The 461373-nt window shown below is 53.8% G+C and carries 428 protein-coding genes, 8 tRNA genes, 2 other RNA genes and 1 pseudogene (1 of these 439 only partly in view); 245 read left to right on the top strand and 194 right to left on the bottom strand.

What is annotated here, in order from left to right; genetic code table 11:
* Positions 1 to 78 precede the first annotated feature (78 nt).
* The 4 genes from ACFOWX_RS07940 (at position 79) to ACFOWX_RS07925 (ending at position 4436) form a co-directional block, all read left to right on the top strand.
* Entirely contained in the window at positions 79 to 2187 is a 2109-nt protein-coding gene (locus ACFOWX_RS07940; protein WP_381422959.1) for a TonB-dependent receptor, read from the top strand.
* Between the two features lie 11 nt (positions 2188 to 2198).
* Positions 2199 to 2648, top strand: coding sequence for a MarR family winged helix-turn-helix transcriptional regulator (locus tag ACFOWX_RS07935; protein ID WP_381422957.1), 450 nt, complete (start codon positions 2199 to 2201; stop codon positions 2646 to 2648).
* Positions 2649 to 2799: 151 nt separating this feature from the next.
* Complete coding sequence (gene hppD, locus ACFOWX_RS07930) at positions 2800 to 3900, top strand: 4-hydroxyphenylpyruvate dioxygenase (protein ID WP_381422955.1); 1101 nt, start codon at positions 2800 to 2802, stop codon at positions 3898 to 3900.
* Positions 3897 to 4436 carry a VOC family protein gene (locus ACFOWX_RS07925; protein WP_381422953.1) on the top strand — a complete coding sequence of 180 codons (540 nt, stop codon included), beginning with the start codon at positions 3897 to 3899 and terminating at the stop codon, positions 4434 to 4436. The genes hppD and ACFOWX_RS07925 overlap by 4 nt, the downstream gene beginning before the upstream one ends.
* A gap of 2 nt (positions 4437 to 4438) precedes the next feature.
* On the opposite strand, the gene ACFOWX_RS07920 is transcribed toward ACFOWX_RS07925, so the two are convergent.
* Entirely contained in the window at positions 4439 to 5425 is a 987-nt protein-coding gene (locus ACFOWX_RS07920; protein WP_381422951.1) for a C13 family peptidase, read from the bottom strand.
* An 88-nt stretch (positions 5426 to 5513) separates the two neighbouring features.
* Here ACFOWX_RS07920 and ACFOWX_RS07915 point away from each other — a divergent pair, with 88 nt between their 5' ends.
* Positions 5514 to 6521, top strand: a complete 1008-nt coding sequence (locus ACFOWX_RS07915) for a fumarylacetoacetate hydrolase family protein (RefSeq protein ID WP_381422949.1) — start codon at positions 5514 to 5516, stop codon at positions 6519 to 6521.
* A 173-nt stretch (positions 6522 to 6694) separates the two neighbouring features.
* Here ACFOWX_RS07915 and ACFOWX_RS07910 read toward each other — a convergent pair whose 3' ends face one another.
* Positions 6695 to 7216: a hypothetical protein gene (locus tag ACFOWX_RS07910; RefSeq protein WP_381422947.1), complete on the bottom strand. Its 522-nt coding sequence runs from the start codon at positions 7214 to 7216 to the stop codon at positions 6695 to 6697.
* A gap of 103 nt (positions 7217 to 7319) precedes the next feature.
* Between ACFOWX_RS07910 and ACFOWX_RS07905 the strand changes: the two genes are divergently transcribed.
* Together ACFOWX_RS07905 and ACFOWX_RS07900 are read left to right on the top strand one after the other, a co-directional pair.
* Complete coding sequence (locus ACFOWX_RS07905) at positions 7320 to 7508, top strand: hypothetical protein (RefSeq protein ID WP_381422945.1); 189 nt, start codon at positions 7320 to 7322, stop codon at positions 7506 to 7508.
* Positions 7501 to 7758 carry a hypothetical protein gene (locus tag ACFOWX_RS07900; protein ID WP_381422943.1) on the top strand — a complete coding sequence of 86 codons (258 nt, stop codon included), beginning with the start codon at positions 7501 to 7503 and terminating at the stop codon, positions 7756 to 7758. Before ACFOWX_RS07905 ends, ACFOWX_RS07900 begins: the two co-directional genes overlap by 8 nt.
* On the opposite strand, the gene ACFOWX_RS07895 is transcribed toward ACFOWX_RS07900, so the two are convergent.
* The gene (locus ACFOWX_RS07895) at positions 7728 to 8741 is read right to left on the bottom strand and encodes a P63C domain-containing protein (protein ID WP_381422941.1); all 1014 of its coding nucleotides are present in this window, start codon (positions 8739 to 8741) and stop codon (positions 7728 to 7730) included. The two genes, ACFOWX_RS07900 and ACFOWX_RS07895, sit on opposite strands and share 31 nt — an antisense overlap.
* Before the next feature lie 122 nt (positions 8742 to 8863).
* Between ACFOWX_RS07895 and ACFOWX_RS07890 the strand changes: the two genes are divergently transcribed.
* The gene (locus ACFOWX_RS07890; protein ID WP_381422939.1) at positions 8864 to 9745 is read left to right on the top strand and encodes an IS1 family transposase; all 882 of its coding nucleotides are present in this window, start codon (positions 8864 to 8866) and stop codon (positions 9743 to 9745) included.
* A gap of 117 nt (positions 9746 to 9862) precedes the next feature.
* Here the strand turns inward: ACFOWX_RS07890 and ACFOWX_RS07885 are convergent, their stop codons facing one another.
* The 4 genes from ACFOWX_RS07885 to ACFOWX_RS07870 form a co-directional block, all read right to left on the bottom strand.
* Positions 9863 to 12166, bottom strand: coding sequence for an ATP-dependent helicase (locus ACFOWX_RS07885; RefSeq protein WP_381422937.1), 2304 nt, complete (start codon positions 12164 to 12166; stop codon positions 9863 to 9865).
* A gap of 67 nt (positions 12167 to 12233) precedes the next feature.
* A complete protein-coding gene (gene rsmD / locus ACFOWX_RS07880) occupies positions 12234 to 12782 on the bottom strand; it encodes a 16S rRNA (guanine(966)-N(2))-methyltransferase RsmD (protein WP_381422935.1) in 549 nt (182 codons plus the stop codon).
* 58 nt (positions 12783 to 12840) lie between these two features.
* The gene (locus ACFOWX_RS07875; RefSeq protein ID WP_381422933.1) at positions 12841 to 14799 is read right to left on the bottom strand and encodes a putative bifunctional diguanylate cyclase/phosphodiesterase; all 1959 of its coding nucleotides are present in this window, start codon (positions 14797 to 14799) and stop codon (positions 12841 to 12843) included.
* 89 nt (positions 14800 to 14888) lie between these two features.
* Positions 14889 to 15770: a pseudouridine synthase gene (locus tag ACFOWX_RS07870; protein ID WP_381422931.1), complete on the bottom strand. Its 882-nt coding sequence runs from the start codon at positions 15768 to 15770 to the stop codon at positions 14889 to 14891.
* 98 nt (positions 15771 to 15868) lie between these two features.
* Between ACFOWX_RS07870 and ACFOWX_RS07865 the strand changes: the two genes are divergently transcribed.
* A complete protein-coding gene (locus ACFOWX_RS07865) occupies positions 15869 to 17236 on the top strand; it encodes an AmpG family muropeptide MFS transporter (RefSeq protein WP_381422929.1) in 1368 nt (455 codons plus the stop codon).
* Here the strand turns inward: ACFOWX_RS07865 and ACFOWX_RS07860 are convergent.
* From ACFOWX_RS07860 to purB, 10 genes are all read right to left on the bottom strand, one after another.
* Positions 17233 to 18570 (bottom strand): bifunctional folylpolyglutamate synthase/dihydrofolate synthase, encoded by a 1338-nt coding sequence (locus ACFOWX_RS07860; RefSeq protein ID WP_381422927.1) that lies wholly within the window; start codon positions 18568 to 18570, stop codon positions 17233 to 17235. The genes ACFOWX_RS07865 and ACFOWX_RS07860 overlap by 4 nt on opposite strands.
* A gap of 73 nt (positions 18571 to 18643) precedes the next feature.
* Positions 18644 to 19498: an acetyl-CoA carboxylase, carboxyltransferase subunit beta gene (gene accD / locus ACFOWX_RS07855; RefSeq protein ID WP_381422925.1), complete on the bottom strand. Its 855-nt coding sequence runs from the start codon at positions 19496 to 19498 to the stop codon at positions 18644 to 18646.
* 218 nt (positions 19499 to 19716) lie between these two features.
* Positions 19717 to 20514, bottom strand: coding sequence for a tryptophan synthase subunit alpha (trpA, locus tag ACFOWX_RS07850; protein ID WP_381422923.1), 798 nt, complete (start codon positions 20512 to 20514; stop codon positions 19717 to 19719).
* The gene (locus ACFOWX_RS07845) at positions 20511 to 20972 is read right to left on the bottom strand and encodes an endonuclease domain-containing protein (RefSeq protein WP_381422921.1); all 462 of its coding nucleotides are present in this window, start codon (positions 20970 to 20972) and stop codon (positions 20511 to 20513) included. The genes trpA and ACFOWX_RS07845 overlap by 4 nt, the downstream gene beginning before the upstream one ends.
* A gap of 141 nt (positions 20973 to 21113) precedes the next feature.
* Positions 21114 to 22388: a tryptophan synthase subunit beta gene (trpB, locus tag ACFOWX_RS07840; RefSeq protein ID WP_381422919.1), complete on the bottom strand. Its 1275-nt coding sequence runs from the start codon at positions 22386 to 22388 to the stop codon at positions 21114 to 21116.
* On the bottom strand, positions 22363 to 23016 hold the full coding sequence (locus ACFOWX_RS07835; RefSeq protein WP_381422917.1) for a phosphoribosylanthranilate isomerase: 654 nt from the start codon (positions 23014 to 23016) through the stop codon (positions 22363 to 22365). The genes trpB and ACFOWX_RS07835 overlap by 26 nt, the downstream gene beginning before the upstream one ends.
* 9 nt (positions 23017 to 23025) lie before the next feature.
* Complete coding sequence (locus ACFOWX_RS07830; RefSeq protein WP_381422915.1) at positions 23026 to 23391, bottom strand: bleomycin resistance protein; 366 nt, start codon at positions 23389 to 23391, stop codon at positions 23026 to 23028.
* A gap of 1 nt (position 23392) precedes the next feature.
* A complete protein-coding gene (gene pyrF, locus ACFOWX_RS07825; RefSeq protein WP_381422913.1) occupies positions 23393 to 24067 on the bottom strand; it encodes an orotidine-5'-phosphate decarboxylase in 675 nt (224 codons plus the stop codon).
* Positions 24064 to 24363 carry a hypothetical protein gene (locus ACFOWX_RS07820; protein WP_381422911.1) on the bottom strand — a complete coding sequence of 100 codons (300 nt, stop codon included), beginning with the start codon at positions 24361 to 24363 and terminating at the stop codon, positions 24064 to 24066. The genes pyrF and ACFOWX_RS07820 overlap by 4 nt, the downstream gene beginning before the upstream one ends.
* A 79-nt stretch (positions 24364 to 24442) precedes the next feature.
* Positions 24443 to 25756 (bottom strand): adenylosuccinate lyase, encoded by a 1314-nt coding sequence (gene purB / locus ACFOWX_RS07815; RefSeq protein ID WP_381422909.1) that lies wholly within the window; start codon positions 25754 to 25756, stop codon positions 24443 to 24445.
* A 306-nt stretch (positions 25757 to 26062) separates the two neighbouring features.
* On the opposite strand from purB, the gene ACFOWX_RS07810 reads away from it, so the two are divergent.
* Together ACFOWX_RS07810 and ACFOWX_RS07805 are read left to right on the top strand one after the other, a co-directional pair.
* A complete protein-coding gene (locus ACFOWX_RS07810) occupies positions 26063 to 27646 on the top strand; it encodes a type II secretion system protein GspD (RefSeq protein WP_381422907.1) in 1584 nt (527 codons plus the stop codon).
* 247 nt (positions 27647 to 27893) lie between these two features.
* Positions 27894 to 28688 carry a hypothetical protein gene (locus tag ACFOWX_RS07805; RefSeq protein WP_381422905.1) on the top strand — a complete coding sequence of 265 codons (795 nt, stop codon included), beginning with the start codon at positions 27894 to 27896 and terminating at the stop codon, positions 28686 to 28688.
* 73 nt (positions 28689 to 28761) lie between these two features.
* Here ACFOWX_RS07805 and ACFOWX_RS07800 read toward each other — a convergent pair whose 3' ends face one another.
* Entirely contained in the window at positions 28762 to 29253 is a 492-nt protein-coding gene (locus ACFOWX_RS07800) for a DUF3617 domain-containing protein (protein WP_381422903.1), read from the bottom strand.
* 180 nt (positions 29254 to 29433) lie between these two features.
* On the opposite strand from ACFOWX_RS07800, the gene parC reads away from it, so the two are divergent.
* Together parC and ACFOWX_RS07790 are read left to right on the top strand one after the other, a co-directional pair.
* Positions 29434 to 31722, top strand: coding sequence for a DNA topoisomerase IV subunit A (gene parC / locus ACFOWX_RS07795; RefSeq protein ID WP_381422901.1), 2289 nt, complete (start codon positions 29434 to 29436; stop codon positions 31720 to 31722).
* A 112-nt stretch (positions 31723 to 31834) separates the two neighbouring features.
* Positions 31835 to 33580 (top strand): putative bifunctional diguanylate cyclase/phosphodiesterase, encoded by a 1746-nt coding sequence (locus tag ACFOWX_RS07790; protein ID WP_381422899.1) that lies wholly within the window; start codon positions 31835 to 31837, stop codon positions 33578 to 33580.
* On the opposite strand, the gene ACFOWX_RS07785 is transcribed toward ACFOWX_RS07790, so the two are convergent.
* Genes ACFOWX_RS07785 through ACFOWX_RS07765 form a run of 5 tightly spaced genes read right to left on the bottom strand, consistent with a single transcriptional unit; the run spans position 33538 to position 37779 of the window.
* Positions 33538 to 34761 carry a CCA tRNA nucleotidyltransferase gene (locus tag ACFOWX_RS07785; protein WP_381422897.1) on the bottom strand — a complete coding sequence of 408 codons (1224 nt, stop codon included), beginning with the start codon at positions 34759 to 34761 and terminating at the stop codon, positions 33538 to 33540. The two genes, ACFOWX_RS07790 and ACFOWX_RS07785, sit on opposite strands and share 43 nt — an antisense overlap.
* Positions 34758 to 35342, bottom strand: a complete 585-nt coding sequence (locus ACFOWX_RS07780; RefSeq protein WP_381422895.1) for a CoA pyrophosphatase — start codon at positions 35340 to 35342, stop codon at positions 34758 to 34760. The genes ACFOWX_RS07785 and ACFOWX_RS07780 overlap by 4 nt, the downstream gene beginning before the upstream one ends.
* Positions 35339 to 35917: a DUF1285 domain-containing protein gene (locus ACFOWX_RS07775; protein ID WP_381424969.1), complete on the bottom strand. Its 579-nt coding sequence runs from the start codon at positions 35915 to 35917 to the stop codon at positions 35339 to 35341. Before ACFOWX_RS07775 ends, ACFOWX_RS07780 begins: the two co-directional genes overlap by 4 nt.
* A gap of 39 nt (positions 35918 to 35956) precedes the next feature.
* The gene (locus ACFOWX_RS07770; protein ID WP_381422893.1) at positions 35957 to 36463 is read right to left on the bottom strand and encodes a GNAT family N-acetyltransferase; all 507 of its coding nucleotides are present in this window, start codon (positions 36461 to 36463) and stop codon (positions 35957 to 35959) included.
* Positions 36464 to 36465: 2 nt separating this feature from the next.
* Positions 36466 to 37779: an MFS transporter gene (locus ACFOWX_RS07765; RefSeq protein WP_381422891.1), complete on the bottom strand. Its 1314-nt coding sequence runs from the start codon at positions 37777 to 37779 to the stop codon at positions 36466 to 36468.
* 116 nt (positions 37780 to 37895) lie between these two features.
* On the opposite strand from ACFOWX_RS07765, the gene ACFOWX_RS07760 reads away from it, so the two are divergent.
* Complete coding sequence (locus ACFOWX_RS07760) at positions 37896 to 38738, top strand: DUF1499 domain-containing protein (RefSeq protein WP_381422889.1); 843 nt, start codon at positions 37896 to 37898, stop codon at positions 38736 to 38738.
* Positions 38739 to 38760: 22 nt separating this feature from the next.
* On the opposite strand, the gene ACFOWX_RS07755 is transcribed toward ACFOWX_RS07760, so the two are convergent.
* Entirely contained in the window at positions 38761 to 39906 is a 1146-nt protein-coding gene (locus ACFOWX_RS07755) for a PQQ-dependent sugar dehydrogenase (RefSeq protein WP_381422887.1), read from the bottom strand.
* Positions 39907 to 40006: 100 nt separating this feature from the next.
* Between ACFOWX_RS07755 and chrA the strand changes: the two genes are divergently transcribed.
* From chrA to ligA, 14 genes are all read left to right on the top strand, one after another.
* Positions 40007 to 41323, top strand: coding sequence for a chromate efflux transporter (chrA, locus tag ACFOWX_RS07750; protein WP_381422885.1), 1317 nt, complete (start codon positions 40007 to 40009; stop codon positions 41321 to 41323).
* A gap of 143 nt (positions 41324 to 41466) precedes the next feature.
* Positions 41467 to 42015 (top strand): ribosome maturation protein RimP, encoded by a 549-nt coding sequence (gene rimP / locus ACFOWX_RS07745; protein WP_381422883.1) that lies wholly within the window; start codon positions 41467 to 41469, stop codon positions 42013 to 42015.
* A 3-nt stretch (positions 42016 to 42018) separates the two neighbouring features.
* On the top strand, positions 42019 to 43626 hold the full coding sequence (gene nusA / locus ACFOWX_RS07740) for a transcription termination factor NusA (RefSeq protein WP_381422881.1): 1608 nt from the start codon (positions 42019 to 42021) through the stop codon (positions 43624 to 43626).
* A 43-nt stretch (positions 43627 to 43669) separates the two neighbouring features.
* Positions 43670 to 44320, top strand: coding sequence for a DUF448 domain-containing protein (locus ACFOWX_RS07735; RefSeq protein ID WP_381422879.1), 651 nt, complete (start codon positions 43670 to 43672; stop codon positions 44318 to 44320).
* A gap of 14 nt (positions 44321 to 44334) precedes the next feature.
* Positions 44335 to 46848 carry a translation initiation factor IF-2 gene (infB, locus tag ACFOWX_RS07730; RefSeq protein ID WP_381422877.1) on the top strand — a complete coding sequence of 838 codons (2514 nt, stop codon included), beginning with the start codon at positions 44335 to 44337 and terminating at the stop codon, positions 46846 to 46848.
* A gap of 21 nt (positions 46849 to 46869) precedes the next feature.
* Entirely contained in the window at positions 46870 to 47274 is a 405-nt protein-coding gene (gene rbfA / locus ACFOWX_RS07725) for a 30S ribosome-binding factor RbfA (RefSeq protein WP_381422875.1), read from the top strand.
* A 39-nt stretch (positions 47275 to 47313) separates the two neighbouring features.
* Entirely contained in the window at positions 47314 to 47889 is a 576-nt protein-coding gene (locus tag ACFOWX_RS07720; RefSeq protein WP_381422873.1) for a thymidine kinase, read from the top strand.
* Positions 47886 to 48824: a tRNA pseudouridine(55) synthase TruB gene (gene truB, locus ACFOWX_RS07715; protein WP_381422871.1), complete on the top strand. Its 939-nt coding sequence runs from the start codon at positions 47886 to 47888 to the stop codon at positions 48822 to 48824. Before ACFOWX_RS07720 ends, truB begins: the two co-directional genes overlap by 4 nt.
* 24 nt (positions 48825 to 48848) lie before the next feature.
* Complete coding sequence (gene rpsO / locus ACFOWX_RS07710) at positions 48849 to 49118, top strand: 30S ribosomal protein S15 (RefSeq protein WP_381422869.1); 270 nt, start codon at positions 48849 to 48851, stop codon at positions 49116 to 49118.
* Between the two features lie 166 nt (positions 49119 to 49284).
* A complete protein-coding gene (gene pnp, locus ACFOWX_RS07705) occupies positions 49285 to 51561 on the top strand; it encodes a polyribonucleotide nucleotidyltransferase (RefSeq protein ID WP_381422867.1) in 2277 nt (758 codons plus the stop codon).
* Between the two features lie 173 nt (positions 51562 to 51734).
* Positions 51735 to 52520, top strand: coding sequence for an outer membrane protein assembly factor BamD (locus ACFOWX_RS07700; RefSeq protein ID WP_381422865.1), 786 nt, complete (start codon positions 51735 to 51737; stop codon positions 52518 to 52520).
* Between the two features lie 20 nt (positions 52521 to 52540).
* Entirely contained in the window at positions 52541 to 54205 is a 1665-nt protein-coding gene (recN, locus tag ACFOWX_RS07695) for a DNA repair protein RecN (RefSeq protein WP_381422863.1), read from the top strand.
* Positions 54205 to 54579 carry a putative quinol monooxygenase gene (locus tag ACFOWX_RS07690; protein WP_381424967.1) on the top strand — a complete coding sequence of 125 codons (375 nt, stop codon included), beginning with the start codon at positions 54205 to 54207 and terminating at the stop codon, positions 54577 to 54579. Before recN ends, ACFOWX_RS07690 begins: the two co-directional genes overlap by 1 nt.
* A 6-nt stretch (positions 54580 to 54585) precedes the next feature.
* Positions 54586 to 56778 carry an NAD-dependent DNA ligase LigA gene (ligA, locus tag ACFOWX_RS07685; protein ID WP_381422861.1) on the top strand — a complete coding sequence of 731 codons (2193 nt, stop codon included), beginning with the start codon at positions 54586 to 54588 and terminating at the stop codon, positions 56776 to 56778.
* Positions 56779 to 56834: 56 nt separating this feature from the next.
* On the opposite strand, the gene ACFOWX_RS07680 is transcribed toward ligA, so the two are convergent.
* Positions 56835 to 57698 (bottom strand): sterol desaturase family protein, encoded by an 864-nt coding sequence (locus ACFOWX_RS07680; protein WP_381422859.1) that lies wholly within the window; start codon positions 57696 to 57698, stop codon positions 56835 to 56837.
* A gap of 60 nt (positions 57699 to 57758) precedes the next feature.
* Here ACFOWX_RS07680 and ACFOWX_RS07675 point away from each other — a divergent pair, with 60 nt between their 5' ends.
* Complete coding sequence (locus ACFOWX_RS07675; protein ID WP_381422857.1) at positions 57759 to 58466, top strand: Crp/Fnr family transcriptional regulator; 708 nt, start codon at positions 57759 to 57761, stop codon at positions 58464 to 58466.
* Positions 58467 to 58494: 28 nt separating this feature from the next.
* On the opposite strand, the gene ACFOWX_RS07670 is transcribed toward ACFOWX_RS07675, so the two are convergent.
* Positions 58495 to 59175, bottom strand: a complete 681-nt coding sequence (locus ACFOWX_RS07670) for a DUF2459 domain-containing protein (RefSeq protein WP_381422855.1) — start codon at positions 59173 to 59175, stop codon at positions 58495 to 58497.
* A gap of 45 nt (positions 59176 to 59220) precedes the next feature.
* Between ACFOWX_RS07670 and phhA the strand changes: the two genes are divergently transcribed.
* On the top strand, positions 59221 to 60087 hold the full coding sequence (phhA, locus tag ACFOWX_RS07665) for a phenylalanine 4-monooxygenase (protein ID WP_381422853.1): 867 nt from the start codon (positions 59221 to 59223) through the stop codon (positions 60085 to 60087).
* A 16-nt stretch (positions 60088 to 60103) separates the two neighbouring features.
* On the opposite strand, the gene ACFOWX_RS07660 is transcribed toward phhA, so the two are convergent.
* The 6 genes from ACFOWX_RS07660 to ACFOWX_RS07635 all read right to left on the bottom strand — a co-directional run bounded on the left by ACFOWX_RS07660 (position 60104) and on the right by ACFOWX_RS07635 (position 66049).
* Complete coding sequence (locus ACFOWX_RS07660) at positions 60104 to 60883, bottom strand: anti-sigma factor (RefSeq protein ID WP_381422852.1); 780 nt, start codon at positions 60881 to 60883, stop codon at positions 60104 to 60106.
* Positions 60880 to 61482 carry a sigma-70 family RNA polymerase sigma factor gene (locus ACFOWX_RS07655; protein WP_381422850.1) on the bottom strand — a complete coding sequence of 201 codons (603 nt, stop codon included), beginning with the start codon at positions 61480 to 61482 and terminating at the stop codon, positions 60880 to 60882. The genes ACFOWX_RS07660 and ACFOWX_RS07655 overlap by 4 nt, the downstream gene beginning before the upstream one ends.
* An 84-nt stretch (positions 61483 to 61566) precedes the next feature.
* Positions 61567 to 62547, bottom strand: a complete 981-nt coding sequence (locus tag ACFOWX_RS07650) for a 50S ribosomal protein L11 methyltransferase (RefSeq protein WP_381422848.1) — start codon at positions 62545 to 62547, stop codon at positions 61567 to 61569.
* A 32-nt stretch (positions 62548 to 62579) separates the two neighbouring features.
* Positions 62580 to 63293, bottom strand: coding sequence for an SDR family NAD(P)-dependent oxidoreductase (locus tag ACFOWX_RS07645; protein WP_381422846.1), 714 nt, complete (start codon positions 63291 to 63293; stop codon positions 62580 to 62582).
* Positions 63294 to 63360: 67 nt separating this feature from the next.
* Complete coding sequence (locus ACFOWX_RS07640) at positions 63361 to 64695, bottom strand: methyl-accepting chemotaxis protein (RefSeq protein ID WP_381422844.1); 1335 nt, start codon at positions 64693 to 64695, stop codon at positions 63361 to 63363.
* 40 nt (positions 64696 to 64735) lie between these two features.
* Positions 64736 to 66049 (bottom strand): methyl-accepting chemotaxis protein, encoded by a 1314-nt coding sequence (locus ACFOWX_RS07635; protein WP_381422842.1) that lies wholly within the window; start codon positions 66047 to 66049, stop codon positions 64736 to 64738.
* Positions 66050 to 66220: 171 nt separating this feature from the next.
* Between ACFOWX_RS07635 and sdhC the strand changes: the two genes are divergently transcribed.
* The 4 genes from sdhC (at position 66221) to creD (ending at position 70496) form a co-directional block, all read left to right on the top strand.
* Positions 66221 to 66679 carry a succinate dehydrogenase, cytochrome b556 subunit gene (gene sdhC, locus ACFOWX_RS07630; RefSeq protein ID WP_381422840.1) on the top strand — a complete coding sequence of 153 codons (459 nt, stop codon included), beginning with the start codon at positions 66221 to 66223 and terminating at the stop codon, positions 66677 to 66679.
* A 3-nt stretch (positions 66680 to 66682) separates the two neighbouring features.
* Positions 66683 to 67072: a succinate dehydrogenase, hydrophobic membrane anchor protein gene (gene sdhD, locus ACFOWX_RS07625; RefSeq protein WP_381422838.1), complete on the top strand. Its 390-nt coding sequence runs from the start codon at positions 66683 to 66685 to the stop codon at positions 67070 to 67072.
* On the top strand, positions 67072 to 68886 hold the full coding sequence (gene sdhA, locus ACFOWX_RS07620; RefSeq protein ID WP_381422836.1) for a succinate dehydrogenase flavoprotein subunit: 1815 nt from the start codon (positions 67072 to 67074) through the stop codon (positions 68884 to 68886). Before sdhD ends, sdhA begins: the two co-directional genes overlap by 1 nt.
* Positions 68887 to 69053: 167 nt before the next feature.
* Positions 69054 to 70496 (top strand): cell envelope integrity protein CreD, encoded by a 1443-nt coding sequence (creD, locus tag ACFOWX_RS07615; RefSeq protein ID WP_381422834.1) that lies wholly within the window; start codon positions 69054 to 69056, stop codon positions 70494 to 70496.
* Here the strand turns inward: creD and ACFOWX_RS07610 are convergent.
* Together ACFOWX_RS07610 and ypfJ are read right to left on the bottom strand one after the other, a co-directional pair.
* On the bottom strand, positions 70468 to 71616 hold the full coding sequence (locus tag ACFOWX_RS07610; RefSeq protein WP_381422832.1) for an alpha-hydroxy acid oxidase: 1149 nt from the start codon (positions 71614 to 71616) through the stop codon (positions 70468 to 70470). The genes creD and ACFOWX_RS07610 overlap by 29 nt on opposite strands.
* Positions 71617 to 71627: 11 nt before the next feature.
* Positions 71628 to 72530 carry a KPN_02809 family neutral zinc metallopeptidase gene (ypfJ, locus tag ACFOWX_RS07605; RefSeq protein ID WP_381422831.1) on the bottom strand — a complete coding sequence of 301 codons (903 nt, stop codon included), beginning with the start codon at positions 72528 to 72530 and terminating at the stop codon, positions 71628 to 71630.
* A 105-nt stretch (positions 72531 to 72635) separates the two neighbouring features.
* Between ypfJ and ACFOWX_RS07600 the strand changes: the two genes are divergently transcribed.
* Positions 72636 to 73421, top strand: coding sequence for a 3-hydroxybutyrate dehydrogenase (locus tag ACFOWX_RS07600; RefSeq protein ID WP_381422829.1), 786 nt, complete (start codon positions 72636 to 72638; stop codon positions 73419 to 73421).
* Positions 73422 to 73520: 99 nt separating this feature from the next.
* Entirely contained in the window at positions 73521 to 74846 is a 1326-nt protein-coding gene (locus ACFOWX_RS07595) for an amidohydrolase (protein WP_381422826.1), read from the top strand.
* 37 nt (positions 74847 to 74883) lie between these two features.
* On the opposite strand, the gene ACFOWX_RS07590 is transcribed toward ACFOWX_RS07595, so the two are convergent.
* From ACFOWX_RS07590 to ACFOWX_RS07580, 3 genes are all read right to left on the bottom strand, one after another.
* Positions 74884 to 75336: a hypothetical protein gene (locus ACFOWX_RS07590; RefSeq protein ID WP_381422825.1), complete on the bottom strand. Its 453-nt coding sequence runs from the start codon at positions 75334 to 75336 to the stop codon at positions 74884 to 74886.
* 150 nt (positions 75337 to 75486) lie between these two features.
* Positions 75487 to 75645: a hypothetical protein gene (locus ACFOWX_RS07585; protein ID WP_381422823.1), complete on the bottom strand. Its 159-nt coding sequence runs from the start codon at positions 75643 to 75645 to the stop codon at positions 75487 to 75489.
* A 34-nt stretch (positions 75646 to 75679) separates the two neighbouring features.
* Positions 75680 to 77311, bottom strand: coding sequence for an isocitrate lyase (locus ACFOWX_RS07580; protein WP_381422821.1), 1632 nt, complete (start codon positions 77309 to 77311; stop codon positions 75680 to 75682).
* Positions 77312 to 77494: 183 nt separating this feature from the next.
* Here ACFOWX_RS07580 and ACFOWX_RS07575 point away from each other — a divergent pair, with 183 nt between their 5' ends.
* On the top strand, positions 77495 to 78868 hold the full coding sequence (locus tag ACFOWX_RS07575) for a helix-turn-helix domain-containing protein (RefSeq protein WP_381422820.1): 1374 nt from the start codon (positions 77495 to 77497) through the stop codon (positions 78866 to 78868).
* Between the two features lie 98 nt (positions 78869 to 78966).
* Positions 78967 to 80496 (top strand): cryptochrome/photolyase family protein, encoded by a 1530-nt coding sequence (locus ACFOWX_RS07570; RefSeq protein ID WP_381422818.1) that lies wholly within the window; start codon positions 78967 to 78969, stop codon positions 80494 to 80496.
* A gap of 207 nt (positions 80497 to 80703) precedes the next feature.
* Here ACFOWX_RS07570 and ACFOWX_RS07565 read toward each other — a convergent pair whose 3' ends face one another.
* The 3 genes from ACFOWX_RS07565 to ACFOWX_RS07555 are packed head-to-tail and all read right to left on the bottom strand — an operon-like array spanning position 80704 to position 82398.
* The gene (locus tag ACFOWX_RS07565) at positions 80704 to 81171 is read right to left on the bottom strand and encodes a DUF3429 domain-containing protein (protein ID WP_381422816.1); all 468 of its coding nucleotides are present in this window, start codon (positions 81169 to 81171) and stop codon (positions 80704 to 80706) included.
* Positions 81168 to 81320, bottom strand: coding sequence for a DUF2256 domain-containing protein (locus ACFOWX_RS07560; protein ID WP_381422814.1), 153 nt, complete (start codon positions 81318 to 81320; stop codon positions 81168 to 81170). Before ACFOWX_RS07560 ends, ACFOWX_RS07565 begins: the two co-directional genes overlap by 4 nt.
* A gap of 25 nt (positions 81321 to 81345) precedes the next feature.
* Positions 81346 to 82398, bottom strand: coding sequence for a mannose-1-phosphate guanylyltransferase/mannose-6-phosphate isomerase (locus ACFOWX_RS07555; RefSeq protein ID WP_381422812.1), 1053 nt, complete (start codon positions 82396 to 82398; stop codon positions 81346 to 81348).
* Positions 82399 to 82558: 160 nt separating this feature from the next.
* On the opposite strand from ACFOWX_RS07555, the gene ACFOWX_RS07550 reads away from it, so the two are divergent.
* Genes ACFOWX_RS07550 through ACFOWX_RS07535 form a run of 4 tightly spaced genes read left to right on the top strand, consistent with a single transcriptional unit; the run spans position 82559 to position 89426 of the window.
* Complete coding sequence (locus ACFOWX_RS07550; RefSeq protein ID WP_381422810.1) at positions 82559 to 83947, top strand: TIGR03013 family XrtA/PEP-CTERM system glycosyltransferase; 1389 nt, start codon at positions 82559 to 82561, stop codon at positions 83945 to 83947.
* Position 83948: 1 nt separating this feature from the next.
* The gene (prsK, locus tag ACFOWX_RS07545) at positions 83949 to 86045 is read left to right on the top strand and encodes an XrtA/PEP-CTERM system histidine kinase PrsK (protein WP_381422808.1); all 2097 of its coding nucleotides are present in this window, start codon (positions 83949 to 83951) and stop codon (positions 86043 to 86045) included.
* Positions 86045 to 87403, top strand: a complete 1359-nt coding sequence (gene prsR / locus ACFOWX_RS07540) for a PEP-CTERM-box response regulator transcription factor (RefSeq protein WP_381424964.1) — start codon at positions 86045 to 86047, stop codon at positions 87401 to 87403. Before prsK ends, prsR begins: the two co-directional genes overlap by 1 nt.
* Positions 87404 to 87446: 43 nt before the next feature.
* Complete coding sequence (locus ACFOWX_RS07535; RefSeq protein WP_381422806.1) at positions 87447 to 89426, top strand: tetratricopeptide repeat protein; 1980 nt, start codon at positions 87447 to 87449, stop codon at positions 89424 to 89426.
* Here the strand turns inward: ACFOWX_RS07535 and ACFOWX_RS07530 are convergent.
* A complete protein-coding gene (locus ACFOWX_RS07530) occupies positions 89423 to 89767 on the bottom strand; it encodes a GntR family transcriptional regulator (RefSeq protein ID WP_381422804.1) in 345 nt (114 codons plus the stop codon). The two genes, ACFOWX_RS07535 and ACFOWX_RS07530, sit on opposite strands and share 4 nt — an antisense overlap.
* A gap of 72 nt (positions 89768 to 89839) precedes the next feature.
* The gene (locus ACFOWX_RS07525) at positions 89840 to 90430 is read right to left on the bottom strand and encodes a nitroreductase family protein (protein WP_381422802.1); all 591 of its coding nucleotides are present in this window, start codon (positions 90428 to 90430) and stop codon (positions 89840 to 89842) included.
* A gap of 191 nt (positions 90431 to 90621) precedes the next feature.
* On the opposite strand from ACFOWX_RS07525, the gene ACFOWX_RS07520 reads away from it, so the two are divergent.
* The 4 genes from ACFOWX_RS07520 to ACFOWX_RS07505 are packed head-to-tail and all read left to right on the top strand — an operon-like array spanning position 90622 to position 95723.
* A complete protein-coding gene (locus ACFOWX_RS07520) occupies positions 90622 to 92268 on the top strand; it encodes a peptide MFS transporter (RefSeq protein ID WP_381424962.1) in 1647 nt (548 codons plus the stop codon).
* Positions 92269 to 92280: 12 nt separating this feature from the next.
* On the top strand, positions 92281 to 93699 hold the full coding sequence (locus ACFOWX_RS07515) for an amidohydrolase (protein ID WP_381422800.1): 1419 nt from the start codon (positions 92281 to 92283) through the stop codon (positions 93697 to 93699).
* Positions 93696 to 95006 carry an amidohydrolase family protein gene (locus tag ACFOWX_RS07510; RefSeq protein WP_381422798.1) on the top strand — a complete coding sequence of 437 codons (1311 nt, stop codon included), beginning with the start codon at positions 93696 to 93698 and terminating at the stop codon, positions 95004 to 95006. The genes ACFOWX_RS07515 and ACFOWX_RS07510 overlap by 4 nt, the downstream gene beginning before the upstream one ends.
* 36 nt (positions 95007 to 95042) lie before the next feature.
* A complete protein-coding gene (locus tag ACFOWX_RS07505; protein WP_381422796.1) occupies positions 95043 to 95723 on the top strand; it encodes an NnrU family protein in 681 nt (226 codons plus the stop codon).
* Positions 95724 to 95725: 2 nt separating this feature from the next.
* Here the strand turns inward: ACFOWX_RS07505 and ACFOWX_RS07500 are convergent, their stop codons facing one another.
* Complete coding sequence (locus ACFOWX_RS07500) at positions 95726 to 96721, bottom strand: aldo/keto reductase (RefSeq protein ID WP_381422794.1); 996 nt, start codon at positions 96719 to 96721, stop codon at positions 95726 to 95728.
* On the bottom strand, positions 96718 to 97953 hold the full coding sequence (locus ACFOWX_RS07495) for a dicarboxylate/amino acid:cation symporter (RefSeq protein ID WP_381422792.1): 1236 nt from the start codon (positions 97951 to 97953) through the stop codon (positions 96718 to 96720). The genes ACFOWX_RS07500 and ACFOWX_RS07495 overlap by 4 nt, the downstream gene beginning before the upstream one ends.
* 429 nt (positions 97954 to 98382) lie before the next feature.
* Here ACFOWX_RS07495 and glmM point away from each other — a divergent pair, with 429 nt between their 5' ends.
* The 8 genes from glmM (at position 98383) to ACFOWX_RS07455 (ending at position 105555) form a co-directional block, all read left to right on the top strand.
* The gene (gene glmM, locus ACFOWX_RS07490; RefSeq protein WP_381422790.1) at positions 98383 to 99720 is read left to right on the top strand and encodes a phosphoglucosamine mutase; all 1338 of its coding nucleotides are present in this window, start codon (positions 98383 to 98385) and stop codon (positions 99718 to 99720) included.
* Entirely contained in the window at positions 99720 to 99944 is a 225-nt protein-coding gene (locus tag ACFOWX_RS07485; protein WP_381422788.1) for a DUF1272 domain-containing protein, read from the top strand. Before glmM ends, ACFOWX_RS07485 begins: the two co-directional genes overlap by 1 nt.
* Positions 99941 to 101092, top strand: coding sequence for a bifunctional hydroxymethylpyrimidine kinase/phosphomethylpyrimidine kinase (gene thiD, locus ACFOWX_RS07480; protein ID WP_381422786.1), 1152 nt, complete (start codon positions 99941 to 99943; stop codon positions 101090 to 101092). Before ACFOWX_RS07485 ends, thiD begins: the two co-directional genes overlap by 4 nt.
* The gene (locus tag ACFOWX_RS07475; protein ID WP_381422784.1) at positions 101089 to 101655 is read left to right on the top strand and encodes a ribonuclease HII; all 567 of its coding nucleotides are present in this window, start codon (positions 101089 to 101091) and stop codon (positions 101653 to 101655) included. The genes thiD and ACFOWX_RS07475 overlap by 4 nt, the downstream gene beginning before the upstream one ends.
* A 231-nt stretch (positions 101656 to 101886) precedes the next feature.
* Positions 101887 to 103029 carry a site-specific DNA-methyltransferase gene (locus ACFOWX_RS07470; protein WP_381422782.1) on the top strand — a complete coding sequence of 381 codons (1143 nt, stop codon included), beginning with the start codon at positions 101887 to 101889 and terminating at the stop codon, positions 103027 to 103029.
* Positions 103030 to 103031: 2 nt separating this feature from the next.
* The gene (gene folP, locus ACFOWX_RS07465; protein ID WP_381424960.1) at positions 103032 to 104153 is read left to right on the top strand and encodes a dihydropteroate synthase; all 1122 of its coding nucleotides are present in this window, start codon (positions 103032 to 103034) and stop codon (positions 104151 to 104153) included.
* A gap of 135 nt (positions 104154 to 104288) precedes the next feature.
* A complete protein-coding gene (locus ACFOWX_RS07460) occupies positions 104289 to 105062 on the top strand; it encodes an outer membrane protein (RefSeq protein WP_381422780.1) in 774 nt (257 codons plus the stop codon).
* Between the two features lie 73 nt (positions 105063 to 105135).
* Positions 105136 to 105555, top strand: a complete 420-nt coding sequence (locus ACFOWX_RS07455; protein WP_381422778.1) for a DUF2177 family protein — start codon at positions 105136 to 105138, stop codon at positions 105553 to 105555.
* Here ACFOWX_RS07455 and ACFOWX_RS07450 read toward each other — a convergent pair.
* A complete protein-coding gene (locus ACFOWX_RS07450; protein WP_381422776.1) occupies positions 105552 to 106979 on the bottom strand; it encodes a sigma-54-dependent transcriptional regulator in 1428 nt (475 codons plus the stop codon). The genes ACFOWX_RS07455 and ACFOWX_RS07450 overlap by 4 nt on opposite strands.
* A gap of 156 nt (positions 106980 to 107135) precedes the next feature.
* Here ACFOWX_RS07450 and ACFOWX_RS07445 point away from each other — a divergent pair, with 156 nt between their 5' ends.
* From ACFOWX_RS07445 to ACFOWX_RS07410, 8 genes are all read left to right on the top strand, one after another.
* Complete coding sequence (locus ACFOWX_RS07445; protein WP_381422774.1) at positions 107136 to 107261, top strand: aa3-type cytochrome c oxidase subunit IV; 126 nt, start codon at positions 107136 to 107138, stop codon at positions 107259 to 107261.
* Between the two features lie 7 nt (positions 107262 to 107268).
* Positions 107269 to 108381 (top strand): NAD(P) transhydrogenase subunit alpha, encoded by a 1113-nt coding sequence (locus ACFOWX_RS07440; RefSeq protein WP_381422772.1) that lies wholly within the window; start codon positions 107269 to 107271, stop codon positions 108379 to 108381.
* On the top strand, positions 108378 to 108857 hold the full coding sequence (locus tag ACFOWX_RS07435) for a hypothetical protein (RefSeq protein WP_381422770.1): 480 nt from the start codon (positions 108378 to 108380) through the stop codon (positions 108855 to 108857). Before ACFOWX_RS07440 ends, ACFOWX_RS07435 begins: the two co-directional genes overlap by 4 nt.
* Positions 108857 to 109138: an NAD(P) transhydrogenase subunit alpha gene (locus tag ACFOWX_RS07430; RefSeq protein WP_381422768.1), complete on the top strand. Its 282-nt coding sequence runs from the start codon at positions 108857 to 108859 to the stop codon at positions 109136 to 109138. The genes ACFOWX_RS07435 and ACFOWX_RS07430 overlap by 1 nt, the downstream gene beginning before the upstream one ends.
* 1 nt (position 109139) lies before the next feature.
* Positions 109140 to 110552 carry an NAD(P)(+) transhydrogenase (Re/Si-specific) subunit beta gene (locus ACFOWX_RS07425; protein ID WP_381422766.1) on the top strand — a complete coding sequence of 471 codons (1413 nt, stop codon included), beginning with the start codon at positions 109140 to 109142 and terminating at the stop codon, positions 110550 to 110552.
* 141 nt (positions 110553 to 110693) lie between these two features.
* Entirely contained in the window at positions 110694 to 111392 is a 699-nt protein-coding gene (locus ACFOWX_RS07420; protein ID WP_381422764.1) for an aspartate/glutamate racemase family protein, read from the top strand.
* 88 nt (positions 111393 to 111480) lie between these two features.
* Entirely contained in the window at positions 111481 to 112683 is a 1203-nt protein-coding gene (locus ACFOWX_RS07415) for a parallel beta-helix domain-containing protein (protein WP_381422762.1), read from the top strand.
* Complete coding sequence (locus ACFOWX_RS07410; RefSeq protein WP_381422760.1) at positions 112683 to 113717, top strand: SO2930 family diheme c-type cytochrome; 1035 nt, start codon at positions 112683 to 112685, stop codon at positions 113715 to 113717. The genes ACFOWX_RS07415 and ACFOWX_RS07410 overlap by 1 nt, the downstream gene beginning before the upstream one ends.
* A 14-nt stretch (positions 113718 to 113731) precedes the next feature.
* On the opposite strand, the gene hspQ is transcribed toward ACFOWX_RS07410, so the two are convergent.
* On the bottom strand, positions 113732 to 114097 hold the full coding sequence (gene hspQ, locus ACFOWX_RS07405; RefSeq protein ID WP_381422758.1) for a heat shock protein HspQ: 366 nt from the start codon (positions 114095 to 114097) through the stop codon (positions 113732 to 113734).
* A 145-nt stretch (positions 114098 to 114242) separates the two neighbouring features.
* Between hspQ and ACFOWX_RS07400 the strand changes: the two genes are divergently transcribed.
* The 4 genes from ACFOWX_RS07400 (at position 114243) to ACFOWX_RS07385 (ending at position 118164) form a co-directional block, all read left to right on the top strand.
* Positions 114243 to 114330, top strand: a tRNA-Ser gene (locus ACFOWX_RS07400).
* An 87-nt stretch (positions 114331 to 114417) separates the two neighbouring features.
* The gene (locus tag ACFOWX_RS07395; RefSeq protein ID WP_381422756.1) at positions 114418 to 115419 is read left to right on the top strand and encodes a ligase-associated DNA damage response exonuclease; all 1002 of its coding nucleotides are present in this window, start codon (positions 114418 to 114420) and stop codon (positions 115417 to 115419) included.
* Complete coding sequence (locus ACFOWX_RS07390) at positions 115416 to 116987, top strand: cisplatin damage response ATP-dependent DNA ligase (RefSeq protein WP_381422754.1); 1572 nt, start codon at positions 115416 to 115418, stop codon at positions 116985 to 116987. The genes ACFOWX_RS07395 and ACFOWX_RS07390 overlap by 4 nt, the downstream gene beginning before the upstream one ends.
* A gap of 244 nt (positions 116988 to 117231) precedes the next feature.
* Positions 117232 to 118164, top strand: a complete 933-nt coding sequence (locus ACFOWX_RS07385; RefSeq protein WP_381422752.1) for a crotonase/enoyl-CoA hydratase family protein — start codon at positions 117232 to 117234, stop codon at positions 118162 to 118164.
* 21 nt (positions 118165 to 118185) lie between these two features.
* Here ACFOWX_RS07385 and ACFOWX_RS07380 read toward each other — a convergent pair whose 3' ends face one another.
* The 3 genes from ACFOWX_RS07380 to ACFOWX_RS07370 form a co-directional block, all read right to left on the bottom strand.
* On the bottom strand, positions 118186 to 120735 hold the full coding sequence (locus ACFOWX_RS07380) for an ATP-binding protein (protein WP_381422750.1): 2550 nt from the start codon (positions 120733 to 120735) through the stop codon (positions 118186 to 118188).
* A complete protein-coding gene (locus ACFOWX_RS07375) occupies positions 120732 to 122882 on the bottom strand; it encodes an EAL domain-containing response regulator (RefSeq protein ID WP_381422748.1) in 2151 nt (716 codons plus the stop codon). Before ACFOWX_RS07375 ends, ACFOWX_RS07380 begins: the two co-directional genes overlap by 4 nt.
* Positions 122883 to 122997: 115 nt before the next feature.
* Positions 122998 to 123074 (bottom strand) — tRNA-Pro (locus ACFOWX_RS07370).
* Positions 123075 to 123194: 120 nt separating this feature from the next.
* On the opposite strand from ACFOWX_RS07370, the gene thyA reads away from it, so the two are divergent.
* From thyA to ACFOWX_RS07350, 4 genes are all read left to right on the top strand, one after another.
* Complete coding sequence (gene thyA / locus ACFOWX_RS07365; RefSeq protein WP_381422746.1) at positions 123195 to 124136, top strand: thymidylate synthase; 942 nt, start codon at positions 123195 to 123197, stop codon at positions 124134 to 124136.
* Between the two features lie 103 nt (positions 124137 to 124239).
* Positions 124240 to 125526, top strand: a complete 1287-nt coding sequence (locus tag ACFOWX_RS07360; RefSeq protein WP_381422745.1) for a 3-methyl-2-oxobutanoate dehydrogenase (2-methylpropanoyl-transferring) subunit alpha — start codon at positions 124240 to 124242, stop codon at positions 125524 to 125526.
* A 23-nt stretch (positions 125527 to 125549) separates the two neighbouring features.
* On the top strand, positions 125550 to 126554 hold the full coding sequence (locus ACFOWX_RS07355; protein ID WP_381424958.1) for an alpha-ketoacid dehydrogenase subunit beta: 1005 nt from the start codon (positions 125550 to 125552) through the stop codon (positions 126552 to 126554).
* Positions 126555 to 126558: 4 nt separating this feature from the next.
* Positions 126559 to 127878, top strand: a complete 1320-nt coding sequence (locus ACFOWX_RS07350; protein ID WP_381422743.1) for a dihydrolipoamide acetyltransferase family protein — start codon at positions 126559 to 126561, stop codon at positions 127876 to 127878.
* Between the two features lie 259 nt (positions 127879 to 128137).
* Here ACFOWX_RS07350 and ACFOWX_RS07345 read toward each other — a convergent pair whose 3' ends face one another.
* From ACFOWX_RS07345 to ACFOWX_RS07330, 4 genes are all read right to left on the bottom strand, one after another.
* Positions 128138 to 133219 (bottom strand): hypothetical protein, encoded by a 5082-nt coding sequence (locus tag ACFOWX_RS07345; protein WP_381422742.1) that lies wholly within the window; start codon positions 133217 to 133219, stop codon positions 128138 to 128140.
* 110 nt (positions 133220 to 133329) lie between these two features.
* Positions 133330 to 134397 carry a hypothetical protein gene (locus tag ACFOWX_RS07340; RefSeq protein WP_381422740.1) on the bottom strand — a complete coding sequence of 356 codons (1068 nt, stop codon included), beginning with the start codon at positions 134395 to 134397 and terminating at the stop codon, positions 133330 to 133332.
* A gap of 66 nt (positions 134398 to 134463) precedes the next feature.
* A complete protein-coding gene (locus ACFOWX_RS07335) occupies positions 134464 to 134940 on the bottom strand; it encodes a hypothetical protein (RefSeq protein ID WP_381422738.1) in 477 nt (158 codons plus the stop codon).
* Complete coding sequence (locus ACFOWX_RS07330; protein WP_381422737.1) at positions 134937 to 135890, bottom strand: hypothetical protein; 954 nt, start codon at positions 135888 to 135890, stop codon at positions 134937 to 134939. Before ACFOWX_RS07330 ends, ACFOWX_RS07335 begins: the two co-directional genes overlap by 4 nt.
* Positions 135891 to 136212: 322 nt before the next feature.
* Here ACFOWX_RS07330 and ACFOWX_RS07325 point away from each other — a divergent pair.
* A tRNA-Asp gene (locus ACFOWX_RS07325) sits at positions 136213 to 136289 on the top strand.
* 35 nt (positions 136290 to 136324) lie between these two features.
* Here the strand turns inward: ACFOWX_RS07325 and ACFOWX_RS07320 are convergent.
* The 5 genes from ACFOWX_RS07320 to ACFOWX_RS07305 form a co-directional block, all read right to left on the bottom strand.
* Positions 136325 to 136564 carry a DUF2842 domain-containing protein gene (locus ACFOWX_RS07320; protein WP_381422735.1) on the bottom strand — a complete coding sequence of 80 codons (240 nt, stop codon included), beginning with the start codon at positions 136562 to 136564 and terminating at the stop codon, positions 136325 to 136327.
* Positions 136561 to 137130 carry a 5-formyltetrahydrofolate cyclo-ligase gene (locus ACFOWX_RS07315; protein WP_381422734.1) on the bottom strand — a complete coding sequence of 190 codons (570 nt, stop codon included), beginning with the start codon at positions 137128 to 137130 and terminating at the stop codon, positions 136561 to 136563. Before ACFOWX_RS07315 ends, ACFOWX_RS07320 begins: the two co-directional genes overlap by 4 nt.
* A gap of 36 nt (positions 137131 to 137166) precedes the next feature.
* A non-coding RNA gene (gene ssrS, locus ACFOWX_RS13515) (6S RNA) lies at positions 137167 to 137336 on the bottom strand.
* A gap of 25 nt (positions 137337 to 137361) precedes the next feature.
* Positions 137362 to 137697: a cell division protein ZapA gene (locus ACFOWX_RS07310; protein WP_381422732.1), complete on the bottom strand. Its 336-nt coding sequence runs from the start codon at positions 137695 to 137697 to the stop codon at positions 137362 to 137364.
* A complete protein-coding gene (locus ACFOWX_RS07305) occupies positions 137697 to 137894 on the bottom strand; it encodes a hypothetical protein (RefSeq protein WP_381422730.1) in 198 nt (65 codons plus the stop codon). Before ACFOWX_RS07305 ends, ACFOWX_RS07310 begins: the two co-directional genes overlap by 1 nt.
* A 245-nt stretch (positions 137895 to 138139) precedes the next feature.
* Between ACFOWX_RS07305 and tkt the strand changes: the two genes are divergently transcribed.
* The 31 genes from tkt (at position 138140) to ACFOWX_RS07150 (ending at position 166391) form a co-directional block, all read left to right on the top strand.
* Positions 138140 to 140107: a transketolase gene (tkt, locus tag ACFOWX_RS07300; RefSeq protein ID WP_381422728.1), complete on the top strand. Its 1968-nt coding sequence runs from the start codon at positions 138140 to 138142 to the stop codon at positions 140105 to 140107.
* Between the two features lie 33 nt (positions 140108 to 140140).
* The gene (gene gap, locus ACFOWX_RS07295; protein ID WP_381422726.1) at positions 140141 to 141148 is read left to right on the top strand and encodes a type I glyceraldehyde-3-phosphate dehydrogenase; all 1008 of its coding nucleotides are present in this window, start codon (positions 140141 to 140143) and stop codon (positions 141146 to 141148) included.
* Between the two features lie 11 nt (positions 141149 to 141159).
* Positions 141160 to 142353 carry a phosphoglycerate kinase gene (locus ACFOWX_RS07290; protein ID WP_381422724.1) on the top strand — a complete coding sequence of 398 codons (1194 nt, stop codon included), beginning with the start codon at positions 141160 to 141162 and terminating at the stop codon, positions 142351 to 142353.
* A 169-nt stretch (positions 142354 to 142522) separates the two neighbouring features.
* Positions 142523 to 143410 (top strand): fructose bisphosphate aldolase, encoded by an 888-nt coding sequence (locus tag ACFOWX_RS07285; protein ID WP_381422722.1) that lies wholly within the window; start codon positions 142523 to 142525, stop codon positions 143408 to 143410.
* A gap of 32 nt (positions 143411 to 143442) precedes the next feature.
* Positions 143443 to 144066, top strand: a complete 624-nt coding sequence (gene thiE / locus ACFOWX_RS07280) for a thiamine phosphate synthase (protein WP_381422720.1) — start codon at positions 143443 to 143445, stop codon at positions 144064 to 144066.
* Positions 144067 to 144147: 81 nt separating this feature from the next.
* Entirely contained in the window at positions 144148 to 144711 is a 564-nt protein-coding gene (efp, locus tag ACFOWX_RS07275) for an elongation factor P (protein WP_381422718.1), read from the top strand.
* Between the two features lie 4 nt (positions 144712 to 144715).
* Positions 144716 to 145528, top strand: coding sequence for an inositol monophosphatase family protein (locus ACFOWX_RS07270; RefSeq protein WP_381422716.1), 813 nt, complete (start codon positions 144716 to 144718; stop codon positions 145526 to 145528).
* A 120-nt stretch (positions 145529 to 145648) separates the two neighbouring features.
* Complete coding sequence (gene ndhC / locus ACFOWX_RS07265) at positions 145649 to 146023, top strand: NADH-quinone oxidoreductase subunit A (protein ID WP_381422714.1); 375 nt, start codon at positions 145649 to 145651, stop codon at positions 146021 to 146023.
* The gene (locus ACFOWX_RS07260) at positions 146014 to 146556 is read left to right on the top strand and encodes a NuoB/complex I 20 kDa subunit family protein (RefSeq protein WP_381422712.1); all 543 of its coding nucleotides are present in this window, start codon (positions 146014 to 146016) and stop codon (positions 146554 to 146556) included. The genes ndhC and ACFOWX_RS07260 overlap by 10 nt, the downstream gene beginning before the upstream one ends.
* Positions 146557 to 146558: 2 nt before the next feature.
* Positions 146559 to 147353: an NADH-quinone oxidoreductase subunit C gene (locus tag ACFOWX_RS07255; protein ID WP_381422711.1), complete on the top strand. Its 795-nt coding sequence runs from the start codon at positions 146559 to 146561 to the stop codon at positions 147351 to 147353.
* Positions 147353 to 148564: an NADH-quinone oxidoreductase subunit D gene (locus ACFOWX_RS07250; RefSeq protein WP_381422709.1), complete on the top strand. Its 1212-nt coding sequence runs from the start codon at positions 147353 to 147355 to the stop codon at positions 148562 to 148564. Before ACFOWX_RS07255 ends, ACFOWX_RS07250 begins: the two co-directional genes overlap by 1 nt.
* Positions 148565 to 148982: 418 nt before the next feature.
* Positions 148983 to 149144, top strand: coding sequence for a hypothetical protein (locus ACFOWX_RS07245; protein WP_381422707.1), 162 nt, complete (start codon positions 148983 to 148985; stop codon positions 149142 to 149144).
* Positions 149137 to 149472 carry a nuclear transport factor 2 family protein gene (locus ACFOWX_RS07240; RefSeq protein WP_381422705.1) on the top strand — a complete coding sequence of 112 codons (336 nt, stop codon included), beginning with the start codon at positions 149137 to 149139 and terminating at the stop codon, positions 149470 to 149472. The genes ACFOWX_RS07245 and ACFOWX_RS07240 overlap by 8 nt, the downstream gene beginning before the upstream one ends.
* Positions 149472 to 150146, top strand: coding sequence for an NADH-quinone oxidoreductase subunit NuoE (gene nuoE, locus ACFOWX_RS07235; protein ID WP_381422703.1), 675 nt, complete (start codon positions 149472 to 149474; stop codon positions 150144 to 150146). Before ACFOWX_RS07240 ends, nuoE begins: the two co-directional genes overlap by 1 nt.
* A gap of 151 nt (positions 150147 to 150297) precedes the next feature.
* The gene (nuoF, locus tag ACFOWX_RS07230; RefSeq protein WP_381422701.1) at positions 150298 to 151620 is read left to right on the top strand and encodes an NADH-quinone oxidoreductase subunit NuoF; all 1323 of its coding nucleotides are present in this window, start codon (positions 150298 to 150300) and stop codon (positions 151618 to 151620) included.
* Positions 151617 to 152210: a hypothetical protein gene (locus tag ACFOWX_RS07225; RefSeq protein ID WP_381422699.1), complete on the top strand. Its 594-nt coding sequence runs from the start codon at positions 151617 to 151619 to the stop codon at positions 152208 to 152210. The genes nuoF and ACFOWX_RS07225 overlap by 4 nt, the downstream gene beginning before the upstream one ends.
* A complete protein-coding gene (nuoG, locus tag ACFOWX_RS07220) occupies positions 152210 to 154237 on the top strand; it encodes an NADH-quinone oxidoreductase subunit NuoG (protein WP_381422698.1) in 2028 nt (675 codons plus the stop codon). Before ACFOWX_RS07225 ends, nuoG begins: the two co-directional genes overlap by 1 nt.
* Positions 154234 to 155274 (top strand): NADH-quinone oxidoreductase subunit NuoH, encoded by a 1041-nt coding sequence (nuoH, locus tag ACFOWX_RS07215; protein WP_381422696.1) that lies wholly within the window; start codon positions 154234 to 154236, stop codon positions 155272 to 155274. The genes nuoG and nuoH overlap by 4 nt, the downstream gene beginning before the upstream one ends.
* Positions 155275 to 155279: 5 nt before the next feature.
* Positions 155280 to 155816 carry a hypothetical protein gene (locus ACFOWX_RS07210; protein ID WP_381422695.1) on the top strand — a complete coding sequence of 179 codons (537 nt, stop codon included), beginning with the start codon at positions 155280 to 155282 and terminating at the stop codon, positions 155814 to 155816.
* Position 155817: 1 nt separating this feature from the next.
* Positions 155818 to 155982 carry a hypothetical protein gene (locus tag ACFOWX_RS07205; RefSeq protein ID WP_381422693.1) on the top strand — a complete coding sequence of 55 codons (165 nt, stop codon included), beginning with the start codon at positions 155818 to 155820 and terminating at the stop codon, positions 155980 to 155982.
* Positions 155983 to 155987: 5 nt separating this feature from the next.
* A complete protein-coding gene (locus tag ACFOWX_RS07200) occupies positions 155988 to 156443 on the top strand; it encodes a hypothetical protein (RefSeq protein WP_381422691.1) in 456 nt (151 codons plus the stop codon).
* A complete protein-coding gene (nuoI, locus tag ACFOWX_RS07195) occupies positions 156440 to 156928 on the top strand; it encodes an NADH-quinone oxidoreductase subunit NuoI (RefSeq protein WP_381422689.1) in 489 nt (162 codons plus the stop codon). The genes ACFOWX_RS07200 and nuoI overlap by 4 nt, the downstream gene beginning before the upstream one ends.
* Positions 156929 to 156940: 12 nt before the next feature.
* Positions 156941 to 157561 carry an NADH-quinone oxidoreductase subunit J gene (locus ACFOWX_RS07190; protein WP_381422687.1) on the top strand — a complete coding sequence of 207 codons (621 nt, stop codon included), beginning with the start codon at positions 156941 to 156943 and terminating at the stop codon, positions 157559 to 157561.
* A complete protein-coding gene (nuoK, locus tag ACFOWX_RS07185) occupies positions 157558 to 157863 on the top strand; it encodes an NADH-quinone oxidoreductase subunit NuoK (RefSeq protein WP_381422685.1) in 306 nt (101 codons plus the stop codon). Before ACFOWX_RS07190 ends, nuoK begins: the two co-directional genes overlap by 4 nt.
* A 10-nt stretch (positions 157864 to 157873) precedes the next feature.
* A complete protein-coding gene (gene nuoL / locus ACFOWX_RS07180; RefSeq protein WP_381422683.1) occupies positions 157874 to 159892 on the top strand; it encodes an NADH-quinone oxidoreductase subunit L in 2019 nt (672 codons plus the stop codon).
* Positions 159889 to 161499, top strand: coding sequence for an NADH-quinone oxidoreductase subunit M (locus ACFOWX_RS07175; protein ID WP_381422681.1), 1611 nt, complete (start codon positions 159889 to 159891; stop codon positions 161497 to 161499). Before nuoL ends, ACFOWX_RS07175 begins: the two co-directional genes overlap by 4 nt.
* Positions 161499 to 162956: an NADH-quinone oxidoreductase subunit NuoN gene (nuoN, locus tag ACFOWX_RS07170; RefSeq protein WP_381422679.1), complete on the top strand. Its 1458-nt coding sequence runs from the start codon at positions 161499 to 161501 to the stop codon at positions 162954 to 162956. The genes ACFOWX_RS07175 and nuoN overlap by 1 nt, the downstream gene beginning before the upstream one ends.
* Positions 162957 to 162979: 23 nt before the next feature.
* Entirely contained in the window at positions 162980 to 163684 is a 705-nt protein-coding gene (locus ACFOWX_RS07165) for a biotin--[acetyl-CoA-carboxylase] ligase (RefSeq protein WP_381422677.1), read from the top strand.
* A gap of 9 nt (positions 163685 to 163693) precedes the next feature.
* Positions 163694 to 164470, top strand: coding sequence for a type III pantothenate kinase (locus tag ACFOWX_RS07160; protein ID WP_381422675.1), 777 nt, complete (start codon positions 163694 to 163696; stop codon positions 164468 to 164470).
* A gap of 2 nt (positions 164471 to 164472) precedes the next feature.
* A complete protein-coding gene (locus ACFOWX_RS07155) occupies positions 164473 to 166116 on the top strand; it encodes a ribonuclease J (protein ID WP_381422673.1) in 1644 nt (547 codons plus the stop codon).
* Positions 166113 to 166391, top strand: a complete 279-nt coding sequence (locus ACFOWX_RS07150) for a DUF1467 family protein (RefSeq protein WP_381422672.1) — start codon at positions 166113 to 166115, stop codon at positions 166389 to 166391. The genes ACFOWX_RS07155 and ACFOWX_RS07150 overlap by 4 nt, the downstream gene beginning before the upstream one ends.
* 42 nt (positions 166392 to 166433) lie before the next feature.
* Here the strand turns inward: ACFOWX_RS07150 and ACFOWX_RS07145 are convergent, their stop codons facing one another.
* Positions 166434 to 168956, bottom strand: a complete 2523-nt coding sequence (locus tag ACFOWX_RS07145; protein ID WP_381422670.1) for a hypothetical protein — start codon at positions 168954 to 168956, stop codon at positions 166434 to 166436.
* Positions 168957 to 169025: 69 nt separating this feature from the next.
* On the opposite strand from ACFOWX_RS07145, the gene ACFOWX_RS07140 reads away from it, so the two are divergent.
* From ACFOWX_RS07140 to ACFOWX_RS07125, 4 genes are all read left to right on the top strand, one after another.
* Complete coding sequence (locus tag ACFOWX_RS07140; protein WP_381422668.1) at positions 169026 to 169337, top strand: Hpt domain-containing protein; 312 nt, start codon at positions 169026 to 169028, stop codon at positions 169335 to 169337.
* 69 nt (positions 169338 to 169406) lie between these two features.
* Positions 169407 to 170621 carry a hypothetical protein gene (locus tag ACFOWX_RS07135; RefSeq protein WP_381422666.1) on the top strand — a complete coding sequence of 405 codons (1215 nt, stop codon included), beginning with the start codon at positions 169407 to 169409 and terminating at the stop codon, positions 170619 to 170621.
* 44 nt (positions 170622 to 170665) lie between these two features.
* A complete protein-coding gene (locus ACFOWX_RS07130) occupies positions 170666 to 171691 on the top strand; it encodes a hypothetical protein (protein WP_381422665.1) in 1026 nt (341 codons plus the stop codon).
* A complete protein-coding gene (locus ACFOWX_RS07125) occupies positions 171688 to 173082 on the top strand; it encodes a sensor histidine kinase (protein ID WP_381422664.1) in 1395 nt (464 codons plus the stop codon). Before ACFOWX_RS07130 ends, ACFOWX_RS07125 begins: the two co-directional genes overlap by 4 nt.
* Here the strand turns inward: ACFOWX_RS07125 and ACFOWX_RS07120 are convergent, their stop codons facing one another.
* Entirely contained in the window at positions 173083 to 174369 is a 1287-nt protein-coding gene (locus ACFOWX_RS07120; protein WP_381422663.1) for a citrate synthase, read from the bottom strand. It abuts the gene before it with no gap.
* A 373-nt stretch (positions 174370 to 174742) separates the two neighbouring features.
* On the opposite strand from ACFOWX_RS07120, the gene ACFOWX_RS07115 reads away from it, so the two are divergent.
* Positions 174743 to 176851, top strand: coding sequence for a ComEC/Rec2 family competence protein (locus ACFOWX_RS07115; protein WP_381422661.1), 2109 nt, complete (start codon positions 174743 to 174745; stop codon positions 176849 to 176851).
* A gap of 137 nt (positions 176852 to 176988) precedes the next feature.
* On the opposite strand, the gene lexA is transcribed toward ACFOWX_RS07115, so the two are convergent.
* The 10 genes from lexA to ACFOWX_RS07065 all read right to left on the bottom strand — a co-directional run bounded on the left by lexA (position 176989) and on the right by ACFOWX_RS07065 (position 186876).
* Positions 176989 to 177690 carry a transcriptional repressor LexA gene (lexA, locus tag ACFOWX_RS07110; RefSeq protein WP_381424956.1) on the bottom strand — a complete coding sequence of 234 codons (702 nt, stop codon included), beginning with the start codon at positions 177688 to 177690 and terminating at the stop codon, positions 176989 to 176991.
* A gap of 99 nt (positions 177691 to 177789) precedes the next feature.
* On the bottom strand, positions 177790 to 178971 hold the full coding sequence (locus ACFOWX_RS07105; RefSeq protein ID WP_381422659.1) for a molybdopterin molybdotransferase MoeA: 1182 nt from the start codon (positions 178969 to 178971) through the stop codon (positions 177790 to 177792).
* Positions 178964 to 179440, bottom strand: a complete 477-nt coding sequence (gene moaC / locus ACFOWX_RS07100; protein WP_381422657.1) for a cyclic pyranopterin monophosphate synthase MoaC — start codon at positions 179438 to 179440, stop codon at positions 178964 to 178966. The genes ACFOWX_RS07105 and moaC overlap by 8 nt, the downstream gene beginning before the upstream one ends.
* Positions 179437 to 180228: an indole-3-glycerol phosphate synthase TrpC gene (trpC, locus tag ACFOWX_RS07095; RefSeq protein WP_381422655.1), complete on the bottom strand. Its 792-nt coding sequence runs from the start codon at positions 180226 to 180228 to the stop codon at positions 179437 to 179439. The genes moaC and trpC overlap by 4 nt, the downstream gene beginning before the upstream one ends.
* A gap of 5 nt (positions 180229 to 180233) precedes the next feature.
* Positions 180234 to 181340 carry an ankyrin repeat domain-containing protein gene (locus ACFOWX_RS07090; RefSeq protein ID WP_381422654.1) on the bottom strand — a complete coding sequence of 369 codons (1107 nt, stop codon included), beginning with the start codon at positions 181338 to 181340 and terminating at the stop codon, positions 180234 to 180236.
* Between the two features lie 3 nt (positions 181341 to 181343).
* Positions 181344 to 182300, bottom strand: a complete 957-nt coding sequence (gene trpD / locus ACFOWX_RS07085) for an anthranilate phosphoribosyltransferase (RefSeq protein ID WP_381422652.1) — start codon at positions 182298 to 182300, stop codon at positions 181344 to 181346.
* Entirely contained in the window at positions 182300 to 182824 is a 525-nt protein-coding gene (locus tag ACFOWX_RS07080) for a YcxB family protein (RefSeq protein ID WP_381422650.1), read from the bottom strand. The genes trpD and ACFOWX_RS07080 overlap by 1 nt, the downstream gene beginning before the upstream one ends.
* On the bottom strand, positions 182821 to 183417 hold the full coding sequence (locus ACFOWX_RS07075; RefSeq protein WP_381422648.1) for an anthranilate synthase component II: 597 nt from the start codon (positions 183415 to 183417) through the stop codon (positions 182821 to 182823). Before ACFOWX_RS07075 ends, ACFOWX_RS07080 begins: the two co-directional genes overlap by 4 nt.
* Positions 183414 to 184949, bottom strand: coding sequence for an anthranilate synthase component I family protein (locus ACFOWX_RS07070; protein WP_381422646.1), 1536 nt, complete (start codon positions 184947 to 184949; stop codon positions 183414 to 183416). Before ACFOWX_RS07070 ends, ACFOWX_RS07075 begins: the two co-directional genes overlap by 4 nt.
* Positions 184936 to 186876, bottom strand: coding sequence for a SurA N-terminal domain-containing protein (locus ACFOWX_RS07065; RefSeq protein ID WP_381422644.1), 1941 nt, complete (start codon positions 186874 to 186876; stop codon positions 184936 to 184938). Before ACFOWX_RS07065 ends, ACFOWX_RS07070 begins: the two co-directional genes overlap by 14 nt.
* Positions 186877 to 187041: 165 nt before the next feature.
* Between ACFOWX_RS07065 and tpiA the strand changes: the two genes are divergently transcribed.
* The 3 genes from tpiA (at position 187042) to ACFOWX_RS07050 (ending at position 190093) form a co-directional block, all read left to right on the top strand.
* Positions 187042 to 187782 carry a triose-phosphate isomerase gene (gene tpiA, locus ACFOWX_RS07060; RefSeq protein WP_381422642.1) on the top strand — a complete coding sequence of 247 codons (741 nt, stop codon included), beginning with the start codon at positions 187042 to 187044 and terminating at the stop codon, positions 187780 to 187782.
* A 122-nt stretch (positions 187783 to 187904) separates the two neighbouring features.
* Positions 187905 to 188297, top strand: coding sequence for a preprotein translocase subunit SecG (secG, locus tag ACFOWX_RS07055; RefSeq protein WP_381422640.1), 393 nt, complete (start codon positions 187905 to 187907; stop codon positions 188295 to 188297).
* A gap of 164 nt (positions 188298 to 188461) precedes the next feature.
* Entirely contained in the window at positions 188462 to 190093 is a 1632-nt protein-coding gene (locus tag ACFOWX_RS07050) for a CTP synthase (RefSeq protein WP_381422638.1), read from the top strand.
* A 268-nt stretch (positions 190094 to 190361) separates the two neighbouring features.
* On the opposite strand, the gene ACFOWX_RS07045 is transcribed toward ACFOWX_RS07050, so the two are convergent.
* The gene (locus ACFOWX_RS07045) at positions 190362 to 190856 is read right to left on the bottom strand and encodes an Hsp20 family protein (RefSeq protein WP_381422636.1); all 495 of its coding nucleotides are present in this window, start codon (positions 190854 to 190856) and stop codon (positions 190362 to 190364) included.
* Between the two features lie 401 nt (positions 190857 to 191257).
* On the opposite strand from ACFOWX_RS07045, the gene ACFOWX_RS07040 reads away from it, so the two are divergent.
* From ACFOWX_RS07040 to ACFOWX_RS07010, 7 genes are all read left to right on the top strand, one after another.
* Positions 191258 to 192508: a lipoprotein-releasing ABC transporter permease subunit gene (locus ACFOWX_RS07040; protein WP_381422634.1), complete on the top strand. Its 1251-nt coding sequence runs from the start codon at positions 191258 to 191260 to the stop codon at positions 192506 to 192508.
* The gene (locus tag ACFOWX_RS07035) at positions 192501 to 193190 is read left to right on the top strand and encodes an ABC transporter ATP-binding protein (protein ID WP_381422632.1); all 690 of its coding nucleotides are present in this window, start codon (positions 192501 to 192503) and stop codon (positions 193188 to 193190) included. Before ACFOWX_RS07040 ends, ACFOWX_RS07035 begins: the two co-directional genes overlap by 8 nt.
* Positions 193191 to 193209: 19 nt before the next feature.
* Positions 193210 to 193692, top strand: coding sequence for a glutathione peroxidase (locus ACFOWX_RS07030; RefSeq protein ID WP_381422630.1), 483 nt, complete (start codon positions 193210 to 193212; stop codon positions 193690 to 193692).
* An 18-nt stretch (positions 193693 to 193710) separates the two neighbouring features.
* Positions 193711 to 194385, top strand: coding sequence for a tetratricopeptide repeat protein (locus ACFOWX_RS07025; protein WP_381422628.1), 675 nt, complete (start codon positions 193711 to 193713; stop codon positions 194383 to 194385).
* 85 nt (positions 194386 to 194470) lie between these two features.
* Complete coding sequence (gene dnaE / locus ACFOWX_RS07020; RefSeq protein WP_381422626.1) at positions 194471 to 197962, top strand: DNA polymerase III subunit alpha; 3492 nt, start codon at positions 194471 to 194473, stop codon at positions 197960 to 197962.
* 26 nt (positions 197963 to 197988) lie between these two features.
* A complete protein-coding gene (locus ACFOWX_RS07015) occupies positions 197989 to 199590 on the top strand; it encodes a long-chain fatty acid--CoA ligase (protein ID WP_381422625.1) in 1602 nt (533 codons plus the stop codon).
* The gene (locus tag ACFOWX_RS07010) at positions 199587 to 200027 is read left to right on the top strand and encodes a DUF1330 domain-containing protein (protein ID WP_381422623.1); all 441 of its coding nucleotides are present in this window, start codon (positions 199587 to 199589) and stop codon (positions 200025 to 200027) included. Before ACFOWX_RS07015 ends, ACFOWX_RS07010 begins: the two co-directional genes overlap by 4 nt.
* A gap of 384 nt (positions 200028 to 200411) precedes the next feature.
* Here the strand turns inward: ACFOWX_RS07010 and ACFOWX_RS07005 are convergent, their stop codons facing one another.
* The 4 genes from ACFOWX_RS07005 to ACFOWX_RS06990 form a co-directional block, all read right to left on the bottom strand.
* Positions 200412 to 201200 carry a hypothetical protein gene (locus tag ACFOWX_RS07005; RefSeq protein ID WP_381422621.1) on the bottom strand — a complete coding sequence of 263 codons (789 nt, stop codon included), beginning with the start codon at positions 201198 to 201200 and terminating at the stop codon, positions 200412 to 200414.
* Positions 201201 to 201293: 93 nt separating this feature from the next.
* A complete protein-coding gene (gene moaB, locus ACFOWX_RS07000) occupies positions 201294 to 201821 on the bottom strand; it encodes a molybdenum cofactor biosynthesis protein B (protein ID WP_381422619.1) in 528 nt (175 codons plus the stop codon).
* On the bottom strand, positions 201808 to 203586 hold the full coding sequence (locus ACFOWX_RS06995) for a lytic transglycosylase domain-containing protein (protein WP_381422618.1): 1779 nt from the start codon (positions 203584 to 203586) through the stop codon (positions 201808 to 201810). The genes moaB and ACFOWX_RS06995 overlap by 14 nt, the downstream gene beginning before the upstream one ends.
* Complete coding sequence (locus tag ACFOWX_RS06990; protein WP_381422616.1) at positions 203583 to 204365, bottom strand: uracil-DNA glycosylase family protein; 783 nt, start codon at positions 204363 to 204365, stop codon at positions 203583 to 203585. The genes ACFOWX_RS06995 and ACFOWX_RS06990 overlap by 4 nt, the downstream gene beginning before the upstream one ends.
* 118 nt (positions 204366 to 204483) lie before the next feature.
* On the opposite strand from ACFOWX_RS06990, the gene ACFOWX_RS06985 reads away from it, so the two are divergent.
* The 7 genes from ACFOWX_RS06985 (at position 204484) to ACFOWX_RS06955 (ending at position 212809) form a co-directional block, all read left to right on the top strand.
* Positions 204484 to 206124 (top strand): electron transfer flavoprotein-ubiquinone oxidoreductase, encoded by a 1641-nt coding sequence (locus ACFOWX_RS06985; protein WP_381422614.1) that lies wholly within the window; start codon positions 204484 to 204486, stop codon positions 206122 to 206124.
* 82 nt (positions 206125 to 206206) lie between these two features.
* Complete coding sequence (locus ACFOWX_RS06980) at positions 206207 to 207784, top strand: tetratricopeptide repeat protein (protein WP_381422612.1); 1578 nt, start codon at positions 206207 to 206209, stop codon at positions 207782 to 207784.
* A gap of 18 nt (positions 207785 to 207802) precedes the next feature.
* Positions 207803 to 208636, top strand: coding sequence for a 4-(cytidine 5'-diphospho)-2-C-methyl-D-erythritol kinase (locus ACFOWX_RS06975; RefSeq protein ID WP_381422610.1), 834 nt, complete (start codon positions 207803 to 207805; stop codon positions 208634 to 208636).
* Positions 208633 to 209361: an N-formylglutamate amidohydrolase gene (locus ACFOWX_RS06970; RefSeq protein ID WP_381422608.1), complete on the top strand. Its 729-nt coding sequence runs from the start codon at positions 208633 to 208635 to the stop codon at positions 209359 to 209361. Before ACFOWX_RS06975 ends, ACFOWX_RS06970 begins: the two co-directional genes overlap by 4 nt.
* A gap of 44 nt (positions 209362 to 209405) precedes the next feature.
* Positions 209406 to 211127 (top strand): dihydroxy-acid dehydratase, encoded by a 1722-nt coding sequence (gene ilvD, locus ACFOWX_RS06965; protein WP_381422606.1) that lies wholly within the window; start codon positions 209406 to 209408, stop codon positions 211125 to 211127.
* Positions 211099 to 211569, top strand: coding sequence for a hypothetical protein (locus ACFOWX_RS06960; protein WP_381422604.1), 471 nt, complete (start codon positions 211099 to 211101; stop codon positions 211567 to 211569). Before ilvD ends, ACFOWX_RS06960 begins: the two co-directional genes overlap by 29 nt.
* Positions 211570 to 211600: 31 nt before the next feature.
* Positions 211601 to 212809 carry a class I SAM-dependent RNA methyltransferase gene (locus tag ACFOWX_RS06955; protein ID WP_381422602.1) on the top strand — a complete coding sequence of 403 codons (1209 nt, stop codon included), beginning with the start codon at positions 211601 to 211603 and terminating at the stop codon, positions 212807 to 212809.
* Positions 212810 to 212812: 3 nt separating this feature from the next.
* Here ACFOWX_RS06955 and ACFOWX_RS06950 read toward each other — a convergent pair whose 3' ends face one another.
* From ACFOWX_RS06950 to ACFOWX_RS06930, 5 genes are all read right to left on the bottom strand, one after another.
* Positions 212813 to 213256: an MAPEG family protein gene (locus tag ACFOWX_RS06950; protein ID WP_381422600.1), complete on the bottom strand. Its 444-nt coding sequence runs from the start codon at positions 213254 to 213256 to the stop codon at positions 212813 to 212815.
* A gap of 15 nt (positions 213257 to 213271) precedes the next feature.
* Complete coding sequence (locus tag ACFOWX_RS06945) at positions 213272 to 213712, bottom strand: MAPEG family protein (protein ID WP_381422598.1); 441 nt, start codon at positions 213710 to 213712, stop codon at positions 213272 to 213274.
* Between the two features lie 79 nt (positions 213713 to 213791).
* On the bottom strand, positions 213792 to 214997 hold the full coding sequence (locus ACFOWX_RS06940) for a type III PLP-dependent enzyme (RefSeq protein WP_381422596.1): 1206 nt from the start codon (positions 214995 to 214997) through the stop codon (positions 213792 to 213794).
* Positions 214998 to 215156: 159 nt separating this feature from the next.
* Entirely contained in the window at positions 215157 to 216329 is a 1173-nt protein-coding gene (locus ACFOWX_RS06935; protein WP_381422594.1) for a carboxynorspermidine decarboxylase, read from the bottom strand.
* Entirely contained in the window at positions 216329 to 217540 is a 1212-nt protein-coding gene (locus ACFOWX_RS06930) for a saccharopine dehydrogenase family protein (RefSeq protein ID WP_381422592.1), read from the bottom strand. Before ACFOWX_RS06930 ends, ACFOWX_RS06935 begins: the two co-directional genes overlap by 1 nt.
* 53 nt (positions 217541 to 217593) lie before the next feature.
* Here ACFOWX_RS06930 and ACFOWX_RS06925 point away from each other — a divergent pair, with 53 nt between their 5' ends.
* The 3 genes from ACFOWX_RS06925 to ACFOWX_RS06915 all read left to right on the top strand — a co-directional run bounded on the left by ACFOWX_RS06925 (position 217594) and on the right by ACFOWX_RS06915 (position 219859).
* Positions 217594 to 218586, top strand: a complete 993-nt coding sequence (locus tag ACFOWX_RS06925; RefSeq protein ID WP_381422590.1) for a threonine ammonia-lyase — start codon at positions 217594 to 217596, stop codon at positions 218584 to 218586.
* A 106-nt stretch (positions 218587 to 218692) separates the two neighbouring features.
* Positions 218693 to 219256, top strand: coding sequence for a fasciclin domain-containing protein (locus tag ACFOWX_RS06920; RefSeq protein ID WP_381422588.1), 564 nt, complete (start codon positions 218693 to 218695; stop codon positions 219254 to 219256).
* A 138-nt stretch (positions 219257 to 219394) separates the two neighbouring features.
* Positions 219395 to 219859 (top strand): hypothetical protein, encoded by a 465-nt coding sequence (locus ACFOWX_RS06915; protein ID WP_381422586.1) that lies wholly within the window; start codon positions 219395 to 219397, stop codon positions 219857 to 219859.
* A 45-nt stretch (positions 219860 to 219904) separates the two neighbouring features.
* Here the strand turns inward: ACFOWX_RS06915 and hemA are convergent, their stop codons facing one another.
* Positions 219905 to 221125 carry a 5-aminolevulinate synthase gene (hemA, locus tag ACFOWX_RS06910; RefSeq protein ID WP_381422584.1) on the bottom strand — a complete coding sequence of 407 codons (1221 nt, stop codon included), beginning with the start codon at positions 221123 to 221125 and terminating at the stop codon, positions 219905 to 219907.
* 248 nt (positions 221126 to 221373) lie between these two features.
* A complete protein-coding gene (gene murI, locus ACFOWX_RS06905) occupies positions 221374 to 222198 on the bottom strand; it encodes a glutamate racemase (RefSeq protein WP_381424954.1) in 825 nt (274 codons plus the stop codon).
* Positions 222199 to 222392: 194 nt separating this feature from the next.
* On the opposite strand from murI, the gene plsY reads away from it, so the two are divergent.
* From plsY to topA, 3 genes are all read left to right on the top strand, one after another.
* On the top strand, positions 222393 to 222989 hold the full coding sequence (gene plsY / locus ACFOWX_RS06900) for a glycerol-3-phosphate 1-O-acyltransferase PlsY (RefSeq protein WP_381422582.1): 597 nt from the start codon (positions 222393 to 222395) through the stop codon (positions 222987 to 222989).
* A 13-nt stretch (positions 222990 to 223002) separates the two neighbouring features.
* Positions 223003 to 224100: a DNA-processing protein DprA gene (gene dprA / locus ACFOWX_RS06895; protein ID WP_381422580.1), complete on the top strand. Its 1098-nt coding sequence runs from the start codon at positions 223003 to 223005 to the stop codon at positions 224098 to 224100.
* Positions 224101 to 224202: 102 nt separating this feature from the next.
* Positions 224203 to 226791, top strand: coding sequence for a type I DNA topoisomerase (topA, locus tag ACFOWX_RS06890; protein WP_381422579.1), 2589 nt, complete (start codon positions 224203 to 224205; stop codon positions 226789 to 226791).
* A gap of 280 nt (positions 226792 to 227071) precedes the next feature.
* On the opposite strand, the gene era is transcribed toward topA, so the two are convergent.
* The 3 genes from era to lepB are packed head-to-tail and all read right to left on the bottom strand — an operon-like array spanning position 227072 to position 229487.
* The gene (gene era, locus ACFOWX_RS06885) at positions 227072 to 227968 is read right to left on the bottom strand and encodes a GTPase Era (RefSeq protein ID WP_381422577.1); all 897 of its coding nucleotides are present in this window, start codon (positions 227966 to 227968) and stop codon (positions 227072 to 227074) included.
* The gene (gene rnc, locus ACFOWX_RS06880) at positions 227965 to 228633 is read right to left on the bottom strand and encodes a ribonuclease III (protein ID WP_381422575.1); all 669 of its coding nucleotides are present in this window, start codon (positions 228631 to 228633) and stop codon (positions 227965 to 227967) included. Before rnc ends, era begins: the two co-directional genes overlap by 4 nt.
* The gene (gene lepB / locus ACFOWX_RS06875; protein ID WP_381424952.1) at positions 228630 to 229487 is read right to left on the bottom strand and encodes a signal peptidase I; all 858 of its coding nucleotides are present in this window, start codon (positions 229485 to 229487) and stop codon (positions 228630 to 228632) included. Before lepB ends, rnc begins: the two co-directional genes overlap by 4 nt.
* A gap of 155 nt (positions 229488 to 229642) precedes the next feature.
* On the opposite strand from lepB, the gene pgi reads away from it, so the two are divergent.
* Entirely contained in the window at positions 229643 to 231139 is a 1497-nt protein-coding gene (pgi, locus tag ACFOWX_RS06870) for a glucose-6-phosphate isomerase (protein WP_381422573.1), read from the top strand.
* A gap of 59 nt (positions 231140 to 231198) precedes the next feature.
* Positions 231199 to 232545 (top strand): glutathione-disulfide reductase, encoded by a 1347-nt coding sequence (gorA, locus tag ACFOWX_RS06865; protein ID WP_381422571.1) that lies wholly within the window; start codon positions 231199 to 231201, stop codon positions 232543 to 232545.
* 13 nt (positions 232546 to 232558) lie between these two features.
* Here gorA and ACFOWX_RS06860 read toward each other — a convergent pair whose 3' ends face one another.
* Entirely contained in the window at positions 232559 to 233179 is a 621-nt protein-coding gene (locus ACFOWX_RS06860) for a glutathione S-transferase (RefSeq protein WP_381422569.1), read from the bottom strand.
* Positions 233160 to 234140, bottom strand: coding sequence for an oxygen-dependent tRNA uridine(34) hydroxylase TrhO (gene trhO / locus ACFOWX_RS06855; protein ID WP_381422567.1), 981 nt, complete (start codon positions 234138 to 234140; stop codon positions 233160 to 233162). The genes ACFOWX_RS06860 and trhO overlap by 20 nt, the downstream gene beginning before the upstream one ends.
* 136 nt (positions 234141 to 234276) lie before the next feature.
* Between trhO and ACFOWX_RS06850 the strand changes: the two genes are divergently transcribed.
* From ACFOWX_RS06850 to alr, 11 genes are all read left to right on the top strand, one after another.
* On the top strand, positions 234277 to 235809 hold the full coding sequence (locus tag ACFOWX_RS06850; protein WP_381422565.1) for an acyl-CoA carboxylase subunit beta: 1533 nt from the start codon (positions 234277 to 234279) through the stop codon (positions 235807 to 235809).
* Positions 235810 to 235835: 26 nt separating this feature from the next.
* Positions 235836 to 236081, top strand: coding sequence for a hypothetical protein (locus ACFOWX_RS06845; protein WP_381422563.1), 246 nt, complete (start codon positions 235836 to 235838; stop codon positions 236079 to 236081).
* A gap of 22 nt (positions 236082 to 236103) precedes the next feature.
* Positions 236104 to 236550: a methylmalonyl-CoA epimerase gene (gene mce, locus ACFOWX_RS06840; protein WP_381422561.1), complete on the top strand. Its 447-nt coding sequence runs from the start codon at positions 236104 to 236106 to the stop codon at positions 236548 to 236550.
* Positions 236551 to 236687: 137 nt separating this feature from the next.
* Positions 236688 to 237479 (top strand): enoyl-CoA hydratase-related protein, encoded by a 792-nt coding sequence (locus ACFOWX_RS06835; RefSeq protein WP_381422559.1) that lies wholly within the window; start codon positions 236688 to 236690, stop codon positions 237477 to 237479.
* Positions 237480 to 237516: 37 nt separating this feature from the next.
* Complete coding sequence (gene scpA, locus ACFOWX_RS06830; protein WP_381422557.1) at positions 237517 to 239649, top strand: methylmalonyl-CoA mutase; 2133 nt, start codon at positions 237517 to 237519, stop codon at positions 239647 to 239649.
* 37 nt (positions 239650 to 239686) lie between these two features.
* A complete protein-coding gene (locus ACFOWX_RS06825) occupies positions 239687 to 240484 on the top strand; it encodes a heme-dependent oxidative N-demethylase subunit alpha family protein (RefSeq protein ID WP_381422555.1) in 798 nt (265 codons plus the stop codon).
* A gap of 51 nt (positions 240485 to 240535) precedes the next feature.
* On the top strand, positions 240536 to 241546 hold the full coding sequence (gene bioB, locus ACFOWX_RS06820) for a biotin synthase BioB (RefSeq protein ID WP_381422553.1): 1011 nt from the start codon (positions 240536 to 240538) through the stop codon (positions 241544 to 241546).
* Entirely contained in the window at positions 241543 to 241830 is a 288-nt protein-coding gene (locus ACFOWX_RS06815) for a hypothetical protein (protein WP_381422551.1), read from the top strand. Before bioB ends, ACFOWX_RS06815 begins: the two co-directional genes overlap by 4 nt.
* A gap of 8 nt (positions 241831 to 241838) precedes the next feature.
* Positions 241839 to 243851, top strand: coding sequence for an ATP-binding protein (locus tag ACFOWX_RS06810; RefSeq protein WP_381422549.1), 2013 nt, complete (start codon positions 241839 to 241841; stop codon positions 243849 to 243851).
* A gap of 88 nt (positions 243852 to 243939) precedes the next feature.
* Positions 243940 to 245580: an MFS transporter gene (locus ACFOWX_RS06805; protein WP_381422547.1), complete on the top strand. Its 1641-nt coding sequence runs from the start codon at positions 243940 to 243942 to the stop codon at positions 245578 to 245580.
* Entirely contained in the window at positions 245570 to 246634 is a 1065-nt protein-coding gene (gene alr, locus ACFOWX_RS06800; protein ID WP_381422545.1) for an alanine racemase, read from the top strand. The genes ACFOWX_RS06805 and alr overlap by 11 nt, the downstream gene beginning before the upstream one ends.
* An 83-nt stretch (positions 246635 to 246717) precedes the next feature.
* Here the strand turns inward: alr and ACFOWX_RS06795 are convergent, their stop codons facing one another.
* Positions 246718 to 249720: a TonB-dependent receptor plug domain-containing protein gene (locus tag ACFOWX_RS06795; protein ID WP_381422543.1), complete on the bottom strand. Its 3003-nt coding sequence runs from the start codon at positions 249718 to 249720 to the stop codon at positions 246718 to 246720.
* A gap of 459 nt (positions 249721 to 250179) precedes the next feature.
* On the opposite strand from ACFOWX_RS06795, the gene phaR reads away from it, so the two are divergent.
* The 3 genes from phaR to rnr are packed head-to-tail and all read left to right on the top strand — an operon-like array spanning position 250180 to position 254686.
* A complete protein-coding gene (gene phaR, locus ACFOWX_RS06790) occupies positions 250180 to 250743 on the top strand; it encodes a polyhydroxyalkanoate synthesis repressor PhaR (RefSeq protein WP_381422541.1) in 564 nt (187 codons plus the stop codon).
* 48 nt (positions 250744 to 250791) lie between these two features.
* A complete protein-coding gene (locus ACFOWX_RS06785) occupies positions 250792 to 252321 on the top strand; it encodes an aminoacyl--tRNA ligase-related protein (protein ID WP_381422539.1) in 1530 nt (509 codons plus the stop codon).
* Positions 252305 to 254686: a ribonuclease R gene (gene rnr, locus ACFOWX_RS06780; protein WP_381422537.1), complete on the top strand. Its 2382-nt coding sequence runs from the start codon at positions 252305 to 252307 to the stop codon at positions 254684 to 254686. Before ACFOWX_RS06785 ends, rnr begins: the two co-directional genes overlap by 17 nt.
* Here the strand turns inward: rnr and ACFOWX_RS06775 are convergent.
* On the bottom strand, positions 254683 to 255138 hold the full coding sequence (locus ACFOWX_RS06775) for a universal stress protein (protein WP_381422535.1): 456 nt from the start codon (positions 255136 to 255138) through the stop codon (positions 254683 to 254685). The two genes, rnr and ACFOWX_RS06775, sit on opposite strands and share 4 nt — an antisense overlap.
* A 135-nt stretch (positions 255139 to 255273) precedes the next feature.
* Here ACFOWX_RS06775 and ACFOWX_RS06770 point away from each other — a divergent pair, with 135 nt between their 5' ends.
* The 7 genes from ACFOWX_RS06770 to ACFOWX_RS06740 all read left to right on the top strand — a co-directional run bounded on the left by ACFOWX_RS06770 (position 255274) and on the right by ACFOWX_RS06740 (position 261385).
* Positions 255274 to 256563 carry a pyruvate dehydrogenase complex dihydrolipoamide acetyltransferase gene (locus tag ACFOWX_RS06770; RefSeq protein ID WP_381424950.1) on the top strand — a complete coding sequence of 430 codons (1290 nt, stop codon included), beginning with the start codon at positions 255274 to 255276 and terminating at the stop codon, positions 256561 to 256563.
* Between the two features lie 198 nt (positions 256564 to 256761).
* A complete protein-coding gene (locus ACFOWX_RS06765) occupies positions 256762 to 257259 on the top strand; it encodes an endonuclease domain-containing protein (protein ID WP_381422533.1) in 498 nt (165 codons plus the stop codon).
* A gap of 5 nt (positions 257260 to 257264) precedes the next feature.
* Positions 257265 to 258677 carry a dihydrolipoyl dehydrogenase gene (gene lpdA / locus ACFOWX_RS06760; RefSeq protein ID WP_381422531.1) on the top strand — a complete coding sequence of 471 codons (1413 nt, stop codon included), beginning with the start codon at positions 257265 to 257267 and terminating at the stop codon, positions 258675 to 258677.
* Positions 258674 to 259345: a phosphatase PAP2 family protein gene (locus tag ACFOWX_RS06755; protein ID WP_381422529.1), complete on the top strand. Its 672-nt coding sequence runs from the start codon at positions 258674 to 258676 to the stop codon at positions 259343 to 259345. Before lpdA ends, ACFOWX_RS06755 begins: the two co-directional genes overlap by 4 nt.
* Positions 259302 to 260210, top strand: coding sequence for an aminotransferase class IV (locus tag ACFOWX_RS06750; protein ID WP_381422527.1), 909 nt, complete (start codon positions 259302 to 259304; stop codon positions 260208 to 260210). Before ACFOWX_RS06755 ends, ACFOWX_RS06750 begins: the two co-directional genes overlap by 44 nt.
* Entirely contained in the window at positions 260207 to 260938 is a 732-nt protein-coding gene (locus tag ACFOWX_RS06745; RefSeq protein WP_381422525.1) for a sulfotransferase-like domain-containing protein, read from the top strand. The genes ACFOWX_RS06750 and ACFOWX_RS06745 overlap by 4 nt, the downstream gene beginning before the upstream one ends.
* Positions 260939 to 261043: 105 nt before the next feature.
* Positions 261044 to 261385 carry a hypothetical protein gene (locus ACFOWX_RS06740; protein ID WP_381422523.1) on the top strand — a complete coding sequence of 114 codons (342 nt, stop codon included), beginning with the start codon at positions 261044 to 261046 and terminating at the stop codon, positions 261383 to 261385.
* A 183-nt stretch (positions 261386 to 261568) separates the two neighbouring features.
* Here ACFOWX_RS06740 and ACFOWX_RS06735 read toward each other — a convergent pair.
* A tRNA-Ser gene (locus ACFOWX_RS06735) sits at positions 261569 to 261658 on the bottom strand.
* 179 nt (positions 261659 to 261837) lie between these two features.
* Between ACFOWX_RS06735 and ACFOWX_RS06730 the strand changes: the two genes are divergently transcribed.
* The 8 genes from ACFOWX_RS06730 to ACFOWX_RS06695 all read left to right on the top strand — a co-directional run bounded on the left by ACFOWX_RS06730 (position 261838) and on the right by ACFOWX_RS06695 (position 269700).
* On the top strand, positions 261838 to 262881 hold the full coding sequence (locus ACFOWX_RS06730) for a lytic murein transglycosylase (RefSeq protein ID WP_381422521.1): 1044 nt from the start codon (positions 261838 to 261840) through the stop codon (positions 262879 to 262881).
* The gene (locus tag ACFOWX_RS06725) at positions 262865 to 263914 is read left to right on the top strand and encodes a septal ring lytic transglycosylase RlpA family protein (RefSeq protein WP_381422519.1); all 1050 of its coding nucleotides are present in this window, start codon (positions 262865 to 262867) and stop codon (positions 263912 to 263914) included. The genes ACFOWX_RS06730 and ACFOWX_RS06725 overlap by 17 nt, the downstream gene beginning before the upstream one ends.
* Before the next feature lie 63 nt (positions 263915 to 263977).
* Positions 263978 to 265120: a D-alanyl-D-alanine carboxypeptidase family protein gene (locus ACFOWX_RS06720; RefSeq protein ID WP_381422517.1), complete on the top strand. Its 1143-nt coding sequence runs from the start codon at positions 263978 to 263980 to the stop codon at positions 265118 to 265120.
* On the top strand, positions 265120 to 265749 hold the full coding sequence (gene tmk / locus ACFOWX_RS06715) for a dTMP kinase (RefSeq protein WP_381424948.1): 630 nt from the start codon (positions 265120 to 265122) through the stop codon (positions 265747 to 265749). Before ACFOWX_RS06720 ends, tmk begins: the two co-directional genes overlap by 1 nt.
* Positions 265746 to 266708, top strand: a complete 963-nt coding sequence (locus tag ACFOWX_RS06710; protein WP_381422515.1) for a DNA polymerase III subunit delta' — start codon at positions 265746 to 265748, stop codon at positions 266706 to 266708. The genes tmk and ACFOWX_RS06710 overlap by 4 nt, the downstream gene beginning before the upstream one ends.
* Before the next feature lie 30 nt (positions 266709 to 266738).
* The gene (gene metG, locus ACFOWX_RS06705; protein WP_381422513.1) at positions 266739 to 268331 is read left to right on the top strand and encodes a methionine--tRNA ligase; all 1593 of its coding nucleotides are present in this window, start codon (positions 266739 to 266741) and stop codon (positions 268329 to 268331) included.
* The gene (locus ACFOWX_RS06700; protein ID WP_381422511.1) at positions 268331 to 269107 is read left to right on the top strand and encodes a TatD family hydrolase; all 777 of its coding nucleotides are present in this window, start codon (positions 268331 to 268333) and stop codon (positions 269105 to 269107) included. Before metG ends, ACFOWX_RS06700 begins: the two co-directional genes overlap by 1 nt.
* A complete protein-coding gene (locus ACFOWX_RS06695) occupies positions 269101 to 269700 on the top strand; it encodes a retropepsin-like aspartic protease family protein (protein ID WP_381422509.1) in 600 nt (199 codons plus the stop codon). Before ACFOWX_RS06700 ends, ACFOWX_RS06695 begins: the two co-directional genes overlap by 7 nt.
* Positions 269701 to 270108: 408 nt before the next feature.
* Here the strand turns inward: ACFOWX_RS06695 and ACFOWX_RS06690 are convergent, their stop codons facing one another.
* Together ACFOWX_RS06690 and ACFOWX_RS06685 are read right to left on the bottom strand one after the other, a co-directional pair.
* Positions 270109 to 270513, bottom strand: coding sequence for an ArsR/SmtB family transcription factor (locus ACFOWX_RS06690; RefSeq protein WP_381422507.1), 405 nt, complete (start codon positions 270511 to 270513; stop codon positions 270109 to 270111).
* On the bottom strand, positions 270510 to 271163 hold the full coding sequence (locus ACFOWX_RS06685; protein WP_381422505.1) for a peroxiredoxin: 654 nt from the start codon (positions 271161 to 271163) through the stop codon (positions 270510 to 270512). The genes ACFOWX_RS06690 and ACFOWX_RS06685 overlap by 4 nt, the downstream gene beginning before the upstream one ends.
* 81 nt (positions 271164 to 271244) lie before the next feature.
* Here ACFOWX_RS06685 and ACFOWX_RS06680 point away from each other — a divergent pair, with 81 nt between their 5' ends.
* The 9 genes from ACFOWX_RS06680 to cydB are packed head-to-tail and all read left to right on the top strand — an operon-like array spanning position 271245 to position 279764.
* Positions 271245 to 272162, top strand: a complete 918-nt coding sequence (locus ACFOWX_RS06680; protein ID WP_381422503.1) for an MBL fold metallo-hydrolase — start codon at positions 271245 to 271247, stop codon at positions 272160 to 272162.
* Positions 272159 to 272602 carry a YeeE/YedE family protein gene (locus ACFOWX_RS06675; RefSeq protein WP_381422501.1) on the top strand — a complete coding sequence of 148 codons (444 nt, stop codon included), beginning with the start codon at positions 272159 to 272161 and terminating at the stop codon, positions 272600 to 272602. Before ACFOWX_RS06680 ends, ACFOWX_RS06675 begins: the two co-directional genes overlap by 4 nt.
* Before the next feature lie 19 nt (positions 272603 to 272621).
* On the top strand, positions 272622 to 272828 hold the full coding sequence (locus tag ACFOWX_RS06670) for a YgaP family membrane protein (RefSeq protein WP_381422499.1): 207 nt from the start codon (positions 272622 to 272624) through the stop codon (positions 272826 to 272828).
* 4 nt (positions 272829 to 272832) lie between these two features.
* Positions 272833 to 273243: a DUF6691 family protein gene (locus ACFOWX_RS06665; protein WP_381422497.1), complete on the top strand. Its 411-nt coding sequence runs from the start codon at positions 272833 to 272835 to the stop codon at positions 273241 to 273243.
* A gap of 28 nt (positions 273244 to 273271) precedes the next feature.
* Complete coding sequence (locus ACFOWX_RS06660; RefSeq protein WP_381422495.1) at positions 273272 to 274858, top strand: TIGR01244 family sulfur transferase; 1587 nt, start codon at positions 273272 to 273274, stop codon at positions 274856 to 274858.
* A gap of 7 nt (positions 274859 to 274865) precedes the next feature.
* Positions 274866 to 276635: a SulP family inorganic anion transporter gene (locus tag ACFOWX_RS06655; protein ID WP_381422493.1), complete on the top strand. Its 1770-nt coding sequence runs from the start codon at positions 274866 to 274868 to the stop codon at positions 276633 to 276635.
* 35 nt (positions 276636 to 276670) lie between these two features.
* Positions 276671 to 277297: a peroxiredoxin gene (locus tag ACFOWX_RS06650; protein WP_381422491.1), complete on the top strand. Its 627-nt coding sequence runs from the start codon at positions 276671 to 276673 to the stop codon at positions 277295 to 277297.
* Positions 277298 to 277341: 44 nt separating this feature from the next.
* Positions 277342 to 278763: a cytochrome ubiquinol oxidase subunit I gene (locus ACFOWX_RS06645; protein WP_381422489.1), complete on the top strand. Its 1422-nt coding sequence runs from the start codon at positions 277342 to 277344 to the stop codon at positions 278761 to 278763.
* Entirely contained in the window at positions 278760 to 279764 is a 1005-nt protein-coding gene (gene cydB / locus ACFOWX_RS06640; RefSeq protein WP_381422487.1) for a cytochrome d ubiquinol oxidase subunit II, read from the top strand. Before ACFOWX_RS06645 ends, cydB begins: the two co-directional genes overlap by 4 nt.
* Before the next feature lie 505 nt (positions 279765 to 280269).
* Here cydB and ACFOWX_RS06635 read toward each other — a convergent pair.
* Positions 280270 to 280926 (bottom strand): hypothetical protein, encoded by a 657-nt coding sequence (locus tag ACFOWX_RS06635; RefSeq protein ID WP_381422485.1) that lies wholly within the window; start codon positions 280924 to 280926, stop codon positions 280270 to 280272.
* A gap of 408 nt (positions 280927 to 281334) precedes the next feature.
* Between ACFOWX_RS06635 and ACFOWX_RS06630 the strand changes: the two genes are divergently transcribed.
* Positions 281335 to 282267, top strand: coding sequence for a DUF2268 domain-containing putative Zn-dependent protease (locus ACFOWX_RS06630; RefSeq protein ID WP_381422483.1), 933 nt, complete (start codon positions 281335 to 281337; stop codon positions 282265 to 282267).
* 30 nt (positions 282268 to 282297) lie between these two features.
* On the opposite strand, the pseudogene ACFOWX_RS06625 reads toward ACFOWX_RS06630, so the two are convergent.
* The 3 genes and pseudogenes from ACFOWX_RS06625 to ACFOWX_RS06615 all read right to left on the bottom strand — a co-directional run bounded on the left by ACFOWX_RS06625 (position 282298) and on the right by ACFOWX_RS06615 (position 285852).
* Positions 282298 to 283685: pseudogene (locus ACFOWX_RS06625) on the bottom strand (nicotinate phosphoribosyltransferase).
* A 56-nt stretch (positions 283686 to 283741) separates the two neighbouring features.
* Positions 283742 to 284809 (bottom strand): bifunctional nicotinamide-nucleotide adenylyltransferase/Nudix hydroxylase, encoded by a 1068-nt coding sequence (locus ACFOWX_RS06620; protein ID WP_381422481.1) that lies wholly within the window; start codon positions 284807 to 284809, stop codon positions 283742 to 283744.
* Positions 284810 to 285057: 248 nt separating this feature from the next.
* The gene (locus ACFOWX_RS06615; RefSeq protein WP_381422479.1) at positions 285058 to 285852 is read right to left on the bottom strand and encodes a nucleotidyltransferase domain-containing protein; all 795 of its coding nucleotides are present in this window, start codon (positions 285850 to 285852) and stop codon (positions 285058 to 285060) included.
* Between the two features lie 228 nt (positions 285853 to 286080).
* On the opposite strand from ACFOWX_RS06615, the gene ACFOWX_RS06610 reads away from it, so the two are divergent.
* On the top strand, positions 286081 to 287997 hold the full coding sequence (locus ACFOWX_RS06610) for a hypothetical protein (protein ID WP_381422477.1): 1917 nt from the start codon (positions 286081 to 286083) through the stop codon (positions 287995 to 287997).
* A 90-nt stretch (positions 287998 to 288087) separates the two neighbouring features.
* The gene (locus ACFOWX_RS06605; protein WP_381422475.1) at positions 288088 to 289344 is read left to right on the top strand and encodes a S1 family serine peptidase; all 1257 of its coding nucleotides are present in this window, start codon (positions 288088 to 288090) and stop codon (positions 289342 to 289344) included.
* 48 nt (positions 289345 to 289392) lie between these two features.
* Here the strand turns inward: ACFOWX_RS06605 and ACFOWX_RS06600 are convergent, their stop codons facing one another.
* Both ACFOWX_RS06600 and ACFOWX_RS06595 read right to left on the bottom strand, forming a co-directional pair.
* Positions 289393 to 289659: a hypothetical protein gene (locus ACFOWX_RS06600; protein WP_381422473.1), complete on the bottom strand. Its 267-nt coding sequence runs from the start codon at positions 289657 to 289659 to the stop codon at positions 289393 to 289395.
* A 34-nt stretch (positions 289660 to 289693) separates the two neighbouring features.
* Positions 289694 to 291640, bottom strand: coding sequence for a TIR domain-containing protein (locus tag ACFOWX_RS06595; protein WP_381422471.1), 1947 nt, complete (start codon positions 291638 to 291640; stop codon positions 289694 to 289696).
* A gap of 271 nt (positions 291641 to 291911) precedes the next feature.
* On the opposite strand from ACFOWX_RS06595, the gene ACFOWX_RS06590 reads away from it, so the two are divergent.
* The 5 genes from ACFOWX_RS06590 to ACFOWX_RS06570 are packed head-to-tail and all read left to right on the top strand — an operon-like array spanning position 291912 to position 297213.
* A complete protein-coding gene (locus ACFOWX_RS06590; protein ID WP_381422469.1) occupies positions 291912 to 292742 on the top strand; it encodes a hypothetical protein in 831 nt (276 codons plus the stop codon).
* Positions 292739 to 293215, top strand: coding sequence for a DUF3617 domain-containing protein (locus tag ACFOWX_RS06585; RefSeq protein WP_381422467.1), 477 nt, complete (start codon positions 292739 to 292741; stop codon positions 293213 to 293215). Before ACFOWX_RS06590 ends, ACFOWX_RS06585 begins: the two co-directional genes overlap by 4 nt.
* 11 nt (positions 293216 to 293226) lie before the next feature.
* On the top strand, positions 293227 to 293646 hold the full coding sequence (locus ACFOWX_RS06580; protein WP_381422465.1) for a hypothetical protein: 420 nt from the start codon (positions 293227 to 293229) through the stop codon (positions 293644 to 293646).
* 34 nt (positions 293647 to 293680) lie between these two features.
* Entirely contained in the window at positions 293681 to 294763 is a 1083-nt protein-coding gene (locus ACFOWX_RS06575) for a tetratricopeptide repeat protein (protein WP_381422463.1), read from the top strand.
* Entirely contained in the window at positions 294760 to 297213 is a 2454-nt protein-coding gene (locus ACFOWX_RS06570) for a tetratricopeptide repeat protein (protein ID WP_381422461.1), read from the top strand. Before ACFOWX_RS06575 ends, ACFOWX_RS06570 begins: the two co-directional genes overlap by 4 nt.
* Here the strand turns inward: ACFOWX_RS06570 and ACFOWX_RS06565 are convergent.
* From ACFOWX_RS06565 to ACFOWX_RS06550, 4 genes are read right to left on the bottom strand one after another with little or no spacing between them, the layout of a single operon-like run.
* Positions 297194 to 300112, bottom strand: coding sequence for a CHAT domain-containing tetratricopeptide repeat protein (locus ACFOWX_RS06565; protein ID WP_381422459.1), 2919 nt, complete (start codon positions 300110 to 300112; stop codon positions 297194 to 297196). The two genes, ACFOWX_RS06570 and ACFOWX_RS06565, sit on opposite strands and share 20 nt — an antisense overlap.
* Positions 300113 to 300135: 23 nt before the next feature.
* Complete coding sequence (locus tag ACFOWX_RS06560) at positions 300136 to 300708, bottom strand: hypothetical protein (protein ID WP_381422457.1); 573 nt, start codon at positions 300706 to 300708, stop codon at positions 300136 to 300138.
* A complete protein-coding gene (locus tag ACFOWX_RS06555) occupies positions 300698 to 302098 on the bottom strand; it encodes a sensor histidine kinase (protein ID WP_381422455.1) in 1401 nt (466 codons plus the stop codon). The genes ACFOWX_RS06560 and ACFOWX_RS06555 overlap by 11 nt, the downstream gene beginning before the upstream one ends.
* Positions 302062 to 302793 (bottom strand): response regulator transcription factor, encoded by a 732-nt coding sequence (locus tag ACFOWX_RS06550; RefSeq protein ID WP_381422453.1) that lies wholly within the window; start codon positions 302791 to 302793, stop codon positions 302062 to 302064. The genes ACFOWX_RS06555 and ACFOWX_RS06550 overlap by 37 nt, the downstream gene beginning before the upstream one ends.
* A 333-nt stretch (positions 302794 to 303126) precedes the next feature.
* Between ACFOWX_RS06550 and mazG the strand changes: the two genes are divergently transcribed.
* The gene (gene mazG / locus ACFOWX_RS06545) at positions 303127 to 303903 is read left to right on the top strand and encodes a nucleoside triphosphate pyrophosphohydrolase (protein ID WP_381422451.1); all 777 of its coding nucleotides are present in this window, start codon (positions 303127 to 303129) and stop codon (positions 303901 to 303903) included.
* Positions 303904 to 303925: 22 nt separating this feature from the next.
* Here mazG and hflX read toward each other — a convergent pair whose 3' ends face one another.
* The 7 genes from hflX to dusB all read right to left on the bottom strand — a co-directional run bounded on the left by hflX (position 303926) and on the right by dusB (position 313146).
* Entirely contained in the window at positions 303926 to 305272 is a 1347-nt protein-coding gene (gene hflX, locus ACFOWX_RS06540) for a GTPase HflX (protein WP_381422449.1), read from the bottom strand.
* Complete coding sequence (hfq, locus tag ACFOWX_RS06535; RefSeq protein WP_381422447.1) at positions 305269 to 305766, bottom strand: RNA chaperone Hfq; 498 nt, start codon at positions 305764 to 305766, stop codon at positions 305269 to 305271. Before hfq ends, hflX begins: the two co-directional genes overlap by 4 nt.
* 147 nt (positions 305767 to 305913) lie before the next feature.
* On the bottom strand, positions 305914 to 307299 hold the full coding sequence (ntrX, locus tag ACFOWX_RS06530; RefSeq protein WP_381422445.1) for a nitrogen assimilation response regulator NtrX: 1386 nt from the start codon (positions 307297 to 307299) through the stop codon (positions 305914 to 305916).
* Between the two features lie 2 nt (positions 307300 to 307301).
* A complete protein-coding gene (locus tag ACFOWX_RS06525; protein ID WP_381422443.1) occupies positions 307302 to 309527 on the bottom strand; it encodes a sensor histidine kinase in 2226 nt (741 codons plus the stop codon).
* 103 nt (positions 309528 to 309630) lie between these two features.
* Complete coding sequence (locus ACFOWX_RS06520) at positions 309631 to 311049, bottom strand: sigma 54-interacting transcriptional regulator (RefSeq protein ID WP_381422441.1); 1419 nt, start codon at positions 311047 to 311049, stop codon at positions 309631 to 309633.
* A complete protein-coding gene (locus ACFOWX_RS06515) occupies positions 311049 to 312137 on the bottom strand; it encodes a two-component system sensor histidine kinase NtrB (protein WP_381422439.1) in 1089 nt (362 codons plus the stop codon). The genes ACFOWX_RS06520 and ACFOWX_RS06515 overlap by 1 nt, the downstream gene beginning before the upstream one ends.
* 10 nt (positions 312138 to 312147) lie before the next feature.
* Positions 312148 to 313146 (bottom strand): tRNA dihydrouridine synthase DusB, encoded by a 999-nt coding sequence (gene dusB / locus ACFOWX_RS06510; protein ID WP_381422437.1) that lies wholly within the window; start codon positions 313144 to 313146, stop codon positions 312148 to 312150.
* 81 nt (positions 313147 to 313227) lie between these two features.
* On the opposite strand from dusB, the gene ACFOWX_RS06505 reads away from it, so the two are divergent.
* A complete protein-coding gene (locus tag ACFOWX_RS06505; protein ID WP_381422435.1) occupies positions 313228 to 314403 on the top strand; it encodes a bifunctional 2-C-methyl-D-erythritol 4-phosphate cytidylyltransferase/2-C-methyl-D-erythritol 2,4-cyclodiphosphate synthase in 1176 nt (391 codons plus the stop codon).
* Complete coding sequence (locus ACFOWX_RS06500; RefSeq protein ID WP_381422433.1) at positions 314403 to 314921, top strand: CinA family protein; 519 nt, start codon at positions 314403 to 314405, stop codon at positions 314919 to 314921. Before ACFOWX_RS06505 ends, ACFOWX_RS06500 begins: the two co-directional genes overlap by 1 nt.
* On the opposite strand, the gene ACFOWX_RS06495 is transcribed toward ACFOWX_RS06500, so the two are convergent.
* Positions 314885 to 315343: a type II toxin-antitoxin system RatA family toxin gene (locus tag ACFOWX_RS06495; protein WP_381422431.1), complete on the bottom strand. Its 459-nt coding sequence runs from the start codon at positions 315341 to 315343 to the stop codon at positions 314885 to 314887. The two genes, ACFOWX_RS06500 and ACFOWX_RS06495, sit on opposite strands and share 37 nt — an antisense overlap.
* A gap of 15 nt (positions 315344 to 315358) precedes the next feature.
* Positions 315359 to 316300: a lipoyl synthase gene (lipA, locus tag ACFOWX_RS06490; protein ID WP_381422429.1), complete on the bottom strand. Its 942-nt coding sequence runs from the start codon at positions 316298 to 316300 to the stop codon at positions 315359 to 315361.
* A gap of 91 nt (positions 316301 to 316391) precedes the next feature.
* On the opposite strand from lipA, the gene ACFOWX_RS06485 reads away from it, so the two are divergent.
* From ACFOWX_RS06485 to ACFOWX_RS06460, 6 genes are all read left to right on the top strand, one after another.
* Entirely contained in the window at positions 316392 to 317357 is a 966-nt protein-coding gene (locus ACFOWX_RS06485; RefSeq protein WP_381422428.1) for a sodium-dependent bicarbonate transport family permease, read from the top strand.
* Between the two features lie 15 nt (positions 317358 to 317372).
* Positions 317373 to 317684, top strand: coding sequence for a P-II family nitrogen regulator (locus tag ACFOWX_RS06480; protein ID WP_381422426.1), 312 nt, complete (start codon positions 317373 to 317375; stop codon positions 317682 to 317684).
* Positions 317684 to 318310, top strand: coding sequence for a carbonic anhydrase (locus tag ACFOWX_RS06475; protein ID WP_381422424.1), 627 nt, complete (start codon positions 317684 to 317686; stop codon positions 318308 to 318310). Before ACFOWX_RS06480 ends, ACFOWX_RS06475 begins: the two co-directional genes overlap by 1 nt.
* Positions 318307 to 318936, top strand: coding sequence for a pyridoxamine 5'-phosphate oxidase family protein (locus ACFOWX_RS06470; protein ID WP_381422422.1), 630 nt, complete (start codon positions 318307 to 318309; stop codon positions 318934 to 318936). Before ACFOWX_RS06475 ends, ACFOWX_RS06470 begins: the two co-directional genes overlap by 4 nt.
* 44 nt (positions 318937 to 318980) lie before the next feature.
* Positions 318981 to 320423 (top strand): sodium/proline symporter PutP, encoded by a 1443-nt coding sequence (gene putP, locus ACFOWX_RS06465; RefSeq protein ID WP_381422420.1) that lies wholly within the window; start codon positions 318981 to 318983, stop codon positions 320421 to 320423.
* 80 nt (positions 320424 to 320503) lie between these two features.
* Positions 320504 to 321211, top strand: a complete 708-nt coding sequence (locus ACFOWX_RS06460) for a hypothetical protein (RefSeq protein ID WP_381422419.1) — start codon at positions 320504 to 320506, stop codon at positions 321209 to 321211.
* On the opposite strand, the gene ACFOWX_RS06455 is transcribed toward ACFOWX_RS06460, so the two are convergent.
* Both ACFOWX_RS06455 and ettA read right to left on the bottom strand, forming a co-directional pair.
* Positions 321212 to 321757, bottom strand: coding sequence for a hypothetical protein (locus ACFOWX_RS06455; protein ID WP_381422417.1), 546 nt, complete (start codon positions 321755 to 321757; stop codon positions 321212 to 321214).
* A 41-nt stretch (positions 321758 to 321798) separates the two neighbouring features.
* Positions 321799 to 323478: an energy-dependent translational throttle protein EttA gene (gene ettA, locus ACFOWX_RS06450; protein ID WP_381422415.1), complete on the bottom strand. Its 1680-nt coding sequence runs from the start codon at positions 323476 to 323478 to the stop codon at positions 321799 to 321801.
* A 144-nt stretch (positions 323479 to 323622) separates the two neighbouring features.
* On the opposite strand from ettA, the gene ACFOWX_RS06445 reads away from it, so the two are divergent.
* Positions 323623 to 324987 (top strand): M28 family peptidase, encoded by a 1365-nt coding sequence (locus ACFOWX_RS06445; protein ID WP_381422413.1) that lies wholly within the window; start codon positions 323623 to 323625, stop codon positions 324985 to 324987.
* On the top strand, positions 324984 to 325232 hold the full coding sequence (locus ACFOWX_RS06440) for a hypothetical protein (RefSeq protein WP_381422411.1): 249 nt from the start codon (positions 324984 to 324986) through the stop codon (positions 325230 to 325232). Before ACFOWX_RS06445 ends, ACFOWX_RS06440 begins: the two co-directional genes overlap by 4 nt.
* 19 nt (positions 325233 to 325251) lie before the next feature.
* Here ACFOWX_RS06440 and ACFOWX_RS06435 read toward each other — a convergent pair.
* The 4 genes from ACFOWX_RS06435 to ACFOWX_RS06420 form a co-directional block, all read right to left on the bottom strand.
* Positions 325252 to 325328, bottom strand: a tRNA-Pro gene (locus ACFOWX_RS06435).
* Between the two features lie 102 nt (positions 325329 to 325430).
* Positions 325431 to 325507 (bottom strand) — tRNA-Ile (locus ACFOWX_RS06430).
* Between the two features lie 88 nt (positions 325508 to 325595).
* Positions 325596 to 326588 carry a polysaccharide deacetylase family protein gene (locus tag ACFOWX_RS06425; protein ID WP_381422409.1) on the bottom strand — a complete coding sequence of 331 codons (993 nt, stop codon included), beginning with the start codon at positions 326586 to 326588 and terminating at the stop codon, positions 325596 to 325598.
* Between the two features lie 28 nt (positions 326589 to 326616).
* On the bottom strand, positions 326617 to 328116 hold the full coding sequence (locus ACFOWX_RS06420) for a histidine kinase dimerization/phospho-acceptor domain-containing protein (protein WP_381422408.1): 1500 nt from the start codon (positions 328114 to 328116) through the stop codon (positions 326617 to 326619).
* Between the two features lie 354 nt (positions 328117 to 328470).
* Here ACFOWX_RS06420 and ACFOWX_RS06415 point away from each other — a divergent pair, with 354 nt between their 5' ends.
* The gene (locus ACFOWX_RS06415; protein WP_381422406.1) at positions 328471 to 328950 is read left to right on the top strand and encodes an Lrp/AsnC family transcriptional regulator; all 480 of its coding nucleotides are present in this window, start codon (positions 328471 to 328473) and stop codon (positions 328948 to 328950) included.
* Positions 328951 to 329013: 63 nt separating this feature from the next.
* Here ACFOWX_RS06415 and ACFOWX_RS06410 read toward each other — a convergent pair whose 3' ends face one another.
* Positions 329014 to 330300 carry a hypothetical protein gene (locus ACFOWX_RS06410; protein WP_381422404.1) on the bottom strand — a complete coding sequence of 429 codons (1287 nt, stop codon included), beginning with the start codon at positions 330298 to 330300 and terminating at the stop codon, positions 329014 to 329016.
* Positions 330301 to 330467: 167 nt separating this feature from the next.
* Between ACFOWX_RS06410 and ACFOWX_RS06405 the strand changes: the two genes are divergently transcribed.
* Positions 330468 to 331166 carry an SDR family NAD(P)-dependent oxidoreductase gene (locus tag ACFOWX_RS06405; RefSeq protein ID WP_381422402.1) on the top strand — a complete coding sequence of 233 codons (699 nt, stop codon included), beginning with the start codon at positions 330468 to 330470 and terminating at the stop codon, positions 331164 to 331166.
* Between the two features lie 127 nt (positions 331167 to 331293).
* Positions 331294 to 334014: a DNA gyrase subunit A gene (gene gyrA / locus ACFOWX_RS06400; RefSeq protein ID WP_381422400.1), complete on the top strand. Its 2721-nt coding sequence runs from the start codon at positions 331294 to 331296 to the stop codon at positions 334012 to 334014.
* 72 nt (positions 334015 to 334086) lie between these two features.
* On the opposite strand, the gene ACFOWX_RS06395 is transcribed toward gyrA, so the two are convergent.
* On the bottom strand, positions 334087 to 334737 hold the full coding sequence (locus ACFOWX_RS06395) for a lysoplasmalogenase family protein (RefSeq protein WP_381422398.1): 651 nt from the start codon (positions 334735 to 334737) through the stop codon (positions 334087 to 334089).
* A 12-nt stretch (positions 334738 to 334749) separates the two neighbouring features.
* Complete coding sequence (locus ACFOWX_RS06390; RefSeq protein ID WP_381422396.1) at positions 334750 to 335577, bottom strand: NAD(P)H-hydrate dehydratase; 828 nt, start codon at positions 335575 to 335577, stop codon at positions 334750 to 334752.
* 71 nt (positions 335578 to 335648) lie between these two features.
* Between ACFOWX_RS06390 and trmFO the strand changes: the two genes are divergently transcribed.
* On the top strand, positions 335649 to 336998 hold the full coding sequence (trmFO, locus tag ACFOWX_RS06385) for a methylenetetrahydrofolate--tRNA-(uracil(54)-C(5))-methyltransferase (FADH(2)-oxidizing) TrmFO (RefSeq protein WP_381422394.1): 1350 nt from the start codon (positions 335649 to 335651) through the stop codon (positions 336996 to 336998).
* Positions 336999 to 337051: 53 nt separating this feature from the next.
* On the opposite strand, the gene ACFOWX_RS06380 is transcribed toward trmFO, so the two are convergent.
* Positions 337052 to 337522, bottom strand: coding sequence for a hypothetical protein (locus tag ACFOWX_RS06380; protein WP_381422392.1), 471 nt, complete (start codon positions 337520 to 337522; stop codon positions 337052 to 337054).
* 39 nt (positions 337523 to 337561) lie between these two features.
* Positions 337562 to 338185 carry a squalene/phytoene synthase family protein gene (locus ACFOWX_RS06375; protein WP_381422390.1) on the bottom strand — a complete coding sequence of 208 codons (624 nt, stop codon included), beginning with the start codon at positions 338183 to 338185 and terminating at the stop codon, positions 337562 to 337564.
* Between the two features lie 133 nt (positions 338186 to 338318).
* Between ACFOWX_RS06375 and ACFOWX_RS06370 the strand changes: the two genes are divergently transcribed.
* The 3 genes from ACFOWX_RS06370 to ACFOWX_RS06360 all read left to right on the top strand — a co-directional run bounded on the left by ACFOWX_RS06370 (position 338319) and on the right by ACFOWX_RS06360 (position 341826).
* Complete coding sequence (locus ACFOWX_RS06370) at positions 338319 to 340454, top strand: TadE/TadG family type IV pilus assembly protein (protein ID WP_381422388.1); 2136 nt, start codon at positions 338319 to 338321, stop codon at positions 340452 to 340454.
* A gap of 65 nt (positions 340455 to 340519) precedes the next feature.
* Entirely contained in the window at positions 340520 to 341083 is a 564-nt protein-coding gene (locus tag ACFOWX_RS06365; RefSeq protein ID WP_381422386.1) for a TadE/TadG family type IV pilus assembly protein, read from the top strand.
* 8 nt (positions 341084 to 341091) lie between these two features.
* On the top strand, positions 341092 to 341826 hold the full coding sequence (locus ACFOWX_RS06360; RefSeq protein WP_381422384.1) for a TadE/TadG family type IV pilus assembly protein: 735 nt from the start codon (positions 341092 to 341094) through the stop codon (positions 341824 to 341826).
* Positions 341827 to 341858: 32 nt separating this feature from the next.
* Here ACFOWX_RS06360 and ACFOWX_RS06355 read toward each other — a convergent pair whose 3' ends face one another.
* The 4 genes from ACFOWX_RS06355 to eno all read right to left on the bottom strand — a co-directional run bounded on the left by ACFOWX_RS06355 (position 341859) and on the right by eno (position 346128).
* On the bottom strand, positions 341859 to 343220 hold the full coding sequence (locus tag ACFOWX_RS06355; RefSeq protein WP_381422382.1) for a pyruvate dehydrogenase complex E1 component subunit beta: 1362 nt from the start codon (positions 343218 to 343220) through the stop codon (positions 341859 to 341861).
* Complete coding sequence (gene pdhA / locus ACFOWX_RS06350; RefSeq protein ID WP_381424946.1) at positions 343220 to 344245, bottom strand: pyruvate dehydrogenase (acetyl-transferring) E1 component subunit alpha; 1026 nt, start codon at positions 344243 to 344245, stop codon at positions 343220 to 343222. Before pdhA ends, ACFOWX_RS06355 begins: the two co-directional genes overlap by 1 nt.
* A 176-nt stretch (positions 344246 to 344421) precedes the next feature.
* A complete protein-coding gene (locus ACFOWX_RS06345; RefSeq protein WP_381422380.1) occupies positions 344422 to 344769 on the bottom strand; it encodes an FtsB family cell division protein in 348 nt (115 codons plus the stop codon).
* Between the two features lie 84 nt (positions 344770 to 344853).
* On the bottom strand, positions 344854 to 346128 hold the full coding sequence (gene eno, locus ACFOWX_RS06340; protein ID WP_381422378.1) for a phosphopyruvate hydratase: 1275 nt from the start codon (positions 346126 to 346128) through the stop codon (positions 344854 to 344856).
* Positions 346129 to 346343: 215 nt separating this feature from the next.
* Between eno and ACFOWX_RS06335 the strand changes: the two genes are divergently transcribed.
* From ACFOWX_RS06335 to ACFOWX_RS06315, 5 genes are all read left to right on the top strand, one after another.
* Entirely contained in the window at positions 346344 to 346889 is a 546-nt protein-coding gene (locus ACFOWX_RS06335; protein WP_381422376.1) for a hypothetical protein, read from the top strand.
* Positions 346890 to 346909: 20 nt separating this feature from the next.
* Positions 346910 to 347317 (top strand): phage holin family protein, encoded by a 408-nt coding sequence (locus ACFOWX_RS06330; RefSeq protein WP_381422374.1) that lies wholly within the window; start codon positions 346910 to 346912, stop codon positions 347315 to 347317.
* Positions 347301 to 347606, top strand: a complete 306-nt coding sequence (locus ACFOWX_RS06325; RefSeq protein WP_381422372.1) for a hypothetical protein — start codon at positions 347301 to 347303, stop codon at positions 347604 to 347606. Before ACFOWX_RS06330 ends, ACFOWX_RS06325 begins: the two co-directional genes overlap by 17 nt.
* Positions 347599 to 348105, top strand: coding sequence for a hypothetical protein (locus ACFOWX_RS06320; RefSeq protein ID WP_381422370.1), 507 nt, complete (start codon positions 347599 to 347601; stop codon positions 348103 to 348105). Before ACFOWX_RS06325 ends, ACFOWX_RS06320 begins: the two co-directional genes overlap by 8 nt.
* Positions 348106 to 348183: 78 nt before the next feature.
* Positions 348184 to 348408, top strand: coding sequence for a DUF4170 domain-containing protein (locus tag ACFOWX_RS06315; RefSeq protein ID WP_381422368.1), 225 nt, complete (start codon positions 348184 to 348186; stop codon positions 348406 to 348408).
* A gap of 11 nt (positions 348409 to 348419) precedes the next feature.
* Here the strand turns inward: ACFOWX_RS06315 and ACFOWX_RS06310 are convergent, their stop codons facing one another.
* From ACFOWX_RS06310 to carB, 3 genes are all read right to left on the bottom strand, one after another.
* On the bottom strand, positions 348420 to 349055 hold the full coding sequence (locus tag ACFOWX_RS06310) for a rhomboid family intramembrane serine protease (RefSeq protein WP_381422366.1): 636 nt from the start codon (positions 349053 to 349055) through the stop codon (positions 348420 to 348422).
* Between the two features lie 30 nt (positions 349056 to 349085).
* Complete coding sequence (gene greA, locus ACFOWX_RS06305) at positions 349086 to 349562, bottom strand: transcription elongation factor GreA (RefSeq protein ID WP_381424944.1); 477 nt, start codon at positions 349560 to 349562, stop codon at positions 349086 to 349088.
* Positions 349563 to 349659: 97 nt separating this feature from the next.
* Entirely contained in the window at positions 349660 to 353004 is a 3345-nt protein-coding gene (gene carB / locus ACFOWX_RS06300; protein WP_381422364.1) for a carbamoyl-phosphate synthase large subunit, read from the bottom strand.
* A 57-nt stretch (positions 353005 to 353061) separates the two neighbouring features.
* On the opposite strand from carB, the gene ACFOWX_RS06295 reads away from it, so the two are divergent.
* Complete coding sequence (locus tag ACFOWX_RS06295) at positions 353062 to 353307, top strand: FitA-like ribbon-helix-helix domain-containing protein (RefSeq protein WP_381422362.1); 246 nt, start codon at positions 353062 to 353064, stop codon at positions 353305 to 353307.
* Positions 353304 to 353717, top strand: coding sequence for a type II toxin-antitoxin system VapC family toxin (locus ACFOWX_RS06290; RefSeq protein ID WP_381422360.1), 414 nt, complete (start codon positions 353304 to 353306; stop codon positions 353715 to 353717). The genes ACFOWX_RS06295 and ACFOWX_RS06290 overlap by 4 nt, the downstream gene beginning before the upstream one ends.
* A gap of 108 nt (positions 353718 to 353825) precedes the next feature.
* Here the strand turns inward: ACFOWX_RS06290 and ACFOWX_RS06285 are convergent, their stop codons facing one another.
* Positions 353826 to 354059, bottom strand: a complete 234-nt coding sequence (locus tag ACFOWX_RS06285) for a DUF4177 domain-containing protein (protein WP_381422358.1) — start codon at positions 354057 to 354059, stop codon at positions 353826 to 353828.
* Entirely contained in the window at positions 354056 to 355234 is a 1179-nt protein-coding gene (gene carA, locus ACFOWX_RS06280; protein WP_381422355.1) for a glutamine-hydrolyzing carbamoyl-phosphate synthase small subunit, read from the bottom strand. Before carA ends, ACFOWX_RS06285 begins: the two co-directional genes overlap by 4 nt.
* A gap of 145 nt (positions 355235 to 355379) precedes the next feature.
* Here carA and ACFOWX_RS06275 point away from each other — a divergent pair, with 145 nt between their 5' ends.
* The 5 genes from ACFOWX_RS06275 to ACFOWX_RS06255 all read left to right on the top strand — a co-directional run bounded on the left by ACFOWX_RS06275 (position 355380) and on the right by ACFOWX_RS06255 (position 361562).
* Complete coding sequence (locus tag ACFOWX_RS06275) at positions 355380 to 355832, top strand: GatB/YqeY domain-containing protein (RefSeq protein ID WP_381422353.1); 453 nt, start codon at positions 355380 to 355382, stop codon at positions 355830 to 355832.
* Between the two features lie 3 nt (positions 355833 to 355835).
* Entirely contained in the window at positions 355836 to 357704 is a 1869-nt protein-coding gene (gene dnaG / locus ACFOWX_RS06270) for a DNA primase (RefSeq protein WP_381422351.1), read from the top strand.
* Between the two features lie 32 nt (positions 357705 to 357736).
* Positions 357737 to 359761: an RNA polymerase sigma factor RpoD gene (gene rpoD, locus ACFOWX_RS06265; RefSeq protein ID WP_381424942.1), complete on the top strand. Its 2025-nt coding sequence runs from the start codon at positions 357737 to 357739 to the stop codon at positions 359759 to 359761.
* Between the two features lie 141 nt (positions 359762 to 359902).
* Positions 359903 to 360622, top strand: a complete 720-nt coding sequence (locus ACFOWX_RS06260; RefSeq protein WP_381422349.1) for a DUF6975 family protein — start codon at positions 359903 to 359905, stop codon at positions 360620 to 360622.
* Positions 360623 to 360719: 97 nt separating this feature from the next.
* Positions 360720 to 361562, top strand: coding sequence for an AAA family ATPase (locus ACFOWX_RS06255; RefSeq protein ID WP_381422347.1), 843 nt, complete (start codon positions 360720 to 360722; stop codon positions 361560 to 361562).
* Here ACFOWX_RS06255 and ACFOWX_RS06250 read toward each other — a convergent pair.
* Complete coding sequence (locus tag ACFOWX_RS06250) at positions 361559 to 362959, bottom strand: methyl-accepting chemotaxis protein (protein WP_381422345.1); 1401 nt, start codon at positions 362957 to 362959, stop codon at positions 361559 to 361561. The two genes, ACFOWX_RS06255 and ACFOWX_RS06250, sit on opposite strands and share 4 nt — an antisense overlap.
* 117 nt (positions 362960 to 363076) lie before the next feature.
* Here ACFOWX_RS06250 and ACFOWX_RS06245 point away from each other — a divergent pair, with 117 nt between their 5' ends.
* Positions 363077 to 364255 carry a vWA domain-containing protein gene (locus ACFOWX_RS06245; RefSeq protein WP_381422343.1) on the top strand — a complete coding sequence of 393 codons (1179 nt, stop codon included), beginning with the start codon at positions 363077 to 363079 and terminating at the stop codon, positions 364253 to 364255.
* 3 nt (positions 364256 to 364258) lie between these two features.
* Here ACFOWX_RS06245 and ACFOWX_RS06240 read toward each other — a convergent pair whose 3' ends face one another.
* Complete coding sequence (locus ACFOWX_RS06240) at positions 364259 to 365464, bottom strand: exo-beta-N-acetylmuramidase NamZ family protein (RefSeq protein WP_381422341.1); 1206 nt, start codon at positions 365462 to 365464, stop codon at positions 364259 to 364261.
* A complete protein-coding gene (locus tag ACFOWX_RS06235) occupies positions 365461 to 366006 on the bottom strand; it encodes a DOMON-like domain-containing protein (RefSeq protein WP_381422339.1) in 546 nt (181 codons plus the stop codon). Before ACFOWX_RS06235 ends, ACFOWX_RS06240 begins: the two co-directional genes overlap by 4 nt.
* 28 nt (positions 366007 to 366034) lie before the next feature.
* Here ACFOWX_RS06235 and tyrS point away from each other — a divergent pair, with 28 nt between their 5' ends.
* Together tyrS and ACFOWX_RS06225 are read left to right on the top strand one after the other, a co-directional pair.
* Positions 366035 to 367270 (top strand): tyrosine--tRNA ligase, encoded by a 1236-nt coding sequence (gene tyrS / locus ACFOWX_RS06230; RefSeq protein ID WP_381422337.1) that lies wholly within the window; start codon positions 366035 to 366037, stop codon positions 367268 to 367270.
* 104 nt (positions 367271 to 367374) lie between these two features.
* Entirely contained in the window at positions 367375 to 367698 is a 324-nt protein-coding gene (locus ACFOWX_RS06225) for a PilZ domain-containing protein (protein WP_381422335.1), read from the top strand.
* 7 nt (positions 367699 to 367705) lie between these two features.
* Here the strand turns inward: ACFOWX_RS06225 and recG are convergent, their stop codons facing one another.
* Positions 367706 to 369769, bottom strand: coding sequence for an ATP-dependent DNA helicase RecG (gene recG, locus ACFOWX_RS06220; protein ID WP_381422333.1), 2064 nt, complete (start codon positions 369767 to 369769; stop codon positions 367706 to 367708).
* 52 nt (positions 369770 to 369821) lie between these two features.
* On the opposite strand from recG, the gene ACFOWX_RS06215 reads away from it, so the two are divergent.
* Together ACFOWX_RS06215 and mfd are read left to right on the top strand one after the other, a co-directional pair.
* On the top strand, positions 369822 to 370106 hold the full coding sequence (locus tag ACFOWX_RS06215; protein WP_381424940.1) for an FAD assembly factor SdhE: 285 nt from the start codon (positions 369822 to 369824) through the stop codon (positions 370104 to 370106).
* 2 nt (positions 370107 to 370108) lie between these two features.
* Positions 370109 to 373588 carry a transcription-repair coupling factor gene (mfd, locus tag ACFOWX_RS06210; protein WP_381422331.1) on the top strand — a complete coding sequence of 1160 codons (3480 nt, stop codon included), beginning with the start codon at positions 370109 to 370111 and terminating at the stop codon, positions 373586 to 373588.
* Between the two features lie 15 nt (positions 373589 to 373603).
* Here mfd and ACFOWX_RS06205 read toward each other — a convergent pair whose 3' ends face one another.
* Positions 373604 to 374851 (bottom strand): putative bifunctional diguanylate cyclase/phosphodiesterase, encoded by a 1248-nt coding sequence (locus tag ACFOWX_RS06205; RefSeq protein WP_381422329.1) that lies wholly within the window; start codon positions 374849 to 374851, stop codon positions 373604 to 373606.
* 149 nt (positions 374852 to 375000) lie between these two features.
* On the opposite strand from ACFOWX_RS06205, the gene moaA reads away from it, so the two are divergent.
* From moaA to ACFOWX_RS06190, 3 genes are all read left to right on the top strand, one after another.
* Entirely contained in the window at positions 375001 to 375987 is a 987-nt protein-coding gene (gene moaA, locus ACFOWX_RS06200) for a GTP 3',8-cyclase MoaA (protein ID WP_381422328.1), read from the top strand.
* Entirely contained in the window at positions 375984 to 376760 is a 777-nt protein-coding gene (locus ACFOWX_RS06195; protein WP_381422326.1) for an NAD kinase, read from the top strand. The genes moaA and ACFOWX_RS06195 overlap by 4 nt, the downstream gene beginning before the upstream one ends.
* A gap of 61 nt (positions 376761 to 376821) precedes the next feature.
* Positions 376822 to 376896, top strand: a tRNA-Asn gene (locus tag ACFOWX_RS06190).
* A gap of 9 nt (positions 376897 to 376905) precedes the next feature.
* Here ACFOWX_RS06190 and ACFOWX_RS06185 read toward each other — a convergent pair.
* From ACFOWX_RS06185 to ACFOWX_RS06175, 3 genes are all read right to left on the bottom strand, one after another.
* Positions 376906 to 377652: a sulfite exporter TauE/SafE family protein gene (locus ACFOWX_RS06185; protein ID WP_381422324.1), complete on the bottom strand. Its 747-nt coding sequence runs from the start codon at positions 377650 to 377652 to the stop codon at positions 376906 to 376908.
* 40 nt (positions 377653 to 377692) lie between these two features.
* The gene (gene secA, locus ACFOWX_RS06180) at positions 377693 to 380434 is read right to left on the bottom strand and encodes a preprotein translocase subunit SecA (protein ID WP_381422322.1); all 2742 of its coding nucleotides are present in this window, start codon (positions 380432 to 380434) and stop codon (positions 377693 to 377695) included.
* A 129-nt stretch (positions 380435 to 380563) separates the two neighbouring features.
* Positions 380564 to 380848, bottom strand: a complete 285-nt coding sequence (locus ACFOWX_RS06175; protein WP_381422320.1) for a hypothetical protein — start codon at positions 380846 to 380848, stop codon at positions 380564 to 380566.
* Positions 380849 to 381030: 182 nt separating this feature from the next.
* Between ACFOWX_RS06175 and argJ the strand changes: the two genes are divergently transcribed.
* Positions 381031 to 382257 (top strand): bifunctional glutamate N-acetyltransferase/amino-acid acetyltransferase ArgJ, encoded by a 1227-nt coding sequence (gene argJ / locus ACFOWX_RS06170; RefSeq protein ID WP_381422318.1) that lies wholly within the window; start codon positions 381031 to 381033, stop codon positions 382255 to 382257.
* Between the two features lie 49 nt (positions 382258 to 382306).
* Here the strand turns inward: argJ and trxA are convergent, their stop codons facing one another.
* From trxA to ahcY, 8 genes are all read right to left on the bottom strand, one after another.
* The gene (gene trxA, locus ACFOWX_RS06165; protein WP_381422316.1) at positions 382307 to 382630 is read right to left on the bottom strand and encodes a thioredoxin; all 324 of its coding nucleotides are present in this window, start codon (positions 382628 to 382630) and stop codon (positions 382307 to 382309) included.
* Between the two features lie 119 nt (positions 382631 to 382749).
* Positions 382750 to 386199, bottom strand: a complete 3450-nt coding sequence (addA, locus tag ACFOWX_RS06160; protein WP_381422314.1) for a double-strand break repair helicase AddA — start codon at positions 386197 to 386199, stop codon at positions 382750 to 382752.
* Entirely contained in the window at positions 386199 to 389195 is a 2997-nt protein-coding gene (gene addB, locus ACFOWX_RS06155; RefSeq protein WP_381422313.1) for a double-strand break repair protein AddB, read from the bottom strand. The genes addA and addB overlap by 1 nt, the downstream gene beginning before the upstream one ends.
* Complete coding sequence (locus tag ACFOWX_RS06150) at positions 389188 to 389916, bottom strand: nucleotidyltransferase family protein (RefSeq protein WP_381422311.1); 729 nt, start codon at positions 389914 to 389916, stop codon at positions 389188 to 389190. The genes addB and ACFOWX_RS06150 overlap by 8 nt, the downstream gene beginning before the upstream one ends.
* Positions 389913 to 390902: an aminoglycoside phosphotransferase family protein gene (locus ACFOWX_RS06145; RefSeq protein ID WP_381424938.1), complete on the bottom strand. Its 990-nt coding sequence runs from the start codon at positions 390900 to 390902 to the stop codon at positions 389913 to 389915. The genes ACFOWX_RS06150 and ACFOWX_RS06145 overlap by 4 nt, the downstream gene beginning before the upstream one ends.
* A gap of 27 nt (positions 390903 to 390929) precedes the next feature.
* Positions 390930 to 391361 (bottom strand): tRNA (adenosine(37)-N6)-threonylcarbamoyltransferase complex ATPase subunit type 1 TsaE, encoded by a 432-nt coding sequence (gene tsaE, locus ACFOWX_RS06140; protein WP_381422309.1) that lies wholly within the window; start codon positions 391359 to 391361, stop codon positions 390930 to 390932.
* Entirely contained in the window at positions 391358 to 393694 is a 2337-nt protein-coding gene (locus tag ACFOWX_RS06135; protein ID WP_381422307.1) for a sensor histidine kinase, read from the bottom strand. The genes tsaE and ACFOWX_RS06135 overlap by 4 nt, the downstream gene beginning before the upstream one ends.
* Positions 393695 to 394110: 416 nt before the next feature.
* On the bottom strand, positions 394111 to 395502 hold the full coding sequence (gene ahcY / locus ACFOWX_RS06130) for an adenosylhomocysteinase (RefSeq protein WP_381422305.1): 1392 nt from the start codon (positions 395500 to 395502) through the stop codon (positions 394111 to 394113).
* A gap of 177 nt (positions 395503 to 395679) precedes the next feature.
* Between ahcY and ACFOWX_RS06125 the strand changes: the two genes are divergently transcribed.
* Positions 395680 to 396159 (top strand): peroxiredoxin, encoded by a 480-nt coding sequence (locus ACFOWX_RS06125; protein WP_381422303.1) that lies wholly within the window; start codon positions 395680 to 395682, stop codon positions 396157 to 396159.
* A 102-nt stretch (positions 396160 to 396261) separates the two neighbouring features.
* Positions 396262 to 397707 carry an AMP nucleosidase gene (locus tag ACFOWX_RS06120; protein WP_381422301.1) on the top strand — a complete coding sequence of 482 codons (1446 nt, stop codon included), beginning with the start codon at positions 396262 to 396264 and terminating at the stop codon, positions 397705 to 397707.
* A 6-nt stretch (positions 397708 to 397713) separates the two neighbouring features.
* On the opposite strand, the gene ACFOWX_RS06115 is transcribed toward ACFOWX_RS06120, so the two are convergent.
* From ACFOWX_RS06115 to ffh, 13 genes are all read right to left on the bottom strand, one after another.
* A complete protein-coding gene (locus tag ACFOWX_RS06115) occupies positions 397714 to 398598 on the bottom strand; it encodes a hypothetical protein (RefSeq protein WP_381422299.1) in 885 nt (294 codons plus the stop codon).
* On the bottom strand, positions 398592 to 400490 hold the full coding sequence (locus tag ACFOWX_RS06110) for a M2 family metallopeptidase (RefSeq protein ID WP_381422297.1): 1899 nt from the start codon (positions 400488 to 400490) through the stop codon (positions 398592 to 398594). Before ACFOWX_RS06110 ends, ACFOWX_RS06115 begins: the two co-directional genes overlap by 7 nt.
* 96 nt (positions 400491 to 400586) lie before the next feature.
* Complete coding sequence (locus ACFOWX_RS06105) at positions 400587 to 401342, bottom strand: alpha/beta fold hydrolase (RefSeq protein WP_381422295.1); 756 nt, start codon at positions 401340 to 401342, stop codon at positions 400587 to 400589.
* Positions 401343 to 401403: 61 nt separating this feature from the next.
* Positions 401404 to 401580, bottom strand: a complete 177-nt coding sequence (locus ACFOWX_RS06100; RefSeq protein WP_381422293.1) for a YegP family protein — start codon at positions 401578 to 401580, stop codon at positions 401404 to 401406.
* 54 nt (positions 401581 to 401634) lie between these two features.
* Positions 401635 to 402285 (bottom strand): 2-hydroxychromene-2-carboxylate isomerase, encoded by a 651-nt coding sequence (locus ACFOWX_RS06095; RefSeq protein ID WP_381424936.1) that lies wholly within the window; start codon positions 402283 to 402285, stop codon positions 401635 to 401637.
* Positions 402286 to 402339: 54 nt separating this feature from the next.
* Positions 402340 to 403365, bottom strand: a complete 1026-nt coding sequence (locus ACFOWX_RS06090) for an aspartate-semialdehyde dehydrogenase (RefSeq protein WP_381422291.1) — start codon at positions 403363 to 403365, stop codon at positions 402340 to 402342.
* Positions 403366 to 403467: 102 nt separating this feature from the next.
* Positions 403468 to 403866 carry a 50S ribosomal protein L19 gene (rplS, locus tag ACFOWX_RS06085; RefSeq protein ID WP_381422289.1) on the bottom strand — a complete coding sequence of 133 codons (399 nt, stop codon included), beginning with the start codon at positions 403864 to 403866 and terminating at the stop codon, positions 403468 to 403470.
* The gene (gene trmD / locus ACFOWX_RS06080) at positions 403863 to 404615 is read right to left on the bottom strand and encodes a tRNA (guanosine(37)-N1)-methyltransferase TrmD (protein ID WP_381422287.1); all 753 of its coding nucleotides are present in this window, start codon (positions 404613 to 404615) and stop codon (positions 403863 to 403865) included. Before trmD ends, rplS begins: the two co-directional genes overlap by 4 nt.
* 305 nt (positions 404616 to 404920) lie before the next feature.
* Positions 404921 to 405298 (bottom strand): type II toxin-antitoxin system VapC family toxin, encoded by a 378-nt coding sequence (locus ACFOWX_RS06075; protein WP_381422286.1) that lies wholly within the window; start codon positions 405296 to 405298, stop codon positions 404921 to 404923.
* On the bottom strand, positions 405295 to 405657 hold the full coding sequence (locus tag ACFOWX_RS06070; protein ID WP_381422285.1) for an AbrB/MazE/SpoVT family DNA-binding domain-containing protein: 363 nt from the start codon (positions 405655 to 405657) through the stop codon (positions 405295 to 405297). The genes ACFOWX_RS06075 and ACFOWX_RS06070 overlap by 4 nt, the downstream gene beginning before the upstream one ends.
* Positions 405658 to 405687: 30 nt before the next feature.
* A complete protein-coding gene (rimM, locus tag ACFOWX_RS06065) occupies positions 405688 to 406170 on the bottom strand; it encodes a ribosome maturation factor RimM (RefSeq protein ID WP_381422284.1) in 483 nt (160 codons plus the stop codon).
* Positions 406171 to 406173: 3 nt separating this feature from the next.
* Entirely contained in the window at positions 406174 to 406653 is a 480-nt protein-coding gene (gene rpsP / locus ACFOWX_RS06060; protein WP_381422282.1) for a 30S ribosomal protein S16, read from the bottom strand.
* 49 nt (positions 406654 to 406702) lie between these two features.
* The gene (ffh, locus tag ACFOWX_RS06055; protein ID WP_381422281.1) at positions 406703 to 408160 is read right to left on the bottom strand and encodes a signal recognition particle protein; all 1458 of its coding nucleotides are present in this window, start codon (positions 408158 to 408160) and stop codon (positions 406703 to 406705) included.
* Positions 408161 to 408560: 400 nt separating this feature from the next.
* Here ffh and ACFOWX_RS06050 point away from each other — a divergent pair, with 400 nt between their 5' ends.
* From ACFOWX_RS06050 to ACFOWX_RS06030, 5 genes are all read left to right on the top strand, one after another.
* Positions 408561 to 410123 (top strand): putative bifunctional diguanylate cyclase/phosphodiesterase, encoded by a 1563-nt coding sequence (locus ACFOWX_RS06050; protein WP_381422279.1) that lies wholly within the window; start codon positions 408561 to 408563, stop codon positions 410121 to 410123.
* A gap of 71 nt (positions 410124 to 410194) precedes the next feature.
* Complete coding sequence (dapF, locus tag ACFOWX_RS06045; protein ID WP_381422277.1) at positions 410195 to 411001, top strand: diaminopimelate epimerase; 807 nt, start codon at positions 410195 to 410197, stop codon at positions 410999 to 411001.
* Positions 410998 to 412248, top strand: coding sequence for a tRNA (N(6)-L-threonylcarbamoyladenosine(37)-C(2))-methylthiotransferase MtaB (mtaB, locus tag ACFOWX_RS06040; protein ID WP_381422275.1), 1251 nt, complete (start codon positions 410998 to 411000; stop codon positions 412246 to 412248). The genes dapF and mtaB overlap by 4 nt, the downstream gene beginning before the upstream one ends.
* A complete protein-coding gene (gene ftsY, locus ACFOWX_RS06035) occupies positions 412245 to 413177 on the top strand; it encodes a signal recognition particle-docking protein FtsY (RefSeq protein ID WP_381422273.1) in 933 nt (310 codons plus the stop codon). Before mtaB ends, ftsY begins: the two co-directional genes overlap by 4 nt.
* A complete protein-coding gene (locus ACFOWX_RS06030) occupies positions 413174 to 413803 on the top strand; it encodes an inner membrane-spanning protein YciB (protein WP_381422271.1) in 630 nt (209 codons plus the stop codon). Before ftsY ends, ACFOWX_RS06030 begins: the two co-directional genes overlap by 4 nt.
* Before the next feature lie 58 nt (positions 413804 to 413861).
* Here ACFOWX_RS06030 and ACFOWX_RS06025 read toward each other — a convergent pair whose 3' ends face one another.
* The 3 genes from ACFOWX_RS06025 to ACFOWX_RS06015 form a co-directional block, all read right to left on the bottom strand.
* Positions 413862 to 414473, bottom strand: coding sequence for a superoxide dismutase (locus tag ACFOWX_RS06025; RefSeq protein ID WP_381422270.1), 612 nt, complete (start codon positions 414471 to 414473; stop codon positions 413862 to 413864).
* 94 nt (positions 414474 to 414567) lie between these two features.
* Positions 414568 to 415620, bottom strand: coding sequence for a phage shock protein operon transcriptional activator (gene pspF / locus ACFOWX_RS06020; RefSeq protein ID WP_381422268.1), 1053 nt, complete (start codon positions 415618 to 415620; stop codon positions 414568 to 414570).
* Positions 415621 to 415677: 57 nt separating this feature from the next.
* Complete coding sequence (locus ACFOWX_RS06015; protein WP_381422266.1) at positions 415678 to 415872, bottom strand: hypothetical protein; 195 nt, start codon at positions 415870 to 415872, stop codon at positions 415678 to 415680.
* A 209-nt stretch (positions 415873 to 416081) separates the two neighbouring features.
* Here ACFOWX_RS06015 and pspA point away from each other — a divergent pair, with 209 nt between their 5' ends.
* From pspA to ACFOWX_RS05970, 9 genes are read left to right on the top strand one after another with little or no spacing between them, the layout of a single operon-like run.
* Positions 416082 to 416765, top strand: coding sequence for a phage shock protein PspA (pspA, locus tag ACFOWX_RS06010; RefSeq protein WP_381422265.1), 684 nt, complete (start codon positions 416082 to 416084; stop codon positions 416763 to 416765).
* Between the two features lie 15 nt (positions 416766 to 416780).
* Complete coding sequence (pspB, locus tag ACFOWX_RS06005; protein WP_381422263.1) at positions 416781 to 417059, top strand: envelope stress response membrane protein PspB; 279 nt, start codon at positions 416781 to 416783, stop codon at positions 417057 to 417059.
* A 1-nt stretch (position 417060) separates the two neighbouring features.
* Positions 417061 to 417441, top strand: a complete 381-nt coding sequence (pspC, locus tag ACFOWX_RS06000; protein WP_381422261.1) for an envelope stress response membrane protein PspC — start codon at positions 417061 to 417063, stop codon at positions 417439 to 417441.
* A 17-nt stretch (positions 417442 to 417458) separates the two neighbouring features.
* Positions 417459 to 417620 carry a hypothetical protein gene (locus tag ACFOWX_RS05995; protein WP_381422259.1) on the top strand — a complete coding sequence of 54 codons (162 nt, stop codon included), beginning with the start codon at positions 417459 to 417461 and terminating at the stop codon, positions 417618 to 417620.
* On the top strand, positions 417617 to 417907 hold the full coding sequence (locus tag ACFOWX_RS05990; protein ID WP_381422258.1) for a hypothetical protein: 291 nt from the start codon (positions 417617 to 417619) through the stop codon (positions 417905 to 417907). Before ACFOWX_RS05995 ends, ACFOWX_RS05990 begins: the two co-directional genes overlap by 4 nt.
* Before the next feature lie 29 nt (positions 417908 to 417936).
* Positions 417937 to 418254 (top strand): hypothetical protein, encoded by a 318-nt coding sequence (locus ACFOWX_RS05985; RefSeq protein ID WP_381422256.1) that lies wholly within the window; start codon positions 417937 to 417939, stop codon positions 418252 to 418254.
* The gene (locus ACFOWX_RS05980) at positions 418251 to 418523 is read left to right on the top strand and encodes a hypothetical protein (protein WP_381422254.1); all 273 of its coding nucleotides are present in this window, start codon (positions 418251 to 418253) and stop codon (positions 418521 to 418523) included. Before ACFOWX_RS05985 ends, ACFOWX_RS05980 begins: the two co-directional genes overlap by 4 nt.
* Positions 418524 to 418554: 31 nt before the next feature.
* Positions 418555 to 418791 (top strand): hypothetical protein, encoded by a 237-nt coding sequence (locus ACFOWX_RS05975; protein WP_381422252.1) that lies wholly within the window; start codon positions 418555 to 418557, stop codon positions 418789 to 418791.
* Positions 418792 to 418815: 24 nt separating this feature from the next.
* Positions 418816 to 419220, top strand: coding sequence for a SufE family protein (locus ACFOWX_RS05970; RefSeq protein WP_381422251.1), 405 nt, complete (start codon positions 418816 to 418818; stop codon positions 419218 to 419220).
* Positions 419221 to 419330: 110 nt separating this feature from the next.
* Here the strand turns inward: ACFOWX_RS05970 and ACFOWX_RS05965 are convergent, their stop codons facing one another.
* From ACFOWX_RS05965 to ACFOWX_RS05920, 10 genes are all read right to left on the bottom strand, one after another.
* The gene (locus ACFOWX_RS05965; RefSeq protein ID WP_381422249.1) at positions 419331 to 419861 is read right to left on the bottom strand and encodes a J domain-containing protein; all 531 of its coding nucleotides are present in this window, start codon (positions 419859 to 419861) and stop codon (positions 419331 to 419333) included.
* 46 nt (positions 419862 to 419907) lie between these two features.
* An RNA gene (gene rnpB / locus ACFOWX_RS05960) (RNase P RNA component class A) lies at positions 419908 to 420312 on the bottom strand.
* A 6-nt stretch (positions 420313 to 420318) separates the two neighbouring features.
* Complete coding sequence (locus ACFOWX_RS05955; protein ID WP_381422247.1) at positions 420319 to 421005, bottom strand: N-acetylmuramoyl-L-alanine amidase; 687 nt, start codon at positions 421003 to 421005, stop codon at positions 420319 to 420321.
* Positions 421006 to 421073: 68 nt separating this feature from the next.
* Positions 421074 to 421931, bottom strand: coding sequence for a CheR family methyltransferase (locus tag ACFOWX_RS05950; protein ID WP_381422245.1), 858 nt, complete (start codon positions 421929 to 421931; stop codon positions 421074 to 421076).
* Complete coding sequence (gene cheB, locus ACFOWX_RS05945) at positions 421931 to 423019, bottom strand: chemotaxis-specific protein-glutamate methyltransferase CheB (protein WP_381422244.1); 1089 nt, start codon at positions 423017 to 423019, stop codon at positions 421931 to 421933. Before cheB ends, ACFOWX_RS05950 begins: the two co-directional genes overlap by 1 nt.
* 12 nt (positions 423020 to 423031) lie before the next feature.
* Entirely contained in the window at positions 423032 to 423394 is a 363-nt protein-coding gene (locus ACFOWX_RS05940; protein ID WP_381422242.1) for a response regulator, read from the bottom strand.
* Positions 423395 to 423503: 109 nt separating this feature from the next.
* Positions 423504 to 423938 carry a chemotaxis protein CheW gene (locus ACFOWX_RS05935; protein ID WP_381422240.1) on the bottom strand — a complete coding sequence of 145 codons (435 nt, stop codon included), beginning with the start codon at positions 423936 to 423938 and terminating at the stop codon, positions 423504 to 423506.
* 1 nt (position 423939) lies between these two features.
* A complete protein-coding gene (locus ACFOWX_RS05930) occupies positions 423940 to 426342 on the bottom strand; it encodes a chemotaxis protein CheA (protein WP_381422238.1) in 2403 nt (800 codons plus the stop codon).
* A gap of 101 nt (positions 426343 to 426443) precedes the next feature.
* The gene (locus tag ACFOWX_RS05925) at positions 426444 to 427094 is read right to left on the bottom strand and encodes a histidine phosphotransferase family protein (RefSeq protein ID WP_381422236.1); all 651 of its coding nucleotides are present in this window, start codon (positions 427092 to 427094) and stop codon (positions 426444 to 426446) included.
* A gap of 57 nt (positions 427095 to 427151) precedes the next feature.
* Complete coding sequence (locus ACFOWX_RS05920) at positions 427152 to 427559, bottom strand: Mov34/MPN/PAD-1 family protein (protein ID WP_381422234.1); 408 nt, start codon at positions 427557 to 427559, stop codon at positions 427152 to 427154.
* Between ACFOWX_RS05920 and ACFOWX_RS05915 the strand changes: the two genes are divergently transcribed.
* The 3 genes from ACFOWX_RS05915 (at position 427558) to mtgA (ending at position 430252) form a co-directional block, all read left to right on the top strand.
* The gene (locus tag ACFOWX_RS05915) at positions 427558 to 428517 is read left to right on the top strand and encodes an RluA family pseudouridine synthase (protein ID WP_381422232.1); all 960 of its coding nucleotides are present in this window, start codon (positions 427558 to 427560) and stop codon (positions 428515 to 428517) included. The two genes, ACFOWX_RS05920 and ACFOWX_RS05915, sit on opposite strands and share 2 nt — an antisense overlap.
* 75 nt (positions 428518 to 428592) lie before the next feature.
* Positions 428593 to 429504, top strand: coding sequence for an RNA polymerase sigma factor RpoH (gene rpoH, locus ACFOWX_RS05910; protein ID WP_381422231.1), 912 nt, complete (start codon positions 428593 to 428595; stop codon positions 429502 to 429504).
* Positions 429505 to 429550: 46 nt separating this feature from the next.
* Positions 429551 to 430252 (top strand): monofunctional biosynthetic peptidoglycan transglycosylase, encoded by a 702-nt coding sequence (mtgA, locus tag ACFOWX_RS05905; protein WP_381422229.1) that lies wholly within the window; start codon positions 429551 to 429553, stop codon positions 430250 to 430252.
* 60 nt (positions 430253 to 430312) lie between these two features.
* On the opposite strand, the gene ACFOWX_RS05900 is transcribed toward mtgA, so the two are convergent.
* From ACFOWX_RS05900 to ACFOWX_RS05865, 8 genes are all read right to left on the bottom strand, one after another.
* Positions 430313 to 432829: a TonB-dependent receptor gene (locus ACFOWX_RS05900; protein WP_381422227.1), complete on the bottom strand. Its 2517-nt coding sequence runs from the start codon at positions 432827 to 432829 to the stop codon at positions 430313 to 430315.
* A 272-nt stretch (positions 432830 to 433101) separates the two neighbouring features.
* Positions 433102 to 434373 (bottom strand): ATP-dependent Clp protease ATP-binding subunit ClpX, encoded by a 1272-nt coding sequence (gene clpX / locus ACFOWX_RS05895; RefSeq protein WP_381422225.1) that lies wholly within the window; start codon positions 434371 to 434373, stop codon positions 433102 to 433104.
* 148 nt (positions 434374 to 434521) lie between these two features.
* Positions 434522 to 435145, bottom strand: coding sequence for an ATP-dependent Clp protease proteolytic subunit (locus ACFOWX_RS05890; protein WP_381422224.1), 624 nt, complete (start codon positions 435143 to 435145; stop codon positions 434522 to 434524).
* A gap of 146 nt (positions 435146 to 435291) precedes the next feature.
* Positions 435292 to 436827, bottom strand: coding sequence for a trigger factor (gene tig, locus ACFOWX_RS05885; RefSeq protein WP_381422222.1), 1536 nt, complete (start codon positions 436825 to 436827; stop codon positions 435292 to 435294).
* Between the two features lie 78 nt (positions 436828 to 436905).
* A tRNA-Leu gene (locus ACFOWX_RS05880) sits at positions 436906 to 436990 on the bottom strand.
* 93 nt (positions 436991 to 437083) lie between these two features.
* Entirely contained in the window at positions 437084 to 437692 is a 609-nt protein-coding gene (locus tag ACFOWX_RS05875; protein ID WP_381422220.1) for a hypothetical protein, read from the bottom strand.
* Positions 437689 to 438879 carry a M48 family metalloprotease gene (locus ACFOWX_RS05870; RefSeq protein ID WP_381422219.1) on the bottom strand — a complete coding sequence of 397 codons (1191 nt, stop codon included), beginning with the start codon at positions 438877 to 438879 and terminating at the stop codon, positions 437689 to 437691. The genes ACFOWX_RS05875 and ACFOWX_RS05870 overlap by 4 nt, the downstream gene beginning before the upstream one ends.
* The gene (locus ACFOWX_RS05865) at positions 438876 to 439640 is read right to left on the bottom strand and encodes a hypothetical protein (protein ID WP_381422217.1); all 765 of its coding nucleotides are present in this window, start codon (positions 439638 to 439640) and stop codon (positions 438876 to 438878) included. Before ACFOWX_RS05865 ends, ACFOWX_RS05870 begins: the two co-directional genes overlap by 4 nt.
* Positions 439641 to 439829: 189 nt before the next feature.
* On the opposite strand from ACFOWX_RS05865, the gene ACFOWX_RS05860 reads away from it, so the two are divergent.
* On the top strand, positions 439830 to 440510 hold the full coding sequence (locus ACFOWX_RS05860) for a hypothetical protein (protein WP_381422216.1): 681 nt from the start codon (positions 439830 to 439832) through the stop codon (positions 440508 to 440510).
* Between the two features lie 18 nt (positions 440511 to 440528).
* Positions 440529 to 441188 (top strand): hypothetical protein, encoded by a 660-nt coding sequence (locus ACFOWX_RS05855; protein ID WP_381422214.1) that lies wholly within the window; start codon positions 440529 to 440531, stop codon positions 441186 to 441188.
* A gap of 59 nt (positions 441189 to 441247) precedes the next feature.
* On the opposite strand, the gene gatB is transcribed toward ACFOWX_RS05855, so the two are convergent.
* Genes gatB through gatC form a run of 3 tightly spaced genes read right to left on the bottom strand, consistent with a single transcriptional unit; the run spans position 441248 to position 444536 of the window.
* Positions 441248 to 442750 (bottom strand): Asp-tRNA(Asn)/Glu-tRNA(Gln) amidotransferase subunit GatB, encoded by a 1503-nt coding sequence (gene gatB, locus ACFOWX_RS05850; protein WP_381422213.1) that lies wholly within the window; start codon positions 442748 to 442750, stop codon positions 441248 to 441250.
* Between the two features lie 2 nt (positions 442751 to 442752).
* Positions 442753 to 444237, bottom strand: coding sequence for an Asp-tRNA(Asn)/Glu-tRNA(Gln) amidotransferase subunit GatA (gatA, locus tag ACFOWX_RS05845; protein WP_381422211.1), 1485 nt, complete (start codon positions 444235 to 444237; stop codon positions 442753 to 442755).
* Entirely contained in the window at positions 444237 to 444536 is a 300-nt protein-coding gene (gene gatC, locus ACFOWX_RS05840; protein WP_381422209.1) for an Asp-tRNA(Asn)/Glu-tRNA(Gln) amidotransferase subunit GatC, read from the bottom strand. Before gatC ends, gatA begins: the two co-directional genes overlap by 1 nt.
* A 146-nt stretch (positions 444537 to 444682) precedes the next feature.
* Here gatC and ACFOWX_RS05835 point away from each other — a divergent pair, with 146 nt between their 5' ends.
* From ACFOWX_RS05835 to ACFOWX_RS05820, 4 genes are all read left to right on the top strand, one after another.
* Positions 444683 to 445795 carry a DUF3089 domain-containing protein gene (locus ACFOWX_RS05835; protein ID WP_381422207.1) on the top strand — a complete coding sequence of 371 codons (1113 nt, stop codon included), beginning with the start codon at positions 444683 to 444685 and terminating at the stop codon, positions 445793 to 445795.
* Positions 445792 to 446253, top strand: coding sequence for a Holliday junction resolvase RuvX (gene ruvX / locus ACFOWX_RS05830; protein ID WP_381422206.1), 462 nt, complete (start codon positions 445792 to 445794; stop codon positions 446251 to 446253). The genes ACFOWX_RS05835 and ruvX overlap by 4 nt, the downstream gene beginning before the upstream one ends.
* A gap of 111 nt (positions 446254 to 446364) precedes the next feature.
* Complete coding sequence (locus tag ACFOWX_RS05825) at positions 446365 to 447360, top strand: aspartate carbamoyltransferase catalytic subunit (RefSeq protein ID WP_381422204.1); 996 nt, start codon at positions 446365 to 446367, stop codon at positions 447358 to 447360.
* Positions 447357 to 448571 carry a dihydroorotase gene (locus tag ACFOWX_RS05820; protein ID WP_381422202.1) on the top strand — a complete coding sequence of 405 codons (1215 nt, stop codon included), beginning with the start codon at positions 447357 to 447359 and terminating at the stop codon, positions 448569 to 448571. The genes ACFOWX_RS05825 and ACFOWX_RS05820 overlap by 4 nt, the downstream gene beginning before the upstream one ends.
* Before the next feature lie 34 nt (positions 448572 to 448605).
* Here ACFOWX_RS05820 and ACFOWX_RS05815 read toward each other — a convergent pair whose 3' ends face one another.
* The 3 genes from ACFOWX_RS05815 to ACFOWX_RS05805 are packed head-to-tail and all read right to left on the bottom strand — an operon-like array spanning position 448606 to position 451434.
* Positions 448606 to 449952 carry an SPOR domain-containing protein gene (locus ACFOWX_RS05815; protein ID WP_381422200.1) on the bottom strand — a complete coding sequence of 449 codons (1347 nt, stop codon included), beginning with the start codon at positions 449950 to 449952 and terminating at the stop codon, positions 448606 to 448608.
* Between the two features lie 34 nt (positions 449953 to 449986).
* Positions 449987 to 450697, bottom strand: a complete 711-nt coding sequence (locus ACFOWX_RS05810; protein ID WP_381422198.1) for a hypothetical protein — start codon at positions 450695 to 450697, stop codon at positions 449987 to 449989.
* Positions 450698 to 450711: 14 nt separating this feature from the next.
* Positions 450712 to 451434 (bottom strand): AAA family ATPase, encoded by a 723-nt coding sequence (locus ACFOWX_RS05805; protein ID WP_381422196.1) that lies wholly within the window; start codon positions 451432 to 451434, stop codon positions 450712 to 450714.
* A gap of 242 nt (positions 451435 to 451676) precedes the next feature.
* Between ACFOWX_RS05805 and ACFOWX_RS05800 the strand changes: the two genes are divergently transcribed.
* Positions 451677 to 452735 carry an SPOR domain-containing protein gene (locus ACFOWX_RS05800; protein WP_381422194.1) on the top strand — a complete coding sequence of 353 codons (1059 nt, stop codon included), beginning with the start codon at positions 451677 to 451679 and terminating at the stop codon, positions 452733 to 452735.
* Between the two features lie 31 nt (positions 452736 to 452766).
* Here the strand turns inward: ACFOWX_RS05800 and ACFOWX_RS05795 are convergent, their stop codons facing one another.
* Positions 452767 to 453297 (bottom strand): hypothetical protein, encoded by a 531-nt coding sequence (locus tag ACFOWX_RS05795; protein WP_381422192.1) that lies wholly within the window; start codon positions 453295 to 453297, stop codon positions 452767 to 452769.
* Positions 453294 to 453653: a phosphoribosyl-AMP cyclohydrolase gene (gene hisI, locus ACFOWX_RS05790; protein WP_381422190.1), complete on the bottom strand. Its 360-nt coding sequence runs from the start codon at positions 453651 to 453653 to the stop codon at positions 453294 to 453296. The genes ACFOWX_RS05795 and hisI overlap by 4 nt, the downstream gene beginning before the upstream one ends.
* A 142-nt stretch (positions 453654 to 453795) precedes the next feature.
* Between hisI and purF the strand changes: the two genes are divergently transcribed.
* On the top strand, positions 453796 to 455271 hold the full coding sequence (gene purF / locus ACFOWX_RS05785) for an amidophosphoribosyltransferase (RefSeq protein WP_381422189.1): 1476 nt from the start codon (positions 453796 to 453798) through the stop codon (positions 455269 to 455271).
* A complete protein-coding gene (locus ACFOWX_RS05780; RefSeq protein WP_381422187.1) occupies positions 455271 to 455972 on the top strand; it encodes an SDR family NAD(P)-dependent oxidoreductase in 702 nt (233 codons plus the stop codon). Before purF ends, ACFOWX_RS05780 begins: the two co-directional genes overlap by 1 nt.
* A gap of 2 nt (positions 455973 to 455974) precedes the next feature.
* Here the strand turns inward: ACFOWX_RS05780 and ACFOWX_RS05775 are convergent, their stop codons facing one another.
* The 5 genes from ACFOWX_RS05775 to ACFOWX_RS05755 all read right to left on the bottom strand — a co-directional run.
* Positions 455975 to 457369 carry a cryptochrome/photolyase family protein gene (locus ACFOWX_RS05775; protein WP_381422185.1) on the bottom strand — a complete coding sequence of 465 codons (1395 nt, stop codon included), beginning with the start codon at positions 457367 to 457369 and terminating at the stop codon, positions 455975 to 455977.
* Between the two features lie 68 nt (positions 457370 to 457437).
* A complete protein-coding gene (locus tag ACFOWX_RS05770) occupies positions 457438 to 458406 on the bottom strand; it encodes a metal-dependent hydrolase (protein WP_381422183.1) in 969 nt (322 codons plus the stop codon).
* Positions 458407 to 458433: 27 nt separating this feature from the next.
* The gene (locus tag ACFOWX_RS05765; protein WP_381422181.1) at positions 458434 to 458844 is read right to left on the bottom strand and encodes a GxxExxY protein; all 411 of its coding nucleotides are present in this window, start codon (positions 458842 to 458844) and stop codon (positions 458434 to 458436) included.
* Positions 458845 to 458871: 27 nt separating this feature from the next.
* A complete protein-coding gene (locus tag ACFOWX_RS05760; protein ID WP_381422179.1) occupies positions 458872 to 459903 on the bottom strand; it encodes a 2-oxoacid:ferredoxin oxidoreductase subunit beta in 1032 nt (343 codons plus the stop codon).
* Positions 459900 to 461373 carry the 3' portion of a 2-oxoacid:acceptor oxidoreductase subunit alpha gene (locus ACFOWX_RS05755; RefSeq protein ID WP_381422177.1) on the bottom strand. The gene runs 398 nt beyond the window's last position, so the window shows 1474 of its 1872 coding nt (coding positions 399–1872); the start codon falls outside the window, past its right edge; its stop codon occupies positions 459900 to 459902. The genes ACFOWX_RS05760 and ACFOWX_RS05755 overlap by 4 nt, the downstream gene beginning before the upstream one ends.

Raw genomic sequence — 461373 nt, 5'->3', positions numbered from 1 at the left:
CCGCAATTGACAGCGCCGCCATACATTCCGGTTGGCGGATTGTGTTAAAACAATAGCTTATTAGGAAAAGCATAGCTTGTGAAAAAAATAATAATATTCTCTCTTCCTGTTATCGGATTTTACTCTGTTGCGCCGCCCGCATGGGGACAGGCCAGCAAGACCGAAACCGCGTCGATCCATATCATTGAAGACGAAGACGGCCAATCCGCTGCATATCCGCATGGCAGCATTTTGGTTGTCGGTAATTTGCCGACAGCACAGGCCGAAAAAATCGAGGCGATACAGCAGGTTGAAGCGAAGGATTTGCGTCTCGAAAATGCGCTCCGTTCTGTTCCCTCGCTTCAGCAATTCCGGCGTAGTGACGCGCGTAGTGCCAATCCGACCAGCCAGGGTGTCACGCTACGCGGACTGGGCGGAAATGCCTCGTCTCGCGCACTTCTGGTGCTGGATGATGTGCCGCAGGCCGACCCATTTGGGGGTTGGATTAGCTGGCCGGGTTATGATGCGATGAACCTTGCCAGTATTCGTGTGCGACGGGGTGCTGGGCAGGTGGCTTCGGGACCAGGTGCTCTGGCTGGGATAATCGAACTTGATAGTCTTCAAAATCAGGACAAGCTGGGCGGTGCCTTATATTATGGCAGCCGCAACAGTGTGGACGCAAAAGCCGCCCTGCTGCAAAATTTGGGGCAAGGCAGCCTGTCTATTTCGGGCAGCTATGCCCGTTCGGATGGTTTCATTCCGATCATCGATGGACAGCGTGGCAGCGTAGACCGGGCAGCGCCCTATGAACAAGCCGGATTAGCGGTTCGCGCCGTCACGCCGGTATCGAATGACACCGAATTACAATTCAGCGCCCGCGCTTTCACCGATGAACGTGATCGCGGTTTCGACTTTAGCGACAATCAAAATAGCGGCGCCGACGCTTCGCTGCGGTTGGTCGACCGGGGCGGCGATTGGCAATGGTCGGCGCTCGGCTATTTGCAGGTGAGGGAGTTTGCGACCCGTTTTGGCAGCGTCGCGAACGACCGTAACTCGGTTAATCTGGTGCTCGATCAATTTGCGACGCCCTCAACTGGACTTGGCGCGCGCTTCGAAATCCGTCCGGCAGTGGATGACGATATCGAACTCAGGCTGGGTGCAGACTGGCGGCGGACGATTGGCGAAACGCGCGAGAATTTCTTTTTCACCGGTACAAATCCGGGGCGGAACCGGAATGCAGGCGGCCGCACCGACACATATGGCGGCTTTGCGGAATTGACGTTGCAGCCGAATGACGGGTTGACCTTAACGGTTGGGGGCCGCGTCGATCGTTGGAATGTGGCCAATGGCTTCCGGCGGGAAATCAACCTATCGGATGGCAGCGTGCGGAGCGATGATCGGTTTTCCAATAGATCGGGCACACAGGGGTCAGGGCGTTTGGGCCTAGCGTATCAATTGGATGATGCTCTGAAACTTCGCTCCTCTGCCTATATGGGTTGGCGGTTGCCGACCTTGAATGAACTGTATCGTCCGTTTCGGGTTGGCGCCGATGCAACGGCGGCAAATGAATTATTGGAACCGGAGCGAATTCAGGGCCTAGAGGCAGGTGCCGACTGGCAAAAGGGTCGCTACAGTTTCTCCGTCACCGCTTATTGGAACCGGTTGGACAATGCGATTGCCAATGTAACGCTTGCTCGGGGGCCCGGCCTATTCCCCGGTGTCGGATTTGTATCTGGCGCAGGCACCTTCAGCCAGCGGCGCAATTTGGACGCGGTCGACAGTAAAGGCATCGAAGTGGAAGGGCGGATGAACATATCGACAGCGCTCAGTGTTCGGGCCGCCTATGCTTACGTCGATGCAAGCGTTATCAGCAGCGGCGATGCTGCGGCGCTGAATGGCCTGCGTCCAGCGCAGGTTGCAAAACACTTTGGCAGCGCCGATTTGGAGTATCGAGGCAGCAGGCTGGAGGGCGGCGTTTCGCTGCGTTATATTGGGCCGCAATTTGAAGATGATACCAACGCGCAGCGTTTGAAAAGCGCAGTTACCGCTGATGCAGCACTGTCTTATCAGCTGTTTTCTGCAATCCGGATCAATTTGCGCGCGGAAAATATTTTTGATTCAGATGTGCAGGCGGCAATCAGCAATAGCGGCATCGTAGAACGAGCGACACCACGAACCATATGGGTTGGTGTATCTGCTGATTATTAATAGGTGGTATTATGGCAGAATCAAAATTGCGGCTGGCGGATTTCCTTCCTTATCAATTGTCGATCACGTCCAATGCTGTCAGCGATTTGATCGCGCGAAGCTATCGTAGTCGCTTCGGATTGCGTATCGCTGAATGGCGGCTGATGGCGGTGCTTGGGGAGTGTGAAAGCGCGACACAACGCGATTTAGCGATGGCTACCGCAATGGACAAGGTGAGTGTCAACCGTGCGTCCAAAATCCTGGTGGATCGCGGTTTGGTCTCGCGCGTGCCCAACAGTGCCGACGGCCGTTCCCATCATTTGGCTTTAACCAAAAATGGTAGAGCGCTTTACGATGAAATTGTGCCCGAAGCGCTGTCAATTGAAACCCATTTGGAAAAAATATTAGGAAATGAAGAGGCAATGCAGCTTTCGGCGATACTGGCTAAGCTGCGAAAGCTCGCAAGTGAGTTAGATCAGTAGATCCGCGTCTATGGAAACTATCTACGGGTCGATCGGCACTATGTATAAAACAGCCTTGGCAAAAATGGTTTCATTTGATACTATATTTGCATAATCTGGGACGATGTGATCCATCGGCTTAGTTTTGCTTTCCTATATTCTGGAGTGTTCCATGACCGACTTGTTTGAAAATCCCATCGGCCTTGACGGATTTGAATTTATCGAATTTTGCGCCCCGACAAAGGGAATGCTTGAACCTGTCTTCACCGCGATGGGTTTCTCTCATATCGCCCACCACAGGTCAAAAGATGTGGATTTATGGCGGCAGGGGGAGATTAACCTGATCGCCAATTATGAACCGCGCAGTCATGCTGCTTATTTTGGCGCAGAGCATGGCGCGTCGGCTTGCGGGATGGCATTTAGGGTTAAGGACGCGGCGAAGGCCTATGCTGAGGCAATAGAGCGCGGTGCAGAGCCGGTGGAGGCCAAAACGGGTGTTATGGAACTGCGCATCCCTGCGATCCGCGGTATTGGCGGAGCGTTGATTTATCTGGTCGACCGTTATGCGACGCTGGATAACCCGGATGCTTTGTCGATTTATGACATTGATTTTGAATATCTTCCCGGAGCGGATCGGCATCCGGTCGGCGCGGGATTTAAGCTGATCGATCACTTGACCCATAATGTTTATGGCGGGCGGATGGATTATTGGGCGGCATTTTACGAGCGTATCTTCAATTTCCGTGAAATCCGTTATTTTGATATCAAGGGCGAATATACCGGACTGACCTCGCGCGCGATGACTGCCCCCGATGGTAAAATTCGCATTCCGCTTAATGAAGAAGGGAAAGCTGGCGGCGGGCAGATTGAGGAGTTTTTGCGCGCCTATAACGGTGAGGGGATCCAGCATATCGCCTTTATCTGTGATGATCTCATCGCGTGCTGGGATAGGCTGAAGGCGTTGGGCACGCCGTTCATGACTGCGCCGCCCGCGACTTATTATGAGATGCTGGAACAGCGGCTCCCCGGTCATGGTGAACCGGTCGCAGAGCTCCAAAAACGGGGCATATTATTGGATGGATCAACCGACGATGGCGATCCCCGGCTTTTGCTGCAGATATTTTCGGAGACGCAGGTTGGTCCTGTGTTTTTTGAGTTTATCCAGCGTAAGAAAGATGAGGGATTTGGCGAGGGCAATTTTAAGGCCTTGTTCGAAAGCATTGAGCGCGACCAGATTGCTCGCGGCGTTTTGGAAACGGAGCCTGCACAATGAGCGTGCCCTTCGCGTTGAACCGAATCCATCATGTCGCCTATCGGTGCAACGACGCCAAGGAGACGGCCGATTGGTACCGCGATAATCTGGGCATGGAATTTACCACGGCATTTAGCGAGGATCACGTTCCCTCGACCGGCGCCTATGACCCGTATATGCATATTTTTCTGGATTGCGGTGGGGGTAATATCATTGCCTTTTTCGAATTGCCGGAGCAGCCGGAAATGGGCCGCGATCCCAATACTCCGCAATGGGTGCAGCATATTGCCTTTCAAGTCAGTGACTTGGATGCCCTGCTGGCGGCGAAGCGGCATTTGGAGGAGCAAGGAATTGACGTGCTCGGCCCGACGCATCATGGCATTTTTAAGTCGATTTATTTTTTCGACCCCAATGGCCACCGGCTGGAATTGGCCTGCGATATCGGGACCGAGGAACAATATGCTGAGCTGCGCCGGGTCGCGCCGTTAATGCTCGACGAATGGAGTAAAACCAAAAAGGCGCCGCGCCATGCCGATTGGTTGCATGCACCCGAATAGCGCTATTTCTTCTTCCCCTTTTCTGCGCGCAATTCTAAGAAATATGCGCTTTCGATTGATGGCGTTCCGGTTTTGGGCGTCGCGTTTTTCGGCAGTTGCGCCTCCAGCGCAGCGAGCCACTCCTCGCTTTTTGCACCAAAGGAAAGCTGCGGTTCCGACGGGGTGAGATCAAATTCTTTCTCCCACCCGCCAATAATATGTTGCATATCGCCGGTTATTTCGGTCAGCGGCTTGGGCGTGCGCAACCCATGATTGACCAGCGCATCGCCGAAAAAAGTCCAATCATTTCCGGGGGCACAACCAAAGGATGGGCGCATTGATGAAGCGGCAGTGATAATGATGCTGTCATCGCTTTTCAAATCAGGAATAAATTCGCCCGAATAGCAGGCCGAAATCATAATCAGCCGCCTTTTTATACCTAGGTCGGATAGCATTTTCGCCATCCGGCTCGGCGCGATCATGCCGAAACCTTGCCGGCCGTCCTGATATACGATGCCGATCTTTTTGTTACCGTGGCTTGTCGTGTAGAGGATCAGGACATCTTCGGCCAAATCCATTTTTTCGGCGATAGCGGCCAGCGCGGTGTTGATATTCGCCGGGGATCCTTGCGCCGCGCCATTGCGCGAGTCTGTGGTCAGTAAAATCGTCCGCCCCTCGGCATTATATCGCCGGGCGAGAACTTTCGCGGTTTCCTCTGACTCGCTGCGAAATACGGCATCGCCGTCCAATCCAGCGACCAGAATATAGGCATCGACCGTGCCCGGATTTTGGGGTTTCAAAGCGGCAATGGCGCTGGCGAGCCGGTTATGCTGTTCCAAATACCATTGGGCTGGGCGGCCTTGCTCGCTTGTTACGCCTTTATCGGCTGCAACGATTTCTTCGGCATTTTGGGCCTGAGAGGGCATGGTTGCGGAAGCCGATAAAATAGCAAATGCGCCGAACAATCGGTAAAGCATATCTAATCCCCAAAAAAATCCTGTTACAGCCATGATTTCCTCATTTGTGCCTTAACAGCCGTTGATCCTGCATCATATTGCGCCCATGCTGCGTGCAGGTTGTAAGAGAGAAGGGAAAGAAATGAAACTAGCATCGCTCAAATCCGGCCGTGATGGCAAACTTGTGGTCGTGTCGGATGATCTCGCTTGGTGTGCCGATGCGGGGCATATTGCTCCCACCATGCAGGCGGCATTGGATGATTGGGACCGGATTGCCCCCGCGTTGCAGGCGCTGTCGACGGATTTGGCGCATGATGTGATACCAAAAGACCGGTTCCATGAAAGAGAGGCCGCCGCGCCTTTGCCGCGCGCGTATCAATGGGCGGACGGGTCGGCCTATGTCAATCATGTCGCATTGGTGCGGCAGGCGCGAGGGGCCGAATTGCCGGATAGTTTCTGGCACGATCCGTTGATGTATCAAGGCGGTTCGGACGAATTTCTGGGTCCGCGTGATGACATTCCGTTGGGTGATGAAGCATGGGGATGCGATTTGGAGGCGGAGATTGTGGTGGTAACCGGCGATGTCCCGCGCGGCGTATCGGCGGCCGAGGCGCTGAGCCATATCCGCTTGGTGGGGTTGGTCAACGACGTGTCGCTGCGCAATTTGATCCCCGATGAATTGGCCAAGGGATTTGGTTTTGTCCAATCCAAACCCGCCAGCGCCCTGTCCCCGGTTTTCGTCACGCCCGAAAGTCTGGGGGATTATTGGCAAGCGGGTAAGCTGCACCGCACGTTGATGGTTGATTTGAACGGGAAAGCATTTGGCCGGGCGGTGGCGTCGGATGATTGCACATTCGATTTTGGCGTGCTGATTGCGCATCTGGCCAAGACGCGCAATATCGGGGCTGGTTCGATCATCGGATCGGGCACCGTGTCGAACCGCGATGCAGATGGCGGCCCGGGAAAACCGGTGGCCGAGGGCGGATTGGGCTATAGCTGCATCGCCGAAATAAGGATGATCGAAAAAATTCAAAAAGGCGAAATGACCACGCCATTTTTGAAAGATGGCGATACCGTCCGGATCGAGGTGCGCGATGATGCGGGCCACAGCATTTTTGGCGCAATTGAGCAGCAGGCGGTGCAGGCGTAAGATCGCGGTGGACGCATATGCGTCCGCGCTAAAGGTTATTAAGGTAACCGCAAATGGAGGCAATGACGGCAACTTTTGCAGGACAAACGCAGCAAGTAATTGAAATATAGAGTCTTCTCGATTCATCTGACGATGACGGAATGGGATTGTCAAATGGCCCGTCATGCCGCGAGTCATCGTGCGGATTTGGGAGGTGCAGGCGGTAACGGAGCCAGCGCCCGTGCCAGCAGCCGGTTATCATAGCGGCGCTTTTCGATTATCCGCACGCCGCCCTCTTTGCGAATAATAAGCGTTTCGCCCTGCAACGCGCGGGCAATCGCATGGGAATAGGCATTGTCGCGGCCCATTTTTACCGCCAAATCCCACGCTTGGGTAAAATCAAGCCGCTCCGCATCCCATTGCGGCGGCGCTTCGCCCGACAAATAACGCTGCATATGTCCGCGTTTTTTCAGGGCATGGGCCGATTTGGGCGACATACCGGCGGCCCGCGCCGCTGCGGCAACGATGCCAATATGTTGCAAATGCCGGATAAAAAGCCGCTGCCGGTCCGCCGTCCAACCCGATGCGCGTTTGCGTTCCATCGCAACCGGGATGAAGGGAATATCCTCCTTATCGGGTGTGAATACCACTTGCTCCTTCGCCGCGAATTGCCGCCAGCGGGGAAGGGGTTGATTGGATTTATCATCTATCTTCATCCGCCAGTATATGCGCGAAATACGGTAGTGTCTCAGTTTGAAATTTGACAGTGCAATCCCTATCTCATTGCTATATGCTTAGCGGCAAGCAAAGGAGATTGTATTGTTATCTGAAATCCAAGAATTGAGGAATGATGCCGAAGCATTGGTTGAATCTATCCGGTTGGACTGGAGAGACTTGGCGGAATTACCCCTTACTCAAGAGCAACGTCAAGGCATCCGCACCCATATCCAATGGGCACAAGAGGAACTTGGTGGGCTTTTGGCAGAATTGGACGCGCTCGATGCCTAAAGGACCAAAAGGCCAGAAGCGACCAGCCGATGTGATCGGCGCGGCGGTTATGATCGCCAAGATCGCAACTGGCGAAGAAGAGGAAACGGAAGATAAGAAGGCGTCCAGCGCCGCTGCGAAGCTTGGCAGCTTGGGCGGCAAGAAACGTGCCTCCAATATGACGCCGGAGCGGCGGTCAGAGATTGCTAAGAAGGCAGCGGAAAAGCGATGGGGACACGCTCAAGATGCACCTTCGAGAGACAATTCATAATTGTCGCCTTGCTTAGGGGAAACCTTGTCTAGGTTGATTTTAAACTCGTCCCAAGAACCCGCTGCTTTCATGAACATTGTAACCATATGAACATGCTGAGCTAAAAGTGGATGCCCTATATCATCGGTAAACAACTGATGTAGTCGCCCTTTTTTCTTGCCTGAATTAGTTTTTGGCATTCTATTTTCCAGTTCTTTACGCAATCCAGGCGCTATGCGATCATAGATAAAATCATTGGTGTAATGAGCGACAATTTGCGGTGGATTGATTTGCCGCCCGCGCCATTCCCATCCTCGTAGCCTATAAATTTGCTTGTAAAATTCATCTGGAAATCTTTTGGCCCATGCCGCAAGTTCTTTGCGCAAAACAGCCTCAAACATTTCTTGCAGCGCAAGGCGGTTTCGCACGTCCTGATAGCCCGTCGCCTCATCAACAAGTGCTACGATACCAATTTCCGCCAATGCCGATTTGATCGCCTTGGCGGCAAAAATCATTTTTTCGTAGCGCTTCGGAATGCCTTTTTCCTGAGATAGAAAACTATCGCCAAAGGCAATATAGACATCTGCAACTTTCAGTATCAGCCGAGCATTATATCCCGCGCCTTTTTTGCCAGACCGAGTGCGGAAAAAGATAGGTTTGGTCGACTCTTCTAACTCATTGTCAATAAACGGTTTAAGAGCCTTGGCTTGCAAAAAGAAGGGTAGTTCGTCGACAGTTGAAAGAACGCCAGTTCCAGCTTTAGGTGAGCGCGATCTGCCAAGCGCTCTTAAGAATGTAGCCTGAGTTATGATTCGGCGCTCGTCACGAAGAACAGCGCAAGCAACGACCTTGTCCCCGATCAAAAATTCGCCCTCAAAATCGGCCTCTGGCAAGTCTGCTGACCACCGTGATTCTGCGGCTTTCTTCGCAATTTCAGAACGGCGCTCCGGTGATAGTCCCGCTGCGCGCCTTACCCCGCCCTTTGAACGATAATCGTCTGTCATAAATACTCCATGCTTGCTAAACCAATTGACCAAGCATATGCTTGCCATCAAAATAATGCAAGCATGGATATATAATGTTGATTTCACTTGACCCTAAGCATAAAAGTTCATATCAAAATCGTATGAACAAATTGCCCATCGAAAAACGCCGTCAAATTCTCGCAATGCTCTGCGAAGGCTCATCAATGCGTTCGATTAGCCGCGTTGCAGATGTATCAATCAACACGGTTTCAAAGCTTTTGGTTCAAGCAGGTGAAGCTTGCATCGCTATCCACAATGATAACGTGCAAAGCGTCCAATCAACCCGTATCGAGTGCGATGAAATATGGTCGTTCTGCTATGCCAAAAAGAAAAACGTCAAAACCGCAAAGGATGCACCCGAAGGCGCTGGCGATGTTTGGACATGGACGGCGATTGATGCTGATAGCAAGCTGATCGTGTCCTACTTGGTTGGCGGGCGCGATGCCGAATATGCAATGGAATTTATGGACGATCTGCGCGCACGTCTTGCCAACCGCGTCCAGTTAACCACAGATGGCCACAAAGCCTATCTCGAAGCTGTTGAGGGTGCTTTCGGTGCAGATGTGGACTACGCGCAACTGGTTAAGATGTATGGCGCTGCACCTGAAAGCATGAAGGGCCGTTACTCACCTGCCGATTGCACGGGCATCAAGAAAATACACCGCGAAGGCAATCCAGACATTAAGCACGTATCGACTAGCTATGTTGAACGTCAAAACCTCACAATGCGTATGTCCATGCGCCGCTTCACTCGCTTAACCAATGGATTTTCAAAGAAGTTGGAAAATCACATTCACGCGTTGGCGCTCTATTTTGTATTCTATAATTTCACCCGCATTCATAAGTCGCTTAAAATGTCACCTGCGATGGCCGCTGGCATCACTGATACGCTATGGTCACTGGATGATATTATCGCTAAGATTGACGAGATGGCTCCTGCACCTAAAAAGCGCGGCCCTTACAAAAAGCGAATTTCAAACTGAGACACTACCCGAAATACCATTATGTAGGAAAGTTATAATAACGCGGTTATTCAGACAGGGTGTTCCAAGTTTACGGCCTAGGACAAGGTCCAAGCGCAATTTAAGCAAGCCGCCCGCTCACCCGGTCTTCACAAAACTGTCCATCACCCGTTTGCTGCCTGCGGTTTCAAATTCTATATCCAGTTTGTTGCCTTCAATGTCGATTATTTCGCCATAGCCGAATTTTTCGTGGAATACGCGCATACCGACGGCGAGGTCGGCGCGGGGTTTGGCGGCGAAGCTGGCGGCGCTGCGGGTGTTTTCTGCAATGCGTTGCGGCACAGGATTGAAGCCGCCCGATGCCGCCGCGCGTTGCCAGCCGGGACCGCGTTGACCGGCGCGGGTCGCATTGGCGGCGGCAAGATGCGCAAACGGATCGCCTTTTTCCGTCCAATTGGCCCGCCATAACGATGCCCCGCCGCTCATGCTTTCCTGCGCCTCTATATGGTCGGCGGGCAGCTCCGCTATGAAGCGGCTGGGGATGCTGCTCGTCCATTGGCCGTAAATGCGGCGGTTGGCCGCGTGCAAAATGGTGCAGCGTTCGCGTGCCCGGGTGATCGCGACATAGGCGAGGCGGCGTTCCTCCTCCAAACTGGCCAGGCCCCCTTCGTCGAGAGATCGCTGCGAGGGAAACAGGCCTTCTTCCCATCCCACACAAAAGACATTTTTATATTCCAGCCCTTTGGCCGCGTGGATAGTCATGATCGTGACTTGATCGCCGCCTTGCTGTGCATCATTGTCCATGACCAAGCTGACATGCTCCAGAAATTCGCCGAGCGTTTCATAATCTTCCATCGCGCGGGCAAGTTCGCTTAGATTTTCGAGCCGTCCCGATGCCTCCACACTGCGTTCGGCCTGCAGCACATCGGTATAGCCGCTTTCGTCCAGCACTTGACCGATCAATTGCGAAGGCGGCATCCGCCCGGCCATTTCGCGCCAGCTCGCGATTTGGATCATCAGGTCGGACAGCGACTTGCGCGCTTTTCCGGTCATTTCATCGGTGCCGGTCATGGCGGCTGCGGCAGCGGATAAGGGCATCCCTGCGGCGCGGGCGAAAATGTGGATTTTCTCCACCGCTTTATCGCCTATGCCGCGTTTGGGCGTATTGACGATCCGTTCAAAGGCTAAGTCATCGGCAGGCTGGTTTATAATGCGCAGGTAGGCAATAGCATCGCGAATTTCGGCGCGTTCGTAAAAACGAAAACCACCTATAATCTTATAGTTAAGGCCGATTTGTATGAAGCGGTCTTCAAATTCGCGGGTTTGATGCTGCGCCCGGACCAGGATGGCTATATCGCTGAGCGGGCTGCGATATTTGCTTTGCAGGGCCTCAATTTCTTCGCCAACGCGCCGCGCTTCTTCGGGACCATCCCACACGCCGATCACCTGCACTTTTTCGCCTTCATCCAGCTCGGTCCAAAGCGTTTTGCCCAACCGGGTGCTATTGGCGCCAATCAAACCCGACGCTGCGCCCAATATATGCGGTGTGCTGCGATAATTTTGTTCCAGCTTGATGATTTTTGCGCCGGGGAAATCTTTTTCAAAGCGCAGGATATTGGCCACTTCTGCGCCGCGCCAGCTATAGATGGATTGGTCGTCATCACCGACGCAGGCAATGTTTTTGCGTTTCTGCGCGAGCAGACGCAGCCACAAATATTGGACGGCATTCGTATCCTGATATTCATCAACGAGGATATATTTGAATCGTTGTTGATAGTGTTCCAATATGTCGCGGTGGTTTTTCAGAAGGTTCAAGCTATGCAGCAACAAATCGCCAAAATCGCAGGCATTGAGCGCGAGCAAACGGTTTTGATATAGCGCGTATAATTCCTGACCCTTACCATTGGCAAAAGCTTCATTATCGGCGGGGGTCAGGTCGGCGGGCGATAGGCCTTTATTCTTCCATCCGTCGATCAAGCCTGCCAGCTGCTTGGCCGGAAAGCGTTTATCGTCGATATCCTGCGCCTGAATAAGCTGTTTTAGCAAGCGGAGTTGGTCATCGGTGTCGATGATCGTGAAGTTGGATTGCAGGCCCATAAGCTCGGCATGACGGCGCAGCATTTTGGCACCAATACTGTGGAATGTCCCCATCCACGGCATCCCTTCGACCGCATCACCGACCATCGCGCCGATCCGTTCCTTCATCTCCCGCGCGGCTTTATTGGTGAAGGTGACGGCGAGAATTTCGGACGGCCATGCCAGCTGATTGGCCATGATCCAAGCGAGCCGCGCGGTGAGCGCCGCCGTTTTTCCCGTCCCCGCTCCTGCCAGCATCAGGACAGGCCCATCGGTGGTCAGCACCGCGTCACGTTGCGGCGGGTTTAGCCGGGTGAGCCATAGCGGCGCATTATCGGGAATCGCGGTGGCGGCTATATCTTCCATAGATAGAACGATTAGGGAACGGCCTGCTGCGATGCAAGCGGAACGATATTCTTTTGCAGCGCGGCGCTTAAATCTCCAGCGGGCGCAGCAGGGTAAGCCTGGCCTTGCCCACATCGCGGACGGTTTCGGTTTCAAAGCCCTTTACCTGCGCATCTTCTGTCCGGGCGGTTTCGATGCTGATCCAGCTGGACGGGCTGACCCAGCCAAGCCGCGCCATTTTTTCGAGCGCGACGACGCCTGCGCCGGTGCCATAGGGCGGGTCCATCAGGATCAGGTCATAAGCGCGCACCGCTTTGCCCAGCGCCATGGCCGAAACGGGGCGGACATCGCAGAGCCGTTTGGCATCCAGTTTATCGATGTTTTTTTCCAGCGCCTGTAACGCCGGGCGGTCATGTTCGACAAAGGTGCAATGCGCCGCGCCGCGCGATAATGCCTCCAGCCCCAATGCGCCGGAACCAGCAAACAGGTCGATCACCTGCAACTCGTCAAAAGAACCCAACCGGCTGGCCAGCATCGAAAACAGTGTCTCACGCGTGCGGTCGGCGGTGGGCCGAGTGGTTTCGCCTTTGGGCGCGATGATCGGGCGCGAACGCCATTGGCCAGAAATGATACGCATATCCTGCGCTATAAAGAAAAACGCGCCGCCGCCAAGCGGGGATTTCCGGCTTTGCGGCTTAACGCATGAACAGATGTTTGCGCACCGCCGCGTTGGACGGGTCCGGTTCCATCGTATCAAAATCGGGCACCGGACGGCCCAGCAAATACCCTTGCACATTTTCGATCGGCAAGGCTTTTAGCAGCGTTAATTGCTCGACATTTTCAACCATCTCAGCGGTGACATCGGCATTCACCGCCTTGCACAGATGCAGCACACCGATCAGCAGGTCACGGGCACGGGCATCATAGACAATCTGGCTAATCAAACTGCCATCCAGCTTTATGTCGTCAAACCGCATCTGTTGCAGATAGCCGATCGAGGCATAGCCTGCGCCAAAATCATCGAGCGCAATTCGCACGCCAATTGCTTGCAATTTGCCCAATACACGCTGCGCGACTTCGGGATTGCTGAGCAGCGCTGTCTCTGTCACCTCGACACATAGCCGCGACGGATCAAATTGCATCTCGGACAACATGGCGGGTAAAATCGTATCAAGGTTCGATGTGCCAAGCCCGCTGCCTGATAGGTTGAAGGACAGGCGGCTGTTACCCGGCCATTGCCGCGCGGTTTTCAGGGCCTCTCGGAACAGATGCACGGTCAATTTGGTGGCAAGGCCGCTGCGTTCTGCAGCAGTCACAAAATCCGACGCAGCGATTGTGCCAAGCACCGGATGCTCCCACCGGGCCAGCGCTTCAAAACCAACATGATCGCCAGTCTTGAGCGCAAAAATCGGCTGAAAATTCAGGGTAATCCCCGCCATTTGCATATCATCGGACAGCGCCTGTTCAATCATTGTCCGCCGCCGTACGCGCTCTTCCATATTGCCTTCAAACACGCTCATCGCGCTCGACTTGCTATTCTTTGCTTCATATAGGGCGATGTCAGCATGGACCATCATTTCCATGGGATCATCGGGCATTTCCGTTTTCATCGCGATGCCAAATGCCGCGCCCAGCCGGATTTCATGCTCGCCCAAATTGATCGGCTTGCCCAGTTCGCGCAGCATATGCTGCACCTTTGCTTTGACCCATTCGGGTCCTTGCGGACGGGGGAAGAGCACCGCAAATTCATCCCCGCCCAGCCGCGCGACAATCCCATCCTTACCCACCACCGCAGTCAGGCATTGCCCGGCATTGATCAGCAACCTGTCGCCTGCCGCATGGCCGTAAGTATCGTTGATCGGTTTGAACCCGTTCATGTCAATCATCGCCACAGCGACGGGTTTTTCAGGGCGCTGCGTGCGGATGCGGTTCAAAGCATCCATGAAGGCCCGGCGGTTCGGCATATTGGTAAGCTGGTCATGATGCGCGAGCCGGTTGGCATAAGCGCGTTGTTCCAGCATCAGGCTGCGCGAGGCGACGATGCGGCTCATCTGCGCAAATTGGTTGGCAACCATATAAATGACGAGCAGCGCAACCAGCAGCATATTTGCGGCCATACCCATCATCATCACATCGCCGGTCAAGCTCATGGCCAGCGTGATATAAAATGATCCTGTCAAGATGACGGCATACGTCGCCGCAGGCAGCGCCATGAGGCAATAAGCACAGGTGATCGTGCTCAATATGGTGAATAGCGGGATGAAAGCATAATATTGCGCCGGTACCGACCACATAATCATCACGGCCCAGCTGCCCAGCAATATCGCCACACCGGCCGCTGCAAATATGATACCGCGCAGTGCCTTTCGCATTTGCGCGACACTTCTGCCTTCCAAGCTCGCCGCTCTGTGACGCCATAACAGCAAACGGCCGAGCATGATCGGCGCAGTAAAGGCCGGAAAAGCAAATGCCATGACCGGACCTGCGCCTTCGAGTACGGCGAAGGCCATGAACAGGCTGTTTACGAACATGATGGCGTATAAAACCGGAATTTGCCGCGATAACCAGCGAAATTGTTCGCGCACCAATTCATCGCTTGCGCGTTGCAGCCCGAGCGCGTCACGGGCGCGTTCAAGATATTGTCCGATAGCCATCTGATTAGACCGACGGCCATAACGCTGTGCAGTTAATTAAGTTTGAAAATCACGCAGATATTCTGACTAGGGTCCCGACCCTAACCAGCCTAGATCTCAATTTGTTTATTTTGTTTCTTCAAGCTATTGCGAAATTCAATCAGGTCAACACGCCGGATTTCCGCGACCTCACCGGTCGGCATATTGCCGAGCACAAAGGGACCATAGCGCGTTCGGATTAACCGGTTCACTTCCAATCCCAGATGTTCGAGCACGCGGCGCACTTCGCGGTTTTTACCTTCGGTCAAGGTCATTTCAATCCACACATTCGCGCCGGTGCGCCGCTCCATATTGGCGTCAATCTTGCCATATTGCACGCCGTCCACTTCGACGCCTTGAATCAATTCTTCCAGCTGATCCTGGCTAATCATGCCGAAACATCGGGCGCGGTAGGTGCGTTCAATGCCGGTGGAGGGCAGCTCCATCTGCCGCTTAAATTCTCCATCATTGGTCATCAACAACAGGCCCTCGGTATTGAGATCGAGCCGGCCAATCGGCATCAAACGCGGCAATTCAGGCGGCAGCAAATCGTAAATCGTTTTGCGCCCGGAAAAATCACGCTCTGCGGTTAAGCAGCCTTCGGGTTTGTGAAACAAATATAACGCGGTGGGGGCGGGCGGACCCACGGGCTTTTCATCCACCGCCACGCCGTTCAGGTTTTTTAGAAGCGTCGCAGGCGTCGTCACTTTTTCTCCGTTCAGCGTCACGCGGCCATCGGCAATCATCCGTTCGACTTCACGGCGCGATGCGATACCGGCGCGCGCCAGCAATTTCGCAATCCGTTCCTCACCATCCTGACGGGGAAGGGGATTGTCGGTTTTGGCAGGGCCTTTCCCGCTGCGACGCGGTTTGTTATCCCAGCGGATACGCGGCGGTTTTGCGCCGCTTTTTGGGGTGCGATCACGGGGCGGGCGGGAAGGTGTCTTGGCCATAACCCGCCCATGGCGCAAAAGCTGTGAAAAGTCACTGGCTATTCAGGAAAAGGTCGCTAATTCTGCCAGCCATCAATAATACGGGAAGGAACACATTAATGAGCCAAAGCTATATCTGGATTGGTATCGCGATACTATTTGCTCTGATTTATAAATTTGTTCCTAGAGAGAAACTGCCGTCAGGGATACAACCCTATCTGGAGAAAGAGCCATTGGCGGCTTTGATGGTGGGAATATCTTCTGGCTTCCCCTACGCAATGATCGGGGCCACATTGACCACACGATTGGCACAGGATGGCATCGATAAAAAAACGGTAACTGCTTTTTCCCTTATATTTTTGGCTTATAATTTCAAATGGCTGTGGGCTTGGATTGTCGATGGCGTAAAATTGCCCATAATCGGTCGTCTGGGACAAAGAGTATCTTGGATGCTGTTTAGCGGTGTTTTTGTTATTGCCGCTGTTGCCAATCTGGCGCTTGCCGATCCTAGTGTAGACGTGGGGTATGTGGCGCTCTCGGCAATATTGGTAGGTATAGCGGGTTCGACTTTTGACATTGTGATCGACGGTTATCGGATTGAAGTGTTGAAACCTGATCAGTTGGGGGTTGGATCGGGGATGAGTCAATATGGCTGGCGGATAGGCTCGGCCGGGGCCGGGGCCTTAGCGCTAGTGCTTGCAGCCCGATATGGATGGTCAATTGCTTACATTGCATGCGCCGCATTCGCATTGCCAGCAATGATTACGGCATTGCTCCTTGGGGAGCCTGAACGTCACCGGGAACCTGCCAAGAAAAAAGGCATATTGGAAATGGCCCGTTCGGTTTACGGGCCATTTACCGAATTTTTTCAGCGTAATGGTGCTTTGATAGCGTTGCTATTCATACTGCTTCATAAAATTGGCGACACGTTGGCCAATCTGACATTCCGATTGTTATTCGAGGATCTGAAATTCACCAATGATGAAGTAGCATTTTACGACGTGGGCTTGGGCTTTTGGGCCTATTTGATCGGCATTTTCATCGGCGGCTATCTTTATACTAAATTGGGAATGAAGCGGTCTGTTCTGATCAGTTTGATATTGATGGCAGTCAGTAATTTGTCGTTCGCAGGGTTGGCCGCGTCCGGACATAATAATTGGGCGATGGCGGGTGCTATTGGATTTGAGAATATTGCAAGTGGCATCGGCGGAGTGGCATTGGTCGCCTATTTTTCTGCGCTGTGTGATTTGCGTTTCACGGCCTCGCAATATGCTCTGATCTCCGCAGCGGCGAGCATTGTCGGCCGCTTTTTGACCGGAACAACGGCTGGTAGTTTGATTGAGGGTATGGGCTATGTGAATTTTTACCTGCTTACAACAGTGGCGGCGGTGCCAGGCATTTTGCTCTTTTGGTATATGATCCGGACCGGGCTTGTGGACGAAGCAGCAGGCACGGCGGGCAAAACAGAAACCGGACAAACTACCTAATCCGGTTCCTGTCCATTTAGCCTGAGCACTTCTCCCGCGAGGTAGAGCGTTCCGGCGATCAGCACGCTGTCGGTCCGTTTGGGTGATAGCGATGCCATGGCGGCGATGACGTCGATGGCGGATGCGACGGGCAGGCCCTGTGCCGCCGCCTCAAAAGCAGAGGCGGGATGATGGTCATGGCCCGGCACCGGCACCACCGTTATGCTCGCGATTTTGGGCAATAGGGGCTCGATAATCGCGCCGGGGTCCTTATTGGCAAGCATTCCGGTTATCAAGTGGATGCTGCGCGGTGCGGCGCTGTCAAAATAAGCGGCAATCGCTTCGCCGCCTTGCCGGTTATGGCCGCCATCGAGCCAGACGCCTGCGACCGGGGGCAATTGCAGGGTCAGCATCCCGCCGCTCAATCGCTGCATCCGCGCTGGCCAGAATGCCCATTCCATCGCGGCGGCATAGGCGGCATCGGGCAACCGCACCGCTGATTGATGGCGCAGCATTGCGATGGCGAGCGCGGCATTATCGCTTTGATGCTCGCCCGCCATACGGGGCAGGGGCAGTTTCAAACTGCCCTGTTCGTCGCGGTAGACCAGATGCCCGTCATATATTGCCGCGTCCCATGCCTGTTTACGGGGCAGCAGCTTCGCGCCTGCCTGCGCCGCTTGCTGCGCCACGGCTTGCGCGACTGGTGGCGGATAGATTTGCGTCAGCAGCGGCACGCCATGTTTGGCAATCCCCGCCTTTTCCCAGCCAATACGAGCGGGCGGGGTCAGGTCGGGGACGCCTTCCTCCGGAGCGAGCAAAAAAGCTTCATGGTCAATGCCCAGCGCCGCGATCCCGCAGGCCGCAGGGGCGGGGATGATGTTGGTCGCATCCAATCGTCCGCCAAGGCCAACCTCGATAACGCAGGCATCGGCGGGCGTCCGGGCAAAGGCGGTGAGCGCCGCCGCAGTCGTGACCTCAAAAAAGCTGGCGGCGATGCCCTGCGCCTCGGCGGCGTCCAATATCTCGCTGAGCAGGGGTGCAAGGGCGCTATCGCCAATCAGCTTTCCTGCCACGCGGATACGTTCGTTAAACCGCGCGAGATGCGGGCTGGTATAGACATGGACGGTCAGGCCCGCCGCCTCCATCGCGGCGCGCAGAAAGGCGCAGGTTGATCCCTTGCCATTGGTTCCCGCGACGTGGAAAACGGGCGGCAAGGCGTCTTGCGGATTGCCCAGCGCCGCCATCAGCGCCGCGATCCGCTCCAGCCCCAAACTATCGCGTCCGGGCGAAAGCCGGTTCAGCCGGTCAAGCTGCGCCTGAACGGCGGGGTCGGAGGAAATGGCATGGTCGGGCATTATGTTTGAAACTTTATGATTTATCATTCCCGCGAAGGCGGGCATGACAAAGTTGGGGTATCAACTTTCAGAACTAAGCCGCCTGTTTCGCCGCCATCAAATAGCCGATCAGCTTCGCCAATGTCGCGCGCAATTCATGCCGGTGCGTGACCATATCGATCATACCATGAGCGAGCAGATATTCGGCGCGCTGGAACCCTTCGGGTAGTTTCTCGCGGATCGTGTCCTGTATCACCCGCTGTCCGGCAAAACCGATCAGGGCGCCGGGTTCCGAAATCTGAATATCGCCGAGCATCGCATAGCTGGCGGTGACGCCGCCCGTGGTCGGATCGGTCAGGACGACGATATAGGGCAGGCCGGCATCATGCAGCATCTGGATCGCGACGGTGCTGCGCGGCATTTGCATCAGCGACAATATACCCTCCTGCATCCGCGCGCCGCCCGCCGCTGTGAAGATGATATACGGACATTTCGCGGTGATCGCTTCTTGCACGGCTTCGATAAAACTCTCACCCACGGCCATGCCCATCGATCCGCCCATGAAGGCAAAATCCTGCACGCTGATGACGGCTTTATGCCCGTCCACGGTGCCGCGCGCGCTGACCATCGCGTCGGTTTCGCCGGTTGCGGTGCGGGCCGCCTTAATTCGGTCGGTATATTTTTTCGTATCCTTGAATTTCAGGGGATCCTCGGCAACGCGCGGCGGGGGCAGGATTTTATAGCTGTCATCGTCAAATATTGCCGCAAACCGTTCGGCAGGACCGATGCGGCCATGATGGTCGCATTTGGGGCAAACCGATTGGTTTTCCTCAAATTCCTTCAAGAAAATCATCGCTTCGCAGCCCTTGCATTTATGCCAGAGCGTATCGGCAGTTTCGCGCTTCGCCACAAATGGCAACGCATTGCGGACGCGGGTGACCCAGTTCATATTGATCCCTTAATTTATGTGTTTATGAGTTTAGGCCGGATGGGCGTGTGCTGCAACTCTTATGCTGCTTTGGCGGTGAGCATGGTGCCAGAATTTTCACGCACAGGAAAAAAGAGAAATAAGGAAATAAGAAACTCTGCACTTAATGTTGGGACAGGCCAAAGACCTCTAAAATCGTATTTTTCTTCTTATCTTTGCGTGAAACAAATGGCACCCCGCTACCCGCGCGCACCCACGATCGCGGCTTTCAACGAGGCAATATATTCGCGCACTGGCTCTGCCGCATCCCGGCCATGCTGCGCGACTAATTCAACAATCGCGCTGCCCACGACAACGCCGTCGGCCACCTTTGCAATATCAGCAGCCTGCTGCGGCGTGCGCACACCAAATCCAACCGCAACGGGCAAATCGGTTCCGGCCTTTAACCGCGCAACCGCTTCATCAATGCTGGCCTGCGCCGCTTGTTGTAGGCCCGTGATACCCGCGACGCTGACATAATATAGAAAGCCGCTGGCATTACCTAGGATGGTGGGCAACCGCGCCGCATCGGTGGTCGGCGTGGCAAGGCGGATGACAGCAATATCGGCGGCGCGCAGGGCATCGCCTAGGCTGTCGTCTTCTTCCACCGGAATATCAACGCAGATCACGCCGTCGACACCAGCAGTTACGCAAGCTTGCGCAAACCATTCCGGCCCCCGGATCGTCATCGGGTTGGCATATCCCATGAGGACCAGCGGAACCTGCGGATGCCGCCCGCGGAAATCGGTAGCAAGTTTCAGGACATCGGCAGTCTTCGTACCTGCCGCAAGGCTGCGGATGTTGGCGGCCTGAATTGCCGGGCCATCGGCCATCGGGTCGGTGAATGGCATACCCAGCTCGATAACATCTGCCCCGCCCGCGACGAGGGCGTCCAGATTGGCTGCGGTGTCGCCATCGCCCGCCGTGATGAAGGTGACTAGTGCGGGGTGGGCTTTGGTGAAGGCGGCGGAGAGCCTATTTGGGTCGAGGCGGGTCATACCTTCCCCTCTCTGCTGCGACTAGGCAGTAAACTGCCAAGGCTCGCTTCTCTCCCCTGAAGGGGAGAGAGAAGGCTATTTATAGCCCTCTCCCCTTTAGGGGGGAGGGTTGGGAGGGGGGCAGCCAGTTGCGCACCAACCATTGTCAATACGCCCTCAATATTCGTCATCACATCTGAATTTGTAAACCTAATCACACGGAACCCCAGTTTCTGAAAATACTCTTCTCTGATCCGATCATACACGCGGGTGAAGGCGTGCGAGTCGCCATCGACCTCGATGATCAGCGTTGCGAAGCGGGAATAGAAATCGGCGATGTAATTGCCAACTACATTCTGGCGACGAAGTTTTATTCCTTCAAAACGTTTGGCACGCAGCTGATACCACAGTGTCTTTTCGGGTTCAGTCATTTCGCGGCGCATGGACCGCGCAAATTCAGTCAGTTGCGGATCGCGCATGCCAGCCCCTCTCTGCTGCGACTAGGCAATAAATTGCCAAGTCTCGCTTCTCTCCCCTAAAGGGGAGAGAGCAAAACGGAAGCCCTCTCCCCTTTAGGGAGGAGGGTTGGGAGGGGGGCAGTGAGCGAAAGCTCACTATGTTCAAATCTCCGTCCCTAGCGCCTCGGCCACCGTGAAAATATCCTTGTCGCCGCGTCCGCATAGATTGGCGAGGATGATCTGGTCACGATCCATCTTCACCGCTTCGCGCGCGACAGCCGCAATGGCGTGTGATGGCTCCAGCGCGGGAATGATGCCTTCGGTGCGGCAGAGCAGCTGGAAAGCGCTCAGCGCTTCGGTGTCCGTCACGCTGTCGTAACGCACGCGGCCGGATTCTTTCAGCCAGCTATGCTCCGGGCCAATGCCGGGATAATCCAGCCCGGCGCTGATCGAATGGGCTTCGTCAATTTGGCCGTCTTCGTCTTGCAACAGATAGGTTTTGTTGCCGTGCAAAATGCCGGGCTTTCCGCCCGCAAGGCTCGCCGCATGTTCCTTATCAAGGCCATGGCCGGCGGCTTCAATGCCGAGCATTTCGACGCTGGCATCGTCCAAAAACGGGTGGAACAGCCCTATCGCGTTGCTGCCGCCGCCAATGGCCGCGACCAGCATATCGGGCAGGCGGCCCACGCGGCTTTGCATTTGCGCGCGCGCTTCTTTGCCGATCACGCTTTGAAAATCGCGGACCAGCTCTGGATAAGGATGCGGGCCAGCGGCGGTGCCGATGATATAGAATGTGTCGTGCACATTGGCGACCCAGTCGCGCAGGCCTTCGTTCATTGCGTCTTTGAGTGTGCCAGCGCCGCTGGTCACCGGGATTACCTCGGCCCCCAGCAAGCGCATACGGAACACGTTGGGCTGTTGCCGCGAAATATCTTTCGCGCCCATATAGATGAAGCAGGGCAAGCCAAAGCGTGCGCAGACGGTGGCGGTGGCGACGCCATGCTGACCCGCGCCCGTTTCGGCAATAATCCGCGTTTTACCCATACGCATCGCAAGCAGGATTTGCCCGATACAATTGTTGATTTTATGCGCGCCGGTATGGTTCAGCTCATCGCGTTTGAACCAGACCTGCGCCCCTTTTCCGGCGGGCGCGTCCTTGCGCAATTCCTCGGTCAGCCGCTCGGCATAATAAAGCGGGCTGGGCCGTCCGACATAATGTTCAAGCAGATCATCAAATTGCGCCTGAAACGCGGGGTCCGCTTGTGCGCTGCGATAATGTTTTTCCAGATCGAGGATGAGCGGCATGAGCGTTTCGGCAACATAGCGCCCGCCAAACTGGCCAAAATGGCCGCGTGAGTCAGGTTTTTGGCGCCAGCTATTGGCCTGCGCGGGGGGTTGATTGGGAAAAGAGTTAGGAGTCGGTTCGGGCTGTGTCATATTGCTGCACCGCTTGGCAGAAGGCGGCAATCTTGTCCATATCCTTCACGCCCGGCACAGTTTCCACACCCGAAGATACATCGACCAAAGGCGCACCGGTTTGGCGGATCGCATCGGCGACATTCGCAATATCCAATCCGCCTGCGAGGCCCCAAGGGATTTTATGATCATATTGCGCCAGCAAGCCCCAATCGAAACTTGTGCCTGTGCCGCCATGCTGATCCCCCGCCGGAGCATCGAAAAGCAACACATCTGCTGCGCCGATATACCGGTCGCTCTGGCGCATGACTTCCAAAGTTTTGACGCCGAGCGCTTTCCAAACGCCGATGCCGGTTTTTTCCTTTACCAGCCGCAACCATTCCGGCGTTTCGCTGCCGTGAAATTGGATAATATGAGGGCGAACAATCTCGATCGCCTTGCCGGTCAATTCCGCCGATGCATTGACCATGACCAGCACGGTTTGCAAGGACAGTGGCGCATGGCGGGCAAGCGCAGCGGCTTGTTCCAGCGATATGTGGCGCTTGCTGGGCGCATAATGCATCAGCCCGATATGCGTCGCCCCGGCCTGTGCCGCGGCGTCCACTTCCTCCGGACGGGAAAGCCCGCAAATCTTAATCTTTGTGGTCATACGGATTGCTTAATCAGGATTTTGCACTAACCGCAACAGGCTGCCGTCTGGATCAAGCAGATATCCAATGACCATGCCGCTCTGTTCCAACTTGGGAGCATGAATGCGCGGGAACCCCGTTTGTTGCTGCGGAATGCCCGCTTTCTGGCAGGTCTGAAAAAATGTGTCGACATCGTCGAGCCGGAGGCAGCTTCCAAAGGAGCTATTAGCGGGATCAAGGTCCGGGTAAGGAAAAAATTCTAAGCAAATCGCCCCATTTTCAAGGATCATCCAGCCCTCTGCACGGTAACTGACTTCAAATCCAAGTCTGGAATAAAATGCTTCTGTGACCTCAAAATCACGAGACGGTAAATTTGGTGTGGCCTGGTTGGCCAAGCTACAATGTCCCGACAATCGCCCGTGCGGCATCGTCGGGGACCTCGGCTGCGGTTATGGGACGGCCAATGACCAGCACGCTGGCGCCATCATCACGGGCTTGGCGCGGGGTGACGATGCGTTTTTGATCACCGGTTTTGCTACCCGCAGGGCGCAGGCCGGGGACAATAAAAAATCCGTTTTTCCATGCCTTATGCGCGGCTTTTACTTCTTGACCTGAACACACGATGCCGTCTAGGCCAGCTTCGCGGGCAAGGTCAGCGAGCCGCTCTACCTGATTATGCGGGTCGTCCGCGACCCCAACACGGCTCAGATCGTGATCATCGAGGCTGGTCAGCACGGTGACAGCAACCACTTTTGTATTGGTCCCCGCCGCTGCCTTTGCATCCTCCATCATCGCGCGCCCGCCCGATGCATGGATGGTCAAAATCGCGGGCGCTAATCCGTTCAAAGCCTGCACCGCTTTTGCGACGGTATTGGGAATATCATGCAATTTCAGGTCAAGGAAAATGGGCAGGCCCAGCTTCGCCACTTCATGCACACCGTGATGGCCATTGGCGCAGAAAAATTCGAGGCCCAGCTTCACCCCGCCAATATGGTTTTTGACCGATTTGGCGAGCTTTACCGCGTGATCAAGGTCGGGCGTATCAATGGCGACATAAACTGGATTGCTCATGCGGCGCTCCGTTCTGCAGGAGGCGGCATTGACGGGTCGTCCATGCGCAGCGGTTGCCGGCTGGTGCCGGTTTCCAGCGTGAGTATCTTGCGCTTCAATCGCCAGATAATCGTCTTGTAGATGATGAATAGCGGTACAAATCCAGCAATGAAGCTGACAATGACCAGCATTGGCAATTTGGTGTCGAGCAGCAACCCGCCCCAGAGTTTAACCGATACCGGCACCCAATTGTTGATGGTGAAGACCACCAACGCAACAATCAAGATCACCCAGAGGAGTGTTTTCAAAAATTGCATTTGCGGGTCTCCATATTTGGGGGGAAGGGGAGTCGCCGCTATCTTATGGGAAATCAGAGGCCTAAGCTAGTGGCCTTGTTCACTCCCCAAAAACGCGGGCAAAAATGACGTCGATATTCTTGAAATGATAGTCGAGATTGAAGCGTTCTTCGATATCGGAAGCGCTGAGCTTTGCGGTGACATCATCGTCCGCTTTCAGCAATTCCATCAAGCTGAGCGCGCCGTCCGATTCCCACACTTTCATCGCATTACGCTGCACGATGGCATAGCTGTCCTCGCGGCTGATCCCAGCTTGGGTGAGCGCGAGCAGGACGCGCTGCGAATGGACAAGCCCGCCCATGCGGTCGAGATTTTTCTGCATCCGTTCGGGATATACCAGCAGTTTTTCAACCACGCCCGTCAAGCGGCCCAAGGCAAAGTCCAGCGTGATCGTGGCATCGGGGCCAATATAGCGCTCCACGCTGCTATGGCTGATATCGCGTTCATGCCACAAAGCGACATTTTCCATTGCCGGGGTCACGGCGCTGCGCACCATGCGGGCAAGGCCAGTGAGATTTTCCGTCAGGATTGGATTGCGTTTATGCGGCATCGCGCTCGACCCTTTTTGGCCGGGGCTGAAATACTCTTCTGCTTCCAAAACTTCGGTGCGCTGCAAATGGCGCACTTCAACGGCCAAGCGCTCGACCGATGATGCAATGACGCCCAGCACGGCAAAATACATGGCATGCCGGTCACGCGGGATGACCTGCGTGGAAACGGGTTCGATTTCCAGCCCGAGTTTCTCGGCTACATATGCCTCCACTGATGGATCAATATTGGCAAAGGTGCCAACCGCGCCCGATATGGCGCAGGTCGCGATTTCGGCGCGGGCAGCAACCAACCGTTCGCGGCCCCGGGCAAATTCGGCATAGGCCTGCGCCAGCTTCATCCCAAAGGTGACGGGTTCGGCATGAATGCCATGGCTGCGGCCAATGGTTGGCGTGAATTTATGCTCCATCGCGCGGGTTTTTATAGCCGCCAGCAGCTTGTCCATATCAGCGATCAGCAAGTCCGTCGCCTGCGTCAATTGCACTGCGAGGCACGTGTCGAGCACATCAGAAGAGGTCATGCCCTGATGCATGAAGCGGGCTTCATCGCCGACATTTTCCGCAACCCAGGTTAGAAAGGCGATCACATCATGCTTGGTCACCGCCTCAATCGCGTCAATCGCTGCCACATCAATCGCGGGGTGCGTCGCCCACCAATCCCATAGCGCCTTCGCCGCGCTTTGCGGGACAACGCCCAGATCGGCGAGTTTTTGCGTCGCATGCGCCTCTATCTCAAACCAAATGCGAAATTTATTTTCCGGTTCCCAAATCGCGGTCATTTCGGGGCGGGCATAACGAGGAACCATGGAAATTTGCTTTCGTGAAAAGAGAGTTTTTGCGAATCATGCGGCGGTTAGCAGATGCCGAGCAAAACCGCAAAGACGCGTTTTGACCGAGGCCGGCACGCACAGATAAGGAAAAAAATGATTGCGCTACCATTTTTTCGTGCGCAGCATTTTTTGGCAAAATTTGCTTATATGACAACGTTTTCATGGATAATTTGGCTTGAAATATAGTTATAAAATAGATGCAAATTTTGCACTTTTATGACTTTATTGTTGCACCCGATATGAAGTTGGATAATCACCGTGATTGGAGTGAGGGAGAGAAGAGTGCAGAGCATCCGGGCCTTTTGGGTCGCAACCTTTTATTGTGCCATAATGCTGTTCCAACCCGGGGCAGCGGTGGCACAAAATGGTCCGGGTGTTACTGAAATTCCAGATCCGCAGATGACACTCAGCCAGTTGCGCCTTATCTCGCAAGGGCCCAGTGAAAGCATATTTTCGGTTGAATTTTACCCAAGATTGCCGGTGTCATCGGTTCTCACTTTACCCAATGAGCGCGAAAATGGCAAAACGTCGTGGAGCGTGCGATTTGAAAATGCCCGGCGCGGCCCGTCCAGCACACAGCAAAAATATACAGGATTGGTAACAGGCGTTGATATTGTTGCAAATGACACCGACCTAACGCTTACTTTTTCCGCCAAGGATGCATCCAAACTGACCACGCAGCCCGTCGGTGAAGGACAGATATTGGTCACCGTAAAACGGGTTCCCAAACGGGCCAGTTCCAGTTTTGGAAATTTTGGCGGGGCGGTTGATAATGGCCCGGCATTGCCGCCAGTGGGGTCCGCCGTGTCCTATGGTGCAAATGAAAGTTACGGCGGCGACGATGTCGCATTTGAAGATCAGGGCGCGGAGCTAATCCTCCTTAAATATGCCGATGTCAGCGAGGTCGTGGGCTTGCTGACCGAGGGCCTGTCGGTGCGCCCCAATAATGTGTTTATTCGGCGTGAACCCGGCTTTGGTTCGCCGGGGCGCGATAATGGCAACAATAATAACAACACGCCGCCTGAAGATTATGATCAGCCGCTGGGCGAATCTGTTGACCGCAATTTGGCGATCGACCGGCGACTGAATGCGGTATGGGTGCGCGGATCGCCCGAACGTATCGCGCGGGTGAAACGCCAAATCGAGTTGATCGATATTCCAGTCGATAGCGTCATTTTGGAAACGCAATTTGTGGAGCTGACCGAAACGGGCGCTCGTAATTTGGGCCTTAACTTCAACAATGGCAATGGTCAGATTGCGGTTGGAACCGGACAATTGGGTCAGTTTGTGCCCTTTGGCCTGCCGCCCGAAACTTTTTTGAAAAGCGCCGCGTTACAGGTGGCCTTGTATGCACAAATTGAAAAAGGCAACGGGCGGATATTATCTAAGCCTCGCATCGCCGCCCAAAGCGGTTCGAGCGCGAAAATCATTACTGGAGATGCTTTACCGATCATCACCAACATTACCTTGTCCGGTGTGAATGGTGTGTCGGAGCAGGTCCAGTATGTCAATGTTGGCGTGACGCTGCAAATCGCTCCTCGCGTTAGCCCGGATGGTTTTGTAACCTCCAAAATCTATGCGGTCGTGTCGAGCGTATCGGGCTATTCACAAGGCTATCCTACGATCAGCCAGCGGGAGGCAGAAACATCCGCCTCGGTGCGCGACGGCGAATCCTTTGTCATTGGCGGACTGACCCAGGAAAGCGTGCTCAAGTCCAATTCGAAAATTCCGATTTTGGGCGACATCCCGCTGGTCGGAAAATTATTCAGCTATGAAAAAACGCTGAAAGGTAAAACTGAGCTTTATATTTTCATTACACCGCGCATCGTAAATCATCGTGCTTCTTTGGAAGAGGAACCGGAATGATATGATAATTTTTGAAATTAAATAATTTATCCAGATATTTATATCGGATATTCCATTTTGATCCACGCCCTGAAAATGACCAAGGCAATGGGTTGAAATAGTCTGACATTTTGAACGGCTGTCGTCAGATTATCGTCACGGCGAAACAGTTCCCCTGCGTCTGTATCAGGCGCGGAACGGATAACTGCGTCATGGCTCAGCCACAGTTTAAGAGAGAGTGAATGAGAGAGTTGAGAGAGGAAAAATTATGAAAATGAAGAATAAGTTCATCGTTGGAGCGATCCTGTTAAGCACTGCTACGGCCGCTTATGCTGCTTCACACACATATACAGCCGCCGGGCCGAACCAAGGTGATGAGGTGGACGCAAGCGGTAACAAATTTTTTTGGACCGTCTATGCGCGCGACTGGGATTCGCAGAGCGTAACCGTAAATGACATCGCCCGCCGCGATATATCCATGGACTGGGATTTGAAAAATATGGATAGCGCCGATTATGTCGGCGGCGGCGGTTGGCAGAATGTGGCCACGCCCAATACGCTCACTTATGATTTGTATGATTGGACCACGTCCGATGGCAAAGGCACATTTGGCGCTTATGGTTGGTCATGCGGCGTGCCCGCGGGCAATTTGAATGTCGAATATTATATTGTAGAGGCTGCTTTTGGTGGGTGGACTCCGCCCACAAATGCTGGCGAATATACGCTGACTAAGGTGCGGAAAAACAATCGGGACCTGCAGGTCGTCACCAACAACGGCACTTATCAAATTTACCAATCTGGTCAGATTAACAACCAACCCAGTTACTGCCAATCCGGCAATACAAAGCCTGCATTCAAACAAGTCTGGGCGGTGCGCACAGCCAATAAATTTGTACAGGCGAGCCGGACCAACCCGGGTCGCGGCACAATTGATTTCAAAGTGCTGAAAGAGGTCATGGATGACTATGGCTATTTCAATGCAAATTCCGCTTATCTAGTGATCGGCGCGGAAGGGCTGAAAAACTCAAAGGGGCACATCCGCCTGCGTGTGAATAAAACCTAATTCGTCTGCGTTGCAATAAAAAGGGAGCGAAGGCGGCGCCCTCGCTCCCTTATTTATTTACCTAAGCTACGGGTTAGCAATCGCCGACGCGTTTTGCTCCCACCTTGAAACTCATCGACCCTTTGCCTGCTTGCGGGCTGTCAAAATCTAAATCAACGTCCATATTGAATCTTTCGGCTTCTGCGCCGCCCTTCATTTTGACATTGATATTCCCCATTTGAGTGCCTTTACATGTGACTTCCAAATCGGCGGTGGTTGCGGTGCCGTTATCTCTCACGGTTTCGCATGTGCCGCCCAGGCTTTTGGTCAAGCCGCCTGCGGCCTCTTTCCAATCTTTTTCTTTGCCGCCCTCAATACATTGCGCGCCGCCTGCGGCCGATGCAAAGGACGTCTGCATTTGCGATTCTGCCTGTGCCTTCTGTGCCTCTGTAATGCCCGGTATGTCGAGCTTGGTCAGCTCGATTTCAGGCTGATACTTGCCCTTACGTGGAATTTCGTCGGCGCTATTACAAGCGGTAAGGCCAAGTGCAGTCACGGCAGTGAACAGGATAAATCGGGTCTTCATGTCTTTACCTTTGTTATGAATGGAGTGCAGCAACCTAAAGACGGCAAAAAATAAAACAAGCCTCATGCCAACAATCCTATTGAGCCCAGATCCCCGCAGCGGCGGCTTTTCCACAAAAGCTTTGGGTTTCGGCCCCAATGGGACTTGGCGAGCCGCAACAGGGGCGCTATCGCCGCAGCTATGTCAGATATAAGCGACGGTGAAATAGCAGAAGATCCTTTTGACGCGGTGGTTGATGCGCCCTTTGATGCGGCGCTGTCCGAACGCTATCTGATCTATGCCATGTCGACCATTACCGCCCGGTCGCTACCGGATTTGCGCGATGGGTTAAAGCCGGTTCATCGGCGGTTATTATGGGCGATGCGCCTGTTAAAGTTGGATCCGTCGCAAGGTTACAAAAAATGCGCGCGCGTTGTCGGTGATGTTATCGGTAAATATCATCCGCATGGGGATCAGTCGGTTTATGATGCGATGGTGCGGTTGGCGCAGACATTTTCGCTGCGATATCCGCTCGTCGATGGGCAGGGCAATTTCGGCAATATCGATGGCGATAACGCAGCGGCCTACCGGTATACAGAGGCGCGGCTGACGAAAACCGCAATTGAGTTGATGCAGGGGCTGGATGAAAATGGCACCGATTTTCGCCCCACCTATAATGGCGAAGATGAAGAGCCCGAATATATGCCAGGGCTTTTCCCCAACCTATTGGCCAATGGGGCCAGCGGGATTGCCGTTGGCATGGCAACCAGCATCCCGTCGCATAATGTCGCCGAAGTGCTCGACGCGGCGGCTTTGTTGATTGATCAGCCAGCAGCGGATCATGCGCAGCTGATGGAAATTATGAAAGGCCCGGATTTTGCCACCGGCGGGATATTGGTTGATCCGGCGGATGTGATAAGCAAAGCCTATGAAACCGGGCGCGGCGCGATGCGGGTGCGGGCGCGCTGGCATAAAGAAGATGAAGGCCGAGGCGGGTGGATCGCGGTAATCACCGAAATTCCTTATCAAGTGCAAAAGGGTAAGTTGATTGAGCAGATTGCCAATCTAATCGGTGATAAAAAACTGCCCATCCTTGCCGATGTGCGCGATGAAAGCGACAGTGAGATACGCATAGTTCTCGAACCGAAATCGCGGAATGTTGATGCCGATGACTTGATGAACGCCTTGTTCCGGATGAGCGATCTGGAAACCCGATTTTCGCTGAACATGAATGTCTTGGATGATACCCGCACGCCCGGCGTGATGGGTCTGGGCGAACTGCTGCGTGCCTGGTTAAAGCATCAGATTGAGGTGTTGGTTCGCAAATCGCAGCACCGGCTGGAAAAAATTGACGCGCGGCTGGAACTGCTCGGCGGCTATATCATTGCGTTCCTCAACCTCGACCGGATCATCGAAATCATCCGCAGCGAGGATGAGCCAAAGCCGGTTATGATGGCCGAATTTGAACTGACCGACCGGCAAGCCGAAGCGATTTTGAATATGCGGCTGCGGTCGTTGCGCAAGCTGGAGGAGATGGAGCTTGTGCGCGAACGCGATGCGTTGACGGCCGAGCGCGAAGAGCTGGTTAAATTGATCGAGAGCCCTGCGCGGCAGCGCACGAAGCTGAAGAAAGAGCTGGCCGCGCTGCGCAAAGCTTATGGCGAAGATACCGAATTGGGCAAACGGCGCACGTCGATTGAGGAAGCGGCGCCCGCGCGGGAAATTTCGCTGGAATCGCTGATCGAAAAAGAACCGGTGACGGTCATCATGTCGCAGCGCGGCTGGATTAAAGCGATGAAGGGCCATGCCGACTTGTCGCAGCCGGAAATTTCCAAATTCAAGGAGGGCGACGGCCCCGCCTTTGCGTTCCATGCCCAAACAACCGACAAGATATTGATCGCAACGGCGCTGGGGCGTTTTTACACTATCGGCGCGGATAAATTACCGGGTGCGCGGGGTTTTGGCGAACCAGTTGCTACGATGATCGATATAGAGGCGGGCAATGATATTATTGCGTTAATGCCTGCGGTGCCCAATGGCCGGATGCTCCTGGCTTCGTCGGCTGGCAAAGGCTTTATCGCCCAAATGGCCGATGTCATCGCCGAAACCCGTAAAGGGCGGCAAGTCGTCAATGTTAAGGGTAAGGCAAAGCTGAAAGTGGTTCGTGTGGCACCAATGGCGGGATTGCCGGAGGAAGAGGCAAAGGATCATTATGTTGCGGTTGTCGGTGATAACCGGAAACTGGTTGCCTTCCCGCTGTCCGAGCTGCCCGAAATGGCAAAGGGGCAGGGCGTAACGCTGCAACGATATAAGGATGGCGGGCTGTCCGACGCGATCTGTTTCAAAATGTCGGAAGGTTTAAGCTGGGCCATGGGCGGCGATAGCGGGCGGACGCGGACCGAAAATGATATGTCGTTATGGCGGGTGGCGAGAGGTGCGGCCGGGCGGTTGCCGCCCAATGGTTTCCCCCGCGATAACCGTTTCGGTTAGGGCTATTTGCTAAGGATCATCTTCGGCCCATACCCGCACGATTTTACATTAACCTTTTATTTGTCACAAAACGCAAAGCAATAATTTACACATTGCAGCTAGGCCGGTCCTCATGAAAATGTGGGATCAACTGGAATTTGCCCACGGGTCGCAAACCGATTTTCGTGAAGAGACGAATATTGTTAAACCCGTTGGCGCAATAAATGGGCATTATGCCTGGATAAAATCGCTGCCTATCGCGGCGGCTGTTGTTCAGCAATCATCTGATATTGCGTCGTTAATATCGACCAATCATTTGTTTGACGCGCTGATCGCTCGCATGGAGCATGAACGCGGGCTCGATCTTGAAAATCTTGCCAGCCGCATTTCCAAAATGAATCGGGAAAAGCGCGAATCGCATTTTGAACGGTGGCAGTCGCTTGATTCGATCAGCCGACTGGAACTGGAAATTAATATCGCCCGCTATGGCGATGGTCAGGATATGTATCTGCTGACCATGGTTGACCGCACCGCAGAAGTGATCAGCAGGATCAATTTGCGCCGCGAAATGTTGAATGACAGCCTGACCGGATTTTTCAATCGCAGCGGTTTTGAAGAAGAGATTGAACTTACCATCAAAAATCTGTCCAAGCGGGACGGGCAAAGCTCCGCCCGTTATGCGGTGCTGCTGATTGACCTTGCGCGGTTTAGCCGGATCAATGAATCGGTTGGCGCGATGGCGGGCGATGAATTGATCATCACCGTCGCCCGGCGGCTCAACAGCCGCATACGCAGCAACGAAATATTGTGCCGGTTGGGCGGCAACGAATTTGCGCTTTTTGTCTTGTTGGATGATGAGGCCAGCAATGTCGAAAATATTGCTGCCCGGCTGAATGATGCTTTTGCGCAGCCGTGCCAGCTGTCTAATCTGGAAATTCAGGTTGAATGTGCCTTTGCCGCCGCGATCGGTAATAGCGAGACGGACGATCCCATGGATACGCTCCGCTTCGCTCAAATTGCGCTAAAACGGGCGAAGCGCAGCAAAAGGTTTGAACTTTATGCACCGGGCGCAGTCGACAATGCGCAGCGGCGTTTCTCGCTGGAAACAGATTTGCGCCGAGCGATCCAGCGCGGGGAGTTGGAGCTACATTATCAACCGCTGATGGATTTGGAAACTGGTGCGATCAACGGCTTTGAGGCGTTGGCACGGTGGGAACATCCCGATCTTGGCTTTATTTCACCTGTTGATTTCATACCCGTGGCGGAAGAAAGCGGGCTCATCGTTCCTTTGGGCCGCTGGGCCTTGCAAGAGGCGGCGCGCACCATTGCCGACTGGGACAGCCGGGCCGAACATGAATTGCCGTTCAAAATCTCTGTTAATATGTCGGCTGTGCAAATGCTGCGCGATGATGTGACTGAAGCTGTTTCACAGGCCATTCACGGCGCCGGGATAACCGGCGACCGGTTGACCATAGAGCTAACCGAAAGCGCTTTTGTCGACGATCCGGACGGGGCCAAACGGATATTGGAATCGTTAAAGGCGCTCGACACCAATTTGGCCATGGATGATTTCGGCACAGGCTATTCCAATCTTGCCTATCTGCAAAAGCTGCCAATTGACGTTTTGAAGATTGACCGCAGCTTCATTGCCGAAATGCTGACCGACAGGGACAAGCAAGCCATTGTCAGCACAGTATTATCATTGGCCAGTGCATTGGGTATGAAGACCACGGCAGAGGGCATTGAAAGCGAAGCGATTTCAGATGTCCTCAAATCGCTGGGCTGTTCGGTTGGGCAAGGCTATTATTATGCAAAACCGCTCACCAATGATGCGGCTTATTCCTTTTTAGAAGCGAGCAGAGCGGCCTCCACGCGCTGATCCACTAGCCTATCGAGCGCGTCGCCGTCCGGGAAGGCGTGCTCTATCCAAGCCGCCCGAATCTCCTCCATCGTGCGGGCAACAACAGGCCCGGCAATCAATCCTTTGGCAATAATATCGCCGCCTTTGACCGGAAATACCGGTATCTGCCAATCGGCCAATTGGCGGAGCGCGGCTGGCAATTCTTCATCCGGCGCAAATAAAATCGCGGCGTCGCGGGCACTCAGCAAATCGGTCCGATAAGCGAAGGCACGGATAGTGGATGCGGTGATTTCGCTGCCCTTCATCCGGGCGGCAATTTCTTTTCGCATCCGGTTCGACAGCTTCAACCGCATCGCTGCCTTATCGGCGACCTGCGCGTCGATCGGCAATAGGCAGAGCAGCCTAGTCGTGGCCGAAGTGCGCTGGCCAACGTGGACTTCGCGCTGGATCAGGCGCTGTAGCCGGTTCGGTGCCATCCGGTCATATTCGGGCAGGAATGGCATGAAGATACCATGTTCAGCCATCAGCGTAACCGACTGCACCGGATCGGGCAGGTCCATGATTTTGATGAGCTCGCTGGCGATTCGCTCACGCGACAAAGCCATCATTTTTGCCGCAGCCGCCGAACAAGCGGCCAGCGCTTCGTCATTCACCTGACCCCCGCCAAAACGAGCGAGAAAGCGGAAGTAACGCAGGATCCGCAGATGATCCTCGGCTATGCGCTGCGCCGCGCTGCCGATAAAACGCAAATGGCGGTTTTTCAAATCCTCCAGCCCGCCAAAATAATCGAAAATCTCTCGGGTGACTGGATCGGCATAGAGCGCGTTTAACGTAAAGTCCCGCCGCGCTGCATCCTCCTGCCAATCGGTGGAGAAAGCAACAGTCGCGCGGCGGCCGTCGGTGGATACGTCGCGGCGCAGGGTGGTTATTTCAAAGCTATGCCCATCGGCAACGGCGGTCACCGTGCCATGATCGATGCCCGTGGGGATGGCCTTGATCCGGTCTGCCTCAAGCCGGCCCATGACATCCTGCGGCACAAGCGGTGTGGCCAAATCGATGTCGGTCACTGAAAAGCCAAGCAGGTTATCTCGCACCGCCCCGCCGACAAGGCGCGGCGGGCCGTCATTGCTTTTCAGCGCAGCTATCACCCGGGCCAAACCCGGAGAATGCAGCCATTCGGCATCGGGCATCTGAGTCATAGCGCCCTCATCCGCCGAGCCAGATTGGCGATAATGCCAGCGGTAACACCCCAAATGCGGCGATCCTGCCACTGCATATCATAATATTGCCGTTCCCGGCCCATCCACACCGCGCTTTTTCTCTGGACGTTGGCGGGGTCGAGCAGGAAGCTGAGCGGAACCTCAAACCAATCCTCAACCTCGCCCGGATTGGGAACCAGCGTCAGGTCGGGCGGGATCATGCCGAGCACGGGCGTGATGCGATAACCGCTGCCGGAAAAATAATCGTCGGTCGCGCCAATCACTTGCACTTGGGCGGATGGGATAGCGAGTTCCTCTTCGGCTTCGCGCAGTGCCGCGCCAATCGGGCCATTGTCATCCGCGTCGATTTTTCCGCCGGGGAATGCCACCTGACCTGCGTGGCTGCGCAGATTATCCGGCCGCTGCGTCAGGATTACGCCCGGTTCGGCGCGGTCGGTAATCGGGATGAGCACGGCCGCTGCCCTATGCGCTGCGACGGCATCACCCAAATAGCGTTCATCCTCAACGGTGATGGCGATGGCCGGATCAATCGCTGCGGTGATCCTTTGGATCAAACTCATATGCTGCTGCCCAATGTGAAATAGGATCCGCTGCTCCACAGGCCCGGGCTATCGGCATTTTCGGCCAGCGCCATTTCGGCCAGCTCATAATAGACCGGCCGGGCAAGCTTTGCCCATAAATTGCCGCGTACATTTACGTAAGGCAGCGGCGGCGCGCCATCCTCTTGCGGTTGTTCCCGCATGACCAGCGGATGATCCCCGTCGAGCAGGACCAGATCATCGCTGTTGAGCCGCAGCACCAATTGGCGATTGTCGCCTTCACCCTCGGTTCGCACTTCGACTGCGATAAAGGGCGCATCTTCAACCTCTATCGATTGTTTTTCATAAGGCGTGACGAGCCAATGCTGCCCATCATCGTCACATCGCAGCAGCGACGAAAAAGCGCGGATCATCGCGGGGCGTTTAATCTGCCCGCCTTTATGAAACCAGCGGCCATCGGCGGTGATGCGCATGAAACTGTCGCTTTGGGCCTCCGGGTTCCATTGATCGACCGGCGGCAGTTTGCGCTGTTTCACCAGCTCGGCGATTTCGGCAAGCGACAAAGAGGCAAGATCGGGCGGCGGTGTATAAGGCATAGTCAACAGATAGGGGGGCTTTTGCCGAATGCAAAGCCCTCAATCGCCAATATCAGGCCCGATCATTCCGGTTAGCGGCAGGATATAGTCGCCTTCATTGCGCAGTAACAGACGGTTCTGCTCAAATGGGCCGGGTAAATTCCAGCCCGCTGTTTCGGCCGCCGAAAAACCGAAGCGGCCATAATATTCGGCATCGCCAATCATCACCATCGGCGGATTGCCCTCCAGCATCGCGGCATCGACCATCGCTTGCATCAATGCCTGACCATGGCCCAGCCCCTGTAACTCTGGCGCAACCGCAACCGGACCGACCAAAACCATCGCTGCGCTATCGCCGTCGGATGCTTCGATCAAAACCGGCCAGCATTGAATGCTGCCGATCAAATGCGTGCTGGATAAAAGCCCAAAAGACAAAGCAGGCATACAAGCGGTCCCGTCGCGCAGCAAATAGGCCGTACGGCTTTTCCGGTCCGTACCAAATGCAGCATCCAGCAGATTTTCAATCGCGCCGGGATCGCACGCGCTAAGCGGGAGAAGTTCAACCATATTTATACGTCTTTTGCTGTTTCTGCTTCTGCCTCTGGTGCCCGGCGCAGTAGGGTGAGTGTCGTTAGGGAAATAGCCGCAAATACCGCCGCGATCACAAATGGCGCGCCGGGGAAATGGACGGGCGCAGCGGCGCTGGTGAAATAGGCCAGGGTGAAGTTGAAAATCAATTGTGCCAGCAAAAATGCCAGCGCAGCCATGCTGCCGTTAAAGCCCTGCAGCTCGCCCTGCCGGTCGGCGGGCAGACGGCGCGACATCATCGAATTGAGCGCAGGTTGCGCAATCCCCTGTAGTCCCATGACAAAACACAGGACCAGCGCTATAGTACCGTTGGTAATTAGCGCGAGGAGGATGAATCCGGCCAGGCCAAATGTCATCCCAATTTGTGCTGTGCGCCGCTCACCAAAATAGTTAACCGCGCGTTTGATCACTAAGGCCTGGCAAAAAGCCATGGATATACCAACAGCAGTCAGCGACAGGCCGACCATTTTCGTGTCCCAGCCATATTGCGCCTTTGCAAAAAAGCTCCATGACGCGGGGTAGATTTGACCCGCAAAAGACCACAGGAAATAGACCAGCGCAACCGGCAGCAGGCTGGGCACTGTGCCTAAATTCATCAATGCGCCTAGAGGATTGGCGCGATTGAGCCGGAAATGGCGGCGGTTTTCCTTTGGCATGGTTTCGGGAAACACGAACCAACCATAAATGAAATTGGCAAAAGCCATTAGCGCCGCGAAAAAGAAGGGCAGGCGGGTGCTATGTTCGGCCATGAAGCGGGCGGTATCATTCATGCCGATTGCCGCAAACAAGCCCTCAACCAAATGCGGGTCGGCGATCAAGCCGCCAATGGCAGGGCCGATGATAAAGCCAATACCGAATGCCGCGCCAACCATACCGAAGCTTGCGGCGCGATCTTTTTCATCCGACAGGTCGGCCATGGCGGCGTTGGCGGGGCCGAATATCGCGCCCAATCCGCCCGCAATGGCCCGGCCTATAAATAACCAGACAATCGACTGCGCCATACCCATCAGCAAAAAGTCAAAGCCAAAGGCAAAAAGCGAAACCAAAAATACCGGACGCCGCCCGAACCGGTCGCCCAAATTGCCGACCAAAGGGCCGAGCGCAAATTGGAAAATCGCATAAGTCGCGCCGATCCAGGCCCCCATGCGGGTGGCTTCGGATAGGGTAAAGCCCTCCAACGCTTGAATTAAATCAGGCAGGGCAGGCATGATGATGCCAAAACCGGCCGAATAGATGAACACGGTAATCAGCACAAAGCGCATGGCGCGTTTATTCAAGATAGTCTGCTCTGACATTACCGCTTCCTGTGGCGGCAGCCGCGTTTTTTGTCCATGCAAATAACGAAAATTGTTTTTGTGCCGAATTTGGTTTAGCGGTTACGATTAGAAAAGCATTTTTAGGGAAATAGGACATGACAGGCGACAATATCGATCCGGCGGCAGCAAATGCGCCATTGGCTGACAACGAGGTAGCGCGAGGTTTTACGGCGCAGCGGGACTGGCAAACCTATTTGATATTGGCGCTGGCTGTCGGTGCCGCGCTGTGGGGACTGATTGGACCGGTGGGATCGGGGATCGGGCTTTGGGGCTTTGGTTTTGCGATAACGGGTATGTTCTGGTCCTTTTGGGTCTGCGTCGTGGCGGTTTTGCTGGGCGGCCTATTTGTGTTTTTGCGCAAACGTGCAGGTAAAGCGCGCCGGCCGCTATTGTGGCTCGGTATCGCTATCGCTCTATTTTATGCCGGATGGCTCGCCAATATGGCTGGCAAGGCAGAACCGCGCATTCACGATATTTCCACCGATCTCGCCGATCCCCCTGCGTTTCAGGCCCTGCCGCTGCGTGCCGACAATCTCGATAACGTCCCTGGCGCCGAGGATGAAGATATGCGCGGGCTGAATCCGCAGCAGCGATGGACCAAAATTCATCAGGAAGCTTATTCCGATATCCGCACCGTCCGCATTGCGCAGCCGGTGGGCGAAGTAATGGCAAAGGCGCAGCGGCTGGCCAAGGCGCGCGGCTGGGAAATAGCATCCTTCCAGCCGGAACAAGGCCGGATGGAAGCAACCGAAACGAGCACCTTATTCCGGTTTAAGGACGACATTGTGCTGCGCGTCCGCCCAACCGATGATGGCAAAGAAAGCATCATCGATATGCGCTCGGTCAGCAGGGTTGGCCAAAGCGACCTTGGCGTGAATGCCAAACGCGTACGCTCTTTCCTCGCCGATTTGGCGGGGACGGTGACAACGGCGGAATAGCAGCAGGCAGGCTGGTTTTGCTTTAGCGTTTTGGCGTTAGTTTCAACAATCGGCCTTCGCCGCGCTTGCCGCCGTCCTCAAGCACCCATAACGCGCCATCAGGGCCAGTTTCAACTTCGCGAATGCGGGCGTCCATTTGCCATTGATCGGCCTTTGCCGCGCTATCGCCGTTCAGCTGCACACGGACCAAGGCTTCACCGCCCAATGCGCCGATGAACATCGAATTTTTCCATTCGGGGAACAGGTCGGCGTTATAATAAGCAAGGCCTGCGGGCGAAATGGCCGGGTTCCACCAAACCGCAGGCGCTTCAAATCCGTCGCCTTCGGTATGGTCGGGAATATCGCGGCCATCATAATGATCGCCATTGGACACAATGGGATAGCCATAATTCGCCTTGGGTTTGACTAGGTTCAGCTCATCGCCATGCGCCGGGCCCATTTCCTGATTCCAAAGCTGCCCCGCACTGTCAAAGGCGATGCCCAATATATTGCGGTGCCCCAGTGACCAGATTTGCGAACGGACGGGATTGCCCTCTGTGTAGAAAGGATTGTCCTTGGGGATGCTGCCATCGGGGAAGAGCCGGACAATCTTACCCATATTGCTGTCCATATCCTGCGCCGGGTCGAATTTCTGCCGCTCGCCCGATCCGATGAACAGATATTTGCCGTCGGGTGAGAAGACCAGCCGGTGCGAATAATGCCCCTTTCCGGTGACTTTTGGATATTGCGTCCAGATACGTTTGCCATTGATCAGTTTCGGCGTAGCGCCGGTGGTATCAAGGGTGAACATATCGGCGACCGCGCCGCGAGTGTCATCTTCGCCGGCTTCAACATAAGAGAGGTAAACCGTTTTGCTGGTCGCAAAATCGGGGGCGATGATGACATCGCCAAGCCCGCCTTGGCCGCCATAATCGACTTTGGGCACGCCAGCGACTTCGGCGATATCGCCGCCCGCTTTCCGCCACAGTAGCTTGCCGGTTTTTTCGGTGACCAGCGCATCACCGCCCGGAAGGAATGTCATCGCCCAAGGTTCATCAAAATCACCTGCGATCTCTACCTGAAAAGGCGCGTCGCTGGACGCTGTTTGAGGATCATTTGCTCCTGCTTGATTGGAAGAACAGGCGATTGCAAATAGGCTCAATGCGGAAATGGGGAAGATGGGTTTCATGGCTCGCTCCTGATTTTGGCTTTTTCAACAAGTAGGTATTGCCGCTGTCAGATGCAACTCTCTGCTTCCTGTTCGGTTCCAACCGGCGCATAAAGGCGCGATGGTTGAATTGACGAAACCGGCGCATCCAGATGCGCCGTTAAATTCATTGCCTTCTTTATCGGGGGCATTGCCCGCATGGGGCAAGATTGCAGCGCTCAGTTTTGGCGGGCCAGCAGGGCAGATTGCCGTCATGCACCGGATATTGGTTGAGGAAAAAAGGTGGATCAGCCACGACCGTTTTATGCACGCGTTGAATTTCTGCATGCTGTTGCCGGGGCCAGAGGCGATGCAGCTAGCGGCCTATTGCGGATGGATGATGCACGGGATCAAAGGGGGTTTGTTGGCGGGCATATTCTTTATTCTGCCCGGGATGGCAGCGATCATGGCGCTGTCGGTTGCCTATGTCAGCTTTGCCGATGCGGGATGGATGCAGGGGTTATTTTTCGGGATGAAGGCGGCGGTTCTGGCGATTGTCCTGTCGGCGCTGCTCCGCATTGGCGCAAAGGCGCTGAGCAACCTGCAAGCAAAAGCCATCGCGGTTGTGGCTTTCATTGCGCTTGCCTTTTTTGCAGCGCCATTTCCGCTGGTCGTGATTGCTGCGGCCGTAGCTGGATATTTGCTGCTGAAAAAAGCGCCGGCGGAGCTGAGTGATGATGCAAATAAGCAGGGCAGCACAAAGCGCGCCGCGATAGCCATCGCGGTGCTGTGGGGCGGGACATTGGCCGGGTTGCTGTTTGCCACCGGCCCCAAAAGCATCTGGAGCGACATAGGACTGTTTTTCAGCCAGCTTGCGATTTTGACGTTTGGCGGGGCCTATGCGGTTTTGGCATGGGTCGGACAAGTTGCGGTGACGGGGAAGGGCTGGCTCGCGCCCGGGGAGATGCTCGACGGGCTGGGCATGGCGGAATCGACGCCGGGGCCGTTGGTTATGGTGCTGCAATTTGTGGGCTTTATGGCGGCATATCGCAATCCGGGCGGGCTGGACCCGATGCTCGCGGGTATATTGGGCGGGCTGCTGACCAGCTGGGTCACGTTTTTACCCTGCTTTTTGTGGATATTCGTCGGCGCGCCGCATATTGAAAGGCTGCGCGGCAATGCCGCCATATCTGCGGCTTTGGCGGGGGTAACGGCGGCGGTAGTCGGCGTCATCGCCAATCTGGCGCTTTGGTTTGCGATCCATTTTCTGTTCAATGCGAGCCATGTGATAGAGTCTGGCCCATTCCATATGACCGTTCCCGACCTTGTTAGCTTGAATGGCAAAGCCGCAATATTGTCGCTGATTGCGGGCATTTTGCTGCTATATCTCAAATGGGGCCTGTTGCGGGTTATGGGGGTTAGCCTTGGTCTGGGAATGCTATTAACGCTGATGACGTAGCAGCGAAATTCCCCTTGCATTTGCGCGTGCATGATCCTATTTGGCGGGTATCCCGAAATTGTGATACTATTTGGGGCTGGCGCTGAAAAGGGCTGGCGGTTTTTGTATTGCGATTTTGAACCGACTATATTGCAGGATGTGACTTGACCGAAATAGACGCCCTTATCCCTCTGATTGAACCCGAAGCGAAAGCGTTGGGCTTTGCCTTGGTGCGCGTCAAATGGTTGAGCGGCGAAGATGGCCTGACACTGCAAATTATGGCGGAACGGCCCGATACGCGGCAGTTGGTGATTGAGGATTGCGCGGCCCTTTCACGGCGCATTTCGGAAAAATTTGATGAGGCGGACCCGATAGAGGAGCCATACCGGCTGGAAGTCAGCTCGCCCGGCATTGACCGGCCGTTAACGCGGCTGTCCGATTATGCCGATTGGGCAGGGCATGAGGCAAGCGTGAAACTGGCCAGTTTGGTGGATGGTCGCAAAACGCTGCGCGGAGATATATTGGGCGTTGATGGTGAGGATATCAGCATCGACGACCGCAAAAATGGCAGCACCGTTTTCCGGATGGAAAATGTGGAAAGCGCAAAGCTTACCTTGACAGATCGCTTGATTGCGTCGACTGCGCCCGTGATGAGTGACGGGGCCGACGAAATCGAGCAAGACGACACTTTAGAAGACGAACAGGAAGACTGAACCATGGCAAATCCGATTTCCGCCAATAAGGCCGAATTGCTCGCTATCGCAAATGCGGTCGCTTCGGAAAAAATGATCGACAAGGCTATTGTCGTCGAAGCGTTGGAAGAGGCTATTCAGCGGGCGGCGCGGGCCCGCTATGGCGCAGAAAATGACATTCGCGCGAAATTGGACACGCAAACCGGCGATCTGCGTTTGTGGCGCGTGGTTGAGGTGGTTGACGAAGTCGAGGATTACTTCAAACAGGTTGACCTAAAGCAAGCTGACAAGCTGCAAAAAGGAGCGAAGGTTGGCGACTTTATTGTTGATCCGCTGCCGCCGGTGGATCTGGGCCGGATCGATGCGCAATCCGCCAAGCAAGTGATTTTTCAGAAAGTCCGCGATGCTGAGCGTGAGCGGCAATATGAAGAATTTAAGGACCGCGCGGGCGAGATTATCACTGGCGTTGTGAAATCGGTTGAATTTGGTCATGTCGTTGTTGACTTGGGCCGCGCTGAGGGTGTGATCCGCCGCGATCAACAAATCCCGCGCGAAGCCGTGCGCACTGGCGACCGTGTCCGCGCCCTGATTATGAAGGTGCAGCGCGAAAATCGCGGGCCGCAAATCCTGCTCAGCCGCGCTCATCCAGACTTCATGCGCAAGCTGTTCGCGCAGGAAGTTCCCGAAATTTATGACGGTGTGATTGAAATTAAGGCTGCTGCGCGTGATCCGGGTAGCCGCGCGAAAATCGGCGTTATCAGCTATGACAGCTCGATTGACCCCGTGGGTGCCTGCGTCGGTATGAAGGGCAGCAGGGTTCAGGCCGTGGTGCAGGAAATGCAGGGCGAGAAAATCGACATCATCCCGTGGAGCGAGGATGCCGCGACCTTTATCGTCAACGCATTGCAACCCGCAACCGTGAGCCGCGTTGTCATTGATGAAGATGAAAACCGCATCGAGGTGGTGGTTCCCGACGATCAATTGTCGCTCGCCATTGGACGGCGCGGACAGAATGTGCGGCTTGCATCGCAGCTGACCGGGCGCGGTATCGATATTATGACCGAGGCGGAATCGAGTGAGAAGCGTCAGAAGGAATTTGTCGAGCGGTCCGAAATGTTCCAAAATGAGCTGGATGTCGATGAAACATTGGCGCAGCTTTTGGTGGCCGAAGGATTTGGCGAACTCGAAGAGGTGGCATATGTAGCCGCCGAAGAAATTGCGGTTATCGAAGGTTTTGACGAAGATCTGGCCGCAGAATTGCAAAGCCGGGCGTTGGAAGCTTTGGAACGCAAGGAAGAAGCGTCGCGGACCGAACGCCGCGAATTGGGCGTCGAAGATGCGCTCGCTGAATTGCCGCATTTGACCGAAGCTATGTTGGTTACATTGGGCAAGGCGGGGGTTAAAACGCTGGATGATCTGGCCGATCTCGCTACCGACGAATTGATTCAGAAAGCCCGCAGCGACAGCCGCCGCGGCAATGATCGTAACGAGCGTAAGCGCGCGGAAGATAAAGCCGGAATTTTGGCGGTCTATGGTCTGTCCGAAGAACAAGGCAATGAAATTATCATGGCCGCGCGTGCGCATTGGTTCGAAGATGAGGAGGACGCCGTTGCCGCGGACACCTCCCAATGAGAACCAACAGGCTCTAGAAAAAGCAGATCCGGTTCGGAAATGTGTGTTGAGCGGAAAGCGTGCTGAAAACAGCGCGCTAATCCGCCTCGCGCTTGGTCCGGATGGTGATGTTGCCCCCGACGTGAATGCAAAAGCACCCGGGCGCGGCGCGTGGATTGGTGTGACCGCAGGGCAGCTGTCCGAGGCGCAGGCCAAGGGCAAGCTGGAAGGCGCGCTGAAGCACGCTTTCAAGGTCAAGCAAATCCACCTGCCGGACGATTTGGCGGAACGGATTAACGGCGCATTGCAGCAGGCTTGGCTGAACCGGCTTGGGCTGGAAGCGCGGGCAGGCAATTTAATCTGCGGCGCGGATAAGGTTGATGCCGCCGCGCGCAGCGGTATGGTGCATTTGCTGCTCCATGCAAGCGACGCGAGCGCAGATGGCAGCGGCAAACGCGATCAAAGCCTTCGTGTTGGGCGTGATGCCGAAGGATCGGGGCAGGGCGGTATTAAGCTGCCGGTTGACCGAGAGGTTATTTCAAAGGCGCTGGGACGCAGCAATGCCGTTCATATCGCGCTGACCGAAAAAAAAGCGGCTGACAGGGTGATGAACCACCTTGGCCGCTGGCTAAATTTTAACGGATGCGGTATCGGTTCGTCCCAAGATGGGGTGAAGCGGTCAGAAAGCGCCGGATCCACCAAAAGTGAAGAATAGGGACTAGGTCTGTAATGAGTGACGAAAAAGAAAATAAACCGACTTTGACACGCAAGCCATTGGGCTTGAAGCGTTCGGTGGAGTCGGGTGAAGTCAAGCAGACCTTCAGCCATGGCCGCACCAATAAGGTTGTTGTCGAGGTGAAGCGCCGCAAGCTGGTTGGTAAGCCCGGTTATGAACCGGAGGCAGAGGCGCCTCCGCCGCCTCCGCCGCCTGCTGCTGCGCCCCCGCCGCCCCCTGCGGCCAAGAAAAAGCCGCTGGCCGACGATATGATGTCGCGTCAGGAGCGTCAGGCCAAATTGCTGCGCGAAGCCGAAGAAGCCCGGCTTGCGATGCTTGAAGAAAACCGGCGCCGCGAAGATGAGCAGCGGGCCAAGGCCGCCGAAGAAGAAAAAGCGCGCGCCGCCGAAAACCGGAAGGCCGAAGAAGCGCCGCCGCCGGCTGCCCCTGCTGTTGAAGAGAAATCAGCAGAGCCAGAGGTTACGCCGGAAGAAATTGCCAGCATGGAAGCCTCTCCGCCGCCTGCGCGTAAATTCACGCCTGTGGAATCGCCCAAAAGAGCGCCGCGCGATGATAAGAAAAAAGAAGTTGCCCGGCCTGGACGCGGCGACCGGGGCGACCGCCGTCAATCTGGCAAGCTGACCGTTAACCGCGCGCTGAACGATGATGAGGGGGCACGTGCCCGCTCGCTGGCTGCGCTGAAACGCGCAAGGGAAAAAGAAAAGCGCCTGCAAGGTGGCGGCAAAAGCCGCGAAGCACAGCCCAAGCAAAGCCGCGAGGTCAAGGTTCCAGAGGTTATAACCGTTCAGGAGCTGGCCGGACGTATGGCGGAAAAAGCCAGCGACTTGGTTAAAGCCTTGTTTAATATGGGTATGCCGATCACCGTGAATGAGGCGATCGATCAAGATACCGCCGAATTGCTGGTCACCGAATTTGGCCATATTATGAAGCGGGTTTCGGATTCCGATATTGATATCGTTCATGATGAAGAAACCGAGAAAGACGATCCGGCGACGTTGAAACCCCGTCCGCCTGTTGTGGCTGTCATGGGTCATGTCGACCATGGTAAAACCAGCTTGCTCGATGCCCTGCGCGGTGAAAATGTGACCGCTGGTGAGGCGGGCGGCATTACGCAGCATATTGGTGCGTATCAGGTCAAAACCAAAAAAGGCGGCGTTATTACGTTCCTCGATACGCCGGGCCATGAAGCCTTTACGCAAATGCGCCAACGCGGTGCGAGCGTGACCGATATTGTGATATTGGTTGTTGCCGCCGACGATGGTTTGATGCCGCAAACAATTGAAGCGATCAAACATTGCAGAGAAGCCAACGTGCCGATGATTGTTGCGATCAACAAAATCGACAAAGAAGGCGCGAATCCACAAAAAGTGCGTGAGCGTTTGCTCGAACATGAAATCATTGTCGAGGCCATGGGCGGCGAAGTGCAGGATGTCGAAATTTCCGCGCTTAAGAAAACCAATTTGGATCAGTTGATTGAGAAATTGGCGCTGCAAGCAGAATTGATGGAATTATCCGCCAATCCCGACCGCCCCGCAGAAGCAGTGGTTGTTGAGGCGCAGCTGGATAAGGGCCGCGGCGCGGTGGCAACGGTATTGATTAAGCGCGGCACCTTGCAGCGCGGCGATACTTTTGTGGTCGGCGCAGAAAGCGGTAAGGTTCGCGCGGTCATTGACGATCATGGAAAGCAGTTGAAGAAAGCGACGCCGGGTATGCCGGTTGAGGTCCTTGGCCTATCGGGCGTGCCGTCCGCAGGAGATGTCCTAACCGTCGTTGAAAACGAAACGCGTGCCCGCGAAGTTGCCAGTTACCGCAAGGAACAGCAAAATAAGGCGCGCACAACGCAGGCACCGGTTTCGATGGAGAATCTCTTCTCATCGGTGGCCGCTGACCGGGCGATGGAATATCCGGTGGTCATCAAAGCCGATGTGCAGGGTAGCGCAGAAGCGATCGTGACCGCGCTCACCAATTTGTCAACGGACGACATTAAAGTGCGCGTTCTGCATTGCGGTGTCGGCGGTATCACCGAAAGCGATATGCAATTGGCGGCGAATAGCAACGCGCCGCTAATCGGTTTTAACGTGCGTCCGAACAGCAAGGCCGCCGCAATTGGAAAACGCGATGGTGTGCGGTTGAAATATTTCGACGTGATCTATCACTTGACCGCAGATATCGCCAAAGAAATGGCGGGTGAGCTTGGTCCAGAGATTATCGAAACGGTCGTGGGCCGCGCCGAAGTCAAGGATGTCTTCAAATCGGGCAAGCGCGACAAAGCCGCTGGTTTGCTGGTGACCGAAGGCCTGATCAAAAAAGGTCTCAACACCCGCCTTACCCGCGAAGATGTTATTGTCAGCGCGACCAAGATCGCATCGCTGCGCCGGTTTAAGGATGATGTCGATGAGGTCCGGGCTGGTATGGAATGCGGTGCAGTATTGGCCGACACCAACGATGTGCAGCCAGGCGATATGCTGGAAATTTTCGAAGTCGAGGAGCGTGAACGGGTGCTATAACGCCTGCTAACTAGCGATATTATGGCCAAGCATAATGACACCTTCCCCGAAGGCCGGTCTGTCCGGTTGCTGCGTGTGGGCGAACAGTTCCGGCATATATTGTCGGAGCTGCTGGCACGCGGAGAGGTCCATGACGAGCTGCTGACGAGCACGAGTGTAAGCGTCACTGAAGTGCGTATGTCGCCCGACCTGCGCCATGCGACGGTTTTTATCAAGCCTTTGCTCGGCGCAAATGAGGAGGCAGTGTTAAAGGCGCTGCGCACCAATACGGCGTTTTTTCAGAAGGAAGTCGCCGGACGGGTGAAGATGAAATATGCCGCAAAGATTAAATTCCTGCCCGATCAAAGTTTTGATGAAGGTGCTCATATCGAAAAACTGTTGAACCAGCCCAAGGTTCGGCAGGATTGGGACGGGGCCGAGGAATAATCAAAATAATATCGCGGTGAGCGGGAGCGGGAGCGGCATATGGCCAAGCTGTATTTCTATTATTCCTCCATGAATGCAGGCAAATCGACCACATTATTGCAGGCCGATTTCAACTATCGGGAACGGGGCATGGCGACGATGTTATGGACCGCTGCGCTCGACAACCGCTTTGGCACCGGTGCGATCACGTCGCGGATCGGGTTGCGGGCCGACGCGCATTTATTCGAGGCGGATACCGACATTTTCGCCGCTGTGGCCGCAGAAAAGACGCGCCGCCGGCTGGATTGCATTTTGCTGGATGAAGCGCAGTTTCTGACCAAGGATCAGGTTTTTGAATGCGCACGGGTGGCCGATGATCTGAGCATACCCGTGCTATGCTATGGCCTGCGCACCGATTTTCAGGCAGAATTATTTCCCGGCAGCGCGGCTTTGCTGGGCATTGCCGATGCGTTAATCGAACTCAAGGCGGTGTGCGAATGCGGACGAAAATCCAGCATGAACCTGCGCGTGGATGAACAGGGCAATGCGGTTAAGGCGGGCGCGCAGACCGAAATTGGCGGCAATGACCGCTATGTCGCGCTGTGCCGAAAGCATTTCATGGAAAAAATGAAATGAGCGGTATCAACGGCTGGATTATCCTTGATAAGCCCCTCGGCCTTGGCTCAACGCAGGCGGTGGCGGCGGTGAAGCGGAATTTGCGTAGCGCAGGTTATGGCAAGTTAAAGGTCGGCCATGGCGGCACGCTTGACCCGCTGGCGACCGGCGTGTTGCCGGTTGCGCTGGGCGAGGCAACGAAGCTATGCGGGCGGATGCTGGATGCCAGCAAAATATATGATTTCACAATCCACTTTGGCAACGAAACCGCTGGGCTCGATGCGGAGGGTGAGGTTGTGGCGACATCAGATGTCCGGCCAACCTTGGCGCAGATACAGACGATCTTGCCGCAATTCACCGGGGTAATTGAGCAAATTCCGCCCGCCTTTTCCGCCATCAAGATTGACGGCAAGCGTGCCTATGATTTGGCGCGGGCGGGGGAAGCGGTTCAGATGAAAAGCCGTGAGGTGACCATATATTCTCTGCGTGTGTCCCCGCCTGTCGATGAGCACCAAATCACCATGCAGGGGACCGGAGACGCGGCGGAATTAGCAGAAGTTAGGTTAACTGCCCATGTGTCGAAAGGGACATATATCCGTAGTCTTGCCCGCGATATTGCCCATGCGGCGGGGACAGTTGGTCATGTCACCATGCTGCGCCGCGTCAAAGCCGGACCTTTTTCGTTGGAAAGCGCGATTTCGCTGGACAAATTGAATGAAATCGGCGAAGGGGCCGCAGCAAATGATTTCATATTACCGTTTGAGGCTGGACTGGACGACATCCCGGTTCTTGACCTTTCTCCCGACGCGGTAATGGCGGTCCGACAGGGCCGTGTTGTAACGGGAATTGCCACGGATGATGGTCTTTATTGGGCAAGAGACGCGGAAATGCGGCCTGTTGCGATGATAGAGCTATTTGCGGGAACGCTTAAAATCGTCCGGGGCTTCAATATTTGAAACAAGGATGTTCGAAGGAAAAATATGACTATTACAATAGAGCGCAAAACCAAGCTGGTTAAAGAATATGGCCGTCAAAAAGGCGATACCGGTTCTCCCGAGGTGCAAGTTGCGATTTTGACGGAGCGGATCAACAATCTGACCGACCATTTTCAAGCCAACCACAAGGATAACCATTCACGCCGCGGGCTTTTGATGATGGTGAATAAGCGTCGCTCGCTTCTCGCCTATTTGAAAAAGACTGATGAAGAGCGTTATGCCACTTTGATCAAAAAGCTTGGTCTGCGGAAATAAGATACGGAAGGCGGCCCCCAGCGGGCCGCTTTTTGCATAAGGGGCAGGTTTGCAATTCGGTGAACCAGCCATAGGGGCATGAAGTCCCCGACTGCCGCAGGACGGAATTCCTGCATTATCAGAAGGCCCCGCACTGCATAGGGCAGGCGGGATTTAAGGAAAATATATGTTTGATGTGAAAAAAGTAGAGATGGAATGGGGCGGAAAAACCCTCACTCTGGAAACGGGCCGTATTGCTCGTCAAGCCGATGGCGCGGTGCTCGCGACCCATGGCGAAACCGTTGTTCTTTGCGCTGTAACAGCTGCAAAATCGGTGAAAGAGGGACAGGATTTCTTCCCGCTTACCGTGCATTATCAAGAAAAATTCTCCGCTGCTGGCCGGATTCCCGGCGGCTTTTTTAAGCGGGAACGCGGCGCGACTGAAAAAGAAACACTGGTTTCGCGCCTGATCGACCGTCCGGTCCGTCCGCTATTCCCAGAAGGTTTCTACAACGAAATCAACGTCATTTGCCAAGTGCTGAGCTATGATGGTGAAACCGAGCCTGATATTTTGGCGATGATTGCCGCGTCTGCTGCGCTCACCATTTCGGGTGTTCCCTTCATGGGCCCAATCGCGGCTGCGCGTGTCGGCTATAAAGAAGGCGAATATCAGTTGAACCCCAATATGGCCGAAGTTGCCGAGGGCGAATTGGATCTGGTCGTGGCCGCCACTGGCAATGCCGTGATGATGGTCGAATCCGAAGCGAAAGAATTGTCCGAAGAAGTGATGCTCGGTGCGGTTCTTTATGCGCATGATGAGATTAAGAAGGTCTGCAACGCGATTATCGATCTGGCCGAGCAGGCTGCAAAAGATCCTTGGGAAATCGATCTGTCCGACAATACGGCCGATATGAAGGCGGAATTGAAAAAGCTGATCGGCAAGGACATTGCCGCAGCGTATAAAATCACCGACAAATCCAAGCGCTCCAATGCGCTGAATGAAGCTCGCGCAAAAGCGAAAGAGCATTATGCAAGCGCCGAGCCGCAAACGCAGATGGTTGCTGGCAAGGTGATGAAAAAGCTGGAAGCTGAAATCGTGCGCGGTGCGATCCTGAAAGACGGACAGCGTATCGATGGACGTAAGGTCAATCAAATCCGTCCGATTGAAAGCATTGTTGGCTTTCTGCCGCGTACGCATGGTTCAGCCTTGTTCACACGCGGTGAGACGCAGGCAATCTGCACCACCACTTTGGGCACCAAAGATAGCGAGCAAATGATCGACGGTTTGGATGGCCTTAGCTACAGCAATTTCATGCTGCACTATAACTTCCCGCCTTATTCGGTCGGTGAAGTCGGCCGTTTCGGTGCACCTGGCCGCCGCGAGGTTGGTCATGGCAAGCTGGCATGGCGTGCATTGCACCCGGTATTGCCGAAATTTGACGATTTCCCTTACACTATCCGCATCCTGTCGGACATTACCGAATCTAACGGTTCGTCATCCATGGCGACCGTATGCGGCGGCTGTCTGTCGATGATGGATGCCGGTGTGCCGATTGAAAACCCGGTATCGGGCATTGCGATGGGCTTGATCCTCGAAGGCGATGAATTTGCCGTATTGTCCGACATTTTGGGCGATGAAGATCATTTGGGTGACATGGATTTCAAGGTAGCTGGATCCGCCAATGGCATCACCACGATGCAGATGGATATCAAGATCGCTGGCATTACCGAAGAAATCTTCAAAGCAGCTTTGACACAGGCGAAAGAAGGCCGTGCGCATATCTTGGGTGAAATGACCAAGGCATTGGGCACATCGCGGACCGAATTGTCGAGCCATGCGCCGCGCATCGAAACGCTGCAAATTGATAAGACGAAAATTCGCGATGTCATCGGCACTGGCGGTAAGGTTATCCGCGAAATCGTTGCTGAAACCGGCGCGAAGGTCGACATTGACGATGAAGGTCTGGTCAAGGTCAGCTCGTCCGACGGTGCAGCGATTGAAGCTGCGATCAATTGGATCAAGGGCATTGTTGAGGAAGCCGAAATCGGCAAAATCTATGATGGTAAAGTCGTCAATATCGTTGATTTCGGAGCATTCGTAAACTTCATGGGCGGTAAAGATGGCCTCGTCCATGTTTCCGAAATGAAGAATGAGCGCGTCGAAAAAGTCACCGACGTTGTGACCGAAGGACAGGAAGTAAAGGTCAAGGTTCTGGAAATCGATCCACGCGGCAAGGTGCGCCTGTCGATGCGTGTTGTCGATCAAGAAACCGGTGAAGAGCTGGAAGATACCCGTCCTGCCCGCGAACCGCGCGCCGATCGTGGTCCTCGTAAAGGCGGGAATGACCGGGGCCGTGATGGTGGCCGCGGCCGCCGTGACCGCGGACCCAAGCGTGACGCCGGTGAAAAAGGCGGATCAGATGGCGGCGATGCCGGCCTTCCCGACTTTATCACTCAGGATTGATCATCCGATTTAACGGTTAAGAAAAGGGCTGCTTCGGCGGCCCTTTTTGTTTCTGCAACTGGAATGTGAACTTTTCGGTCAACTGGCCCGATCATTCATATCCGATACAGCAATGATCGCCAAAGTGCAGTTACACTCTTGGCCAATGCGTCAACAGGCTCTAAGGACATTTTATGAACAGAAAAATTCTTGCGCCCGTCATCCTTGCCCTCTCAACTGCTGTGCTTACCGGCTGTGCTTCTTTGGGCGGCGGCGGGGGCAGCGGCAAAGATACACGCTATGTCGCGCGCGATGTGAATACGTTATATAATGCCGCAAAGGACCGGTTGGACCGCAAACAATATCCGGTCGCGGCCGCGCTGTTTGACGAGGTGGAGCGGCAGCATCCTTATTCGCCATGGGCACGCCGCGCACAGTTAATGAGCGCCTTTAGCTATTATATGGGCGAAAAATACAATGAATCGATTCAGGCATCTCGCCGGTTTCTATCGATCCATCCGGGTAATAAAGACGCGCCCTATGCCTATTATCTGATTGCGCTCAGCTATTATGAACAGATTAGCGACGTAACCCGTGATCAAAAAATAACGCAGCAGGCGCTCGCCGCGCTGGGTGAGGTGCAGCGCCGTTATCCCGATACGCGCTATGCCGCCGACGCCCGGTTGAAGGTGGATTTGGTCAATGACCATCTGGCGGGTAAGGAAATGGAAATTGGCCGTTTTTATCAGCGTCGGTCGTTATGGCTGGCCTCCGTCCTCCGGTTCCGCGAAGTGGTCGACAAATATGAAACCACCACGCATACACCAGAGGCGTTATACCGGCTTACCGAAGGATATCTGGCGATGGGCGTACCAGAGGAAGCCAAAAAAGCGGCGGCAGTGCTGGGCAACAACTATCCGGGTAGCAAATGGTATGAACGCGCCTACGCTTTAATGCAAAAGCACGCGCCAACAGCCTGATTTTGCCTTAAACGAGGGTCATGCTCACTTCGCTCTCGATTCGCGATGTTGTTTTAATTGCCGCGCTCGACCTCGATTTTCGCGGCGGGCTGGGCGTGCTGACCGGCGAAACCGGCGCGGGCAAATCCATCCTGCTTGATTCCTTGGGGCTTGCCTTGGGCATGCGCGCCGATAGCGGCCTTGTGCGGCATGGCAGTGACAAGGCATTGGTCACCGCCAGTTTCGACCCGCCCAGCCGCCATAGTCCGATTGCAGCCCTGCTGGATGAAAATGATATAGAGATTGAAACTGGCGAGCCGCTGATTATCCGGCGTTCGGTAAAGGCCGATGGCGGCAGCAAAGCGTTTATCAATGATCAGCCATGCTCGGCCGCGTTGCTGCGGGAAATTGGCGCCTATCTCGTTGAAATTCATGGCCAGCATGATGACCGGGGGTTGCTCAATCCGAAGGGACACAAGACATTATTGGATGCCTTTGCACGAGCCGACACCGGGCCGACGGCGAGCGCCTTTGCCGCGTGGAATGATGCGAAGCTGCGATTGGATAGGGCGCGGGAAGGTATCGAAAATGCCGAACGCGACCGCGATTTCCTGATCCATGCTCTCGATGAATTGGACCGTTTTGCGCCGCAAGAAGGCGAGGAGCAGCAGCTGGCCGGGGAGCGCAGCGATATGCAAAAAGGGGAGCGGCTCACCGATGATTTGAAAGCCGTTCTGAAAATTTTTGAAGGGTCGAAAAGCGCGGTCTCCGAAATGCGTAGCGCGGCGCGGCGGCTCGACCGGTTGGCGCCGGAGCATCACTTGCTCGCCGACGCGCTAACCGCACTGGACCGCGCGGTGATTGAGGCCAGCGAGGCGGAGAGCAAGCTGGACGCAGCGAAAGAGGCGCTGACCTTCGATCCGCAGCGATTGGATGATATTGAACTGCGCCTGTTTGAACTGCGTGCGATCGCCCGCAAACATGGTGTCGCGCCGGACGGCCTTCTGACTTTGCAAGCCGATTTTGCGGCGAAGCTTGAGGCGATTGATGCAGGCACAGAGGGGCTGGCGAAGTTAGAGGCGGAGGTCGCGGCCAAAGCCGCCGCCTATCGCACAGCGGCTGAAGCGCTTGGCAAATTGAGGCGCGATGCGGCGGTGCGGCTGGATAAAGCGGTGGCGGCGGAGTTGAAACCGTTAAAGCTCGATGCGGCGCAATTTCGAACGGATGCCGAAACCCTGCCGGAGGACCGCTGGGGCCCCGATGGTATGGACCGAGTGGAATTTTTGATTTCCACCAATCCCGGCGCGCCTTTTGCGCCGCTCGCAAAAATTGCATCGGGCGGCGAATTGTCGCGCTTCATCCTCGCCCTGAAGGTCGCTTTGGCCGAAGAGGGCGGGGCGCAGACGATTATTTTCGACGAGATTGACCGGGGCGTGGGGGGCGCGGTGGCAAGCGCGATTGGCGAGCGGCTGTCCCGCTTGGCGCAGCGGACGCAGATCCTCGCCGTGACCCACAGCCCGCAGGTCGCCGCTAAGGGGCAGGCTCACTATTTCATCGCCAAATCAAGCGAAGGAACCGTCACCAAAACCGGCGTGACCGAGCTTGATGCCGAAGGTCGGCGTCAGGAAATCGCCCGTATGCTATCCGGCGCAGAAATTACCGACGAAGCCCGGGCGCAGGCAGAAAGATTGATGGAGGGGGTGTGATGGACCGGCGCGATATGTTGACTGCGATGCTAGCCATGGTCCCGATTTTGTTGGCAGAACACAGGTTGGAGGCGACTAAAATGGAAGAGGTAATCCCGCAATATGGGTTGATTGGTCAAATCACTTCACAGCCGGGTAAGCGCGCTGAATTGATTGCGATATTGAAACAGGGCACAGCCGATATGCCCGGCAATATGGGTTATGTCATTGGCAAGGATAGTGCAGACGACAATGCAATCTGGATTGTAGAAATTTGGGCAACGAAAGAAGACCACGCTGCGTCTCTTGCATTACCGTCGGTGCAGTCGGCCATTGCACAGGGACGCCCTTTAATCGCCGGATTTGGGCATCGTTTTGAATTTAAGCCCAGTTAACCCGCTATGGACATCGAATCGCTATCAGAAGCCGAAGCCGCCAACGAACTCATGCGCCTTGCCAAAGCGATTGCGCATCACAACCGGCTCTATCATGCGCAGGACGAGCCGGAAATTTCCGATGCGGAATATGATGCGCTGGTGCGGCGGAATAATGAGCTAGAGGCAGCGTTCCCGCATCTGGTACGCGAGGACAGTCCCAATGCACAGGTGGGCGCCGCGGTCGAGGTATCGCCATTGTCAAAGGTGACCCATGCCAAGCGGATGATGAGCCTCGACAATGCCTTTGACGCCGAAGATGTGCAGGATTTTGTCGCGCGGGTGCGGCGCTTTTTGAATTTGCCGGAGGATGAACCGGTCGCGTTAACCGCCGAGGATAAGATTGACGGCCTGTCGCTGTCGCTACGTTATGAAAATGGGCGGCTGGTGCAGGCGGCAACGCGGGGTGACGGGACGGTGGGCGAAGATGTCACCGCGAATGTCAGGACGATTGCCGATATTCCGCAAAGGCTCTCTTCCCTTCAGGGGAGAGAAGGGAGCCACGAAGTGGCGGAAAGAGAGGGGGCGAGCGCAGCGGCGAGCGGCATGCCCCCCTCTGCTGCGACTAGACAGCAAGCTGTCAAGTCTCGCGCCCTCCCCCCTATAGGGGAGAGGGCGATACCCGCAATCTTTGAAATCCGCGGTGAAGTTTACATGTCCAAAGCTGATTTTGCTGCGCTCAATGCTGCGCAGCAAAAATCGGGTGGGAAACTGTTCGCCAATCCGCGCAATGCCGCCGCAGGGTCGCTGCGTCAGAAAGATGCGAGCGTGACAGCGGCGAGGCCCTTGCGCTTTTTGGCGCATGGATGGGGCGAAATGAGCGCGGTGCCCGCCGCAACGCAGAGTGAGATGATGCAGATCATTGCGGCTTGGGGGATTCCGGTGTCGCCCTTATTCACGGTGGTGGACGGCGCGGCCGGTGCGCTTGACCAATATGAACGGATACAGCGGCAACGCGCCGAGCTGCCCTATGACATTGACGGGGTGGTGTATAAGGTTGACCGGCTCGATTGGCAGGAACGGTTAGGCTTTGTGACGAAAGCCCCGCGCTGGGCCATTGCGCATAAATTTCCGGCGGAACAGGCCGAAACCAAATTGGAGGCCATCGACATACAGGTGGGCCGGACGGGAAAGTTAACCCCGGTTGGTCGGCTCACCCCCGTAACCGTGGGCGGGGTGGTGGTCAGCAACGTGACGCTGCATAACCGCGACGAAATTGCCCGGCTTGGGCTTCGCGTCGGGGACCGGGTTAAAATCCAAAGGGCAGGGGACGTAATCCCGCAAGTGGCCGAAAATATGACCCGAGAGACAGAGCGGCCAGCCTATATATTCCCAAACCATTGCCCCGATTGCGGCAGCGAAGCGGTCGCGGCCGAGGGCGAGGTGGATGTGCGCTGCACCGGCGGGTTAATCTGTCCGGCGCAGCGTTTTCAGCGGCTGGTTCATTTTGTCAGCCGGGCGGCGCTGGATATTGAAGGGCTGGGCGAGAAAAGCATTGGTGAATTTTTGGACTATGGTTGGCTCGGCACGCCAGCAGATATATTCCGGCTGAGATCGCACAGAACCGAATTGATCGGCAAAGAAGGTTGGCAGGAAAAGTCTGTGGATAACCTGTTGGCAGCGATAGAAGCCAAGCGGCAGCCGGATGCCGCGCGGTTGCTGTTCGGGCTCGGCATCCGTCATATCGGCGCGACGACGGCCAAGGATCTGGTGAAAAATTACAAAAGCTTGGACGCGATCAAACAGTTAGGTCAGCGGCTTGCTGCGCAAGATGATGCGGCGGTGGCGGAGTTGACCGAAATTGACGGGATCGGACCGACCGTCGCATCGGCACTGGCCGAGTTTTTCCACGAAGATCATAACCTTGCGGTTTGGGATGATTTGCTCTCGGAAGTGTCGGCGCCTGAATATGTGTCGACCGCACGGCAGAGCGAATGGACCGGCAAGACAATCGTCTTCACGGGTAAGCTAGAAACGATGAGCCGCGATGAGGCCAAGGCGCAGGCCGAATCCCTCGGCGCAAAAGCCGCTGGATCGGTGAGCGCAAAAACCGATTTGGTGGTGGCTGGTCCCGGCGCTGGCTCCAAACTGAAAAAAGCCACCGAGCTGGGGGTGAAGGTGATTGACGAAGCCGAATGGGCGGCAATTATGGCCGGATAAGCGCCTGCACCAATCGCGCGGAAGAAATGGTGCGCTGACGAGCTAAACGCTTCTAATCAGCGCACCATCTGGACGTCGGAACCCCCTCTGATATCCGCGTCCGAACTTAAATCATCATCCGTATTTTTCGAACGGAATATGGGCCAAGCCAACTGCTGCCCCGCGCCAACATCGGGCAGGTTTTCGACACCGTAGCTTTCTGGATAGGTGCGGGTGATTTTGGCGGTGCCGAATAATATATCCCATAAAAACAAGAGATTGCCGTAATTGCCTTTATAATTGACCGCTGGATCATCTTTATGGCGGCCATGATGGGCATGATGTGTGGCAGGTGTCGATATGGTCCGCTCAACCACCCACATAACGGGCGACAGCGATTTGATCTTATAGAGCGGCTTGTCCCAAGCGACATCGCTATGCGCGCCGATGATGACAAGCATTTTTACGACGATAAAGCCGACATATACCCAGCCAAGCCCCATATAAATCAATGTCGCCGAAAACCAGATGCTAGGCATGAACAGATAATAGAAAAAGTTATTCCGGTAGACGAGCCGCACGCTCATATATTGGGCATTATGGTGGGCCCGGTGCAAATTATACAGCCAGGGAAATGTATGCGACGCGCGGTGCAGCCAATATTGCATCATATCGTCAAAAACGAGGAACAAGCCGATGGCCAAAAAGATATTTATATCCGACAATATTCCGGCATATTGAGGCACCATCATGCCAAGCATCCAGCCGGTGATGAAAATAATGAAGGGCTGTGTTAGCGCGAGCAGGACCGTGGAACCCACAATCTCAACAATTGCATCGTCTCTGCTCTGCCCGGTCTTCGAAAATAGCCCAGTGAAAAGCAGCTCTAACAGTCCAAAAACAAGGAATATTCCTAAAATGAACCATAGATAAAGCGGCATGGATGCGACTCCGAAGGGGCTTGATTATTATGACGCTTTAGTGACAAAGAGAGTTAAACAATGCCAACTAGTTTACATTCTCGAAATAGGCCCAAATTTGAGGCGACCGGCCGCACCATTGGCTCGCCCATTTTATTCCGTGAATTGCCCGCAGACATACGCACTCAATTGATGAAAAGCGCGGTCATGCGGGAGTTTCAGGATGGTCAAATTATTCAGCAGCGCGGCGATCCCGCAAATGGATTTTGGCTGATTGAAAAAGGGCAGGTGAAGATTGGCCGGTTCAGCAAAGAGGGTAACTTACAGGTTCTCTTGATCTTTGGAGAGGATGACAGTTTTGGCGAGCTCGCGTGTTTGGGCGGGTTCAGCAAGGTGGTGGATGCGGTCGACGTCGGGAAATCGCGATTGAAATGGGTCAGCGAAAGGGATTTTTGGGATGCGCTGGCCAATTCACCGGAAACCATGCGGCACGTCATGCGGACCTTAGCAGCGCAATTGCAGGAATCGCTCGATAATCTGGTTGCGATCCGCAAAATGCCCGCAAAAAAGCAGTTGGCGCGCGCGATTATCGCGCTTTGCGGAACGCGCGCTGCGCCGGTGCATTTGGTGGTCCGGCAAAGCGAACTTGCCGAATTGATCGGCGTGTCCAGGATGACGATTAGCACGGTGTTGACCGAAATGGAGGAGGCGCAGCTGATTCAGCGGAAATATCGCGGGATGACCGTTGCGGACCCGGCGGCATTGCGCCAATGGATGCGCAGTCAATAGCTTTACTTAAGGCCGGGTCTTCGTCCCGCTAAAACCATTTCATCACGCCGCCCGGCATCGGCGTCCAGCGGCCAACGCCAATGCCAGCATCGCGCAATATTCGTCCGCTCCATTCATTACAGGTTGTTATCGCACTATAATGGCCGTGCGCTTTGTAAAAAATATTATTCGGCCCATAGGCTGGATAGGGCGTGCTTTGACCATTAGAATTTAACTGAAAGCTATTCCTTATGCCCCTGATTAATTGACGATATTCTGGAACGCTTACGCGTAATTTCTTCCGATAGCTATTCGCTTGCGGGCGGATCAGATGATAGACATGCAGCAGGGTGTCATCCGACCCGGCGATAGCAGCAGCGATATCGCCTGCGCGGACATCGGCCCATGTTCGGGCATTGCGATATACACCGGCATGGCCCCAGCCGATCATAGCGTGAGTGCCAAATAAATTTGGATCAGTCAGATGTTCGGGTCTGATGAGGTCGCTCAAATCTTCACCCGCCGCGCTCATTGGCACAATGATGCTGACATGGACGCCATTGGTTTCGACGAATATATCAATTCCCGATGCGGCAGGTTTCCAGGCGTTATTTGCGCCAATGCTGCTACCCGCCCAAGCAGAGCCCATGTAAACCCCAATGATCAGCAGCGGCCATGCGGCCAAGGCCCGCAATGCCGTCCAAAAGCTGGTGATCCGGAAAAGTTTCATTTGCAACCGATTTCCAATGGGCTCTTCCTATGCTAAACATTCCGGATGGCCAATGATTTACATGTTTATGACAAGCCGCCCGAGGGCGCAAATGCCGATTGGACGATCCCGCAAAATTGGGATGCGTTTACTGCGGCCGAACATAAAATGTGGGACCGGCTTTTTGCGCGGCAGTCCGAAATGTTGCCCGGCCGTGCGGCCGATGCTTTTCTGCGCGGGCTGGATGTCCTGAAGCTGTCGAAGCCTGGTATCCCCGATTATTGCGAGTTGAACCAACGATTGATGAGGGCAACGGGATGGCAAGTCGTTGCGGTGCCCGGCCTCGTTCCCGATGAGGTGTTTTTCGACCATTTGGCCAATCGCCGCTTTCCCGCTGGTAATTTCATTCGGCAACCGGAACAGCTGGATTATTTGCAGGAACCCGATGTGTTCCACGATGTATTTGGTCACGTCCCGATGCTGGCTGATCCGGTGTTTGCCGATTATATGGTAGCTTATGGCAAGGGCGGATTGCGCAGTTTGGGTTTTGATGCGCTCGACCATCTGGCGCGGCTATATTGGTATACGGTCGAATTTGGCCTGATCCAGCAGGCGGACGGTTTGCGTATTTATGGCGCGGGGATTGTGTCCAGCTATGGCGAGTCCATCTTCGCGCTGGAGGATAACAGCCCCAACAGGATTAAATTTGATCTGCTGCGGGTGATGCGCACGCGTTATAGGATCGACGATTTTCAACAAAATTATTTTGTGATTGGCAGCTTGGATGAGCTGTTAAGAACAACAGCGGAAACCGACTTCGCGCCGCTATATGGTCAGCTGGAACATTTACCCGATATTGCGATTGCCGACATTTTGGATGATGATAAACTGTTGCACCGCGGCACGCAGGCTTACGCGCTCAACAAAGCTTAGGCGGGTACCGCGCGGATCAACTTTGCTGCAATTTCCCAATGGCAATTGCCGGGCCCGTGGCGACGCCGCCGGGGGCTCCGCCTTGCGGTTCTGGCGTGATTACAACGGCTGCACCATCATAGATAAATTGCCGCATATCCGCCGCAATAGTCAGGCGGGTCTCGCCCTTGGCCGCTATCATTCCCAGCGACCGGGCTTTCCCATCTTCGGGAACGATCCACACTTCGGGATATAGCGGCGCAATATCGAGGGATTGAGCATTAAGCAGCATTTGATTGGACGCGCGGTCATAGCGCGCCGTAAGCTGGTATTTACCGTCTTCGCTCACAACCGCTGCTGCCAAACTGGACGCTTCACGGCGCAATGCGGGCGCTGCGGCGGCGTCGCTTTGCAATTCGTTGCTGTCTGCTGCTGCTTCGGCTGCAACATCTGTACCTGCTTCTTCAGCAGGCTGAAAATTGGGGGCCGTTTGCAGATACACGATAGCCGCCAGCGCCGCCGCGATACCGCCGCCGATAAAGCTGGCATTACGCCAGAAATGGGGACGTTTTTGATTGTCCTGCGCATTATTTGTTTCGGGCAAAGCATTGTTGACCAACGGCCAGATATGGCTTGGCACCGGTTCGTCTATACCGTCCAGCATGGGGGCCAGATAGATGCGCCAATTTTCAATCTCTTGCGCAAATGCAGTGTCTTTTGCGGCGCGTGCATCCGCCTGCGCCTGCGCTGCATCATCCAGCAACCCTAAGGCATATTCGCCGGCCAGCGCGATGTCGTCTTCGGTCATCTGACTCATGACTGCCCCTCCAGGCATTTGCGCAATTTGATCAATGCGCGGCGAATGCGGCTTTTGACCGTTGCCAGAGGCAGCTTTTCATGAGCCGCCAATTGGGCGTAGGTAGAACCCCGAATGAAGGCGGAGCGAATGAAGCCTGCGTCTTTTCCGCTCAATGTTTCGATACAATTATGCAATGCGCCATCGGCATCATCGGCTGCGATGACCGCATCGGGCAAAGGCGCATCATCGGCCAGATTGGCGATTGTTTCTACCGGTTCGTAACGGGCTTTTCCTTGCGCGCGCAAACGATCGATCGCGCGGTTGCGCGTGACGGTGACGAGCCAGCTTATCGGGCTGGCCCGGCCCTTTTCGAACCGGGCGGCACGGTTCCATATATTTATAAAGGCATCTTGCAACGCTTCCTCGGCTTCTTGTCTGTCAGGGAAGATACGAAGGCACACGCCAAAAAGTTTCGCCGATGTCTGTTTATATACAAATTCAAAGGCATTTTTGTCGCCTTGCCCGGTGCGAAGCAATGCGTCGGTCAATGCATCCCGCTCCGCATCAGCACGGCGAGCGGCGAGAGAAGCTACATTGATCATATTTCGGTCTGACATTCGTTTATTGTTATGCCGCCGAAATATGACGGGCGCAATAAGGATATGTTTGGGGTCTTAGGGGCCGGACCCTAAATCCTGACCCTACCATGTGCCATAATCGCCGGGTGGCTGGCTGGTCCCACGTGCGGGCCGCAATGGACGCCGCCAACCATAACGGCGGCGCTTGATCAGATGCAGGCAGGGCCAATCGCCCTCATCGCGCCTACGGATAAGGGAAAAGCCGTGCCGCCGGTATTGGCGAAGCACATTGTCGGCCTGCACGTCCAGCAATCCCGCCAATATGAGCGATCCATTCCTGCGGATAATTTCCGCAAAAGAGGGGGCCAATTCGATTAACGGCCCGGCCAATATATTGGCAATGACCAAGTCATAGGGCGCGCGCCTCTGTATCATCTCATGATCGGTGCCCATCGCCGCGCACAGCGATATTCGGCCCTTTCCCTGTCCCAGCGCCAGATTGTTGATGGCGGCGTTGCGGGCGGTGACGTCAATGCTAACCGGGTCAATATCGGACGCAGTGACATAGGCGCTGTGCCATAAATGCTGCGCGGCAAAGGCGAGCAGACCGGTGCCCGTGCCAATGTCAGCAATATGGCCATAGCGGCGGCCTTGCCGTTTCAGCTGGTCTAGCATAGCCAAACAGCCCGATGTGGTTTCATGCCCGCCGGTGCCGAATGCTTGGCTGGCCGGAATGATGAAGGGAACAGCGCCCGTTGGTGCTGCGCTGTCAAATTCGGCGCTGTGGACAAAAAACCGTCCTGCATGGACCGGCGCTAGGCCTTGTTGGCTCATAACCAACCAGTCTTCTTCGGGCAGTTTTTCCACGATAATCTCTGCCTCATGCCCGCCGCTTATTTGGCTTTGCAGCGCGGCCACCGCTTGCTTGCTAGGCTTGCGGTCAAAATAGGCAACGATGCGCCAGCTATTATCATCAAAGGCAACCACCTCTTCGCCGACAATTGTGGGGACAGGGTCGAGCGCGGACAGGAATTCCCAATCCTGCCCTAATGCCTCCGCTTCGCGGCGCGTGCAGGGCAGGGTGACGGTCCAATTATCAGTCATGATAGGCTTTACGCAGCAGAAAATGAGGAAGGCTACCGAACATAGCTGGCTCCATTGGCATCGAGCACAGCACCTGTCATCGATGGCGGCGCGTCTATTGCGCAGAAGGTAGCAATTGCTGCTATTTCGTCCGGCATCGCCACACGGCCTAGCGGAATATCTGCAAGCAATTTAGCGCCGCCCCGGCTTTCCAGATAATCGTCCGCCATGCCGGTCATGGTGAAGCCAGGGCAGATGGCAAAGGCATAAATGCCTTGAGCCGCATATGCGCGGGCAATCGTCTTGGTCATCGCCACCATGCCGCCCTTTGATGCAGCATAATGCCAATGGTCGGGGCTATCACCCCGGTTGGCGGCGCGGCTCGCGATATTGACGATGCGCCCGCCGCAGCTGCGTGCTTGCCAGTGCAGAACAGCCAGCCTGCATAATTCAGCGCTAGCCGTTAAATTTATCTGCATCGTGCGGGCCCAGCGTTCCGGCCAATCTTCACCGGAAATCGGGTTAGCCTCAAAAACGCCAGCATTGTTGATAAGAATGTCGATGCGCCCGTTCAGCCGGTCCAAAGCCTGCGCCCATAATTGCGCCGCCGCATTTTCGGAATTGAGGTCACAGCCGACTAGGCCCTCTGCTTCCTTGCTTGCATGGCCAACAACATGGCATCCGTGGGATCGTAATTGGTCGGCAATGGCTTTTCCTATACCTCGGCTTGCGCCCGTAACCAATATGTTCAAATCAGCCTTGTCCATCCCCCCTCCCTAACCGGCGTTGCGGCATTGGGGAAGGGGTAAGATAAGACGCGCTACCTGAGAGAGATTAGCGCAGATTGCTGATAAATTTCACCGCATTTTCTTTTAACGATCCGATTTTTTCATTCACCTTGTCAAACCCAAGCTCAAGGGAGCTGATTTCAGAAACGACATTTTCGGTGTCGCTGCGGATCGCAGAAATTGTGTTGGACATAAGGTCAGCCGCCAGTGCGGTTTCGTCGACGGACGCGGTGATCATGGTCACTGTCTGCGCCTGATCCTCCATCGCTTTACGGATATTTTCGGCAGAAATTCGGACCTCGTTTACTGTATCGCGGATGGAGGTATTGGACTCAACCGATGCCTTCGTCGCTATTTGGATGGCGGAAATCTTCTTTGCAATTTCATCGGTGGCGTCGGCCGTTTGGTTGGCGAGGCTTTTGACCTCCTGCGCAACCACCGCAAAACCGCGACCTGCATCACCGGCGCGTGCGGCCTCGATAGTGGCATTTAGCGCCAGCAAATTTGTCTGCCCGGCAATTTCGCGGATCAGGCCCAATATCGACTCGATCGATTGCGACTGTTCGGACAGAGTATCAGTTGCCGTCACGCCAGCATTGGCTTGATCAACCGCGCGGTTGGCAACGCTTGCGGCTGCTTCCACTTGGTTTCGCGCCTCCTCAATTGCACGGATCAAACCTGCTGCGGTTTGCGCAGCTTCGCGCATGGCGACGGCGGATTGTTCGGACGCAGCGGCAACCTCGGACGCTTTACTCAGCATTCCGTTGGCCATTTGCGCGCTGTTGGCCGCTTGCCTGCGAATGGCGCCTGATTGTTCGGCAACATCATTGGCGGCTGATCCTATATCAGCCTCAAATTGGCCGCTATATTCGCTTTGTTTATTGGCCATTTGCTCTTTATTATGACGCGCATAGCAGTGCGAAACGAGCGACAATTCCATTGAAGCCACGATGCAAATGGTTGTTGCCAGCCGGTGGAAGCGAGCCATATCATCGCCGCAATAGGCGGCAATGCGGTCCATTATAAACGGCGTGGCGCGGGTCGTGGCGGCCATAATATGTTCAAGTGGTGTACTATTTTTGCAGGCATTGGAAATTTGCTGCCACAACATCCGGGAGCATTCCTCGCCACCGACATCTTTGTAGCGCGACCGCATATAATAAGCGGTAGATTTTAAGCCATCCTTATATACGGGGTGGTTGGTGTCAGGGACAAGCCCAAGATCAACCCAATATTCCCAATAAGCTTTGGAAAGGTCGTCAAAATCATTTTCGAGCAATTCGAATATTTCCAAACTGCTGCGCTGGAGGTTGCTATCAAATCGGAATAGTTTGATAAATTCCTGCTCGTTAAATTGGACCCACATAAACTCTTTCACCATTTCCTGCTCCACTTATTGACCCCGATTTCAGGCCTGACTGTTATCCAACTAATTTTGAAACAAATTGCTGTCCGCGTTCATTCAATTCGGCCAATTTGCGGTCTGCGTTGGCAAATCCGTTTGAAAGATCGGCAATCTGATTGACGATCATCTGCGTATCATTGGTGATAGAGGTGATCGTTCCTGACATCATATCGGCGGCCAGCGCGGTTTCATCGACCGCTGCGGTGATTGCGGTGACGCTATTTGATTGCCGGTCCATTGCTTCGCGAATACGGCTTGAACTGCGATGCACATTTTCCACGGTTTCGCGGATGGCCATAGTGGCATCAACAGATTTTGCGGTCGCGGTTTGTATCGCGGCAATTTTTGCGCCGATATCGTCGGTTGCATCTGCGGTTTGATTGGCGAGGCTTTTGACCTCTTGCGCCACAACCGCAAAGCCGCGTCCGGCGTCTCCTGCGCGCGCCGCTTCAATCGTGGCGTTGAGCGCGAGCAAATTGGTTTGCCCGGCAATTTCGCGGATCAGGCTGAGGATCGATTCAATGGCCGATGCCTGCTGTGACAAAGTTTCTGATACGGATACCGCAATTTGCGCATGTTCGGTGGCGCGCGAGGTTACTTCGGCGGCACCTTCAACTTCATCGCGGGTGTCGTTTATCAGCGCGATCAGCGAGCCTGCAGTGTCGGCGGCTTCGCGCATTGCGGCAGCGGATTGTTCAGCGGCAGACGCGACCTCCGATGTTTTGGCCAGCATACCATTCGCGGAATCATTCGCCCTTGATGCGCTGTTCAGCAGATGCTGACTTTCAGCGGAATAGCTTTCAATGTTGGCGGCAATATCGTCTCGGTAAGCACTGGCGAGCCGACTTTGTTCTAATGCCATGTGATCGTGAGATTCCTTGGAATATGCTTCCGCCATCATACCAGTTTCGATCATTGACGTGCGCATAATGACGTCCGCAAATTTTTGTAGCGTGGGAATATCATCGTTCAGACGTTCCCGCAAAACGCGCATTGTTGCATTTTGAGCTGCGCTCGATGCCATAACAAAGCTGATATAAGGAATGCCTGCTTTTTGGGCCTCGCGGCCTCGGCCTTCTATCGACAATAGCCATTCCATCCGGTCGGCGTGCCGATATTTGAGGCCAACAAAATCTGTGCTTTTGTCGATGCTATCGCGAAATTCATCGCCGCCCCATAGCTGCCGAACCGTCGGCTCTTTACCCCATTCGGTCCAAAAAGCAGTCGCAATTTCGCGCTCCGCGCCAGACAGCGCCTCTCCAATCGCCTGCATGTCGGCAATCAACTCGCTGTCTTCGCGGATAAAATCTATAATATGCTTATGATCCATGTGTAGGTAGCCTTTGGTTTCCAGAACTTTCAGGACACCCTCATTGCAAAAATTGGTTAACAGCACGTTATCTATGATTGCGCAAAACGCATTGCTCTTTCCCTTGCACGGGACGTTCAATTGACTAAAGAACGTTGCAATTGACAAAATTCGAATATGTTACAGGGAATAATGTCCATGGGACAAAGCGCAGCGCAAAAAAAGAACCGGCCTTTATCGCCGCATTTAATGCAATATCGGTGGGGCATCCATATGATGGCCTCGATCGTGCACCGCATAACTGGTTTCATACTGGCGACTGCGGGTATGATGACGCTGATCTGGTGGTTGTCGGCTATCGCTGCTGGGCCGGATAGCTACGCGACATTTCAGACCTATGTGATTGCTGCTGGTGAGGCGGCGACGGGGCTTCAAACCGCATCAAATTGGTTTTTCCGGCTTGTTGCGTTGGGCGTCACCTATGCATTTTTTCAGCATTTCTTTTCGGGCCTGCGTCATTTGGTGATGGATATGGGTGCTGGCTTTGAATTGAAGTCGAACAAAATGTGGTCGCAAATGGTTTTTATATTGGCGTTTTTGTCAACGGCCGCAGCGGCGCTGTTTGTTGTAACGCGTTATTTGGGGGTTTGATCGATGGGTAGTGGAACCGGTATCGGAAAAGTCCGCGGTCTTGGCTCTGCCGGCCATGGCAGTCAGCATTGGATTTCGCAGCGGGTAACGGCTGTGGGCAATATATTATTGACCATCTGGTTCCTGTTGTCATTGTTGCTGTTGCCCAATTTTGAATATGAAACCCTGTCAAACTGGTTGGCGCAGCCATTGGTGGCGGTGCCGATGATCCTGATGATCGCGTGCATCTTCTGGCATATTCGTTTGGGACTACAGGTTCTGATCGAAGATTATGTTCATGATGCCGGTTTGAAACTGGGCACCATCATCTTGTTGAATTTCTATGTAATTGGAACAGGCGCATTTGGCATTTTCATGATCGCCAAACTCGCCTTTACCGGAGCTCCCGCATAATGACCGAAACAACTCAGCCTGCTTATAAAATAATCGATCATAATTACGATGCCGTCATTGTCGGTGCAGGCGGCAGCGGCCTTCGCGCAACGATGGGCAGCGCGGAAGCGGGCCTGAAAACCGCGTGCATCACCAAAGTATTCCCGACCCGGTCGCATACCGTGGCGGCGCAGGGCGGTATTGCCGCCTCGCTGGGCAATAATACGCCCGACCATTGGACCTGGCATATGTATGATACGGTCAAGGGCAGCGACTGGCTGGGTGACCAGGACGCGATCGAATATCTCGTGCGCGAGGCCCCGCAGGCGGTTTATGAGTTGGAGCATGCCGGCGTGCCCTTTAGCCGTAACGAAGATGGCACTATTTATCAGCGTCCATTTGGCGGGCATATGCAGAATATGGGTAAAGGCCCGCCGGTGCAGCGCACTTGCGCCGCCGCCGACCGAACCGGCCACGCGATGCTACACGCGCTGTATCAACAAAGCCTGAAATATGATGCGGATTTCTTCGTCGAATATTTTGCGCTCGATCTGATTATGGAAAATGGCGAATGCCGCGGCGTGATTGCCATGTGCATGGAAGATGGCAGCATCCACCGTTTCCGCAGCCATGCCGTAGTATTGGCAACGGGCGGTTATGGTCGGTGCTATTTCAGCGCGACCAGCGCCCACACCTGCACTGGCGACGGCGGCGGCATGGTACTGCGCGCAGGATTGCCGCTTCAGGATATGGAATTCGTCCAATTTCACCCTACCGGTATTTACGGCGCAGGCGTTCTGATTACCGAGGGCGCACGCGGGGAGGGCGGTTACCTGACCAATAGCGAAGGCGAACGGTTCATGGAACGCTACGCGCCGTCGGCCAAGGATTTGGCGAGCCGTGATGTGGTGTCCCGCTGTATGGCGACCGAAATTCGCGAAGGGCGCGGCGTTGGTCCGAATAAAGATCACATCTACCTGCATCTCGACCATATTGATCCCGCCGTATTGGCGCAGCGTTTGCCCGGCATTACCGAAACTGGAAAGATTTTTGCAGGCGTCGACCTGACGCGGCAAGCGTTGCCGGTTACGCCGACGGTGCATTATAATATGGGCGGCATACCCTGTAACTATCATGGCGAAGTGGTAACCGGTGATCCGAAAAATCCCGATGCGATTGTGCCCGGCTTGTTTGCCGTTGGCGAGGCAGCATGTGTTTCGGTGCATGGCGCCAACCGTTTGGGGTCCAATTCGCTGATCGACCTGGTCGTATTTGGCCGGGCAACTGGATTGCGACTGAAAGAAACGATCAAGCCCGGAACCGCGCATAAGCCATTGCCCAAGGATGCGGCGGATATGGCATTGGCGCGGGTTGATCATTTCCGCCATGCAAAGGGCGGATCGCCCACGGCACAGATACGCCTTGAAATGCAGCAGACGATGCAAAAACACGCCGCCGTTTTCCGTGATAGCGAATTGCTTGCCGAAGGCGTAGCGCAGATGGACCATGTCAATAAGCGCCTGTCGGATGTCCATGTGACCGACAAGAGCCTGATCTGGAACACTGACCTTATCGAGACGTTAGAGCTCGACAATCTGGTAGGACAAGCCGTTGTGACCATGGCGAGCGCGGAAAACCGCAAGGAAAGCCGCGGCGCGCACATGCATGAAGATTATCAAGATCGCGACGATAAAAACTGGATGAAGCATACGACGGCTTGGTTTGAAGGCTGGGGTGGCAAGGGCGGCAAGGTCAACATCGACTATCGCCCGGTGCATGAATTCACCTTGACCGATGAAGCGGAATATATTGAGCCAAAAGCGCGGGTTTATTAACGGCGCTTTTGGCAGGCCGTCCGGGCGACTGCGGGATTTATATTCGCCTGCAACCCTCTGCACGGTTTCTGCATAACTTTACCGCGTAATCAACATTCGCTATTTTCCTGTGCTTCTCATAGCTTCCGGATCAGCTGAAAAATGCTGACTTTTTAGGGAGAATATTGATGAAACAGGAAAGATCGCCGGGGTTTAAATTATTCCTCACCGGCTTTATCGCGCTGATGCTCGCTGTGCCTTTGGCCGCGGTTTATCTGCTAAGCTGGGACCGGCAGGAGCAATCGAAAACGGCGCAGGAATCAATCGCTGCTGGATGGGGCGGGCCGCAGATTATAACGGGGCCGGTGCTGGTCATTCCGTATGAAACGGAATCGGTTGAAACCGTCACGCAAAATGGCAAGGATGTAACGCGCACGGTTAAGGCGACACGCGAATTATATCTGTCGCCGGAGGTGAACGAGGTTTTCACGGACTTGACGCCCAAGCGGTTAAAGCGGTCTATTTATGAAAGCGTTTTGTTCACCGCCAATAACAGCGGCACCGCGCGCTTTGCCTTGCCAGCGGATTTCGACCGGTATGGCATCAAAAGGGAATCGTTAAAGCTCGCCAGCGCAGAGCTGCGTTTCGGCATATCTGATGCGCGCGGCCTACAATCCAACAGCCAGGTCAGCGTGAATGGAAAGACGCGCGAACTTCAACCCGGAAAGGGATTGAATGCGACACAAGGTTCGGGATTTTTCACCTTCGTCGATTGGGATGCAAAAATGCCGTTGGATGTAAAATATAGCTACGGCATTCGCGGCAATAAAAATATCACCATGGTTCCGCGCGGCGTGCAAACCAAATGGAAGGTGAAATCAGCCTGGCCCAGCCCCAGCTTCGACGGTGATTTCCTGCCAACCGAGCGGGATGTTACAAAGAGCGGATTTTCCTCAAGCCATGAAATTAGCAATCTGGCTTTGGGACAAGCGCTCGTAATGACCGAAGACCTAGCCGCGCCAGAGCCTTATTATGACGGCAATTATATGAGCGGGTCGAAAAGAGCGGTGGAGCCGGGCGTCAGCCAGTCTGCAATTATTGCGCTCATCGAACCGGTTGATCTTTACAGCCAAGTTGACCGCAGCGTGAAATATGGATTTTTGTTTATCGGTTTCACTTTTCTTGCGTTCCTGATGTTCGATCTGGTTGCAGGCGCCCGGGTTGCGGCGGCGGAATATTTGCTGACCGGGACCGGATTGGTGCTGTTCTTTGTCATGCTGCTCGCCTTTGCCGAAGTTGTCGGCTTCATGTGGGCTTATATTTTGGCGGCGGGATCAATCACTGGGCTGCTGACGGCCTATTCAGCGGCGGTTTTGAAAAGCTGGCTGCGGGCTCGGGTGATTGGCGGCTTGCTAATTGGCTTATATGCTACGCTCTATGTGCTGCTCAATTTGGAAGCTTATTCCTTGATTATCGGATCGGTGCTGCTGTTCATCGCGCTGTCGGTGGTCATGTGGGCGACACGGGCGATTGATTGGAGCGGCATTGGCCGTGACACGGGCGACAGGGACGAAGCTACTGCCCCTGACGCTTCGGTCCGGCCTAGCGCCAGCGTAACATCGAACGATTAAGTTCGCCGACGGATCGGACGCCCATGAGTTTCATGTCGCGTTCGATCTCGTCTCGCAACTTGCCTGTGATGCGCCGGACCCCCGCTTCTCCCGCCGCAGCCAGCGCATACAGGTAAAACCGTCCGCCGGAGCAAGCCGTTGCTCCGGCGGCGAGCGCTTTTAGGACATGGCTGCCCCGCCGCACGCCGCCGTCGCATATGATGTCAACCTGTCCGCCCACAGCATCAGCAATTTCCGCTATTTGATCAAATGGGCTGCGTGATCCATCCAGCTGCCGCCCGCCATGGTTGCTGACCATGATGGCGCTGGCGCCGATATCCACAGCACGGCGGGCATCATCGGCCGACATGATCCCCTTCAGGCAAAATTCACCGCCCCAATCGGACCGGATTTTTTCGGCCATATTCCAATCCATCGATTGATCGAGCATGGTGTTGAAATAATCCGCGACCGACACGGCAACATTCGTTCCGGCTTCGACATGCGTATCCAGATTGGGCAGAGCAAATTTTTCGCGGAATAAATAGTTGAGCGTCCATCCGGGATGCGCGGCGTAGCTGAGGACCGATGACGGTGTGAAGCGCGGGGGCGAGGTAAAACCGGTGCGCTGGCATCGTTCTCTATTACCAGCAACAATCGTATCGACGGTCAATGCGATGCAATCAAATTTCGCGGCTTTGCACCGTTCGATCATCGACGCGTTCAGGCCCTTATCCTTGTGGATATAAAGCTGAAACATTTTGGGTGAGCTGATGCTTTCGCCGATTTCTTCTATGCTGACGGTCGCGAGCGAGCTGATCCCGAACCATGTGCCAAGGTCCCGCGCCGTGCGGGCGACGGCGCGCTCCCCCTGCCAATGGAATAGCCGCTGCAATGCGGTCGGTGACAGCATCAAAGGCAAGTTGATTTTGCGGCCCATGACCGTGGTGCTCATGTCAATATCGGCGACGCCGGCAAGCACATTGGGCACAAGGTCGCAATCATCAAAGGCGCTGCTGTTGCGGCGTTTGGTGATTTCGTCATCCGCCGCGCCATCAATATAGTGAAAGATGGGCGACGGCAGGCGCGCTTTCGCTAAACGGCGGAAGTCAGCGACATTATGACAATCGGAAAGCCGCAATCAGGCGCCCCTTAAACCGGGCCAGAAAACGTATCGCAGGCGCGGGGGTTTCCGGTTTCCAGCCCCTTACGTAGCCAGCGCATACGTTGCTCCGATGTGCCGTGGGTGAAGGCGCTTTCAACCGGCCGCTGTCCCGCATTGCGCATCAGCGTATCATCACCAATGGACGCGGCAGCCGTCATGCCTTCTTCAAAATCACCCGGCTCAATCCGGTCTTTATTGCGGGCCGCCCATACGCCAGCAAAGCAGTCGGCCTCCAATTCCATCCGCACTTGCAAAGCATTGCCCTGCGCCTGATTAACGCGGGATTGAGCTTGTCGCACTTGGTTGGCGCGGCCTGTGATATTCTGAATATGATGGCCGACCTCATGCGCAATCACATAGGCGCGGGCGAAATCGCCTTTCGCGCCCAATTGCTGCTCCATCTGCTGAAAAAAGCTGGTGTCGAGATAAACGCCATTGTCGCTGGGGCAGTAGAAGGGTCCCATTTGGGATTGTGCCGCGCCGCAGCCCGATTGGCCTCGATTGCTATAAAATACCAGCTTTGGCCGTTCATATCCCTGCACGAGATCAGCCCACGTCTTGTCGAGCGAAGCTAGAGTATTGCACGCCTCTTTGCTGGCCGCGTCAATGTTGCAGCTTTCGGCCAGCGTTGAACCGCCTTGCTGCGCCGTGCCGCCCGATCCGCCGTCTGCGCCGCCAAATTGTAATGCGCCGCTCGAGAAGAAAAGAAATCCAACAACCGCCAAAATCGCAATAGTGCCGCAGCCCAGCTTGCGGCCCATTAACAGCGGCAATATTCCGAATAAGAGCGAGATCAGGCCGCCGCCGCCAAAGCCGCCCCCGCCGCCGCCAAAATTGCCGCCGCGTTGGTCCTCAACCCGGATACCGTCGTCAAAATCATCAAGGCGCATGGGCCCGTCCCTTTCAAAAAACCAAGGCGAAGCATTGCGGTTTTATTAAAAAAGCGCAAGGGATAAGGATATGAAATTTGTCCCAAAACGAAAGGATAGTTTGCCATGTTTTTGAAAGGCAAAACGGCGCTGGTCACTGGATCAACATCGGGCATTGGCCTTGGCTATGCCCGCGCATTGGCGGCGGAAGGCGCGGCGGTGATGATAAATGGCTTTGGCGATGCCGCTGAGATAGACAGCCATGTCGCACAGTTGCGGGATAGCAGCGGGGTGGGGGCAATATACTGCCCAGCCGATATGACAAAGCCCGCCGAAATTCGTGATATGGTGGCGCAGTGTCATGCCGAACTCGGCGGTCCGGATATCCTGATTAACAATGCAGGTATTCAGCATGTAGCGCCGATTGATGAATTCCCTGAAGATAAATGGGACGCCATATTGGCGATCATTTTATCCTCGACATTTCATAGCACAGCAGCGGCCCTTCCGCATATGAAAGCGCAATCATGGGGGCGGATTATTAACACGGGATCGATGCACAGCTTGGTCGCGTCGCCCTATAAATCCGCCTATAATGCGGCAAAGCACGGCGTAGCGGGGCTCACCAAAACGGTGGCGTTGGAGGTCGCGACGCAGGGCATCACGGCCAATACTATCTGCCCGGGATATGTCTGGACGCCGTTGGTCGAGGGGCAAATTCCCGATACGATGAAAGCGCGCGGCCTGACCCGGGAACAAGTAATTAACGATGTGCTGCTCGATAAGCAGCCGCAGAAACAATTTGTTTCGATAGAGCAGGTGGCGGCGCTGGCGTTATTCCTATGCCGGGATGAGGCCGCGGCAATCACCGGCGCGAACCTGTCGGTGGACGGCGGCTGGACCGCGCAATAGGTTCACGCTCGCCGATAGAGCGGGCATCGAGCAAGGCCGCGATTGACATTAACCATTTAGGCGGCATGATCGCTCGGAACATATATGGGGAGCTGTTCAATGAAAACACTGTGGGCCATTTCGGCTATTGCGATGATGTCAGCCATTGGGAGCAGTCCGGCGCAGGCCGATACCGTGCGCGCGGCGATCCAAAAAGACATGCCGTCCCTGATGGAGCTTTACCGCGATTTGCACGCCAATCCGGAGCTGAGCTTTCAAGAGTTTCGAACGGCCGCCAAATTGGCCGCAGAGGCACGCTCGCTGGGTTTTGAGGTGACTGAAAAAGTCGGGCAAACAGGTGTGGTTGCCGTCATGAAAAATGGCGCGGGGCCGGTCGTCATGATCCGCGCTGATATGGACGGCTTGCCTGTGGACGAACAAACCGGGCTTCCCTTTGCCTCAAAAGCGCGCGGGACCAGCAAGGCGGGGGTCGAAACCGGCATTATGCACGCCTGCGGACATGATACCCATATGTCGGGATGGGTTGGGGCCGCGCGGCAATTGTCAGCGAATAAGGACAAATGGTCGGGGACTTTGGTGATGATATTGCAGCCCGCCGAAGAAATTGGGGCAGGCGCGAAAGCCATGCTCGATGACGGATTATATACCCGATTTCCCAGGCCCGACTATGTCATAGGCTTTCACGACGCTGCGCAATTTCCGGCGGGAATGTTGGGCTATTCATCGGGCTATGCGCTCGCGAATGTCGATAGCGTCGATATCCTTGTGAAGGGTGTGGGCGGACATGGTGCCTATCCGCATACAACAAAAGACCCGATTTTATTGGCCAGCCGAATCGTCACTTCGTTGCAACAGCTGGTCAGCCGGGAAATTGATCCGCAGGATGCTGCGGTTGTAACCGTGGGCAGCTTTCATGCGGGGGCAAAACATAATATTATCCCGGATGAAGCCAAATTGCTGCTGACCGTTCGCAGCTATTCCGATGAAACCCGCAAGAAACTGCTCGATGGCATCCGGCGCATCGCGCAGGGCGAGGCAGTGGCGGCAGGCGTGCCAGAGGACAGGATGCCGGTCGTTACGGTGGCCGAGGACGAATTTACCCCAGCCACCTATAATACGCCCGAACTGACCAAAAAAATGGCCAATCTGTTCAAAGAACGGTTTGGCGAAAACCGCGTGATAGAAACGCCGCCGGTGATGGGCGGCGAAGATTTCAGCCGTTTTTACCGTGCCGATAAAGAAAATGTCGAAAGCCTGATTTTCTGGGTGGGCGGTGTGCCTCAGGCTGATTTTGATGCAGCGCAAAAGTCCGGCAAAGGATTACCTTCGCTGCATTCGCCATTTTGGGCACCGGATGCCGAGAAGGTGATTGCGACTGGAGCCGAAGCGTTGACTGCGGCTGCTCTCCAGCTAATGCCAAAATAGCCTGAGCCGCCCTATATGGTAAGGCGGCCTGCGCTAATTATCTAGCCGCTCTGCTTGCCGGATCGGGCCGAGCAAATTGTTCGCGCCCCACATAAGGAGCGCCGCCATCGCTGGACGCACCGCGTGATGATGAAGATGGCGATGCAGCCTGTGCCGGCTGAAATGGCTGTGAGGTTGACCCAGACGCCACCGGCGCTTGCGCATCGGGCGCATCAGGTGATGAGTTTTGGTTTGATGAGTCATCGCTCGATTGGCTAAAATCATCCAATGGCAATCCGTCGATCGATGGAGCGGCAAAATCATCTGGATTACTTTCGAAATCAGTCAACAGCTCTGGCTCCGGCGGTTGTTCGGCCGGTGCAGCTTGAGGCTGATTTGCAGTCTGTTCAACTGGGGCAGCGTTGCGGTCAGGAACCGAGCTAGGTACGATAAACGCAAGAATGCCCGCAATTCCCAAAATAGCGACGACCATCTTTAACACATTGTCCATGACGTTTATTCCTGTTTCGACTATGGCGTGGGCTATATCCCGGTCTGGTTAATATTGATTGAAACTTCATGCTCAAAAAAAAGACCGAGGCATTGCTGCCTCGGCCATAGTTATTTTCCTCCCCAGGAAAACTCGAATTTTGATGCGGGGTTATTTGCCGCCTGCGCTACCCAAGCGATGGTATAGGCGGGCAAATTTCACAGATTCAGGTGTGTCTTTAATTTCCTGCAGATGGCTGAGCACAGCCTGACGCAGCAATGTGAGATCTTCGGTGGAAAGGACCGCACGGGCCCGGGTTGGTTCAGCCATTTGTCTTCTCCTTTGATAAAACTGACGTTGTGAATTAACCGAATTGATTCATTGTGTTATTCGCGCCGCCCGCTTTCAAAGCGGCTTCTCCGGCGAAATATTCCTTATGGTCATCGCCAATGTCGCTGCCCGACATATTTTGATGCTTGACGCAGGCGATGCCTTGGCGAATTTCCTGCCGCTGCACATTCAAAACATAACCGAGCATTCCAGCGTCTCCGAAATATTCCTTCGCCAGATTGTCGGTCGACAGCGCAGCGGTGTGATAAGTCGGCAGCGTGATCAGATGGTGGAATATCCCCGCCCGTTTTGCGCCATCGGCTTGAAATGTCCGGATGCGCTCATCGGCAATATCGGCCAATTTCGTGCCGTCATATTCTACGCTCATCAAATCATCGCGGTTATATGCGGAAACGTCTTTGCCATCCTTCACCATCGCGTCATAGACTTGCTGACGGAAATTCAGCGTCCAGTTAAAGCTTGGCGAATTATTGTAAACCAGCTTTGCGTTGGGAACGACTTCGCGGATCCGGTCCATCATGCTGGCAATCTGTTCAACATGCGGCTTTTCGGTTTCAATCCACAGCAAATCTGCCCCATTTTGCAGGCTGGTAATACTGTCCAGTACGCAGCGATCTGCGCCTGTGCCTTCGCGGAATTGGAATAGGCCGGATGGCAAACGCTTTGGCCGCATAAGCTTGCCGTCGCGATTGAGCACGACATCACCGTTGCGGGCGGTCGCAGGATCAATCTCTTCGCAATCAAGGAAGCTGTTATATTGATCGCCAATATCGCCCGGCTCGGTCGAAACCGCTATCTGCTTCGTTAGGCCAGCGCCCAAGGAGTCGGTGCGGGTGACGATAATGCCATCATCGACGCCAAGTTCCAAAAAGGCATAGCGGCAGGCGCGGATCTTCTGAATGAAATCCTCATGCGGCACGGTAACCTTGCCGTCCTGATGCCCGCATTGCTTTTCGTCCGACACTTGGTTTTCAATTTGCAAAGCGCAGGCACCGGCTTCGATCATTTTTTTGGCGAGCAAATAGGTTGCCTCGGCATTACCAAATCCGGCATCAATGTCGGCGATGATTGGAACAACGTGGGTTTGATGATTTTCGACCGCCTTCAGCAATGCCTGCTCTTTGGCGCTCTCACCTGCTGCGCGGGCGGCGTCAATTTCGCGGAACATCATGCCCAGTTCGCGGGCATCGGCCTGACGCAAGAATGTGTACAGCTCCTCGATCAGAGCAGGCACGCTTGTTTTTTCGTGCATCGACTGATCGGGCAGGGGGCCAAATTCGCTGCGCAATGCGGCGACCATCCAGCCGGATAGATAGAGGTAACGGCGATCCGTGCTGCCAAAATGTTTCTTGATCGAGATCATCTTCTGCTGCGCGATGAAGCCATGCCAGCAGCCCAGCGACTGAGTATAGAGCGACGAGTCGGCATCATAGGCCGCCATATCCTGACGCATGATTGCGGCGGTATAACGGGCGATATCGAGGCCAGTGCGGAAACGGTTCTGCAAGCGCATCCGGGCGACTGACTCGGCGTCTATGCCTGCCCATTTCCCGTCATGGCTGCCGATAAGCTGTTTTGCAGCGTCGGTTTCGTCGCCATAGGTGAGATGTTGATTCAGCGGTGGGAGCTTTTGCTGATATGTCATGGCTTTGCCCTTTCTGGTGTATATATTTTGCTGTTACTGATTTTGCAGTTACAGTGTTGGTTCTGATCCGAACTTGACGATGTTGCCGCGCAATGGCGAGTCAAATGTGTAAAAATTGTTGTTGTGCAGTCGCAAAGTCGCAAAGAAACTTGTCATATTGTAAATATTGTGACAAATAGAGGTATGGCCAATCAAAAGTTATTCGCCGGGCACGCCGTGCGCCGGATCCGCCGTGCAAGCGGGCTTACGCAGGTTGCGATGGCAGAGGCGCTCGACGTGTCGGCTAGCTACCTGAACCTGATCGAACGCAATCAACGCCCCCTGACCGCGCCGATCATGCTACGATTAGCGGAGCGGTTTGATTTTGATGCGCGCAGTTTAACCGGTGCATCGCCGGGCGGTGGAGCCGAATCGATTAAACGCCGGCTCGCCGATCCGTTATTCGCCGATTTATCACTCGACCGGATGCAGATTGAGGATTGGATATCCGCCGCCCCCGATGCGGCCGAGGCTTTTGCCCGCGCATTTGACCGTTTGGCGAGCGGCGGCGATGCTGGCCCTGTTGGCAATGACACCATCACACCGGTGCGCGAGGCGATTGGCAAATGGCGCAATCATTTTGCCGATCTGGACGCGCAGGCGGAGGAGCTGGCCGATGAGCTGCGGCTGCAAAGCGCCGACCTATATGGCGCAATAACCGACCGGCTGCGCACGCGGCACCGCCTGTCGATCCGGATATTGCCGGTCGATGTCATGCCTGACACGTTGCGGCGGCTTGATCTGCACGCGCGGCAATTGCAATTGTCGGAGCTGCTCGATCCGTCCAGCCGGACATTTGCCGCCGCTTATCAACTGGCCGAATTGGAGGCGCGGGAACAGATTGACGCGCTGGTCAAAGGTGCCGACTTTAGCGAGCGGGCCAGCGAAAAGCTCTATCACCGCCATTTAAGCGGCTATTTCGCGGCGGCGGTGATGATGCCTTATGCCCGGTTTCTCCGGGCCTGTGAGGCCACGGGTTACGACGTGAATCTGCTATCAGCGCGTTTTGGCGCGAGTTTTGAACAGGTCGCGCACCGGCTCACCACGTTGCAGCGGGTGGGCGCACGCGGCCTGCCATTCTTTATGATCCGCATTGACCGGGCCGGTCAAAGCAGCAAGCGCTATGCCGGGGCAAGCGGGGCTGCGCTTGCAGAAACCGACGGGCGTTGCCCGATATGGATATTACATCACGCCTTTGACGCCGGTGGGCGGATCGTGACGCAATTGGCAGAGCTGGAAGATGGTAGCCGCTGGTTCACCATGGCCAAAAATGTCCGCCCGCAAAATGGCGAAGCCGAATTTGCTATTGCGCTCGGGATAGATGCATCGATGGCGGCGCCGTTGGCGGCAGCGCGGGGGGTTGACTTGAAATCAGGGCCAGCGGCGCAAATCGGCCTTGGCTGCGCCAATTGCACGCGCCCCCAATGCGCGCAGCGCAGCGCCCCACCATTGGGACGGGTGCTGACCTTTAACGAATATCAACGGGGCCTGACTGCATTCGAATTTGTCGGGGATTAGGGTCAGGCTGCGGGCTCTGACCCCATGCCGCCTAAATCCTATATTGGGTGCTTGACCGCCTGATCCTATGCCGCTTTCACGCGTAAAGGACGGCAGACATGATGAAGAAAAAACTGATTTTGATATTGGGGGATCAATTGTCGCTGGGGCTATCCTCGCTTGCCGCCGTTAATCCTGATAATGCGGTCATATTGATGGCTGAGGTGCGGGCGGAGGCGACCTATGTGCGCCATCATAAAAAGAAAATCGCGTTCCTATTTTCGGCCATGCGCCATTTTGCCGAGGAGCTGTCGCAGGCAGGTTGGACCGCCGATTATGTCCAATATGATGCGAGTGGAAATAGCGGATCGTTATTTGGTGAGGTCCGGCGCGCGCTGTCCCGCCATGACATTGATGAAGTGATCCTGACGGAACCGGGCGAATGGCGGCTGCGCGATGAAATGGCGGAATGGGAATTGCGGCTGGATGTACCGGTGCGGATATTGCCGGATGACCGGTTCCTGTGCAGCCATGAAGAATTTGCCGGCTGGGCCGAGGGACGCAAGGCGCTGCGCATGGAATATTTTTACCGGGATATGCGGCGCAAAAGCGGTTTGTTGATGGATGGCGACAATCCGGCCGGCGGCAAATGGAATTATGATGCGGAAAACCGCAAGGCGGCGGACCGCGATTTGATGATGCCGCAGCCGCTGCGTTTTGAACCCGATGACGTGACGCAGCAGGTGATCGCGCTCGTGTCCGCCGAATTTGCGGATCACTTTGGCGATTTGTCGCCATTTTGGTTTGGCACCAGCCGGGATCAGGCGGAGGCCGCATTTGACCATTTCCTGAAAACCGGACTGGCGCGCTTCGGTGATTATCAGGATGCGATGCTGCGTGATGAAAAATTTCTCTATCATGCCGTGGTGTCGCTTTATCTGAATTGCGGATTGCTATGCCCGCTCGACATATGCAGGCGGGTGGAGGCGGAATATCGCGCGGGCCGCGTGCCGCTGAATGCTGCGGAAGGTTTTATCCGGCAAGTGATCGGGTGGCGCGAATATGTGCGCGGCATTTACTGGCTCAAAATGCCCGGCTATGCGCAGGTCAACGCGCTGGAGGCGAAGCGGCCTTTGCCTGAATTTTACTGGACCGCCGATACCGATATGGCCTGTGTCCGCGCCTGTGTTCAGCAAACAAAAGAGGAAGCCTATGCCCATCATATTCAGCGGTTGATGGTGACGGGCACCTTTGCCTTGCTGGCCGGGGTTGATCCGGGGGAGCTGCATCAATGGTATCTGGCCGTTTATGCGGATGCCTATGAATGGGTGGAATTACCCAACACGATAGGGATGAGCCAATTTGCCGATGGCGGTTTGCTGGCATCGAAACCATATGCCGCGAGCGGGGCCTATATTGACCGTATGTCGGATTATTGCAGCGGATGCCACTATAAGGTGAAAGAGAAAAACGGCGAAAAAGCCTGTCCGTTCAATTATCTCTATTGGGATTTCATCGCCCGGCATAAAGCGCGGCTGGCGAATAATCCGCGCATGGGGCAAATGGTCAGAAGCTATGAGCGGTTTGACGATGCCAAGAAACAAGCGATTGCGGATGATGCGAAGCGGTTTTTGGGAAGCTTGGATTAGAACTTTAGAATATTCAAAAGCGGTGATTTTCCAAAGCACAATTTCGTCATTCCCGCGAAGGCGGGAATCCATCACCGGAAGGCCGAATGTTGAGCCGGGCTCGCAGTTTGGACTTATAGCTTAGGCGATGGACCCCCGGCTTCGCGGGGGTGACGCTGTATCTGTATTTAACTATGTTACCAATATGCCATGGGGCCTGAACGTGAACTAAACCTCAGCAAACACACCCAGAAAAACCGTCATAACGCCAAGGCCAAGCGAGAGATGCCAGCGCAAGGTCATCCAATCGCCGTTAATCCCAAATAATTGCCGGTCGGCGGCGGGCGACGCGATCAGGCACAGCCCAATGATGATTAACGATGGCCCCGGCCAACCCCAACCCAATGTCCATGGTAAATAGGCCGCGAGAGAGATGAGGCTAGGCAGCACGGCCGCAATATAGGGCAGGGGCCGGGCATCGCCGGTTGCCACCGCTTGTCCCCACCAAATGCCGCCCAGGAAGCTGAATATCAGGGCCGCATAGCCGAAACCGATACTGAGCGCGAACCAGCTATTTTGTGAATTGCTGAGCAACGCAACCACGCAGAAAAGCTGCGGTAGTAAACCAGCATAGCCGAGCAGCTTCGCAAGGATAGTGATGCGGCCGCCGCCTGCTAATGAACCATCGGTCATCATGCAGCTCCTTTTTTGGCGGTGCGGCACCGGTCCGAACAATATTTGACATTGTCCCAATCGCGTTCCCATTTTTTGCGCCATTTGAATGGCAGGCCGCAGGTCAAACAGGATTTTTCCGGCAAATTGGATTTTTTGACCATCTTGGGCATGGGATGCAGCTTATCCTTATTTGAATTATGGCTGCTTTAGACCTTCGACAATTTGTTTGACACTCTGGGATTTTCCCCGTGGCACGATCAGCACATCGTTGCCGCTGGCCACAATAATCATATCCTCAAGCCCCGCCGCATGGATGCGGATACCATCGCTGTGGATCAAATTGCCTTTGCCGTCCAAATCAGTGACATATTCCTGCAGCGGGTGGTTGCCGAGATCGTAAAGCGCATCCCAGCTGCCCACATCGGACCAGCCCATGCTAACCGGTATGACCGCCACCTTTTCGGCTTTTTCCATAACGGCATAGTCGATGCTGTCGGCTGGGCAGGTTTCAAAGGCGGCTTTATCGGCATGAATTTGGTTGCCGCTGCGCTTTGCTTTTTCCATTGCTGCTGTTGCGCTGGACAGCATTGCCGGAGCAAATTGGCCGAGCGCCTCCAGATAGGCGCTGGCGCAAAAAAGGAAGATGCCGCCATTCCACAAATGGTCACCGCCCGCGATCATTTCAGCGGCGCGGACCGCATCGGGTTTTTCGGTAAAACGCGCGACCTTATGCACGCCGGGCGAAAGCGGCTCGCCGGTTTGGATATAGCCATAGCCGGTTTCCGGCCGGGTTGGGGTTATTCCAAACGTCGTCAGCCATCCTGCACCCACCAGCGGCAATGCAGCGTCAATGGCGGCGTGAAAGGCCGCGACATCCTCAATCACATGGTCGCTGGGCATGACCAGCAAAGGTGCGTCTGGATCAGCGGCGGCCAACGCGGCGAGGGCGATGGCAGGCGCGGTGTTACGCGCACATGGTTCGAGCAGGATTTCAGCGTCAGATACGCCGATCTGCTCCAATTGCGCACCGATCAGGCCGATATGCGATGTGCCCGCGACAATTAAGGGCGGCGCAAATTTCGCGGCATCGCAGCACCGATCCAGCGTCATCTGAAACATGGTATGCGGCCCCGTCAGTGCCAGAAACTGCTTGGGCCGTTCGGGCCGCGACATCGGCCAAAGCCGCGTGCCGCCGCCGCCCGATAGGATGACAGGAGTGATTTTTTTGGTGCCGGGATTCTGTTCCATTGCTGCCACATTAAACAATCCGGTGGCGGCGGCAACCAATAAGGATGGTAAAAATTATACTATGCATTTCAGCGGCCTGATCGCCTATTGTAAATTTAACCGACACTTTACCTTTCGGGTGTAAAGCACACGTCCATCATTATGTTAGGGCGATTACCGCGTGATCAGGCTGTTCAAACATTATATTCCCTATGCGGTCTTGTTCCTCGCGATAGTGGATGTGTTTTTGCTGATCGCCGCAGCGGAGACTGCGTGGGTCATTCGTGCCAATCAGATCGGGATGACGGTCGATTATATCGGCACCCGTTTTTGGGCGCTGGCGATATTTGCAGGATCGGTGCAGGTCGCGGCTATGGCAGTCGGGGTCTACAGCCCCGAAGCGCTCCAATCGCTGCGCTTTTCGGTTGCGCGCTTGTTGGTGGCGGTATCGCTGGGCGTGATATTCCAATCGGTGATGGGCTTTATGATGCCCGACATCACCCTGTGGCGTTCCAACAGTCTCTATGCCATGTGCCTCGCATTTGTTTATCTGGCGCTCAGCCGCGCTTTGCTCGGCAGCTTAATCGGTGCAGAAGCCTTCAAACGCCGCGTGCTGATATTGGGCGCAGGCAAAAGGGCGCAGCGGATCAAGGATCTGGAGGAGAAAAAAGGATCGGGCTTTATCGTCGTCGGCTATATTGCGATGAACGAGAATAAGCGCGTCATTCCCGAAGCGATCAACCGCGACGCGATCTATAACCTAGCTGATTTCGTCGTCAAATTGGGGGCCAGCGAAGTTGTGCTGGCGCTGGAGGAGCGGCGCAATGCCATTCCGCTGGGCGATTTGCTGCGGATTAAAACCACCGGCGTCCATGTTAATGAGCTGTCGAGTTTCTTTGAACGCGAAACGGGCCGGGTGGACTTAGATAGTGTCAACCCAAGCTGGTTGATATTTTCCGATGGATTTTCGTCCGGACGGCGCCTGTCGTCATTTGCCAAACGGCTTTTCGATATATTGGCGAGCCTGCTTTTGCTGCTGCTTACTGCGCCGATCATCGTCCTGTTTGCGATCTTCATCAAATTGGAAAGCAAAGGCCCTGCACTCTACCGCCAACAGCGCGTCGGTTTGTTTGGACAGCCCTATTATGTCAATAAACTGCGCTCCATGCGCAGCGATGCCGAAGTGGACGGTAAGGCCGTTTGGGCATCCGAAGATGATCCGCGCATCACCCGTGTCGGCAAATTCATCCGCAAGGTGCGCATCGATGAACTGCCGCAAACGTGGAATGTGCTAAAAGGCGAAATGAGCTTTGTCGGGCCGCGTCCCGAACGGCCGGAATTTGTTGCCGATTTGGAAGGGCAGCTGAGCTATTATGCCGAACGCCATATGGTCAAGCCGGGCATAACCGGTTGGGCACAGATCAACTATCCCTATGGCGCATCGATCGATGATAGCCGTCAGAAGCTGGAATATGATCTATATTACGCCAAAAACTATACGCCGTTTCTCGACATATTGATCCTGCTGCAAACGCTGCGCGTGGTTTTGTGGCCAGATGGAGCACGATGATATGATGGAGCTATTATCCCTGCTAAGCTTTTGGGGCCATGCGGCGGTCGGCTTTTTATATGCGGCGCTTGCGATATGGCTGTTTCACAAACATAGCTTCAAAAATCAGCAGCAAGTTATATTGATTATCGCATTGGGGCTGACATCGGCCTGGGGCACGGCGGCGGTGATTGGTCATCCTTATGATACCATATCACTGGTTTTGGAATCGATGCGAAACGCCGCTTGGCTCGGGTTCATGTTTTTCCTGTTGCGCAGCGGTGAAGGCCGTAAACAGCCGCGCACGATCAACATCATCTACTTCGTCCTTGGCGCGGTGTTGCTGTGCCAGCCTGCGATTGATGGCCTTAACTCAACGCTGACACCAGAAATTCCGGTGGCTCAGGTCGCCGAGCAAACGGCATTGTTGCTGCGAATGATTTTTTCAATTGGCGCGTTGGTGTTGGTGCATAATCTCTATACGGTCTCGGCGCCCGAAGCGCGTTGGGGGGTTAGCCTGCCCATGGCCGGATTGGCGGCCATGTGGACATTCGACCTCAACCTTTACACCATCGCCTATATGGCCGACGAAATTCCGGCCGAGCTAATCTCAACCCGCGGCATCGCCATGTCATTATTGGTGCCGGTATTTGCCATGGCGTTGAAGCGAAATGAAAACTGGCGGCTTCGTTTGTCGCGTTCGGTGGCGTTTCAATCAGTTTCCTTGCTGGCGATCGGGGCCTATTTGCTGGGTATGCTGCTGCTCGCTACGGCCATACAATTTGTGGGTGGCACCTATGTCCGGCTGGCGCAAATTACCTTAATTTTCGGTATGTCGCTGACCGCGTTGCTGATCCTGCCGTCGGGCCGGTTCCGTGCTTGGTTGAATGTGATAATCGCCAAGAATTTTTTTCAGCACCGTTATGATTATCGCAGCGAGTGGATGCGCTTTGCAGATACCATTGGTTTTCCGAGCAAAGAAGCCGCGCCGTTTCATGAAAGAGTGGTGAAATCGCTGGCCGATATTTTTGACAGCCCGGCGGGGTTGCTGCTGGTTCCTGATGAGCAAGAACGGTTGACGTTGCAGGCCCGGTGGAATTGGGCAACCGCCGACGTGCCCGCCAATTGCGTCACGTCGCAGACGATGCCCTTTTTTGAATCCACCGGACATATTTTGTCGATGGACCATGTGCGCGCCGGGACCGATGAACGCTGCGATCCGCGCGCGATACCGCAATGGTTATATGACGAGGCGCAGGCATGGGCGGTTGTGCCGCTGGTCCATTTTGGCAAACTGGCTGGACTCGCCATATTGGCGCGGCCCCGGATTAAGCGGGAACTGGATTGGGAAGATTTGGATATGCTACGCGTCGTGGGCCGCCAAGTTGCCAGTTACTTGGCCGAAGCGACCAGTCATCAGGCATTGGCCGAGGCGCAGCAATTTGAACAATTTAACCGCCGTTTTGCCTTTGTCATGCATGATATTAAAAACTTGGTCAGCCAATTGAGCATATTGGCCCGCAATGCCGAAAAACACGCCGATAATCCTGAGTTTCAGGCCGATATGGTCGATACGTTAAAAGGATCGGTCGACAAAATGAACGACCTGCTCGCCCGCCTGTCGCAACATAACAAGGCCAAACATGCGGCGCCCGAACCTGTTGATATCAGCGCGGTTGTGATGAAAGCCGTGCATGACAAGCGGTTAATCTACCCGATTGATGTGCAAGTCACGAAAGGGATGATGGCGGTCGCCGACCCGGCGCGGGTCGAAACGATCATTGGCCATTTGGTCCAAAATGCGATTGAGGCGACCGATGATGGCGCCCCTGTAAAAATCACCTGCCGCAGTCAAGGCACCGACATTGCCATTGGCATATCCGATAGCGGCGTGGGCATGAGCGAGGCATTTATCGCCAATCAATTATTCAAACCTTTTGAATCCAGCAAAGACGGCGGTTTTGGCATTGGCGCTTATGAAGCGCGGGCGCTGGCCGTTTCGATGGGCGGTCAGCTGCGCGTTGAAAGCCGACTGGGCAAAGGGTCTCATTTCACGCTGTTATTGCCCGCTGAACAGAGCGGAAATGGCGAATATAATCATATAGAAGAGGCAGCATGATGGCGGATTCAAAACCCAAATTATTGATTGTTGAGGATGATCTCGGCCTGCAAAAACAGCTCAAATGGTCCTATGAAAATTTCCATGTGATGTGTGCATCGAACCGCGAAGAAGCGATCAATCTGCTGCGTTCGGAAGAGCCCGATGTGGTCACTTTGGACCTTGGCCTGCCGCCTGATCCCGATGGCGTATCGGAAGGGTTCAAGGCATTGGATGAAATGCTGAAGCTGAAACCTGATACAAAAATCATCGTCGCATCGGGGCATGGTGCACGGGAAAGCGCGATGAAAGCAATTTCCGCAGGGGCATGGGATTTTTACCAAAAACCAGTCGATATTGATGAATTGCACCTGATCGTAAAGCGGGCTTTTCATGTGCGCGAACTGGAATTGCAGAATGAAAAGTCGATGATGGCACCCGTTGATGGTGAGCTGTTGCTGGGATCCATCATCACTGCTGCACCCGAAATGTTGAAAATTGCCCGCACGATTGAACGGGTGGCATCGACCGGAGTGTCCGTCCTATTGCTAGGTGCCAGCGGCACCGGCAAAGAATTGCTCGCCCGCGGCCTACATGACAGCAGCGATCGCCGGGACAAGCCCTTTGTCGCCATTAACTGCGGCGCCATTCCGGAAAATCTGCTTGAATCCGAATTATTCGGTCATGAAAAAGGGGCGTTTACTGGCGCTGTCAAGACCACCGAGGGTAAAATTGAGCTGGCCGATGGCGGGACGCTGTTCCTCGATGAAGTCGGCGACATCCCTTTGCCATTGCAGGTGAAATTGCTTCGTTTCCTGCAAGAGCGAGTGATTGAACGGATTGGCGGGCGAAAGGGTATACCCGTTGATGTCCGGGTGGTATGCGCCACGCATCAAAATTTGAACAAGATGATCGCCGATCAGACATTTCGCGATGACCTATTTTACCGGCTTGCGGAAATTACCGTCAATATCCCGCCATTGAATGAACGCACCGGCGATGCCGTGTTGCTGGCCAAGCATTTCCTGAACCGTTTTGCCAAAGAAATGAACCCGGGAGTGAAGGGTTTTTCTGCCGCCGCGCTGACCGCCATTGATCAATGGGATTGGCCGGGCAATGTCCGCGAGCTTGAAAACCGGATTAAACGGGCGGTGATTATGACCGAAGGCAAATTCGTCACGGCCGAAGATTTGGAATTTACCGATGATGATGAGGATTTGCTGCTCAACCTGAAAGCTGCGCGCGAACAGGCCGACCGGCGCGCCATCAAGCGTGCGATTTCGCGCACCGAAGGTAACATATCGAACGCGGCAAAACTATTGGGGATTAGCAGGCCGACCTTATACGACCTGCTCAAACAATATGAACTTCAGGTATAGACCCAGACATCTGATCAAGCGGGAGACACGGACCGAAAAATTTGTGCGCAGATTTTCGGCCATCCGGCGTCCCTTGCTCTATGGGACGGGCGGCTTGATTGCGCTTGCCCTGCTGTTTGCAATCGGGTCGGTGTTATTCCGCGAACAGGGGCAAGCAGCGGCAGAAGCAGCCTACGCCCGCGCGGAAGAATATTATGAAGCCAAAGATTACCGTGCGGCCCGCATCGAATTGATGAATGCGGTAAAAGCCAGTCCAAATTGGACGCCCGGCTTAATCGCGCAGGCGAATGTCTCGCTGGAAATATTTGACGGTCAGACCGCGAAAATCGCGCTTGAACAGGCAGTGGGGGCCGGCGCAGAGCAAATATCCTTGCAGCATTTATTGGGCCATGCCTTGTGGATGACAGGCGATAGCGAACGGGCGGAAATATTGCTGTCTGATCCGGCGATTCCGCAAGATAACCGGGCCTATGCGCTGCGAATATTGGGGCGGCTCTATTCGGAACGCGGTGATTATGACCTGGCCCGAGAGGCTTTTGATACGGCGCTGGAAATTGCGCCGGATGACAGCAGGCTGTGGACAGAGATTGCGCGGTTCCGTTTTGTCTATGCCGATCATATGGGCGCGATTGCGGCATCCGACAAAGCGGTCGCGCTGGACCCTGATGACGTTCGTGCGATAGAATTTCGCGGGCAAATGGTACGTTCCCAATTTGGGCTTGCTGCGGCTTTGCCTTGGTTTGAACGGGGGTTGTCGATCAACGGCGATGATATTCCCTTGCTGGAGGAATATGCAGTGACGCTCGGCGAGCTCGGCCGCAACCGCGATATGTTGGCGCAGGCGCGAAAGATACTGGCGATCAACAGCAAAAATGGCCGCGCCTATTATATGCAGGCGGTGATTGCCGCGCGCGCGGGTGACTATGCGTTGGCGCAGCGGATATTGGGCGTTGCTGGCGCGGCTATCAACGAAACACCCGGCGCGATGCTGGTGTCGGCGATAGCGGAATATGAGCTTGGGAATTTCAACAAAGCGGCGGATATCCTCGACCGGCTATCGTCAATGCAGCCCGGCAATATGCGGGTCCGGCGCTTGCTCGCGCGGGCAAAATTGCGGGCGGGCAACAATTTGGATGCGCTCGATATTATTCAGCCGTTGCTGCAAAGTGGTGCGCCCGATAGCTATGATGCGTTACTTGCGGCGCGCGCTTTCGAAGTTTCGGGCGAACGGGATAAAGCCGCCGACGGCCTGTCTGCCGCATCGCTGCCGATCATTCGCGGGGCCAAGCCGTTGCCGCAGCAGCTATCGATTACCGCCGCCGCCGACGGAGCGCAGCGTAATCCCGGCGATGCCCGTTATGCTATTCCCTATATCCGCGCTTTGCTGCTGCGGGGGAATGTCGGCCAAGCGCTGTCACAGGCACGAAGCCTGCAAGCGCGCAATCCGGGTGTGGCCGATTCCCACATATTGGTCGGCGATGTCGAAGCGGCCGCAGGCGATTACCGTGCCGCAGCGGTCAATTATGGCCGGGCGCGGGAGATTGAGTTTTCGGAAAATGTCATGCTGCGCCTTGTCGACAGTTACCGCCGCACGGGCAGGGTGAAAGAGGCGAATGAGGTGCTCGCTGCCTTTGTCTATTTCAACCCCAATAATTTGTCGGCGCAGCGCCTGACGGCGTATCTGTTCATTGATGAAGCCCGCTGGGCCGAAGCCTTACCAATGCTTTTGAAATTGCGCAGCCGAGTGGGATATAATGATAGCATATTAAACGCCAATCTGGCCCGCACCTATTCCGCCCTGAACCGCCATGATGAAGCCATTTTCAATGCGCAGGCAGCCTATAAAATCGATCCAGCCAATCCGCTGGTGACGTTGATTTATGGACAGGTGCTGCTCAAATCCGGGCAACGGCCAAAAGCTGCGTTGGAGCTATTTGAAAAGGCAGACGCACTGATCCCAGGCAATAGCGAAGTAGCGGCGGGGTTGAAGGCCGCAAAAGCAGCCTATAAAAAAGCCGCTTAGCGTTCCAGTTCGACGAGGTCCGATAATTCGAGGCCAGCGCGCTGCATTTGCGCCTTCACCTCGGGCCAGATCGTTTTGACAAAATGGTCGCGTTCATGGCCGCGCAGCTTCGTCACTGCCCCTTGCGCAACGAATAGGCCAACGCCGCGTTTCACATCGACAAGTCCGCTATCCTGAAACAGCTGATAGGCTTTGGCGACGGTCAACGGGTTGGCCCCCTGCTGCGCCGCAAAAGCGCGCACCGATGGCAGCATTTCGCCCTCACCATATTCGCCGTCCAATATTGCCGCCGCGATCACGTCGCGCAATTTCAGATATACCGGCTTATTATCATTCTTCATAACCCTACTACTGCCATAATACAGTAGGGCGCGTCAAGATAAGGCAATTTACGGTATTTTTGCCCAGCGGCCTTATGCAGCGGTTGGTTTTGGCCAATGCCGGATGATAGTGTCCAATTCAGGGCGAGGGCGTTCCTCCAGCGGATTGGCCGGTGTGCCGATATAGAAAAAGCCAGCTATTTCTTCGTCACCTTCGCATAATTCCGCCCGCACAATCGGATCATAAGCCGCCCAGCCGGTGATCCAGCTGCCTGCAAATCCATATGCATGGGCGGCATGGAGCAGGTTCATCGCGGCAGCGCCGACCGACAATTGCTGTTCCCAAAGCGGGATTTTAGGACTTGGCTGCGGCGCATAAAGCAGCACGACGAGCGAAGGGGCCATAAAGGCAGGGGCAATCGCGGCCTCGATCTGAATCTCCCGCGCCTCAGGGTTGGCGGTGGTAAATGCCTTGCGCAGCAACGCGCCAAAGGCACTGCGTGCATCATCGCCGATGGGCACAAAACGCCATGGAAACAGCTTGCCATGATCGGGCGTCCGCGCCGCCAATGCGAGAATATCGCGCAATGAAGGCTCGTCTGGGCCCGGCGCAATCAAATCGCGCGGCTTTCCAGATCGGCGGGTCGAGAGATAGCGGGGGAGCGAAGTCAGGTCATTGAACATGGCCGATTATCTAAGCCAAAGCATAACCGATAGCCAGCCAAGATACGGCGTTTTTCCCAGAAAATGAAAGCGGCACGTAATAAAATTCTTCACAGCCGCAATTTTTTGGTTAGGGTGCGGATAGGAAAAGCAGTCATAACAATGACAGCTTGCACAATAGTTCAGGGAAGAGGGTCGTTTGAATGGGCGATATGAAGGCAATTGGCCAGTGGGTTGAAGGCGATTGGATTGCGGCAATAGCAGCGATCGGCCTGGCAATTTTTCTAATCGGCGGGATGTTTATTGCTACGCGAAAAACTGCTGAATTTGCAGGACATCCTCGGGGCCTATTCGTTCTATTCTTTGCTGAAATGTGGGAGCGGTTTTCCTTCTATGGCATGAAAGCGCTGCTGATATTTTACCTTACCCAGCATTGGGATTTTAACGATGCCAAAGGTAATGTTATTTTGGCGACCTACGCCGCATTAGTTTATATTACGCCGGTGTTAGGCGGATACCTTGCCGACAGATATCTCGGTCAACGAAAAGCGGTGCTGTTTGGCGGCGTCCTTTTGGCTATCGGTCATTTATTGATGGCATTTGAAGGCGTGGGTGGACAGGATGATCCGGTCATCAACGTATTTTGGGCGGCTTTATCCTTTATCATCGTTGGTTCCGGTTTTCTGAAAGCCAATATTTCGGTCATTGTTGGCCAACTCTATTCGCGGACAGATATCCGCCGCGATGGGGCTTATACAATTTTCTATATGGGCATAAACGCAGGCGCGGCCTTTGGCACGATCCTAGTTGGATATCTCGGGCAAACTATTGGATGGTCGTATGGTTTTGGCCTTGCTGGCATTGGCATGGTCCTGGGACTAATTGCTTTTGTCATCTATACTCCCTTGTTGTTGGGTAAGGGCGAATCCTCTAACCCGCAGCTGCTGGGATCTCAGGTGTTTGGGATTAAGTTGGAATGGTTGCTTTACTTGTTAAGCTTAGTTGCTGTCGGCGTAATGTGGCTGTTGGTTCAAAATCAGGGCGTGGTGGATATATTGTTCATCGTCGCCGGACTCATGCTGCTGGGCTATGTTGTGTTTCAAGCGTTCAAGCTGGATCGTGAAGCAAGGGACCGGATTTTTGCGATATTGTTCCTGATTTCGCTCCAACCCCTTTTCTGGGGCTTGTTTGAACAAGCAGGCGGCTCGCTGAACTTATTTACCGACCGCCATGTTGATCGGGGCGGGGTCCCGGCATCTTTGTTTCAGTCGATCAACGCCATCTATATTATCCTGTTGGCACCGCTGTTTGCATGGTTCTGGCAAATGCTCGCACGCAAAGGATGGGAGCCGTCAACGCCGTTCAAATTTGGTTTGGCATTGATGCAGGTAGGTCTTGGCTTTTTGGTGCTAAACTGGGGCGCACAAGCAGCCGGTATGTCTGCCGCTGTCCCCGTGATTTTTATCTTCTTGATTTATCTGCTGCACACGACCGGCGAGTTGTGCCTGTCACCGGTTGGACTGTCGGCAATGAACCGATTGGCCCCTACCACCATGGCTTCTTTGATTATGGGCGCATGGTTTTACGCCACAGCCGGTGGTCAGATCGTAGCTGGTAAAATTGGCGAAGCAACTGGCGGTGAAACGGGTGAGGCAACCAAAGAAATGACGTTGGCCGTATATGCACAAATTGGTTGGGTTTCGATTGGCGTGGGTGTGGCAGTGTTGATCGTTGCACCATTAATCAAAAAGCTGATGCATCTTGATACTTTGAAGGACGATGAAGTTGGTAGTCACCTGACAGGCACGGGTGCGGCGGAACCGGATGCCGCTGGTGCGCATCCGGCAACCAACAATTAAGCGGAGCAAAAAATGGCATTAAGGGAATTTCGGTGGGCGGCATTCGCTTTGCCCTTGGGTCTGATGGCGTGTGCGGCGAGCGGCGGTGAGGAACTGAAAAGTGCGGCGTCCAAACCAGTGGCCGCGCAAAAGGCGGCCGAGAAAAAGCCTGCTCCTATTGCTTTTCCTTCCACCTACACCGCTTATCCGTCGGTTGAGACATTGATCATGCCCGCCACGATATTCGACGGCGAAGGCGGCAAGATTGAAAATGGCTGGGTCCATATGGTCGGCGGCAAGATAAAAGCCGTGGGCGGACCCACAACTGCGCCGCCCGATGTTGCAAATGTCGTCGATGGCACGGGCAAATTTGTAACGCCTGGCATCATCGATATTCATTCGCATTTGGGTGACTATCCTACACCATCGGTTGATGCACATAGCGACGGGAATGAGGCCACATCGCCAACCACGCCGGAAGTATGGGCCGAACATAGCGTTTGGCCGCAAGATCCGGGTTTTAGCCGCGCGCTTGCCAATGGCGGCATTACCAGCCTGCAAATTTTGCCCGGTTCGGCGAATCTGATGGGTGGGCGCAGCGTGACGTTGAAAAATGTCTATTCGCGCACGGTGCAGGGGATGAAATTTCCCGGTGCGCCCTATGGCCTGAAAATGGCCTGCGGTGAAAATCCGAAGCGCGTCTATGGCAGCAAAGGCCGGATGCCCTCGACCCGTATGGGCAATTTCGCCGTCAACCGGCAAACCTGGATCAAGGCGCAGGAATATAAGAAAAAGCGCGATAGCGGTAAGGACTATACCCGCGACATCGGGATGGAAACGCTGGCGGGTGTTTTGGATGGCGATATTTTGGTCCACAATCACTGCTACCGCGCCGATGAAATGGCGCTTGTGATGGATATGGCCAAGGAATTTGGGTATAAGATCACGGCATTCCATCACGCGGTTGAAAGCTATAAAATCGGCGATTTGCTGAAAGCGCATGGCGCGTGCAGTGCGGTTTGGGCCGATTGGTGGGGTTTCAAAATGGAGGCCTATGACGCCATTCCAGAAAATGCCGCGCTGATCGAAAATGCCGGGGCTTGCACCATCATCCACAGCGATGACGAAAATCAGATACAGCGGCTGAACCAAGAAGCGGCAAAGGCCATGGCCGATGGCCGCCGCATGGGTATTGATATCAGCGAGGGCACGGCGATCAAATGGATCACGCTGAATCCGGCGAAAGCCATGGGTATCGACAAGATGACTGGCAGCTTGGCCCCCGGAAAAATGGCTGATCTTGTCCTATGGAACGGCAATCCGCTCAGCGTCTATTCGCGGCCAGACAAGGTATGGATTGACGGGGCGTTGATGTTCGATGCTGCCAATCCCGCGCGCCGTCCGGTGAGCGATTTTGAACTCGGCCAGCCCGGTGAAGGAGACGTGAAATGAAGCGTGCAATTTCTTCGCTGACGGCGGCTGGATGGCTGCTGGCGTCCTGCGCTCTGGCACCTGCCGCTTTGGCTCAGACAACCGCGATCACCGGCGGTAAAATTGTCATCGGCGATGGCAGCGAGCCGATTGAGGGCGGAACCGTCGTCATTCGTAATGGCACCATCATTGCCGCCGGAGCCAATGTCCAAATTCCCGCTGGTGCCGACATTGTCGACGCATCGGGCAGCTGGGTCACGCCGGGCATATTTGCAGGCTTTAGCCGGGTTGGCCTTGTGGAGGTCAGCGCGGTGAGCGGCACCAATGACGCCAGCGCAAGCGGCAGCGAGTTTAATGCCGGGCTGGATATAGCGCCTGCGATTGACCCATTTCGCAGCGCCATCGCGATCAGCCGCGCCGCAGGGATTACCCGCGCGGTGGTTGCACCAAGCGCAGGCCGCAACATGTTTGCAGGGCAGGGGGCGGTCGCCGACCTTGGCGCTGACCCCGATCCGGTGACCAAAGCAAAAGCATTTCAATTTGTCGAATTTGGCGAAAATGGAGCGCGTATTGCAGGGGGCAGCCGGTCCGCATCGCATTTGACTTTCCGCGCCATGCTGCGCGAAGCAGCGGATTATGCGGCGGGTAAAGACAGTTTTGATGATAATCTGCTGCGCGCCGAAGATGCCAAAGCGCTTTTGCCCGTAGTGCAGGGGCGCACCAAGCTGCTGGTCCATGTCGAAGGTGCAAATGATATATTGCGCGTGATAGAATTGAAAAAGGATTTCCCCGAGCTGCAACTGGTTTTGGTTGGCGCAAGCGAAGGCTGGCGGGTTGCGGACCGAATTGCAGCAGCAAAAATACCGGTCATCGCATCGGCGCTTAATGATTTGCCTGCTACGTTTGAACAGCTGGGTGCGACGCAATCCAACATTGGCCGTTTGAAACGCGCGGGCGTCGAAGTTGCCATTGGCATGATCGACGATAATGACGCGCATCAGCTCCGCTATTCCGCGCAATATGCTGGAAATTTGGTGAGCTTGACCAAGGTTCCGGGTGCATCTGGGCTAAGCTGGAACGAAGCATTTGCGGCAATAACGTCAAAGCCCGCTGACATTATAGGCGTCGGCACCACGCATGGCAGCTTAAAAGCGGGACGAGCCGCAGATGTCGTGATTTGGGACGGTGATCCGCTCGAGCTTTCCACCTTGGCGCAAAGCGTCTATGTCGATGGCGTCCTGCAACCGCTTGATAATCGTCAGGCGCGGCTCCGGGATCGGTACCGGATCCCTAGCGAAGGCGATTTGCCCAAGGCATATGACCGGTAGTTAGGATATTTTCAGGGGGCTGCTGAAAGGAATTTTATGGGCGGCTATCTGAATTTGGTTCTGGCATCGCTGGCATTTGTGGGCAGTCATTTCGCCATGTCGCATAATTTGCGTCCGGCAATGGTGCGGCTATTCGGCCGAAATGCTTTCATGGCGGTATATTCGCTGATTTCGCTGGCCGCGCTTATTTGGATGGTGATTGCCTATCGTGCGGTCCCCGCTGGCACCGTCTATTGGCCTGCGGGCGATATTTTATGGGCAGTTTCCAGCGTCCTGACCTTCATCGCTGCGGTGCTCTATTCAGGTTCCATGTCCGGCAATCCCGCTCTGCCCTCGCCCGGTGCAGCGGAATATGCGGGGCGTATGCCCGCTGGTGTGTTTCGCGTAACGCGCCATCCGATGATGTGGTCTTTTGCGCTATGGGGTTTTGCCCATTTGTTGATTGCGCCGCGCACCGATAATTTCATCTTCATCGGCAGCATCATCTTTTTGGCATTGGCAGGGGCAAAGGCGCAGGAGTTGAAAAAAGCCGCAACGATGGGTGTGGAATGGGAAATGTGGTGCCGCAGGACCCATTATTTCCCGGCCATTACCGGCGTCGCATCGATTGGCCCGTGGACGTGGATTATCGGCACCGCGTTATGGCTGATCGCGACATGGGCCCATGGCTGGTTCGACGTGCCTGCGGCTGGCCTGTTCCGCTGGATACAGCTATGATGCTATAGCCGCACCATGGCCATCCCGCGTTCACCATAACGCGGGCCCGATGTCTGACCAACCGGCGCAGCGGCAGCGAGCGCATCCAAATCCTCTTGCGTCAATTGGACCGATGCTGCCGCGATGCTATCCTCCATGGTCACGCGCCGCTTTGTGCCGGGGATTGGCACAATATCTTCGCCTTGCGCCAATAGCCATGCGAGCGCAACCTGCGCATTGGACAGGCCATGCTGCGCGGCTATGTTGCTGACCACATCGACGATTTTCATATTGGCCGCGAAATTTTTTGCATCAAAACGCGGGTCATTGCGCCGCCAGTCATTTTCGGGAAGGTCATTCAGGCTCTTAATCTGCCCCGTTAAAAAACCGCGGCCGAGCGGAGAATAAGGCACAAAGCCAATCCCATGATCGCGGCATACCGGCAATATGTCGGTTTCGACATCGCGTTCCCATAAAGAATATTCGCTTTGCAGCGCGGTGATCGGTGCCTCCGCTGCCGCTTTTGCCAAGGTGGCAGGACCGGCTTCGGATAGGCCGATATGCCGGATTTTTCCTTCTTTGACCAAATCGGCCATCGCGCCGACGGTTTCTTCAATCGGCACATTGGGGTCGACCCGGTGTTGATAATAGAGGTCAATATAATCAGTGCCGAGCCGTTTCAGACAGCCTTCGGCCGTTGCCTTTACATTTTCGGGAGACCCGTCCGCGCCAACGGGAACGCCGCCTTCAATCTTAAAACCGAATTTTGTGGCAATGACGAGGCCGTCCCGTTTGCCCTTTATCGCTTCGCCGACCAGTTCCTCATTGCTGAACGGTCCATATATCTGCGCCGTGTCGAAAAATGTGACGCCCAGGTCGATGGCTTTATGGATGGTTTTGATCGCTTCATCGGGATCGGCTTGATCGCCATATAGGATATTGCCACCTTTTATCATCGGCATACAGCCGATACCGATGGCTGATACTTTCAATCCTTGCCCCAATGTCCGATATTTCACGATGTTTCTCCTTCGGCCAAATCGCCCTCAAATCGGGCGACGGTTCCCGTAACGGCCATATCCATGGTGACATTAGCCAACGTGCGCATAATGTCAGGAAAAGCCTCAATTGCCAATAGCAACACCAGCGGTTCGACGGGCAGGCCCATGGCGATGTTAATCGGCGCGATGGAGGTAATAAAGCTAACCGATCCCGGCAGGCTTACCGCGCCCATTGTGGTGATGGCGGCGGCCACGATCCCGGCTATCATCGCGCTGGTGGTGATTTCAATGCCCATCAGATGCGCGACATAAATGGCGACCGCCAAATTCATGCAGGGCCCGGTGGCGCGAAACAGCGCAACCGATATAGGCAAAACGACATCTGCAGACCGTTCGCCCACACCCATCGCCTTCACCCCTTGCACCATTGCGGGCAGCGACGCGAGCGAGCTTTGTGTGGATATCGCAACCGCCTGTGCCGGGATGCTGGCCCGGAAAAAAGCAAGTGGGCTGCGCTTTGCGCCCAGCAGCGCGAGCAGGAAAGAGGCGAGATAAATGACTGTGCCGACGGCCACCACGATCAACACATAATGGGCAAGGCCGACAAAACTTTGCGCGCCCGCCCGCGCGCCAACTACCAGCGCGAGGGCAAAGACACCGACGGGGGCAAGCGCCAACACCCATTGGACCAATATCAACATCGCCTCTGATATGGCGGCGAAGAAATCGGCGATCGTGCTGCGCTTTTTTTCGGGCAGGCGCGTGACCGCAAAGGCAAAAGCGAGCGTGAAGATAATCAGCGGCAATATCGCATCATTCGCTGCTGCGGCCACTGGATTGGCGGGCACGATATCGCGAAAAAATTCCAAAATGGAGGGCACTGGTCCCGGCTCCTGCGCGGTGCTGAGCGCCGATTGCAGCGCGGCAGCCGCATCGGCAGGCAGGGGGAATAGCGCAAGCAACGCAGGCGTAAATAGCGCCGCCATCGCCGCCGAAGCCCATAGGATCGCAATCATCGTTGCTATCGCCCGAAATGTCATCCGGCCCGCCTTTGCCATCACCGCAGTTTGCACGATGCCGACGATTAACAAGGAGACGACCAGCGGAATAATCGTCATGCGCAGGCCGTTCAGCCACAATGCGCCGACAAATTCCGCGCCCTTGATCACACCGTCCGATCCACCGGGCAGCAACATCCCGCAAATCAGACCGATGATGAGCGCAGCCAAGATGAAGAGAGCTTTTTGCATATCCGGTTCCCTGTTAATGCCTGATCGCCACAGATACAGGGCGATACGGCGCTGGCAAGCGATTAGGGTCAGGACCTATTAATTGCGCGACTGAGGTTTGAGTCAATTTTGTTCAGACCCCATTAGCGTTCTGGGGAAAAGAGCCGCTGCACTAGCCTGCTAATGCAAGGTTCTTTGACGCAGGGCTGGGCAAAATTGGCCAAATCCTGCGGGACAAAGAAATGGCTTCCATCTCGAATAAAAGCATCCTTGCAAACAGAACCACTGTTCGCGGCGGACGCATTCATCCGATATGTTCGCCATTTCTTTGCCTCAGACGCGGAATTAATAGGTCCTGACCCTAGCCACTTTTTGCAATGACGGCTTTGCCAATGGCGGCAATTTGGGTTAGGGCGAGCCGATAATATTTGGTTGGGGATCATTTTCGGCATGCGCAAATTTTTTGGAACCGACGGCATCAGGGGCCGGACCAATCAGGGCAATATGACCCCCGAAATTGCGATGAAGGTCGGCCAAGCCGCCGGAACCCATTTTCTGCGCGGCGGGCATAAGCACCGGGTGGTTATTGGCAAGGATACGAGGCTGTCGGGCTATATGGTCGAAAATGCCCTTGTGGCGGGCTTTACCAGTGTCGGCATGAATGTCGTGCAATTTGGTCCAATACCTACGCCCGCCGTGGCGATGTTAACCCGGTCTATGCGGGCCGATTTGGGCGTGATGATTTCCGCCAGCCACAATCCGTATGAGGATAATGGTATAAAGCTGTTTGGTCCCGATGGTTTCAAATTGTCCGATGAGGATGAGCTCGCCATCGAAGCGTTAATCGAAGCGCCGGTTGAGCTCGCCGATCCAACAGAGATTGGCCGTGCCCGCCGTATTGAGGATGCCCGCGGGCGGTATATTCATGCGGTTAAGGCGTCGGTGCCGGAACATATTCGTTTTGACGGCCTGCACGTCGTGCTCGATTGCGCCAATGGTGCGGCCTATCAAGTTGCGCCCACCGCCATTTGGGAATTGGGCGCAAAAGTCACGACCATTGGCGTGACCCCCAACGGCAAGAATATCAATGACAAAGTGGGCTCTACCCATGTCGAAACGCTTCAGGAAACGGTGGTTGCATCGGGCGCGGATATTGGCATTGCGCTGGACGGTGATGCCGACCGTTTGATCGTGGTCGACGAAAAAGGACAGGTGGTCGACGGCGATCAAATCATGGCGCTGCTTGGCACAGCGATGAGCCGCAGCGGGCGGTTAACCGGCGATGGTATCGTGGCGACGGTGATGTCCAATTTGGGCTTGGAACGCTATTTGGAAAGCCAGCATCTAAAGCTGATCCGCGCAAAGGTTGGCGACCGTTATGTGCTGGAGGAAATGCGCGCGCGGGGCATGAATGTTGGCGGAGAACAATCGGGGCATATGATTATGCTCGATCATGCAACAACCGGCGACGGCACGGTCACCGCGTTGCAGGTATTGTCGCAGCTGGTGGAAAGCGGAAAGCCTGCGAGCGAGCTACTTCACCTGTTTGATCGCGTGCCGCAACTGCTTAAAAATGTGCGTTTCGCGGGCGGTAGGCCGCTGGACGATGCAAAGGTGCAGGCCGTGATTGCCGACGCGGAAAAAGAGCTTGCGGGGCAGGGGCGTCTGGTGATCCGGCCATCGGGCACCGAACCTGTTATCCGCGTTATGGCAGAAGGCGATGATGCTGCGCAGGTAGAAGCGGTGGTTGACCGGATATGCGCTGTGGTGGCTGAGGTTGCGGGCTGATGCTGGAAATGCGCCCGGATTGCGAGAAATGCGGCGCAGATTTGCCAGCGCATAGCCATGGCGCATTTATTTGTTCATTCGAATGCAGTTTTTGCGCGGACTGCACGGATGCTATGGATGAAATCTGCCCCAATTGCGGCGGCGAATTGACCGACAGGCCAGTGAGGGCAAAGAAGCTCTTGGAGCAATATCCCGCTTCGACCATTCGAAAGCATCAGGCATGAGCGCGGCCCGTATCCTCATAATCGCTGGATCGGACAGCGGCGGCGGGGCAGGCATACAAGCCGATATCAAAACCGTGACGATGCTGGGCGGTCATGCAATGACTGCGGTAACCGCGATCACCGCACAAAATACAGTGGGCGTGCAGGCGGTGCATCCGGTTCCGGCCGATATGGTGATACAGCAATGCCAATCGGTCGTCAGCGACATCGGCGTCGATGCCGTGAAGATCGGTATGATCGGCAGCGCCGAGACGGCAGAGGCGGTGGCGGAATATCTGAAGCAATTGACGGTACCGATCGTGTTTGATCCAGTGATGGTCGCAACCAGCGGTGCGACACTCGCAGATGCGCGGACCATATCGGTCTTTCAAAAACTGATGGCGCTGGCCAGCGTGGTGACACCAAATGTGCCAGAAATGAATGCGCTGGGCGGTGCCGCGCCGATATTACGCCATGGCTGCCATTTGCTGATGAAGGGCGGCCATGCCGACGGGCAGGGTGATGAGATTGTCGATCAATTATTATCCCCCAACGGCCAGATGCGCGAATGGCGCAACGCCCGCATAAATAGCGGTAGCACGCATGGCACTGGCTGCACCCTCGCGAGCGCAGTGGCGTGCGGATTGGGGCAGGGCATGAACGCCGAACAAGCGGTGGACCGGGGCATAGAATTTGTCCGACTGGCGATATATGAGGCGGCTGGTTTGGGTAAGGGCCACGGTCCGATGGCGCATCAAAATGTCCGAGCGGATGCAATGGTACCGGGCGCGTCGCTCAACCAGATTACGCTGCCCGCGCGCGATTACCGCGCATCGGTGCTATTCTATCAGGATTTAGGCTTGCGGCAGATCGTCGATAGCCCGGATAACGGCTATGCCCGGTTTGAGGCTGCCAATGGGGTGACATTATCGGTGCACCAAAGCGATGCAGATAGCGGCGGCGTGGTCGTCTATCTGGAAAGCAGGACGCTGGATCAATGGGTGACGCAATTGTCCAGCGATGGGTTTGATTTCGACCAAATGCCCCGCGACGAAGATTGGGGTTGGCGCGAGGCCCGCCTGCGTGATCCGCATGGCAATATCATCTGCCTATATCAAGCAGGAGAAAATCGCCGATATCCGCCGTGGCGCTTGCCGGAACAGAAATGATATTCGGCATAGACGAGGCTGGGCGCGGGCCGCTGGCAGGGCCGGTAGTCGCGGCGGCGGTGCTGCTTTGTGATGGCGGGATAGCTGGCCTTGATGACAGCAAAAAGCTGTCGGCAAAAAAGCGGGCGGCGTTGGAGCTGCAGATTAAGGCGCATTGTCATTGGGCCATTGGTATCGCATCGGTCGAAGAGATTGACCGGATCAATATTTTGCAGGCTACCATGCTCGCCATGACCCGCGCCGCAAATGAGCTGACCGCGCAATTGGGTAAGGAGCCACAGCAGATTCTGGTCGATGGAAATCGTCTGCCCCGTTGGAACTACCGGGCAGAGGCGGTGGTTGGCGGTGATGCCATCCACCCGTGTATTTCCGCCGCCAGCATCATTGCCAAGGAACATCGCGACCGGTTGATGATCGCCGCCGATGCCGACTATCCCGGCTATGGCTGGGCCAGTAATAAGGGATATGGCAGCAAACTTCATATGGATGCGCTGCGCCGCCTTGGTCCAACCCCGCTCCACCGCAGGAGCTTTGCCCCTGTCGCCCAGATGATTTTGGTATAGCCGAAATTTTTTTCGCAAATCCTGCGATATTGAGTCCTTTGCGCCACACCACCACCGGTTGAGTCCTCCCCGAATCGCCTGACTCCATATCTTGTGGGTGACTCCTTTTGTTCTCCCCTAGGGGCAGCGGCGTTAACCATATCTTTGCTGCTTTTGTGCAGGTTAACGGTCTTGACGTTAACCATTTGAGGACTCAACGGTGGTAACTCGGGTTCAAGGCAAAGGTGATTTATGGGTGTAATTGAGCGTATTAAAGCGCCAGCAACAACGGCAAAAAAGCGCGGCAATATGGTGCCAGCGGACCTACCGCTAAACAGCATACTCAAGATGGATTGTATCGAAGCAATGCGGTCCTTGCCCGATGCCTGCATCGACATGGTCTTTGCCGATCCGCCCTATAATTTGCAGCTTGGCGGTGATTTGAGCCGCCCCGATGGCAGCATGGTCGATGCGGTAGATGATGATTGGGATAAATTTGACACCTTTGCCGCTTATGACAAATTCACTCGCGATTGGCTGGCCGAAGCGCGGCGAATTTTGAAACCCGATGGCAGCCTGTGGGTGATTGGCAGCTATCACAATATTTTCCGCGTCGGCACCGCTGTTCAGGATGCGGGCTATTGGATATTGAACGATATCGTCTGGCGCAAATCCAACCCGATGCCCAATTTTAAGGGCACAAGATTCACCAACGCGCATGAAACCCTGATCTGGGCAGCGCATGGGGAAAAGGCGAGATATACGTTCAACTACCGTGCGATGAAGACGCTGAATGACGAATTGCAAATGCGCAGCGACTGGTTAATCCCCATTTGCGGCGGACAAGAACGGTTGAAGCGCAATGGCACAAAGGCGCATCCAACGCAAAAACCCGAAGCGCTCCTTTACCGCATCATGCTGGCCACGACGAAGCCCGGCGACATCATTCTCGATCCATTCTTTGGCACTGGCACAACCGGGGCGGTGGCCAAGCGTTTGGGGCGGCATTATATTGGATGCGAGCGGGAAGATGTATACTGTGAAGTCGCCGAGGACCGCATTGCCGCTGCGCTACCGCTGGATGAAAGCGCGCTCAAGACCATGCAGTCGCCCAAGGCCGCACCGCGCGTTGCCTTTGGTCAGCTGGTGGAAACAGGATATGTGAAGGCGGGCGCGGTCCTGACCGATAAGAAACGCCAATTTAAGGCAACCGTTCGCGCCGACGGGTCATTGCTGTGCGGCGATCATCAAGGGTCGATCCACAAGGTCGGATCATTGGTGCAAGACGCGCCGAGCTGTAACGGGTGGACCTATTGGTATTATCAGGCAGAGGATGGCGCAATGAAGCCCGTAGATGACATTCGCCAAACCTATTTGCTGGCGACCGAAGTGTGAGCCTGTTCGAAGCCTTGGCAGGAATAGATGACAGCGCGCAGCTATATCTGCGGCCCATTCATTTTACCGAAAGCCCGCAGCATCATGGTGAGCAAACGCAGCGGCTTGCAGGCGGAATGCTATGGTTTGCGTCGGTGGAGTTAATCGCCGGTAATGGCGGCGGGTTCAGCCGGCATATAGTGCCCGTTGCTCAGTGGGATCAGGCCACATCTGCATTACCCGAAGCATTGGCACATAGGGCGCAGGCACTCTATGGCCGTATCATTGCACCTCGAACGCCGGTGCAAATGGGGCAGCGGACCATCAGGCTCGATCAGCCGCAAGTGATGGGCATTTTGAATATGACTCCGGACAGTTTTTCCGATGGCGGCCAAAATGCCACCGTGGACAGTGCCGCCGAAGCGGCCATCGCAATGTCTAGCGCGGGCGCGTCAATCATCGATATTGGCGGCGAAAGCACACGGCCAGGGGCCAAGCTGGTGTGGGAAGGCGATGAGATTGAACGGGTGTGTCCTGTCATTGAAAGGCTTTCTGCTCCCGGAACGGCGATGTCGATCGACACGCGCAAGGCAGCGGTGATGGAGGCCGCGATTACCGCCGGTGCGCGGATGGTCAACGATATTTCGGCCCTCTTATATGATGAACGTGCTTTGGACGTGGTGAAGGCAACCGGCGTGCCCGTAATTTTGATGCATGCACCCAGCCAAGACAGCGATCCGCATAAAAATGACGGCTACCGCCATGTCGTTACCGAAGTGTTCGATTGGTTAGAGGCGCGGGTTGATGCGGTCGAAGCAGCGGGCATTTCGCGTGATAAAATCCTGATCGATCCGGGGCTGGGTTTTGGCAAATCGCTGACCGACAATCTGGCTATTATCAACAATCTTGCGCTTTATCATGCGATTGGCTGCCCTATCGTTTTTGGCGCGAGCCGTAAGCGGATGATTGGCGCGCTGTCCAATGAGGCAAGCGCAGACGCGCGGCTGGGGGGTTCCGTGTTCCTCGCCATGAAAGCGGCCGAACAAGGCGCTCAGATTGTGCGCGTCCATGATGTGCCCGAAACGGTGCAGGCGCTGCATGTATGGCGGGGGCTGCGCGATGCGGCTTTGACCGCGATTGCTTAGCATACCGCGCCATACACAAGTAGACATCCCGAATATCAGGCGTTTCGGCGCAAAATCCGCTCTTTGTTAGGTTAAATTAAGCTGCGCAGCCCCATGTTGCGGGCGGGGCAAAAACAATGACCAATGGAGATTGTTATGCGCAATTTAACGAAAATAGTAACAGTTACGGCCTGCTCGCTGATCGCCGGCACGGCCCATGCGGGAGAACCCTATATTGGAGGATCGGTCGGGGTCACGTTGCCCGATGATTCCCAAAATCGCGGAGAGACCACGGCCCCCATTGCCGCTACCGCTGATTTTCCAGCCATCCCATCTGGGACACCGGTTGAATGGAGAACCGGATTGGACAGCGGGTTCGACCTGAACCTGATGGGCGGTTACCGTTTTGACAACGGATTTCGGGTCGAATTGCAAGGTTTCTATAATGAAAATGGCGTTGACAGCCACACCGAATTACTGGTCGGCGGAGCGAATATTGACGGCGTTGACTCTGCCGTTCTGACGCGCGGCGCGGCGAGTGCAACAAATCCTTTGGTAGGCGATGTGTTGGCGGTTGATGATGGCAAGCTAAAAACTTACGGCGCGATGGCCAACATCTATTACGACTTTAACAAGGAAGGCGCGCTGCAACCCTACATTGGCGCAGGTGCCGGGGTTCAAGTGACCGATGTCCGTTTCATCCCGTCGGGCGTCGATGTTGCCAATGATGATGCGACGGTATTTGCGTGGCAGGGCATGGCCGGGCTAACCTATAAAATCGGCCCCTCGATGGAAGTGTTTGGCCAATATACCTACCGGTCAGCCGACCGGGCCCGGATTGCCCTCAACCTGTTACCTGCGGATCTGGAGGTCGATAGCGATCAGTCAATCCTGTCGCTCGGCGTGCGCATTCCCTTTGGCGGGAAATAGGGGTAGCCGATAAACTGCATTGACCTTTGGCCTCGCCTCCTTGAACAAGAGTGAAAGTTCAAGGAGGCCAGCCATGATCATCAAATATATCGCCGCTTATATCGCCACCGGGGTCAGCTTTCTGCTAATTGATTCTGTGTGGCTGAAAAACGCTTATGAGAAACTGTATAAGCCGGAAATTGGCGATATGCTGTATGAAGGCGGGTTTCGTATGGGGCCTGCCATCGCATTTTACCTGTTGTATATTTTGGGGATCATGATCTTTGCCGTTGGCCCTGCGCTGAATGACGGTAAATGGCAAACCGCGCTGCTGTGGGGCGCGCTGCTCGGTTTCTTCTGTTATATGACTTATGATATGACCAGCTATGCGGTGCTCAAACAATGGAGTTTGAAAGTCACCATCTTGGATATGATCTGGGGCACGATTCTGACGGGCGGTGCGGCGCTCGGCGGATATTGGATTACCACCTGGATATTTGGTAAAGCCGTTTAGGCGACGTCGCTTATCCCGAGGTCGGATAGCTTGCGGTATAATGTCGAACGGCCAATGCCCAGCCGCCGAGCAACCTCGGTCATGCGGCCGCGATAATGACCGATGGCCAGCCGGATCACGTCCGCCTCAATCTGTTCCAAGGGCCGCAAATTGCCATCTTCTTCATATAGGGTGATGCCAATCGCTTCATTGCTGGCGCCGCCCAATATGCCCGCTGTACCTGTTTCAGCAACGCTGGCTGCGATTTGCGGAAATTCCTCCGGCGTCAACGCATCCCGGTCGCATAGAACGGCGGCGCGAAACAGAGCGCTTTGCAATTGGCGGACATTTCCGGGCCAGTCATAACCCCGCAGGATATTCAGCGCTTCTTCGGTAATGCCAAGGCTACGAAGGCCGGGCTGTGTGGCCATACGGCCCAAGAAATGCCGGGCCAAGGCTGGTATATCCCCCGTTCGTTCGCGCAAAGGTGGAATGGTGAGCTGAACGATATTCAACCGGTAGAATAAATCCTCACGAAATTCACCATTGGCGAGCTTCCCAGCGAGGCTACCATTGCAGGCAGTAATCAACCGCACATCGATGCGGTAGCTGTGGTTGGCGCCGAGCGGCTGTATCTCATTTTGAGTGAGCAGCCGGACCAAACGGACCTGCGTCTCGGGGGTCATTTGATCGACTTCATCCAAAAAGACTGTGCCGCCTTCTGCTTGCTGCAATATACCGACACGGCGGTCAAACGCGCCGGCAAAGGCATCTTTTTCATGACCGAATAAAACCGAATCGAGCAAATTGGGAGCGATTGCGCCGCAATTTACTTTCAAGAAAGGCTGTTTCGCGCGCGGGCTGGCGGTATGGATCGCGTCGGCAACCACTTCTTTGCCGACGCCCGGTTCGCCCTCAATATAGATAGGGGCGCGGCTGCGTGCGGCTTTTGCGGCAATGGCGAGCGCGGTGCGGAAGGCCGGAGCCGAACCGATAATCTCTTCAAATTCCAGCGTCTGAGTTATTTTTTCGGTCAGCGGCTGCAATTCGCCGAAATTTTTGGCGCTGTCTGCGGCAAGGCTGAGCGCGGCAATCAGTCTTTCGGCGGCCACCGGCTTGATAATATAATCCGATGCGCCCGCGCGCATGGCCTCAATCGCGCTTTCGTTCGACCCCATTGCGGTCATCAGCAAGATCGGCAGGGCGGGGCGGCGCGACTTTAATTCGCTGATCAAAGCGGCCGATTCGGAGCCGGGCACCCATTGATCGAGCAAAATCGCATCAAGCATCATGCCATCCTGAGTGCCGAGCATAGCAATGGCGGTTTCCGCATCGCGTGCGAAAACCGTACGCCAACCGGCACGGCCCGCTATCGCCGAAACGAGCCTGCATTGTGCCGGTTCGTCATCGACAAGCATCAATAATCTGGTTTCATTCTCGGTCATTCACGGCCCATTGAAAAATCTTTGAACCGCTGCATTATCAAAAAGGGGTAAATGCCATGTTAAGCAGAATAGGATTTCTTTGCCGAGACCGCTTGAGCAATCGGTCGCTACGGGTTAAGGCCGGTAGTAACGATAACATTGCCATTGGAGGACATTATGGCCGAACAACAGGATATCACCACCGCAAAGGGCACATATGAAGGTTTTTTGAACCTTTTGAAATGGGGTAGCGTCATAGCCGCAGTTACCACGGTGCTCGTTGTTTTGATTATATCCAATTGACGCGCGCATGAAAATTGCCGTCCTGAAGGAAACTGCAGCCGGAGAAACCCGCGTTGCGGCCTCGCCGGAGACCGTCAAAAAATATATTGCATTGGGGGCCAGTGTATCGGTGGAGTCGGGTGCTGGCTTGTCCGCGTCAATTGGGGACGCTGATTTCGAAGCCGCCGGGGCCGCCATTGCGCACCGCGACGCGGTGATAAAAGACGCCGATATATTATTGAGCGTCCAAGGCCCCGATCCCAAGAAAATGGCTGGCGTCAAAAAAGGTGCATGGCTTGCCGCTTCGCTTGATCCTTTTGGTCAGCGCGAACGGGTGGACGCCTATGCGGCGATGGGGATTGAGGCGCTGGCGATGGAATTTATGCCGCGTATCACTCGGGCGCAGTCGATGGACATATTGTCTTCGCAATCCAACCTGGCCGGATATAAGGCGGTCATTGATGCCGCGAGCACGTATGGCCGCGCCTTTCCCATGATGATGACGGCGGCGGGCACTGTCAGCGCGGCCAAAGCCTTTATCATGGGCGTCGGTGTTGCCGGATTGCAGGCAATTGCAACGGCCCGGCGGCTGGGCGCGCAGGTCAGCGCGACCGATGTGCGGCCTGAAACGGCGGAACAAATTGCCAGCCTTGGCGCAAAGGCAGTTTTTGCCGAAGGGCTGGAGGCATCGGGCACTGGCGGCTATGCGGCGGAACTTACGGATGAGCAAAAGGCGAAGCAGGCCGAGCTGATTTCTGCGCATATTTCCAAGCAGGATATCGTCATCACCACCGCGCTGATCCCGGGCCGTGCTGCGCCGCGGTTGGTCAGCGACGCGCAAATCGCGACAATGAAACCGGGTAGCGTCATATTTGACTTGGCCGTGGCACAAGGCGGCAATGTTGAAGGCAGCGAGCCCGATAAGCTGGTGGAAAAGCACGGCGTCAAAATCATCGGTCACAGCAACACGCCCGCGCATATGGCCGCCGATGCCAGCGCGTTATTCAGCCGCAACCTTTTCAATTTCCTGAACGCATTTTGGGACAAAGAAGCAGTCAAGCCAGTGCTGGACGCAGAAATCGGCGACGCAATCCGCTTGACCCAAGATGGCAAGATTGTGAATCAGAGGCTGTTGGGGTGAGCTTGAGGCTGGTTTTGCCCGCCGCGCTTTGCGCTGTGGTTGTCACATTGCCGCATGCCGCTTTGGCGACATTGCCACCGTTGGCGCAGGATATTGACCGCGTTTGGGTCAGCCGCGCAACAAATGAGCGCACAGCATTTCGGCAATCTGTGCGGCAATTTTATGATGCGACCGAAGAGGCTTGCGCGCCAACACCCATCGCAGCGCACGCCGCACGCAAAGCTGAAACATTGGTCAAATTTCGCGGCTTAATGACCGATCTCGCCAATACGCCATTATGGCTCGATGCGGAAATTGCCGAAGCGGGCTCGCGGGTCGCTTGGGAGCAACTTCGCGCAACGATTGATTGCGCCGCCGCCAGCGGGACGGCAACGGATCAGGAAATCACTTATTCAATCTATCGCATGGACCAAGCCGATGCAGCATTGGTGCGCGTGCAAGACATGGCAAAGGCCGCTTTAGAAAAGGCAAAATAATGGACTTTATTTCAATTCTTTCGATTTTCGTATTGGCCTGTTTTGTTGGCTATTATGTCGTTTGGTCGGTAACACCCGCGCTGCACACACCGTTGATGGCGGTGACCAATGCGATTAGTTCGGTGATTATTGTTGGCGCGCTCATTGCGGCTGCGGCGGCGGGCGCGTCGGGGGCGAAATGGCTCGGGCTGATTGCTGTGGTGCTCGCCAGCGTCAATATTTTTGGCGGCTTTGCCGTGACCGAGCGGATGCTCGCCATGTATAAAAAGAAGGATAAGTAATATGGAACATGCCGCCGTTCCCGCATGGGCCATGATTGCCTATCTTGTCGCTGGGGTCTTTTTCATCTTTGCACTGCGCGGATTAAGCTCGCCCGCATCGTCGCGGCGCGGCAACCGTTTTGGTATGGCAGGGATGCTGATCGCCGTGGTCACGACGCTGGTGACGCATGAGGTTGCGGCGCTTCCCGAAATATTGGGCGCAATCGCGATTGGCGGCGGCATTGGCTGGTTCACCGCCCGCAAAATCGCCATGACCGATATGCCGCAATTGGTCGCCGCTTTTCACAGTCTTGTCGGCCTTGCCGCGGTGCTGGTGGCGGCGGCGGCATTCCTGAATCCTGGTGCATTCGGTATTGCGGTGGACGGCGTCATTAACCCCGTTAGCCGCGTGGAAATGGGCCTAGGCGCAGCAATTGGCGCGATCACTTTTTCAGGGTCGGTTATCGCTTTCCTCAAACTTGCGGGCAAGATGTCGGGCGCGCCGATACTCCTTCCGATGCGGCATATCATTAATCTGGGCACGCTTGCGGCGATTATTGGCCTATGCGGCTATTTCACCATCGATCAAAGCCCGTGGGTATTTTGGACGATCACGGCGCTCGCGTTCCTTATTGGATTCCTGCTCATTATTCCCATCGGCGGCGCGGATATGCCGGTCGTCGTGTCGATGCTGAATAGCTATTCGGGCTGGGCAGCAGCGGCGATGGGCTTTACTCTGCACAATAGCGCGATGATTATCACGGGCGCATTGGTGGGCAGCTCCGGCGCGATCCTCTCTTACATCATGTGCCGAGCGATGAACCGTAGCTTCATCAGCGTTATCGCCGGCGGTTTTGGCGCGGATAGTTCGGGCGGCGGCGACGGCGCGGCAAAGTCGGATCGTCCGTGGAAAGCCGGCAGCGCCGAGGACGCGGCCTATATGATGGCGCAGGCCGAGAGCGTTATCATTATTCCGGGCTATGGCATGGCCGTGGCACAGGCGCAGCATGCTTTGCGTGAAATGGGCGACCTGCTGAAAAAAGAAGGCGTCAGTGTCAAATATGCCATCCACCCTGTGGCCGGGCGGATGCCGGGTCATATGAATGTTTTGCTGGCCGAAGCCAATGTTCCGTATGACGAAGTATTTGAGCTGGAGGATATTAACAGCGAATTTGCCCAGGCCGATGTGGCTTTCATTATCGGTGCAAATGACGTGGTGAACCCAGCGGCAAAGACTGACAAATCTTCACCCATTTACGGAATGCCGGTGTTTGATGTGGATAAGGCGAAGACGATATTCTTTATCAAACGGTCGATGGGCGGCGTTGGTTATGCCGGGGTCGACAATGACGTTTTCTATATGGATCAGACAATGATGCTGCTCGCCGATGCCAAGAAAATGGTCGAGGACATTGTGAAGTCTCTTCAGCATTAGGCTCTGGATTAGGGACTGGATTTGGTTTCGGGCGGCGGAATAGGCGAAGTTGCAAAAATCTCCACTAAAGCCTTGCGGCCTCGGCGCTTTTATGGTGTTGCGGGGCGAGGGGCAGTCTTGGCGTTTATTGGAGAATTATGAATGCGCAAAATTGGCCTGATCGGTGCGGTGAACTGGTATGCAATGTCCTTATACTTTCACCGGATCAATACTCAGATTCACAAACGCATTGGCGGCACGTGCAGCCCGCCCATCATCCTCGAAAGCCTAAATTGCGGAGATATTTCCAGCGATCTGTCGGATGCCGATTGGGATCAAATTGGTAAGGCACTGGTCGCGTCGGCCAAACGGATGGAGGATGCGGGTGCCACCGCGCTGCTTATCTGTGCCAATAGCATGCACCGCGTGTATGATGAGGTCGTGGCGGCGGTTGATGTTCCTGTGATCCACATCGTTGATGCTGTGGGTAAGAAGATAAAGGCCGATGGCATCGGTTCCGCCGCGCTCATGGGGACGCGCAATGTGATGGCCGAAAATTGGTATCGGCAGCGGCTTGTCAAGCAAGGGGTGACGCTGGCCCCGGCAAAACCCGAACGGGTTACGGAAATTGACCGGATCATTCACAAGGAACTGAATCTAGGTATCGTCACGCGCGATTCCGAACGGACATTGAAAACCTTCATCACCAATTATGACCAAGAAGGTGTGAAGGCGATTATCTTGGGCGCAGCGGAGTTGGTAAAGCTCGTCGATACAAAAGCCAATGTCCTGCCCATCTATAATAGCACCGAAATTCATGCCGATTCCATTGTCGATTGGATATTGGGCGACGCCCCCTGATCGTTGCTGTCCTCTGGGCCAAATGAAGGGCTTGGCAATGAAGGGCTTGGCAAGGGCGCGATGTTGCGGCACATTGCCGCCAATGAGGATGAGATTATTGATAAGCTGCGCCGCTGCGACGGCTGCGATGATGGGCTCTTCGGCTGCTGCCAAGACAATCACGGTAGCCAGTGGCGAAGATGCGCAAGAGCGGCTTCAAGAAGCGTTGATCGTCGCACAGCCCGGCGATGTGGTCGAAATAGGTGAGGGCCGGTTTCGTTTGACCGACGGGCTTTCGCTCGATGTGGACCGTGTAACGGTCAAGGGGCAGGGCAGCGAGAAAACAATTTTGGACTTCACGGGCCAAGCGGGCGCAGGCGAGGGTTTGTTGATCAGCTCAGACGATGTTGTCCTGCGCGAATTTGCGGTCGAAAATAGCAAAGGCGATGGTATCAAATCGAAAGGCGCGGACCGGATTGTTTATCACAAGCTGCGCGTTGAATGGACTGGCGGACCGCTTTCCACCAATGGCGCCTATGGGATTTATCCAGTGGAAAGCAAAGATGTCCTGATCGACAGCGTGCTGGTGCGCGGCGCTTCGGATGCTGGAATTTATGTGGGCCAGTCGCGCAATATTATCGTGCGCGGATCGACAGCGGTGGAAAATGTCGCAGGGATCGAAATTGAAAATAGCTATGACGCCGATGTGCTCGACAATATCGTGACAAAGAATACCGGCGGCATATTGGTTTTCGACCTGCCCAATTTGCCGCAAAAGGGCGGTCATAATGTGCGGATATTTTCCAATATCGTCATCAATAATATGACCCCAAATTTCGCGCCAAAGGGCAATATCGTGGCCAGCGTCCCCACAGGAACCGGGGTCATGGTGATGGCCAATCGCAATGTGCAGATTTTCGATAATGTGATTGGCGACAATGGCACCGCCAATGTGATGGTGGTGGGCTATCGCAATGCCTTTGATGACGCCGAATATGATCCCATCCCGTCACAGGTTGCGATATGGGATAATCAGCATCTGCGTTCGGGTTGGGCACCCGATTTTCCCGGCGGCTTTGAAATTATGAAAGCGCTGGGCGGAAATTTGCCGCCGATATTCTGGGACGGGTCAGGGGGTAGCGATTATGCGCCGTCCATCGCCGACAATGTTGCTGCGTTGAATCTGGGGCTGACCGATATAAAGGCGTCGCCCGTATCGGCCAATCCAGTGCCGTTGACCGCAGACGGGAAAATACCCGCTGAATTGCCAGCCATCACATTGCCGGGCAGCATGGAGGCTGTGGTCCAATAATGCGCCTGCTGTTGCCCGCTTTGCTCTTGCTAGGCGCGGCAACAATTTTGCCAGCGCAGGAGCGCGCCGATATATCGGCTGAAACGATATTGGCGGGCGAGATGCCCAAAACATTATCGGAATTTGGTTTTTTTGACGGCAGCGCGCATCGGCCTTCGGCGCAGTTGATCCCCTATACGCTCGGCATGCCGCTCTTTTCCGATTATGCGGAAAAGCAGCGTTTTATTTATCTACCGACCGGAAAATCGGTTCAGGTTGAGGCAGGCAGCGGCCGGTTGATTTTTCCCCTAGGCACCGCAATCATCAAAAGCTTTGGCTATGCAGAGGCGGATGGACAGCTGCATATTTTGGAGACGCGGCTGTTGCTCAACCGCGCCGATGGCTGGACGGCGCTACCTTATGTTTGGCGCGATGATGGGCGGGATGCCGATTTGAAGCTGGGCGGAAAAAGGATCGAGGTCCGTTTCACGCCGCCCGGCGGAGCTGCGCCACAGCAGATTAGCTATGCCGTGCCGAATAAAAATCAGTGCAAACAATGCCATGCCTCAAATAATATAGTGCAGCCCGTTGGCCCGATGCTGGGCAATATGCAATTTGCCGATAAGCAGGCGAAGGAGCGGCTGCTGCGCGGTAGCGGCTATACCGGCGGCGCGGTCATGGATTTTGCCCGGTGGGACGAACCAGCATCCGCCGGAGTGGATGCCCGGGCCGCGTCGTATCTCTATGTCAATTGCGGCCATTGTCACCGGCCAAGCGGTTCGGCGAGTAATAGCGGTCTGTTTTTTGATCGGGGCAATTATCCGGCGGCCAATTTGGGAATTGGCAAACGCCCTGTCGCGGCAGGACGGGGTAGCGGCGGGCTGGAATTTGTGATTGCGCCTGGGCATCCCGAACAATCCATCCTGATCCACCGGATGAAGAGCCTTGATCCCGGCGTCGCTATGCCTGAGCTAGGCCGCGCGTCGGTTCATGGTGAGGGACTGCTGCTGCTTGAACAATGGATTAAAGAAATGCCGGAGCAGGCCGGGTCCTAACCCTGATCGCCGGTTCAATGACGCATTTCGCGTTTGACGCGGTAATGTGAACCATCCCATTCACTGAAAAACTCACCGATTGCTGGATGATTAACGGGGCCCGATTGTTTGTCGGGCAACAGATTTTGTTGGCTGACATAAGCCAGATAGCTGCTTTCGGCATTTTCGGCGAATAGGTGGTAAAAAGGTTGATCTTTTGCGGGGCGCACGGCTTCCGGAATGGATTGGTACCATTCTTCGCTATTTGCAAAGACCGGATCGACGTCGAAAATGACACCGCGAAATTCAAAAATGCGGTGGCGTACAACATCGCCAATGGAAAATTGCGCTTCGGCTATTTCAGGAGCGGCAATTTTCGGATCGAGCGGGTTTTTAGTCATATTCGCTATATCGGCACTCTATTGCGGCAAATCAAGCAAAGGGTGCAATCATACCTTGGCAAAGCCGAGATGATGCGTTAATGGCCGCCATCTTTTCCGAACGGACGCGCCGCTATATGGCAACGACCATGTCTGTTTTGAATGCGGAGAGGTGCCAGAGTGGTCGAATGGGGCGGTCTCGAAAACCGTTGTGCCGTAAGGTACCCAGGGTTCGAATCCCTGTCTCTCCGCCATTTCAACTCGATCGTTATATGTTCGGCCGCTGCTATACAGCTATTTTCCGTGCTTGAATGACAGGGGCGGTGCCCTAAGTTACAATTATGCCGCAAACAGAAAATTGGATCATTCCGGGTAACGGCGGCATTTATGTTCGTCCGGCGGATATATGGATCGACCCGTCATCGGCGCAGCCGAGTGCTGTGATTACCCATGGCCATGCCGATCATGCGCGTAGCGGGCATGGTGAGGTGTTTGCTACGCCCGAAACATTGGCGATTATGGCTTTGCGCTATGGCACAAAATCGGGAACTGCCATGCCCTATGGTGATGGGTTTGAACGGGGCGGTGTGCGGTTTAGCTTTCACCCGGCTGGGCATGTATTGGGCAGCGCGCAGATATTGATGGAATATGCGGGCGAGCGCGTTGTTGTCACTGGCGATTATAAAAGGCGGGCCGACCCCACCTGCGCCGCGTTTGAAATCGTGCCCTGCGATATTTTCATTACCGAGGCGACGTTTGGATTGCCGGTTTTTCGTCACCCGCCGATTGAGAATGAAATCGCCAAATTGCTGGCGCAGCGAGAAGCGCATTCGCACGGGTCGATATTGGTCGGCGCCTATGCTCTGGGCAAGGCGCAGCGGGTGATTGCCGAATTGCGCCGGGCAGGGTGGGACCAGCCCATATTCCTGCATGGCGCGCTTAAAAAAATGTGTGACCTATATCACGATCATGGCATTGATCTGGGCGAATTGCTGCTGGTCCAAGATAGCGACAAAGATCAAATGCAGGGGCAAATCATATTATGCCCGCCATCGGCGCTGGCCGATAAATGGAGCCGCCGTATGCCCAGTCCGGTTACCGCCATGGCATCTGGATGGATGCGGGTGCGCGGCCGGGCCCGGCAACGCGGGATTGAATTGCCGCTGATTATTTCTGATCATGCCGATTGGGATGAATTGACCGACACAATCAAACAAGTGCGGCCAGCCGAAACATGGATCACCCATGGCAGCGAAGACGGCTTGCTGCGCTGGTGCGAATTAAACCAGATCAAGGCGCGCGCACTTGCGATGGTGGGCCGCGCCGAAGAAGATGACGGATGAAGCGGTTTGCCGACTTGATCGACCGTTTGATTTACACACGGTCGCGCAACGCGAAATTGGCGGCCATTGCGGACTATCTGCGTTCTGCTCCGGATCCTGACCGGGGCTGGGCGCTGGCTGCATTAACCGACAGCCTTGATTTTCCAGCGGTAAAATCATCGACCATCCGCAAATTGGCGGCGACGCGAACCGATCCCGAATTATTCCGCCTATCGCGCCATCATGTGGGCGATACAGCAGAAACGGTCGCGCTATTATGGCAGCCGCGCGGGGCGCAAAAGGCAGAGGAAATGTCGCTCGACATGGTGGTGACGGCATTGGCCGGCTGTAACCGGATCAGCGCGCCCGAAATAGTGGCGGATTTATTGGATAAGCTGGATAGCGAAAGCCGCTATGCCATGTTGAAACTGGCGACTGGCGGGATGCGGATTGGGGTGTCGGCGCGGCTCGCAAAGACAGCCTTTGCGCAGGCGTTCGATGTGCCATTGGAGCGGGTTGAGGAATATTGGCACGCATTGACGCCGCCCTATGGTGAACTGTTCACCTGGGCGGACGAGGGCGGCATCGCCCCCGATTTGTCGGCCACAGCTTTTTTTCGGCCGTTTATGCTGTCCAATCCATTGGGTGATGAGACAGTCGATCTGAACGATTATGCCGCCGAGTGGAAGTGGGACGGCATCCGGGTCCAGATTGTGCACTTAAACGGAGAGACGCGCTTGTTCAGCAGGGGCGGAGACGACATTAGCGCAGCTTTCCCTGACATTATCGGTGCAATCGCCCAGAACGGTGTGGTCGATGGTGAGCTATTGGTGCGCGGAGAAGGGCAGGGCGGGGGCGCTGCTAGCTTCAACGCTCTGCAGCAGCGGTTGGGCCGCAAAAGCGTGAGCAATAAAATGCTGAACGAATATCCAGCCTTTGTGCGCCTGTATGATATCCTTGTGGATGGCGATAACGATATTCGGCATCTAGCCTGGACTGACCGGCGCAGGCGGTTGGAGGCATTTACCGGCACATTGGCGGCTGACCGGTTCGATCTATCGCCGGTTATTGAGGCAGATAATTTTGCCTCGCTGGCAAAGATGCGTGACGCAGCACGCGAAGCGGCGATCGAGGGCGTGATGTTAAAGCGGCGCGACAGCCCCTACATACAAGGCCGTAAGGCGGGGCTTTGGTACAAATGGAAACGGGATCCGTTAACCGCCGATTGCGTGATGATGTATGCGCAGCGCGGCAATGGCCGCCGTGCGTCTTTTTATTCCGATTACACATTTGGCTGCTGGGATGAAAATGGACAACTGCTTCCGGTGGGTAAGGCCTATTCTGGTTTTACCGACGAAGAATTGAAATGGCTCGACCGATTTGTCCGCGAACATAGCATCGCGCGCTTTGGGCCCGTGCGAGAGGTAGAGAAAAAGCTAGTATTGGAAATTGCCTTTGATTCGATCCATAGCAGCAAAAGGCATAAGTCCGGCGTTGCCATGCGCTTTCCCCGGGTACACCGGATACGTAAAGACAAGCCTGCGCAAGAGGCAGACCAATTGAAAACGCTGAAAAATTTGATCAGCTGAGCACTCGCTTCCGCCCCGAAGGGCCGGTTTGTCTTAACCAACTATACTGCTGATAAGTTGATGAATTTTATCAACGCCCTGCCGTAACTATTGGTTAACACAGTGATTTTGTAAAAACTGATAAATGTCGCATTTTTACAATATTTGCCCGTTAATCATTTTTTTACCTTGATTGTCCGCAAAAACTGCTATGATCGTGTTCTGGTTGGGGTGGCCAGATTGTTACTATTTTTTCGGGGGCATTATGTCTTTACACACCCGCGTCACCAATGAAGTCGAGATATTATCGGGCAGCAATGCGGTGCCCGTCGGCTCGGCAATCCACGGCCGCAAATTCGAAGAAATCATTGTGCGTCATGACCGGCAAGACGCGATATTCTGGTGCTTCATGAACCAACGCGGCCGGCCTAGCTATACCTATAGCTTGGGTGCAGAAATTCAGCAGGTGCATGATTGGATTTCGGACAATTATAAAAGCTCATCCAATGAAAATAAGGATGATTTGCGTTATTTTGTCTGCGGGTCGAAAACACCCGGTGTCTATAATTTGGGCGGCGATTTACTGCATTTTGCGCAATGTATCCGTGACCGGGATTATGACGCAATGCGGCACTACGCGGAAACGTGTGTTCGCATGCAATATGCCAATTCGGTTGGTTTTGACGCGCCTATCGTGACCATGGCTTTGGTGCAGGGGGATGCGCTGGGCGGCGGATTTGAACATGCGCTTGCTTTTGACATATTGGTAGCAGAGCGCAGTGCCCGCATGGGGCTGCCTGAAATTATCTTCAACCTGTTCCCTGGAATGGGCGCATATAGCTTTTTAAGCCGCCGTGTTGGCCGTCAAATGGCGGAACGCTTTATCTTGGAAGGCAAAATTTACAGCGCGCAAGAATTATACGATATGGGCATTGTCGATATCTTGGTCGACGATGGTGAAGGCGAAGAGGCAATTGCCGATTATACGCGGCGAAATAGCGGAAGGTTTGCCGCTGAACGCGCGGTCTATCGTTCTAGGCGGGTGACATCGCCTGTTGATTTGCAAGAATTGCTGAAAATCACGCATATCTGGGCTGAAACTGCGATGACATTGACCGATGCCGATGTGCGCAAAATGGAACGGCTGGCCAGCGCGCAGGAGCGCCGGATGAACCGGACATTGGGTTCGGTTGGATAATCTGGCTTTAGGGTCCGGGCGTTAATGGGCAGATGATGTTCTGCCGACGTCGCTCGAAAATCCCTTGCATTCAAGGTCGAGAGCGTCCCTGACCCGGAGCAATTCCGCTTCCACTTTCTGTAAGTAGGTCGAGGCCATTTCGTGAAATTCGCCTTCGGTGATTTTTTCCAGTTTTGCGGCGATAGCGGCCAATGTTTCTGCACCAATATTGTTGGCTGAGCTTTTTAAGGCATGGGCGCAAAAGCGGAATTGATCTACATCTCCGCCGGCCACAGATTTCTGCATATCGGTTATAACTTCCTCAGCATCTTGGCGGAAGCTATCGATCATTTCAGCAACAAATTTCATATTGCCAATAGATGCCAGATATTCAATTTGCGCGGGATTAAGGGCAGATGACGGGCTAACTTGCCTATTTTGGAGGCTGACCACCCGGCCCAGCGGGTCGCTAGCGACAGAGCCGGGCGCCGATAGTGGCGCCGTTTCATTAGGCTCAATAGCGCCGCAATATTCTTCGATGATATTGATCAGCAATCGGGCATCGACTGGTTTGGTAATCCGCAAATCCATCCCCGCGGCAAGGCATTTTTCTTCGGTTTCACTGGTGGCATCGGCGGTTACGCCGATAATGGGTAAATGCTCGCGGTTGCCCTCAATCTGCCGCCACATGGCGCAGGCATCTATACCATTCAGCCGCGGCATGTTGACGTCCAATAGCCAAATATCAATCCCGCCCTGCTCCAATATATCCAGCGCTTCATCGCCGTCGGTCGCCATGATGACTTTGTGCCCAGCGGACTCCAATATCGCCGATAAAACGTTGCGGTTGGTTCGATTGTCGTCGGCAACGAGCACGGAACGCGGCGCGACTGTGGCCGGTTCGCTGTCGTCATATTCTTCGTCAAAGCTGTTATGCTTTGCAAAAGAACAGCCGATCCGCACCGCGCTGCGCAATTGTTGGAAATTTGGCGTCGCGGGAATGACCGACGCAAATGCAGCGCGCAACGCGATATCCTCCAATTCAACGGTTTCAGCCGCCTCGACCAATACCGGCGCAACTTCTGCTGCGGCAAATTGCGCCCATAGTGAGTGGTCCGCGTCAAGCTGCGCGGCAAGATTATAGTCGATCAAAGCGATAGAGAATTTGGCCAGTTCATTGCCATCAATTGCCGATTGAATATCGGCTACACTGGCGCATGCAATGTGCCGAACAATGTAATTATCCTGTGATTGTGCGCTGGCGAGCAGTTCAGGCTCAAGCTGCCCCAACGAGAGAATATGGATGTCTTCCTCTGCCCGGTCTGCAAACCCGTCGGCGGCGGCGGTATCGTTTATGCTGCCATTGACATTTTGCCCGACGTTAACGGGAATCTTTACATGAAATTCGCTGCCATGCCCGACTTGGCTAGTGACGTTGATCTCGCCGCCGACTTGTTCGACAAGCTGCCGGCAAATGGCAAGGCCAAGGCCAGTCCCGCCAAAACGGTCCATGACGCTGTCGTCAGCTTGTTGAAACGGTTTGAAGATTTTTTCCTGCGCGCCTTGTGCAATGCCAATTCCTGTATCGCAGACGGTGACACATAACATGTCGGTACCATCAGCATTATGTATCGCACTGCGGATTGAAATCGAGCCGCTTTCGGTAAATTTAATGGCGTTGCCCATCAGGTTAATCAGGATGTTCCGGGTAATTTCTTCGGGACCATCAACCAATTCATCGGTCATTGCCGCCGCATGCAATTTGACCGACAATCCCTTTTCCTCGGCACGGATCGCCATAATGTCCCGGACTTCGGTCATAATATCGGTGGGCCGGAACCTGGTATTTTTCGTTTCTGGTGCACCCGTTTCGGTCTTTGCCACTTGTATCAATTGTTCGATCAGTTTCAGCAAATGTTCACCAGCCAGAACGGAGGCCTCGACCATTTCATGCTGCTTTTTTGGTAATTTCATCTGTTTCAGATGGTTACCATAACCCAATATCGCATTCAGCGGTGTGCGAAGTTCGTGGCTGACGCTGGCAAGGAAATAGCTTTTGGCGCGGCTTGCCATTTCGGCCTGTTCCTTGGATTTTGACAATTTGCGGATCAACGTGGAGCAATAGGCAGGAATGATTATCAACGCGCCGGTCAAGCCCCATCCGGTTATCGAATTCTCTTGCCAATATGCGCTCGTCGCAACGACAAAGCCAAAACCGAGCGCCGACAAAATAGACGCGGCTGCGAGATATCTGAGCCCGAACCGGAAACCATTGCCCAATATCATCCACAATATCATGGGATAAGCCCAGGACATATTTTCAGGCTCGACCAGCATCGTAGCCATCACCATCCACACATCCAGAATAATCGCAGCATACCAGCGCTTTTCCGCCTGCCACAGGTCCGCTTTCTGCATCACGTATAGCGCGCCATTACATAGCAGATAGACTGTGAACGCCGCGCTTACCGCAATGTTAAGTCCCACCCAATAGCAGGCGAGAGCGGCCAATATGCCGATCACCAAGCGGTTGAACAAGATTTCCTGTTCCGGCGTGCGTGCGGCAAATTTGGTTTTGATCCGCTCTATCATGATTGACCCACCACAAATTGCGCGGGACCATGATCGAATAGTTCATGCAGTTGGCCAACGGATAGCGGGCGGCCAACAAGGAAGCCTTGCACCTCATCGCATCCCGATGCCCGCAGCAGCGCATATTGCGCTTCGGTTTCGACGCCTTCTGCAATGACCCGCATGTCCAAAGCATGGGCCAAATGGGCGATGGTTGAAATGATCGCCCGATCGGCAGAGGAATGTTCAATCCGCGATATGAAGGTGCGGTCTATTTTGAGCCTGGTGGCAGGCAAATCGCGCAGATATTGCAGCGAGGAATAGCCAGTGCCAAAATCGTCGATCGAGATATCGACACCATTTTCGCGCAGTTTGAACAATTCCTCATGCACATGCTGATTATGATCCAGCAATAATTCTTCGGTTATCTCTACTGATAGCTTCCCCGCCGGGACATTATATTTTGCAATATTGTCCAATATATTGGCGCTCATATTCTGATTTTCAAATTGGCGCGGAGACACATTGACGGCGATATGCGGAATGACCACTCCGGCATCATTGAATGCGGCAATTTGCTGACATGCCGCTTCGATTACCCAAGAGCCTATCCGATCAATCAAACCGCTGTCATTGGCAACCCGCATAAAATCATTGGGAAGCAACAACCCCTTTTTGGGGTGATTCCATCGGATCAGCGCCTCCAACCCCACATAATTGCCGGTGATTGTTTCGACTATCGGTTGATATTCTAGGAAAAACTGGCTTTTATCCAGCCCTTCGCGCAAGTCGGCTTCTAACCCGGCATTATATTGTGCAATCTGGTTCAATCGCGGGGAAAAGAAGCAATGGCAATTGCGGCCATTGGATTTTGCCTCATACATGGCAAGGTCGGCGAGCCGCAGCAATTCGTCCGAAGACAGATTATCTTCAGGGATCATGGTGACCCCAATGCTGGCGCCAATCAATTGTTCGACACCGCCGATAGAATAGGGCAGGCCAATCTGCGACAAGAGTTTCATGCATTGGACATTTATGTCTTGCGTATCGCGCACATCGTTCAAAATGATGGCAAATTCGTCGCCGCCAATACGGGCGGCAAAATCACGGGGACCCACCAAATTGCTGATCCGGTCTGCAACTTGACGCAGCAGCATGTCACCGGCCTGATGCCCGCGTGTGTCGTTGATGATTTTGAAGCGATCAAGATCAAGCAGCAATAGCGCCGCAACCTTGCCATTTTTGACACAGTCATCAATTGTGGTGCGCATCCGTTCCGACAGAAGCACTCGGTTCGGCAGGCCGGTCAGCATGTCATGCAGCGCCAGATGGGTGCGATGTTCCTCGGCAAATTTGCGCGCCGTAATATCGACGCCGGTCGTCAATACACCGATTGTCTGACCATCAATATTGGTCAGCGGTGATTTGGTGCAATGAAAAGTCAGGTCGACGCCGTCGCTGACATATTTTTGTTCATAACTGGTCGTTGCGCGCCCGGTTTCGAGAACGACAATATTGCGTCTTGTTTCCTGCTCCGCAAAATTGCTGTCTAAAATATCGGATAGTGGTTTGCCGACGAGCTGATCCGGTTCTTTGCCAAATAGCTGTGACTGATAACTATTCATGAACAGGAATTTGCCGTTCCGGTCGGTTGCGTTGATCAAAATTGGCGTCGTGTCGATAATCTGTTCCAGCATCGACTTAGCCGTGGATATCGAAACATTCTCAATGTCGGACGCATGCGTGTTCAGCGGATTTTGCGCTGTGCGAGCGGCTAGCTCCAATTCTTTGCGATGTTGCGCCAACAACAATTCTGCCCGTTCGCGAAATTCGGTGTCCGATACCGGGCTTTGCAGAAAATCGGTCGCGCCGGCGTCCAGTGCGCTGATCCGGCATTCACGGTCCTGACGCGCGGTGATGATGATGGCGGGAATATACGAGCCGCTGGTTTTGGCCCGCACCGCTCGGATAAATTCCGCGCCGTTTAAATCGGGCATGCGATAGTCAACGATCAACAGGTCAGCGTCATTTTTATCGAGATATTCCAAAGCCTCCAAAGCGTTTTGGAAACAAGTGGCGGAATATTCCGGACCCATCATGGCAACGAACTGCGCATATATCCGCAGATTTGTGGCCCGATCGTCAACTATGACAATGCGCGCGTGCATGGATTTTCCCTAAGCTGACAAGGTCAAGGAATGGTTAACGCGGCGTTGGGGAATAGGCTTTGTCTGTTACAAGTGCAGTGGCCGAAATAGGGCAGGCGGAGGAGGTTATAATGGCTGGTCGGGAAGAGAGGATTCGAACCTCCGGCCCCCGCCTCCCGAAGACGGTGCTCTACCAGGCTGAGCTACTCCCCGACCGATATGCGATGCCATTACATCCTATATCGCCCATATAGCGGCGTCCGAAAGCATTCAAGATGGATTATGTTGTTGATGCCGGTTGCCAGAATCATCTGTCCGGCTTAGCCCCTTGTTATGGCCGAACAACATTATGAGCAGCAATATCTGGATTTAATGCGCCGCATATGGACCGAAGGCACCGTGCAGCATGACCGAACGGGCGTCGGGACCAAAGCGCTGTTCGGGGCGCAAATGCGCTTCTCATTGGCCGATGACGCTATTCCATTGTTAACCACGAAAAGAGTTTTCTGGAAAACAGCCGCACGCGAAATGCTGTGGTTCCTGACGGGAAACACAAATATTCGGCCATTGTTGGTCAACAAAGTGCGGATATGGACCGATTGGCCGCTGGCCCATTATCGGCAGGAAACGGGCGACGATATATCTCAGGATGATTTTGAAGCCAGGATTGTGGCGGATGAGGAATTTGCCCTGAAATGGGGCGATCTGGGGCCAGTTTATGGGAAGCAATGGACCGATTGGCCGCGCTATGAACAGTCAGGGTCCGACAGCGAGGGGCCGTTATACCGCCGGTTATCGCAAGGCATTAATCAGGTCGCAGCTTTGGTGGAAAGCTTGAAAAATAATCCCGCTTCGCGGCGGCATATTATTGAAGGTTGGAATGTCGCCGAACTCGATCAAATGGCGCTGCCCCCGTGCCACAAAACATATCAGTTTCAGGTCGCGGATGGGAAGCTGAATGGTTTGCTGTTCCAGCGTTCTTGCGATTTGGGGCTTGGTTTTGCCTTTAATGTATTTTCCGCGAGCTTATTGATCCGGATGTTGGCACAGCAAGCAGGTTTGCAGCCGGGCGATTTCATCTGGCAAGGCGGAGATGTTCATTTATACATCAACCATGCAGAGCTGGTTGAAGAGCAGCTGTCCCGCACCCCATCGGGCGCGCCCAAATTGCGTATTTTGCGAAAAGCAGATAGCATCTTTGATTATAGCATCGAAGATTTTGCCGTTGAGGATTATGTCCCGCAGGCCCATATTTCTGCGCCAGTGGCTGTTTAGGTCAGGTTGGTTGACCTAAATCGGAAATTGAAATAAAATAACAATCGTTGCTAATATCGTGGCGCGAGTCGGATTGGCTCGCCGCCCGTTTTGGAGAGAGACGATGGCCCATGGACAGCGCGGCAATCTGCCGCCTTTGCAGTTGCATGTTCCCGAACCAAAATATCGCCCCGGGGACGAGGCGGATTTCAGCGATATTGAGGTGCCCGAGATTGACGCATTGCCGCGCCCTGACGAAGGGTGCCATCCGTCGGAATTAAGCGCCTATAGCTACGGTCTTGTCCGCGTACTCGATTTTGACGGTGCCGCGAAGGGTGGCTGGAATCCCCATTTGGATGCAGACGTGCTGCGGGTGATGCTGCGCAATATGATTCTGCTACGTGCTTTTGACGACCGCATGTTTCGGGCACAGCGTCAGGGCAAAACCAGCTTTTACATGAAATCCACGGGCGAAGAGGCAACATCGGTCGCGACCACCATGGCGCTCGATAAGGATGATATGTGCTTTCCCAGCTACCGCCAGCAAGGGATTTTGGTCACGCGCGGCTATTCGCTGACCCAGATGATGAACCAGATTTATTCGAATAGCGGTGACCATTTGAAGGGGCGGCAATTGCCGATCATGTATTCCGCCCCCGATCATGGATATTTCAGCGTGTCGGGCAATTTGACCACCCAATATCCGCAAGCCGTAGGTTGGGCCATGGCATCGGCGTCTAAAGGCGATAGCCGCATTGCGGCGGTATGGTGCGGCGAAGGGTCAACGGCGGAAGGGGATTTCCACAGCGCAATGACTTTTGCCGCCGTTTACAATGCGCCGGTCGTGATGCAAATTGTGAATAACCAATGGGCGATTAGCAGTTTTTCGGGATTTGCCGGTGCAGAACGGACAACCTTTGCCGCGCGGGCGGTGGGTTACGGCATCGCCGGCCTGCGCGTTGATGGCAACGATCCGCTCGCCGTCTATGCCGCGATGCGATGGGCCGCGGACCGGGCGCGGACGAATAACGGGCCGACGCTGATCGAATATTTCACTTACCGCGCAGAGGGGCACAGCACGTCGGACGATCCGCACGCATACCGTGCGGCGCAGGAATTTGCCAAATGGCCGCTGGGCGATCCCGTGGAGCGATTGAAACAGCATTTGTTCGTGATCGGTGAGTGGGATGAAGACCGTCATGCGGCGCAGGCGGCGGAGCTGACCGACCTGGTTAAGGCAAAGCAGAAAGAGGCGGAAAAGAACGGGACGCTGGGCCATGGGCTTCATCATCCGTTTGAATCGATGTTCGAAGATGTGTTTGAAGAACAACCTTGGCATTTGCAGGAACAATGCGCACAAATGCTGGATGAACAGCGCGCCAAATTCGGCCCGGATTGGGAGCCGAAATAATGGCCGAACAGAATTTCAAAACAATGAATATGATCGAGGCGATTAACAGCGCGCTCGACATAATGCTGACCACGGATCCCGATGTTGTCATCATGGGGGAGGATGTCGGCTATTTTGGCGGCGTATTCCGCGCGACCGCTGGGCTGCAGCATAAACATGGCAAGACGCGCGTATTCGATACACCGATTAGCGAATGCGGAATTGTTGGGGTCAGCGTCGGCATGGCGGCCTATGGCCTGCGCCCGGTGCCGGAGATACAGTTTGCCGACTATATCTATCCCGGTCTTGATCAACTGGTGAGTGAGGCAGCGCGGATGCGTTACCGGTCGGCGGCGGATTATATCTGCCCCATGACGATCCGCTCCCCCTTTGGCGGCGGGATTTTTGGCGGGCAAACACATAGCCAGTCACCCGAAAGCCTATTCACCCATATGTCCGGTGTGAAAACGGTTATTCCGGCGACACCCTATGATGCCAAAGGGCTGCTGATCGCGGCGATTGAGGATAATGATCCGGTTGTCTTTTTCGAACCCAAACGCATTTATAACGGACCGTTTACAGGCTATTATGACCGTCCGGTCGAACCATGGTCCAAACATAGCGCGAGCGCGGTGCCCGAAGGGTATTACCGCATCGATCTGGGCAAAGCATCGGTGGTACGCGCTGGTGAGGCGATGACCATCCTGACCTATGGCACGATGGTTCATGTGGTGGCAGCGGTGGTGGCCGATCAGGGCGTGGATGCAGAAATTATCGACCTGCGGACTTTATTGCCGCTGGATATTGAAACGATCGAAGCATCGGTGAAAAAAACCGGACGCTGCATGGTGGTGCATGAGGCAACGCGGACCAGCGGTTTTGGCGCGGAGCTTGCGGCGCTGGTGCAGGAACGCTGCTTCTATCATCTAGAGGCGCCGGTCGAGCGGGTGACGGGTTTCGACACGCCCTATCCGCATAGTTTGGAATGGGCCTATTTCCCCGGACCCATTCGCATTGGAACGGCAATGCAAAAGATTATGAAGGATTAACGCGATGGCAAAATTCATATTCAACCTGCCCGATATTGGCGAAGGCATTGCCGAGGCGGAGATTGTCGCTTGGCATGTCAAAATAGGCGACCGGATCGAAGAAGATCAGGCCATTGCCGATATGATGACCGACAAAGCGACGGTGGAAATGGAAAGCCCGGTGTCGGGCGTCGTGAAAGCTGTTGCAGGGGACGAAGGCGATATTATCCCGATCGGATCGATGCTAGTCGAAATAGAGACAGATGGAGAAGGAGATGCGGAAGAGCCGGTGTCGGCGGATGCTGTGGACGAGGAGGTACCAGCTGACGCGCCAAAAGCTGCTGCCCCAGAAACTGACGTCATAGCGTCAGAAAAATCGGCAGAACGCAAAAGTGACGTCATGGTATCACCTGCCGAAAAGCCAGTGCCAGAGCCAGTCTTAACGGGTGAGGCGGAGTTGGGCCTTGGTGCGCACCAAGCGCCCGCCAAAGTCACCGCATCGCCGGCGGTCCGGGCGCGAGCGAAAGATTTGGGGGTCGATTTGACAGCTGTGAAAGCACTGGGCAATCATGTGCGCCACGCCGATCTGGACGCTTATTTGACCTATGGCGCGGGGCAGGGGTACCGGCCTGCGGGGGCGACAGCGAAGCGTCCAGATGAAACGATAAAAGTCATCGGAATGCGCCGCCGGATTGCCGAAAATATGGCCGCTTCGAAACGCCATATCCCTCATTTCACCTATGTCGAAGAGATGGATGTTACCGCATTGGAAGCGATGAGAGCGGATTTGAACGCCAATAGGGGCGAGCGGCCCAAGCTGACGATGCTGCCGTTGCTGATAGTGGCAATCTGTAAAGTCATTCCTGATTTTCCGATGATCAACGCGCTATATGATGACGAAGCGGGCGTCGTGACGCGTCATGGCGCAGTGCATCTGGGTATCGCGGCGCAGACGGATGCGGGGTTAATGGTGCCGGTTATACGCGACGCGCAGGACAAGAATATATGGCAACTGGCCGATGAAATCGCGCGGCTGGCAGAGGCTGCTCGCAATGGCAGCGCGACGAAGGATGAGCTGTCCGGTTCTACCCTTACTGTGACGTCTTTGGGGCCATTGGGGGGGATTGCCACCACGCCTGTCATAAACCGTCCAGAAGTGGCGATAATCGGCCCTAACAAGATCGTGGAACGCCCGATGTTTGTCGGTGATGTGATAGAGGCGCGGAAATTGATGAATCTGTCCATCAGTTGCGATCACCGCGTCGTTGATGGCTACGACGCGGCGAGCTTTGTCCAAGCGCTCAAAAAGCTGATAGAGACGCCGGTGCTGCTTTTCGCAGATTGAGCCAGCAGAAAAAACGCCCAAGCCGTGATGGCAAAGGACGCGACAATATATCCGTTCAGCATCCGCCAAATGCGAACACCGATTTCTGCTCCGTCAGCGAAACGGCGCATCATATGGGACCGGCGGCATCAGCGAAATGCCATTGTCCCTGCTCACGAACCTATGTCAGCGAAACATCGGTCCTGCATATGGCAACCGGCTCAACCCGGCTGCTTCCTTGCGCCCGCCGCACAGCGATGCGGCGGGCGAGGCGAGTCCATTAAAACTGTAGTCCAGCTAGGCTTTCCTGGTCGAATTTCAGTTTCAGGGTCACAAACGGGCCGCTTCTGGTGTAGCGGCTTTCTTCAAAATCGCGGTCAGCGAAACCGACGATATTATAGCCGAGCGAGATATTGGCATTTTCAAACGGTGCCACGGTGATTGCAGGGCCGCCCGAATAGGCGATGTTGCTGCCGTTGCTGCCGATCCGGACGGTCGCTTGTCCGCCAATATCGGCCACTTTGCTTAGGTCGAAACGGAAATCAGCGCCAATGACATTGCTCCATCCTTCGACATCGTCTGCGCCGATCTTTTCGGAAGCATAGCGCGTGCCCCAGAAAAGCGAATATTCGCCGCGTTCGAAATAATTGCCATCTTCGCTGCCCAAAATATCGTCGTCGCGCCCCTTGGGCGTATAGTTCACCGACAGGCTGTTGATAATCCGGCGTGAGGTCGCATCACCGTCGATCGTCAAGCCAACGCCGCCAATTGGACCAGGCAAGCCGGAAATGGCTCCGCGAACCGCGTCATGGCGCAATTCCAATTTGTTCAAAAACGCCCAGTCGCTGCTCGACGGGCGGTGTGCCCAGCTTATTTCCGCAGCGGCGCTTTCGGTTGACGCGCCAACAGATTGTTCTGCCTTTAACCAGCTAAACGCACCTGCAACCGCCTGACCTTCGCCAATGCGGCGCAATATGGCCGAGGTGAAGCCGTAACGGTTGACGGTCTCCCCGTCGCGATATTCGGCCCGGCCGGTCCAGCTCCATTTTTCGTCCCGGTAGGTTGCCCCAGCAGTCAGCGCAGTGAAATCTTCGGTTAAGCTGCTATCGGATCCCAAAAATCCGCCCGATGCAACAGGCTGCAATGGGTTCAGCACATCGCCGCGGTCAATTCCGCTTAAGGTTTTATTGCCGTCTACCGATAGGTCGACCGACCATTTGTCGTTAATCTTAAAAGATTGTGCCAAGCCATAGGCGGCAAAGGTGCGGGGACCATATTCGCCAATATCCTGTTGGTTGGCGCTCGCCAATATACGGCCGCCAGCCCACGGCGCGAGATCAAAGCCGAGCCGTGCGGTACGCGCATCGATATTTTCGCCCTTCGCAATTTCATAGCTGCCGATCAGCTGTATGTCCCGCGCAACGGAATACCGTGCGCTCAATGTGTGACGGGCAGGGAAGTCGATGCTTTCATCCTGTCCGCCCAAGGCAAATTCGGTTTGCGCACCCAGTTCCAATTTATTGTCGAACAATTTTTGCGATGCCGCCAGTTTGGCGATTGTCGACTTATTCACCGAACCATCATCGAGCCGGTCATTCGCATGGGTCAACCCGGCGCGCAGGGTGGTATCGTCCTTGCGATATTCCAACTCGCTACCCGCGGCGCGGCGGCGGGCATCGGTGTCGAGATATTCTTCTTGATAAGCCAGTGCAGCGATGCTGAGATTGTCGTTCAGGCGCAAACGGGCATCGACGCCATATTTGCGGGTACCAATTTCGCTGCGATTTTGTTGACCAACGCCAAAGCGCGCTTCTTGTTCGCGCACATAAGCAAGTATGTCGACCGTGCCGGTGTGATGTTCGGCCTCCACCAACCATGCATTCGCCCGGCCGGCATCGCCATTGGCGCTGCCACTATTAGCTTTGCCATCGGAGCCGGCAAATTCAGCACGGATTTCGGTCGAAGTGGTAGGTGCATAGCGCACGTCGATACCAGCCAGATTGGTCTTATCGCTGTCGGTTTCATCGTGGATCGCGGTTGCACCAATATGCAGTTTTTCGTCTTTGCTGTTCCAACGCACGCGTCCGCCTGCGTTGTTGACGCGTTGGCCGATACCGTCAACTTCATATTCGGCGATAATGAATTGCGGATTGAGGCCGCTGTCACGTGACAGGATGGGGGAGCGGAAAATCAATGTTCCGGCCAGATAATCGATATCATAATCAATATGGCGCACCAGCGTTGTTTCATCGACAATCCGGTCGGACCGCAGACGGTCGCGGGTTTGCAGGGTGATACGTTCACTATTCGCCAATATGTCGCGGCTGGACAGTGCATAGGGACCGGTCAGGCCATTGCCCTGAATTTCTTCGCGGCGATAGCGATAAGGCGTATCGGCACCAAAAATCTGAGCGGATAACTGATCGCTGCGATATTCGGCTTTGATACCGTTATAACTGCGTTGATACCGGGCGAGTTCGGGTTCATCGATACCCGTCGCATAATCACCAAACAGCGCATAAAATTGTGGCCGTTCCAGCTTCAGATACAAACGGCGGGTCGATGCCGCGTCATAGCGCTGTTCAGCGCGGTCGGCATAGATGGTGTAATAGCGGCGCGGATCGATGACACCGGCAAAGCGGGTCTCATCTTCTTTCTTGTCACTATCATAGGCGAGGGTGAGCAGCCATTTGCCGGACACGCGGCCTTTTGCATATAGCGCGATGCGGCCATCGACATTGATTTCGTCTTCATGCTGATCGGCCAAATCTTCCAAGCCGTCATTCAGTTTGTTGAAACCGATCGTGCCAGCGGCAAAACCAACCACGGTCCAAGGACGGTTGCCCGGATCGAGCCAGGTTTCGATGCGTTGCTGACGCTTGACCTTGCCATCGACGAAGTTGAAACCAATGCTGACCGTGCCCGACGCGGTTGTCGACTCCAGCTCGATATAGGCAATGCCGTCATCTCCGTTGACGCGCCATACCGGCGCGGCACGTTCCAACCCGGACAGTTGAGCCGCTTGCTGCGCATCGGCCTCTACCGCTGCGCGATAGGGATCGGTGACGCTGAAATCGCCAACTGAATCATGCTGGATCGGTTTGCCATTGCGGTCGGTCAATCGCACCGCGATGCGCGGACGCGTTACGCCATCGGCGCGCAAGACCGATAATTCTTTGATAAACTGAGCTTGGATGGGCGCGCCTGCATAATACACATTTTGGGTGAGCGTTTCGAGCAGCTTCTTATCGCTGTTCACAATGCGCGCGGTCAGCACATTGTTGCCCTCTTCAATATTGACGCCGCGCCAGATGCTGGCCCTTATACTGCCATCGGAATTTTTCTTTTGCCCGTCATAATTGAGTGGATCGACCGCTTTACCGTTGACCAGCAGCTCCACGCGCTCGCCTTCGGCATGTTTTACAACGATGCGGATGGCGCGGACACGCGGGTTATGGTCGGTTCCCGGGAATAGGAACGCACGGCCCGGCCCTTGATCTTTCAACCAGTCGGTGTTGGAACCGGCGGCATCCTGATCCGACATGGCCGTAGGAATCGGTTTCACATCTGCTGCAATTTGCGCACGGGCTTCTGTCTTGCGGCTGCGGAAATCGGCGCGTTTCAGGCTGCCGCCGCGGCCTTCAACAAAGCGCGAAATGGCGCTGCCTGCGCTGCGGGTATTCTGCGTGCAATTCACTGGCTCCTGATCCAGCGGGAAGCTGCCAGGATCGACTTGAACCACATGGATGCCGGGAATGATGCCTTCAAAATGGTACCGGCCATCGGCGTCGGTAACGGTATATGTTCCGTCCTCCAACATGACGCGCACGCCGGGGATACCGGGGGCGTTATTGGGATCAAGATTGCATCCGCCTTCGGTCACTCGGCCAATGATCGTCATCCGTTCACTAATCCCGTCGCGAACAATGCGGATGGGTGCGTCAACCGTGTCACTGACCGCACCGCGAGCGTCGCGTGCAGACGCCAGGTTGATGGCATTGCCCGGGCGCGCATCCTGACGCACTTCGGCAAGATAGGATATGATACCCGATTGACCGCCGCCCAAAGAGGGCAGGGTCACGGAGAAATTGGAGCCGTCGGCGGCAACGATAGGTATAATGCTTGCGCCCTGATAACGAACGCTATTCTGGCGTAGGCGCAGCTCGCGCGGCAATTGATCGGTCACAGTGATTGCGGCGCTGGCGCGGGCGGGATCAGGGTTGCTGACCTGTATCCGATATTGCACGACATCGCCGGGCATCGCATTTTGTGTTGAGGTCGATTTGCTGATCGTCAACGCGCCGCCGGGCCGGTCCAACGGCACGTCAATGCGCACGGGGGCAGGATCATCCAAGGTGATGACACCGCCATAGGATCCATCGACAATGGCAAATGCGCCTCCATCTGGACGCGTTAAAGCCGCCAATTCGGCGGGCGTTGCAACCGATGGATGCGTATATGGCGCAGGCGGAACTATCACCAGCCGGTAATCGCCGCGCCTTAAGAAGGGGAAGCGATAAAATCCGGTCGGGAAATTATACACGTTGCCGCCGCTGTCGGTTACAGTGCTTCCCACGATCACCGAATTGGGGAAATCGGACACACCATCATCGCCAAAAACCTGCGCCGGAACGCCGGTATTTGCATCGACAATGGTGACCCTTGTTCCTTCCACCGGAACGCCATTGGCACTATCGAAGGTCAAGCCGAAGGGATCGACCAAAATGTCGACTTCGCCGGTTCCTATGTCAGTGCCAGTGCTGTTATCGTCCAATTCGACGCGCAATTCGTCGCCGGGACGCACGGAAAGAGTGCAATCGCCCTGAACCGGCGTGGCTGGAACCGCCGCCGTGTTAATGATTCCCCGAAAACGACCGCTATTCGCTTCGGATTCAATCAGGGTTATGCGCTCTCTGTCACCATTGGCTGTCGTAATGGTGACCTCAAACTGCTCAATCGCGCCAGGATCGGCGTTATGAACAGCATCATCGACCTGAATCACCAGAGGTTCGCCTGCTCTTATCGCTGTAGCAGGGACCAAGGAGGCCGGACTGGTCGAAGTTCCGGCAAAAGCGCCTCCCAATGTTACTGGGGTCGCTCCGTTATTTCCAATGCACTGGTTCGCGCCGAGATTCGCTGTCGTCGCGCCGGGGGCATTGGAAAAATGAAAAAGGCTAAGCGTGGCAGGTGGTCTGACCACTGGCTGCACCGAGATGTTCACGGTGTTCGATGGGCGGGACAGGGTATTTGGTCCAACGTCCCATTCGGCTAATGCCGTGTTGCTGATGATTTTTGGCGCGGACGCATTGGTTTGCGCCTGCGCAGCATTGTTGGCCGCAGGAAGCATAGTTCCTGCAGCCAACAATGCTGCGTATTGCATAAAAGATTTGGTTAATGCCTTCATGGCTGAAAAAGGCGGCTTTCGGCGGGAGCGGCGATTGGCCGATCCCCCGAAATGCCGCCTGTTCCTTATTAGTTGATCGTTACGCTGAACAAGAGAGCGCGTGACGCTCCGCCGGCGATATTGGCCAATGTTCCCGAAACAGTGTTCGAACCGAATTGCCCGCCATCTGCGTCGGCGCTAGAGTCGGTCGCGTTAGTTCCACCGGAGCAGGTTTGCGCCGCTCCTGGACTTGTCACGGTGCCATTGATCCTGATTGAGCCTGGAACATATGTCGTGTTGGCAGGAATAGCATCCGAGATGTTGATATTGCTTGCGGTTGCAGCGCCTGAGGCGTTGGCGACCGAGATGCAATATTCAACAGTTGCGCCCGGGATAGCTTTGAAATTCGAAGCACTGACCCCATCAGCGGTAACGCGGCTCGATTTGAACACGCTGAGCGCTGCGGCGGCAACGGTATAATCGTCGCTTGCAGCTTCAGAGTTATCGCGGCCTGGATCGGCAAAGATGGTTTCAACAACGGTCGGATCGTTAACCGTTGCATCGGTTGCGGCGGTGATGGTCGAACCATTGCTATTCCGCGCGCTGGCAGTTGCAGTCACACCTGCAATTTGACCATTGGTCGCCGAAGCAGGAATGTCACCGATAATCAAAACGGTAGTCGTGCCGGTATCTTGTGCCAAATTGTCGACGGTCAGCGTTGCGGTCGCAGGCGAGTCGCAAGCATTATCGTTATTCGCATCAAGGCAGATCAACAGATTGTTCAGGTTGAACGCATCGGTGCCGCGCGGTGTTGCGCCGCCGGTTACAATCTGACTTGGCGTTACGACAAAGTCGAGCACATCGTTCGAAGTGTTGGTCAATGTGAATGCCGTTATAGCGCCGGTTTGGTTGGCAGACACGTTTGTGGTGCCAACAGGGGTTTTTTCGGTAATCGTAAATAGGATTTTACGGTCAACCTTAAATGTGTTGGTCGCATTTGGCGGAGGCGTTTGTGTTACGCCGCCAACCTGAAACGTCACGCTAACGGTGTTGTTTACATCGGTACCGGCTGTTGTAGTAGCCATCGCAGGAGCCGAAGCCGCCGCAATTGCTGCAATTGCAACCGAAGTGCCGAGGAGTTTAAGCATACTGGTCATAGCTTTTTTCCTTCTTACTTACTGTGGATTGCCAGAAAAACCGCGGCAATCCGGGCGGTTTTGCGGTTATCTTACGATTCCACGAAAAATCAGCTTGCCGCCTGATCCGGCGGGTAAGGGCTGATTTAAATTCCAACGAATATGAGTGACGTCTGCCATCAATGCCGGACGAGATTTGCCTTCGGCATCCTCCACCCGAAGATTTGACAAAAAGCCCCAGCTTTTGCCGCCATCGATCGATACGGTTTCCAATCCGTCTGCTGTGCCGTTAAAGGCCACAGCCTTTGGCAATGGATTGGTGACGACAAATTTTTCCGCCGGTTTCACTCCGGCATTTTTGAACTTTACAACGAAAACGAGATTATCGCCTGGAGTGACCAATTTCGGTTCCTCCAATATGGTGGTAACTGTGCCGTCGGGTTTTTGCTTTGTCCGTTCAACAAACACGTCGCTCGACAGCTGTACCTGGCTCGCTGCATGAGCGGCTGACACCGGCAATATCGCGATAAATGGCGCGAAAATTGAGATAATTAGCTTCTTCATTGGATTACTACCCTGAATGTGACGGTCCTTGTTTCGCCTGCGGCGATATTTCTAACAGCTGCTCTTACCTGCGAACCGTTAAAATTCCCTTGATCGGTGTCGGCTGCATCGGTCAGAGTCGCTGCGTCCAAAGTGATGCTTCCGGGGACATATTGTGTGTCTGCGGGAATGGGGTCGGAAATGACGACATTGGTCAGGCTGCCCGAGCCGGTTATAGTCGCCACCAATGTGTAAGTGATGGTCGAACCCGGAACCGCCCGCGATCCCCCGAAAGGATCCGCGACTACCGCCGATTTCACTAAACTCAAAATTGCTGCTTGAACCGCTAAGAAACCGTTATCGTCCGCATCTGCGCCAGTCGTTCCGACAACTGCGTCACCGCCGCCGTTACCTGCACCGGTGAAGGTTGTGCCCGGAGCGCCGGTTCCGGTCGTCGCCGCGACAGAAAGCGAAACCTCTGCGCGGTTGCCGTCATTTACGGTGGCGGGCGTGCTGCTGATTACAAAAACGGTAATGCTCTGATCCGGTTGCAGCACAGGATCATTGGTTCCCGCGGTATAGACCGTATCGACACCTGGATCATAAACGCCATTGCCGTTGCTATCGAGCACGACATTTTGCAAGGCAGGATCAAAATCATCTCCAGCCACAGCCAAATTTGGGGTCAGCCGGAAAGCTTCTTCGCCATTGCCGGTGTTAGTTACAAGGAACCGTTGCACATTGGCGGTGGCGCCGGGGGAGCTTGGAATATCACCGGGGTCACTATTGGTGACTGTAACATCCAGCAATTCGTCGACCTTAATTACGACGAGGTTCGAATCAATCTGAATTGTGCCGCCCGGTGTCTCATAACTTGCCGTCGCCATATTCTCGATATCCGTACCCGCAAGGGTTCCCGCCGCAAAAGCAGGAGAAGCAAGGCACAGCCCGCCCATGATGGTTGCAGCCAACAAGCCCGCTTTGGCGGGACGTCCTGCTTTGTATCCGGGTGATATATGACCATTTATTTTCCACATAACGGAGCTTATGCCGGAATAAGGTCAATAAACCGTTAAATAGCTGTTCTTTGCTTTAACCAGCTAAGCCTATGAACATGCGTTATATTATCCAGATAAATGATGTAAATAGTCGTAACAACCTTGCCATCTGCGTGGCTTTGCCAAAACCACTGGCGGTTGTTGGTGATTTTTTGGTCTGATAAAATCAACGCGATTGCATTCTGTGTGTTGACAGAATCCCCCGCCGCTTCTAGTGCGCCCCCACCGCATGTTAGCGGGTGTAGCTCAGTTGGTTAGAGCGCCGGCCTGTCACGCCGGAGGTCGCGGGTTCGAGCCCCGTCACTCGCGCCATTGCCTTTTCGGTGATTGGCTTGCTTTATGTTGTTCTATTCAGACATCGGCGCTTTGAACTTTCCGGTTTCGATCCAAATGAGGAGCGGCTTCAGCGGTAACAGCCATATGATACCCGCAATCAGGTAAATGACCGATTGTACCAATATCGGTAATTTGCCAATCAATTCCCATTGGCTGACGACGATAACCGCCCATATGGTGATATAGGCCATGATGAGCAGGACCCCCGCTGGCTTTCGCCAACTGGGCTTATAAGTTTCGGGTTCATTCATCGGGTTATCCATTCTTTTTCGGTTAATATCGCGTCCAAGGGCATGTCCCATGGATCAGCGGGCAGAAAATCGTGTTCTTGCACCGACCATGCAAGGCCGATTGCGGTGCTATCACTCAATAAACTAAGCGCTCGGTCATAATGGCCAGCGCCTTGCCCCAAACGGTTGAGACTGCGGTCAAAGGCGACGAGCGGGACGATGACAATGTCGGGATGAATGATGGCTGCTTCGCTGTCCGGCTGTTGCAGGTTAAATGGCCCATCATAGAGCGGATCCCCCGGCCGCCATGCCAAAAACTGCATGGGTGCGGCCTTGCCCGTGACATACGGAAGCGCGGTGCGGCAGCCGATGTCTGCGGCATAGGTCAGCAGCCGAGCCGGGTCCGCTTCGGATGGTAGAGGGATGAAAGCCGCAACCGATTTATCAGGCTGAAACAGGTTTTTGATGGGGCTGGGCACGGCGGAAAATGCCAACTCTTTATCCTGCGGCGACAGGCGAACGACATATTCTTCTCTTTTTTGGCGATATTGGCGGCGTAACGCATCTTTATCTGCCAATATATCCATAACGCCTCTTTTTGGTAAAATCGGTCAGATTAAAGTGGCGGAACCGCCATGGTCGTTTCCCGGAATATCCTCTGACGCCAAAAACGCCAGGTGGGGGCCATATGCACCGGTCCCCAATGCGAAAGAGTGGACCGGACAGGGACAGCTCCCTTAGATAGTGAATCGCCTCAGGGATGTTCTCATCAGTTCGTGCCGGGTAGCCCCGCCAATAACTATGTAAGCCTTGGCAGGTTAATTCTCAAGCCTGTTTGCGATAGTTTCCAACCGCTCGGCCATTTTCTCGATCGTCATAGCGGCTTGTTCCACCGCAAGATCATTGTGAACGGGAGCAGAAGTCGGGGGCGCAGCAGCCGACTGTGCCTGCGCTAGACTATCCTGTAATTTGTCAGCTAGCAGTAAGGATGCAAATAAAAGCTGACGGCTCTCATTCAACCCGCCTGCGGACCCAACCGCTTCGCGGGCCATTTCATCAACCAGCATTCCCAGCGATTTCAAACGCTCTTCTTCACCATCTTGGCATGTGACGATATATTCCCGGCTCGCAATATTCAAGCGGACGTCGGCCATTATGCTGCCTCGCTTTGCGCGATCAAATGATCGAGGTCGGCCAGAACCGCCCGCGTTTCGGCTTTCAACTTGTCATATTTGGCCGATAATTCGTCATTAGGCGGGGTCACGCCGCGTGGCTGCACCGACGCCTGCTCCAGCTTTGACAAAGCCCGTTCCATGCGGCCTATCGCCAGAATAAGTCTTTCGTTAGACATAAGATAAACCTTTCAACTGTCGGTATTTAGCAGAATTGCGCCTGCAAGCAAATGACGTTTTGACGCCGTGACGTCACTTTTCGGTTTTCGGTTGGAAAATGGGGAAAAAGCTTGCTTCGTCACTTGACGCTGGCCGCGATGACTAGCAAAGCAATCCCGAAAATGGCGACTCGAAAATGCGGGCCGCCGCCCATCCATGCCAGTAATTTCTTTTCTGGCTAATTTGAAGTAGCAGGGGATACTATATGACTGTCAGTGAACGGCAGATGGCCAATGCAATCAGGGCGCTGGCTATGGACGCCGTGCAAGCCGCGAATAGCGGTCATCCGGGCATGCCGATGGGAATGGCCGATGTGGCGACGGTGTTGTATAAAGATTATCTGAAATTCGACCCCGCTGCGCCCAAATGGGCCGATCGTGACCGTTTCGTGTTGTCGGCGGGCCATGGTTCGATGCTGGCATATGCTACGCTGCATTTGGCGGGATATGCTGCGCCGACTATCGATGATATCCGAAACTTCCGCCAATTGCATAGCCCATGCGCTGGCCATCCCGAAAATTTCGAGCTGGATGGCGTTGAGGCCACGACCGGCCCGCTGGGGCAGGGGCTTGCCATGGCGGTTGGCATGGCGATTGCAGAGCGGCATTTGAACGCCGTTTTCGGCGACCAGTTGGTCGATCACCGGACTTGGGTGATTGCCGGTGACGGCTGCTTGATGGAAGGCATCAACCACGAAGCCATCGGGTTGGCCGGAAATCTGAATCTGGGCAAACTAATCGTGCTCTGGGATGACAATAATATCACCATCGACGGCGCGGTTGACCTGTCGTCTTGTGAAGATATTGCCGCGCGCTATGCGGCTACCGGCTGGCATGTTGAAAGCTGTGACGGGCATGATTTTGCGGATATTCGCCGCGCCATTGATGCGGCCATTGCTGATAACCGGCCATCACTCATTGCTTGCAAGACAATCATCGGCAAAGGTGCTCCTAACAAGCAAGGCACCTCAGCGACCCATGGTGCAGCTTTGGGCGCGGATGAGGTTGCCGCTGCCCGTGTAGAAATAGAATGGCCGCATGCACCATTTGAGATACCAGCCGATATCGCCGCTGCATGGAAAGCGGCTGGAGAGCGTAGCAAAGTGGTGCATCAGGAGTGGAAAAATCGTTTAGAATCAGCGTCCAATAAGGATGACTTCACGCGGCGTATGAATGGTATATTGCCCGGTGATCTGGAGATACAGGCTTATTTGGATCAGCTGCTCACCGACGCACCGAAAGTGGCAACGCGCAAAGCAAGCGAGATGGCGCTGAATATCCTAACGGCATCGCTGCCTGACATGGTGGGCGGATCGGCGGATTTGACAGGTTCAAACAATACCAAAACTCCTTCGACTAAAACACTGGATAAAAACGATTATGCTGGGCGATATGTCAATTATGGCATCCGCGAATTCGGTATGGCAGCGGCGATGAATGGGATGGCGCTGCATGGCGGCATTATCCCTTATGGCGGCACATTCTTGGTCTTTGCTGACTATGCGCGCGCAGCTATCCGATTGTCGGCCGTTCAACGTATTCGCGCGATTTATGTGATGACGCATGACAGCATCGGCCTTGGCGAAGATGGCCCGACCCATCAACCCGTCGAACATTTGCAAAGCCTGCGCGCTATGCCAAATCTGTTGGTTTTTCGTCCCGCTGATGTGGTTGAGACGGCGGAATGCTGGATGTTGGCGGTGTCGCATAGCACCGGGCCATCGTTATTGGCGCTCAGCCGGCAAAATCTGCCGATGGTGCGCAGCGATGTGAGCGAAAATCTGTGCGCTAACGGCGCATATCGTTTGAAATCAGCTGTTGCCCGCCGCAAAGCTGTTTTGCTGGCTACGGGATCAGAAGTGGAAATCGCGTTGGCAGTCGCGCAGCAGCTTGAAACCAGCGGGATTGGGACCGACGTCGTGTCGATGCCTTGCACGCAATTATTCGATGCGCAGGATTCGGCCTATCAATCCGATATCCTTGCCTCAGACGCGCTGATTGTCTCAATAGAGGCGGGAACGACATTTGGATGGGAACGCTATACTGGCCGAGACGGATTGCGGTTTGGCGTCGACAGTTTTGGTGCTTCTGCCCCAATTGATAGTCTTTACGATCATTTCGGCCTGACCGCCGATAAGATTGCACCGCAAATCATCAGCAGATTAAATCAATAATATAATTCCGGATCATCCCCTTAGGAGAAGCAAATGTCTGTAAAAGTTGCAATTAACGGTTTTGGCCGGATAGGCCGTCTTGTCGCTCGTGCGATTTTGGAACGCGATGATGACAATTTTGAACTGGTTGCGATCAATGATCTGGCCGATACAGAGGCCAATGCGTTGCTGTTCAAATATGATAGCACCCATGGCCGCTTCCCAGGCGAAGTGACGACTAACGGCAATAAAATCGTCGTGAATGGCAAAGAAATCGCGGTGACGCAGGAGCGCAATCCCGCCGATTTGCCGCATGGCGAAATGGGCATAGACATTGTCTTGGAATGCACTGGCTTCTTCCAATCACTCGAAGCCTCGCAGCCGCATATCGATGCAGGCGCCAAACGCGTCCTTATCTCTGCACCTGCAAAAGGGGATTTGAAAACAGTTGTTTATGGCGTGAATCATGACGTTTTGACGTCAGATGACATTATCGTTTCGAATGCCAGCTGCACGACCAACTGCCTCGCGCCTGTGGCAAAGGTCCTGAATGATCTGGTTGGCATCGAACGCGGCTTCATGACCACCGTTCACAGCTACACCAATGACCAGCGGATGCTGGATCAGATGCACAGCGATATGCGCCGTGCACGGGCAGGGGCGCTGAATATGATTCCCACCACGACCGGCGCGGCGCGGGCGGTTGGACTTGTATTGCCGGAATTGAACGGGAAATTGGACGGCAGCTCGGTGCGGGTTCCCACGCCCAATGTCAGCTTGGTTGACCTAGTATTCACGCCGGGCCGCGAAACGAGCAAGGACGAAATTAACGCCGCGCTGAAAGCTGCGGCCGAAGGCCCGATGAAGGGTGTGCTCGCCTTTGAAACGCTGCCTTTGGTTTCCTCCGATTTCAATCATCAACCGGCAAGCTCAACCGTTGACAGCCTGGAAACCGCCGTCATGGACGGCAAATTGGTGCGGGTGGTTAGCTGGTATGACAATGAATGGGGCTTTTCCAACCGCATGATTGATACTGCCAAGGTTATGGCAAGCTTTCTTTAAGGAACCGGCTTATGGCCTTCAAAACTCTCGATGATCTGGGCGATGTTGCCGGTAAACGGGCCTTGGTCCGGGTCGATTTGAACGTACCTTATGCCGATGGGCGAGTGACCGATGATATGCGGCTGCGGGCGATCATACCGACCGTCGCTGAATTGGCAGATAAAGGCGCGAAAATATTGCTTCTGGCGCATTTTGGCCGCCCGAAAGGTGCGAAGCATAGCGAAATGTCGCTGTCGATGATCGTTGAGACCTTGCAGGCTGTTTTGGGCCGTGAAGTGATGTTCGTGCCGGAAATAGCGGGGCCTGTGGTTGAACAGTCGGTGGGCATATTGGGCAATGGCGATGTGGCCGTGCTCGAAAATACTCGCTTTTACCCCGGCGAAGAGGCGAATGATGCGGACTTAGCTAAGGCGGTTGCGGCCAATGGCGATTTTTACGTCAATGACGCATTTTCGGCGGCGCACCGGGCTCATATGTCAACCGACGGGCTGGCACGCATCCTGCCGGCCTATGCTGGGCGATCAATGGAAGCGGAACTGAAGGCGCTCGAAGCGGCGCTCGGCAACCCCGAACATCCCGTGGCCGCAGTCGTTGGCGGAGCTAAGGTTTCAACTAAGCTGGACGTTCTCCACAATCTGGTGACAAAGGTCGATCACCTGATCATCGGCGGCGGGATGGCCAACACATTTCTGGCGGCGCGCGGTGTCGATGTGGGTAAATCGCTATGCGAGCATGACCTGACCGAAACGGCCTCGGCTATATTGGATGCGGCGGACGGCGCCAATTGCACGGTGCATTTGCCTTATGACGTCGTGACGTCACCCGAATTTCGCGCAAATCCGCCTGTAAAAACAGTGAATGTGCATGAAATTGGGGCGGATGATATGGTGCTTGATATCGGCCCTGCGGCCGTCGAAGCGCTTGCCGATGTGCTCAAAACCTGCCGCACTTTGGTCTGGAACGGTCCGCTGGGGGCATTTGAAATGGAACCGTTTGATGTGGCTACCGTGTCGCTCGCCCGAACGGCGGCGGCGCTGACCAAGGAAGGCTCGCTTATTTCTGTTGCGGGCGGCGGTGATACGGTTGCCGCGCTCGCCCATGCAGGGGTGCAGGATGATTTCACCTTTGTATCTACCGCAGGCGGAGCGTTTCTGGAATGGATGGAAGGTAAGCCCCTGCCGGGCGTCGAAGCATTGTCGAAGTAGGTGAGTTTAATCGTTGCCGATTGGTCTGTGCCGGATCGGGAAATGACAACGAAAGACACAGAAAATCCCTGATTTCTGCGGGTTTGGCGGTTGATTTGCTGCATGATGCTGGTTAAGGCCTGCCGCAAATCAACGCGGCCTTATGCTGGCCAGTATACGGGATGATTTCATGCAAAAATCCGAAATGATGAATAAAATCGAACGCAGCACTGGTTTCATCGCTGCGCTGGATCAGAGCGGCGGTTCGACCCCCAAGGCGCTCGCGGCTTATGGAATTGGCGCAGATGCATTTGCGAATGAGGATGAAATGTTCGCGCTGATCCATGAAATGCGCGTTCGGATAATGATGTCACCGGCCTTTGATGGCGACAGGATTTTGGGCGCTATCTTATTTGAAAAAACGATGGACGGCGAAGCTGCTGGTCAAAGCGTTCCGGATTATTTGAAATCCAAAGGCATAGTGCCGTTTTTGAAAGTCGACCAAGGCCTGGAAGAAGAGGCAAACGGCGTGCAATTGATGAAGCAAATGCCAGCGTTGGACGCTCTGCTGCAGAAAGGCGGAGCAAAAGGCGTATTCGGCACCAAGATGCGTTCTGTTATCAATCTCGCCAACAGGGACGGTATCTCCGCAATTGTGAAACAGCAATTTGACGTGGCGATGCAGATCATCAGCCACGGCCTGATGCCGATCATCGAACCGGAAGTGAATATTAAAAGCGCCGAGCGCGGCGGTGCGGATGCGATATTGCAGGATGAACTTCGGCAAGCATTAGATAAGCTGCCCGAGGATAAACAGGTCATGTTGAAATTATCGATCCCCGAACAGTGTAATTTATATACTGATTTGATCCGCCACCCACGCGTCCTCCGTTTAGTGGCGCTTTCCGGCGGTTATTCAACGGATGAGGCATGTCAATTACTGGCGGAAAATAGCGGGATGATCGCCAGTTTCAGCCGCGCGTTACTGGAACGGTTACAGCATAGCCAAAGCGATGCTGAATTTAACGCTGCATTGGATAGCGCCATCCAGCAAATTTACGACACATCAAAAACCTAGAGAATCGCGCAGCTTCCGGTTAGAGGGCGCAAATGGAAAAGATTCCCTGCCAGTTGTATTTGATCTCGCCGCTTGAAGTGGGCGGTGATTTTCCCGAAGCGTTACGCGCTGCATTGTCTGCTGGGCCGGTGGCGGCATTTCAATTTCGTGTGAAGGGCATCGACAACCATGCCGCAGCGCGGCTTGCGGCCCCATTGCAGGAAATATGCGCCGAATATGATGTGGCTTTCATCGTCAATGACAATGTCGCGCTCGCCAAGAGATTGAAAGCCGACGGGGTCCATCTGGGGCAAAGCGACGGCGATGTGAGAGAGGCGCGGCTCGAGTTAGGGGCGGAGGTTCAAATCGGTGTCACATGCCACAATAGCCGCCATCTGGCGATGGAGGCAGGTGAGGCGGGTGCAGACTATGTCGCCTTCGGAGCCTTTTATCCGACTAAGACGAAGGCGACGGAATATGTGGCCGACCCTGAAATACTGCAAATCTGGTCCAAATTTATGGAGATACCTTGCGTTGCTATTGGCGGCATCACACCTGACAATGCAATGGCGTTGGTTGATGCCGGTGCGGACTTTCTGGCGGTGAGCGGCGGCGTGTGGCAATATCCCGGTGGTGCAGCGGCGGCGGTGAAAGCTTTTCACGCTGTGCTTGCCTAAGCCGCGTTGCGCCGCTAAAGGCCCCTCCAACGGCGTGTCTTGCGCCATGCTCTTTCCAACTTTGAATAGCGAGTGGTCTCCATGAAAATCAGCGGCGTTGATATCCGTCCCGGCAATATAATCGAATATGAAAAAGGCCTGTGGAAGGTCGCCAAGATCCAGCATACGCAGCCTGGCAAGGGCGGCGCCTATATGCAGGTTGAAATGAAAAACCTGATCGACGGACGCAAAACCAATGTGCGTTTCCGCAGCGCGGATACGGTTGAAAAAGTGCGGCTTGATACCAAAGATTTCCAATATCTTTATGCCGAAGGTGACAACCTGGTTTTTATGGACAATGAAAATTACGAGCAGATTACTTTGGCCGCCAATATGCTGGGCGACGAAGTTGCGTTTTTGCAGGATGGTATGCAAGTGACCTTGGAGCTCTATGACGAGCGGCCTATTTCGGTGCAATTGCCCGATCAAATTGAAGCTGAAATTGTGGAGGCGGACGCGGTAGTGAAGGGGCAGACTGCTTCTTCCAGCTATAAGCCAGCCATACTCGACAATGGCGTGCGCGTTATGGTGCCGCCCTTTATCGGAGCCGGAACGCGCATCATCGTTGATGTCTATTCCAAGGAATATGTAAAGAAAGCGGAATAGTCCGATGGTTGCCCATTCTGGCATTATGACAATGATGGACCGCGCCGCGCGTAAAGCTGGCGCAAAGCTGCGCCGTGATTTTTACGAGGTGCAGCAATTGCAGGTGAGCCGCAAAGGCCCGGCTGATTTCGTGTCGAAAGCCGATATTCGCGCCGAACGCACTATTTATGACGAGCTGAGCAAGGCGAGGCCGGACTGGGGGTTCCTGTTGGAGGAATCGGGCGAGATTGAAGGCGAAGAGGGCAAACCGCGCTTCATCATCGACCCGCTTGATGGCACCAGCAATTTTCTGCACGGTATTCCGCATTTTGCCATCTCGATCGCGGTGGAAGAAACGCTGGCGGATGGTGAGCGGGAAATCACCTCTGCCTTGGTATATCAACCGCTGACCGACGAAAGCTTTTGGGCTGAACGGGGTAGGGGCGCATGGCTTCAAACAGAGCGGCTGCGTGTTTCAGCGCGCCGTGATATGGCCGACGCCTTGATAGCAACAGGTATTCCTTTCATGGGCCATGGCAATTTTGCACAGTGGAGCCGGATATTTGGCGCGATCGCTCCTGAAGTGGCGGGTATCCGGCGTTTTGGTGCAGCATCGCTCGATCTGGCATGGGTCGCCGCGGGCCGCTTTGACGGCTATTGGGAAGCGGATTTGCAGCCTTGGGATACGGCCGCTGGCTGCTTGCTGGTGCGAGAGGCTGGCGGTTTTGTGACCGATTATCGCGGGCAACGCCCAGCCATTGCCGACAAACAGATTTTGGCCGCCAATGACGGGCTGCATAGCAAGATGCATAAGCTGCTTGCCGGATCGTTGCGGTAATTTTTTGCAGATTTAGTGAAACGCAAGAAATAGGGCAAAAAAAGCACGTTGCAGCCCTTGCGACTTGCCGTTCCTGCCCCTAAAAGCGCCCTAATTCTAAGTGCAAAAGCGAGTCTGACTTTGACTGATTTGTCGCAATATCTGCCGATCTTTATGTTCCTAGTGGTGGCGCTGGGGCTGTCTTCTTTGTTTGTGTTTTTGCCGATGGGTGTGTCCCGCCTAACGGGCAGTTACAAACCAACCGAGGCGAAGCTCACCGAATATGAATGCGGCTTTCCGGCATTTGAAGATAGCCGGAGCCAATTTGACGTCCGTTTTTACCTGGTCGCGATATTGTTTATCATCTTTGATTTGGAAGCAGCATTTTTATTCCCTTGGGCGGTAAGCCTGGGCGAAATTGGTTGGACGGGATGGGCGACAATGATGTTGTTCCTGTTCGAACTGGTGGTCGGATTTGCTTATGCGTGGAAAATAGGAGCGCTCGAATGGGAGTAGTCACAACATCGCAGCCGCCGCTGGCCGATGCGCAGCCGGATGAAGCGTTCTTCCGCGATTTGCAGTCGGAAATTGATGATAAGGGCTTTTTGGTTACGTCGACCGAAGACCTTTTCAATTGGGCGCGCACCGGCTCGTTATGGTGGATGACCTTCGGCCTTGCTTGCTGCGCGGTGGAGATGATCCATGTCAATATGCCGCGCTACGATATGGAGCGTTTTGGCGCAGCGCCGCGCGCATCCCCGCGTCAGTCGGACGTTATGATCGTTGCGGGCACACTCTGCAACAAAATGGCGCCCGCATTGCGCAAAGTTTATGATCAGATGAGCGAGCCCAAATATGTGATCTCCATGGGTAGCTGCGCCAACGGTGGCGGCTATTATCATTATAGCTATAGCGTCGTGCGCGGATGCGACCGGATCGTGCCAGTGGATATCTATATTCCCGGTTGCCCACCCACAGCCGAGGCGCTGCTTTATGGAATTATGCAATTGCAGCGGAAAATCCGCCGCGTCGGAACGATAGAGCGGTAAATATGGCCCATAGCGCACCCCTTATTTCCAACCCAAAAGGCACCAATGCAGCGATTAAGAAAGCATTGGGCAAAAACCTGCTGCAATTGACCGAGGTGAATGACGAAACCGGCTTGCTCGTCAAGCGCGATGCGTTGGTCGATGTGATGATCGCGCTGCGCGATGAATGCGAATATCAGCAGCTGATGGAAATTGCCGGTGTCGATTGGCCGAGTCGCAGTCCGCGTTTTGAAGTGGTATATTGCCTGCTCAGCCTGACCAAAAATCACCGCATTCGCGTCCATGTCGAAACCGATGAGGCCGACCCGGTGCCGTCGGTTACTGGTATCTGGCCGGTAGCAGGGTGGCTGGAGCGCGAAGTATTTGATATGTACGGCGTGCTGTTTTCTGGCAACAATGACCTGCGCCGTATTCTGACCGATTATGGTTTTGAAGGGCATCCGCAGCGTAAGGATTTTCCGCTGACTGGATATACCGAGCTGCGCTATTCTGAAGAAGAAAAGCGGGTAAAATATGAGCCCGTGAAATTGGCGCAGGATTTCCGTAGTTTCGATTTTATGAGCCCGTGGGAGGGTACGGATTATGTCCTGCCCGGTGATGAGAAAGCACCCGCCGCGCCTCCGCCTCCCGCCCCTGCGTCCACCCCCAAGACGACAGATGGCCCCGCGAAAACCGGCGCGGGCGCTAAAGCCAATAAAGCTGCTGCGAAAACTTCCAAGCCTGCGAAGCCAAAACCCAAGGCTGCTAAAGCTAGGGCAACCAAGCCGACGGCAACCAATGTGAAGGGAGCGAAGTAATGAGCTTAACCCTTGAAAAAGCGCCAACCACAGGCGATGAAACAATTGAAAATTACACGATCAATTTCGGACCTCAGCACCCCGCCGCGCATGGTGTGTTACGCTTGGTCATGGAGCTGGATGGCGAAATCGTCGAACGCATGGACCCGCATGTCGGTCTTCTGCATCGCGGCACCGAAAAGCTGATTGAATATAAAACCTATTTGCAGGCTTTACCCTATTTCGACCGGCTCGATTATTGCAGCCCGCTCGGCATGGAACATAGCTATGTGCTGGCGATTGAAAAGCTGCTGAACCTGGAAGTGCCGCTGCGCGCGCAATATCTGCGGGTATTTTTCGCTGAGTTAACGCGAATTTCCAACCATATGTTGAACCTTGGTTCGCACGTGATGGATGTGGGCGCGATGACGCCCAACCTTTGGATGTTTGAAATTCGTGAGGATTGCCTCAACTTTTTCGAACGCGCATCGGGCGCGCGGATGCATAGCGCCTATTTCCGGCCCGGCGGCGTGCATCAGGATGTGCCGCTCAAGCTGTTGACCGACATTGGTGACTGGCTGGATAAGCGGATGCCGAAATTGTTTGAAGACGCGATCAGCCTGGTGGCCGACAACCGCATTTTCAAACAGCGCAACGTAGATATCGCCACCGTGAGCAAGGAAGACGCGATCAAATGGGGCTTTTCCGGCCCGATGATCCGAGGCAGCGGCATCGCGTGGGATATCCGCAAGAGCCAGCCTTACGACGTCTATGACCGCATGGAATTTGATGTGCCGGTGGGAACGCGCGGCGATTGCTATGACCGTTTCATGGTCCGCGTGGAAGAAGTGCGGCAATCGGTGCGCATTATGAAGCAATGTTTGCAGGAAATGCCCGAAGGCCCAATCTGCAGCGACGACCGCAAAGTCAGCGCGCCCAAACGCGCCGAGATGAAACAATCGATGGAAGCTTTGATCCATCATTTCAAACTCTACACCGAAGGCTTCCATGTGCCCGCAGGCCAAGTCTATGTCGCGACCGAAAGCCCCAAGGGCGAGTTCGGCGTGTATCTGGTCGCGGACGGGTCGAATAAGCCTTACCGCTGCAAAATCCGCCCTACGGCTTTTAGCCATCTGCAGGCGATCGAGATGATGAGCAAAGGCCATATGCTGGCCGATACCACCGCGATCATCGGCGCGATCGACGTCGTGTTCGGGGAGTGTGACCGGTGAGGTTTTCACTATTACCACTAGCAATGATTTTTAGCGTCGCAAGTTCCGCACTTGCTGGGCCGGTTGAGACCACTCCGTCGGTAGATGGCCCGTTTTCGGAGGATGTTTGGGTGCTGTTTCAGGCAAGAGATCGCCAGAATTTCGATTTGTTAACGGAAAGGCTGTCTGAAGTAGAATTTCAAACCCGCATTGACGACAAAATAGTGTATCGGCGTCTCGCAAAACCTTCTGACATTCCAAGCAGCGAGTCCGATATTTGTAGATTCACAATTCAAGGCAGCAACTGGTCACAAATACGAGCTGTAGTAACGGCAAGCTGGAAATGTCAGTGCTGCGACATAGGTGGCAATACCCTCATATTTGAATTCGAGGAGAGTCGCTTAAGGACTATTTGGTCCAGTGAGTCGGGGGTTTGGTAATGGCTGACACCGCACAAATCGCCGACGAAACCGAAGTCCGCGACTTCCTCCGGCGTCATGCTGAACTTGTTTCAGCATCTATTTTGCCTCTTAAACTGATGGTCTCGGCTGATATATGGACCCTGAAACAAGTTCAGGGTGACGGAGTGGCTTGTGACTAAGCCTGTCGCCATCGCAACCCAAATGATCGCGCATTATAATGCGCAGGATGCGGACGCTTATGTTGCGTTGATGACCGATGATGCTTGCGAGGCGGGTTATCGCGGGGCGGTGGTGCGCGAAGGGAAAGAGGGCGTGCGCTCTGGATTGAAAGCGATATTTGCCGAATATCCCCAAAACCGGGCGGAGATTGTTGGCGCTCAGGAAGTTGGCGACTATGCCGTGCTGCGCGAGAAAGTATGGCGCACGGACGATGCGGAACCGTTTGAAGTAATTGCTGTTTATAGTTTTGAAGGCGAGAAATGCTCTCGCGTGGAGTTTATTCGTTAATGGCTGATGCACCCCAAATCCCCGACGAAACCGAAGTCCGCGCCAAATGGGGCGATTTCAAATTCACGCCTGCCAATTTGAAGCAGGCGAAGGCCATAATCGCGCGCTATCCCGCCGGGCGGCAACGCAGCGCGGTGATGCCGTTGCTCGATCTGGCGCAGCGTCAGGTGGGGACGGAGACGCAAACGCAGGGCTGGCTGCCTGTGCCGGTGATCGAATATGTCGCAGTCATGCTCGATATGCCGTTCATGCGCGCTTATGAGGTTGCGACTTTTTATACCATGTATAACCTTGCGCCGGTGGGCCGCTATCATGTGCAGGTATGCGGCACGACGCCCTGCTTGCTACGCGGCAGCGATGAGGTGATGAGTGCTTGCAAAAATAAAGGCATGAATAAGGGTAAGACGACCCCCGACGGCCTGTTCACGCTGACCGAAGTCGAATGCATGGGCAACTGCGCCAGCGCGCCAATGGTGCAGATTAACGACGATAATTACGAAGATTTGGACTATGACCGCACGATGGCGATCCTCGATGCGCTGGAGCGCGGGGAGCAGCCAAAAACCGGCACGCAGGAACCCGGGCGGCATACTGTTGAACCGCTGGGCGAGCCGACCAATCTGGCCGCGATGGTCAAGAGCAATCATGATTACCGGAAGGAGTGGGCGAAATGAGTTTTACATCTCTTCCTGAATTGCCTGAAGCGCTATCTTTTGTTTCGCGCAAAGGCGCAAAGGCGCAAAGAAGCATTGCAGCTATTCTCTATCTTGGCGACTTAGCGTCTTCGCGCGAACCTTTTATGGCCCTGCGGGCTGGAGCAGGCATATGAGTTTTGACTTTCTCCAGGATAAAGATCGTATCTTCACCAATGTCTATGGCTATCAAGACTGGGGCCTGAAAGCCGCGCAGAAACGCGGTGATTGGGACAAGACAAAGGACCTGATCAAATTGGGTCAGGATGCCATCATTGAAGAAATGAAAGCCAGCGGCCTGCGCGGGCGCGGCGGGGCGGGTTTTCCCACCGGCATGAAATGGAGCTTTATGCCCAAGCAAGCGCCGCTGGACCGCGACGGCAATTCCCGGCCGAGCTTCCTTGTCATCAACGCAGACGAATCCGAACCGGGTAGCTGTAAAGACCGGGAGATTATCCGCCATGATCCGCATAAGCTGATCGAAGGGGCGTTGATCGCTGGTTTTGCAATGCGTGCGCGGGCGGCTTATATTTACATTCGCGGCGAATATATTCGCGAGGCGGAGGTCTTGTTTGCTGCCGTGCAAGAGGCGTATGACGCCGGACTGCTGGGTAAGAACGCGGCCAAATCGGGCTATGACTTTGACGTCTTCGTTCACCGGGGCGCGGGCGCCTATATCTGCGGCGAAGAAACCGCGATGATCGAAAGTCTTGAGGGCAAGAAAGGCCAACCGCGCCTGAAACCGCCATTCCCGGCGGGTGCGGGGCTGTATGGTTGCCCCACCACGGTCAATAATGTGGAAAGCATCGCGGTGGTCCCCACCATCCTGCGGCGCGGGGCGTCTTGGTTCTCCAGCTTCGGGCGGGAGAATAACAAGGGCACAAAGCTGTTCCAAATCTCCGGCCATGTCGACCGCCCCTGCGTGGTTGAAGAGGCGATGAGCATTCCGTTCCGCGATCTGATCGAAAAACATTGCGGCGGGATAAGAGGCGGGTGGGATAACCTGCTCGCGGTGATCCCCGGCGGTTCGTCGGTGCCGCTGGTTCCGGCGGCGCAGATTATGGACGCGCCGATGGATTTTGACGGCCTGCGCGAAGTAGGCTCCGGCCTTGGCACGGCGGCGGTGATCGTGATGGATAAATCGACCGACATCGTGCAGGCGATCAGCCGCTTAAGCTATTTCTACAAGCATGAAAGCTGCGGGCAGTGTACACCGTGCCGCGAAGGCACAGGCTGGATGTGGCGCGTGATGGAAAAAATGCGCGTGGGCGATGCCGACATTGGCGATATCGATACGCTGTATGAAGTAACCAAACAGGTCGAAGGCCACACGATCTGCGCGTTGGGTGACGCGGCCGCGTGGCCAATTCAAGGGCTGATCAAGCATTTCCGTCCAGAGATGGAGCGCCGGATTAACGAGCGTAAAGGCGGTGATATGTTGGAGGCGGCGGAATGAAGCCCTTTAGGCACCTTCTCTTTAACGTATGCATGTTCAGTGCGGCTTCTGCATTTGCGCAGCCGGCCGTGATTGATCTGAATGCGAAGCCACGACCGTTCACAAACGACGATTTCGAGGCTTTGGTAGTTTGTTCTCTTGACAAGAACTCAGATATCACTCGTCGTTATGCAACTTACCACCTGCTGCGCCGCGACAAACAGACTTGGCAAGAGAATGAGGCTGATCCCGACAGCAAGTTGTTAATGCCAGCGATTGAGGGCTGCATCGAGTTCAAGAACGGCGAACCCATGCCATTTTCAATCGATGCCCTCATTTCCCGCTGGGGAGCTGCCCATGGGATTTCGCAAGCTGTGACCGTGATGGATGAAGCTTCTCTCGCTAAGTGCGCAGTTCGAAGCCATGAACAATTGGCGAGAGTTTTTGTTCAAGTGATGGCAGACCCGTCTCACAAACCGGCAGTTCGCAGAATGACGGCCACAAGTTTAGCAGCACCACCCTGTGAGCCTGCTCCGAACGTCACCGTAAACCTAATTCAGCTTTTTGGTCATGTGAAAGCTGAATTGCAAAATGGCAAGGCGACAAAATAATGCCTAAAGTTACCGTAGACGGCCTCGAACTCGAAGTTCCAGCAGGCGCAACCGTCCTGCAGGCGTGCGAGCTTGCGGGTAAGGAAATTCCGCGTTTTTGCTATCATGAACGCCTGTCCATCGCGGGCAATTGCCGCATGTGCCTGGTCGAGGTAAAGCCCGGGCCGCCCAAGCCGCAGGCGTCTTGCGCGCTGCCCGCCACAGAAGGCCAAGAAATCCGCACCGACAGCCAAATGGTGAAAAAAGCGCGCGAAGGCGTGATGGAATTCCTGCTCATCAATCACCCGCTTGATTGCCCGATTTGCGATCAGGGCGGCGAGTGTGATTTGCAGGACCAGGCGATGGCCTATGGCCGTGGTTCCTCGCGCTACGAAGAAAATAAGCGTGCGGTGACCGAAAAATATATGGGGCCCATCGTTAAAACGGTGATGACGCGCTGCATCCAATGCACCCGCTGCGTCCGTTTCGCCGAGGAAGTGGCGGGCATTGAAGAGATTGGCGCGATTGGGCGCGGCGAAAATATGCAGATTACCAGCTATCTGGAGCATGCGGTACAATCAGAGCTTTCGGGCAATGTCGTCGACCTGTGCCCCGTTGGCGCCTTGACGTCGAAGCCTTATGCATTTGAAGCGCGGCCATGGGAGTTGAAGAAAACGCCATCGATCGACGTGATGGATGCGGTTGGCACTAATATCCGCCTTGATAGCCGGGGCCGGGCTGTGCTGCGCGCTGTTCCGCGTATCAATGACGATGTGAATGAAGAATGGGCGAGCGACAAGACCCGCCACGCGGTCGACGGCCTGACCCATCGCCGCTTGGATAAGCCCTTTGTGCGCGATGCCAAAGGCAAGCTGCAACCGGCAAGCTGGCAGGAAGCTTTCGCTGCGATTGCGGCGGTCAATGCGGGCAGCTCGGTCGCGGCGATTGCAGGCGATTTGACCGATTGCGAGACGATGTATGCGGCAAAGGCGCTGCTCGCCAAAATGGGTTCGGCCATGTTGGAGGGACGCCAAACCGGCCTATCCTATGACACTACTTCGCTATCGGCCGTGAATTTCAATACCAGCATTGCCGGGATTGAAGATGCGGACTGTATCCTGATTATCGGCAGCAATGTCCGCTGGGAAGCGCCGCTGGTCAATACTCGGATTCAAAAAGCAGTGCGGCGCGGCGGAGCGAAAGTGTTCGCCATTGGGCCGGAAACTGATTTGTCGTATAAGGTGGAATGGCTGGGCAATGACGCGGCGAAAATCGCGAAGCTGCCAAAGGAAGCCGCCGACGCATTGAAAGCAGCGAAGCGGCCCGCGGTCATTGTCGGCGGCGGCGCTTTGGCGGTGGACGGCTTGCACGGTGCGGCGTTGAAGCTGGCGGAGAAATATAATCTGGCCCGCACACTCGGCGATGGCCGCGCTTGGAATGGCTTTAACGTGCTGCATATGGCGGCGAGCCGGATGGGCGGATTGATGTTGGGCTATGCGCAGCCGGGCGGTATTGCCGACATTGCGGCGAAAAAGCCGAAGCTGGCTTTTTTCTTAGGCGCGGATGAGGTGGATTTTTCGAAATTTGCCAAGACGTTCAAAGTTTATGTCGGCCACCATGGCGACAAGGGCGCCCATGCTGCGGACGTGATCCTACCGGGCAGCGCCTATACCGAAAAAGATGGCACGTTCGTCAATTTGGAAGGCCGCGTGCAGCGGGCAACCAAGGCGGTATTTGCGCCGGGCGATGCGCGGGAAGATTGGGCGATATTCCGGGCGCTGTCGGATGTTTTGGGGCATAAGCTGCCTTTCGACAACCTGATCGCTTGCCGCGCGGCGATGGCGGCAGAGGTGCCTGCCTTGGGCGCGGAAGGACTGGCTGATTATGGTTGGAATGCACCCAAATTGCCGACAACAGCCAAAGGCGAAATTGCTTACCCCATCAAGGATTTCTACCTGACCAACGCTATCTGCCGCGCGAGCGAAACGATGAATATCTGCAGCCGCGAATTGATCCATGGCGAAGAAATGTTGGAGGCGGCGGAATGACCGAATTTTTCCAATCAATCGGCATGAGTTATGAATGGGCGTGGTTCACGGCGTCCTTGGCTGGAATATTGCTGATCGCGCTCCCGCTGATGCTGGCTGTGGCGATGATTATTTACGCCGACCGTAAAATTTGGGCCGCTATGGCGCTTCGGCGCGGCCCCAACGTGGTGGGGCCATTTGGCCTGCTGCAAAGTTTTGCCGACGGTTTGAAGGTTTTCCTGCAGGAAACGATTATCCCGTCGGCATCCAATCGCGGCCTTTTCCTGATCGCGCCGATCATTACCTTCACCGTGGCATTGCTGGCTTGGGCGGTGGTGCCTTTTGGCGCGGATGTGGTGCTATCCGACATCAATGTCGGATTGCTCTACATATTGGCGATCAGCTCGCTTGGCGTTTACGGTGTGGTCATTTCAGGTTGGGCGTCTAATTCCAAATATCCCTTCTATTCCGCCATGCGTGCTGCAGCGCAAATGATTAGCTATGAAGTCTCGATCGGCTTTGTTTTGATCAGCGTGGTGTTATGGGCCGGAACTTTCAACATGAGCGGCATTGTCGAGGCGCAGAAAGGTCATGTCTTTGGCATTAACGCATTCGGCCTCAACCCGCTGCTGTTCCCGATTGCGGTGATATTTTTAATCAGCGCACTCGCCGAAACCGCGCGCGCGCCGTTTGATTTGACCGAGGCTGAGAGCGAATTGGTTGCGGGGTATCAAACCGAATATTCGTCGATGAGCTTCGCACTGTTCTGGCTCGGCGAATATGCCAATGTGCTCTTAATGGCGACGCTGAATGCGATCCTATTCTGGGGCGGATATTTGCCGCCGGTGGATTGGGCGCCGCTTTACGCCGTGCCGGGCATCATCTGGCTATTTGCAAAGATACTCCTCTTCTTCTTCATCTTCAGCTGGGTCAAGGCTACCGTCCCGCGTTACCGCTATGACCAGCTGATGCGCTTGGGGTGGAAAGTATTCCTGCCGATCTCGCTATTTTGGGTGTTTTTGGTGAGTGGGTATCTGATGCTGACGAGGTATGGATGATGGGCATGCTGTCGCCGATTGTCATGCTGTCATCGCTTGTAATCACGCCTGCGCCCGGCGCAGACAGCAGCGCCCCTGTAGATTGGAAAGTAGATGGCAAACCGCTGTTATACGTATGCGCCGACCCGAGTGAGACAATTGACGGTGTGTTTATGCTCACAATAGAGGGGGATGCGCAGCGCAACCTCGTTAACCTGATCCGCACAAGCTTGGTCAATGGGGAGCGGGTTAGTCATGTGAGTGTCTTTCCGTCCGTGAAGGCTACAGCAAAACCGCTTGAGGGATTTGCAACGGTAAACAAATTGACGCTCAACGGAACTGGCGAAATGATTGCGGGCCAAACGCCAATTGGGACAAACGAAAGCATTGAATTCGGCGCATTGGTAATGGGCGCGTCTCAGGCGTCGGGTAATGGATATCCTTATGTTCATTATAAGGCCGATGGGATTGATCTGGAAATGAAGGAATGCAGCTGGCTCGCGTCTGGACCGGGCGAACAAGGCGACGATGCCGCCAGCAGCTTGGAAGAAACGGCGAATTGAAATGACCACCTTAGCCCATTTCATCAAATTCTTCAGCACCAGCCTCACGATAACAGATTCTGTGCTGTGCCATTGGAGCACCGTGCAATTTGGTATTAGATTGATTGATCTGCGACCTTCGTTGGTTCGCGGCGCGCGCAACCGCAAACCGATGCTGGCGGAGTGAGGGTGATGAAATGGCCTTTAGTTGCTTTGCTGGCGGCGACTTTGTTGCCTTTTTCGGCGCAAGCTCAAACAAAGTCGCTAGATAAAAAGAAAGCAGAAGCACCTCATTTGAAATGCTTAGGCGCTCTCACATCGCCAGGAAAACAGGAAGAATTTGACCTTTATGTATGGGAAATCACAGCGGGTTTGAAAAATCCTGATAAATATCGGTTTTTATCGTTTAGAGTTGAATCACTAACGTTATCCAGCGGGGTTGAATCTACAGTGGTGAGCTCTTTCAAGGAAAAAGGGCCGATCCCTATGATAGATGTCGGCGGCGATGTTTTGGTTTTGAATTCAGATGAATTCGTTATTGCTGATTTTGACAAGCCAATTAATTACAGCGCGTTTGGGGTTATCTCCGATGCAAAATATTCTGGCACCTGTTTGGCGGTGCCCAAAAAGGACCGGAGTGGATTATGACCGCCATCACCCATCTCATCAAATCTTTCACGCTATGGGAATTCGTCAAGGCGCACTGGCTGACCTTGCAATATTTTTTTAAGCCCAAGGCGACGATCAATTATCCGTTTGAGAAGAACCCGCTGTCGCCGCGTTTTCGCGGTGAGCATGCGCTGCGCCGTTATCCCAATGGTGAGGAACGCTGCATCGCGTGTAAGCTGTGCGAGGCGGTGTGTCCGGCGCAGGCGATTACTATTGAGGCCGAACCGCGCGATGATGGTTCGCGCCGCACCACGCGTTATGACATCGACATGACCAAATGCATCTATTGCGGTTTCTGTCAGGAGGCTTGCCCGGTCGACGCCATTGTTGAAGGGCCGAATTTTGAATATGCGACCGAAACCCGCGAAGAATTGCTGTATGACAAGGCGAAATTGCTGGACAATGGCGATAAATGGGAACGGGCGATTGCGGCAAACCTTGCCGCCGATGCTCCCTATCGTTAAGGGGCGGTCCATATGATTCAACTCATCGCCTTTTATTTGTTCGCGTCGGTCGTTATTGCGGCCGGAGCTATGGTTATTTTCTCCCGCAATCCGGTGCATAGCGTCCTATGGCTGATCGTTTCTTTTTTTAGCGCAGCGGGTCTGATGGTGCTGGTCGGTGCGGAATTTATCGCGATGCTGCTGGTTATTGTTTACGTCGGCGCGGTTGCGGTGCTGTTTTTATTCGTCGTGATGATGCTGGATGTGGACTTTGCAGAGCTGCGCGCCGGTTTCGCCAAAAACCTGCCATTGGGATTATTGCTCGCCATTATTTTGGTGTGTGAGCTTATCCTCGGCATTGGCGCTTACCGCGCTGGCGCGGTGGAGCTGGGTGTGCCGGTCGCAGGCCCAGCGACAGTCAGCGATCAGATGCCGAATATTCAGGCGATTGGCGGGTTGCTGTATACCAAATATATTTTCTTGTTCGAAACAGCGGGTCTTATTTTGCTGGTGTCGATGATTGGCGCCATCGTTCTGACGCACCGGCCAAGCACGGGTACCCGGGGGCAGAATGTCGGGCGTCAGGTCCGCCGCCGTCCGCAAGATGCGGTGCGCAATACGCAGCCCGGGGTGGGTGAGGGGGTCGAGCTATGATCGGTATCGAACATTTTCTGGTGGTCAGCGCGATCCTGTTCGTCATGGGCGTGCTGGGGATTTTCTTGAATCGCAAAAATGTGATCATCATCCTGATGGCGATCGAGCTGATCTTGCTGTCGGTGAATATCAATTTGGTCGCATTCAGCGCTTATCTGGGTGATTTAACAGGACAGATTTTCGCAATGTTCGTTCTGTGCGTTGCCGCCGCAGAAGCAGCCATTGGCCTTGCCATTTTGGTAATCTACTTCCGCGGCCGCGGCACAATTGCGGTTGACGATATCAACCGGATGAAGGGTTAAGGGGCGCTTTGTGACATCCATTCATATCATCGTGTTCCTGCCTTTATTGGCAGCCATCATCGCCGGGCTCGGCAACCGTATGCTGGGCAATGTGATTGCCAAGTCGCTGACAACCGGCGCGCTTTTTGTCAGCGCGATTTTAAGCTGGCCGATTTTCATCAGCTTTATCAGCGGCGGCAGCGAAGCCTATGTCGTGCCCGTTCTGCAATGGGTGCAATCGGGTGATTTGACCTTCGACTGGGAATTGCGCGTGGACAGCTTGACCGCTGTTATGTTGGTGGTGATCACCACGGTGTCGGCCCTGGTCCATCTCTATAGCTGGGGTTATATGGAGGAGGATCCGGATCAGCCGCGCTTCTTTGCATATTTGTCCTTGTTCACATTCGCGATGTTGATGCTGGTCACTGCCAATAACCTGGTGCAAATGTTCTTTGGCTGGGAAGGCGTGGGGCTTGCCTCTTATCTGCTGATCGGTTTCTGGTTCAAAAAACCAAGCGCCAATGCCGCCGCGATTAAGGCCTTTGTCGTCAACCGCGTTGGTGACTTGGGATTCATGCTCGGCATATTTGGGGTGTATCTGGTATTTGGCACCGTCAATATTCCCGATATTTTGGCGATGGCCCCCGATAAAGTCGGATCGAGCATTGGCTTTTTGGGACTGCGCGTCGATACGATGTCGGTGCTTTGCCTGCTCCTATTCATCGGCGCGATGGGCAAATCGGCGCAGCTTGGGCTGCATACATGGCTACCCGATGCGATGGAGGGGCCGACACCGGTATCCGCGCTGATCCATGCGGCGACGATGGTTACTGCCGGTGTGTTCATGGTTTGCCGTCTATCACCTTTGTTTGAAACCAGCCAATTTGCGCTGAATGTTGTCACCGTCGTTGGCGCGACCACCGCGATATTTGCGGCGACCGTAGGCCTTGTGCAAACAGACATTAAACGCGTGATTGCTTATTCCACATGCTCGCAACTAGGGTATATGTTCTTTGCCGCAGGGATGGGCGCTTATGGCGCGGCCATGTTCCATCTGTTCACGCATGCTTTCTTCAAAGCTTTGCTGTTTTTGGGGGCGGGCAGCGTTATTCACGCCATGCATCATGAACAGGATATGCGCTATTACGGGGCGCTGCGGAAACATATTCCGTTCACATTCTGGGCGATGATGGCGGGTACATTGGCAATTACCGGTGTCGGCATTGTGGGCCTTGGCGGATTTGCCGGCTTTTATTCAAAGGATGCGATTATCGAAGTGGCTTTTGCAGGGGCCAACAGCGACAATTACGGCGTCTATGCCTTTGGCATCGGCGTGCTCGCCGCGCTGCTGACCAGTTTTTATAGCTGGCGTTTGATGTTCCTGACCTTTTTTGGAAAGGCGCGCTGGATCCAAAGCGAGCATATTCAGCATAGCGTCCATAAAACGCCAGAGCAGGCTGGCGAAGATACGACCGGCGGATATCACCCGCATGAAAGTCCGCTGCCGATGCTGGTGCCGCTTGGTGTTTTGACAATTGGCGCGGTATTTGCGGGCTTTTTATTCCACAACCCCTTTGTCGAAGGCGACCACGGCGCGACCGCATTTTGGGCGCAAAGCACCTTGGCTTTCCGCGAGGGTTTGATGCACGCCATCCACGAAGTACCGTTATGGGTGAAGCTGTCATCGACATTCGCGATGCTCACGGGCCTGTTCACCGCTTACATGATGTATATCCGCAGCGATGATGCGCCGCAGCGTTTGGCCGCGACATTCCGGCCGCTTTATAATTTTTTCCTCAATAAATGGTATTTTGACGAGCTGTATAATTTCCTCTTCGTTCGGCCCGCCTTTTGGTTCGGACGGCTATTCTGGAAGGGCGGCGATGTCGGTATTATCGACCGTTTTGGTCCCAATGGCAGCGCCGCCGCAGTTGCCTTCGGCAGCCGCATGGCCGTTCGCCTGCAATCGGGATATTTATACAGTTATGCTTTAGTTATGCTGCTGGGCCTTGTTGCTTTGGTTAGCTGGATGATGGTGCAGGCACGATGAACGCAGGGGCAATTCCAATTCTTTCGATCATGATCCTGCTGCCCGTGCTGGCGGCAATCGCTTGCTTGTTTGTGCGGCATGAAGGCGCACGTATTTTGGCGCTTACCGTTACATTGGCTGAGCTTTTGCTCGGTATCTGGCTATGGGCCAGCTTTGATGTGAATGGTGCGCAATGGCAATTTGTCGAAAGCGTCAATCTGTTTGGTGAATTTCTGGGTTGGAAATTGGGCATAGACGGCATTTCCTTGCTGCTCATCATGTTGTCGGTGTTCCTGATGCCCATCTGTATCGGGGCCAGCTGGAACGCGATACAGACCCGTGTTGGTGAATATATGGCGGCGTTCCTCCTGATGGAGGCGTTGATGATCGGCGTTTTTGCGGCGCAGGATTTGATGTTATTCTATATATTCTTCGAAGCCGGCTTGATACCAATGTATCTGATTATCGGCATTTGGGGCGGTGATAACCGGATTTACGCCAGCTATAAATTCTTCCTCTACACGCTGCTTGGATCAGTGGTGATGTTGATCGCGATGCTGTGGATGATTCAGACAGCGGGCACGGGTTACATCCCGGATCTGCATAAATATGATTTCAGCGCACAGGCGCAAACTTGGTTGTGGCTTGCTTTCTTTGCCAGTTTTGCGGTGAAAATGCCGATGTGGCCGGTGCATACTTGGCTTCCCGATGCGCACGTGCAGGCACCGACGGCGGGTTCCGTGATATTGGCCGGCGTGCTGCTGAAAATGGGCGGATACGGCTTTTTACGCTTCAGCCTGCCGATGTTTCCAGAGGCGTCGGCGCAATTTGTCTGGTTGATATATGGCCTGTCGATGGTTGCCGTGGTCTATACCTCGCTCGTTGCGCTGGTGCAGAATGACATGAAAAAGCTGATCGCTTATTCTTCGGTCGCGCATATGGCGATCGTGACCGTTGGTTTGTTTGCGTTTAATCAGCAGGGCCTGGAAGGTTCGATCATCATCATGCTGAGCCATGGTTTGGTGTCCGGCGCGTTGTTCCTGTGCGTTGGCGTTATTTATGACCGGCTGCATACACGGGAAATTGACCGCTATGGCGGGCTTTCTATCAATATGCCCAAATATGCGCTGCTATTCATGCTGTTCACCATGGCGAGCGTTGGCTTGCCGGGAACTAGCGGATTTGTGGGTGAGTTTCTGGCGCTGGCGGGATTGTATAAGGTTTCGACATGGGCGACATTGATCGCCACCACAGGCATTATTTTGGGCGCGGGTTATATGCTTTATCTCTACCGCCGCGTTGCGTTTGGTGCACAGGTAAATGCGGATGCGGCGGCGATGAAAGATTTGAGCGGGCGTGAAATGTGGCTGCTCGCACCGATTGCGGCGGTGGTTATGTGGATGGGTGTCTATCCCGAAAGCTTCCTGGCGCCGATCCGCAAAGACGTGTCGATGATTGTTGAACGGATTGAGCGAGCGACACCGGTGAGCGATTCCAAGATCAAAGAAAATGACAAAACGACCAAAAAATTCCGCGTGAAGGATGATGCGCATGGCTCAGGCCATAGCGGTGGTCATTCAAAACGCGCGAAATCAGCAGAAGAAGAAAAAACGGGGAGCGGGCACTAATGGATTTGGGCATTTCCCTTTATTTTGTCCGTCCGGAAATCATCTTGAGTTTTTCCGGCCTATTTCTGCTGCTTGTCGCTGCATGGTATAAGGGTAGCGGCCGTTTTATCAGCATCGCATCGGTAGCTGCGTTATTTGCCGCTGGCGCTTGGGTGGTTGGTGAATTCATGCTCAACCCTTCCTTCGAGCTAGGCGGGGACGCATTTGACGGCCTGTATCGAATGGACGCGCTGGGCAGCTATTCGAAGCTGCTCATCTATTTTGCCGCCGCAATGTCGTTGATCATTGCGCCTCGCTATTTGGAAAAAGTAGGCGCGATGCGCGCTGAATTTCCGGTGCTGATCCTGTTTGCGACTGTCGGCATGAGCATCATGGTGTCGGCAAATGACCTTGTTACGCTATATATTGGGTTGGAACTCAACAGTTTGGCGGCTTATGTATTGGCGAGTTTCATCCGCAATGACGAACGCTCGGCTGAGGCGGGATTGAAATATTTCGTGCTCGGTGCTTTGGCGAGCGGCATATTGTTATACGGCATGTCGCTGCTCTACGGTTTTACCGGCAGCACCAATTTTGGTGCAATCGGCAAAGCGCTTGCCGGTGACATTGGCATGGGTAGCCTTTTCGGTATCGTCTTTGTCCTTTCGGGACTGGCATTTAAGATCAGCGCGGCCCCGTTTCATATGTGGACGCCCGATGTGTATGAAGGGGCGCCGACACCGGTCACGGCATTTTTCGCCAGCGCACCAAAAGTCGCTGCAACGATATTGCTGGTCCGGATGGCCATAACCTCCTTTGGGGAGCAAACGGCGGCGTGGCAGCAAATTATCATGGTGGTGGCGTTAATGTCCATCATCATTGGCGCAGTGGGCGCCATCGGGCAGCAAAATTTGAAGCGGCTGCTTGCCTATAGTTCGATCAACAATATCGGTTTCTTGCTCATTGGTCTGGCCGCGGGCACGGCGCAAGGTGTGGCGGCTATGCTCGTGTACCTGACGATTTATGTGTTGATGACATTGGGCGGCTTCATCTGCCTGATGCAGCTGCGCGGACGTGACGGGCGGCTTCGTGAAGGGCTGTCCGATATTGCGGGCCTGTCGCAAACCCGCCCTGCATTGGCCGCAGCGATGGCGATATTCATGTTTTCACTCGCCGGTATCCCGCCGCTTTTCGGTTTTTGGGGCAAGCTGGTCGTATTCAACGCAGCGGTTGCCGCTGGATTATTGCCGCTCGCGGTGATCGGCATCGCCGCATCGGTTATTGGCGCATTCTATTATCTGAAAGTCGTCAAGCTCATGTATTTTGACGAAGCCACCGATGTTATCGTCGGCGATGATGACAAGGCGCTGGCCATAAGCGGCGGCGTGCTTGCTGTGTTGGTCTCGCCGCTCGGTTATTTGGCGATACCGGCGCTGACGGCGTTAACGGCCACGGCGGCGGGGGCACTCGCTTTCTGATACCCGTTTTCGAACAAGTTGAATTGACCCATTCGACCAATGCGGATTTGATCGAGCGGGCAAAGGGCGGCGCGGGCGAAGGTTTATGGCTGCGCGCAGACCGGCAATCGGGTGGGCGCGGACGTATGGGCCGCGAATGGATCAGCCCGTCCGGCAATGTCTATGTCAGCGGTCTGGTGCGTTTATTGCCCAATGATCCGCCTGCATCCACGCTTGCTTTCGTGGCCGCGATTGCGGTGCATGATATATTGCAGCAGCTTGCGCCGAATGTGGATTTCAGGATCAAATGGCCGAATGATATTATGGCAATGGGTGCAATCGCCGATCCACCGGCAAAGCTATGCGGGATGCTGCTTGACCGCACCGGTGATGCGGTGATTGTCGGGATTGGTGTCAACCTGTCCAGCCACCCCGAAACATTGGACCGGCCCGTCACAAGTCTTTTGGCGTTAGGGACAGAACCACCATCGCCGCAGCAATTTACCGAGAAGCTGGCCGGCGCTTTTGCCGAATTGCTGGCCCGGTGGCGCACGTACGGAACACAGCCGATATTGTCACTTTGGCAGGAAAAATCATATACGGCGGGCACCATATTGTCGGTGCAATTGCCCGATGGCGATCGGCTGCTTGGCAAATATGACGGGCTGACAGGCGAGGGCGCGTTAAAGCTGCGCTTGGATAATGGCGATATTCATGCCATTCATGCCGCCGATGTTTTTTTAGTATAGGGGGCCGGAATGCTGCTCGCGATTGAGGCCGGAAATACCAATATCAAATTTGCGCTATTTGAAGGACGCGAGATTAAGGCGCGGTGGCGCATCGCGACCAATGCCCGCAAAACAGCGGATGAATATGCGGTTTGGTTGATTCAGCTATTGGAATTGGAAGGGTTTGACCGCAGCGCGGTTGACGCGGTCATCGTCTCCACCGTCGTTCCGCGTGCGCTCCATAATCTCAGCACCCTCGCGCGCAAATATTTCGGCGTGGAACCCCTTGTTGCCGGACGAGCGCCGGTTGAATGGGGCATCGAGTTAAAAGTGGAAGAGCCGCATTCAGTCGGCGCAGACCGGGCGGTCAACGCAATTTCAGCGCATGCCTTGGAAAAAGGCGACAAAATAGTCATCAGCTTTGGCACAGCCACCACGGTCGACCATATCGGCGCGGATGGGGCATATATGGGCGGCATTATCGCGCCGGGGATTAACCTCTCACTCGAAGCATTGGTCGGCAATACCGCCAAGCTACCGCGAATCGCGATAGAGACACCCGAAGACAAAAGCGTTATCGGACGGACCACGGAAAGTCAGATGCTGATTGGAATTTATTGGGGCTATGTCGGATTGATTGAAGGATTGCTGGCCCGGATGAAGGCAGAAATTGGACGGCCCGTGACCATAATCGCCACTGGCGGACTTGCCGTTTTATTTCAGGAGCATAATAATCTGTTTGATCGGATTGAACCTGATTTGACGCTAAATGGCCTAGCGCTGTTATATGAGAATAGAGACACATAAAAATGACTACCCCTGGTAAAGAATTGCTGTTCCTCGCACTTGGCGGGTCGGATGAAATTGGCATGAATGTCAATCTATATGGATGCGACGGCAAATGGGTGATGGTCGATTTGGGCATGACATTTTCGGGCAGCCAATATCCGGGCGTTGACCTGGTCCTGCCCGATTTGGAGTTTATCGAAGAACGGCGTGATGACCTGCTCGGCATCGTCCTGACCCACGGGCACGAAGATCACATTGGCGCGGTGCGCTATTTTGCCGCCGATCTGGGCGTGCCGCTGTACGCGACGCCCTTTACCGCGACGCTGATTCAAGGAAAGCTGGAGGAAGAAGGGATATTGGACGATATCGAACTGAACATCATACCGATGAACGGTTCCTTCTCGCTTGGTCCTTTTGGTTTCCGTTTATTCCCGCTCGCTCATTCGATGCTGGAAATGAGCGCCTGCGTCATAGACACCCCTTATGGCCGTATATTCCATACTGGCGACTGGAAACTCGACGATATGCCCGTGCTGGGCCAGCCATCAACCGAAGAAGAATTGCGCATGATCGGTGATGAGGGCGTGCTCGCGATGATTTGCGATTCAACCAATGCCTTTAATGCGGCCGAAAGCGGGAGCGAAGGCAGCGTGAAGGCGGATTTGTTGCAATCAGTTAAATCAGCCAAGGGCAGGGTGCTGATCACGACTTTTGCATCCAATGCGGCGCGGTTGCAAACCCTCGCCGATGTTGCGCGGGAAAGCGGACGGACATTATGCTTTGCCGGACGGTCGCTGCACCGGATAATCGAAGCGGCGCAGGCCAATGGCTATTTGCGCGATATGCCGCCGACAATTGATATGCGGGAGGTTGATGCCTTGCCGCGCAGCGATGTGATGGTTGTGGCAACGGGCGGGCAGGGTGAGCCTCGCGCGGCGCTGGGACGAATTGCGGAGGGCAATCATCCGGTGAAGCTGGAAGAAGGCGATACCGTCATCTTCTCGTCGAAACAGATACCGGGCAATGAAATTGCAATTGGCGTGATCATGAACCAATTGGCGCAGCGTAATATCCTGACCGTTACCGAAAAACAGGCGCATGTCCATGTGTCGGGTCATCCGGGGCAACCGGAACTGGCGAGGTTGTATGATTGGATTCGGCCCGAAATTTTGGTGCCGGTCCACGGCGAGCGGCGGCATATGGCCGAACAGGCGCGCTTTGCAAAGGCGCATGGTGTACCGAAAACCATCGTGCAATCGAACGGAGATGTCATCCGCCTATCGCATGATGGACCAGAGAGGATTGCGCAGGAACGCACGGGCCGGCTTGTGCTGGATGGTGATACGATCGTTGCCGCTGATGGACAGACGATCACCGAAAGGCGGCGGCTATCGTGGTATGGCCTGATCAGTGTTGCGATTGCACTGGGCGCTAATGATAAGCTTATCGGCACACCTGAAATTCGCTTGCACGGGGTGCCTATTGAAGAAGATATCGAAGATTTCATCGATGAAGCCACCGAGGCGGCGATAAAAGCGGTGAAGGACAATAAGGGCGATTTTGAACAGCTACGGGAATCTACCCGCCTTGCGGTGCGCAGGCTTGCGACCACATGGACGGGTAAGAAGCCGATAGTCGATGTAATCATTTTGGAGACAGCATGAGCTGGATTTCTATCATAGCCATTTACGCCCTATTTTGGGTACTCACCGCCTTTGTCGTCCTGCCTTTCGGCATTAAAAGTATGGATGAGGCGGGCGCAGAGAAGCTGCTGGGGCAGGATCATGGTTCGCCTGCCAATTTTCAGCCGAAGAAAATATTATTGCGCACGACTTTGCTGTCTGCGGCGTTATTCGGCCTGTATTATGTCAACTATGTCTATGGCTGGATAGACCGGCATAGTTTCGATGCGCTCTATAGCGGGATGGGTAACAGCTGAGCAGAACGGTTTCGGCAGACCGCAGTTTCAATCAGTGCAGCTTCAATCGGTGCGCAGCCGCTCAATGGCCTGTGCCAACGCGACATAGAGCTTGCCGACGTCGGACGATAGCAGGGTCACGCCAATCGCATTGCCATCACGGGTGCTGAGCAATACACGCATCATCGCCTCAAAATCATGGATATAGCGGTTCACATGTTCGCGGAATTCGGGCTCTTCGTCATAATGCGCCAGGATCATTTTGACCTCTCCAGCGCTCAGCAACTTCACAGCACGGCGGGTGAACACCCCGCGGTCGCCCTTCAAATAGGCGGCCCATGATGTGTCGGTCACCTCGTTCGACAGGATCTTGGCCACATCTATGGCGATCGAATTGAGCGATTCGGTCAATAGCGCCATTTGCCGGGCAAAGCTGTCGTCATCAATGCCTTCAAAACTATCCTTGGCATGTGACAGGCGACGCTCCAAACTGCTGGTCATATCGTCGATTTGGGCCAGCTGCTGACTCAGCTGCTGTGTGGCTGTGCTGGACTGGTTAAAACTATTCTCCAGCGATTGGCGCACCATATCATTCAACGATGCCACTTGCGCATCTATCGCCGTTTTTAGAGCAGCGGCGCTATCTTGTGACAGGCGATCTGCGACGTCGGCCATTTCCGCCTCCAATGTCTTGCGGCTTTCATCGGCGGCGTTTCGGGCGTCCTGTTTCAACCGTTCCAATGTGTCCGACAGGTTCTCGGTTGATGCACTCATAATTTCGGACATGATCGACCTTGTATCCTGTAAGCTTGCGCTCAGCGCCTCGGCCTGTTCCTTCCGTTCCGCAAATACTGCGTCGCTGCCGGACAATAGAGCGTTGACGCTATCCTGCTGAGCGGAGAGCAGATGGTCAATCGTCGCCAACTTTGCCAGCATATTGTCATTATGAGCGTCGAGCGCGGCGGCCTTCGCGGCGGTTTCATCAAGCCGCGTCAGGCTTTTTGCAATATGGTCGTCGGCCCGCGACAGGGCGGTTGGCAGATTTTCTTCCAATTCGCGGTTGGCTGTGTCGATGGCGAGCAGGAACCGTTCCGACCGTTCCACCAAATCGGCGGCTGTGCCCTCGCTGCCCTTTAACTCTAGATTCAGCTGCTGCGTGCTTTCGACCAGCGCTTCTAGTGAAAATGCGAGTTTTACCGAACGGTCGGTTGCCGCTTCATCGATCAGAGCCAGCTGCTCGGCACGCTGATCCAAATTGCGCGTCATGCGTTCGATCATATCGTCGATCCGCTTGTCTTCTCCCGCCGACTGCGCGGCCATCTCCTCTAAGGAAGATCGCAACATTTCAACCTGCTGCGTTAATTTGGCAATGTTGCGTTCGACAAATAGGTCGACTTCGCTGCTGCTGCCTTCAATGCGGGCTGCGATGTCTTTGGCACTATCGTCCAGTTTGCGGGCAAGGTCGGCACTGCGGTCATCTAGCCCAGTTGACAGAGCATTTGCTGCGTCACCCAGTCGTTGTTCCATTTGCTGTGTCTGGCCATCAACGACCTCGCTGACATGCGCAGCCGACTGCTGCGCCGCGCCGGACAACCGCGCTATTGCGGCGTCAAGCGATGATGAAATTTCCTGATTGCTGGTGGTCAATACAGCCGAAATCAACTGCGCCTGCTCACGGGCCTCGCCAACGCTTTGGGTCAGTTTATCGCGATTTTGGTCGATCAACTGCGTCAACTGCATCGCGGCTTCGGCCGCGCGGTGTTCCATGCCGTCTATATTGCCGCGTGCCTCATTTCCGGCGGCGGCAACCTGCTCAAGCGCAGCTATCAGCGCCTTGACCTGCATTTGTGCGCTATTGCCCGCATTGCCGATTTGATTGGTCACATCTTTTGCGGCGCTGGTTACAACTGGCAAATGTTTGCGAAGCTGCTCCAGATTATTGGTTGCCGCGTTGCTCACCGTTTCCAACGTCTTTGCCTTTGCATCGCTGTCATGCAGCGCTTGGCTCAGCTTTCCCGATGCCTCAACCAAATTGGCAGCAGCCCGCCGCCCGACGCTTTCCAGTTCCAAAGCATTTTGCGCCAAAAATTCCCGCGCCATCGCGATTTCTTCATTCACCGTGCGCATGCGTTGTTCCAGCGCATCGCTTTCATTACGCAGCTTCACGGCGGCGTCAGTAAACCGCGCAGCCTCCGACCGGCTAGATCGCAAAATCAACAGCCAGATTATCCCGATCAAGCTTGCGGGCAGGGCCCAATTGCCGATCAAGCCGATGGCGTTTTTCGGCGTTAGCGTGAGTAATTCTGCTTGATACGTCCAAGCAAAAAATCCCGTCCATCCTGCAAATAATAGCGTCAGCAAAACCGGCGCTACATAGCTTTTCCAATTGCTGCGCGGCGATGCATATTCATCATCATATTGGGTATCATATTCGGAGGCTTCATCCGTTTCGGACAATTCCAATAAAGAAGCATCAGCGGCTTTTTCTTCACCAAATGAAATCGCAGAAGCGCCGACTTCTTCAGTAGATTGGGCGTCTTCGGGGCTTTGCCGGTCGATGCCGACTATTTTTGATCGGACAGTCATACACGATGTTTACCATAAAAATTCCGCGATGAAACGTAAAGTTAACCTTAAACGGTTTATCGAGCGATTATGTCGATGGATTATGGCGCATTTGATACAGCTTTGAAAGCCGCAGCGGGAGAGGATGCCGCATTGGCGGCGGAGCTGCGCGCATCATTTGTGGAGAGCGCAAAGCGGCAAATCAGCCTGCTTTCCCGGTCGCGCTGCGATGCCAATTGGCAATATAGCAGCTGGCGGTTGAAAGGTTTAGCGGCCAGTTTTGGTGCCACGCATTTGATGGAGCTTGCCGATCAAGCGGGAACAGGCGCACCCGGCGATCCGGTTGTGATCCGCGAGTTGGACAAAGCGCTTTCCGAGATTGAACTTCACATCATTCCGTAACAGACGGCAAAGCCGCAGCCGGGCAAAAAATTACTTTGCAAATCACCGGGCGGCGCATATTCCGCTGCCATGTCCAGCGGAAATGACATTCATGTAAAAGTAGAAACGGCTTTATTGTCGGCCGCCGCTGCCTCGGGTGATGACGGCAAGGGGGCCGCATGCTTGATTCCGGTGTCGGGCGAGCCTTTAATTGCGCTGCAAATTAAACAATTGGTGAAGGCTGGTATCCGGAAATTCCTGATCGAAGTCGATGTCGTATCGGGCGCAATTGTCGCCGTTGCCGACCAAATGAAGCAGCGCGGCATCGACATAGAATTCATCCGTTCCCCCGCCGATCTGGGCGGAAAATTGGGCATGGGCGAATTGTTATTCGTGATGGCAGACGGCGTTATCGCCGATGACGCTGTGCTTGCGGAAATGGTGCAGCAGCCGTCGGCTTATATCGTGACGCTGGATGGGCGGAAAGAAAATGAGCGGTTTGAACGAATTGACCTGAACAGCTTTTGGGGCGGACTTGCTTTGTTGGATCACCGGTCCATTTCGGCAATTGCTGCATTACCGGATGAATGGAGCATTGATTCCTCGCTTTTGCGTCAGGCGTTGCAGGATAAGATCACACATCGGCCGCTTAATCAGCAGCTATTGGACGGCAAGCAACTGCGCCTGATTACGTCGGTATCAGAAGGCGCCGCTTTAACCCGCGAATTGCTGGCCAAAAAAGCGCATCACGGCGACGGCGTGATTGAGGCGCAGTTTTTTGGCCCGCTCGCGGCGAAAATTGCTCCGATATTCTGGAAAACGCCATCGGCAAAAATTGGTTTGGATGGGGCAGGGCTATTGTCTGCGCTGGGTGCGATTGCGTTGGGGTGGACCGGCTATCCCGGACTGTCGATCGCACTCATTCTCATTTGCTGTTTCCTGATTAAATTGAGAGACTTGCTGCAAGAGGAGGCAAAAATTGACCATGTCGGTGCGCTATTGGGGCATGGGCTATGGCTGTTGCTGGCATTGGCAGTATTTGCGATCTCATGGGCCGAAGATGCGATGCGGCCAGAGGCATTATTCGCGCCGACTATATTCATCCTGCTGTCATTATATATTAAAAAGGCAACATCTTCATCCTGGTATAAATCAATCGCCGCGTCTCCCGCACTCTTGGCCCTGTTGCTTTTGGTGATGGCCATTTTTGATGCTTGGGGATTTGCCATTAAGCTATTGATATTATCTCAATTATCCATTTTGTTGCTGCCCGAATATTTTTCCAGCAATAAAAAACAGGCTTAAACCCAAATTAACCCAAAAATCCTATAGTTTCGCTGGACAATTAAATGGACCGCGATTTGAAACTGCCAGTTTACCTTGAAGATGACCTGTTGGCCGTCGCTCGATATTACGCGCATGACAGCAAGGCGCAGTGTATCGACGTGTCAAAAATGGCATTTCCAACCGGTCATTTCATTCCATCGGAAGAAATGCTTTCGTCGGTATCCACGCGGTTGAAAGCCATGGTGGAGGCGATCGAACTGCGCATTGCACCGCCACCGACTGCGGGTCTTGCCGCCCAACCGGATGGGCGGGGACCGCATAGTTGGGATATGCTATCCCGATCTGGATTTTTGAAAGAGCCTGCGCTTATCGATTTTTTACTGGCGCGCTTTTCGGAAAGCCGGTTGGAAGCCAAAATTGCCGGCGCAGATGATGTGAATGTGACCGAACAATTGCCTGCCTTATGCCTCGAAAATGACGATTTGAATGTCGCAGAAATGGCGCAGGCGCTCCTCGCCAGTGAAAGTTTGAACCGGCGGTCGCATAAAAATCTCTACCGCGAATTGCCGCCCGAAAGCTTGCATCAGCTTGTCTGGCGCGTGGTTGCCGCGCTGCAAATCTTGTCCGGTGATAAAAACGAAACGCATATTTCCAATGCAAAACTATTGCTCAGCGAACAGGATGAGGCCCAGACGCGCCGGGCCGCTGCTCGCAAACTCGCGCTATTCTTGCCAGCAACATATGATGCGGAGGTATTGGTGCCGCAAAAGGCTGGCTTGTCGCTATTCACCGCAAAATTGGCGGCTCACACCGGCCTCGAACATGACCATATATTAAGGCTGATCGGCGGACATAGCGCCGCGCCGCTGGCCATGATGTTGCGCGTGGCCGGTTTGGACCGCGAAAATGCGATGGCAGTGATATGCTTGTTCAAAGGTTTTGAATTGACCCCGCATGAAGTGACGATTTTCGATACGGGTTATGACCGGACCGACCCAGCGGACATCCGAGCAGAGCTGTCGTCATGGGCGGAGCAGCGCGCTCGCTTTCTGGCATTTCCGGGCGGTCTGAATGGGGACATCGTATGACCGGCGTGCGCTATCAGGACCGGAAAGATGCGGCCGCTGTTACCGCTGATGTGGCAAGTGATGGCCGCTTGCTGCGCGCCGATGAGCCTATTTTGCATTTGCACCGGCAGGCGGGCGGAACGGATGGCGGCCAATTCGCGGTGCCCGGTCTTGCGGCCATAGCGAGCGCAACACATCGCATCAAAATGCGATTGGCCCGGGCAGTCCGCGTTGCCAGTGATGACGAAGATATTGACCTATGGGTTGAATCAAAATTGGTTGGCGATATTGCAGTTTTGACCGTTTCGGGTTGGCGCGTATCGGAGGCGTTAAATGTCGGTAAAGCCGCTGAGCGCGATCAACAAATCGACGGTAGCGACGAAATAGGCGCGTTGATATTTGACCGTCATTTGCGGCTTTTATCGGCGGAAGGCAATCTGACCGGATTTCTGGGTCCAACCGCCATCGGTCAGCCGGCCCAAAAGCTATTTGATATGCAGCAGGAAGGCGCAAAAACGCTACTGACTTTTATGGAGAAGCAGGAGCTGGCCAAGGTTGATGACGTTGGTTTTGCAGGTGATGATCGGCGCTATTCGATATTGGCCGATGTGTCGCGGGCAGCGGGTGGTTTGTTTTCGGGCTACCACCTCGATTTGCGTCCTGCGGCGGCGCATTCCGTCATTGCTGGTGACGGCGATGTTGAGCAAGCGCGTGACGGTAGCGAATTGTTATTCGGCCAAAATCTTGCCCCGGTTTTGCGTCAGCCACTGGGCCGGATTATCGCCAATGCCGAAACGATTGGTGCAAAATTGCAAGGGCCCATTCGCGAAAATTATGCAAGCTATGCCAAAGATATTGCCAATGCCGCCCGCCATTTGGTCGCGTTAGTTGACGATTTGGGGGATTTAGAAGCAATTGAGCGGCCCGATTTCTCTTTTGAAAAAGACGATATTGAGCTGGGTGATTTGGCCCGCCGTGTGGCCGGTTTGCTGGCGCTGAAAGCTGCGGATCACCGGATCACTATCATCACCCCGCCGGAGAAACTGAAGATCAAGGCGCAAGCCGAATTTCGCCGTGTGCTGCAAATATTGATCAATCTGGTAACCAATGCCATCCGCTATTCTCCAGCAGGAACGCGGGTTACCATTGATATTCAGTCAGGCGGCAAAATTGCGATGGTCACCGTTTGCGATGAAGGCACTGGAATTGCGCCCGATGACCGTGAAAAGATTTTCGCCAAATTCGAACGATTGGGCCGATCGGGCGACGGTGGCAGCGGGCTTGGCCTATATATTTCGCGCAGGCTCGCGCGTGCGATGGGCGGCGATTTGGCCGTTGGCGACGCGCCGAGCAGCACAGGGCCAGGCGGGCAGGGCGGCGCCAAATTCACGCTCACCCTGCCGTCTGGATAGTTACCGCGCAGTTAGCGGAACATAATCGCGAGCCGTCGGACCAGTATAAAGCTGACGCGGACGACCGATTTTTTGGGCAGGATCGGAAATCATCTCATTCCACTGCGCCACCCAACCCACTGTGCGGGACAGGGCGAACAGCACAGTGAACATTTCGGTCGGGAAGCCGATTGCCGATAAAATGATGCCGGAATAAAAGTCCACGTTGGGGAATAGTTTCTTTTCAATGAAATACGGATCGTTGAGCGCCATTTCTTCCAACTGCAAAGCGACTTCAAACACCGGATCATTGACCTTCAACTCGGCCATGATTTCCCGGACGGTTTTGCGCATCACGGTCGCACGCGGGTCGTAATTTTTGTAAACGCGGTGGCCAAAGCCCATCAGGCGGAAGGGATCATTTTTATCTTTTGCCCGCTCAATATAATGAGGGATGCGGTCGGGCGTGCCAATTTCACGCAGCATATTGAGCGCCGCTTCATTCGCGCCGCCATGCGCCGGACCCCAAAGGCAAGCGATACCAGCGGCGATACATGCAAAAGGATTAGCGCCCGAAGAGCCCGCGAGCCGGACGGTCGATGTCGACGCATTTTGTTCATGGTCGGCGTGCAGGATGAAAATCCGGTCCATGGCCCGCTCAATGACCGGGTTCACTTCGTAATTTTCGGCAGGAACGCCAAAGGTCATCCGCAGGAAATTGCCGGTATAGCTCAAATCATTATCCGGATAGAGGAACGGCTGACCGATTGAATATTTATAGGCCATGGCCGCAATAGTGGGCATTTTTGCAATCAAACGGTGGCTTGAAATTTTGCGATGTTCCGGGTCGGCAATGTCGGTCGAATCATGATAAAATGCGCTGAGCGCGCCCACGACACCGCACATGATCGCCATGGGATGCGCGTCGCGGCGGAAACCTTTATAAAAAGTCGCGAGTTGTTCGTGCAGCATGGTGTGCCGCGAAATCGTGTAGGAGAAATCGTCCAATTCGGCTTTGCTCGGCAACTCCCCATTCAGCAGCAAATAGGAAACTTCCATGAACGAAGATTGTTCAGACAATTGTTCAATATTATATCCGCGATGCAGCAATATGCCTTCATCACCATCGATAAATGTGAGCGCAGATTCGCAGCTTGCGGTCGATGTAAATCCCGGGTCAAATGTAAATTTTCCCGTTTGTGCATATAATTTCCGAATATCCACGACATCGGGACCTTGCGTGCCCTTAAATACCGGAAAATCATAGCTTTCGCCGCCCATCGTCAGCGTTGCTTTATCATCGCTCATAGCCTTAACTCCTGTCATTCTTGTCCCGTCTGGCCGGACAATATTCTGTAAATATATATTCCCAAATGAGGCACCCGGTTTCAGCAAAATGATCCCGAAACCCTTCCTCTTGGCCCGCCGCTTTATGGCAGCCATTCGCATCAAATGATGACATTTGGTCCGACATGAATGCGGCAGATTTCCGCGAGGAGGAAAAGGCGTTTGTTATTTTGACGGTTCAATGCGTTCATTTGCCGCCTAGGTCAAGGGTAACAGCAGCAAACAAGGCTCGTTTTTTCACTTTTTTCTTGGTAAGCGATCATCAGGGCGAAAAGTCAGAACCTGCTGGTTCCTGCACCATGTTTTGTGCCCTGTTATCGGGGGCTTGGACGGATTGGGTTTATCGATCAGAAATTGGCATCTTCATTGGCCTGGCGGCGCAATTGAAGGCTGGATCGACAGCGAAAGGGACCAATGGCCGTTATGGGTGCCGGTGGCGGTTGGCGCGGGCATTGTTACATGGGAGCTGCAGGGTAACGGCGCTTTATGGGCGGTGACAGGCCTGTGTGCAGCGTTGATCCTAATCGCTTACATAACGGGCCGCCAATCCAGCCTGATGGCGATAATCAAAATAGCTGCTTTTTGTTTTTTAGCCGGATTTTTGGCCATATATTTCCGGTCGGCCGCAGTCGGCACGCCGCCGCTTAAAAAAATGTGGATCGGCGAATTTTACGGTCAAATTACAAAAGTGGAGCATATCACGGCCCGCGATATTGTCCGTTTCGAACTGGCAACCGGTGGGCATGCGGGCTTGCCCGAAAAAGTCCGTGTCAATCTGGATGCAGAAAAGTACCGGCCTGAATTTACCAGCGGTGCGGTTATCCGAATGAAAGCGCGGCTTGTTCCGCCCGCCGGACCTAGCGTGCCGGGGGGATATGATTTTGCGCGGCGGGCGTGGTTTGACGGTTTGGGCGCAACAGGAACGATCCTGGGCAATGTGACATTATACAGACCCTCTTCTCACAAGCCGACTTTAGGAAATGTTCGCCGTGCATTATCGGCGCATATCACGTCCCAATTGCCCCCCGGCAGTGGGTCAATCGCGGCAGCGCTCGCCACCGGGGATCGCGGCGCCATTTCAGATGATGACGCAGAGGCAATGCGCAATAGCGGAATGGCGCATTTACTATCGATCAGCGGCCTGCATGTAACCGCGGTTGTCGGCGCGATTTTCCTCTTAATGAGCCGGATATTGGCGCTGTTCCCGCGCATTGCATTGCGTTTTCCGGTGCCGCTTATTGCGGCGGCTGTCGCAGCAATGGGCGCGATTGGATATACGCTGTTAACAGGATCCGAAGTGCCGACCATCCGGTCATGCGTCGCCGCATTGTTGATATTGGCGGCATTGGCAATGGGGCGCGATGCGATCAGCCTGCGGCTTGTCGCATTTGGTGCCAGCGTGATCATGCTCATATGGCCGGAAAGTCTGGCGGGGCCCAGTTTTCAGCTAAGCTTTGCGGCGGTTTCAACAATTATTGTCCTGCATGAAAGCCGGTGGATGCAGAATTTTACGCGCGCCGGACAGCAAGATGGTTTGATCAGGAAAATGGGGCGGAGCATCGTTATCCTGCTGATCACCGGGGCCGCGATTGAGCTTATATTGGCGCCGATTGCTATTTTCCATTTCCACAAAAGCGGGCTTTATGGCGCATTGGCCAATGTCATCGCAATTCCGATGACGACATTCCTTGTGATGCCTTTCGAAGCATTGGCGTTGACCTTTGATCTGGTGGGGCTGGGCGCGCCATTTTGGTGGGTTACCGATATATCCTTACGGGCAATATTGGCTTTGGCCCATGGCGTCAGCGCGGCGCCCGGCGCGGTTTCCATGTTGCCCGTTATGCCGCAATGGGCCTTTGCCGCCATGATATTGGGGGCATTATATTTTGGTATTTTCCGGCGGCGGGCGAGGTATTTTGGCATCCCGCTATTTCTGATCGGATTGACCGCGATGATCACCGCGCCATATCCAGATATATTGGTCACAGGCGACGGTAAGCATTTGGCGGTGGTGGGTAGCGACGGGAAATTGGCGCTCCTGCGCGACCGAGCGGGGGATTATGTTCGCGATACGCTGCGTGAGAATGCTGGGGTTAAGGCAGAGCCGGTTGCTATTACCGATTGGCCCGGTGCGCAATGTACGGCGGATGCTTGCGTGATTACCATCGACCGAGATGGGCGCAGATGGAATATATTGGCTCTGCGCAGCCGGTATTATATCCCCTCGATGGAATTGGCTGTGGCCTGTAAGCGGGTTGACATAGTGGTTAGTGACCGCTGGCTACCGCGTAGTTGCAAGCCGAAATGGCTGCGCGCTGACCGTGAATCTCTCGCCAAAACCGGCGGGCTGACCTTTTACCTATCGAATGCATTTTCGGGTCCCCGCGTGGAAAGCGTTGTCGCCGCCGGTCACCATCATCCTTGGATAATTGCGGGCAAATAAACAGGCTGCGGGGTGTCCGGCAAAATAGAGTGTAAGGTAGCTGCCAGTCAGGCCAGCGATAATAACACCTGACCGCAATATACCCAAACCGCTCCAGCAGCCCGTTCAATCAGCGCCGGTATACTGCCCCGCTACCCTTAATGGTAACGGCGCAGCAGCCCCGCAAGCTTGCCCTGAATCAACACTTCATGCGGGCTATACACTTGCGGTGTATAAGCGGCATTTGCCGGATCCAGCCTTATGTTGCCATTTTCGCGGCGCAGATATTTTAACGTAGCCTCTTCGCCGCGTACCAATGCCACGACAATTTCGCCATCGCGCGCGGAATCGGTTTTCTTGATCAACGCATAATCGCCGTCAAAAATTCCGGCTTCGATCATCGAATCTCCCGACACTTCTAATGCATAATGCTCACCTGTGCCCAATAGAGCCATCGGAACGGCTAGCGTTTCGGTGGTTTCCATCGCTTCAATAGGAACACCGGCAGCGATCCTGCCATGCAAAGGGATTTCCATGACGTCATTGGCCGCAAGCGGCATCGCATTGGCCGATTTTCCGTTATTCGGCTTATCAGCTGATTTAGTGGCCAACGAAACAACATTGCTGACAGATTTTGCTCCGCCGCCCTCCGGCATTTGCAATATTTCAAGGGCACGGGCGCGGTTGGGGAGGCGGCGAATAAAGCCTCTCTCTTCCAATGCGCCGATCAGCCTATGGACACCCGATTTGCTTTTCAGGTTGAGCGCGTCTTTCATCTCTTCAAAAGAAGGAGATACGCCGCCCTCTTCCAATCGTTCATGAATGAAGCGAAGCAATTCATTTTGTTTAGCGGTCAACATCATCTGTTCCCTATGCGGTTAAACATAGTAGGAACAATTACGGAACAAATCAGGTTATGTCAAGCCGCTTTACAGATTGCTGCCGAATGGCCGGTTTGGTCATATGTCCAATGGCAGATATGCAACTATATCGCCCACGCCTACTGGCGGTGCATCAACCGGGCGAATGATAAGCGCATTTGCGCTCGCCAAGGGTTTGGTGACGCCGCTGTCTTGCATGTGAAATGGCGTCAATTCGCCATCTTGCAGCACCGCGCGCAAATATTCGGCGCGCGGTCCGCCTGCTGCAATGGCGGTGGTGCAGGGGGCGGATAGCGATGTCGGCCATGGCTGCGCTGATCCAGCCATATGCCGAACCAGCGGCAAAAGGAATAAAAAGGCGGTCACAAAGGCCGAACCCGGATTTCCAGGCAGGCCCAACATCACCGAATTCCCAAGCTTTCCGGCCATTAATGGCTTTCCTGGACGCACGGCAATCCGCCAAAAATCCATCGTTGCACCTGCGTCAGTCGCGGCGCGGTGGACCAGATCATGGTCGCCGACCGACGCCCCGCCAATGGTCACGATAATATCCGCCCCTTTTGCCTGTTCCAGCTTTTCGGCCAATGACGCCAAATTGTCCCGGGCAATGCCCAAATCCTGCACCTCACATGGCAGCGAAGATAGCATGGCGGCAATCATGACAGCATTGGATGACGGGATTTGTTCGGTGCGCAGCGGCAAACCCGGCGGGACCAGCTCATCACCGGAGGAGATTATCGCAACGCGCGGCCCGGCAAAAAGGGGCAGGTCACCGTAGCCTGCCATCGCGGCGGCCGCGATAATTCCGGCATTCACCTGCGTTCCCGCTTGGGCCAGTCTGTCGCCATTGGAAAAATCCGATCCAGCCTTGCGAACATGGTGCCATTTTTGATGGGGGGCATCCCCGCAAAGCGAGATATTATCTCCGCTTCTCTCAATATCTTCTTGTATAATAACGCAATCGGAATTTTCGGGCAGATGCGCGCCCGTAAATATCCTGACCGCTTCACCTGCGGCCAATGCGCCGTTATAGCGATGCCCCGCTGCGCTTTCGCCAATGACTGACCATGGGCCGGGGCAGTCGGAAAAACGGACGGCATAGCCATCCATGGCCGACATATGCGCCGCCGGTTGCTGCCGCCGTGCGATTAAATCTTCCGCCAAAAACCGCCCCTTTGCCAAGGGTAAGGGAGTTGAAACGACCGGCATAAGCGAGGCAAGCTTTAGCAGCCTTTGCCGCGCCTCTTCCACGCTAATCATGGGGGGCGGTCCAATCGCCAGATTTTCCGCCGGTTTTTTTGAGCAAGCGGATATCGGAAATCACCATCGCCTTATCCAGCGCCTTCGCCATGTCATATAGAGTGAGCAGCGCCACCGAAACTGCGGTCAACGCTTCCATCTCCACCCCTGTCTGCCCAGTCAACCGTGCGGTGCCCGTCGCCCGAATGGCATCATCTTCAAATGCAAAGTCAACGGACACTTTGGAAAGCATCAGCGGATGGCAAAGCGGGATCAGCTCGCTTGTCTTCTTCGCCGCCATTATCCCGGCAATTCGGGCGGCAGCAAGCACGTCGCCCTTTTTGACCATGCCGTCCCTTATCGCCCGCAGCGCCTCTGCGCTCATGCTAATCCGCCCTTCGGCGACCGCTTCTCGCAAATTTTCGGCCTTACCCGACACATCAACCATTGCGGCGTTGCCCGCGTCATCAATATGGGTAAGCTTTGTCATGACCCGGTCAACAGCCTCTGCGTTGCCGCCGCGACGTCATCTTGCCGCATCAGGCTTTCACCGACAAGGAATGTCCGCACGCCATGTTTTTCCATGCGCAGGCAATCGGCATGGACGCTGATACCGCTTTCGCAGATCAGCAACGCTTCGGGCGGGGCCATGGCCGCCAAACGCTCTGTGGTCGATAAATCGACGTCAAATGTCTTTAGGTTCCGGTTGTTGACGCCAATCAGCCGCGATTGGAGCGTGATGAGCGCTCGCTCCATCTCCGCCTCATTATGCGTTTCGACCAGCACGTCCATTCCTTGCGCAATTGCCGCATCCTCAATTTCCGCCATTTGCGCGTCGGAAAGCGCCGCCACAATAATCAGGATCGCGTCCGCCCCCATCGCCCGCGCCTCTGCACATTGCCAGGGGTCGACCATAAAATCCTTGCGCAATACCGGCAGGTCGCAAGCCGCCCGCGCGGCGATCAAATAATCCTCATGCCCTTGAAAATAGGGGGCATCGGTCAAGATTGACAGGCAGGCCGCCCCGCCCGCCTGATAATCGCGGGCATGGGCAGGGGGATCAAAATCGGCGCGGATCAATCCCTTGGACGGCGACGCTTTCTTGATCTCAGCAATAAGGGCAAAGCCGCTCGCCGCCTTGACCCGCAAAGCCGCCTCAAACCCGCGCGGGGACGAGGGCGCCGGCCATGCTGCATTGACGCCACCGGGATAAGCCAGCTTGCGCCGAGCAACCTCTTCGCGGGTGGCGTTGCAAATTTCGGTGAGTTTGTCGGTCATTTCCATCAGCGTTTATAATCCGGAGCGGGTAACTTCAACGGAATTGGGTTGAGCTTAACCCATTGCACCGCAATCTCGCATAGCCGTTCCGTATCTCCTTGCCGTTTCTGTATTTGTTGAATCAGATTAGCTGTTTCATCGAGCAGCGCAGCGGTTAGACTATTGCCCGTCGCGACATGAAATAGAAATGCATTTGCCATTTTTTTATAGTCGGCGTTCCAGTTAACAGCTCCATTGCGATCCAATTCATCCGCAATGCGTCCGGAAATGCGGATAACTTCACCTTGAACTGTATCGGCGGCACCATTCGAAGGTATGAGTAATTCCCATAGCTCTTGATGCTGATCCTGCCAATTTCCGGCTTTGGCTTCGATGGGAGCTCTACCATCATGCATAATGCGCCGCGCTACCGGTGGAACGTCAAAAAGCGCATAGAGCTTCTCCAATCCCGCCGCAGCTTCTTCTAGTAATTCGGGGTTGAATCCTGCGCGGTGAAATTCAAAATCTGTTCCTATGCGGGTAACATAATCTTTCAAATTTTTCAGCTTTTCCGGCTCCTGGCCTTTTTTGCTACCGAACATTCTCGATATAAAAGATTTGGACGCGGCAGGCTTCGGCTCAAAAAGAACACCAGCAACTTCAGCAATGCCAGCGATTTTCAGGTTGCTACATCTTTGAAGCGCGTATTCTAGCGGCGTCTGGTCATATTTATTGGGCGCTTCAGGATTGGCGCCGTTCGCAATGAGGAGCTTTACATTCTCGCAATGTCCTACATCTGCGGCATAGTGCAGAGCGGTCCCTCTGCCGCCAGCACCCGCATTCACATTTGCGCCCAATTCCAGCAAAATTTCAAGTCGGCCCCGATAATGCCCGGCTCGCGAGCATAATGGGGGGTCGCCATAGCTGTCACCCGCTTCAATATCTGCACCGTTGGCTAACAGCCAGCGCGCCAATTCGTCAGGACATTCGTTAAAGGCAAGGGCAGTTTGCTTAAATACACCGCCCCTTGCATTGATGTCGCAGCTATCAAAAACAGCTTTCAATGAATCGATGTCGCTTTGATGCAGCAGCTCTTCAAAATCTTTTGGCAGGGTTTTTCGCTTCTTCGCCATAATCTAAAACCCAACCCAGCAATCGAGCAGCGCATTAGCCAATCCTTTATCTATCGCTTCGGCGGCTTCTTCTGCGCCGCTGCGTAGGCTCGCCGCTTCACCTGCGACCATGAGCGCGGCGGCGGCGTTGAGGATCACTGCGTCGCGATAGGCGCGGTCTTGCTCGGTTTCCTGAAGGCCCAACAGCAGACGGCGGAGTGCCTTTGCATTATAAGCAGCATCGCCGCCCCTTATGGCGTTCAGCGGATGCGGCGACAGACCCGCATCTTCGGACGTTATCACCGTTTTTTCAACATGGCTGCCACTGATCCATGCCGCCTGTGTGGGGCCAGCGATGGATATTTCATCAAGCCCCTCCTGACCCGACACGACCAGTGCTTTTGCAAAGCCAAGTGACGTCATGGCTTCGGCATAAGTCTCTATAAGATCAGGAGAAGCCACACCGATCAACTGCCGCGTAACACCTGCGGGATTACATAGCGGTCCCAATAGGTTGAAGATGGTCCGGCGGCCAAGCGCCTTTCGGACAGGTGCAATTGGTCCTAACGCAGGATGATATTTTTGCGCGAATAGAAACGCGATGCCCAGATCATTCAGCGTCGCTTCCGCCGTATCCGCCGCCCGGTCCAAATCCAGCCCCAATGCCTCCAGCGTATCCGCTCCTCCTGCCTTCGAAGAAGCGGCGCGATTACCGTGCTTTGCGACAGGAACCTCGCAAGCCGCAACAACTATTGCGACGGCGGTGGAGACATTCAGGCTATGCTGCCCATCACCGCCTGTGCCGCATACATCGATGGCGTGATCTGGCGCAGACACCCGGACCATGCGGGCGCGCATTGCCATTGCCGCCGCCGAAATATCCTGCGCCGTTTCGCCTTTGTCAGCCAATTCGATGAGAGCAGCGGAAATATCGCCCGCCGCCAATTTGCCGTCCAGAATATCGTCAAATATATTGGCCATTATTTCTCCTCGACGCCCGACGCGACCAAATGGGCCTGCATATCATCAAGCAGGGCGCTATCTTGGTCGGCGCGAAGGGGTACAAAATTGAACAATACCTCTGACCGGTATAGCAGCAAGGTCCGCTCCGTTCGCCGCCAGCCATGCAATTCTGTCCATTTCATCCACATATCGCCATTTTCGGTCAGAATGCGAAATCCATCCTGATCCCAGCTGATGGTGAATTCTTTGCGCAGATCGGCTTGCTGTGCATAAACCCGCTTTACAAAACGGGGTACCCACCAAATTTTATTGATCCATCGGAAGAAAAACAGCACCAAAACACCAAATAAGACATAACCCGCAAAAGCGGCCAACATCATCAGCGGACCCTCATCTGACACAATATAGGCCATAATCGACGCGATGATCATCACGAGCAGGCCAAATATAATCTTACCTTTGCGCGGGATGACCGACCAATGCAGCTGATAGGCCGCCAGCACTTGCTCTTCGCTTGCGCTGATGGTCACCGAACCGCTCATACCCGCTGCTTCACCGTCATACCGGCGATCCGCATGAAATTGGCGAGCATGTCATGGCCATGCTCTGTCGCGATGCTTTCGGGGTGGAATTGCACGCCGTGAATGGGCAGTTCCCGGTGGCGGAAACCCATGACATGGCCGTCATCACTGCGCGCATTGACGATCAGATCGGCGGGAATATTGTCGACGATCAGCGAATGGTAACGCGTCGCGGTAAAGGGGGAGGGAAGCCCCGCGAATAGCCCGCTATCGTCATGGGTAACGGGCGATGTTTTGCCATGCATCAACCCGCCGCGCTGCACGCTGCCGCCGAAAAATTGCCCGATGGATTGATGCCCCAAGCACACGCCGAGAAGCGGCTTTCCGGCATCTGCGCAGGCCGCAACCAGATCGAGGCTGATCCCGGCTTCGTTGGGCGTTTTGGGGCCGGGAGAGATGAGGAACGCCTGCGCCCCCGATGACAGCGCCTGCCCGGCGGAAATGGCGTCATTGCGGACCACATCCACCTCAGCGCCAAGTTCCATCAGATAATGAACGAGGTTAAAGGTGAAGCTGTCATAATTGTCGATGACGAGGATTTTGCCGTGTGTCATTGTCCATACCCCGCTTGCGACGCCACCCGCACCGCTTCTTTCGCGGCGGCCAGCAATGCGCCTGCCTTTGCTTCGCACTCCGCCTGTTCATAGGCGGGATCGCTATCGGCGACGATCCCGGCACCGGCTTGCACATGCAGCGTGCCGTCCTTTAATATGCCGGTGCGTAGAACGATGCAGCTGTCCATGTCGCCATTGGGGCTGAAGTAACCCACACCGCCCGCATAAGCGCCGCGTGTTTCGTTTTCCAGTTCGGCGATAATTTCACAAGCACGAACCTTTGGCGCGCCCGACACCGTGCCCGCTGGAAAACCAGCGAATAGCGCGTCTATCGCGTCTTTATCCGGTGATAGCTGTCCCGTGACGTTCGACACGATATGCATCACATGGCTGTAAAATTCGACCATATAGCTGTCGGTGACCGTCACGCTATCTGGGCTCGCCACGCGGCCTACATCATTGCGGCCTAGGTCGAGCAACATCAAATGTTCGGCCCGTTCTTTGGGATCGGCGAGCAAAGAGGCTTTATTCGCCGCATCTTGCGCCGCCGATTGCCCGCGCGGTCGGGTTCCCGCAATCGGCCGCACAGTCACTTCACCTGCACGTGCGCGGACCAAAATTTCAGGGCTGGAGCCGATTACCGCAAAACCGGGCAGGTCGAGATAATAGAGGAAAGGCGAGGGGTTTACCCGGCGCAGCGCCCGGTAAAGCGAAAGCGGCGGCAGGGGAAAGGGCGCTGTGAAACGCTGCGCCAATACCACCTGAAAAATATCGCCCGCTTCGATATATTCCTTCGCCCGGCCAACCATGGCACCATAGGTTCCGGGCGGCAAGACAGGTTGCAGCGCGATGTCGCCCGCGTCCACCGCAGAGCTATCGGCGCAATCCGTTATGATAGGAGCGCTCAGCTGCCGCTCGCACTCGTCCAGCCGCTCGGCTGCTGCTAAAATCTGTTTATCTGGCGACGCAACAGGATCAGGCCATACAGGCGTGACCAGAAACATTTCATCCTTTAACCGGTCAAATACAATGATGACAGTGGGCCGCACAAACAGCATATCGGGCAGCGCCAGGCCGGATTGCGGCGCGCGCGGAAGCTTTTCAACCAGCCCCACCGTTTCGTATCCAAAATAGCCCACCAGACAGGCGAGCGCAGATGGCAATTCGGCGGGAATGTCATCCATCTGACATTGCCCCACCAATTCACGCAGCGCCGTCAGGGCAGGGGCATCAATCCGTTCAAATGCTTCGCGGTCATGTTGCCATTTACGGTTGATTTCCGCCCCGTCGCCCTGCGCCCGGAATATCAGGTCAGGGGCAAGCCCGATTAAGCTGTGGCGCCCGCGCGTTTCGCCGCCCTCCACCGATTCGAGCAGGAAATCGCCGCGTTCCGGTTGGATCAGCTTCAACGCCGCCGAAACCGGGGTTTCAGTGTCGGCAATACGCTTGCGCCAGACAAGTGACGCCTTGCCCAACGCTAATCGTTCCGCTGCCCCGCGATATTCTGCTCCCGCCAGATTATTTATTGTCATTGCTGGTAAGGCGCTTGCGCTGAGCGGCGATGACGCTGTCATTCTTTTTGACGCCAACCTGCTTTGCCGCTGCATTGACCAATGCGGCGCCTTGCTCCTGAGACATAAGCTCGGTTAATTCAGCGGTTTTTGCAGCGATCAATTCGGCATTTTTGCTGGCGTCCCCTTTAATGATCTGATTCAATTTGACGATCAGCCACCCTGCATTATTAGGCGCGTCCAATTTTTTGGCTGTGCCTTGCTTCATCGAAAATAGCAGCAGCAGCGGCGGGGGCAGATTTTGGTTTTCCTGCTTCAATTCGGCCCGGCTACCCTTGATACTCTCGGTTGGCGGCGTTTTGATATTCAGCGCCTTCATCGCGTCGGCCAGCGATTTGCCCGAATTGACGGCTTTTTGTACTTGCTCTGCTGCGGCCTTTGCTTTTTCCGATCCCTTGGCCATTTTCCATTGCTGCATAATCACCGCGCGCACTTCGGCCAAGGGCGGAGGGGCCGCTTTTTTGACCTCAGCGAGTGAGATCATTGCAAAGCTTTTGCCTTTTTCAATCTCGATCAGCTGCGCTTCGCCGCCCTCTTCCATCTGGAATGCAGCAGGTAAGATAACCGCCATTTCGGCGCGCGGCCGGTAATTGGGATCGGCTGGATTTTGACCCGTAGCAAATAGCTTCGGTGTTGTTTCAACCTTTAACTCACGTTCTTTGGCAACATCGGCGAGGGATGTGCCATTGGCAAAGGCATCTTCAATTTCGGTCGTATATTCGCTGAGCACCGTTGCGGCTTTTTCGGTTTCGAGCAGCTGCGTAATTTCGGGCGTAGCCTGCGCCAATGTTTTGGCCGGTGTTGCCCGAACATCAGTGACTCGCGCCACGAAAAAGCCAAGACTGGCCCGCGCTGGTTTGGCAATTTGTCCTTTGGGTGCCGCGAAAACCGCGTCTGCCACGGCTTTGGAAGACAGGCCGGTCAGGGCTTGGCGCGTGACATTCGTGTCTTTGGTCACCGATAGGCCGAGGCCCTGCGCAACGGCTTCTAACGACTTGCCAGCGTTTACTTGGTCGATGGCCGCTTTCGCCGCGGCTTCTGTCGGCACGACGAAACGAGTGATGTCACGCGCTTCAGATGCGGCATAGGCATCCTTATTCTCGGCATAATAATCGGCAATTTCTTTCGCCGTCGGTTTGGCCAATTCGGCAACGATGCTGTCATCAAACAGAACATAGCTTACCGCGCGCTGTTCCGGGATAGTGAACCGAGTGCTATTTTCGCGGTAATATTTGGCTAGCTCTGCATCCGTTGCATCTTTTTGCGGCGCATAAGCGGCCGAAGGAATGAAGCCCAATTCGCCGCTGCGTTGTTCCAACTGTAAAGAGGCATAAGGCAAGACATAGCTGCTCGGTGTTTTTATACGGCCTTCGGTCGCGGGCAGGATTTGTTGAATATAATATTGCTGCGTAAATCCCTCACGGAATGATTTTTCGGACAGGCCAATTTGCCCCAAAAATGCCTGAAACGCCTCTTGGCTGAATTTCCCATCCAGACCCTTTGCGCCCGGAATTTTTAATATCTCCGCATCAATCATCCGCTTGCTAACGGCAATTCCTGTTTCTTCGCCAAATACAGATATGGCATAGCGGTCAATCAGATTTTGCAATGTGGCATCAAATCCGCCGCCTTCGACGAAACGGGCCATATCCAGATTGGGATTTTGTTGCCGCTCAGCGCGGAGCCGGTTGTCAACTGCATCGGTAAATTCACCCAATGTGATATTTTTATTACCAACCTTTGCGACATTGCCGCCGCCCAGGCCGCCAAAGCTGCCGCTGCCGGTAACATCGCCCAATGTAAACGCAACCGCGATCAGGCCAACGAAAACCAGCGCGAATATCGTTCCGAATTTGGAGCTGAAAAGTTTGCGGAAAAAGCTGATCATAATCGTCCTGACTTAAACTATATCTGCCGTGCGCGCCGATGCGTCACTGGATGGCAGGTGCTTTAGGCGGCATGACGGGCCGTTTCAAGCATATCCTACGTTGTCATGCTTGGCGCTATGCTTTGCACCTGCTAGCCAAGCCAAAATCAACCGGAGCCCAAATTTATGCGCAAATTGATCGTCGGCAATTGGAAAATGAACGGGACGTTGGCGCAGTTGGATGAAATCGGCCAGATACAGGCGGGCGCGGCGGCATATGACAATGTCGACAGCGCCTTGTGCCTGCCCGCAACATTAATCCATGCCGCAAAGCAGCGTTTTGCCGATTTTCAATTTGGCGGTCAGGATTGCCACCATGCGCCAAAGGGCGCGCATACCGGCTGCATATCGGCGGAGATGTTAACAGATGCCGGTAGCGCGATGGTCATTTTAGGGCATAGCGAACGGCGCAGCGACCAAGGCGAAAGCGACGCCGATGTTCGCGCCAAAGCGTCAGCCGCCTGTGCCGCTGGCCTACATGTCATCCTATGCGTGGGTGAGACAGAGGCGCAGCGTGATGCCGGGCAAACGGAAACGGTCATATTGGCGCAGCTGATGGGATCGGTGCCGGATGATATTGCCGCAGAACATATTGATATAGCTTATGAGCCCATATGGGCGATTGGCACGGGCCGCGTTCCGGCCATAGAGGAAATAGCATCTGTTCATGCCGCCATCCGAACGCATTTGACGGAGCGATTCGGGCAGGCTGGCAGGGCGGTGCGCATCTTATATGGCGGATCGATGAATGGCGATAATGCTGCGGCGATATTGGCGGTGCCCAACGTGGGCGGCGGTTTAATTGGCGGAGCGAGCCTGACTGCTGAAAAATTCCTGCCTATCATAAAGGCTGCATCGGAAAGCTGAGCGGTAAGTGCGCCTGCGAATCTTTCGCGCCCGTGCTGGCTGATTGCCATTGAAGATCGCGAAGTAAGTCGCTATGTGCGCTGCAACTGGCGTTTAGCGCTCTATTTAATTCGGAATTTTTCATGGGTCTTTTTCACTTTCTTATCGTCCTGCAGGGCATCATCGCAGCGGCATTGGTGGGCGTCATTTTGATGCAACGCAGCGAAGGCGGCGGCCTTGGCACGGGCGGTAGTCCGTCCGGCCTCATGTCGGCACGCGGTGCAGCGGATTTTATGACGCGCACAACAACCGCACTGGCAACCCTATTTGTCCTATTGTCTATCTCGCTTGCTTTCGTGGCTGCGCGTCAGTCAGGCGGCACGATCGACGATAGTTTTAAGCGGAATGAGGCACCTGCCGCTGCTCAGCAAGCGGTTCCTGCCGATGGCGAAGCAGCTCCAGCCGGAACAGCTCCAGCCGAAGGAGAGGCCGCCCCCGCCGCACCGGCAAGCGACACGGTTCCGCTCGATCAGTAAATAGTCGGCAGCAATTTGCGGGCATAACGATTATCCAAGCGGGGCTTTCGGGCCCCGTTTTTTGTTGCGCATCTGCATTTTGCCACTTTTGCACAAATTTATTTGATCAAAATAGATTCGAGCGCTTGCCAACACAGTATAATGGCTCTTAAGCCTTTTCTCCCATGGCACGGTTCATTTTTATCACCGGTGGCGTGGTTTCCTCGCTTGGCAAAGGTCTTATGGCGGCGTCTTTGGCGTCGTTGTTGCAGGCGCGTGGATTCCGCGTACGTATCCGCAAATTCGATCCCTATTTGAACGTGGATCCCGGCACTATGTCGCCGTATCAACATGGCGAAGTTTATGTGACCGACGACGGGGCGGAAACCGATCTTGATCTTGGCCATTATGAACGCTTTACCGGCGTTTCGGCTAAGCAATCGGACAATATAACCTCTGGCCGTATCTATCAGACGATCATCCAAAAGGAGCGCCGCGGTGATTATCTGGGCGCAACGGTTCAGGTCATTCCGCATGTGACCGACGCGATTAAGGAATTTGCGCTTGCCGATACCGATGATCTTGATTTCGTCCTGTGCGAAATTGGCGGAACGGTGGGTGATATTGAGTCACTGCCTTTCATTGAGGCGATCCGACAATTGCGCAATGATTTGGGCCGGGATCAAACATTGTCGGTTCACGTCACTCTGGTGCCGTATATTGCGGCAGCGGGTGAGTTAAAGACAAAGCCGACACAGCATAGCGTCCGGGAATTGACCTCGCTGGGGATACAGCCCGATGTGCTGCTATGCCGGTGTGAACATCCCTTGCCCGATGGCGAACGCGCCAAAATTGCGGCTTTTTGTAATGTCCGCAAGGAAGCGGTGATCCCCGCGCTGGATGCCGAATCAATCTATGCAGTCCCACTGCAATATCACGGCGAGGGGCTGGATGATGAAGTCCTGCGCGCTTTTGGCATTACTGATGCGCCCGATCCTGAATTGTCGCGTTGGTATGATATTGTTGACCGGTATAACAATCCCGAGGGCGAAGTGACGATCGGTGTGGTCGGCAAATATGTTGGCTTGCAAGATGCGTATAAGTCGCTGCATGAAGCGTTGGTTCATGGCGGCATGGCGAACCGGGTGAAGGTCAATGTCAAATGGCTCGATGCCGAGCTATTTGAAAATGAACAAGAGCTCGCCGCCAATTTGGAACCGATGCACGCCATATTGGTGCCGGGTGGTTTTGGCGAACGGGGCAGCGAAGGTAAAATTGCGTCTGTCAAATTTGCGCGCGAACATCGCGTGCCCTTTTTCGGAATTTGTCTGGGTATGCAGATGGCATGCATCGAAGGCGCGCGAAATACATCGGGCATAGCTGATGCTTCAACCACTGAATTTGGTGAGACGAAAGAACCTATTGTCGGGTTGATAACCGAATGGATGACCAAAGAAGGCGTTCAAGAACGCGAGGCTGGCGGCGATTTGGGCGGCACCATGCGGCTGGGCGCTTATGAGGCAAAGCTGGATGGCAATAGCCATGTGGGCAGCATTTACGGCGCAAGCCACATATCCGAACGTCACAGACATCGTTATGAAGTCAATTCAGGCTATATGGACGTGCTGCAAAAAGGTGGCCTGCATTTTTCCGGTATGTCGCCCGATGGACGCTTGCCCGAAATTGTGGAAAGACCAGACCATCCGTGGTTCATTGGCGTGCAGTTCCACCCAGAATTGAAATCACGGCCATTTGATCCGCATCCTTTATTCGCCAGCTTTATAAAAGCTGCGTTGGACCAAAGCCGTCTGGTGTAACCTGCGCACGCATTATTTGCACCCATGCGGCTGCAATATTATTGACATATTATATGTTTAGCTTGCCAAACAGGATCGAGTTGTTGGCAATTCACTATTTTTGTTATATGAAACTGGGTGAAGGGTAAATTACCCCAGCAAATCGCTTTTCATGAAGCTATCAGCCCACTTGCGACCCGGGCTGATAATTCATGAAGGGGGACGCGAGTCCCGGGGGCGGCAAGCACCCACTTGCCGCCCCCAAATATCCAACCGTAAATGGTTTGTTTTACGCAGCCTGATCAGATGTATCGCCTGATTTTGCTTTCTTGGCCGCTTTATGCTCGATTACCTCGGCGCTTTTCTGCTCGCCAATCAATATCTTGCGCGGTTTTAAGGCGTCAGGGATTTCCCGCAGCAAGCTGATCTTCAGCAAACCATCTTCGATATCGGCGCCTGTGACATGGACATAATCGGCCAATTGGAAGCGCCGTTCAAAATTTCGGCTGGCGATGCCCATATGCAGATATTCGCGATTGTCGTTGCTATCAGGCTGCTTGCTGCCCGCAACGACCAGCATATTTTGCTGTGCCGTAATATCGATCTCATGCGGTTTGAAGCCGGCAACGGCGACGGTGATTTCATAGTCATTTTCACCAGTGCGCTCGATATTAAACGGCGGATAATTTTCATTTTGGGATGTTCGCCCTGCATTTTCCAGCAATTCGAACAAATGGTCGAAGCCGACAGTGGTGCGGCGATATGGTGTAAAGTCTAAACGCATTTCAAATTCTCCTTTTGAGCAATCTGTAATTTGGATGAGGCCCGGATGCCCAGCGCCTCAACGGAAAAATAGGAATCGCATTCGGAGATTTCAAGACCAGTAAATAACAAAGGCCGCCCGAAATAATCGGACGGCCTTTTCAAGCTTTCGCTTGTATAATGGCGCTTTCGCAAATTTTTATGCGATAAGCAGCCATCCCCCTGAACCATTGGCCGCGTGTTGGACCTTGATTGCCATTTCTTAATCGGCTCGTTGCGCGCGGATGGCAATTTATTCTGTCATATGACTGACGCATTTCTGCGTGGCTGTTGCGGGGTTGCAACAATATAAGCGGCTTGCCAGCCACGGGCCACGCACTTAAGGAGAGCCTTGGTAACCATATCACAGGCTTCATCCTATCTATGTTCCTATCCCGTTATGAAATGATGGTCGCTCGGCGCTATCTGGCGCCCGGCAAAGGCGAGGGGTTTATCTTTCTTGTCGCGAGTATCAGCCTCGTCGCGGTCGCATTGGGCGTTGCGGCGCTGATCATCGTGATGAGTGTGATGAACGGCTTTCGCGCGGAGTTATTCGACAAGATTGTCGGCTTAAACGGTCATGCGGTGATGCAGGGATATGGCGGGCGGATATCCGATTGGCGGGACATATTGGCGGAAACCCGCAAAACGCCCGGGATCGTCAGCGCAACGCCGCTGATCGAACAGCCGTTATTATCGACCAGCAACGGCCGCGTAGAGGCGGTCATGGTGCGCGGGATGCTGGTCCCCGATATATTGAAAAACGAAACGCTGGCCGGCAAAACGATTGCAGGAAGCCTCGAAAATTTGAAGGCGGGCAGCGACAAGATCGCCATTGGTTCGCGTTTGGCGCTGAATTTGGGGGCGCAGCTGGGTCAGCGGATCACGATCATCAATCCGCAGGGACGGCCCACTCCTTTTGGCACCGTGCCGCGCGAAATCAGTTATGAGGTCGCGGCGATTTTTGAAGTGGGGGTTTATGATTATGATAAGGCGTTCATCGTCATGCCGCTCCAAAATGCGCAGACTTTGATGCTGATGGAGGATGATGTCGGTATCATTGAGATGAAAACCAGCGATCCTGAAAATGTCGATGCAATCATCGAACCTTTGCTACCCAAAATGGGCAGCCGGGCGCAGCTGGTGACATGGCGGCAGATGAATGCGTCTTTGTTTGAAACACTGGCGGTGGAGCGGGTGGCGATGTTCATCATTCTGTCGATCATCGTGTTGGTGGCGGTGTTTAATATCTTATCGTCGCTCATCATGCTGGTGCGGGCAAAGACGAGGGATATAGCGATATTACGAACCATGGGGGCAACGCGCCGGTCGCTGCTGCGGATATTTATGACGGTGGGCGTTCTGATCGGTCTATCGGGCATCGTGCTGGGTATGATATTGGGTTTTATCTTCCTCTATTTCCGGCAAGGCGTCGTCAATTTCGTGCAATTGGTGACGGGGCAGAATTTATGGGATCCATCGATCCGCTTCTTGACCGAATTGCCGTCTCGCACCGATCCGGTTGAGGTTGCAGCGATTATTATCCTGGCGTTGCTATTCAGCTTTCTTGCGACGTTATATCCCGCCTTCAAGGCGGCGAGTACCGATCCTGTGCAGGTGCTGCGTTATGAATAATGGTTCAAATATTATCGCTAGCTTGGTGGACGTGCGGCGCAGTTTTACGCAAGGCGACGTCACCATCGACGTGCTGCGCGGTGTCAATTTGCAAATCCGAGCGGGCGAACTGGTTGCATTGCTGGGGCCATCGGGAACGGGTAAATCGACGCTGCTACAGGCGCTCGGCTTGCTGGAGGGCGGCTTTACTGGTTCGATCAAGATTGACGGCGTCGAAACCCGCGATCTCAACCCCGATGAACATACCGAAATCCGGCGGGAAAAGCTGGGCTTTGTATATCAATTCCACCATTTGCTGCCCGATTTCAACGCCCTCGAAAATGTGACTTTGCCGCAATTGATTGCCGGCGCAGCTCCAGAGGAAGCGGTGGAGCGCGGGACCGCGCTATTATCCGCACTCGGCTTGTCAGAGCGGCTGGAACACCGGCCGTCAAAATTGTCGGGCGGGGAGCAGCAGCGGGTGGCGGTGGCACGGGCGCTGGCAAATAAACCAAGGCTCGTCCTCGCCGATGAACCCACCGGCAATCTGGACGAGCATACAGCCGATATAGTATTATCGGAATTCATGGGGCTGGTGCGTGAACAAGGGACAGCAGCGGTTGTTGCGACTCATAATGAACGGTTGGCGCGGAAAATGGACCGCATTGTGCGGTTGCATGACGGCATATTAACCGAAGGCTGAAAAGCGAAAGGAAATCCCAATGTCGGTTTTTGATTTTACTGCGAAATTACCAGGTGACGGGCAATTACCGCTGGCGGAACATAAAGGCAAAGTGCTGTTGATCGTCAATACCGCGTCCAAATGCGGTTTCACCCCGCAATATAAGGGGCTGGAGTCGCTTTATGGGAAATATCACGACCAAGGGTTTGAAATATTGGCCTTCCCCTGCAACCAATTTGGCGCGCAGGAACCGGGCGATGCGGAGGAGATTAAAAATTTCTGCTCGCTCAATTATGATGTCAGCTTTCCATTGATGGCAAAGGTAGACGTCAATGGCGCGGATGCCGATCCTTTGTGGGATTATTTGAAACAGCAGCAATCCGGCCTGATGGGGTCACGCGGGATTAAGTGGAATTTCACCAAATTTCTGGTCGACCGGTCGGGCAAAGTCGTTGCCCGTCACGGGCCGCAGGTCAAACCCGAAGCGTTGGAAAAAGACATAGAGCGGTTGTTGAAGGCATAATTAGGCGGAGGGGCGACCATGGGGCATTTGAGCATTTTTGGCAGATTTGTTTTCACCATCGCTCTATCTGTCACCGCAAGCGGCCTAATGGCCAAGGACCGCGAGAGCAAACCTATCATTGATCCCGAAAATCAGCCGCTGCTGGATATGTTGCCGGACGCCGGACCCGCCATAAAAGCGGCGCGGAAGGATGCGATCAAGCTATGCAAGAAAGATGATATGGATGCCTGCGAGCGGGCGGGATATTATTATCGCGGCGGCGTTGGCGGCGTGGCTGACCCGCAAAAAGCGTATGCTGTTTGGAAAAAGGCTTGCGACGCGACAAAGCCGAAATCCTGCCTCGAATATGGCCGTATGGCTTCTGCGGGTTTGGGCGGGGCGCAGGATTATCCCGCCGCCTTTGCCGCATTTGATTTTGCCTGCAAGGCGGAGTTGCAAAAGGCCTGCACCAATACCGGCGTGCATTATCAATTTGGCCGGGGCGTGGAGAAAAATGTCGAATTGGCGCGGCTTATTTTCACCAGAAGCTGCGCAAAGGAAGAAGTGGTTGGCTGCCACAACCGCGCGGTGATATTGTTGCAGCTTGGCGGTCCGATGAATGATGAGCTGGCTCGTTTAGAACTTAAAGAAAATTGTGACCGCAAATATCAGCCCAGTTGCGATCTTTCGGCGTCCTTACCGCCGCTCAACTGAAAAGATTTTCCCTTCGCGGGGCTTCTCCACAATTTTTGCGGGTCAGCGCGGTTGCAAAAGCCCACTTGATCCGTAAGCTTTCACCATGGCTTATGTCCCTTTCATACCTTTGCGTATCTTTTCGGCCTATACGATGCTGGAAGGAGCGATTGAGCCGAAAGCGATTCCCAAACACGCGAAAAAGCTTGGATTCCCGGCGATTGCGATATGCGACCGCAATGGGCTGTATGGCGCGATGCAATTTGAAGATGGGGCGCGCGGCGAGGGGATACAGCCGGTCATCGGTATGTTGCTGGGCATTGGCCGTCCGGGAAGCGGCGGGCAGGGCGGGTTTATTCGCGATTGGCTGCCTCTCTATGCGCAGAATGAGCGCGGCTATGACAATCTGTGCCGCCTCGCCTCCATGGCGCATCTCGACCGGCCAGAAGGTCAGGATGCCAATGTCAGTTTTGAACAGTTAACCGGTATGACCGATGGGCTGATCGCGCTGACTGGCGGCGGCGAGGGCGCGTTGGCCCGGATGTTGGCCGATGGCCAAAATGAGGCAGCGCAGGCCTATCTGGAGCGTTTACAATCTTTATTCCCCGGCCGCCTTTATATCGAATTATCCCGCCGTCAAAATGAGGTGGAGGAGGCCGCCGAAAATGCACTGATCGACATGGCTTATGCGCACGATATTCCGATCGTTGCCACCAATCCTGCCAATTTTGCCGAGCCCGATTTTTTTGAAGCGCATGATGCGATGCTGTGCATTGCCGACGGCGAATATGTCGAAAATACCGACCGCCGCAAATCATCGCGCGACGCCTGGATTAAAACTGGCAAACAAATGGCGGAGCTATTTTCCGACATTCCCGAAGCATTGGCCAATACAGTCGTTATCGCCAAAAGATGCGCCATCGGCACGCCTCGCCGCAAGCCAATATTGCCAAGTCTTGCCGGTGATTTGGAGGGTGAAAAACAGCAGCTGCGCGATGATGCCAAGGCCGGGTTGATCAAACGGTTGGAAGCTGCGGGGCAGCGGGACGAGAAGCTGCGGCAATTTTATTTTGAGCGGCTCGAATTTGAATGCAATGTCATTTGCGACATGGGCTTTCCGGGATATTTCCTGATCGTTGCGGATTTTATCAAATGGGCCAAGGGTCAGGATATTGCGGTTGGGCCGGGGCGCGGTTCTGGCGCGGGTTCGGTCGTGGCATGGGCGCTGACCATTACCGATTTGGATCCGATTGAGCTGGGGCTGCTGTTTGAACGGTTTTTGAACCCGGAACGTGTGTCCATGCCGGATTTCGATATTGATTTTTGCGAAACGCGGCGGGGCGAAGTCATCCGCTATGTGCAGCAAAAATACGGCAGCCGTCAGGTCGCACAGATTATCACCTTCGGAAAATTAAAAGCACGCGCGGTGCTACGCGATACCGGGCGGGTGCTGCAAATGAGTTATGGTCAGGTCGACCGGCTGTGCAAAATGGTGCCGAACCATCCGACCGATCCGTGGAATTTGGAACGGGCACTGGGCGGGGTCCCGGAATTACGCGAAGAATATCGCCGCGATGAGCAGGTGAAAAAGCTGTTCGATCTGGCGATGAAGTTAGAAGGCCTGCCCCGGCATAGCTCCACCCACGCCGCCGGTGTGGTGATTGGCGACCGTGATTTGTCGGAGCTTGCGCCGCTCTATCGCGATCCAAGGTCCGATATGCCCGTCACGCAATTTGACATGAAATATGTCGAAACGGCGGGCCTGGTGAAGTTTGACTTTTTGGGATTAAAAACGCTGTCCGTGCTGCAACGCGCGCGGCAGATGCTCGAAAAACGCGGCATTTTTGTCGATCTGGATAATCAACCAGTTGATGATCCTGCTGTCTATGACCTTTTGAAGCGCGGCGATACGGTTGGCGTGTTTCAGCTGGAATCCGAAGGTATGCGGCGCACGCTATCGGCGGTGAAGCCCACCAATTTTGGCGATATTATCGCGCTCGTATCGCTTTACCGTCCGGGGCCAATGGACAATATTCCGATGTTTGGCCGCCGCAAAAATGGCGAAGAGGATATTGAATTTCCGCATCCTTTGCTTGGGCCGGTGCTCAACGAAACCTACGGCATTTTTGTGTATCAGGAACAAGTGATGCAGGCCGCGCAAATATTGGCGGGCTATACGCTGGGCGGCGCGGACTTGCTGCGCCGCGCGATGGGTAAAAAAATTCAGGCGGAAATGGATGCGCAGCGCGAGATTTTCGTTACAGGCTGCAAAGAAACAAATAATATCGATGCAGCCAAGGCCAATGAGCTGTTCGATTTGATCGATAAATTTGCAGGCTACGGCTTTAACAAAAGCCACGCAGCGGCCTATGCCTTGCTTGCCTATCAAACCGCTTGGGTGAAGGCGCATCATCCCGAAGAATTTTTCGCCGCTTCCATGTGTTTCGATATGCACCAGACCGACAAGCTGGGCATATTTATTGACGATATGCGGCGGTTGAATGTCGCTTGCCTGCCGCCCGATATTAACGCCAGCGAAGCGGAATATTGTGTGCAAGAAGATACCAAGGGCGGGCTCGCGGTCCGCTATGCGCTTGCTGGCCTCAAAAATGTGGGCGAAAAAGCGATGGAGGCGCTGGTCAAGGAACGCGAGGCGGCGGGTAAATTTGCCAGCCTCGACGATTTTGCCAACCGGGTTGATCCCGCGCAGGTCAACAGGCGCAGTTTGGAAAACCTGGCCGCTGCCGGGGCTTTTGATTGTCTGGAACCCAACCGGGGCGCGGTGTCGGCGGCGGCGGAAATGATATTGGCGACGGCATCCTCGGCCAAATCCTCACGCGAAAGCGGGCAGGGCGGGCTGTTTGGCGGTGATGAGGGCGGCGATGCGGCGCAGCTGCGGCTGAACCCGGATGCTGCCTGGCCGATTGGGGAGACGATGAACCGGGAAAAAGACGCATTTGGTTTCTATTTTGCCGCTCATCCGGTCAGCCAATATCGGGCTATCGCCGAAAGCCACGGCGCGCGGACCCATGCCGAATTGATGACCAGCGGGCCGATTGCTGAGGGCGTGCGCAAACCGGCAACGATGGCCGCGTTGATCGAAGGGGTGCGCTGGCGCGAATCGCGGCGGGGCAAGCGCTTCGTCCTCATCGACCTGTCGGACAGCAGCGGGCAGTTTTCGGCCAGCTGTTTTGAAGAACCCGTGGCGGAATTGCTTGGCGAATGGGCAAAGTCATCCGAATGTCTGCTGCTCAATGTCGAAATGGACATGAAGCCGGGCGAGGAAACGCCTCGCTTGTCCATCCGCAGCGCAAAGCCTCTGAGCGGGCTCGTTGGTGCGTCGCGGTTGAAAATGGAACTGGACGTGGAAAAGGCAGAGGCGCTGCATGCGCTCTCGCACTTATTGGGCCCGCTGCAAGGCGGTAAAAGCGAGCTGGTGATCCGCACGCCAGCCGATGGCGGCCGCACCGCGCATATCGTACTTGGCCGAAAATTTCAGTTGGACGCCGACCTGAAGTCTCAAGTGGAAGCAATTGATGGCGTTGCAAATGTTCGGCTTGCGCCCTTGGCCTCAAGTCATCTAAGCTTGGTCCGGTAAAGAGAGACTTTAGCGAGGAGAAAGTGATGCTAGGCGGCATTCAGGCGGGCAAGTTGCTGGTAACCAATTTAATCGATCATGCGGCGCGCGAACATGGGCAACGGGACTTGGTGTCTTATTGGGCGGATGGTTCGCTCACTCGGTCCAATTGGGCGGAGATAGGCAGCGACGCCCGCAAATGCGCGCAGGCGCTGATCCGGCTTGGCATGAAAAAAGGCGACCGGATTGCGACCTTGGCGATGAACCATCTCCATCATTTGTCGAGCTGGTACGGAACGGCGGGCATGGGCGGGGTGCTGCATACCGTGAACCCGCGTTTGTTTGAGGAGCAGCTGGTCTATATCTTCAACCATGCCGAAGACCGCGTGCTGTTATTCGACAAAATGTTCACGCCCATCGTGGAAAAGATAAAGCCGCAGTTGAAAACCGTTGAGCATTACATTCAATTTGACGGTGAAAAGGGGGATTATCCGCTTTACCGCGACCTGATCGATGCGGAGGATGGCGCGTTTGAATGGGCCGATTTGGAAGAAACCGACCCGGTCGGGCTCTGCTATACCAGCGGCACGACCGGCAATCCCAAGGGCGTGCTGTATGAACACCGGTCCAATGTGCTGCACGCGATTACCGAGGTTCAGCCCGATGTGATGGACCTCGCCACGCGCTCCGTCATGCTGCCCGTTGTGCCGATGTTCCATGCCAATGCGTGGGGCATTCCCTTTGCCGCAGCAGCGGTGGGCGCAAAGCTGGTTTTCTCTGCAAGCAACGAAGCGCCGGTTTTGTGGAAGCTGATCCGCGAGGAAAAAGTGACGCATAGCGCGGGCGTGCCCACGGTATGGCTCGGCATGTTTGCCGATCTAGACGCCAATGGCGGCGATTATGGCGCGCTGAAAATGGTGATTATCGGCGGGTCGGCTTGCCCGCGCGCGATGATCGAACGGTTGATGAAAGCGGGCATTCGCGTTGGCCATGCCTGGGGTATGACCGAAACATCGCCGATTGGCACCACCGGCGCTTACCCCGCCAATTGGGATGATTTGAGCTTTGATGCGCAGGTCGACGTCATCTGTATGCAAGGCCGCCCGCCCTTTGGCGTGGAGCTGCGCGTGGTGGATGAGGATGGCAAGGAGTTGCCCCGCGACGGCGAATCAAGCGGACGGCTTCACATTCGGGGTCCGTGGATTGTGCAGCGTTATTTTCAAGCTGATGAAGATGCGGTTGGCGCGGATCATTGGTTTGACACGGGCGACGTTGCCGTTCTGCATCCCGACGGCACGATGCAGATTACCGACCGGGCAAAGGATGTTATTAAATCGGGCGGCGAATGGATTAGCTCCATTGAATTGGAAAATGCCGCCGTTGGTTGCCCCGGCATTGCCGAGGCCGCTGCCGTCGGCGTCTATCACCCCAAATGGGACGAAAGGCCGCTGCTGATCGCGGTGCGCAAACCGGGCAGCGATGTCAGCGCCGCCGATGTGCAGGATTATTTGTCGGATAAGATCGCCAAATGGTGGATGCCCGATGAAGTCGTCTTTGTGGACGAATTGCCGCATACCGCCACGGGCAAGATATTGAAACGGGCGCTGCGCGAAGAATATAAAGAGTATCAATTGGCCAGTATCGCATGACCGGCCCCTATTATATTGATCCCACCCGCGAGGCATTTGACGCCTTTAAGGCGTTGCCGCGCGATACCCCGATCCATATGCTGAACCTCATTCGCTATCACGAAAATGCCGTCTATCCCGAAGGGCATGAAAATCATGGCAAAGGATGGAGCGGCGCGCGCGCGTATCAGGAATATGGCAAAAGCAGCGGGCCGATATTCGCCCGCGTGGGCGGAAGCATAATCTGGCGCGGCACCATGGAGGCCATGTTGACGGGGCCCGATGATAAGGCGTGGGATTTGGCCTTCATTGCCGCCTATCCCGATAGCGGCGCTTTTTTTGAAATGGTGAAGGATCCCGACTATCAAAAAGCGGTGGTGAACCGGCAAGCCGCGGTTTTGGACAGCCGTCTGATCCGGTTTCAGCCGCTGGCGATTGAGGGCACAAAATTCGCTTAATTGCGCTGGGCCGAGTTGAGCGGGGTAGGGTAGTCCATCTCTGGCACTAGCCTCGTCACCCACGCGCAGGCGGGGGTCCATCACCAGCGACCTTAGGGATATCCGAAAAAGCTGAAGCCTCGTCACCCGCGCGCAGGCGGGGGTCCATCACCTGAAGTCGAATTTTAAGCCGGGCTCGTAGATTAAACAGTTGGATTAGGTGATGGACCCCCGCCTTCGCGGGGGTGACGGATCAAGGAGACCACCATGAAAACATCATCGCAGGTGATGGACCCCCGCCTGCGCGGGGGTGACGGAGTGTTCGTATTTCAGGTATTTATAGAGTTAATCTCAACTTGGCCTCTCCCGCCCGCTGACACATAGCGGACCGCATCCCTAAGGCGCTTATTCCTCTTCGGCATATTCGACATTGTAAATCCACCCACCCGGCGGTTCAAAATTACCCTGCCAATAAGGATCGCTGTCGCTAATGCGGACGAAAGCTTCATTCAAATCTGCGGTCGTTCCGCCATATTCGGCGCGGCGCTCTGCGCATTCCCGCAAAATTTCGGCTATCTCGGCTTCCGCCTGTGCATCCAATGTCACACCGCTAAATTGTTGTAGCTGCGCGGCGCTTGCCTCGGTTTTTTCTGATGTCACTGCCGCTGGGCCGCTGCTGCGCAGGGTCACGATGCTGGTTTCCGCGCTGGCTTTGGCGCTGGCACCATCCGCCGCATTGCTGCTGCCCGCGCTGCTTTTGAGATAATTGACCGTAACGCGCTTGCTGCCGCCTTCGCCATAATGGCGCAGCATGAATATCAGCAGCTGGTTGCTGAATTTACGGCGATACCCCACCAGCTTGCCTTTTTGCCATACCGGCTCAAGCTCACCTTCGACTGTGCGTTCAAAGGCCAAATCCTTCAAATAGGACATGGCGAGTTCCAATGCTTGATCCCATGCTCGGCGAAATTCGCCGCCATGCCGGTGGCGGCGCAGATAATAGGCACCGGGCGCAGACAGGTTAACCGACCGTGCCGCCCGCGTGACGCTGCCCGTTTCGGCAAGCGTCTGGATGAACGCCTTCTGCCGCGCGGGCGACCAGCCATTTTGTCGCTTTCCAGCGGGCACCGGAGTAAAATCGGTGATATTGTCAGGAAGATGAGGCGAAATTATTTTTGGAATATCATCGGTCATTTCGCTGAAATAACCAAATGGGTTAAAATGTCAAGAACAAAGTTAGAACGTAGCGGTCCGCCCTGTGGGAGGGAGAGCGCAAATAAACCGCAGCTATTTTTCCGTCAGCCGGGGCATCAGCTCAACAAAGTTGCATGGACGGTAACGGCTATCCAATTGATAGGCCAATATTTTATCCCATCCGTCCTTCACTGCGCCGTTGGAACCGGGCAGGGCGAAAATATAGGTCCCCCGCGCGAGCACCGCACAGGCGCGTGACTGTATCGTGGACAGGCCGATGCTTTCATAGCTGAGCCAGCGGAACAGTTCTCCAAAGCCGGGGATTTCTTTGGATTTGACTCGGTCTAAAGCCTCCGGCGTGATATCTCGTCCCGTCAGGCCCGTGCCGCCGGTGCAAATGATGCAGTCAATATCTTCATTATCAATCCAATTATGCAGCAACGCTGTCAACTTTGCGGTGTCATCACGCTCAATATGGCGGTCAGCGAGATTATGTCCGGCCTTTTGTATCCGCTCTGCCAATAAATCGCCGCTGCTGTCATTTTCGGGGGTTCGTGTGTCCGAAACCGTCACCAATGCGATGTTGACGGGTTTGAAATTTGCATTTTCATCGATCGGCAAAGCTATTCACTCCAATAGAGGTTCCGCCATTAAGGCCATTGGCCCGAACAGCCACGCTGCGTCCGTCTTTGCCGGGGAATGTTGGCCACATATATTGGGCAAGGCCGGTCATGCTGTCGCTATTTTTACCTTTGCTCGATTCATAAATCCAATAATTGCGCAGGATGATCGCGACATAACCGCGCGTTTCCCAATAAGGGATGGATTCAACGAACAGCAACGGATCGCCATTATCCTTCACTTCATCATTCCACCGGGCAATGGGGGCAGGGCCGGCATTATAGGCGGCGATAACCTTGGGCAACAATCCTTGGGTCGCGCTCATATCGCGCAATTGCTCCATATAGCTTTGCCCATATTCCAGGTTGATCGACGGGTTGTTCAAATCATCACGGGAAAAGCTCATCCCGCGGGCGCGGGCAATGTCGCCTGCGGTGCCGGGGCGGACTTGCATCAAACCTTGTGCTCCGGCAGGGCTAATCACGCTGGTGCGGAATTGCGATTCCTGCAGCGCATGGGCGTAAACCAAATTGCTATCGACGCGCCAGCCGCCGCTCGGTGTCCAGCTTGGGCTGGGATAGCGGGTGGTGGCATCGGGATTTCCGCCGGACGGACCATAATGGCCCATCCATAATTGGGTGGCGGGCAGGTTCAGCGACCCAGCCAGTTTTGCGAGGTCGGAATGTTTTGAACTATCGCCTATACGCGCTTGAAAACGCAGTGTTTCATCGGCAAGGTTGGTCTGACCAATTTCAGATAACCCTACGGCAATTTGGACATTTTTCTCATTTTTCAGGGCATTCCAATTCAGCGCTGCATTGCGGGCCTGTTTTGCCGCCAGCGGCTCCATCCCCAGTGCTTCGCTGGCCAATAACCCGTAAAATGTCTCGGGCAGCCGCGCTGCATTTTGCAGGCGGACCTGAACCTGTTCGGGCATTTTTACCGCCATTGCGGCGCGCGCGCTCCAGAATAAACCGGCTGCGCGCAGGTCGTCGTCGCTCGCAAAGCGCGATACATGGTCAAAAGATTCGAGCGCAGCGCGCTGATTACCCAGCCGCCAATTGGCCAGTGCATTGACCCAATGCGCCTGAACGCCCCAATCCCCGCCATTTGCCATTGCTTTCTGCGCCACGCGGCGGGCATTTTCATCTTGATTTTCAATATAATAAGACCATGCCACGCGGTAACGCAGCTCAGTTAATGCCGGTGTTGAAAGCGACGAAGAGCGGCTTTCGACCAAACGCTCGGCCGATGCAGGATCGTCATTGCGGATGAAGACATTGATTTCACTGCGCAATCCGGCAGCATCGCTGATGTCATCGGGCAAATTGCGTTTGGGCGCGCTGCCCAAATAAGAAAATCGCTGTGTGCCTGGACGCTGCGGCAAATTGCTGGCGCCGCGTTTAAATGCGAGGCTTTCCAGCCGTTCGGCCTGCGGTAGATAGGGCGCTTTGTTCAGCAGCGCCTCCAACTGCGGCGCTTCGACGCGCGGGCTGTTGGCGGCGAGATATAGCTCGGCCTGCGCCATATAGGCCAGCGGCGCATCGCCCGCCTTGTCAATTAACCTTTGCGCTTCGTTCCATTGCTGACTGGAGATCGCGCTGAAAATCTCGGCATATTGTTTTTTCTCACTGTTATTCAGTATATTGGGCGTCGCGGGCGCCGCTGAGGTTCGCACCGTCTCGCTCGTCACCGCAGCGGCATATTGCGGAATAACGAGCGCCGAAACAAAAGAGGTAGCCACGAACAGAGAGAAAGATTTCACATTAAATCCTTATTTATCAATAACATCTGCAAATCCCTCCAAGCCTGCGCCTTCAACACGGGGCGCGCCATCAAGGTTCGCGGATGGAAAGTTGTAACTGCCGACACTTTTTGACCATTATGCTTAACAAATAGTAAACTTCCGCGCGCTGACATCAATTCTGCGCCGAGCAGAGCGCTGCACGCGGCTGAACCGAGGATCAACAGTGTTTTCGGTTTCACTAGCCCGATTTGATGCATCATGAAAGCGGTCAATTGTGGGATTTCCTCCTCAGGCAAATCGCCGGAAGCAGGCCGCGTTGAGGCCAGCGCAGTCAGGAAACAGCGATTAATGCCCTGCCCAATTGCCGCCGTCACATTGGCAAGCAATTTGCCGCTCTCGCCTGCGCCCAAAAAGCCTGCTTCAATCTCATCAAAATCAGGCAGATCAGAAATAATCATCAATTCGCAATTCGCCGCGCCAACCGGCTTTGCACGGTTTCCGCCAAATTGATTGCCGGGCAGCGGCGCACCATTTTCAATGTCAGCCAATAATTGCTCAACCGATTGCGGCCATGACGCTGGATCAACGGGCGCAGCGGGAGCGGTTTTTGGAATATCCGATATATTCGGCCGAGCGTGCGTTTGGGTTTTTGGCGGCGCGATCGGCGCTTCTTTCGGTTTTTCAGCCTCAAGCCAATTTACCGGCTCATCCTCGACAAGATATCCAAGGCCGGCCATTTCCCACCATTTCGTAACGGCGGAAGCAGTTTTAACAGCAAGTGTCGAATTTAAACTCATTAACGCCGATCAGTCATTTGTTGACGCAAAGGTCAATTGCTTGGCATGGGAAATTATGCCAATGGTTTCTTATATCAGATGGCCTGAAAAGACCGGATAAGTAAAGGACAATGATGCGATGAGCGAACGGGAATCAATGCCCTATGACGTTGTGATTGTGGGGGCTGGCCCGGCGGGGTTGTCGGCGGCAATTCGAATAAAACAAAAATCTCCTGAGACAAGCGTTGTGATCCTTGAAAAAGGATCTGAGGTCGGCGCGCATATCTTGTCAGGCGCGGTTGTTGATCCCAAGGGACTGGATGAGCTGATCCCGGATTGGCGTGATCAAGGTTGCCCGATGGCGGAAGTACCAGTGACCGATAACCAACATTGGATATTGGGCAAAAAAAAGAAATTCAATCTACCACATTTTCTGACGCCTGGCTTTATGCATAATAAAGGCACTTATACAGGTTCATTAGGCAATATGTGCCGCTGGCTCGCTGGGCAGGCCGAAAATCTCGGCGTAGAAATATTTCCCGGATTTGCTGCGGCAGAAATTCTTTATAATGACGATGGCTCGGTCAAAGGCGTGGCAACCGGTGATATGGGCGTCGCCAAGGATGGCAGCCATAAACCAGATTATATGCAGGGCATGGAAATTCACGGCAAATATACCTTTTTTGCCGAAGGCGTTCGCGGACATTTGACGAAACAGTTGAAGCCAAAATTTGCCCTCGATGCCGACTGCGAGCCGCAAGTATATGGGCTGGGAATAAAGGAATTATGGGATATTAAGCCAGAAAACCACGCTGCTGGCCGGGTTATTCACTCTCAAGGCTGGCCGCTCAGCGATGCGAATGGCGGCGGTTTTTTGTATCATCAAGCCAATGGCCAGGTGGCGTTGGGTTTCGTCGTGTGGTTGAATTACTCCAACCCGTATTTATCACCATTCGAAGAGATGCAGCGTTGGAAAACGCATCCTGAAATCCGTAAGATATTGGAAGGCGGCAAACGGGTTTCCTATGGCGCCCGCGCGATCAGCGATGGCGGGTTTCAGTCAGTTCCGAAGCTGGCCTTCCCGGGCGGAGCCTTGATCGGATGTACCGCTGGATTTTTGAATGTTCCGCGGATCAAAGGGACGCACACCGCGATGAAATCGGGCATTTTGGCGGCGGATGCGGCGGTGGAAGCGTTGTCTGTTGGACGGCAGCATGATGAATTGACTGCCTATCAAACTGGATATGAGAATAGCTGGATTTACAAAGAATTGCGGATGGTTCGTAATATTCTGCCTTTGGTGGAGAAATACGGCAATTTCTGGGGCTCCATGTTGTCTGGCGTGAATATGTGGCTGGAAAACTTTGGTATACGCATGCCCTTTACGATGAAGCATCATGCTGATCATAAGGCTTTGCGCCGCAAAGACCATGTTCATAAAATCGAATATCCAAAGCCCGATGGCGTTGTCAGTTTTGACCGTTTGTCTTCGGTATTTTTGTCAAATACCAACCATGCCGAAGACCAACCTGTTCATTTGCAGGTTAGGGATCCGATATTGCAGCGCGAAAGCGAGTTGGAGATATTTGCGGGTCCGTCGGCCCGCTATTGTCCGGCAGGTGTTTACGAATGGATTGAAGAACCCGGGCAGGAGCCGAAATATCAGATTAACTCGCAAAATTGCGTTCATTGCAAAACCTGTGACATCAAAGATCCAAACCAGAATATCAACTGGGTTGTGCCCGAGGGCGGAGGTGGTCCCAATTACCCCAATATGTAAACCACGATTAACAGCGGGTATTTGGGCGGCGGCATGCCTGTGCGCCGTCGCTGTTCCGATTGATGCCGCCCGGGCAGCTGAAGTGAGCGACCGAGATATTCAGCTTTATTTTGACGCGCGGCTTGCCGAAATTGATGCGCGGGATACAGATGCGCTCCAAACCTATCAGACGTTGTTTAAATCCCACGGCGATAGTGCCGCTTTGGCTGACAGGCTGTTCGACAATGCCATCCGCATTGGTAACATGGATGCGGCCGTTCGGGCGGCACGAGCGCAGGAGTTGCAGGGAGCGGCAACCGGTGCGGTGCCGATGCTGCTTTTTGCCGATGCATTAAAACGGCGCCAATGGAACGACGCCGAAAATGCGGCCACATTGTTGGAGGAAAAGAGTAATTTCGGCTTTGCTGCGCCAATATTGCGCAGCTGGACCAATATCGCGCGGGGAAAGGCCCATCGGTTTAAAATTGATGACGCACGCGAACAGGCTCTTTTGAATTATTATTCAACCGATCAACGCGCCTATTTTGAACTGGCTGAAGGTAAATTGGATAGAGCCAAAATCATGCTGGAAGGCTTTATCGGTATGGACGATGATTTTGCGCGGGATTTGTTAATCCGTGCCGCGCCCATATATGCCGCGAAGGGCGATCAGAAATTTGCCTCATTCATCATTGAAAAAGCCGTTGAACGCCGAAACAGCGACAGTTTGACCGGACCGAAGCAATCGCAATCTGATGCAAATTTTTCGGCAGAACAAGGATTCGCTGCGCTCAACACCCGTCTTGCGGCGTCGCTTGTCGAACAAAATGTACCTGACCAAGGTCTAATTTTGGCCCGTGTAGCGGTCTGGCTTGATCCAGCAAGCGATGCGGCAAAACGGACATTGGCCCGCGCACTGCAAGCCACTGGATCACCGGCTTTGGCGCGCGGCACATGGGCTATGATCCCTGAAAGCTCGCCTTATTGGACCAGGGCCGTGGGCGAACAGGTTCGTCATTATTCGGATGAGGGTAACTATACAACGGCCCTGAAACTGGCGCAAAACGCTGTGGAGCGCCGCCCGGATTCCGCTAGCCTGATTTTATTGGCCGCGCAGGCGCAGGAGCGTTTGGGTGATTTTAAGTCAGCGAGTAAAGCGTATGAGCGGTTGGTAGATGATGCCGATCAAGCGGGCGTTCCACCAACGCAAATGGCGCTTTATTTGCTATTCTACGCAACCGCTTTGGACAAAAATGGCCGGTGGACTGAGGCGAAGTCCTTCCTCGACAAAGCGCGCAATTTGGACCCCAACAATCCCTATATCCTCAATTATCTCGGATATAGTCTATTGGAGAGGGGCGAAAATTTGGAAACGGCCTTATCCTATGTAAAGCAAGCCCATATGCTGGAACCCGATTCTGCAGCAATCGTAGACTCGCTTGGTTGGGGCTATTATTTGAATGGACAATATGAACAGGCCGTAATCCATTTAGAGAAGGCAGTGCAACAATCAGGAAATGATCTGACCATCAATGAGCATATGGGCGATGCCTATTGGAAAGCGGGGCGGCGGGTTGATGCGCGCTATGCTTGGAAAACGGCGAAGCATCTAGCCAAAGACGAAGATGCAGCGCGGCTTGCCGAAAAAATCAACATTGGCCTGCCGCTCACTAGGCGGTAGGCGCGGCTTTTTAGTCTAATGCTTCGCGAAACGGCTTTCACCAAAATAAATCTTGCGCTGCATATTCGCGGACGCCGTGACGATGGCTATCATGATCTCGACACCATTTTTGCCTTTCTTGACCAAGGCGATAGCTTGGCAGCCGAACTATCCGATGAATTATCTCTCGAAATTGACGGAGAATTTGCTGCGGGCCTTGATAATGGGCGGCATAACCTCGTCATTCGGGCAGCAGAGATGGTGCGGGAGAAGTATAGCGTCACGGCAGGTGCAAAGCTGATGCTGCATAAAAATCTGCCTATAGCTTCGGGGGTTGGCGGCGGATCGGCCGATGCGGCGGCGGCGGCGCGGCTCGTTAACCGGTTATGGAACATCAACGCTGCGCCGCAGGAGATGGAAGCCTTGCTGGCCCCATTAGGTGCAGATATTCCGGCTTGTGTGCGCAGTGTGACGGTGCGGGGCGCGGGTACGGGAACTCAGCTACTGCCAATTTCCGGACCCAAAGTTGCGGCTAAATCTGTGCTGCTGGTTAATCCGCGAAAACCAGTGCCCACTGGACCCATTTTCGCGGCGTGGGAAGGTCAGGACGGCGGCGCGGTTAAAGGCGGCAGCGCCGATGAAATGATGCTGTCCGGTCGCAATGATTTGCAGGCAGCCGCGATAAAATATTGCCCAGAAATTGCAGATATTTTGAACGAACTGCAGAAATTTGATCCTGTCGTTGCACGCATGTCTGGGTCGGGCGCGACCTGTTTTGCGGTTTTTCCCGATGGTGTGACGCGCGATTTGGCAATGCGAGCGCTAGTAAGAACTCATTCGCATTGGTGGTTTATGTCCGGGACCATCCGGTGAACGAGGTATTCCAGATCGCAGGCAAGCTGGAGCAGAAGGGCGTCTTGATCGTCGCCGACCATGCGTCCAATCATGTGCCGCCGGAAATTGACTTGGGCATCGCGCCTGCTCTGCTCGAAACGCATATTGCTTGGGATATTGGCGTTGCGGCGGTTGCGCAACTTATGGTAGAACAAGAGGGCGTTGCAGCAATATTGGCGACCAACTCCCGTTTAATCGTAGATTTGAACCGGGACGCGGACGAACCCGCAGCTATCCCGCTGATGAGCGATGGAGTAGAAATTCCCGGCAATATTCTGGGCGCAGAGGAACGTGCCAATAGGTTGAACCGATATCATCACCCTTATCATTTAGCGGTGGCAAAGCTAATCAGCGAATATGAACCCAAATTGCTGCTTTCACTTCATAGTTTCACTCCGAAGCTGACGAGCAGTCCAGGTGAAGCGCGACCTTGGGAAGTGGGCGTTTTATATAATCAGGATGACCGCGCAGCGCGCTTGGCGCTTCCGCTTTTGGCGCAGGCGGATTTATTTGTAGGCGATCAGTTGCCTTATTCGGGCAAGGATTTGAATGCGACAATGAACCGGCATGGTGAAGGAACTGGAACGGCCTATCTGGGTATTGAAATGCGGCAGGATTTGGTAGCAAGTCACCAAGGACAGAAAAGATTTGCATCTATTTTGACCGAAATATGTCATAAAATAACAGAAAAGCTTGGCCAATAGCCGCAAATTCAATAGACGCTGCTGGCAAGCAACCGGAGCAACTTATGACGCATATATTCGATAAATCTCAACTTCCCAGCCGCCATGTTTCGGTCGGTCCAGAGCGGGCGCCGCATCGCAGCTACTATTACGCCATGGGATTGACCGAAGAAGAAATTGCCCGGCCTTTTGTCGGAATTGCGTCGGCGGGTAATGACAGCGCGCCATGCAACACCATGCTAGATCATCAGGCGGATATTGCGCGTGCAGGGGTAGAGGCAGGCGGAGGGATGCCGCGCCGGTTTAACACTATCACCGTGACCGACGGGATTGCCATGGGTCATCAAGGTATGAAGTCATCGCTGGTCAGCCGCGAAGTCATTGCAGACTCGGTCGAATTATCCGTGCGCGGCCATTGTTATGACGCGCTGGTCACTTTTGCCGGTTGTGACAAATCATTGCCGGGTATGATGATGGCGATGTTAAGGCTGAACGTACCTTCGATTTTTGTTTATGGCGGGTCGATCCTACCCGGGCGATACAAAGACAAAGATGTTACCGTGGTCGATGTGTTTGAGGTTGTTGGAAAATATGCCGCCGGTTCATGCCCATTGTCTGAGCTCGAGGAGCTGGAAAAGGCGGCTTGCCCGGGGCACGGCGCTTGTGGCGGACAATTTACTGCAAACACGATGGCCTGTGTTGCCGAAGCCATTGGTCTGTCATTGCCCAATAGCAACATGGCACCCGCGCCATACACCACGCGTGACCAAGTTGCCCATGCGGCAGGTGCGCAGGTGATGGAGTTGCTGGCGCAAAAAATCCGACCACGTGATATTTGCACGAGAGAGGCGTTTGAAAATGCCGCTCGCGTCGTTGCTGCGACAGGCGGGTCGACCAACGCTGCGCTGCATCTGCCCGCTATGGCGCATGAGGCGGGGATTAAGATGGATTTGTTCGATGTCGCAGAAACATTCAAAACCACGCCTTATATGGCAGATTTGAAACCCGGCGGGAAATATGTGGCAAAGGATATGTATGAGGCGGGCGGTATATACATGCTGATGAAGTCCTTGCTTTCCGAAGGACTGCTGCACGGCAACTGTATGACCGTTACCGGTAAGACGTTGGGCGAGAATATCGACGAGATTACATGGAACCCCGACCAGAAAGTCATTTATGATGCAAAAAGTCCGATAACCCCCACAGGCGGAGTTGTTGGCCTTCGCGGATCGCTTGCGCCAGACGGTGCGATCGTAAAAGTTGCGGGGATGGCCAGGCTGCAGTTTAGCGGGCCTGCACAAGTGTTTGACTGTGAGGAAGATGCTTTCTCGGCCGTTGAAAATCGTAAGATAGCCGAAGGTTCGGTGATCGTTATCCGTTATGAAGGACCCAAGGGCGGCCCCGGTATGCGCGAGATGCTGTCAACAACAGCCGCGCTTTATGGGCAAGGGATGGGCGAAAAAGTTGCCCTGATCACGGATGGCCGTTTTTCCGGGGCCACGCGGGGCTTTTGCATTGGTCATGTAGGACCGGAGGCCGCTGCTGGCGGTCCGATTGGGCTGGTTGAGGATGGTGACATCATCAGCATCGATGCCGAAAAAGGAACGATCGATCTTGAGGTTTCGGAGGAAATTCTAGCCGAACGGCGTAAGTCATGGACTGCAAAAACGACCGATTATGGATCCGGCGCTTTGTGGCGTTATGCCCAAAATGTTGGACCAGCATATAAAGGTGCGGTGACTCATCCAGGAGCGGAAAATGAAAGCCATGTCTATGCCGACATATGAAAAGGCGGCGATTTTAGCAGCGCTGTGTCTACTATCCGCCTGTAATAAGGGCGACGATAAGGCGCTGGAAAAAGCCGAAGAGCAAGCAGCACAGCAAGCTGCGGATAATGGCAAGATTGAATGCGCGTTGGCTGGGGCAACCGAATTTACCCGCAGCTGTGAGAGTGAACGGATTGCGGGTCCCAATGGGCAGATCGCCGTAATCCGTCACCCCGATGGCGGTTTTCGCCGTTTCAAAATATTGACCGATGGTAAAGGCCTCGCGGCTGCTGAAGGCGCTGACTTAGTGAAAATCACGCCAATTAGCGGCGATGAGATAGAGGTTGCAATCGCTGACGACCGGTACCGGCTGCCTGCCAATGTAAAGCCAAACGCAGCGAAACCGGCATCTGAGCCTGCCGTGCCTCCGGCTAATAACGCGCCCACTGCGGAAGGCGGTTGATTGCGGCCTGTGCAGGGTGCATTGCGGCGCAATGACTGACGATGATTTGATATTACGGGTAGCCGCGCGGGGCGACGGCGTTACCGCCGATGGCCGCTATATCGCTTATGCAGCACCGGGAGACCGGCTTGATCCTGCTGGCGGGCTTATCCACGGGCCACATCACCAAGAACCACCTTGCCGCCATTTCCTGCAGTGCGGTGGGTGTCAGCTACAGCATATTGATGACGACAGCCTGTCGATATTCGTTGCGGACCGCGTTTCCCATGCTTTGGCAACGCAGCATATTACCGCGAAACAAATCATGCCTGTTCACCTTTCACCGGTTGGAACCAGGCGGCGCGTTGCGGTGCGGTCTGCCTGGGCGGGTAAACAATTCCATCTGGGTTTCAGCACGGAGAAAAGTCACCGCATAGTCAATGTTGGCGAATGTGACGTCATGGCACCGGATTTATTCAAGTTACTGGAACCGCTGCGGAAATTTTTATCTATTAGGGTTGATAAGCAGCGTCAGGTGCAAATCAAAATGGCGATAGTGGATCAGGGCGTCGATATGTTGATTGAAAATTGGACGGCCGAAGATTTACATAACCACGAAGCTCTATCCGAATTTGCAAGTGAGCATAAATTGGCGCGTTTATCGCTCGATGAAGGTTATGGCCCAACGGGTTTTTATGAACCAGAGCCGGTGACTGTTACCCTCGGCAATGTGTCCGTCGCTTATCCACCTTATGGATTTTTGCAGGCCACAGCGGATGGCGAACAAGCGCTGGTGGCGGCGGTGCAATCGATCGTCGGAGATAGCAATAAGATTGCCGACCTCTTCGCAGGTTTGGGTACTTTTGCGCTGTCATTGGGCAAGGATCGAAAAATATATGCGGCGGAGGCGGATCTCGAACCCATTACCGGTTTGAAACAGGCTGCGGCCCGGGTGCAGCGACAACTATTCACCGAACATCGCGACCTGTTTCGCCGTCCGTTATCCGCGGAAGAGTTGAATAAATTTCATTCAGTTATTTTGGACCCGCCAAGGGCAGGGGCAAAAGAACAGGTCGCCCAATTGGCGGCGTCGGCAGTGTCCAAAATCGCCTATGTTAGCTGCAATCCTGCCAGTTTTGCGCGGGACGCACGGCGCTTAATTGACGGCGGTTATGAATTGAACAGGATATGGCCCGTCGGCCAATTCCGTTGGTCATCCCATGTCGAAATGGTCAGCGAATTTATTCGGGTTGCCGGTTGAAAATCATCCAAAAACAGCAATTGCCGCGTGCAATACGAGCGCAATCAATGCCAGCGATGACAGGCTAAACACCGCAAAACGAACTAGGACGCGGTTGCCGAATATTTGGACGAGACTGTGCAGAATGCGCAGCCCAACATATATCCACCCGATCGTGGCATTTAATCCGCCGCCTTGTCCGGTCAGTGCCAATGTTATGGCCACGGCATAGAAAATTGTAGGTGCTTCGTGCAAATGATTGTAATTATCGGCGACCCAGCTGGCTTTTTCTTCGCCCTGCTTCACCAAATCATCACGTAAGCCTTTACCCGTGGATCCGATCATTTTGGTGCCATCAATACCGGCGCGGTTCATGGCCGGAATGCGGGTTGCATACATCCAAATCCAAATAATCATCGTCCACGCAGCCAAAGCCACGACAGGTTGTAATATCTCCATCCCCGCCATTTTCTCTCTCCCTAATTAAACCGTGAACATCAAAACAGAATAAGTACAGCGTATTGCGAGCGCCAACAGGCACAGCGATGAAACCGCAAACAGCGTCATCCGCAGGGGGATACCGTTGAAGAAAATTTGCCAAAGGCTATGGACGATGCGGAGCACAACATACGCCCAGGCCAATGCCACGTTCATCGCGTCATTCGCTCCTGATAGATGTAGCAATATGACTGCTGGGTAGAAAATCGTCGGCTGTTCGAGCAAATGGGTATAGTTATGCGACGGCCAATTCACCTTCGCCGGAATATATTGTTCAATATCCTGATAACGGGCTCCTTTGGGTGCGGAGCGCATATGACTGCGGGCCGCGCGGAGGGCGGGTAGCCGCAATGCGGTCATATAAAGCAGCACAATCATTGACCATAAAATCAATATCGCTGCAGGTAATAATAAATTTCCCGCCATAAAATCTCCCCCGATGGCGCATTATTTGCGTCACCGGGGTTCGATTGTCAATTGCAACTTAAATGCTGTGCAAGCCGAATTATTGCTTTGACCGATTGGCCGAATTTTTCTTCTCGCCAATGTCATTGGCAGCGATCTGCGTATAGAGCGATGCCATCGGCTCATCGCCAACGGTCACGGTGTCCACATCGCCGAATCCGTTAAACTCGGTCCGCATTGCACAGCCATAAGCGCCGAGCATGCCGATTTCGATATAATCGCCGGCACCCATGTCATCGGGCAGGATGAACGGCCCGGGCATGAAATCCATATCATCGCAGGTCGGACCGTAAAAACTGAATTCCGTCATGCGTACATTGATATTGGTTTCGGGGTTGAGCGCAATAACCGGAAAACGCCATCCAATATGGGCGGCGTCGAATAACGCACCATAGGCGCCGTCATTCACATACAGCTCTTTTCCGCGCCGTTTCTCTACTTTGACAAGCAATGACGCATATTCCGCGCATAGCGCACGGCCTGGTTCGCACCATAATTCAGCGGAATAGCTGATCGGCAAATCTTCGAAACAATGTTCGATGACATCGAAATAGCTTTCCAACACGGGTGGCTCCATCCCCGGATATACCGACGGAAAACCGCCGCCAACATCGACAATATCGACAACCACCGATGCCTCCACAATCGCCGCGCGGACCAAGTCCATTGCGTCGCTATAGGCTTGTGGGCTCATGGCTTGGCTACCGACGTGGAAACAAATGCCCAAGCTATCTGCGACTTGACGCGTGGCAGCCAACAAGCTGGCTACATCGCTAGGTTCTGCACCAAATTTTGCAGCAAGGCTCAGCTTCGCATGGTCGGACGATACGCGGATACGAACGCATAGTTCAAGATCGGCCGCTCCGCCGGTTGCCCGAACGATTTTGTCCAGTTCTTCATGGCTGTCGAGCGAAAAGACACGAACGCCGTGATTATGATAGGCCTGTGCGATGGCTCGCTCCGACTTCACCGGATGCATAAAGCAAAGCGTCGCGTCGGGAAGGAATTTATGCACAAGACGCACCTCCCCAAGCGAAGCGACATCAAAATGCGTAATGCCGCTGTCCCATAGCAATTGCAGCAATTGCGGCGACGGATTGGCCTTCACGGCGTAAAGCGACTTGCCCGGAAACTTCTCTGAAAAGAAGCGGGCAGCGCGCTGCGCGGCGTGCGGGCGTAGTAGCGTGATCGGTTCGTCCGGCGAAAGCGCGCGGACTACGGCGAGAGCGTCAGGAAATTCGTGCAACTCAAGGGACCCCCAATAGTCTGTTAAACTTTAAAATGGCGAAAACACGCTGCCTTGCGGTTATTGGAAGTCCCCCTGGGGCAGCGGAAAGGTGCGTATATGCAGATGCGGATTTAATGTAAAGTGAACGAAGGCAAAAAAAGGAATTTTTTTGGTTTATTAGCTTAACCGGTTCCTGAATTCGGTCCAATCGAACCGCTTCACGCATTGCAGATCGTCGGTGTCGCTATCCCATAGCCAGATGGAGGGTAGGGGCACTCCGTTAAAGGTATTTGTTTTGACCATGGAATAATGCGCTTGATCCAAAAAGGCGAAACGCGCGCCTGCTTCGCACGGCACGGGCAGGACATAATCGCCGATAACATCCCCCGCCAGACAGGAAGGTCCGCCGAGGCGCACAGGCTCGCCCTTTGAGGCCTCGTGGAGCATAGCGGGGCGATAGGGGGCTTCGATCACATCAGGCATGTGGCATGTGGCGCTCAAGTCGGTAATGGCCACGGGAATGTCATTGCGGAAGGTATCTAGAATGGTGCCGACTAATATCCCAGCATCCAGCGCAACAGCTTCGCCCGGTTCCAAATAGATTTCGCAGCCAGTATCTTCTTTCACATCGCTCAGGAATTCTACCAACTCATCGCGCTGATAATCGGCGCGTGTGATATGATGCCCGCCGCCGAGATTGATCCAGTCTAGCTGGTCAAAATAGGGCTCGATAAAATCAAATACCCGGTCCCATGTGGCTTTCAGCGGTTCCAAATCCTGCTCACACAGATTGTGGAAATGGATGCCGTTCACGCCGACCATATGCTCTTCGGTCAGCTGATCGACTGGAAAGCCGAGGCGGCTGCCGGGGCTGGAGGGATCATATTTGGCAACTTCGCCGGTGGGATGCTGCGGATTGATGCGCAGGCCGATGTCGAAAGTCTGTCCTGCTGCCCGCGCCTGTTCAAGGATGAGCGCGGCCCGGTGGTGCTGCATCGGCGTGTTGAAAATAACATGATCGGACAGCCGGCATATCTCTTCCAGCTCTTCGGGTTTATACGCCGCCGAATAAGTCGCAATTTCGCCGTCGTAAAATTCCGAAGCGAGCCGGGCTTCCCAAAGACCTGATGTACAAACCCCGTCGAGATATTCGCCGAGTATGGGCGCGGCGGACCACATGGAAAAAGCCTTCATCGCCGCCAGCACTTTGATGCCCGCTGCATCGCCGATATCAGCCAATATCTGACAATTCGCCCGCAACTTCGCCGCATCCACGACAAAGGCCGGACTGTCGACACGAGAGAGGTCGAAATGGGCAAATGCTGCGGGATCACCTGCTTTGGTTTCCATTAGAATTCTACCGGCCCATCCATCTCCTCAACCGTCCAGGGCAGGCCGTCGCTGTTGAGCATTTCCATAAACGGGTCAGGATCCATCTGCTCCATATTGAACACGCCCTCTCCAGCCCATTTTCCGGTTACCATCATCGCGGCGCCGATCATCGCGGGGACGCCGGTGGTATAGCTGACGGCTTGGTTGCCGGTCTCTTCATAAGCGGCTTCGTGGCTGCAGATATTCTTTATATAGAATGTCTTCTCGCCCGAACCGTCCAACGCTTCTCCGGTGGCGATCACGCCGATATTGGTGTTGCCCTTCGTGGTTTCGCCCAAAGTTTCGGGTTTGGGCAGCACCGCGGCGAGGAATTGCAGCGGGATAATTTCCTGACCCTGATAACGCACGGGTTCAATGCTGGTCATGCCGACATTCTGCAGCACGGTGAGATGTTTGATATATTCATCGCCAAAGGTCATCCAGAAACGCGCCCGCTCCAATTCGGGGACGAATTTCGCCAAGCTCTCCAGCTCCTCGTGATACATCATATACATATTTTTGGGGCCAACCGCCTCAAAATCAAACTCCACTTTATGCGCCATAGCAGGAGTCTCGATAAACTGACCATTTTCCCAATGGCGGGCCGGGGCCGTTACTTCACGGATATTGATTTCCGGGTTGAAATTGGTGGCAAATGCTTGCCCATGATCGCCGCCATTGCAGTCGAGAATATCCAGCTGGCGGATTGTTTTGAGCTTATGCTTCTTCAACCACATGGTGAAGACGCTGGTCACGCCCGGATCAAAACCTGACCCTAGAAGCGCCATCAGGCCCGCCTCCTTGAAACGGTCATGATACGCCCATTGCCAGTGATATTCGAATTTGGCCTCATCCTTCGGCTCATAATTGGCCGTGTCGAGGTAAGACACGCCGGCGGCAAGGCAGGCATCCATAATGGGCAGGTCTTGATAAGGAAGCGCCAGATTAACGACGAGAGCGGGAGAAATCTGTTCAATCAATTTGGTGAGCGCCGGGACTTCCTCAGCGTCAATTTCATAGGTTGAAATGTCAACGCCAGTGCGCGTTTTGACTGAAGCCGCGATGGCGTCGCATTTGCGTTTTGTCCGGCTCGCCAAATGGATATCGCCAAATATATCTTTGTTCATAGCCATTTTATGAACTGCGACCGAGCTAACTCCGCCTGCACCAATTACCAAAATTCTGCTCATTGCCGCTTCCTTTGCTTTTGCAAGATTCGTCTGAGCCGATATAGATTGCTGTGATGACAGCACAAGACCCGCTTTCCCCCTATCGTTCCCCGACTCGCGAAGGCGTTTTGCGGGCTGCCCAAAAAATAGCAGAAATATTGCCGCCAACGCCTTTAATGCCGTTGGAGGTCGATGGCGTAACATTATGGTGTAAAGCCGAAATGCTGCAACCCATTGGCGCGTTCAAGATACGCGGTGCTTGGCACCGGCTCTCGGATATGAGCGCGGGAGAGCGTGAGCGCGGCATTGTCGGCGTGTCGAGCGGCAATCACGCACAGGGCGTTGCCTGGGCCGCCAAAAAGCTGGGAATGGCAGCGACCATCGTGATGCCCCGCAATGCGCCAAAGGCAAAAATTGCGGCAACCAAGGCGCTGGGAGCACAGGTCGTTCTCTATGAACGGCCCGGTCAGGACAGAGATGCAATTGCAGCGACAATAGTGGCGAAAACCGGTGCAGTGCTTGTCCATGCTTTTGCCGATCCATGGATAATCGAAGGGCAGGGAACGCTCGGGATAGAAGCAATGGCGCAGATGGAGGCGATGGGCGTTAAAGGCCCGGCCCATATCGTCGCTTGTTGCGGCGGCGGAGGCCTGTCGGCGGGGCTGTCGCTTGCTTGTCCGGACGCCAAATTGTCCCTTGCTGAACCAGAGGGGTGGGATGATGTCATCCGTTCGCTGGCGGCGGGCACAATATTGCCGGTTGAAGATCAAGCACACCCCACCCCATGTGATGCGCTGCAAACACCAATCAGCTTTCCGATTAACTTTAATGTTCTGAAAAATCGTGTTTATAGCGCTGCCGCAGTCACGCCTGATGAAATTGGAACGGCAATGCGGTTGGTCTATGAAAAATTGCGCCTGGTGGTTGAACCCGGCGGTGCCGCTGCACTGGCAGCGGTAATTTCGGGTAAGATTATCACTGACGCCCCGGCACTTATCACATTATCTGGCGGGAATGTTGATCCAGAATATTTTTCTAAAATATTGCTCAATAAAACAAGCGATTAGATTTATAATCTGATTTGCAATCGGGGTAGATGCATCCAAAGCGCCAATCCTTTCGTTGCTACAATCGTTCATTCCAGAACATTCCCCCGAATCGAAAGGATTTAAAATGAAAATTGGAGTTATCGCAAAGACAACCTTGGCAGCGACTGTGGCTTTTGCTGCTTTGGGTGGCGCAACAATCGTTCATGCTCATGATCATGGAAACAAAGCGGCGAATGCGGCGCCGGCCAACATTGTCGGAGTGGCAGCAGGCAATGAGAATTTCGAAACACTGGTTGCAGCAGTTAAGGCAGCTGAACTGGTTGATACCCTGTCGGGTGAAGGACCATTCACGGTTTTTGCGCCAACCGACGATGCCTTTGGAAAGCTTCCCGACGGAACGGTTGGAGAATTGGTGAAGCCTGAAAATAAGGGCACATTGACCAGTATCTTAACTTACCATGTCGTAGCCGGGAAATTCGGTGCGAAAGATGTGATGAAGCTGTTAAAGGCTAACAAGGGCTCTGCCAGCGTAGATACGGTGCAAGGCGGTAAGTTGACAATCAGCAGCGACAGCCACGGCGCATTGATGCTTACAGATGCGCAAGGCAATAAATCCAAAATCATAATGACGGACGTGGCGGCGTCAAATGGCGTTATTCATGTCATTGATACAGTGGTAATGCCTTAATCACCATGCTCAAAAAGCGTCTTAATGCGGGAGCCTTGCTTGTCAAAGCAGGGCTCCTTCATTTTATGTTATAAAATTTGGAATTTATTTAGGATATTTCGTTATTTGCAGGTTTCCAATTGTTTTTGAGCCAAAATAATGATTATCCTGCAAAAATCACTCACCGGTCCCCGAAAGGCAGTGCCAACCGGCTTTTCTTGGACGACTTTCTTTTTTGGGATTTTTCCGGCTCTGTTTCGCGGTGATGCAAAAAACGCCGCCTTCATGTTTTTTTCTGCGCTATTTACATTGGGCCTGTCGTGGCTGGTATGGCCGTTCATTTACAACGACGTGTATATCAGCGGACTAAAGGCCGCCGGATGGACCGAGGCGGAAAATGAAACCGGTACTGATGGCCGTAACAATCAGAAATCAGATATTCCGGTGTATCACGATATTGCTGAACCGCCTTCCGGATATAAAAACAATCCTCGGCTGGACATTTTGTTGCCCGAACCCGAGCCTCAAACAAAACCGGATAAAGTCGAGCCAGAGATTCCGCCCGCGCCAGTTGCGAGAAATCCGATTGGCGTTGCCACTAGTTTTGGACGAAGAGCAACTTAGCGCCTAACATTTCGGCAGATGATTGCTTCGGCAGCGTTACAGGGATTATGCTGCTTTTTGAAGCTGCATCTCCATTCGGCCCCAAATCTCAACCAATGCATCCGTAAGGTCGCGCATCATTGCTTCGTCATGTTGCGGTCCCGGCGTGAATCGCAGACGTTCGGTGCCGCGCGGAACGGTGGGATAATTGATCGGCTGCACATAAACGCCATATTCAGCCAGCAAGATATCGCTGATCTTCTTGGCTTTTACCGGATCGCCAACCATTAATGGGACGATATGGGTATTGCTCATCATCACCGGCAAACCAGAATCGGCAAAAAGCTGTTTCAAAGTCGCCGCATTGGCTTGCTGTGCGTCGCGCTCCTCACTTGACGCTTTGAGATGTTTGACTGCGGCCAATACACCTGCGACCAGAACCGGTGATAGGCTGGTGGTGAAAATGAAACCGGGGGCATAGCTACGGATGACGTCGACTATCTTCTGATCGGCGGTGATATAGCCGCCCATGACACCAAATGCCTTGCCCAATGTGCCTTCAATGATGGTAACGCGCTGCGCCACGCCGTCGCGCTCGGTAATGCCGCCGCCGCGCGGACCATACATGCCTACCGCATGCACTTCATCGCAATAGGTAAGCGCATTATATTTATCGGCGAGATCGCAAACTGCGCCAATCGGGGCGACGTCGCCGTCCATTGAATAAACGCTTTCAAAGGCGATAAGCTTTGGAACCTCTGGATCGTCGGCAGCCAATAACTCTTCCAAATGGGCCAGATCATTATGCCGCCAAACCCGTTTTTCGCAGCCTGCATTGCGGATGCCAGCAATCATGCTCGCATGGTTTAACTCGTCTGAATAAATGATGCATCCAGGCAATATTTTGGCGAGAGTGGATAATGTCGCTTCATTCGACACATAACCCGACGTAAACAGCAGCGCTCCCGTTTTACCGTGTAAGTCGGCCAGTTCGCTTTCTAATTCAATATGATAATGCGTGTTGCCGCCAATATTTCGGGTGCCGCCCGACCCTGCGCCAACATCATGCAACGCTTCTTCCATCGCAGAAATCACTTTGGGATGTTGCCCCATGCACAGATAATCGTTGGAGCACCAAACGGTAATTGGCTTTGGTCCATTATGTCCAGCAAAACAGCGCGCATTGGGGAATTTGCCCTTATTGCGCAAGATATCGATAAATACCCGGTAACGCCCTTCGGCATGCAGCCGGTCTATCGCCTTGTCAAACACTTGGTCATAATTCATCGCTGGAAAATTCCTGTTGCCACGCGGTCTTTTTTGCCTTTCGCCGTCATTTACGGGAGGATTTTGAAAAAATCCAGTGCGAACGACTTGCAAATCTGTGACCGTTGCTTTCATTTCATGTCCTAAACATCCGGGAGGTCGCCGCTGTCGCACTTATCGCGGTGCTAGTCGTTGATTTATGTCAAAATAGGGTGGGTTTATTCGATCTGCCAGCGAAGATTATCAGGTATAGTGATTGAGAAAGGCGATCAAAGCCCGTCTATTTGACGAAAGCCAAACTCAATCAACTGCGGCAGATAGCTGGCACACATTTCTGGGTCGCCCGTCGTGACAAATTGATAAAGAGGCCTGTTTTCTGGCCAAGATTGGCCGTCACATAAATGAGAAATTCGGCGCGCAATTCCTTTTGCGCCATCGACAAAACTTACATTGCCAGCAACCTTGGCTAATTCATCGATGAGCAGAGGAAAATGGGTGCATCCCAATATCACCACGTCCATTTGCGAGCCATTGGGCTGATTTCGAAGTCCATTTATGGCCGAAACATACACGTCGTCACTGATTGCGTCTCCGCGCATTTTTGCTTCCGCTGCATGAACCAACTCCGGTGCAGCATAGCGCAGCAATGTCAAATTAGCGGCAAACTCTCGTTCCAATTGATCCACATACGCTTGCCTTATTGTCGCTTGAGTGCCCAATAGCCCAATAACACCGCTCTTGGTGGCTATGGCCGCCGGTTTAATCGCTGGAACCGTGCCCACAACGGGTAGGTTCAGCGCTGCCCGGACATGGGAAAGCGCAATGGTGCAAGCTGTGTTGCAAGCAATAGTAACAAGGCGGGGGTTGTAGCGTTCCACCAAACGCCCCAATAAAGCCGGAACCCGCGCCGCAATTTCAGCTTCGCTTTTTTCACCATAGGGCAGGCCTGCATGATCGGCGGCGTACACAATCGGGGCCAACGGCAATGCCCGCGTTACCTCTTTCAACACTGACAGTCCGCCAACGCCTGAATCGAAGATAAGTATCGGCGCGGCGGGATCCGGATTTTGGCTGGCGGTTAAAGGCAAGGACATGATCATGCGGTATCGCGGGGCACCGGCGATGGTCAAGAGGTGCAATGGCGAAAAGGCGCAATGGCCGACAGGCATGTCACCAGCAATATCGGCCTAACCCAAAGCAAGTGCGCTATAGCGCCGCATCGGCACAGCCGCTTGAGACTATGGGAAAATTTCTATATCAACGCTGCACTTGAAGAGGATTCGGCGGCTTGGCTTATTTAATTCCCATAATATTATCCTTGCTGCTGGGTTATGGTCTGGGATCAATTCCTTTTGGCCTTATCCTAACAAAAGCGACGGGCGGAGGCGATTTACGGAGCATTGGCTCTGGTAATATCGGCGCGACCAATGTGTTGCGAACCGGAAAAAAATGGCTTGCCGCGCTCACCTTGCTGCTCGATCTGATGAAGGGTTTGGCAGCTGTATTGATCGCGGCGCGCTTCTTCCCCGGATGCGAAGCAATTGCCGCCGCCGGCGCTTTTTTTGGGCATCTCTATCCGGTATGGTTGCGGTTTGAAGGCGGGAAGGGCGTTGCCACTTATGCTGGCATCATGTTCGGACTATTTTGGCAGGGAGGAGTGGTCTACGCCGTCGCTTGGATCGGCGCTTTGATTCTGTTTCGAATATCATCGCTGTCGGGATTGATCGCTGCATTATGCGCGCCGATTGCGGCCTATTATTTCGGGCGAGGGGATTTGGTTCCTCTGTTAATTGCTTGTTCTTTGATTGTTTTTTGGAAACACCGCGAAAATATCGAACGCCTGCTGAGCGGGAACGAGCCGCGCGTTGGATCCAAATCTAAATAACGGCGGGGTATTTTTGGCACAATCGACTGATTTTGACCGGCTAAGGCTGCTGCGCTGTCCCAATATCGGGCCTGTTACCTATCGGCAGCTTCTGTCCCGGTTTGGCAATGCCGCTGAAGCCTTGAAGGCTATTCCTGATTTGGCCGCCAGGGGCGGCAAGCGGTCATTTTCCGTCGCCAGCGAGGCACAAATTGAAGCTGAGATGGAGGCAGCGCATCGTGCAGGCGCGCGTTATGTTTTCATGGGTGACGCCGCCTATCCCGCTTTACTGGCGCAGCTTGATAATGCGCCGCCAGCCTTCACTTATCGAGGCAATCTGGACCTGTTGGATGTTATGTCAGTCGCAATGGTCGGTGCCCGTAATGCGTCGGCAGGAGCATGCCGTTATGCCCGGCAATTGGCGCTTGAGCTGGGCCGGGAACATTTGGTCGTGGTATCTGGTTTGGCCCGCGGAATTGATACAGCGTCACATATTGGTTCGCTGGATAGCGGGACGATCGCGGTTATTGCAGGCGGGATAGACGTGGCCTACCCACCTGAAAATAAATCGCTTCAGTATGAGATTGCTGAAAAAGGGCTGCTCATTGCCGAAGCGCCGCCAGGAACCGAACCTCGGGCACGGCATTTTCCGTATCGAAACCGAATTATTGCAGGGCTTTCATTGGGCACAGTGGTTGTTGAAGCCGCGCCTCGGTCGGGATCGCTAATCACTGCCCGCCTTGCCGCAGAAATGGGGCGCGAAGTTATGGCGATACCCGGCTCGCCGCTTGATCCAAGAGCGCGTGGCTGCAATCAGCTTATTCGGGAAGGTGCGACATTGGTTCAGGATGCCAGTGAAATCGCCGAATTAATCAGGCCTTTTGATGATCGCATGTCGCAATCTCGTCCGGCGCAAAAACTGGAGGCACCGCCAGCAGAGGAATATAATTTTGAAGGTGAGGCCGAACGGCAGGCCATTATTGACCTGCTGGGTATGACTTATGTTTCGGTGGACGAGCTGGTTCGGCAATCTGAGGCGCCGACATCTGCGGTACAACTGGTCCTGCTTGAGCTGGAACTAGCTGGCCGATTGGAGCGAGGGGCAGGAGCGAAGGTCAGGCTCGCTGGATAAATCCTTGCTGGACATCGCTGTTAAAATCATGCTTGACGGCGTTAGAAAATGCCCGCCACCATATGCGCGTACGTGAAGCGTTTGGAAAAAGATAAATAATTTATGCGTTTAGTTATTGTTGAATCGCCCGCAAAAGCAAAGACAATTGAGAAATATTTGGGCCCGGGCCATGTGGTTCTGGCTTCCTATGGCCATGTCCGCGATTTGCCGCCCAAAGATGGTTCGGTTGACCCGGATAACGGTTTTTCGATGCTGTGGGATAATTATGCCGACAAGGCAAAGCAGCTTAAGGCGATAACGGACAATGCGAAAAAAGCCGATACGCTGATCCTCGCCACTGACCCTGACCGCGAGGGTGAAGCCATTAGCTGGCATGTGCAAGAAGTGCTGGCCCAGAAAAAGGCTCTGCCCGCGGACGTGCAGCGCGTTACGTTCAACGCGATTACGAAAGCGGCCGTGACCGAAGCGATGCAAAAACCGCGCGGGTTGGACCTAGACCTAATCGATGCCTATCGGGCGCGCCGGGCGCTTGATTATCTGGTCGGCTTCACTCTATCGCCAGTGCTGTGGCGCAAATTACCGGGTGCGAAGTCGGCGGGCCGGGTACAGTCGGTAGCGCTGCGCCTGATCGTTGAACGCGAACGGGAAATTGAGAGCTTCGTTGCCCAAGAGTATTGGTCGATCAAAGCCGTTATGGAACATAAAGGGCAAAGCTTCGATGCGCGGTTGACCCACTATGCCGGTGATAAGCTGGACAAGATGGATTTGAAAACTGAGGCACAGGCAGAGGCTGCTCGTGCAGCTGTTGCTGCTGCTAATTTCAATGTTGATAAGGTTGAAACCAAACCGGTAACGCGCAACCCATCGCCTCCATTCACCACGTCGACTTTGCAGCAAGAGGCTGCGCGCAAACTCGGCTTTGCCGCCAGTCATACAATGCGAATTGCGCAAGGCCTATATGAAGATGGTGCCATCACGTATATGCGTACCGACGGCGTCCAAATGGACGGCAGCGCGATTTCGGAAGCACGCCGTGCAATCGCCGACCGATTTGACAGCGGCTATATTCCCGAAAAGCCTCGGATTTATCAAAGCAAGGCGAAAAACGCACAAGAAGCCCACGAAGCCATCCGTCCAACCGATTTTAGTAAAGATCGCAGCGGCTCGGGTGATTATGCAAAATTATATGACCTGATTTATAAACGCGCGATGTCCAGCCAAATGGCGTCCGCGCGGCTTGAGCGAACGACAGTCGACATGACGGATGGAACCGGGCAGCATATTTTGCGGGCAACGGGTCAAGTCATGAAATTTCCAGGCTTTTTAGCAGTATATGAAGAAGGTCTTGACGATAGCGAAGGTGATGATGGCGCAATGTTGCCGCCCATGTCGGTGGGCGACGCTCCCGCGAAAAAATCCGCCGAAAAAACGCAGCATTTTACCCAGCCACTCCCCCGCTATTCTGAGGCGAGCCTTGTTAAACGGCTTGAGGAATTGGGAATTGGCCGTCCGTCAACCTATGCTTCGACAATTCAGGTTCTCAAAGACCGTGCCTATGTTCGAATTGAAAAAAATCGTTTCTTTGCAGAAGAATCAGGGCGATTATTAACGGCGTTTCTAGAACGATTTTTTGAGCGCTATGTTGCCTACGACTATACCGCTGGGCTGGAAGATCAGCTGGACGAGATTAGCGACGGTAAAGAAGATTGGCAGAAATTCCTCGATGCCTTTTGGCGCGATTTCAAACCCAAAACCGCCGAGGTGATGGAGCAAAAGCCTTCGGAAGTGACAGCGGAAATTGATAAGTTTCTGGCACCCTATTTGTTTCCGGAGAAAGACGACGGAACCGATCCACGCCTATGCCCAAGTTGCGGCGAAGGCAGCTTAGCATTAAGAGGTGGACGTTTTGGTGCTTTTGTGGCCTGCTCCAACTATCCCGAATGCAAATTCACGCGCAAATTTGGCCAGCCCGGCGGCGCTGACGCCGGGGATACTGGGCCTGAAAAGCTGGGTCAGCACCCTGAAACCGGTGAAGACATCATGCGAAAATCCGGGCGTTTTGGGCCCTATTTTGAAATGGGTGAGGGCAAGGAAGCGAAACGGGCATCCATCCCCAAGGACCTACCCAGCGAAGATATTGGCCTAGAATGGGCTGTGAAGCTGCTGTCATTGCCACGGACGGTTGGACAGCATCCTGAGACGGGCGAGGATATAGTCGCCGCCATTGGCCGCTATGGCCCTTACCTGATGCACCAGAAGAAATATGCTCGGTTACAATCTACAGCCGACGTGTTTGAAACTGGTATGAATGCGGCGGTCGCTAAGCTTGCTGAAGCTGCGGCCAATCCCGGACGAGGACGCGGTGCGGCGCGCGAACCGCTCAAAATATTGGGCAAGCATCCGCGTACGGAGGAAGAGATCAAGCTGATGGAAGGGCGCTACGGCGCTTATGTCACGGACGGCACGACCAATGCGACGCTTCCTAAATCAATCGCTCAGGATCAGCTGACACTCGAGGAAGCAGCGCAGTTGATTGATGATCGTGCGGCCAAGGGACCAGCCAAGGGCAGTAAAAAGAAAGCGGCTGCCAAAAAACCGGCGGCCAAGAAAAAGGCACCGGCAAAGAAAAAGGCAGCGGTGGAAAAGAAGGCACCTGTTAAGAAACCTGCAGCTGCAAAGAGCGAGGACTAGGCCGTAAACTCATAAATATCATCATTGAGGCGTCGAAATGGCGAAGATATCGGAGGAAAATGCGCGCAGTCGATAGTCATTCTACCGGCAAGGGCATTTTGTTTCGAGATCGAAGCCATTTCGACGTCCTGCGGATTTGACCCATTTTGCCCAAGGCGTCGTTAGCAAGCGTTGAAATATCGACATATTCCTTCCGCTTGCCGCCTATCCCTGAGCAAAATGGCCTCAAACCTCAATGATCATATTTATGAGTTTACGGCCTAATTTCGGATGGCGCTATTTAGCGGCTCCATTCCAACCCAATGCCTTCGTAAATTTCGGGGCTTTCGTCCCAGTCGGCTTTCACTTTGACGTGAAGATATAGGTGAACGGGGCAGCCACCCATCAGTTCGCTTATCTCATGCCGTGCGGTTTCACCAATTGATTTGATCATCTGGCCGCCTTTGCCGAGAACGATGCCGCGCTGCGTATCACGCTGGACGATGATTTGCTGATGGATTTCGAGGCTGCCATCGGCGCGTTCCAAATATTGTTCGGTGACCACGGTTGCTGCATAAGGAAGCTCTTCGTGCAATTTGTGATAAAGCTGCTCGCGGGTGATTTCGCTGGCGAGTAGCCGGTCGGTAATATCGGAAACCTGATCTTCGGGAAAATGCCATTCGCCAGCCGGCATTACGTCTGCGAACGCGGCCTTAATCTTGTCTATGCCTTCGCCGTCGAGCGCGCTGATGAAGAAATTCTGGTCGAAAGTGCATAGCTCATTCAACTTGGCTGCGAGCGCTAACAGCTTGTCTTTGCGGGCGATATCGACCTTGTTCAGGATAAGCCATTTAGGCTCCTCCCGCCGTGCCAATGCCTCCACAATCTGTTCGACCTTTGGCCCTGCGCCTTTGCGCCCATCGACAACAAGCGCGATCAAGTCGGCTCCAGAAGCGCCATCCCATGCCGCCGATACCATCGCCCGGTCCAGCTTTCGTTGCGGCGCAAAAATACCCGGCGTATCGACCAAGATCATCTGCGTTTCGCCGAGCATAGCCACACCCATCAGCCGCGCCCGAGTTGTTTGCGCTTTTGGGCTAACAATCGCGACTTTCTGCCCAACCAATGCGTTGACCAAAGTCGATTTGCCGGCATTGGGCGCGCCGATTATCGCGATATGTCCGCATTTTCGGTTCATGAATATTGCTCCAGAAAAAATTCAGCGGCAGCGGTTTCGGCGGCCTGTTTGCTGTTGGCCGTTGCGCAGACCGGATCATAGCCTTTCACAGTGACCGTAACCTCAAAGCGCATCGCATGCGGCGGCCCTTCTTTCTTGGTCACCGCATATTCCGGCGTTTTTCGGTTATGTGCTGCACACCATTCTTGTAGCGCCGATTTGGGATGTTTGGGTGCTTTGGTCGCGGCTTCGATATGCGGCGACCAATGCGCAATAACAAATGCGCGGGCATCGGCAAAGCCACGCTCAAGGAACAGCGCCCCGATTAAGGCTTCCATGATGTCGCCCAGCACATTGTCGCTATTTTGCGCCCCATCATCGCGGGCTTGTTTACCCAAAATGATATGGGTCGGAAGCCCAATGTTGCGGGCAATCTCGGCGCAGGTTGCACCGGAAACAAGGCTGTTTAGCCGGTGAGACAAACGTCCTTCCGCCTCGTCAGGATAGCGTGCATAGAGCATTTCTGCGATGGTTAGGCCCAGCACACGGTCGCCCAAAAATTCAAGCCGTTGATAATCAGGCTTGCCCGTGCTGCCATGGGTTAGGGCGCGGTGGTAATTGTCTTTGTCTGCGGGATCATGGCCCAATATCTGCTGTAGCCAGCATAGGGCAGCGTCAGTGATCAAAAACCTTCCCCAACGCGGTCCCACCGTGCCGCGGTGAACCATGTCCAAGGCAAAAGCCAGCTTGACGATCCATCGGTTGAAAAAACGCTGAACATTGCTTTGCCGATCAGGTTTTCCTGCGGAACGAGTCCGATGCCGCCACCTTCTTCGGCGGGGAAACGGCTGTCGGCGCTCCGGTCACGATTGTCACCCATTAAGAATACTTCGCCTTCTTTCACGATAAAGACCTGTGTATCATCGGCATCGCTTTTATATTCGATATCCAAAATATTATAGCTTCTACCTTCCGGTAAAGTTTCGCGGTATCTGGGGTAGCGACATTGTAAGCCGCCTCCGGGCGCAGCCTCTTCGAAATCTGTTTTATAGCAAGCCGTGGTTTGCCCCTCCAGCGCCGCCGCATCCTTCATATTTTGCGTCACGGGAATGACAAGATCCGCAATCCGCTCCTTTTTTACAGCACTGCCATTGATGTAAAGCACGCCGTCGATCATCTGTATTTGATCCCCAGGCAGGCCAATGACGCGCTTAATATAATCATCGCGCTGAGTCGGCGGGGCTTTGAACACCACAACATCACCGCGATCAGGCTGACTTGCAAATATGCGGCCCGGAATGATGGGCAATCCGAAAACCATCGAATATTTACTATAGCCATAATTCCATTTCGACACGATCAGATAATCCCCGATTAACAATCGCGGCTGCATCGATTCAGACGGAATATTGAACGGCGAGATGATGAAGCTGCGCAATATGATCATGAACAGCGCTAGTTTGAGGAGGAATTTGCCATAATCCTTCCATTCCGACACGCTGTCTTTTTCAGGCTGCGGAGCTTGGTCTTTGGAGGACACGGACGCTTGACTGGCGGGATCCGCCGTATTTTTAATGGTTTCTTGCACGATGCCTCAAAATTATGACTGTTATAATAGCTTTGTCTGGCCTTCTAATGGCAAGGCGGGCTATTGGCCAGCATCAGATTCACCTGTAGCAAAGAAAAGAAGATCCTATGCCCCAGAATATTTGGAATGACATTGCCGCGATCCCCGCCCGTAACCTGGCGCAAAATTTCGCAGAGGACACAGGCCGGGTCGAAAAATTGACCGTCCGGCAGAGCAACATATTGTTCGATTTTTCCAAAACCCATTTGGACGATGCTTTGATGGCTGCTTTCGAAGCTGCTTCGGCAAAGGCAAATTTGTCTGAGGCCCGCGAAAAGCTGTTTTCGGGGTCGATCGTGAATCCCACTGAAGGCAGGGCGGCTGAGCATACGGCGGAGCGCGGTAATGGCGCTGCGCCGCAAGTGGAAATGGCAAAGGCGCTACAAGCGCGGATGCGGGGTCTTATCGAAGCAATTGATGCCGGCGCAATGGGCGATGTGAAGCATGTGCTGCATATTGGCATTGGCGGTTCCGCGCTGGGACCGAAGCTTTTGATCGACGCTCTGGGCCGCGAAGATTCGCGCTATGACGTCAAAATTGTGTCGAACGTTGACGCCGCCGCTTTGGCCGAAGCGGTAAAATATATGGACCCGCATAAAACGATTGTTGCGGTTGCGTCAAAAACATTCACGACAACAGAAACATTGATGAACGCCGCCAGCGCGATTGAATGGATGAAAGGAGCGGGCGTTGAAGATGCCGAAGGGCGGGTCATTGCGCTAACCGCTAGCCCTGACAAGGCCATTGAATGGGGCGTGGATGAAAGCCGGATACTTCCCTTTAACGAGGCGGTTGGCGGTCGGTACTCGCTGTGGTGCTCGATCGGCTTTCCCGTCGCGATCGGTCTAGGGTGGGCCGCTTATGAAGAATTGTTGGAAGGCGCAGCCGCCATGGATCGCCATTTCCGCACCAGTGAATTTGCCGTCAATGCGCCAGTGCTGGCTGCTTGGGCTGATCTGTATTATGCGCAGGTGAAGCAATGCCAGACGCGGGCCGTTTTTGCCTATGACGAACGCCTGCGTTTGCTGCCCGATTATCTGCAGCAGTTGGAAATGGAATCAAATGGTAAGTCGGTGACCGCCAGCGGTGAGCCATTGCCCTACAACAGCGCGCCTGTGACCTGGGGCGGAGTGGGAACCGACGCGCAGCATGCAGTGTTCCAGCTATTGCATCAAGGAACGCATATCATTCCCGTTGAATTTATTGTCAGCAAAACACCCGGGCACGATTTTGATCCTGCCCATCATGAAACGCTGCTGATCAATTGCTTTGCCCAGGGAGCAGCGTTGATGACCGGCCGAAAATCGGATGATGGCGCTCGTAATTACGCAGGCGACCGGCCATCATCGACCTTGTTGGTAGACGACGTCACGCCGTCGGTGGTGGGCGCGCTGATTGCTTTTTATGAGCACCGGACTTATGTGAATGCGGTGCTGCTGGGCATTAACCCGTTTGACCAATATGGGGTCGAATTGGGCAAAGAGATTGCCAAGGCAATTGCGCAGGTTGGCCCCAGTGGCTTTGATCCTTCGACAATGGCGTTGATTGCCGAAGCAGAGTTATAATTTTGGCGTAACGATCGCGCTCCAATTTCCGAAAATGAAAGCAGAAGGCAGGTAAATCAATGACCTATGACTATGATCTTTTTATTATCGGGGCGGGATCGGGCGGCGTGCGCGCGGCCCGGATCGCCGCAGGCCATGGCGCCAAAGTGGCAATTGCTGAGGAATATCGCGTTGGCGGCACATGTGTCATCCGCGGCTGCGTGCCCAAAAAAATGTTGGTTTATGGAGCGCATTTTGCCGAGGATTTGCACGAAGCCGCACGATTTGGCTGGGATATAAAGGGCGCTCAATTTGATTGGCAGCGGCTCCGCGACATTGTGCAGGATGATGTAACCCGGCTAGAGGGGCTATATGGTCAAACCTTGGCCAACAATCACGTTGATGTTCACGCGGAAAGAGCGGTGTTATCCGGTACCAACGAAGTCACATTGGCCAGCGGTAAGCAGATCAGCGCCAAATATATATTGATCGCGACCGGAGGATGGCCTGCCAATGCCGAATGCGATGGCTGGGAACATGCAATAACATCAAACGAGATTTTCCATTTGGACCAGGTGCCTGACCGCATCATCATCGTCGGGGGCGGCTATATAGCCAATGAATTTGCCGGCATTTTGTATGCTTTTGGCAGCGATGTGACAATCGCAAACCGGTCGGACACAATATTGCGCAGCTATGACCAAGAGATAGTAGGAAAATTGATTGAGATGGGGGAGGCCAAGGGTATCCGCTATCGGATGAATGCGCCGCTCGAAAAAATAGAGAAAAATGCAGATGGCAGTCTGACCGTTTATTTTGCCGATGGCGGGGAGCCGCAACAAGCTGACGTCATCATGGTTGCGACCGGGCGCGTGCCAAACACAGCGGGATTGGGGCTAGAAGCCGTCGGGGTATCATTGGACAGCGTTGGAGCTGTCATTGTTGGTGATGATAATAGGTCAAGCGTAGATAGTATTTATGCCGTCGGCGACGTCACGAACCGGGTGCAATTGACGCCGGTCGCCATCCGTGAAGGCCATGCGTTTGCCGATACCGTCTTTGGCGGCAATCCGCGAACCATATCTTACGACAATATTCCATCGGCAGTATTTTCAAGTCCGCCTATCGCGGCGGTAGGATTGACCGAACGAGAGGCGCGGCAGCAATATGACGATGTCCAGGTTTACCGCAGCGATTTTCGCCCAATGAAAAATGTGCTGTCGGGCCGGCAAGAACGCGGCTTATATAAGATGGTAACCGCCGGATCGGATGAAAAAATCGTCGGTCTTCATTTGATTGGACCTGACTCTTCAGAAATATTGCAAGCTGCGGCAGTGGCGGTGGTTGCAGGCCTTACAAAACAAGCTTTCGACGATACCACGGCGCTGCATCCCAGCATGGCGGAGGAGCTGGTGCTGCTGAAATAGTATTTGGCAGGTTTCAACCGGACTTCCACAACGGATGTTTCGCCATGATCGCGTCAAATAGCGGCGATTTCAAGTGCCATGCCAGCCATTTTTGCAATCCCGCCATCGGCTGAGCGTCAAACCAAGCGCGGTCGGTGTTGGCAAATTGCCGGATGAAGGGGAATAACGCGATATCGGTAAATCCGCGCCGGTCGCCCAGCAAAAAAACATGCTGGGTCAAATGGCGGTTCAGCTCTTCCAAAAACGGTATTGCTTTGTCCCGCTCTTGCGCTGGATCGTCGAGATTATAGCGAGAGGGATATTTATATCGGTCCAGCGCCTGTTTAAACGACCCGTCATTCCCGGTAATCAACTGGAAATCCAACGATTTCAGCCAGCTTTCGGGGTCATTTTGCGCCAATGCCCAGCGCATGATGTCGAGGCTCTCATCTAGTATCTGCCCATCTGGTAATACCAGCACCGGCACTGTACCCTTGGGCGATGTGGCCAGCATTTCATCTGGCTTATCACGCAATAATATCTCGCGATGTTCTAATTGGGTGCCGCTAATATGAAGCGCCATCCGGGCCCGCATGGCATAGGGGCAGCGCCGAAAGCTATATAATATCGGCAGATTATTCGCCATTATTGCCATCGCCAAAGCCGTCTTTATCGGCCGTGGGCAGTTCCGCGCCTAAATGCTGCTCACCTCGTTTTTTCGCGAGAGCGATTTGTTTTTGCCGCTCGGCAAAGCGTCGGCGATCCTCATCGCTTCGTTCATCATAGCATTTGGGACAGCTTATACCTTCAACATATTGGTCCGTAGCCATGTCTTGCTCATCAATTGGTCGGCGGCATGCATGGCAGAGCTGCTTATCCCCCAATGTAAGGCCATGTCCAACCGATACGCGCTCATCAAAAACAAAGCATTCGCCCTGCCATTTGCTTTCATCTTGCGGGATTTCTTCCAAATAGCGCAAAATTCCGCCCTCCAGATGATAGACATCGTCTATCCCTTCGGCTTTCAGGAATGCGGTTGATTTCTCACATCTGATGCCGCCGGTGCAAAACATGGCAAATTTGGGCTTATTGCTGCGGGCGGACAACGCCGCGCGGTTTTCCCGGAACCAGGCTGGAAAGTCTCGGAATGCTTTAGTCTTAGGATCTATTGCACCTTCGAAGCTGCCTAGGCCAACTTCATAATCATTACGCGTGTCGATCAATATGGTATCGGGGTCGTTGATCAGCGCATTCCAATCACTGGGCTGAACATAGGTGCCCACCTCTCGCGCCGGATCGATGCCATCGATCCCCAGCGTGACAATCTCTTTTTTCAACCGGACCTTCATCCGGTAAAAGGGCATTTCCATCGCGCCGCTATATTTGACGTCAAGATTGCTACAGCCTGGCAAGGCGCGGATATGGCGAATAACCCCGTCGATGGCTTTTTCTGAGCCGGCAATCGTGCCATTCACACCTTCCTTAGCGAGCAGCAACGTGCCCTTGACGCCCAATTGTTTGCACAGGCGCAGCAGCGGCGGCTGCAAAAGTTCGGGCGAGTCAAAAGCGGCAAAGCGATAAAGCGCGGCGACGGTTATGGGTAGTTGCTGATTCATCGCCGCCTATATAGCGCCCATGGCATAAACGGCAATTGTCCCTGCGGAAAAGGATGGTTTAATCGCGCGATTAAAAATTGCATTGACGGAACACCAGTGCCAAAGCTATCGCATGGGACACATTGAGGGAGCCGCCATGTCAGCCAATATTGCCGAATTGGAAAAACGCAGATCAGCCGCCCATATGGGGGGCGGGCAAAAGCGTATCGATGCGCAACATAAAAAAGGCCGCTTAACCGCACGCGAACGGCTCAGCGTTTTGCTTGATGAGGGCAGCTTTGAAGAGCTGGATATGTATGTCGAACATAATTGCGTTGATTTCGGCATGGCGGATACGAAAATCCCCGGCGACGGCGTTGTTACAGGCAGCGGCACCATAAATGGCCGCCTTGTTTACGTCTATTCTCAAGATTTCACCGTATTTGGAGGTTCGCTGTCCGAACGCCATGCAGAAAAAATCTGCAAGGTGATGGATAATGCGATGAAGGTTGGCGCGCCCGTCATTGGGCTCAACGACAGCGGCGGCGCGCGTATTCAAGAAGGCGTGGCGTCACTTGGCGGTTATGCTGAGGTGTTCCAGCGCAATGTCTTGGCGTCAGGCGTCGTCCCGCAGATCAGCGTGATTATGGGGCCATGTGCGGGCGGCGCGGTTTATTCCCCGGCCATGACCGACTTCATATTCATGGTGAAGGATAGCAGTTATATGTTTGTAACTGGTCCAGAAGTGGTCAAAACGGTTACCAATGAAGTCGTGACGCAAGAGGAGCTGGGCGGCGCAATTACCCATACCGCCAAATCGGGCGTGGCGGACAACGCATTTGAAAATGATATAGAGGCGCTGCTCGCCGTGCGCGACTTTTTCGATTACCTGCCGGAGAATAACCGGATAGGCGTGCCGGAGCGGCCAACCAGCGACCCTTGGGACAGGCAAGAGGATAGCCTCGATACGCTGATCCCGCCAAGCGCCAACCAGCCCTATGACATGCATGAGCTGATCCGCAAAACCGTCGATGAAGGTGATTTTTTTGAGGTGCAGCCCGCGCATGCCGGCAATATCCTATGTGGTTTTGGTCGTATCGAAGGGCGCACTGTGGGGATAGTCGCAAACCAACCGATGGTGCTCGCTGGGTGCCTTGATATCAATGCATCGAAAAAGGCCGGGCGCTTTGTCCGTTTTTGCGATGCCTTCGAAATTCCGATCATCACCTTTGTCGATGTGCCGGGCTTCCTACCGGGTGTGGGGCAGGAGCATAACGGTATTATCAAGCATGGCGCAAAGCTGCTCTTCGCCTATGCCGAGGCAACGGTGCCGAAGATCACGGTAATAACCAGAAAGGCTTATGGCGGTGCCTATGACGTCATGGCGTCAAAACACCTGCGCGGCGACCTCAATTACGCCTGGCCCACCGCTGAAATCGCAGTGATGGGCGCGAAGGGCGCGGTGGAGATTATTTTCCGCCAAGAAAAGGATGATCCAGAGAAAATTGCCGAGCGCACCAAGGAATATGAAGACCGGTTTGCCAACCCGTTCGTGGCCGCAAGCAAGGGCTTCATTGATGAGGTGATCATGCCGCATTCCACGCGGCGGCGGATTGCGTTGGGTTTGAGGAAGCTTCGCAACAAGGGGCTGGAGAACCCTTGGAAGAAGCATGATAATATTCCGTTGTAAATGTTTTTCAGCGAGGATTTGCAAAGATGATTGAACCTTACGAAAAAATAATGACCATGTTATTTTTGGTAATGATTATTTCAACTTCTTTTTACAACATATACATAGGCATAAAGCATGGCTATCTTTACAGTGGTCGTGTTGTCACAAAAAAAATTGAAAACCCTAAAATGTTTAATTTCTGGATTTTATTATGGGGCTTTTTAGCCGCTATTGGCATTTCTATTTTTTTAATAGTTTTAGCTGCCTATTTTTCAGCAAGGACTGTATGAATATGTTTATGGCAGCATTGGCATGAAATTAGGCCGCCTCAACCATATCGGCGTCGCAACGCCTTCCATCGCGGACAGTATAGTCTTTTACCGCGACGTCATGGGCGCGACGCATATCCACGCGCCTTTTGACCTGCACGATCAAGGCGTGAAGGTCTGCTTTGTCGATACGCCGACGGACTCTAGAGGTTTGGGCGGCATGGACGGCACGCAAATTGAGTTGATCGAACCGCTCCCCGGCAACACCTCTATCGCCTCCTTCCTTGAGAAGAACCCCAACGGAGGCCAGCATCATCTTTGCTACGAAGTACCCGACATCCATGCCGCCAAGGCCGAATTTGAAGCGATGGGCAAGCGCGTGCTCGGCGAGCCGCGCATCGGCGCGCATGGGACGCTGATCTTTTTTGTGCACCCAAAAGACATGGGCGGAATATTAACTGAGATTATGGAGACGCCTAAGGCGCATTGACGTCAATGTTATGCACTCCGCCATGCTGAACTTGTTTCAGCATCCATGGCGCCACCGGGAGCGGAAGTAGAGACGCAGAATGGACCCTGAAACACGTTTAGGCTGATGGGGTAAGGGAAATTAGAGGAATATATTCTATGACGTATCAAGCTATTACTGTCGATGTTTCAGATAATATCGCGACAATCACGCTGAACCGGCCGGAGCGATTGAACGCTTGCAGCCTCGAAATGGCGGGTGAGATCAATGATGCGTTATCCAGCGATGTGCAGCAGGCGCGCTGCTTGGTTATCACTGGCGCAGGCAAAGGCTTTTGCTCTGGTGCCGACCTGGCCGTAAAAGGCAGCGCGAGCCGCGCAGTGACAGGCGGAGAGGGCAGCTATGTGGCTTTGACCCGTCATTATAACCCCTTGATGATGAGCCTTGCACGGCTCGATATGCCGATCATCTCGGCTGTGAACGGCGCAGCCGCTGGCGTGGGATGCTCCATTGGGCTGGCAGCGGATTTCGTGATTGCGGGCAAATCAGGTTATTTCCTTCAGGCTTTCGTCAATATCGGCCTGATCCCCGATGGCGGAGCAAGCTGGATGTTGCCGCGTTTGGTGGGTAAGGCGCGGGCGACGGAGATGATGATGCTCGGCGAAAAAATCTATGCGGACAAAGCCGCTGAATGGGGCATGATTTACAAATGCGTGGAGGATGCCGATCTGCAGGCCGAGGCACGTGCATTGGCCCTCCGGCTCGCCAATGGGCCAACGATCGCTTATGCTCATATGCGGCGCAATATCCTGACCGCACTGGAAAATAGCTATGCAGAAGCCCTGCTCGCCGAAGCAGAGGGGCAGCGTGTGGCAGGATCGAGCGAAGACGCGCGGGAAGGGACCAAAGCCTTTCTGCAAAAACGGAAAGCGGAATTTAAGGGCGCATGATGCTTCATATGCACGGTAAAGCTTATTGGATTTGAGTATGACAGATATCAACGATTGGAAAAAGCTGGCCGATAGTGAGGTCAAAGGCAAAGACCTGACATGGCGTACGCCCGAGGGTATTGCGATTAAGCCGCTTTACACGGCGGAAGATGCGACCGATCCCGGCCTTCCCGGTTTCGCGCCTTTTACCCGCGGCGTGAAAGCGTCGATGTATGCAGGGCGGCCATGGACGATCCGGCAATATGCTGGTTTTTCAACTGCTGAAGAATCCAACGCCTTTTATCGCCGGAATCTGGCGGCGGGGCAAAAGGGACTTTCCGTTGCCTTCGACCTGGCGACGCATCGCGGTTATGATAGCGACCATCCCCGCGTCGTGGGCGATGTCGGCAAGGCAGGCGTTGCGATTGACAGCGTTGAGGATATGAAAATCCTATTCGACGGTATCCCGCTCGATCAAATGAGCGTGTCGATGACCATGAATGGCGCGGTTATTCCCATTCTGGCTTTTTACATTGTGGCCGGGGAAGAGCAGGGCGTTGGTCAGGATCAATTGTCAGGCACCATTCAAAACGATATTCTGAAAGAGTTCATGGTCCGTAACACCTATATTTATCCGCCCCAACCATCGATGCGGATTATTTCAGACATAATCGGATATACATCGGCCAATATGCCGAAATTCAACAGTATTTCTATATCAGGCTATCATATGCACGAAGCGGGTGCGACCGCTGTACAAGAGCTGGCTTTCACCATCGCCGATGGCAAGGAATATGTGCAGCGGGCGATGGCAACGGGGCTGGACATTGATGCCTTTGCCGGGCGGCTTAGCTTTTTCTTTGGCATTGGCATGAATTTTTTCATGGAAGTGTCCAAGCTGCGCGCCGCAAGGCATTTATGGTTCCGCGTGATGGATGAGCTGGGCGCGAAAGATGACCGGTCAAAAATGCTGCGCACCCATTGCCAAACCTCTGGGGTGAGTTTGCAGGAGCAGGATCCGTATAATAATGTGATCCGCACGACTATCGAAGCCATGGCCGCAACGCTGGGCGGGACGCAATCACTGCATACAAACGCGCTCGATGAAGCCATCGCCCTGCCAACCGACTTTTCCGCTCGCATCGCCCGCAATACGCAAATTGTGTTGGCCGAGGAAACCGGCATCACCAATGTCGTCGATCCTCTGGGCGGCAGCTATTATATCGAAGCTTTGACAAGTGATCTGGTTGAAAAAGCATGGAAAATAGTCTGCGAAATTGATGCCATGGGCGGCATGACCAAAGCAGTGGCAACGGGCTATCCCAAACAGGCGATCGAGGAGGCCGCAACGGCCAAGCAAGCCCGCGTCGATAGGGGCGAAGATGTGATCGTTGGCGTCAACAAATACCGCCTTGAAACCGCCGATACTCTCGAAACGCTTGAAGTAGATAATGCGAAGGTGCGCGATGGACAGATTATCCGGTTAAAAGCAACCAAGGCCGCCCGCGATGAAGCAAAATGTCAGGCTGCGCTGACCGCCATAACCGAAGGAGCGCGCGGCGGCGGCAATCTTCTGGCGCTGGCCGTCGATGCGGCGCGGCAGCGGGCAACCTTGGGCGAGATATCGGACGCCATGGAGGCGGTGTTCGGCCGCTATGCGACGCAGCCTGTTCCGGTGAAAGGAATATATGGCAAGGCGTATTCGGGTGACGCTCGGTATGCTCTGGTCGTTGAAGGCGTTGAGGCCGTCGCTGCTCGTCTTGGCCATAAACCCCGGATATTGATCGCCAAAATGGGGCAGGACGGACATGACCGAGGTGCCAATGTGGTGGCGTCGGCCTTTACCGATATGGGTTTTGAAACGATCAGTGGGCCCTTATTCCAAACCCCGGAAGAAACACTTGCCCTCGCGCTGGACAAGGATGTGGACGCCATTGGCGCATCCAGCCTTGCGGCGGGCCATAAAACCTTAATCCCCGAGTTGATCCGTTTGTTGAAAGAGGCTGGGCGCGGGGACATCAAAGTCTTTGCCGGCGGAGTGATCCCGCCGCAGGATTATGATTATCTGCGCAAGGCGGGCGTAATCGGCATTTACGGCCCCGGCAGCAATATTGTGGAGTGCGCCGCCGACATATTGCGGTTGATGGGCCATAACATGCCGCCAACGGATGAGGCGGAGGCCGCAGAGTAAAGTCTATGGTCTCCTGTGCGATCACCGGATGTAATATATGACGCTTGGCTTTTCCGTTGAGGCTTTGTTGCCGCACGCACGGCTATCCGGTCCGCTACGCATGGGTTTGCACCGTTTGAGCGAGGAAGATTGGCTGCAATCAAGTCCAGACGTCGCATTGCGTCAGGCCGCATTTGATGAATTTCCGCAAGCAGTGCAAGTCCTGCCCGAAGCAGAGGATGCAGAGGCTGAGCTGGCGGCGATGGTCGGCATATCGGGAGGATTGGAGGATGCTGCGCGCGATATATGGGAGGATCTATGCATTTTGACGAAAGCGGAGGCGGATGCCCCTTACCGCCTGACAGCAGGAGCAGTTGCGTTTCCAACCGATTGGCATTTGTCCGATAAAATGGGGTTGGGATTAACCGATGTCCACGCGCCAATCCATGGATATGCGGAGCAACTGGCAATCGGCGTGGACCACTTCATGACCACACTGCGCCCCGACCAGATTTTCGGGCGAACAAATTGTTTCATCGTTGGCAATAGCGATCTGCGCTATTTGCCGCCTGCATCGCCAGAGGCACGTTTTGCGGGACTATCCGCCGAAAATGCGGGGCAGCGCCTGTATATCCGGTGCGAACGGCAAAGCCTGCGCCGGTTGCCGCAAACTGGCGCGATATTATTCACCATCGGCGTTTATGTGGAGGCACTGGGCATGTTGAGCAAAGAAGCGCTTGCCAAAGTTTCCTCGGCCTTTACCGATGCATCTCAGGGTGAGCATGATCGCCGAGCGGCGCCTTTCTATGCGCCTATATTGGCGGATTATTGCACGCAGAAGTGTCAAGAGGAATGAGAAGGAAGTTATTGTGAAATATATCGTTTTCTATGCGGCATGGAGGGTCACATGACACAGCCTCGCAATGACTGGACCCGCGAAGAAATATCGGCGCTGTTCAGCCTGCCTTTTACCGAGCTGCTGTTTCAGGCCGCGACCGTGCACCGCGCGCATCACGCGGCGGATCAGGTGCAGCTGTGCACCTTACTCTCCATCAAAACCGGCGGGTGCCCAGAAGATTGCGGCTATTGTTCGCAGTCGGTGAAGGCGGACTCGGGCGTGGAGGCCACCAAGCTGATGGATGTGCGCGCCGTGCTGCAATCCGCGGCGCAGGCAAAGGATCGCGGATCGCAGCGTTTCTGCATGGGCGCGGCCTGGCGCAACCCGAAGGACCGGGATATGCCCGCGATTGTGGAGATCGTGAAGGGCGTGTCCGCCATGGGTATGGAAACCTGCATGACTTTGGGTATGCTCTCGCCGAAACAGGCGGATATGCTGGCCGAAGCGGGGCTGGATTATTACAATCACAATATCGACAGCAGCCCGGAATATTACGAAAAGGCGATTTCGACGCGGAAAATGCAGGACCGGCTTGATACGCTTGGCGAGGTGCGGCGCGCGGGCATTAACGTATGCAGCGGCGGCATCATTGGCATGGGCGAAACGCGCGAGGATCGGGTGGGTTTTATCCATACGTTGGCCACTTTACCGCAGCATCCCGAAAGCGTTCCCGTCAACGCGCTAGTGCCGGTGAAGGGCACCGTGCTGGGTGATATGCTGGCCGATACCCCCATGGCAAAGATCGATGATATCGAATTCGTTCGCGTGGTCGCCGTGGCGCGGATCACCATGCCGATGAGCATGGTCCGCCTGAGCGCCGGGCGCGAAAGCATGTCGGAGGCGACGCAGGCGCTATGCTTTATGGCGGGCGCAAACAGCATCTTCACGGGCGATAAACTGCTCACCGCGCCCAATGCAGGCGATGACAGCGACGCGGCGTTGATGGCGAAGCTGGGGTTAAGCGCGATGTCAGCGGAAGAACCGCTACGGGCTTGTAAGGCGTTGGAGGCGGCGGAGTGAGAAAATTCGCTCTTGGGATGCTGTTACTGTCTGTCACAGGCTGCAATCAAGCAGCGGATTGGAAGGGATGGGTGTATCCAAACGGCGCGGTTCTTACTGATGATATTCCAATTGGCGCATATCCGTCATTGGAAGAATGCAGAAAATCAGCTCGTACAATTCTTGATCGGCTTAACACCTATGAAAACGGTGAAAAGGTTCAAGGGGACTACGAATGTGGCTTTAAGTGTAGCGCAGATGGCGGGCTAGGCGGCCTCAACGTTTGCAAAAAAACTGAACGTTAGGAATAAAATTGTTCAAAAAAATCCTCATAGCAAACCGTGGCGAAATAGCTTGTCGTGTTATTAAAACTGCCCGCCGCATGGGGATCGCCACGGTGGCGGTCTATTCCGATGCCGATGCGCGCGCGCCATTTGTCACTATGGCGGATGAGGCGGTGCATATTGGGCCGTCGCCTGCATCCGAAAGCTATTTACTCGCCGATAAGATCATTGCGGCGTGCAAGCAAACGGGGGCAGAGGCGGTGCATCCGGGCTATGGCTTCTTATCTGAACGCACCAGCTTTGCCGAGGCTTTGGCGGCGGAGGGCATTGCTTTCATCGGGCCGCCTGTGAACGCAATTGCCGCGATGGGAGATAAGATCGAGTCCAAAAAATTGGCGATGGAGGCAGGCGTCAATGTTGTTCCCGGCTTTGTTGGCGAGATAGAGGATACCGAGCATGCCGTGCGCATATCGGAAGAAATCGGCTATCCGGTGATGATGAAGGCCAGCGCAGGCGGCGGCGGTAAAGGGATGCGGCTTGCCTATAATGAGCAAGACGTGCGCGAAGGCTTTGAGGCGACCAAGCGGGAAGGGCTGAACAGCTTTGGCGACGACCGCGTCTTTATTGAGAAATTCATCCTCAACCCGCGCCATATCGAAATCCAGATATTGGGCGATAAGCATGGCAACATCCTCTATCTGAATGAGCGCGAATGCTCGATCCAGCGGCGGCATCAAAAGGTCGTTGAAGAAGCACCATCGCCCTTCGTAACGCCTAAGATGCGCAAGGCGATGGGCGAACAATGCGTCGCCTTGGCCCGCGCCGTGGATTATCACAGCGCAGGCACCGTGGAGCTGATCGTATCGGGCGCAGACCCGAGCGGCGAAAGCTTTTACTTCCTCGAAATGAACACGCGGCTGCAGGTCGAGCATCCGGTGACGGAGTGTATCACCGGCATCGATCTGGTCGAACAGATGATCCGCGTGGCCTATGGCGAGAAGCTGACGATGAAGCAGGAGGATATCGGCGTTAACGGATGGGCGATTGAAAACCGCGTCTATGCCGAGGATCCCTATCGCGGTTTCTTGCCGTCAACTGGCCGATTGGTGACTTATAAGCCGCCCGTCCCCGGTTGGAGCGGAGATGGCATCTACGGCACGGACGGCGTCCGAGTGGATGACGGGGTGATGCATGGCGGCGAAGTGTCGATGTTTTATGACCCAATGATTGCCAAGCTAGTGACCTGGGGTCAAACCCGCGATGAAGCCGCAGACAAACAGATTGCGGCACTCGACCGATTTGAAATTGAAGGGCTGGGCCATAATATCGATTTCCTGTCGGCGATAATGCAGCATGATCGGTTCCGGTCGGGCGAGCTGACCACTGGTTTCATTGCGGAGGAATATCCCGATGGATTCACCGGCGCTCCGGCAAGTGCAGAATTGCAGGCGCAGTTGGCGGCCATTGCCGCTTTTGTCGCCACCGCAAATGCCGACCGCGCGGCTCAGGTTGATGGACAATTGGGCGGCAGGATTGAAACGCCCGGTCACTGGCAGGTCCGGCTGTCTGGGCAGAATTTCGACGTGCAGCTTGATGACAAAAGCGGCATCGCCGTAAATGGTGACGAACTTGATCTGGAAATGGAATATACGCCCGGCGATAGGCTGATCATTGCGGCCGTCAACGGCAGGGAGCTGACCGTAAAACTGGCGAGGACGGTGAAGGGTTTTCGTTTGACCACGCGCGGCAGAAGCCATGACGTCACTTGCCTGCCGCAGCATATTGCGCATCTGGCGGACCATATGATCGAGAAAACACCTCCTGATCTGTCCAAATATTTGCTCTGCCCGATGCCTGGTTTGATTACAAAAATTCACGTGGCGGCAGGCGACAGCGTCGAAGCTGGCCAGCCTTTGGCCGTGGTTGAGGCAATGAAGATGGAAAATATCCTGCGCGCCGAAAAATCGGGTGTCGTAAAATCTATCGAAGTGGGTGAGGGCGATAGCTTGGCGGTTGATGCAGTAATTTTAGAGTTGGAGTGAGCCAAAGCCGAAATCGGCCTTGATGCCTGCATTGCGCCGCTGCATAAGGCGGGAGCAATCTTATCGCCCTATCGGGGAGGGGAAAATTATGCAGGATGCCGCCGCAGTGAAAGTTTCACCGCAATTGCGTGAACCAACGGCCAAAGAAATCCGCCTTGTTATTGCCGCATCTTCGGCGGGAACAATTTTTGAATGGTATGATTTTTTCATCTACGGCACATTAGCGGCGTTAATCGGTGCGGCTTTTTTCCCCAGCGACAATGCGACTTTGGAAACATTGTTGGTCTGGGCGGGCTTTGCCGTTGGCTTTGGCTTTCGCCCCATTGGAGCAATATTATTCGGTTATTTAGGCGATAAGCTGGGCCGGAAATATACGTTTTTGGTAACGGTGACCTTGATGGGGATCGCCACCGCAGGAGTGGGCCTGATACCGAGCGCGGCGACCATCGGTATCGCTGCGCCGATCATCGTCATCCTACTACGCATATTGCAGGGATTGGCGCTGGGCGGGGAATATGGCGGTGCGGCCATTTATGTCGCCGAACATGCACCGCCAGAAAAGCGGGGCTATTACACAAGCTTCATTCAGGCCAGCGTTGTTGGCGGCTTCGTTCTCTCGCTGGCGGTGGTGCTGGCTTGCCGTGCGTTGATCCCGGCGGAGGATTTTGCCGCATGGGGATGGCGAGTGCCGTTTCTATTGTCGCTGATCCTGCTTGGAATTTCGCTTTGGATGCGTTTCAAACTGTCGGAAAGTCCGGTGTTTCAGGCGATGAAAGAAGCAGGAGAAACCGCGAAAAACCCATTCATCGAAAGCTTTACCTATCCGGGTAACAAGAAACGGATTTTCGTCGCTTTATTCGGCGTTGCAGCCGCGTTGACGACGATTTGGTATACTGCATTTTTTTCCAGCCTTTCCTTTTTAAAAGGACCGATGCGGATGGATGCGGTGACGGCGGAACTTATCGTTGGCTTCGCTGGTTTGGTGGCCATGAGCTTCTATCTGGTTGTCGGCAAATGGTCTGACCGAGTGGGCCGTAAAAAACCGATCATCCTGGGCGGATTGATGACGCTCTTGCTGCTTTTCCCGACATTCTGGGCAATGGGTAGTCTCGCCAACCCGCAATTGGTGGCATCGGCTCAGGCGGCCCCGATCATCGTCAGTGGTCCCAATTGTGACTATGACCCCTTTGCCGATAGCCAAAAAACGCAATGCGGAAAATTGATGGAGGACTTAACGTCAATTGGCGTGCCTTATACCGTAGGGCAGGGTAGTAGCGCGGCCGTTGCGGCAGGCGACCGGTCGCTCGATCTCGCCAAATATCCATGGGAGGATGGGGCCGGACGCAAAGCGCAAATGAAAGCGGCATTGCAAGGCGCGGGTTATGATTTTGCAACACAAAACCCCAATTTTGCTCAAGTGCTGGGCTTGGTTGGGTTGTTGTTAATCCTGGGAACAATGTCGGCGCTAACCTATGGTTCGGTCGCTGCATTACTGTCGGAAATGTTTCCGCCGCGAATACGCTATAGCTCCATGTCTATTCCATACCATTTTGGCGCGGGCTATTTTGGCGGGTTTTTGCCCCTGATCGCGGCTTATATTGTTGCAATAACTGGCGATGCCTATAGCGGGCTTTGGTATACATGGGTGTTTATGGCAATCGCGGTGGTCGTGTGCTGGTGGGGCTTACCCGGTGGGCCGCCGAAAGATTTTGAAGATAATGCAGGATAAAAATAATGAGAGCCCGTTTGCCAGTGCCCCCTTACGTCTGAGACTGGATGGGGATGCTCTGGTAAGCAACTGGCGCGCATTGGATAAGCACAGCGGCGCAGCGCGGTGCGGTGCAGCGGTCAAGGCGGATGGATATGGGCTTGGCGCATCGCAAGTGGTAAAGCTGCTGAGTGACGCCGGGTGCCGAGATTTCTTCGTGGCTCATTGGTCAGAAGCCGTGATGCTGTCAAAGATCGTTGACCCTGCATTTATCAGCGTGCTGAACGGCGCGGGGCCGGATGATATGCCGGTCGCGCTGTCGCTTGGTGCGCGCCCTGTGCTCAATAGTGCCCAGCAGATACGGCGATGGAAAATCGCAGGCGGCGGTGACTGCCATGTCATGATAGACAGCGGAATAAACCGGCTTGGCATTGGACCAGAGCAAATTGACCCAACCATTTTTGACGGTTTGCAAATTGATATATTGGCCTCTCACCTCGCATCAGCGGACGAGGACAGCCCGCAAAATCAAGCACAGTTGCAAGTTTTTCGCGAGGCGTCCCACAAAATCGACGCGAAAAGATTAAGCTTTGCCAACAGCGCGGGGATCATGCTCGGCGATGATTATCATTTCGACCTCACTCGCCCCGGATTGGCGCTTTACGGCGGCATAGCTCGGCCTGAAATGGACGAATTTATCCGTCAGGTTGTTTATCCCCAAGCGCAGATTTTGCAGCTTCGGACGCTAAGTGCGGGAGCAAGTGTGGGATATAATGCCACCTATAAATGCCTGGCGGACATGCAGGTGGCGACAATAGCGATGGGTTATGCCGATGGCTATTTCCGGTCCTTTTCCGGCAAAGGCGCGGCGCGGTATAATGGCCAGCTATTGCCGGTGATTGGACGCGTGTCGATGGACCTCGTAACGCTGGATGCGAGCGGGGTGGACAATCTTGCAGAGGGAGATTGGGTTGACGTAGATTTCAGCCTTACAACCGCTGCAGCATTGACCGGCATGTCTCAATATGAGTTGCTAACTAGCCTCGGCCGCCGGTCGATGCGCGTCTGGGCGTGAATTGAACTTTCTTTCGCGGCGACTTTATATGCAAAAAAAAGGCCCCGACAAAGCGGGGCCTTTTCTTTTAAAGATTAGAATTATCAGAAACCGAAATTGATGTTCGCAAAGAATGTGCGACCGACATAATCATATCCTGAATATAATGGCGCGTTACCGATTGTATTAAAGCCAATAGCGGAAATTTGCGGTGGCGCAGTATTGAAAATATTACGCACGCCAACGGTCATTTCAAACTTATCAGCATTAAATTGTATTGATGCATTATGTAAGAAATAATCGGATGCCTCCAATACATATAGATCCCGGAAAGACTGAACCAGATCTGGGTCTGTAACACCGGTTAGTTCGTCAAACGCAAAAAACTCGTAAGTGCGGTTGCGATCCCCGTCAATCCAGTCAATCCCGTAACGCACTGTAAAGCCTTTTTTCGTTGCCAAGCTGACATCGAAGCTACCGACCCAATCAGGTTGAGTTATGATACCATTCGCGTCGGTCAAAAACTCTTCAGGGAACAAGCGTGAGGACTGCTCAGTATATTTGGTGACATTCGCATTTAAAATCAGATTTGCACCAAACAAGTCACGAGAGTAGCGACCATTAAATTCAAAGCCTTTGACGATATCCTCTGACAAGTTCACAAAGCTGCTTGTGACCGTCAACGCATTATTGGCATCGCGCTGCACAAAACGGCAGAAGCCAGCTGCAGGGTCGAAATTCGGATCGGTATAACACCGGTTTAAGATCGTTCCGCCAGCAAGATCGGCGACGCCATTTTCAACTTTGATGTCGAAATAGTCCAAAGCCAAAGAGAGACGTCCTACTTTTTCTGGTAAGACCGGGGTTGCCACTGCACCGACGGTCCAGTTCACCGAAGTTTCAGCCGCAAGACCGGCTTCTGCTCCGCCAACCCGGAATACCGTAATACCGCTACGTTGAACGAAATCAGCAGGCAAACCGATTGATGCACAGTTGCGAGCTATGATCTGATCTGTCGGCGATTGATCTGCCGCCGGAGGCAGGTCATCACAAGGGTCGGCGGTAGAGCCTAAGAAACCACTGGTCGCGCCCAAAAACTGTTCGGCAAGAGCAGGAGCCCGGTAGGAGGTACCATAGCTGCCCCGGAAACCGAAGCCGCGTACAGGCTGCCACTCACCAGCGATTTTATATGTTACGTCCGAGCCGTATGAAGCATAGTCGGTGTAACGAGCCGAACCGTTGAGGTTTAAACGGTAGAAGAAAGGCGTGTCTGCCAAGATTGGCAAGAAGACCTCACCGAAAACCTCTTTCACATTGTCCCGGCCAACCGTTGGAGTAGCTGCGGTTAAACCGAACAAATTTCCGCTCAGCGAATTTGCATCAGGCTGATCATTAATGCTTTGCTTCCGATACTCGACACCAAGCGCCAATTGCGCATCGCCGCCTGGCATTGCAAATAATGGACCATCGATATTGAACGCAAAGGTGGTTTCGCGGAATTGTGTTTTACCTATGGTATTTTGCAAAATATAATCGCGGAACTCTTGCGGCAACCTGCCACCGATAGTGTCGGCGTTTAGCGCAGGTGCAGCGACACATCCAGCGTTAGAAGCCTGACTTACGCAGCTAAACGTACCGTCCATATTAGCAACAACATTCAAAGAATTTGCCAGCCGATCGACTAAGAACGATTCAATCTCATAGGTGCCATCGTTCCAGCTTTTCCCGACGAAGGCATCGTAACGCCAATCTGGGAATACGAAATCACCGCGAATACCGCCGGATGCCCTAACATAATCCACCTGCTGCGCCGATTCTGTCAAACCGAAACCGATGAATGCCCGCGCTGCGATTACCTGACCGCTGGAGGTGTTCGTTGGATTCAAAAAAGCACCGTTGCGCAGGTTTGCAGGTAATAGCGGACTTCCACGCAAATAGTCGAGGGACAATTGGCGATAAAGCGGAGACGAAGATTTACGCCGCGTTGCTAGCAACTCACCGTAAATTTCGGCATTACCCAACGCTTCTAAGTCATAAGAGGCAGAAAGGAAGCCTGTATACAACTCTGCAGCGGTAATGAGCGGCTCTTCTTCCTGTTGTGGGTCCAGTGTATCACGGCTGTAAAAATCAACGCCCAAATAACCGGGGAAAGGACCGGTTGTTACTTCGGGGGCCGGGACAAAGCGGTTAAAGGATCCGATCTCACCAGTAGTCCGGCTGATCGCGTTGCGACGGGGAGCACCCAAAGTGTTGATCGTTACGCCGCCATTATCAAGTGTAAAGCACGGTGTGCCGTCAAAACCTACACTATCACCTGAACCAAAAGGTCCACCTTCGCCGTCGCGGAACCCGCCAACTGGACAATCAAAGAAAGGTACATCATTACGTGCCAGTTTACGGCGTTTGCGATATTCGACTGAGCCAGCAACATTCAACCGATCGGTTTCGAATCCAAAAGTTGCAGCAACGCGGCCATCTATGCCAGCGCCTACTTCCGGAACGTTGAATTGAGCTTCAAAACGCAAGCCTTCAGGATTTTTGTCGGTGATAATGTTTACAACGCCGGCAATAGCGTCTGAACCATAAACGGATGACGCGCCTGCTTTCAAAATTTCGATTTGATCGATAATTGAAGTGGGCAATACGTTAAGGTCGGCTGCCACTACTGATCCGCGTGTGCCGCCGGGCGCCAGGCGGCGACCGTTCAGCAATACCAACGTACGAGCTGGACCAAGGCCCCGAAGGCCTAGAGTGTTTGCGCCAGTACCGCCGTCAGTAACAAAACCACCAAATGCGTTGTTAATTTGTCCAGCGCCCTGAGTTACGGCTCCGCTTTGCAGGGCATCAGTCGCACTGTTGAAACCAGATTGTGTGATTTCTTGACGGCTAATTACCGTAATTGGTTCAGTCGCACTAAACTCGTCCGGACGGCGGATACGCGAGCCAGTTACGACGATAGCATTGCCGGAACCGGATGAAGCACTTTCCTCATCATCAACGGATTGTTCAGTCGCATCGCTGTCGCTGTCCTGCGCAGCAGCAGCTGATGCCGATATCACCATAAATCCGATCGCGGACGCCGCGACCATTAATTTTGTTTTCTTCATAATAACTCCCCAGCTATTTATATCACCGGAAAAAGTCCGGTGGTTGATACCGACTAAGCGGAGCGAAAATTCTTTTTCAAGCCTATGTTGGCTAAAGACAGGGTTTGTTGGAATCTGTTGCGAAATGGCAACATTACGAGAGCGTGATTGAAATGCTTGGTAGCTTAAAGCAAATTTCCTTTATGTTGCTAATCATAGAATCTAATTACGCAACGGCGCTACTTATTGATTGTATCTGTCTCAGGAACGATAATGAGGTAGGCGATTAGCCCAGCCGGTCTAGTAGGTCGGCGGTTTAGCCGAATAGCCATTTTACAAGCTTGCAGCCTTGTGCCGCGCTACGTTCATGCCAAATTAACATGGCGTTGAGCGCGCCGTGATTCGTTGCGTCCAACTATCTAATGTTGCGGTGCACTATAGACTGATGCTAGATGCACCTTTGATAATAGGAAAAAAGTTATGGCACGGACGCAAGGCACAGGGGAAAAAGGCGACCCCATAATCATCAAAAAATACGCCAACCGGCGGCTCTATAATACCGACTCATCGAAATATATCACATTGGATTTCCTGGCTGAATTGACCAAAAAGGATGTCGAGTTTCAAGTCGTCGACGCAAAGACCGGGGAAGATATTACCCATAATGTCCTCACCCAGATTATTATGGATGAAGAGGCCAATGGCCAGAATATGTTGCCCGTTGGATTTCTTCGGCAGCTGATTGCACTGTACGGGGATTCCATGCAATCCATGGTTCCAGGATTTTTGGAAACGTCGTTGCAAAATTTTCGGCAGAATCAGAAGCAAGTACAGGATGTGATTGAAAATGTGATTACATCTGGGCCTTTTGGCGACATTGCGAAAACGAATATCGAACTGATGCGGTCGGCACGTGATGCTTTGGTTCCCGGACTAGCGCCGAAAAAGCCGAGCAATTCGCCAAAAAAATCGGATGACATTGATGACTTAAAACGTCAAATGGCGGAATTACAGGCCAAGATAGAACGGTTAAACAAGGATTGATTTGCGGCTTGACCGCGCTCAGCCCTTTTATGATATACGGAACATAGTTTGATAAAACACGCTCTTCAGGCGCGGCGCGCCACCGATTTTGCCAAATGGTATCAAGAGGTCATTTCTGAAGCCGACTTGGCCGAGGAGTCCGGCGTGCGCGGCTGTATGGTTATCAAGCCATGGGGCTATGGCATTTGGGAACGTATACAAAAGCTAATGGATGCCGAGATCAAGAAGGCAGGCATCGATAATTGCTATTTCCCATTATTCATTCCGTTATCCTATTTTGAAAAAGAGGCAGACCATGTTGACGGTTTTGCCAAAGAAATGGCCGTCGTCACTCATCACCGGTTAAAGGCTGTTGATGGTAAGCTGGTGCCCGACCCAGATTCAAAACTTGAAGAGCCGCTGGTCGTGCGGCCTACTTCAGAAACGGTGATCGGCGCGGCGATGGCGCGGTGGGTGCAAAGCTGGCGCAATTTGCCGTTGATGGTCAACCAATGGGCGAATGTGGTGCGCTGGGAAATGCGCACCCGGATGTTTTTGCGAACCAGCGAGTTTTTGTGGCAAGAAGGCCATACCGCCCATGCCGATGAAGCCGGCGCTATGTCCGAAATGTTACGAGCGCTGGAAATGTACCGGGCCTTTGCCGAAGGCCCGCTTGCCATGCCAGTGATCGCGGGCGAGAAGCCGGAGCATGAACGGTTTCCGGGCGCTGTGACAACTTTCTCTATCGAAGCCATGATGCAAGACGGCAAGGCGCTGCAGGCCGGGACATCGCATTATTTGGGGACGAGTTTTGCCGAGGCCGCTGGAATCAAATATCAGGATAAAAGCGGCAATCAGCAGCTGTGTCACACCACCAGCTGGGGCACGTCGACCCGCATGATTGGCGGGGTCATCATGACACATGGCGACGATGATGGTTTGCGCTGTCCGCCGCAAATTGCGCCTCATCAAATCGTTATCATCCCCATGTTGCGGGAAAAAGATGCCGATGAAGATCAAGCTGTTCTGGATTATGCGAAATCGCTGAAATCGAAGCTGGACGAGCGAACTGCTTTTGGTGAACCGGTGCGAGCATTGCTTGATATTCGCAGTGAAAAGGCGGCAACAAAGCGTTGGTCATGGGTGAAAAAAGGTGCGCCGTTAATTGTCGAAATTGGCCCCCGGGATGTCGAAGGCGGCAAATTGGCGCTTATCAGGCGCGATCAATTATATAATGATGACGGCCGCCTTGCGACGCGCTTTCCCGAAAAACAAAGCTTTATCGAAGAGGCTGGCGCGTTGCTTGAGGATATACAGAGCAGCTTACACCGCGAAGCTGATCTTAGGCTCCATGACAATATTCACAGGGATATTACAGATATAAAAGAATTTTATGATCACGCAGGTAGCTATCCGGGCTGGGTCGAGGTACAGTGGTCAAAGCCCAGCGGTGCTGCTTTGGACAAGATAGTAGAGCAATTGAAAGAGTTGAAATTGACGATGCGTAATGTCCCTCTGGATGCCAGCCCGGCGGATGGTGCCTGTTATTTCACCGGCGAACCAGCCGTCGAGCGGATATTAATTGGCCGGGCCTATTAATTTGGCGAAGCACCCACCCAAAAAAGCCAAGAAGCGTCCTGCCGCTCAGAACGAAATGCCAAGCCGGGAGCAGGTGATGGCATTTATCGAAACCAGCAAAGGATCAGCCGGTAAGCGGGAAATTGCTCGCGCATTTGGGTTGAAGGGTCAGGAGAAAATTGCACTTAAGGCATTGTTGCGGGACATGACCGATGAGGGTTTGGTTGATCTCGCGCCGGGCCGTGCTTTTCACAAAATGGGCGGCTTGCCGCGAGTGACGGTTCTGAAAATCGTCGAGATTGACGGCAATCAACCCATAGCGGTTCCAGAACGGTGGGAGGCAGACGGCATAGCCCTGCCCAAATTGCGGGTTATTGAAAAAGGACGGCGCGGTGCATTGGGCGTGGGTGACCGAATATTGGCCCGGACCGAGGAAGCTGGAAATGGATGGTTGGCGCATCCGGTGAAGAAATTAGGCAAGGCCAGCGAACAAATATTGGGCGTGGTCGAGGCCGCTGGAAATGGCCGTTTCTGGTTAAAATCGACCGATAAAAAAATGCGTTATGACACGCCTATCAATTCTTTGGGAGACGCAAAGGCGGGTGATTTGGTGCTCGCAGAGACCACTGGCGGCGCCCGTAAATCTGCCAAAATAACCGAAGTGCTCGGTGATACGTTTGCACCCAAAAGCTTCAGCATGATTGCAATTCATAAATATGGCATTCCCGATGTATTTAGCGAAGAGGTGGAAGCGGAAGCTGCTGCTGTCTCGAAGCTGCCAATCACCGCCGATCAACGCGAAGATTTGAGGCATTTGCCGATCATCGCAATTGATCCGCGTGATGCGCGTGACTTTGACGATGCCATTTGGGCCGCGCCTGACGATGATGCGGGCAACCCCGGCGGTTACCGTGCAATCATTTGTATTGCCGATGTCAGCTATTATGTCCGCCCGGGCAGTGCATTGGACAAAGAGGCGGTAAGGCGGGGCAATAGCGTATATTTCCCCGATCTAGTGGTGCCGATGCTGCCGCATAGCCTGTCTTCTGACAAATGCTCATTGCGTCAGGGTGAGGACAGGGCGGTGATGGCTTGCCATTTGGTTATCGATAAAAATGGCAAAGTGACGTCATGGCGTTTCACCCGCGCAGTCGCCCGCATAGCCGCCAATATCGCTTATGAAGATGCGCAGGCGGCTGTCGATGGGAAGCTGCCGCACGAGATGCTGGAGCCTGCATTAAAGCCGTTATGGGCTTGCTGGAAATTGTTGTTTAAGGCGCGTCAAAACCGTGAGCCGCTTGCCATTGATATGCCGGAACGGCGGATCACCCTCGATGAAAAGGGCAGGGTAACGGGTGTTGCCGTCCGTGAAACGCTCGACGCCAACCGTTTGGTTGAGGATTTTATGATCGCCGCGAATGTTGCGGCCGCAAAGGCGCTAGAGGCGAAAAAATCGCCGCTAATCTATCGCGCACATGAAGAGCCGAGCCGTGAAAAGCTGATCGCTTTGAAAGATTATTTGAAAAGTTACGATATTTCATTTGCCATGGGTCAGGTCATAAAACCATCCACTTTCAATACGATATTACGCAAAATCGAGAAAGATGATGAAATACGGCCGCAGATCATGGAATCTGTTTTGCGGAGCCAGACACAGGCTTACTATAGCCCGCTCAACATGGGGCATTTTGGGTTGGCATTAACCAGCTACGCGCATTTCACTTCGCCTATCCGCCGCTATGCTGATTTGATTGTCCACCGCGCTTTGGTTGGCGCTTATAATTTGGAAATGCCAAAGCCAAAAGACAAAGCGATCAAGCCGGAAACGGCGTTGAGCAAAGCCGAAATTACCAAGCTATCCGCGATTTCGGAAGCGATCAGCCGCACCGAGCGCCGAGCGATGGAGGCTGAACGCGAAACCACCGATCGCTATGTCGCCGCCTATTTGGCACAATATGTCGGAGAGATTGTCGAAACCCGGATTACGGGTGTCCAAAATTTCGGATTTTTCGCTACTGTTGAAGGTATTGGCGGCGATGGTTTAGTACCAGTGTCAACATTGGGCAGTGACTATTTTATCTATCAGGAGGCCAGTCAATCCCTGATTGGCGAACGAACCGGTCAAGAATATCGCCCGGGAATGAAAATCAAATTGCGCCTTGTTGAGGCCAATCCGGTTAGCGGTGCTCTTCGTTTTTCCGTACCGTCGGCCAGCGGCGGCGGCGGCTATAAACCTGACGATTCCGGGCCGGAAGGTGACAAAGAGAACCGAAAGGCGACCCATAGTCCAGATAAGACTGGGTCAAACGGCAATAAACCGAAGAAATATAAGGTAAATCGGCGAGGACGTCCGGCCAACATCCGGCATAAGGGCCGCAAAGCTTAGCTGATCGCGTCGATCCGTTCGTCCGACATTGACCCTGGCACAACGATCACCGGGCAATTTAACGTGCCAGCATGGGTTGCGGCAAAATAAGTCACAAGTGGTCCAGGAGACCCGTCAGCGGCGGCACCCAAAACCAGTGCTGCGATGTCGTTATTTTCTTCCAGCATCTTTCTCACCACTTCGATTCCTTCACCCGCTTTCACGGTGATGCTGGGCCTGATCCCTGATTCTTGGAATAATGCACCGGCGGCGCTGGCGACCAATTCTTCGGCTCTGCTTAATGCCTCGGCCTCCATCGTTGCCTGTACGCCGCCCCAAGCCAAGAAATCGGCCTGTTCAACCAATGCCAAGATATGCACATTGCCGTGGGTCTTGGCGGCCCGGCGGGATGCAAAACGCAAGGCAAGCCGTGCCTCTTCAGTCTCATCAATCACCACCATATATGTGCGCATAAACCCGTCCCTATGTTTTTTATCAGTAAAGTCTGCGCGAAAATCATGCCTCTTGCAACCATTAGCGACTTGACGTTGGGGAAAGTCGCGCTCTATCGGGAAACACCGAAAACAAGTTTCAACAAAGGCCCGTCTATGCCCATCGAATTGAAAATGCCCGCCCTGTCTCCAACGATGGAGGAGGGAACTCTTGCCAAATGGTTGGTGAAAGAGGGCGACAGTGTTTCATCGGGCGATTTGATGGCAGAAATTGAAACCGATAAAGCCACAATGGAGTTTGAGGCAGTCGACGAAGGTGTCATTGCCAAGATCCTGGTTCCCGAGGGCACTGATAACGTCAAAGTTGGTGAAGTCATTGCCCTTATCGCCGAAGAGGGCGAGGATGTGGACGCAGCGGCCAGCGGCGCCACGTCAGCGGCTACTCCAAAAGCTGAGCCGGCACCGGCGCCAGCTGCATTAGCTTCGCCGCCTGCTGCCCCGTCCGCCGCGCCAGTGACAGCGGCTCCATCAACTTCGGCGGGTGACCGGGTTAAGGCAAGCCCGCTGGCAAAACGTATTGCCTCAGACAAGGGCATTGATCTGACGCAAATTACCGGCACAGGACCCGGCGGCCGCATTGTAAAGGCCGATGTTGAGGGTGCATCCACCGGCACGGCCGCAACGCCGGCTTCTGCTCCTCCTGCCGCTGCACCGGTGCCTTCCTCCGCACCCGCGCCGGTTCAAGCGGATGAAAATATCCCGCATACGATTGAGAAACTGTCGAATATGCGCAAAACCATCGCCCGCCGCTTGACCGAAAGCAAGCAGCAGGTGCCGCATATTTACCTGACCGTCGATATCAATCTCGACAAATTGCTGAAGCTGCGCAGCGAATTGAACGCCGCGCTGGAGCCGCAGGGCGTGAAGCTTTCGGTCAACGATTTGCTGATCAAGGCGCTGGCCAAATCGCTGATCGCTGTGCCCAAATGCAATGTCAGTTTTGCAGGCGATACGCTGATCAAATATGAACGCGCCGATATTTCGGTCGCGGTTAGCATGGAAAACGGCTTAATTACCCCGATTATTCAAGGGGCGGATAGCAAAGCCGTCAGCGCGATTTCCACTGAGATGAAAGAACTCGCCGGCCGCGCCAAAGAAGGCAAGCTGATGCCGCATGAATATCAAGGCGGTACGGCTTCGCTGTCCAATATGGGCATGTTCGGTATCAAGCAATTCGAAGCTGTGATTAACCCGCCGCAAGCGATGATCATGGCGATCGGCGCAGGGGAGAAGCGGCCCTATATCGTCGATGATGCGCTTGCTGTCGCAACCGTAATGAGCGCAACAGGTTCGTTTGACCACCGCGCGATTGATGGAGCCGACGGCGCGGAGCTGATGAAGATGTTTAAGGCATTGTGTGAGGCGCCGCTGGGGTTGGTGGCTTGAGCAAACGCCACTATCTCTTGGCCTTACCATTGGCAGGATTTTGTACGTTCTTGATGCTTGTCTGGCTGGCGAATAGAATGGTCGTTCATGACGCTCCGGACGATGTTTGGTCAAAGATATCCTACATGCCTTTCGAAGCGGCTGTAGGTTTTGCGATGTTCTATGTTTCAATCTTGGCGACGATTAAGGTTATCAAGCATGTCGTCGAATAACCCCTCTCCCCTTGCGGGAGAGGAAGGGGCCCGCGCCGAAGGCGTGGGAGGGAGAGGGTGCGGTTGCTACACACCCGACCACCAACTTCACGCCCGCCACGCTTTGATGACCGAACGAACCAAAGCCATGCGTGGGGAACCAACCGAGGCCGAAAAGCGGCTATGGTCCATTTTGCGCGGAAAACGGCTTGCCGGCAGCAAGTGGCGAAATCAGGTCAATTTCGAAGACCGCTACATCGCCGATTTTGTCTGTTTCCAACGTCGCCTGATCGTTGAGGCTGATGGCGGACAGCATAGCGAAAACAGCTATGATGAACAGCGTGACCGTTGGTTTGAAGCCCAGGGTTTCAGGGTTTTGCGCTTCTGGAACAATGATATTCTATCGAATAGTGAGGGCGTTACGAGCATTATCCTCGCAGCGCTTGAAACCACCCCCTCTCCCCAAACCCCTCTCCCGCAAGGGGAGAGGGACTTAAGAAAGTAACGTGCATGTCTAACTATGATCTAATTGTTCTCGGTTCCGGACCCGGTGGCTATGTTGCCGCTATCCGAGCTGCGCAGCTTGGTTTGAAGGTGGCCATCGTGGAACGCGAAAATCTGGGCGGTATCTGCCTCAATTGGGGCTGTATTCCCACCAAGGCGTTGCTCCGTTCGGCAGAGATCAAGCATTATATGGACCATGCGTCGGCCTATGGTTTGAAGGTCGCAGGCACTATTGAGGCGGATTTGGACGCGGTGGTAAAGCGCTCTCGCGGCGTGGCGAAGCAGCTTAATCAGGGCATCGGCCATTTGATGAAGAAGAATAAAATCACCGTCCATATGGGCGATGGCAGCATCACCGCGCCGGGTAAGCTGATCGTCAAAGGCGAAAAGGGCGAAGAAAAGCTTGAGGCCAAGCATATCATCATCGCCACCGGCGCGCGCGCCCGCGACCTGCCCTTTGCCCCTGCGGATGGCAAGCGCATCTGGACATACCGCCATGCGATGGTGCCCGCCGAAATGCCCACCAAGCTGCTGGTTATTGGTTCTGGGGCGATTGGTATTGAATTTGCCAGCTTCTATAATGACATGGGCGCGGATGTGACCGTTGTGGAAATGATGGACCGCATTGTGCCCGTCGAAGACGCCGATGTGTCCACTTTCCTTGAAAAATCGCTTACCAAGCAGGGTATGAAAATCCTAACCGGCGCGGGCGTTGATGCGTTGAAAGCGAGCGCAACCGGGGTTTCTGCAACCATCAAGACCAAGGACGGCAAAAGCGCATCCCATGCGTTCAGCCACTGCATCGTTGCCATCGGCATTGTGCCGAACAGCGAGAATATCGGGCTGGAGGCGCTCAAAATCGAAACCGAGCGCGGCCATATTAAAACCGACCCGATGTGCCGCACGAACGTGCCCGGCATTTGGGCAATTGGCGACATTACCGCGCCGCCATGGCTTGCGCATAAGGCGAGCCACGAAGGCGTGATTGCCGCCGAAGCAATTGCGCAAGCAATGGGCAACAAGGATGTCCACCCGCATGCGATGGATGTGCGCAATATCCCGGGATGCACTTACTGTCATCCTCAAGTCGCGAGCGTTGGCCTCACGGAAGCCAAGGCGAAGGAAGCGGGTTATAGCGTCAAGGTGGGGAACTTCCCCTTCATCGGCAATGGCAAGGCAATTGCGCTGGGGGAAGCGGATGGGTTTATCAAAACCGTGTTCGACGCCAAGACCGGCGAGCTGCTCGGCGCGCATATGGTCGGCGCAGAGGTGACCGAGCTGATCCAAGGCTATACCATTGGCAAGCAAGCCGAACTGGTCGAGCAAGACTTCATGCAAACCGTCTTCCCGCACCCGACCTTGAGCGAGATGATGCACGAAAGCGTGCTCGGCGCTTATGGCAAAATGCTGCATATGTGAGCAAGGTGGCGCGCGCCTTGCCTCTTTTGGGGTTAGCGGCCATCTTATTGGCGCTAACGGCGGTGCTAGGCTTTGCGGTTGATGCGGGCTGGATTGCCGGGGTTGATCTGGCGCTGTCGCAGGCGCTTAACTTGCGTGCCGGGATTTCTCCCGATTGGCTGATTGCCGCGACGCAAGCCGTGAGTTGGATTGGCGGCGGCACGCAGCGCTATCTGATGGTCGCGTTGCTGGCTTTGGCCCTGTGGCGCTATTGGGGGGCAGGGGCTGGGCTGGCGATGGGGCTGACCTCGCTTTTCTCCAGCATCGCTTCTGACGCGGCAAAGCTTTATTTTGCGCGGCCAAGGCCAGAACTGGTGCCGCATCTCGACCCCATTACCAGCTTTGCATATACCAGCGGCCATTCGGCAAGCGCGGCGACGGTCTATCTGCTTTTCATCCTTTTAATGCCCGGTAAAGTTCATCCCGGCTGGCAAGCTGCGGCCGCCGCGCTGATCCTGCTGACTGGCCTGTCGCGTGTCATGCTGGGCGTGCATTGGCCGAGTGATGTGCTTGGCGGGTGGATGTTGGGCGCTGGCTTTGCCGTAGGCGCTTATGCAATAATACAGACGAAAAAGGAGGCCAAATTTGGCAAAGGGAACACAGGACTTCACGCCCGATCCGCGCAATGAACATATCCTTATCAACGTCAACGGCGTGCTCACGCCGCGCGCCGAGGCGGTTGTGTCGGTGTTCGACAGCGGTTTTATGCTGGGCGACGGCGTGTGGGAGGGCATCCGCGCCTATAAGGGAAAGATGGTGTTCCTTAAGGAGCATCTCGACCGGCTTTGGGAAGGCGCGAAGGCCATCGCAATGGATATCGGGGTTGGCCGGGAAGAGCTGATCGAGCGGCTTGAGCAAACCATTGCGGCCAATAAAATGGAGGAATGCCATATCAGGCTTATGGTAACCAGAGGCGTGCGCTCAACCCCGTATCAGGACCCGCGCACCGTGGTGACGCCCGCAACAATCGTGATCATCGCTGAGGTAAAGGAGCCTCATAATGAGGTGATAGAGCAGGGCATTTCGCTCTTCACCGTCCATGTGCGGCGCGGCGATCCGGCGGTGCAAGATCCCAAACTGAACAGCCATTCTAAGCTTAATTGCATAACTGCTTGTATTCAGGCAGCAGAGGCGGGCGCCAATGAAGGCTTGATGCTCGATCCGCATGGCTTTGTTGCAACTTGCAATTCGACGCATTTCTTTATCGTGCGCAAAGGCGAGGTGTGGACTTCAACTGGCGATTATTGCTTGGGCGGGATTACCCGGGGCAATGTCATCCGCATCTGCCGGGAGGAGGGCATACCGGTGTTTGAAAAGAATTTTTCGCTAACCGAGGTTTATAGCGCAGAGGAAGCCTTTGTGACAGGAACGATGGCGGGGGTCTGCCCCGTTCACACTATCGACGGCCGCGTGATCAGCGATGGCCGTGGGCCAATGGTCGAACGCTTGCAGGGTCTGTATAAACGCCTGATTGAGCGGGACATTTCTGCATGAGCGCGCCTGTCCGTATCGCAATGTGGTCTGGCCCGCGTAATATCTCCACCGCGATGATGCGCAGCTTCTCCTCACGCGCAGATTGCGCTGTCACTGACGAGCCATTTTACGGCTGTTACCTGCGGCAATCTGGTGAGCGGCAACCAATGGCCGATGAGGTCATGGCGTCGATGGATTGTGACTGGAATAGCGTGAAGACGGCGATGCGCGGCTCGGTTCCGGGCAACAAAACAGTTTGGTATCAGAAACATATGCCGCATCATATGATCGGCGATATCGACATCTCCGATTTTCCAGAGCACATCCATTGTTTCTTAATCCGCGACCCCCGGCTTGTGGTCGCCAGCTACGCCGTAAAGGGCATTGCGGTGACACCCGACCATCTGGGATTGGCGCGGCAAACGCTCTATTTTAAGCAGGAGGCAGACAGGCTCGGCCATGCGCCGCCCGTCGTCGACAGTAATGATATTTTGGCGGACCCCGCGGCGATTTTGTCGCAGCTCTGCGCGGCGATTGGCATAACATGGGACGACGCCATGCTGCATTGGCCAATGGGGCGGCATCCGTCTGACGGCATTTGGGCAAGCCATTGGTATGCCGCCGTTGAAAATAGTACCGGCTTTGGCCAACCCACGGCAATATCCCCGCTATCGGCCGATCAACAGGCTGTGGCTGATCAATGTTGGGCGGATTATGAGTTTTTGGCGCAGCATAAAATAGGCACATGACCTGCAACATTTGCAACATTTGCAACAATTTCTCATGTTGAAATAATTGCAGCAGATGTTCAATTTATGCTATAAACCTAGCAATCGTTTTTAGGGGATCATAACATGATAAGCTATGGAGTCGCAATTTTCCTGAGCATGGCCGCTGCGGGCAATCCGCTTGATGATGCGCGTAAGGCCTATAATAATTGCTTGGTCGAACTGCATAATAAAAATGTCGATGCAAAAACATCGGCGAGCGGTTTCCGCAAGGCTGCGGAAGAAAACTGCACTGACGAACGTAAAGCCTATATCGACATCATGATTGCCGAGGAAAAGCGTTATGGTTCAAGCCAAGCCGAAGCAACCGAATATGCGACAGAAGAGGCAGATGCAGTGTCCGGCAGCATTACGTCAGCTTACGCGGAAAATGCCGATAAATCCATCAAGCTGATCCCGGAACCATAAAGCAAAGGTTTATAGGGCGCATCCGCATTCGAAGCGGGTATGGGCAGAAACGTAATTTGCGCGATCCGAATTTGAACTCGGAAACAGCTTCGTCGTTGCAGGATTGGGCGTCTTCGATCCCATGGCCCGTGGGACTAGAATTTCCCAGCAAAGGTAACTTGCCGTTTCATGGAATATTAAAATTGGCGGACAGGGTGGGATTCGAACCCACGGAGAGCTTGCACCCTCGCCGGTTTTCAAGACCGGTGCCTTAAACCACTCGGCCACCTGTCCGCGCTATTTTTTCGGTGATCATGTCATCGAAGTTGCAGCGCTTATCCTGTGCCGATTGTGATTTCAAGGCCTGTTTGGCGGCAGGCATGAGATAAAACGGCCCAGATATCGGATTAATAGGGATTCCCATCGGAATCGCGATGTGCCACTACAGCATTAACTATCATCAGGGGAATGACATGGCTCTATCGCGCATCGGCTCCATCAAATTTGGCTTGGCCTTACTGGCCGGGGCAGCGGTCATGACACAGGCCAGTGTTGCGCAGAGCCAGAGCAGCGGCTTTCAACAATATCTTGATAGCGTGCGAACCAAAGCATTGGCCGAAGGTGTCAGTCAGGCGACGTTGAACCGGGCGCTGTCGTCAATCAATTACAACGACCGGGTTGTTCGGTTGGACCGGTCACAGCCCGAAACGCAGCCCAATAAACCCATCCCCGACTTTGCACCTTACAAGCGCACCCATGTTAACCCCGACAGAATAAGGCGCGGCCAAGATAAGTATAAAGCGCTACGTCCGATGCTGGAGCGGATTGAGCGGGAAACCGGTGTGCCCGAAGAAATCATGATTGCCATTTATGGCCATGAAACCAATTACGGCGCCTATACTGGTAACTTTAATGCTCCGGAAGCCTTGGCCTCGCTGGCCTATGAAGGGCGCCGACGCGACCTGTTTGAGGCGGAGCTGATCGCAGTGTTGAAAATGATTGATCGGGGCGTTCCGCAATATGCCATCACGGGCAGCTGGGCTGGCGCATTAGGAAAGCCGCAGTTTCTGCCCTCTGTTTACTTACGCTTGGCCAAGGATGGCGATGGTGATGGCTATGCCGATATATGGAATAGTGAAGTTGACGCGATGACATCCATTGCCAATTATTTTGTTAATTCCGGTTGGCGCAGGGATCAAGTGTGGGGTTTTGCCGTCGATGTGCCTGGCAATTTGAACCGTCAGGCTATTGCCTCCAAAATCACTTCGCCACGTTGTGAGCGAGTTTTTGCGCGGCATAGCCAATATAAAACGGTGGCTGAATGGAAACGCTTGGGCATTGTCCCGCAACAAGGCTATTGGCCCAGCGACGATATGCTCGCCGCATTGATTGAACCCGATGGCGTTGGAAAAACGGCATATTTACTCGGTAGCAACTATCGTGTGATATTGGATTATAACTGTTCCAATTTTTACGCATTGTCCGTGGGGTTGTTAGCCGATGAAATACGCCAGTAAAGTTATCATTCTGTCCGCTGCTGCGGCCGCATTATCGTCGTGCGGAGGCAGGGGCGGCTTAACTGATGTCGCTACCCCGCCTCAATCCGCGTCGGCTCAGCAGGGGACTGTATCGGATTATCCGCAAAAGCTGGGCGAGCCTTATCAAATAGACGGCAAAAGTTACACACCGGAGGATGTCGCATCCTATGATGACGTTGGCTATGCGAGCTATTATGGCCGGGAACTCGCCGGTCGTCCAACCGCCAATGGAGAGCCATTTAACCCTGCCGGCATAACAGCAGCGCATAAAACGCTTCCGCTGGCGAGTTATGTTGAAGTGACCGCGCTTGATACTGGCAAAACGATATTGGTCCGGGTGAATGATCGGGGTCCGTTTGCAAATGACCGTTTGATTGACCTTTCCGAAGGTGCAGCCCGGGAACTCGGCATATTGGAACAGGGCGTGGCCGGCGTTCGTGTCCGCAAAGTCAATCCGCCCGAACAGGAAAGAGCGGCATTGCGCGGAGGGTTATCAGCGCCAGCTAGGATCGCTACACCAGAATCGCTGTTGAAAGTATTGCGGGGCAATCTCGCAAAATTGCCAAAGCCTGCTCCGGTAAGCCAAGCAAGCCGGGCAGTGCCAGTCATAGCTAGCACAAGCAACACAGCGCCTGCCGCGCGCGATGGCCGGTTCATTCGGGAAGGGAGCCGCCCCAGCGCAGCGCCCACTCGTCAAGCAGCACCCGTTCGCAGCGCCGATGGCCGCTTCGTGCGTGAAGGCGCAGGAACGCCCCAATCGGTGAGCCCGTCAGTAACTGGTTCTTCAGGAGCTGGGTCTTCAGGTAGCTATGTTGTCCAGGTCGCGTCTTTTTCATCGCGGCCGCGTGCCGACGCTCTGGCCCGCAAACTGGGCGCTACTGTGATGGCAAGCGCCGATGGCAATCTTTTCCGTGTCCGCTATGGCCCTTACGCAAGCGAGACAGAGGCGGAAAACGGGCTGGCAACAGCTCGGAAACGCGGCTATTCCGACGCAAAGATATTCCGCGAGTGACTCGTTTTTTGACAAACGATTGACTGCCGGAATTGCACGGTCGGTCAGGAAGTAAGGTCAAAAATGAATAGAAATTTCGCAATCATCTTAGCCGCGCCGCTCATGCTTTGTGGCGCGGCCAAGGCAAATCCGACTTATGATAGCGCAGCGCCAATTGCCTATATGATCGACCTGTCATCAGGTGCGATATTGTTCGACAAGGATTCCGACCGGCAAATCCCCCCTGCGTCCATGGCAAAGATGATGTCCGCTTATGTGGTGATGGACAAAATCAAAAACGGTTCTTTACCGCTGAATAAGAAAATTACGGTCACACCCGAAATATGGCAAAAATGGAATAATCAGGGTTCAACCATGTTCCTTGCGTCGGGAGAGCAGGTGTCGGTTGAGAATTTGATGCACGGGATGGTGACATTGTCCGGCAATGACGCATCGGTTGCTCTGGCCGTTGGCATTTCGGGTTCCGAAGAAGCGTTTGTCGCGGAGATGAATAAAACGGCCAAGCGGATCGGCCTTAAAAACAGCCGCTTTGGCACCGCAAATGGCTGGCCGGATGAAGGTCGCACCATGGTGACTGCGCAAGATCTGGCAATATTGGCCCGCCGTACGATTGAGGATTTCCCTGATCTTTATGCCAAATTTTATGGCAAGAAGGAGTTTACCTGGGGCGGGATAACACAGCCTGATCGCAATCCATTACTTGGTAAAATTGCGGGGGCCGATGGTTTGAAAACGGGCCATACGGAGGAAGCAGGATATTGTTTCACGGGCACCGCTGTTCAAAATGGACGGCGCTTAATCCTCGTGGTGGCAGGATTGGATAGCTATAATGGCCGCATAACCGAGTCCACCAATTTCATGAATTGGGGGTTTAGCGCCTGGACATCGAAGCCGGTTTTCAAAAAGGGCGATGCGATTGCCGATATTCCGGTGCAATTGGGAAGTGAGACCAGCCTGAAACTAACTGCTCCGCGCAACATGGCCGTGACCATGCCCGCCGATAAGGCATCGGGTTATAAGCTATTGATCCGCTATAAAGGCCCCGTCAAAGCACCGATTGCAATGGGCGATCAGGTCGCGAGCTTGGTCGTTAAATTAAACGATGGCAGTGAACAGGTATCGCCGCTTTATGCTGGAGAAGCAGTCGCCGAAGCTGGGTTTTTTGGACGGGTTTGGAACGGCTTAAAGTCGCTATTTTCGGCCTGATGACAAAAGGGCGCTTTCTATCAGTTGAAGGCGGAGAGGGCGTTGGGAAATCAACGCAAATTTCGGCGCTGGCAAAGGCAATTCGGGGGCATGGACATGATGTGATCATCACCCGCGAACCCGGAGGCACAGAAGGCGCTGAAGCTATTCGTAGCCTGCTTTTGAGTGGCAGCGCGGGCAGGTGGCAGGTAAGGGCAGAGGCACTGCTTTTTGCCGCAGCACGCAGTGACCATGTCGAACGGCTGATAAAACCCGCGATAGACAGCGGGAAATGGGTGATATCCGACCGGTTTTTGGAAAGCAGCCGTGCCTATCAAGGCGATGGATCAGGGCTATTGGATAGCGAGATCATGCAATTGCACGCGATCGGCAGTGGCGGGTTCCTGCCTGATCGGACGTTGATTTTGCAATTGGACGAGGCCGAAGCAAGTCGCCGCGCGGCGCAGCGCGATGGCGATACACCTGACAGGATCGGGGGCAGGGACGCAGCCTTTCACGCCATGGTCCATCAAGCATTTGTCCGCTTTGCGCAAGAAGAGCCTGATAGAATTTATCTGGTGGACGCAGGCGGCGACCCCGACACCGTCACCAAACGGTTAGTATCCGCGATATCGGATCTGCTGATATGACCGACTTTGTTGGTCATGATGATAATATGCGCGCTTTTACAGCGGCCTTTTCATCCGGGCGGTTGCATCATGGTTGGATATTGGCTGGACCAAGAGGGCTCGGGAAAGCTGGTTTTGCGCGCAATGCAGCCAAAATACTGGTCGATCCGGGTGGGCAATATGAAGACCAGATTGAACGAGGCATTCATCCCGACGTTATCACCGTCGAACGTCCACTCAAAGACCCACCGAAAGAAGGGGAGGATATTGATCCTGCGGCGGAAAAAAAGCGGAGCATCGGTGTTGATCAGATACGGGCGCTCCAAAACCGTTTAGTCACGCGGCCCGGTTTGTCGGACAAACGCGCGGTCATTATCGATGCCGCCGATGATATGGAGCGCAATGCCGCAAACGCGCTGTTGAAATCATTGGAAGAGCCGCCTGCCGGCACATATTTTTTCCTTATTAGCCATTCCAGCGCCCGTTTATTGCCGACCATCCGTTCGCGCTGTCAAAGCTTGCGTTTTGAACCGTTGAGCGATGGCGATATGGAGGCGGTGCTGCGCCAGGCGTTCCCTGATATGGACACAGAAAGCCTTCATATGTTGGCGCGGGCCGGGGCGGGGTCGCCGGGACAGGCCATGGAATATGCTGGCCTTGAAATGGACGCGCTAGAAAAAGATATGCTGGCAATTGTTCAGTCAGGCGACCCCAGCAATGCGATCCGCGCCGCCATGGCCGCCAAACTGACCACCAAAGCGGCGCAATCCAAATACGAAGCTTTTTTGCGCCGCGCTCCGCAATTAATTGCTCAGCAAGCGGCGCAGATGAATGCACAATCAGTTGAGTCTGCATTACAAGCATGGGAAGATGCAAATATACTTGCAGCGCGGGCCATTGGGGTAAGTTTGGAAAAGCAAAGCGTTGTTTTGCAAATGGGGACCTTGCTGGCTTCACTGCAAACGCATAAAGACCGTTGAAACACCCTCTCATTGCTTTTTTGGAATTGTATGTCTCAGCCGCTTTATATCACCACCGCAATCAGTTACCCCAATGGCCCGCCGCATATTGGTCATGCCTATGAAGCCATTGCCTGCGATGTGCTTGCCCGGTTCCACCGAATGCAGGGCCGCGATGTGCGTTTTCAAACCGGCACAGATGAACATGGCCTCAAAATGGCGCAAACCGCCGAAAAAAAAGGTGTTAGCCCGCAAGCGTTAGCGGATGAAATGAGTAGTAAATTCAAGGTGATGTGCGACGAACTGAATATATCCTATGATAATTTTCAACGCACGACTGATCCCGCGCATCACCGGGCCAGCCAGGCTATTTGGCAGGCGATGGCTGCCAAGGGCGACCTATATTCTGACACCTATGAAGGATGGTATTCGGTTCGCGACGAAGCCTATTATGACGAAAGCGAACTGATTGATGCGGAGGGTGAAGACGGAAAAAAAATCCGTTTATCGCCGCAGGGAACGCCGGTCGAATGGACGGTTGAGGAAAGCTGGTTCTTCCGCTTGTCCAACTATGGCGATGCATTGCTAAAGCTGTTCCGTGAAAATCCTGAGTTTCTGGAGCCTGAAAGCCGCCGGAACGAGATGGTTAAATTTGTCGAAGGCGGCCTTCGGGATCTGAGCATTTCGCGCACCAGTTTTGATTGGGGGGTGAAGGTTCCGGGCAGTGATAATCATGTCATGTATGTTTGGGTGGATGCGCTAACTAACTATCTGACTGGGCTTGGTTATCCCGACATGGATGGTAATTTCGGGAAATATTGGCGCGAAGACGGCGATATGCTTCATATCATCGGCAAGGATATCGTCCGTTTCCATAGCATTTATTGGCCGGCATTTTTGATGAGCGCCAATTTGCCGCTGCCCAGTAAAGTGTTTGGCCATGGTTTTCTGCTTAACCGGGGCGAGAAAATGTCGAAATCGGTCGGCAATGTCGTTGACCCGTTGGCGCTGGCAAATGCCTTCGGCGTGGATCAACTGCGCTATTTTCTGATGGCAGATGTAGTATTTGGAAAAGATGGTAGTTATTCCGCAGAAGCCATTGTTACCAAAGCAAATGCAGATCTTGCCAATAGCTTTGGCAATCTGGCGCAGCGTACATTATCGATGATCTTCAAAAATATGGATGGCGCCTTGACAAGCTTTGAAAGCAATGTCGATGACACGCGGCTGCGCCAGATAGTTGCCGATGCTTGTAAGATTGAACTACCCAGAGAGTTTACCGCGCTTAATTTTTCTGCAGGTATTGATGCATGGATGCGGGCAGTTTTTGCCTGCAACCAATATGTCGATGATCAGGCACCATGGGCGCTGAAGAAAAGCGATCCAGACCGGATGAAAGCGGTTTTGATGACGTTGTTTATGGCAATCCGTGACCTGTCCATTGCAATACGTCCGGTGGTCCCGGCGGCGGCCGATGCTATATTGGATCAAATGGGTGTTGACGCAGAAGTTCGGGGCTATGCTGCGCTCGACGATGAAAGCTGGTTCTCCGATCTCGTCAGCAGCAATTTTCAATTGAACCAACCAAAAGGCGCGTTTCCGCGTTTGGAAATGCCAACCAGCGGGGAAGGGGAGGCTATCTGATGCTTGTCGATTCCCATTGTCATCTAAATTATAAGGGTATAGCCGAACAGCAGGGAGAGGTGCTGGAGCGAGCGAGAGCGCGCGGCGTGACCGCGATGCTGAATATTTCCACTCGGGAAAGCGAGTGGGATGAAGTGATTGGTCTTGCCGAGATACATGATGACATTTGGGCGTCGGTGGGCATACATCCGCATGAGGCGGACGCTCATCCAGATATCGATGCTGCCAAATTGATCCAGCGAGCTGCGCATCACCGGGTCATTGGAATTGGCGAAACCGGGCTTGATTATTATTATGACAAGAGCGACCGAAAACAGCAGCAGGAAAGCTTTCGCAGTCACATATATGCTGCCCGGCAAACTGGCCTGCCGATCATCATCCACACCCGCGATGCAGAGGAAGATACAGCGGGTATATTATCCGAAGAAATGGAGCAGGGCGCATTTAAGGGCGTTATTCATTGTTTTACCGCCAGCGCCGATTTCGGGCGGAAAGCATTGGATTTAGGGCTCTATATTTCACTGTCAGGTATTGTGACCTTCAAAAATGCCGCCGATTTGCAACAAGTGGCGAAATGGGTACCCAAAGATAGGTTGCTGGTAGAAACAGATGCACCGTTTCTTGCCCCGGTCCCGCATCGCGGCAAAACGGGTGAGCCTGGATTCGTCGCCGATACCGCTGCATTCATTGCCCAATTGCGCGGCGAAGATACCGAAGAATTGCAGGATATTACGGCACGAAACTTCTATAATTTGTTCGATAAGGCGGTATGCTGATGGAGACAGGCGGGCAAATTTTATACGCAATTGGCGCATTGTCGTTGGTCGTCATGGCTTTGGTGTCGCGCCGTATTTCGATGGGCGAAACATTGCGGATGGCGCTGGGTTGGATTGCGATATTTGCGGTTCTATTCGTCCTTTTCAGTTTTCGCAGCGAGTTTAAACAAATCTGGAACCGGGTCACATCTGACCTCGCCGGCACAGCAAATCAAAGCGTCACGGGCTCCACCGTAGAAATCACGCGCGGCGATGATGGCCATTTCTCCCTAGTGGCTGAGATAAATGGCCGCTCAGTGCCGTTTTTGATCGACAGCGGCGCAACGATTACGACATTATCCAGCGAAAGCGCCCAAGCCGCAGGCGTAGAGTTTGATCGCTCCGATTACCCCGTCATCGTCAGCACCGCGAATGGTAGAGCAAAGTCGTGGCGAGCAACGGTTGGAAATATGAAGGTGGAAACAATATCATTGGATAACCTAAATGTTCACGTGTCGGACAATTTGGGTGAAGTGAATCTTTTGGGTATGAATTTTCTCGATCAACTCGGCAGTTGGCGCGTACAGGGCGATAAGATGATCTTAGAACCGTGAGGGGGCCGGAGCGATGCTCGGTAGTATATTTAATTTAACATAATATATATTATCGATCATTGTACGTGTAAGCGTTCATTTGAAAGAGGACCTTTGCGTTCATTTCAAGTGGAACTCCTTTCGATGAAATCACGGTTTTCCGCCGTGATCTTTCGCAGTGCTTGCAATGGAAAATGTAACAAACGAAAATTTCGACGATTTCGTCGAGGTTATTTCCTGATCCCTCGACAAAGCAAGGCAGCGACCCAGACGACCAACCAAGACGCTTAGAAGCAGTTCCACAGCGGCTTTTAGATGTTGAAGTTATAGCTATATACTGGTGAAAATTTCAATCCATTTTCGTTTATGAATGCAAGGAAGGGTTGAGAGATCAAATTGCTCTCGCGAATGTCCTTAATGTCAGCAAACTTAGTCCAAAATTCTTGCGAACCCGGCTACTCCGGGACGCCCGGAACTAGAGTCTTTTTGTGAATTGGGAAATGCGCTGTCCTTTACCAAAAGGCCATTTAGAGCTTGGCCGTTACTAGCCATCAATTCAATGCAGCGTATGCAGCCCTCCACATCTGCATCGGTCGGACTGTAATAGATTTGGGTTCCTTCGCGCCTGGTTTTCACCAGCTCAGCCTTGCGCAGTGCGGCGAGCTGCTGGCTAAGCGCGGGCTGGCCAATAGAGGTGGCTTCGTCGATGTCGCTGACATTGCGCTCGCCGCCGAGGAGGTAGCTTAAAATCATCAGCCTTTGCGGCTGCGCAAAATGCTTAAGCTTTGCTGCTGCTGTCTCGGCCTTTTGACGCTCCAAATATAGCGCGCTCATTTGCTGTCCCCTGCATAGACAAACCAATCCGAGTTCCCATTGCCTCCCTGCAAACTTTCAGGAGGCGGCTGAAGAAGGCGACCAGACCCATCCCACCCTTCCGGAATCAATAGACCGGTTTCATCCACCTTTTGCAAACCGCGTAGAAGTCGCAACATCTCCTCCACACTTCTGCCAACATTATGGGGATAAGTGGTGACAGCGCGGATAATACCCTCAGGATCGATGAAATATGTCGAGCGCATCGCAGCGCTGTCACGCGAATTTTCATCGATCATGCCGTAAGCGCGGCCAATGGCCATGGAGGGGTCTTCTAATATCGGGAAGTCGATAGCCAAGCCAAAGCGCCTTTCTATCTCTGTGAGCCAAGCGATGTGCGAATACAGGCTATCCACTGATAAACCAATCAGCGCGCATCCCGCTTCAGCAAAATCGCTAGCTGCTTTTGCAAGCCCCACAAACTCGGATGTGCACACAGGGGTAAAGTTTGCAGGATGGGAAAAAAAGATCACCCATTGCCCGCGATAGCTCGAAAGGTGCACCTGACCGACTGTAGAACGCGCGAAGAAATTGGGCGCCATATCGCCAATTCTTAGCACCGCTGAGTTTTTACCCGTGTCTTCCATCAATATCGTTCCTCTTTCCAACATGCGAATGCAGCTCTTTGCATCTTGACGCAAGAGATATACAATATTACATTGTTTATGTAAATATATATTACGGAGTTAACGATGCGAGACAAAGTCATTGAATTTGCGACAAAACAGATTGAATCTGCTCAGCAAGGCGTGCCTCAAATTGAGTCGTTTTTTGACAAGCCGACCAACACCGTCTCTTATGTTGTGCATGACCCGGTCACCAAGCGGGCGGCAATAATCGACAGCGTATTGGATTATGACCCCGCTTCTGGCCGCACCAACACTGGGTCTGCTGACGCTATTCTCGAATATTTGAGCGAGCATGGGCTAGTCGTCGAATGGCTTATGGAAACGCACGCCCACGCGGACCATCTTTCTGCCGCTCCATACATACAGAAAAAGCTTGGCGGAAAAATCGCGATTGGCGAGCATATCACCACAGTGCAGAATGTTTTCGGCAAACTATTTAATGCAGGCAGCGAATTTCAGCGGGATGGTTCCGATTTTGATGTTCTGTGGAAAGATGGCGACCAGTTCCAAATCGGCGACCTCGATGTCACCGTCCTGCATGTCCCCGGCCATACGCCCGCCTGCATCGCCTATGTAATTGGCGATGCGGTTTTTGTGGGCGACACCATGTTCATGCCCGACTACGGCACAGCGCGCGCCGATTTTCCTGGCGGCGATGCGCGGACGCTGTTCCGTTCGCTGCGCCGCATATTGTCACTGCCGCCAACGACGCGGCTTTTCATGTGCCATGACTATCTGCCCAAAGACCGCTCGGAGTATGTCTGGCAAACAACCGTGGCCGAGCAGCGCGCGCATAACATCCACGCGCATGATGGCATAAGCGAGGACGAATTCGTCGCTATGCGTGAGGCGCGGGACGCAACGCTCGCCATGCCAACACTCATTCTGCCATCGGTGCAGGTCAACATGCGCGCGGGACACATGCCACCTGCCGATGACAATGGCGTAACCTATCTCAAAATACCGGTGAATGCGGTATGAGCCTTCCCGCGTTTCCTGATGCCATGCCGGTTGAGGGCTTCATCGGCGGACTGATGATCGGCCTCGCTGCCGCGATCATGCTGCTTGGCCTCGGCCGGATTGCAGGGGTTAGCGGGCTGGCCGCGCGCAGCATCGGCCTTGCCCCCGGCGGACCGCCGCGCAGCGTCGCGCTCGCTTTCGTCATTGGCCTGCCCCTTGGTGCGCTTTTGCTCTCCTTGCTCACCGGACCGATTGAAGCGCAATTTCCGGGGAGCCTGTGGCAGCTTGTTCTGGGCGGGCTCGTTGTCGGCTTCGGCACCCGTCTAGGTTCGGGTTGCACCAGCGGCCACGGCGTTTGCGGTATGTCCCGCCTGTCCCCCCGGTCTCTCTTCGCGACGGTGCTCTTTATGGCCGCAGGTTTCGCGACCGTGGCGGGGATGCGCTTCGGAGGTTTTCTGTAATTTGAATGGAAGGAGAAGTATGATGACAAAAAATATGGGAAGTGCAGACCGGTTGATCCGCCTATTGGTCGTCGTCGCGATAATCGCAGCCTATTTCATGGGCGCAATTTCCGGGACGATCGCGATTGTCGGGCTGATAGCAGCAGGTATATTCCTACTGACCAGCCTTATCGGTACCTGTCCGCTTTACCTGCCTTTCGGTCTTTCGACATTGAGGAAAAACTAAAGTCATGCGGCAGGTCGTCATTGCTTTAATCGCCGGAAGCCTTTTTGGTGCAGGCCTTGCCTTCTCAGGCATGGTTGATCCCACGCGGGTGCAAGGCTTTCTCGACCTTCTCGGTAATTGGGATCCGACGCTAGCCTTTGTGATGGGCGGCGCAATGATCCCGATGGCGATCGCTTGGCTTGTGCAAAAGCGTATGACCAAGCCCGCCGCCGACACCCATTTCAACCTTCCGGGAACCAGTATGCTCGACAGCAAGCTTGCCATAGGCGCGGTCCTGTTTGGCATTGGCTGGGGTATCGCTGGACTGTGCCCCGGACCAGCGGTTGCCGACCTTGCGCTTAATCCCCTGCCCGCGCTGATTTTCGTTGCGGCGATGGTCGCGGGAATGGCCGCGGAACGCTTTGCGATCAAATAATCAGAGACATCACGGGAAGGACAGTCACATGCAAATCAAAGAAATTACAAAAGGCTTTGCGGTCTCTCCGCAGCTTTACCCCGGCGATCTGCCCAAAGTCTTTAAACAAGACTATCGCAGCATCATCTGCAACCGACCCGATGGCGAGGAACAGGGGCAGCCTTCCGCAGACGCCATGGCTCAGGCTGCAAAGGATGCTGGCCTTGGATTTGCCTATATCCCGGTAAGCCCGAGAGGGGTTGTCGATGGTCAGGCAGAGAGCATGCAAGCCGCTCTTGCGGGCCTTCCGGGGCCGGTACTTGCCTATTGCAGGTCTGGTGCGCGCTCTACCAAGCTACATGCATTGGCTACGGAGGCGAGTTCTGTCGGCAGCATAGCATCCAATCGCAATTTCAACATTGTCATTGTTGGCGGTGGCTCCGCCGGGATTGCCGCCGCTGCCAGCATTCTGAAGCGCAATCGCAAGGTTAGTCTCGCCATCATCGAACCGTCGAGCGATCATTATTACCAGCCCGGATGGACGATGGTCGGTGGCGGGGTATTCTCGAAAGAATTTACCCGGCGCGACGAAAGCCGCCTGATCCCGAATGGCGCGGACTGGATACAATCCTCGGTCGCGACTTTTGAGCCAGAGGAAAATAAACTCACGCTCTCCGACGGCGCGCGCATCGGCTATGACATGCTGATCGTCTGCCCTGGTATTAAGCTGGATTGGGAAGCAATCAAAGGCCTTCCCGAAACGCTCGGCCAAAATGGCGTGACGTCCAATTATGGCTACAACCTTGCGCCCTATACCAACCGGCTCGTCAAGGACATGACGAAGGGCCGCGCGCTATTTACGCAGCCGCCAATGCCGATCAAATGCGCAGGCGCACCGCAAAAGGCGATGTATCTGTCCTGCTACCGCTGGGAAAAGGAAGGCGTCCTTCCCAATATTGATGTGCAATTCCACAATGCGGGCGGCGTGCTGTTCGGGGTGGAGGCTTATGTGCCCGCGCTGATGGAATATATCGAGCGCTATAACGCTCACCTCAATTTCACCAGTAATCTGGTTGCCATCGATGGCGAACGCAAGATTGCCACATTTGAGCAGAAGGATGGCGATAGCACGAAGCGGGTCGAAGAAGCCTTTGACATGATCCATGTCGTACCGCCGCAGACCGCGCCCGATTTTATCCGGTCCAGCCCGCTGGCTGGCGAAACGGGCTTTGTGGCTGTGGACCAGGCAACATTGCAGCATACAAAATACGCCAACATCTTCTCCCTCGGCGATGCCTGCAGCGCGCCCAATGCTAAGACAGCCGCAGCTGTGCGCAAACAGGCGCCAGTTGTCGCAGTAAACGCACTGTCGGTGCTGAATGGCGGCGAAGCTGTCGCGGAATATGACGGTTATGGCAGCTGCCCGCTGACCGTCGAGCGCGGCAAGATCGTGCTTGCTGAATTCGGCTATGGCGGCAAATTGCTGCCGAGTTTTCCCGATTGGCTGATTGACGGGACGCGGCCTTCGCGCTTGTCCTGGCTGCTGAAAGATACCATCTTGCCGCCGGTTTACTGGCACGGGATGCTAAAAGGGCGCGAATGGATGGTCAAACCTCAGACAAAGCGGGCGGCCTAGCGCTAAGATGAATTTTACCCGTTATCTTCCAATCCTTGAATGGGGCAAAGGCTATGGCGGCACGGCGCTGACCAATGATCTGGTCGCGGCGCTGATCGTGACGATCATGCTGATTCCGCAGAGCCTTGCCTATGCGATGCTTGCCGGATTGCCACCCGAGATCGGCCTTTATGCCTCCATGCTGCCGATTATTGCCTATGCGCTTTTCGGTACGAGCCGGACGCTTGCGGTGGGGCCGGTGGCGGTTGTATCGCTCATGACACTCGCGGCGGCGAGCAATATCGGCGCACAGGGAAGCCCGGAATTTATTGCAGCGGCGCTCGTTCTCGCGCTCCTCTCCGGCTTGATATTGCTAGCAATGGGTGTGCTGCGCCTTGGCTTCCTCGCCAATCTGCTGTCGCATCCCGTGGTATCGGGCTTCATCACCGCCAGTGGCATCATCATTGCCACCAGCCAATTGAAATCCATCCTCGGTATCAAGGCAAAGGGCGAAGCGATGCCCGAATTGCTTCGTACACTGGCGGAGAATTTTGGCGCGACCAATATGCCCACCCTCATCATCGGCGTAGCGGCAACCGCTTTCCTCTTCTGGGTGCGCAAGGGGCTGAAGCCGCTGCTCATCCGCCTTGGTATGGCAGCGCGCCCGGCTGACCTCACTGCAAAGGCTGGCCCGATATTCGCGGTTGCCATGTCCACGCTCGCCGTGCTGACACTCGATCTGGAGGCCAAAGGCGTGAAGGTTATCGGCGAAATCCCGCAAAGCCTGCCGCCTTTCACCATGCCGTTGTTCGACGCGGCGCTGTGGCAATCGCTGCTGGTCCCGGCTCTCCTCATCTCGATCATCGGCTTTGTCGAAAGCGTGTCGGTGGCTCAAACGCTCGCCGCCAAGCGCCGCCAGCGGATTGAGCCCAATCAGGAGCTGATTGGCCTAGGCGCAGCCAATGTCGCGGCGGGTCTTACCGGCGGCTATCCGGTGACCGGCGGCTTTGCCCGCTCGGTGGTAAATTTTGACGCGGGCGCAGAGACCCCTGCAGCCGGGGCCTTTACCGCCATCGGCATCGCGCTCGCCGCGCTGTTCCTCACCCCGCTGCTCTATGCACTGCCCATCGCAACGCTGGCCGCAACCATAATCGTCGCCGTCTTGAGCCTTGTCGATTTCAAAACCCCGCGGGAGATTTTCCGCTACTCCAAGCCCGATTTCGCCGCGATGATGGCGACAATCATCGTTACCCTGCTTGCGGGCGTCGAGCCGGGCGTCATCGCGGGCGTGGGGCTTAGCCTTGCGCTCTACCTCTGGCGCGCCTCTCGGCCCCATGCTGCCATCGTGGGCCGCGTGCCGGAAACTGAGCATTTCCGGAATGTGAAGCGGCATAAAGTCTTCACAGACCCCCGCATCCTCACCATCCGCATCGACGAGGCGCTCACCTATTTCAACGCCCGCTGGCTGGAGGAATATGTGCTGGAGCAGGTCGCCGAGCAGCCTGCCGTGCGCCATGTCATCCTGATGTGCCCGGCGGTGAACGCGATCGACGCTAGCGCGCTCGAAAGTCTGGAGGCGATCAACCACCGCCTCGAGGATACGGGCATCCACCTACATCTTTCCGAAGTCAAAGGCCCGGTGATGGACGCGCTGGAACGCTCGGACTTTTTAGGAGAGCTTTCGGGAAAGGTATGGCTTTCCCAAAATGAAGCTTTTTCTGCTGCGATTGCAATCGCGGATGCAGAAGAAAAAGCAGAAGATGTTCCCGACCCAATGCTGGCGCGAGGAATGATTTGAAGAACAACTGCTCTCTCAAATGAAAGGAAAATACTATGTCTCTCCACATTGGTGATACCGCACCCGACTTCACCGTCGATACGCAGAATGGCGAAATCAGCCTGCATGAATGGGCCGGCGATAGCTGGGTTTTTTTCTTTAGCCATCCGGCAGACTTCACACCCGTTTGCACCACCGAAATGGGCCGCACGGCGCAGCTTGCGGATGAATTTGCAAAGCGCAATGTAAAGCCCCTCGGCCTGTCAACCGACACAGCAGAAGAGCATCGCAAATGGATTGAAGACGTCAACGATACGCAGCATACGGACCTGAAATTCCCAATTGTCGCCGATGCGGACCTGTCGATCGCGAAACTATATGACATGATCCACCCGGATCAATCAGAAACAGCCGCCGTCCGCTCGGTCTTTATCATTGACCCGGACAAGAAAATCCGTCTGACAATGACATATCCGATGAGCTGCGGCCGCAACTTTGACGAAATTCTTCGCGTCATTGATGCGCTGCAGCTGAGCGATGCCAAAACCATCGCGACGCCCGCTGACTGGATGCCCGGCAAAGAGGTTATCATCCCGCCATCTATCGCGGATGATGTCGCCAAAGGCATGTTCCCGCAAGGCTGGACCACCCACCGGCCTTATTTGCGGACGGTCAAGGTATAATCACTAAAACTCTCTCCCAGCCATGGTGATCAAAGGATTTGACAATGATTGAACAGGAATGGGCCATATTGCTGGCGCGGATACAGTTTGCCTTTACCGTCAGCTTCCATTTCATCTTCCCTGCCTTTTCCATCGGGCTTGCCAGCTATTTGGCGGTGCTCGAGGGATTGTGGCTGAAAACAGGAAAAGGCGTATATGCAAATCTCTATCGCTACTGGTTGAAAATATTCGCCATTGTCTTTGCGATGGGCGTCGTTTCCGGCATCGTCATGTCTTACCAATTTGGCACCAACTGGTCGGTCTTTTCGGACAAGGCAGGGCCCGTCATCGGCCCGCTTATGGCTTATGAGGTTCTGACTGCCTTTTTCCTTGAGGCTGGCTTTCTGGGCGTCATGCTCTTCGGGATCAACAAAGTCGGCCGCAAGCTGCATTTTGTGGCCACGCTAATGGTGGCGATCGGTACTTTCATCTCGGCTAGCTGGATCTTGAGCGTCAACAGCTGGATGCAAACACCAGTGGGCTATGCCATCAACGAAGCGGGACAGTTTGTGCCCGCCGCTGGCTGGTGGGAGATTATCTGGAACCCAAGCTTTCCATATCGCCTCGCGCATACGGTGCTTGCCGCCTATCTGACCACTGCCTTTGCCGTTGGCGCTGTCGGCGCTTGGCATCTGCTCAGAGACAGCGCAAATCCCGGTGCGCGCAAGATGTTTTCGATGGCGATGTGGATGGCGGCCATTGTCGCGCCAACGCAGATATTCATGGGCGATCTGCACGGTCTCAACACGCTTGAGCATCAACCCGCCAAGGTGATGGCTATGGAGGGGCATTATGACAGCCACCCAAATGGCGCGCCGCTGATCCTGTTTGGCATTCCGAACAGCAAGGAAAAGCGGGTCGATTATGCCATCGAAATCCCAAAAGCATCTTCGCTGATCCTGAAACATGATGCCGATGCGCCATTGGCTGGTCTCGACACGATCCCGGATGAGGACGAACCGCCTGTTGGCATCGTCTTCTGGTCTTTCCGCATCATGGTGGGCCTCGGCTTTGCGATGATGGGGCTGGGGCTATGGAGCCTCGTAGCCCGCTACAGGAAAAAGCTCTATGACTGGCCGCTAATGCATAAGGCCGCGATTGCGATGGGGCCATCTGGCTTTATCGCCGTGCTTGCAGGGTGGGTTACCACCGAAGTGGGACGGCAGCCATTCACGATATACGGCCTTCTGCGCACAGCGGATAGCGCCTCCCCGCTGGATGCACCGGCGGTCGCCTTTTCGCTCCTGGCCTTTGTGGTCGTCTATTTCACCGTATTTGGCGCGGGCGTGTGGTATCTGTTCCGCTTGGCGGCCAAACCGCCCGAGGCGCATGAGCCGGAGCCACAGCACGCCCCGATCCGTTCGGCAGGCATTACCCCTGCCCCGGCTATAATCGACGGCGAGATTGAGAAGGGAGAGGCGCAATGACCGGCATTGACCTCACCGTCATCTGGGCGGGCATCATCGGCTTTGCGATTGTCGTTTATGTCATTCTCGATGGCTTTGACCTAGGCATCGGCATCCTGTTTCCCAATTTCACTGTGGGGCCGGACCGCGACAAGGCGATGAACAGCATCGCGCCAGTCTGGGATGGCAATGAGACCTGGTTGGTGCTCGGCGGCGGCGGATTGCTGGCGGCGTTCCCATTGGCCTATGCGATTATTCTGCCCGCACTATATGCGCCGCTAACCGCGATGCTGCTAGGCCTAATCCTGCGCGGGGTGGCGTTTGAGTTTCGCTGGCGTGATCCGGCGCACCGGGCGCGCTGGGACTTTGCTTTCACGCTCGGGTCATGGGTCGCCACTTTTGCGCAGGGGATAACGCTTGGCGCGCTCCTTCAGGGCATAACGGTCGAGGGCCGCGCCTATGCAGGGGGCTGGTGGGAATGGCTAACACCCTTCAGCCTGCTGACCGGTGCTGCGCTATGTGCTGGCTATGCGCTGCTTGGTAGCTGCTGGCTGGTGATGAAAACCAATGGGGCGCTGCAGCGGCAAGCCTACACTTATGCGGGCCGCACAGGGATTTTGCTGCTCATCGCCATTACTGTGGTGAGTGCTGCAACGCCTACCCTTGAGGCCAAATATTACGAGCGCTGGCTCGAATACCCCAACATCCTTGCCGCATCGCAAGTGCCGCTTGCCACTGTTATCGTCGCCTTCCTCTTCTTCCGCAGCCTGTCGCAGCGCAAGGAAGTGGCGCCATTCCTCTATGCGCTCGGACTTTTTGGCTTATGTCTAATCGGCCTCGGCATTTCAATCTGGCCCGATGTCATTCCGGGCCGCGTGTCGATCTGGGCAGCGGCCGCTCCCTATGAAAGTCAGCTTTTCATGCTGATCGGTGCGGTCATTTTGGTGCCCATCATCCTCGCTTACACCGCTTGGGCCTATTGGGTGTTCCGCGGCAAGGTAGATGAAGAAGGATATCACTGATGACCGATGCTCTGCGAAAGCTGGGCTGGTTCTTCGCACTTTGGGCAGCAGGTGTGTTGTGCGTTGGAGCAATTGGATTTGCCATCAAATCCATTATTGGCACATGATCTGTATGAAACCGGAATCAGCTTCTGCCTCTTAGCTCAAACGAATGAATGCACGGGCATACTAAATTGCTATAACCGCTTTCTTGGCAGCAACTGACCAAGCCCGTCGTTAGCGCGACGGGTCCAAAGTTCAGTCATCTAAGTTAGGATATTGCAGGGCAAGCGCTGCGCTGGATGGAAGGCTCCACGCTTGCCCTGCCCCTCCTACAACATGCTGCGATAAGCTTACCTTCAATAGTCCCCTCTCAAATGAACGCAAAAGAGTCCCTTTTCAAAAGCACTCTAACATGTTAGCTTTCTACATCTTGCTTTTATCTCCCTCGCTTGACAGCGCATAAAAATACACACTTTGGGTAAAGCAGAGATAAGTTGGCGTGCGGCGTTGTTAATTGACTCCCCTATCTTCTTACGCTCTTTGCGCATTCTTCAAATTTTCCGGCCACCGCCGCTAGGTTGCCCTTATGAAAAGTTAACTGCGTCAAGACTTTACCTGCTCCATCCTCTACAATCAGAGTGTCCGCCTTTTTCATCAGATCAGTAAATTCTGAGAATCTTCCATCGATTTGCTGCTGGTTGCCCACTATCAAAACGTCTTGGGTTTCCTTTATCGAGAAGATCAAAGGAAATTTCGGCAAATTCTTATGACCTTGTGCCGCAAATTTAAGCTGACGGAGCCTGCCCTCAACATTCGGATCAAATGCCTTGTTGTAGATCACAAAGACGTAATTCCAGCCCAATGAATTTGTCACTACGCTGATAACAAACTCCTGCCCCCCTAAGTCTCTTACCAATTCCATATTGCAAGAATATCTTGTCTTGGATGTTTGGATTTTTTGAAGAGATATTTTGTAGCTCCCTTCAGATATGGTGTACAAAGTCTGAGCACTGCCGTTTTGCGCCGCAGTCGGTGCGGAGAAAAACGCAGCAATCAGAGACATACAGGCAGCATATTTCGCGTTCAATTTTTTCATTGTCACCCCGGGAAAGTATTGAAATGCATCGCCTGCAAGGTTTGCCATGCCCATGCTGCGGAGTAAAATGACAAATACCGTCATCTTTTGCCTAGGCAGTCAAATGTCTGCTATGGGTTGGTTTTGAGATCGTAAAATCGTCCGCTTTGTCGGCGGAAGCTGACCAAGCCCATCGCTGTCGCGATGGGTCCATGGCTTAGTAATCAAGGATTGCTATTAGCAGGGGCGACGCGGCGCAAGATGGATAGCTCTGCGCCGCCCCTGCCCATCTTAGCTTCGGTCATTATATTAGCTTCGGTCATTATACCTGCAGAGTCCCCTCTCAAATGAACGCAAAAGAGTCCCTTTTCAAAAGCTCTCTAACAACACAGGTTCGTTCAGCGGGTCCAGATTGAGGCCGCCCCGGCTCGAGCGAAGCATCGACACAGAAACCAATATTATTGTCGACGGCGAAACGTATGTTATGTTGGCATCGGAAAAAAGGAACAGTCAATGAAACGCGCCGTCATGTTGATCATCTTGGTCGCAGCTACCGTCGGATGTGCCAGCATCGAAATAGCAAGCGGAGCAGCCCCCGAACCGGAAATCGTCACTAGCGACGTTGACCGCTTCTACGCTCTGTACGACGGCGTTAGAGGCGCGCCGGACGCAGCTGCGCTTCAGGCATACATCGATGGTGGATCGCCCGGCCTACAAACGCTTGCCGAGAAGCGCGATGTTTCGGGGGAACGCATCGCACAGGCGATCAAGGCTCGTCCTGAGCTCTACAAGAAGGCTCGCGAATGCGCCCAAGCGTTACCCGCAGCAAAACAGCGCCTGAAGGGTGCGCTTGAAAAGCTGTTCGATCTCTACCCGGAGGCTCGTGCTCCTGCCGTGACGATTGCAGTGGGTCGCGGCCGACCAGTTGGGATCGGCTACCCCGACACAGGAGTGCAGATTAGTCTCGAAGCGCTGTGCGCAGCGGATTTCCTCAATCCCGATGTCGAGGATCGTTTTGTGTATGTCATTGCGCATGAATATATCCATGTGCAGCAATCGCCCGAGCTGAGCATGAGTGTCGATGGTGAAAGTCCGACCGTGCTCGATGTCTCCCTTTCGGAAGGCATTGCCGAATTTGTTGGCGAGCTGATCTCTGGCGACGTCGCATATGGCAGTCTGCGCGGCAACACCGCCGGGCAAGAGCTTGAAATAGAGACAGCGTTCCTTGCGAATAAGGACAGCACCGACCTGTCGGACTGGGTCTACAACGCGTCCTCTGAAAAGCCAGGAGACCTTGGCTACTGGGTCGGCTACAGGATTGCGAAGGCTCACTATCAAAATGCTCGCGACAAGAGCCAAGCAGTCACGGACATGCTGGAGATGACCGATCCAAGTGCTTTCCTTGCTGCAAGTGGTTGGGAGCCGGGGATCTCGTTTGACGATTAGTCCGGTCCCAGACGGCGCGCGTTTTTGCCTTTATGTTGCCTCTGACCGTATACGCAGCTCAGCAAAGCTATGCCGCACCAACAGCTCGCCATTACGCCATACAGGCGTTAACTGATCCTCACGTCCGTTTAGCGCATCATGGCGAACCGCGATCAGCTTGCCGCCCTCGCTGACCACGGCTTGACGGCCTGCCTTGCTGCCTTTGGTGGGATCGGTCGCGGGCTTTTTGGCGACATCATGCCAGATGCCGTTTTTGTCCTCCATGGCGTTGGCCTTCATGGCAAAACGTAAACTGTCGCGGTTGACGAGCTGCAATAGGCCGCCGCCCATGCCAAAGGCGATGTTGTCGATGGCAAAGCCTTCCTCGATCATGCGGTCCACCAAATGCGCGATACTATCGATATTCATGCCGTCACCTTGGATCACCCGGACCTTCGGGTGGAGCACACGGTAGCCTTTGCCGTTCACCTCGCCGCCAAATTTATCCCAGAGGGTTTTGACTGTGCGCAGCGGCGTTTCAATGGGATCGCCGCTGTCCGGGCGGACAACCAGCGTGCCTTCGCGGGTCAGCACATTATCCTTCAGGCTGCCCCCCAGATATTGGCAACGGCGTGGTCGAGGTCATAGCTGTCAGATACAACCGCAACAATCCGCCCTTCGCCAGCAAAGCGGCCGAGCATGTTGGCATAGGCCGCCTCTTCGCGGTCCCTGCCCCAGCTGGTCATGGTGCTATGCTCTGCTGCCGGGATGGAAAAGCCCGGCATGTCGGCCGCGTCATAATAGCGGCGGGCCGCCATAATTCCTTCTAGTGTATCGGTGCCCATGAAGTTCACCAGATGCGCCATCCCGCCCAGCGCAGCGCTCTCCGCGCTGGAAACGCCCCGCGCGCCAAAATCATGCAGTTTGAAAGGCAACTGTCCCGCGGGATCATTGCTGGTTTTTTCAAGGCCCGCGCGGATGATCGCCTTACATTTCCAACTTAGCGTTCCGACTGTTGTGGGATACCAGATCGCGCGCAGGATCGCGGTTTCGATAAAGGTCGGCAGCCAGGGCATGGTGGGGTCTGTGTTAACGACCTGCAACAACGGCACGCTAGACGGCGCGATGGTTCCTTCAGGGAGCGCGCTGATTTCGATGGGCAGATAGCCGCCATGCTGGTTCAGGATCGCATCCCAACCTGCCGTGTTAAAAGGCACGCCATGCGCCGCGCAAATCGCTTCGGCCTCGTCAATATCGGCCCGGGTAACCGGCGTGCCCAGCATGTCGATCAGAAAGGGTTGCAGTCCCAGAAATAGAACCTCATCGCTGAAATCATTGGTCCGCGCCTCGGCATAGGCGCTGATCCGGGCGGCTTCAGGGGGATATTGCAGGAAATGGCTGTGTTTGTAGCTGTCGGTGGCAAGAATTATATTGGTCATGATGTGAACTCCTCACAATAGATGTATGGTTTTGAACGCCGCTCCGGCATTCGGTTTCAAAGGTCGGCCATTTGCGTGATGATCGACCAGTGATCTTCAAAAAACATATCGGGGCTTAAATCGCCCAAACGGTGCCAGCTGGCATGCGCTGCATCATCGCCGCCCTTCACAGTGAACAGCTTGCGCCTTTCGGGCAGGCGGAACAGGAAGGCATGGGTGATGATCCGCCCGCGTAAGGACCGGTTGGGCGCATCAAAAATTTGCGTCCGGCTATCCTCGATAAAGCTGGCCAGCATGGCGGGCGGGATTTGCCCTTTGCCGTCGCTGATCCCCGTTTCCTCGCGCAGCTCGCGGATCGCGGCATCGCGGATGCGTTCCTTTGCATCGACAAAGCCGCCAGGCAGCGCAAGCAGCCCGCGCCCCGGCAATCCGCCGCGGCGGATGAGCAGGATATGACCAGACTGGATCACCACCGCATCGGCGGTTACAAAAGGGCCCTTGCCCCATTGCTTAGGGTAAGCGGCGAGATATTCACTTTCTTCGAGCAGCTCGCGAAAAGCATCGCCATGCGCGAACTTATCGAGCTGGTCTGCTACGCCCTTGGACAGCGTGCTCACTGGCACTTCTGGGATACGCTGAAAATAGCGCTGGCGGATATCGGTCGCGTGGTAGGTGGCATAAGGACTATCGACCTGAATGTTCTCCCATTCGGGGAAAAGTTTCAGATAATAGCTGCTTTCATCGCTGCCATATCCGGTCAGCGCGACCCGGAAATCTTTAACGCCGGCATTTTGAAATCCGCCATGATTGCCCTGTTCCAGAACGATTGCATTGACGCGCCGCTGCGCCTCAGCCACCCAAGCAGTATCCGAATAAGGGTGGTCATACAGCGGCTCCACAACCAATCTGCCTTCCGCCATTTCATAGGCAAAGGCCGACCGGATCATGGCCATGCGCTCTTCAAAGTTAAACGGATTGCGGGGATCGCGGGCAGTGTTTGCTGACCCCACCAAAATGATCAAATTTTGCACTTTTTCCAATGCATGGCGGATCGTATGTTCATGGCCCAGATGCAGCGGTTGAAACCGGCCAATGAAAACGCCAAAGTCTATGTGCTTCTTCATTTCGAGACTCCCTCGATTTTATATATGCTGCAAAGGACTCCCCTTTGCATGGCATAAGCGTTACTCGGTGTAGATAGAAAATCAAGTAGATTAGGAGGTAAGTGGTTTACATTTTTGCAATCGGCCGTGCGTGGCACGCTTGCCGCCGATGCTTGTAATATTGAAAGGCTAGCCGATGATGAGCGAGAGCGCCGCACTGTTGCACAAAACCTGCCCCCGCCCTTCGCCTTCTAAGCCGTCTATTGTGATCATTGATTTACCAATTCCAAAAATAGTTGATTTGCCGCGTCCAAATGACGCTCTTGTTTGACAGGCGCCGGAGAGCCGTGCGGCTTTTCAAGCTGCTCTGCGATAAAGCGGTCTAGCGCCGGTTTGCGGACACCATTCGATTTTTCATTGGTCCGGCTTTTTAATTCAACCAGCTCGTCAATGTCGGCGATTAGCGCCTTGTCCATCTCACACAGCGCCATCAATTCATGCAAATTCATGGGCGGGCGCATGGCCGGATTTTGTTCTAGACACAGGATCACGATAGCCGGGCGAAGGGCATAAAAATATCTCTTCACCGGCACATCACCTTCCGACCCGAGCCAACGGTCTGCCGCCCGCTGTCCTAGCCGTGCATAATGATGTGCCAATGCCTTGGCATTCAAAACTGTATCAGCAAGCACCGCCAGTTTTTCCATGACAGGATGGTCGGGGATATAGCGAATGGGCGATTGCATCCATTCGCTGAGCACCGCATTGGAAGCGAGCAGCAGATGCAGCGTCTTGGTAATGTCCCAGCCATTGAGGTCAATCTCGTCCACTATCGGACGCTCAATCACATCGCGCACGGGTTTGAGCGAAAGATACGCATCCCGCCTGCGCAAATAGACAAAGCGCACGTCATAATCGCTATCGGGCGAGGGGAAGCCCCATGCCCGGGAACCCGATTCAACCGCCAGCAAGATGCGGATGTCCTCTGCCTCTGCGAGGGCGGACAGGCGACGTTCTATCTCTCGCCGGATATTGGATGGGATCGGGGTAGTTTCATTGGTCATTACACCTTCCTTTTTTACCTGTTTCGATTTTGGGACCGATTTTTGTTAGATGAATAGCAGCTGCAATTTAACACTTGGACGTGGCTTTGTGGATGCAAACGGCCTTAGCTTCGCATTTGAACGGTCCTATTCAATGTGCCAGACCAGCGCTATTGATCGGCTCAAGCTACTTGTAAAATCAAGGCTCATATGAGATGTTTCTGATATACGATCACAAGGGGCTGTTAAATGCGTTTAAGTATGGGCATTACAGGCCACCGGAATACCAATTCTGCTTATAATGCAAATGAAACGCAGATTCTGGCCACGTTACAAAAATTGTTGGGGGCCATCGACACTATTTCGGATGGCAGATTGAAACCGCGCCTGCATGCCCTGCTTGCCCTAGGCACCGATATAATGGCAATGGAGATCGCAGATGGGTTAGGATGGCAATTGGCCTCGCCCCTGCCCTTTGGCAGAAAGTTGAATATTGCCGTCAATGCACATCCTACCACTGTGGAAGAGGCAGCGGCTTTGCTGCGCGGGTCGAGTGACTGTAGCAGTGTAGCATCCGAAAATGCCCACCGGATTGGTAAAATAGCGGATAAGGTTATCTGCATGGAGCTGGCCGAACGCGATGACGAAATTGAGGCCCTATTTCTCGCATCGCTAAACGATCCCCCGCAGGTGGACAAAATTCAGGATTTCACCGTCGCCGCTTCACAGCGGGCTGCGCTGGCCGGCAAAGTGATGATCGAACAGGTAGATTTGCTTCTCGCTGTGTGGGATGGTCATAGCTCAGGGCCGACGGGCGGTACGCGCCATACCATGTTTGCAGCATTAGAAACCGGAATTCCGGTTTTGTGGATCGATGCCGGAAATCCATCGGATTGGCGGCTGCTGGACACGCCAGAGGCAATTGCGAACAGGTGGCAGATAGCAGTTATCTCAGACATGGATGCCCTGCCCGCGCTATTTTCTGGTCTCCTGCCCAACGATGATACCGGAACAGGTGAGAATTTGCTGGAAACGGCCAAAATTCCGCATCGCAGCGCCATGCGCTTTCACACCTATCGGCAGATAGAAACACTTTTTGCAGGCGCGCCTTCCGCGGTTTTCGGCTCTCATCGGCAGGATTATGTGTCCGAAGACATATTGTTAGAAAAACAGGCAAATGCGGTTTTCAATTCAGCACGAAAGCTGCCCGGCGTGGACATCCGTTTGCTTGAAGAAACGGAAAATAAAGTGATCCGCCGTTTTGCGCGTGCAGATGCACTGGCAACCTATCTTTCCGATGCCTATCGCGGCGGAATGGTCGCCAATCTGCTACTGGCGGCCTTTGCAGTGATTGGCGGCATTGCGTATCTTCCATTTGTTGATGCCGCGTTCAAATGGCCGTTCGCATTGCTTGAATTTGCCCTGCTCAGCATCATTTTGTTGGTTATTGCGGTTGGACGGAAAAAGGAATGGCATGGCCGCTGGTTTCAAACACGGCGGGTCGCCGAATATTTACGGCACGCGCCATTCATGCTTTTTTTAGGTGTGGCGCGCCCGTCGGGTTCTTGGCCGCATAGTTCAGATACGGCATGGCCGGAGGTTTATGTGAAATCAATCCTGAGGGAAATAGGCCTCCCCAATGCCGTTATTGGTCAACAAATGCTGCGCGCTTCATTGGAGCATTGGATTGGCACCCATGTGTCGGCTCAGCGCCAATATCACATCGGCAAAGCCGAGCGGCTTGGTCGGATTGATCACAATTTGGAAAAGATATCTGAGCGGCTGTTCTTGCTCGCCATGTTTGTTGTAGCGGCTTATCTAATGGCAGAGATTGCGGCAGCAATAGGGTTGGTCGCGTCCGAAACAGTGCGCCATTATTCCAAGCTTTTCACCTTTTTTGGCGTCGCCTTACCTACACTTGGCGGCGCGCTTGCTGGCATTCATTATTTTGCCGATTTTGGTCGTTTTGCGGCCATATCTGAATCAACCGCTGGCCGGTTGGAAGCAGTCGAGCGGCGAATACAGGCGCTGCTTGCTGCGCCCAGTCATGAGCTGGACTATGGCCGGGTGGCCAGCATTACTCATATGGTGGATGAAATAGTGGTGTCCGAAATTGAACATTGGCAGGATGTTTTCGGAGGAAAGCATATTTCCGTACCCGTATAGGATTACCCCCGCAAGCTTGACATCTCCGCTATAAAAGCGTCTGTTATTTAAATCATGATAGATTTATTGTGGCCGTGAAGGGAGGCGTGTGTGACCAGACCGCTTTTTTCGCTACTCGTTGTCGTAGCAGCGCTGTATCTTTCCGCCGCAGCGCGAGCACAGGAGCCGGTATTTGATATTCAAAGCGTAGATGAAATCCCACAAAGCGAACCGCCGGGTAGCGAATATTACATTTTGGATGGCGCCGAAAATCCTTGGCCCGAATTGACTGCACCTCCGGTCAGGCGCATCCGAGTGCGCAGACCCAGTGATAGCGTGCCGACTGACACAGATAATTATGGCGCTTGGCGAGACCGTTATGACGCCTATGTCGACTCTCTACCTTACGTAAAGCCGTCAGATGGTTTTCGTGACCCGCCTGGTTTGCTGATTGTATCACCGGCGCGGTTGATCGGTGAAATTGCGCCCGATGAACCCGCTGGCTCTGCAGAACCAACACAGAACGCGGATGGAGCAAGCGTAAACAATGCCGATGGTGATACAGCGCCGCAGCAGGATGGCGATGATGAAGGTCGCAGATATGTTAGATATTCGCTCGGCGGCGTTCGGGTAAATGATGCCGATGCCCCATGGCAAGCGCAAATCTATTATCCGTATGTCGCCGAACAATTCCGCCCGATGTTGAAGGCAGGCGTGCCGCTTTGGGCGCTGCAGCATTATTGCGGTGGTGTGCTAGTCGCTCCGGAATGGGTCATCACAGCCGCGCATTGTATCGATAATGGCATGATGAAAGCAGGCTACCGGGTCAGGCTAGGTCAAGAACGGATAGATCAATATGGCGGATGGGATTACAAGATTAAAAAGGTGATCCGCCATAGCTCTTACCGCCCGTTAAAAGGCGGAGATATTGCCCTGGTGCAAATCACCAATGATCGCGCTATTCCCCAGCCGCCGGCCTCGCAAGTTCGCGCGATCCCGCTATTCAGGGGAAATGATGCGGCAGCCAATAGCGAGGTCAACGCTTTTGGATGGGGCCGAACATCGAATTATAGCGGCCCCGCCAGTTCGGTTTTATTGCGGATTGGGCTCAATATCCTTGACCGGCCGACATGCGAAAAATCAAATCTGGCATTAGTGGACGACCGGGTGGTGTGCGCCCGCGCGCCTGGACGTAAAACTTGCAGCAATGATAGTGGCGGGCCGCTGGTCAACAAATCAAAACAACTTGTTGCTGTCGTGAGCGTAGGCGGGCGGTCTTGCGCCAATGACGGCGTTCCTGGAATATATACCCGTATAGGCGCATATTTGCCTTGGATTAAAAGACAAACAGGCGGAGCCGTAAGATAGCTATATCTTAACCCCATGCCTCGCCTTTGTAACTATTGGGTCAGGACCCTAATTGCTAGGGCCGACCTTTATTCCGCCAGTATGCTCCGCACCAGCTGGTTCGGTGGCGGCAGGTTCGGATGCTTCTGTCGCGGGCTTAGCGGTTTCAGCTTCTGTAGACGCGCCTGGCGCTGTTCCAACTTCATTTGCCGGAGCAGCAGCAGCTGGCTCTTCGAGGGCAGCTGGCTCAGCGGCTTCTTCTTTCGCTGGTGGTTGGCAGGCAGCCAAAAGGATGGTGGAGGCCAAAAGGATTGTTGGCATTGCAATTTTACGCATATTCAAACTCCCCTGTTACGTTAGCTTTTGCAGTTTACGCCAAGCCCATCGAATTTAGCAAACGAATAAAAGGAGGCATTTTGCGCAGCGGATCAAGCATCGGATCAAATGCTGCGGCCAGCAAACCAGCATCCTTTTGTTTTAACGCCAATTCTAACACCGCAATCGCACCATCCAAGTCGCCCCATTGCGCCAATACCTGCCCTTGCTGATAAAAAGAGACGGTATCAACGTCATCAACCAAAACGGACATGGCTTTTTGGGCTGCGGCATTATTGCCCAATTTGTTCTGTGCAATGGCGATCCCTGCTGATCTTGTCCATTTATGGGCATCGGCCTCAAAATGTTGCAATGCACCCGAAGGATTATTCTGCACCAGAAAAATCCAGCCAATTCTGGCGTGAGAATCTGGCAAATTCGGGTTCAGCTTTATGGTTTCGCGGAAATGTTGAATTGCCCGATCATACCGATGGGCGGCATAATCGACCTCTCCGGCAATACGATGGATAAGTGCGTTGAGCGGATCTAAAATAAGCGCTCTATTCACAGCGTTTAATGCATCTTCATCACGGCGCGTGGCCGCGCAAAAAGCTGCAAATCGCGCAAGCACTGGTGCCTGGCCATCACCAAGTTCGCGCGACGAATCGAAATATTTACGCGCAGCCCGAGCATCAAAATCGCCTTGAAATAAAATCAGCGCTAATGCCGAATGTGCCTCCGCAAGGCGCGGTGCTAATTGTATTGCACGCTGCGCCGATATTTTTGCGGCTCGGCTATAGTTGTTAATTTCCGAAGCGCTGCCATATTCCCCTGCGGCAGCGATCAAAGCGCGCGCGCGGGCAGCGTGGGCAGAAGCAAATTTAGGCTCAGCAGCGATCGCCGCGTCAAATTGCTGGATAGCGTTGCGGGCATCCGCCTCGCTTTGACCATGGGTGTAGAATTCTTTTCCACGTAAATAATGGTCATAGGCAACTGCGTTGGATGTGCCGCCAATGACAGGATTTGATGCCTTTCCATCCGCGATCTGTGTCGTTAACTCGGCTGTTACCGATCCCGATATTTCGCGCTGGACCGCAAGGATATCGTCCAAGGGCTTCATGAATTTACGGCTTAATGCTGCGATGCCGTTGGTGCCGTGGATCAGCTCGATGGTCACATTTATGAAATTGTTTGTTACTTGCACGCTGCCGTCCAAAATAAAGCCGACCTTTAGTTTTTTTGCAAATGAGATGACATCCTGCTTGCCGCGCTCAAATGCTTCTGACGATGCTTGGCCCAAAACCTGTATTGCTCCATTTTGCGCCAGTGCAGACCGTATTTCAGTCGATAATCCTTCACTGATGTAGCTTTGTGCAGGGTCGCCGCCGATATTTGTGAATGGCAACACCGCTATGCGGTCATTCAGGCTACTGCCCCCCAACAGTCCTGTTTGCCATGCTGCCACCGCCCCCATGGAGAGCGCAGCCACTGTTCCGCCTGCGACCATCAAATATCGTCGGTTAAAACTGCCTGTCTTATGTGTAGTCAAATTTGCAATTCGGGGGCAATCTTCGCCGTGCAAAATAGCAACAGCGTCTAACATCCGGCGGATATTGATGTCTGATGGGCTTATTTTGGCGTGAGATATGTCGATAACTTGAAACTGCCCAAAACCGAGCGGCGGCGGGGAGCCGTCCAATGACAAAGGAACCAATATCCGCCGGTCGCGCCCGCGGGTTGCCTCATCATGGACCCAATGTGATTTGACCGATATTTTCGACCAAAGCACAATAACCGCCTTTGCCCGTTCCAACGCTTGTTCGGTGCTGTCTGAAAAGCGTTCCCCGCCGCCCAAAAGACCGTCCCACCAAAGTTTATAGCCCGCTTGCTCAATCAAATTGATAATCGGCAGAGCGCGTGCCTGATCATCCCGCGAATAGCTAAAAAAGACGGTGGTTTCCGCATCACCGTCCGTTGTGTCTTTTGGAGCGTCTCTGATCATGCACCATGCCCCCGATTGCTAATCCGTCCGATATTGCGACAATAGCACAGCCTTGTTTCCCACAAACTGTCTAATTTTACAATTGTAACTTCAAAATTTCGCGCAAGAGCGGCAAAGCGCAATACTAACAGCATTTGTCATCATGATGTCAGTCATTGTCTTTGGGGTTACGCCGCGCCCTGCGCTATTTCATTTTCGCACGTATCGTAAAGCCTAACCGCTGCCTTAACATTGCGAGTTTTTGTGCGCGTATACATTTGGGGGGTTATTGATGAAAACGGCAACTATCATTGCATTCGCGTTGTTCAGCGCCTTGCTCTCACAGGGATGCTGGGCACAACCGGTCAGCGGCGAGCCCGAAGAGCCCGAAATGTTTGACGATAATTATACATTTGTATGTCCTGATGGCGGTTATGAAAGCGGATGTGAGCGGGATGATGTCGAACGCGCGGTGAAGCTGGAGCCTGACAATCTCGCACAAATCTCAACCCATTGTCTGTACCAAACGAGGGCTAATTGTAGGGTCATGGCTAGCGGCAATATCGCCATGCGCCAGCCCAAACGCAGCCTGCAATGGCAACAGATTGAGTTAAACCCTACCGACGGTCCGCGCGCTGAAATGATGATAATGGCGGAAACGGGTGGTCCCCTGCCCGCGTTGCTGTCATCCTACCAAGTTGACGGATATTTTGACGCGCCGTTTGCCGCCAATATGGCTTATGAAAATATGCTGATCCAAATACCGGGCCGAAACCGCGGTTTGGGGTCTGCTGATATATTTCTCTACAGCACTGGCGATAGCTGGAACTGGAGCAGCGCTTACGACATAATGACCGATGTCGACAAGTTACTGCCTAAAGGTTTTACGATGGACTCGCAGATCGTGTTTAACATGCGGGAATTGGTTGCTTGGGCGCAGGTTCGCCGTGACGATGACCCCGGATGCTGCGTCACTGGTGGTAAAGTCTATGTCGATTTTGAGCTGAAAGATTACAGCCTCTCCGTTAGCCGCATTGGTTTTGACGAAACCAAACCCGTGGGCGAAACCCGCCGCTTTCCTGCCGATAGTGATGAAGTATCTACAGCAGGAGATGGCCAATGATTAGAGCGCAGATAATTGCACCCGTTGTTCTTGCCATAACCGCATCGGCTGCGCTCGCCGCCGATCAAGCGCCTTCCTTTCAACCAGGGCAATGGTCGTTTGAAATAACCCAGGATGGCAGCGCGAGTTACAAAGATGGCAGTCAGAAAGACGGCAACGGCCGCATCACACAAGACGCGCCAAAGCAAACCGGATCCATCTGTATTAAGCCCGACGACGCGCGGTTGTTACCTGAATTGTTCGCACCTGCCTGCCGGATATCTAATGCCAGCTATGGACCTGTTTCGATGCGGGCCGAAATATCCTGCGGTGACCTGTCGCTACCCATGACGGGCAGCCTTAATATGGCTTTATACGAAGACGGCAAGACGATCTCTGGGACGCAAGTAATGTCCGGCGGAGCGGAGACCGTCGGCGCGGTGATCGTCGCCAATATCCGTATGAAATATCAAGGTGCCTGTAACGGCAAATAGGGAGATAATTTATGAGGAATCGCAAAGGCATTAAACGCTTGGTCGCGCTGACTCTATTGGGTTTTGCCGTCTGCGGCAATGGATTGGCCCAAGCATATCAGACTACTGCAGGCCAGACTAATACGGGCGTCCCTGCCGGCAATGACCCGAGCTGCACCAATAAATATGATCAGATAATCGCTGTTTTTGGTAAGGGAATGACCGACGAGCAAATTAGATGGGCATTTGCGTATGAAGATGCGGCACGGGAGGGGAAGCCCTGCCCCCCAAATTTCCCAGGTGCACCGTCTTTGCAAGCACAAACGTCAAATCAGTCTCCCGCTCCGCCCATGTCAGAAAGCGGGGAGGAATGGTGCCTGAATGGCCACCGCCATTATGTCAAAACGGATGGCCGGATAACATATACGAGTGCCTGCCACGACCATGACTGAAGCGGGAATTGTGAGATTTAAGAGGAGGCAGAATATGGCAAACTATCGCAGAATTATGGCCGCAGCGTTTCTTGCGGTGATGACGCTATCAAACGGGCATGTTGTGCAAGCACAAACCGCAACAAAATCCAATTTTCAGCAAGCGATGGACGCCTATGCCGCGAAAAATTTCGTTCTGGCCCGGCAAAAATTTAATCAGGCTTGTGCCGCCGAAAATAATGCCGGCGCGTGCGTTAACCTAGGTATAATGTATGAAAATGGTGAAGGGGGCGCAAAGGATGACGTGGCTGCGCGCGCCGTGTCACAAAAATCCTGCGATCTAAATCAGGCGCAGGGCTGCTTTAACACAGGGATTTTTTATGAGAGGGGTAAAGGCGGTCCAAAGGATGAAGCTGCCGCGCGCGGAGTATTTAAAAAATCGTGTGATATGAATTACAGCCAAAGCTGCAATAATTTGGCTTCCCTATATTTAGACGGGCGGGGAGGGACAAAAGATGCGGTGTTGGCACGCGGCCTGTATAAAAGATCATGTGACTTCAACGACGCATTCGGCTGCAGCAATTTGGGCAAACTACATTATACCGGCGAAGGTGGGGTAAAAGATCTGGTTGCAGCGCGTAGTCTGACCAAAAAAGCTTGTGATCTTGGCAAAGGCGATACTTGCAAAGATTATGGCTATTTATTGCAGGCGGGCGAAGGCGGTGCAATAGATTTGGTCGGCGCGCGCAGCTATTATGAAAAAGGGTGCAACCTAAATTCATCCAGTTCATGTCGCAATCTGGCCGTGCTTCAGGAAGATGCCCAAGGCGGAGCAAAAGATTTACCGGCCGCACGACGCACCTATAAGAAATCCTGCGATTTGGGCGAATTGGTGGGGTGCCATGGCTATGCCGTAATGGTCACGATGGGGAATGGCGGCCCAAAAAATCAGCAGGAAGCCCTTGGCTATTTTCAAAAAGGCTGCGCTGCGAATGTCGGCCTAAGCTGCCATAGCATGGGCGTGGTTTATCAAAATGGTGAGGGCGTGGCGGTGTCGAGGGCGGAAGCCAATATATATTTTCGGAAGGGCTGCGATTTGGGCTATGCCGCCAGCTGTAAGGCGATAGGGGCGAAATGATGTTGAAGCGCTGCCTTACACTTTTTGTCGCCGCGTTGACCCTCACGGGCTCACCTCTCGCGGCAAAGGAAAATGCTTCTACAGAACAAACCCGCTATCAAGCTGCGCTTGCCGCTTCGAAAGCTGGTGACCATGTAAAAGAGCGCGAACTGCTGCGCTCTGCTTGTGATGCGGATAAGGATAGCCGCGCCTGTCTCGACTATACAGCAATGCTATATGAAGGCAAAGGCGGCGACACAGATTATCAAGCGGCCCGAATTTATGCCAAAAAAGCATGTAATTTCAATGAAGCTGAAGGCTGTAACTTCATAGCTGCGCTGCAAGAAGATGGTAAGGGCGGCCCGCAAGATATGCCGGCAGCGGTGCAGTTATTTGACCGCGCATGTGATTTGGGAAGCGCAGGCGCGTGCCATAATCTTGCGCAGATCATTTATGAAGAACGGCTCCCACCGGCCATGGGACAGCAATATGACCTTCAAAAAGCGCGGACACTTTATGCCAAGGGCTGCGACGGAAATGTAGCGATGGCGTGCAATAATTACGCGGTGATGTTGAAATTTGCAAAAGGGGGCGAACAAGATTTGCCCGCCGCGCGTGCATTATTCGATACAGCCTGCTCTGCTGGAAATAACGATAGCTGCGCCAATTACGGCTTCATGCTGATGGTGGGCGAAGGCGGCGCGAAGGATAGCGCAACAGCACGAAAGTTATTGGCCCGGTCCTGCGAAAAAGGCTCATTCTTCGGATGCGATAATATTGGTGTCATGTTGATGAATGGCATAGGGGTAAAGGCTGATCCGGTGGCAGCGAGGCCGCTGCTGGAAAAAGCATGTAATGGCGGTGAGGCCAACGGCTGTTATAATCTCGGTGCGTTTTATTTTTACGGCATGACCGGACCGCGCAACTATGCAGCAGCGCGAACATTATTCAAACAAGCCTGTGACGGTGGCAGCGACCTAGCCTGCGGAAAGCTTGCTGAAATGCTTTTTGACGGCAAGGGCGGCGCAAGTGACAAAAAAGCCGCGCGGCAGCTTTATGCCGACATGTGCAGCACTGGCATCGCAAATTCTTGCTTTATCTACAGCGTGATGGCTGAAACTGGCGAAGGCGGCCCAAAAGACCGCGAGGCTTCGGACCGGGCGCTTGCCGCAGGGTGTAAGCTTGGCGATGACATTGCCTGCGCGGCCCAAAAAAACCGAGAGAAAATAAATGCTGGTGAAGCCGAAGAAATAACGCAGGATAATCTGCAACAAGCAGATATTGCGTTTCAAAATAACGATCGGGAATTGGCGTTTGATAAATATCGGTTGGCCTGTGAGCAAGACGGCGTCGCCGCAGGATGCCATAATTACGGCTATCAATTGGAAAACGGGCTTGGGACCGAGGCCAACCTGCCCGCCGCGCGGCAAGCTTTTACCAAAGCATGCGAACTTGGTTATAGTAAATCATGCAACAATATGGCGGTAATGCAGGAAAATGGACGCGGCGGTCCGCAAGATGCCGCCGCAGCTCTCACGGCCTATAATAAAGCCTGCGACGATGCCGTTTATCAAGCTTGTTTCAATTTAGGCTTGATGCTCAGCGATCCGGCTCGGCCCAGCGCCGACCCTGTTCGCGCAGTGGCCTTGTTCCAGCTGAGCTGCGAAAATGGGCAAGGGGTAGCCTGCAACAGCGCCGGATTTATGGCCGAACGCGGCAATGGCACAAAGCAAGACGCAAAATTGGCCCGGGATTATTACCGTCAAAGCTGTGACCTTGATTTTGCGATAGGTTGCGACAATTTGGGCATTGCCTATCGCGACGCCATTGGCGGTGATAAGGATGATGCATCCGCTCGTATGGCTTTTATCGGCGCCTGCGAATTGGGAAATAGCAATGGTTGTAACAGCGCCGGTCTACTGCATCAAAATGGCCTCGGCGGTGAAATTGATTTGACCGCAGCGCGTTTGTACTACGCAAAGGCATGTGACCAAAATTTGCCAGTTGCCTGCTTCAACCTCGGTGTATTCGCGTCTAAGGCTATTGGGCAAAAAAAAGACATTTCTGCCGCTCGCAATTTTTATAACAAAGCCTGCGAAATGAAACATGCCGATGGATGCAATATTTACGGCGATATGCTACGCCAAGGTATCGGTAGTGCCAAAGATGACGCAGGCGCGCTGAAATATTATCAAACCGCTTGTGAATTAGGCAACGGCCTAGGCTGTAGTAATTCAGGAATGGGCATGGCGGATGGCGTAGGCGGCGCCAAAGATCCTGCTGCGATGGTGCGCTATTTCACTAAGGCCTGTGAGCTTAATTCCGCTCTCGGATGCTTCAACATGGGAGCAGCTTACGCCGATGGTGAAGGTATCCCGGTTGATCAGCAAAAAGCGAAACCTTTTTTCGAAAAAGCCTGCCGTTTGGGTGAAACAGACGCTTGCCGCGCGATCAATAACCAATCAAAATAAACGGAGCCCAAAGGGCCGGGTTATCCGCTCCGCTTTTACCGCTATCGATCAGGGCAAGCTGCGCCTGCCGGAGCGCTTCCGCTTTGGGAATTCCATTTGCCGCAGCGGTCACCGTGTTAACCGTCAACTGCGCAGCAATATCGTCGCGCAGCTGCCAATGGGTTAGCAAAAGCGATTTGGCACCGGCGGTTCGAAATGCCCGCGCTAGGCCAGAATATTGAGGGCTCGCTCCGTTGCTCCCGGAACCGCTATTGCAAGCCGAGAGAATTACCCAATCAGCTGGTATGTCCAATAAAGCGATCTCACTGGCCGTGAGCAGGCCATCTGATGCGCCTTCAACCCCTGAGTGGGATGGCGGCGTCACAACCAAGGCCGGTTCTGACAGGCCAGCTATTTCCCCGCTGGTCAGCCCATGTGTTGCGAAGGAAACTACCGAATAAGGCGTAAAATCAAACGCCTTTACCGCTGTTTCAGTAAAATCCTGCCCGGTCAGAAGGATGGAGTTATTGCTACTTAATGCAGACCGAACCTGTTTCAATTCATCGCCCGCGCCGGGTAAGCTTGGCAAGGCTGCAATAGTGTCAGCATCGACTTTACCGCCGCGAAATAGGCTCGCTAGCTCTACATTCCGCACCTTGCTGGGTGCAAGTTTGGGATCGCCCAACCCAGCAAAATTAACCGCCGCCGATGAGGCCGCAGCTTTTTTTGATAGATCAGTGAAAACGGAAACGGATTTATCCCGAATAATCCACGCGGTTTTTTCGCCTTTCTTGGCGGGCTTCGTAATCAACAAAGATGGCGGTATCGCGGCTAACACACCGCCTGCGGGAAATAGCAGATTGGTTTTGCTCGCGAGCTTCGCGTATAATTCCGACGGAAAAATTGCTTCAAACAAACGGTGCGCGGCATCCGTATCAAAATCCCCACCATTTTTCGCCTGCCCCAGCGAATCCGATACTGCGAATAGAGCATTCTCCATCTGCGGGCGTCCTTGCGGCTGCGTTTGCCAAATGACATCATCCTTCGTGATCAGAACGGTCGCACTTTTTCCATAAAGGAATGTCGGAAAAACAACCGCGCTGTTTGCATCGAGATTGGCCTGTATGTCGGTTAGGGCGGCCGCAGTCACATTGGTCAAAGCGACGTAATCGGGAAATTCAGCCGCCAGCCTGTGCTGCGCAGCCACATTCTCATCTTCGGCCAAGACAGATTGTTGCCGCAAGTCCTCTATTTGTTTGGGGTCATAGCCCGGACTTGTGAGCAGCCGCGCGATTTCTGTCTTCAGGCGCTGAATTTTCGATTTCTGCTGACGGATCACATCGGTCAATTCCCCGAGGCCGCGATCTTCCGCCGCCAGCCGTAAAGCCAATTCGCGGTTGGCGATGGTAAGGTCGCTCGCATTGCCAATTTGTATGGCCTGTGCAAGTTTTGCCTTGTCTCCAGCCAACATGGCGATTTCGGCCAAAACACCAAAATTGGATGTGAGCGCGGCGGATAGTGACGCGATGTTACTCCGCCGAACGCTATCCTCGGAGAAACGTAGAAGCATTTCTTGCCCCGTTTTCCAGCCAATATCCATCGCTTCCTGCGCACGGCCGCTCTGCGCCATTACGTAGGCATAGCGGATACGCGACGTGAACAAGTCGATATGACCCTCTCCGAGCTGCGATGTCAGCTTTGAAATACCTGCCTCGGCAATCTGAATCGCTTCGTCAGCATCCCCATAATTCGCCAACAGATACCCCAGTTCCAATTCCGCCGTACTGACCGACGGGTGACCATCGGGGAATTTTTGGCGCAGCAGAGATAGCCCTTCCCGCGCGATTGAAATCGCATTCTCAGGCTTGCCTGAAATCCCCATAATCGCCGCAAGATAGCCCCGTGAATGGCCGCGCTGGGTAAGGTCGCCGCCGCCTTTCAAATTGTCAGCTAGAACGACGACCTGCCGCTGCATTTCAATCGCCTCATCGATTTTGCCCTGCAAGGCGAGCATTTGTGCGAGCTGTGATGCCGGATCATAAACATTGGGGCTATCGGTGCCAAAATTCTCAAGCTCGATGTCCATTTGCCGGCGGAACAGTTTTTCCGCCTCACGATATCGGCCGAATAGGCTGGTGACAGCCGCGGCGACGTTTATCGCCTGCCCTGTCTGTTTGTGGCCCGATGGCAAATTGGCTATCGCATCATTCGCCGCAACCTCTAACAATGATGCAGCTTCAGGCCGGTCGAGATAAAATGCGAAAACACCGCAATTAATCGCATTGGCGTGTCGCAGCGGATCAGAGACAGCCAGCTGCGCTTTCGCGACATCAGCAGCTTGGCAAGCGCCGTTGAGGGCCTCACTGCGATCGCCATGTTTGAACTGCCAATAGGCCTCCGCGTTCAGGGCGAGGGGCAGAATATAGCGATCTTGGAATTTTTCAGCCTGTTTGAATTGATCCAATTTCTTGAGCCAATTTTCCGCCGCTTTTTTATCGGGCCGATCTGTTTCGATGATGACAGCATAGCTGTATAGCTCGGCCCAAAAACGAGGGGCCACGATATCGTTCGATTCAGCCAAGCGTTTGGCATTCGATATATCTTCTGCTGCGACCGAATAGTCTTGCGTGTAAAAATGAGAGATTGCGAGCCGCAACGCTATCCAAGCTGCTTCCTGTGTTTCGCTCTTCTCAGATGCAGCGAGCCGGGTTTCAAGGCTTTTCCAAAACTCCAATTCCGCCTTCGGGTTCGCGAAACGGTCCCTCGCCTGCCATTGCTGGGAAATATACTCCGCCGTAATAGTGCCTTCTGATTGGACCAACTGTTCCGTTGATCCAGCCCCATTTTGTGCGAAGGCCGGATGATATGGTGCGAGGCAAATAGCGGAAAGGGCAAAGGCGGTGCAGATAGTTGCATTCATTGAATCACCCTGCCCTGCTCCATTTAGTTGACCACCAAATAATAATTGGCCGATTTTCCGCCTCGATTTATCAGGCTTATTTCATATCGCTGTGTAAACAACGGCATCCAGCGGCATTTGCGCGCGGCCTCACATTTCCGCTTTTGATCTTTATCAGAAATAGTGAGCAGCACTTTATCGCTATTCGTGGAAGACAGGCTAACCGATGCGTTTTGTCCTGCCAAAAATGTCTGATTGACGGTTAATTTCTGACCTGCTGCCAACGTGCCACGGCGATAAGCCGGACCTAACGCTCGGCCACGATAAGGCGGCATTGCAGCCAGTTCAGCCGCAGCCATTTTACGCCAGCGGGGCATCGGGTCGTCCATTCCATCCTGAGGCTGGACACCTTCATTTTCCAATTTCCGGACAAGCTGCGCCAATAAGGTCATATTGCCATCGCTGGCTGCTTGTTCGGCATCCAATAACCAATCCCCGATCAATGCTTGCGGCGGTGAGCTGCTTGTCGCTCCTACCCCAGTTGTCGCGCAGCCAGAGAGCATCGCAGCCGATATTACAATGATGATAATCATAGAGATATAATGCTCAAATCGCATCGTCTGCCCCCTTCGCAGCGATAACGAAACTGCATCCATTTACATTATTTTGCAAGTAGATATTGAGGCCGTGCCGCTCGCAAATTGCTTTGGCGAGGGCAAGGCCGAGGCCATGCCCATTGGCGGCTGAGTTTGGACCGCGCCGAAATCGTTCAAATATCCCGTCTCTTATCGCTGGATCAATACCCGGACCGTTATCACCGATAGTCAAATAGGGGCCTGGAGCCAAGCTGATGGAAAGGGTCGTTCCCGAGCCTGCATATTTGATCGCATTATCGATCAAGTTCGAAATTAATCGGCCGATCTGCATTTCCTCTGCTGCAAGCGTCACATTAGGCGCAATGTCCGTTGACAGCATCATCCCTGCTTCCTCGATACTGGCTTCATATAGATCGGCAATATTGTTCAGCAATTCTGATAAATTGATTACTTTCAAGCCCGACATATCTCCGCGCCGCGCTTCGCTGGCTGCAATATCGAGTAAGCTATCCAGAAGGCCAGTGATCCGGCGAATATCTTCGCGGCCATCCTTTAATCCATCAAACACAAATTGGTCTCCAGGCTGCTCCTGCATTTTGCGCAGCCGTGTATCCAAATGTAGCAGCGGCGTGCGGATTTCATGTGCAACCTGATCGGTCACATAACGCTGCGCCTGTGCCGCCGCGGCATAACGCGTCACCAATTCGGCGCTATTGCGTGCGAGCAAACCAACTTCATCGTCAATATCAATATGTATATCGGCCAATGGCTCGGCGCTCTGCGTGCTGGATGATAAGAGACGGTTGATCGCGGTGACGCGCCGGTTCAAGCCCGCAGCCGCCCGGCGGCCAACCAGCCATACCGCAGCGGGTATGAGGATTGCCGCGATCAAGAATATGAACGTCAACCGCAGTAAGAGCTGGCTCTCTCCATTATATTCGCGGGCGACCAGCAAACTGAGATCATTTGAGAGCCGCGTTGCCCGCGCATATACTTGGGTACCATTGGCCAGATTGACATAGCCATGTTCGGATAATGCCGGGTCGAGATTTGGCCATTTGCCGATCGCGCCCGATAAAATCGGGTCACCCTTTTTTGCGAGGCTATAATGGGCACGCCGCCCTTCTGAACTGACCATCGCTTGACGGTCCTTTAACCTCGCCAACAATTCCGCCTCACCCCCGCTGGCGTAAATATCGGCGAGGCCAGCAATATCGGTATCGACCGACGATTTTAGCGCGGCGGTTATAGTCGTCTGCGTCACCCCATATGTAAGTGCGTATAATAATAAGATCGCGGTGAGCGCGATGAACGCAGCGCGCGATGCAAAACGGGAAAATATGGATTTACGAGCCAATTTATCCATTTTGCCGGTCACTGCCCATTGGTCAGCCGGTATCCTGATCCCCATATAGTTTCGATGGCCGGCCCGCTAAAACCTTCCTCCAATTTGCGGCGCAGACGGCCGATATTTACGTCAACCACATTGGTTTGCGGATCAAAGTCCATTTTCCAAACATCGCGCAATAGCTGATCCCGGGTTACGGCGTCGCCGGCATTTTCCATCAGATATTTGAACAGCTCAAATTCCTTTGGGCTGAGCGCAATATGCCGATTGCTGCGGAACGCCGTGCGGGCTTTTACATGGCATTCGAAGTTTCCATAAATGATGATCGAGCCCGTTATTTTATGAGCTGAACGGCGATGGAGCGCGCGGATGCGGGCGACAATTTCCTCTGGCTCATAGGGCTTGGCCAAATAATCATCTACGCCGGCTTCTAACCCTTCGATCCTATTTTCGCTGCGTCCAAGCGCCGAGAGCATCAATACTGGCGTTTCTATCCCCGCCTCACGCAAGCGCGTAACGATTGATATGCCGTCCATGTCGGGCAACATCCGGTCAAGTAATATAACATCAAATTCTTCACTGGCCGCGCGGCGTAGGCCCGATAGACCATTTTTTTCCCAATGCATGACATGGCCATGGTTTGCGATTACAGCAGACAGCTCTTCTGCCGAGGACGCATCATCCTCCACATATAATATCCGTAATGCCGCCGGTTCAGACATGCCGATAGTCAAATCGCGTTCCCATTTGGTCAACATGATTAAATAGCCCCGATTTGCAACATAAATCCCGCGAGGAGTGCGTGGCAAAGGAAATTGGTGCAGCGCATGTTACATGCGCTGCACCTTTGGCCCGATCCGAGATAGCCTAGTGGGTCGCTAAACAGCTACCTCGGAAACCGTGCGCAAATGAATGACGCTCTACATTTTGGGGTTTACGCTCCGGCTCCTCTGCCAGCCAGCAACAATGAATGTCAGAAAGATGACAAATACTGTCATCAATCGCAGGCTGCATATATTGCGCGGTGTGACGCATTATGGAATAGCACGGTAAGTGGGCAATCAACTTGAAACTGGAAGCAGGAACCGTTTATGCAGCAGCACGAAAATCCGATGCAGACACTGCTGTCCATAATGGCCAAGCTGCGGGATCCCAGAGGTGGTTGTCCCTGGGATTTAGAACAGGATTTTGCGTCGATTGCGCCCTACACCATTGAAGAAGCCTATGAGGTTGCCGATGCAATTGAGCGCGGCGATATAGACGCGTTGAAGGATGAGCTAGGCGATCTGTTGCTGCAGGTTGTGTTTCACAGCCAAATGGCGGCTGAGCTTGGTCATTTTGACATTGATGATGTTGCACAGGCCATTTCTGACAAGATGATCCGCCGTCATCCTCATGTCTTTGGCAATGAGGATGCAGATGACCCCGCCAAGGTGGTTAGCAATTGGGAAGCGATCAAAGCAGCTGAGCGTGCGGACAAGGACACCGACCAAAGCGCACTGGCCGGCGTAGCATTGGCTTTGCCGGCCTTGCTGCGAGCGCAGAAAATTCAAAAGCGCGCGGCACGGATCGGGTTTGATTGGCCGGATGTCGCCGGCGCAGTCTTGAAACTGTCGGAAGAAATCGATGAATTACACAGCGCACAGACCGAAGCAGAGCGTTTCGAAGAGATGGGCGACCTTTTGTTCGCAGCAGTTAATGTAGCTCGCCATCATGGAATTGATGCAGAAGCTGCACTGAAAGCGGGAACCGCGAAATTTGAACGCCGTTTCCGGGCCATGGAGCAAAATGCCGGGGAAGAATTTGCGGCAATGACTTTGGACGAAAAAGAAGCCGAGTGGCAGGCAGTCAAGAAAGAAGCTGGTTAAGGTAAGGACCTAGGCCCCTACCCTAATCACTGTGGCCGAATAATTTATCAAATTGCCCCCAATTTTGCGGGCTTAGCGATACCGTCAATGTCATACATTCCGTATCTTCGGCAATGGTTTGAACGGCACCCTTATTATGCAGCCACGCGATTGCCGCTCCGTCGCTATTGGCCAGTTTGACGGTGCGGGTTTCATTATCTTTCGAAATTCGGTCAGAAATATTGTGGCGCAGGGCGTCGAGGCCAATCCGTTTTTCAGCAGAGATCAGCAATATATTGTTGTTACGTTGTGCCAGATTTTGCAGCTCTTCTAACCGGTCCGCGTTCAGCAGATCGACCTTATTCCATAGCTCCAAAATGGGAATATCTGTGCGCGCGCTGGCATCGCTGTCGGGGTCATCCAGCGATTGCTCGCCTATGCCCAATGCCGATAAAATTGCCAATACATCGTCCCGCTGCGCATCGCTCGCGGGATGAGCAATATCGCGGACATGGATGATGATATCCGCAGTGGTCACCTCTTCTAAGGTAGCACGAAAGGCAGCAACCAGCTGCGTTGGCAGGTCCGATACGAAACCCACCGTATCGGACAAAATCGCTTTATCAACGCCGGGCAATTGTATTTGCCGCATGGTCGGGTCGAGCGTCGCAAACAACAGATCCTCGGCCATGACATCCGCGTGCGTCAGCTTATTGAACAAGGTGGATTTGCCAGCATTGGTATATCCCACCAGCGCGATTGTCGGCCAAGGCGCTCTTTGCCGCCTTGCCCGGTGCAGACTGCGCGTGCGCTTCACCTCTTCTAGGTCGCGGCGCAGCTTCGCCATGCGATCGCGTATCATCCGCCGGTCGGCTTCAATCTGCGTTTCTCCAGGGCCGCCTAAAAAACCAAATCCACCGCGTTGCCGTTCCAAGTGGGTCCAACTGCGGACAAGCCGTCCAGCTTGGTAATCCAGATGGGCAAGCTCGACCTGCAACCGTCCTTCGGCGGTGGCTGCTCGCTCGCCGAAAATCTCTAATATCAGCCCGGTCCGGTCAATCGTTTTAACCTGTATTTTATCTTCCAGATTGCGCTGCTGTATTGCGGTGAGGTTGCTGTCGACAATCAGGAGATCAATTTCCAGATTGGCCGCCATTTCCGCAATTTCTTCAACCTGCCCTCCGCCAAGCAGTGTCGAGGCCCGGGGGCTGCGGACGCGGTAATATTTGCTCTCAATGATGTTTAACCCGATTGCCAAGGCAAGACCGCAGGCCTCCTGCAATCGCGCTTCGGGCGACAAGGATTGTTTGCCCGGTAATTCGGGATATATAACTAAAGTTCGCGCGCCACGGGCAAATTCGTCGTCCGTATCGCGATTAAAAACGCTCAATCCGCTTCCTCGTCTTCACCCTGATTATATTCGGCAAGATTTACGGGACCAGCTGGCTGAATTGTCGAAATAGCGTGTTTATACACCAGCTGCGACGTGCCGTCTCGTTCCAGCAAAACCGAAAATAAATCATAGGCCACAATCGCGCCCTGCAACATCACACCATTCACTAAGAAAGTCGTGACCGACTCCCTGCGATCGCTCATCGCATAGAGGAATACATCCTGCAAAAGGCCCGGTTTGTGTTTGGCCCGCGCCATCATTTCTTTAAATGGTTCGGCATCTGGCGATGTCGATGGCATAATAGTTGAGATGGAATGCTTATATACAAGTTGCGCCTGACCATCGCGCCGAAGAAGCACCGAAAAATTATCGAACCATGTAACAACACCTTGTAACTTCACGCCTTTTACAAGAAACATGGTGATAGGAGTTTTGGATTTCCTAAGGGAGTTTAGGAACAGGTCCTGCAGGCCATTATTTTTATCAGTCATTATCTTATCCATTGTGTTATCATTGGGCACATGATGCAGCGCCGGTGCAGCTCCGCTTTTACAACAAACGCACAATATTCGCAAATAAATGACACAAAGATTGTTAGCACGCTCGGCTAGCGCTTCAATTCATAGCCTCTCTGTCCCTTATTCCTTGTCAATGTTGCCTTTCCTAACTGTTATACCGAGCAGTTTAAGTTTTCTGTGCAGGGCAGAACGTTCCATACCGACAAAATTCGCCGTCTTTGAAATATTGCCTGAAAACCGTTTGATATGGACCTGCAAATATTCCCGTTCAAAGGACTCTCTCGCTTCGCGCAGCGGGGCACCCATGAGCGAGGTAACATTTTGTTCTGCGCCCTCATAGCTGTTGATCACTTCGGCGGGCAGCATGTCTGCGTCAATGCACTTCAACCTCTCCGAGGGTGCCAAAATAATCGTGCGTTCTATGATATTGCGCAGCTGACGGACATTTCCAGGCCATTCACAGGCCTGTAGTGCCGCCATTGTGTCCTCCGAAATATCAGGCGGAGGAATACGATGTTCAGCGGCAAAGCGGGCGGCATAATGATGCGCCAGGTCAGGAATATCCTCTCGCCGCATGGTGAGTGGCGGGATTTCGACAGGGACGACGTTTAGACGATAAAACAGATCCTCCCGGAACCGCCCTTCGGTTATTTCCTCTTGCAAATCGCGCGCGGTTGCCGACACGAACCGAACATCAACGCGGATTTGCCGGTCGCCGCCAAGTCTCACAAAACTTTGATCGGTCAAGACCCGCAGAATTTTGCCCTGCGTGGTCAATGGCATATCTGCAACTTCGTCAAGAAACAGCGTGCCGCCATTTGCCCTTTCCAGCATCCCTGCTGATACCAGCGCGCCATTTTCTTCTACGCCGAATAATTCAGCCTCAAACCGGTCGGACGACAGCCGCGCAGAGCTGACCGATATAAACGGCGCATCTGCCCTCGGGCTCCAGCTATGAAGCAGCCGAGCGGCCACTTCTTTACCAACGCCGGCGGGGCCCGTAATCAAAAGGCGGCTGCCGGTTGACGCCACTTTTTTAAGCGTGGCGCGCACATTGTTTATCGCGGCGGAAGAACCAGTTAGCTCTTCGGCATGGCCAATTTTGGCGCGCAATGTCTCGTTCTCTTCGCGCAACCGCTGCGTTTCGGTTGCCTTAGAGACAAGATGCAGCAGCTTTTCAGCCTGAAATGGTTTTTCTAAAAAATCGACTGCGCCATGCGAAACGGCTGCAACCGCTGTATCAATATTGCCATGGCCAGAAAATACGATAACCGGAATTTTGGGATGCTTTTGTTTGAGCAATTGCAGTAATTCGAGCCCATCCATCGAAGAGCCGCGCAGCCAAACATCCAGCAGCATTAAGGATGGCAAGCGTTCGTCTACTGCGGCCAAAGCAGCATCAGCCGTTGCCGCCGTGCGCGTTTGATAGCCGTCATCATCCAACACCCCGGAAACCAGATCGCGAATGTCTTTTTCGTCGTCGACGATTAAAATGTCCAATGCCATGACTAGCCCATGTCCTTCTTGTCATTTTCCGATGGAAAAGCTGTTGTTTTTGAGGCGATCATTTCCGGAAGGAAGACAATCGTAACCTCGGCGCCGCCGCCGTGTGCGTCGCCAAAAAATATTTGCGCAAAATGTTCCTCAATAATTTTATGAACAATTGCGAGACCCAGCCCAGACCCTTTATTGCGGGTGGTGACATAGGGTTCAATTATCCGTTCGCGATCCTCCGGCAGGCCGGGCCCATTGTCACTGACCACCACGCGGATTTCGTCCTTGTCCGCGATCAACTCAATTGAAATCGCGCCCTCATGGACATTATTTTCGGTTATCGCTTCGACAGCATTTTTCAAAATGTTGGTAAACGCTTGCCCCAATTGCCGCCGATCACAAATTAGCGACGGAGCAACTTGCGGGTGGGTGTAAGTGAAGCGCAATTCAGGATGCGCTACTTCATGCAGGAAAACCGCATGGCCCAATATGTCATGCAGATCTTCTGATCGGAACGAAGGTTTCGGCATACGGGCAAAGGCCGAAAATTCATCGACGATGTTGCGTAAATCGCCGACTTGGCGGACGATTGTGCCGGTAAGCTGTTCAAAAATTGGCCTGTCATTTTCGATTTCTTTACCAAAACGCCGCTGCAACCGTTCTGCTGCCAATTGAATCGGGGTTAGCGGGTTTTTGATTTCATGTGCGATGCGGCGGGCAACATCCGACCAAGCGGCCCGTTTTTGATCGGCAAGCTGCTGGCTAATATCTTCAAATGTCACAACGCTATTCACGCCTTCGGTCACCGTCCTGACGGCGATTGTCAACGGTTCGGGACCGTCGCCAAGCTGCACGACCGCGCGTGTTTGGCGATTGACCAATAGCTGCGCCAACTCTGGTGCAATCTTATCGAATTTCTGTCCGACAATTGTGTCCAACTTACCCGATAACAGGTTCTCTGCGGTGGAATTGGCCAATTGAATTACGCCTGCGGTGTCGACGCTGATGACTCCGGCAGTTACCGATTCCAACACTGCCTCAATAAAAGCGCGCCGGTCGTCCAATTGCCGGTTGGCCGAGATTAAGGTTCCCGTTTGATTTTGCAGCCTTTCCGTCATTCGGTTGAATGATTTAGACAAAAATCCGACTTCATCCTCCCTTAAATCGCTTTCATCGACCCGCGCAGCTAGATCCCCATCTGCAATTTTTTGCGCCGCCGATACCAAATTGGTCACCGGCCTTACCAAACGGTCGGCGACAATCAGCGCAACCCAAACCGTAATCCCGATAATTAACAGCGAGATAATGTATAAAGCCGCATTAAATTGTAACTGCAAACTGCGCGAACGGATTTCCATCTCTCGATAGTCTTTCAGCACCGATTGCGCCTTGGTTCCCAAGCTGAAGGTTGGAACCGACTCCGCTCGGCTCGTGTATAAATAGGAGCGCGGTGAACCGTAGATCAGCGTGACGGCTTCTATCCGATCGTTCTTGATCGCCACCACCAGATTTTCGCCGCCATCGATCCGCTTCAAATAGCTCGGATCAATCCAGTCGCCTTTACGCTCGTCATCGGGCGATACGACTGCTGCCGTGCTTTGAGTTCCATCGGTCGAAATCGTAACAATCGCAGATTCGCTTAGCTTCCGGTTCAAAACTTGCGTTATATAAGCCTTTAAAAACTCCGGATCATTCACTGATAATTGATTCAATATGTTGCGCAGATCATCGGCCATCGTTGTGGTTTCTTCGCCAACATCGCGCATTTTTTCTTGTTGATACCCAGATGCCAATTGCCCCGCATTTTCCAGCATGCCCCGCGCCGAGCCCGAAAACCAAAATTGCACGCCACTTTGAAATAATAATGACGCGAATATCACGAGGAGCAGCGTTGGCGCAGCGGAAATGAGTGAGAATATGGCGACCAAGCGAACATGAAGACGCTTTTTGCTACCTGCGCTCACCAATTCAGCTCGCCTGAGCGCCATTCGCCTGCCGATAAGGACTAACAAAATGGTGGCGGGAAGCAGGTTTGCGACCAGGAGCGAAGCAGCCATGGCTGGTGAAAGCGGCTCGACATCGCCGCTTTGGCTGACCAACAATGTTGCGGTGAATATACCAATGCTGATTAACGCGACGACGCTGAATATTTCCAGAAAGCGGATGGAGCGGTCATTACCCACCCAATCTGTAAATGCAGAGATGATGCGCATAACCGGCCCTTGCGCGGGCGCGTTCATATTTGCATCTATTGTTGCCATAAAGCCACTATCGCAGTGATTTCGTTGCAAGGAAAGCACAAAAGGGGGTGTCTCAGTCAAATCATCGCGTCAAAGCGTCAATTCACCCTGTGTTGTTCGCGCCGATCCCATATTCGGTGAGTTTTTTACGCAGGGTATTGCGGTTTATGCCGAGCAAAGCAGCCGCCTTTAATTGGTTGCCGCGGGCCTGTTTCATCACCATTTTCAGCAAAGGCACCTCAAACGCGGCCAATGCCCGGGGATAAATTTTCTCTTTGGCATGACCGCGATTTTTATGGTTGGCCAAAAACTGACTCACAGCGGCTTCGAAACTGCATCCGCCGGCGGGAAACGCAACATCATCGCTGGCTTCGCCGCTCTGCAGAATAGCAGCTTCCGAAATCACATCTTCCCGGCTCACCAACGCGACACGGTACATCAGGTTTTTCAGTTCCCGGACGTTCCCGCGCCATGGCATTCGGGTCAGCAGGTCAACCGCGCTATCATCCAATTGCCGCTCTGGCAGACCCTCTTTTGCCGCCATTTGCAGAAAATGTCTTGCCAATAACCCAATATCATCAGGCCGGTCCCGAAGCGGCGGCATATTGATTGGAACGACATTTAATCGATAATAGAGATCCTCGCGGAATTTTCCTGCGGCAATCTGCTGCTCCAGATTTTGATGGGTGGCAGCGATGATGCGCACATCGAGCCGAATGCTGGCTTTGCCCCCAATACGGCTGATCACACCGCTTTGCAGCGCGCGTAACAGCCTTGTTTGCGCATGTTTCGGCATATCACCGATCTCGTCGAGAAATAGCGTGCCGCCCTGCGCCTGCTCAAAACGTCCGATGGATTGCCCGACTGCGCCAGTGAAGGCGCCTTTTTCGTGACCGAATAGCTCCGCCTCGATCAACTCGGCAGGAATGGCAGCCATGTTGACCGCCACAAACGGACCGGTTTTACGTTGCCCCAAATTGTGGATAGCTTCCGCCACCAACTCCTTACCCGTACCAGATTCCCCCAATATTAAGACGGACAGATCATTGCGTAGCAGCCGGGCAACCATCCGGTAAACTTCTTGCATCGCCGCGCTGCGTCCAACCATCGGCATGTTCGCTTCGACAAGCCCGCGTTCGGGCTGCTGCGGATATTGGCGGCGTTCTGCCGCTTGTTTAACTGCAATAACCAGGTCATTGAGATCAAAGGGTTTAGGGAAATATTCAAACGCTTCAATCTCGCTGGCCCGCACGGCTGTATCCAAAGTGTTCTGTGCAGAAATGACAATTATCGGCATGTCGCCATGGCGCTCTTTCACTGAACCGAGGCTATCGATACCATCGCTGTCTTTTAAGATGACATCGGTGATCATCACATCATATTCATCATCCGATAGCGCAACGTCGCGCATCGCCACGCTGTCGCAAATTTCGACATCAATATCTTCGGCGGCGAGGCCTGCGGAAATTACCACACCGATAGACGCGTCGTCTTCTACCAACAGAACCTTTATCTTTTTCATTATTTTCTTCCCGCTGGCCCCGCGACCGGAAGGAATAGCCGAAAATAGGTTATCCCCTTATCCTCATCGCGGTCATATATGATGCGGCTGCTCATCTGCTTCATCAATTTCCGAACAATCGCAAGACCCAGCCCCTGCCCTTCCCTTTTTGTCGTGACAAATGGAGAAAAAAGTTCATTTTCAATATGCTTGGGCACACCCGGACCATTGTCCGATACTGTAACTTCAATCGGTAGTTTGACCGACTTTCTGTCATCACCAGCATCGCGTAATTCGCCGCTCATCACAAATCTGGTGCCGATACCGATGACAGAGTTTGATTTATTATCAAGGCTATCTACGGCATTTTGGATAAGGTTTATCAAGATTTGAACCATCGCGTCTTCATCAATCATCACATCGGGTAACGACGGATCGTAATTGATCATAATTTCGGGCAAAGCGCGATTCGCAGCGCGGATGGACCGGATCGCGCGCTCTATGACCAAATGGATATTTGCCGCATCCAAATTGCTCGGCGTGCTGTTGCCCAAATTCTGCATTTGGTCGAGCAACCGGGCAATACGGTCGACTTCATTGACGATCAGATCGGTTAGCGGCTTTGTTTTATCGTCAACTTTGCGCTCCAATAGCTGCGCCGCTCCTTTGATCCCGGCGAGAGGATTTTTTATCTCATGCCCCAAAATAGCTGGCGCGCCCATGGCTTGCTGCGAACCTTCGCTGTCATGGTCGCTTATATGCACTCTTCCGCCGTGACGGGGCGAAAGCATCACCATGCGCCAATCGGGAAAATCAAGCAGGATCGAAACGGATATATCGCTGTTGATCGGCCCCGCAGCGGCAATGACCACAACATCCTGCGCGCTAATGTCGCCTTCACTTTCATCAAGCAGACGGACCATCGCCGGATCGCCAAATGTGATCAGCGCCGAAACGGCCATTTCGGCCATTTTCTTTTGACTGCGGCCAAAGAAATTTTCGGCGGCATTATTTGAAAAACCGATTGTCCCGCGCCGGTTGATCAGCAGCATGGGCAGCGGGATATTATCCAATATCTGTTGTTTATCGGGGCGCGCAATGACAGGCATAATTGCGGGATCAGGCGGCTTGGCGAGACAAGAACGGATCGTAAAACCGCGCCAGTTCGCTCAGGACCTCGGCCCCGTCCTCGATCCGGTTCACATGATTGCGAAACTCGGCTGATCCCGTCAGCCCTTTGGTATACCAGCCAATATGTTTCCGGGCGCAAGGTACGCCCACTTGCGGACCATAATGGTCCAACATCGCCTGATAATGTTCGGTGATCACTTCATATTGCTCTTCGATCGGCGGATCAGCAAGTTCGGCGCCAGTGGCAAACCAGTGCATCATTTGGCCCAATAACCATGGCTTGCCATAGGCACCTCGGCCAATCATCACGCCGTCCGCTCCGGATTTTTCCAATGCGATCTTGGCATCTTCAATGGTGCAAATGTCGCCATTGACAATGACCGGCAGCTTGACTGCGTCTTTTACCTTACGAACAAAGCCCCAGTCGGCGCTGCCTTTATACATTTGGTTGCGCGTTCGGCCGTGAACGGTAATCATCTTGGCACCCAAATCTTCGGCAATATGGGCAAGTTCCGGTGCGTTCAGGCTGGCATGGTCCCATCCCATCCGCATTTTCACGGTTACCGGAACCGATACCGCCTTCACCGTTGCATCGATTAAACTAGCTGCCAGTTTCAAATCGCGCATTAAAGCCGATCCAGCATGGCCATTGACAACCTTTTTGACTGGGCAGCCCATGTTGATATCAATTATTGCCGCGCCCATGTCTTCGTTTAATTTTGCTGCTTCGGCCATGGCCTGTGGATCACAGCCGGCAAGCTGCATAGAGACAGGCTCTTCGGCGGGATCCCAGGCGGCTTTTTGAATCGACTGACGGGTTTCGCGGATCATCGCCTGACTTGCGATCATTTCGGTCACGTTGAGGCCTGAACCATAACGGCGCACAAGCTTACGAAACGGCAAGTCGGTCACGCCGGTCATCGGGGCCAAAATCACTGGGCTTTCGATTGTTATCGGGCCAATTTGGATGGGCTTTAAATTCATCATTACCATAATGCCTAAAATTTAGGCAGGCCTTTACCGTCATTATACTTGGCGGGCAAGGCCTGTCTGGTTAAAGCCGCAAGGATGAGCGAACAGAAAGATATTGCGGCGATTATCGTAGCAGCGGGCATTGGCAGCCGAGCAGGCGGCGATATCCCTAAACAATATCGATCAATCGGCGGCAAGCCGATGCTGCGCCATAGTTACGAAATATTTGCCAGCCATAGCGCCATTGACCGAATAATAGTGGTCATTGGCGGCGGGCAAGAAGAACAAGCGCGTTTGGCGCTGGAAGGATTGCCACCGCCGATAATCGTCACAGGCGGCGATACACGGCGTGATAGTGTGCATCAGGGCTTGAAATATCTATCGCAATCCGCTCCCGGCCAAGTGTTGATCCATGATGCGGCTCGGCCATTTCTGACTTTTTCGGTAATTGATAATTTGCTGTCCGCATTGACCACTCATTCCGGTGCCGTTCCCGTCTTGCCCGTTGTCGATAGCCTGGCGCGAGGGCATTTTGCCGGTGACCATGAGGTTATGGCAGGTACCGTGCCGCGCGAAGACCTGTGGCGGGTGCAAACACCGCAGGCTTTTCATTTTGCCCCGATTTATGACGCGCATCAAAATTGGGATGTTTCGCAAGAAGCCACCGATGATGCGCGCATGGCAATGGCCGCTGGGCACGATGTTGCGCTGGTTCCGGGCGAAGAAGCGCTGTCCAAATATACATTTGCACAGGATTTTGGAGATGAATCCATGGATGACAATATTATGCCGCCAATCAGATGTGGGACGGGTTTTGACGTTCATAAGCTGGTAAAAGATGAAGAATTATGGCTGTGCGGTGTTCGGATTGACCATAGCCATGGTCTGTCCGGGCATAGCGACGCCGATGTCGCCCTGCACGCGGTGACCGACGCGATATTGGGCGCGATGGCGCTCGGCGACATTGGCGATCATTTCCCGCCGAGTGATGAACGCTGGCGCGGCGCATCGTCCGATCAATTTGCGGCTCATGCTATGCAATTGGCTCGGCAAGAAGGTTATGCCCTTGCCAATGCCGATGTGACGATTATCTGTGAAGCCCCGAAAATCGGACGCCATAGGACCGCAATGCGGGAAAAACTGGCGGCGATATTGGGTGTAGATGTTGCCGCAATTTCGGTGAAGGCCACAACGACCGAACGGCTTGGTTTTACGGGGCGCGAGGAAGGCATCGCGTCGCAGGCCGTCGCAACCCTTTATAAAGCAGGTTGATGGACGTGGAGGTGATATTCCCAGCCCTAATTTCCGACCTAGCGCAAAGGGTCGTTGCGGAAAATGCCCGGCTCGGCCGAAAGATCGCAACCGCAGAAAGCTGCACCGGCGGACTGGTGAGCGCGGCGCTCACCGAGGTGGCCGGTAGCAGCGCCGTCTTCGAATATGGTTTTGCCACCTATGCCAATGCAGCCAAAAGCGCATTATTGGGGGTTGATCCGGCGATATTGGAATCATTCGGCGCCGTGTCGATAGAAACCGTGCGCGCTATGGCGGTTGGCGCGGTCCGTGTCAGCGGCGCGGACGCAGCGGTCGCGATTAGCGGGATCGCAGGTCCGGGCGGCGGATCATCGGCAAAACCCGTTGGCACGGTAGTGTTCGCACTGGCCCAAAAGGGGCAGCTTGAAAAAGACGTGACCGCAATCAGGAAAGATTTTGGGAGCGACCGTTCCCGTGCGGCAATCAGGGGCGCTGCGGCCGCCTATGCTTTGGAATTATTATTGCCGCCCGCTGCGTAAAGCTGATCCGCGCGCGCGATGAATGCACCAGTCATTTTGCGCAATGCGCTATCGAAAAACTGCCCTGCCATGGCTTCAAACAGCGCGTTGCGGAACGAGAAATCGACGCTAAAATCCACAACAGAACCGCCGCCGGGCAAATCTTCAAATATCCATTGATTATGCAGATGCTTCATTGGGCCATCCAGATAATCGACAATGATAGACGATTTAGGTACCTTCATAACCCGAGATGTAAATGTTTCTTTTAATGACTTAAACCCGACGATCATATCCGCCAGCAATTCATTATGATTTTCCTGCCTCACCCGTATCGCGCTGACCCATGGGAGAAATTGCGGGTAACTGCGCACGTCAGCGACCAGATCATACATTTGCGCGGCGCTATGCGGCAATTCGCGGCGTTCGTGATGGCTTGGCATAATCGGGCGGCTACTTTACGATTTTGCGGCCTTGGCCAGCTTCGCTTCGCGGGCGGCGCGCATCTGGGCGAAATCCTCGCCCGCGTGGTAACTGGAGCGAGTCAACGGGCTGGAGGCAACTTGCAGAAACCCCTTTGCGCGGGCAATTGCTGCATAGGCGTCAAAAGCCTGAGGCGTTACAAAATCGATGACTTTCGTATGGCGCGGCGTGGGCTGCAGATATTGCCCCATAGTCAGGAAATCGATATCCGCGCTGCGCATGTCGTCCATGACCTGATGCACCTCCATACGCTCCTCACCCAGCCCCAGCATGATACCGGATTTGGTGAAGATAGATGGGTCATGCCGCTTCACATTTTCCAGCAGCCTGATGGATGCATAATAACGGGCGCCAGGACGAATGGTTGGATATAGCCGCGGCACGGTTTCCAGATTGTGATTATAGACATCGGGGCGTGCGGTCACGATAGCCTCCACCGCGGCTTCGGCCTTGTTGCGGAAATCCGGCGTCAATATCTCGATGGTCGTGTCCGGCGTGTTGCGGCGCAGCGCCTCGATCACCTTCACAAATTGGCTCGCCCCGCCATCGGGCAGGTCATCGCGGTCAACCGATGTGATGACAATATGCTCCAGCCCCAATTTAGCGGCAGCAACGGCAACATGTTCCGGTTCCAACGGATCAACCATTTTCGGCATACCGGTTTTGACGTTACAAAAGGCGCAGGCTCTGGTGCATACATCACCCAATATCATCACTGTCGCGTGTTTTTTGGTCCAGCATTCACCGATATTGGGACAGGCCGCCTCTTCGCAGACAGTGTTCAAGTTCAAGTCACGCATCAATTTGCGGGTTTCATTAAACCCCTGACTCGTTGGAGCCTTCACTCGAATCCAATCGGGCTTGCGCGTCCGAGGGGCGCGGGCATCATCCTTCGCTATGCGTGTTTGTTCGTTCATAAATAGCTCACATAACGCCGACTTGTTCGCTTGCCAATGGTTTGCGGGATGCTAATGCAGGCAGCAGACTTGCTCTATTTGGAATCCGGCCATGATCGTTGATACTTTAACCTCCCCGATTATTCTGTTTTTCGTGCTGGGATTTTTTGCGGCACTCATCAAATCCGACCTGTCTATTCCAGAAGCGTTCGGCAAGGCCATGTCCATTTATCTCATGGCCGCAATCGGTTTAAAAGGCGGCATAGAAGTAGCGGAAGCAGGTTTCAGCGCGCAATTGGCGTTAGCCGCTTTGGCGGGCTTGGGGCTCAGCTTCCTTTTGCCGGTACCCGCCTATTTCCTGCTCACTCGGTTCGGTAAATTAAAACCCGTCGATGCAGGCGCGGTTGCGGCGCATTATGGGTCGGTAAGCGTCGTAACATTTGTGACGGCGCAGGAGATATTTTCCGGGCGCGGTTTGGAACCGGCCGGATATATGGTGGCTATCATGGCGTTGATGGAAACGCCCGCGATTATCAGCGGTTTGTTGCTTCTGCACGGCAAGAAGGTTGAAACCCCCGGCGCACCAAAGCAAAGCACCGCCAAATTGATGCATGAGGTATTTTCCAACGGTTCGGTCATATTGCTTGTCGGTGCGTTTATTATCGGGATTATCGCAGGCAAAGACGGGTTTGCGCCGGTTAAACCGCTGTTCGACACGGGCTTTCGCGGCGTATTGTGCCTGTTCCTTCTGGATATGGGGTTGGTCGCGGCGCGGCGGCTTATTCAATCGCGAAAGTTAACACTGCCGCTCGTGATATTGGCTATATTGATGCCGGTGGCAAATGGTATGGTCGGTGCAGTTATCGGCGTCGCCATCGGCCTTGATCCGGGTTCTGCCGCGATATTGGCGGTATTGGCGGCCAGCGCGTCCTATATCGCCGTACCCGCAGCCATGCGGCTCGCGGTGCCAGAAGCCGATCCGGGCGTCTATCTTTCTATGTCGCTCGGCATCACATTTCCATTCAACATCATCTTTGGCATAACCCTATATGCTGCGATGGTGCAGATGATGATATAGAGGGACGGAGATAACATGGTTGATACAGTCGTTCGAAAACGAATTGAAATATTGGTCGACACGCCGTTGATGCCGATCATCATCAATATGATTAAATCTGCCGGTATCTCTGGATGGAGCGTGATCCATGTCGATTCAGGGGGCGGGCGTGACGGCGAATGGCAACATGATGATGTGACAGGAGCGGCGGCAAAATCGATTTTGCTGGCCATCGCTTCGGACGAAAAAGCGCAGGCGCTGATTGACCGCATAGAGCCAATATTGGAAACGCACCGATTGCTGCTCACCGTCGGAAATGTACAGGTAATAAGAGGGGATAAGTTTTAATGCCTGAATTTGCGCATTTGTTGCAAGGTTATAAAAGATTTCGCAGTGACGGTTATATCAAACAAAAAGGACGTTATGACGAGTTAGCAAATGAAGGGCAGGCCCCGCCCGTCATGGTCATTTCCTGTTGCGACAGCCGCGTCGATCCAGCAACAATATTTGACACTGTCCCCGGACAGGTTTTCGCGCTGCGCAATGTGGCCAATCTTGTCCCGCCTTATGAAACAGGCGGCGGCCGCCACGGCGCATCAGCGGCCATTGAATTTGGCGTGACGGGCCTGAATGTCCGTCATATTGTTGTCCTTGGCCACGGAAAATGCGGCGGGATTAGTGCGGCGCTCACCGGCGGTGATTTGGGGGAACCCGGCCCCAGCTTCATTGATGATTGGATGTCGATTATCGATGAAGCCCGTGACGCGGTTGTTGCATCATGTTGTGAGGATCCGCAACGAGCGCTCGAAATGGAATCGGTAAAAGTAAGCATTGCCAATTTACGGACCTTTCCCTTTATCGCAGAAAGGGAGCGAGCGGGGCAAATTAAATTGCACGGGGCATGGTTTGCGATAGCCGAGGGACGGCTCCATGTGCTCGATGAGGCCACTGGCCGCTTTGAACCACAAGAATGACCGATATGCCGCTGCCCCTTCCTGATTATTACGATGATCTAAACGCTTGCCTCGATCATATTGAAACTGTTCTCGCCGACGGCGTGACCAACCGCAAAGCGCCGGCGCATCATCCGGTCGTCGCCAGTCTCACGCATGACGGTGCACCGACGCAGCGGGTGATGATCCTGCGCGAAATAGATTGGCAAGCGCAGCGGATGCGTTTCCATACCGATAGGCGGAGCGCCAAGGTTGGGCAGGTCGACAGCCGACAAGAAATGTCTGTTTTGATATATGACGAAGCGGCAAAGCTGCAGCTGCGCTTTGAGGGCACAGGAAGGACCGATATTGCATCAAATGCGGATGAGGCATGGACGCGGTCAACGGCCTTTGCCCGGCGATGCTACATGGCCGAGGCTGCGCCAGGGAGCGCCAGCGCATCGCCAACATCAGGCCTGCCTTCCTGGATAGAAGGCAAGCAACCGGATGAAGCGCAACTAACCGATGCCCGCGATAATTTTGCGGTCCTATATTTTGCCTTTGACCGGATCGACTGGCTCTATCTCGCCAATGCGGGGCATCGGCGCGCGCAGTTTATTTTTGATCCTGTTGCCCAAGGTTGGTCGGGACAATGGGTGGTGCCATAGCGACGTAAATTTGACATCGGTGCCCATTATGGTAGCCCGCGGCGATGCAAACAGGAACCTTGATCAGCCTCGCCTTATATTTCCTCCTGATGATCGCTATAGGTCTTTACGCTTGGCGTAAATCGACCGGCAATAGTGAGGAATATATGCTGGGCGGGCGGCAATTGTCACCGGCGGTTGCGGCGCTGTCTGCCGGGGCGTCGGACATGTCGGGTTGGCTTTTGCTTGGTCTTCCAGGCGCATTATATGCCACGGGGCTTGTTGAGGCCTGGATTGGCATTGGCTTGTTTGTCGGCGCACTGGCCAATTGGATTGTCGTTGCTCCGCGTCTTCGCGAACAAACCGAAAGCTATGGCAATTCGCTTACGATACCAGAATTTTTGGCTAATCGCTTCCCCGATCAGGCAACGGCACTGCGCGTAACATCGGCTATAATCATCGTCCTATTTTTCTCGGTCTATACCGCTGCCGGACTTGTCGGTGGCGGTAAGTTATTTGTCAGCAGCTTTGCCAGCCTGTTCGATATTACGAGCATCAGCGACTATATGCTCGGCATCTATATTACCGGCGGAGTCGTTGTAGCCTACACTATGTTTGGCGGATTTCTGGCCGTATCGCTGACCGATTTTGTGCAGGGATGCATCATGGTTGTGGCATTGGTGTTAATGCCCGCCGTGATCTTATATGACGATGGCGGTTGGACGGCGGCCAGCACAACGTTAACCGCCATTGATCCAGAATATTTGAGCCTGACAAAAGGGCTGACCTTTCTGGGTTTTGTGTCGGCGGTGACGTGGGGCCTTGGCTATTTTGGGCAGCCGCATATTATTGTGCGCTTTATGGCGCTGCGCAGTGTGAAGGATGTCCCTACTGCGCGTAATATCGGCATGATCTGGATGGGGATCGCATTGCTTGGCGCTATCGGTGTCGGCATATTGGGCCGTGCCTATGTCGAGCAAAATGGAATGCAGCTTGACGATGCAGAAACAATTTTCATCCTGCTTGCCAATTTGCTATTTCATCCCTTGATTACTGGCTTCCTGCTCGCGGCGCTGCTTGCCGCTATTATGAGCACGATAAGCTCTCAGCTATTGGTTGCGAGCAGCTCGCTAACCGAAGATTTTTACCGCCTGTTCCTGCGTAAAGGCGCGAGCGAGCGGGAAATGGTCACTGTTGGACGGCTATGCGTCTTGGCCGTTGCAATAATAGCAGCGGTGATCGCAGCCGATCCGGAAAGCGAAGTGCTAGGGCTGGTGTCCAACGCCTGGGCCGGTTTTGGCGCCGCATTTGGTCCATTGATTATCTTGGCATTGACATGGAAGCGGATGACCGGTGCCGGAGCGGTTGCCGGCCTTGTGACTGGCGCGGGCGTCGTTGCGCTGTGGATCGCCATCGGTTGGAGCAGCAGCCTTTATGAAATTGTCCCCGGTTTCGCAGCAGCGATGGCAGCAATTATTGGGGTGAGCCTGCTTACTTCCCGAGACTAACCGAAGGCCTCATAGCCAACGCGTTTTCTTAACGATTGCCTGCTATTAAGGTGCCCGATTAAGAAAATGAAAGAGCGTTTGTGGCATATTTAGATCAAGATGTGCGCGGTTATGAATGGGAGGAAACGGCTGTTCCACCCAAAAACATGCTCTTATGGAACTTCATTGGGTTTCTGTTCTTATTCCTGTTTGCAGCACCTTTCATTGTTGGCATCTCTTTTTCGGATACTTATATGCTGAAAGGCGATAATGAATTTTTTGACGATGATGTTTTGTTTGTCGCCGTTGGAATCGGAGTGGCAGCAGGAATTATATCGGCGGCTTTGGTCAGCGGATTGATCAATAGAATCGCGGTTGGGTTCGTTGTAACCCTGCTCTGCTTTGGATTTATTTCGCTGTGGTCCATTGGTGTAGTTGGGACATACCGTGAGTATCAGGCATTTCGCCCCCTGGGCTCAATCTTTGCAATGGAAGAATTTCGTATATCCGATCTGGATCGCAGCGGCCGAGGAGGACATTACGCCATCGTAAGTTCAAAAGATTTCTATAAAACGCCACGTATCCAAATTAACGCCGGTGTATATGAATTCCTACTGCCCAGAAAAGCTAAAGTCGGGGCAAGCGGCAACAGGCATTATTACGATACAGGTTACTGCGTAAACTTACAAGTTGAGCGCAACGACAGTGCCGCCCGAATCCATTTCAAGGGTGAAATCAAAGCAGAGCATGTTAAGCCCTGCCCCATATCTATTGCCAGCGCCAGCCCACTTCGCACCGCAAAGCCATAATTACGTTTTCCACTTCACCAGCTTCAGCTTTGCCAATTTATCTTTTGCAATATGCGGTTTGCGGATTTCATCAAATGTGGGCGTGCCTTGCAGAAGGCCGACATTGAGTTTCGCGTCCAAAAGCACGCATTCGCCATCGGCGGTTTCAACGTCATAAACCAATTCCGCCGATTTCGTGCCGCTCGCCATTTGCGCTGTTACCTGATGCTTACCTGGTTCGACGTCGAGCATCAGGAAATATTTGGACCGAATTTGACTATTCATCGCGCCGTCAATCGTGATGTTCATCCCTTGCTGACCGCCCACAAAGCCGTCACGCATGACATAAATTCGCGACAGTCCAGGCCTGACTTGAAAATTCCGCGCTTCTTCGGTTGAAGCCGCGTCAGCCAGTTCGCCCGACTTATTCCGCATCAAAATGACCACGACAAAGATGATCAGCGGTATCAGCAACACCATACCAAACAACGGATATTGCAGCCCTAAATAAATTCCGACCAGTAAAGCCAGGCCAAAAAATATCACATTTTTATTCGTCATCTTCATTGCAAAACTCCTTTGCTCTTCGGCCGGGGTTGGACAGAGATTTACCTTGTCATCTTTTTATACGTGGTCCGGCTAGGCCGCGTTGCCTCTTCACCCAATCTTTCAATCTTGTCTTCTTCATAGCTTTCAAAATTGCCTTCAAACCATTCGACATGGCTATCACCCTCAAAGGCCAAAATATGGGTTGCCAGGCGGTCAAGGAAGAAGCGGTCATGCGAAATTACCACGGCGCATCCTGCAAAGCTTTCCAGCGCCTCTTCCAGCGCCGACAGCGTTTCCACATCCAAATCGTTGGTCGGTTCGTCAAGCAGCAGCACATTGCCGCCTTGCTTCAGCATTTTTGCCATATGCACGCGGTTGCGTTCGCCACCAGACAGCTGGCCGACTTTTTTCTGCTGATCGGTTCCTTTGAAATTAAACGCGCCAACATAGGCGCGGGTTGGCATTTCATGTTTTCCAACCTTCATGAAATCAGCGCCATCGGAAATTTCTTCCCACACATTTTTGTTGGCGTCCAAGTCATCGCGGCTTTGATCCACGAATCCCAATTTGACGGTATCGCCAATATCTACCTCACCGCTGTCGGGGGTTTCCTGCCCTGTGATCAGCTTGAACAATGTGGATTTACCCGCGCCATTGGGACCAATGACACCAACAATACCGCCCTGCGGAATGGTGAAAGACAGATTTTCAAACAGCAGCTTGTCGCCGTATGCTTTGCTGACATTTTTTACTTCAATCACTTTGCTGCCCAGCCGTTCGGGGGTTTGGATGACGATCTGTGCCTTGCCCGGTGCCCGGTTTTCCTGAGCCTCGATCAACTGGTCAAAGCTTTTAATTCGGGCCTTCGATTTGGTTTGCCGCGCCTTTGGACTTTGCCGTATCCACTCCAGCTCATCTTTAATCGCCTTTTGGCGGCCGCTATCTTCGCGTGCTTCTTGTTCCAGGCGCTTGGCTTTCTTTTCCAGATAGGTCGAATAATTGCCTTCATAAACGAAATAGCGCCCGCGATCGAGTTCGAGTATCCAGCTGACTACGTTATCAAGGAAATAGCGGTCGTGAGTTACGAGGATCACATTGCCCTTATAATCCGACAGATGCTTTTCCAGCCACGCTACACTCTCCGCATCCAAATGGTTGGTCGGTTCGTCGAGCAGCAATATGTCAGGTTTTTCCAGCAGTAAGCGGGTCAGCGCAACACGGCGCTTTTCACCGCCGGATAAATTGGTGACAGCGCTGTCGCCAGGCGGGCAGCGCAGTGCCTCCATCGCCAATTCCAAATGGCTGTCCAGCGACCATCCATCAACCGCGTCGATTTTTTCCTGCAGCGTGCCCATTTCCTCCATCAGCGCGTCGAAATCGGCATCTTCGGGCGGATCACCCATCAGCATCGATATTTCATTAAACCGGTCGATCATGTCGGCGACGGGCCGCACGCCGTCCATAACATTTTCCTTAACGGTCTTGCTTTCGTCCAGCTGCGGTTCCTGTGCCAGATAGCCCACTTTGATATTTTCGCCGGGCCATGCCTCACCGGTAAATTCGGTATCGATTCCGGCCATAATCTTCATCAGCGTCGATTTACCGGTGCCATTGGGTCCCACGATACCGATTTTGGCATCAGGGTAAAATTGCAGGTTAATACTACTGAGCACCGGCTTGCTCGCGCCGGGGAAGGTTTTGCTCATATTTTTCATTACAAAACTATATTGGGCGGCCATGTTGGTTCCTTGCTGAAATGGGGCGGCAAATATTCCGCCAACTGTTCGGGATATGGCAAAGCCCCTAGCGTCAGGGAGCTGCACTCGCAAGTTTTGCTTTTGGACATCATTGCAATTGCCACTTTTGGCGATAATGTCCCACGAATGAGATATACAAAATTGACATTCGCCTGCGCGCTTGCGCTGTCCTCTGCCCTAACCGCGCCGGCATTTGCGGACCCGGTTCAAGATGCGTTGAAAAATGATGAGGTGGCATGGGATATCGTCGAAGGTTTAACCACAGAGATTGGACCGCGTCAGGCCGGAACCGCGGCAGAGGCCCGGGCGCGGACATGGTCAGTGGCGAAGCTTAAAATGCTGGGATTGGACAATGTTCGGATCGAAGAATATCAAATGCCCACATGGGTGCGCGGAACGGAAGTAGCAGAAGTCGTCTCACCCTTCCCGCAAAAACTGGCCATCACTGCGCTTGGCAATAGCGGCAGTACACCGGATACCGGATTGACCGCGCAAGTCGTCTATTTTGACAATTTGGCCGCTTTGCAGGCCGCCGATGATAGGCAATTGAAGGGCAAGATCGCGTTTGTAAATCATGCAATGCAGCGCACGCAGGATGGCAGCAGCTACGGCGCATTTGGCGGAGCGCGTTTCATTGGTCCCAATATCGCGGCAAAAAAAGGCGCAGCAGCGATCGTGATCCGTTCGGCAGGCACCGATTACCACCGTAACCCGCATACCGGGAATACCAATTTCGAAGCCGGTGTAACTCCGATTCCTGCAGGTGCACTATCCCTGCCCGATGCGGAAAATCTGCAACGCATGATTGCGCGCGGCAAACCTATTGAGTTGAAATTGGTAATGACGCCCCGAAATATCGGGATGCAAACATCTGGCAATGTCATCGCCGAGGTAAAGGGCAGCAGCAATTTGCCGCCTATCGTTATCGCTTGTCACCTTGACAGTTGGGATTTGGGGACCGGTGCTTTCGATGACGCGGCGGGTTGCGGGATCATTACCGCCGCTGCCTTGATAGTTAAAAAGGCGGGTCAGCCCAAACGCACCATCAGGTTGCTTTGGGCCGGTGCAGAGGAAGTGGGCATTTGGGGCGGCAAATCTTATGGTGAAAAATATAAGAATGAACCGCACGGACTCGCCATGGAATCGGATTTTGGCGCCGACCGGGTGTGGCGTGTCGATTTCAAATTGCCCGAAAACGCCGGTCAGCTTGCAGGTGATATAGCCAGCGCTCTGTCTCCGCTTGGGATATCGCGGGGCACACAGGCAGCAGGCGGCGGCGCAGATGTCGGGCCAATCATTGACGCGCAAAATTTGGCCATCATTGATTTGCAACAGGATGGCACCCGTTACTTTGATTTGCACCACACGCCGGATGATACGCTGGACAAGGTGGACAAGGCGCAGCTCCGGCAAAATGTTGCTGCATGGACCGCGGTTTTGATGAAAGTTGCGAATTATGAAGGCAGCTTGGCCTTAGAGCCAAAACCATGAGATATGCGGCCTTCACCTTGGCATTGGCGCTTACCGCTTGTTCCGATGAGGGCGCTAACCTTGAACCCACATCATCAAGCGCGGAGATAGAGGCCGAGGCCAATAGTATCGAGCAGGCTGCTGCAAAGGCAGCAGCTTTAGTAGAAGCCGACGCCAATGCAGAAATAACCGCGCAAGAAATTTCCGAGCAAAAGGATGCACAATCGGCACCGGCGTTGGAGAAAACCGCCTCAGACGGACAATAAGTCGGTATCATTGGGAAAATGGTCGGGGAGACAGGATTCGAACCTGCGACCCTCTGGTCCCAAACCAGATGCGCTACCAGGCTGCGCTACTCCCCGACTTGGAAGCTCCCCTAATGCGGAGAATTGATAAAGGCAAAACAAAATCGCCTTAACTGGTAATTTTTTATCCAAACGGGTCAATTAGACCTAATGGAGCGTTGGTGGGCCCGGAGGGACTCGAACCCCCGACCTAGCCGTTATGAGCGGCCAGCTCTAACCAACTGAGCTACAGGCCCGGTAACCAATGCTACCGAGCAGCGCCGATAGCGGAAGCCATTGGCCAATGGCAAGTGACAATGTGAATCTAAATCCAAATTGCCGCAATTAACCAAAAAAAGCTTCCTTTATTTCGCGCACCGAAATGGGTGCCACACCGTTTTTGTCCAGATGTGCAAATATGCCGTTCCACCATTGGTAGAAAATTTCCAGATCCGCTTCATTCCTCACATAATTCGTATGTCCCGGCTGCAAAGAGGGAGAATGAAACGAAAAGTTCAATATCGGCACTCCATCTTGCAAAGCGCAATCAATGCCCTCAATCGCCTTGGTCAGCGGTATGCCCTCGGGCGTTAACGCGATGCGCTCTAGCATACCTGTGCGAGCCATAATTGAACGGGAGGTTTTGGAGGACAGCATGTCCCGAAATACAGACACGCCCATCTTGCGCAAAATACCCCGAAACACGGTTGTGATGGGCAACTCCATCAATTCGCTACGCTGTATCCAATAAGGCGATAAGGGATAATCAAAATAATCAGGACCGCCTTGGGATGAATAATCAAAATGAGATCTGACCGACGTATCTATGCAGATACCCAGCTCCCTTAAAATATCCGCTGTTGCATCGCCCGCACCATAGCGCCCTGCACGGTAAATATCGGGCTTTATTCGAAAATTTTCGGTTATTGTCTCATGCAAGACTGACAATTTTTGCCGTTCCAGGGCTGGCTCCAAATTACAGGCATAGCTGTTATCCCGGTTGACTATTTCGTCGAACGGTGGATTTACCCAAGGGTGCAATTGTACCCCAATATCAGCGCGGCCATCATGGGCATAACCGCCCAACAGCTCAATCGCCCTTGGATCATTGGCCACTGGATAATCGATCAAATAAGCTGGTTTAACCCGGTGAGACTCGCACATTTGCTGAAATCGGGAAATAGCGACTACATGTTCGGTACCATGCGCACTGCGCGAAAAGGGTGCGTCCCAATCAAACTCCTCTTCGGTATCCACAGTGATCAGGAATCGAGGGCCGCCCAATTTGTTCGTATCGACAAATTGAGGGTGGGCCATGACTTTGGGAACTGCGTTCATCGCAAAATGCCCCCATTGCCAAACATGATTAGTCCTTTTCTTTGCCCCTAAATTGCAGGTCCGTTTCAAGACCAGCTGGCAGCATCAATAGCAGGCTTTTCTTTTGAAAGCGTAAATCACCATCCACATTTCGTGCAAGGTTGCGCACAAGCCGCAATGAGAAGCCAAGCCCCAGCAAAGGCGCGCTTTGATTGTCGTCTTGCTCAGATGGAATAGAGCCGAGCAGCTCCTCTTCGCTAAGCTCTTGTAATTTCAGTGGCAGTGAAAGCGTGAATTTGTTGACGATATGATGGCCGCGCTCGGTGTAAAAACGGCCGGACAATTCCTCGCCCGCTTCACAACCGATCATAATCGCAGACAAAAGCCTCGAAAAAAGGCGTTCGGCCAAATTGCTATCAATTGCAAATGGCCGCACAGGGTCGGCTTTCGCAAGGTTTAACGTTACCGATAATGTTTCGCTTAAACCGTGCAACCGCTCAGCTAACCGGTGGGCAAGCCATCCGCATTCGGTCACGCCAGAGCCGGCGTCATAACGACCTGATTCGATTTTCGCGGCCATGGCCAAATCATCAAAGCCAGACAGTAGCCGCTTTGCATCCTGCACAATATCATGCGCCAAATGGCGATATTCCGCCGATACCGGGCCAAACAACTGCTGTTCGATAATTTCAGAGAAACCGATAATCGCACCCAGTGGCGTGCGCAGTTCGTGCACCAATTGCTGTAATTGCTCACCCTGCTTCGCAGGTGCCTGTATTTGCGGGCTTTCGGCAACATTGGGGCGGCGCAATATGCCGCGATAGCCGCAAAAACGGCCACTTATATTATCAAAAAATGGCGTTGCCGTGATTCGCCATTCACCTTCGATAGCGGGCCCTCCGCAAAGCCGCATACGTGCATTTTCAAGCGGCATTCTCTGCCGAAATGCAGCGGCCCCATAGGCATCTGGCCCAGGGCTATCGTCAAACGCGGGTTCAGCAATGCCAATGCCGACAATCGCACCGCGCGGCGCGCCTTCTACCCAGCAAAACGTGCCCATATCATCCGTTTCAAAACGGATTTCTGTTATCTCACCCTCACTCTCAGCGATACGCGGAGGTGCAGCAATGGGCGCATTCCCGCTGGCCTTTTCCTCCCTGTCTTTACGCAGGCGTTCGATCCTCTCAACGATTTCGCCGATCCGCACTTTTTCTGTGCTGCCTGAGACAATCGAAGCTTTTGCAGCTGTGTCAATAATTGGAGAATCGAGCGAATGTGGCTGACTTTCTTCGGCCGCTGGCCTTGGTAAGGCAAAGTCGGCCGACGACCAATAACGCAAAGCCCGCATTGTTTTTGGGCCTAGATCCTTGCGGTTCCTTAAAAAACCGCGAGCACGTATCGGAAGGTTCGGGATGATCGCCGCCCATTCTTCATCGGATAAATTTGCGCCCGCAACGGCAGCAGACGCGACAGGAGCCAAATCAGCGGATAAAAGCTGCACCAGCGGCGCAGATTTGATCCGGCCTGATAACGATTTAACGCTCGCCAATCGGTCTTCCATTTTTGTGTGAGGAAGCAACCGGCGGGCCTGCTGCAAACCCGATATAATCGAATCTTGCGGGAAGTGCCGAGGGTTTTGAGACAAAATATCAATCAGTTGCCGCCACCTTGTCGCAACACTTATGCTATCATTCGCAGCATGACTTAAACTTGTTTGAAGGCGGTCATCAAAGCGCAACTTTACATTCTTCCCTGTGATTCAGATTTTATTTATCACCTTCAATAACCGGATTACTGGCCAGTCGATAGGGGGGAATTGACCGCGTCACACTATGGGACAATTGCATTTTGATATAATATAATTATAACCAGACGCAAATTTCATCAGGGAAATAACAACATCATGCCGAATTTGAACTTGGATCCGATAGATTTGAAGCTTTTGAAAGAGCTGCAGGCGGATGGACGCGTTACCAATGTAGATCTGGCCACTAAAGTGGGACTAACCGCTCCGCCTTGTCTGCGCAGGATGCGGACGTTGGAACAGTCAGGCGTGATAAAATCCTACCATGCCCATATCGATCCTGCGGCACTTGGGTACACCATCACCGTTTTCGCAATGGTCAGTTTGAAAAGTCAGGCTGAAGAAGATTTGAAAGCGTTCGAAGACCATGTCCGCGCGCTTCCCGATGTGCGCGAATGTCACATGCTGAACGGAGAAATAGATTTCATTTTGAAGATATTGGCCCGCGATCTTCAGTCATTTCAAGAGCTTTTGACATCGGAATTAACCTCTGCGCCAAATGTCAGCAGCGTCAAAACATCCCTCACCATCCGCACCGCCAAGGATGAGCCGGGGGTTCCGGTTCCCGATAGCATGTAAGAGCAGGTCACAATAAAGGGAGCAATAAATACCGCCCCCTTCATTGTCAGTATAGCGGCCTATTTAGCCGGCTGCGCTGGCCATTTGCTGATCAATATAAATCATCCAATATTCAGCCATTTCTTTGCGTTTTGCATCGGTCAGGCCCGCCAGTGTGGCCTTTGCCCCTGCCCAATCACCTTGTTTTGCCTTTGCCATTCCAAGACGCATCGTAACCCGAGCGGTTCGGTCTGCACCGTCCTTGTCATTGATATTGGCTTTCGTAAGAGCTAGCTCATACAGGCTTTGCGCGGTCGCATATTTGCCCTGACTGAAAAAGGCATCGGCGGTGAGCGCTATCTTATTTCCCGAAGAGCTCGCCCGCGCCTCAGCCTCGGTGGAGGCAAGGGTGCGGATATCTTCATCGGCCACACTTGCCGCTGTCTTGTAACTATCGCTGATGCCCGGATCGCTTTGTTGGATATTACCAGCAGCAATCCCTTCATCCAACACGGCCTTAACCTCAACCGGATACCGAATCGCGCCGATTGACTCTACATATAGCGCATATTCCAGTGGATATTTCATCGCCTTATTCTCGCGCATTAAACGCATGATGTCCAATGTCTGCGCTTCATTCAAATTGGCAGAGCGCATATACAGGTTCAACGCATCGCGCCAATTGCTGGCATCGGGTTGAACCTTAATCAGCATTTTCATCCATTTATTTATGGCTGCATTGTCCTGCATATTCAGTGCGTAATTTGCCGCTTGCTTCAAATAATTCGGCGGTACCGCCTGACCAGCGGCGGTTTTTGCGTCTATCCCGCGTTGAATCCATGCGGTAGCTTCAGCATATTTCTTTTGCTGCCCCAATGTCGTCGCGATCAACGATTCAATATCGGATTTGCGATAGCCAGCTTCATAAGCCCCGATTAGTTTGGGTTCAGCCGCAGCAAAATCTTTTGCATCATAATGCGCAGCCGCCAGCTCAAAATATATTGATTGCTTGGTTTCCGCCGGGGTGAAATTCGATGCGACCAACAATTCATAACCTTCTTGACGAAGCGCGGCATCATTTGTTTTTGCGGCCAATTGAACGGCAAAAATGCCAGCTTGATATTTATCATCATCATTCTTTATCGCAGCTTTTGCTGCGGGCCATGCTGCCTTTGCCTCTTCAAATTTATTGTCGACAAAGGGATTGACCGCCGGGGCATAAGCAGTGCGAAACTCGGGCGACAATTGGGGGCCGCTGCTGGCGTTCTTCGCGGCCTCGTCTTTCTTTTTGTCCTTTTTTGCGTAAGCGGCGGGCGTGATAGCCAATGTGCCAATCATAAACGCAAGGGCAAATTTCGAAACTGACTTCATTCAATTCTCTCCGTAATAGTGGGAAGGCTCTTTCCAACAAACATAACGCATGATCCGCCAGAAAGCATCATAGATAAATTTCTATGCTCACCGATCTATGGCATTAAGGATGAATTGAGCTTGAATGAACAAATTACCAGCGGCAAACAAGCAAAAAGGATGCGTAAATGGAAACTCTTACGAAAGCCGCAGTTGTTATCGGGTCATCGGGCGGTATTGGCGCGGCATTTGTTCGGCAATTGCAGGCAAGCGGCGCCTATGACGAAGTGATTGGGCTAAACCGTGCGAACGGGTTCGACTTAACCGATGAAGCAAGCATCGCCCAGGCAGCAGCAGTGTTGAAGGGTCGCAGCTTGGAGCCTGATATGGTGATCGTCGCAAGCGGTGTGTTGCACCGCGGTGATCGCGGGCCGGAGAAGAGTCTGCGTGAATTGGATGTCGGATGGATGACGGAAAATTATAAAATCAACGCCATCGGTCCGGCATTGGTTGCGAAGCATTTCCTACCGCTCATGCCCCGCAAGCAGCGCGGCGTTTTTGCGGCATTATCGGCGCGTGTCGGCAGCATTTCCGACAATAGGCTGGGCGGATGGCACGGTTATCGCGCGTCAAAGGCGGCGCTGAATATGCTGATCCGTAACCTGTCGATTGAATGGCAGAGGAAAACCCCGGAAGCCATCATCACGGCCCTTCACCCTGGCACGGTGCAAACACCGCTTAGCGAGCCATTCGGCGGCGGGCATAATGCGCCTGACCGTTTTACCCCGGATGATTCGGCGTCGCGGATGTTGCAGGTTCTAAACAGCTTGAGTGCGGAGCAATCAGGACGCATTTTTGCCTATGACGGACAAGAAATAATGCCCTGATCGTTATTCAGGCCCGAATCTGTGGATAAGCTGTAGAAAAGCGCTATTTCGCTGTGCAGTTGCCTAGGCATTTGCGGGTATTTCCGCTAGGCTCAAGCCAATTTGAAAATTGAAGGAAAAACAGCGCGTGAGCGACGAAAATAACAGCAGCGATCCGTCCGATATTGCCCCCGTTGATATCGTCGACGAAATGAAGTCAAGTTATCTTGATTACGCAATGTCCGTTATTGTCTCGCGCGCTTTGCCCGATGTCCGCGATGGATTGAAACCAGTGCATCGGCGCATATTATTCGCCAGCAAGGAAGGCGGATTTGTTGCCGGGCGCCCTTACCGCAAATCGGCAAAAATCGTGGGCGACGTGATGGGTAATTATCACCCGCATGGTGACAGCGCCATTTATGATGCCCTTGCGCGCATGACGCAGGATTGGTCGATGCGGGTGCCGTTGATTGATGGTCAAGGTAACTTTGGATCGATGGATCCCGATCCACCCGCTTCGATGCGCTATACCGAAGCGCGCCTTGCCAAGGTGGCGAACAGCCTGCTCGACGATTTGGATAAAAATACTGTTGATTTTCAACCCAACTATGATGGTAGCTTGGACGAGCCTCAGGTTCTGCCTGCGCGTTTTCCGAATTTGCTGGTCAATGGTGCGGGCGGTATCGCGGTCGGCATGGCCACAAATATCCCGCCCCATAATTTGGGAGAGGTTATCGCGGCAGCACTCGCCTTTATCGACAATCCAGCGATCACGATTGATGAATTGATCGAAATCATCCCTGCGCCTGATTTTCCGACCGGCCCCCTGATTATGGGACAAGGCGGTGCCCGAAATGCTTACCGCGATGGTAAAGGGTCTATCATGATGCGCGCCCGCCATGAAATAGAGGAAGGTCGCGGCGATCGGCGCTCTATCGTTCTGACTTCAATCCCGTTCCAAGTCGGCAAGTCAGGACTGGTCGAAAAAATAGCCGAAGCGGCCAAGGAAAAGCGGATTGAGGGCGTTTCCGATATTCGCGACGAATCGAGCCGTAAAGGCGTGCGGGTCGTGATCGACCTGAAACGAGATGCGACCCCGGATGTAGTTTTGAACCAACTATGGCGCCATACGCCTGCGCAATCCAGCTTCCCGGCCAATATGCTGGCCATTCGCGGCGGGCGGCCAGAGGTAATGAACCTTCGCGATATTATCGAGGCTTTTGTCAGCTTCCGTGAAGAAGTCATCACCCGGCGGACCAAATATGAGCTGGCAAAGGCGCGTGACCGTGCACATATTTTGCTCGGTCTGGTTGTTGCGGTCAGCAATCTGGACGAGGTCGTCCGTATCATTCGCGGGTCATCCAGCCCCGCTGAGGCGCGGGCGGCATTGCTGGCCAGAGAATGGCCAATCGCCGAAATTGCACCCTATATCAAATTGGTCGAAGCGGTTGAGACGGAAATTAGCGGCGATAATTATAAACTGTCCGACGTTCAGGTTCGGGCGATATTGGAGCTGCGCCTACACCGGTTAACGGCGCTGGGCCGTGATGAAATTGGCAAGGAATTAAAGGGACTTGCTGACGATATTGCAGAATATTTGGCAATATTGGGAGACCGTGTCAAATTATACGCCGTCATGCGCGGGGAATTAGAGGCGATCCGCGACGAATTTGCGACGCCGCGTTTATGCGAAATTACCGCAAGCTGGGACGGGGTCGATGATGAAGACCTGATGGAGCGCGAGGAAATGGTCGTGACCGTCACCCATGGCGGCTATATCAAACGGACACCGCTCGCCACTTTCCGGGCGCAAGCGCGCGGCGGTAAGGGCCGGGCCGGGATGGCGACGAAGGACGAAGATGTCGTCATTGAAATGTTTGTCACCTCAACCCATACGCCGGTGCTATTTTTCTCCAATACCGGCCGTGTATATCGCATGAAGGTGTGGAAACTGCCCGAAGGCGCGCCGCAAACAAAGGGGCGTCCGATGGTCAACCTTTTGCCCTTGGGCGAGGATGAATTCATCACCAACGTATTGCCCCTGCCCGAAGATGAGGCGGAATGGGCAAATCTCAACATCGTCTTTGCTACGGCAAAAGGGATGGTTCGCCGCAATAATATGGATGCGTTTACCAATGTCCCCGGTAACGGTAAAATCGCAATGGGTTTCATCGAAGGCAGCGGCGACCGGTTAATCGGCGTAGAACTGCTTAACGAGGAAGACGACGTATTGCTGGCGAGCCGCAATGGTAAAGCCATTCGTTTTGCCGCTGCAGACGCACGGGAAACCAAGAGCCGCAGTGGCATTGGCGTGCGGGGTATGACTTTGAAAGGCGATGATGAGGTTATGTCGCTTTCGATCCTGAAAAAAGTCGGAACGCAGATGGAAGAACGAGAAGATTATCTTCGTTTTGCCCCTTGGAAAGCAGACAAAGAAGGGGAGCCAACGATGGCCGCCGACCGTTTTGCAGAATTGTCGGCAAAGGAGCAATTCATCCTGACCGTATGCGCCAATGGATATGGCAAAATGTCGAGCGCCTATGAGTATCGCCGCATTGGACGGGGCGGTCAGGGCGTCACCAATATCGACAATATCAAACGCAATGGGCCAGTTGTCGCCAGCTTCCCCGCTACGCAAGGCGATCAATTGATGCTGGTTACTGATCAGGCAAAGATGATTCGCCTGCCGCTCGAATCGCTCCGGGTGATTGGACGTGGAACTGCAGGAGTGCGCCTATTCAACGTCGCAGATAACGAACATGTTGTCAGCGCCGCGTTGATTGAAGAAAGTGACGAGGAAACCGATACTGTTGATGCGGCAACCGAAGAGGGTGCCCCGGAGCAGGAGCCGCATGATAGCCCCGAATGAATAGGTGACGAGGCGCCAGTAAAGCCCAGTAAACCGGATGGTCAAACCATGATGAGGTAAGGCGGCGTTCAGTTAAGCGTCATCAAAATGCCCGCGCTTTACCAATGTTTGCACTATGCCCGTCGCGATCAGCACCATGCCCAAATAGTATAGCAGCCAGATGACCCAGGCCATAGCCGGGAATTGGCCGCCCTGCCCCTCTCGCCAGAAGACAAGCAGGTCGGATGCCACGAACATCATCGCGCCTATGCCGACGCGGTAACGGGGAAAGTTGCTCATCCATGCCATTCCGGCCATGATTGATAGCGATACCGCGTAAATCGCCGTGATTGCACCTGCCAAAAGATACGCAATGATGGGCGTCAAAATCGCGACGACGACCCCTAAAGCCTGCTGGCTTACAACTGGCTTTACCCGCCGGTGCCTCGCATAGAGCGCTATCGCAAGCAAATGTGCGGCGGCAAAAATTGCTCCGCCGGCAGTAAGACTGAATTCCAAAACTCCGTCAGCCAGAGCGCATAGGCCGAGCACACCGGCGAGCATTGCAAATTCGCCATTATGGTGCCGCCGCAATGCATAGGGTACTAAGGCTCCGACCGATGCCATTTTCCAAATAACAGCAAATATCTCGGGAACATGCCACATCGCCGCGAGCGGGTAAGATAAACCAAATACCAAGCTTACCAATAACCAGGGGCGTTTATGCGCCAAATCTTCCTTCATAACCCTTCCCCCTCATCCCTGTTCTGCTGGCCCCAAGTCAGCCAATGTCATCGGTATTTGTTTTACCATTAAATCCGCCGTTAGCCCTGCACCAAATCGAACCGCGATGTCACCATGCAACCAAGCCGCACAGCAAGCCGCCCGGAAACCGCCGACGCCCTGCGCCATTATCCCGCAAATTATTCCGGTCAGGACATCGCCCGAACCCGCAGTCGCCAGCCATGGCGAGCTATGCGTGTTTATCGCAATCCGTCCATCCGGGGCAGCAATAACTGATTGCGGACCTTTTAACAAAATGACGGCTCCCGACCGCTGCGCCGCCGCAGTGACTGCATGAAGCCGGTCTGACAGGGATATATCAGGAAAGAGCCGCGCAAATTCGCCATCATGCGGCGTTAAAACAATCTGATCATGCAGGGCGGTAAATAAGGTTGCAGGGCTCTTCGCAAAGGCCGTGATCGCGTCCGCATCTATAACCATCAGCCGCCCCTGCCCCGCTAAAACCAGAACATCGGCCCGGCACCGTTCTCCAATGCCATAGGCCGGACCGATGGCAAGCGACGTCACACGGCTATCAATCGCATGCAAATCATCGCTTCGCTCAGCCAGCATGATGGCCGAAACATGCGCAGATTGTTCCTGCAAAGCTTCTTTTGCGCCCATTATGGTGACCAACCCTGCGCCCACGCTCAGTGCCGCCTGCGCCGACAGCCGCGATGCTCCGGTGCGCAGTGGCGGCCCGCTGAAAACCACCGCCCATCCGCGATCATATTTATTCCCCGATACGGATGGCGCTGTTATCTCAGGCTTACCGATGATATTATTTTGATCGAGGGACATAGCAAAAGGCATATCGGCTTTTGGCGCTTTTGACTGTTACTTGGCAAGTTTCTTTGTTAATCGCGCCTTCTATGAGCGATAATTATCAAGTGCATATCATCGGTGGCGGTCTTGCAGGCAGCGAGGCGGCATGGCAATTGGCAAAGCGCGGGATAAAGGTGCGCCTGTCCGAAATGCGCGGCGGCGGGGACATGACGCCTGCTCATCAAGGCGAAGGGCTCGCCGAATTGGTTTGCTCCAACAGCTTTCGCAGCGACGATGCAGAAAATAATGCTGTCGGCCTTATTCATCAGGAGATGCGCGATTTGGACTCGGTCATCATGGCTGCTGCTGAAATTGCGAAAGTCCCGGCTGGATCGGCCCTTGCCGTCGACCGAGATATTTTCTCGGCTTCGGTTGAAAATATACTGAATAGTAATGATAATATCCAGATCGTTCGGGAACGGATCGACAGATTGCCGGATGAGGGCCATGTTATTGTCTGCACCGGCCCGCTGACCGCGATGCAATTGGCCGACAGCATTATTGCGAAAACCGGACAAGACAGGCTCGCCTTTTTCGACGCCATTGCCCCGATCGTGTATTTTGACAGTATCGATATGGACACCGCCTGGTTCCAGTCGCGCTGGGACAAGGGCGATGGCAAGGATTATATCAACTGCCCCTTGGACGAAGCGCAATATCGGGAATTCCATCAAGGGCTGCTGGAAAGCGAGAAAGCAGATTTCAAAGAGTGGGAGAAAAATACTCCTTATTTTGAAGGCTGTATGCCGATTGAAGTCATGGCGTCACGCGGCCTAGATACATTACGTTTTGGTCCGATGAAACCGGTTGGGCTCACCAATCCTAAAACGGGCAAACGTGCTCATGCTGTCGTCCAATTGCGGCAGGATAATAAACAGGGCAGCCTTTGGAATATTGTCGGGTTTCAAACCAAGATGAAATATGGGGCCCAAATGGAGCTGCTGCGTAAAATCCCGGGGTTGGAGAAGGCGGAGTTTGCAAGGCTCGGCGGGTTGCACCGCAATACATTCATCCGTTCTCCCATACTGCTCGACCGGCAATTGAGGCTGAAATCAGCACCGCATATCCGTTTCGCGGGGCAGATTACCGGCTGCGAAGGATATGTTGAAAGCGCTGCCGTCGGATTGATGGCAGGCATAATGACGGCAGCAGAGTTGGCAGGCCAAAAAATAGAGCCGCCACCTGCTACCACCGCACTTGGCGCATTATTGTCGCATATCAACGGCGATGCCGCGCCGGAAGGCAAAGCGCATGATTATCAACCCATGAATGTCAATTTCGGCCTTTTTGCACCGCTTGAAGGACGTGTGCACAAAAAAGAACGCAAACAAGCGCTAACAACCCGGGCCCGGTCGGAATTGAATGCATGGAAAAATGCAAATGCGGCCATTATGTAGCGGCGCTGTTTAATCCAATAGGGCGGCCTATTGAACAGGACCAACCACTGCGCTCAACATCGGCATTTCGGCTTAGCTTGCTGCTTTGGCCGGGTCTGCGCAAATTCGGCTCGGGTCAGTTTTTGATCGCGGTTATTATCTGCCTTTGCGAAACGATCCGACGTTGCTGCCGCCCATTCTTCAAAAGTCAGCAGATTATTCCCGTCCTTGTCGAGCTTTTTGAAAGCTTTCGTCCTGCTACTCATCAATTCTATGCGCGTGATTATTTCATCACGGTTGCGATCATAGCGGTTAAAGCGTTGCTCCTCTCGGCTTGCTTTCGCGGCTTTTGGCGGTGTCGGTGGCGCGGGGCCGAACTGCGGCGCATTGCTTGCGGGGACTGGCAATACGTCACCGTCTTCATCGGCGGCGGGCGGCGGCGGCGGCGGTAATTCGATTTCCTGTTGAGCCTGTGTCTGCCAAAAAATGAGGCCACCGCCCGCCAATGCCAATGCAGCCAACCCTCCTGCCAAAAACCTATTCATCGCACTCTCCATCCACTAAGCGCTTATGTGCAATGAATTTTATCGCCCCGTCAAGGCATGCCATAGCAAAGCAAAGCCGGAAATATGATCGCCCGCTGACTTAGTCAGGATCGACAATGGACGCAGATGGCGCGGCAGTTTCATCTTGCTACTGTCCAATATCCATGCGGTGACTGCATCATGTTGCTGCTGATCCCGGCAATAATGCAGGCAATCGGCCAAAGCCCAGCGCGCGCCTGCTTCAATCAATTGGGTTTCATCATATGGCCCGCCGAATAATTTGGCATAGCCTTCAAACAGGCCAGTAGCCCGATGGGTCGCATGACGTCGCAGCGTCATTTCATCCCACTGCTCCGCCGCAATCAACTCCTCCCAGCCCGAAAGGATATTGAGCATAGCGTCATTTATCAGCGGCAGGTTCACGTCATTGAGTAGCGCGATTAACGGCTCCCCGCTTGGCCGCGCTTCTGCCTCCTTTCCGATAATGTCACGCCACCAAGCGAGGCGCATCTGACCGATTAAAGGTTCGCTTGTGCGTTCCAATATCTGCCCCAACCGTTCATCAAATAATAATAGCAGCGTCAGAGCGGCCTTGGCGTCACGCGGTGCATAGGCGACAGCAAGCCTTTTGGGAGGTTTTAGAGCATTTATGTCCAATTTCATTTGGCCCTTCGAAACGCAAAACTACCGAAAATCAAGGTTAAGATTGCGGTAACCAACAATTTTCAAGGGTTGATTACCATGGCGACGCTATGACCAACGGTGACTTTATGTAACCAACAGGGGCTCGACCATCATGGCCGGACAAAAAGATGTAGCGAAGCATAGCGGTTTTTTATCACGTTTATTGCGTGACGAGGCTGGTAACACCATCGCCATCATGGCGGCGGCGGTAATCCCGACCATCGGGTTAATCGGCGGCGGCGTCGATATGAGCCGCATATATCTGGCAAAGACGAGATTGCAAGCCGCGTGCGATGCGGGCTCGCTGATGGGTCGTAAGGTGATGGGCACCGGTACCTGGCAGGCGAATAGCTACAAAGCCAGAACCGAAGCCAATAAAATGTTCGATGCCAACTTCAAATCCGGCGATTATGGCACAGCGGGCATGCAGCGGACTTTTTCGGAAACCGGCGGTAACGTAAGCGGGAAGGCATCAGTCGATGTTCCGATGTCGCTGATGAAGGTGCTGGGTCAGGACCAACGGAAGGTGGAGGTTACGTGCCAATCCGAATTGCGGATCCCCAATACCGATGTAATGTTCGTTCTCGACGTCACCGGCTCGATGGGAGATGCCGCCGACGGAAAGCCTATTACCGCAACCAATCCGTCGAAAATGGATGGATTAAAGAAAGCGACCAAATGTTTTTACGAAGCGCTCGCCAAAGACAATATTGATGATATTGCCCCGGCGGATTGCGGTGAAACGTCCGATCCGGAAAATAGCAACGCGTCGACGGTTCAGCTGCGCTTTGGCTTCGTGCCTTATTCGACGAACGTCAATGTGGGTAAATTGCTACCTTTTGACTTCATCGCCGATAGTTGGACCTATCAATCGCGTCAGGCGAATTTTGTCACTACCGGCGGTAACACGCCCATTTATGGCACTGAATCGGCCGGCGTACAGACCAATGTAACAACACAAAATGCCAATTATTCAGGCTGGTATGATGTGCCGAATAACGTGGTGATTGGCGGCAAAACATATTTCAGAAACTTCCGTGTTGGAAAAGGAAGCTGTGGAAGCAATACAGCGCCGCCGAGACAAAATGGGCAGACAGTTTGGTCAAACACGCCAACAATCGTATCTGTTAACCCTACCGATCCGGGGCCTGGAACAACCGTCGTAACAAAAATCTACGAACAGACGCAGATTGTGGCGAATGTCGAATATCGCTACGTGAAATCGGGCTCATTTTGTTACTTGCAGGATAATTGGCAAAATTCACAAGTCAAAACTATCACTACGCAGACAACGACGCCAATCACCTTTAAAACATCGACGTCCTTCGACAGTTGGACGTATAAGCCTGTCACATTCAATATCAGCGCGTTGAAAGATTCGCTTACCACGCCCGCGTCATGGCGTAATTCTGTCGCGCTGCCACTTGGTAACAACGGTACAAACATAAATATCGCGTGGGATGGATGTATCGAAGAACGTCAGACAGTGCGAGTAGACGATGATCCGACCGGCGATTGGAATCCTATCCCAACTGCTGCCAAAGATATGGACATTGATCTTAAACCCGTCCCAGGAGATGTATCGACACAGTGGGGCCCCGCGTTGCTTAATGCCGTGTGGCTTCGTGAGGATAGTTCTGGCGATAAAACATTGAGCAACCAAACCAGAACCGGCAATGGCAGCCATGGTTTTTCCCGGCCCTCTTATTATTGCCCAACTCAGGCAAAGCTATATCAATCCTGGACCGGAAAAACGTTCAAAGACTATGTTAACACTCTGACACCAAATGGCTTCACATATCATGACATTGGACTGTTGTGGGGAGCGCGGTTGATGTCGCCCACCGGTATTTTCTCTGAAATAACTGCCCCGGATGATAAAGATATTCAGCGGCATTTGATTTTTATGACCGATGGCGACACCGTGGTCGGCAGCACGCAAATGCACAGCGCCTATGGCGTTCACTGGTATGACCGCCGTCAAACCGATGCGACAAAAGTGCCAACAACCAGTTTGTTGGAGAAAAATCTGGATGAGCGCACCGACGCATTGTGCACAGCGATCAAGAATAAGAATATCACGCTGTGGGTGGTTTCTTATGGCGACGGGGTTAACACCGCAACCACAAACCGATTGAAGGCATGCGCAACGCCTGGACGATATTATGACGCAACCGATGCGAATGCGCTAAACTCGACCTTTAAGGGTATCGCCGCTCAAATTTCCGCATTGCGCCTAACAGACTAAGGGTTTTGAGGATGATAAAGCAATTGACTCGCACGATATCCCGGGATGAACAGGGCACTTCCGTTATGGAATTCGGATTAATCGCGCCCGTCGCAATCCTGATGCTGATCGGAACGGCGGATGCAGGGCATAATTATTATGCTCGGACCGTGCTCGATGGCGCTATGCAAGAAGCGGCGCGAGATTCGAGCCTGGAAGGTGCAGCGGTTCAGGTGCAGCAAGACATCATTGACAAGAAAATTGCAGAATCGGTGAAAACCGTTGCTCCGGGCGCGGTGATTACGCCGGTGCGCCGCTATTATAAAACCTTCTCTGCCGCAGCGGCCGCAAAAGCAGAAGAATGGACAGACACTCCGACCGATCTTGACGGTATCTGCAACAATGGCGAACCCTATATCGATGCAAACAATAATGAACAATGGGATGCAGATGGCGGCACCGGCGGTCAAGGCGGCGCGCAAGACGTTGTAATCATAAAAGTGAACGTCACTTATAAGCGCTTATTCCCGATGGCCAAATTTTTGGGATTTCCGGAATATGTGACGATTAGCTCTAACTCCATTTTGGCCAACCAGCCCTATGGCGACCAAGCTAAATTCGGACCTGCACAACAAAGGAACTGCACATGATGGAAGCTATGTCTAAATTTTCCCGTATCGGCAAATTACTGCGGGACGTGAAAAAGGATGAAAGCGGCCTCGCTCTGGTGGAATTTGCGGTATCCCTTCCTTTTTTCATGGGATTATCCGTGGGTGGGATTGAAATAGCCAACTATGCATCAGTGATTATGCAATTGAATCAGATAACTATTCATACCGCCGATAACGCGGCGCGTATGGGCGATGGCAGCCGCCTATCCGACCGTCCGCTGACCGAATTGCATATTAACGATGTGTTTGAAGGCACGTTGCGTGAAGGTGATCGTGTTGCACTTGCTGGAGCCCACAAATATATTGATCCGGTTACAAATGTGGAATCAATCCGCGGCAATTCCAAAATTATCTTGTCCAGTATTGAGCCTGTCTCGCCATTCAATGCCGCTAATCCCAAATACCGGATCCGTTGGCAAAGATGCGCTGGTTTTGCCCAGCAATATAGCTCAAGCTATGGCACAACGTCGTCCACGCCAACATCGGACGGCTTTGGACCAGCGGGCCGAAAATCAGCGCCACCACCCGATGGCTCGGTCATGTTTGTTGAGTTGCAATATTATTTTCAGCCCAAAATCGTGAATGGCTTCACGCGGTTGACCGACCGAACGATTAAGCAAACAGCCAGCATGGTTGTTCGCGAACGCCGCGATTATAAGGGCCCAACCGGAGGCGACGGCGTCTATCCAGTTACAGGCGTCACAAAATCAGCCTGCACCTAATTCAAAGGCTGGTCTTAATCGACCAGCCTTTTTTACGCACATAATTTCCGGCAAGCCGCGGCGATTTTCGCCGGGTTTATCAATGCCAACTGCTCCAAATTGGCGGCATAGGGCATAGGGACATCTTCGTTGGTCACCCGCATCACGGGGGCATCCAAATCGTCAAAGCCTTCTTCCATGCATATAGCAATGATCTCGCTGCCCACGGAGCATACAGGCCAGCCTTCTTCGGCAATCACCAAACGATTGGTTTTGGCGAGACTTGCCAGAACTGCCGCCTTATCCAGCGGGCGAATAGTGCGCAGGTCGATGACCTCGGCGCTTATCCCCTCTCCTGCCAATGTCTCGGCTGCTTCCAATGCCATGCCAACGCCAATCGAGTAACTGACGATTGTGATGTCGGTGCCTTCGCGCATGGTGCGTGCCTTGCCGATGGGCAAGACATGATCATCCATATCGGGCACCTCAAAGCTGCGGCCATATAGCAATTCGTTTTCGAGGAACACGACCGGATCCTCGCATCGGATGGCGGCTTTCAATAGTCCCTTTGCATCTGCCGCATCATAGGGTGAAATCACAATCAGGCCGGGAACGCTGGCATACCACGGCGCATAATTCTGACTATGTTGTGCGCCGACGCGCGCCGCCGCTCCATTCGGCCCACGGAACACGATGGGGCAACGCATTTGGCCGCCCGACATATAATTGGTCTTTGCCGCGCTGTTGATGATATGATCGATCGCCTGCATCGCAAAGTTAAAGGTCATAAATTCGATTACCGGACGCAGGCCGCCCATCGCCGCACCTGTGCCAATACCGGCAAAGCCATATTCGGTGATCGGCGTATCAATGACACGGTCGGGACCAAATTCGTCGAGCAAACCTTGGGTCACTTTATAAGCGCCCTGATATTCGGCGACCTCTTCGCCCATGACGAATACATTTTCCTCGCGCCGCATCTCTTCGGCCATCGCGTCGCGCAATGCTTCGCGCAGGGTCAGCGTGACCATTGCCGTACCCGCCGGAATAGCGGGATCAGATTTTGCTGCGGATCGCTGCGGTGCTGCTACGGGAGCAGGCGTTGCAGGCGCCGGTGCGGGTGCAGCTGCTGCTTCCTTCGCAGGTGCCGGAGCGGCCGCACTCGTATCCTCACCTTCGGCAGCGATCATCGCGATCACCGTGCCGACCTTCACATTATCGGTGCCTTCTGGAACGAGGATCGACGCAATCACGCCTTCGTCCACTGCTTCAAATTCCATGGTCGCTTTGTCGGTCTCAATCTCGGCAAGAATATCGCCGGAGCTAACCTCATCGCCTTCCTTCACCAGCCATTTGGCCAGTGTGCCTTCTTCCATCGTTGGCGAAAGCGCCGGCATTTTTAATTCGACGGCCATCAATATTGCTCCACCAAAACGTCAGTATATAGTTCATTTACATCAGGCTCAGGCGAATTTTCCGCGAAATCGGCGGCTTCATTCACCACGGCCCGGATATCTTTATCGATGGTTTTAATGTCATCTTCCGAAACGCCCAGTTCGAGCAACCGTTTTTTCGTCTGCTCAATTGGATCGCTATTTTCTCGCATAGATTGCACTTCGTCCCGGCTGCGATATTTGGCTGGGTCCGACATGGAATGCCCACGATAGCGGTAGGTTTTCATTTCCAGCAGGATCGGGCCTTTACCTGCACGCACCCATTCCAAAGCGGTTTCCGCTGCGCCACGTACGGCAAGCACGTCCATACCGTCCACCTGTATGCCCGGAATACGGAAGCTCTCACCGCGGCGATAAAGCTGATCCTCGGACGACGCACGGTTGACGCTGGTCCCCATGGCATATTGGTTATTTTCGATCACAAAGATAATCGGCAACTTCCAAAGCTCGGCCATGTTGAAGCTTTCATAAACCTGCCCCTGATTGGCCGCGCCATCGCCAAAATAGGCGAGGCAAACGCCGCCATCTTTTGAATATTTATGCTTGAAGGCAAGCCCTGCTCCCAATGACACCTGCGCGCCGACGATGCCGTGGCCGCCATAGAATTTATGCTCGGTCGAAAACATATGCATCGACCCGCCTTTGCCGCGCGAGATGCCCGCTGCTCGTCCGGTCAGTTCCGCCATGATGATGTTGGGATCAATACCATAGGCAAGCATATGACCATGATCGCGGTAGCCGGTAATGACGCTGTCTTTGCCAGGGGTCAGTGCCGATTGCAGGCCTATTGCGACCGCCTCTTGCCCGATATAAAGATGACAAAATCCGCCAATTAGACCGAGGCCGTACAGCTGCCCTGCTTTTTCCTCAAAGCGCCGGATCAGCAGCATTTCCTTGTAAAAAGCCAAAAGCTCTTCGGGGGTTGCTTCATAGGGCTTTGGCGCCTCGGGGCGCTCTCTATTATGCAAATTGCTGTTGCCGGAAATAGCTGGTGATTTCTTTGCTGCAGCGGTCGTAGTTTTTTTGGCGGGGGCCTTGGCCAAGATATTTTCCTCTTAAGTTAAACTTATATCATCACGGGCTTGGCAATCGCCTAGTCAAAAAAAACGCCGGTGAAAAGTGATTTTACGATACGGCATCGCTGCATTGGCAAGTTTTTCGATTATTTCATCGGAACCACGATTTCATCGGGAGCAACGACGTTCAATTCCTTGCGCATCAATTCACCCGCGTAATCGGGATCAACATTATCTTGATCCAGCAAACGTTGCCGATTGCGCAGCGCATCACGCTCTTTCTCCAACGCGGCCAATTCCTTAGAACGATCGTTCAGCGCGGCCCGGTAATCGGTCCAAGCGATGATGCCCGTCGGTCCCAGCAACGCATAAGAGGCGATACCAAGCAAAGCCAGCAAAGCCACAAAAGGCACAATGACTGACCGGAGCGCTGTTGGTTTTTTCTTCTTTATGCCCATGCTGTTACAGCAAACATATTCCGGTGAGTCGTGCAAGCTAAGCCTTTTGCCTATCCGCCGATATCCGCTTCTCGCGGGATCAGTGATGCCGCCTAGCTTGCCATTCGCCCTTCCCCGGATTTACCGAAAAATGCTTTTGCCAGCATAATGCGCGCTGCTGCCGAGCTCTTCCTCAATCCGGATCAGCTGATTATATTTTGCAAGCCGGTCGGACCGCGCCAAGCTGCCAGTTTTGATCTGGCCGCAATTGGTCGCAACGGCTAGGTCGGCAATGGTCGCATCTTCGGTCTCGCCAGAGCGGTGCGACATCACGGCGGTATAAGAAGCGCGCTGCGCCATGCGGACAGCGTCCAAAGTCTCAGTCAACGTGCCAATCTGGTTCACTTTTACGAGCAGCGAATTGGCCAGACCTTTTTCGATACCCATGGCAAGCCGCTTCGGATTGGTAACAAACAAGTCATCGCCCACCAACTGCACCTTGTCACCAATCGCGTCGGTTATCGCTTTCCAACCTTCAAAGTCATCTTCGTCCATACCATCTTCGATCGAACGGATAGGATAGTCTTTACACAAAGCAGCGAGATAATCGGCCATTTCGGTAGGCGAGAGCGACAGGCCCTCGCCGGAAATTTCATATTTGCCATCTTTGAAAAATTCGGTGGCGGCGCAGTCGAGTGCAAGGACAACATCCTCGCCGGCCTTAAAGCCAGCTTTCTCAACGGAGGTCATGATGAAATCGAGCGCGTCACGTGTTGACGCCAGATTTGGCGCGAAGCCGCCTTCATCACCCACGGCCGTGGCCAAACCTTTTTCATGCAGGCCGGATTTCAAAGTATGGAATATCTCGGCGCCCCACCGTACCGCTTCGGATAGCGACGACGCACCAACAGGCATCACCATGAATTCCTGAAAATCAATGGGGTTGTCGGCATGTTCGCCGCCATTGATAATATTCATCATCGGCACGGGCAGGATATGCGCGCTCACACCGCCGACATAACGATAAAGCGGAAGGCCGCGCGCATCCGCCGCTGCCTTTGCAACGGCAAGGCTGACTCCCAAAATAGCATTCGCGCCCAGGTTTGACTTATTTTCCGTACCGTCGAGAGCGATCATTGCTGCATCGACATCCTCTTGATCTTCGGCGTCCAGATCGATGAGTGCGTCGGCAATCGGGCCGTTGACCGCATCAACCGCCTTTTGAACGCCTTTACCTTTATACCTGCTTTTGTCGCCATCGCGCAATTCGACCGCTTCATAAGCTCCGGTGGACGCGCCCGAAGGAACTGCCGCTCGGCCAAAGCTGCCATCTTCCAGCAACACATCAACCTCAACGGTAGGATTGCCGCGGCTGTCCAGAATTTCGCGTGCATGAATGTCGATAATGGCGGTCATTGGGGAGGCTCCTAATATATGCTATGGGTAGAGGGAACGCCGCGCGTCTATAGTCGTTAACGATAGGATGCAATAAGATTGGCAATGAAAATGCCATATAATTACCTGCGATGGCCTATCTTCGGCCAATTTTATTTTGGTGTTGTAGTTGACTAAAGCAGTCAAGATGCAAATATCATAACGTAAGCTATAAGCGAATGAACAGGAGAATCCCAATGGCCGACACCGATAAACCCAAAGCGAAACCCGCAGCGACCCGCAAGCCAGCGGCCCGCAAAACAACTGCCGCAAAACCCGCAGCCAAAAAAACCACCGCAAAAACCACCGCTGCAAAGCCGGCAAAGGCAACGACTACAGCAAAAAAAGCAGTCGCCAAATCCGTGCCCGCCGCAGGTAAAGCGCAGGACAAGGTCAAAGAAGGCATGAACAATTTCAAAGAGCAAGCGACTGATAAAGCACGGACCGCCGCCGAACGCGGTAAAGATAAAGCGACAGAAGCCGTGGGCGGTATCGGCAAATTGATCCGGGACAGCGCCGCGACAATCGACGAGAGTGTCGGCAAGCAATATGGTGATTATGCGCGCTCCGCCGCCGACGCGGTTGAAAGCTTCGCCGAAAAAGTGGATGCAAAGAAGGTTGATGATATTGTCGATGATACCCGGAATTTCGTTCGCAAAAGCCCTGCCATTGCCATAGGCGCAGCAGCAGCGGTCGGTTTCCTGATTTCACGGCTAATCCGCTCTGGCCGCGACGACGCTTAAACAAGGATATTCGAACAAATATGGACGGTGATCCGGACCAGACTCATCCTCTGGACATTGATGATGTGCAGCCCAATGCCGCCGATCCCTCAATCAAGCGGGATATGGAGCAGCTTGCCCATGATGTGCGTCAATTTGCCAGCGCCGAAATAGACTATTACCGTGCCCGGTTAAATTACAGCAAATCGGTCGCCAAACGGAGCGCTTTGTTTTTCACCATATCCCTCATTGCACTGCTCGGTGGTTCTATCGCATTTATTTTGGGCTGTTTGCTGATTTTGGTGAGTTATGCTGGGCCCGTTGTAGCCACGTTAATAGTCGTTGGCGCATGTGTCGTTGTCAGCATTGGCGCTGCTTTAATCGGGCGCAAACAAGCACGGAAATTCAAATTTCCTGAAATTGAAAGCGAAGATGATGGATCGGATTGATATTTTGGCACGCCATAGAGCGCGCAAGGATGCGCGATTAGCGCTGACCAATGGCATAAAGGAAAAGCGGGAAACATGGCGGCCTGCCAATATCGCCGACCGGTGGAAATCAAAACAGATTGAAAAATTATCAGGCGCAAAGGATAAAAGCCTTCAAATAGCGAAGGATAATAAGCGATTGTTGGGCGGAGCCGCGCTTGCGGCTATATTATTGGCAGCCCATCGTCCGATATTGGACGCGGCAAAACGGTGGAATTCAGGAACAGGTAAAGGAACAGGCGATGAGTAAGTTGAGCGATGGAATAAAATCAGCCGCCGATAGCGCGAAAGACGGTATTGCAACGGCCAAAGCGAAAGCGGAGCAGACAAGCGCTGCGGCCCGCAAAAAAGCAAGTGATGCCTATGGCAAAGGCCGCGAAGTGGCCAGCAAGAAAGTGCAGTCTTCGAAACAATTGGCGACAAAGGCAAAGGCCAAATCTGCGGATACGATCGATAAAAACCCGTTGGCTATCGTCGCCGGGGGCTTGGCCATTGGCGCGATAATTGGCGCATTATTACCGAAAACCGAACGCGAACAGAAAATTCTGGGCAAAACGGGTAAGAAGCTGAATGAGAAAGCCAAACAGGTTGCGGGTGCTGCCAAAGAAGCAGGTATGAAAAAAGTGGATGATCTGGGCATCAACAAAGACACAGCCCGCGATCAGTTTCGCGATTTGGTCAGCAAGGCGACCGAAGCGGTAAAAGCCGCTGGTCAAGCGGCCAGTGATGCCGCTCGTAAAAAGGACTAGAAAATCCAATATTGCGCAGTTAAGAGCGCGTCATTCAGGCGCGGGTGAGCGCATGTTCAACGGTCATAGGAGTTCAAATTGGAAAAGCCCAAACTACATCTCGTTTTTGGCGGCCGGGTAGCTGATCCGCGCTCCCTGGATTTCACCGATCTTGATAAGATTGATGTGGTTGGTGTGTTTCCCAATTATGAAGAGGCTGAAGACGCTTGGCGCAGCGCGGCGCAGCGGACCGTTGATGATGCGGAGATGAAATATGTTGTGGTTCATCTCCACCGTTTGCTAGAACCCGACGTGAATGTTTAACGAAATTGGCTTTAAGCCGTTCGTTTGTACCAACGGTGCAGCGGCTCTGCGGCAAGGCAGCCAAAGATAAATGCCGCCATCGCCGATGCCACCAAGGGCACAATCTGGTCCCACGGCATGTATAAATTCCAGGCGATGTTGATAACGAACCATAACGCCGTCAATTGCAGCAGCCGGCTATTTCGGCCGGATAAATTCATCCAATATTGCTGAACCAACGGCGTTTGCAGCATCAAATAGCAACCGATAATCGCCGACACCGCGTTGAATGACCCGGTAAAAGGTTCAGCGCTGCCTCCGGCGACAACCGTCAAGGCCACCGCAGATGACAGCGCGCCGCCGAAATATAGGATGACAATGGCGCGCGATCCTATGGACATTTCCAGCGCGTTGCCCAGCAATAGCAGCAGCAAAAACGGCCATAATAAGTCAAACCATCCCAAGTGAATGAAGCTGGCCGTAAAAGGCGTCAACCAAACCGGGATGAGTGTAGCCGCCTCACCAAACATCGCTGCTGAACCGAATATCCGGGCCGGAATAAAAGCGGCAGCAGGCAGCATGACATTCATTGCCCCCGGCCACAAACCGATCAGAGCAACAAGGACATTGATAAGAACAAGGGCAGTTGTTGCAGGTTTCAATTTCATCACATTATTCCTGGAGCAACGTCCAACCTGTTATTTAAATTCAATTTTTTGTACGAGATAATATTTGTCACCCGACGGAACGGTCAATTCGATTTCATCGTCGACCTCACGCCCGATTAATGCGCGGCCCAAGGGCGAATTATACGATATGCGCCCAGCCCCGGCATTTGCCTCGGTTTCTCCAACCAGCTGATACACAACGGGTTTGTCGTTTTCATCCAGCAAAGTGACCGTCGCGCCAAATACGATTTTATCGCCCGATAAAGTGGCAGGATCGATAATCTGCGCCCGCCCGATTTTATCTTCAATATCACCAATGGTTGCTTCAACTTGGCCCTGACGCTCTTTGGCCGCGTGATATTCCGCATTTTCCGACAGGTCGCCATGCGCCCGCGCGGTCTCAATCGCTTCAACGATTTGAGGGCGCTCTTCGCGCAGTTTTTTCAGTTCCGCCGCAAGCTTTTCATAGCCTTCGGCCAACATCGGATATTTTTCGTGGCTCGCCATGAGCATTTCCTTCATACCAAAATCATCCCGACCGGCGAACGACGCGTTCATCCGGCTGCAGTTCCATAAATGCGGGGGAAAGAATTACTGCCTTATCTTAATAATAGTCCTGAAGCGGACGAACTTCAAGCGACTCGTTGCGAAGCGCCGATATCGCCTCTACAGCGGCCACACTGGCGCTTGCCGTCGTGTAGGATGGAACCTTCTCCACCAGAGCGCTGCGCCGGATTGATTCGGAATCCTTCAGACTCTGCCAACCCTCTGTTGTGTTGAAGATCAGGTCGATTTTGCCGTCGATGATGCGGTCGACGATATGCGGCCGGCCTTGTGCGACTTTATTGACCATTTCAACGGTAACCCCATTATCCGCCAAATAGGTCGCTGTGCCCCCCGTTGCCATAATATGAAAACCCATTGCTTCCAATTTCTGACAGGCGGGCAAGATAACGGGTTTGTCAGTGTCCTTTACCGAAACAAACACGTTGCCTGATTTCGGCAAAATCACACCAGCCCCCATTTGCGATTTGGCAAAGGCAGTGGCAAAATCACGGTCGATACCCATGACTTCGCCCGTTGATTTCATTTCCGGTGACAGGACCGGATCGACACCCGGGAAACGAGCAAAGGGAAACACCGCCTCTTTGACCGCAATATAGTCTATATCGAGATTGATTTTGGGCAAATCCACCAGCTTTTCGCCTGCCATTACCCTTGCTGCTATCTTCGCTATTGGTGCGCCGATGGCCTTTGCAACAAAGGGCACTGTCCGCGAAGCTCGGGGATTCACTTCGATCAGGTATACTTCGCCATCCTTGACCGCAAATTGCACATTCATCAGGCCCTTCACCTTCAAGGCCCGCGCCAGGCTATCGGCTTGCCGCGCGATTTCCTCAACAATATCCTGCGGTAGCGAATAAGGCGGCAAAGTGCAGGCGCTGTCTCCGCTATGGACGCCAGCCTCTTCAATATGCTGCAAAATACCGGCGACAACCACGTCATCACCATCGGCAATGGCGTCAACATCGACTTCTATCGCGTCGCGCAAATAGCTGTCGATCAGTACTGGGCTATCGCCTGAAACGATCACCGCAGTCTGGATATAATTTTCCAGCTGCGCCTGCGTATCGACAATCTCCATCGCCCGTCCGCCAAGCACATAGCTCGGCCGCATAAGGACGGGATAGCCGATCCGGTCGGCGACCGCGATCGCCTCTTCGCGGCTGCGCGCAATGCCATTTTCCGGCTGTTTCAGGCCAAGCTTATTGACCAACGCTGCAAAACGTTCGCGGTCTTCGGCCAGATCAATGGCATCGGGCGAAGTGCCCAATATCGGAATTCCCGCCTTTTCCAACGCATGGGCCAAATTGAGCGGGGTTTGTCCGCCAAATTGGACAATCACGCCTTTCAACTTACCCGATTTTTGTTCGACATGCAGGATTTCCAACACATCTTCTGCGGTCAGCGGTTCGAAATAGAGCCGGTCCGACGTATCATAATCGGTTGAAACGGTTTCCGGGTTACAATTGACCATGATCGTCTCATATGTATCCTCCAGCGCAAAACATGCATGGACACAGCAATAGTCAAATTCGATCCCCTGCCCGATCCGGTTCGGGCCGCCGCCCAATATCACGACTTTTTCGCGGTCCGATGGCATGGCCTCACATTCCGGCTCCCCAAACAACGGTGCTTCATAGCTGGAATACATATAAGGCGTTTTCGCCTCAAATTCTGCCGCGCAAGTGTCGATACGTTTGAATACCGGACGCACGTTCAGCTTGTGGCGCAGCGCGCGGACTTCTTCTTCGGTAATCGGCCCCGTCATGGCGCGAACAGCCTCGCTCAACAGGCCCGATCCGCGGCGCACCGCCGTGCTCATACCAGGACGCAAATGCGCGGATTCAAGTGATAAATGTGCGAGCCGTTTATCACTGAACCCCATCGACTTTAGCTTGCGAAGCGCGGGCGCATCCTGCGGCAGACCGTCGTCGCGGATGTTATCTTCGGCAGAGATAATCTCCGATATGCGCTCCAAGAACCAAGGATCATATTTCGCAACGCTATGCACCTCGGCAACCGTCATCCCCTCGCGTAATGCTTGCGCCGCTACCAACAACCGGTCCGGCGTTGCCCGCGATAGCGCGGCGATCAGGTCATCGCGCGATGCACCCTGCAAATCATCAACATAGTTGAACCCGACAAGCCCTGTCTCCAATCCGCGCAACGCTTTTTGCAGGCTTTCGTGGATATTGCGGCCGATTGCCATCACCTCTCCCACCGATTTCATTGCGGTGTGGAGCAGCGGTTCGGACCCTTTGAACTTTTCAAAGGCAAAGCGCGGGATTTTGGTGACAACATAGTCAATCGTCGGTTCAAATGACGCCGGCGTCGCGCCGGTTATGTCATTATCGATCTCGTCGAGCGTATAGCCCACGGCCAGCTTTGCCGCGACCTTTGCGATCGGAAAACCCGTTGCTTTGGATGCCAGAGCCGACGAACGCGATACACGCGGGTTCATCTCAATAACAATCAGGCGGCCATCGGCTGGATTGACCGCGAATTGTACGTTGGAACCCCCTGTTTCCACGCCAATTTCACGCAGCACCGCAAGGCTGGCGTTGCGCATAATCTGATATTCCTTATCGGTCAGGGTCAGCGCGGGTGCCACGGTTATACTGTCACCTGTATGCACACCCATCGGATCGATATTTTCGATGGAACAGATGATGATGCAATTGTCCTTTCTATCGCGGACAACCTCCATCTCATATTCTTTCCAGCCCAATAGCGATTCTTCGATCAATACCTCGGTGGTCGGCGAAGCTTCCAACCCGCCTTCGACGATTTCCACAAATTCGTCGCGGTTATACGCAATGCCGCCGCCGGTGCCGCCCATGGTGAAGCTAGGCCGAATAATGGCAGGAAGGCCGGTGCGTTCGAGCACGGCGAGCGCGTCTTCCATGCTATGCGCGATGCCGCTGCGTGCGCTTTCCAGGCCGATAGCGTCCATGGCGTCGCGGAATTTGATCCGGTCCTCCGCCTTGTCAATCGCTTTTGCATCCGCCCCGATCATTTCGACGTCATATTTTTGCAGCACGCCCATTTTGTTGAGCGATAGCGCGGTATTCAGCGCCGTCTGCCCGCCCATAGTAGGCAGCAGGACCATCTTTTCATCGGGGAATTTCGCCTTTTCCTTGGCAATGATCTTCTCAACGATTTCAGGCGTAATTGGCTCCACATAGGTCGCGCCATTTTCGCCAACCATATCGGGATCGGTCATGATCGTTGCGGGGTTGGAGTTGACGAGGATGATCCGGTACCCCTCCTCCCGCAATGCCTTCACCGCTTGCGTCCCCGAATAGTCAAATTCGCACGCCTGTCCGATAATGATAGGGCCAGCGCCGATAATAAGGATGGAGTTTATGTCAGTTCTTTTGGGCATTGATTATTGTGCTCTCATTGCATACAATGATTGCATTGCAATCATTGGAGACGGATTATGGGCAGTATCACGGTTCGCAAGTTGCCGGATGATATCAAACAGGAATTGCGCGAGCTTGCGGCCCGGCATGGCCGTTCGCTGGAAGAAGAAGTGCGTCAGGCGTTGATTGCTCTGGTGCGGCCTCAACAGGATAATCCAAAGAGTTTTTTTAAAGGACTGTATGATATCAGCCGCCCCGGCTTTGATGACTTTCCCATCCCCGAACGCACGCCCGCTCGTATCCCCGATTTGTCCGAGGAATGATCCTTGTCGATACAAATGTGTGGAGCGAAGCTTTTCGCCCACAGCCTGATTTGCAAGTGCAAATTTGGGCAGAACAGGAGGCTGCAAATCTGTGGCTGGCGTCAACAGTGATTGGCGAGCTATTATCAGGCGCATACAGGCTGCCTGAAGGTAAGCGAAAACAGTCTTTCTTGACCGGATATCGTGCGTTGATTGAAACCCAGGCAAAGCGGATAGTAGATTTCGATCTGGCTGCCGCACGGCATTATGGCGAAATCCTCGCCTTTCTGAAAAATAGTGGCCAAAACCCGACCACGGCCGACGCGCAGATAGCCGCAATGGCCCGCTCGCGCGGCATGGCGCTTGCGACGCGCAATGTGAAGGATTTTGAGGGGTTGGGATTAAAGCTGATAAATCCTTGGGAAAGCTGACATCAGCATCGCTGTTCGGCGCAAGCGGTACAGGGCCAGTGCCGATGTGGGGGTTTGGGTTTGTGTCATTTCCCTTGTGCATTAAAACTCAATCTTTTATTAAATATATCAAATAATCGGGCGTTTAAAAATATATGCAGCAGACGGCTTGCCCTGTTCGCCATGGACAGGCCCTAACGAGACAAGCTCCCACCCCTCGGCACCCAGATGATTTAATGCCTGTTCTGTAGAGAAGTCTTCAAAATCAGCACGGCTCCATTCGCCTTTGTTGTTCCAAATGCTACCAACATACTGAAGCACAATATATTCCCAGCAGCATCTGTCTGTTCGGTTTTCACTCACCCCAACTCCCCCACAAACTTCTCAAACAGGTAAAAGCTATCCATCGGCCCGGGGCTTGCCTCGGGATGGTATTGCACGCCAAACGCACGCTTTCCCTTGATCGCGATGCCGCAGTTGGAGCCGTCGAATAGGCTGACATGCGTTTCCACTACGGTCTCGGGCAGGCTGTCGCGGTCGACTGCGAAGCCGTGGTTCATGCTCGTAATTTCAACAAGGCCCTCAGTCGCGTCCCAATCTCCGCCGACGCGCTGCACGGGATGGTTGGCGCCGCGGTGGCCTTGATGCATCTTGACCGTCTTTGCTCCCGCCGCCAGCGCCAGCATCTGATGCCCCAAACATATGCCGAATAACGGCATATCGCGCTCCAACAGGCCCGCAATCACCGGCACCGCATATTCCCCCGTCGCCGCGGGATCGCCGGGACCATTGGACAGGAACACCCCATCGGGGCTCAGTGCCAATATATCGTCCAGAGAGGTTTTTGCCGGAACAACAGTAACCTTTGCCCCGGCCTTCACAAGGTTTCGGAAGATATTATGCTTTGCGCCATAATCGATGGCGACAACATGCGGGCGCTGACCGCCTTCTGCCTCATCATAGCCATGGCCCAATTGCCATGCGCCGCCGGTCCAATCGCCGGTGCTATCGCGTGTCACATCTTTGGCAAGGTCCATGCCTTCCAGCCCGGACCAACCCTGTGCCATTGCAAGCAAGGCATCGGTGTCGAATGTGCCATCGGCGCTATGGGCAATGACGGCATTGGGGGCGCCATTGTCGCGGATCAGGCGGGTTAGAGCTCGCGTATCGACGCCCGATATTCCGATCCGGCCGTTGGCAGACATCCATTCGGCAAAATGCTGCTCATTGCGAAAATTGCTTGGGTTTGTGACATCCTCACGCACGATGCAGCCGAGCGCATGAGGAGCCTCTGCCTCAAAATCCTCCGCATTGGTTCCGACATTGCCGATATGGGGGAATGTGAAGGTAACAATCTGCCCCGCATAGCTAGGATCGGTCATCACTTCCTGATATCCGGTCATTGCGGTATTAAAACATACCTCGCCAGCCGCAGCACCTTCTGCACCGAAACCTCGTCCCCAGATCATGTGCCCCGATGCCAAAACCAATAGCCCCGTCGCTCCATTGGGCGCAGGGTAAGATTTGGGGTCAGCCATTATGGGCTCTCCATCAATAGGGATTAATAACAATGTCGCTAAGGCATTGCAGCTAGAGAGGCGGCGCGGCCACGTCAATCTATTAAAATGAGAAAAGCCGCGCTATCCACAATTTTTTATCACCATAAAATATAGAGACATCATCATGATTCGTGACACGATTAAAGCAGCCCAAATTACCGCGATGAAAGCGGGGGAGAAGGAGCGGCTGCATACCATTCGCTTGATTTTGGCCAAGATTAAGGATCGCGACATCGAACTGCGCACCGGCGGCGACGGCGGCGATGACGATGCGTTGGTGACCGAAGTATTGCAGAAAATGGTGAAACAGCGCCGCGAATCGATCAAGCTTTATGAAGAAGGTGGGCGTCAGGAATTGGCCGATGTTGAAAAGGCGGAGCTGATCATCATCGAAGAATATCTGCCTGCGCAGATGAGCGACGCCGAAACCAACGCCGCCATTGCCGCGATAAAGTCAGAATTGGGCGCAGAAAGCATCAAGGATATGGGCCGCGTCATCGCCGCGTTAAAAGAACGCCATGGGCCGCAACTGGATATGGGCAAAGCCAGCGGCCTGGTGAAAGCGGCGCTGTCATAAACGATGGCACTCACCCCGCAATGGTTGGATGAACTGCGCAGCCGGACCATGTTGTCCGCGCTGATCGGGCGCAGTATAAAAGTGACCAAGGCAGGGCGCGAATATAAGGCTTGCTGTCCTTTCCACAATGAGAAGACGCCGAGCTTTACGATCAATGATGAAAAAGGTTTTTATCATTGCTTTGGCTGCAGCGCGCACGGCGATGCGATACGGTGGATGACCGACCAGCGCGGGTTGTCCTTTATGGACGCTGTAAAGGAACTGGCCGCGCAGGCGGGAATGGAAGTCCCCGCCCCAGATCCGCGTGCGGCGCAGCAAGCAGAGCAGCGGGCGGGCCTCCATGATGTGATGCAGGCAGCGCAAGATTGGTTCGCTGCACAATTAAACAGTATCGAAGGCGCGGCGGCGCGTAGTTATTTGGAACGGCGCGGCATTCACGCACAGACCGTCAAGGATTTTGGCTTCGGCTTTGCTCCCGATAGCAAAAGCGCGCTCAAAGCCGCGCTGGCGCAGTTTGGCGATGATATGCTGGTTGAGGCAGGGTTGCTGATCAAAGTTGACGATAAAGCTCCCTATGACCGGTTTCGCGGCCGTTTGATGATCCCGATCCGCGATCCGCGTGGCCGAGTGATTGCCTTTGGCGGACGGATATTGGGCGATGGCGAGCCCAAATATCTCAATTCCCCCGACACGCCCTTATTCGACAAGGGCCGCACGCTCTATAATCTCGACAAATGCTCGCCTGCTTCGCGCAGCACAGGGCGGGTTATCGTTGTCGAAGGCTATATGGATGTCATCGCCCTTGCCCAGGCGGGCTTTCCCGACGCTGTAGCTCCGCTAGGGACGGCACTGACCGAGCAGCAGATTGAGATGCTGTGGCGAATGACCGAAAAACCGCTTTTATGTTTTGACGGCGATGCAGCGGGGCAGAAAGCGGCGATGCGCGCGGCTGACCGGGCCCTGCCTTTGTTGAGGCCCGGGCACAGCCTGCAATTCGTAACCCTGCCCGAAGGTCAGGATCCCGATGACTTGGTGAAGTCATCTGGTTCGCAAGCTTTCAAACAACTGCTTGATAATAGCGAGCCTCTGGTTGATCGGCTTTGGGCGGCCGAATTGGTGGCACAATCGCTGGATACACCGGAAGACCGCGCCAGTTTGAAGCAGCGGCTTGGCCAGCATATCTCGGCAATTTCTGACGGTGAAATAAAGCGCCATTATGCAGATGCGTTTCGTGACCGCTTTGATGCGTTATTTGCGCGAAAAACTGCGCCCAGCTACCCAGCCCGAACAAATCCAAATTTTAAGCGAGGTAGCGGGGCGAAATGGGCAAAAACGGTTTATCAGCCCACAACGAGCGAAGCGAGAGGTATAAGCAGCAAGGGTTCAGACCTGTTGATGCAAGGGTTGCTCGTTAACATCTTGCTGTATCCCGCTTTAATCGACGGGCACCGAGAGGCGCTGATGGAAATTCATCCGCGCAACGCGAATCAAGCAGATTTGCTTTCCTTTATCCTAGATTCCACATTAACGAAAAAATCTCTTGATAGTGCGGGCTTGCTTACCATATTAGAAGGGCAATTGTATAATGTCGCTCAGGATCTGCTGCGGGGTGATGGAAAAGCATTTGCTTTCAACCGCAGATCGCTGTCCGGGGAAGCCGATGATTATACAAGCCTGTCAAAAAATATGGCTGAAATGATTAAGCTGGTTAAACAAAGGCCTGCTTTAGAGCAGGCTTTGGACCGGGCAACAATTAAGGTAAGTCAAGAACTTACAGAAGAAAATTATGCTGAGCAGCAGCGACTGCGCAGTGAAAAAGAAGCCTTTGACAGGCGAATAGTCGAAATGGCCGATCGTGGTCTCGATATTTGACTGGCAGTAGAAATAGCGTCGGGGAATTTGAATTGGCAACCAAAGCGAAGAATAAAAACAATGCGGCAGACGGCGATGCGCCGCTGATCGATTTAAACGGTGCAGAGATCAAAAAGCTTTTAATCAGAGCGAAAAAGCGTGGTTATCTGACCTATGATGAGCTGAATAACGCGTTGCCGCAGGATCAATATTCGTCGGAGCAAATTGAAGACGTTATGTCGGCAATCTCCGAAATGGGCGTCAACATCGTTGAAAATGATGAAGAAGCCGCTGAGCAGGATGAAGCCGAAGAGCAGGTAAAAACCGTTGACGAAAATGTCGGCGAAAATGATGCCAAGTCATTAACCGCGCAAAAGAAAACTAACGACCGCACCGATGACCCTGTGCGCATGTATCTGCGCGAAATGGGCGCGGTTGAGCTGCTCAGCCGTGAGGGCGAAATTGCCATCGCCAAGCGGATTGAGGCTGGCCGCGACACGATGATCTTGGGCTTGTGTGAAAGCCCGATCACTTTCCACGCCATTATTGAATGGTCCCGCGCGTTGAACGATGGTGAAATGCAGCTGCGCGAAATACTTGATCTGGATGCCATGCTTTCCAAAGAGCCCGCTCCTGACAAGATGGAAGAGGATAATGAGGCCGCCGAAGATGGCGCAGAAATCAGCGAGGAAACCGCTGGCCCGTCTTATAAAGACGATGATGACGATGAAGAAGAAACCGAAACCATCGAGGATGAAGATGGCAATATAACCGAACGCAAACGTCCGGTTGAAGATGATGAGGAAGACAATACGCTTAGCCTCGCGCAGATGGAAGAAGCGCTGAAGCCCGACGCATTGGAGCGTTTTGCAAAAATCACCAGCTTGTTCAAAAAATTCTCTAAGATTCAACTGGAGAGGATGGAATTGATGGCGTCTGGCGAGGAATTGTCCGTCGCCAATGAAAATAAATATAACAAGCTGCGCGAAGACCTGACCGCGGAAGTGGAGAGCGTTCAATTCCACGCGAATAAGATCGAATTTCTGGTTGATCAGCTTTACAGCTTTAATCGCCGCCTCACTGCCTTGGGCGGACAGATGCTTCGCTTGGCCGAACGCCATAAAGTTCCCCGCCGTGATTTCCTGAACCGATATGTCGACCATGAGCTGGACGAAAATTGGCTCGACGAAGTGTCTGGCGTTGATAAAAAATGGGCAAAGTTCGCCGAAAATGAGGCCGGCGCAGTTGAGCGTATCCGCAACGAAATAGCGGATATCGCTTCCGCCACTGGGATGGCGCTCAGCGAGTTTCGGCGGATTGTGAATATGGTTCAAAAGGGCGAGCGCGAAGCGCGTATCGCCAAAAAAGAAATGGTCGAGGCGAATCTGCGCCTCGTGATTTCGATCGCCAAAAAATATACCAATCGCGGCCTGCAGTTCCTTGATCTTATTCAGGAAGGCAACATTGGCTTGATGAAAGCCGTGGATAAATTTGAATATCGCCGCGGTTACAAATTTTCGACTTATGCAACCTGGTGGATTCGTCAGGCGATTACGCGGTCGATTGCCGATCAGGCCCGAACGATCCGTATTCCAGTGCATATGATCGAAACGATCAACAAGCTGGTTCGCACATCACGGCAATTCCTGCACGAACAGGGCCGTGAACCGACGCCAGAGGAAATGGCCGAACGCTTGTCCATGCCGCTTGAAAAAGTGCGCAAGGTGATGAAAATCGCCAAAGAGCCAATCTCCCTTGAAACCCCCATCGGGGATGAGGAAGACTCGCATCTGGGTGATTTCATCGAAGACAAAAATGCGATCATTCCCGTAGACGCAGCGATCCAAGCCAATTTGAAAGAGACGGTCACCCGCGTCCTTGCTTCGTTAACGCCTCGCGAAGAACGGGTTTTGCGCATGCGTTTCGGCATCGGGATGAACACGGACCATACATTGGAAGAGGTGGGCCAGCAATTTTCGGTGACCAGAGAACGCATCCGGCAAATTGAAGCGAAAGCTCTGCGAAAGTTGAAACACCCAAGCCGCAGCCGCAAAATGCGGAGCTTTTTGGATCAATAATCATTTATGGGGCGCTGAATATGGGTATTTTTCCTTCGGCGCCTCATCACATGTAAACCAGTCCTTTAGAAGTTTGCGCTAATAATCTCCGCTCTGGGGCGAGGCGGGTTGCTGCTATGCTCATAGCATTTGGAGATTTTGATGGATAATCTGGCGCGCCCTGCATCGGCCCATGCCGATTCCTCGCAAGATTTTGCGGGGAAACTGATTGCGTCCATTTTGCAATCAGGCAGCAGCGCCACGATTGCGCCGATTCAAAAATTTCTCAATGACAGCAAAAATGCAAAGGACCTGCGATCCTCGGTTAAGGCGCTGCGCCCTGCCCTGATCGCTGATATTGCTCATTTTTTATGTATATCACACGGGCGGCATCCGGGCATTGTGGATCATGCCGCAACTAAGATTATCGATGGACCGGCCCGGCCCTGGCTAGTTCAAGCGATGGATGGTTTCGCCGCCGAACGCGTCTATCTCAACAATTTAACCGTGGCCGCCGGACCGATAACGCGTCAGGCAGGGCAAGAGAAAATAACGGCGATTATTACCGCGCAGTCGAAAAGTTTTGAGATGTTGGCCACATCGGACCGAAAAGGCACCGCAGCAGGTGCAGCAATTGCTTTTGTGCTCGATTGGACCGCAGCACGGGTCATATTAGACGAATGTGCGTTGGCGCTGTCGATTGAGCCAGCTGGCTTGGAATTGCCAGACCGCGCCGCGTGTGCGGATTTGGCAGAGGCATTGGGCCAGGATAAAGCCAAGCAGCGCGCCATGACATTTGGCAGCGAGCAGCTATTGGCTCAGCAAATCGGGCTTTGGCAATTGATCGCCGCCCGCCATCACGAAAATATGCACCGCAGCTAAATTGAGGTCAAAATCCATAATTCTATAACGACGGTTGCAATCCTGCGCGCGCGCACTTAATCCCTCTTTTAATCGATTGATTAAGTAAGGAATGGATATGCGCTTTACCGGCACCGACAATTATGTAGCGACCGATGACTTGAAAGTAGCTGTGAACGCGGCTGCGACGCTGCGGCGTCCGCTTTTGGTCAAAGGCGAGCCGGGCACCGGCAAAACCGTTTTGGCGCAGGAAATCGCAGCCGCCATGGGCGCACCTTTGATTGAATGGAACATTAAATCCACGACCAAAGCGCATCAGGGGCTTTATGAATATGACGCAGTCGCCCGGCTTCGTGACAGCCAATTGGGCGATGACCGCGTGCATGACATTAAAAATTACATCAAAAAGGGAAAACTGTGGGAGGCATTCACCTCTCCTGAGCTACCCATCTTGTTGATCGACGAAATTGACAAGGCGGATATCGAATTTCCCAATGACTTGCTGCAAGAGCTCGATCGGATGGAGTTTTTTGTTTATGAAACGCAGGAAACGGTGAAGGCCGCAGAACGGCCGATTGTGATCATCACGTCCAATAATGAAAAAGAGCTGCCGGACGCATTTTTGCGCCGCTGTTTCTTCCATTATATCAAATTCCCGGACCGGGAAACGATGCAGGCGATTATCGATGTGCATTTCCCCGGCATTCAAAAAATGCTGGTGTCAAAAGCCATGGATATTTTTTATGAAGTGCGCGATGTGCCGGGCTTGAAGAAAAAGCCAAGCACCAGCGAATTGATTGATTGGCTAAAGCTATTGCTGGCCGAAGATATGCCGCTGGATGTGCTCCAAAATAAGGATCCGACGAAGGCCATTCCGCCGCTACACGGCGCTCTGCTGAAAAACGAACAGGATGTGATGCTGTTTGAACGGCTCGCGTTCATGGCGCGCCGAAATAGTTAGAGATAATAGGCCAGCTCAAAGTCGCCCCATCGGCGGTTGTTCCAATAGAGTGGTACATAAATGTTGCGAACCAGACGATTTTCCTCCTGGTCATCTTCAACGCAATATACCGCCATTTTGAAAGCATCGGTGCTCTGCTTGGCGGGGATATCACATCCGGTCAGGATAATGCGTCCATTGCGGCAATGAACGGCATTGTATAAAGGGTCACCGGTTAATGGCTTTGAAAATCTGGTTAAATGGGTGGGTAAAAACCCATTTACATCGGTGCATACGGCGGCCTCATACCGCCGGTCTGAATCGGTGATCTTGTCCAACATCGGCCGCCAATTTGCGTCGGCCCAAGCGGTCAGCCGGTTTCTATATTGAACCGGATTACTGCCTTTGACTTCGACATATTGGGTATCAAATAAATCATCCATCGTCAGCGCGCCTGCATCCATGGCTTTCTGCGTCAATTTTGTAAATTGATTTGCAAAAGACATTGCTTGTTCGACGAAATAGTCATCCTGCGGCGACAAACCATTTTTGACAACAATATCAAACATATCGTTGCATAGCATTTCGACTGCATCAGCCCTGGATTGAGCCTTCTTCAGCGATTTATTATTATTCACTATGCCCTGCGACAGATGTTCTGCGGCTGAATGCGAAGCCTGCATGAAATGTTTAAGATCGCCACTGATTTTTGCAGCTTGCGCATTTTCGCTGCTGACACCGGCGACGATGCCGTCGATGTCCAACAACAATTCGTCAACTTTGCCGAATTTTTTGTCCATACCGCGGCTCCGCGCTAGACCGGACTGCAGTTTTTCGACGATTTGATTCGCATTGCCGCTAATATTGTTGATTGCTTGCGTCACATTGGCATTGGCAGCTTTCGTGTCGGAGGCCAACGCTTTCACCTCGCTCGCTACCACTGCAAAGGTCTCGCCCGCTTCGCCGGCTTTCGCCGCTTCGATTGTCGCGTTAAGCGCGAGCATATTGGTGGTTCGAGCCAAAGAATCGATGTTGCTGGTGACTGTGTTTATTTCATCGATCGATTCAGCAAAGCCGTTCAAAAATTCTTCTAACTCGTTAAACAAGCCAACTAAATAAAGTGCGTCCGCAGATGCATTGCGGATTTCTACACCCCCACCTGAAATTTTATGCCGCGCATCTTCACTCATTCGGTGAGCGGCTTCACAAGCGGTTATCACCGATGATTGATTTTGCCCAAGTGCATCGATTGAGGTTTTGAGAACCTCTTGTCGTTCAACGACTTCATCCGATACCCTGATAACATGCCCGATAATCGCATTTACCTCAGAACAGCCGATGGTCACGTCGCCGCATAAAGCCGCAATTTTTTGGGACCAGGCCTCTTCGGGGGAAGCATAGATTTTAGTCGATTGCATTCGTCGCAGCCTTTTTTGTGTTTTGCACAGGCTTTCCGATACGAAATTATGGTTTCCATTCCGTTAACGCTTGGCCAAAACTATTTGCACCACGGTGCATTTACGCTACCACAAGCTATGTTTTTTAACTTCCTTGATGAGTTGCGGGTCGCTGGTATCCAGGCGAGTATGAAAGAGCATCTGATGCTACTCGAAGCATTGGACCGCGATGTCATAGAACGCACACCGGAAGAATTTTACTATCTGTCACGCGCGGTCTTCGTCAAAGACGAAGGGATGCTCGATCGTTTTGATCAGGTATTTGACAAGGTTTTTAAGGGCCTTATCACCAGCTATGGCCAACAAGAGGTTGAAGTACCCGAAGATTGGTTAAAAGCTGTGGCTGAAAAGTTTCTGTCTGAAGAGGAGATGGAAAAAATCAAGTCGCTCGGTGACTGGGACGAGATTATGGACACGCTCAAAAAGCGGCTCGAAGAACAAAAAGAACGGCATGAGGGCGGCAATAAATGGATCGGCACCGGCGGCACGTCGCCATTTGGAAATAACGGCTATAATCCCGAAGGTGTCCGTATCGGCGGCCAGTCAAAGCATAAGCGCGCGATCAAGGTTTGGGAAAAAAGAGAGTTCCAAAATCTCGATAGCTCGCGGGAGCTGGGCACACGTAACATCAAAATCGCGATGCGGCGTTTGCGTAAATTTGCCCGGACGGGCGCTGCCGAAGAATTGGATATAGATGAGACTATTCGCGGCACGGCGAAACAAGGCTGGCTCGATATTCATATGCGCCCCGAACGGCGAAATGCCGTCAAACTCCTGCTGCTTCTCGATGTTGGCGGGTCCATGGATCCCTTCATCAAACTTTGCGAAGAATTATTCAGTGCGGCCACCAGTGAGTTCAAAAATCTGGAATTTTTCTATTTCCACAATTGTCCCTATGAAGGATTGTGGAAAGACAATCGCCGCCGTTTTGCGGAACGAACCCCAACATGGGATATTCTGCATAAATATGGCCATGACTATAAAATCGTCTTTGTCGGCGATGCGGCGATGAGCCCCTATGAGATTACCCATCCCGGCGGTTCGGTTGAACATTTCAACGAAGAATCAGGCGCAGTTTGGCTGCACCGTTTCACCAATACCTACCCTGCATCGGTTTGGCTAAACCCCGTTCCCGAAAAACAATGGGGCTATTCGCAGTCCACCAAAGTGATCCGCGAATTGATGGATGATCGCATGTATCCCCTAACGCTGAAGGGCTTGGAAGATGCGATGCGCGAACTTATCCGGAAAAATTAGCGACTAATAAATCAGATAGCGTTCACGTTCTGTCAGCCATTCCTGCTCATCGGGCAGCGTGATGGCGTCCAAGTCGTCCGGCGTCGCATTTGTATCGTCAACCCATAGGCGCAGCGCGTCACTGCCATTGATTACATCGATGGCCAAAACATCATTGGTATATTCATATTTGAAATCCTTGCCCCGCCATAAGGGGTAATCGGGGTAGAGACGCCTTATAGCCTTGAATGCGAGCGCCTGTATCCGCCAAGGCTTGAACGCGCCATGATCATAATGCGGTCCTTCACAATGAATTTGAACTGCATGGCATAACTTGCCTTGATGTTTATGAAAAGTTGGCTCAATCCAACATTCACGCAATATTGTCCCGGTCAGCCATTGCGGAGCCAATGCCTGCATTTCCGCGATGACCGCGCGCGCATCAACATCTGGTGCAGCAAATAATTCCAGTGGGCGGGTCGTGCCCCTGCCCTCGCTCAGCGTTGCTCCTTCCAGCATCACTGTTCCTGCATATGCCCGGGCCATGGTGACGTTGGGCGCATTCGGGCTTGGGTTGATCCAGATGCGGTCCTGTGGCCAGCCATAGCCAGGTGCGCTTTCCGGATCCCACCCTTCCATTTCAATAATGCGATAATCCAGATCAAGCCCGAAATGACCAATAAACCAGTTTCCCATCTCACCCAGCGTCAGTCCATGCCGCATGGGCATTGGTCCTGCACCAACAAAACTCTCCCACCCGCTGCGCAGCGTCATTCCTTCGACCGGACGCCCGGCTGGGTTAGGACGGTCCAATACCCAGACTGATTTCCCATGCTCAGCCGCAGCCTCAAGCATATAAAGCAGCGTCGTGATAAAGGTATAAATGCGGCAGCCGACATCCTGCATATCGATCAATATGGTGTCGAAAGTCCCCATCATCTGACCGGTAGGACGGCGGACTTCGCCATAAAGGCTGAAGACAGGTATTTGATGGACGGGATCGGTGAAATCCTCAGTTTCCATCATATTATCCTGTTTATCGCCGCGCATCCCATGCTGCGGGCCAAAGGCGGCGGTGACGTTGATATCATCCAAAGACGCCAAGGCATCGAGACTGTGAGTTAAATCTTCGGTCACCGAAGCAGGATGTGCAAGCAAGGCAACCCTTTTCCCGGCCAGATCACGGCGGAGCGAGGGGTCGGACAGTAGACGATCAATTCCGTTTTTCATGCCGCTCCTGCTGCCTTTAATAGATGCGTAAAGCAAGCCTGATCGTGAAAATCTGGTTGGTCGCGATGGTGAGCAAGCGCCCAATAAGATTTCGTTCCATGGGTCTCTTCCAATATACAAGAGATAGCCGCCGTCAAATCGCGGCCCCACCAATTTTTCGGCAGGACAAGCGCCGCCTCCAGAGCAAAATGGCTGTCACTGGCATCCAGCCCAATTTCCGGCCCGGCTATTTCCAGCGCCGTCATGCCGCCGCGATATTCGGTGAAATGATAGGCCGCCCACTGGCCAGACGGCGCGAAATTAAACTCAAGATAATCAGAATCACCGCCCTGCAGAAAAATCTCAAAACAGGTGGTTTGCCATAAACCGTCGCTGCGTTCGGATGGTTTGGGATAGTCGGTTTCGAGCGCGCGCAGATCGCATTCTACGTGATAACGCAGCCATAATCGCCCCGCGTCCGACAGGGTGGCATCCGCAAACACCTTAATCTTGCTTTTGGCGGGGGTTTCTTTGTGACAAAGCAGCTGCAACATATTGTCCAAAAGCTATTCTCCATGCTAGGCGCACGCCATGACTGACACATACGCATCCGATCTTCTGCGCTTACTAAATGAGCGCGGCTATATCCACCAGATTACCGACGCCGATGCACTCGATGCATTGGCCGCCAAACAGGTGGTCCCCGCTTATATCGGGTTTGATGCGACCGCGCCGTCGCTTCATGTCGGCAATTTGGTGTCAATCATGCTGCTGCGCCGTTTGCAGCAGGCGGGGCATAAACCAATTGTGGTGATGGGCGGCGGCACGACGAAGGTGGGCGATCCATCTGGTAAAGATGAGGTTCGCAAGCTGCTCGACACCGACGGGATAAATCAAAATATCGCGTCTATCCGCCGAATTTTCGAAAGGTTCCTGGATTTTAGTGACGGACCAACCGGCGCGATTATGGTGAACAATGCCGATTGGCTTGACCAGCTCGGCTACATCGATCTGCTGCGCGACGTTGGGCGGCACTTCACCCTCAACCGTATGCTGACATTCGATTCGGTAAGGCTCAGGCTCGACCGGGAACAGCCGCTGACGTTCCTCGAATTCAATTATATGATCCTGCAGGCCTATGACTTTCTGGAACTGTCTCGCCGATATGGCTGTCGTCTCCAATTGGGGGGGTCGGATCAATGGGGTAATATTGTTAACGGTTTGGAACTTGGCCGCCGCATTGATGGCACCGAATTATTTGGCGTGACCACCCCGCTGATAACCAAATCCGATGGCAGCAAAATGGGTAAGTCCGTAAGCGGCGCAGTGTGGCTGCATGAAGATCAGTTACCGCATTGGGACTATTGGCAATTTTGGCGCAACACCGATGACCGCGATGTGGGTAAATTCCTGCGCCTGTTTACGGATATCGACTTGTCCGAAATTGAACGGCTCGAAGGCCTAGAGGGCAGCGCTGTTAATGAAGCAAAAATTGCGCTCGCCAATGCCGCGACCGCGTTATGCCGGGGCGAAGAAGCGGCAAAGGCGGCAGAAACAACGGCAATGCAAACGTTTGCTGGCGGCGGCGCGGGCGATGACTTGCCCAGCGCAGAGATACAGGCCGCAGAGATTTCAATCGTCGATGCGCTTTTGGCGCTTAGCTTTGTCGCTTCCAAAAAGGAGGCCAAGCGATTGATTGACGGCGGCGGCGCAAGGATCAATGGGGATCAGGTAACAGATGAAGCAACCATGATCGCGTCAACGCCTGAAACGGTCAAAATTTCGGCAGGTAAGAAAAAGCACGGCATATTGGTATTTTCCAGCTAATTTTCCTTTGTTGCCGACGAAAACAAAGCACACCTTTACGGTTTATTTGTAAATTTCTGCCACTCTCTGTCTTCTAATAATAGGGGAACAAGGGTCGCAAATTTATGGTGCAAGCAATACAAAATGACGATTATGACCTTCGCCGGGCCGCAAGGCATCGGGCCGATTACGACGTGATCGTGGAAAGCAAGCTTCACGGCGATCAAAAAGCCCATATCGTCAATGTGTCGGCACATGGTTTTATGACCGATGATAATGAGATTTTTGAACGCGGTGATCGTATCGAGTTACGCTTGCCAGAGGTGGGCCGCATTGAGGCGCATTTGATCTGGTCGGTAGAAAAACGCGCTGGATTCCAGTTTGAACGCGTCATTCGTATCACTGATTTTATGAAAATGTTGAAAACCCTGTCGCCGAAGCGGCGGTAAACCCGCCCTAACCGCCGCGGAGCGTCGCGATACCGGCATCTCTCTCAAATAAATATAGCGCAAGACGAGCCGCTTGACCGCGCGCGCCAGAATCTAGACCGCCATCGCGGTCGAGCAGCAGCCGTGCGTCGTCCGACGCGATGCCGATCATCGCTCGGACCTGCTCGGCTGTTGCAACGCGGAACGGGCTGTCCCCGGATTGCCGCGTACCCAGCAGCTCGCCTGCCCCGCGCAGACGCATATCTTCTTCGGCTATCCGAAAGCCGTCATTGCTCTCGCGCATCAATTTGAGCCGCGCCGCCGCTGTTTCCCCGATATGCGCGCTGCGCACCAAAAGGCAAATCGACTTTTCCGCACCCCGCCCAACCCGCCCGCGCAGCTGATGCAATTGTGCTAGACCGAACCTATCCGCCGCCTCGATTATCATCAAAGAGGCATTGGGCACATCCACCCCGACCTCTATCACGGTGGTCGCGACCAAAAGCTGCGTTTTGCCGGCAACAAATGCCTCCATGACGGCATCTTTCTCTGGCCCTTTCATCCGGCCATGGACGAGTGCAACCTTATCACCGAACCGTAGCCGCAGCTGCTCCGCCCGCTGTTCGGCGGCGGCAAGATCGCTATTTTCGCTCTCCTCGACGAGCGGACAAACCCAAAAAGCCTGTTTACCCGATGCCAAATGACGCCCCACGCCTTCGACCAATTCCACCAGGCGTTCGGACGACATCACTCTGGTTTCGACAGGCGTGCGTCCCGGCGGCAACTCATCCAGCTGTGAGCTATCCATTTCGCCATAGCAGGCCAGCGCCAGCGTGCGCGGGATTGGCGTTGCCGTCATGACTAGCAAATGCGGCACGCCCTTGGCTTTGCGCGATAGCATCAAACGCTGCGACACGCCGAAACGATGCTGCTCATCAATGACCGCGACGGCGAGCGATTTATAAGTCACCGCCTCTTGGAATATCGCATGGGTGCCCACCAATATATCAATGCTGCCATCGGCCAGCCCCATCAGCGTCGCTTCACGCGCTTTGCCTTTATCGCGGCCTGTCAGGATCGCGATATTCACAGGCAGGCCCGATAGCATTTGCCGCAAATTGGCAAAATGCTGCCGCGCCAAAATCTCGGTGGGAGCGAGCAGCGCGCCCTGCATTCGGCATTCCACGGCCCGAAGCAACGTCATGAGGGCAACCATTGTTTTACCCGATCCGACGTCACCTTGGAGCAAGCGGAGCATCGGGCGGCTTTGCGCCATGTCGCTTTCAATTTCGGCGATCGTTCGTTTTTGCGCGCCGGTCAGGTCAAATGGCAAATTGAGTGCATTCGTTAAACGCCCATCGCCCTTAATCGCTATACCGTGACGCCGGTCCAGCGCGCTGCGAACAAGACGCATGGCAAGTTGGTTCGAAAATAATTCGTCATAGGCAAGCCGGTCCCGCGCTGCCTCATCATCCTTGCGATGCACTGTGGTCAGCGCGGTTTGCCAATCAGGCCAAACCCGCTTAGCCAAAAGTGAAGGCTCAATCCATTCGGGCAGCGCCGGAATATTCTCTACCGCGCTACTGGCCAACTGCCCCAATCTTTTGTTGGTTAAACCTTCGGATAGCGGATAAATGGGTTCGGCCAATGCGGGCGCAGCGCCGTTATCCAGCGGCTCCATATGGTCGGGATGAACCATTTGCAATTCGTCGCCATAACGCTCCAATTTGCCCGAAATGACGCGCTCTTCCCCGATCGGCAGCTGCTTTTTTGCCCATCCGCCATTACGCCCGAAAAATGTGAGCGTAACGTAATTGCCGTCTGCATCACTGGCGAAGATGCGTGTTGGCGCACGGGGCGATCCGCTGCCCTTATAGTCCATTACAACCAACCGAATGATGATATTCTGTCCGACGTCACCGACGTCAAGCGCCGGCACCGGTTTGCGATAGGTCCAACTGGCTGGAAAATGGTATAGCAAATCCTTGATCCGCTCGATCTTAAGACGGTCGAGCGGCTTGGCCAGCTTCGGGCCAATGCCGGCCATTGAACGAACTTCCGCAAATAGAGGATTGAGTATATCGGGACGCATGGCTAACGCCCTCTATAAAGCGAAAATCAGCCGTTACCAGAAGGACGTCCCCATGGATGCAGATGCCACTATCCGCAAATTGCGTTTCCGCGCCTCTCACCGGGGCACGAGGGAGGCCGACGCCATGGTGGGCGGCTTTTTTGAAAGCTATCATCAAAACTGGACGGCAGAAGAATTTGCCTGGTTTGAAGAGCTGTTGGAGCAACAGGATGTGGACATCATGGCCTGGGCCATGGGCACCGCCGCGCCGCCTCCTGAATTTCAGGGGCCGATGATGGATACATTGAAAAGGCTTGATTTCATTACTTTGCCTCCGGGACTTAGTAAGCAATATTAACTATGGTTGATCTTCATGCCATTATCGGGTCAGCAGCGCCGCTGACGCTCGCATCGGTGCCGCCCGGCTTTACGCCGTTGCTGCTGGCCGATTTGGCGCGCGCGGCAAAGGGCCGGACATTATTCATCGCCGCCGATGACGCCGCAATGCGCAGCCTCGCCGATACCGTACCCTTCTTCGCCAGCGAGCTGGAAATTTTGCAATTTCCCGCATGGGATTGCCTGCCCTATGACCGCGCGTCACCTTCGCTAGCGATTACGTCACAGCGGATGGCCACGCTGCAGGCATTACAGCAACCGTTAAAGAATAAGCAGCTGGTGCTGACCACTATTGGCGCAGTGATTCAGCGGCTGGTCACCCCATTCCGCATTCGCCAAACCGGTGAGCGGTTGGAGCCGGGCCGGATGATCAGCCGCGACCGGATCGCCGAACTGCTCATCGCAAATGGATATTTCCGCGTCGATACCGTTTCCGATTCGGGCGAATTTGCGATTCGGGGCAGCATCGTCGACATCTTCCCTGCGGGCAGTGAGACAGGCCTGCGGCTCGATTTTTTCGGCGACGAGATCGAGACAATGCGGAGCTTCGATGCCCAGACGCAGCGCAGCATTGGTCCCGTTGACCGGTTCGATATTTTGCCAGCGGTCGAAGCGTTAATGGACGCCGATTCGATTAAGCGGTTTCGCACCCATTACCGCGAATATTTTGGCGCAACCGCCACGGGCGATCCGCTTTACCAAGCCGTATCTGACGGACGCCGCCTATCGGGAATGGACCATTGGCTCCCGCTATTTGAAGAGCGGATGGTGACGTTATTCGACCATATTGGCGAAGAAGCCTTGGTCATCCGCGACGGCGCCGCTGTCCCCGCCGCCCAAACCCGTTTTGACGCTATTGCCGATTATCATGATAACCGCGTACGTGCTGCATCTGCTGAACCCGGCAGCTACCGGCCCTTACCGCCCGATCGTCTTTATCAAACGGCACAGGAGCTGGAGGCAGCTTTCCAAAATGCGGCGGCCCATATGCTGACACCATTTGCGCAGCCGCAAAGCGCGCGGGTCATCGACTTTTCCATTCAAGCGGCGCGGGATTTTGCACCGGAGCGCGCGCAAAAAGCCAACATTTACGAAGCGGTATCCGCGCATCTCAAACAGATGGCTTTGCAAGGCAAGAAAACCATTGTCGCCAGCTATTCCGCCGGCGCAAGGAGCCGTTTGCAGGGATTGCTGTCCGACCATGGTGCGCCGCCATTGGTGGAGGCAGATGGCTGGCAATCTGCATTGGGATTGGCGACGAAGGGCCGAGCAGCGATGGTCGTGCTCCCCATCGATCATGGTTTTTCGAGCGCCGATATTACCATCATCAGCGAACAGGATATGCTCGGCGACCGGCTTGTCAGGCGGCATAAGCGCAAAAAAAGCGCCGATGCCTTTTTGGCCGAACTATCAGCTCTCACGCTAGGTGACCTAGTTGTGCATATGGAACATGGCATTGGCCGCTATGAGGGCCTTGTCTCAATCACCGTCGGCAAAAGCCCGCATGACTGCGTCGCGCTAAGCTATGCGGGCGGAGACAAGCTGTTTGTTCCGGTCGAAAATATCGATGTTTTATCCCGCTATGGCTCAGGCAGCGAAGTGGCTGCCCTCGACAGACTGGGCGGAGAGGCTTGGCAAAGGCGCAAGTCCAAACTGAAAGAGCGTATCCGCGCCATCGCGCATGAATTGCTCGCCACTGCGGCTGAACGGGCGCTGCGGTCAGGGGTGCGGGTGGAGATCGACCCGCCGTCCTATGCCAGCTTCGTTGACCGCTTCCCTTATGAAGAAACCGATGACCAACAAAGGGTTATCGCCGAAGTGCTTGACGACATGGCGTCAGGGCGTCCGATGGACCGGCTCGTGTGCGGCGATGTTGGTTTTGGTAAAACCGAGGTTGCCATGCGCGCTGCCTTTGCCGCCGCGATGGCGGGGCATCAGGTGGCGATAATCGCGCCGACGACCCTGCTCGCTCGGCAACATTACAGCAATTTTGCCGACCGTTTCCGCGATCTGCCGTTAAAGGTGGGGCGCTTGTCGCGCTTGGTTCCGTCTGCTGAAGCGGCGGCGACCCGCGACGCTTTGGCCGATGGCACGGTTGACATTGTCGTGGGAACCCATGCCGTGCTGTCAAAGGCTCTTAGCTTTAAGCGTTTAGGTCTTGTTATCGTTGATGAAGAGCAGCGTTTCGGCGTTACGCATAAGGAGCGATTAAAAGCGCTTAAAACCGACGTCCATATGTTGACCCTGACCGCCACTCCTATCCCGCGCACCTTGCAAATGGCGATGTCGGGTCTGCGCGAATTGTCGGTGATTCAAACGCCGCCCGTCGACCGCTTGGCCGTGCGCACCTATGTCATGCCGTGGGATCCAGTGGTGCTTCGCGAGGCTTTACTGCGCGAACATTATCGCGGTGGGCAGAGCTTTTTTGTCGTCCCACGCATTTCAGACCTAGCCGAAATCGAAGATTATCTGCGTGAAGTGGTGCCCGAGATCAAATCCATCACTGCACATGGCCAAATGTCCGCCAGTGTCGTGGAAGAGCGGATGAGCGCCTTTTACGACAAAAAATATGATGTGTTGCTATCCACGACCATCGTGGAAAGCGGCCTCGATATTCCGAGCGCCAACACACTTATCATCCATCATGCGCAGCGATTCGGCATGGCACAGCTGTATCAGCTGCGCGGCCGTGTGGGCCGTTCGAAAACCCGGGCCTACGCCTATTTAACTACGCCGCCCAATCAAGCGCTGACCGAAACGGCTGAAAAAAGGCTGAAGGTGCTCGGAGATCTCGACACGCTGGGTGCAGGTTTTCAATTGGCCAGCCATGACCTTGATATTCGCGGCGCGGGAAATCTGGTTGGCGACGAACAATCCGGGCATATCAAAGAAGTCGGGTTTGAACTCTATCAATCCATGCTGGAGGACGCGATTATCGCGGCTAAGGCCGACGCACAGGGCATCGCTAAGCCGCGCGACAGTTTCAGCCCGCAAATTACCATCGATGCGCCAATCTTAATACCCGAGGACTATGTCCCCGACCTATCCGTCCGCATGGCGCTATACCGCCGATTAAACGACGTCGAAGATGCGCAAGAGATGGAAGGTTTTGCCGCCGAGATGGCTGATCGCTTTGGGCCGATTCCAGCGCCTGCCAAAAACCTGCTGCGCCTGATTGAAATTAAGCAAAATGCGTTAACCGCCGGCGTTGCCAAAATGGAGGTCGGTCCGCGCGGCACGTTGGTGAGTTTCCATGACGATAATCCGCCCAATATCCCTGGCTTGCTGGCTTATGCAGCGAAGCTGGGCGAGGTTGCCAAGCTCCGGTCGGACAGCAAGCTGGTGATACAGCGCGTCTGGCATGACCCGGAAAGCCGCCTGAACGGATGTTTGCAATTGTCAAAGGGGCTGGCGAATTTGGCGCGGAAGGTAGCGGCGAAATAGGACCCTATGCCCTGCTTAATCGCTGCGCAGCGCGAAACGCTCAAAGTCATCGGCCGATAGGGGCGCTGACCGCAAATAGCCTTGGAAATAATCGCATAGCTCGGCCTGAAGCATTTCCAACTCTTCCGCTTTTTCAACGCCCTCTGCGATTATCATCAACCCTAATGCCTTACCCATTGCAATAATCGCGCGCAGGATGATCCGGTCTTTGCTGATACCGGCGATATCGGGCGTCATGCCTTTATCGATTTTCAGATAGTCGAGCGGTAGATCTTTCAAATAAGCAAGGCTGGAATAACCCGTGCCAAAATCATCCAGCGCGATTTTGATACCCTGCCCGCGTAGCCGCTCCAATTCTGCACCAGCCCGGTCGGCATCGCGAACAAGGCTCTCTTCGGTCAACTCCACCGTTAATCGCTGTGGCGCGAAACCGGTTCGGTCCAGCAATCCCATTAACCGTGCGGCATAGCCTTCGGTCAGCTCCTCCGCCCCCAAATTTACCGACAAGCGAAGCGCATCCAGAGCAGCGGGCCAATTTGCCGCGATGGCGATTGCCTCTTGCTGAATCACATGCGATAATTCTTCTCGTAAATCGCACCGATCGGCGGCGCTGAACAGTGTGTCGGCGCTGATTTCACCCCATTTGGGATGATGCCACCGCGCCAGCGCCTCTGCCCCCACCAATGCCCCATTGGCGACCGCGAATTGCGGCTGCAGCATGATGGTTATCTGCCGCTTTTCGATGGCCGAACGCAGGTCAGCATCGAGAGCAGCCGCCAGTTTTGAATTGTCCTGATGATGATATTCGGCGATGACATATCGGCGGCCTTTCCGGCTATATGCCTTGGCAAGCGCCGACTGCGCCCGTTGGAGCAAAGCCTCTCCGCTTTCATCCACTCCTGATACCGCGATGCCAATCCGCGTGCTGATATGAACCGGCGCACCGGGCTTGCCAAAATCGGACGATAATATATCAATTAACGCCTCGGCATGAATTTCCATGCGGTCCGCACCGCCCGCCGCAACGATCAAAAATTCGCGCCCCGGCAAACGGGCGGTAAAGAGTGTATCTTCGATATAAGCGCTGGCAAATTTACGCAGCCTTGCGCCGACTTTCCGGATCACGCCATCGCCGCCCGACCGGCCAAAACGGTCATTAATTTGCTTGAGGTCGCGGATACCGATGATGAAAGCCAGCAACTCTTGAGGATGCCCTGCGGTGAATTGCGCCAGCCGCTCTATTGCCGCTCTATGCCGCAACATCGGGACCAATGAACCCGCATTGGACTTTATGTGAAAAGGCGAGGCTGACGACATCATGACCTGTTAAGCGAAAAACATTTCAACACCCTTACCATTTTTGACGGGCAATTAGCCTTTGCCATAGTGAGAATCCGCCTTACATGGGAAATATGATTGACGGTTTTGGACGGAAAATTGATTATCTGCGCATTTCGGTTACCGACCGGTGCAATTTTCGGTGCCATTATTGCATGCCCGAAAATCAAAGCTTTTTACCCCATGGTGAGCTGCTCGACTATACCGAAATCGCACTTCTTGCAGAACGGTTTATTTCGCACGGGATCCGCAAAATCCGGCTGACCGGGGGTGAGCCGCTGGTGCGCCGGGATATGCAGATATTGCTGGCCGCTCTTGGGAAACATGTGCATAGCGGCCGCTTGGACGAGCTAACCCTCACCACCAACGGCAGCTTATTGTCGAAATTTTCCCCCATATTGTCCGATGCAGGCGTCCGCCGGATTAATGTCAGCCTTGATAGTCTCGATCCTCAAAAATTCGCGGACATCACCCGGGGCGGAAAATTGGATCAGGTGATGGAAGGCATCGCCGCTGCGAAAAAGCATAACATACATATCAAAATCAATATGGTGGCGATGAAAGGTGTTAACGAGGATGACCTGTTGCCCATCGCCCATATGTGCGCCGATGCGGGCCATGACCTAGCTATCATTGAAACAATGCCGCTCGGCAGCGAAGTCGGCGGGCGGGAAAATACCTATATGCCGGCGGATGTATTTATCGAACCTTTGCGCCAAATCAGCGCGCTCACGCCGATTCCGCACCGCACCGCCGGGCCGTCGCGATATTGGCTTGCCGATGCGTTGGGTCTTAAGATCGGGATGATCACTCCGCTGAGTGAGAATTTCTGCGACGATTGTAACCGGCTCCGCCTGACGACCGATGGCAAAATATATATGTGCCTGGGGTCCGAAATGAATGTTGATTTCAAGACGGCGTTGCGCGAACAAGGCGTTGAAGCTGTCGATCGGCTGCTCCAAAAAGCGCTTAGGTTAAAGCCGGAAAGGCATGAATTTGAAAAACAAATGGCAAACCCCAATTCTCGCCTTTCTCGCACGATGAATGCGACCGGTGGATGATTGACGTTTCGAAATTGGCGCTATTGGCGTCACATACCGAAAATGCCCGCGAAGCAGAGGCGTTGCTGCGTGAACAATTTGAATTTGTCGATTTGGATCAGGCAAGTGCGGCGATTGTGCTGGGCGGTGATGGATATATGCTGCAAGTATTGCACAGCTTGCTGGAAAGCCGCCGCGACATACCTGTTTATGGGATGAACCGCGGCACGGTTGGTTTTTTGATGAATGGTTGGCATCCCACTGATTTGGGCAGCAGCCTGGCGCGCGCCAAAAGCTTTACGGTAAAACCATTGTCGATGACGGTGGCGACCGTCGATGGACAGCAATTCACCCTGCCCGCGATAAACGAAGTGTCGTTGCTACGCGAAACGCGGCAAGCGGCCAAAATCGGCATCACGGTCAACAAAAGGTTGGTTATCCCGGAATTGGTATGCGACGGCATATTGGTCGCAACACCAGCGGGCTCCACGGCCTATAATCTGTCGGCTAACGGCCCGATATTGCCGCTTGATTCTTCGCTGCTTGCGCTCACTCCGATCAGCCCATTTCGGCCGCGCCGGTGGAAAGGTGCGATTTTGCCAGACCGCTACGTGATCCGGCTGGAGATTTTGGAATCGAATAAGCGTCCCGTTAGCGCGGTTGCCGATCAGCGGGAAATCCGCGAAGTTGCGTGGGTTGAGGTCGCTCTAGACCGGAATAAAGCGATGACATTGCTGTTTGATCCGGACCATGCGCTCGATGATCGGATCGCAATGGAACAATTTGTTGTTTGAGTGCTTGCAATCTCCTGAAAGTCGCTGCTATAGGCCCGCTGTCCGGTGAGAGCCGGACTGCTCCCTGGTAGCTCAGTGGTAGAGCAGTTGACTGTTAATCAATTGGTCGGCGGTTCGAATCCGTCCCGGGGAGCCATTTTTTCTATTAGTTCGGATTTACGGCACGCCATATGAGGCGCAGCGCCACATATCCGACCAAAATTCCGGTAATCCAACGCAAATAACGCGGCGACAAAAGCTTTAGCCCAATCATTCCGCCAATTTGCCCGCCAATCAGCACGGCAAGCAACAGAGGCCAATAGGATAGCGCCTCGGTCCAAATTGGGGTTCCCGCTTGCTTCCAAAACTGCCCCGCCAAACCAGCGGCGGAATTGATTAAGATATAGAGCGAGGAAAAGGCAGCGATTCGGCGGGCATCGGCCCAGCGAATCAAATGCAAAATGGGCGCAAAGAATATCCCGCCGCCTATCCCCGATAGCCCGGCCAGCAAGCCGATCAATGCTGACAAACCTATCAAGGGTACTGTCTTCAACTTAAATCGGGGCAATCGATCAATAGGCAGGAAAAGTGCGGCGGACGATAAGAATAAAGCCCCGCCCAATATTCCAAAAAAAGCAGCCTGCGACAAAGTCACCATTCCGCCCAGAAAGGACATGGGAGCCGATAAGATGACAAGCGGCAAGCAAGCACGCAAGTCAAGCTGCCCTGCCCGCGTATAACGGACAATACCGCCAGTCACGACCACCAGATTGCACAGCAACGACACAATCGGGATCAGCCGGTAATCCACATCGGACAGTGCCAGCAAGGCGGTATAAGTGGACCCGCCCCCAAAGCCCACCGACGCGTAAATAAGGGCAACCAGCGCAAACAGCAGGATCAATATCGGCATTGCATCTCCACCCCTACTGACCCTGCAATTTCAAAGCAGATTATGCGTAAGACCCATGGCAATGTTTATATTTACGCCCTGAACCACAGGGGCAAGGATCATTGCGCTTCAAATCCGGATTATTTGCATAGGGATCGTCGCTATGCGGGCTTGGCGCGCCGGTCTGCCGTGGCGGCAGGGTGGTGGTGATCAATCCCAGATCGCCCGCATCAATGTCGTCACTGTCATCTTCTCCGGTAAAGGGATCAATATGGGTGGTCAGGAAATCAGGAAGTTCAGGTAATTCGGGAGCCTCTAAATTTTCCTCTGCGCGGAATTCATTAGTGGCAATGGTTTTGGTCACATCTTCCCGGATCGCAGCGAGCATCCGTTCAAACAGGCCAAATGATTCCTGCTTATATTCATTGATCGGAGTTTTTTGCGCATAGGCACGCAGGTAGATCACCTGACGCAAGGCATCCAAAGTTGATAAATGCTCTTTCCAGTGATGGTCAAGCATTTGTAGCAAAATGCTTTTTTCAACCGAATTCCATATCTCTGGATCAAGCTCCGCACTTTTTTGCTTGAACAATGCCTCGGTCTGTTCGGCGAGCCGTTCCTCGATAATTTCAGGTTCGATCGCCTCTTCCTGAAGCCAGCTGTCAATATCAGGGTCGAGTGTCAGAATTTCCCGCACTTTAGTTTTCAAACCATCAATATCCCATTGTTCGGGATAGGTGCCTGCGGGGCAATGGTCGGCTACGATGGCATTGACCGTGTCGTTGCGCATATCCTCAATCACATCATCAACCGCGTCTGCGTCCATAATCTCGTCGCGCTGCCCGTAAATGACTTTGCGCTGATCATTCATCACGTCATCATATTCGACCAGCTGTTTGCGCACGTCATAGTTGCGCGCCTCCACCTTGCGCTGTGCGGTTTCGATGGCCTTGGACAGCATTTTGCCGCCAATCGCCTCGCCATCTTCCAATGAGCTATTCATCATCTTGGCAAAAAGCGATTCCGAACCAAAAATACGCAGCAGGTCATCTTCTAGGCACAGATAAAAACGCGATAGGCCCGGATCGCCCTGACGCCCGGAACGGCCGCGCAGCTGATTATCGATACGGCGGCTTTCATGCCGCTCTGTGGCAAGAACAAACAAGCCGCCCGCCTCGAGCACCTTTGCGCGCTCTGCTGCGACCTCTTCTTTCAGCTTGGCGACGGCGGCATCGCGTTCCGGACCTTCTTCAAGACCGGATAACTCTTCCTCAATCCGAAATTCCAGATTACCGCCCAGCTGAATATCGGTGCCGCGTCCCGCCATGTTGGTGGCAATGGTAACCGCGCCCAAGCGCCCGGCCTGCGCCACGATATGCGCTTCTTTTTCGTGCATGCGTGCGTTCAAAATGCTGTGTTCCACGCCGTCTTTGGTCAGAAACTCGGACAACAGTTCCGATTTTTCAATCGACACTGTGCCGACCAGCACGGGTTGCCCGCGGTCGTTGGCTTCGCGGATGGTCTTGGCAATGGCCAAAAATTTATCCTGCGTGTTTTTGTAAAACTGATCATCTTCATCGATACGCTGCACCGGCAGATTGGTTGGAATTTCAACGACATTCAGCTTGTAAATTTCGTGAAACTCTCCGGCTTCGGTCGCTGCGGTACCGGTCATGCCGCCGATTTTGGGATACATGCGGAAATAATTTTGAAAGGTGATCGTCGCCAAAGTCTGATTTTCTGGCTCAATCTTGACGCCCTCTTTCGCTTCTACTGCTTGATGCAAACCGTTGGACCAGCGGCGCCCGTCCATCATTCGTCCGGTAAACTCGTCGATGATAACGATCTTGTCGTCTTTGATAATATAGTCCGTGTCCCGCTTAAACATCACCTGCGCTTTTAACGCTTGGTCCAGATGGTGAACGACCTGTGTGTTTTCATAATCATACAGGTTGGAACCTTCGATCAAACCCGCTGCTTCCAGCAACCGTTCCGCTTTTTCGGTGCCATCCTCGGTCAGGATGACGTTGCGGGCTTTTTCGTCCTTCTCATAATCTTCTTCCACCAATTGCAGCACGATTTCATTGACGCTGCGATACAGGTCGGTTTTGTCTTCGGTTGGCCCGGAAATAATAAGCGGCGTGCGGGCTTCGTCGATCAGGATCGAATCGACCTCATCGACAATCGCAAAGTTGAACGGGCGCTGCACCATTCTGGCGCGCTCATATTTCATATTGTCGCGCAGATAATCGAAGCCGAGCTCGTTGTTCGTCGCATAGGTAATGTCGCAGGCATAGGCCTCGCGCCGCTCATGTTCGGTCAAATTGGGCACGATGACGCCGGTGGTCAGCCCCATGAAGCCGTAAATTTTGCTCATCCATTCGGCGTCGCGGCGGGCCAGATAGTCGTTTACCGTCACGACGTGAACGCCCTTGCCCTCCAATGCGTTCAAATAGCAAGCGAGCGTTGCGACAAGGGTTTTACCTTCGCCGGTGCGCATCTCCGCAATTTCGCCGCGATGGAGAACGATACCGCCCACCATTTGCACATCGAAGTGGCGCATTCCCATAACCCTGCGCGACGCTTCGCGGATGGTCGCAAATGCCTCTGGCAGGATTTGGTCCAAAGTTTCGCCGGAGGAAAGCCGGTCGCGGAACAATCCGGTCTGTGCCTGCAACTGCTCATCGCTCAGCGCTTCCATTTGCGGTTCGAAGGCGTTGATTTTGGTGACAATTTTCATCACCGATTTGACATAACGGTCGTTGGACGAACCGAAAAGCGACTTGGCTACCTTGCCGAGCATATGATATTCCTTAATTTTAAGAGTGATGCGCACGAGCGTCAAAGGCATCGTTGCAGCATATGAAGCTATTGTTTGAAAAGCCGGCAGGGGCGCGAGATGGGGCGCAGGCTGCCGGATAGCAAGGCGGCGTTATTGACGGTTACGATCACCGATATAGACGGTGGGAGACGCAGGCACTGCTGCCGCGTTAAGCTTCGCGGTATGCTGATCATGATCTGATATGCGCGATTGCGGCAGATGCAGAGCCACCGACGCTGCCTTATGCTTCTCTTCGGTTAGGGCATCGACCAGGACCTCGGCGGCAACTGCGCCGCTACCTAATGCGCTTTGGACCGGACGCACGCGCTCTGCCGCCTGAGCCGTGGTGAGGCCCGACATAATTGCCAAAAGGAACAGGAAAGTGCGTGTCATCATGGTCTTTGTGCGGCCGATATAATCATCGCAGCACAGTTCGTCTAGCAATATGAACAGTGTGGCCGGAAAAGTTTGCTGTCGCAATTGTGCAAATAGTTGCAATTCTATCGCCCCTTACGCTAAGCCTCGCGCCGATCCCGGCGATTGGCCGGACGTTTTATCGCCACATGAAAGCCCTGCCCTTGTCCAGCAAATCGCCGCTTGCCCCCGATCATTTTCCTGCTTTGCACGATATTGAAGGCGTCACATTGCGCATCGCCCGGGCGCAATATAAGCAATGGGATCGCTGCGATTTGACCTTTGCCCAATTGTGCGAAGGCACCAGCGTGGCGGGCGTCACGACGTCCAACATTTGTTGTTCGTCCGAAGTCGAAATGACCCGGGACAATTTGAAAAAGGGCACAGCCAGAGCATTGATTGTCAATGCCGGAAACAGCAATGCCTTTACCGGATTTCGCGGACGTGAGGCGGTGCAGCTCATCATCGACAAAATGACGGCACATTTGGGATGCGATGCTGATGAAGTCTATGTCTCTTCCACCGGCGTCATCGGCGTGCCTCTGCCCAAGGATAAAGCAAACGCAGGTATCGACAAGGTCATCATCGCCGCGCCGTGCAGCTGGGAAGAAGCCGCCGCAACGATTGCAACCACCGACACTTTCCCCAAAGGCGCGCGCGCCAGCGCCGTTGTTGGCGGCAAGACAGTGAATTTATCGGCAATAATCAAGGGCAGCGGGATGATTGCGCCGGATATGGCGACAATGCTGGGCTATATTTTCACCGATGCAGCGGTCAAGCCTGCATTCCTGCAGCAGCTTTTGTCGGCCGCGACACGCAAAAGCTTTAACTGCATCACCGTCGACAGCGACACATCGACCAGCGACACAGTCCTGGCCTTTGCCACTGGGAAAGCGGGCAATGCGCCGCTTGCCGGTTTCGATGATGCAGGCGCGGATGCTTTCGCAGCGGCGCTGGACGACGTTTGTTTGCAGCTCGCGCATCTGGTCGTTCGCGACGGCGAGGGCGCGAGCAAATTTATCGAAATCGCAGTGACCGGCGCGGTCAGCGATGAAAGCGCGCACCGGGTCGGCATGGCGGTTGCCAATTCCCCGCTTGTGAAAACGGCTATCGCGGGCGAGGACGCCAATTGGGGGCGGATCGTGATGGCGGTGGGCAAAGCAGGCGAACCTGCCGACCGGGACAAGCTCGCCATTCGTTTTGCCGACAAGTGGGTCGCCCAGGCTGGCCTTGCGGTGGACAGCTATGACGAAGCCCCGGTCGCCGCCCATTTGAAAGGCAGCGACATCAGCATCGGCGTTGATTTAGGATTGGGCGATGGCCGCGCGACCGTTTGGACCTGCGATTTGACGCATGGCTATATCTCAATCAACGCGGATTATCGCAGCTAAGCTTAGAAAACCGCGCCTACCCCCTGCCCCACGTTCCTAAAGCTTGCCATTAACCAGCGGCGGTTTGGATCCATTCCTTAATCGCTGCCTTGGGCGCGGCACCGACTTTAGTGTCGGCAACTTCGCCATTTTTGAACAGGATCATCGTCGGAATTCCCCGCACGCCATATTTCGCAGGCGTATCGGGATGGTCGTCGATATTCAGCTTCGCAATCGTGACCGTCTCGCCCAATTCTTCGCTCAATTCCTCTAGGCTCGGCCCGATCATTTTGCAGGGCCCGCACCATTCGGCCCAAAAATCGACAACTACGGGTTTGCCGCTTTTCAATACAGCAGTTTCAAAATCATTATCGCCGACAGCGGTGGTAGCCATATGGAGTCTCCTTAATTTATTTATTCAGAATGTAAGCCGCTCGCCTATCGCTGGCAAGGCGGGTTGCTGATAGAATTTATTGTCAACAGTAAATGGTACGGCAAATGGCATCATCCGTCCTAAACCGGTCGGTGCGGTGCGAGCAGCGCAACATCCAACTGCATCATAACGGGGCCATGCGTGAATAAAAGATAGGCCTCCACAGTCCGGCCAGGAAAGATTTTTTCAACAGCCGCTTGATAATGCGCCATTTGCCGTAAAAAGGCACGGGGCAAATCACTCGCCGAAGAGGGAATGTTTCGTCCTGTTTTGAAATCCAATATCCGCACGCGGTCGTCAGTAATATGCAGCCGGTCAACACGGCCCGTAATCACGGTTTCCCCAACCACTGCGGCAAGCGGTATCTCTGATTTTGCATCGCTTCCAAAAAAGTCATGCCAGTGCGGGTTCGCGATAACATTCCGCACCGTTTCCAGCAGATCGTCATTATCGATGCCGCTATCCCGATTGTTGCGTTCCAACCAGATTTTGGCGCGCTCCATCGCTGTCGCCAAATCAGGTCCAGTTATCCGTTCAAACAGCGCATGGATTAACCGGCCTTTTTCGGCGGCTCTTTGCATGGACAGGCTGGCCGGGGCATCGCCATAATCATCATCATCCAAATGCGATGGGACGAGCGGCCGCGGCGGTTTTTCCTCGGCGGGCGCTGGCCGCATGAGCCAATCGGGAATGCTGGTGACTGGCGCGACTGGTTCCTCGTCCTGCTTGTCCGTTTTCAACTGCGCCGCTTCACTGCCTGAATAGCGCATAACCTGCCCGAAACGCGGATCATCTTCCCAGCGGCAACCGATATTTTCCATCGCCCGCTCCAATATGGGATACCAGCTATTTTCGGGATAGGCGCCATCCTTGTTGGCTTTGCGAATGGCGCCCGCCATAATGAGCCTTTCTTCTGCACGGGTCATGGCGACATAAAGCAAACGGTGATGTTCAGCGAGGTCGTCTTTCTTTTGCTGTTCAGTGACCGTTCCCAGCTGCCCAAGCTGATAGTCTTTATTGATCGGCAATAACGGAATTTGCAGATTGCCATCGAGGGTCAGCGTATAATCGCGGTCTTTTTTGGCGTCGGGATCGGATAGGATATCGGCCAATATCACCACAGGCGCCTGCAATCCTTTGGATCCGTGCACAGTCATCACCCGCACCTCATTGCTGCTGGCTATACCTTCGCGCTTTATTTCCGTATCGCCCCGTTCGAACCACGCCAAAAAAGTCTGCAGCGTGCCGCCGCGCCGTTGTTCAAATTCGATTCCTGCGTTGAGCAGCTCATCGAGCGGGACGCGCACTTCTTCACCCATGCGCGCAATAAATTTCCGGCGGCCATCCATCGGACCGGATAATATCTGCTCCATGAAGGCATAGATGCCGATGTAATCGGCCGCATTTAACAGGGCGGACAATTGCGTCACCACAGCTTCATGCGCTGGATTTGCGCGCAAAAATTGCCACAGGCTTTTGCCCTTATGCGCTGGGCCCCGGTAGCCGTAGGCGAGCAATTCGTCCTGTGACCATCCCACCAATGGCGAAACCAGTACGCTTGCCAAGCTCAAATCATCGCCAGGTTGCAACACAAAGCGGATCACCGACAATATATCCTGCACGCATAGCGGTTGTTGCAGGCGGAGCCGGTCAATCCCTGCCACTGGAACGCCTTTGTCATGCAGCTGACTGACAAGGAAACTCGCCATATCGCCGCGCTTGCGGAGCAGGATCATGATGTCACCAGCGACCAGTGCCCTGCCGTGTGAGGCCAAAATCGGCGCCTCGTCGACCAGCGAACGGACGTAAGCCGCGATACGATGCGACAATATCCGCTGTTCGCTGCTCAACCATTTTTCTTCGTCGTCGCCGCCCTCGCTGCCGCCTGCCTCTGTGTCATCTGTTTGCGGGCGCAGCACCGGTGCGAATAATTCGATATGGCCGCTATCTGGTTTTTCGCTATGATGTGGTTCAATTTGCCTCGTAATTCCGAACGCGGCGGGACCAGCGTAATCAATCACGCTATTCACAAAATGTAGCACTGGCTTTGTGGACCGGAAACTGCGCGACAGTTCGAGCATCTGAAGCTCTTCACCGGTCGCCTGTATCCTTGCGGCATAATCTTCACCTGCCGCACGGTAATTTTCAGGGTCCGTTCCCTGAAAGCTGAAAATTGCTTGCTTATAATCGCCGACCGCAAAAATCGTCCGGTTTTTCTCCCCTTTGCCGCCAGCACCGCTGAAAAAATCATCGCTGAGCGCGGTCACGATATCCCATTGTGCTTTATTGGTATCCTGCGCCTCATCGACGAGAATATGATCAAATTGACGGTCCAATTTATACCGCACCCAATCGGCCATTCCGCTATGGTTCAATAGGTCAGCGGTCTTGCGGATCATATCGTCAAAATCGACCAGCCCGCGCGATTGCTTGCTGCTTTGATATTGCCGCGCGAAGGCTTTGCCAACTAGTAAGGCGGGCGCAAGCCGGTCTGCATAGGCCGCCAATTGGATATTTTGCCAAATGGGCTGTGACCAATGATATAGGGCCAGCGCGGTTTCGGAATAAGCGGTGTTAAGTGGGGTGGAACCTCTGGATTCGTTAAACGGGTCACCGTCGGCTTTGGTCCAGCATTTCCGCAGCAGATCAAATGCCTCCGCACGCGCGGGCACATCAAGTGCGAGCCATTGCGCAATCTTCTCCGCTCGTTCAGTGCCCTTTTTGCCGCCCCATTCCCGGTTCATCTCGGCAAGCGCCAAGATCGACGCCTTATCAATCACGCTATCGGATAGCTGTTCTTCGAGATATTCCTGCACGCTGCCAGTAAAATCGAGCCCGACTATCCGCCTTGCATAGCGCAGCGCGCCATGATCATCGGGCACGCGCTCCATCGCATCGGGCTGCGCGGCGCAGCGCTGCAGAAATTTGAACGCTCTTTCCTCGTTCATATCCAGGCTCATTTGCTGCAGATTTTGGATCAACCAATCGCGGCCATGCTGCTCCGCATCGATAATCATTTCGTACAAAGCCTCGCGATAAAGCTCGTCACGCTCACGCCCTTCGACCGGTTCAAAACCGGGGATCAGGCCTGCTTCATCCGGGAAACTGGCCAGCAAGGATTGGCATAGGCTGTGGATCGTTAATATCTGCAATCCACCGCCGGGCGCATCCAGAACCTGAGCAAATAGCTGACGCGCACGCAGGACCGCCGGTGGAGTATAATCGGCGCCTATCGCCATTAGGTCACAGGCAAGATCGCTGCGAGGCATCTGCACCCATGACGCGAGCCGCTCGTTGATCCGCTCCGACATTTCCGCTGCACCCGCTTTGGTGAAGGTAACGCAAAGCAGGTTTTCCGGACGCACGCCATCCTCCAGCAGCAGCCGGATCACCCGCGCGGTCAAAACCTGCGTCTTGCCGGTTCCCGCCGATGCGCTCAGCCAGATATTATCCCCCGGCACCACGGCATGCTCCTGCCCATCGGTTAGGGGGAATAGTTGCTTTACGCCCTTGTCATTGGACCCGCTCATTATGTGTCACCATCCATCTGCGCTTCGCGGCCGTCCCATTCCTGCAAGCGCATCAGCTGATTATGATCGCCATAGGCATAGGCAGGTTCGAGCATGGCGGTAAAAGGCGCAGTCCCGTTGATATAGTCATCCAATAACTGCAACGCTTGCCGCTCGGCAAAATCAACAAATTCGGATGTGAGGATTGTATTCTTCGTCCCATCGGCGCTCGTCGGCTTTGTTACCTGTCCGAATTGGCTCTTATTTTTTGACGTGCTCCAATATTCGAACCCGCTCGCGGTGCCGCTGACCCCTTCTATCCCGCCGCGCTCCGCCATTAAGCCCAGCAGCCCCAATTGCAGAGCAAAACCCGCCGCAACTTTGGCACCGCTTGGCGCGGTTCCGGTTTTATAGTCGGCTATCACCAAACTTCCATCGGACAGCTTGTCGATCCGGTCGGCACGTCCGCGTAGCTTCACTCCGGCAAGGCTGATTTGCGCAGCCGCTTCTGCCGCCAATACTGTCCGGCCTTGTTCGTCTTTGAACCGCTGCGTTTCTTTGGCGATCCAGCGTAATGCCTCCGATATCCGCGGCTGCCACATTGCGCGGAGCGCTGGATTGAGCGCAGTGTTGGATAGCATATCCTCGGCCCGCTGGATCAGCGCGGCTGGTTCGCTGTGATCGTCCTTATGCCAAAGCTCCAATATTCGGTGAATCATGGTCCCGCGCCAAGCATGGCTAGGCTCGGCGTCCACCGCGTCCAATGCGTTCAGCCCCATAATCTTGGACGCATAAAAGGAATAGGGATTGGATTTCAGCGTATCAAATTGCGTTATCGAAACCGAAACGTGCCGCTGTTCAGCCGGTGGTTTTGGTGCAGGTCTGCGGTAGTTGGGGCTATATTCCGATGGTTTATCGAGCATCGCCGCAAGCTCCGCCGCTTCCACCTCCCTCGCCAATTGCGGGCCCAAAAATGACTGGATACGCAGCAAGAAACGCGATGCCACCGTCGGCCCGCTGCGGTCGCGTTTCGCACGGCTCAACACCACCTCTTCAGCGCCCAATGCGCTCGCCAAATCATGCGCCGAAAGGCCGATATTGCGTTCCGGCGCGGCCAATCCCAAATCACGGCGTATGCGCGGCGCCAGCCAAGGATCAGGATTTTGAAGCTGCGGCCAGCTGCCTTCATTCAGCCCCGCACAAATCAGCATATCCGCCCGCTGCAACCGCGCCTCCAGCAAACCATAAATGGCGATCCGCGGATGCCCGCCATAGGGCAACCGCACGCTTTGATCCGCCATCAGCTCGGTCAGAATAGATGGTATCGCCTCTGCAACTGGCTTCCCAATAACGGACAGATTATTGCGTCCTAAATCTTCAAAGAAAGCGGCCAATTGGCGGCCCGCATTCTCCCGCCAGACCGCATTGTCACTCAGCTTTCCTGCAACATCTTGCACAGCCGCCAATATCGCTGGCACATTACCATCCCGCGCCTGCTCCAATGGCTTCAGGTCAGCCGCAACGATGGGCCACCATTCTTGCAATTCACTACATTGTTCGGGGGTCAATATCCCCCGGTCGCCGTCACGCTTGGCTTTTTCAAGCGAAATCTTCTCGGCAATTGCGGCAAGGCCGATCCCCTCATTTGGCCCGCGCAAGAGCATATCGAGCGCGCGCACCTGTTTCAGCCAAGCCGTCCGCCCCTCCCCGCTATGCGCAAGCGGATGTTTCAGCGCAGCCAACAACGGTACCGGCGCAAAATCATGGGCATAGCAATCGGCAAGTGCCATCACAAATAACGCAGGCGGACTTTGGATCAGGGGCCGCCCTGCACTATCATCGACCGCGATATTCCACCTTTTTAACTGCGCCGCCGTGCGCATCGCCAATTCCCGGTCAGGCGTTATCAGCGCTATCCGCCGCTGCGGTTGTTCCAATGCTTTACGGATCAATATCGCAATCGACAGCGCCTCTTGCGCGCTATCCTCGCAAATCATCAACCGCATATTGGGCAGCTTTTTCTGCTCCACCGGCAATGCCTGCCACTGCGCCGTCGCATCGGGTAAGCAGAAAATATGCCGGATCGCCTGGCCTGATATTTTGCCCCTATCCGGTAATAGTTCGACCTCATCCCGGCTAAAATCCATGGCATTCAGGAGCGATTTCAGATGATATTGCGGATGGGTTTCATATGCTGGTTTGGGGCGCATTTCTTCGGACGCAGGTTCATGCGGACCAATTTTGTCCCACTCCTCATCCGCCATATCCATATCCAACGCGGGCAAGATCACCATGGAATTCGGCAGCAAGGCGACCTGTTTCAACACGGCCGCGATCGCAGGCGCATCGGTTGAAACGCCAATCGCAACGATCAACTGCTGGGGCTTGTCTTCCCTTAACCTGCGCGCAAAATTTTCCAGCAACATATTGCGCCGGGCGGCGGCGTCGATCACACCAAGCCTTGCCAATTCAGCATGATATAACGGCACCAGATGCAGCAATTGCGTATAACTATTTTGCCAATGACTGGCCAGGTCCTGACCGTCAGGTTTTATGATGTCAAATCTGTCAAAACTGACCTGCGCGGCTTCCAACTCGTCCAGAACCTGAACCAGATACCGCGCCAGCTTTAATGCCTCCGTGGGCGTAATGTTGCTGCCGCTGGCGCTGCGTTGTTTCATCACCAACTGAGCAAGCAGCAAAAGCCGGGACATGGGTTCAATAACCGGCGGAATATGACCTGCGGCATCAATCGGATCGAATAAAGGTCCCAAAGTCTCCTGCAGCGCCAAGTCACCCAGCGCCGCCATGCGCGGCAATAACAGGCCCGGTTTTAACCTGCGGACAAAGGCCTCGGTCATGGACTGTATCGCGCGGTTATTGGGAAGCAGTAATATCGCCTCGCTCAGTTTTAGGGGATCTTCGCCCGTGCGGGCCAAAATCGCCTCGACGGCAGCATCACATAAATCTTGCCCGAATATACAGCTATAGAGCGACGGCCTGATGGGTTCAGGCATTAACGGCTCGGGCCAGCTCGGCCAATCGCGCTTCGGTTGGCGAGATTGCCTCTGGCGAGCCGATATCGAACCATTCACCGCTGTGGATCATCCCGTGTAACCGCCCTTCCTGAATGGCCCTGGACCAGAAAATATTGGTCGAAAAAGCGCCGCCCGGGGGATCGCGCAGCAGACGGTGGCTGATCAACTGTATCCCGGTATAGATAAACGGGGCGCTGTCCCGGTCGCCGCGGCGTTCCAGCAAGGCGGTATCATCCATGTAAAAATCCCCCGCGCCTTTGTGATTATGCGCATTGGCGGTGGGAACGACTAACAACAGCGCGTCCATTATCTCTGCATCCCAAGCAGCAGCAAGCTTTGTCAGCGCAACGCCGCCGTTTTCGGTCCAAATATTGTCGCTATTGACGCAATAAAACGGGTCCTCCGGTAAAAATGGCAGCGCCTTTATCAGCCCGCCGCCGGTTTCCAGCAATAAATCCCGTTCATCGGAAATAGTAATATTCAAATCTGCTGCATTTTCCGACAGATGGGCAGTAACCATATCCGGCAGATAATGGACATTGACGACGACATTATCGACCCCTGCCTCCCGCAGTTTATCGAGGCTATGGTCGATGAGCGTTTTTCCGCCCAGCATGACCAGAGGTTTTGGCCGATCATTGGTCAGCGGCCTCATTCTGGTGCCAAGCCCTGCCGCCATTACCATTGCTGTTTTGCTCATGCCGGGGGCGCTCCTTCGGGCCGGCTATGCCGAATTTGGGAGGGTATATTGTGATCAAACCAATATTTTATCTCGGTGAGCCCGGAATGCTCCAGGTCCCGTTCAAGCAATCCCCACATACGCGGTAGAAAATCGAGATAGCGTGCCTTGCCATCGCGTTTCCAAAGCCGAGTGAAAATGCCGATAATCTTCGTATTACGCTGCGCGCCGAGCAGCGCATAATGATATTCAAAATCTGCGCCAGCCCCCGTCTGATCCTGATAATATTCCAACATCTCGCGTTCCAGCTCAGGGCTGACATCGCGGCGTGCATCTTGCAATATCGACACCAAATCATAGGCCGGGTGGCCAACCAAGGCATCCTGAAAATCAATAATCCCCTGCCCGGCGCCCTTTCGCGCATTGTCGAGCAGCATGATATTCTCCGAATGATAATCGCGCAAAACCGTCACTTTACGCTTTTCTTGCGCCAAAGCTACCAGCGCGCTTTTCCACAATTCTTCATATTCAGCTTCATCAAACGGCAGGTTCATGGCCGGCATATACCATTCGGTCAGCAACCTGACTTCCCGCATGTAAGCATCCATATCATAAGGCGGAACCGGCGCAGGCGGCTTGTCCGACAGTTGGATCAGCGCGCCGATCGCTTGCCGGTAAATGTCGCGTTCTTCCTGCGGATTTTCATCTAGATACATCCGCATTTGCATATCGCCAAAATCTTCCAATAGCAGGATACCCCGCTCCAAATCCTGCCCCCATATGGCCGGAGCCCTGAGGCCCAGCTGGATCAGATATTTGGCAAGGTTGATAAACGGACGCGGGTCTTCATGCGGCGGCGGCGCGTCCATGATGATCGCCCGGCGGCCATCCCTGCGCTCTGCCCGGAAATAGCGGCGGAATGAGGCATCACCTGCAACGGGTGTAATGACGGCATTGCCCCAGCCAAGCCCATCCAAAAAAATATCAAGCCCCTCTGGCGGCTGCATTGCGGTTACGTCACCCATAATCTGTCTTCATTTCCTTCGAAACATATCCACTGTCCGGCGGCCATTTTCCTCCGGCACGATCGTCAATTCATAATCGGCATCGCCATAATATCCGCCGCTTTTTTCTGCCCATTCGACCAACGTTATGCAATCGTCACGGCCATCATCAAGCCCCAATTCCTCCAGATCGTCACTATCGCTTATCCGGTATAAATCGGCATGAACGATAGGCACCGATACATCAGGCGCGCCATAATGATGGACGAGCGCATAAGACGGGCTTGCAACTTCGCCTTGATAGCCAAAATGGCGAATGATTGCTTTGCATAAAACGGTTTTGCCAGCGCCCAAGGGGCCATTGATCGCAACCCAATCGCCGGGAGCCAACTGCGCGGCTAACGCTGCGCCGAAATGAAGCATCGCGGCCTCATCGCCGATGGTGACACGCTGCTGCTTCATGCGCGCGGCAACCGCATAACGACGCTGGTTCCCTCACCGAGCTGTGAAAATAGCTCCAGATTGCCGCCATGCGATTCGATCAACTGCCTTGCGAGCGGAAGGCCGAGGCCTTTATCGCCGCTATCTTTTGCTCTGCGGGCATAGGTATCAAATACGGCGGACCTGTCTTTATCATTCATCCCTGGACCATCATCGGATATGATAATCGACAGCATTGCTCTCTCATTCTGGGTCACGATTAACACCCGCCCATCTTCCCGGCCATACCGCAGCGCATTGTCGAGAATATGCCCTATGGCCTGCGTCAATCGGCGCGCATCGCCGGGCACTATTCCGGGCGCATCCGAAAGATCCAGTTCAACATTGACACCCCGGCTAGCGGCAAGCTCTGCATGTTCCGCGACCAATTCGGTTAGCAGCGCGGTAACATCGACCGGCTCCTTCGCAATGGGAAGCGCGCCCACCTGTATCTGGCTATAATCCAATACCGTGTTAATCTGCTGCGACAGACGGTCGGCGGATGTTGCAATCGCCTCGACATATTCCATCGCTTGCGCGTTCAATTCGCCCGCGATGCCCGCTTTCAGCAAATCGGCAAATCCGCTGATCGATGTCAGCGGGGTGCGGAATTCATAGCTCATATTGGCGAGGAATTTGCTCTTCACCGCATCGGCCTCCGACAAAGCCTCATTGCGTTGCCGCAGCGCCTGTTCCACTTCGACGCTGTCGGTCATATCCAGCATGGTGAATAGCGCATTGCCGTCGGGCAATGGGACAGTCGATATCTGAAATATCCGCCCATCAGCAAAGGAAACGCGGCTTTTGCGTTGCTCCCTATTCGCCGTAGTCATTCGTAATATTTCTGCGATAACAGATATTTGCGCTGGTTTTTTAAGCAGATTTGCCAATATCGGCAGCAATTCATCAAGCCGCGGATGACGGCCAAGCAATTCCTCCTCTAGGCCCCAAATATCGGCGAAACGGCGATTCCATATGCTCAGCCGCCCATCGGCCGCAAATACCGCAACCGATTCAAACAGATTGTCGAAAGTTGCCGTGCGAACCCGCAGCAAAGTGTCGCGCGCGCTTGCCAATTGCGCCTGTTCGGTGCGGTCTTCAAAAATCAACAGTAAACCGCCGCCCGGCATTGGCTGCGCCAAAACGCGCAAATGCGTGCCATCGGGCAATAGCCAGTTTTCTTCGTTGGGATTGGCGGCGCGGAACCAATTTTCCTTGTCGCTGCGCCATTCGGGAAAATCCCGGACTTCGGGAATTTTGCTATTCTCTCGCATCCGGTCGAGCAACCGCGCAAATTCTGGCTTATCGGCCAGCCAGTTATCGCGCAGCGCAAACAGCCGCTGAAAAGGCAAATTTGCAAAGCTGAGCGTGCGGTCCGCATCAAATTGCGCCACGCCTGCTGACATCATATCAAGCAAATCACGCTGCGCATCCGCTAGCCTGCGATATTGTCGCTGCGCATCGGATAAATCCTGAATATCGACAGCAAGCCCGCCGACGCCCGCCGCGCCCAATGGGATATCAAACACGCGCATTTGCCGCCGGTTACCATCCACCGTGGAGGAAACTTGCCGTTCCTGCACTTGACCAGATTGCAGGGCAGCAGCGGCCAGCTCCATTTCGGAATGACCATCGCTATCCTCGATCAATTCCATACCTTGTTCAACGGCGTCCACGTTATTCTGCGCGCCAACAGCCTTCACATAGGCCCTGTTGACGAAATTCAGCCGGTAATCGGGGCCGCGATGCCACATCGGCATTGGCGCCTCTTCGATCAGGCCGCTGATCGCGGCAAAGGCTGCCTTTGCGTCCTCCGCCTCATGCTTTACCTTTTCCCATTCGCGCAAATTGTCGGTGAGATCGAAAAACCATAATAACGCGGCGCCATTGGGGTAGATAACCGGATCTGCGATACCGCCAATGACCAACATCCGGCGGTCCGAACCAGCAATACGCAGCGCCTGTGTAAAACTGCTTCCGGTTCGCTGTGTTTCGCGGATTTTTCCGTCCAGATCTGCATAATCATCGGGCAAAAGCCCGCATTGGTCATCACCGCTCAAGTCCGCAAGGATCTGAGCCGTATTGCCAAGCCCCAACAGCCGCGAAAAACGATCCGAAGCCTCGATCCGGCCATCGCCGCGCACAACGACCGGAACAGCAGGAGCAGTTTCAAGCAACCGCCCAAGCCGCGCCGTTTGCCGCAGTGATTTGGCAGCTTTTCGGCGCAGCGACAGGCCATACCATATCGCGACCGTCGCCACGACCAACCACACCGCCAACAGCAAGCCGATGATTGCGGTGGAAAGGCCGTCCATATTCATTTGTGCCGATAATCCCGAAACATAGGATATGCTTCTATCCACTGACCATAAAGATGCAATGGCACATTGACGCAGTCCGCCATTTTTGCGGGCTCAAATAAGAGTCCGGACCCCAGGGTCAGGACCTATTAATTGCGCGCCTGAGGTTTGAGTCAATTTTGTTCAGACCTAGGAAAAGAGCCGCTGCACTAGCCTGCTAATGCAAGGTTCTTTGACGCAGGTCTGGGCAAAATTGACCAAATCCTATGGGACAAAGAAATGGCTTCCATCTCGAATAAAAGCATCCTTGCAAACAGAACCACTGTTCGCGGCGGATGCTTTCATCCAATATGTTCGCCATTTCTTTGCCTCAGACGCGCAATTAATAGGTCCTGACCCTAAGAGGCCGGAAACTTATGCGTTTGAAACGATCAATAGCGGTAATGATCTGGCTTAAATGGTCCCTCGACGGGAACGCCAATATATTTGGCCTGTTTTTCAGAGAGGCTGCTCAGCTTCGCACCCAGTTTTTCAAGATGCAGCATGGCTACTTTTTCGTCCAGATGCTTGGGCAGGACATAGACCTTATTCTCATATTCATCGCCCTTGGTGAATAATTCAATCTGCGCCAACACTTGGTTGGTAAAGCTCGCCGACATCACAAAAGACGGATGCCCGGTTGCACAACCCAGATTGACCAAGCGGCCCTTTGCCAACACCAATATCTTATTGCCATCGGGGAAGGTTACCATGTCTGTGCCAGGCTTAATCTCGTCCCAATCATAATTGGACAATGCGCCAATTTGGATTTCGCTGTCAAAATGGCCAATGTTGCAGACGATGCTCATCGGCTTCATATTTTTCATATGCTCGGCGGTGATCACGTCGGCATTGCCGGTCGCGGTGCAGAAAATATCACAGCGTTTAACCGCGTCATCCATGCTAACAACTTCATAGCCGTCCATTGCCGCTTGCAACGCGCAGATGGGATCGATTTCGGTAACCATGACGCGGGCGCCGCCCTGACGCAGTGACGCCGCTGAACCTTTACCCACATCGCCATAACCAGCGACACAGGCCACCTTGCCCGACAACATCACATCGGTCGCCCGGCGGATCGCGTCGACCAGCGATTCCCGGCAACCATACAGATTGTCAAATTTCGATTTGGTGACGCTGTCATTCACATTGATCGCAGGGAACGGCAATTCACCGCGCTTTGCAATCTCATATAAACGGTGAACGCCAGTGGTGGTTTCCTCTGAAACGCCGTGCAGGTTCTTTACAGTTTCGGTCAGATAGCCGGGTTTGCGCGCGACAAATTCTTTTACGGCACGCTGCATTTCGACTTCTTCTTCATTCTCTGGCTCGCCAAAGCTTTCGCCGCGCTCCAGCTTTGCACCCCAAAGCGCAAAAGCAGTCGCATCGCCGCCATCGTCGAGAATGATGTTAGCGGTGATATCACCCCAATCGAAAATGCGGCCAACATAATCCCAATAATCAGCAAGGCTTTCACCCTTTACCGCGAAAACTGGAATATCCTGCGCCGCTATTGCCGCAGCGGCATGATCTTGGGTTGAAAAGATATTGCAGGTTGCCCAGCGCACTTCAGCGCCTAGCGCAACGAGTGTCTCAATCAACACGCCGGTTTGGATCGTCATATGCAGCGAACCAACGATACGCGCGCCTTTCAAAGGTTGCGCCGCGCCATATTCTTCGCGCAGGGCCATCAGGCCCGGCATTTCGGTTTCGGCAATATTCAATTCTTTACGGCCAAAATCGGCAAGGCTGATATCGGCAATTACATAGTCGTTGAAAGACATTCGGTCAGTCTCCGGTAAAATGGGATTTGAGATTGGCACTGCCCCTAACGTGCCTCCTCGCCAAAATCAAATATAAAGATTCCTTTATATGATTTTCCTGACATCAATCCGCCTTGACTTCCCCCGCCCGCGCCCCACATAGCGGGTGGATTATCACTCACGAAAAAGGACGACCCCATGACAATTTCAGTTGGCGACAAGCTCCCCGATGTAAAAATGGTAAAAGCAACCGCCGAAGGGCCGCAGCAAGTGCAATCTGGCGAATTTTTTGCCGGACGCAAAGTCGCATTATTCTCTGTTCCCGGTGCTTTCACACCAACCTGTTCAGCCAAGCATTTGCCCGGCTTTGTAGAAAAAGCGGACGAATTAAAAGCCCACGGCGTCGATGAAATCGTCTGCACTGCTGTGAATGATGCGTTTGTTTTGGGCGCATGGAATAAAGCGGGCGGTTCGGACCTGATTACCATGCTGGCCGACGGCAATGGTGAATTTGCAGAAGCGGTTGGCCTGACCATGGACGGCAGCGGTTTTGGCATGGGAAAGCGCAGCCAGCGTTATTCGATGCTGGTCAATGACGGCGTCGTAGAACAGTTAAATGTCGAAGCGCCCGGCGATTTTAAGGTCAGCTCTGCTGAACATATGCTGGAGCAGATGTAAGCATTTACGGCATTCACTCGTTGAAACATCAAATTGGGCGGCGGGCTTCAACCTTCCGCCCTTTTTTCTTGCACAATTGGCGGAAAGTGACACATATCATCGATGGCATCCGATCAAGCAAACCATATCGTCCAAGACATAATCGCCGCCTATGAAGCCGCTGTTGACCGTCTTCGCAGCGCCATTGCCGACTATCTCAAAAGCCGGAAAGTGCCCGACGAGGCGGCACGCGGCAACTTCGACTATGCCTATCCCGAAATTATCACCCAGTATCAGGGCGGGCAAAAAGATAATATTTTGAACCTTGCTTTTGGCCGAATGGAAAAGCCGGGGGTCTATCGCACCACCGTGACACAGCCGCAGCTATTCGCCAAATATCTCGCCAGCCAGCTTGATCTTTTGCTGGAACAGTATGAAATTAAAGTAGAAATTGGCCGTAGCAGACAGGAAATTCCGTTCCCCTATGTCCTCGACGGCAGCGCTGATTTGGACCTAGGGGATGTCAGCCCGGTGGAACTGGCCCGCTATTTTCCAACCACTGAACTTGCCGATATTGGTGATGAAATTGCTGATGGGATGTTTGACGTGGCCCAGAATGGCGGTTCGCCGCTCGCCTTGTTCGATGCGCTGCGCACCGATTTCTCGCTCGCCCGGCTGCGGCACTATACGGGCACCCCGCCGGAACATTTTCAACGCTTCATACTATTTACGAACTATCACCGCTATGTCGATGAATTTGTTGACTGGGCCTGCGCTCAAGTGGGCGATGGAAACTATCTCGCGCTGTCGGGTGCAGGCGGGCTATTCGTCGATAAGCATACCGATAATGCCGCGCAATTGGTCGCCGACAGCACATGGCGCCGCCACCAAATGCCCGCCTACCACCTCATCGCCGACAACGCGGTGGGCATCACTTTAGTGAACATCGGCGTCGGGCCGTCCAATGCCAAAACCATTTGCGACCACCTCGCCGTGTTACGCCCCGAAGCGTGGCTGATGATCGGCCATTGCGGCGGATTGCGCGAGACTCAGCGGATCGGCGACTATGTCCTTGCCCATGCCTATTTGCGCGATGATAATATCCTCGATCAGGTCCTGCCCCCCGAAATACCCATTCCGCCCATTGCCGAGGTGCAGCAAGCATTGGCACAGGCGGCAGAGCAAGTATCGGGGACAAGCGGCGCAGATTTGAAACGGCGGATGCGAACCGGCACCGTGGTCACCACAGATGACCGCAACTGGGAATTGCGCTATTCGGCCTCTGCCCTTCGGTTCTCACAGTCTCGCGCGATCGGGATCGATATGGAGTCGGCAACCATCGCGGCGCAAGGATACCGGTTTCGTGTGCCCTATGGCACACTGCTATGCGTATCGGACAAACCCATCCATGGGGAGATAAAGCTACCGGGTCAGGCCAACCGTTTCTACGAAGAAGCCATCGCCGCCCATTTGCAAATAGGCATCCAAACCTGCAACCTGCTAAGAGAAGCAGGCAACAGTCTACACAGCCGCAAATTACGCGCGTTCAACGAACCACCATTTCGGTGACAAAAGCTATTTGGGGCTAAGCTGATATTTCACCGACAACACATGCGTAGTGGTGACATTAAAATTATTGGCTAACTCGCCGCGTTTATCCCGCAAAATATCACGTTTCATTTCACTGAGGAACGCTTCGGCTATATCATCGCCAATGAAAGCACGGATTTCATTGACATCAGCAACCTCGACTATGGCCGCAACCCGCATATTCATCGCAGCGGCATAGTTGATAGCTTTTTGCTCGGCATCAGATAACGCGGCCTGCATCGCGGCCTGCTTGGCTGCATCAGTGTTAGGGGCTGTTACCACCGGATTTCTTACCATCCTATAATCTTCTTCGCAGCCTGCTTCTGCAGTCGCCGATCTAACCAATAAAAATGCTTCACCAGTGGTTGCCGAAAAGCCGATCTTTTGCGAAACAACAGCATAATTGTTTTCTTCAGCAACCTCTGTTTCAACCACATCATCGGTAACCGCTACAGCGGTATCTGCAGCTGCTGCGGCGGCGACGGCGGCATCGGCAAGTGCGGCAGCGGCATCTGCAGCTCTTGCTGCGGCATCAGCAGCCCCTTCGACCGCCGCTTCGGCGGCGTATATAGCCAGATCAGAATCTGAAGGAGACAATATCACCGGACTTGAAAAATCAAAACTAACGCCATCCACACTGGCTGCCTTAACCCTAAGCTTTGCAACTTGAACCGCCAACTGAGACCGGGCCGAATCCTCGGTCTCCGCATATTTACTGATCGTGCAAACGCTGGAAATGAGGGAGGGTTTTTGTTCTATGACCCCTGTCCCCGTAACAGTCAGCAATATTTCGCTTTTGTCGATCTGCGCCTTTGCCGATAGCGGTGACGACAGCGCCAAGATTAACGCAATTGCGGATATTTTCACCATCCCTTTGTTTTCCCTTTATTCTGTTTTTTGAGCCATGTCATCAGCGGCGCAAAATATTCGATCATCGGCTTGCCGGACATTTGGCGCGTTCCTGTGAACGCTTCCAACGCATCGGGCCATGGTTTCGATGCACCCATTTCCAGCATCGCATTCAATTTGGTGCCCACATCCTTATTGCCATAGAAAGAGCAGCGGTGCAGCGGCCCTTTCCATCCAGCAGCATCGCAAGCAGCTTTGTAAAATTGGAATTGCAATATGCGCGCCAAGAAATAGCGAGCATAGGGGGTGTTCCCCGGAATATGATATTTAGCTCCGGGGTCAAATTTGCTTTCATCCCTCTCCACTGGCGGGACAATACCTTGATATTTGAGCCGCAAATCTGTCCAGCCTTTGTTGAATTGATCAGCAGGAATATCGCCGTTGAAAACGCCCCAACGCCATTTGTCGACGAGCAGGCCAAAGGGAAGGAATGCCACCTTATCCATCGCTTGCCGCAGCAATAGTCCGGTATCCTTATCTGCTCCAGGAACCTGCGATTGATCCATCAAGCCAATTTGCACAAGATATTCGGGCGTAATCGACAGGGCAAGCATATCGCCAATCGCTTCGTGAAATCCATCGTTGGCACCGTTGAGATGTAAATAACTTTTGTCATTATAGGCGCGTTGATAGTAATTATGCCCGAGCTCGTGATGGATTGTTACAAAATCATCGGTATTGACCTTAATGCACATTTTGATGCGCAGATCATCCTTATTATCCAAGTCCCAAGCCGAGGCATGGCATACAACCTCTCGGTCACGCGGTTTGATAAACTGACTGCGTGTCCAGAAAGTTTCGGGCAATGGTTCAAAGCCCAGTGATGAGAAAAAGCCTTCGCCAATCCTTACCATTTCTTTTTCGCTTTTGCCGCGTTCAGCATCATCGGTCTGCGGTGATGTTTCCGTATATCCCTTCGCTTTTAGCAGATCACCGATATCATAGCCCAGCTCTCCACTGCCCGGCGGCGCAACAATATCGTATATCCCGCCCCATTCCTGTGCCCACATATTTCCAAGTAAATCCGCGCGAATCGGACCCTGTTTGGGTTGGACGTCATCGCCATATTTCTCATTCAGCTTGGTGCGGACAAAGGTATGAAGCTCGTCATACAGCGGCTTTACTTCCAACCATAATTTATCCATCGTGGCTGCAAAATCATCCGCAGGCATATCATAGTTGGACCGCCATAATGCACCGGTATCGGAATAGCCCAACTCCTTAGCCCCGGCATTGGCAATAGCCACAAGCTTCGTATAATCCTCCCGCATGGGCGCGCCGACATTATCATGCCAACTGACCCACATTTCCTTTAACTCGTCGGGGTCGCGGCTGGTGCCCATTTTGGCTTCGATATCGCTGCCATTAATCGGCTCGCCTTTTAGCGTTCCTTTACCCTTGCCATACATCCCCGACAATTTGGTAGAGATACCTGCCAATTCCTTTGCCGCCCCTTCGCTGGTGGGAGCTGGCAACACGATCGCGGTGCGCAGCATATTGAGCTTTCGGGCTGTTTCGGCTGACAATCCTTTCACATCCTGATATTTTGCCGCTTCCAGCGCCAGGTCCACCGACATTTTGGTACCTTTTTCGCCGTAACTGGCGGCAATTGCCTCGCTATCCTCATTGATATAAGTTTCTTGCAGCCAAAAAGCAGGCTGCGCTTCGTTGGAAAAGGCCAGCAAATCTGCTTCTGCGCGGGCAACAAAAGCGTCAGCATCCGCAGCTGTAGGGGCGCTTGCGACAGACGAGGTTTGCTGACCCATCATTTCCCCTTTGTCGTTTTGAACCGCATGGGCCGGGGCGGAAATCACGGCAATAGCCAAAGCAGTGACTGAAACGAGATTTTTCATGAAGCTGGTCCTCATCCTCTTTGAATTTCGATATTGCGACAGATTGAAACTTTGTTTCATTCCCGTCAAGCTAATCAAAGGCTAATGGCCGCGTGATTAACGGATTAGGAACTCGGCCATCGCGTCACCCAGCTCACCCTGCGTCACGCTCGACATATGTGTCCCTGGAATTTCGATATAGGTCGCCTGCGCCAGTTTTTCGGCTAGCAAGGGAGCAGACCCGTTATCGCTATCTTCTGCGCCGCAAATTACCGCGATTGGCACCTGCAAATTAGGAAGCTTCTCGGTCTGCATTGGACCGAAACTGTCCAACATCAAAAGTGACGCGACGGGGTCAATTTTTTGGCTTTTGAAAAATTGCACGGCCATGAAATGGGGGTCCGTCCTCTGGACCGTATCGCGCATATGAATGGCATCCACGAAGAACTGCCGCCTGCTATCCCAACCTTGCAAGCCCTCCCATCCCATGCCGGCCAGTATCGCGCGGCGGGGGGTAATGCCCTGACATAATAACTTTGCAGTGGTCCGCGCCCCTAAAGAAAAGCCGCCCAGATCAAAATCGTCCATCGCCAAATGATCGAGCAGCGCCAATATATCGGTCATCAATACATCTTCGGGATAGGCCGCTGGATCATGCGGTGCTTCACTTTGACCATGAGCACGAAAGTCCGGCATGATAACCCGGAACCCTGCCGCAGCCAGCTTTGCCGCATGGCCAAATTTAATCCAGTTCATCTCCGCATGGGAAAATAGGCCATGGAGCAGCAGAACAGGACGGCCCGCACCGCATTCATGCACCGCCAATTTCACACCGTCAAAGGATGTAAAAAAATATCCGTTAACTTCGGTCATTATCCCACTTTATCTGGCGTCACCTGATATTGTCACGGGAAATCGAAAATAGTGCGGCTTATCAGCTTTCGTCGCGAACCGGAGCCGCTGGACCATTTTTTTGGATCGACTCAATCGCTTTTTGCGCTGATGCCTTGCTGGAATAACCCTCTGTCCAGAAGATAGATTCTTTATTATATTTGAAATAGGCCACGAATTCGCCGCCCTTGTTTTTCTTAATCTCAAAATAATGCGCCATTGCTCTGCTTCCTATAATGATGGATCCATAGGGCTAACATAATGATAGCGGTCGTCAACCGGCCTTTTCCAAACCCTTTTGCTTCATTCGCCAAACGGCCAACTCTATACGGTCTTGCCCGAAAAAAGCCTCTCCATCAAAAACCAACGTCGGCACGCCCCAATGCCCAGCAGATTCCAGCGCGGATTGGTTTGCCGCAATTTCAGCATCTAATGCGGCTGAATCATGTGCGGCCTCTGCTTCTAACTCGGCAAAGTCGAGGCCTGCCTCATGCGCAGCAGTGGCCAGATATTCGCCCTGATGCCAATTTTCGGTGCCGCCCCAGATTAAACGGGACACGGCGTCGCAAAAGCTCAGACCCCGCCCCCGCCGGGCCGCCGCCTGCCCCATGCGGGTTAGTCTGTAAATATAAGGTTGCTCCTCGGCGATTTTCCGCGTCATCATATCCTGCACTATCGGATCGGGCCGGGGCGGTGCCATGGGAATATTGAGAAACTGTGCCAGCCGCATGACATCGGTCAGCGTATAGCGTAGCCAATTAGGGTGGCTACGCTCAAAAAAATCAGGTTCGCGGATTGCCAGCGGATAGACAGGGCGCAGGTTGAGCGTAAGATCATATTGCGCCTGCAGCGCCGCATATCGCCGCGTCGCTAAATAGCTATAGGGCGAGCGAAACGACCAGAATATATCAGCAGTCAGGGTCATGGCGAAGTTTAACCACATTCACCATGACCATGAAAGCCGAATTTATTTGGGTGATTACCCTTTTTGCAAGTGCCTGCGGCCCAACAGTTCAGCAATCTGTACAGCATTCAGCGCAGCGCCTTTGCGCAAATTGTCGGATACGCACCATAGGTTGATGGCATTGTCGACCGTTGCATCATCGCGCACGCGGCTAATATAGGTCGCACTATCGCCGACACATTCCACCGGCGTGACATAGCCGCCATCTTCGCGTTTATCGACCAGCATGATGCCAGGGGCTTCGCGCAAAATATCCTGTGCTTGTTTTGCCGATAACTCATTTTCAAATTCGATATTGATCGATTCCGAATGACCAACGAAAACCGGAACGCGGACACAGGTCGCGGTGACTTTCACTTTGGGATCCAGAATCTTCTTGGTTTCGACGACCATTTTCCACTCTTCCTTGGTCGATCCATCGTCGAGGAATTTATCGATATGCGGAATGACGTTGAAAGCGATTTGCTTGGTAAACTTCACCGCTTCTGCTGAATCACCAACAAAGATATTGCGGCTTTGTTCAAACAGTTCATCCATACCCTGTTTGCCTGCACCCGATACCGATTGATAAGTGGACACAACCACCCGTTTGATCGTCGCGGCATCATGTAACGGTTTAAGCGCCACGACCATTTGCGCGGTTGAACAATTGGGGTTGGCGATGATGTTCCGCTTTTTATAGTCATCGATGGCATCTGGGTTCACCTCTGGCACGATCAACGGCACATCGGGGTCCATCCGGTAAAGCGAGCTGTTATCGATCACCACGCAGCCAGCTTTTGCAGCGATGGGCGCAAATTTCTCTGTCGCTTCGCTGCCGATTGCGAATAAGGCCATATCCCATCCAGCCCAATCAAATGTTTCGATATTCTGGATTTTCAGCATCTTGCCCGTGTCGCCAAATTCAACTTGGGTGCCAGATGACCGGCTGGAGGCGAGAACCGCAATTTCCGCAATTGGGAATTCGCGCTCGGCAAGTATATTCAACATTTCGCGGCCTACATTGCCGGTGGCTCCGGCGACAACGATACGGTAACCCATTTCATATTTCCTTCGTGACGAGTTGGATTGGCAATAAAAAAGGCCGGGTTCTTGCGACCCCGGCCTGTTCTTATCTGGTTTAGAACGTGCGAGATCAGCGGCTTATTCGCCGGTCTTAATCTCTGTCTTAATGTTGGTTTTGACATCGCGGCGTTCGGCGATACGCGCCTTCTTACCGGTCAAGCCGCGCAGATAGTAAAGCTTCGCACGGCGTACAACGCCGCGGCGGACCACGGTGATGCTGTCTACATTTGGGCTATATAGCGGGAACACACGCTCCACGCCTTCACCAAATGACATTTTGCGGACGGTGAAGTTCGAACCCATGCCGCGGTTCGACCGAGCAATGCATACGCCTTCATAAAACTGGATACGGCTGCGCTCACCCTCGGTGACTTTCACGCCGACTTTAATTGTATCACCGGCCCGAAAGGCAGGGATTTCTTTTTGTGCGGCAAGACCGGCAATTGCCTCTTGCTCAAGTGTTTGGATGAGGTTCATGCCCCATTTTCCTTCTCATTTTCGCGCCGCGCACCAGAGGCAGACTTGTCCCGAGCGGCGATATACCGCTCCCAAAGGTCAGGCCTGCGTGACCGTGTGTCATCTTCTGCCCGCTGTTTCCGCCAGGCTTCGATTTTCGCATGATCCCCCGATCGCAGCACTTCAGGGATCAAACGCCCTTCCCAATCATTGGGCCGGGTATAATGTGGATATTCGAGCAAACCTTGTTCGAAAGACTCGTCATCTCCACTAGAAGACGCGCCCATTACGCCGGGAAGCAGCCGAATGCAAGCGTCAAGTAGCATCATCGCGGCAATTTCCCCGCCCGACAGGATGATATCGCCGACGCTGACCTGCTCGATTTGCGGCCGCGCCTCAAAGAGCCTTTCATCAAAGCCCTCAAACCGCCCGCAGATTAACGTTATACCAGGGCCGCCAGCAACTTCACGGATGCGGCGCTGCGTAATTGGTGTGCCCCGCGGCGTAAGCGCAAAAATGGGCGCAGAAGGCTGCTGCTGTATCGCATGATCCACCGCCTTTGTTATTATGTCCGCGCGCAAAACCATCCCAGCCCCGCCGCCAGCAGGGGTGTCATCAACGCTGCGATGCTTATCCTCCGTAAAATCGCGCGGGTTGATGGCGGTGCAGGCCCATTTATCCTGCCCCAGCGCCTTTCCCGCCAGCGACACGCCCAGCGGGCCGGGAAACATCTCAGGGTAGAGTGTGAGGATTTGGGCTTGGAAGGTCATTTGGCGGCACGCCAACAAAACAATGTAGCAATGACACCCAATGTCAGCCAATTGATCGATAACAGGAAGCCATTCCCACTAGCAGATGCAAACAGATCGTAGTCAACCTCTCCTGCAACTCCTATTCCGATTAGCTCATGATAGATAGCAAGGGGAGCGACAAAAAATGACGGTATTTTGCCCCACGTGATCGCAGCCAGTTTTTTCCCCCTCAACCTAGATACCATCCTTATAGCAAATCCAATGACGCCGGAAATTATCAAGCTGTAAATGATAGTGTTAAGCATATGCAGCACCCAAAAAAATCACATCGTCCAATTCTCAACGCGTAAGTCCCCCACATCGGCAAAGTCAGCCTCATTATTCGTCACCACCGTCGCCCCGATGCTGAGCGCATGGGCGGCAAGCAGCCGGTCAAACCGCGCGCGTTTGAAGGGCAGTTTTGCATATTCCCGCGCGGCGGCCTCGTCGAAGGGAACTAGCGGAATGGCAGCAATGAAAGCGTCCAGCACTTGTGGTGCCGGAGGCTTCCCAACATACGTTCCATAAGCGATTTCGGCATAGCTGATGACTGAGATTGCCATTTCACCAACTTCGCAATCGGCCATGCGTGCTTTCAGCTTTTCTTGGCCAACATCCATCGAATAGACAGCGATATTGGCATCAATAAGATATCGGATCACGCCTTTTTCGCTGCCTCTTCAGCCGCCTTGCGCGCAGCAATGGTGCTTGGCCGTTCTTCAAAATCTTCACGCGGCGCAAGCCGGATTCCGGGCGCCTTGCCCGCAAAACCGCTAATGTCGATCTTGCGTTTTGGTGCGCCCACCGGTGTGAATGTATATTTTCCGTTTTCGGCAGTTAATATTACTTCCGAACCTTCCTTCAGGCCAAGCGCTTTGGGTAAGCGAAGCGCCACCGAATTACCCGATTTGAAAATCTTCGCACGGTAGATTTTCGGCTCCGATCCGGCAGGCATTGCGCGCGACATACCATCCAAATTGAATGTCGCCCGATCCTCCTTCAAATGGTTGTCATTTGCCATAACACACTCCGTATATACCAAATGTATATACTAATTCACATATGCTGCGTCAACAACAATTTCCTCGCCCCATTCGGGCACCGCGTCCTTGGTCATCGGAACCATGAATTTCTTGCCATCGGGTTTTTCAATTTCGATAACATCACTTGCGCCAAAATTTTCGACTGCGACGCAAATGCCAATGGGGTCCCCTGCCGAGGAAACACAGGGTAGACCAATTAGATCGCTATAATAATATTCATCTTCGGCTACTGCGGGCAACGCTTCACGCGGGACAGTCAATGCCGTCCCTCGCGCCGCTTCTGCGCCGTTGCGATCGGTTATCTCGTTAAATCGAGCTAATGCGCCGCCTTTGTGTGGCCGGATCGATTTTAGCGTCAAGGCACCCGCGTTAAAGCTTTTATGGCGCTTCAAGCCGTCGAGGCTCTCGGTAAATAGTTTAAGGCGGACCTCCCCCGTCACACCATGCGCACCAGCAATGGCGGCAAGCGTGACAGGAGCGTCCTTTGCCAAGGATTAACCCTCAGCCTTTTCTTCGCCAGCAGCTTCTTCAGCGGCAGGCGCTTCTTCTGCGACCACTTCTTCTGCAGGAGCATTCGCTGCTTCTTCAGCAGCTGCCTTTGCGGCTTCTTCGGCTTCTTTCGCCGCTTCTGCTGCTTCAGCGGCCTTTGCGGCTTTTTCTTCTAACCGTTCTTTGGCATTGGTGCCCAACTCACCCTTTTTCGGGTTATTGCGCGCCGCACGCTCCCGCACACCAGCAGCGTCAAGGAAACGAGCTACGCGGTCAGAAGGCTGTGCGCCGACCGCCAACCAATGCTTTGCACGGTCGGTATCCAGCTTCACCCGGTCTGGGCTGTCTTTGGCGAGACGAGGGTCATAATTACCAATTTTTTCGATATACTTGCCGTCACGTGGCGCGCGTTCATCCGCAACAACGATCCGGTAATAAGGGCGCTTTTTGGAACCGCCCCGCGACAAACGCATTACTACTGCCATAAATTTAACTCACCTTTCTGAAATACTACAATTAACTGATTGAACTGAATTACTTTTTATTAAGGAGCCGGGCCAGATCAGGGGGCAAACCTCCGCCTGCGCCGGGCATTCCGCCTAACCCACCTTTTGGAAGCCCCGCCATTCCTTCCATCGCGCCCTCCAAATCACCGCCGCCTTTACCGAACATCGCAGCAAGACCTTTCAAGCCGCCCATTTTCTTGATCCGCTTCATCGCGCGGCTCATTTCCTGATGCATCTTGATCAGCTTATTCACATCCTGCACCGTGGTGCCCGATCCCTTGGCAATGCGGATTTTGCGTTTGGCGTTCAGCAATTCCGGCTTTGAACGCTCCTTTGGCGTCATAGAACCGATGATTGCATCCATACGGACCAGCACCTTGTCATCCATTTGCCCGGCCATGGCGGCTTTTGCCTTTTTCATGCCCGGCATCATTCCGGCCAACGCGCCAAGACCGCCCATTTGGGTCATTTGACGCAGCTGAGTGCGCAGGTCGTTCATATCGAACTGACCCTTGGCCATTTTCGCGGCCAGCGCCTCTGCTTCGTCTTTCTGCACCATTTCAGATGCGCGTTCGACAAGGCCTACAACATCGCCCATGCCCAAAATACGGCCTGCGACCCGTTCAGGGTGGAATGGCTCAATCTGGTCCAGCTTTTCGCCGACGCCTGCAAATTTGATCGGCTTTCCAGTAACGGCGCGCATCGACAGTGCCGCACCGCCGCGCGCATCGCCGTCCATACGGGTCAGCACGATGCCGGTTAGATCGACCTGCTCCCCGAAGTTTTTGGCGACGTTAACGGCGTCCTGACCGGTTAAGCTGTCGACAACCAGCAACACCTCATGCGGGGTCGAAACTTTCGCGACCGCCCGCATTTCGTCCATCAGCTGCTGATCGACGTGCAAACGGCCCGCCGTATCCAACATGACCACATCGAAACTTTGCAGCTTGGCCGCCTGCAACGCGCGTTTGGCGATCTCGACTGGCTGCTGCCCTTCAATGATCGGCAAGGTCGTAACTTCAACCTGCTTACCCAAGGTCGCAAGCTGCTCCTGCGCCGCCGGACGATTTACGTCCAGCGAGGCCATTAAGACCTTCTTATTCTGCTTACCTTTTAATAGCTTGGCAATTTTGGCGGTGGTTGTTGTCTTACCCGAACCTTGCAAACCCACCATCATAATGACAGCAGGCGGCGCGACAGCGATATTCAGCTCACTCGCCTCTGAACCCAGCATTTCAGTCAGCTGATCGTTGACAATTTTAACGACCTGTTGACCGGGCGTAACCGATTTGAGCACCGATTGACCAACCGATTTTTCGGTGACCTTCTCGACAAAATCGCGGACAACAGGAAGCGCAACGTCAGCTTCAAGCAATGCAACGCGCACTTCACGCATAGCTTCGCGAACATCTTGTTCATTGAGCGCGCCGCGCCCGCGAAGGCGATCAAACACCCCTCCCAACCGGTCGCTTAGCTTCTCGAACATAGCACTTCCTTAATCAAATACCGCCAATATTGGCTATAAACGAACAAAACGCCGGTGAGCGAAACCTCGCCAACCAGCGTGAAACAGAATAAATCCTATCACAAATTTAAAAGGCAATTCTGCCTGATTGGTCGCCGGATAAACAAGCTAATCGATAAAATCAACACTTATCCTACCTTTTGGCCAATTGCCTGCTCGAAAGCGCATCCCGGCATTAAACGGTATCCTGCTACGATTAATCAAATTTTGACCTTTATTGGGCAAAGATGGGTCGAATAGAAACGGGGTAAATACATTGGACCATCCAATTTCAGAGTCAGCAGCGCCTAAAAAAGGCGCTTTAGCGGCACCAGGAAATGTCAGATCTCTATTCTACAACGGCGTATGGCTCGCGGCCCTGGTGCTGTTTGTATATATAGGCGGTACAGTCGGCACGGAAATGGTTCGCCAATTCATTGGCTCTTCCAAGGGCGCCGACCAAGCGATGGTTACAGCGCTGATCCTTAACATCGCGCTGATTCTGCTCATATGGCGCCGGACAACGGCGCTGAGCGATGAAGTGGATGTTTATCGTCAGGCAGAGGTTCGGGCGCAGCATCTGGCGATGACCGACCCGCTGACAAATTTGTTTAACCGGCGCGCAGTGAAAGAAAAAACGACCGAGCTTAGCGCCCGGGCATCACGCCGCGGCAAATCTATCGCTTTCATGATGGTCGATCTCGACGGGTTCAAAAAAATCAATGATCTTTATGGCCATGATAGCGGGGATTTATTACTGCGCGAAGTGGCCGACCGGATGCGCGATGTCGTGCCACCAAGCAGCATTATCGCACGACTTGGCGGGGATGAATTTGGAATTTGCCTGGTGTTTGAACCGGAATATCCAGAAACCGTCGACCGAGTTGCCGAAGATCTGATCGAAGCGCTGGCACGGCCTGTAACCATTGCAGATGCAGACCAGCAAGTGACAGCATCGGTCGGCATTGCCCGTCCGGAATTTGACTGTGATTCGATTGATATGCTGATCCGCCGCGCAGATATTGCATTATATGCCGCAAAGAAAAATGGACGAAACGGTTTTAGCTGGTTCGAAAATGGTATGGAAATTGAGCTGCGGACTCGCAATTCGCTAGAGGCCGATATTCGCGCTGCCATACCCAATGATGAATTTGTGCCGTATTTTGAACAGCAGGTTGACCTCGCGACCGGCGAATTGGTCGGGTTTGAAATGCTGGCCCGCTGGGTATCGCCGGTTCGCGGCCTCATTCCGCCTGATGATTTCATCCCTGTGGCCGAAGAAACCGGTATGATTGGCGATTTGTCGATGAGCATCATCCGCAAGGCGCTGCTCGAAGCCAAAAACTGGGATCAACGGTTAACCATCTCGGTCAATATCTCACCGGTGCAGCTGAAGGATCCCTGGCTTGCCCAAAAAATCGTCAAGCTACTGGTGGAAACAGGCTTTCCTGCAAACCGGTTGGAGGTCGAAATTACCGAAAGCTCGTTATTCAAGAATTTGAATTTGGCACAATCGATTGTCGGAAGCCTTAAAAATCAGGGTATACAGATAGCTTTGGATGATTTTGGCACAGGTTACAGTTCGCTTGCACATCTGCGTGCCCTGCCCTTTGACCGGATCAAAATTGACCGCAGCTTTGTGTCCTCCATGGACGATAATGCAGAGAGCGCCGCGATTGTCAGCGCGATTGCAGGCCTTGGTGCAAGCCTAGCCGTGCCGATCACCGCAGAGGGCATCGAAGATGAAAGCGTCATCGCCAAGCTGAACGAGCTGGGCTGTTCCAAAGGTCAGGGCTGGCATTTTGGCCAACCCATGTCGATTGAGCAGGTTCGGAAATTGTTGATAGAAAAAGATATGCTGCAATCACGCAAGCAAAGCTATAAAAAGAGCAGTGTTTCGGATGATATGATTTCGGGCGGTGACAAGGCGCGGGCCGTCAGCTGAGCGCCTCATCGCTCCAGCTATGCTGTCCTTATCACTAGACTTGCGGGCTCCACGTCCCTAAACCGCCGCGCATGACCGCAGGCGAATTTCATAAGATGCACGGGCTTGGCAATGATTTCGTGATCATTGATTGCCGCGCTGTCGCTGTACCCATGACAGACAGGCGTGCACGCGCCATTGCCGACCGAAAAACCGGCATTGGCTGTGATCAGATGATCTTGCTCGAAAAATCCGATAATGCCGATGTCCGGATGCGCATCTATAATGCGGATGGCAGCGAGGTTGAATCCTGCGGCAACGCCACCCGCTGCGTCGTGGCTTTAATCGGCCATGATTGCACGATAGAAACAGCAGGCGGCCTTATTTCCGGTATATTGGAAGGCAATGCGGTATCCGTTAATATGGGCCTGCCCCGCTTTGAATGGCAGGATATACCCCTCGCCTTCGCCATGGACACTGCAGCTATGCCCGTCGCATGGGAGGATTTGGAAAGCCCCATGGCGGTCAATGTCGGCAATCCCCATGCGATATTTTTTGTCCCTGATGCCGATTTGGTGGATATAGCAAAGCTGGGGCCGGTGATCGAAGCCGACAGCGTTTTCCCCCAAAAGGTCAATGTGAACATAGCCTCGATTGAGGAAGGTTATATTAAGCTGCATGTGTGGGAACGCGGTGCCGGCTTAACGCGTGCATGCGGGACAGGCGCTTGTGCAACTGCGGTCGCCGCAATTCGTAAAGGGCTGGCCCGTTCTCCCGTCGATGTCCGATTGCCCGGCGGGACTATCAATATCACATGGAATGACGGCGAGCCGATTGTTATGAAAGGCCCGGCGGCCCATGTCTTTACCGGGCAAGCCAATTGGGATGATTTTGGATGAGCGACGCCGAAGTTATCACTATGGGCTGCCGCCTGAATTTGGCAGAAAGCAGCGCCTTGCAGCAGCAGCTGGGCGACAATGCCGGTGATTTGATCATTGTGAATAGCTGCGCAGTCACCAATGAAGCGGTTCGGCAAACTCGGCAAGCGATCCGCCGCGCGAAAAAACGGCGTCCCACCGCACGAATTATCGTCACTGGCTGCGCCGCTCAAGTCGACCCAGAAAGCTTCGCCGCCATGCCGGAGGTCAGCACGGTTTTGGGTAATGCCGAAAAACAGCGGCCAGACTTGTTCCTCGAAAAATCCCGCAACGCCGATATTCTGGTATCCGATATCATGACGATCGAGGAAACCGCGCCGCATCTGGTAACTGCATTTTCGGGTAAGACACGCGCATTCGTAGAAATCCAAAATGGCTGCGATCATCGCTGCACCTTTTGCATCATTCCCTATGGCCGCGGCAATAGCCGCTCGGTCCCCGCTGGATCCGTGATCGAGCATGTCAAAAAACTGGTTGGGCAGGGTTTTCAAGAAGTTGTTCTGACCGGGGTTGATGTCACAAGCTATGGCCATGATTTGCCAGGCAAGCCCAATTTAGGTCAGTTGGTGGAACGGATTATACGTCATGTGCCCGATTTGCCGCGCCTGCGCCTTTCATCCATTGATGGTGTGGAGATTGATGAGCGCTTGTTCGACCTGTTGACCAGTGAGAAGCGGATTATGCCGCATGTGCACCTATCGCTGCAATCCGGCGATGACCTGATTCTCAAACGCATGAAACGCCGCCATAACCGAGCATTGGCTGTCGATCTGGTCGCCCGGATGCAAGCGATGCGTCCTGAAATCGCGATTGGTGCAGATATTATCGCAGGCTTTCCAACCGAGGATGAGGCGATGTTTGAAAATAGCCTGAAATTAATTGATGACTGCCACATTGTGCATGGCCATATTTTCCCATACTCTCCAAAAACCGGCACTCCTGCCGCCAAAATGCCGCAAGTTGATGGCGCAGAGATTAAGCGGCGTGCGGCCTTGCTGCGCGGGAAAGTGGATTCAAAAAATAGCGAATGGTTAAACGGGCTAATCGGAAGCATACAGAATATTGCGGTCGAAACTGGCGGTATGGGCGGTCACGCCGAAAATTTCGCCTATGCCCAGCTGGATCAACAGGCGGATGAAGGTGCCATTATTGCCACCCATATCAAAGGCGTCGAAAATGGAAAATTGCAGGCTGAGATTATCGCATGAATGAAGAAAAAAAGGGTTGGCGGGACAAGCTGTTTGGCGGCTTGAGAAAAACATCCGGGAAATTGACCGAGAATTTGACCGGGCTAGTGACGAAAGCAAAATTGGATTCGGCGGACTTGGATGAGATTGAGGAAGCACTGATAGTCTCCGACCTTGGCCCTGCAACCGCTTCGCAAATTCGGGAAAAACTGGCAAGTGAACGTTTTGAAAAAGGGCTTGATGAAGAAGGCGTTCGCTTAATTGTCGAGGACGAGATAGCCAATATTTTATCACCTGTTGCCAAACCTATTGAGATCGACGCTTTTCCTCGGCCGCAAGTCATTTTGGTGATCGGCGTGAACGGATCGGGTAAAACGACCACCATCGCAAAATTGGCTCATTTATTTTTGGAGCAGGATTACGGCGTCATGCTGGCCGCCGGCGATACATTTCGGGCAGCAGCTATTGGACAGTTACAGGTTTGGGCAGAAAGGCTTGGTATCAAAACGGTGAGCGGCCCCGAAGGCGGCGATGCGGCGGGCGTGGTATTTGACGCGGTCAAGCAAGCAACAGCCGAGGGCATTGACGTGTTGATCGTTGATACAGCTGGACGATTGCAAAATAAACGTGAGCTGATGGATGAACTGGCCAAGATCCGCCGCGTATTGGGCCGGTTAAACCCCGAAGCACCGCATGATGTGGTTTTGGTGTTAGACGCAACCACTGGCCAAAATGCGCTGTCGCAAATCGAAGTGTTTAAGGAGGTGGCCGATGTCACCGGAATTGTGATGACCAAATTGGACGGCAGCGCACGCGGCGGGATATTGGTCGCGGCGGCAAAACAATTTGGTCTGCCTATTCATGCAATCGGCGTAGGGGAAACGATCGATGACCTGCGCCCGTTTGACCCACGTGATTTGGCCCGCGCCATAACCGGAGGCGCCGCATGATTGAGAATGAAACTGACAAAGATGCACCACCGAAATGGCTGTCTCCGCTGCTGGATTACGGGCCTTTATTGTTGTTCTTCGTTACCAACTGGTGGTTTGGATCGAAAGAGGATCCGGCGCGCGGTCCGTTAATCAGTACGGCTGTGTTTATGGTGGCGATCATCGCCGCGCTTATCGTTTCGAAATGGAAATTGGGCAAAGTGTCACCGATGATGTGGGTTTCGGCGGTGCTCGTTACCGGCTTTGGTGCGCTCACTTTATGGTTTCGCGATCCGCAATTTATTCAGATAAAACCTACGCTCATCTATCTCCTGTTCGCGGCGATATTATTTGGCGGGCTGCTGCGCGGAAAGGCATTGCTGCAAAATCTGCTGGCATATGCGTTTGACGGCGTGGACGATAAAGGCTGGATCAAATTGTCACGCAATTGGGCCATATTCTTTTTGGCCATGGCAGGTTTGAATGAAATAATCCGGCAGGACCGTTGGTTCAGCTTTGACACATGGCTGTTGCTCAAAGTGTGGGGCGTAACGGCTTTATTTTTCCTATTCAATATGACCCAGATTCCCATGCTGATGCGGCATGGTTTGAAGCTGGGTGAGGATGATAGCGAGGATCAGACGTAAAAAAAGGCCCTGCCTCCGCAATGGAGGCAAGGCCTTCTTTCAGCATCGATTGCCAAGCTTACCCGGCTTGATCTGCCCGGCTCGCGCCCTGACCATCGAGATTTTGCGCCACAAAGTCCCAATCGATCGCATTATTCAGAACGGCATCGGCATAATTGGGCCGGGCGTTACGATAATCGACATAATAGGCGTGTTCCCACACATCGAGGATTAACAGCGGCACCGCGTCATGGGCTACTGGACAATCGGCGTCATGATAGGACGTCACCTCTAATTTGCCATCGGTCAGGTTGAGCGCAGCCCATCCGCTACCAAAATGGCCAACCGCCGCAGCCTTCAGCGCTTCGACAAGCGCGTCCACCGAACCAAACTGAGCATCAATCATTTCCGCCAATTTGCCAGAAGGCGCTTTTTTCTCGGGGCTTAGGCACAGCCAATAGAAGCTGTGATTCCAAATCTGACCCACCTGATTAAACAGGCCGCCTGACGAGCTTTTGATCAACTCTACCAGCGATTTGCCCTGCAAGCTGTCGTCGGCGGCAACCAGTTCGTTGGCTTTCACTACGTAAGCATTATGGTGCTTGCCATGATGATAATCAAAAGTTTCTGCGGACAAAATGTCGCCAAATGCATCCTTGGCATAGGGAAGTTCGGGAAGAGAGAAAGCCATGTTATACTCCGTTATTTAGGGTCTATAGATATGTGTTTACGATCACCGCGTTAGCACCGCTAGCCCGATTACCGCAAGGCAGGTAAAAGCCTGTTTATCCAAGCAGGTCATGTTTCTTCAATGTATGACGCAGTTGGTCATAGGACAAGTTGAGAGCTTTTGCTGTTTGCCTCTGATTATAACGATGCTTGGCCAATGCTTGTTCCAAAACCGCCTTTTCAAAGGCTTCGGTGGCCAAACGAAAATCATCCACGTCAAGGTTAGTGGGGGCCGTAAAGTCGCTAAGATCGGTTGAGCCGGTTGCGGCTTCCGACTGCGCCTGATCAGGAAGCGCGCCGCCATTTTGCACGTATCCTTTTGACGCTAAGGGTTTCCACGGACTGTCAAACGGGTCAAATTGAATATAATCAATGGGCTGGTCATCATTTCCCCAGCGATATACGGCGCGTTCCACTACATTTCGCAATTCACGGACATTGCCAGGCCATAAATGTTTTTCCATTGCATTTTGGGCGACCTCACCAAAGCCAGGCCATTTGTCCCATGCTAGCTCAGCGGCCATGCGCCGTCCGAAATGGTCCGCCAGCACTAACACATCGCCATCACGCACCCGAAGCGGCGGCAGAGTGATGACTTCAAAAGACAGCCGGTCAAGCAAGTCTGCACGGAAACGGTTGTCGTCGACCATTTGCGGCAGATTTTCGTTGGTAGCAGCAACGATCCGAACATCGACCCGCACGGGCCGCGAAGAACCAATGCGCGTGACTTCGCCATATTCCACGGCACGCAGCAAGCGTTCCTGCGCACCTGAACTTAATGTGCCAAGCTCATCGAGAAATAACGTGCCGCCATCGGCTTCCTCAAACCGTCCTTCGCGCGCTTTCGTTGCGCCGGTAAAGGCGCCCGCCTCGTGCCCGAATAGCTCGGCCTCGATCAAAGTTTCAGGGAGCGCCGCACAATTCATGGTGACGAGCGGTCCGTCCCAACGCTGGCTAAGCCGGTGCAGACGCTCAGCAATCAATTCCTTACCGGTCCCGCGCTCCCCTATGACTAGTACAGGCCGGTTCAGCGCGGCGGCCGCAGACGCCCTTTCCACCGCATCCAGAAACGCAGATGATTGCCCAATAAACTGATTATCCCGGTCCATCTATAAACATTGGCACATTTCACTATATTTTGGCAAGATGTGCCATGTGGTTTTTTGTCAAAAAATGATTTTTTGCCAGTTTTGCGTCACTGCTTCGAAATTGGCACGCTTCCTGCTGTTGTTATTGCAAGCCCGTAAGGGAAGTGACCCAGAAGAAGGACGATAACAGATGAGCATATTTTCAGCACCCAGAAAAGCTTCGGCGCGCAATAGCGCTGCATTGATGCTTTCACTAGCGGCATTGATTGGCATCTGCTTCGCCCCTGCAATGGCACAACAGAAAGATCAGTCACATGACAATAACCACAGTAACAGACCAATCGCCGTCAGCTATCTTGCCTGACCAAATTGGTCCCAGATCGAAGCGGCAAGGCGCTCCCCAGCCCCCTACTCTCCCCCCCGCCGCTTCGATCACCCCTTTTTATAACGTCGCGAAAAGCACCAATAACCGGAGTTTCTATATGGGAATATTTTCAAGAACCCGCGATATCTTCGCCGCCAATTTTTCGGATTTGCTAGATAATAGCGAAGACCCGGCAAAAATGATCCGTATGATCATTATGGAGATGGAAGAGACTCTCGTAGAAGTGCGCGCTTCTGCTGCACGCACCATTGCCGATAAGAAGGAATTGAGCCGGCATATTGTAAAGCTGGACGCTCTGCAGGAGGATTGGACCGAAAAAGCGCAATTGGCGCTGTCGAAAGACCGAGAAGATTTGGCGAAGGCCGCGTTGGTTGAAAAACGTAAGGCCACCGACATGGCCGATCAACTGCGCGCGGAAGTGCAAGTGTTGGATGACGCGTTAAAAGCCTCAGAGCAGGATATCCACAAGCTGCAGAAAAAGCTGGTCGATGCGCGAAGCCGTCAAAATGCCTTGATGACCCGGCTTGAAACCGCCGAAAATCAGGTCAAGATGCGCACCATGTTCAACGGTGACAAAGTCAAAGAAGCGTTGTCCCGTTTCGACATATTGGAACGCCGCGTCGATGCGACCGAGGGCCGCGCAGAAGCGATGAATATCGGCAGCGAGGGGCCGCTGACCCTTGGCGACGAAATTGCTGCATTAGCCGACACCGATGAGGTTGATGAGGAATTGGAGGCGATGAAAAAGGCGCTGAAACAAGCACAGAAAAAGGGAGCCTAAATAATGGATTCAGATATGATCATAGTCCCAATCGTTATGGGGACATTGTTCATCGGCCTGCCGTGGCTGATCCTGCATCATGTGACAAAATGGAAAACCGCCGCAACGCTGAGCAATGATGATGAGCGTATGCTGAGCGAAATGCATGATCTGGCGCGCCGCTTGGAAGAGAGGCTGGATACCGTTGAACGTCTTGTTGCCGCCGACAATGCCGACTGGGAACCCCGCCGGATCGATCATGAAGGTGAAAATTACACCGCAGAAAATATCAGCCGCTTGGAAAGGAACCGCTAAAATGTCGAGCAGACACACAAGATTTTATCTCGATAAGATGAATGCCAAGTGGAAAGGCGTATGTGCGGGCATTGCTGACTATACCGGAGTTGATGTGCTCTGGGTCCGGTTGGGCGCCATCATGCTGACACTAATGGGCGGCTTTCCGTGGACATTCATCGCCTATTTCTTGGCCGCATGGATGGCCGATAAAAAACCCATCGATATGTATAGCGACGAACAGGATAAAAAATTCTGGCAGGGTGTACGCCAATCACCAGCACGGACAACACGCGGCATCAAGTCCCGATTTCGCGCTATCGACAATCGGCTTGCCGACCTTGAGATGTATTATGTGAGTTCGAACAAGCAACTGGCCGACGAGATCGACAGCCTGCGATAATTCCAAAGGAACAACATATGTGGACCCTTATAATCTTTGCCGTGATTGCTTGGTTTGTTTTCAGCCACTTCAAAAAGAAGAAATATGAAGCAGAGGCCAAAAAATGGAACGTGGATCATCGCCGCGAACCGGGCGTCAAAAAAGTACAAAGCCGCATTAAATGGAAGGATTTGCCATGAATTGGGGAGGCCCAGGATTTGTCATTGCGATCATCGCAATCTGCACCGCTGGATGGATTATCAATAACTGGATCAGAGCCAAGCATGGCTATGCACTGGAAGATGAATGGGGCGGTAAGACCGAGAAAAAAGACGCAAATGCAGCGCGCCAAATCGAATTGCTCGCCAGCGAAAATGAAGGGATGAGCAACAAAATTGGAAGGTTGGAGGAGCGCATTGCCGTTTTGGAACGGATCGTAACCGATAAATCGGGACGCTTGTCGCAAGAAATCGAAAACTTGCGCTGATAGGCGCGTCACTGGAGGAATACGACCCAATGGAAATCAACCCTCTTCTTATCCCGATACTGGGTATTAGCTGCGGCTTATTGGCCATATTTGCTGGTGCGATTGTCAAGCCATGGATCGCCATGAAACAGCGGCAGATGGAGCTGGACGCGCAAAACGTAGTCGAAAAAGCTGCGCAATATGCGTCGAACAGCGCTCGGCTCGAGGAGCGCGTGGCGGTACTAGAACGCATTATCACCGACCAAGGCTATAGCTTGGCGCAAGAAATTGAACAGTTACGCGGTGAGCCACAAGGTAGCGGCACACCCCTTCCCGAATTTAACAAGCAAAAGGAAATGACCCAATGAACCCCTTTGAAATGGTGATCGGCATCGTTTTAATTGTAACGATAGGCAGCATATTGCGGGCTCGGTATCAGGCCAAGCATGGCATCATTGAAGACGAAGATTATATGGGGAACAAAACCCAGCGTCTGGCCTATGACGCCGACAAAGACCGGATGGCACAGGAAATCAGCGATCTGAAAGAACGAGTCAAGGTTTTGGAGCGGATTGCGACCGACAATAGCAGCGCAAATGATATTAACCGCCAAATCGAAGAATTACGCAGCCGGTAACGGCAAAGATATAGCGAAAGGAATGAAATCCATGGCACAGGATCCAAATTTCTATTTTGTTATTGGCAGCTTCTCGCTCGCCGCCATCATTGTGGTTTCTTATGTGTCCTTGCGGGGGTGGCGCGAATGGATTGCGCTGAAACATGCTGAGCTGGACCATAAGCAGCCCGATGCAGCCATCCCGTCGGCGACATCCCGGATTGAAGTGGCAGATTTGAAGGAAAGAGTGAAAAAGCTCGAAGCCATTGCAGCAGGGATTGATCTTTAAGCAGTGACAGCTATTGCGAGCAGCATGAATGCTCTGGCTGATATTTACGAAGAATATGAATTTCTCGATGCAGATGACCGTTATCGGTTGCTGATTGATTTGGGCAAAAAATTGCCGCCCATGCCCGATGCTTTAAAAACCGATGCGACCTTGGTGCGCGGCTGTTCGGCATCGGTTTGGGTGTATCCGACACAAACGGAGGCCGGAAGACTAGAATTTTTGGCCGATAGCAACGCGGCTATTACCAAAGGCATCATCGCTCTCGTCCTACAAACTGTTCAAGGCAAGGGCGCAGCTGAGATATTGGCAACTGACATTGATGCCGCCCTGGGGCCCTTTGATTTGAAAAGCCAGCTTTCGTCCAACCGAACGCAAGGCATACCCAATATGATCGCGTTGATCCAGGAAACAGCACAGCGGCTATCCTGACCCTATGGTCAAACCTATCAATACTGAACTTGTTACAGGATGCATATGAGTCAGAGGTCAGAGCGATAATGATCCAGACGCAGGTTCTGGATAACGCGATTGTGCCAAGCCTAACCTTTCCATATCCGCAATTCTTCGGCCACGCGCAGCACCTCATAAGCCGCCTGCCCTGCCTGAAACTCCTTTGCGGCTTCTTCGTCACCGGGCTTCACATCCGGATGGGTTTCCTTGGCAATTTTCCGCCAAGCCTTTTTCGCATCTTCAAATGTCGAATCTGGCTCTAGCCCTAATATTTCGAGCGCGCGCATTTCATCCCCGCTGCGGCTTCCATCGCCCGAACCGGCCCAGCCATAATGTGCCGCCTCTTTATACCCCGAAAAATCGCTGCGTTCCTGTTTTTCCCGGGCAGCGGCTTCTTCCTTGCTCAATCCCTCAAAATAATCCCAGCCTCGGTTATATTCGCCAGCGTGTTTTTCGCAGAACATCCAGCGTTCGGGGTTGTTGGGGGATTTAGGCGCAGGGCAATTACCGGCTTCATTGCAACCATGACGGTCACACAGCCGAACCTGTTGCGCGTCACGGGCGCTGCCATAGCCTCGCTCGCGGGGGAAACCCCAATTGTTACCGGATGATCTAGCCATAATGCCCCATAAACAGGACCGTGAAATAATTCAAAGCCCAAAAAATTTTGCCAGAGGGTCTATAAGCCGGGTTCTGTCCTCCATTCTGCAAAAGCAGAAACGGATGTGCGACCATTCCTCTATCCGGCGCATTGCTGCGACGGTTTAGCAACCAACCCGGACGACTAGGCAGGAGGATGCCCATCCCGTGAAGGATACGCCGTCCCTATTCGGTTTTGCTCCCGGTGGGGTTTACCTTGCCAGTCATGTTGCCATGCCTGCGGTGCGCTCTTACCGCACCGTTTCGCCCTGGCCGCGCCGAAACGCGGTGGTATGATTTCTGTGGCACTATCCCTGATGCTTTCCCAAAAGAAACCATCGCCGGGCGTTACCCGGCACCGTTCCTCGCTGGAGCCCGGACTTTCCTCCCCCATGCGGTTACCCCCATGGCAGCGGCCGCCCGACCCTCTGGCACAGCCTATATAGGCTGACCGCCTTCATATTCCAACAAAAGCTTCCATAAAATTGCGCGGCATTCGCCGTCGATCATCCCGCCAATGTCTTCGGGCCGAAAACGGCGCTGAAATGCAACAACGGCGGCGCGGCCATCGGTGATGTCATAACCATAACGGCTAAGTGCCAGTAAAAATGACGCGTCACTCCAACCCGGATCGATCAAACTCTTCTTCGGGCGCGGTACTGCTATGCCTAATTTTGCAAGCAGCTCCCAATCAAATAGCTCACCGGGATCTTCCTTACGTGCCGGTGCAATGTCACTATGCCCCACCACATTGCGCGGCTCGATCGAATAAGTTTGCAGGATTTCAGAGGACAGCCTTGCAACCGCCTCCATCTGCTCCGAGGGAAAAGGGCGATAGCCCCATTCATGTCCGGGGTTTACAATTTCAATACCGATGCTGGCGCTGTTGACGTCGGTAATGCCGCGCCAATTCGATTTGCCCGCATGATGGGCCCGCTGCTCTTCCCGCACCATGTGGATGACTTGCCCATCCTCATCGACGACATAATGGGCCGACACGCCGGATGCGGGGTTGGCCAACCAATCAATGGCAGCAGGGCCGCTCTGCATCCCGGTATAGTGTAAAACCAAAATGCTGACCGGTAAGGTGCGTTCGCCAAAATTCGGAGAGGGTGTCCATATCATCACCCTGTTTTAGGCAAAGCTGTCCCGCTTGCCAATCCGCTTTCATCAATATGGTTTGGGTTCAGCGCTTAAGCTGTTGCGCGCCGAGTGAACATGGCATCTGCAGTTGGCCGGTCACTTTTTTCATAAAAACCACGAAACTCGCTACTGGACCGGAATTTTTCGGTCTGGCCAATGACTGTTTCTGCTGCGCCCAACATCAATATCCCGTCCGGCGCAAGCGAACCATTCAGCAGCTCCAGCGCCGCTTTCCGTTTGTCATCGCACAGATACATGAGCATATTACGGCACAGGATGATGTCAAACTGCCCCATATGGTGGCCGGGTTTCAGCATATTATGCTCACCAAAATTGATCATTTTGCTTAAAGAGGGATTTGCGACCCACTCTTCGCCATCCTGGGTGAAATATTTAAGCATCATCGTCACCGGCAATCCGCGCTGTATTTCAAATTGCGAATAGCGCCCTGCCCGCGCTTGATCGAGCGCAGCTCCCGATACATCGGTTGCCATAATCTGTATATTCCAATCGCGCCACTTGTCCCGGTTTTCCGACAGGCTCATCGCGATTGAATAAGCCTCCTGACCAGTTGAGCATGCGGACGACCATATGCGAATACGTTTACTTTGGCTGCGATGTTCGCGCATCGAATCAAAAATGGGTCCGGTGAGCAAAGCAAAGTTGGCTTGATCTCTAAAAAAGCAGGTTTCGTTGTTGATCATCGCCTCCACACATTGTTTTGCCAATTTACTGCTCGTGTCGCCGTCTAAAATAGCTGCTAAAGTATTCACATCTGGAATGGAATTCTCTCGCATGATGGGCTTTAACGCCATTTCAACGCGCCAGTGCCGGTTAGCGACAAGCACCTGTCCGGTGCGCTCCTCCAGCAAATCGGAGAGCTTTTTATACGCAATTTCCGTTTGCATTAATTTGCCCTCCCGGCGGTTTTCGATATCAACTTTCCAATATCCGCCGCAGGCATAACCGCAGAGGCCAGCCCGAGGCGCGAAATATTACCGGGCATTCCCCAAACCACCGATGTTGCGGCATCTTGAACCAATATCTTACTACCAGCCTTGGACAGGCATTCGGCACCTATGCTGCCATCGCTACCCATACCGCTGAGGACGACGCCAATGGCCCGATCACCGTAAATTTTTGCGAGTGAAGCAAACATGATATCGACCGATGGGCAATAACGTGTTGTTTCTTGGTCCTCAAAATATTCCATCACAACATCGCGTCCCGACTGGCGGCAAACCAGATGCGATTGCCCTGGCGCGATGTAAATATGGTTCGGTAGGACTTTCATACCAGGCTCTGCCACACAGACGCTCCTGTCGGTCTGGCTTCCCAATTGTTTGGCAAAAAAAGACATGAATGTATGAGGCAGATGCTGGGTAATGAAAATCGGGCAGTCAATTTCGGGACGCAGATTTCCAATCACATCGTAAATTGCTGGAATGCCGCCGGTTGATGCGCCGATCGCAATACATTCGGGCGATGAGAGTGTCACTTTATGAACCGGCGGAACATCCGGGATTTCTGCAACCTCAAACTCTTTGGGTCGTTCCGAATTGCCAAGGTAGATGACTTTTTCAAGCAGCGTTTGCGAAAAACGTCCGGTAAATCCTGACCGGCCAGGCTTGCCTAATGTATCGCACGCCCCCAATGACAAGGCCTGAATTGCGCCAGGACCATTTTCCTCAGCGAAAGAGGACACAACCAATATCCGCGCACCATTGGATTTCTGAAGCAGGTCAGGCAGCGCATCCAATCCAGAACGGCGGGGCATTTCAATGTCGAGCAGGATGATATCGACCTGATGCCTGGACAAAAGGTCAAGCGCGACCTCAGGATTTTCGGCTTGGCAAGCAACTTTAATCTGCGCACAGCCCGACAATATGCGGCCGAATATAGAGCGCGCGACTACGCTATCGTCGACTAGCATCACCCTGATCGGGTTGCTGGACGGCGATTTGCTGTCATTTAAATCGGGTTTATACGCGAGCATCGTAAGTCGGCCTTAGATGCAGCCAACAATTTGTAATTTTGCCTCTAATGTCTCGCGATCAAACGGCTTCATAACATATTCATCGGCACCCGCCGCAATCGCAGCTTGAATATGCCCAATGCCGTTTTCGGTGGTGCAAAAAATGACTTTTGCCGATGATGCGGCAGCCGCTCGATAAGCTTTTAGAAAATCCATACCGCTCATGATCGGCATATTCCAATCGAGCAAAATCACATCCGGCGTATTGTCATTGCAATGGTCCAAAGCTTCCTGACCGTCCGCAGCCTCAGAAACATTAAATTCCATTGTTTCCAAAATATGCCGAGCGACCTTTCGGATCACCTTGCTGTCATCAACTATCAAGCAGTTTTTCATTATGCACCCACCTTGTCAAAATGTCCTGATATCGGGATATATTGCCGACGTTAGCGAATGGTTAATTTTGCCCAAATTGACATTTTTGTTTGCTGATCTTGTGCCGTTCTTAAGCGGCCATCGCTTTACCACCGGCAACCAATTGGGATGGATCGATAATCATCGCAATTTCCCCATTGACCTGCACCAAAGCTGTGGCAAGTCCCGTCCATTTCGGCGGCGGGGAGACATTTTTCTCAATCTGCGTGGTGTCAATGGTCACCACATCTTCGACAGATTCGACAAGCAAACCGAAATGATGCCCGGCTATCTCAGCGATAATCGCTAGTGATTTTTTCTCAACCGGCTTCGATGCGCCGGTCACAACATATTGGCTGTCAATCAACGTGAGAACGCGGCTACGCAAAGCAAATAATCCTGCAACGGCCGGATCGCTTTTTGGCACGGGTACGATGTCATTCACATGTACAACCGATTCCACCAAGTCGCTTTCAATTGCAACGCGCGCACCGTCGATGCGAGCGATCAAATATAAGCACTGCATATTAGCGGCCTCCTGCCAATTTATGTTCGATCGCAGAAATCAATCCAACGCGGTCATAACGGTAAATGCTGGGATGAGCGGTGGGAGCCGCAAAGCTGCTGTCCCGGAGCCGCAGCATACGGCCATCTATATCGGCCGGCGTATCGCTATCTTCTTTGCCCAAAACAACTTCGGCTTTGTCTCGGTCTGCCGCATCATAGCTGACGCGATATCCCGAAGCGATCAGTAACGGTTCCAATATCCGCCGTTCCCATAGATCATCTTCGCGGGCCTCGACATAACATAATGGCCGTTTTCCGTTTCCAAATCGGTTGCTTTGACTATCTTCAAAAAATTGGAACGGGTTGATCAGCTCAATCATCTCGCCATCGACTTGGATAATCCCCTCATGTAAATCGGGCAATGCGCTCGTTACAATGTCGCCGTGAATCGAAAAAATATCGAGTACCTCAGACACTGCGAGATATTTGCTGTCAGAACCATCAGACAAGCGCAACATTTGCACATCACCTTGCTCAGGCACCTTTTCCAGTCCGAATATTTCAATCAACGCACCATCCGACGCCGCTCGTAATTTTCCGCCGGAAAAGCTGATTTTTTCGACAGGGAAATCTTCCATCCGGTCAATCACTGACAGGCGTATCGCCGACTTTCTGCCATCAATGCCAATGAACAACAGCGCGGCCAACCGGTCTTTATTGTTGTCCTGCTCGTTGACCATCTGTTCGTCGGCATAGGCTTTGTCTTGCAAATCAATGCCAATTGCAGCCGCTAGGCCGCTTGAATCCAGTAACAACATCGGACGTCCATTGTCTGGCAAAGATGCCCCAGCATAAAGCCCCGTTGCCATAACCAGCGGCGCACCGGGTTTCACAACCAGCTCCTCATTGTCTATGACAGCGGCAACATCGAGCGCAAAGGTCGCCCCAATGGCGGGCCGGATCACGATCAGAGTTCGGCTGCTCTCTTTTTCATTTTTAACTGCCTCTAGCCCCAATATTTCCTCTGCTTTGGCATAGGGCATTCTGGTGCCTCGAATGCGCGCGATGCTGGTTCCGCCAACATTTTCAATTTCCACATTTTTGTTGGATAAAGATAATATTTCGACAACCGAACTGCGCGAAATGCCGAAAATCTGATCGCCAACCTTCACCGACAAGCCCGCAATGATGGACAGGGTCAGCGGAAGGCGGAGAGTCATTTTCAATCCATGCCCTTCGAAATTTTCGAGATCGATGGTGCCGCCTATTGCCTGCAAATTGGTTTTAACAACATCCATCCCTACGCCGCGCCCGGAAATAGAGCTGACTGTTTCAGCCGTCGACAGGCCCGGCATAAATATCGTTGCAAGCTGGGCCTTTTCCGACATTTTCTGCCACTGGGCCGCTGTAATCAATTTTGCTGAAATCGCTTTTGTTGCCAATTTTTCAAGATCAATCCCGCGGCCATCATCGGCAATTTCGATCATGATCTGATTGCCCGATTGGCGCGCTGTTATCTTGATGAGGCCATTGGGGCTTTTACCCAAACGCTTGCGTTCTTCGGCTGTTTCAATCCCATGATCAGCCGCATTGCGCAGGATATGCGTCAACGGATCGCGCAATGCCTCCACCATTTCACGGTCAACCTCGACCTCGCTGCCTTCAATCTGCAAATCAATGTCTTTGCCCAGCTCCTGCGAAATATCGCGCAGCAGCCGAGGTAAGGACGAAAACAACCGGTCGATATGCTGCATCCGCATCAATCCCACCGCATCACGCATTTCAGCCACCGACGACGATAACCGACCAAAGCTGTGATCCAGTTCGGAATTTATATGCGATTTGCGCAGCTGACGCGAAACCTCGTTCCGGGCCAGAACCATATCCGACACGCCATTCATCAATTTGTCTAGCAATTGTAGGGATACACGGACCGACCGGGATTTGGGGTTACCAACCATCCCGTCGGCAATTTCAAGGTCAATATCCGCCATTTGCTTAACAGCTTCCGATGGGTCGATCACAGTGCCAACCCTATCGCCATCACTGCCCTTCGGGATGAAGGCCAGCATTGCATCGATCAATTCTTCATCATTGTCGTGAACCGAACGGCCACTTTCCAATGCATCCGTTAAATCTGAGATTCGGTCGATAACTGCCAGAACGGCGGTAACGAGATCAGTAGTCGGCGACAAATTGCCGTCGCGCGCACTGCTCAACAAGTCCTCTGCGGCATGGCTGAGCCGGAGCAGCCGAGGCAGATCGAGGAAGCCGCAACTGCCCTTAACCGTGTGTACGAAGCGAAATACGCTGTCGACCAATCCCCGGTCATCAGGCTCTTTTTCCCACTGAACCAGCTGCCCCGACAGCAACTCCAGCGTTTCGCGTGTTTCAGCGATAAATTCTTCTAACAAGTCGTCCATAAATCTGGCCCCAATTGGTTCGGGATCAGCTTTGGACAAATATGGTTAAAAAGCTGTTTACAGCCTTGCCTGTGCATCAATAGAAATTTTCTCGCCGGCGATTATACGGCCGGGCTGCGGATAATGGCTCCGAATATCTTTGTTTCTGCATCAGGTTCAGCGAGCTGCAAAACGCCGCCATCACGGACCACAAGGCCCCGAACCATCCACGCCGCTGCTGTCCGAGAATCAATCGCATCCTCTTCCAAATTCCCCGCTAACGCAGCCTTTATCGCGTCATCCAATATCACTTTTGGTCCAGTTGCGCTGATTACAATTTCCTGTTCCTCGCCGCGATTTTCGGCTCCGACCGATAATGTGCCGCCGCGCACCAGCATATCATTGGCGATGAACACCAGATTCAAAAGAATTTTGACCACCCGTTTTGACAGCAACTCCGACGGAACCGACCAGATGAGCTGCGTCCGTCCGCTGCCGGTGACGAGCGGCTCAATCACCGCCCTCGCCTCTGCCGGATCGACCGAAGGACCAAAGCCGCCGGCAGCGCCAAAGGCCAAACGGAAAAATTTAAGCTTATCTGCCGCGGACTTTGCGCTATCAGTCAATAGCTGCAAGCAGCGCTTCTGCATTTCAGGATCATTTTCGTCGGCCAACAATTCAAGGCCGTTATTCATCGCGCCGACAGGGCTAAGCAGGTCGTGGCACAATCGCGAACATAGCAGGCTGGCAAGATCAATATCGGTGTCGGGCATGATTATAAGCTCTTTTATATAGATTTGCGATCCTAATGGCCACTTGATCCACTGGTTTCAACCTTGAAAAATTATTTCGACTTCGTCAAACCGGCCAAAGAGCTTCCCTTTATGGGACGCCGACCACGCAGTCACTTCATCCTGCGCGATGATCAGCCAATATTTGCCGTCGGCCGATGCCATTTTGGCATCGGTCATCGATGGCCCTGCTTTTCCATTGGGGTGGGAATGATAATAGCCGAGTAGCGACAGGCCGCCCTGACGCTGCGCCTTTTGAACCGACAGCAGCACGGCAGGATCAATTTCAAAATTACACCGGGTGTCGGAGGCGACATTCTTTGCAGGCAGCAGCCGTAACACCTGTTGCCCGTCACCAAGCAGCAGGCCGCAACATTCATAAGGATAGGCACCGCGCGCAAAATCGGTCAATTGTGTTCGATGCTGACTTGATAAGAACAATGCCATGCCCCACATTTACGCCATGGGGGATCAAAATACCATCTTAACCGGGCTGATCGGCGGCGGAAGGCTGGACAGAGAATTGGCTCTGGCCCTGCCTGAATATTCCCGCGCGCGGCTGCAAGCATTGATCGCGGGCGGGGCGCTGTGCGTTGATGGACAGATCGTGACCGACGGTTCGAGCAAAAAATATGCGGATCGCCCTTTTACCTTGACGCTGCCACCTGCACGCCCGGACCGGGCAGCACCGCAGGATATTGATATTCCAATTGTGTATGAGGACGACCATTTGTTGGTCGTGAATAAACCAGCAGGGCTGGTGGTCCATCCATCGGCCGGCCATGCCGATGGGACCCTGGTCAACGCTCTGCTGCATCATTGTAAAGGTTCGTTATCGGGTATCGGCGGGGTGGAGCGTCCGGGCATCGTTCACCGGATTGACAAGGATACGTCCGGTTTGCTTGTCGTTGCGAAAACTGATGCAGCGCATGAGGGGCTGGCGAAGCTATTTGCTACGCATGATATCGACCGGCGCTATTTCGCAATCGTCAAAAACATCCCTGCCCCGCCCGCAGGGGTAATCCGGACGCAAATCGGCCGCGCGCCGCATGACCGCAAAAAAATGGCAGTTCTGCCCGAGGGTAAGGGCCGCCACGCCGTTACCCATTTCAAAATGGAGGAAGCATTGGACAAATGCGCGCTGGTCAGTTGCAGGTTGGAAACAGGCCGCACACATCAGGTTCGCGTCCATATGGCGCATATAGGACACCCACTAATTGGCGATCCCGTTTATGCTAATCGACAAAAAACATATAAAATTGGACCAAATCAATCCATTTTCGCACGGCAAGCCTTGCACGCCGCAAAACTAGGCTTTATTCATCCTATTACGGGAGAAAAACTGTCTTTCTCCAGTAACCTTCCTGACGATATGCAGGAACTGTTAATTCAGTTGCGCGTATAAGATAGAAGACAACCGTTTCGCCAAAAGGTGCTTAATTGGGAGGCCTAGCGGGAAACATCTAAATGAGGAAATATTATGTCAGAGACGAGAAACGTTCCGGCAACAATCCCTGCCCTTGGGGGGGACCAAAGCCTTAACCGCTATTTGGCGGAGATCCGCAAATTTCCAGTATTGAAGCCTGAACAGGAATTCATGCTGGCCAAACGCTATAAAGAACATGGCGACCCCAAAGCTGCTGAACAATTGGTTACGTCGCACCTGCGACTCGTGTCCAAGATCGCCATGGGGTATCGCGGCTATGGCTTGCCCGTTTCGGAGCTTATATCCGAAGGCAATATCGGTTTGATGCAAGGCGTGAAGAAATTTGATCCTGATCGCGGATTTCGGCTCGCAACCTATGCGATGTGGTGGATCCGTGCATCGATGCAGGAATTTATCTTGCGCAGCTGGAGCCTTGTAAAAATCGGCACAACCGCGGCACAGAAAAAGCTATTCTTCAACCTACGCCGTATGAAGAATAACCTCGAAGCCTTTGAAGATGGTGATTTAAACCCCGAAGCTTTGGCAAAGATCGCGAAAGACCTTGGCGTGTCCGAGGAGGAAGTGAACAATATGAACCGCCGCATGGCGATGGGCGGCGATACATCGCTGAACGTGCCTATGCGAGACGAGGGCGAAAGTGGCGGCCAGTGGCAGGATTGGCTCGTCGATGACGAGCCATTGCAAGATGAACGTGTGGCAGACGCACAAGAAGACGGGCTGCGCAGCCAGATGCTGATAGAGGCGATGGACGGTTTGAACGACCGCGAAAAGCATATATTGGCCGAACGGCGCTTGGTCGATAATCCAAAGACATTGGAAGAATTGAGCCAAGTTTATAATGTCAGCCGCGAACGCGTTCGCCAAATCGAAGTGCGGGCGTTTGAAAAACTCCAAAAAGCGATGCTGCGTATCGCTGGTGAAAATCGGATGCTTCCGGCTAGCTAAGCGAAAAAATAATGACGGCGGCGAAGGTCTGCGGTAATCGATCCGAATGACCACAGAAAAACCTTCGCCTTCCCGTCGTTTTTTTCGTTTTTGCTTCAAAACTATTTTCTATTTCATCATCGGTAGCGTGCTGTGGGTGTGCCTATACGCATTCGTGCCCGTGCCAACGACGATCACCATGTTGACCGACAGCAATGGCGCAACCCGCAAATGGACACCGTTATCGGACATATCGCCCAATATGGCGAGAGCAGTAATCGCCGCAGAAGATAGCAAATTTTGCAGCCATGATGGCTTTGACCGCGAAGCCATTGAAAAGGCAATCAAAACAAATGCCAACAGAAACAGCAAACGCGGCGGTTCGACGATTAGCCAGCAAACAGCGAAAAATGCCTTTTTGTGGCAAGGAACCGGTTACAGCCGCTATATTCGAAAAATCCCCGAGGTCTGGTTCACCTTCCTCATCGAAAAAATCTGGGGCAAACACCGGATAATGGAAGTCTATTTGAACATCGCCGAAACCGGTATCGGCACATATGGCGCCGAAGCAGGATCGCAGCGCTATTTCGAAAAACCGGCGAAAAACCTAACTAAACAAGAAGCCGCGCGAATTGCAGCCGCCCTTCCCTCACCCAAAAAACGGGCCGTGAACGGAGCCAAGGGCTTCACCCGCCGCTATGGCAACAGCATCGCGGCGAGGATTAACATCGTGAAACGCGACGGGCTCGATAGCTGTATTTATAAATAACAATAGCCAAAAAAAGGCGGAACTTTAACAAGCCCCGCCTTTTTTCCAAATCTGTTTTATTTAGAACCCGATAATTACAGACACACTACCTGCACGCGGAGCGCCGATTTGGGCAAAACCGAATCCGTCAAGCGAACCACCAAAAAATCCGACATAATATTCATCGAATAAGTTTGTCAGGTTAAACTGGATCGCGACATCGCCGCCAGTAGCAAACTGCCCCAAAGTCCAGCGGGCATCAAAATCGACGATTGTATATGCTGGAGCACGATCAAGGTTAAGATCATTCACCCAGCGTGGGCCAGTACGTTTCACCTGCGCACCAATTTCAAAATCACCAAAGGCAACTTGTCCGCGAGCACCAAACGAATAGTCAGGAGTTCCAGATTCTGACTTTCCACCAGTCGCAAGGAACAGCGGTTGGTCATTCGCATCAACCCCGGATTGAACATCTTCCTTAATTTCAGATTCATTTATTGAACCAAAAACATATAGCAAAATGTTAGAATTCGGGCGGTAAGCAATGGAGCCATCAACACCATATTTATCCACGCGGCCGAGGTTGCGGAATACGACCGCCCCTTCGCCCATATTCGCATCTGGATCAAACGCTGATGCTAAACGATCCTTGTATTGTGTGAAATAACCGCCAATCTGAGCTTGGATATTACCGGAGCTGAACCGAAAGCCGACGTCAAAGCTGTCGGTGGTTTCGGGAACTGGACGAGCGCGGTCGTCATCGGCAAGGAAAAGCGAGTCATAAAGGGGATCGGTTCCCGGTACGGACAAACCTTTTGCATAGTTACCAAAAACGGATGCAGAATCCCCGAAATGATAGGTGAAGCCAACGTTTGGTAGCAAACTATCATATTTATAGGTCCGGGAAAGTGGCGGCGCATATGTCGGGTTTGCTGCTTCATATTGGCTCAGGTCTTGCCCTGGGTTGGGGCAATCTACAAAGCCACTAATCGATGTAGTGTAGCAATTCTGATTCAAACGCCGTTTGAAAAATGGAGCGCGCAGACCGATTACGGCAGTTAAATCTCCAAAATTCCCTCGATATTCGCCAGAGACCTGATGTAGTATCGCATAAGAAAGACGGTCCCGCTTGTTGACTTCCAATCCATCTAGGTCAAGCACCGGATTATCGATCGCGAATACATTATCTGGTTCACCATTTTGCAGCATGCCGCCAATTTGACCCGTTTGGCGATGTCGGGCACTGTCCCACGTATATGCTAAACGTAACCGGTGGTCAGAGCTAAGGTCATAGATCAGGTTCGCGACCGCCCCATAACGATTTGTTTGCGTTTGACTGGGATCGGTGCCTGCCACACGGTCTAATAAATCGCCATCGCCGTTCAAATCCCGGCCAAAATAATAGCCTCCATTGAACGCCCCCGTAAGCGGTATGGTCGTTCCACCGGGTGTAAAGAACGATTCCCGCAGGTCATCTGGTCCACCGCCATTGGCTTTGACATATTGATAACTTGGGTCAAAAGTAAACGTCAGTTTGTCCGACAATGAGAAACGCGAAGCACCCCGAATGTTCCCAGTATCAGAAGGATTATACCGGCGGTAAAATGCTGCACCACAGCCATTGCGGTCATCATAGCGCTCAGACACGCCGTTAGTGCCGCCGCCGCCTAAAACCTGCCCGCTGGGGACTGAACACGGAAACTCTCCGCTGAACTCATAAACCCGGAAGCGATCTTCTTTTGAAAATAGGCCGTCATAATATTGCAGCAAATTGCCGATGGATTCAGAGCCGGCAAAATTGTTACGGTTGCGGTTATAGTGCCCCGCCACCGAAATAAAGTCACCGTTACTTCCGATATCTTGCCAAATGCTACCGTTAAATTGCGTCTTATCGACTTGGCCGTAAGGGTTATATGGCACGCCATAACGCGTATAGCTTACAGATGCAAAAGCCTTTGTACCTGCCCCGGTGATATCACCGGTATCGACCATGCCAAAGCCCCGCATGTAAACGGTATCAGTGGCACCCGCAGCCAATACGTCGCCAAAGGTCATGGTTGTTGTCAGACCAAAATCATCGCCCGGCTCACGTGTGCGAATATTGATTGTTCCACCAGTTGCGGAAGCAGTTGGGCTATCGACATCAGTTGTGCCCAGGTTTACGTTTACTGACTCCAAAACCTCGGAATCAACCTGCTGGTTGGTGTACAGCGCATAGTTACCAGAATCGTTCAAAGGCAAGCCATCCAGCGTCTGTGAAACACGATCAGCTCCAAACCCACGAATAGTGAAGCCGCCACCCGACGAACCCCATGGGTCATTATTTTGAAAGCTGACACCGGGTATCAAGTTGACAATGTCATTCACTGTCTGACCTGGACGTTGACGACGTATCGCCTCTTCATCCAATACCTGCTTTGCCTTTGGGGTATCGGGAAATTCGATCCCACCTATGCTGGTCTCAGCTTGACCTGTAACAACAATCTCATCCTCAAATTCAACCGATCCGGTTGACTGCGCCAAAGCGGCGCTGGGCGCTGTTGCAGCAGCCACACCGATGGCGGTTACGCTTGCTGCCAAAAAATAACGGATTTGCATTAAACTTCCCCATTGTCTGTTTCAGTTTTTGGATCGGCTGGGCCGATCTCCTGCAGAATCGATCTCTTGTATCGACCCTTGCTGAAACGCTTTGGGGATGGATTTTGTCAATTACATGACATAATGTTACGCTTCATGGCACTTTTATTACAAGCGATTACTAACAGGCTGGAAACGAACCGGAAAAACAAAATGAGGTAGTTACAAGATCTATCTTTTGATTTACATCTGTTGCTGCGATGCAACATATCAGGGTCCGAACCCTAAGACAGTCAGGCAGCGTCTTCTTTTTTTGCTTTATCGGTTTCAGCGAAAACCTTAACGGGCTCTTTGCGTCCTTCGACCACATCTTTATCGACCACAATCTCCGACACACCGTCCATCGTTGGCAGGTCGAACATGGTATCAAGCAAGATGCCCTCCAATATAGACCGCAGCCCGCGTGCACCGGTTTTGCGTTCAATGGCTTTCTTTGCAACAGCCTCCAACGCATCGTCGGTGAAGGTCAGCAGCGTGTCCTCCATGTCGAACAATTTGGTATACTGTTTCACCAGCGCATTTTTGGGTTCGCGCAAGATTTTCACGAGCGCGGAAATGTCGAGATCTTCCAGCGTCGCCGTCACCGGCAACCGGCCAACAAATTCTGGGATAAGCCCGAATTTCAGCAAATCTTCAGGCTCAAGCTGTTTCAACACTTCGCCCGCGCGGCGCTCTTCAGGGTCAGCGACATGAGCGCCAAATCCGATTGACTTGCCTTCGAGCCTGTTAGAGATAATTTTTTCGAGGCCCGCAAATGCACCGCCGCAAATGAAGAGGATGTTTGTCGTGTCGACCTGCAAAAATTCCTGTTGCGGGTGCTTGCGCCCACCCTGTGGCGGGACGGATGCGGTTGTTCCTTCCATCAGCTTCAACAAAGCCTGTTGCACGCCCTCCCCGCTGACATCGCGGGTGATGGACGGATTTTCCGCCTTACGGCTGATCTTGTCAATTTCATCAATATAGACAATGCCGCGCTGCGCTTTTTCGACATTATAATCGCTCGCCTGCAGCAATTTTAGGATGATATTTTCTACATCCTCCCCGACATAGCCCGCCTCGGTTAATGTGGTGGCATCAGCCATTGTGAAGGGCACATCAAATGTCTTCGCAAGCGTTTGCGCCAACAACGTCTTACCGCAACCGGTTGGCCCCAAAATCAGGATGTTGGATTTGGCAAGATCGACATCATTATTTTTGGCGGCATGATTGAGCCGTTTATAATGGTTATGAACCGCCACCGACAAAACCCGTTTGGCGCGCGCTTGTCCGATGACATAATCGTTCAGGACATCGTTAATTTCTTGTGGACTAGGAACCTCGCCCTCTTTGCGGCCAGTCAGATTGCCTTTGGTTTCTTCGCGGATAATATCGTTGCACAGTTCCACGCATTCATCACAAATGAATACCGTCGGCCCTGCGATAAGCTTTCGAACCTCATGCTGCGATTTCCCGCAAAAGGAGCAGTATAATGTGCTCTTAGTATCGGTTCCGCTTAACTTCGTCATAAATTATCCTATTGGCCGCAATCAGAGCCGTGCAAATTATTACTGTCACAATCTTATCGCCGCATATAAATTTGGCAATAGCGGAAAACCCCTTGTCTCAGTTTAGCAAACAAGGTGGATTATTTCCTAATATGTTCAGCCTGATGATTTATTTGCCGTCTTCGCTTTCGGCTGTCACTGGTCTTTTGTCGAATACCTCATCAACCAAACCAAAGGCTTTGGCTTCATCTGCTTCCAAAAATGTGTCGCGGTCCATTGCCTTCTCAATTTCTTTCAAAGGCTTACCTGTATATTTCACATACAGGTCGTTCAGCCTTTTGCGGATGCGCAATATCTCTTTGGCTTGGATTTCAATATCGGATGCCATGCCGCGTGCTCCGCCCGATGGTTGATGAACCATGATCCGGCTGTTGGTAAGGGCCACGCGCATGCCTGGCTCCCCCGAGGCCAGTAGGAAACTGCCCATTGACGCCGCTTGACCGATGCACACTGTGCCAACGCGCGGGCGGATATATTGCATGGTATCATGGATGGCCATGCCAGCGGTGACGACTCCGCCCGGAGAGTTAATATACATCCAGATGTCTTTTTTGGGATTATCCGATTCTAAAAATAGCAACTGGGCGGTGATGATCGAAGCCATATTATCTTCGACTTGACCGGTTACAAAAATGATCCGTTCCCGCAAAAGACGAGAAAAAATGTCCCAACTCCGTTCACCCCGGTTCGACTGTTCGATAACAACCGGGATTAAGGATTCGGGGATGGGCATTTCGTTGATCATGATATGACTTTCGCTAATTTATTTCTCTCGTCCCTACATCGGGGGGAACGCCATCTGTTTCAAGGCGAAAAACAAATTTAACGTTAAGCACGCCTCAAAAAAAAGGCCCGGCATTTCGCGCGGGCCCATTTTCCTTATTTTTTCGCCGCTGGCTTTTTTGCCGCTGGCTTCTTTGCTGCGGTTTTCTTCGCCGCCGGCTTATCCTCGTCAGACTTTTTGGCAGGTACTTTTTTCGCTGCTGGTTTCTTTTCAGCCGGTTTATCCGCATCTGCCTTTTTAGCAGTTGTTTTCTTCGCAGGTGCTTTCTTCGCTGCTGCCTTTTTCGGAGCGGCCTTTGCCTCTGGCTCCGCCTCTATCGCTGCTTCCAGCTCTTCGCGGGTTACAGTTTTGTCGGTTACCTCGGCTTTTTCGAAGAGGAAGTCGACGACTTTATCTTCAAACAAGGGCGCGCGAAGCTGCGCGGCTGCCATCGGGTTTTCCTGTAAATAGCGGACAAACGCTTCATGCTGATCGTGCGGATATTGCTGTGCCGCTTGTTGAACCAGCATATTCATTTCCTGCTGGTTCACCTCAACGCCGTTGGCCTGACCAATTTCAGACAGCAACAAGCCCAAACGGACACGCCGTGCAGCGATATCGCGATAATCGTCCTTTTCGGCTTCCATTTCTGCCTTGGCTGCTTCGGGATCTTCTTCGCGGGCCGCTTCCTGTTGCAATTGCTGCCAAATTTGGCTGAATTCAGCTTCCACCATCGATGGCGGCACTTCAAAATCATGGTCAGCAGCCAAAATGTCGAGCAATTGGCGCTTCATATAAGTCCGGGTCAGGCCGTTTAATTCCTGCTCAACCTGCCCCTTCATCAATTCACGCAGCTGGTCCAACCCTTCAAGACCAAAACCTTTTGCCATGTCATCGTCAATTTTGGTTTCAGCAGGCTTTTTGACCTCACCAACAACAATATCGAAAGTCGCCGCCTTACCTTTCAGGTTTTCGGCATTATAGTCTTCCGGGAAGGTGACGTTGATGACTTTTTCGTCATTGGCCTTCAATCCGATCAGCTGATCTTCGAAGCCTGGGATCAATTGGCCGGAACCAATTTCCACGGCCATGCCTTCGCCTTTGCCGCCGTCAAATGGAACGCCATCGACCTTGCCTTCAAAATCGATGATGATTTGATCGCCCTCAGCCGCCTTGTAGGATTTGGCCGCTGTTTCAAAACGCTTTTGCCCTTTGGCCAGACGCTCAATCGATTCGTTAACTTCTGCGTCGGTGGGCTCAACCTGCAAACGCTCCAGCTTCAATCCGTCTATCGCTGGAAGAGTAATGTCGGGCAGCACTTCAAAGTGGAAATCCACCACAACATCTTTGCCCGGCTCGTAATCGCTATCCAGATGCAGATGTGGCTGCGTCGCGGGGCGCAGCTTATTATCGGTCAGTGTCTTTTGCACACCGTCCTGAATGGAGCTGTTCAGCGCCTCCTGCATCAAGCTGTCCTTGTACTTTTTTTTCACCAGATTCGCTGGAACCTTGCCGGGGCGGAAACCGGGCATCCGCATTTGCGGCGCGATTTTTTTTACCTCGGCGTCAACGCGCGCTTCCACCTCAGCGGCGGTAATGGTCATTTTATAAGCCCGCTTGAGGCCTTCATTTGTCGTTTCTTGCGTTTGCATAACTGCTTCTCTAATCCTGACGGCTGCGCGTTGCCGCGCATATTTGAATTTCTATCGGCCTATCCCATAGGGCGTATTTGGTGCGGGTGAAGGGACTCGAACCCCCACATCTCTCGATGCCAGAACCTAAATCTGGTGCGTCTACCAATTCCGCCACACCCGCGCCGACCAGTTGCCTGAAAGCCGGTCGCGCGGCCTTAACGGCAAAGATGCAAGAGAGCAAGTGCCCAAGAGGCCGAAAAACACGCTAACGGATTTATTTGTCTTTTGCGAGCTTGATTGACGCGGCCATATCACGGAAATTCTGCAAATCCTTGTCAAAATAATAGATTTCGGGCGCGACATAATTTGCGAGATATAGCCGCCCTTCAATGATCGCCCCGACACCCTCGCCCCGCCGAACCAGCTGATCATCGCCCGCAGAATATTTATATGCAAAACGGACGCCATCATGTCCGGCGAATTTGGCAGGCTGTATATCAAGCATCTCAAACACAGACGTTTGCAAAATGATCCGCGATGACGCTTCAAATAACTCAACAATATCTGTGGGCAGCATATTGGCGCTGAATTTTGGTAGCGGGTTATTCCGTTTGTCATATTCACGGTACAGCGTTTCACCGCCCGCTATTTCCGCAAAGAAACTCAATTCATTGAGCAGCAACCCGTCGCTCGTCCAAATCTCGCCGCGATTTGATGGACGCGACGACCAACGGTTCCAATCGCCCGCAGCGATTACCGTCATTTTCGCTTTTGTGACTGTCGCAGTTTCCCCATTTTCGCGCAGGCTCCAGCCTGCCTGGGCAGGGGCGGTCATGGCAAAGGAAAGCAATAGCAAAGCGGCCAATCGGGGTACTTTCCTCATTTACCCGCCCCTGCCATCATCTCGATAATCCCTCGATCAAACGCATCGGGATTTGCCCGCAGATACCGGTGCAATGCGGTTTTGCCCTCTTCCGGCGCACCCGACCGGATCAACGCCAGCCCCAACCCGCGCCAGCTTTCTGCCAATTCAGCGTCAGCAGCCAGCGACTGCCGGTAAAAAGCTGCTGCCTGCGTAAAATCGCCCTCCTTGCCTCTGGCCCGGTATAATTCGGCGCGCGCATATAACAGTTGCGGCGTCCATCCGCTTTCTCCCAATTGCCTCAGCAGAAATTCTGTCGCGCCGAAATCATTCAATTTAATCTGATCATCAATCAGCAGCGGCCACCACCGCGCCAATGCCGCTCGATATTCCGCTTCGTTGCGGACATAATTTTTCGGGGGCTTTTGTGCCGCCGCCTGCTCCAGATACTCCATCCGCTCACCGCTATTGGGGTGCGACGCAAAAAAGCCGCCATTATTGTCTTTTTGGCTTTTGCGTTTTCGTTCTTCAGCGGTTGCGTCCATTTCAGCGCGCAATCGGCGCCAGATATCTGACGCGGCACGCGGATCATATCCGGCATCGGCCAGATAATCGAGCGATACCAGATCGGCCTGCCTCTCCATATCCCGGCTGAATGAAAAAATCGACCGGATGGCCCCAATCTGGCCGATGAAGCCGACATAGGGAACGAACGACATCCACGCCATAGCGTCCGTTTTCTGCCTGATATTGCGGAAGGATTGGAGCGAATGAAGCCTGTCAAAATGGCTAAACTCGTGACCCAGCACGGATGCCAGCTCCGCTTCATTTTTGGTCCTCAATAACAGGCCTGACCAGACGATCATCATTCCATTCGGCGCCATGCTCGCGTTAAAATAGGGGGTGCGCATAATGTAAATCCGCACCCGGCCGCATGACTCGCCCACCGCCGAGCATAATATTTTGCGGATATAAGCGTTTAACTCGGGATCTTTAATCAGCGACTGTGAATTTTTCACCTCTCGCTCTAGCTCATCCATCTGCATCCACAGGCCGCGTTCGTCATCATCTTGTGGTTGGTAATCAAATGCCGCAGGGCTTAACGCTGCACCCGTTCCTCCATCGGCCTGCGCATATGCCGGGACGGGATGCCCAAATATGGACAGGGAAAGCGCTGCAATCAGCGAGAATGATCCCGTCAGGTTCATGGCGCGCCGCCGACGGTGACATCGCCCCGGCGCGATTGCACAGGCGACCGGACAGGGAAATCTTCCAATAATTGCATCACCCGCTTTTCCGCCCCTTCCTGCGTCCGCACATCGCCGCCCATGGATATATCGGCGTTAATCCAAACGAGATCGCCATTTTTCAGATCCACGAGCGCCGCATAACCAATATGCACCCCCGCAGGGATAAGGTCGGCCGCCAAAATCAGACCGACAATCTGTGCCGCTTTTCGTCCCGAAGAACCATAGCTGTCATAGCTATATAAAAACAAACCATAATCCGCGCCGCCGCCGATAGTGGACAGCTCCTGCACGGTCGGGCCCAGCGTCCAATCAAACTTCCCTTTTTTGGACGGCAGTTCATCGCCGGGGAACAGCTTATGAGTGATGGCGGCATCGGCGATCACCCGAAACAATGCCTGATGATCGGCCATCAACCTCGCCTGCTCACCTTGCAAAGCGGGCATGAAGATCACATCATTCCCGCCCCGCGCCTGCGCCGCGACCAATGCGTCGTTCAGCAAAGACTTTGCCTGCTGCGTCCAATCGGCATTGGGTTGATCGAGCCCGCCAGTGGTCTGCTCAGCAACCTGCACATCGGGGCGAAACACCAATATCTTAACCGCCTTATCCGCTGGCAGGGTAAAACCCTCTTTAACCGCGCTTCCCTCTGTTCCGAATAATTGGGCGTTGGCGGGGGCCGTTACACAGACAAGCAAAACCAGAATTGATGCAACAAACATCCGGAATTTGCTTGCATTATTGAAATTCTCGACCAACTTCGCGTCCCTCATCCTACGATGAAATTAAGGTGATGTATTTTTATCACCTTCGGATCAGAATCTATATTGTTTATCGTAAATGTCACCGCTAAATCTCTCATCAATCATACTGGGGCTGTTTTAACATAAGTATGAAAATAAGGGGGCGTGATGATTGCTAGAGCAAAACCGTATGCGGCGACCATATTCATGGTTTTGGCCATATTTCCCTCCCAAGCAATGTGGGCGCAAGATACCCAGGACTCTGCAAATCCGGATACAGTTCCAATCGACCAATGCGAATTACATGTTTGGCCGAGTAACGGACTTCGGTCGGTTTATCATGGCTGGTTCCATGGCGGAATAGTAGACGGAGCAGTCAAAGGGCGTGACGGTTATAAGGAACTGCCTGCAGACCCGGTCAGCACAGATACGCAGGTCGCCGTCTTGTCCAACGCGGCTTTGCCTCAGATGCTGAAATTACCGGATTATAAACTGATAGTGCATGATGAAGCTTTGGATAGCGTCAAAATAAAAAATACACCGGGTAGCATGATCACTTCGCGAACCAGCTGCTACGCGGAACTGATAGCTGATGATGTGTTTTATCAAGAAGATATTATAAATGGTTCATATCTAAAAACATTATTTCGTTACAAGCAATTTTCCCAAGGCGATAATCCAACACGAACTTTCGGGACATGGACCAAGATTAAACTGAAATCTTTTCCGCCGAAAACGGTAGAGGGAAATGATACCGCTCTGCAAGAGATACGAAATGCTTTTGCGGCAAACATCGATCAGTTTGCCAATTTTTTAAATCCGCCACCAAAGAAAAAGAAGTCAAAGTAAATCAGTAGGGGAGTTATTATGAAGAATAGGAATAAAATGCTGGCATTAGCGGCCATCGGCACTGCGGTATTTGCACAGCCAGCAGCAGCCCAGGATGCAGCACCATGCGAATTGCATATCTGGCCTGCAGAACGGATGACGTCGGTAACCACTGGTCTGCTCGGCGGCGGTTTGTTGGATGCCGCGCTTCATGCTGGTAAAGATGCGAGCAATAAGGCATCGCTGGCTAGCGCGCTAGACAGCCCAACACAGCTTGATGCGCTGCAGTCATTGGATCTGAAAACACTTTTGAAATTAAAGCCTGATACGGTTTTTGTAACGCATGAGACGCCGCTAGAGCGCAAGACAATGAATAAGATTAAAACGCGCCGCTCGGACTCACAGGCCACTTGTTATTCGGAATTGATCGTTGCAGATGTTTTCTACCAAAAAGCGGCAATTTACGGGCGTTCGCTGCGTACATTATTCATGGTTCGCGACTTTGGAAATGACCAGAAAATTGACTTTGAATATAAGGCGTGGGGCGGCAACGGGCTGAAACTGTTTCCTCCAAAAGAAGGCGAAGATGCAGTTGCCGCGCTTGACGAATTGGGCATTGTTTTCAAAAAGAATTTTGAAGAATATAGCAACAATGCACAGAAATCGATCAGCACAAAGAAAAAGAAAACGCTCAATTAATTTCGAGGCGAGTCAATTCAATAAGGGTGCCGGACATTTTTTCGATCCGGCACCTTTTTTTATGTTAAAGCCTTTTTCAGCAAATCATTCACAACCTGCGGGTTGGCTTTACCCTGCATGGCTTTCATTGTTTGGCCGACAAAAAATCCGAACAGCTTATCCTTGCCCGATTTATATTCGGCAACCTTGTCCTGATTGGCGGCGATGATTTTGGCGATTTCCGCCTTAATCGCGCCGGTGTCATTTGTTTGCTTCAGGCCCTTTTCCTCAACAATCGCCTCGGCGCCCTGCCCGGTTTCCAGCATGATTTCAAAAACCTGCTTGGCGATACTGCCCGATATCGTGCCGTCGGCGACGAGTGCGAGTAATTCCGCCCCCTGCGCCGGGCTCACCGGGCTTTCATCGAGCGACTTGCCCAACTTATTCAGCGCCCCGAACAGCTCACTCATCAACCAATTGGCGGATTGTTTTGCCACTTCCGCCTCGGCCTTACCCTGTTTCGCAACGCCTTGTGCCAGCAACGCCTCAAACCAATCGGCGGTTTCATGCTCGGCGGTGATAACGGCGGCGTTGTAGGCGGACAAGCCAAGCTCATTTTCGTAACGCGCCCGTTTCGCATCCGGCAATTCGGGCAGTGACGCGAGGCATTCGGCGACAAATTCGTCATCCAGCTCCAACGGCAATAGGTCGGGATCGGGGAAATAGCGATAATCATGCGCGTCTTCTTTCGAACGCATGGGGCGCGTCTCGCCCTTGTTGGCATCGAATAGGCGGGTTTCCTGCACCACTTCACCGCCGCTCTCGATTACATCAACCTGCCGCTGCGCCTCATATTCCACAACCTGTTGCAGGAAACGGATTGAATTCACATTTTTTGTTTCGGTGCGCGTGCCAAATTCTTCACCCGGACGGCGCACCGATACGTTGACGTCGGCGCGCATGGAGCCTTGCTCCATATTGCCGTCGCAGCTACCAACATAGCGCAGAATAGACCTCAGCTTTTTGACATAAGCCCCTGCTTCGCTTGGTGAACGCATATCGGGTTTCGACACAATTTCCATCAGCGCCACACCGCAGCGGTTCAGGTCAACATAACTCATCGTTGGATGCTGATCATGCATCAACTTGCCAGCATCCTGTTCAATATGAATGCGTTCAATGCCGATGGTCCGCGTTGGGCTGTCGGGGTCTTTCTCATTCTGCGTAACTTCAATCGCGCCTTCACCAACAATCGGGTGATAGAGCTGCGAAATCTGATAGCCTTGCGGCAAATCGGCATAGAAATAGTTTTTCCGGTCGAAACGCGACCATTTGTTGATCTGCGCATTAATCGCAAGGCCGGTGCGGACGGCTTGGCGCACACATTCCCGGTTCACGACCGGCAGCATACCCGGCATGGCGGAATCGATAAGGCTCACCTGACTATTCGGCTCTGCTCCAAATTCGGTCGCCGCGCCGGAAAACAGCTTTGACTTAGAGGTGACCTGCGCATGGACCTCAAGGCCGATGACGACCTCCCATTCACCGGTATTTCCTTGAATGCGGTATGTTGATTCAGTCATGCTCACCACCATTTCTCCGGCTTCGCCACAAACCCGGCGCGTTCTTCTATGGCCAGCCCGGCATTCAGCACACCTTGCTCATCAAGCGCATTGCCGATGATCTGAAGCCCCAATGGCAGCCCATCTTTATTCAGCCCCGCAGGCACGCTCATCGCAGGCAAACCAGCGAGTGACGCGGGCACCGCGAACACATCGTTCAAATACATGGCCAACGGATCTTCGCTATTTTCGCCGAGCGCAAAGGCGGCTGTTGGCGTTGTTGGCGCCAGGATGACATCACAATTTTCGAATGCCTTCTCAAAATCCTGCGCGATTAATGTGCGGACTTTTTGCGCCTGAGTATAATAAGCATCATAAAAACCGGCGGACAAAACATATGTGCCGATCATAATTCGGCGGCGCACTTCGGGACCGAAACCGGCGGCGCGGGTTGCGGCATACATTTCCTGCAGCCCTGCCCCGTCCGGCAATTCGCGCAAACCGTACCTGACGCCGTCATAACGTGCGAGGTTCGACGATGCCTCGGCAGGAGCGATGATATAATAAGCTGGCAGCGCATATTTGGTATGCGGCAAGGAGATGTCGACAATCTCCGCCCCGGCATCTTTTAACCAAGCGATGCCATTGTCCCAGCTGTTCAATATATCCGCATCTGTGCCGTCCATCCGATATTCCTTGGGAATACCGACTTTTTTGCCGCGCAAATCGCTGTTCAAACCCGCTTCCCATTCCGGCACCGGCAGGTCGAGCGACGTGGCATCTTTCGGATCGAACCCAGCCATTGCCTCCAGCATAATGGCGCAGTCGCGCACATCGCGGGCCATGGGCCCAGCCTGATCCAGCGAGCTGGCAAAGGCAACAATGCCCCAACGGCTGCACCGGCCATAGGTGGGTTTTATTCCGGTAATCCCGGTGAAGGCCGCTGGTTGACGAATCGAACCGCCGGTATCGGTGCCGGTGGCCGCCGGGCATAACCGCGCCGACACCGCCGCCGATGATCCGCCCGATGATCCGCCGGGCGCGAGCGGGGCATTATCCCCGCCGCACCGCCGCCAAGGGGAGATGACATTGCCAAAATAGCTAGTTTCATTGGACGAACCCATGGCGAATTGGTCAAGGTTCAATTTGCCCAGCATCCCCGCACCCGCTTTCCACAAATTGCTGGAAACGGTGGATTCATAGGTCGGGATGAAACCTTCCAATATATGGCTGGCCGCGGTCGTCTGAACGCCATTGGTGCAGAATAAATCCTTCATACCAATGGGGACGCCTGCCATTTTACCGAGTGTTCTACCCGCAGCCTTATCAGCATCAACCGCCTTAGCCGCTTCGATCGCCATATCCGGCGTATCTACGATAAAGGCATTGAGCGCCTTTGCCCCCACAACATTAGCGTTGAAGGCTTCGGCAACTTCAACCGCTTTGAAATCGCCCTTGGCGACGCCGTCACGGATGGCCGCAACGCCCAATGAGGTTAAGTCTGTCATTATTCAATCACCTTGGGTACGCCGAAAAATACGCCTTCTTTTGCAGGTGCATTGGCCAGAACCTTATCTGTAATCCCGCCGCCCGTCAGGTCGTCTGTGACGATATCGGTGCGCATTTTGGTTTTGTTGGCAATGACCGAGGCCATGGGGGCTACGCCGGTGACATCCACCTCACCCAGCTGCTCAACCCAGCCCAGTATGCCGTTCAATTCGGACACCATCGTCTCTGCCTCTGCATCATTGATGGCAATGCGGGACAGTTTGGCGATTTTCACCACTGTTTCTTTATCTACACTCATAGTCGTCGCAGCTAGCACCGCGTTTAGCCCGCTTCAACGGAAAATCGCGGCAAATTTCGGCTTTTGCTCAGCGCAGGTTCAATTTGCTGGTGCAATAATGACGTTATCGGCTATCTGGCCGTAATTTGACAAAGGCAGGATATATTTTGGTTCGTAAATTTCTCTATTTTTTTACCGCGCTGGTGGTGCTGGTCATCGCCGGAGGATTCGCGCTCAACATCTATCAGGATGAATTGACCGAAATCGCATTTGTGCCGACGGCAGAATATAAACCGCAGGAAGCTCTCAAAACGAATATTTATGACGATCCGGCAATGTGGTTTTCCGGTCCGGTCAAATCCGCAGACAATCCAACACGCTTCAAACCAACAGGTGCGCCGGTTGACGAAACCGATGGCCCTGCGGCAGTGTTCTTCGTTCACCCCACCTCCTTTATTTCGCGAGATAGCTGGAATATGCAGCTAGGCGATTTGGAAACCGACACGCGCACACGGATATTCCTGCGCGGCCTTGCCTCACCTTTTGCCAGTGCCGGACAGATATGGGCTCCCAAATATCGGCAAGCGACAGTGGGTGCATTTCTGACGGAAAAACCCGAAGGCAAAGAAGCGCTTGATGGCGCTTACCGTGACGTCCTGCTCGCTTTTGATAGTTTCTTGGAGAGCCAACAGGACGACCGGCCGATCATTTTGGCTGGCCATAGCCAAGGTGCGCGTCACCTCCTCTATCTGTTGCAACAGCGGGTGGCTGGCAAACCCCTCGCAAAGCGTATCGTAGCGGCATATATCATTGGTTGGCCCATATCTGTGGAACATGACCTACCGCAAACCGGCCTACCGCTTTGCACACAGCCAAACGACACCGGCTGCATAATCACCTATCAAAGCTTCTCCGAACCTGCCGATTATGGCCGCGTTTTAAAAGCCTATGGCGTTTTGACGGGGCTAGATGGTCAGTCACGCGCTGACAGCCAGATTGCCTGCACAAACCCCCTCACCGGCGGCATTAACGAGCCCGCTGGGATGGAAGCGAATTTGGGTACATTGAAACCCAACGAAGACATGACAGCCGGAGAATTGGTTGAAAAAGCGGTGCCTGCGCGCTGCGACGAAAACGGATTTCTGCTGATCGGCGATCCACCCAAAATCGGCAATTATGTTTTTCCGGGCGGCAATTATCATGTCTATGATATCCCACTTTTTTGGGCCAATTTGCGTTTTGATTCATTGTGGCGTTTGCGCGAATATCTGAAAAAATGATCCTGACCGATAAAAATGCCTTTGCCGAATGCTTGCCCGGCGGCGGCGTGCTGATCGGGCTGGACCTAGGGACGAAAACAATTGGCACTGCCTTTTGCGATGCAAGATGGACCTTTGCTTCGCCCGCCGACCTTATCCGGCGCAGCAAATTTATGAAGGATAAGGCCGCTCTATCCGCCGCGATAGCAAGCCGACCGGTTCAGGGCATTGTCATCGGGCTTCCGCTCAACCTGGACGGCAGCGAAAGCCCGCGCAGTCAATCAACCCGGGCTTTTGCCAAAAACATAATCGACTTTGAACTACCGATATTATTGTGGGACGAACGCTGGTCAACGCAGGCCGTGGAACGCGCCATGATCGCCGCCGATATGACCCGTTCCAAAAGAGCAGAACGGATCGACAGCGCCGCTGCGGCCTTCATCTTACAAGGCGCAATCGACGCTTTAGTGAGGGATTGAGGCACGCACAATCCTCACTGCTTTGATCGGCGGAAGCAAACTGTGCCAAGAAGAGGAGCCAATATATCTCGCTTGATAAATGGACGGCTTGCCTCTAATGGCATCGCTTTAATGACACCGACATCAAAACCTGCCGCTGACCGTTTTCCCTCTGGATCAGCCGCTTTTCCGCATCGGCATTTGCTGGGCATTACTGGCCTGCAAAATCACGAGATTTTATATATATTGGATCAGGCCGAAACCTGGGTTGCGCTGAACCGGTCGGGTGCGGCAAAACATGATGACCGGCTGGCCGGCCTTACCATGATCAACGCTTTTTTTGAAAATAGCACGCGGACGCTGCTGTCCTTTGAAATTGCCGGCAAGCGGCTTGGCGCGGATGTGGTCAATATGCACGCGTCACAATCAAGCATCAAAAAAGGTGAAACGCTTATAGATACGGCGATGACCCTGAACGCCATGCGCGCCGACGCTATCGTCATTCGCCATGCCAGTTCTGGCGCAGTTCAGTTAATATCGGACAAAGTGGATTGCCCGGTCCTGAATGCAGGGGACGGCACGCATGAACATCCAACACAGGCGCTGCTTGATGCGCTGACCATCCAAAGGCGCAAGGGAGAGATTGCAGGATTGACGATCACCATTTGCGGCGATGTTCTGCATAGCAGGGTTGCGCGGTCAAATATCATCTGCCTGACCACATTGGGCGCGCGGGTCCGTGTTGTTTCTCCGCCAGCCCTCATGCCCGCCGGGATTGAAGATTTTGGTGTCACGGCCTTTCACGATTTTGATGCAGCCTTGGACGGCAGTGATGTCGTTATGATGCTGCGCCTTCAAAATGAGAGGATGCAGGGCGACTTCATCCCCTCGCCGCGCGAATATTTCCACCTATACGGCCTCGATGAACGGCGGTTGGCGCTGGCGAAGCCCGACGCTCTCGTGATGCATCCGGGACCGATGAACCGCGGCGTCGAAATCGCCAGCAGCGTTGCTGACCTCGCTGGGCGGTCCGCAATTACCGAACAAGTGGAAATGGGGGTTGCTGTACGCATGGCCTGCCTCGACATATTGACGCGAAAAGCACGCGCGGTGGAGGGATGGGCATGACCATATCCATCATCAATGGACATATATTACGATCGGGCGCGAGCGATGCAGAGATGGGCAGCGTCCATATAGAGGGCGGCCATATAAGCGAAACCGCACTATCATCAGCCGGCCAGACTATCAATGCACAAGGCATGTTGGTCGCGCCCGGCATTATCGATTTGGGTGTGTTCGCCACAGACAAGCCTGCTTTCCGGTTTGGAGGCATAACGCGTGCGGCTTTAATGCCCGATCAATCGCCTGTGCATGATGACCCGGCCACCATCCGCTTTGCCGCGCTGAAAGGAAAGCCGGATTTTTGGGTGCATCCATTGGCAGCAGCTACGCAGGCATTAAACGGCCAGCATATGGCCGAGATAGCGTTGATGAAAGAGGCGGGCGCACTCGGCGTTGCCACGGGGCGACACTGGATCGGCGATAGCGGCGTCATGCTGCGTATCATGCAATATTGCGCCGCATTGGATTTACCGGTTTTTGTTCATAGCGAAGATCGCGGTATTACCGGCGATGCAGTCGCAACATCGGGACCGACCGCAACTTTATTGGGCCTTCCAGCTGCGCCCGCAATGGCGGAAGCCGCTGCCATCGCCCGCGACCTGTTGCTGACCGAATATAGCGGCGCCCGTGTTCATTTCCGCCAAGTGACCACTGCAATAGGATTGGATTTGATCCGGCGGGCGAAGCAAGACGGCCTGCGGGTAACCTGCGGCATTACGCCTGCTCACTTGTTTCTTTCGGACAATGCGGTGTCTGATTTCCGGACCTTTGCCCGGTTATCGCCGCCGCTGCGCAGCGAAGAGGACCGGCAGGCCTGTCTGGCGGCCATCGCGGATGGAACGATCGATGTTATAGCATCGGGGCATAATCCCCGCGGCCCCGAGGATAAGCGGCTTCCGTTCAGCGAAGCGGCCCCCGGCATGGCGGGCGCGGAGACATTACTCGCTCTAACGCTCAATCTTGTGCGGGATGGCCATATCGATATCGGCCATTTATTTCGTTTAGTATCAGCGAACCCGGCCCAAATATTAGGGCTGAATGCAGGATCGATCGAGGCTGGAAAAGAAGCGGACCTAATATTGGTCGATGTGGACGCCCCCTGGCAAGTCGACAGCGCGAAAATGGCCGCTGTTGCTGGCAATACGCCTTTTGACAAATTGCCAGTTCAGGGTTTGGTTCGCAAAATGATGAAGGGCGGCAAGGTCATAGACTGACCCGCCGCCCCTCAACCAATATTAGAAGGACTGATTAGCGCGAAGCCAACCGAACAGGAGCGTTTCCGCCGATACTGCGCACAATGCAGCTTCCGCCTGCCGCTTTAATGCTGCTACATACCGAATTGGCCGCTTGTTCATTGCCAAAGCCCATTGCCGCCAAACGGATCAGGGTTTTGCCATTGACCTTCACGGTCGAACTGGCCGAGCTAAATCCGGTCAACACCGCATGACGGTTGGTCAATTTTTCCCAAGCGCGTTTCGCATTCTCGGTTGTCGAAAAAGCGCCGAGCTGCACCAGATGTGTGCCGCCGGCCGCACGGGCAGCTGGCGCTTTTGGTGCCACATTTGCCACTGCCAGTTTCGCAGGGGCTTTTTCTGTTTTTACGGGCTGCGCGGCAGCTGCTTTGGATGGGCCCGCTGGCGCCTTGATCAGCGGAACAGCTTCCGATGCCGGAACGTCAACCTGCTTAATCGGCATAGCTGCCATTGTTACGTTATTTTCGGCCGGCGCATCAAATCCCTTTACCATCGAAACCGGAGCGGGGCCGATAGCGGCCAATTCTTCGCTCGCTTCTTCCGTGAGCGACTGCGGCCCAGCAACGGGAGTTGCCGCCGCCAATGTGGCTGGAACATTCGCCAATGCCAATCGAACGGGTTGTCCCGCATCCGATTGAGGGGTGACTTTCAACAGCCCGGCAATGCGGGTTTCATACGCACCGGGGCGAGCATATTGTGCCCATTCGGTGATACGTTCATTGACACGGTCTTGCGGCATATCCTGCACCGCCATGACCCGGGCTTCGCGCCAGCGGCCGCTTAAAGCATAAGACAGAGCAAGATTTTGGCGCGTGCGAGCCGTTGCGTTATCTTGGCGAATGGCATCGCTCAATATTTCGACAGCACGGTCGCTTTGCCCAGCAAGCGCTAAGGTCAGGCCGTAATCGCTGGCAGGGATAATCGAACGATTGGCTTCCACAATTGCGATGGCCGATTCTACTTTACCCTGAGCAATGCGGCTCAGAGCAATGCTAATCACGGTGCGCGGATCAACCTGACCTAAATCGACAAGATCCATATAGGTACGCTCAGCTGAGCGGAAACGACCCTGCGCCATATAGATTCGAGCGAGCAGCGCGCGATAATCGCGGTTCATCATATCCGCTTCGACCGCAAGTTCGCTATACATTAGCGCCTTTTCATGCTGCCCCTTGGCAAAGCTTTTTTCAGCTTTGCGTGCCCATTTATGCGCTTTTTTGGCGCTGGCATCCGCAGGCGATGCCTTCATCGTGCTGCTGATCCCCAGGGTTGTGCAGCCTATGCTTGGCACCGCAACAAATGCGGTCGTCAAAGCCAGCTTCATGATAAATTTGCTGTTCATGGCATCACCTCAAAAAAGTGTTTCGCTTCAATATTCATTTCGATGGAACCCGGGCAGCGAGCTGTCCGATTTCCGGCATATTTTCCAAAAAGGCATCCAACGCATCTGTCACCAGCATTTGCGCTGACCGGTTGCTCACCGCACAGGCAAGGCGCAGCTTCAAATGGCGATCCTTGTCGAGCCGCAACGTGAAAGCTGCCTTGCCTTTCGATCCTGGAGCCGCCCGTTTGCGCGATTTTACCGCCGGCTTGGCTGCTACATTCGCGGCGGCAGGCGTGATGCTTGGCGCTGCGGAAGGCATGGAAACAACGGGAGTTACCGAAGGTGCTAATTCGGCGTGCGAGGCAGTTTCGGATGGCTTGCGCGACAATATCTGATCGGCAGACCGTTCCTCTGCATTTTCGGTTTCGGCGGCCGCTGTATCACCGGGGAGGCTGTCAAAGCCGACCTCGGCTTGTTCCTGCAAGCGGCGTGCGATCATTTCTTGTTGCTGACGCACTTCTGGTTTCGCCTCGGGCACCGCATTTGCAAGCGGGTTGCGGGCCTGATGATGCTCATGGTCCATCGGTGTCGTAGGATCGGGATCGACATCATAACCCATGTCGTTCCAGCCCAGATCATCTTGATTGACCGCAGCATTGCCATCATTTTCAAGTGTTGTGGGACGCCGCATGGCTGGGCGAGCCGCGCCCTTGCGAGCGAGCAGCAGACCGGACAGCGATGCCAATGGTTTAGGTTCCCCCATTTTTCACGCCCCCCTTATTGTCCAATGACCCTGCGGCCAAAACCACCCATTGGGCGAGCAGTTGGCTGCGGATTCGAAGCTGCAGATGCAGGTGCGCTAAACACCGTGCGGCGAAAATTCTTTTCAAGCCGGTCAGAAATATAGTCCCATAGCTGCTGCACTTCTTGTGCAGACCGACCATTGGGATCAACCTCCATCACCGTGCGGCCGTCGATCATCGATGCGGCAAAATCCGTACGGTGATGCAATGTAATTGGTGCAACGGTGCCATGTTGTGACAAAGCAACGGCGGCCTCTGAAGTAATCTTTGCTTTCGGCGTCGCTGCATTGACGACGAAGATCAGCGGTTTACCTGCCCGTTCGCACAGATCGACGGTCGCTCCCACGGCGCGAAGGTCATGCGGGCTGGGCCGTGTCGGTACAACGATCAACTCCGCAACCGAAATAACGCTCTGGATAGCCATGGTGATCGCAGGCGGCGTATCAATGACCGCTAGCTTGAACCCTTGCTGACGCAATACCGCCAAATCCGAAGCGAGCCGCGCAACGGTGGTTTGCGCAAATGCGGGCAGTTCCGCTTCACGTTCATTCCACCAATCGGCCGTTGACCCTTGCGGATCGATATCAATCAGCACAACCGGGCCTGCACCCGCCAGCTGAGCCTGAACCGCCAAATGACCTGATAGGGTAGTTTTCCCCGACCCGCCTTTTTGTGATGCCAATGCGAGAACCCGCACATCAATCCCCTTTGCTAAAAGTTTCAACAACGGAAATGACAGGACAGGGCTAATATCTGGTTAACGCCGTCAATAAAAATCGCATGACGTCATTTCCGCTTGGCACCAGTTCATCTTGTTTATGCTATCGGTACATCCTGACTTTTGGCATTTTGCTATTGGTTAAGCCTTTAATCGCATCCGTTTACCAATTATCAGGGGTCGGCAGGCTATAGGCGGAAAAAATATCTATCGGAGTATATATGATGTCGTCGAAAACCGTTGGTAAACCCCTTGGCGCGAAAATCGGCCTTGCCGCTCTTGCGTTTGCTGTTGCGGGCACTCCTGCGCTTGCTGATGTAAAGGCTGGCGTAGATGCTTGGACGCAGGGCGATTATAACGGCGCAGTCAAAGAATGGCGCGAACCAGCATTAAAAGGCGACGCCGATGCGCAATTTAATTTGGGCCAGGCCTATAAAATGGGACGGGGCGTTCCGACCGATCTGAACATTGCATTGGATTGGTATCGCAAAGCCGCAACGCAGGGTCATTTGCAAGCTTCAGACAGCTATGGCCATCTTCTCCACTATCAAGGTAAAATCGCAGAGTCGCTCCCTTATCTGCAAGCTTCCGCCGCCAGAGGCGAACCGCGTGCGCAATATCTACTTGGAACAGAGTTATTCAATGGCGTGCATATACAAAAAGACTGGGTCCGCGCTTATGCTCTTATGACCCGCGCCTCTTCGGCCGGCATGGCTCCTGCGTCGCGGAGTTTGGCGCAAATGGATCAATATATCCCGCTGCCCGACCGCCAGAAGGGCACAGTGCTGGCGGGCGAGCTAGAACGCCAAGCAGGTAAAATCCGTGCACAACAAACCGCTGGATTCCCAATTAACACCGCGCCAGTTCCTCCAACCGGACGCCCTGTGGATGTTCCGCCGTCGGTTGCTTCACCCAGCAGCGAACCCGGGTTTCCCAGCAGCATCCCTGCAGCTCCGTCAACGGGCCCTGTGACCTCTGCGCCAGTGGCAGCAGCTGGCGTGAAAAAAGTGCCTGTGGCCGCCCCTGCCCCAACTCCGGTAGCGGCATCAGGGGCATGGCGGATACAATTAGGAGCATTCAGCAAGGAAAGCAGTGCAACCGGTCTTTGGACATCGCTTGAATCGCGTGTCAGCGATCTGGCTTCGCTGCAACCTTATCTGAAAGCAGCCGGCTCTGTCACGCGATTGCAAGCTGGTCCGTTTGCGACCCGCGGTGCCGCTGATGCCATGTGCGAGAAGGTGAAAGCGGCTGGACAAGCCTGTATTGCGGTCAAAAATTGAACAAGGCATGTGATTAGGACGAATGCCAACCCTAATCACACAGCCTTTCTATATCGCGGCCCAATGCGCGCCGGGCACCGTCATCGCCCTCTTCCACCATGAAATAGCTCGTGCCCGAGAGGCTTGCGCGGCTTGTGCAATAAGATTCGCATTCCTCGCCAACGCCTCCTGGAAAGCGCAGCTCAACGCCATCATATTCGGCATCAAAGCTGCAGTTGCCTTTTCCGGCTAAGGTGATCTGCACCTTTTCGCCTTCAATTTTTGCGCTACCCTGCCCTTCGCATTTGCTTTCCGGACCAAAGACCGCAAGCACTCCGATTTTGTAAGTGCCGCTGCCATTATCAACCGCACAAAATTTGTCGGTGCCCAGTTCGCTGCGGGTTTCAAACCTTCCCGCAAACACCAAATTGTTGAGGTCGGGCAATATGCCCCGCTCAATTGCTCTTTCATCCAACGCATCGCCAACGTCGGTTGCCGTCATATGGTCGCCCCCTGCGCCTTCGCTATCCTTGCTGCAAGATGACAATGTCAGAAGTAGCAGGCCTAGGCTGGCGAATCTCATACCGGCTCCAACCCTTCGGGCGTCACCCGCCTGTAAAAACAGCTCCGCACCCCTGTATGGCAGGTGGGGCCATCGGCTTTTGCTTTCACCCAAAGCGCATCTTGATCGCAATCAATCAACATTTCGCGCAGATGCAGGAAATTGCCGCTGGTTTCACCTTTTTTCCATAGCGCCTGCCTGCTCCGCGAATAAAAATGCACGATCCCGGTTTGACGGCTAAGCTCCAGCGCCTCGGCATTCATATGGCCCAGCATCAATACGGTCCCATCATCGGCATCGGTGACAATGGCCGTTATCAGGCCCCTGTCATCAAATTTGGGATTTAATGCAGTGCCTGTTTCACGATCTTTATCCATATAATTTGCCTAAACCAGACCGGATGAAAGCGCAATTGTTCAACAATGCTGCAGCTATAAGTGACAAATTTATTTCAGGGGGCAGACATATGGATATAGCTTGCCTATATGCGGTGCATCCTTGGCGCAGGCGGATTCGGACATGAATATGCACAGGTTCACAACCAACCCTTTTGATGATGACAAATTGCGTGAGGAGTGCGGAATTTTCGGCACTTGCGATACCGTGGATGCAGCGGCAATGGTCGCGCTTGGCCTCCACGCCTTGCAACATCGCGGGCAGGAAGCCGCCGGGATTACCAGTTTTGACGGCCATGAATTCTATACGCACCGCGCGATGGGCCATGTTGCCGGTAATTTTGACCGCGAAGACGTCATGCGCGGCTTGCTTGGCAAAAGCGCTATTGGCCATGTCCGTTATTCAACAACCGGCGAAACATCGCTGCGCAATGTGCAACCCCTGTTTGCTGATCTCGCATCGGGCGGTTTTGCGGTCGCGCATAATGGAAATATCTCCAACGCCATCACCCTGCGGCAGGAACTGGTCCGCCGGGGGTCCATATTCCAGTCAACGTCGGATACAGAGGTCATCATCCATCTGGTCGCGACTTCGGGCTACCGTACCCTGCTTGACCGTTTAATCGACGCCTTGAAGCGGGTTGAGGGTGCCTATTCGCTGCTGTGCCTGACGCCAGAGGGGATGATCGCCTGCCGCGACCCCTTGGGCATTCGTCCGCTCGTTATGGGCAAATTGGATGACACGATCATCTTTGCGTCGGAAACCGTGGCTTTTGACATTGTCGGTGCGGAATTCATCCGTTCGGTTGAACCCGGCGAGTTAATTGTCGTGCGGGACGGGCAAATTACCTCGCATAAACCGTTTATCGGACTGAATCCCCGGCCCTGCATTTTTGAGCATGTCTATTTTTCCCGTCCCGATTCGATCGTTGACGGCAACAGCGTTTATTCGGTGCGTAAAGCCATTGGCGCTGAACTGGCCCGCGAAAATGGCGTTGATGTCGATTATGTCATCCCGGTTCCAGACAGCGGCACCCCCGCCGCAATTGGATATGCGGAAGCCGCGAAAGTGCCGTTTGAACTCGGCATCATCCGGTCGCATTATGTAGGCCGCACCTTCATTCAACCGGGCGACGGTGTCCGTCATTTGGGTGTGAAGTTGAAACATAATGCCAACAGAAATTTGGTGGCGGGCAAAAAGATAGTCCTGATCGACGATAGTATCGTGCGGGGCACTACATCGCTTAAAATCGTGCAAATGATGCGCGAAGCAGGCGCGAAAGAAGTGCATATGCGTATCGCCAGCCCGCCGACAGCAAATAGCTGTTTTTATGGCGTCGATACGCCCGAACGATCAAAATTGCTGGCGAGCCGGATGGACATTGAACAAATGCGAGAATTTATTCAAGCCGACAGCCTAGCCTTCCTCTCTATCGACGGGCTGTACCGCGCATTGGGTGAGGCGCGACGTAATGACGGGCAACCGCAATATTGCGACGCGTGCTTTACTGGAGAATATCCCACCACATTGACCGATCATGACGGCGTTGGTCAGTCAGACCAGCTATTCCTACTGAGCGAGCGGAAGAAAGCGGTTTAATGGGCGTATTCGATGGCAAATTAGCGCTGGTCACCGGCGCAAGCCGCGGCATCGGCGCGGCAACGGCAACCGCATTGGCCGCGCGGGGCGCTCATGTCATCCTGACCGCCCGCAATGCGAAAGACCTGGAAAAAGTCGAAGATGCGATTTTCGAGTCTGGCGGATCGGCGACTATTGCACCGCTGGATATAACCGACGGCGAAAGCATCGCCCGCCTCGCGACCGCCGTGAAAGAACGCTGGGGCAAGCTGGACATTTTGATATTGAACGCAGCAATGCTCGGTTCATTGACGCCGGTACCGGCCATCGACGGAACCGAATTTGGCAAGGTCATCACACTGAACCTGATCGCGCAGCAGGCGATGATCGCCCATTTCGATGCTCTGTTACGGGCATCGGATGCCGGTCGCTTGCTCGCGCTGACGTCCAGCGTCGGTTCAAAACCTCGCGCCTATTGGGGGGCCTATGGCGCGTCCAAGGCGGCACTGGAATCCTTGGTGCTCAGCTATGGGGAAGAGTGCGAAAATATCTCTCCGCTGCGCACGGCGATTATCGATCCCGGCAAAACCCGTACCGAAATGCGCGCAAAGGCTTATCCGGGGGAGGATCCAGCAACGGTTAAACAGCCGTCAGTGGTGGCCGATGCAATCGCGCAGATGTTGGAACAGGATTTTGAAAGCGGACACCGCTTGAAGCTTTAGGATTACCCTTTGATTTCCTTATATGCGGCCAGCGCCCTTTCGCGTCCCTGTTTATGGCCGACTATTTTAGCCGGGTAACCGTTTGGTTTGCGGCCAAATTCTTCGGGATCATGGATATAAGGGTCATCTAAATCCGCCAATTCCGGCACCCACTTCCGGATATAGTCCCCCGCATCGAATTTCTCGCTCTGGGACAGCGGCGCCATGATGCGCACGAACATATTGCTGTCAATGCCTGTCCCCGAAACCCACTGCCAATTGACCGAGTTGCTGGCATAATCGGCATCGCACAGCGTATCCCAAAACCATTCCTCGCCCTTGCGCCAATCAATGAGCAAATGTTTGATAAGGAAACTCGCCGCAATCATCCGCACGCGGTTATGCATCCATCCGGTCGCCCACAATTCACGCATTCCGGCATCAACAATGGGGTATCCGGTTTGACCCTTTGTCCAGCGGTCAAAATCGTACCGCACCTCGCTTGACCGAAAATCGCGCCAAGGAAAATCATCAAATTTATCGCGCGCATTTTTGCCACCATATTCGGGATATTGTAGGATGACATTTTGCGCATAATCACGCCAGACCAGCTCTTTTAAGTACGTCGTCACGTCCCTGCCCCGTCCGGTCATCCGGTGCCAGACATAGGCGGGGCTCACCTCTCCAAAATGCAAATGCGGACTTAGCCGGGATACAAGTTCTCTGGATGGCAAGTTGCGCCCTTCATCATATTGTGTGGCTTTATCGACAAAGGCGTCAACACGGCCTCGCGCACCAACCTCGCCCGGCGTCCATTCCTGCTCCATTACGCCCGCCCAATTGGGTTTCGTAGGCAGCAAACCCCAATCATCCAGATTATGGCTGACCGGCCATTCGTCCGGCGCGGGGATTTTTTGCGGAACCGGCGCGGGTTCGTGCGGCGGCATTTGCGCGCTCAGTGCCTTCCAAAATGGCGTATAGATCTTATAGGGGTCGCCGCTGCCGGTCGTTATACTTCCCGGCCGCTTCAGATAATTGCCATCATGGCGGACAAGTTCCACATCATTCCCAAGTAATACGGTCAGCTCCTTCTCTGCGTTGCGCCACCAAGGTTCATAATGGCGTATGCAATGGACAGCGGAGGCGCCCGCCTTATGGGCGATATCGGCCACGATATTGGCCGCATTTCCGCTCCGCAAAATCAGGCGGCTGCCCTTTTCCCGCAACCGTGCATCGAGCGCCTTTAAGCTGTGATGCAGCCACCAGCGCGATGCTCCGCCCATTTTGCGATGCTTTGGCGTTTCATCATCAAGGACATAGACAGGGATAACGGGTCCAGCCTGCACGGCAGCCATCAACGCAGGCTGATCCGAAAGCCTTAAATCACGGCGCAGCCAGAGGATTTGTATTTTAGTCATAATCAATATCGCTAATTCAGCCGAAGCATAAACGGGATACGGTGTTAACGCTCAACTAGGGGCAAGACCTATTCATCTGGCACTAACGTGGTTGCCGTGAACCGGTCTTCAGCAAGCGGATTGGAAAAACGCTGATCCCGCATCACAACCTCGGTGTTTTTTCCTTTAGGTAGCACGCGGGCATAGGGCATCCGGGACCAGAATAAATAGGCCCGCATATCTTCATCCAACTTCGCCGCATGTTTGGCCATGTCATTGGGATAGTTGATATAATCAACCTTCCTGTTGATCCTGAAATCAGTCAACAGGCTATAGTCTTCTTGCCCAAAATTGATCCGGTCCCGCCATAATATTTCCCGTTGCCAAAAGGCAATCGGAACCGGGTTAGCGACTACGAGCAATGCAGGGCGCTTAGCGGATGTATAGTCACTTGCCTGAAGCCGCTCATAGGCTACCGCCTCGGCATGGCCGGTGATCAAACCATTGGCAAAGATATAGGCACATATCGCGGTAAAGCTGATCCAAGCGGGGCGCTGCCATTTGCCATATCCTTTGCGTTCGCGGCGCAGCGAGAACCAAACTCCTGCGATCAGCGCCGCCCAAATCCAAATATCAATGATGAAAATTGTATCGCCATAAAACCACTGACTGCTAAACGGTTCCAGGAAGCGGATACCATAGCTATTGAGCCAATCGAGTGCCGGATGGCTGAGCGTGCCGATATAAGCCAGCGCGAGCAGCCAACCCTTATGCAGCGGCAACCGTTTTTCAGGACGTTTGCCGCGCCGTGTCTGCCACCGGTCGAACCAAACCATGATCGCCCACAACAGCAACGGTAGGATCAGCATCGCAATCGGTCCGTGCGTTATCCCGCGCCTTAACGCCAGATGCTGATGCCCACCAAGCAGCACCGCCACCGCATCAATATCTGGAATATTCGCCGCGATGATCAGCGTGGGCATGGCCAGCCCGGTCTTCCGCTTAAGCCCCATTTGACCCAGCACGGCCCCGGCGAGGGAGTGGGTAAGGTTATCCATAATATGGTTCACACGAAGACACGAAGATCACAGCTTAAACCTCTCTGAATAATATTCATTTGCGACACGCTTTAGGCCATCTTTGAAAGTGGACTGACCAAAATTCATCAGCAAACCCAAAGGCATTTTACTCAACCGAAGATATGTCAGCAATTGCTTGCCATGAACCGGTGCAAGACGCTCAATAGACTTTAGCTCAACGATCAAACATTCATCGACCAATAGGTCGATCTTAAATGCGTTGTCTACAACAACACCCCGATAATTCATGCTAATCGGCACTTGCCTTTTCACGATATGACCAACTTGAGTCAAAGCGGCATCCATCAAAGCCTCATACGCAGACTCAAGCAAACCAGGCCCGATATCTCTATGAATATGAAATACGCAGTCAATTACGCTAGCGGTCATGGCCTCTAGCTGATCAAAGCGCGACATCTTCGTGTCTTCGTGTGAACAAAAATCCTATAAGTCAGGCCCATCTTCTGTCACGGTCCATGTCTGGCCCTTGCTGAGCAATTTGCCCAGATCCGCGCTCTTACCTTCGCTGGCGGATTTATTCTGTGCGACGACCGCTTCTTCAAATGTAGGTTTGGGATCATCATACAAAACACCCAGCGCCATTGGGAATTCGCCAAAGGGCATTTCGACAAGCATATGGGCGACGCTGCGGTTCTTCGCGTCATGGACAATCACCCCCGCCGCTTCCCAATCGCCTTCTACCACATCGACAACCTTTAGCGCCAAGGCATCGCGGTCGAGCCCGATGCCTTTTGTATCACCCGCGAACAGCATGGGCTTGCCGTCCTCTAACCACAGCTGACGATCTTCCGCGCCTTTGGGGGCGGCAAAGTCCTCGAACACGTCTTTATTATAGACGATACAATTCTGAAAAATCTCAATAAAAGCTGCGCCCTGATGCGCATGGGCGGCTTTCAACACATCGGGCAAATTTTTCGACACGTCAAAACCGCGCCCGACAAAACGCGCGCCCGAACCCAGCGCAAAGGCGGCGGGGCGTGCGGGGTGGTCCACGCTGCCGTAAGGCGTCGATGGCGAAGTCGTCCCCTCACGCGATGTCGGCGAATATTGCCCTTTGGTCAGGCCGTAGATCTCATTGTTAAACAGCATGATCTGACAATTGAGGTTCCGGCGCAGCAGGTGCATCGTATGGTTGCCGCCGATCGACAGCCCATCGCCGTCGCCGGTGACCAGCCAGACGTCTAGCTCTGGGTTAGCCAGCTTGAGCCCCGTTGCAAAGGCAGGCGCGCGGCCGTGGATCGTGTGGAATCCATAGGTTTCCATATAATAGGGAAAGCGAGAGGAACAGCCGATGCCGCTGATAAACACGGTCTTCGCCGGGTCCGCACCCAGCTGCGGCATCGTGCGCTGCACAGCTTTCAAGATCGCATAATCCCCACATCCGGGGCACCAGCGCACCTCCTGATCGGTTTCCCAGTCTTTAAGGGTCGTCGTTACGGGTGTTATCTGATTCATTTCAAAGCCTCCTCAATCGCGGCTTCCATCTCGGCGATGGTAAAGGGTTGCCCGGACACTTTATTTACGGGTTTGGCATCAACAAGGAACTGATCGCGCAGCAATGTTTTCAGCTGTCCGGTGTTCATCTCTGGCACGATGATGCGGTCGAAACTGCGCAGTAAATCACCCAGATTGGCGGGTGTCGGCCAGATATGGCGGATATGAACATGCGCGACGTCGAGCCCCTTACGCTGCGCCCGCTTCACCGCCTGATGGATGGGCCCAAAGGTGCTGCCCCAGCCCACGACGGCGAGCTTCGCGCCCGCCTGCCCCAGACATACCTCCTGATCGGGAATGTTGCCTGCAACGCCGTCTACCTTGGCTTTGCGAATATCGGTCATCGCCTGATGGTTTTCGGGTGCATAGTTGATATGCCCTGTGCCCTCGGCCTTCTCAATACCGCCAATGCGGTGCATCAGCCCGGGCGTGCCGGGTTTGACCCATGGCCGCGCGAGCTTTTCATCACGGGCATAGGGCATGAAGCCGCCTTCGGGCGCGGTATCCATAAACTCGACCGGAAAAGGTTCATAGCCATCAAGATCAGGCACTTTCCATGGCTCGGCGGCATTGGCAATATAGCCGTCTGTCAGCAGCATAACCGGCGTCATATATTGCGTCGCAATCCGCACCGCCTCAATCGCGCAGTCAAATGCATCAACCGGGCTGCGGCAAGCGATGACGGGCATCGGAGCATCACCATTGCGGCCATAGACGGCCTGATACAGGTCCGACTGTTCGGTTTTGGTGGGAAGGCCGGTCGATGGCCCGCCGCGCTGCGAATTGACGATCACGAGCGGCAGCTCGGTCATAATCGCAAGGCCCATCGCCTCACCTTTTAGGGCAATGCCCGGGCCGGACGAACTGGTGACGCCCAATTGCCCGGCATAGCTGGCCCCAATTGCGGCGCAAATGGCCGCGATTTCGTCCTCCGCCTGAAATGTGGTGATACCATATTCCTTGAGCCGCGACAGATGGTGCAAAATCGCCGAAGCAGGCGTGATCGGATAGCCGCCGAAAAACATCTGCAATCCGGCAAGCTGCGCACCCGCCACAAGGCCAAGCGAAATGGACTCGGCGCCGGTGACGGTGCGATACAGGCCAGCTTCTGCAGGCGCAGGATCAACATGATATTGCTTCAATGGCCCCGAAAGTTCTGCCGTTTCGCCATAAGCATGGCCCGCATTCAGTGCGGCGATATTAGCCGCGGCAATGTCGGGTTTCTTCGCAAATTTGGCGTTGAGCCAATCAATCAGCGGCTGCCGGTCGCGGTCAAACATCCATAGCGCAAGGCCCAGCGTCCACATGTTTTTACAGCGCAGCGCGTCTTTGTTGCCGAGGCCGAAATCCTTGACCGCCTCAATCGTCAGCGCGCTGATGTCAAAGGCAAGCAATTGCCATTTGGCAAGGCTGCCGTCCTCTAGCGGGTTG

Source organism: Sphingorhabdus arenilitoris, from assembly GCF_042651485.1.
Classification (GTDB): Bacteria; Pseudomonadota; Alphaproteobacteria; order Sphingomonadales; family Sphingomonadaceae; genus Sphingorhabdus_B; species Sphingorhabdus_B arenilitoris.
This window is presented reverse-complemented; position numbering and strand designations above follow the sequence as displayed.

Excerpts from the sequence above, each read along its gene's own strand:
- ACFOWX_RS07935 (WP_381422957.1), top strand. The coding sequence starts at position 2,199 with ATGGCAGAATCAAAATTGCGGCTGGCGGATTTCCTTCCTTATCAATTG.
- hppD (WP_381422955.1), top strand. The coding sequence starts at position 2,800 with ATGACCGACTTGTTTGAAAATCCCATCGGCCTTGACGGATTTGAATTT.
- ACFOWX_RS07925 (WP_381422953.1), top strand. The coding sequence starts at position 3,897 with ATGAGCGTGCCCTTCGCGTTGAACCGAATCCATCATGTCGCCTATCGG.
- ACFOWX_RS07920 (WP_381422951.1), bottom strand. The coding sequence starts at position 5,425 with ATGGCTGTAACAGGATTTTTTTGGGGATTAGATATGCTTTACCGATTG.
- ACFOWX_RS07915 (WP_381422949.1), top strand. The coding sequence starts at position 5,514 with ATGAAACTAGCATCGCTCAAATCCGGCCGTGATGGCAAACTTGTGGTC.
- ACFOWX_RS07910 (WP_381422947.1), bottom strand. The coding sequence starts at position 7,216 with ATGAAGATAGATGATAAATCCAATCAACCCCTTCCCCGCTGGCGGCAA.
- ACFOWX_RS07900 (WP_381422943.1), top strand. The coding sequence starts at position 7,501 with ATGCCTAAAGGACCAAAAGGCCAGAAGCGACCAGCCGATGTGATCGGC.
- ACFOWX_RS07895 (WP_381422941.1), bottom strand. The coding sequence starts at position 8,741 with ATGACAGACGATTATCGTTCAAAGGGCGGGGTAAGGCGCGCAGCGGGA.
- ACFOWX_RS07890 (WP_381422939.1), top strand. The coding sequence starts at position 8,864 with ATGAACAAATTGCCCATCGAAAAACGCCGTCAAATTCTCGCAATGCTC.
- ACFOWX_RS07885 (WP_381422937.1), bottom strand. The coding sequence starts at position 12,166 with ATGGAAGATATAGCCGCCACCGCGATTCCCGATAATGCGCCGCTATGG.
- rsmD (WP_381422935.1), bottom strand. The coding sequence starts at position 12,782 with ATGCGTATCATTTCTGGCCAATGGCGTTCGCGCCCGATCATCGCGCCC.
- ACFOWX_RS07875 (WP_381422933.1), bottom strand. The coding sequence starts at position 14,799 with ATGGCTATCGGACAATATCTTGAACGCGCCCGTGACGCGCTCGGGCTG.
- ACFOWX_RS07870 (WP_381422931.1), bottom strand. The coding sequence starts at position 15,770 with ATGGCCAAGACACCTTCCCGCCCGCCCCGTGATCGCACCCCAAAAAGC.
- ACFOWX_RS07865 (WP_381422929.1), top strand. The coding sequence starts at position 15,869 with ATGAGCCAAAGCTATATCTGGATTGGTATCGCGATACTATTTGCTCTG.
- ACFOWX_RS07860 (WP_381422927.1), bottom strand. The coding sequence starts at position 18,570 with ATGCCCGACCATGCCATTTCCTCCGACCCCGCCGTTCAGGCGCAGCTT.
- accD (WP_381422925.1), bottom strand. The coding sequence starts at position 19,498 with ATGAACTGGGTCACCCGCGTCCGCAATGCGTTGCCATTTGTGGCGAAG.
- trpA (WP_381422923.1), bottom strand. The coding sequence starts at position 20,514 with ATGACCCGCCTCGACCCAAATAGGCTCTCCGCCGCCTTCACCAAAGCC.
- ACFOWX_RS07845 (WP_381422921.1), bottom strand. The coding sequence starts at position 20,972 with ATGCGCGATCCGCAACTGACTGAATTTGCGCGGTCCATGCGCCGCGAA.
- trpB (WP_381422919.1), bottom strand. The coding sequence starts at position 22,388 with ATGACACAGCCCGAACCGACTCCTAACTCTTTTCCCAATCAACCCCCC.
- ACFOWX_RS07835 (WP_381422917.1), bottom strand. The coding sequence starts at position 23,016 with ATGACCACAAAGATTAAGATTTGCGGGCTTTCCCGTCCGGAGGAAGTG.
- pyrF (WP_381422913.1), bottom strand. The coding sequence starts at position 24,067 with ATGAGCAATCCAGTTTATGTCGCCATTGATACGCCCGACCTTGATCAC.
- ACFOWX_RS07820 (WP_381422911.1), bottom strand. The coding sequence starts at position 24,363 with ATGCAATTTTTGAAAACACTCCTCTGGGTGATCTTGATTGTTGCGTTG.
- purB (WP_381422909.1), bottom strand. The coding sequence starts at position 25,756 with ATGGTTCCTCGTTATGCCCGCCCCGAAATGACCGCGATTTGGGAACCG.
- ACFOWX_RS07805 (WP_381422905.1), top strand. The coding sequence starts at position 27,894 with ATGAAAATGAAGAATAAGTTCATCGTTGGAGCGATCCTGTTAAGCACT.
- ACFOWX_RS07800 (WP_381422903.1), bottom strand. The coding sequence starts at position 29,253 with ATGAAGACCCGATTTATCCTGTTCACTGCCGTGACTGCACTTGGCCTT.
- parC (WP_381422901.1), top strand. The coding sequence starts at position 29,434 with ATGTCAGATATAAGCGACGGTGAAATAGCAGAAGATCCTTTTGACGCG.
- ACFOWX_RS07790 (WP_381422899.1), top strand. The coding sequence starts at position 31,835 with ATGAAAATGTGGGATCAACTGGAATTTGCCCACGGGTCGCAAACCGAT.
- ACFOWX_RS07785 (WP_381422897.1), bottom strand. The coding sequence starts at position 34,761 with ATGACTCAGATGCCCGATGCCGAATGGCTGCATTCTCCGGGTTTGGCC.
- ACFOWX_RS07780 (WP_381422895.1), bottom strand. The coding sequence starts at position 35,342 with ATGAGTTTGATCCAAAGGATCACCGCAGCGATTGATCCGGCCATCGCC.
- ACFOWX_RS07775 (WP_381424969.1), bottom strand. The coding sequence starts at position 35,917 with ATGCCTTATACACCGCCGCCCGATCTTGCCTCTTTGTCGCTTGCCGAA.
- ACFOWX_RS07770 (WP_381422893.1), bottom strand. The coding sequence starts at position 36,463 with ATGGTTGAACTTCTCCCGCTTAGCGCGTGCGATCCCGGCGCGATTGAA.
- ACFOWX_RS07765 (WP_381422891.1), bottom strand. The coding sequence starts at position 37,779 with ATGTCAGAGCAGACTATCTTGAATAAACGCGCCATGCGCTTTGTGCTG.
- ACFOWX_RS07760 (WP_381422889.1), top strand. The coding sequence starts at position 37,896 with ATGACAGGCGACAATATCGATCCGGCGGCAGCAAATGCGCCATTGGCT.
- ACFOWX_RS07755 (WP_381422887.1), bottom strand. The coding sequence starts at position 39,906 with ATGAAACCCATCTTCCCCATTTCCGCATTGAGCCTATTTGCAATCGCC.
- chrA (WP_381422885.1), top strand. The coding sequence starts at position 40,007 with ATGGTTGAATTGACGAAACCGGCGCATCCAGATGCGCCGTTAAATTCA.
- nusA (WP_381422881.1), top strand. The coding sequence starts at position 42,019 with ATGGCAAATCCGATTTCCGCCAATAAGGCCGAATTGCTCGCTATCGCA.
- infB (WP_381422877.1), top strand. The coding sequence starts at position 44,335 with ATGAGTGACGAAAAAGAAAATAAACCGACTTTGACACGCAAGCCATTG.
- rbfA (WP_381422875.1), top strand. The coding sequence starts at position 46,870 with ATGGCCAAGCATAATGACACCTTCCCCGAAGGCCGGTCTGTCCGGTTG.
- ACFOWX_RS07720 (WP_381422873.1), top strand. The coding sequence starts at position 47,314 with ATGGCCAAGCTGTATTTCTATTATTCCTCCATGAATGCAGGCAAATCG.
- truB (WP_381422871.1), top strand. The coding sequence starts at position 47,886 with ATGAGCGGTATCAACGGCTGGATTATCCTTGATAAGCCCCTCGGCCTT.
- rpsO (WP_381422869.1), top strand. The coding sequence starts at position 48,849 with ATGACTATTACAATAGAGCGCAAAACCAAGCTGGTTAAAGAATATGGC.
- pnp (WP_381422867.1), top strand. The coding sequence starts at position 49,285 with ATGTTTGATGTGAAAAAAGTAGAGATGGAATGGGGCGGAAAAACCCTC.
- ACFOWX_RS07700 (WP_381422865.1), top strand. The coding sequence starts at position 51,735 with ATGAACAGAAAAATTCTTGCGCCCGTCATCCTTGCCCTCTCAACTGCT.
- recN (WP_381422863.1), top strand. The coding sequence starts at position 52,541 with ATGCTCACTTCGCTCTCGATTCGCGATGTTGTTTTAATTGCCGCGCTC.
- ACFOWX_RS07690 (WP_381424967.1), top strand. The coding sequence starts at position 54,205 with ATGGACCGGCGCGATATGTTGACTGCGATGCTAGCCATGGTCCCGATT.
- ligA (WP_381422861.1), top strand. The coding sequence starts at position 54,586 with ATGGACATCGAATCGCTATCAGAAGCCGAAGCCGCCAACGAACTCATG.
- ACFOWX_RS07680 (WP_381422859.1), bottom strand. The coding sequence starts at position 57,698 with ATGCCGCTTTATCTATGGTTCATTTTAGGAATATTCCTTGTTTTTGGA.
- ACFOWX_RS07675 (WP_381422857.1), top strand. The coding sequence starts at position 57,759 with ATGCCAACTAGTTTACATTCTCGAAATAGGCCCAAATTTGAGGCGACC.
- ACFOWX_RS07670 (WP_381422855.1), bottom strand. The coding sequence starts at position 59,175 with ATGAAACTTTTCCGGATCACCAGCTTTTGGACGGCATTGCGGGCCTTG.
- phhA (WP_381422853.1), top strand. The coding sequence starts at position 59,221 with ATGGCCAATGATTTACATGTTTATGACAAGCCGCCCGAGGGCGCAAAT.
- ACFOWX_RS07660 (WP_381422852.1), bottom strand. The coding sequence starts at position 60,883 with ATGAGTCAGATGACCGAAGACGACATCGCGCTGGCCGGCGAATATGCC.
- ACFOWX_RS07655 (WP_381422850.1), bottom strand. The coding sequence starts at position 61,482 with ATGTCAGACCGAAATATGATCAATGTAGCTTCTCTCGCCGCTCGCCGT.
- ACFOWX_RS07650 (WP_381422848.1), bottom strand. The coding sequence starts at position 62,547 with ATGACTGATAATTGGACCGTCACCCTGCCCTGCACGCGCCGCGAAGCG.
- ACFOWX_RS07645 (WP_381422846.1), bottom strand. The coding sequence starts at position 63,293 with ATGGACAAGGCTGATTTGAACATATTGGTTACGGGCGCAAGCCGAGGT.
- ACFOWX_RS07640 (WP_381422844.1), bottom strand. The coding sequence starts at position 64,695 with ATGGTGAAAGAGTTTATGTGGGTCCAATTTAACGAGCAGGAATTTATC.
- ACFOWX_RS07635 (WP_381422842.1), bottom strand. The coding sequence starts at position 66,049 with ATGGATCATAAGCATATTATAGATTTTATCCGCGAAGACAGCGAGTTG.
- sdhC (WP_381422840.1), top strand. The coding sequence starts at position 66,221 with ATGTCCATGGGACAAAGCGCAGCGCAAAAAAAGAACCGGCCTTTATCG.
- sdhD (WP_381422838.1), top strand. The coding sequence starts at position 66,683 with ATGGGTAGTGGAACCGGTATCGGAAAAGTCCGCGGTCTTGGCTCTGCC.
- sdhA (WP_381422836.1), top strand. The coding sequence starts at position 67,072 with ATGACCGAAACAACTCAGCCTGCTTATAAAATAATCGATCATAATTAC.
- creD (WP_381422834.1), top strand. The coding sequence starts at position 69,054 with ATGAAACAGGAAAGATCGCCGGGGTTTAAATTATTCCTCACCGGCTTT.
- ypfJ (WP_381422831.1), bottom strand. The coding sequence starts at position 72,530 with ATGCGCCTTGATGATTTTGACGACGGTATCCGGGTTGAGGACCAACGC.
- ACFOWX_RS07600 (WP_381422829.1), top strand. The coding sequence starts at position 72,636 with ATGTTTTTGAAAGGCAAAACGGCGCTGGTCACTGGATCAACATCGGGC.
- ACFOWX_RS07595 (WP_381422826.1), top strand. The coding sequence starts at position 73,521 with ATGAAAACACTGTGGGCCATTTCGGCTATTGCGATGATGTCAGCCATT.
- ACFOWX_RS07590 (WP_381422825.1), bottom strand. The coding sequence starts at position 75,336 with ATGGACAATGTGTTAAAGATGGTCGTCGCTATTTTGGGAATTGCGGGC.
- ACFOWX_RS07585 (WP_381422823.1), bottom strand. The coding sequence starts at position 75,645 with ATGGCTGAACCAACCCGGGCCCGTGCGGTCCTTTCCACCGAAGATCTC.
- ACFOWX_RS07580 (WP_381422821.1), bottom strand. The coding sequence starts at position 77,311 with ATGACATATCAGCAAAAGCTCCCACCGCTGAATCAACATCTCACCTAT.
- ACFOWX_RS07575 (WP_381422820.1), top strand. The coding sequence starts at position 77,495 with ATGGCCAATCAAAAGTTATTCGCCGGGCACGCCGTGCGCCGGATCCGC.
- ACFOWX_RS07570 (WP_381422818.1), top strand. The coding sequence starts at position 78,967 with ATGATGAAGAAAAAACTGATTTTGATATTGGGGGATCAATTGTCGCTG.
- ACFOWX_RS07565 (WP_381422816.1), bottom strand. The coding sequence starts at position 81,171 with ATGATGACCGATGGTTCATTAGCAGGCGGCGGCCGCATCACTATCCTT.
- ACFOWX_RS07560 (WP_381422814.1), bottom strand. The coding sequence starts at position 81,320 with ATGCCCAAGATGGTCAAAAAATCCAATTTGCCGGAAAAATCCTGTTTG.
- ACFOWX_RS07555 (WP_381422812.1), bottom strand. The coding sequence starts at position 82,398 with ATGGAACAGAATCCCGGCACCAAAAAAATCACTCCTGTCATCCTATCG.
- prsK (WP_381422808.1), top strand. The coding sequence starts at position 83,949 with ATGATGGAGCTATTATCCCTGCTAAGCTTTTGGGGCCATGCGGCGGTC.
- prsR (WP_381424964.1), top strand. The coding sequence starts at position 86,045 with ATGGCGGATTCAAAACCCAAATTATTGATTGTTGAGGATGATCTCGGC.
- ACFOWX_RS07530 (WP_381422804.1), bottom strand. The coding sequence starts at position 89,767 with ATGAAGAATGATAATAAGCCGGTATATCTGAAATTGCGCGACGTGATC.
- ACFOWX_RS07525 (WP_381422802.1), bottom strand. The coding sequence starts at position 90,430 with ATGTTCAATGACCTGACTTCGCTCCCCCGCTATCTCTCGACCCGCCGA.
- ACFOWX_RS07520 (WP_381424962.1), top strand. The coding sequence starts at position 90,622 with ATGAAGGCAATTGGCCAGTGGGTTGAAGGCGATTGGATTGCGGCAATA.
- ACFOWX_RS07515 (WP_381422800.1), top strand. The coding sequence starts at position 92,281 with ATGGCATTAAGGGAATTTCGGTGGGCGGCATTCGCTTTGCCCTTGGGT.
- ACFOWX_RS07510 (WP_381422798.1), top strand. The coding sequence starts at position 93,696 with ATGAAGCGTGCAATTTCTTCGCTGACGGCGGCTGGATGGCTGCTGGCG.
- ACFOWX_RS07505 (WP_381422796.1), top strand. The coding sequence starts at position 95,043 with ATGGGCGGCTATCTGAATTTGGTTCTGGCATCGCTGGCATTTGTGGGC.
- ACFOWX_RS07495 (WP_381422792.1), bottom strand. The coding sequence starts at position 97,953 with ATGCAAAAAGCTCTCTTCATCTTGGCTGCGCTCATCATCGGTCTGATT.
- glmM (WP_381422790.1), top strand. The coding sequence starts at position 98,383 with ATGCGCAAATTTTTTGGAACCGACGGCATCAGGGGCCGGACCAATCAG.
- ACFOWX_RS07485 (WP_381422788.1), top strand. The coding sequence starts at position 99,720 with ATGCTGGAAATGCGCCCGGATTGCGAGAAATGCGGCGCAGATTTGCCA.
- thiD (WP_381422786.1), top strand. The coding sequence starts at position 99,941 with ATGAGCGCGGCCCGTATCCTCATAATCGCTGGATCGGACAGCGGCGGC.
- ACFOWX_RS07475 (WP_381422784.1), top strand. The coding sequence starts at position 101,089 with ATGATATTCGGCATAGACGAGGCTGGGCGCGGGCCGCTGGCAGGGCCG.
- ACFOWX_RS07470 (WP_381422782.1), top strand. The coding sequence starts at position 101,887 with ATGGGTGTAATTGAGCGTATTAAAGCGCCAGCAACAACGGCAAAAAAG.
- ACFOWX_RS07460 (WP_381422780.1), top strand. The coding sequence starts at position 104,289 with ATGCGCAATTTAACGAAAATAGTAACAGTTACGGCCTGCTCGCTGATC.
- ACFOWX_RS07455 (WP_381422778.1), top strand. The coding sequence starts at position 105,136 with ATGATCATCAAATATATCGCCGCTTATATCGCCACCGGGGTCAGCTTT.
- ACFOWX_RS07450 (WP_381422776.1), bottom strand. The coding sequence starts at position 106,979 with ATGACCGAGAATGAAACCAGATTATTGATGCTTGTCGATGACGAACCG.
- ACFOWX_RS07445 (WP_381422774.1), top strand. The coding sequence starts at position 107,136 with ATGGCCGAACAACAGGATATCACCACCGCAAAGGGCACATATGAAGGT.
- ACFOWX_RS07440 (WP_381422772.1), top strand. The coding sequence starts at position 107,269 with ATGAAAATTGCCGTCCTGAAGGAAACTGCAGCCGGAGAAACCCGCGTT.
- ACFOWX_RS07430 (WP_381422768.1), top strand. The coding sequence starts at position 108,857 with ATGGACTTTATTTCAATTCTTTCGATTTTCGTATTGGCCTGTTTTGTT.
- ACFOWX_RS07425 (WP_381422766.1), top strand. The coding sequence starts at position 109,140 with ATGGAACATGCCGCCGTTCCCGCATGGGCCATGATTGCCTATCTTGTC.
- ACFOWX_RS07420 (WP_381422764.1), top strand. The coding sequence starts at position 110,694 with ATGCGCAAAATTGGCCTGATCGGTGCGGTGAACTGGTATGCAATGTCC.
- ACFOWX_RS07415 (WP_381422762.1), top strand. The coding sequence starts at position 111,481 with ATGAGATTATTGATAAGCTGCGCCGCTGCGACGGCTGCGATGATGGGC.
- ACFOWX_RS07410 (WP_381422760.1), top strand. The coding sequence starts at position 112,683 with ATGCGCCTGCTGTTGCCCGCTTTGCTCTTGCTAGGCGCGGCAACAATT.
- hspQ (WP_381422758.1), bottom strand. The coding sequence starts at position 114,097 with ATGACTAAAAACCCGCTCGATCCGAAAATTGCCGCTCCTGAAATAGCC.
- ACFOWX_RS07395 (WP_381422756.1), top strand. The coding sequence starts at position 114,418 with ATGCCGCAAACAGAAAATTGGATCATTCCGGGTAACGGCGGCATTTAT.
- ACFOWX_RS07390 (WP_381422754.1), top strand. The coding sequence starts at position 115,416 with ATGAAGCGGTTTGCCGACTTGATCGACCGTTTGATTTACACACGGTCG.
- ACFOWX_RS07385 (WP_381422752.1), top strand. The coding sequence starts at position 117,232 with ATGTCTTTACACACCCGCGTCACCAATGAAGTCGAGATATTATCGGGC.
- ACFOWX_RS07380 (WP_381422750.1), bottom strand. The coding sequence starts at position 120,735 with ATGATAGAGCGGATCAAAACCAAATTTGCCGCACGCACGCCGGAACAG.
- ACFOWX_RS07375 (WP_381422748.1), bottom strand. The coding sequence starts at position 122,882 with ATGCACGCGCGCATTGTCATAGTTGACGATCGGGCCACAAATCTGCGG.
- thyA (WP_381422746.1), top strand. The coding sequence starts at position 123,195 with ATGGCCGAACAACATTATGAGCAGCAATATCTGGATTTAATGCGCCGC.
- ACFOWX_RS07360 (WP_381422745.1), top strand. The coding sequence starts at position 124,240 with ATGGCCCATGGACAGCGCGGCAATCTGCCGCCTTTGCAGTTGCATGTT.
- ACFOWX_RS07355 (WP_381424958.1), top strand. The coding sequence starts at position 125,550 with ATGAATATGATCGAGGCGATTAACAGCGCGCTCGACATAATGCTGACC.
- ACFOWX_RS07350 (WP_381422743.1), top strand. The coding sequence starts at position 126,559 with ATGGCAAAATTCATATTCAACCTGCCCGATATTGGCGAAGGCATTGCC.
- ACFOWX_RS07340 (WP_381422740.1), bottom strand. The coding sequence starts at position 134,397 with ATGACCAGTATGCTTAAACTCCTCGGCACTTCGGTTGCAATTGCAGCA.
- ACFOWX_RS07335 (WP_381422738.1), bottom strand. The coding sequence starts at position 134,940 with ATGAAGAAGCTAATTATCTCAATTTTCGCGCCATTTATCGCGATATTG.
- ACFOWX_RS07320 (WP_381422735.1), bottom strand. The coding sequence starts at position 136,564 with ATGAATGAACCCGAAACTTATAAGCCCAGTTGGCGAAAGCCAGCGGGG.
- ACFOWX_RS07315 (WP_381422734.1), bottom strand. The coding sequence starts at position 137,130 with ATGGATATATTGGCAGATAAAGATGCGTTACGCCGCCAATATCGCCAA.
- ACFOWX_RS07310 (WP_381422732.1), bottom strand. The coding sequence starts at position 137,697 with ATGGCCGACGTCCGCTTGAATATTGCGAGCCGGGAATATATCGTCACA.
- ACFOWX_RS07305 (WP_381422730.1), bottom strand. The coding sequence starts at position 137,894 with ATGTCTAACGAAAGACTTATTCTGGCGATAGGCCGCATGGAACGGGCT.
- tkt (WP_381422728.1), top strand. The coding sequence starts at position 138,140 with ATGACTGTCAGTGAACGGCAGATGGCCAATGCAATCAGGGCGCTGGCT.
- gap (WP_381422726.1), top strand. The coding sequence starts at position 140,141 with ATGTCTGTAAAAGTTGCAATTAACGGTTTTGGCCGGATAGGCCGTCTT.
- ACFOWX_RS07290 (WP_381422724.1), top strand. The coding sequence starts at position 141,160 with ATGGCCTTCAAAACTCTCGATGATCTGGGCGATGTTGCCGGTAAACGG.
- ACFOWX_RS07285 (WP_381422722.1), top strand. The coding sequence starts at position 142,523 with ATGCAAAAATCCGAAATGATGAATAAAATCGAACGCAGCACTGGTTTC.
- thiE (WP_381422720.1), top strand. The coding sequence starts at position 143,443 with ATGGAAAAGATTCCCTGCCAGTTGTATTTGATCTCGCCGCTTGAAGTG.
- efp (WP_381422718.1), top strand. The coding sequence starts at position 144,148 with ATGAAAATCAGCGGCGTTGATATCCGTCCCGGCAATATAATCGAATAT.
- ACFOWX_RS07270 (WP_381422716.1), top strand. The coding sequence starts at position 144,716 with ATGGTTGCCCATTCTGGCATTATGACAATGATGGACCGCGCCGCGCGT.
- ACFOWX_RS07260 (WP_381422712.1), top strand. The coding sequence starts at position 146,014 with ATGGGAGTAGTCACAACATCGCAGCCGCCGCTGGCCGATGCGCAGCCG.
- ACFOWX_RS07255 (WP_381422711.1), top strand. The coding sequence starts at position 146,559 with ATGGCCCATAGCGCACCCCTTATTTCCAACCCAAAAGGCACCAATGCA.
- ACFOWX_RS07250 (WP_381422709.1), top strand. The coding sequence starts at position 147,353 with ATGAGCTTAACCCTTGAAAAAGCGCCAACCACAGGCGATGAAACAATT.
- ACFOWX_RS07245 (WP_381422707.1), top strand. The coding sequence starts at position 148,983 with ATGGCTGACACCGCACAAATCGCCGACGAAACCGAAGTCCGCGACTTC.
- nuoE (WP_381422703.1), top strand. The coding sequence starts at position 149,472 with ATGGCTGATGCACCCCAAATCCCCGACGAAACCGAAGTCCGCGCCAAA.
- nuoF (WP_381422701.1), top strand. The coding sequence starts at position 150,298 with ATGAGTTTTGACTTTCTCCAGGATAAAGATCGTATCTTCACCAATGTC.
- ACFOWX_RS07225 (WP_381422699.1), top strand. The coding sequence starts at position 151,617 with ATGAAGCCCTTTAGGCACCTTCTCTTTAACGTATGCATGTTCAGTGCG.
- nuoG (WP_381422698.1), top strand. The coding sequence starts at position 152,210 with ATGCCTAAAGTTACCGTAGACGGCCTCGAACTCGAAGTTCCAGCAGGC.
- nuoH (WP_381422696.1), top strand. The coding sequence starts at position 154,234 with ATGACCGAATTTTTCCAATCAATCGGCATGAGTTATGAATGGGCGTGG.
- ACFOWX_RS07210 (WP_381422695.1), top strand. The coding sequence starts at position 155,280 with ATGCTGTCGCCGATTGTCATGCTGTCATCGCTTGTAATCACGCCTGCG.
- ACFOWX_RS07205 (WP_381422693.1), top strand. The coding sequence starts at position 155,818 with ATGACCACCTTAGCCCATTTCATCAAATTCTTCAGCACCAGCCTCACG.
- ACFOWX_RS07200 (WP_381422691.1), top strand. The coding sequence starts at position 155,988 with ATGAAATGGCCTTTAGTTGCTTTGCTGGCGGCGACTTTGTTGCCTTTT.
- nuoI (WP_381422689.1), top strand. The coding sequence starts at position 156,440 with ATGACCGCCATCACCCATCTCATCAAATCTTTCACGCTATGGGAATTC.
- ACFOWX_RS07190 (WP_381422687.1), top strand. The coding sequence starts at position 156,941 with ATGATTCAACTCATCGCCTTTTATTTGTTCGCGTCGGTCGTTATTGCG.
- nuoK (WP_381422685.1), top strand. The coding sequence starts at position 157,558 with ATGATCGGTATCGAACATTTTCTGGTGGTCAGCGCGATCCTGTTCGTC.
- ACFOWX_RS07175 (WP_381422681.1), top strand. The coding sequence starts at position 159,889 with ATGAACGCAGGGGCAATTCCAATTCTTTCGATCATGATCCTGCTGCCC.
- nuoN (WP_381422679.1), top strand. The coding sequence starts at position 161,499 with ATGGATTTGGGCATTTCCCTTTATTTTGTCCGTCCGGAAATCATCTTG.
- ACFOWX_RS07160 (WP_381422675.1), top strand. The coding sequence starts at position 163,694 with ATGCTGCTCGCGATTGAGGCCGGAAATACCAATATCAAATTTGCGCTA.
- ACFOWX_RS07155 (WP_381422673.1), top strand. The coding sequence starts at position 164,473 with ATGACTACCCCTGGTAAAGAATTGCTGTTCCTCGCACTTGGCGGGTCG.
- ACFOWX_RS07150 (WP_381422672.1), top strand. The coding sequence starts at position 166,113 with ATGAGCTGGATTTCTATCATAGCCATTTACGCCCTATTTTGGGTACTC.
- ACFOWX_RS07145 (WP_381422670.1), bottom strand. The coding sequence starts at position 168,956 with ATGACTGTCCGATCAAAAATAGTCGGCATCGACCGGCAAAGCCCCGAA.
- ACFOWX_RS07140 (WP_381422668.1), top strand. The coding sequence starts at position 169,026 with ATGTCGATGGATTATGGCGCATTTGATACAGCTTTGAAAGCCGCAGCG.
- ACFOWX_RS07135 (WP_381422666.1), top strand. The coding sequence starts at position 169,407 with ATGTCCAGCGGAAATGACATTCATGTAAAAGTAGAAACGGCTTTATTG.
- ACFOWX_RS07130 (WP_381422665.1), top strand. The coding sequence starts at position 170,666 with ATGGACCGCGATTTGAAACTGCCAGTTTACCTTGAAGATGACCTGTTG.
- ACFOWX_RS07125 (WP_381422664.1), top strand. The coding sequence starts at position 171,688 with ATGACCGGCGTGCGCTATCAGGACCGGAAAGATGCGGCCGCTGTTACC.
- ACFOWX_RS07120 (WP_381422663.1), bottom strand. The coding sequence starts at position 174,369 with ATGAGCGATGATAAAGCAACGCTGACGATGGGCGGCGAAAGCTATGAT.
- lexA (WP_381424956.1), bottom strand. The coding sequence starts at position 177,690 with ATGTTGACCGCTAAACAAAATGAATTGCTTCGCTTCATTCATGAACGA.
- ACFOWX_RS07105 (WP_381422659.1), bottom strand. The coding sequence starts at position 178,971 with ATGATTAGCGTGGAAGAGGCGCGGCAAAGGCTGCTAAAGCTTGCCTCG.
- moaC (WP_381422657.1), bottom strand. The coding sequence starts at position 179,440 with ATGACAAAGCTTACCCATATTGATGACGCGGGCAACGCCGCAATGGTT.
- trpC (WP_381422655.1), bottom strand. The coding sequence starts at position 180,228 with ATGACCGACAAACTCACCGAAATTTGCAACGCCACCCGCGAAGAGGTT.
- ACFOWX_RS07090 (WP_381422654.1), bottom strand. The coding sequence starts at position 181,340 with ATGGCGAAGAAGCGAAAAACCCTGCCAAAAGATTTTGAAGAGCTGCTG.
- trpD (WP_381422652.1), bottom strand. The coding sequence starts at position 182,300 with ATGGCCAATATATTTGACGATATTCTGGACGGCAAATTGGCGGCGGGC.
- ACFOWX_RS07080 (WP_381422650.1), bottom strand. The coding sequence starts at position 182,824 with ATGAGCGGTTCGGTGACCATCAGCGCAAGCGAAGAGCAAGTGCTGGCG.
- ACFOWX_RS07075 (WP_381422648.1), bottom strand. The coding sequence starts at position 183,417 with ATGACACACGGCAAAATCCTCGTCATCGACAATTATGACAGCTTCACC.
- ACFOWX_RS07070 (WP_381422646.1), bottom strand. The coding sequence starts at position 184,949 with ATGACAATAAATAATCTGGCGGGAGCAGAATATCGCGGGGCAGCGGAA.
- ACFOWX_RS07065 (WP_381422644.1), bottom strand. The coding sequence starts at position 186,876 with ATGATCAGCTTTTTCCGCAAACTTTTCAGCTCCAAATTCGGAACGATA.
- tpiA (WP_381422642.1), top strand. The coding sequence starts at position 187,042 with ATGCGCAAATTGATCGTCGGCAATTGGAAAATGAACGGGACGTTGGCG.
- secG (WP_381422640.1), top strand. The coding sequence starts at position 187,905 with ATGGGTCTTTTTCACTTTCTTATCGTCCTGCAGGGCATCATCGCAGCG.
- ACFOWX_RS07050 (WP_381422638.1), top strand. The coding sequence starts at position 188,462 with ATGGCACGGTTCATTTTTATCACCGGTGGCGTGGTTTCCTCGCTTGGC.
- ACFOWX_RS07045 (WP_381422636.1), bottom strand. The coding sequence starts at position 190,856 with ATGCGTTTAGACTTTACACCATATCGCCGCACCACTGTCGGCTTCGAC.
- ACFOWX_RS07040 (WP_381422634.1), top strand. The coding sequence starts at position 191,258 with ATGTTCCTATCCCGTTATGAAATGATGGTCGCTCGGCGCTATCTGGCG.
- ACFOWX_RS07035 (WP_381422632.1), top strand. The coding sequence starts at position 192,501 with ATGAATAATGGTTCAAATATTATCGCTAGCTTGGTGGACGTGCGGCGC.
- ACFOWX_RS07030 (WP_381422630.1), top strand. The coding sequence starts at position 193,210 with ATGTCGGTTTTTGATTTTACTGCGAAATTACCAGGTGACGGGCAATTA.
- ACFOWX_RS07025 (WP_381422628.1), top strand. The coding sequence starts at position 193,711 with ATGGGGCATTTGAGCATTTTTGGCAGATTTGTTTTCACCATCGCTCTA.
- dnaE (WP_381422626.1), top strand. The coding sequence starts at position 194,471 with ATGGCTTATGTCCCTTTCATACCTTTGCGTATCTTTTCGGCCTATACG.
- ACFOWX_RS07015 (WP_381422625.1), top strand. The coding sequence starts at position 197,989 with ATGCTAGGCGGCATTCAGGCGGGCAAGTTGCTGGTAACCAATTTAATC.
- ACFOWX_RS07010 (WP_381422623.1), top strand. The coding sequence starts at position 199,587 with ATGACCGGCCCCTATTATATTGATCCCACCCGCGAGGCATTTGACGCC.
- ACFOWX_RS07005 (WP_381422621.1), bottom strand. The coding sequence starts at position 201,200 with ATGACCGATGATATTCCAAAAATAATTTCGCCTCATCTTCCTGACAAT.
- ACFOWX_RS06990 (WP_381422616.1), bottom strand. The coding sequence starts at position 204,365 with ATGAGTTTAAATTCGACACTTGCTGTTAAAACTGCTTCCGCCGTTACG.
- ACFOWX_RS06985 (WP_381422614.1), top strand. The coding sequence starts at position 204,484 with ATGAGCGAACGGGAATCAATGCCCTATGACGTTGTGATTGTGGGGGCT.
- ACFOWX_RS06975 (WP_381422610.1), top strand. The coding sequence starts at position 207,803 with ATGCTTCGCGAAACGGCTTTCACCAAAATAAATCTTGCGCTGCATATT.
- ilvD (WP_381422606.1), top strand. The coding sequence starts at position 209,406 with ATGACGCATATATTCGATAAATCTCAACTTCCCAGCCGCCATGTTTCG.
- ACFOWX_RS06960 (WP_381422604.1), top strand. The coding sequence starts at position 211,099 with ATGAAAGCCATGTCTATGCCGACATATGAAAAGGCGGCGATTTTAGCA.
- ACFOWX_RS06955 (WP_381422602.1), top strand. The coding sequence starts at position 211,601 with ATGACTGACGATGATTTGATATTACGGGTAGCCGCGCGGGGCGACGGC.
- ACFOWX_RS06950 (WP_381422600.1), bottom strand. The coding sequence starts at position 213,256 with ATGGCGGGGATGGAGATATTACAACCTGTCGTGGCTTTGGCTGCGTGG.
- ACFOWX_RS06945 (WP_381422598.1), bottom strand. The coding sequence starts at position 213,712 with ATGGCGGGAAATTTATTATTACCTGCAGCGATATTGATTTTATGGTCA.
- ACFOWX_RS06935 (WP_381422594.1), bottom strand. The coding sequence starts at position 216,329 with ATGGAAACCAAAGCAGGTGATCCCGCAGCATTTGCCCATTTCGACCTC.
- ACFOWX_RS06930 (WP_381422592.1), bottom strand. The coding sequence starts at position 217,540 with ATGAGCAGAATTTTGGTAATTGGTGCAGGCGGAGTTAGCTCGGTCGCA.
- ACFOWX_RS06925 (WP_381422590.1), top strand. The coding sequence starts at position 217,594 with ATGACAGCACAAGACCCGCTTTCCCCCTATCGTTCCCCGACTCGCGAA.
- ACFOWX_RS06920 (WP_381422588.1), top strand. The coding sequence starts at position 218,693 with ATGAAAATTGGAGTTATCGCAAAGACAACCTTGGCAGCGACTGTGGCT.
- ACFOWX_RS06915 (WP_381422586.1), top strand. The coding sequence starts at position 219,395 with ATGATTATCCTGCAAAAATCACTCACCGGTCCCCGAAAGGCAGTGCCA.
- hemA (WP_381422584.1), bottom strand. The coding sequence starts at position 221,125 with ATGAATTATGACCAAGTGTTTGACAAGGCGATAGACCGGCTGCATGCC.
- murI (WP_381424954.1), bottom strand. The coding sequence starts at position 222,198 with ATGTCCTTGCCTTTAACCGCCAGCCAAAATCCGGATCCCGCCGCGCCG.
- topA (WP_381422579.1), top strand. The coding sequence starts at position 224,203 with ATGCGTTTAGTTATTGTTGAATCGCCCGCAAAAGCAAAGACAATTGAG.
- era (WP_381422577.1), bottom strand. The coding sequence starts at position 227,968 with ATGAACCGAAAATGCGGACATATCGCGATAATCGGCGCGCCCAATGCC.
- pgi (WP_381422573.1), top strand. The coding sequence starts at position 229,643 with ATGCCCCAGAATATTTGGAATGACATTGCCGCGATCCCCGCCCGTAAC.
- gorA (WP_381422571.1), top strand. The coding sequence starts at position 231,199 with ATGACCTATGACTATGATCTTTTTATTATCGGGGCGGGATCGGGCGGC.
- ACFOWX_RS06860 (WP_381422569.1), bottom strand. The coding sequence starts at position 233,179 with ATGGCAATAATGGCGAATAATCTGCCGATATTATATAGCTTTCGGCGC.
- trhO (WP_381422567.1), bottom strand. The coding sequence starts at position 234,140 with ATGAATCAGCAACTACCCATAACCGTCGCCGCGCTTTATCGCTTTGCC.
- ACFOWX_RS06850 (WP_381422565.1), top strand. The coding sequence starts at position 234,277 with ATGTCAGCCAATATTGCCGAATTGGAAAAACGCAGATCAGCCGCCCAT.
- ACFOWX_RS06845 (WP_381422563.1), top strand. The coding sequence starts at position 235,836 with ATGATTGAACCTTACGAAAAAATAATGACCATGTTATTTTTGGTAATG.
- mce (WP_381422561.1), top strand. The coding sequence starts at position 236,104 with ATGAAATTAGGCCGCCTCAACCATATCGGCGTCGCAACGCCTTCCATC.
- ACFOWX_RS06835 (WP_381422559.1), top strand. The coding sequence starts at position 236,688 with ATGACGTATCAAGCTATTACTGTCGATGTTTCAGATAATATCGCGACA.
- scpA (WP_381422557.1), top strand. The coding sequence starts at position 237,517 with ATGACAGATATCAACGATTGGAAAAAGCTGGCCGATAGTGAGGTCAAA.
- ACFOWX_RS06825 (WP_381422555.1), top strand. The coding sequence starts at position 239,687 with ATGACGCTTGGCTTTTCCGTTGAGGCTTTGTTGCCGCACGCACGGCTA.
- bioB (WP_381422553.1), top strand. The coding sequence starts at position 240,536 with ATGACACAGCCTCGCAATGACTGGACCCGCGAAGAAATATCGGCGCTG.
- ACFOWX_RS06805 (WP_381422547.1), top strand. The coding sequence starts at position 243,940 with ATGCAGGATGCCGCCGCAGTGAAAGTTTCACCGCAATTGCGTGAACCA.
- alr (WP_381422545.1), top strand. The coding sequence starts at position 245,570 with ATGCAGGATAAAAATAATGAGAGCCCGTTTGCCAGTGCCCCCTTACGT.
- ACFOWX_RS06795 (WP_381422543.1), bottom strand. The coding sequence starts at position 249,720 with ATGAAGAAAACAAAATTAATGGTCGCGGCGTCCGCGATCGGATTTATG.
- phaR (WP_381422541.1), top strand. The coding sequence starts at position 250,180 with ATGGCACGGACGCAAGGCACAGGGGAAAAAGGCGACCCCATAATCATC.
- ACFOWX_RS06775 (WP_381422535.1), bottom strand. The coding sequence starts at position 255,138 with ATGCGCACATATATGGTGGTGATTGATGAGACTGAAGAGGCACGGCTT.
- ACFOWX_RS06770 (WP_381424950.1), top strand. The coding sequence starts at position 255,274 with ATGCCCATCGAATTGAAAATGCCCGCCCTGTCTCCAACGATGGAGGAG.
- ACFOWX_RS06765 (WP_381422533.1), top strand. The coding sequence starts at position 256,762 with ATGTCGTCGAATAACCCCTCTCCCCTTGCGGGAGAGGAAGGGGCCCGC.
- lpdA (WP_381422531.1), top strand. The coding sequence starts at position 257,265 with ATGTCTAACTATGATCTAATTGTTCTCGGTTCCGGACCCGGTGGCTAT.
- ACFOWX_RS06745 (WP_381422525.1), top strand. The coding sequence starts at position 260,207 with ATGAGCGCGCCTGTCCGTATCGCAATGTGGTCTGGCCCGCGTAATATC.
- ACFOWX_RS06740 (WP_381422523.1), top strand. The coding sequence starts at position 261,044 with ATGATAAGCTATGGAGTCGCAATTTTCCTGAGCATGGCCGCTGCGGGC.
- ACFOWX_RS06730 (WP_381422521.1), top strand. The coding sequence starts at position 261,838 with ATGGCTCTATCGCGCATCGGCTCCATCAAATTTGGCTTGGCCTTACTG.
- ACFOWX_RS06725 (WP_381422519.1), top strand. The coding sequence starts at position 262,865 with ATGAAATACGCCAGTAAAGTTATCATTCTGTCCGCTGCTGCGGCCGCA.
- ACFOWX_RS06720 (WP_381422517.1), top strand. The coding sequence starts at position 263,978 with ATGAATAGAAATTTCGCAATCATCTTAGCCGCGCCGCTCATGCTTTGT.
- tmk (WP_381424948.1), top strand. The coding sequence starts at position 265,120 with ATGACAAAAGGGCGCTTTCTATCAGTTGAAGGCGGAGAGGGCGTTGGG.
- ACFOWX_RS06710 (WP_381422515.1), top strand. The coding sequence starts at position 265,746 with ATGACCGACTTTGTTGGTCATGATGATAATATGCGCGCTTTTACAGCG.
- metG (WP_381422513.1), top strand. The coding sequence starts at position 266,739 with ATGTCTCAGCCGCTTTATATCACCACCGCAATCAGTTACCCCAATGGC.
- ACFOWX_RS06700 (WP_381422511.1), top strand. The coding sequence starts at position 268,331 with ATGCTTGTCGATTCCCATTGTCATCTAAATTATAAGGGTATAGCCGAA.
- ACFOWX_RS06695 (WP_381422509.1), top strand. The coding sequence starts at position 269,101 with ATGCTGATGGAGACAGGCGGGCAAATTTTATACGCAATTGGCGCATTG.
- ACFOWX_RS06690 (WP_381422507.1), bottom strand. The coding sequence starts at position 270,513 with ATGAGCGCGCTATATTTGGAGCGTCAAAAGGCCGAGACAGCAGCAGCA.
- ACFOWX_RS06685 (WP_381422505.1), bottom strand. The coding sequence starts at position 271,163 with ATGTTGGAAAGAGGAACGATATTGATGGAAGACACGGGTAAAAACTCA.
- ACFOWX_RS06680 (WP_381422503.1), top strand. The coding sequence starts at position 271,245 with ATGCGAGACAAAGTCATTGAATTTGCGACAAAACAGATTGAATCTGCT.
- ACFOWX_RS06675 (WP_381422501.1), top strand. The coding sequence starts at position 272,159 with ATGAGCCTTCCCGCGTTTCCTGATGCCATGCCGGTTGAGGGCTTCATC.
- ACFOWX_RS06670 (WP_381422499.1), top strand. The coding sequence starts at position 272,622 with ATGATGACAAAAAATATGGGAAGTGCAGACCGGTTGATCCGCCTATTG.
- ACFOWX_RS06665 (WP_381422497.1), top strand. The coding sequence starts at position 272,833 with ATGCGGCAGGTCGTCATTGCTTTAATCGCCGGAAGCCTTTTTGGTGCA.
- ACFOWX_RS06660 (WP_381422495.1), top strand. The coding sequence starts at position 273,272 with ATGCAAATCAAAGAAATTACAAAAGGCTTTGCGGTCTCTCCGCAGCTT.
- ACFOWX_RS06655 (WP_381422493.1), top strand. The coding sequence starts at position 274,866 with ATGAATTTTACCCGTTATCTTCCAATCCTTGAATGGGGCAAAGGCTAT.
- ACFOWX_RS06650 (WP_381422491.1), top strand. The coding sequence starts at position 276,671 with ATGTCTCTCCACATTGGTGATACCGCACCCGACTTCACCGTCGATACG.
- ACFOWX_RS06645 (WP_381422489.1), top strand. The coding sequence starts at position 277,342 with ATGATTGAACAGGAATGGGCCATATTGCTGGCGCGGATACAGTTTGCC.
- cydB (WP_381422487.1), top strand. The coding sequence starts at position 278,760 with ATGACCGGCATTGACCTCACCGTCATCTGGGCGGGCATCATCGGCTTT.
- ACFOWX_RS06635 (WP_381422485.1), bottom strand. The coding sequence starts at position 280,926 with ATGACGGTATTTGTCATTTTACTCCGCAGCATGGGCATGGCAAACCTT.
- ACFOWX_RS06630 (WP_381422483.1), top strand. The coding sequence starts at position 281,335 with ATGAAACGCGCCGTCATGTTGATCATCTTGGTCGCAGCTACCGTCGGA.
- ACFOWX_RS06620 (WP_381422481.1), bottom strand. The coding sequence starts at position 284,809 with ATGAAGAAGCACATAGACTTTGGCGTTTTCATTGGCCGGTTTCAACCG.
- ACFOWX_RS06615 (WP_381422479.1), bottom strand. The coding sequence starts at position 285,852 with ATGACCAATGAAACTACCCCGATCCCATCCAATATCCGGCGAGAGATA.
- ACFOWX_RS06610 (WP_381422477.1), top strand. The coding sequence starts at position 286,081 with ATGCGTTTAAGTATGGGCATTACAGGCCACCGGAATACCAATTCTGCT.
- ACFOWX_RS06600 (WP_381422473.1), bottom strand. The coding sequence starts at position 289,659 with ATGCGTAAAATTGCAATGCCAACAATCCTTTTGGCCTCCACCATCCTT.
- ACFOWX_RS06595 (WP_381422471.1), bottom strand. The coding sequence starts at position 291,640 with ATGATCAGAGACGCTCCAAAAGACACAACGGACGGTGATGCGGAAACC.
- ACFOWX_RS06590 (WP_381422469.1), top strand. The coding sequence starts at position 291,912 with ATGAAAACGGCAACTATCATTGCATTCGCGTTGTTCAGCGCCTTGCTC.
- ACFOWX_RS06585 (WP_381422467.1), top strand. The coding sequence starts at position 292,739 with ATGATTAGAGCGCAGATAATTGCACCCGTTGTTCTTGCCATAACCGCA.
- ACFOWX_RS06580 (WP_381422465.1), top strand. The coding sequence starts at position 293,227 with ATGAGGAATCGCAAAGGCATTAAACGCTTGGTCGCGCTGACTCTATTG.
- ACFOWX_RS06575 (WP_381422463.1), top strand. The coding sequence starts at position 293,681 with ATGGCAAACTATCGCAGAATTATGGCCGCAGCGTTTCTTGCGGTGATG.
- ACFOWX_RS06570 (WP_381422461.1), top strand. The coding sequence starts at position 294,760 with ATGATGTTGAAGCGCTGCCTTACACTTTTTGTCGCCGCGTTGACCCTC.
- ACFOWX_RS06565 (WP_381422459.1), bottom strand. The coding sequence starts at position 300,112 with ATGAATGCAACTATCTGCACCGCCTTTGCCCTTTCCGCTATTTGCCTC.
- ACFOWX_RS06560 (WP_381422457.1), bottom strand. The coding sequence starts at position 300,708 with ATGCGATTTGAGCATTATATCTCTATGATTATCATCATTGTAATATCG.
- ACFOWX_RS06555 (WP_381422455.1), bottom strand. The coding sequence starts at position 302,098 with ATGGGGATCAGGATACCGGCTGACCAATGGGCAGTGACCGGCAAAATG.
- ACFOWX_RS06550 (WP_381422453.1), bottom strand. The coding sequence starts at position 302,793 with ATGTTGACCAAATGGGAACGCGATTTGACTATCGGCATGTCTGAACCG.
- mazG (WP_381422451.1), top strand. The coding sequence starts at position 303,127 with ATGCAGCAGCACGAAAATCCGATGCAGACACTGCTGTCCATAATGGCC.
- hfq (WP_381422447.1), bottom strand. The coding sequence starts at position 305,766 with ATGACTGATAAAAATAATGGCCTGCAGGACCTGTTCCTAAACTCCCTT.
- ntrX (WP_381422445.1), bottom strand. The coding sequence starts at position 307,299 with ATGGCATTGGACATTTTAATCGTCGACGACGAAAAAGACATTCGCGAT.
- ACFOWX_RS06525 (WP_381422443.1), bottom strand. The coding sequence starts at position 309,527 with ATGAACGCGCCCGCGCAAGGGCCGGTTATGCGCATCATCTCTGCATTT.
- ACFOWX_RS06520 (WP_381422441.1), bottom strand. The coding sequence starts at position 311,049 with ATGAAAAAGATAAAGGTTCTGTTGGTAGAAGACGACGCGTCTATCGGT.
- ACFOWX_RS06515 (WP_381422439.1), bottom strand. The coding sequence starts at position 312,137 with ATGCCTGTCATTGCGCGCCCCGATAAACAACAGATATTGGATAATATC.
- dusB (WP_381422437.1), bottom strand. The coding sequence starts at position 313,146 with ATGATGAATTTAAAGCCCATCCAAATTGGCCCGATAACAATCGAAAGC.
- ACFOWX_RS06505 (WP_381422435.1), top strand. The coding sequence starts at position 313,228 with ATGAGCGAACAGAAAGATATTGCGGCGATTATCGTAGCAGCGGGCATT.
- ACFOWX_RS06500 (WP_381422433.1), top strand. The coding sequence starts at position 314,403 with ATGGACGTGGAGGTGATATTCCCAGCCCTAATTTCCGACCTAGCGCAA.
- ACFOWX_RS06495 (WP_381422431.1), bottom strand. The coding sequence starts at position 315,343 with ATGCCAAGCCATCACGAACGCCGCGAATTGCCGCATAGCGCCGCGCAA.
- lipA (WP_381422429.1), bottom strand. The coding sequence starts at position 316,300 with ATGAACGAACAAACACGCATAGCGAAGGATGATGCCCGCGCCCCTCGG.
- ACFOWX_RS06485 (WP_381422428.1), top strand. The coding sequence starts at position 316,392 with ATGATCGTTGATACTTTAACCTCCCCGATTATTCTGTTTTTCGTGCTG.
- ACFOWX_RS06480 (WP_381422426.1), top strand. The coding sequence starts at position 317,373 with ATGGTTGATACAGTCGTTCGAAAACGAATTGAAATATTGGTCGACACG.
- ACFOWX_RS06475 (WP_381422424.1), top strand. The coding sequence starts at position 317,684 with ATGCCTGAATTTGCGCATTTGTTGCAAGGTTATAAAAGATTTCGCAGT.
- ACFOWX_RS06470 (WP_381422422.1), top strand. The coding sequence starts at position 318,307 with ATGACCGATATGCCGCTGCCCCTTCCTGATTATTACGATGATCTAAAC.
- putP (WP_381422420.1), top strand. The coding sequence starts at position 318,981 with ATGCAAACAGGAACCTTGATCAGCCTCGCCTTATATTTCCTCCTGATG.
- ACFOWX_RS06455 (WP_381422417.1), bottom strand. The coding sequence starts at position 321,757 with ATGAAGATGACGAATAAAAATGTGATATTTTTTGGCCTGGCTTTACTG.
- ettA (WP_381422415.1), bottom strand. The coding sequence starts at position 323,478 with ATGGCCGCCCAATATAGTTTTGTAATGAAAAATATGAGCAAAACCTTC.
- ACFOWX_RS06445 (WP_381422413.1), top strand. The coding sequence starts at position 323,623 with ATGAGATATACAAAATTGACATTCGCCTGCGCGCTTGCGCTGTCCTCT.
- ACFOWX_RS06440 (WP_381422411.1), top strand. The coding sequence starts at position 324,984 with ATGAGATATGCGGCCTTCACCTTGGCATTGGCGCTTACCGCTTGTTCC.
- ACFOWX_RS06425 (WP_381422409.1), bottom strand. The coding sequence starts at position 326,588 with ATGAACGCAGTTCCCAAAGTCATGGCCCACCCTCAATTTGTCGATACG.
- ACFOWX_RS06415 (WP_381422406.1), top strand. The coding sequence starts at position 328,471 with ATGCCGAATTTGAACTTGGATCCGATAGATTTGAAGCTTTTGAAAGAG.
- ACFOWX_RS06410 (WP_381422404.1), bottom strand. The coding sequence starts at position 330,300 with ATGAAGTCAGTTTCGAAATTTGCCCTTGCGTTTATGATTGGCACATTG.
- ACFOWX_RS06405 (WP_381422402.1), top strand. The coding sequence starts at position 330,468 with ATGGAAACTCTTACGAAAGCCGCAGTTGTTATCGGGTCATCGGGCGGT.
- ACFOWX_RS06395 (WP_381422398.1), bottom strand. The coding sequence starts at position 334,737 with ATGAAGGAAGATTTGGCGCATAAACGCCCCTGGTTATTGGTAAGCTTG.
- ACFOWX_RS06390 (WP_381422396.1), bottom strand. The coding sequence starts at position 335,577 with ATGTCCCTCGATCAAAATAATATCATCGGTAAGCCTGAGATAACAGCG.
- trmFO (WP_381422394.1), top strand. The coding sequence starts at position 335,649 with ATGAGCGATAATTATCAAGTGCATATCATCGGTGGCGGTCTTGCAGGC.
- ACFOWX_RS06380 (WP_381422392.1), bottom strand. The coding sequence starts at position 337,522 with ATGAATAGGTTTTTGGCAGGAGGGTTGGCTGCATTGGCATTGGCGGGC.
- ACFOWX_RS06375 (WP_381422390.1), bottom strand. The coding sequence starts at position 338,185 with ATGAAATTGGACATAAATGCTCTAAAACCTCCCAAAAGGCTTGCTGTC.
- ACFOWX_RS06370 (WP_381422388.1), top strand. The coding sequence starts at position 338,319 with ATGGCCGGACAAAAAGATGTAGCGAAGCATAGCGGTTTTTTATCACGT.
- ACFOWX_RS06365 (WP_381422386.1), top strand. The coding sequence starts at position 340,520 with ATGGAATTCGGATTAATCGCGCCCGTCGCAATCCTGATGCTGATCGGA.
- ACFOWX_RS06360 (WP_381422384.1), top strand. The coding sequence starts at position 341,092 with ATGTCTAAATTTTCCCGTATCGGCAAATTACTGCGGGACGTGAAAAAG.
- ACFOWX_RS06355 (WP_381422382.1), bottom strand. The coding sequence starts at position 343,220 with ATGGCCGTCGAATTAAAAATGCCGGCGCTTTCGCCAACGATGGAAGAA.
- eno (WP_381422378.1), bottom strand. The coding sequence starts at position 346,128 with ATGACCGCCATTATCGACATTCATGCACGCGAAATTCTGGACAGCCGC.
- ACFOWX_RS06335 (WP_381422376.1), top strand. The coding sequence starts at position 346,344 with ATGGCCGACACCGATAAACCCAAAGCGAAACCCGCAGCGACCCGCAAG.
- ACFOWX_RS06330 (WP_381422374.1), top strand. The coding sequence starts at position 346,910 with ATGGACGGTGATCCGGACCAGACTCATCCTCTGGACATTGATGATGTG.
- ACFOWX_RS06325 (WP_381422372.1), top strand. The coding sequence starts at position 347,301 with ATGATGGATCGGATTGATATTTTGGCACGCCATAGAGCGCGCAAGGAT.
- ACFOWX_RS06320 (WP_381422370.1), top strand. The coding sequence starts at position 347,599 with ATGAGTAAGTTGAGCGATGGAATAAAATCAGCCGCCGATAGCGCGAAA.
- ACFOWX_RS06310 (WP_381422366.1), bottom strand. The coding sequence starts at position 349,055 with ATGAAATTGAAACCTGCAACAACTGCCCTTGTTCTTATCAATGTCCTT.
- greA (WP_381424944.1), bottom strand. The coding sequence starts at position 349,562 with ATGGCGAGCCACGAAAAATATCCGATGTTGGCCGAAGGCTATGAAAAG.
- carB (WP_381422364.1), bottom strand. The coding sequence starts at position 353,004 with ATGCCCAAAAGAACTGACATAAACTCCATCCTTATTATCGGCGCTGGC.
- ACFOWX_RS06295 (WP_381422362.1), top strand. The coding sequence starts at position 353,062 with ATGGGCAGTATCACGGTTCGCAAGTTGCCGGATGATATCAAACAGGAA.
- ACFOWX_RS06290 (WP_381422360.1), top strand. The coding sequence starts at position 353,304 with ATGATCCTTGTCGATACAAATGTGTGGAGCGAAGCTTTTCGCCCACAG.
- carA (WP_381422355.1), bottom strand. The coding sequence starts at position 355,234 with ATGGCTGACCCCAAATCTTACCCTGCGCCCAATGGAGCGACGGGGCTA.
- ACFOWX_RS06275 (WP_381422353.1), top strand. The coding sequence starts at position 355,380 with ATGATTCGTGACACGATTAAAGCAGCCCAAATTACCGCGATGAAAGCG.
- dnaG (WP_381422351.1), top strand. The coding sequence starts at position 355,836 with ATGGCACTCACCCCGCAATGGTTGGATGAACTGCGCAGCCGGACCATG.
- ACFOWX_RS06260 (WP_381422349.1), top strand. The coding sequence starts at position 359,903 with ATGGATAATCTGGCGCGCCCTGCATCGGCCCATGCCGATTCCTCGCAA.
- ACFOWX_RS06255 (WP_381422347.1), top strand. The coding sequence starts at position 360,720 with ATGCGCTTTACCGGCACCGACAATTATGTAGCGACCGATGACTTGAAA.
- ACFOWX_RS06250 (WP_381422345.1), bottom strand. The coding sequence starts at position 362,959 with ATGCAATCGACTAAAATCTATGCTTCCCCCGAAGAGGCCTGGTCCCAA.
- ACFOWX_RS06245 (WP_381422343.1), top strand. The coding sequence starts at position 363,077 with ATGTTTTTTAACTTCCTTGATGAGTTGCGGGTCGCTGGTATCCAGGCG.
- ACFOWX_RS06240 (WP_381422341.1), bottom strand. The coding sequence starts at position 365,464 with ATGAAAAACGGAATTGATCGTCTACTGTCCGACCCCTCGCTCCGCCGT.
- tyrS (WP_381422337.1), top strand. The coding sequence starts at position 366,035 with ATGACTGACACATACGCATCCGATCTTCTGCGCTTACTAAATGAGCGC.
- ACFOWX_RS06225 (WP_381422335.1), top strand. The coding sequence starts at position 367,375 with ATGGTGCAAGCAATACAAAATGACGATTATGACCTTCGCCGGGCCGCA.
- recG (WP_381422333.1), bottom strand. The coding sequence starts at position 369,769 with ATGCGTCCCGATATACTCAATCCTCTATTTGCGGAAGTTCGTTCAATG.
- ACFOWX_RS06215 (WP_381424940.1), top strand. The coding sequence starts at position 369,822 with ATGGATGCAGATGCCACTATCCGCAAATTGCGTTTCCGCGCCTCTCAC.
- mfd (WP_381422331.1), top strand. The coding sequence starts at position 370,109 with ATGGTTGATCTTCATGCCATTATCGGGTCAGCAGCGCCGCTGACGCTC.
- ACFOWX_RS06205 (WP_381422329.1), bottom strand. The coding sequence starts at position 374,851 with ATGTTGCGGCATAGAGCGGCAATAGAGCGGCTGGCGCAATTCACCGCA.
- moaA (WP_381422328.1), top strand. The coding sequence starts at position 375,001 with ATGATTGACGGTTTTGGACGGAAAATTGATTATCTGCGCATTTCGGTT.
- ACFOWX_RS06195 (WP_381422326.1), top strand. The coding sequence starts at position 375,984 with ATGATTGACGTTTCGAAATTGGCGCTATTGGCGTCACATACCGAAAAT.
- ACFOWX_RS06185 (WP_381422324.1), bottom strand. The coding sequence starts at position 377,652 with ATGCCGATATTGATCCTGCTGTTTGCGCTGGTTGCCCTTATTTACGCG.
- secA (WP_381422322.1), bottom strand. The coding sequence starts at position 380,434 with ATGCTCGGCAAGGTAGCCAAGTCGCTTTTCGGTTCGTCCAACGACCGT.
- ACFOWX_RS06175 (WP_381422320.1), bottom strand. The coding sequence starts at position 380,848 with ATGATGACACGCACTTTCCTGTTCCTTTTGGCAATTATGTCGGGCCTC.
- trxA (WP_381422316.1), bottom strand. The coding sequence starts at position 382,630 with ATGGCTACCACCGCTGTCGGCGATAATGATTTTGAAACTGCTGTATTG.
- addA (WP_381422314.1), bottom strand. The coding sequence starts at position 386,199 with ATGAGCGGGTCCAATGACAAGGGCGTAAAGCAACTATTCCCCCTAACC.
- addB (WP_381422313.1), bottom strand. The coding sequence starts at position 389,195 with ATGCCTGAACCCATCAGGCCGTCGCTCTATAGCTGTATATTCGGGCAA.
- ACFOWX_RS06150 (WP_381422311.1), bottom strand. The coding sequence starts at position 389,916 with ATGAGCAAAACAGCAATGGTAATGGCGGCAGGGCTTGGCACCAGAATG.
- ACFOWX_RS06145 (WP_381424938.1), bottom strand. The coding sequence starts at position 390,902 with ATGCAGCCGCCAGAGGGGCTTGATATTTTTTTGGATGGGCTTGGCTGG.
- tsaE (WP_381422309.1), bottom strand. The coding sequence starts at position 391,361 with ATGAAGCAGCAGCGTGTCACCATCGGCGATGAGGCCGCGATGCTTCAT.
- ACFOWX_RS06135 (WP_381422307.1), bottom strand. The coding sequence starts at position 393,694 with ATGGACGGCCTTTCCACCGCAATCATCGGCTTGCTGTTGGCGGTGTGG.
- ahcY (WP_381422305.1), bottom strand. The coding sequence starts at position 395,502 with ATGTCTTTCAACGACTATGTAATTGCCGATATCAGCCTTGCCGATTTT.
- ACFOWX_RS06125 (WP_381422303.1), top strand. The coding sequence starts at position 395,680 with ATGACAATTTCAGTTGGCGACAAGCTCCCCGATGTAAAAATGGTAAAA.
- ACFOWX_RS06120 (WP_381422301.1), top strand. The coding sequence starts at position 396,262 with ATGGCATCCGATCAAGCAAACCATATCGTCCAAGACATAATCGCCGCC.
- ACFOWX_RS06115 (WP_381422299.1), bottom strand. The coding sequence starts at position 398,598 with ATGGTGAAAATATCCGCAATTGCGTTAATCTTGGCGCTGTCGTCACCG.
- ACFOWX_RS06110 (WP_381422297.1), bottom strand. The coding sequence starts at position 400,490 with ATGAAAAATCTCGTTTCAGTCACTGCTTTGGCTATTGCCGTGATTTCC.
- ACFOWX_RS06105 (WP_381422295.1), bottom strand. The coding sequence starts at position 401,342 with ATGACCGAAGTTAACGGATATTTTTTTACATCCTTTGACGGTGTGAAA.
- ACFOWX_RS06100 (WP_381422293.1), bottom strand. The coding sequence starts at position 401,580 with ATGGCGCATTATTTTGAGATTAAGAAAAACAAGGGCGGCGAATTCGTG.
- ACFOWX_RS06095 (WP_381424936.1), bottom strand. The coding sequence starts at position 402,285 with ATGACCCTGACTGCTGATATATTCTGGTCGTTTCGCTCGCCCTATAGC.
- ACFOWX_RS06090 (WP_381422291.1), bottom strand. The coding sequence starts at position 403,365 with ATGGGTTACCGTATCGTTGTCGCCGGAGCCACCGGCAATGTAGGCCGC.
- rplS (WP_381422289.1), bottom strand. The coding sequence starts at position 403,866 with ATGAACCTCATCCAAACACTTGAGCAAGAGGCAATTGCCGGTCTTGCC.
- trmD (WP_381422287.1), bottom strand. The coding sequence starts at position 404,615 with ATGACCTTCCAAGCCCAAATCCTCACACTCTACCCTGAGATGTTTCCC.
- ACFOWX_RS06070 (WP_381422285.1), bottom strand. The coding sequence starts at position 405,657 with ATGGCAAATGACAACCATTTGAAGGAGGATCGGGCGACATTCAATTTG.
- rpsP (WP_381422282.1), bottom strand. The coding sequence starts at position 406,653 with ATGGCAGTAGTAATGCGTTTGTCGCGGGGCGGTTCCAAAAAGCGCCCT.
- ffh (WP_381422281.1), bottom strand. The coding sequence starts at position 408,160 with ATGTTCGAGAAGCTAAGCGACCGGTTGGGAGGGGTGTTTGATCGCCTT.
- dapF (WP_381422277.1), top strand. The coding sequence starts at position 410,195 with ATGACCGCAGGCGAATTTCATAAGATGCACGGGCTTGGCAATGATTTC.
- mtaB (WP_381422275.1), top strand. The coding sequence starts at position 410,998 with ATGAGCGACGCCGAAGTTATCACTATGGGCTGCCGCCTGAATTTGGCA.
- ftsY (WP_381422273.1), top strand. The coding sequence starts at position 412,245 with ATGAATGAAGAAAAAAAGGGTTGGCGGGACAAGCTGTTTGGCGGCTTG.
- ACFOWX_RS06030 (WP_381422271.1), top strand. The coding sequence starts at position 413,174 with ATGATTGAGAATGAAACTGACAAAGATGCACCACCGAAATGGCTGTCT.
- ACFOWX_RS06025 (WP_381422270.1), bottom strand. The coding sequence starts at position 414,473 with ATGGCTTTCTCTCTTCCCGAACTTCCCTATGCCAAGGATGCATTTGGC.
- pspF (WP_381422268.1), bottom strand. The coding sequence starts at position 415,620 with ATGGACCGGGATAATCAGTTTATTGGGCAATCATCTGCGTTTCTGGAT.
- ACFOWX_RS06015 (WP_381422266.1), bottom strand. The coding sequence starts at position 415,872 with ATGCCAATCAATGCCGCTAGTGAAAGCATCAATGCAGCGCTATTGCGC.
- pspA (WP_381422265.1), top strand. The coding sequence starts at position 416,082 with ATGGGAATATTTTCAAGAACCCGCGATATCTTCGCCGCCAATTTTTCG.
- pspB (WP_381422263.1), top strand. The coding sequence starts at position 416,781 with ATGATCATAGTCCCAATCGTTATGGGGACATTGTTCATCGGCCTGCCG.
- pspC (WP_381422261.1), top strand. The coding sequence starts at position 417,061 with ATGTCGAGCAGACACACAAGATTTTATCTCGATAAGATGAATGCCAAG.
- ACFOWX_RS05995 (WP_381422259.1), top strand. The coding sequence starts at position 417,459 with ATGTGGACCCTTATAATCTTTGCCGTGATTGCTTGGTTTGTTTTCAGC.
- ACFOWX_RS05990 (WP_381422258.1), top strand. The coding sequence starts at position 417,617 with ATGAATTGGGGAGGCCCAGGATTTGTCATTGCGATCATCGCAATCTGC.
- ACFOWX_RS05985 (WP_381422256.1), top strand. The coding sequence starts at position 417,937 with ATGGAAATCAACCCTCTTCTTATCCCGATACTGGGTATTAGCTGCGGC.
- ACFOWX_RS05980 (WP_381422254.1), top strand. The coding sequence starts at position 418,251 with ATGAACCCCTTTGAAATGGTGATCGGCATCGTTTTAATTGTAACGATA.
- ACFOWX_RS05975 (WP_381422252.1), top strand. The coding sequence starts at position 418,555 with ATGGCACAGGATCCAAATTTCTATTTTGTTATTGGCAGCTTCTCGCTC.
- ACFOWX_RS05970 (WP_381422251.1), top strand. The coding sequence starts at position 418,816 with ATGAATGCTCTGGCTGATATTTACGAAGAATATGAATTTCTCGATGCA.
- ACFOWX_RS05965 (WP_381422249.1), bottom strand. The coding sequence starts at position 419,861 with ATGGCTAGATCATCCGGTAACAATTGGGGTTTCCCCCGCGAGCGAGGC.
- ACFOWX_RS05955 (WP_381422247.1), bottom strand. The coding sequence starts at position 421,005 with ATGATATGGACACCCTCTCCGAATTTTGGCGAACGCACCTTACCGGTC.
- ACFOWX_RS05950 (WP_381422245.1), bottom strand. The coding sequence starts at position 421,931 with ATGCAAACGGAAATTGCGTATAAAAAGCTCTCCGATTTGCTGGAGGAG.
- cheB (WP_381422244.1), bottom strand. The coding sequence starts at position 423,019 with ATGCTCGCGTATAAACCCGATTTAAATGACAGCAAATCGCCGTCCAGC.
- ACFOWX_RS05940 (WP_381422242.1), bottom strand. The coding sequence starts at position 423,394 with ATGAAAAACTGCTTGATAGTTGATGACAGCAAGGTGATCCGAAAGGTC.
- ACFOWX_RS05935 (WP_381422240.1), bottom strand. The coding sequence starts at position 423,938 with ATGCAGTGCTTATATTTGATCGCTCGCATCGACGGTGCGCGCGTTGCA.
- ACFOWX_RS05930 (WP_381422238.1), bottom strand. The coding sequence starts at position 426,342 with ATGGACGACTTGTTAGAAGAATTTATCGCTGAAACACGCGAAACGCTG.
- ACFOWX_RS05925 (WP_381422236.1), bottom strand. The coding sequence starts at position 427,094 with ATGCCCGACACCGATATTGATCTTGCCAGCCTGCTATGTTCGCGATTG.
- ACFOWX_RS05915 (WP_381422232.1), top strand. The coding sequence starts at position 427,558 with ATGCCCCACATTTACGCCATGGGGGATCAAAATACCATCTTAACCGGG.
- ACFOWX_RS05920 (WP_381422234.1), bottom strand. The coding sequence starts at position 427,559 with ATGGCATTGTTCTTATCAAGTCAGCATCGAACACAATTGACCGATTTT.
- rpoH (WP_381422231.1), top strand. The coding sequence starts at position 428,593 with ATGTCAGAGACGAGAAACGTTCCGGCAACAATCCCTGCCCTTGGGGGG.
- mtgA (WP_381422229.1), top strand. The coding sequence starts at position 429,551 with ATGACCACAGAAAAACCTTCGCCTTCCCGTCGTTTTTTTCGTTTTTGC.
- ACFOWX_RS05900 (WP_381422227.1), bottom strand. The coding sequence starts at position 432,829 with ATGCAAATCCGTTATTTTTTGGCAGCAAGCGTAACCGCCATCGGTGTG.
- clpX (WP_381422225.1), bottom strand. The coding sequence starts at position 434,373 with ATGACGAAGTTAAGCGGAACCGATACTAAGAGCACATTATACTGCTCC.
- ACFOWX_RS05890 (WP_381422224.1), bottom strand. The coding sequence starts at position 435,145 with ATGCCCATCCCCGAATCCTTAATCCCGGTTGTTATCGAACAGTCGAAC.
- tig (WP_381422222.1), bottom strand. The coding sequence starts at position 436,827 with ATGCAAACGCAAGAAACGACAAATGAAGGCCTCAAGCGGGCTTATAAA.
- ACFOWX_RS05875 (WP_381422220.1), bottom strand. The coding sequence starts at position 437,692 with ATGAGGAAAGTACCCCGATTGGCCGCTTTGCTATTGCTTTCCTTTGCC.
- ACFOWX_RS05870 (WP_381422219.1), bottom strand. The coding sequence starts at position 438,879 with ATGAACCTGACGGGATCATTCTCGCTGATTGCAGCGCTTTCCCTGTCC.
- ACFOWX_RS05865 (WP_381422217.1), bottom strand. The coding sequence starts at position 439,640 with ATGTTTGTTGCATCAATTCTGGTTTTGCTTGTCTGTGTAACGGCCCCC.
- ACFOWX_RS05860 (WP_381422216.1), top strand. The coding sequence starts at position 439,830 with ATGATTGCTAGAGCAAAACCGTATGCGGCGACCATATTCATGGTTTTG.
- ACFOWX_RS05855 (WP_381422214.1), top strand. The coding sequence starts at position 440,529 with ATGAAGAATAGGAATAAAATGCTGGCATTAGCGGCCATCGGCACTGCG.
- gatB (WP_381422213.1), bottom strand. The coding sequence starts at position 442,750 with ATGACTGAATCAACATACCGCATTCAAGGAAATACCGGTGAATGGGAG.
- gatA (WP_381422211.1), bottom strand. The coding sequence starts at position 444,237 with ATGACAGACTTAACCTCATTGGGCGTTGCGGCCATCCGTGACGGCGTC.
- gatC (WP_381422209.1), bottom strand. The coding sequence starts at position 444,536 with ATGAGTGTAGATAAAGAAACAGTGGTGAAAATCGCCAAACTGTCCCGC.
- ruvX (WP_381422206.1), top strand. The coding sequence starts at position 445,792 with ATGATCCTGACCGATAAAAATGCCTTTGCCGAATGCTTGCCCGGCGGC.
- ACFOWX_RS05825 (WP_381422204.1), top strand. The coding sequence starts at position 446,365 with ATGACACCGACATCAAAACCTGCCGCTGACCGTTTTCCCTCTGGATCA.
- ACFOWX_RS05820 (WP_381422202.1), top strand. The coding sequence starts at position 447,357 with ATGACCATATCCATCATCAATGGACATATATTACGATCGGGCGCGAGC.
- ACFOWX_RS05815 (WP_381422200.1), bottom strand. The coding sequence starts at position 449,952 with ATGAACAGCAAATTTATCATGAAGCTGGCTTTGACGACCGCATTTGTT.
- ACFOWX_RS05810 (WP_381422198.1), bottom strand. The coding sequence starts at position 450,697 with ATGGGGGAACCTAAACCATTGGCATCGCTGTCCGGTCTGCTGCTCGCT.
- ACFOWX_RS05800 (WP_381422194.1), top strand. The coding sequence starts at position 451,677 with ATGATGTCGTCGAAAACCGTTGGTAAACCCCTTGGCGCGAAAATCGGC.
- ACFOWX_RS05795 (WP_381422192.1), bottom strand. The coding sequence starts at position 453,297 with ATGAGATTCGCCAGCCTAGGCCTGCTACTTCTGACATTGTCATCTTGC.
- hisI (WP_381422190.1), bottom strand. The coding sequence starts at position 453,653 with ATGGATAAAGATCGTGAAACAGGCACTGCATTAAATCCCAAATTTGAT.
- purF (WP_381422189.1), top strand. The coding sequence starts at position 453,796 with ATGAATATGCACAGGTTCACAACCAACCCTTTTGATGATGACAAATTG.
- ACFOWX_RS05780 (WP_381422187.1), top strand. The coding sequence starts at position 455,271 with ATGGGCGTATTCGATGGCAAATTAGCGCTGGTCACCGGCGCAAGCCGC.
- ACFOWX_RS05775 (WP_381422185.1), bottom strand. The coding sequence starts at position 457,369 with ATGACTAAAATACAAATCCTCTGGCTGCGCCGTGATTTAAGGCTTTCG.
- ACFOWX_RS05770 (WP_381422183.1), bottom strand. The coding sequence starts at position 458,406 with ATGGATAACCTTACCCACTCCCTCGCCGGGGCCGTGCTGGGTCAAATG.
- ACFOWX_RS05765 (WP_381422181.1), bottom strand. The coding sequence starts at position 458,844 with ATGTCGCGCTTTGATCAGCTAGAGGCCATGACCGCTAGCGTAATTGAC.
- ACFOWX_RS05760 (WP_381422179.1), bottom strand. The coding sequence starts at position 459,903 with ATGAATCAGATAACACCCGTAACGACGACCCTTAAAGACTGGGAAACC.